The sequence below is a fragment of the Bradyrhizobium cedriense genome (assembly GCF_054602315.1).
Map to the genome: position 1 here is coordinate 166859 of NZ_JBTSWB010000002.1, position 459689 is coordinate 626547.

418 protein-coding genes, 2 tRNA genes and 2 pseudogenes (2 of these 422 running past the window's edge) are annotated in these 459689 nt (G+C 63.9%); 235 read left to right on the forward strand and 187 right to left on the reverse strand.

Translation table 11 applies throughout. From position 1 onward, the window contains the following. Positions 1-1402: the 3' portion of a Tex family protein gene (locus ACYCVF_RS07095; protein ID WP_459604548.1), read on the forward strand. It extends 938 nt beyond the left edge of the window; only the last 1402 of its 2340 coding nucleotides appear in the window; its start codon lies off the left edge, out of view; its stop codon occupies positions 1400-1402. A 10-nt stretch (positions 1403-1412) separates the two neighbouring features. Here ACYCVF_RS07095 and ACYCVF_RS07100 read toward each other — a convergent pair whose 3' ends face one another. Next, the gene (locus ACYCVF_RS07100) at positions 1413-1784 is read right to left on the reverse strand and encodes a response regulator transcription factor (RefSeq protein WP_459604549.1); all 372 of its coding nucleotides are present in this window, start codon (positions 1782-1784) and stop codon (positions 1413-1415) included. After that, positions 1781-2647, reverse strand: coding sequence for a S1C family serine protease (locus tag ACYCVF_RS07105; RefSeq protein WP_459604550.1), 867 nt, complete (start codon positions 2645-2647; stop codon positions 1781-1783). The genes ACYCVF_RS07100 and ACYCVF_RS07105 overlap by 4 nt, the downstream gene beginning before the upstream one ends. A gap of 201 nt (positions 2648-2848) precedes the next feature. Between ACYCVF_RS07105 and ACYCVF_RS07110 the strand changes: the two genes are divergently transcribed. Then, positions 2849-3814 carry a VOC family protein gene (locus ACYCVF_RS07110; protein WP_459604551.1) on the forward strand — a complete coding sequence of 322 codons (966 nt, stop codon included), beginning with the start codon at positions 2849-2851 and terminating at the stop codon, positions 3812-3814. Positions 3815-3829: 15 nt separating this feature from the next. Here the strand turns inward: ACYCVF_RS07110 and ACYCVF_RS07115 are convergent, their stop codons facing one another. Next, positions 3830-4966 (reverse strand): diguanylate cyclase domain-containing protein, encoded by a 1137-nt coding sequence (locus ACYCVF_RS07115; protein ID WP_459604552.1) that lies wholly within the window; start codon positions 4964-4966, stop codon positions 3830-3832. 191 nt (positions 4967-5157) lie between these two features. On the opposite strand from ACYCVF_RS07115, the gene ACYCVF_RS07120 reads away from it, so the two are divergent. From ACYCVF_RS07120 to ACYCVF_RS07130, 3 genes are all read left to right on the forward strand, one after another. Beyond that, positions 5158-6033, forward strand: coding sequence for a dihydrodipicolinate synthase family protein (locus ACYCVF_RS07120; RefSeq protein WP_459604553.1), 876 nt, complete (start codon positions 5158-5160; stop codon positions 6031-6033). Positions 6034-6204: 171 nt separating this feature from the next. Then, positions 6205-7296, forward strand: coding sequence for a S1C family serine protease (locus ACYCVF_RS07125; RefSeq protein WP_459604554.1), 1092 nt, complete (start codon positions 6205-6207; stop codon positions 7294-7296). A 123-nt stretch (positions 7297-7419) separates the two neighbouring features. Then, on the forward strand, positions 7420-9744 hold the full coding sequence (locus ACYCVF_RS07130; RefSeq protein WP_459604555.1) for a xanthine dehydrogenase family protein molybdopterin-binding subunit: 2325 nt from the start codon (positions 7420-7422) through the stop codon (positions 9742-9744). 214 nt (positions 9745-9958) lie between these two features. Here ACYCVF_RS07130 and ACYCVF_RS07135 read toward each other — a convergent pair whose 3' ends face one another. Genes ACYCVF_RS07135 through ACYCVF_RS07145 form a run of 3 tightly spaced genes read right to left on the reverse strand, consistent with a single transcriptional unit; the run spans position 9959 to position 13179 of the window. Then, positions 9959-11155, reverse strand: a complete 1197-nt coding sequence (locus ACYCVF_RS07135) for an acyl-CoA dehydrogenase family protein (protein WP_459604556.1) — start codon at positions 11153-11155, stop codon at positions 9959-9961. A 15-nt stretch (positions 11156-11170) separates the two neighbouring features. Then, entirely contained in the window at positions 11171-12319 is a 1149-nt protein-coding gene (locus ACYCVF_RS07140) for an acyl-CoA dehydrogenase family protein (RefSeq protein ID WP_459604557.1), read from the reverse strand. Positions 12320-12324: 5 nt separating this feature from the next. After that, positions 12325-13179, reverse strand: coding sequence for an enoyl-CoA hydratase (locus tag ACYCVF_RS07145; RefSeq protein WP_459604558.1), 855 nt, complete (start codon positions 13177-13179; stop codon positions 12325-12327). Positions 13180-13386: 207 nt separating this feature from the next. Between ACYCVF_RS07145 and ACYCVF_RS07150 the strand changes: the two genes are divergently transcribed. The 6 genes from ACYCVF_RS07150 to ACYCVF_RS07175 all read left to right on the forward strand — a co-directional run bounded on the left by ACYCVF_RS07150 (position 13387) and on the right by ACYCVF_RS07175 (position 18646). After that, on the forward strand, positions 13387-13995 hold the full coding sequence (locus tag ACYCVF_RS07150) for a LemA family protein (RefSeq protein WP_061028633.1): 609 nt from the start codon (positions 13387-13389) through the stop codon (positions 13993-13995). A gap of 132 nt (positions 13996-14127) precedes the next feature. Beyond that, positions 14128-15015, forward strand: coding sequence for a TPM domain-containing protein (locus ACYCVF_RS07155; RefSeq protein ID WP_459604559.1), 888 nt, complete (start codon positions 14128-14130; stop codon positions 15013-15015). A gap of 5 nt (positions 15016-15020) precedes the next feature. Then, the gene (locus ACYCVF_RS07160; protein ID WP_459604560.1) at positions 15021-15518 is read left to right on the forward strand and encodes a TPM domain-containing protein; all 498 of its coding nucleotides are present in this window, start codon (positions 15021-15023) and stop codon (positions 15516-15518) included. A gap of 271 nt (positions 15519-15789) precedes the next feature. After that, a complete protein-coding gene (locus ACYCVF_RS07165) occupies positions 15790-16770 on the forward strand; it encodes a hypothetical protein (RefSeq protein ID WP_459604618.1) in 981 nt (326 codons plus the stop codon). 92 nt (positions 16771-16862) lie between these two features. Continuing rightward, positions 16863-18401 (forward strand): hypothetical protein, encoded by a 1539-nt coding sequence (locus tag ACYCVF_RS07170; protein ID WP_459604561.1) that lies wholly within the window; start codon positions 16863-16865, stop codon positions 18399-18401. A gap of 80 nt (positions 18402-18481) precedes the next feature. Then, complete coding sequence (locus ACYCVF_RS07175) at positions 18482-18646, forward strand: hypothetical protein (protein ID WP_459604562.1); 165 nt, start codon at positions 18482-18484, stop codon at positions 18644-18646. Between the two features lie 6 nt (positions 18647-18652). On the opposite strand, the gene ACYCVF_RS07180 is transcribed toward ACYCVF_RS07175, so the two are convergent. Beyond that, the gene (locus tag ACYCVF_RS07180; RefSeq protein WP_459604563.1) at positions 18653-19300 is read right to left on the reverse strand and encodes a glutathione S-transferase family protein; all 648 of its coding nucleotides are present in this window, start codon (positions 19298-19300) and stop codon (positions 18653-18655) included. Positions 19301-19390: 90 nt separating this feature from the next. On the opposite strand from ACYCVF_RS07180, the gene ACYCVF_RS07185 reads away from it, so the two are divergent. Beyond that, positions 19391-20008, forward strand: coding sequence for a TetR/AcrR family transcriptional regulator (locus tag ACYCVF_RS07185; RefSeq protein WP_459604564.1), 618 nt, complete (start codon positions 19391-19393; stop codon positions 20006-20008). Between the two features lie 15 nt (positions 20009-20023). On the opposite strand, the gene ACYCVF_RS07190 is transcribed toward ACYCVF_RS07185, so the two are convergent. Both ACYCVF_RS07190 and putA read right to left on the reverse strand, forming a co-directional pair. After that, positions 20024-21229 carry a CaiB/BaiF CoA transferase family protein gene (locus tag ACYCVF_RS07190; protein ID WP_459604565.1) on the reverse strand — a complete coding sequence of 402 codons (1206 nt, stop codon included), beginning with the start codon at positions 21227-21229 and terminating at the stop codon, positions 20024-20026. A 115-nt stretch (positions 21230-21344) separates the two neighbouring features. Then, positions 21345-24344: a bifunctional proline dehydrogenase/L-glutamate gamma-semialdehyde dehydrogenase PutA gene (gene putA / locus ACYCVF_RS07195; protein ID WP_459604566.1), complete on the reverse strand. Its 3000-nt coding sequence runs from the start codon at positions 24342-24344 to the stop codon at positions 21345-21347. Positions 24345-24457: 113 nt separating this feature from the next. On the opposite strand from putA, the gene ACYCVF_RS07200 reads away from it, so the two are divergent. After that, positions 24458-24919 (forward strand): Lrp/AsnC ligand binding domain-containing protein, encoded by a 462-nt coding sequence (locus ACYCVF_RS07200; protein ID WP_018317238.1) that lies wholly within the window; start codon positions 24458-24460, stop codon positions 24917-24919. Between the two features lie 173 nt (positions 24920-25092). Here the strand turns inward: ACYCVF_RS07200 and ACYCVF_RS07205 are convergent, their stop codons facing one another. The 4 genes from ACYCVF_RS07205 to ACYCVF_RS07220 form a co-directional block, all read right to left on the reverse strand. After that, positions 25093-25293, reverse strand: coding sequence for a cold-shock protein (locus ACYCVF_RS07205; RefSeq protein ID WP_008563500.1), 201 nt, complete (start codon positions 25291-25293; stop codon positions 25093-25095). Positions 25294-25497: 204 nt separating this feature from the next. Further along, positions 25498-25806, reverse strand: a complete 309-nt coding sequence (gene sorB, locus ACYCVF_RS07210; protein WP_459604567.1) for a SorB family sulfite dehydrogenase c-type cytochrome subunit — start codon at positions 25804-25806, stop codon at positions 25498-25500. Between the two features lie 11 nt (positions 25807-25817). Then, entirely contained in the window at positions 25818-27017 is a 1200-nt protein-coding gene (gene sorA / locus ACYCVF_RS07215; RefSeq protein ID WP_459604568.1) for a SorA family sulfite dehydrogenase catalytic subunit, read from the reverse strand. Between the two features lie 332 nt (positions 27018-27349). Beyond that, complete coding sequence (locus ACYCVF_RS07220; protein WP_459604569.1) at positions 27350-29083, reverse strand: adenylate/guanylate cyclase domain-containing protein; 1734 nt, start codon at positions 29081-29083, stop codon at positions 27350-27352. Positions 29084-29462: 379 nt separating this feature from the next. Between ACYCVF_RS07220 and ACYCVF_RS07225 the strand changes: the two genes are divergently transcribed. Continuing rightward, on the forward strand, positions 29463-31058 hold the full coding sequence (locus tag ACYCVF_RS07225; RefSeq protein ID WP_459604619.1) for a glycosyltransferase family 39 protein: 1596 nt from the start codon (positions 29463-29465) through the stop codon (positions 31056-31058). On the opposite strand, the gene ACYCVF_RS07230 is transcribed toward ACYCVF_RS07225, so the two are convergent. Both ACYCVF_RS07230 and ACYCVF_RS07235 read right to left on the reverse strand, forming a co-directional pair. Further along, entirely contained in the window at positions 30967-31995 is a 1029-nt protein-coding gene (locus ACYCVF_RS07230; RefSeq protein ID WP_459604570.1) for a YcjF family protein, read from the reverse strand. The genes ACYCVF_RS07225 and ACYCVF_RS07230 overlap by 92 nt on opposite strands. Further along, positions 31992-33461: a YcjX family GTP-binding protein gene (locus ACYCVF_RS07235; protein WP_459604571.1), complete on the reverse strand. Its 1470-nt coding sequence runs from the start codon at positions 33459-33461 to the stop codon at positions 31992-31994. The genes ACYCVF_RS07230 and ACYCVF_RS07235 overlap by 4 nt, the downstream gene beginning before the upstream one ends. A 181-nt stretch (positions 33462-33642) precedes the next feature. Here ACYCVF_RS07235 and trhA point away from each other — a divergent pair, with 181 nt between their 5' ends. Both trhA and ACYCVF_RS07245 read left to right on the forward strand, forming a co-directional pair. Next, a complete protein-coding gene (gene trhA / locus ACYCVF_RS07240; protein WP_459604572.1) occupies positions 33643-34338 on the forward strand; it encodes a PAQR family membrane homeostasis protein TrhA in 696 nt (231 codons plus the stop codon). 57 nt (positions 34339-34395) lie between these two features. Next, positions 34396-35190, forward strand: coding sequence for an SDR family oxidoreductase (locus ACYCVF_RS07245; RefSeq protein WP_459604573.1), 795 nt, complete (start codon positions 34396-34398; stop codon positions 35188-35190). A 91-nt stretch (positions 35191-35281) separates the two neighbouring features. Here ACYCVF_RS07245 and ACYCVF_RS07250 read toward each other — a convergent pair whose 3' ends face one another. Beyond that, positions 35282-35743: a MarR family winged helix-turn-helix transcriptional regulator gene (locus ACYCVF_RS07250; RefSeq protein ID WP_459604574.1), complete on the reverse strand. Its 462-nt coding sequence runs from the start codon at positions 35741-35743 to the stop codon at positions 35282-35284. A gap of 78 nt (positions 35744-35821) precedes the next feature. On the opposite strand from ACYCVF_RS07250, the gene ACYCVF_RS07255 reads away from it, so the two are divergent. Next, positions 35822-36598 carry an SDR family NAD(P)-dependent oxidoreductase gene (locus tag ACYCVF_RS07255; protein ID WP_459604575.1) on the forward strand — a complete coding sequence of 259 codons (777 nt, stop codon included), beginning with the start codon at positions 35822-35824 and terminating at the stop codon, positions 36596-36598. An 85-nt stretch (positions 36599-36683) separates the two neighbouring features. On the opposite strand, the gene mdlC is transcribed toward ACYCVF_RS07255, so the two are convergent. From mdlC to ACYCVF_RS07275, 4 genes are all read right to left on the reverse strand, one after another. After that, complete coding sequence (gene mdlC / locus ACYCVF_RS07260; RefSeq protein WP_459604576.1) at positions 36684-38306, reverse strand: benzoylformate decarboxylase; 1623 nt, start codon at positions 38304-38306, stop codon at positions 36684-36686. A gap of 174 nt (positions 38307-38480) precedes the next feature. Then, positions 38481-39326 carry an HTD2 family dehydratase gene (locus tag ACYCVF_RS07265; RefSeq protein ID WP_459604577.1) on the reverse strand — a complete coding sequence of 282 codons (846 nt, stop codon included), beginning with the start codon at positions 39324-39326 and terminating at the stop codon, positions 38481-38483. 14 nt (positions 39327-39340) lie between these two features. Beyond that, positions 39341-40444, reverse strand: a complete 1104-nt coding sequence (locus tag ACYCVF_RS07270) for a CaiB/BaiF CoA transferase family protein (RefSeq protein ID WP_459604620.1) — start codon at positions 40442-40444, stop codon at positions 39341-39343. 10 nt (positions 40445-40454) lie between these two features. Further along, a complete protein-coding gene (locus tag ACYCVF_RS07275) occupies positions 40455-41624 on the reverse strand; it encodes an acyl-CoA dehydrogenase family protein (RefSeq protein WP_459604578.1) in 1170 nt (389 codons plus the stop codon). Between the two features lie 125 nt (positions 41625-41749). Between ACYCVF_RS07275 and ACYCVF_RS07280 the strand changes: the two genes are divergently transcribed. Next, positions 41750-42670: a LysR family transcriptional regulator gene (locus tag ACYCVF_RS07280; RefSeq protein ID WP_459604579.1), complete on the forward strand. Its 921-nt coding sequence runs from the start codon at positions 41750-41752 to the stop codon at positions 42668-42670. A 235-nt stretch (positions 42671-42905) separates the two neighbouring features. Here ACYCVF_RS07280 and ACYCVF_RS07285 read toward each other — a convergent pair whose 3' ends face one another. Then, entirely contained in the window at positions 42906-44180 is a 1275-nt protein-coding gene (locus tag ACYCVF_RS07285; RefSeq protein ID WP_459604580.1) for a cytochrome P450, read from the reverse strand. Positions 44181-44264: 84 nt separating this feature from the next. Beyond that, positions 44265-45530, reverse strand: coding sequence for a cytochrome P450 (locus ACYCVF_RS07290; RefSeq protein ID WP_459604581.1), 1266 nt, complete (start codon positions 45528-45530; stop codon positions 44265-44267). A gap of 388 nt (positions 45531-45918) precedes the next feature. On the opposite strand from ACYCVF_RS07290, the gene ACYCVF_RS07295 reads away from it, so the two are divergent. Next, positions 45919-47064: a YjgN family protein gene (locus tag ACYCVF_RS07295; protein WP_459604621.1), complete on the forward strand. Its 1146-nt coding sequence runs from the start codon at positions 45919-45921 to the stop codon at positions 47062-47064. Between the two features lie 3 nt (positions 47065-47067). Continuing rightward, positions 47068-48177, forward strand: a complete 1110-nt coding sequence (locus ACYCVF_RS07300; protein WP_459604582.1) for a M48 family metallopeptidase — start codon at positions 47068-47070, stop codon at positions 48175-48177. A gap of 17 nt (positions 48178-48194) precedes the next feature. Here the strand turns inward: ACYCVF_RS07300 and ACYCVF_RS07305 are convergent, their stop codons facing one another. The 4 genes from ACYCVF_RS07305 to ACYCVF_RS07320 all read right to left on the reverse strand — a co-directional run bounded on the left by ACYCVF_RS07305 (position 48195) and on the right by ACYCVF_RS07320 (position 51804). After that, positions 48195-48407 (reverse strand): hypothetical protein, encoded by a 213-nt coding sequence (locus ACYCVF_RS07305; protein ID WP_459604583.1) that lies wholly within the window; start codon positions 48405-48407, stop codon positions 48195-48197. A gap of 99 nt (positions 48408-48506) precedes the next feature. After that, positions 48507-49136, reverse strand: coding sequence for a uracil phosphoribosyltransferase (gene upp, locus ACYCVF_RS07310; protein ID WP_028179165.1), 630 nt, complete (start codon positions 49134-49136; stop codon positions 48507-48509). Positions 49137-49301: 165 nt separating this feature from the next. After that, positions 49302-50540, reverse strand: a complete 1239-nt coding sequence (locus tag ACYCVF_RS07315; protein ID WP_459604622.1) for a URC4/urg3 family protein — start codon at positions 50538-50540, stop codon at positions 49302-49304. A gap of 7 nt (positions 50541-50547) precedes the next feature. After that, a complete protein-coding gene (locus ACYCVF_RS07320; protein ID WP_459604584.1) occupies positions 50548-51804 on the reverse strand; it encodes a GTP cyclohydrolase II in 1257 nt (418 codons plus the stop codon). A gap of 384 nt (positions 51805-52188) precedes the next feature. On the opposite strand from ACYCVF_RS07320, the gene ACYCVF_RS07325 reads away from it, so the two are divergent. Beyond that, positions 52189-53316, forward strand: a complete 1128-nt coding sequence (locus tag ACYCVF_RS07325) for a threonine synthase (protein WP_459604585.1) — start codon at positions 52189-52191, stop codon at positions 53314-53316. Between the two features lie 104 nt (positions 53317-53420). Here ACYCVF_RS07325 and ACYCVF_RS07330 read toward each other — a convergent pair whose 3' ends face one another. Together ACYCVF_RS07330 and ACYCVF_RS07335 are read right to left on the reverse strand one after the other, a co-directional pair. Then, positions 53421-54236: a DUF2927 domain-containing protein gene (locus ACYCVF_RS07330; protein WP_459604586.1), complete on the reverse strand. Its 816-nt coding sequence runs from the start codon at positions 54234-54236 to the stop codon at positions 53421-53423. A gap of 178 nt (positions 54237-54414) precedes the next feature. Beyond that, the gene (locus ACYCVF_RS07335) at positions 54415-54993 is read right to left on the reverse strand and encodes a L,D-transpeptidase (RefSeq protein ID WP_459604587.1); all 579 of its coding nucleotides are present in this window, start codon (positions 54991-54993) and stop codon (positions 54415-54417) included. Between the two features lie 361 nt (positions 54994-55354). Here ACYCVF_RS07335 and ACYCVF_RS07340 point away from each other — a divergent pair, with 361 nt between their 5' ends. After that, complete coding sequence (locus ACYCVF_RS07340; RefSeq protein ID WP_459604588.1) at positions 55355-56902, forward strand: acetolactate synthase large subunit; 1548 nt, start codon at positions 55355-55357, stop codon at positions 56900-56902. Positions 56903-56940: 38 nt separating this feature from the next. Continuing rightward, positions 56941-57459, forward strand: a complete 519-nt coding sequence (locus ACYCVF_RS07345) for a hypothetical protein (protein WP_459604589.1) — start codon at positions 56941-56943, stop codon at positions 57457-57459. Between the two features lie 92 nt (positions 57460-57551). Here the strand turns inward: ACYCVF_RS07345 and ACYCVF_RS07350 are convergent, their stop codons facing one another. The 3 genes from ACYCVF_RS07350 to ACYCVF_RS07360 form a co-directional block, all read right to left on the reverse strand. After that, positions 57552-59486, reverse strand: coding sequence for an AI-2E family transporter (locus ACYCVF_RS07350; RefSeq protein WP_459604590.1), 1935 nt, complete (start codon positions 59484-59486; stop codon positions 57552-57554). Positions 59487-59773: 287 nt separating this feature from the next. Continuing rightward, the gene (locus ACYCVF_RS07355; RefSeq protein WP_459604591.1) at positions 59774-60067 is read right to left on the reverse strand and encodes a hypothetical protein; all 294 of its coding nucleotides are present in this window, start codon (positions 60065-60067) and stop codon (positions 59774-59776) included. Positions 60068-60277: 210 nt separating this feature from the next. Beyond that, positions 60278-60511 (reverse strand): DUF3551 domain-containing protein, encoded by a 234-nt coding sequence (locus ACYCVF_RS07360; protein ID WP_239621555.1) that lies wholly within the window; start codon positions 60509-60511, stop codon positions 60278-60280. 259 nt (positions 60512-60770) lie between these two features. On the opposite strand from ACYCVF_RS07360, the gene ACYCVF_RS07365 reads away from it, so the two are divergent. The 4 genes from ACYCVF_RS07365 (at position 60771) to ACYCVF_RS07380 (ending at position 63563) form a co-directional block, all read left to right on the forward strand. Next, the gene (locus ACYCVF_RS07365; RefSeq protein ID WP_459604592.1) at positions 60771-61121 is read left to right on the forward strand and encodes a hypothetical protein; all 351 of its coding nucleotides are present in this window, start codon (positions 60771-60773) and stop codon (positions 61119-61121) included. Between the two features lie 198 nt (positions 61122-61319). Continuing rightward, positions 61320-61805, forward strand: a complete 486-nt coding sequence (locus ACYCVF_RS07370; RefSeq protein WP_459604593.1) for a hypothetical protein — start codon at positions 61320-61322, stop codon at positions 61803-61805. Between the two features lie 60 nt (positions 61806-61865). Continuing rightward, on the forward strand, positions 61866-62348 hold the full coding sequence (gene greA, locus ACYCVF_RS07375) for a transcription elongation factor GreA (RefSeq protein WP_459604594.1): 483 nt from the start codon (positions 61866-61868) through the stop codon (positions 62346-62348). A gap of 537 nt (positions 62349-62885) precedes the next feature. After that, positions 62886-63563, forward strand: coding sequence for a hypothetical protein (locus ACYCVF_RS07380; RefSeq protein ID WP_459604595.1), 678 nt, complete (start codon positions 62886-62888; stop codon positions 63561-63563). Positions 63564-63644: 81 nt separating this feature from the next. Here the strand turns inward: ACYCVF_RS07380 and ACYCVF_RS07385 are convergent, their stop codons facing one another. After that, complete coding sequence (locus ACYCVF_RS07385; protein WP_459604596.1) at positions 63645-64418, reverse strand: SDR family NAD(P)-dependent oxidoreductase; 774 nt, start codon at positions 64416-64418, stop codon at positions 63645-63647. Between the two features lie 559 nt (positions 64419-64977). Then, positions 64978-65304 carry a nuclear transport factor 2 family protein gene (locus ACYCVF_RS07390; RefSeq protein WP_459604597.1) on the reverse strand — a complete coding sequence of 109 codons (327 nt, stop codon included), beginning with the start codon at positions 65302-65304 and terminating at the stop codon, positions 64978-64980. A gap of 154 nt (positions 65305-65458) precedes the next feature. Between ACYCVF_RS07390 and ACYCVF_RS07395 the strand changes: the two genes are divergently transcribed. The 3 genes from ACYCVF_RS07395 to ACYCVF_RS07405 all read left to right on the forward strand — a co-directional run bounded on the left by ACYCVF_RS07395 (position 65459) and on the right by ACYCVF_RS07405 (position 71149). Further along, positions 65459-69040 (forward strand): LuxR C-terminal-related transcriptional regulator, encoded by a 3582-nt coding sequence (locus ACYCVF_RS07395; protein ID WP_459606506.1) that lies wholly within the window; start codon positions 65459-65461, stop codon positions 69038-69040. A 28-nt stretch (positions 69041-69068) separates the two neighbouring features. Further along, the gene (locus ACYCVF_RS07400) at positions 69069-69260 is read left to right on the forward strand and encodes a hypothetical protein (RefSeq protein WP_459604599.1); all 192 of its coding nucleotides are present in this window, start codon (positions 69069-69071) and stop codon (positions 69258-69260) included. Positions 69261-69817: 557 nt separating this feature from the next. Continuing rightward, complete coding sequence (locus ACYCVF_RS07405; protein ID WP_459606559.1) at positions 69818-71149, forward strand: tyrosine-type recombinase/integrase; 1332 nt, start codon at positions 69818-69820, stop codon at positions 71147-71149. Here the strand turns inward: ACYCVF_RS07405 and ACYCVF_RS07410 are convergent. After that, the gene (locus ACYCVF_RS07410) at positions 71094-71462 is read right to left on the reverse strand and encodes a hypothetical protein (protein WP_459606507.1); all 369 of its coding nucleotides are present in this window, start codon (positions 71460-71462) and stop codon (positions 71094-71096) included. The two genes, ACYCVF_RS07405 and ACYCVF_RS07410, sit on opposite strands and share 56 nt — an antisense overlap. 686 nt (positions 71463-72148) lie before the next feature. Here ACYCVF_RS07410 and ACYCVF_RS07415 point away from each other — a divergent pair. Genes ACYCVF_RS07415 through ACYCVF_RS07425 form a run of 3 tightly spaced genes read left to right on the forward strand, consistent with a single transcriptional unit; the run spans position 72149 to position 74584 of the window. Continuing rightward, positions 72149-72547 carry a hypothetical protein gene (locus tag ACYCVF_RS07415; RefSeq protein ID WP_459606508.1) on the forward strand — a complete coding sequence of 133 codons (399 nt, stop codon included), beginning with the start codon at positions 72149-72151 and terminating at the stop codon, positions 72545-72547. Beyond that, a complete protein-coding gene (locus ACYCVF_RS07420) occupies positions 72547-73152 on the forward strand; it encodes a hypothetical protein (protein WP_459606509.1) in 606 nt (201 codons plus the stop codon). Before ACYCVF_RS07415 ends, ACYCVF_RS07420 begins: the two co-directional genes overlap by 1 nt. Beyond that, entirely contained in the window at positions 73112-74584 is a 1473-nt protein-coding gene (locus tag ACYCVF_RS07425) for a hypothetical protein (RefSeq protein WP_459606510.1), read from the forward strand. Before ACYCVF_RS07420 ends, ACYCVF_RS07425 begins: the two co-directional genes overlap by 41 nt. Before the next feature lie 544 nt (positions 74585-75128). Here ACYCVF_RS07425 and ACYCVF_RS07430 read toward each other — a convergent pair. Beyond that, complete coding sequence (locus ACYCVF_RS07430) at positions 75129-75317, reverse strand: hypothetical protein (protein WP_459606511.1); 189 nt, start codon at positions 75315-75317, stop codon at positions 75129-75131. A 91-nt stretch (positions 75318-75408) separates the two neighbouring features. Between ACYCVF_RS07430 and ACYCVF_RS07435 the strand changes: the two genes are divergently transcribed. Together ACYCVF_RS07435 and ACYCVF_RS07440 are read left to right on the forward strand one after the other, a co-directional pair. Continuing rightward, the gene (locus ACYCVF_RS07435; RefSeq protein ID WP_459606512.1) at positions 75409-76407 is read left to right on the forward strand and encodes a TIGR04141 family sporadically distributed protein; all 999 of its coding nucleotides are present in this window, start codon (positions 75409-75411) and stop codon (positions 76405-76407) included. After that, positions 76337-76876 carry a DUF6119 family protein gene (locus ACYCVF_RS07440; protein ID WP_459606513.1) on the forward strand — a complete coding sequence of 180 codons (540 nt, stop codon included), beginning with the start codon at positions 76337-76339 and terminating at the stop codon, positions 76874-76876. The genes ACYCVF_RS07435 and ACYCVF_RS07440 overlap by 71 nt, the downstream gene beginning before the upstream one ends. A 200-nt stretch (positions 76877-77076) precedes the next feature. On the opposite strand, the gene ACYCVF_RS07445 is transcribed toward ACYCVF_RS07440, so the two are convergent. Continuing rightward, positions 77077-78036: a sigma-70 family RNA polymerase sigma factor gene (locus ACYCVF_RS07445; protein ID WP_459606514.1), complete on the reverse strand. Its 960-nt coding sequence runs from the start codon at positions 78034-78036 to the stop codon at positions 77077-77079. 190 nt (positions 78037-78226) lie between these two features. Here ACYCVF_RS07445 and ACYCVF_RS07450 point away from each other — a divergent pair, with 190 nt between their 5' ends. Next, positions 78227-78370 carry a hypothetical protein gene (locus tag ACYCVF_RS07450; RefSeq protein ID WP_459606515.1) on the forward strand — a complete coding sequence of 48 codons (144 nt, stop codon included), beginning with the start codon at positions 78227-78229 and terminating at the stop codon, positions 78368-78370. A gap of 311 nt (positions 78371-78681) precedes the next feature. Here the strand turns inward: ACYCVF_RS07450 and ACYCVF_RS07455 are convergent, their stop codons facing one another. Continuing rightward, the gene (locus ACYCVF_RS07455; protein ID WP_459606516.1) at positions 78682-78861 is read right to left on the reverse strand and encodes a hypothetical protein; all 180 of its coding nucleotides are present in this window, start codon (positions 78859-78861) and stop codon (positions 78682-78684) included. A 473-nt stretch (positions 78862-79334) separates the two neighbouring features. Here ACYCVF_RS07455 and ACYCVF_RS07460 point away from each other — a divergent pair. Further along, positions 79335-79856: pseudogene (locus tag ACYCVF_RS07460) on the forward strand (IS630 family transposase); the annotation flags it as partial. 622 nt (positions 79857-80478) lie between these two features. Here the strand turns inward: ACYCVF_RS07460 and ACYCVF_RS07465 are convergent. Beyond that, positions 80479-82119, reverse strand: a complete 1641-nt coding sequence (locus tag ACYCVF_RS07465) for a recombinase family protein (RefSeq protein ID WP_459606517.1) — start codon at positions 82117-82119, stop codon at positions 80479-80481. Positions 82120-82394: 275 nt separating this feature from the next. Between ACYCVF_RS07465 and ACYCVF_RS07470 the strand changes: the two genes are divergently transcribed. Continuing rightward, positions 82395-82682 carry a hypothetical protein gene (locus tag ACYCVF_RS07470; RefSeq protein WP_459606518.1) on the forward strand — a complete coding sequence of 96 codons (288 nt, stop codon included), beginning with the start codon at positions 82395-82397 and terminating at the stop codon, positions 82680-82682. A gap of 13 nt (positions 82683-82695) precedes the next feature. Here ACYCVF_RS07470 and ACYCVF_RS07475 read toward each other — a convergent pair whose 3' ends face one another. After that, complete coding sequence (locus ACYCVF_RS07475; protein ID WP_459606519.1) at positions 82696-83265, reverse strand: hypothetical protein; 570 nt, start codon at positions 83263-83265, stop codon at positions 82696-82698. A 51-nt stretch (positions 83266-83316) separates the two neighbouring features. Then, positions 83317-83547: a hypothetical protein gene (locus ACYCVF_RS07480; RefSeq protein ID WP_027547620.1), complete on the reverse strand. Its 231-nt coding sequence runs from the start codon at positions 83545-83547 to the stop codon at positions 83317-83319. Between the two features lie 70 nt (positions 83548-83617). Here ACYCVF_RS07480 and tnpB point away from each other — a divergent pair, with 70 nt between their 5' ends. Further along, positions 83618-84238 carry an IS66 family insertion sequence element accessory protein TnpB gene (gene tnpB / locus ACYCVF_RS07485; protein ID WP_459606520.1) on the forward strand — a complete coding sequence of 207 codons (621 nt, stop codon included), beginning with the start codon at positions 83618-83620 and terminating at the stop codon, positions 84236-84238. Positions 84239-84264: 26 nt separating this feature from the next. Here tnpB and ACYCVF_RS07490 read toward each other — a convergent pair whose 3' ends face one another. Further along, complete coding sequence (locus ACYCVF_RS07490; RefSeq protein WP_459606521.1) at positions 84265-89496, reverse strand: ATP-binding protein; 5232 nt, start codon at positions 89494-89496, stop codon at positions 84265-84267. A gap of 357 nt (positions 89497-89853) precedes the next feature. On the opposite strand from ACYCVF_RS07490, the gene ACYCVF_RS07495 reads away from it, so the two are divergent. Beyond that, positions 89854-90300 carry a hypothetical protein gene (locus tag ACYCVF_RS07495; protein WP_459606522.1) on the forward strand — a complete coding sequence of 149 codons (447 nt, stop codon included), beginning with the start codon at positions 89854-89856 and terminating at the stop codon, positions 90298-90300. An 88-nt stretch (positions 90301-90388) separates the two neighbouring features. On the opposite strand, the gene ACYCVF_RS07500 is transcribed toward ACYCVF_RS07495, so the two are convergent. Beyond that, a tRNA-Ile gene (locus ACYCVF_RS07500) sits at positions 90389-90464 on the reverse strand. Positions 90465-90745: 281 nt separating this feature from the next. On the opposite strand from ACYCVF_RS07500, the gene ybgC reads away from it, so the two are divergent. Then, a complete protein-coding gene (ybgC, locus tag ACYCVF_RS07505) occupies positions 90746-91189 on the forward strand; it encodes a tol-pal system-associated acyl-CoA thioesterase (RefSeq protein WP_459606523.1) in 444 nt (147 codons plus the stop codon). Between the two features lie 138 nt (positions 91190-91327). Here ybgC and ACYCVF_RS07510 read toward each other — a convergent pair whose 3' ends face one another. From ACYCVF_RS07510 to ACYCVF_RS07520, 3 genes are all read right to left on the reverse strand, one after another. Further along, on the reverse strand, positions 91328-92242 hold the full coding sequence (locus ACYCVF_RS07510; RefSeq protein ID WP_459606524.1) for a nucleotidyl transferase AbiEii/AbiGii toxin family protein: 915 nt from the start codon (positions 92240-92242) through the stop codon (positions 91328-91330). Next, on the reverse strand, positions 92229-93080 hold the full coding sequence (locus ACYCVF_RS07515) for a type IV toxin-antitoxin system AbiEi family antitoxin domain-containing protein (protein WP_459606525.1): 852 nt from the start codon (positions 93078-93080) through the stop codon (positions 92229-92231). The genes ACYCVF_RS07510 and ACYCVF_RS07515 overlap by 14 nt, the downstream gene beginning before the upstream one ends. 287 nt (positions 93081-93367) lie before the next feature. Then, entirely contained in the window at positions 93368-93670 is a 303-nt protein-coding gene (locus ACYCVF_RS07520) for a hypothetical protein (RefSeq protein ID WP_459606526.1), read from the reverse strand. A gap of 355 nt (positions 93671-94025) precedes the next feature. Here ACYCVF_RS07520 and ACYCVF_RS07525 point away from each other — a divergent pair, with 355 nt between their 5' ends. The 5 genes from ACYCVF_RS07525 to ACYCVF_RS07545 all read left to right on the forward strand — a co-directional run bounded on the left by ACYCVF_RS07525 (position 94026) and on the right by ACYCVF_RS07545 (position 97546). Then, positions 94026-94982: an Abi family protein gene (locus ACYCVF_RS07525; protein WP_459606527.1), complete on the forward strand. Its 957-nt coding sequence runs from the start codon at positions 94026-94028 to the stop codon at positions 94980-94982. 87 nt (positions 94983-95069) lie between these two features. Further along, a complete protein-coding gene (locus ACYCVF_RS07530) occupies positions 95070-95726 on the forward strand; it encodes a hypothetical protein (protein ID WP_459606528.1) in 657 nt (218 codons plus the stop codon). A gap of 8 nt (positions 95727-95734) precedes the next feature. Continuing rightward, a complete protein-coding gene (locus ACYCVF_RS07535) occupies positions 95735-96355 on the forward strand; it encodes a class I SAM-dependent methyltransferase (RefSeq protein ID WP_459606529.1) in 621 nt (206 codons plus the stop codon). Between the two features lie 242 nt (positions 96356-96597). After that, entirely contained in the window at positions 96598-96984 is a 387-nt protein-coding gene (locus ACYCVF_RS07540) for a YbgC/FadM family acyl-CoA thioesterase (RefSeq protein WP_459606560.1), read from the forward strand. Between the two features lie 94 nt (positions 96985-97078). Then, the gene (locus tag ACYCVF_RS07545) at positions 97079-97546 is read left to right on the forward strand and encodes a nuclear transport factor 2 family protein (protein ID WP_459603380.1); all 468 of its coding nucleotides are present in this window, start codon (positions 97079-97081) and stop codon (positions 97544-97546) included. A 203-nt stretch (positions 97547-97749) separates the two neighbouring features. On the opposite strand, the gene ACYCVF_RS07550 is transcribed toward ACYCVF_RS07545, so the two are convergent. Together ACYCVF_RS07550 and ACYCVF_RS07555 are read right to left on the reverse strand one after the other, a co-directional pair. Continuing rightward, positions 97750-98460, reverse strand: a complete 711-nt coding sequence (locus ACYCVF_RS07550) for a type 1 glutamine amidotransferase (RefSeq protein ID WP_459603378.1) — start codon at positions 98458-98460, stop codon at positions 97750-97752. Positions 98461-98500: 40 nt separating this feature from the next. Then, positions 98501-99427 carry a LysR family transcriptional regulator gene (locus tag ACYCVF_RS07555; protein ID WP_459603376.1) on the reverse strand — a complete coding sequence of 309 codons (927 nt, stop codon included), beginning with the start codon at positions 99425-99427 and terminating at the stop codon, positions 98501-98503. Positions 99428-99578: 151 nt separating this feature from the next. Between ACYCVF_RS07555 and ACYCVF_RS07560 the strand changes: the two genes are divergently transcribed. Beyond that, complete coding sequence (locus tag ACYCVF_RS07560; RefSeq protein WP_459603374.1) at positions 99579-100535, forward strand: N-carbamoyl-D-amino-acid hydrolase; 957 nt, start codon at positions 99579-99581, stop codon at positions 100533-100535. A 222-nt stretch (positions 100536-100757) separates the two neighbouring features. Here ACYCVF_RS07560 and ACYCVF_RS07565 read toward each other — a convergent pair whose 3' ends face one another. Continuing rightward, positions 100758-101657, reverse strand: coding sequence for a LysR substrate-binding domain-containing protein (locus ACYCVF_RS07565; RefSeq protein ID WP_459603372.1), 900 nt, complete (start codon positions 101655-101657; stop codon positions 100758-100760). 272 nt (positions 101658-101929) lie between these two features. On the opposite strand from ACYCVF_RS07565, the gene ACYCVF_RS07570 reads away from it, so the two are divergent. The 10 genes from ACYCVF_RS07570 to ACYCVF_RS07615 all read left to right on the forward strand — a co-directional run bounded on the left by ACYCVF_RS07570 (position 101930) and on the right by ACYCVF_RS07615 (position 111857). Continuing rightward, positions 101930-102964 carry an ABC transporter substrate-binding protein gene (locus ACYCVF_RS07570; RefSeq protein WP_459603370.1) on the forward strand — a complete coding sequence of 345 codons (1035 nt, stop codon included), beginning with the start codon at positions 101930-101932 and terminating at the stop codon, positions 102962-102964. Positions 102965-102987: 23 nt separating this feature from the next. Next, positions 102988-104028, forward strand: a complete 1041-nt coding sequence (locus ACYCVF_RS07575; RefSeq protein WP_459603368.1) for an ABC transporter ATP-binding protein — start codon at positions 102988-102990, stop codon at positions 104026-104028. Further along, positions 104025-104900 (forward strand): ABC transporter permease, encoded by an 876-nt coding sequence (locus ACYCVF_RS07580; RefSeq protein WP_459603366.1) that lies wholly within the window; start codon positions 104025-104027, stop codon positions 104898-104900. The genes ACYCVF_RS07575 and ACYCVF_RS07580 overlap by 4 nt, the downstream gene beginning before the upstream one ends. Further along, a complete protein-coding gene (locus tag ACYCVF_RS07585; protein ID WP_459603364.1) occupies positions 104897-105703 on the forward strand; it encodes an ABC transporter permease in 807 nt (268 codons plus the stop codon). Before ACYCVF_RS07580 ends, ACYCVF_RS07585 begins: the two co-directional genes overlap by 4 nt. 8 nt (positions 105704-105711) lie before the next feature. Then, positions 105712-106848: an NAD(P)/FAD-dependent oxidoreductase gene (locus ACYCVF_RS07590; protein ID WP_459603362.1), complete on the forward strand. Its 1137-nt coding sequence runs from the start codon at positions 105712-105714 to the stop codon at positions 106846-106848. Between the two features lie 31 nt (positions 106849-106879). Next, on the forward strand, positions 106880-107176 hold the full coding sequence (locus ACYCVF_RS07595; RefSeq protein ID WP_172784813.1) for a (2Fe-2S)-binding protein: 297 nt from the start codon (positions 106880-106882) through the stop codon (positions 107174-107176). Then, positions 107173-108591, forward strand: coding sequence for an FAD/NAD(P)-dependent oxidoreductase (locus ACYCVF_RS07600; protein WP_459603359.1), 1419 nt, complete (start codon positions 107173-107175; stop codon positions 108589-108591). Before ACYCVF_RS07595 ends, ACYCVF_RS07600 begins: the two co-directional genes overlap by 4 nt. Next, a complete protein-coding gene (locus ACYCVF_RS07605; RefSeq protein WP_459603357.1) occupies positions 108588-109709 on the forward strand; it encodes an NAD(P)/FAD-dependent oxidoreductase in 1122 nt (373 codons plus the stop codon). The genes ACYCVF_RS07600 and ACYCVF_RS07605 overlap by 4 nt, the downstream gene beginning before the upstream one ends. A 14-nt stretch (positions 109710-109723) precedes the next feature. Beyond that, complete coding sequence (locus ACYCVF_RS07610; protein ID WP_459603355.1) at positions 109724-110071, forward strand: RidA family protein; 348 nt, start codon at positions 109724-109726, stop codon at positions 110069-110071. A 172-nt stretch (positions 110072-110243) separates the two neighbouring features. Then, the gene (locus ACYCVF_RS07615) at positions 110244-111857 is read left to right on the forward strand and encodes an ABC-F family ATP-binding cassette domain-containing protein (protein ID WP_459603353.1); all 1614 of its coding nucleotides are present in this window, start codon (positions 110244-110246) and stop codon (positions 111855-111857) included. 150 nt (positions 111858-112007) lie between these two features. On the opposite strand, the gene ACYCVF_RS07620 is transcribed toward ACYCVF_RS07615, so the two are convergent. Then, positions 112008-113336 carry a dicarboxylate/amino acid:cation symporter gene (locus tag ACYCVF_RS07620; RefSeq protein WP_459603351.1) on the reverse strand — a complete coding sequence of 443 codons (1329 nt, stop codon included), beginning with the start codon at positions 113334-113336 and terminating at the stop codon, positions 112008-112010. Between the two features lie 550 nt (positions 113337-113886). Between ACYCVF_RS07620 and ACYCVF_RS07625 the strand changes: the two genes are divergently transcribed. From ACYCVF_RS07625 to ACYCVF_RS07660, 8 genes are all read left to right on the forward strand, one after another. Beyond that, on the forward strand, positions 113887-114723 hold the full coding sequence (locus tag ACYCVF_RS07625; protein ID WP_459603349.1) for an SDR family oxidoreductase: 837 nt from the start codon (positions 113887-113889) through the stop codon (positions 114721-114723). A gap of 146 nt (positions 114724-114869) precedes the next feature. Further along, a complete protein-coding gene (locus tag ACYCVF_RS07630; RefSeq protein WP_459603347.1) occupies positions 114870-116672 on the forward strand; it encodes a cation:proton antiporter domain-containing protein in 1803 nt (600 codons plus the stop codon). Positions 116673-116709: 37 nt separating this feature from the next. Beyond that, positions 116710-117516: an NAD-dependent protein deacetylase gene (locus ACYCVF_RS07635; RefSeq protein ID WP_459603345.1), complete on the forward strand. Its 807-nt coding sequence runs from the start codon at positions 116710-116712 to the stop codon at positions 117514-117516. A 141-nt stretch (positions 117517-117657) separates the two neighbouring features. Then, positions 117658-119742, forward strand: a complete 2085-nt coding sequence (locus ACYCVF_RS07640; protein WP_459603343.1) for a hydantoinase/oxoprolinase family protein — start codon at positions 117658-117660, stop codon at positions 119740-119742. 2 nt (positions 119743-119744) lie between these two features. Further along, entirely contained in the window at positions 119745-121403 is a 1659-nt protein-coding gene (locus ACYCVF_RS07645) for a hydantoinase B/oxoprolinase family protein (RefSeq protein ID WP_459603341.1), read from the forward strand. 40 nt (positions 121404-121443) lie between these two features. After that, positions 121444-122442 (forward strand): TRAP transporter substrate-binding protein, encoded by a 999-nt coding sequence (locus ACYCVF_RS07650; protein ID WP_459603339.1) that lies wholly within the window; start codon positions 121444-121446, stop codon positions 122440-122442. A 10-nt stretch (positions 122443-122452) separates the two neighbouring features. Further along, positions 122453-123046, forward strand: a complete 594-nt coding sequence (locus ACYCVF_RS07655; protein ID WP_459603337.1) for a TRAP transporter small permease subunit — start codon at positions 122453-122455, stop codon at positions 123044-123046. Between the two features lie 31 nt (positions 123047-123077). Continuing rightward, positions 123078-124382, forward strand: a complete 1305-nt coding sequence (locus tag ACYCVF_RS07660) for a TRAP transporter large permease (protein WP_459603335.1) — start codon at positions 123078-123080, stop codon at positions 124380-124382. A 47-nt stretch (positions 124383-124429) separates the two neighbouring features. On the opposite strand, the gene ACYCVF_RS07665 is transcribed toward ACYCVF_RS07660, so the two are convergent. Further along, the gene (locus tag ACYCVF_RS07665) at positions 124430-126820 is read right to left on the reverse strand and encodes a patatin-like phospholipase family protein (RefSeq protein WP_459603333.1); all 2391 of its coding nucleotides are present in this window, start codon (positions 126818-126820) and stop codon (positions 124430-124432) included. 684 nt (positions 126821-127504) lie between these two features. Then, positions 127505-128149 (reverse strand): glutathione binding-like protein, encoded by a 645-nt coding sequence (locus ACYCVF_RS07670; protein WP_459603331.1) that lies wholly within the window; start codon positions 128147-128149, stop codon positions 127505-127507. A gap of 106 nt (positions 128150-128255) precedes the next feature. Here ACYCVF_RS07670 and ACYCVF_RS07675 point away from each other — a divergent pair, with 106 nt between their 5' ends. Further along, positions 128256-128900, forward strand: a complete 645-nt coding sequence (locus ACYCVF_RS07675) for a TetR/AcrR family transcriptional regulator (protein ID WP_459603329.1) — start codon at positions 128256-128258, stop codon at positions 128898-128900. A gap of 94 nt (positions 128901-128994) precedes the next feature. Here ACYCVF_RS07675 and ACYCVF_RS07680 read toward each other — a convergent pair whose 3' ends face one another. Then, positions 128995-129960 carry a 2-hydroxyacid dehydrogenase gene (locus tag ACYCVF_RS07680; protein ID WP_459603327.1) on the reverse strand — a complete coding sequence of 322 codons (966 nt, stop codon included), beginning with the start codon at positions 129958-129960 and terminating at the stop codon, positions 128995-128997. 138 nt (positions 129961-130098) lie between these two features. Here ACYCVF_RS07680 and ACYCVF_RS07685 point away from each other — a divergent pair, with 138 nt between their 5' ends. From ACYCVF_RS07685 to ACYCVF_RS07700, 4 genes are all read left to right on the forward strand, one after another. Continuing rightward, entirely contained in the window at positions 130099-130467 is a 369-nt protein-coding gene (locus ACYCVF_RS07685) for a YciI family protein (RefSeq protein WP_459603325.1), read from the forward strand. Then, positions 130464-131747: an RNA polymerase sigma factor gene (locus ACYCVF_RS07690; RefSeq protein ID WP_459603323.1), complete on the forward strand. Its 1284-nt coding sequence runs from the start codon at positions 130464-130466 to the stop codon at positions 131745-131747. Before ACYCVF_RS07685 ends, ACYCVF_RS07690 begins: the two co-directional genes overlap by 4 nt. 210 nt (positions 131748-131957) lie before the next feature. Beyond that, positions 131958-132497, forward strand: a complete 540-nt coding sequence (gene kdpF, locus ACYCVF_RS07695; protein WP_459603321.1) for a K(+)-transporting ATPase subunit F — start codon at positions 131958-131960, stop codon at positions 132495-132497. 30 nt (positions 132498-132527) lie between these two features. Next, positions 132528-132941 carry a VOC family protein gene (locus ACYCVF_RS07700; protein WP_459603319.1) on the forward strand — a complete coding sequence of 138 codons (414 nt, stop codon included), beginning with the start codon at positions 132528-132530 and terminating at the stop codon, positions 132939-132941. 111 nt (positions 132942-133052) lie between these two features. Here ACYCVF_RS07700 and ACYCVF_RS07705 read toward each other — a convergent pair whose 3' ends face one another. From ACYCVF_RS07705 to ACYCVF_RS07715, 3 genes are all read right to left on the reverse strand, one after another. Continuing rightward, complete coding sequence (locus tag ACYCVF_RS07705) at positions 133053-133406, reverse strand: hypothetical protein (protein WP_459603317.1); 354 nt, start codon at positions 133404-133406, stop codon at positions 133053-133055. Positions 133407-133894: 488 nt separating this feature from the next. Next, positions 133895-134332, reverse strand: a complete 438-nt coding sequence (locus ACYCVF_RS07710) for a hypothetical protein (RefSeq protein WP_459603315.1) — start codon at positions 134330-134332, stop codon at positions 133895-133897. 140 nt (positions 134333-134472) lie between these two features. Beyond that, positions 134473-135261, reverse strand: a complete 789-nt coding sequence (locus tag ACYCVF_RS07715) for an SDR family NAD(P)-dependent oxidoreductase (RefSeq protein ID WP_459603313.1) — start codon at positions 135259-135261, stop codon at positions 134473-134475. 253 nt (positions 135262-135514) lie between these two features. On the opposite strand from ACYCVF_RS07715, the gene ACYCVF_RS07720 reads away from it, so the two are divergent. The 5 genes from ACYCVF_RS07720 (at position 135515) to ACYCVF_RS07740 (ending at position 138305) form a co-directional block, all read left to right on the forward strand. After that, a complete protein-coding gene (locus ACYCVF_RS07720; RefSeq protein WP_459603311.1) occupies positions 135515-135931 on the forward strand; it encodes a YciI family protein in 417 nt (138 codons plus the stop codon). 69 nt (positions 135932-136000) lie between these two features. Further along, positions 136001-136405 carry a YciI family protein gene (locus ACYCVF_RS07725; protein ID WP_459603309.1) on the forward strand — a complete coding sequence of 135 codons (405 nt, stop codon included), beginning with the start codon at positions 136001-136003 and terminating at the stop codon, positions 136403-136405. Positions 136406-136458: 53 nt separating this feature from the next. Further along, positions 136459-136824, forward strand: a complete 366-nt coding sequence (locus tag ACYCVF_RS07730; protein ID WP_459603307.1) for a YciI family protein — start codon at positions 136459-136461, stop codon at positions 136822-136824. 128 nt (positions 136825-136952) lie between these two features. Then, a complete protein-coding gene (locus tag ACYCVF_RS07735; RefSeq protein WP_459603305.1) occupies positions 136953-137693 on the forward strand; it encodes a TetR/AcrR family transcriptional regulator in 741 nt (246 codons plus the stop codon). A 120-nt stretch (positions 137694-137813) separates the two neighbouring features. Continuing rightward, positions 137814-138305, forward strand: a complete 492-nt coding sequence (locus tag ACYCVF_RS07740; RefSeq protein WP_459603405.1) for a DUF2852 domain-containing protein — start codon at positions 137814-137816, stop codon at positions 138303-138305. A 133-nt stretch (positions 138306-138438) separates the two neighbouring features. On the opposite strand, the gene ACYCVF_RS07745 is transcribed toward ACYCVF_RS07740, so the two are convergent. Further along, entirely contained in the window at positions 138439-139602 is a 1164-nt protein-coding gene (locus ACYCVF_RS07745; protein ID WP_459603303.1) for an acyl-CoA desaturase, read from the reverse strand. Between the two features lie 306 nt (positions 139603-139908). Here ACYCVF_RS07745 and ACYCVF_RS07750 point away from each other — a divergent pair, with 306 nt between their 5' ends. From ACYCVF_RS07750 to ACYCVF_RS07820, 15 genes are all read left to right on the forward strand, one after another. Beyond that, complete coding sequence (locus tag ACYCVF_RS07750) at positions 139909-140676, forward strand: serine O-acetyltransferase (RefSeq protein WP_459603301.1); 768 nt, start codon at positions 139909-139911, stop codon at positions 140674-140676. A gap of 344 nt (positions 140677-141020) precedes the next feature. Next, positions 141021-141737, forward strand: a complete 717-nt coding sequence (tolQ, locus tag ACYCVF_RS07755) for a protein TolQ (RefSeq protein ID WP_014492404.1) — start codon at positions 141021-141023, stop codon at positions 141735-141737. A 43-nt stretch (positions 141738-141780) separates the two neighbouring features. After that, a complete protein-coding gene (tolR, locus tag ACYCVF_RS07760; protein ID WP_459603299.1) occupies positions 141781-142230 on the forward strand; it encodes a protein TolR in 450 nt (149 codons plus the stop codon). 3 nt (positions 142231-142233) lie between these two features. Further along, the gene (locus ACYCVF_RS07765) at positions 142234-143193 is read left to right on the forward strand and encodes a protein TolA (RefSeq protein ID WP_459603297.1); all 960 of its coding nucleotides are present in this window, start codon (positions 142234-142236) and stop codon (positions 143191-143193) included. Positions 143194-143234: 41 nt separating this feature from the next. Next, positions 143235-144578 (forward strand): Tol-Pal system beta propeller repeat protein TolB, encoded by a 1344-nt coding sequence (tolB, locus tag ACYCVF_RS07770; protein ID WP_459603404.1) that lies wholly within the window; start codon positions 143235-143237, stop codon positions 144576-144578. A 254-nt stretch (positions 144579-144832) separates the two neighbouring features. Further along, on the forward strand, positions 144833-147166 hold the full coding sequence (locus ACYCVF_RS07775) for a putative bifunctional diguanylate cyclase/phosphodiesterase (protein ID WP_459603295.1): 2334 nt from the start codon (positions 144833-144835) through the stop codon (positions 147164-147166). Positions 147167-147315: 149 nt separating this feature from the next. Then, positions 147316-148047 (forward strand): N-acyl amino acid synthase FeeM domain-containing protein, encoded by a 732-nt coding sequence (locus ACYCVF_RS07780; RefSeq protein ID WP_459603293.1) that lies wholly within the window; start codon positions 147316-147318, stop codon positions 148045-148047. Positions 148048-148306: 259 nt separating this feature from the next. Beyond that, positions 148307-148795, forward strand: a complete 489-nt coding sequence (gene pal, locus ACYCVF_RS07785; RefSeq protein WP_024337630.1) for a peptidoglycan-associated lipoprotein Pal — start codon at positions 148307-148309, stop codon at positions 148793-148795. 186 nt (positions 148796-148981) lie between these two features. Then, positions 148982-150049 (forward strand): tol-pal system protein YbgF, encoded by a 1068-nt coding sequence (gene ybgF, locus ACYCVF_RS07790; protein WP_459603291.1) that lies wholly within the window; start codon positions 148982-148984, stop codon positions 150047-150049. Positions 150050-150217: 168 nt separating this feature from the next. Further along, complete coding sequence (gene tilS / locus ACYCVF_RS07795) at positions 150218-151270, forward strand: tRNA lysidine(34) synthetase TilS (protein ID WP_459603289.1); 1053 nt, start codon at positions 150218-150220, stop codon at positions 151268-151270. A gap of 277 nt (positions 151271-151547) precedes the next feature. Next, the gene (gene ftsH, locus ACYCVF_RS07800; RefSeq protein ID WP_459603287.1) at positions 151548-153470 is read left to right on the forward strand and encodes an ATP-dependent zinc metalloprotease FtsH; all 1923 of its coding nucleotides are present in this window, start codon (positions 151548-151550) and stop codon (positions 153468-153470) included. 256 nt (positions 153471-153726) lie between these two features. Next, positions 153727-154566 (forward strand): universal stress protein, encoded by an 840-nt coding sequence (locus ACYCVF_RS07805; protein WP_459603285.1) that lies wholly within the window; start codon positions 153727-153729, stop codon positions 154564-154566. A 9-nt stretch (positions 154567-154575) separates the two neighbouring features. Then, complete coding sequence (locus tag ACYCVF_RS07810) at positions 154576-155439, forward strand: APC family permease (protein ID WP_459603283.1); 864 nt, start codon at positions 154576-154578, stop codon at positions 155437-155439. 38 nt (positions 155440-155477) lie between these two features. Then, positions 155478-155846 (forward strand): hypothetical protein, encoded by a 369-nt coding sequence (locus ACYCVF_RS07815; protein WP_459603281.1) that lies wholly within the window; start codon positions 155478-155480, stop codon positions 155844-155846. Between the two features lie 246 nt (positions 155847-156092). Further along, positions 156093-157538: a hypothetical protein gene (locus ACYCVF_RS07820; RefSeq protein ID WP_459603279.1), complete on the forward strand. Its 1446-nt coding sequence runs from the start codon at positions 156093-156095 to the stop codon at positions 157536-157538. Positions 157539-157540: 2 nt separating this feature from the next. On the opposite strand, the gene ACYCVF_RS07825 is transcribed toward ACYCVF_RS07820, so the two are convergent. The 6 genes from ACYCVF_RS07825 to ACYCVF_RS07850 all read right to left on the reverse strand — a co-directional run bounded on the left by ACYCVF_RS07825 (position 157541) and on the right by ACYCVF_RS07850 (position 164560). Next, a complete protein-coding gene (locus tag ACYCVF_RS07825; RefSeq protein WP_247771018.1) occupies positions 157541-158224 on the reverse strand; it encodes a class I SAM-dependent methyltransferase in 684 nt (227 codons plus the stop codon). A gap of 8 nt (positions 158225-158232) precedes the next feature. Continuing rightward, positions 158233-159228: a glycosyltransferase family 2 protein gene (locus ACYCVF_RS07830; protein WP_459603276.1), complete on the reverse strand. Its 996-nt coding sequence runs from the start codon at positions 159226-159228 to the stop codon at positions 158233-158235. A gap of 295 nt (positions 159229-159523) precedes the next feature. Then, positions 159524-159919 (reverse strand): hypothetical protein, encoded by a 396-nt coding sequence (locus ACYCVF_RS07835; RefSeq protein ID WP_459612928.1) that lies wholly within the window; start codon positions 159917-159919, stop codon positions 159524-159526. A gap of 180 nt (positions 159920-160099) precedes the next feature. After that, positions 160100-161662 carry a hypothetical protein gene (locus ACYCVF_RS07840; RefSeq protein WP_459603272.1) on the reverse strand — a complete coding sequence of 521 codons (1563 nt, stop codon included), beginning with the start codon at positions 161660-161662 and terminating at the stop codon, positions 160100-160102. Positions 161663-161774: 112 nt separating this feature from the next. Continuing rightward, positions 161775-163049: a glycosyltransferase family 87 protein gene (locus ACYCVF_RS07845; RefSeq protein WP_459603270.1), complete on the reverse strand. Its 1275-nt coding sequence runs from the start codon at positions 163047-163049 to the stop codon at positions 161775-161777. Continuing rightward, complete coding sequence (locus tag ACYCVF_RS07850; RefSeq protein WP_459603268.1) at positions 163046-164560, reverse strand: hypothetical protein; 1515 nt, start codon at positions 164558-164560, stop codon at positions 163046-163048. The genes ACYCVF_RS07845 and ACYCVF_RS07850 overlap by 4 nt, the downstream gene beginning before the upstream one ends. 394 nt (positions 164561-164954) lie before the next feature. Between ACYCVF_RS07850 and ACYCVF_RS07855 the strand changes: the two genes are divergently transcribed. Next, entirely contained in the window at positions 164955-165119 is a 165-nt protein-coding gene (locus ACYCVF_RS07855; protein WP_028145764.1) for a Flp family type IVb pilin, read from the forward strand. Positions 165120-165203: 84 nt separating this feature from the next. Here ACYCVF_RS07855 and ACYCVF_RS07860 read toward each other — a convergent pair whose 3' ends face one another. The 3 genes from ACYCVF_RS07860 to ACYCVF_RS07870 form a co-directional block, all read right to left on the reverse strand. Then, complete coding sequence (locus ACYCVF_RS07860; RefSeq protein ID WP_459603266.1) at positions 165204-166085, reverse strand: phosphatase PAP2 family protein; 882 nt, start codon at positions 166083-166085, stop codon at positions 165204-165206. 396 nt (positions 166086-166481) lie between these two features. Next, entirely contained in the window at positions 166482-167729 is a 1248-nt protein-coding gene (locus ACYCVF_RS07865) for a cadherin domain-containing protein (protein WP_459603264.1), read from the reverse strand. Beyond that, a complete protein-coding gene (locus ACYCVF_RS07870; RefSeq protein WP_459603403.1) occupies positions 167636-167839 on the reverse strand; it encodes a hypothetical protein in 204 nt (67 codons plus the stop codon). The genes ACYCVF_RS07865 and ACYCVF_RS07870 overlap by 94 nt, the downstream gene beginning before the upstream one ends. Positions 167840-168466: 627 nt before the next feature. On the opposite strand from ACYCVF_RS07870, the gene ACYCVF_RS07875 reads away from it, so the two are divergent. The 3 genes from ACYCVF_RS07875 to ACYCVF_RS07885 all read left to right on the forward strand — a co-directional run bounded on the left by ACYCVF_RS07875 (position 168467) and on the right by ACYCVF_RS07885 (position 171821). Continuing rightward, a complete protein-coding gene (locus ACYCVF_RS07875) occupies positions 168467-169258 on the forward strand; it encodes an SMP-30/gluconolactonase/LRE family protein (RefSeq protein WP_459603262.1) in 792 nt (263 codons plus the stop codon). Positions 169259-169875: 617 nt separating this feature from the next. Beyond that, positions 169876-170919, forward strand: a complete 1044-nt coding sequence (locus tag ACYCVF_RS07880; protein ID WP_459603260.1) for a M23 family metallopeptidase — start codon at positions 169876-169878, stop codon at positions 170917-170919. Positions 170920-171140: 221 nt separating this feature from the next. Next, positions 171141-171821 carry a TetR family transcriptional regulator gene (locus ACYCVF_RS07885; RefSeq protein ID WP_459603258.1) on the forward strand — a complete coding sequence of 227 codons (681 nt, stop codon included), beginning with the start codon at positions 171141-171143 and terminating at the stop codon, positions 171819-171821. 146 nt (positions 171822-171967) lie between these two features. On the opposite strand, the gene pyk is transcribed toward ACYCVF_RS07885, so the two are convergent. Together pyk and ACYCVF_RS07895 are read right to left on the reverse strand one after the other, a co-directional pair. Then, positions 171968-173404, reverse strand: coding sequence for a pyruvate kinase (gene pyk, locus ACYCVF_RS07890; RefSeq protein ID WP_459603256.1), 1437 nt, complete (start codon positions 173402-173404; stop codon positions 171968-171970). Further along, the gene (locus ACYCVF_RS07895; protein WP_459603254.1) at positions 173401-173982 is read right to left on the reverse strand and encodes a DUF1036 domain-containing protein; all 582 of its coding nucleotides are present in this window, start codon (positions 173980-173982) and stop codon (positions 173401-173403) included. The genes pyk and ACYCVF_RS07895 overlap by 4 nt, the downstream gene beginning before the upstream one ends. 167 nt (positions 173983-174149) lie before the next feature. Here ACYCVF_RS07895 and ACYCVF_RS07900 point away from each other — a divergent pair, with 167 nt between their 5' ends. The 3 genes from ACYCVF_RS07900 (at position 174150) to ACYCVF_RS07910 (ending at position 176777) form a co-directional block, all read left to right on the forward strand. Then, positions 174150-174455 carry a DUF1244 domain-containing protein gene (locus ACYCVF_RS07900; RefSeq protein ID WP_194389820.1) on the forward strand — a complete coding sequence of 102 codons (306 nt, stop codon included), beginning with the start codon at positions 174150-174152 and terminating at the stop codon, positions 174453-174455. Positions 174456-174654: 199 nt separating this feature from the next. Next, positions 174655-174927 (forward strand): DUF2312 domain-containing protein, encoded by a 273-nt coding sequence (locus ACYCVF_RS07905; RefSeq protein ID WP_008546273.1) that lies wholly within the window; start codon positions 174655-174657, stop codon positions 174925-174927. A gap of 83 nt (positions 174928-175010) precedes the next feature. Further along, positions 175011-176777, forward strand: a complete 1767-nt coding sequence (locus ACYCVF_RS07910; protein WP_459603251.1) for an adenylate/guanylate cyclase domain-containing protein — start codon at positions 175011-175013, stop codon at positions 176775-176777. Positions 176778-176825: 48 nt separating this feature from the next. On the opposite strand, the gene ACYCVF_RS07915 is transcribed toward ACYCVF_RS07910, so the two are convergent. From ACYCVF_RS07915 to ACYCVF_RS07925, 3 genes are all read right to left on the reverse strand, one after another. Beyond that, a complete protein-coding gene (locus ACYCVF_RS07915; RefSeq protein ID WP_459603249.1) occupies positions 176826-178433 on the reverse strand; it encodes a DUF882 domain-containing protein in 1608 nt (535 codons plus the stop codon). Positions 178434-178710: 277 nt separating this feature from the next. Continuing rightward, a complete protein-coding gene (locus ACYCVF_RS07920) occupies positions 178711-180909 on the reverse strand; it encodes a L,D-transpeptidase family protein (RefSeq protein WP_459603247.1) in 2199 nt (732 codons plus the stop codon). 349 nt (positions 180910-181258) lie between these two features. Beyond that, entirely contained in the window at positions 181259-182755 is a 1497-nt protein-coding gene (locus tag ACYCVF_RS07925) for a sigma-54-dependent transcriptional regulator (protein ID WP_459603245.1), read from the reverse strand. A gap of 127 nt (positions 182756-182882) precedes the next feature. Here ACYCVF_RS07925 and ACYCVF_RS07930 point away from each other — a divergent pair, with 127 nt between their 5' ends. The 13 genes from ACYCVF_RS07930 (at position 182883) to ACYCVF_RS07990 (ending at position 193769) form a co-directional block, all read left to right on the forward strand. After that, positions 182883-184817, forward strand: coding sequence for a M3 family oligoendopeptidase (locus ACYCVF_RS07930; protein ID WP_459603243.1), 1935 nt, complete (start codon positions 182883-182885; stop codon positions 184815-184817). Between the two features lie 72 nt (positions 184818-184889). Beyond that, positions 184890-185156, forward strand: coding sequence for an AbrB/MazE/SpoVT family DNA-binding domain-containing protein (locus ACYCVF_RS07935; protein WP_459603241.1), 267 nt, complete (start codon positions 184890-184892; stop codon positions 185154-185156). Then, entirely contained in the window at positions 185153-185539 is a 387-nt protein-coding gene (locus ACYCVF_RS07940) for a type II toxin-antitoxin system death-on-curing family toxin (RefSeq protein WP_459603239.1), read from the forward strand. The genes ACYCVF_RS07935 and ACYCVF_RS07940 overlap by 4 nt, the downstream gene beginning before the upstream one ends. A 97-nt stretch (positions 185540-185636) precedes the next feature. Continuing rightward, positions 185637-185789, forward strand: a complete 153-nt coding sequence (locus ACYCVF_RS07945) for an aa3-type cytochrome c oxidase subunit IV (protein WP_008546229.1) — start codon at positions 185637-185639, stop codon at positions 185787-185789. Between the two features lie 157 nt (positions 185790-185946). Further along, complete coding sequence (locus ACYCVF_RS07950) at positions 185947-187074, forward strand: Re/Si-specific NAD(P)(+) transhydrogenase subunit alpha (protein WP_459603236.1); 1128 nt, start codon at positions 185947-185949, stop codon at positions 187072-187074. 11 nt (positions 187075-187085) lie between these two features. Further along, a complete protein-coding gene (locus ACYCVF_RS07955; protein WP_061024947.1) occupies positions 187086-187403 on the forward strand; it encodes a proton-translocating transhydrogenase family protein in 318 nt (105 codons plus the stop codon). A 39-nt stretch (positions 187404-187442) separates the two neighbouring features. Next, the gene (locus ACYCVF_RS07960) at positions 187443-188840 is read left to right on the forward strand and encodes an NAD(P)(+) transhydrogenase (Re/Si-specific) subunit beta (protein ID WP_459603234.1); all 1398 of its coding nucleotides are present in this window, start codon (positions 187443-187445) and stop codon (positions 188838-188840) included. Between the two features lie 14 nt (positions 188841-188854). After that, complete coding sequence (locus ACYCVF_RS07965; RefSeq protein WP_459603232.1) at positions 188855-189025, forward strand: hypothetical protein; 171 nt, start codon at positions 188855-188857, stop codon at positions 189023-189025. A 22-nt stretch (positions 189026-189047) separates the two neighbouring features. After that, positions 189048-189845, forward strand: a complete 798-nt coding sequence (locus ACYCVF_RS07970) for an alpha/beta hydrolase (protein WP_459603402.1) — start codon at positions 189048-189050, stop codon at positions 189843-189845. Positions 189846-189942: 97 nt separating this feature from the next. Then, positions 189943-191277 carry a sodium:proton antiporter gene (locus ACYCVF_RS07975; protein ID WP_459603401.1) on the forward strand — a complete coding sequence of 445 codons (1335 nt, stop codon included), beginning with the start codon at positions 189943-189945 and terminating at the stop codon, positions 191275-191277. Positions 191278-191326: 49 nt separating this feature from the next. Beyond that, complete coding sequence (locus tag ACYCVF_RS07980) at positions 191327-192424, forward strand: calcium:cation antiporter (protein WP_459603230.1); 1098 nt, start codon at positions 191327-191329, stop codon at positions 192422-192424. A 10-nt stretch (positions 192425-192434) separates the two neighbouring features. Next, complete coding sequence (locus ACYCVF_RS07985) at positions 192435-192719, forward strand: cupin domain-containing protein (protein ID WP_459603228.1); 285 nt, start codon at positions 192435-192437, stop codon at positions 192717-192719. Between the two features lie 93 nt (positions 192720-192812). Further along, positions 192813-193769: a hypothetical protein gene (locus ACYCVF_RS07990; RefSeq protein ID WP_459603226.1), complete on the forward strand. Its 957-nt coding sequence runs from the start codon at positions 192813-192815 to the stop codon at positions 193767-193769. Positions 193770-193790: 21 nt separating this feature from the next. Here the strand turns inward: ACYCVF_RS07990 and ACYCVF_RS07995 are convergent, their stop codons facing one another. Together ACYCVF_RS07995 and rpsU are read right to left on the reverse strand one after the other, a co-directional pair. Beyond that, a complete protein-coding gene (locus ACYCVF_RS07995; protein ID WP_459603224.1) occupies positions 193791-194441 on the reverse strand; it encodes a tetratricopeptide repeat protein in 651 nt (216 codons plus the stop codon). Positions 194442-194567: 126 nt separating this feature from the next. Continuing rightward, entirely contained in the window at positions 194568-194864 is a 297-nt protein-coding gene (rpsU, locus tag ACYCVF_RS08000; protein ID WP_063694066.1) for a 30S ribosomal protein S21, read from the reverse strand. A gap of 264 nt (positions 194865-195128) precedes the next feature. Between rpsU and aqpZ the strand changes: the two genes are divergently transcribed. Beyond that, a complete protein-coding gene (aqpZ, locus tag ACYCVF_RS08005) occupies positions 195129-195851 on the forward strand; it encodes an aquaporin Z (protein WP_459603221.1) in 723 nt (240 codons plus the stop codon). Between the two features lie 37 nt (positions 195852-195888). On the opposite strand, the gene ACYCVF_RS08010 is transcribed toward aqpZ, so the two are convergent. After that, a complete protein-coding gene (locus tag ACYCVF_RS08010) occupies positions 195889-196995 on the reverse strand; it encodes a 5-(carboxyamino)imidazole ribonucleotide synthase (protein WP_459603219.1) in 1107 nt (368 codons plus the stop codon). Continuing rightward, on the reverse strand, positions 196992-197480 hold the full coding sequence (gene purE / locus ACYCVF_RS08015) for a 5-(carboxyamino)imidazole ribonucleotide mutase (RefSeq protein ID WP_459603217.1): 489 nt from the start codon (positions 197478-197480) through the stop codon (positions 196992-196994). Before purE ends, ACYCVF_RS08010 begins: the two co-directional genes overlap by 4 nt. 142 nt (positions 197481-197622) lie before the next feature. On the opposite strand from purE, the gene ACYCVF_RS08020 reads away from it, so the two are divergent. Next, positions 197623-198348, forward strand: a complete 726-nt coding sequence (locus ACYCVF_RS08020; protein WP_459603215.1) for a GGDEF domain-containing protein — start codon at positions 197623-197625, stop codon at positions 198346-198348. A gap of 2 nt (positions 198349-198350) precedes the next feature. Here ACYCVF_RS08020 and ACYCVF_RS08025 read toward each other — a convergent pair whose 3' ends face one another. The 3 genes from ACYCVF_RS08025 to ACYCVF_RS08035 form a co-directional block, all read right to left on the reverse strand. Next, positions 198351-198602: a hypothetical protein gene (locus tag ACYCVF_RS08025; RefSeq protein WP_459603213.1), complete on the reverse strand. Its 252-nt coding sequence runs from the start codon at positions 198600-198602 to the stop codon at positions 198351-198353. Between the two features lie 22 nt (positions 198603-198624). Beyond that, positions 198625-198843 (reverse strand): hypothetical protein, encoded by a 219-nt coding sequence (locus ACYCVF_RS08030; RefSeq protein ID WP_459603211.1) that lies wholly within the window; start codon positions 198841-198843, stop codon positions 198625-198627. Positions 198844-198964: 121 nt separating this feature from the next. Continuing rightward, positions 198965-199171: a YdcH family protein gene (locus ACYCVF_RS08035; RefSeq protein WP_008546179.1), complete on the reverse strand. Its 207-nt coding sequence runs from the start codon at positions 199169-199171 to the stop codon at positions 198965-198967. A gap of 328 nt (positions 199172-199499) precedes the next feature. Here ACYCVF_RS08035 and ACYCVF_RS08040 point away from each other — a divergent pair, with 328 nt between their 5' ends. After that, positions 199500-199679 (forward strand): YdcH family protein, encoded by a 180-nt coding sequence (locus ACYCVF_RS08040; RefSeq protein WP_459603209.1) that lies wholly within the window; start codon positions 199500-199502, stop codon positions 199677-199679. 170 nt (positions 199680-199849) lie between these two features. On the opposite strand, the gene ACYCVF_RS08045 is transcribed toward ACYCVF_RS08040, so the two are convergent. Beyond that, the gene (locus ACYCVF_RS08045; protein WP_459603207.1) at positions 199850-200953 is read right to left on the reverse strand and encodes an NAD(P)/FAD-dependent oxidoreductase; all 1104 of its coding nucleotides are present in this window, start codon (positions 200951-200953) and stop codon (positions 199850-199852) included. Between the two features lie 202 nt (positions 200954-201155). Between ACYCVF_RS08045 and ACYCVF_RS08050 the strand changes: the two genes are divergently transcribed. The 5 genes and pseudogenes from ACYCVF_RS08050 (at position 201156) to ACYCVF_RS08070 (ending at position 207095) form a co-directional block, all read left to right on the forward strand. Next, positions 201156-203840: a sensor domain-containing protein gene (locus ACYCVF_RS08050; RefSeq protein ID WP_459603205.1), complete on the forward strand. Its 2685-nt coding sequence runs from the start codon at positions 201156-201158 to the stop codon at positions 203838-203840. Between the two features lie 35 nt (positions 203841-203875). Then, positions 203876-204088 (forward strand): annotated as a pseudogene (locus ACYCVF_RS08055) (FAD-dependent oxidoreductase); the annotation flags it as partial. Between the two features lie 106 nt (positions 204089-204194). Beyond that, positions 204195-205367, forward strand: coding sequence for an ABC transporter ATP-binding protein (locus ACYCVF_RS08060; protein WP_459603203.1), 1173 nt, complete (start codon positions 204195-204197; stop codon positions 205365-205367). Then, positions 205364-206278 (forward strand): ABC transporter permease, encoded by a 915-nt coding sequence (locus tag ACYCVF_RS08065; protein ID WP_459603201.1) that lies wholly within the window; start codon positions 205364-205366, stop codon positions 206276-206278. Before ACYCVF_RS08060 ends, ACYCVF_RS08065 begins: the two co-directional genes overlap by 4 nt. Positions 206279-206282: 4 nt before the next feature. Next, a complete protein-coding gene (locus tag ACYCVF_RS08070) occupies positions 206283-207095 on the forward strand; it encodes an ABC transporter permease (RefSeq protein WP_459603199.1) in 813 nt (270 codons plus the stop codon). Positions 207096-207257: 162 nt separating this feature from the next. On the opposite strand, the gene ACYCVF_RS08075 is transcribed toward ACYCVF_RS08070, so the two are convergent. The 4 genes from ACYCVF_RS08075 to ACYCVF_RS08090 all read right to left on the reverse strand — a co-directional run bounded on the left by ACYCVF_RS08075 (position 207258) and on the right by ACYCVF_RS08090 (position 212651). Next, positions 207258-208124 carry a carbohydrate ABC transporter permease gene (locus tag ACYCVF_RS08075; protein WP_459603197.1) on the reverse strand — a complete coding sequence of 289 codons (867 nt, stop codon included), beginning with the start codon at positions 208122-208124 and terminating at the stop codon, positions 207258-207260. Next, positions 208121-208993: a carbohydrate ABC transporter permease gene (locus tag ACYCVF_RS08080; RefSeq protein ID WP_459603195.1), complete on the reverse strand. Its 873-nt coding sequence runs from the start codon at positions 208991-208993 to the stop codon at positions 208121-208123. Before ACYCVF_RS08080 ends, ACYCVF_RS08075 begins: the two co-directional genes overlap by 4 nt. Positions 208994-209087: 94 nt before the next feature. After that, positions 209088-210473 (reverse strand): ABC transporter substrate-binding protein, encoded by a 1386-nt coding sequence (locus ACYCVF_RS08085; RefSeq protein ID WP_459603193.1) that lies wholly within the window; start codon positions 210471-210473, stop codon positions 209088-209090. A 249-nt stretch (positions 210474-210722) separates the two neighbouring features. Continuing rightward, on the reverse strand, positions 210723-212651 hold the full coding sequence (locus ACYCVF_RS08090; RefSeq protein WP_459603400.1) for an AsmA family protein: 1929 nt from the start codon (positions 212649-212651) through the stop codon (positions 210723-210725). A 284-nt stretch (positions 212652-212935) separates the two neighbouring features. Between ACYCVF_RS08090 and ACYCVF_RS08095 the strand changes: the two genes are divergently transcribed. Both ACYCVF_RS08095 and ACYCVF_RS08100 read left to right on the forward strand, forming a co-directional pair. Then, the gene (locus ACYCVF_RS08095) at positions 212936-213643 is read left to right on the forward strand and encodes a CoA transferase subunit A (protein ID WP_459603191.1); all 708 of its coding nucleotides are present in this window, start codon (positions 212936-212938) and stop codon (positions 213641-213643) included. A 74-nt stretch (positions 213644-213717) separates the two neighbouring features. Then, on the forward strand, positions 213718-214368 hold the full coding sequence (locus tag ACYCVF_RS08100; protein WP_459603189.1) for a CoA transferase subunit B: 651 nt from the start codon (positions 213718-213720) through the stop codon (positions 214366-214368). 127 nt (positions 214369-214495) lie between these two features. Here the strand turns inward: ACYCVF_RS08100 and ACYCVF_RS08105 are convergent, their stop codons facing one another. The 5 genes from ACYCVF_RS08105 to ACYCVF_RS08125 all read right to left on the reverse strand — a co-directional run bounded on the left by ACYCVF_RS08105 (position 214496) and on the right by ACYCVF_RS08125 (position 220073). After that, complete coding sequence (locus ACYCVF_RS08105) at positions 214496-216142, reverse strand: ABC transporter permease (protein ID WP_459603187.1); 1647 nt, start codon at positions 216140-216142, stop codon at positions 214496-214498. Between the two features lie 55 nt (positions 216143-216197). After that, positions 216198-217223, reverse strand: coding sequence for a Fe(3+) ABC transporter substrate-binding protein (locus tag ACYCVF_RS08110; protein WP_459603185.1), 1026 nt, complete (start codon positions 217221-217223; stop codon positions 216198-216200). Positions 217224-217400: 177 nt separating this feature from the next. Next, the gene (locus ACYCVF_RS08115; RefSeq protein WP_459603183.1) at positions 217401-218279 is read right to left on the reverse strand and encodes an SUMF1/EgtB/PvdO family nonheme iron enzyme; all 879 of its coding nucleotides are present in this window, start codon (positions 218277-218279) and stop codon (positions 217401-217403) included. 56 nt (positions 218280-218335) lie between these two features. Next, positions 218336-219433, reverse strand: a complete 1098-nt coding sequence (gene nirK, locus ACYCVF_RS08120) for a copper-containing nitrite reductase (protein WP_459603181.1) — start codon at positions 219431-219433, stop codon at positions 218336-218338. Between the two features lie 439 nt (positions 219434-219872). Further along, positions 219873-220073 (reverse strand): hypothetical protein, encoded by a 201-nt coding sequence (locus tag ACYCVF_RS08125; RefSeq protein WP_459603179.1) that lies wholly within the window; start codon positions 220071-220073, stop codon positions 219873-219875. Positions 220074-220237: 164 nt separating this feature from the next. Between ACYCVF_RS08125 and hemN the strand changes: the two genes are divergently transcribed. Together hemN and ACYCVF_RS08135 are read left to right on the forward strand one after the other, a co-directional pair. Beyond that, the gene (gene hemN / locus ACYCVF_RS08130; protein ID WP_459603177.1) at positions 220238-221590 is read left to right on the forward strand and encodes an oxygen-independent coproporphyrinogen III oxidase; all 1353 of its coding nucleotides are present in this window, start codon (positions 220238-220240) and stop codon (positions 221588-221590) included. Positions 221591-221727: 137 nt separating this feature from the next. Further along, positions 221728-221925: a DUF1858 domain-containing protein gene (locus tag ACYCVF_RS08135; protein WP_459603175.1), complete on the forward strand. Its 198-nt coding sequence runs from the start codon at positions 221728-221730 to the stop codon at positions 221923-221925. Positions 221926-222034: 109 nt separating this feature from the next. On the opposite strand, the gene ACYCVF_RS08140 is transcribed toward ACYCVF_RS08135, so the two are convergent. Beyond that, the gene (locus ACYCVF_RS08140) at positions 222035-222745 is read right to left on the reverse strand and encodes a Crp/Fnr family transcriptional regulator (RefSeq protein WP_459603173.1); all 711 of its coding nucleotides are present in this window, start codon (positions 222743-222745) and stop codon (positions 222035-222037) included. A gap of 129 nt (positions 222746-222874) precedes the next feature. Here ACYCVF_RS08140 and ACYCVF_RS08145 point away from each other — a divergent pair, with 129 nt between their 5' ends. Further along, positions 222875-224086: an NnrS family protein gene (locus tag ACYCVF_RS08145; RefSeq protein WP_459603171.1), complete on the forward strand. Its 1212-nt coding sequence runs from the start codon at positions 222875-222877 to the stop codon at positions 224084-224086. On the opposite strand, the gene ACYCVF_RS08150 is transcribed toward ACYCVF_RS08145, so the two are convergent. Further along, the gene (locus tag ACYCVF_RS08150) at positions 224055-225104 is read right to left on the reverse strand and encodes an AraC family transcriptional regulator (RefSeq protein ID WP_459603399.1); all 1050 of its coding nucleotides are present in this window, start codon (positions 225102-225104) and stop codon (positions 224055-224057) included. The genes ACYCVF_RS08145 and ACYCVF_RS08150 overlap by 32 nt on opposite strands. A gap of 204 nt (positions 225105-225308) precedes the next feature. Between ACYCVF_RS08150 and ACYCVF_RS08155 the strand changes: the two genes are divergently transcribed. Beyond that, positions 225309-225929, forward strand: a complete 621-nt coding sequence (locus tag ACYCVF_RS08155; protein WP_459603169.1) for a response regulator transcription factor — start codon at positions 225309-225311, stop codon at positions 225927-225929. Positions 225930-226102: 173 nt separating this feature from the next. Next, the gene (locus ACYCVF_RS08160; RefSeq protein WP_459606530.1) at positions 226103-227782 is read left to right on the forward strand and encodes a mucoidy inhibitor MuiA family protein; all 1680 of its coding nucleotides are present in this window, start codon (positions 226103-226105) and stop codon (positions 227780-227782) included. A gap of 174 nt (positions 227783-227956) precedes the next feature. Here the strand turns inward: ACYCVF_RS08160 and ACYCVF_RS08165 are convergent, their stop codons facing one another. From ACYCVF_RS08165 to ACYCVF_RS08180, 4 genes are read right to left on the reverse strand one after another with little or no spacing between them, the layout of a single operon-like run. Next, positions 227957-228766, reverse strand: a complete 810-nt coding sequence (locus tag ACYCVF_RS08165) for a heme ABC transporter ATP-binding protein (RefSeq protein ID WP_459603165.1) — start codon at positions 228764-228766, stop codon at positions 227957-227959. Further along, entirely contained in the window at positions 228763-229848 is a 1086-nt protein-coding gene (locus tag ACYCVF_RS08170; protein WP_459603163.1) for a FecCD family ABC transporter permease, read from the reverse strand. The genes ACYCVF_RS08165 and ACYCVF_RS08170 overlap by 4 nt, the downstream gene beginning before the upstream one ends. Then, entirely contained in the window at positions 229845-230795 is a 951-nt protein-coding gene (locus ACYCVF_RS08175) for a heme/hemin ABC transporter substrate-binding protein (protein WP_459603161.1), read from the reverse strand. Before ACYCVF_RS08175 ends, ACYCVF_RS08170 begins: the two co-directional genes overlap by 4 nt. A gap of 6 nt (positions 230796-230801) precedes the next feature. Next, on the reverse strand, positions 230802-231005 hold the full coding sequence (locus ACYCVF_RS08180) for a hemin uptake protein HemP (RefSeq protein ID WP_459603398.1): 204 nt from the start codon (positions 231003-231005) through the stop codon (positions 230802-230804). Positions 231006-231265: 260 nt separating this feature from the next. Between ACYCVF_RS08180 and ACYCVF_RS08185 the strand changes: the two genes are divergently transcribed. The 6 genes from ACYCVF_RS08185 (at position 231266) to ACYCVF_RS08210 (ending at position 236666) form a co-directional block, all read left to right on the forward strand. After that, positions 231266-233611 (forward strand): TonB-dependent hemoglobin/transferrin/lactoferrin family receptor, encoded by a 2346-nt coding sequence (locus ACYCVF_RS08185; RefSeq protein ID WP_459603159.1) that lies wholly within the window; start codon positions 231266-231268, stop codon positions 233609-233611. A gap of 98 nt (positions 233612-233709) precedes the next feature. Then, complete coding sequence (locus tag ACYCVF_RS08190; RefSeq protein WP_459603157.1) at positions 233710-234045, forward strand: antibiotic biosynthesis monooxygenase family protein; 336 nt, start codon at positions 233710-233712, stop codon at positions 234043-234045. A gap of 30 nt (positions 234046-234075) precedes the next feature. Continuing rightward, on the forward strand, positions 234076-234591 hold the full coding sequence (hutX, locus tag ACYCVF_RS08195) for a heme utilization cystosolic carrier protein HutX (protein ID WP_459603155.1): 516 nt from the start codon (positions 234076-234078) through the stop codon (positions 234589-234591). Between the two features lie 27 nt (positions 234592-234618). Continuing rightward, the gene (gene exbB / locus ACYCVF_RS08200; RefSeq protein WP_459606531.1) at positions 234619-235395 is read left to right on the forward strand and encodes a tonB-system energizer ExbB; all 777 of its coding nucleotides are present in this window, start codon (positions 234619-234621) and stop codon (positions 235393-235395) included. A gap of 3 nt (positions 235396-235398) precedes the next feature. Further along, a complete protein-coding gene (gene exbD, locus ACYCVF_RS08205; protein WP_459603151.1) occupies positions 235399-235839 on the forward strand; it encodes a TonB system transport protein ExbD in 441 nt (146 codons plus the stop codon). Further along, positions 235839-236666, forward strand: a complete 828-nt coding sequence (locus ACYCVF_RS08210) for a TonB family protein (protein ID WP_459603149.1) — start codon at positions 235839-235841, stop codon at positions 236664-236666. The genes exbD and ACYCVF_RS08210 overlap by 1 nt, the downstream gene beginning before the upstream one ends. A 131-nt stretch (positions 236667-236797) precedes the next feature. On the opposite strand, the gene ACYCVF_RS08215 is transcribed toward ACYCVF_RS08210, so the two are convergent. The 6 genes from ACYCVF_RS08215 to ACYCVF_RS08240 all read right to left on the reverse strand — a co-directional run bounded on the left by ACYCVF_RS08215 (position 236798) and on the right by ACYCVF_RS08240 (position 243796). Beyond that, the gene (locus ACYCVF_RS08215) at positions 236798-238153 is read right to left on the reverse strand and encodes an esterase-like activity of phytase family protein (protein WP_459603147.1); all 1356 of its coding nucleotides are present in this window, start codon (positions 238151-238153) and stop codon (positions 236798-236800) included. Positions 238154-238246: 93 nt separating this feature from the next. After that, positions 238247-239218, reverse strand: coding sequence for an MBL fold metallo-hydrolase (locus ACYCVF_RS08220; RefSeq protein ID WP_459603145.1), 972 nt, complete (start codon positions 239216-239218; stop codon positions 238247-238249). Between the two features lie 131 nt (positions 239219-239349). After that, positions 239350-240246: a carbohydrate ABC transporter permease gene (locus ACYCVF_RS08225; RefSeq protein ID WP_459603143.1), complete on the reverse strand. Its 897-nt coding sequence runs from the start codon at positions 240244-240246 to the stop codon at positions 239350-239352. Beyond that, positions 240239-241195, reverse strand: coding sequence for a carbohydrate ABC transporter permease (locus ACYCVF_RS08230; RefSeq protein ID WP_459603141.1), 957 nt, complete (start codon positions 241193-241195; stop codon positions 240239-240241). The genes ACYCVF_RS08225 and ACYCVF_RS08230 overlap by 8 nt, the downstream gene beginning before the upstream one ends. A gap of 124 nt (positions 241196-241319) precedes the next feature. Continuing rightward, positions 241320-242666, reverse strand: coding sequence for an ABC transporter substrate-binding protein (locus tag ACYCVF_RS08235; RefSeq protein WP_459603139.1), 1347 nt, complete (start codon positions 242664-242666; stop codon positions 241320-241322). Between the two features lie 86 nt (positions 242667-242752). Continuing rightward, positions 242753-243796, reverse strand: coding sequence for a C-terminal binding protein (locus ACYCVF_RS08240; protein ID WP_459603137.1), 1044 nt, complete (start codon positions 243794-243796; stop codon positions 242753-242755). Between the two features lie 260 nt (positions 243797-244056). On the opposite strand from ACYCVF_RS08240, the gene ACYCVF_RS08245 reads away from it, so the two are divergent. Continuing rightward, positions 244057-245742, forward strand: a complete 1686-nt coding sequence (locus tag ACYCVF_RS08245; protein ID WP_459603135.1) for a methyl-accepting chemotaxis protein — start codon at positions 244057-244059, stop codon at positions 245740-245742. A 153-nt stretch (positions 245743-245895) separates the two neighbouring features. On the opposite strand, the gene ACYCVF_RS08250 is transcribed toward ACYCVF_RS08245, so the two are convergent. Beyond that, positions 245896-246873: a Bug family tripartite tricarboxylate transporter substrate binding protein gene (locus tag ACYCVF_RS08250; RefSeq protein ID WP_459606532.1), complete on the reverse strand. Its 978-nt coding sequence runs from the start codon at positions 246871-246873 to the stop codon at positions 245896-245898. A gap of 98 nt (positions 246874-246971) precedes the next feature. Continuing rightward, entirely contained in the window at positions 246972-247907 is a 936-nt protein-coding gene (locus ACYCVF_RS08255) for a DMT family transporter (RefSeq protein WP_459603131.1), read from the reverse strand. Between the two features lie 104 nt (positions 247908-248011). On the opposite strand from ACYCVF_RS08255, the gene ACYCVF_RS08260 reads away from it, so the two are divergent. Further along, positions 248012-248398, forward strand: a complete 387-nt coding sequence (locus ACYCVF_RS08260; RefSeq protein ID WP_459603397.1) for a DUF1330 domain-containing protein — start codon at positions 248012-248014, stop codon at positions 248396-248398. On the opposite strand, the gene ACYCVF_RS08265 is transcribed toward ACYCVF_RS08260, so the two are convergent. Together ACYCVF_RS08265 and mgtA are read right to left on the reverse strand one after the other, a co-directional pair. Further along, positions 248388-249338, reverse strand: coding sequence for a DMT family transporter (locus tag ACYCVF_RS08265; RefSeq protein ID WP_459603129.1), 951 nt, complete (start codon positions 249336-249338; stop codon positions 248388-248390). The two genes, ACYCVF_RS08260 and ACYCVF_RS08265, sit on opposite strands and share 11 nt — an antisense overlap. 149 nt (positions 249339-249487) lie before the next feature. Next, the gene (gene mgtA / locus ACYCVF_RS08270) at positions 249488-251986 is read right to left on the reverse strand and encodes a magnesium-translocating P-type ATPase (protein WP_459603127.1); all 2499 of its coding nucleotides are present in this window, start codon (positions 251984-251986) and stop codon (positions 249488-249490) included. A 184-nt stretch (positions 251987-252170) separates the two neighbouring features. On the opposite strand from mgtA, the gene ACYCVF_RS08275 reads away from it, so the two are divergent. From ACYCVF_RS08275 to ACYCVF_RS08295, 5 genes are all read left to right on the forward strand, one after another. After that, entirely contained in the window at positions 252171-253439 is a 1269-nt protein-coding gene (locus ACYCVF_RS08275) for an efflux RND transporter periplasmic adaptor subunit (RefSeq protein WP_459603125.1), read from the forward strand. After that, positions 253436-254662 carry an ABC transporter permease gene (locus ACYCVF_RS08280; protein ID WP_459603123.1) on the forward strand — a complete coding sequence of 409 codons (1227 nt, stop codon included), beginning with the start codon at positions 253436-253438 and terminating at the stop codon, positions 254660-254662. The genes ACYCVF_RS08275 and ACYCVF_RS08280 overlap by 4 nt, the downstream gene beginning before the upstream one ends. Continuing rightward, entirely contained in the window at positions 254655-255338 is a 684-nt protein-coding gene (locus ACYCVF_RS08285; protein ID WP_459603121.1) for an ABC transporter ATP-binding protein, read from the forward strand. Before ACYCVF_RS08280 ends, ACYCVF_RS08285 begins: the two co-directional genes overlap by 8 nt. Positions 255339-255586: 248 nt before the next feature. Then, positions 255587-256879: an adenylosuccinate synthase gene (locus ACYCVF_RS08290; RefSeq protein ID WP_459603119.1), complete on the forward strand. Its 1293-nt coding sequence runs from the start codon at positions 255587-255589 to the stop codon at positions 256877-256879. 37 nt (positions 256880-256916) lie between these two features. Further along, on the forward strand, positions 256917-258521 hold the full coding sequence (locus ACYCVF_RS08295; protein ID WP_459603117.1) for a hypothetical protein: 1605 nt from the start codon (positions 256917-256919) through the stop codon (positions 258519-258521). Between the two features lie 158 nt (positions 258522-258679). Here the strand turns inward: ACYCVF_RS08295 and ACYCVF_RS08300 are convergent, their stop codons facing one another. From ACYCVF_RS08300 to ACYCVF_RS08310, 3 genes are all read right to left on the reverse strand, one after another. After that, a complete protein-coding gene (locus ACYCVF_RS08300; protein WP_459603115.1) occupies positions 258680-258955 on the reverse strand; it encodes a hypothetical protein in 276 nt (91 codons plus the stop codon). 249 nt (positions 258956-259204) lie between these two features. Then, positions 259205-259450 carry a hypothetical protein gene (locus ACYCVF_RS08305; RefSeq protein WP_459603113.1) on the reverse strand — a complete coding sequence of 82 codons (246 nt, stop codon included), beginning with the start codon at positions 259448-259450 and terminating at the stop codon, positions 259205-259207. Between the two features lie 21 nt (positions 259451-259471). Next, on the reverse strand, positions 259472-259714 hold the full coding sequence (locus ACYCVF_RS08310; protein ID WP_459603111.1) for a hypothetical protein: 243 nt from the start codon (positions 259712-259714) through the stop codon (positions 259472-259474). 141 nt (positions 259715-259855) lie between these two features. On the opposite strand from ACYCVF_RS08310, the gene ACYCVF_RS08315 reads away from it, so the two are divergent. Continuing rightward, a complete protein-coding gene (locus ACYCVF_RS08315) occupies positions 259856-260281 on the forward strand; it encodes a DUF5413 family protein (protein ID WP_459603109.1) in 426 nt (141 codons plus the stop codon). A 58-nt stretch (positions 260282-260339) separates the two neighbouring features. Continuing rightward, positions 260340-260882, forward strand: a complete 543-nt coding sequence (locus ACYCVF_RS08320) for a DUF4112 domain-containing protein (protein ID WP_459603107.1) — start codon at positions 260340-260342, stop codon at positions 260880-260882. Between the two features lie 117 nt (positions 260883-260999). Here the strand turns inward: ACYCVF_RS08320 and ACYCVF_RS08325 are convergent, their stop codons facing one another. From ACYCVF_RS08325 to msrA, 4 genes are all read right to left on the reverse strand, one after another. Beyond that, positions 261000-261293, reverse strand: coding sequence for a hypothetical protein (locus ACYCVF_RS08325; protein ID WP_027560969.1), 294 nt, complete (start codon positions 261291-261293; stop codon positions 261000-261002). A gap of 212 nt (positions 261294-261505) precedes the next feature. Next, on the reverse strand, positions 261506-261670 hold the full coding sequence (locus ACYCVF_RS08330; protein WP_459603104.1) for a DUF3309 family protein: 165 nt from the start codon (positions 261668-261670) through the stop codon (positions 261506-261508). 108 nt (positions 261671-261778) lie between these two features. Continuing rightward, positions 261779-262198: a peptide-methionine (R)-S-oxide reductase MsrB gene (gene msrB / locus ACYCVF_RS08335; protein ID WP_459603102.1), complete on the reverse strand. Its 420-nt coding sequence runs from the start codon at positions 262196-262198 to the stop codon at positions 261779-261781. Positions 262199-262222: 24 nt separating this feature from the next. Then, positions 262223-262927, reverse strand: a complete 705-nt coding sequence (gene msrA / locus ACYCVF_RS08340) for a peptide-methionine (S)-S-oxide reductase MsrA (protein WP_459603100.1) — start codon at positions 262925-262927, stop codon at positions 262223-262225. Positions 262928-263176: 249 nt separating this feature from the next. Here msrA and ACYCVF_RS08345 point away from each other — a divergent pair, with 249 nt between their 5' ends. Next, positions 263177-264865: a tetratricopeptide repeat protein gene (locus ACYCVF_RS08345; RefSeq protein ID WP_459603098.1), complete on the forward strand. Its 1689-nt coding sequence runs from the start codon at positions 263177-263179 to the stop codon at positions 264863-264865. 43 nt (positions 264866-264908) lie between these two features. Here the strand turns inward: ACYCVF_RS08345 and ACYCVF_RS08350 are convergent, their stop codons facing one another. The 8 genes from ACYCVF_RS08350 to napE all read right to left on the reverse strand — a co-directional run bounded on the left by ACYCVF_RS08350 (position 264909) and on the right by napE (position 273144). Further along, positions 264909-266267: a twin-arginine translocation signal domain-containing protein gene (locus tag ACYCVF_RS08350; RefSeq protein WP_459603096.1), complete on the reverse strand. Its 1359-nt coding sequence runs from the start codon at positions 266265-266267 to the stop codon at positions 264909-264911. A 95-nt stretch (positions 266268-266362) separates the two neighbouring features. Further along, the gene (locus ACYCVF_RS08355) at positions 266363-267478 is read right to left on the reverse strand and encodes an ATP-dependent DNA helicase (protein WP_459603094.1); all 1116 of its coding nucleotides are present in this window, start codon (positions 267476-267478) and stop codon (positions 266363-266365) included. A 201-nt stretch (positions 267479-267679) separates the two neighbouring features. Further along, positions 267680-268771: a DUF2336 domain-containing protein gene (locus ACYCVF_RS08360; RefSeq protein WP_459603092.1), complete on the reverse strand. Its 1092-nt coding sequence runs from the start codon at positions 268769-268771 to the stop codon at positions 267680-267682. Positions 268772-268962: 191 nt separating this feature from the next. After that, entirely contained in the window at positions 268963-269616 is a 654-nt protein-coding gene (locus ACYCVF_RS08365) for a NapC/NirT family cytochrome c (protein WP_459603090.1), read from the reverse strand. Continuing rightward, the gene (locus ACYCVF_RS08370) at positions 269613-270083 is read right to left on the reverse strand and encodes a nitrate reductase cytochrome c-type subunit (protein WP_459603088.1); all 471 of its coding nucleotides are present in this window, start codon (positions 270081-270083) and stop codon (positions 269613-269615) included. Before ACYCVF_RS08370 ends, ACYCVF_RS08365 begins: the two co-directional genes overlap by 4 nt. Next, a complete protein-coding gene (gene napA / locus ACYCVF_RS08375; protein ID WP_459603086.1) occupies positions 270080-272593 on the reverse strand; it encodes a nitrate reductase catalytic subunit NapA in 2514 nt (837 codons plus the stop codon). Before napA ends, ACYCVF_RS08370 begins: the two co-directional genes overlap by 4 nt. 16 nt (positions 272594-272609) lie before the next feature. Continuing rightward, positions 272610-272936 (reverse strand): chaperone NapD, encoded by a 327-nt coding sequence (locus tag ACYCVF_RS08380; RefSeq protein ID WP_459603084.1) that lies wholly within the window; start codon positions 272934-272936, stop codon positions 272610-272612. Positions 272937-272961: 25 nt separating this feature from the next. Further along, positions 272962-273144 carry a periplasmic nitrate reductase, NapE protein gene (gene napE / locus ACYCVF_RS08385; protein WP_239626939.1) on the reverse strand — a complete coding sequence of 61 codons (183 nt, stop codon included), beginning with the start codon at positions 273142-273144 and terminating at the stop codon, positions 272962-272964. 245 nt (positions 273145-273389) lie between these two features. Between napE and ACYCVF_RS08390 the strand changes: the two genes are divergently transcribed. From ACYCVF_RS08390 to ACYCVF_RS08400, 3 genes are all read left to right on the forward strand, one after another. Then, the gene (locus tag ACYCVF_RS08390; protein WP_459603082.1) at positions 273390-274595 is read left to right on the forward strand and encodes an LLM class flavin-dependent oxidoreductase; all 1206 of its coding nucleotides are present in this window, start codon (positions 273390-273392) and stop codon (positions 274593-274595) included. A gap of 13 nt (positions 274596-274608) precedes the next feature. After that, positions 274609-274968 (forward strand): DUF2200 domain-containing protein, encoded by a 360-nt coding sequence (locus ACYCVF_RS08395; protein ID WP_459603080.1) that lies wholly within the window; start codon positions 274609-274611, stop codon positions 274966-274968. 117 nt (positions 274969-275085) lie between these two features. After that, positions 275086-275868, forward strand: a complete 783-nt coding sequence (locus ACYCVF_RS08400) for a helix-turn-helix transcriptional regulator (RefSeq protein WP_459603078.1) — start codon at positions 275086-275088, stop codon at positions 275866-275868. 245 nt (positions 275869-276113) lie between these two features. Here the strand turns inward: ACYCVF_RS08400 and ACYCVF_RS08405 are convergent, their stop codons facing one another. Continuing rightward, the gene (locus ACYCVF_RS08405) at positions 276114-277133 is read right to left on the reverse strand and encodes a lipoprotein N-acyltransferase Lnb domain-containing protein (RefSeq protein ID WP_459603076.1); all 1020 of its coding nucleotides are present in this window, start codon (positions 277131-277133) and stop codon (positions 276114-276116) included. 414 nt (positions 277134-277547) lie between these two features. Between ACYCVF_RS08405 and ACYCVF_RS08410 the strand changes: the two genes are divergently transcribed. From ACYCVF_RS08410 to ACYCVF_RS08420, 3 genes are all read left to right on the forward strand, one after another. Next, complete coding sequence (locus ACYCVF_RS08410) at positions 277548-277751, forward strand: hypothetical protein (RefSeq protein ID WP_459603074.1); 204 nt, start codon at positions 277548-277550, stop codon at positions 277749-277751. Positions 277752-277922: 171 nt separating this feature from the next. Continuing rightward, complete coding sequence (locus ACYCVF_RS08415; RefSeq protein WP_459606533.1) at positions 277923-279284, forward strand: metal-dependent hydrolase family protein; 1362 nt, start codon at positions 277923-277925, stop codon at positions 279282-279284. Between the two features lie 412 nt (positions 279285-279696). Next, on the forward strand, positions 279697-280572 hold the full coding sequence (locus ACYCVF_RS08420; protein ID WP_459603070.1) for a L,D-transpeptidase: 876 nt from the start codon (positions 279697-279699) through the stop codon (positions 280570-280572). A 118-nt stretch (positions 280573-280690) separates the two neighbouring features. Here ACYCVF_RS08420 and ACYCVF_RS08425 read toward each other — a convergent pair whose 3' ends face one another. After that, positions 280691-281335: a Rossmann-fold NAD(P)-binding domain-containing protein gene (locus ACYCVF_RS08425; protein WP_459603068.1), complete on the reverse strand. Its 645-nt coding sequence runs from the start codon at positions 281333-281335 to the stop codon at positions 280691-280693. Between the two features lie 273 nt (positions 281336-281608). Here ACYCVF_RS08425 and ACYCVF_RS08430 point away from each other — a divergent pair, with 273 nt between their 5' ends. The 3 genes from ACYCVF_RS08430 (at position 281609) to ACYCVF_RS08440 (ending at position 284020) form a co-directional block, all read left to right on the forward strand. Beyond that, complete coding sequence (locus ACYCVF_RS08430) at positions 281609-282775, forward strand: cytochrome P450 (RefSeq protein WP_459603066.1); 1167 nt, start codon at positions 281609-281611, stop codon at positions 282773-282775. 413 nt (positions 282776-283188) lie between these two features. Next, positions 283189-283770 carry a flavin reductase family protein gene (locus ACYCVF_RS08435; RefSeq protein ID WP_459603064.1) on the forward strand — a complete coding sequence of 194 codons (582 nt, stop codon included), beginning with the start codon at positions 283189-283191 and terminating at the stop codon, positions 283768-283770. Between the two features lie 94 nt (positions 283771-283864). After that, entirely contained in the window at positions 283865-284020 is a 156-nt protein-coding gene (locus ACYCVF_RS08440; RefSeq protein ID WP_028180679.1) for a hypothetical protein, read from the forward strand. Positions 284021-284163: 143 nt separating this feature from the next. Here ACYCVF_RS08440 and ACYCVF_RS08445 read toward each other — a convergent pair whose 3' ends face one another. From ACYCVF_RS08445 to ACYCVF_RS08485, 9 genes are all read right to left on the reverse strand, one after another. After that, a complete protein-coding gene (locus ACYCVF_RS08445; protein WP_459603062.1) occupies positions 284164-285312 on the reverse strand; it encodes a M20 family metallopeptidase in 1149 nt (382 codons plus the stop codon). Positions 285313-285568: 256 nt separating this feature from the next. Then, complete coding sequence (gene flbD / locus ACYCVF_RS08450) at positions 285569-286954, reverse strand: sigma-54-dependent transcriptional regulator FlbD (RefSeq protein WP_459603060.1); 1386 nt, start codon at positions 286952-286954, stop codon at positions 285569-285571. A 57-nt stretch (positions 286955-287011) separates the two neighbouring features. Beyond that, entirely contained in the window at positions 287012-287362 is a 351-nt protein-coding gene (gene fliN, locus ACYCVF_RS08455; protein ID WP_057027996.1) for a flagellar motor switch protein FliN, read from the reverse strand. Between the two features lie 2 nt (positions 287363-287364). Continuing rightward, positions 287365-287988 carry a FliH/SctL family protein gene (locus ACYCVF_RS08460; RefSeq protein WP_459603057.1) on the reverse strand — a complete coding sequence of 208 codons (624 nt, stop codon included), beginning with the start codon at positions 287986-287988 and terminating at the stop codon, positions 287365-287367. After that, positions 287988-289079 carry a flagellar motor switch protein FliG gene (gene fliG, locus ACYCVF_RS08465; protein WP_459603055.1) on the reverse strand — a complete coding sequence of 364 codons (1092 nt, stop codon included), beginning with the start codon at positions 289077-289079 and terminating at the stop codon, positions 287988-287990. Before fliG ends, ACYCVF_RS08460 begins: the two co-directional genes overlap by 1 nt. Positions 289080-289125: 46 nt before the next feature. Then, positions 289126-290739 carry a flagellar basal-body MS-ring/collar protein FliF gene (fliF, locus tag ACYCVF_RS08470; protein WP_459603053.1) on the reverse strand — a complete coding sequence of 538 codons (1614 nt, stop codon included), beginning with the start codon at positions 290737-290739 and terminating at the stop codon, positions 289126-289128. A 180-nt stretch (positions 290740-290919) separates the two neighbouring features. Next, positions 290920-291195 (reverse strand): CtrA inhibitor SciP, encoded by a 276-nt coding sequence (gene sciP, locus ACYCVF_RS08475; RefSeq protein WP_002714638.1) that lies wholly within the window; start codon positions 291193-291195, stop codon positions 290920-290922. Positions 291196-291458: 263 nt separating this feature from the next. After that, positions 291459-292166, reverse strand: a complete 708-nt coding sequence (locus ACYCVF_RS08480) for a flagellar hook assembly protein FlgD (RefSeq protein ID WP_459603051.1) — start codon at positions 292164-292166, stop codon at positions 291459-291461. Positions 292167-292177: 11 nt separating this feature from the next. Beyond that, entirely contained in the window at positions 292178-293788 is a 1611-nt protein-coding gene (locus tag ACYCVF_RS08485; protein ID WP_459603049.1) for a flagellar hook-length control protein FliK, read from the reverse strand. 346 nt (positions 293789-294134) lie between these two features. Between ACYCVF_RS08485 and mnmA the strand changes: the two genes are divergently transcribed. From mnmA to ACYCVF_RS08500, 3 genes are all read left to right on the forward strand, one after another. Next, positions 294135-295316: a tRNA 2-thiouridine(34) synthase MnmA gene (gene mnmA / locus ACYCVF_RS08490; RefSeq protein ID WP_459603047.1), complete on the forward strand. Its 1182-nt coding sequence runs from the start codon at positions 294135-294137 to the stop codon at positions 295314-295316. A 238-nt stretch (positions 295317-295554) separates the two neighbouring features. Further along, on the forward strand, positions 295555-296193 hold the full coding sequence (locus ACYCVF_RS08495) for a class I SAM-dependent methyltransferase (protein WP_459603045.1): 639 nt from the start codon (positions 295555-295557) through the stop codon (positions 296191-296193). 235 nt (positions 296194-296428) lie between these two features. Next, entirely contained in the window at positions 296429-297454 is a 1026-nt protein-coding gene (locus ACYCVF_RS08500; protein ID WP_459606534.1) for a histone deacetylase family protein, read from the forward strand. Between the two features lie 138 nt (positions 297455-297592). Here ACYCVF_RS08500 and ACYCVF_RS08505 read toward each other — a convergent pair whose 3' ends face one another. From ACYCVF_RS08505 to ACYCVF_RS08520, 4 genes are all read right to left on the reverse strand, one after another. Continuing rightward, a complete protein-coding gene (locus ACYCVF_RS08505) occupies positions 297593-298573 on the reverse strand; it encodes an LLM class flavin-dependent oxidoreductase (RefSeq protein ID WP_459603041.1) in 981 nt (326 codons plus the stop codon). Further along, positions 298570-299301 (reverse strand): 4'-phosphopantetheinyl transferase family protein, encoded by a 732-nt coding sequence (locus ACYCVF_RS08510; RefSeq protein ID WP_459603039.1) that lies wholly within the window; start codon positions 299299-299301, stop codon positions 298570-298572. The genes ACYCVF_RS08505 and ACYCVF_RS08510 overlap by 4 nt, the downstream gene beginning before the upstream one ends. Before the next feature lie 244 nt (positions 299302-299545). Next, complete coding sequence (locus ACYCVF_RS08515; protein ID WP_459603037.1) at positions 299546-299716, reverse strand: hypothetical protein; 171 nt, start codon at positions 299714-299716, stop codon at positions 299546-299548. Between the two features lie 138 nt (positions 299717-299854). Next, positions 299855-306298: an amino acid adenylation domain-containing protein gene (locus tag ACYCVF_RS08520; RefSeq protein ID WP_459603035.1), complete on the reverse strand. Its 6444-nt coding sequence runs from the start codon at positions 306296-306298 to the stop codon at positions 299855-299857. Between the two features lie 137 nt (positions 306299-306435). Here ACYCVF_RS08520 and ACYCVF_RS08525 point away from each other — a divergent pair, with 137 nt between their 5' ends. From ACYCVF_RS08525 to ACYCVF_RS08535, 3 genes are all read left to right on the forward strand, one after another. Next, positions 306436-309900 carry an ATP-binding protein gene (locus tag ACYCVF_RS08525; RefSeq protein ID WP_459603033.1) on the forward strand — a complete coding sequence of 1155 codons (3465 nt, stop codon included), beginning with the start codon at positions 306436-306438 and terminating at the stop codon, positions 309898-309900. A gap of 1 nt (position 309901) precedes the next feature. After that, a complete protein-coding gene (locus tag ACYCVF_RS08530; RefSeq protein ID WP_459603031.1) occupies positions 309902-310696 on the forward strand; it encodes a protein-L-isoaspartate O-methyltransferase family protein in 795 nt (264 codons plus the stop codon). 115 nt (positions 310697-310811) lie between these two features. Beyond that, positions 310812-311768: a DUF6492 family protein gene (locus ACYCVF_RS08535; RefSeq protein ID WP_459603029.1), complete on the forward strand. Its 957-nt coding sequence runs from the start codon at positions 310812-310814 to the stop codon at positions 311766-311768. Between the two features lie 54 nt (positions 311769-311822). On the opposite strand, the gene ACYCVF_RS08540 is transcribed toward ACYCVF_RS08535, so the two are convergent. Continuing rightward, a complete protein-coding gene (locus ACYCVF_RS08540) occupies positions 311823-312890 on the reverse strand; it encodes an endo-1,4-beta-xylanase (protein ID WP_459603027.1) in 1068 nt (355 codons plus the stop codon). Continuing rightward, positions 312887-313975: a glycosyltransferase gene (locus tag ACYCVF_RS08545; RefSeq protein ID WP_459603025.1), complete on the reverse strand. Its 1089-nt coding sequence runs from the start codon at positions 313973-313975 to the stop codon at positions 312887-312889. The genes ACYCVF_RS08540 and ACYCVF_RS08545 overlap by 4 nt, the downstream gene beginning before the upstream one ends. Before the next feature lie 264 nt (positions 313976-314239). Here ACYCVF_RS08545 and ACYCVF_RS08550 point away from each other — a divergent pair, with 264 nt between their 5' ends. Next, positions 314240-315676 (forward strand): lipopolysaccharide biosynthesis protein, encoded by a 1437-nt coding sequence (locus tag ACYCVF_RS08550; RefSeq protein WP_459603023.1) that lies wholly within the window; start codon positions 314240-314242, stop codon positions 315674-315676. 275 nt (positions 315677-315951) lie between these two features. After that, entirely contained in the window at positions 315952-317502 is a 1551-nt protein-coding gene (locus ACYCVF_RS08555; protein WP_459603021.1) for a L,D-transpeptidase family protein, read from the forward strand. A 27-nt stretch (positions 317503-317529) separates the two neighbouring features. Here the strand turns inward: ACYCVF_RS08555 and ACYCVF_RS08560 are convergent, their stop codons facing one another. From ACYCVF_RS08560 to ACYCVF_RS08580, 5 genes are all read right to left on the reverse strand, one after another. Beyond that, the gene (locus ACYCVF_RS08560; RefSeq protein ID WP_459603019.1) at positions 317530-318342 is read right to left on the reverse strand and encodes a class I SAM-dependent methyltransferase; all 813 of its coding nucleotides are present in this window, start codon (positions 318340-318342) and stop codon (positions 317530-317532) included. 143 nt (positions 318343-318485) lie between these two features. After that, positions 318486-319025, reverse strand: a complete 540-nt coding sequence (locus tag ACYCVF_RS08565; protein WP_459603017.1) for a VOC family protein — start codon at positions 319023-319025, stop codon at positions 318486-318488. Positions 319026-319109: 84 nt separating this feature from the next. Next, a complete protein-coding gene (locus ACYCVF_RS08570) occupies positions 319110-320078 on the reverse strand; it encodes a Bug family tripartite tricarboxylate transporter substrate binding protein (RefSeq protein ID WP_459603015.1) in 969 nt (322 codons plus the stop codon). Positions 320079-320091: 13 nt separating this feature from the next. Beyond that, positions 320092-320985, reverse strand: coding sequence for an MBL fold metallo-hydrolase (locus ACYCVF_RS08575; RefSeq protein ID WP_459603013.1), 894 nt, complete (start codon positions 320983-320985; stop codon positions 320092-320094). A 2-nt stretch (positions 320986-320987) separates the two neighbouring features. Next, positions 320988-322199 carry an ABC transporter substrate-binding protein gene (locus ACYCVF_RS08580; RefSeq protein ID WP_459603011.1) on the reverse strand — a complete coding sequence of 404 codons (1212 nt, stop codon included), beginning with the start codon at positions 322197-322199 and terminating at the stop codon, positions 320988-320990. Positions 322200-322364: 165 nt separating this feature from the next. Between ACYCVF_RS08580 and ACYCVF_RS08585 the strand changes: the two genes are divergently transcribed. From ACYCVF_RS08585 to ACYCVF_RS08595, 3 genes are read left to right on the forward strand one after another with little or no spacing between them, the layout of a single operon-like run. Next, entirely contained in the window at positions 322365-323063 is a 699-nt protein-coding gene (locus ACYCVF_RS08585; protein WP_459603008.1) for a TetR/AcrR family transcriptional regulator, read from the forward strand. Then, positions 323041-323592: a carboxymuconolactone decarboxylase family protein gene (locus ACYCVF_RS08590; RefSeq protein WP_459603006.1), complete on the forward strand. Its 552-nt coding sequence runs from the start codon at positions 323041-323043 to the stop codon at positions 323590-323592. Before ACYCVF_RS08585 ends, ACYCVF_RS08590 begins: the two co-directional genes overlap by 23 nt. 10 nt (positions 323593-323602) lie before the next feature. Next, positions 323603-324448 (forward strand): SDR family NAD(P)-dependent oxidoreductase, encoded by an 846-nt coding sequence (locus ACYCVF_RS08595; protein ID WP_459603396.1) that lies wholly within the window; start codon positions 323603-323605, stop codon positions 324446-324448. Positions 324449-324457: 9 nt separating this feature from the next. Here ACYCVF_RS08595 and ACYCVF_RS08600 read toward each other — a convergent pair whose 3' ends face one another. From ACYCVF_RS08600 to ACYCVF_RS08615, 4 genes are read right to left on the reverse strand one after another with little or no spacing between them, the layout of a single operon-like run. Next, on the reverse strand, positions 324458-324967 hold the full coding sequence (locus ACYCVF_RS08600; protein WP_459603004.1) for a DoxX family protein: 510 nt from the start codon (positions 324965-324967) through the stop codon (positions 324458-324460). After that, positions 324964-325746 (reverse strand): HvfC/BufC N-terminal domain-containing protein, encoded by a 783-nt coding sequence (locus ACYCVF_RS08605; protein ID WP_459603002.1) that lies wholly within the window; start codon positions 325744-325746, stop codon positions 324964-324966. The genes ACYCVF_RS08600 and ACYCVF_RS08605 overlap by 4 nt, the downstream gene beginning before the upstream one ends. Further along, the gene (bufB, locus tag ACYCVF_RS08610) at positions 325736-326653 is read right to left on the reverse strand and encodes an MNIO family bufferin maturase (protein WP_459603000.1); all 918 of its coding nucleotides are present in this window, start codon (positions 326651-326653) and stop codon (positions 325736-325738) included. Before bufB ends, ACYCVF_RS08605 begins: the two co-directional genes overlap by 11 nt. Before the next feature lie 57 nt (positions 326654-326710). Further along, the gene (locus tag ACYCVF_RS08615) at positions 326711-327016 is read right to left on the reverse strand and encodes a BufA1 family periplasmic bufferin-type metallophore (RefSeq protein WP_459602998.1); all 306 of its coding nucleotides are present in this window, start codon (positions 327014-327016) and stop codon (positions 326711-326713) included. A gap of 304 nt (positions 327017-327320) precedes the next feature. On the opposite strand from ACYCVF_RS08615, the gene ACYCVF_RS08620 reads away from it, so the two are divergent. From ACYCVF_RS08620 to ACYCVF_RS08640, 5 genes are all read left to right on the forward strand, one after another. Continuing rightward, on the forward strand, positions 327321-329417 hold the full coding sequence (locus ACYCVF_RS08620) for an adenylate/guanylate cyclase domain-containing protein (protein WP_459602996.1): 2097 nt from the start codon (positions 327321-327323) through the stop codon (positions 329415-329417). A gap of 242 nt (positions 329418-329659) precedes the next feature. Next, complete coding sequence (locus ACYCVF_RS08625; protein WP_459603395.1) at positions 329660-330229, forward strand: DUF2087 domain-containing protein; 570 nt, start codon at positions 329660-329662, stop codon at positions 330227-330229. Further along, positions 330226-331182, forward strand: coding sequence for an alpha/beta fold hydrolase (locus tag ACYCVF_RS08630; protein ID WP_459602994.1), 957 nt, complete (start codon positions 330226-330228; stop codon positions 331180-331182). Before ACYCVF_RS08625 ends, ACYCVF_RS08630 begins: the two co-directional genes overlap by 4 nt. Further along, on the forward strand, positions 331157-331738 hold the full coding sequence (locus tag ACYCVF_RS08635; protein ID WP_459602992.1) for a HutD/Ves family protein: 582 nt from the start codon (positions 331157-331159) through the stop codon (positions 331736-331738). The genes ACYCVF_RS08630 and ACYCVF_RS08635 overlap by 26 nt, the downstream gene beginning before the upstream one ends. Positions 331739-331853: 115 nt before the next feature. Beyond that, positions 331854-333044 (forward strand): adenylate/guanylate cyclase domain-containing protein, encoded by a 1191-nt coding sequence (locus ACYCVF_RS08640; protein WP_459602990.1) that lies wholly within the window; start codon positions 331854-331856, stop codon positions 333042-333044. A gap of 28 nt (positions 333045-333072) precedes the next feature. Here the strand turns inward: ACYCVF_RS08640 and ACYCVF_RS08645 are convergent, their stop codons facing one another. The 3 genes from ACYCVF_RS08645 to ACYCVF_RS08655 all read right to left on the reverse strand — a co-directional run bounded on the left by ACYCVF_RS08645 (position 333073) and on the right by ACYCVF_RS08655 (position 334623). Continuing rightward, entirely contained in the window at positions 333073-333369 is a 297-nt protein-coding gene (locus tag ACYCVF_RS08645; protein WP_459602988.1) for a hypothetical protein, read from the reverse strand. A 165-nt stretch (positions 333370-333534) separates the two neighbouring features. Further along, a complete protein-coding gene (locus ACYCVF_RS08650) occupies positions 333535-333714 on the reverse strand; it encodes a hypothetical protein (RefSeq protein ID WP_459602986.1) in 180 nt (59 codons plus the stop codon). Positions 333715-334254: 540 nt separating this feature from the next. Beyond that, complete coding sequence (locus ACYCVF_RS08655) at positions 334255-334623, reverse strand: rhodanese-like domain-containing protein (RefSeq protein ID WP_459602984.1); 369 nt, start codon at positions 334621-334623, stop codon at positions 334255-334257. 527 nt (positions 334624-335150) lie between these two features. On the opposite strand from ACYCVF_RS08655, the gene ACYCVF_RS08660 reads away from it, so the two are divergent. The 3 genes from ACYCVF_RS08660 (at position 335151) to ACYCVF_RS08670 (ending at position 336499) form a co-directional block, all read left to right on the forward strand. Continuing rightward, on the forward strand, positions 335151-335375 hold the full coding sequence (locus tag ACYCVF_RS08660; protein ID WP_459602982.1) for a hypothetical protein: 225 nt from the start codon (positions 335151-335153) through the stop codon (positions 335373-335375). Beyond that, positions 335376-335588 carry a hypothetical protein gene (locus ACYCVF_RS08665; protein WP_459602980.1) on the forward strand — a complete coding sequence of 71 codons (213 nt, stop codon included), beginning with the start codon at positions 335376-335378 and terminating at the stop codon, positions 335586-335588. Positions 335589-335701: 113 nt separating this feature from the next. After that, complete coding sequence (locus tag ACYCVF_RS08670; RefSeq protein WP_459602978.1) at positions 335702-336499, forward strand: adenylate/guanylate cyclase domain-containing protein; 798 nt, start codon at positions 335702-335704, stop codon at positions 336497-336499. 140 nt (positions 336500-336639) lie between these two features. On the opposite strand, the gene ACYCVF_RS08675 is transcribed toward ACYCVF_RS08670, so the two are convergent. Next, the gene (locus tag ACYCVF_RS08675) at positions 336640-337278 is read right to left on the reverse strand and encodes a TetR/AcrR family transcriptional regulator (protein ID WP_459602976.1); all 639 of its coding nucleotides are present in this window, start codon (positions 337276-337278) and stop codon (positions 336640-336642) included. A 130-nt stretch (positions 337279-337408) separates the two neighbouring features. Between ACYCVF_RS08675 and ACYCVF_RS08680 the strand changes: the two genes are divergently transcribed. From ACYCVF_RS08680 to ACYCVF_RS08705, 6 genes are all read left to right on the forward strand, one after another. Next, positions 337409-338209: a hypothetical protein gene (locus tag ACYCVF_RS08680; RefSeq protein WP_459602974.1), complete on the forward strand. Its 801-nt coding sequence runs from the start codon at positions 337409-337411 to the stop codon at positions 338207-338209. A gap of 61 nt (positions 338210-338270) precedes the next feature. Continuing rightward, positions 338271-339248, forward strand: a complete 978-nt coding sequence (locus tag ACYCVF_RS08685) for an SDR family oxidoreductase (protein ID WP_459602972.1) — start codon at positions 338271-338273, stop codon at positions 339246-339248. Next, a complete protein-coding gene (locus ACYCVF_RS08690) occupies positions 339218-340066 on the forward strand; it encodes a DUF3108 domain-containing protein (protein WP_459602970.1) in 849 nt (282 codons plus the stop codon). Before ACYCVF_RS08685 ends, ACYCVF_RS08690 begins: the two co-directional genes overlap by 31 nt. Before the next feature lie 46 nt (positions 340067-340112). Continuing rightward, entirely contained in the window at positions 340113-340607 is a 495-nt protein-coding gene (locus ACYCVF_RS08695) for a lipocalin-like domain-containing protein (RefSeq protein ID WP_459602968.1), read from the forward strand. Positions 340608-340808: 201 nt separating this feature from the next. Beyond that, positions 340809-341765, forward strand: coding sequence for a non-homologous end joining protein Ku (gene ku, locus ACYCVF_RS08700; protein WP_459602966.1), 957 nt, complete (start codon positions 340809-340811; stop codon positions 341763-341765). A 2-nt stretch (positions 341766-341767) separates the two neighbouring features. Next, positions 341768-342151 carry a hypothetical protein gene (locus ACYCVF_RS08705; protein ID WP_459603394.1) on the forward strand — a complete coding sequence of 128 codons (384 nt, stop codon included), beginning with the start codon at positions 341768-341770 and terminating at the stop codon, positions 342149-342151. On the opposite strand, the gene ACYCVF_RS08710 is transcribed toward ACYCVF_RS08705, so the two are convergent. After that, positions 342090-342359, reverse strand: a complete 270-nt coding sequence (locus ACYCVF_RS08710) for a hypothetical protein (RefSeq protein WP_459602964.1) — start codon at positions 342357-342359, stop codon at positions 342090-342092. The two genes, ACYCVF_RS08705 and ACYCVF_RS08710, sit on opposite strands and share 62 nt — an antisense overlap. Positions 342360-342607: 248 nt before the next feature. Here ACYCVF_RS08710 and ACYCVF_RS08715 point away from each other — a divergent pair, with 248 nt between their 5' ends. Then, entirely contained in the window at positions 342608-343084 is a 477-nt protein-coding gene (locus ACYCVF_RS08715; RefSeq protein ID WP_459602962.1) for a DUF3833 family protein, read from the forward strand. 165 nt (positions 343085-343249) lie between these two features. On the opposite strand, the gene ACYCVF_RS08720 is transcribed toward ACYCVF_RS08715, so the two are convergent. The 3 genes from ACYCVF_RS08720 to ACYCVF_RS08730 all read right to left on the reverse strand — a co-directional run bounded on the left by ACYCVF_RS08720 (position 343250) and on the right by ACYCVF_RS08730 (position 345639). Then, positions 343250-343465 (reverse strand): hypothetical protein, encoded by a 216-nt coding sequence (locus ACYCVF_RS08720; protein ID WP_459602960.1) that lies wholly within the window; start codon positions 343463-343465, stop codon positions 343250-343252. A gap of 701 nt (positions 343466-344166) precedes the next feature. Then, positions 344167-344242, reverse strand: a tRNA-Ile gene (locus ACYCVF_RS08725). Positions 344243-344664: 422 nt separating this feature from the next. Next, on the reverse strand, positions 344665-345639 hold the full coding sequence (locus ACYCVF_RS08730; RefSeq protein ID WP_459602958.1) for a Bug family tripartite tricarboxylate transporter substrate binding protein: 975 nt from the start codon (positions 345637-345639) through the stop codon (positions 344665-344667). A 107-nt stretch (positions 345640-345746) separates the two neighbouring features. Between ACYCVF_RS08730 and ACYCVF_RS08735 the strand changes: the two genes are divergently transcribed. Continuing rightward, positions 345747-346721 (forward strand): TAXI family TRAP transporter solute-binding subunit, encoded by a 975-nt coding sequence (locus tag ACYCVF_RS08735; RefSeq protein WP_459602956.1) that lies wholly within the window; start codon positions 345747-345749, stop codon positions 346719-346721. Positions 346722-346836: 115 nt separating this feature from the next. On the opposite strand, the gene ACYCVF_RS08740 is transcribed toward ACYCVF_RS08735, so the two are convergent. Together ACYCVF_RS08740 and ACYCVF_RS08745 are read right to left on the reverse strand one after the other, a co-directional pair. Then, a complete protein-coding gene (locus ACYCVF_RS08740) occupies positions 346837-348051 on the reverse strand; it encodes an ABC transporter substrate-binding protein (RefSeq protein WP_459602954.1) in 1215 nt (404 codons plus the stop codon). Between the two features lie 97 nt (positions 348052-348148). Next, positions 348149-349042 (reverse strand): substrate-binding domain-containing protein, encoded by an 894-nt coding sequence (locus tag ACYCVF_RS08745; protein WP_459602952.1) that lies wholly within the window; start codon positions 349040-349042, stop codon positions 348149-348151. A 286-nt stretch (positions 349043-349328) separates the two neighbouring features. Here ACYCVF_RS08745 and ACYCVF_RS08750 point away from each other — a divergent pair, with 286 nt between their 5' ends. The 4 genes from ACYCVF_RS08750 to ACYCVF_RS08765 all read left to right on the forward strand — a co-directional run bounded on the left by ACYCVF_RS08750 (position 349329) and on the right by ACYCVF_RS08765 (position 353663). Continuing rightward, positions 349329-350153: an ABC transporter substrate-binding protein gene (locus ACYCVF_RS08750; RefSeq protein WP_459603393.1), complete on the forward strand. Its 825-nt coding sequence runs from the start codon at positions 349329-349331 to the stop codon at positions 350151-350153. A 54-nt stretch (positions 350154-350207) separates the two neighbouring features. Then, on the forward strand, positions 350208-351314 hold the full coding sequence (locus ACYCVF_RS08755; protein ID WP_459602950.1) for a molybdopterin-binding protein: 1107 nt from the start codon (positions 350208-350210) through the stop codon (positions 351312-351314). A gap of 13 nt (positions 351315-351327) precedes the next feature. Beyond that, the gene (locus ACYCVF_RS08760) at positions 351328-353277 is read left to right on the forward strand and encodes a molybdopterin biosynthesis protein (RefSeq protein ID WP_459602948.1); all 1950 of its coding nucleotides are present in this window, start codon (positions 351328-351330) and stop codon (positions 353275-353277) included. 86 nt (positions 353278-353363) lie between these two features. Next, the gene (locus tag ACYCVF_RS08765) at positions 353364-353663 is read left to right on the forward strand and encodes a hypothetical protein (RefSeq protein WP_459606535.1); all 300 of its coding nucleotides are present in this window, start codon (positions 353364-353366) and stop codon (positions 353661-353663) included. 5 nt (positions 353664-353668) lie between these two features. Here the strand turns inward: ACYCVF_RS08765 and mobA are convergent, their stop codons facing one another. Together mobA and ACYCVF_RS08775 are read right to left on the reverse strand one after the other, a co-directional pair. Beyond that, complete coding sequence (mobA, locus tag ACYCVF_RS08770) at positions 353669-354316, reverse strand: molybdenum cofactor guanylyltransferase MobA (protein ID WP_459602944.1); 648 nt, start codon at positions 354314-354316, stop codon at positions 353669-353671. Continuing rightward, positions 354306-355196, reverse strand: a complete 891-nt coding sequence (locus tag ACYCVF_RS08775) for a formate dehydrogenase accessory sulfurtransferase FdhD (protein ID WP_459602942.1) — start codon at positions 355194-355196, stop codon at positions 354306-354308. The genes mobA and ACYCVF_RS08775 overlap by 11 nt, the downstream gene beginning before the upstream one ends. A 183-nt stretch (positions 355197-355379) precedes the next feature. On the opposite strand from ACYCVF_RS08775, the gene mobB reads away from it, so the two are divergent. The 15 genes from mobB (at position 355380) to ACYCVF_RS08850 (ending at position 374205) form a co-directional block, all read left to right on the forward strand. Further along, positions 355380-355907, forward strand: a complete 528-nt coding sequence (gene mobB / locus ACYCVF_RS08780) for a molybdopterin-guanine dinucleotide biosynthesis protein B (protein WP_459602940.1) — start codon at positions 355380-355382, stop codon at positions 355905-355907. Between the two features lie 9 nt (positions 355908-355916). After that, positions 355917-357173: a molybdopterin molybdotransferase MoeA gene (locus tag ACYCVF_RS08785; RefSeq protein WP_459602938.1), complete on the forward strand. Its 1257-nt coding sequence runs from the start codon at positions 355917-355919 to the stop codon at positions 357171-357173. A 45-nt stretch (positions 357174-357218) separates the two neighbouring features. Further along, positions 357219-357452: a sulfurtransferase TusA family protein gene (locus ACYCVF_RS08790; RefSeq protein WP_061024365.1), complete on the forward strand. Its 234-nt coding sequence runs from the start codon at positions 357219-357221 to the stop codon at positions 357450-357452. 127 nt (positions 357453-357579) lie between these two features. Continuing rightward, complete coding sequence (locus tag ACYCVF_RS08795; protein ID WP_082770440.1) at positions 357580-359004, forward strand: sigma-54-dependent transcriptional regulator; 1425 nt, start codon at positions 357580-357582, stop codon at positions 359002-359004. Then, the gene (locus ACYCVF_RS08800) at positions 358997-361021 is read left to right on the forward strand and encodes a sensor histidine kinase (protein ID WP_459602935.1); all 2025 of its coding nucleotides are present in this window, start codon (positions 358997-358999) and stop codon (positions 361019-361021) included. The genes ACYCVF_RS08795 and ACYCVF_RS08800 overlap by 8 nt, the downstream gene beginning before the upstream one ends. A 342-nt stretch (positions 361022-361363) precedes the next feature. After that, positions 361364-363016, forward strand: coding sequence for an OFA family MFS transporter (locus ACYCVF_RS08805; RefSeq protein ID WP_459602933.1), 1653 nt, complete (start codon positions 361364-361366; stop codon positions 363014-363016). A gap of 320 nt (positions 363017-363336) precedes the next feature. After that, a complete protein-coding gene (locus ACYCVF_RS08810; RefSeq protein WP_459602931.1) occupies positions 363337-365043 on the forward strand; it encodes an NADH-ubiquinone oxidoreductase-F iron-sulfur binding region domain-containing protein in 1707 nt (568 codons plus the stop codon). Further along, a complete protein-coding gene (gene fdhF / locus ACYCVF_RS08815) occupies positions 365040-367808 on the forward strand; it encodes a formate dehydrogenase subunit alpha (protein WP_459602929.1) in 2769 nt (922 codons plus the stop codon). Before ACYCVF_RS08810 ends, fdhF begins: the two co-directional genes overlap by 4 nt. 208 nt (positions 367809-368016) lie before the next feature. Further along, entirely contained in the window at positions 368017-368490 is a 474-nt protein-coding gene (gene ybaK / locus ACYCVF_RS08820; RefSeq protein WP_459602927.1) for a Cys-tRNA(Pro) deacylase, read from the forward strand. A gap of 18 nt (positions 368491-368508) precedes the next feature. Next, positions 368509-369594, forward strand: a complete 1086-nt coding sequence (locus tag ACYCVF_RS08825; protein ID WP_459602925.1) for a HupE/UreJ family protein — start codon at positions 368509-368511, stop codon at positions 369592-369594. 388 nt (positions 369595-369982) lie between these two features. Beyond that, a complete protein-coding gene (locus ACYCVF_RS08830) occupies positions 369983-370426 on the forward strand; it encodes a hypothetical protein (RefSeq protein ID WP_459602923.1) in 444 nt (147 codons plus the stop codon). Further along, positions 370423-371280: an alpha/beta fold hydrolase gene (locus ACYCVF_RS08835; RefSeq protein ID WP_459602921.1), complete on the forward strand. Its 858-nt coding sequence runs from the start codon at positions 370423-370425 to the stop codon at positions 371278-371280. Before ACYCVF_RS08830 ends, ACYCVF_RS08835 begins: the two co-directional genes overlap by 4 nt. Before the next feature lie 16 nt (positions 371281-371296). After that, positions 371297-372493 (forward strand): ABC transporter substrate-binding protein, encoded by a 1197-nt coding sequence (locus tag ACYCVF_RS08840; protein WP_459602919.1) that lies wholly within the window; start codon positions 371297-371299, stop codon positions 372491-372493. A gap of 63 nt (positions 372494-372556) precedes the next feature. Beyond that, entirely contained in the window at positions 372557-373438 is an 882-nt protein-coding gene (locus ACYCVF_RS08845; RefSeq protein ID WP_459602917.1) for an NAD(P)-dependent oxidoreductase, read from the forward strand. Between the two features lie 8 nt (positions 373439-373446). Beyond that, complete coding sequence (locus ACYCVF_RS08850; RefSeq protein ID WP_459602915.1) at positions 373447-374205, forward strand: IclR family transcriptional regulator; 759 nt, start codon at positions 373447-373449, stop codon at positions 374203-374205. Between the two features lie 5 nt (positions 374206-374210). Here ACYCVF_RS08850 and ACYCVF_RS08855 read toward each other — a convergent pair whose 3' ends face one another. Beyond that, complete coding sequence (locus tag ACYCVF_RS08855; RefSeq protein ID WP_459602913.1) at positions 374211-374894, reverse strand: GntR family transcriptional regulator; 684 nt, start codon at positions 374892-374894, stop codon at positions 374211-374213. A 153-nt stretch (positions 374895-375047) separates the two neighbouring features. On the opposite strand from ACYCVF_RS08855, the gene tcuA reads away from it, so the two are divergent. Then, entirely contained in the window at positions 375048-376439 is a 1392-nt protein-coding gene (gene tcuA / locus ACYCVF_RS08860) for an FAD-dependent tricarballylate dehydrogenase TcuA (protein ID WP_459602911.1), read from the forward strand. Then, a complete protein-coding gene (gene tcuB / locus ACYCVF_RS08865; RefSeq protein WP_459602909.1) occupies positions 376426-377526 on the forward strand; it encodes a tricarballylate utilization 4Fe-4S protein TcuB in 1101 nt (366 codons plus the stop codon). Before tcuA ends, tcuB begins: the two co-directional genes overlap by 14 nt. A gap of 132 nt (positions 377527-377658) precedes the next feature. On the opposite strand, the gene ACYCVF_RS08870 is transcribed toward tcuB, so the two are convergent. Beyond that, positions 377659-381063 (reverse strand): acyl-[ACP]--phospholipid O-acyltransferase, encoded by a 3405-nt coding sequence (locus tag ACYCVF_RS08870; RefSeq protein WP_459602907.1) that lies wholly within the window; start codon positions 381061-381063, stop codon positions 377659-377661. Between the two features lie 678 nt (positions 381064-381741). Here ACYCVF_RS08870 and ACYCVF_RS08875 point away from each other — a divergent pair. Beyond that, positions 381742-382362, forward strand: a complete 621-nt coding sequence (locus ACYCVF_RS08875; protein ID WP_459603392.1) for a TetR/AcrR family transcriptional regulator — start codon at positions 381742-381744, stop codon at positions 382360-382362. Between the two features lie 13 nt (positions 382363-382375). Here the strand turns inward: ACYCVF_RS08875 and ACYCVF_RS08880 are convergent, their stop codons facing one another. The 3 genes from ACYCVF_RS08880 to ACYCVF_RS08890 form a co-directional block, all read right to left on the reverse strand. After that, a complete protein-coding gene (locus tag ACYCVF_RS08880) occupies positions 382376-383677 on the reverse strand; it encodes a GGDEF domain-containing protein (protein WP_459602905.1) in 1302 nt (433 codons plus the stop codon). A gap of 241 nt (positions 383678-383918) precedes the next feature. Further along, positions 383919-385223, reverse strand: coding sequence for a nicotinate phosphoribosyltransferase (gene pncB / locus ACYCVF_RS08885; protein WP_459602903.1), 1305 nt, complete (start codon positions 385221-385223; stop codon positions 383919-383921). A 79-nt stretch (positions 385224-385302) separates the two neighbouring features. After that, positions 385303-386232, reverse strand: a complete 930-nt coding sequence (locus tag ACYCVF_RS08890; RefSeq protein ID WP_459602901.1) for a LysR family transcriptional regulator — start codon at positions 386230-386232, stop codon at positions 385303-385305. A 95-nt stretch (positions 386233-386327) separates the two neighbouring features. Here ACYCVF_RS08890 and pcaH point away from each other — a divergent pair, with 95 nt between their 5' ends. Then, positions 386328-387110 carry a protocatechuate 3,4-dioxygenase subunit beta gene (gene pcaH / locus ACYCVF_RS08895; protein WP_459602899.1) on the forward strand — a complete coding sequence of 261 codons (783 nt, stop codon included), beginning with the start codon at positions 386328-386330 and terminating at the stop codon, positions 387108-387110. A 4-nt stretch (positions 387111-387114) separates the two neighbouring features. Further along, positions 387115-387741 carry a protocatechuate 3,4-dioxygenase subunit alpha gene (gene pcaG, locus ACYCVF_RS08900; protein ID WP_459602897.1) on the forward strand — a complete coding sequence of 209 codons (627 nt, stop codon included), beginning with the start codon at positions 387115-387117 and terminating at the stop codon, positions 387739-387741. 67 nt (positions 387742-387808) lie between these two features. Here the strand turns inward: pcaG and ACYCVF_RS08905 are convergent, their stop codons facing one another. After that, positions 387809-388198 (reverse strand): nuclear transport factor 2 family protein, encoded by a 390-nt coding sequence (locus ACYCVF_RS08905; protein WP_459602895.1) that lies wholly within the window; start codon positions 388196-388198, stop codon positions 387809-387811. Between the two features lie 38 nt (positions 388199-388236). Continuing rightward, the gene (locus ACYCVF_RS08910) at positions 388237-388950 is read right to left on the reverse strand and encodes a DJ-1/PfpI family protein (RefSeq protein ID WP_459602893.1); all 714 of its coding nucleotides are present in this window, start codon (positions 388948-388950) and stop codon (positions 388237-388239) included. A gap of 138 nt (positions 388951-389088) precedes the next feature. Here ACYCVF_RS08910 and ACYCVF_RS08915 point away from each other — a divergent pair, with 138 nt between their 5' ends. Continuing rightward, positions 389089-390039, forward strand: coding sequence for a GlxA family transcriptional regulator (locus ACYCVF_RS08915; protein WP_459603391.1), 951 nt, complete (start codon positions 389089-389091; stop codon positions 390037-390039). Between the two features lie 17 nt (positions 390040-390056). Here ACYCVF_RS08915 and ACYCVF_RS08920 read toward each other — a convergent pair whose 3' ends face one another. Continuing rightward, complete coding sequence (locus ACYCVF_RS08920; RefSeq protein WP_459602891.1) at positions 390057-390959, reverse strand: helix-turn-helix domain-containing protein; 903 nt, start codon at positions 390957-390959, stop codon at positions 390057-390059. Between the two features lie 50 nt (positions 390960-391009). Between ACYCVF_RS08920 and pobA the strand changes: the two genes are divergently transcribed. Beyond that, positions 391010-392182, forward strand: a complete 1173-nt coding sequence (pobA, locus tag ACYCVF_RS08925) for a 4-hydroxybenzoate 3-monooxygenase (protein ID WP_459602889.1) — start codon at positions 391010-391012, stop codon at positions 392180-392182. 144 nt (positions 392183-392326) lie between these two features. On the opposite strand, the gene ACYCVF_RS08930 is transcribed toward pobA, so the two are convergent. From ACYCVF_RS08930 to ACYCVF_RS08940, 3 genes are all read right to left on the reverse strand, one after another. Continuing rightward, complete coding sequence (locus tag ACYCVF_RS08930) at positions 392327-394477, reverse strand: CHASE2 domain-containing protein (protein ID WP_459602887.1); 2151 nt, start codon at positions 394475-394477, stop codon at positions 392327-392329. A gap of 18 nt (positions 394478-394495) precedes the next feature. Next, positions 394496-395164 (reverse strand): hypothetical protein, encoded by a 669-nt coding sequence (locus ACYCVF_RS08935; protein ID WP_459602885.1) that lies wholly within the window; start codon positions 395162-395164, stop codon positions 394496-394498. A 186-nt stretch (positions 395165-395350) separates the two neighbouring features. Further along, a complete protein-coding gene (locus tag ACYCVF_RS08940; RefSeq protein WP_459602883.1) occupies positions 395351-396475 on the reverse strand; it encodes an HD-GYP domain-containing protein in 1125 nt (374 codons plus the stop codon). Positions 396476-396735: 260 nt separating this feature from the next. Here ACYCVF_RS08940 and ACYCVF_RS08945 point away from each other — a divergent pair, with 260 nt between their 5' ends. The 13 genes from ACYCVF_RS08945 (at position 396736) to ACYCVF_RS09005 (ending at position 411372) form a co-directional block, all read left to right on the forward strand. Next, entirely contained in the window at positions 396736-397059 is a 324-nt protein-coding gene (locus ACYCVF_RS08945; protein ID WP_459602881.1) for an STAS domain-containing protein, read from the forward strand. Continuing rightward, a complete protein-coding gene (locus ACYCVF_RS08950) occupies positions 397059-397424 on the forward strand; it encodes a response regulator (RefSeq protein WP_459602879.1) in 366 nt (121 codons plus the stop codon). Before ACYCVF_RS08945 ends, ACYCVF_RS08950 begins: the two co-directional genes overlap by 1 nt. Beyond that, a complete protein-coding gene (locus ACYCVF_RS08955; protein ID WP_459606536.1) occupies positions 397421-399511 on the forward strand; it encodes a chemotaxis protein CheA in 2091 nt (696 codons plus the stop codon). The genes ACYCVF_RS08950 and ACYCVF_RS08955 overlap by 4 nt, the downstream gene beginning before the upstream one ends. After that, on the forward strand, positions 399511-399990 hold the full coding sequence (locus ACYCVF_RS08960; RefSeq protein ID WP_459602875.1) for a chemotaxis protein CheW: 480 nt from the start codon (positions 399511-399513) through the stop codon (positions 399988-399990). The genes ACYCVF_RS08955 and ACYCVF_RS08960 overlap by 1 nt, the downstream gene beginning before the upstream one ends. A gap of 35 nt (positions 399991-400025) precedes the next feature. Continuing rightward, positions 400026-401717: a methyl-accepting chemotaxis protein gene (locus tag ACYCVF_RS08965; protein WP_459602873.1), complete on the forward strand. Its 1692-nt coding sequence runs from the start codon at positions 400026-400028 to the stop codon at positions 401715-401717. 77 nt (positions 401718-401794) lie between these two features. Continuing rightward, complete coding sequence (locus tag ACYCVF_RS08970; protein ID WP_459602871.1) at positions 401795-403720, forward strand: HAMP domain-containing methyl-accepting chemotaxis protein; 1926 nt, start codon at positions 401795-401797, stop codon at positions 403718-403720. Positions 403721-403771: 51 nt separating this feature from the next. After that, a complete protein-coding gene (locus tag ACYCVF_RS08975; protein ID WP_459602869.1) occupies positions 403772-404251 on the forward strand; it encodes a chemotaxis protein CheW in 480 nt (159 codons plus the stop codon). A gap of 57 nt (positions 404252-404308) precedes the next feature. Continuing rightward, positions 404309-406495: a HAMP domain-containing methyl-accepting chemotaxis protein gene (locus ACYCVF_RS08980; RefSeq protein WP_459602867.1), complete on the forward strand. Its 2187-nt coding sequence runs from the start codon at positions 404309-404311 to the stop codon at positions 406493-406495. 136 nt (positions 406496-406631) lie between these two features. After that, on the forward strand, positions 406632-407486 hold the full coding sequence (locus ACYCVF_RS08985) for a CheR family methyltransferase (RefSeq protein WP_459602865.1): 855 nt from the start codon (positions 406632-406634) through the stop codon (positions 407484-407486). 16 nt (positions 407487-407502) lie between these two features. After that, positions 407503-408594, forward strand: a complete 1092-nt coding sequence (locus ACYCVF_RS08990) for a protein-glutamate methylesterase/protein-glutamine glutaminase (RefSeq protein ID WP_459602863.1) — start codon at positions 407503-407505, stop codon at positions 408592-408594. Positions 408595-408599: 5 nt separating this feature from the next. Further along, entirely contained in the window at positions 408600-410327 is a 1728-nt protein-coding gene (locus ACYCVF_RS08995) for a chemotaxis protein (protein ID WP_459603390.1), read from the forward strand. Positions 410328-410477: 150 nt separating this feature from the next. Continuing rightward, entirely contained in the window at positions 410478-410921 is a 444-nt protein-coding gene (locus tag ACYCVF_RS09000; protein ID WP_459602861.1) for a hypothetical protein, read from the forward strand. 166 nt (positions 410922-411087) lie between these two features. Further along, positions 411088-411372: a hypothetical protein gene (locus tag ACYCVF_RS09005; RefSeq protein WP_459602859.1), complete on the forward strand. Its 285-nt coding sequence runs from the start codon at positions 411088-411090 to the stop codon at positions 411370-411372. A 29-nt stretch (positions 411373-411401) separates the two neighbouring features. Here ACYCVF_RS09005 and ACYCVF_RS09010 read toward each other — a convergent pair whose 3' ends face one another. Together ACYCVF_RS09010 and ACYCVF_RS09015 are read right to left on the reverse strand one after the other, a co-directional pair. Then, a complete protein-coding gene (locus ACYCVF_RS09010; protein WP_459602857.1) occupies positions 411402-411896 on the reverse strand; it encodes a VanZ family protein in 495 nt (164 codons plus the stop codon). A 162-nt stretch (positions 411897-412058) separates the two neighbouring features. Further along, positions 412059-412232, reverse strand: coding sequence for a hypothetical protein (locus tag ACYCVF_RS09015; RefSeq protein ID WP_459602855.1), 174 nt, complete (start codon positions 412230-412232; stop codon positions 412059-412061). An 874-nt stretch (positions 412233-413106) separates the two neighbouring features. On the opposite strand from ACYCVF_RS09015, the gene ACYCVF_RS09020 reads away from it, so the two are divergent. Both ACYCVF_RS09020 and ACYCVF_RS09025 read left to right on the forward strand, forming a co-directional pair. Beyond that, entirely contained in the window at positions 413107-413523 is a 417-nt protein-coding gene (locus ACYCVF_RS09020; protein ID WP_459602853.1) for a hypothetical protein, read from the forward strand. Positions 413524-413813: 290 nt separating this feature from the next. Continuing rightward, positions 413814-414092, forward strand: coding sequence for a hypothetical protein (locus tag ACYCVF_RS09025; RefSeq protein ID WP_459602851.1), 279 nt, complete (start codon positions 413814-413816; stop codon positions 414090-414092). 115 nt (positions 414093-414207) lie between these two features. Here ACYCVF_RS09025 and ACYCVF_RS09030 read toward each other — a convergent pair whose 3' ends face one another. Further along, complete coding sequence (locus tag ACYCVF_RS09030) at positions 414208-415419, reverse strand: hypothetical protein (protein WP_459602849.1); 1212 nt, start codon at positions 415417-415419, stop codon at positions 414208-414210. A gap of 491 nt (positions 415420-415910) precedes the next feature. Between ACYCVF_RS09030 and ACYCVF_RS09035 the strand changes: the two genes are divergently transcribed. Then, the gene (locus tag ACYCVF_RS09035) at positions 415911-416156 is read left to right on the forward strand and encodes a hypothetical protein (RefSeq protein ID WP_459602847.1); all 246 of its coding nucleotides are present in this window, start codon (positions 415911-415913) and stop codon (positions 416154-416156) included. A 34-nt stretch (positions 416157-416190) separates the two neighbouring features. Here ACYCVF_RS09035 and ACYCVF_RS09040 read toward each other — a convergent pair whose 3' ends face one another. Continuing rightward, entirely contained in the window at positions 416191-416568 is a 378-nt protein-coding gene (locus ACYCVF_RS09040) for a hypothetical protein (protein ID WP_459602845.1), read from the reverse strand. 436 nt (positions 416569-417004) lie between these two features. On the opposite strand from ACYCVF_RS09040, the gene ACYCVF_RS09045 reads away from it, so the two are divergent. Continuing rightward, on the forward strand, positions 417005-417400 hold the full coding sequence (locus tag ACYCVF_RS09045; protein WP_459602843.1) for a hypothetical protein: 396 nt from the start codon (positions 417005-417007) through the stop codon (positions 417398-417400). 3 nt (positions 417401-417403) lie between these two features. On the opposite strand, the gene ACYCVF_RS09050 is transcribed toward ACYCVF_RS09045, so the two are convergent. After that, on the reverse strand, positions 417404-418018 hold the full coding sequence (locus tag ACYCVF_RS09050) for a hypothetical protein (RefSeq protein ID WP_459602841.1): 615 nt from the start codon (positions 418016-418018) through the stop codon (positions 417404-417406). A gap of 112 nt (positions 418019-418130) precedes the next feature. Beyond that, positions 418131-418868: a metallophosphoesterase family protein gene (locus ACYCVF_RS09055; RefSeq protein WP_459602839.1), complete on the reverse strand. Its 738-nt coding sequence runs from the start codon at positions 418866-418868 to the stop codon at positions 418131-418133. Positions 418869-419061: 193 nt separating this feature from the next. Between ACYCVF_RS09055 and ACYCVF_RS09060 the strand changes: the two genes are divergently transcribed. Beyond that, positions 419062-419688, forward strand: a complete 627-nt coding sequence (locus tag ACYCVF_RS09060; RefSeq protein ID WP_459602837.1) for a transglutaminase-like cysteine peptidase — start codon at positions 419062-419064, stop codon at positions 419686-419688. A gap of 11 nt (positions 419689-419699) precedes the next feature. Here ACYCVF_RS09060 and ACYCVF_RS09065 read toward each other — a convergent pair whose 3' ends face one another. The 3 genes from ACYCVF_RS09065 to ACYCVF_RS09075 form a co-directional block, all read right to left on the reverse strand. Beyond that, positions 419700-420608 (reverse strand): hypothetical protein, encoded by a 909-nt coding sequence (locus ACYCVF_RS09065; protein WP_459612929.1) that lies wholly within the window; start codon positions 420606-420608, stop codon positions 419700-419702. A 482-nt stretch (positions 420609-421090) separates the two neighbouring features. After that, positions 421091-421366 (reverse strand): hypothetical protein, encoded by a 276-nt coding sequence (locus ACYCVF_RS09070; protein ID WP_459602833.1) that lies wholly within the window; start codon positions 421364-421366, stop codon positions 421091-421093. Between the two features lie 76 nt (positions 421367-421442). Next, positions 421443-421805 (reverse strand): hypothetical protein, encoded by a 363-nt coding sequence (locus ACYCVF_RS09075; protein WP_459602831.1) that lies wholly within the window; start codon positions 421803-421805, stop codon positions 421443-421445. Positions 421806-422282: 477 nt separating this feature from the next. On the opposite strand from ACYCVF_RS09075, the gene ACYCVF_RS09080 reads away from it, so the two are divergent. Continuing rightward, positions 422283-423485 carry a polysaccharide biosynthesis/export family protein gene (locus ACYCVF_RS09080; RefSeq protein WP_459602829.1) on the forward strand — a complete coding sequence of 401 codons (1203 nt, stop codon included), beginning with the start codon at positions 422283-422285 and terminating at the stop codon, positions 423483-423485. Between the two features lie 166 nt (positions 423486-423651). Further along, the gene (locus tag ACYCVF_RS09085; protein ID WP_459602827.1) at positions 423652-424233 is read left to right on the forward strand and encodes a hypothetical protein; all 582 of its coding nucleotides are present in this window, start codon (positions 423652-423654) and stop codon (positions 424231-424233) included. A gap of 69 nt (positions 424234-424302) precedes the next feature. On the opposite strand, the gene ACYCVF_RS09090 is transcribed toward ACYCVF_RS09085, so the two are convergent. Both ACYCVF_RS09090 and ACYCVF_RS09095 read right to left on the reverse strand, forming a co-directional pair. Next, positions 424303-425160: an FkbM family methyltransferase gene (locus ACYCVF_RS09090; protein WP_459602825.1), complete on the reverse strand. Its 858-nt coding sequence runs from the start codon at positions 425158-425160 to the stop codon at positions 424303-424305. 53 nt (positions 425161-425213) lie between these two features. Then, positions 425214-426341 (reverse strand): glycosyltransferase family 2 protein, encoded by a 1128-nt coding sequence (locus ACYCVF_RS09095; RefSeq protein ID WP_459602823.1) that lies wholly within the window; start codon positions 426339-426341, stop codon positions 425214-425216. Positions 426342-426618: 277 nt separating this feature from the next. Here ACYCVF_RS09095 and ACYCVF_RS09100 point away from each other — a divergent pair, with 277 nt between their 5' ends. The 5 genes from ACYCVF_RS09100 to ACYCVF_RS09120 all read left to right on the forward strand — a co-directional run bounded on the left by ACYCVF_RS09100 (position 426619) and on the right by ACYCVF_RS09120 (position 432399). Beyond that, positions 426619-428085 (forward strand): O-antigen ligase family protein, encoded by a 1467-nt coding sequence (locus tag ACYCVF_RS09100; RefSeq protein WP_459602821.1) that lies wholly within the window; start codon positions 426619-426621, stop codon positions 428083-428085. 97 nt (positions 428086-428182) lie between these two features. Further along, a complete protein-coding gene (locus ACYCVF_RS09105; RefSeq protein WP_459602819.1) occupies positions 428183-428803 on the forward strand; it encodes a hypothetical protein in 621 nt (206 codons plus the stop codon). A 224-nt stretch (positions 428804-429027) separates the two neighbouring features. Next, a complete protein-coding gene (locus tag ACYCVF_RS09110) occupies positions 429028-431247 on the forward strand; it encodes a polysaccharide biosynthesis tyrosine autokinase (protein ID WP_459602817.1) in 2220 nt (739 codons plus the stop codon). Between the two features lie 37 nt (positions 431248-431284). Continuing rightward, positions 431285-432004, forward strand: a complete 720-nt coding sequence (locus ACYCVF_RS09115) for a hypothetical protein (RefSeq protein WP_459606538.1) — start codon at positions 431285-431287, stop codon at positions 432002-432004. 221 nt (positions 432005-432225) lie between these two features. Next, positions 432226-432399, forward strand: coding sequence for a hypothetical protein (locus tag ACYCVF_RS09120; protein ID WP_459606539.1), 174 nt, complete (start codon positions 432226-432228; stop codon positions 432397-432399). A gap of 18 nt (positions 432400-432417) precedes the next feature. Here the strand turns inward: ACYCVF_RS09120 and ACYCVF_RS09125 are convergent, their stop codons facing one another. The 4 genes from ACYCVF_RS09125 to ACYCVF_RS09140 all read right to left on the reverse strand — a co-directional run bounded on the left by ACYCVF_RS09125 (position 432418) and on the right by ACYCVF_RS09140 (position 436762). Then, entirely contained in the window at positions 432418-433500 is a 1083-nt protein-coding gene (locus ACYCVF_RS09125) for a glycosyltransferase family 4 protein (protein WP_459602811.1), read from the reverse strand. Between the two features lie 172 nt (positions 433501-433672). After that, on the reverse strand, positions 433673-434344 hold the full coding sequence (locus ACYCVF_RS09130) for an acyltransferase (RefSeq protein WP_459602809.1): 672 nt from the start codon (positions 434342-434344) through the stop codon (positions 433673-433675). Between the two features lie 118 nt (positions 434345-434462). After that, positions 434463-435215, reverse strand: coding sequence for a class I SAM-dependent methyltransferase (locus ACYCVF_RS09135; RefSeq protein ID WP_459602807.1), 753 nt, complete (start codon positions 435213-435215; stop codon positions 434463-434465). 83 nt (positions 435216-435298) lie between these two features. Next, on the reverse strand, positions 435299-436762 hold the full coding sequence (locus ACYCVF_RS09140) for an endo-1,3-alpha-glucanase family glycosylhydrolase (protein WP_459602805.1): 1464 nt from the start codon (positions 436760-436762) through the stop codon (positions 435299-435301). A gap of 100 nt (positions 436763-436862) precedes the next feature. Between ACYCVF_RS09140 and ACYCVF_RS09145 the strand changes: the two genes are divergently transcribed. After that, positions 436863-438419, forward strand: a complete 1557-nt coding sequence (locus tag ACYCVF_RS09145) for a hypothetical protein (RefSeq protein ID WP_459602803.1) — start codon at positions 436863-436865, stop codon at positions 438417-438419. Positions 438420-438423: 4 nt separating this feature from the next. On the opposite strand, the gene ACYCVF_RS09150 is transcribed toward ACYCVF_RS09145, so the two are convergent. Both ACYCVF_RS09150 and ACYCVF_RS09155 read right to left on the reverse strand, forming a co-directional pair. After that, on the reverse strand, positions 438424-439644 hold the full coding sequence (locus ACYCVF_RS09150; protein ID WP_459602801.1) for a lipopolysaccharide biosynthesis protein: 1221 nt from the start codon (positions 439642-439644) through the stop codon (positions 438424-438426). A 229-nt stretch (positions 439645-439873) separates the two neighbouring features. Next, positions 439874-441373 (reverse strand): undecaprenyl-phosphate glucose phosphotransferase, encoded by a 1500-nt coding sequence (locus ACYCVF_RS09155; RefSeq protein WP_459602799.1) that lies wholly within the window; start codon positions 441371-441373, stop codon positions 439874-439876. Between the two features lie 152 nt (positions 441374-441525). Between ACYCVF_RS09155 and ACYCVF_RS09160 the strand changes: the two genes are divergently transcribed. Next, complete coding sequence (locus ACYCVF_RS09160; protein ID WP_459602797.1) at positions 441526-442587, forward strand: ABC transporter substrate-binding protein; 1062 nt, start codon at positions 441526-441528, stop codon at positions 442585-442587. Here the strand turns inward: ACYCVF_RS09160 and ACYCVF_RS09165 are convergent. Next, the gene (locus tag ACYCVF_RS09165) at positions 442584-442883 is read right to left on the reverse strand and encodes a hypothetical protein (protein WP_459602795.1); all 300 of its coding nucleotides are present in this window, start codon (positions 442881-442883) and stop codon (positions 442584-442586) included. The two genes, ACYCVF_RS09160 and ACYCVF_RS09165, sit on opposite strands and share 4 nt — an antisense overlap. Before the next feature lie 570 nt (positions 442884-443453). On the opposite strand from ACYCVF_RS09165, the gene ACYCVF_RS09170 reads away from it, so the two are divergent. From ACYCVF_RS09170 to ACYCVF_RS09185, 4 genes are all read left to right on the forward strand, one after another. Beyond that, on the forward strand, positions 443454-444758 hold the full coding sequence (locus tag ACYCVF_RS09170) for a WcaI family glycosyltransferase (protein ID WP_459602793.1): 1305 nt from the start codon (positions 443454-443456) through the stop codon (positions 444756-444758). A 153-nt stretch (positions 444759-444911) separates the two neighbouring features. Next, entirely contained in the window at positions 444912-445982 is a 1071-nt protein-coding gene (gene gmd, locus ACYCVF_RS09175; protein ID WP_459603389.1) for a GDP-mannose 4,6-dehydratase, read from the forward strand. After that, complete coding sequence (gene fcl, locus ACYCVF_RS09180; RefSeq protein ID WP_459602791.1) at positions 445963-446925, forward strand: GDP-L-fucose synthase; 963 nt, start codon at positions 445963-445965, stop codon at positions 446923-446925. The genes gmd and fcl overlap by 20 nt, the downstream gene beginning before the upstream one ends. Before the next feature lie 36 nt (positions 446926-446961). Continuing rightward, positions 446962-447567 carry a WcaF family extracellular polysaccharide biosynthesis acetyltransferase gene (locus ACYCVF_RS09185; RefSeq protein ID WP_459602789.1) on the forward strand — a complete coding sequence of 202 codons (606 nt, stop codon included), beginning with the start codon at positions 446962-446964 and terminating at the stop codon, positions 447565-447567. Between the two features lie 1090 nt (positions 447568-448657). Here the strand turns inward: ACYCVF_RS09185 and ACYCVF_RS09190 are convergent. Beyond that, on the reverse strand, positions 448658-449980 hold the full coding sequence (locus ACYCVF_RS09190; protein WP_459602787.1) for an HlyD family type I secretion periplasmic adaptor subunit: 1323 nt from the start codon (positions 449978-449980) through the stop codon (positions 448658-448660). A 10-nt stretch (positions 449981-449990) separates the two neighbouring features. Next, complete coding sequence (locus ACYCVF_RS09195; RefSeq protein ID WP_459602785.1) at positions 449991-451769, reverse strand: type I secretion system permease/ATPase; 1779 nt, start codon at positions 451767-451769, stop codon at positions 449991-449993. Between the two features lie 492 nt (positions 451770-452261). Between ACYCVF_RS09195 and ACYCVF_RS09200 the strand changes: the two genes are divergently transcribed. Next, a protein-coding gene (locus tag ACYCVF_RS09200; protein WP_459606540.1) for an ExeM/NucH family extracellular endonuclease crosses the window boundary here: on the forward strand, positions 452262-459689 show its 5' portion. 1068 nt of this gene lie beyond the right edge of the window; only the first 7428 of its 8496 coding nucleotides appear in the window; its start codon is at positions 452262-452264; its stop codon lies off the right edge, out of view.

Consider the following 459689-nt stretch of genomic DNA (forward strand, 5'->3'; position numbering starts at 1 on the left):
GCGCGACCTCCTGCTGGCCGCGCCGGCGGGCACCCGCGTCACGATGGGGCTCGATCCCGGCTATCGTACCGGCGTCAAGGTCGCGGTCGTCGATGCCACCGGCAAGGTGGTCGACACCACAGCCATCTATCCGCACGAGCCGCAGCGGCAGTGGAACGAGTCGCTGGCGACGCTTGGCAGGCTGGCGCTGAAACATCGGGTCGAGCTGATCGCGATCGGCAACGGCACCGCCTCGCGCGAGACCGACAAGCTCGCGGCCGACCTCGTCAAGGGGCTGCCCGATCTGAAGATGACGAAAATCGTCGTGTCCGAGGCCGGCGCCTCGGTCTATTCGGCCTCGGCTTTCGCCTCGGAGGAGTTGCCCGGCCTCGACGTCACCCTGCGCGGCGCCGTCTCGATCGCGCGGCGGCTCCAGGACCCGCTCGCCGAGCTCGTCAAGATCGAGCCCAAGGCGATCGGCGTCGGTCAGTATCAGCACGACCTCGGCCAGGCCAAGCTCGCAAAATCGCTCGACGCGGTGGTCGAGGATTGCGTGAATGCGGTCGGTGTCGACGTCAACACCGCCTCCGCGCCGCTGCTTGCGCGCGTGTCCGGCGTCGGCGCAGGCCTCGCGCAGAGCATCGTCGCGCACCGCGACGCGAACGGCCCGTTCAAGTCGCGCAAGGCGCTCAAGGACGTGCCGCGGCTCGGACCCAAGGCGTTCGAGCAGTGCGCCGGCTTTTTGCGCATCCTCGGCGGCGAAGACCCGCTCGACGCCTCCGGCGTGCATCCGGAAGCCTATCCGGTGGTGCGCCGAATTCTGGCGGCGACCAAGAGCGACATCAAGGCGTTGATCGGTAGCAGCGAGATCGTGCGCACGCTGAAGCCCAAGGATTTCGTCGACGAAACCTTCGGTCTGCCGACCGTCACCGACATCCTGCGCGAGCTCGAAAAGCCCGGCCGCGACCCGCGACCCGCATTCAAGGCCGCGGTGTTCAAGGAGGGCGTCGAGGAGATCAAGGACCTCAAGAAGGGCATGATCCTCGAGGGCACCGTCACCAACGTCGCCGCCTTCGGCGCCTTCGTCGACATCGGCGTGCACCAGGATGGCCTCGTCCACATCTCCGCGATGTCCAGGACCTACATCAAGGACCCGCGCGAGGTGGTGAAGCCCGGCGACATCGTCAAGGTGAAGGTGCTGGACTTCGAGGTTGCCCGCAAGCGCATCTCCTTGACGCTGCGGCTCGACGACGAGGTCGGCGCCAAGAAGGATGCGCCCGGCATGCAGCGCGACAACAGCACGCGCAACCCCGCCCGCATGACCTCGTCGGCGCCGCGCAAGCAGGAGACCTCCTCCGGCGGCGGCGCCCTCGCCGAAGCGTTGCGCCGTGCGGCCGAGAAGAACGGTGGCAAGCGCGTGTGAGGCGCGCTGCCTAAAGCTCGATCACGCCGCGGCGCGCCGCATGCGCGACGGCGTCGGTGCGGCCGGTGGCGTCCAGCTTGTCGAGCAGCGAGCCGACATGGAACTTCACGGTGTGCACGGAGATGCCGAGCTGACGTGCGATCATCTTGTTCGAGGCGCCCTCGGCCATCAGCGCCAGCACGTCGAGCTCGCGCTGCGTCAGCGCGATGTCATCGGGCAGGCGGCGTGGATCGCGGGCGACGATCGTTCCCGTAGCAGACTCGCCGGGCGCGGCGAGGCGTAGCCCGGCGACGTTGCCGAGCAGTGCGGTCAGGCGGTCGGCGAGAGCAGGATCGTCGATCTCGAGCGACAGCACGATCTCGGGGGCGTCGTCCGCGCTCACGCCTCCGGCCTCTCGCCGACGGTGACCTTGAAGGTGACCGGCTCGCCGCCGCGGCGGGCGGCGACGTCGACCACCGCGCCGACGCTCGAAGGTCCGAGCGTCCGCGCCAGCGCACGCACACCAGACAGTTTTTGGTCGTTGACCGCCACGATCACGTCGCCCTGACGGATGCCGGCTGCAGCCGAGGGCCCGGCCTTGTCGACATTCATCACCATTGCGCCCATGCCGTCGTCGAGCCGGATAGGCTGGAGCCCAAGGCCGAGATATCCCCGCGCGATGCGGCCGCGCGTCTCGAGCTGCGCCGCGACGCGCGCGATCGTCGCCGTCGGAATCACCAACACCCGCCGCGGTCCAAGCACGGCCATTCCGAAGGCCTCGCCTGATGCGTCGAGCGCAAGCCCGCCTTGCTGGCTGAAGTGCAGGCGCAAATCGAGCTCGATCCGGGCATCGATCTCGCCGCCACGCAGGCTGCGCCATCCGTTGCCGGATGCCGACACCATGCCGAGCGCCGCGCTTGGCGCATCGCGATCGATGGCGACCACGACCGACAGCGTACCGAGAGGCGGGACCGTGGTAGCCAGCTTGACCGGGGCGAGATCGGTGTCGGCGCGCAGCAGCGCGATGTCGGTGGTGTGGTCGCGGCCGGCGATCGTCGCGGCGACCGTGCTGCCGTCGGACAGGCCGATCTTCACCTCGCCTTCGTCGGCCAGTGCCTCGTCGGCGGTGATGATCAGGCCCGGCTTCCAGACGAAGCCGGTGGCGCGGGAGCGATGCGAATGCACGGAGACGACGGACGGCGCGGTGCGCGCCACAACGTCCGCGAGCGCCGACGACAGTGAAGACAGAGGCGTGGAAGCGGTCATGCAAGGCTCCTGCAAGGTTTCAAGGCTCCTGTAAGCTGCCTTCAATCTGGGATGTCGCGGATGATTGCGAAACTGGCCGGGTGGCCAGTCCTCCGTAGGACCACGGCCGACAAACATGTGATTGGGAGGCGCTCACGGGAACGTGTAGCAATCCAGAAATTGCACCAATTGGCCTCAAGCCTCTCCAGCGAGCCCGGACTGATGACCATCGACCTCACCCGCCGCACCCTGCTTCAACTTGCCGGCGCGACATCGCTTGCGATGGCCGCCGTGGCCGCGGCGCGCGCCGAGGGGACGCCGCAGGCCGGCGGGCCGACCTATGCGAGCACCACGCCGATGCGGATCGGCATGGTGACGCTGCGCGTCAAGGATCTCGGCAAGGTCGCCGACTACTACCGCGACGTAATCGGGCTCACCGTGATGGAGCGCTCCACCAGCGCGGCCAGGCTCGGCACGAATGGCATCACGCTGCTGGTGCTGGAGGCCCGTCCCAATGCCGCGATCGAGCCGCGCAATGCCGCCGGCCTCTACCACACCGCCTTCCTGATGCCGACGCGAAAGGACCTCGCTCGCTGGCTGGTGCATGCCGCCTCGCATCGCGTGCCGCTGTCGGGCTTTGCTGATCACCTCGTCAGCGAGTCCGTCTATCTCGACGACCCCGAGGGTAACGGCATCGAAATCTATGCCGACCGCGATCCCTCGCAATGGCAGTGGAGCGAGGGCAGCGTGAAGATGGCGACCGACGAGCTCAACATCCCCGACCTGCTGTCGCTGACCAACACACGCGTCGCCGACTATGCCAAGGCGCCGGACGGCTTGCGCGTCGGCCACATGCATCTGCGCGTCGGCGATCTCGCGCAGGCCGAGAGCTTCTATCACGGCACGATCGGCCTTGATCCGACGCGCAGGCGCAACGGTGCCGCGTTCCTGTCGTCAGGTCGTTATCACCATCACCTCGGCATGAATGTCTGGCAGAGCCAGGGCGCCGGCCAGCGCGACGATGCCGCTACGGGCCTTGCATGGTTCTCGCTGGTGACGGCGAAGCAGGACATCCTGGCCGCACAGGAGGAACGCCTGCGCAAGGGCGGTGCGCAGCTCACCACGCTTGCGAATGGTGTGGAGGCGATCGATCCATGGGGCACGCGGGTGCGGCTGCTCAAGGTGTGATCGAAGGCGGCAGCTTCAGCCTGCTGCGCGTTCGAGGCGGATGTCCTCATCCGCCCATGCGCAGCGGCTGCCTCCGGCACGTTTCGCCGCGTAGAGGGCGCGGTCGACCTGCTCGAGGAGCTGCGCCGTCGCACCGGCGGTCGCAGCGCCGGCGCTGACGAGAATTCCTGCGCTCGCGCCGATACGGACCGGAATGTCGGTCAGCAAGAACGGGATCGAAAGATCGAGAATGGCCCGGCGCGCCAGGGCGAGTGCTTCCTCGCGGCCGTCTTCGCCGGCGGCAACCGGCTTGAGCATCATGAACTCGTCGCCACCGAAGCGCGCGGCAAGCCCGGTCCCGCCGATGCAGACCGACAGCCGCTCCGCCACCTGGCGCAGCAGATCGTCGCCGACGTGATGGCCGTGCCGGTCGTTGACCGGCTTGAAGCCGTCGAGATCGATGGCGATGATGGTGAAGTCTCCGCGCGTCTCCGCCAGGGCCTGGAGAAACGCGGCCCGGTTCGGCAGTCCCGTGAGGAAATCGTGGGTGGCCTGCCGCGCCAGCCGATGCTTGGCTTCGAGGCGTTCGACGAAGGCGGCGCTGAGGTGCTTGGAAGCTTCGCGCAAGGTCAGCCAGAAGAACACCAGCATCACCGCGCCGAGCTTGTAGGCGAACTCGGGCCGCAGCAGGCCCGCCGTGATGGTCGGTGCGAGCAGGATCGCGGCAGTCGTCAGGATGATCCAGGGACGGATCGCCGCGCGCGAGACCATGCCGACGCAGAACGACATCGAGAGCCCGAATGCAATCCACGCTCCCGGATCGTCGTCGATCTGGAGCGCACGACATGACAGCATGCCGAGCGCAAGGCCGAACGCCGAAGCGCCCGCACCGTAGAGCCGCTCCCAGCGGATCACGTCGGCATCGGAGAATTGCGCCGCGCGTGACTTGTAGCGGAACAGCGAGCAGGTCCGGGCCGCGGCCGTGACGAAGATGAAGGCCGCGATGACGGCGTAGCCGGTATCGCCGCTCATGAGGGCCAGCGCCACGGCGCCCGTCACCGACGTGACGCCGATGGCGGACACTTGCGGCAGGGATGTGTACAGGAGATCGACGAGCTCGCGCCGGATGCGCGGATCGGGGTGCAAATGCCTGGACAACATTGTGAGGGGCATGGCCGGCACCATCGCCATCACTCCCTAACAAGGCGTAGGAGAAGGGCGCGACATGACGGCCGGCGCGAAACGTCCTTAAGGAATGGTCAATGCGCAAGCTTGCTGGCAATTTTGTCGCGTGTTAGCAGCAGTGACAGGGCGCGCGACGCCTGATTGCCGGTATGCTCCAGCCTTCAGCATCGGACCCCGCCATGACCGAATTCCACGGTGTCTTTCCCTATCTCGTCTCGCCCGTCGGTGCCGACGGCACGGTGCGGACCAACGTGCTCGCAAAGCTCTGCGACGACCTGATCGGCGCCGGCGTGCACGGTCTGACCCCGCTGGGCTCGACCGGCGAGTTCGCCTATCTCAACGCCGAGCAACGCATGGCGGTCGTGCAGACCACGATAGAGGCCGCTCGGGGCCGCGTGCCTGTCGTAGCCGGCGTCGCCTCCACCTCCACGGCGGACGCGGTGGCGCAGGCAAAGGCCTATCGGAAGCTCGGCGCTGACGGCATTCTGGCGATCCTGGAGGCGTATTTCCCGCTCAGCGATGCCCAGGTTGAATCCTACTTCCGCGCCATCGCCGATGCCGTCGACGTCCCCGTCGTCATCTATACCAATCCGCAATTCCAGCGCTCCGATCTCACCCTCGACGTCATTGCGCGCCTCGCCGAACATCCGCGCATCGGCTACATCAAGGATGCCTCGACCAACACCGGCCGGCTGCTTTCGATCATGAACCGCTGCGGCGAGTCCTTGCGGGTATTCTCGGCCTCGGCTCATATCCCAGCGGCGGTGATGCTGATCGGCGGATTCGGCTGGATGGCGGGCCCGGCCTGCATCATCCCGCGCCAGAGCGTCGCGCTGTACGACCTCTGCAAGGCCGGCCGCTGGGACGAGGCCATGACCCTGCAGCGCAGGCTCTGGCGCATCAACGAAGCCTTCGCCCGCTTCAATCTCGCGGCCTGTATCAAGGCGGGGCTTTCGATCCAAGGCTACGACGTCGGCGATCCCGTCCCGCCGCAGGCGCCGCTGACGGCCGATGCACGGAAGGTCGTGGAAATGGCGCTGCGCGAGCTGACCTAACTGGTTACCACGCGGCAATATGCCCCGGCACCCGTGCATGAGCCAGGAAAACCCTTATCTGCCCCACCGGGAAACTTCCGTTCGTTTGCGACGTTGCTGCGTGAACCGGGTCTGTCACCCCATGCATATGCATTCCAAGGCCGTATTCTGCACTGGAGACGGTGGCCAGCGATGAATCGTCGCTACGCGGTTGCCGCGGCAGCCTTCGCCGCCCTGCTGCTTGCCGTCACTGCGGCGAAAATCCTGCATGCCCCTGTCCCATGGGCGGCGCCCTCCGCACGCGCGGTCGAGCAGCGCGGTCCGCTGTCCGATGGCGAAAAGGCGACCATCGAAATCTTCGAACGCGTGTCCCCTTCGGTGGTCCAGGTGGCGGTGAGGTCGGCGGCCAATCCTCTCATGGGTGAGGAAGGCCAGGGCGGCTCTTCCGGCACGGGATTCGTCTGGGACCGCGAGGGTCACCTCGTGACGAACAATCATGTCGTCGCCAGTGGCGGCGAGATCGCCGTGCGCTTTGCCTCGGGAGAGGTGGCCCAGGTCGACCTCGTCGGCACGGCTCCCAATTACGATCTTGCGGTCCTGCGGATCCGGAGCGTGCGCGAGCTTCCACCGCCAGTTGCGCTCGGCAGCTCGAGCGACCTGAAGGTCGGGCAATCCGCCTTTGCGATCGGCAATCCCTTCGGGCTCGACCAGTCGATGACCAGCGGCATCATCAGCGCGCTCAAGCGCAGGCTTCCGACCCATGGCGGCCGGGAGATTGCAAATGTGATCCAGACCGATGCCGCGATCAATCCGGGCAATTCGGGCGGGCCGTTGCTGGATTCCGCGGGCCGACTGATCGGCGTCACGACCGCGATCATATCACCGTCAGGGTCGAACGCCGGCATCGGCTTCGCAGTCCCGGTTGACGTCGTGAACCGGATTATTCCCGAGCTGATCCGCAACGGCCGGGTGCCGACGCCCGGCATCGGGATCGTGGCCGCCGGTGAGGATGTCTCGACCCGGCTCGGCGCCGAAGGGGTGATCGTGGTGCGGACGGCCCCCGGTAGTCCTGCCGAGCGGGCGGGGATTCGCGGTGTCAACTTTTCGACCGGAGCGGTCGGAGACATCATCACCGCGATTGAGGGCAAGCCGGTGCGGCGCCTCTCCGACCTGACCGATGCGCTCGAGCAGGCCGGCGCCGGCAAGACCGTGCGCCTCACCGTCAAGCGGGGCTCGGACACCCGTGACGTGAATGTGGGCATCATCGACATCGAGCGGTCCTGACCCGCGATTTGCCAGGCTAAGGGGCGCGGCACGCATTGCAGATGTGCCGCGGCTCGGTTGTCTGGCCCGCAAAATCGGTTAAAACCGCCGCGGTCGTTTTCCGGATTTCGAGGACACAACGGAATGAACATTCTTCCCGGCAATTTGCGTTTCGGAGCGGGCCAGCCCGTCAAGCGTTTGGAAGACCAGAGGCTGCTCACCGGGAAGGGACAGTTCATCGACGACAAGCCGGAGGACGGCGCGCTGTGGTTGCACGTGCTGCGTTCGCCGCACGCCCACGCGAAGATCGTCTCGATCGATACCAGCGCCGCGGCCGCGATGCCCGGCGTCACCGCGATCTATACCGGTGCGGACCTCGTCAAGGACGACATCGGCAGCATCCCGACCCTGAGCATTTTCAAGCGTCCCGATGGCAAGCCGATGACGGTGCCGCCGCGCCGCCTGCTCGCCCATGAGGTCGTGCGCTACGCAGGCGAGGCGGTCGCCGCAGTGGTGGCCTCGTCGCGCGTGGAGGCGCAGAGCGCAGCCGAGGCGATCGTGGTCGAATATGACGTGCAGCCGGCGGTGGTCGATCCCGTCGAAGCCGTGAAGCCCGGCGCACCCGTGGTGTGGCCCGAGGCGCCCGACAACATCGTCGGTGCCATGAGCTATGGCGATGCGGCCAAGGTCGACGAGGCCTTTGCCAAGGCGGCGCACACCGTCGAGCTCGATGTCGTCAGCCAGCGCCTCGTGCCTTCCGCGATGGAGCCCCGTTCGACCATTGCCGAGGTCGACAAGAAGTCCGGCCGTCTCCTGCTGCATGTGCAGTCGCAGACGCCGGCGTCGACCCGCGACGTACTGGCGGAAGCCGTGTTGAAACGTCCGAAGGACAGTGTGCACGTGCTGGTCGGTGACATTGGCGGCGGCTTTGGCCAGAAGACCAACCTCTATCCAGAGGACGGTATCGTCGCCTATGCGGCATCCAAGCTGAACAAGAAGATCCGCTGGCGCGGCGACCGCACCGACGAGTTCGTCGGCGGCACCCACGGCCGCGATCTCACCTCCAAAGCGGCTTTCGCGTTGGACGAGAAGGGCAAGGTGCTGGCCTATCGCGTCAAGTCGATCGGCTGCACCGGCGCCTATTCCTCGGGTGCGGCGAACATCATCCCGCTGGTGCTCGGGCCTTTCGTGCAGACCGGCGTTTACGATCTGCCGCTGGTGCATTTCGAGGTGAAGTCGGTGATGACGCACACCGCGCCGGTCGGCGCCTATCGCGGCGCGGGCCGGCCCGAAGCGGTCTTCATCGTCGAGCGCCTGTTCGACGCCGCCGCGCGCAAGATCGGCATGGATCCGCGCGCGATCCGCAAGACCAATTACATCAAGCCGGCGCAGCTGCCCTACACCAACGCGGTCGGCCAGGTCTATGATTCCGGCGCCTTTGCCCACATGCTCGATCGCGCGGTCAAGCTCGCCGACTGGGACGGCTTCGCCGCGCGCAAGAAGGCGGCAAAGAAGAAAGGCCTGCTCTACGGCCGCGGTCTCACCTCCTACATCGAATGGACCGGGGGCCGCGCGCATACCGAGAAGGTCAGCCTGCACGCGACCTCTCAAGGGCGCGTCGTCCTGCATTCCGGCACCATGGCCATGGGGCAGGGCTTGCAGACCACCTACACCCAGATGATCTCCGACACGCTTGGCATCTCCATGGACAAGATCGACGTCGTGCAGGGCGACACTGATCTCGCCCTGGGCTTCGGCAGCGTCGGCTCGCGCTCGCTGTTCGTCGGCGGCACGGCGGTGGCGGTCTCCTCCAACGATCTGATTCAGAAGGCGCGCGAGAAGGCGGCGAACGTGCTGGAGACCTCGGTCGAGGACATCGAATTCCAGGGCGGCATGCTCACCGTGGTCGGCACCGACCGCCGCATCAGCCTGTTCGATCTCGCTGAGAAAGAAAACGGCGCAAAGCTCAGCGTCGATTCAGAGGGCGAGGTCGATGGTCCGAGCTGGCCGAACGGCACCCATATTTGCGAGGTCGAGATCGACCCCGAGACCGGTGTGTCCCGCGTCGTGCGCTACACCACGGTCGACGATGTCGGCGTCGCCGTAAACCCGATGCTGGTGACGGGACAGATCCACGGCGGCGTGGCGCAGGGCATCGGCCAGGCGCTGTACGAAGGCGTCTCCTACGACGCTGACGGCCAGCTCCTCACCGCCAGCTACCAGGACTACTGCATCCCGCGCGCCGACGACGTGCCGCCGATCGTGGTGACGCTGGATGATTCCGCGCCCTGCCGCACCAATCCGCTCGGCGCCAAGGGTTGCGGCGAATCCGGCGCCATCGGTGGCCCTCCTTGCGTCACCAACGGTGTCATGGACGCGCTCGCAGAACTCGGCATCACCCAGCTGAATACGCCGCTGACGCCGCAGAAGATCTGGCAGGCGATCCAGGACGCGAAGGCGGGCAGCTAAGTGCTGAGTTATCTGCGCTAACAGCTGCCTCTAACTCAGTTCGTCGTCCCGGGGCGCGCAAAGCGCGAACCCGGGACCTCTCGCCACACGAAGTGGCTTAGCGAAGATTCGTGGTGACCAGCTCGACCCATAACCTCTTCCCGTGGTTACGGGTCCCGCATCTGCGCTGCGCTTGTCCGGGACGACACCGCGTGCGCGGTACGTATTGTGCCCTTCAAATCCCCAGCATCATCTTCGCGATGATGTCGCGCTGGATCTCCGACGTGCCGCCGAAGATCGTGTAGGCGCGGCCGTTGAGATATTCCGGCATCACCGTCAGCATCTCCTCTGGAACCGCCGGCTCGTGGTTGAGCTTGTAGAGCGGGCGCATCGGCTCGACGACGAGCGCGTCGTGACCGATCACGTCGGCCCCCAGCCGCGTCACCGCCTGCCGGATTTCGCTGTTGCGCAGCTTCAGGATCGACGACACCGCGCCGGGATTCTGCCCGGTCTGCAGCGCCGAGAGCACGCGCAGCTCCGTCATCTCCAGCGCGTCGATGTCGACCTCGACCTCGGAGATGCGCGTGGCGATATCGGGGCTGTCGATCGCGCGGCCCGTCAGGTCGGACTCGGCAAGGTCCGCGATGGCCTTCAGCCCCTCGCGCAGCTTGGCCGACGCAATGCCGGAGCCGCGCTCGAACTCGAGCAGGTATTTGCCGTAGGTCCAGCCCTTGCCTTCCTCGCCGACGCGGTTGGCCACTGGCACGCGCACGTCGTCGAAGAACACCTGGTTGACCTCGTGGTCGCCGCCGATGGTGAGTATCGGGCGCGTGGTGATGCCCGGCGTCTTCATGTCGATCAGGATGAAGCTGATGCCGTCCTGCTGCCGTGGGCCGTCGCCGGTGCGCACCAGCGCGAACATGCGGTTGGCGTGGTGGGCATGCGTGGTCCAGATCTTGGTGCCGTTGATGACGTAGTCGTCGCCCTCGCGCACTGCGCGGGTCTTCAGCGAAGCGAGGTCGGAGCCGGATCCCGGCTCGGAATAGCCCTGGCACCAATAGTCCTCGCCGGAGAGAATTCGCGGCAGGTAGAAGTTCTTCTGCTCGGATGAGCCGAAGCCGATGATGACGGGCCCGACCATCTTCACGCCCATCACGTTGACATTGGGCACGCCGGCGCGCGCGCATTCGGTCTCGAAGATCCAGCGTTGCGCCGGCGTCCAGTCCGGCCCGCCATATTCGACCGGCCAGCCCGGCGCGCCCCAGCCCTGGCGGTGCAACGCGCGCTGCCAGGTCATGCCGATATCGGGGTCGGAGAACACCGACGGCGTCAGCGCGGTCGCGCGCTTCATTTCCTCGGTTTGATTTTTCGCAATGAAGCCGCGCACCTCGTCCTGGAAGGCACGCTCCTCGGCATTGAACGAGAGGTCCATGATGCTCTCCTGGTGTCAGGCCGGGACGGCCCTGCGGCTCAGCTGGGCGTGGCGGCCATAATGATGCGCGCTGCCGCCGAACAGCGTGTCGAAGGCGACGAGCCGCTTGAAATAGGCGCCGACCTCGAGCTCCTCGGTCACGCCCATGCCGCCATGGAGCTGGATCGACTGCTCGCCGACGAAGCGCGCGCATTTGCCGATCTTTGCCTTCGCGCCAGAAGCGGCTCGCGCGCGCTCGGCCGGCGGGCTATCCGCCTTCAGCGCCGCGCGCAGTGCCATCGAGCGGGATTCGTCGACCTGCATCGCCATGTCGGCGAGGCGGTGGCGGATCACCTGGTTGGCGGAGAGCGGCCGGCCGAATTGCTTTCGGATCTTGGTGTAATCCAGCGTCGTGTCCAGCAGCGCCTGCATGATGCCGACGGCTTCAGCACCCAGTGCTGCCATGGCGCGGTCGACGGCCCATTCGATCGCGGGCAGGGCGTCGCTGCCGTCGCCGAGCAGGGCGTCCTCGGGCAGATGCACGTCGGACAATTCGATGTTGCAGGCGCGCCCGCCGCCGAGGCGCGCATAGTCGGAGACCGCAAGGCCCGTCGCCGTCGCCGGCATCACGAACAGGCCGATCCGCCCAGAGGGGCCGTGATGGTCATGCACGAGCGCGGAGACGATGATCTCGTCGGCGGCATGCCCGTCGAGCACCGCGATCTTCTCCCCGGCCAGGCGCCATCCCTCGGCCGTCTTTCTTGCGCTGGTTGCGACCTGGGTGAGATCGAACCGCGCGGCGCGCTCGGAATGCGCAAAGGCGAGCTTCAGCGATCCGTCTGCCACCTTGGCCAAGCTCGACTGCTTCTGCTCCGCGCTGCCGCATCTCGCGATCAGTGCGGCCCCGAGCACCACGGTTGCGACGTAGGGCTCCGACACCAGCCCGCGGCCGAAGGCTTCCATCAGGATGCCGACATCGACCGCGCCGCCGCCGAGCCCGCCGAACTCCTCCGGAAGCGGCAGCGCCAGCCAGCCGAGCTCGGCGAACTGTTTCCACACCGCCGGGCTGAAGCCGAGCGGATCGTTCGCCATCCTGCGGCGATGATCGGCATCGTAGCTTTCGGCCACGAACCGTTCCGCGCTCTCGCGCAGCAATCTTTGCTCTTCACTGAGATTGAGATCCATCGCGTCTACTCCGCGGCCGCCGGCGGCTTGCGCACGGAGGGATGCAGGCCGGATGGATCGACGATCATGCCGAACTCCTGGAGATTGTGCGCGTGGCAGAGCTGATGCAGTGCAAACGCCTGGTCGATCGCGGCGGGTTGGCCCATGATGTCGACGGAGCGGTTGACGGCCTCCTTGGTCAGCTTCAGGGCGAAGGTCGGCTTCGTCGCGATCCGGCGGGCCAGTTCCAGCACGCGCGACGACAGCTCGGCGCGGGGCACGACCTGATTGACCATGCCGAGCTGGTGCGCCTCCTGCGCGCTCCAACTGTCGGCGGTGAACAGGAACTCCTTGGCCTTACGCGGACCGAGCTCCCAGGGATGCACGAACCATTCGACACCGCAAACGCCCATGGTGACGACGGGGTCGCAGAACTGCGCATCGTCGCTGGCAACGATGAGGTCGCAGGCCCAGGCCAGCATCAGCCCGCCCGCGATGCACTTGCCATGGATCTCGGCAATGGTCGGCTTGGCGAGATTGCGCCAGCGTCGCGTGATCTGGAGATATATTTCCTGCTCGCGCGCGAAGCGGCCATGCGCATTGGGCTCCGCAAAGCCGCCCCAATTTCCAATCGGCGGAAAATCCGCGCCGGCGGCGTTCTTGCCGCCCGGACGCAGGTCGTGGCCGGACGAGAAGTGCGGGCCGTTGCCGGCGAGGATAATGACCTTGACCGTATCGTCCTGCACGGCCGCGTCGAAGGCGGCGTTGAGATCGTAGGTCATCTGCAGGTTTTGCGCGTTGCGCGCCTCGGGCCGATTCATCACGACCCGGACGATCGCCGGGTCCGGCCGTTCCACGAGGATGGTCTCGAACGAGGACATCGCGTTCCCCCTGGCGTTTCCGCTTGTGTTTTGCCGGAGTTGACTATGTCGGCCCGTGATAGGCAAGAGGCTTGCGTCAGCCGGCTGGACGCGCTCATCCGTGCCGTCATCCCGGCGCGCGAAGCGAACCCGGAATGACGGAAGAAATCTAGACAATCGGGAACGCGCTTCTGGTAATTTGCGTCAGATTCCACCGGGAGAAATTTGATGCGCAAGATCCTGACCGTGCTGGCGGCGCTGGCCTCGCTGAGCCTGACCAATTGCGGCTACAACGCGATCCAGAGCGAGGACGAGCAGATCAAGGCCGCCTGGTCTGAAGTCGTGAACCAGTATCAGCGTCGCGCCGATCTCGTTCCCAATCTCGTCAACTCGGTGAAGGGGTTTGCGCAGCAGGAGAAGGACGTGCTGCTCGGCGTCACCAATGCCCGCGCCAAGGTCGGCAGCATTCAGGCGACGCCCGAGGTGCTGAACGATCCGGCCGCGTTCCAGAAATTCCAGGCCGCCCAGGGCGAGCTGTCGAGCGCGCTGTCGCGGCTTCTGGTCGTCACCGAAAACTATCCGCAGCTGAAGTCCGATGCCCTGTTCAAGGACCTTATGTCGCAGCTCGAGGGGACGGAGAACCGCATCACGGTGGCACGCAACCGCTACATCAAGTCGGTGCAGGACTATAACGTCACCATCCGCTCGTTCCCAAGCAACCTCACCGCCATGATGTTCGGCTACAAGGAGAAGCCGAACTTCACGGTCGAGAACGAGAAGGCGATCTCGACCGCGCCGAAGGTGGACTTCAACCCGGCCCCGGCGCCATCGAAGTAAGCGCGTTCGTCTCGCATGCGCGCCTCGCCCACCGCCGTCATTCCCCGCGAAGGCGGGGAATCCAGTAAGCCGCTGCTTCTCGATTCAAGCACGGCTGCCTCTGGGATACTGGATCGCCCGCTTTCGCGGGCGATGACAGCAAACTTGTTGCGGGCGATGGCGGTCATCGCCCTCTTCTTCGTCCTAGCGTTTCCCGCCTTCGCCGACGTCGACATACCCGAGCTCACCGGCCGCGTCGTCGATCAGACCGGCACGCTCTCCAGCGCCGACATCACCGCGCTGTCGCAAAAGCTGCAAGTCTTCGAGAACCGCAAGGGCAGTCAGATCGCCGTCCTGATCGTGCCGACCACGCAGCCGGAGACGATCGAGCAGTTCTCGATCCGCGTCGCGGAGGCCTGGAAGATCGGACGCAAGAAGGTCGACGACGGCGCGATCCTCGTCGTTGCCAAGAACGACCGACACTTGCGCATCGAGGTCGGCTATGGCCTCGAAGGTGCGCTGACCGACGTCACGTCAAGGCGCATCATCGACGAGGTCATCACACCGAAATTCAGAACAGGCGATTTTGCCGGCGGCATCTCCGACGGCGTCGATCGGATGATTCGGGTGATTGACGGCGAGCCGCTGCCGGTTCCCTCGCCGACCGTTCATTTCGGGAATTTGGACGACCTCGCGCCGCTCTTCATCGTGACGCTGTTCGCCTCGATTGGGGTCGGCGGGTTCTTCCGGGCCGTGCTGGGTCGGCTGCTCGGATCATTGACGACCGGAGGCATCATTGCGGCGCTGACCTGGCTCATTCTCGGCTCCGCCGCGCTCGCCGGGGCCCTCGGGGTCCTCGGCTTCATCATCGGGTTTGTCGCTGATCTGTTTTCGGCGATAACGCCGGGCACCGGCCGCTCGCGCGGCGGCTCGTGGTCGAGCGGCTCTTCGGGCGGATGGAGCAGCGGATCGTCGAGTAGCGGGGGCTTCAGCGGCGGCGGGGGCAGTTTCGGCGGCGGCGGCGCCTCGGGGAGCTGGTAGCGGTCATGAGCATCAAGCGCATTGCCCGACATCTCGTGCAGCATCATTGGCGCGCGAAGCAGATTTTTCCGACTGCCGTGCTCGACCGTATCGAGCAGGCGATCAAGCGCGGCGAAGCCACCCATTCCGGCCAGGTCCGCTTCGTCGTCGAAGGGGCGCTTGACGGCGCGCCGTTATTCCGTAATCAGCCGGCACGCGAACGAGCGCTCGACGTGTTCTCTCAGTTGCGCATCTGGGACACCGCGCACAACAACGGTGTCCTCATCTATCTCCTGCTCGCCGACCGCGACGTCGAGATCGTCGCCGATCGCGGCATCGATGCGAAGGTCGGTGTCGAAGGGTGGGAGAGCATCTGCCGCGCGATGGAGGCCGAGTTCAGATCGGGTCGGTTCGAGCGCGGCGTGATCGGTGGCATCGAGGCAGTGTCGCGCGAACTGGCGCGGCATTTTCCGCCGCAGGGCCGGCACTCGAACGAGCTGCCGGACGAGCCGGTGGTGATGTGACGGAATGTGATGTGGGGCTGCAGGTGCCGCCCCCTCCGTCGTAATGGCGATGTGGGGGCAGCGCGACGGCCAGGCCGTTGCGCCGCCGTTCATCTTCCCCGGTTACAAATTGTTTCACACCCGCCACGCCGGTTCCATTTTCCCGGCCAAATTCGGCCCCGGATCAAATCCTAAAGTTTCGGTAAGCGGGTCCGAAGGTAAGGATTTCGCAAGCAATGAAAGTTACCAAAAGGTCAATCCAGACTGGAGTATTTGAGCCGTGAGCGAACCAATGCCCGAGCAGGCTGCCCAGGATCATGGCGCCGTCGAAGCCGCAGCGACCGCGCCGCACGCCATGGAGGCTGCTGCCGGGATCGACGCCCCCTCGATCGCCCCCGATCACGAGGCGCCGCCCAAGCCGGATCCGGTCAAGGCGGATGCTCCCAAAGTCGAGCCCCCGCGGATCGACGTGCCGAAATTCGAAGCCAAAGCTGAACCCAAAGCCGAGCCAAAGCCCGGCAAGCTGATCGTGATGGCGCCCTCGGAGCGCTCGTGGAATGGATCTTGGGACCGCGAGGACTTCGCCCCCCATGTGAAGGCGGACGAGCCGCGCGAGGCCGGTGGCAAGCGCCGCTTGTCTGCGATGGCCGCGGTGGTGGCGATTGCCGCTTGCGTCGGTGCGATCAGCGGCGCGCTTGCGACCGCCGGCATGATGCGTTTCGCCGCCCCGGCCCAGGCGCCGGTGCAGGTCGCCGACACCAGCGCGGTGGACGCTTCGCTCGCGCGGATCGATGCCGACCTCGTTGCACTGAAGGCCAATGTCGAGCAAGGCGCGAAAACCGGCGTCAGCCAGTTCAACCGGACCAACGACCGCCTCGATAAGCTCGAGAAGGCCCAGGCCGAACCGCTGGCCAAGATCGCCAAGCTGTCAGAGACCGTCGACAAGCTCCGCGCCGCGCCGACCGCCGCGCCCGCGCAGGCCGCAGCCGCATCGGCCAAGGAGACCACCGGCTCGATTGCGCCGACCCATGTCGCGGCCGCGCCGGCACCGGCGCCTGCCGCGCCCAAGTCCGAGGTCGGGCGTCTGCCGACGATCGAAGGCTGGAGGCTGCGCAATGCCGGCAATGGCGGTGCGCTGATCGAGGGCCGCGACGGGCTTTACGAGGTCTATCCCGGTGATCCCATCCCCGGCGTTGGCCGCGTCGATGCGATCCGCCGTCAGGACGGCCGCTGGGTGGTCGTCACCAGCAGGGGCCTGATTGTGTCGCGCTGAGCGTTCGATATCGACTTTCGAGAAGGCGCCTCACCACCATGTGAGGCGCCTTTTTACTTGAATAGGCGTCCCTGCGCGGTGTTACCTGAGGCATGAGCCGCGCGTTGCGAATTCTCTTTGTCGTCACCGCATTGTTCGGCGGCGTCGATCCGCTATTCGCAGCGGAGACTACTGCGCTGACGCGCGGCACTGCGATCACCGATCCCGATCTCCTGCGCAATTTCGACCAGAACGATACGCTGACGATCTCGCGTCTGCTCTCGCCGGAGCGGAACGCGGACGTCCCGCTCACGACCGACCTGATGTTCGCGTCGCTGCCGCAGCTGAAAGAGATTCCGCCGGCGATCGATGCTGAATTCGACCGCTATGTCGCGCGGTACAAGGCGGCATATCCGGCCGAGACCATCGGTGTCGGCGAGGGTTTCGATGTGCAATTGTTCGACCTCGCCAGCCTGAAATCGCACGACACCCGTTTCGTGCTGGCCGGCATCGTCAATCGCATGGACCGCGCCTATGTCTCGGACGAGTCCTGCGGCGAGATCCGGCTGATCTATCGTCTCGCGCGTTTCGACGGCAGGCCGGATGGCGGCAAGACTGCAACGCGTCTGCCGATGACGCTCAACCTCGTCATGAAGGCGCGCGCCGCGCGCCGGACGGACGGGAACGGTAGGCCTGTCGCCTGCGCCGAGGTCGCGCGGCGCTGGCTCGACAATGGCGACTGGCCAGGCCTGATCGGCAGTCGCGTCCCTCCTTACGACGCCATGCTCGACCGCATCGAAACCAACATCCAGGTCTCGGTCGCGCCGAAATCGACGCTGCACGATTTCCGCTCCGACTATCTGCTCAAGGTGTTCAAGTACGACGCAGCCACGAAGACGTTCGAGGAATCGGCGCTGGAGAACCAGATCGACCGCGACAGGATCCTTGGCGACGATGCGCTCCGGCGCGACTTCAAGGCCTGGCTGCTCGCGCCCGATCATCTGCGCGAGTTCGATCGCGGCACCGTGCTGATCCCGGAGAAATTCCTGGCCAGGGCCGCGGTGGTGCCGACCCCCGCCGGCCTCGATGCCTCGGCGCTGCAGCCGGAGTTCGGCATGATGCAAGGAGAAGGAAAAGGCGATGCCGTCTTCACTGACAATGATGTGGTCAGCGCGCTGAAGCAGGCGGCCGCACGCGGCATCGACATGCAAAACGTCCGCTCGGTCGCCGGGTTCCAGCGCCGTCTCAACGACGTCACCTGCGCCGGCTGCCACCAGACTCGCGGCATCGGCGGTTTCCATTTCCCGGGCGTCGACTGGCTTGCGGACAAGCCCTCGAACTCGGCCATCGTGCTCGCCTCGCCGCATTTCTTCGGCGACCAGCTCCGCCGCCGCGACATCCTGACCGCGTTCGCCGCGGGTAAACGTCCTGATTTCTCACGCGGATTTGCCAGCAGGCCGCAAACCCGCGGCCGCCGCGAACTCGCCGGTACGGAATATCAGGACGGCTGGGGCGCGCATTGTTCCCTGCTAGATGAGGGATCGGGAACGCCGGATAGGAGTTTTACGTCATGGAGCTGTGCTAAAGGTCTCACCTGTCAGGCAGCGGCGGCCTCGAACCGTATCGGCATGTGCTTCATCAAGACGCGTTAGCGCGTGATCCGGAAAAGTGTGTAGCGGTTTTCCGAAAAGATCACGCGCAAGATTGCGCCAACGAGCGATTTGGATGACCCATGACGGATACGAGCGAAGCCAACAAGGAACGCAATCGCGCGATCGCGCACAATGAGGAAGCCAAGCAGGTCACCGGCAGCGTCCGTGTCAGCACCTGGGCGGTCGCGGTAGCCGTCATGGTCGGCGGCATCCTGTTCACGCTCGGCTGGCTGGCGTTGCGCTGATTTCCTTCACGTCGCGTAATGCGTCAGGCGCTTGCCGGGCAAGAGGTCGTAGGCCGGCTTCCAGCCGGGCAGCGCGGCCACGCGGCCGAGCCAGGCGTGAATGGCCGGATGGCTCTGTGCGAAATCGTAGCCGTGCTCGTCACTCGGATAATGCAGATAGGCCATCATGGAAAAGTCGGCGACCGTCGGCTTTGCGCCGATCGCAAAAGCGTTGTGGACGAGGTGCTGCTCCAGAATGCCGATGAAATCGTCGAGCCTGCGCCGGAAATACTTCAGCACCTGCGGATCGCCATCGGGTATGAAGGTGCGCATGTAACGGTAGGCCGCCATGTAGCCGGTGAGCTTGTGGTTGTCCCAGAACAGCCAGCGCAGCAGCTCGAATTTCTCCTCCGGCGTCTCGCCGCCGAAACGTCCGTAATGTTCGGCCAGCTTGAGCAGGAGGGGCGCGGTCTGCGTCATCTTCACGCCGTCGACTTCGAGCACGGGAATCTCGCCCATTTCGTTCACGGTTCTGCGCCAGTCCGCCGTGCGTGTGATGCCGCCGGCAAAATCGGTCCAGACCGGTTCGAACCGCTCGCCGCAGAGCGTCAGCATCAGCGCGAGCTTGTAGCTGTTGCCTGACTCGGGGAAATAGTGGAGGCGGTAGCTGGGCATTGAACGCTCCTTGCCTTCGGCGGCCTAGACGACGATATTACATATGATCCGCATAACAGAACATTTGTTCTGTCGTGGGTCAAGAGCTGGATGCTGGGCTGGATGAGCAGGGATTCAAAAACTTCAAAAACAGAGTCGGGCGAGCGGGAGCGGCCCCTGATGCAGGCAACGCTGCGCATCATCGGGCGACATGGACTCGACGGCGTGACTCACCGGGCCGTTGCGGCCGAGGCCAGGGTTTCGCTTGGTGCGGTCACGCATCATTTCGGAACTCGTGATGCGCTGGTTGAGGCAGCCCTGCAGTTCGCTCTGGCGCGCGAAGTCGGCAGGCTGCGTGCGTTGGCTCTCAGCCTTCAGGACAAGGCGTTCGAGGTGGAGGCCTGGATCGATGCGCTGGTCGATTTCTACGTCCGCGAGCTCGGCACAGAAGCCGAGACGCATATCGCCTGTTATGAGGCCTTCCTGGCCGCCGCGAGGCAGGAGCACTATCGGCCCGTGGTCGCCGAGTGGTTTGACACGTGGCGGCAGAGTGCGGAGCTTGCGCTGAAAGCTGCCAAGTCACCAAACCCGCGCCGCCACGCCGAGTTGTTCGTCTCGGCGCTGATCGGCTTGCTCTTTCGCCAACTCGCCACGCCCAGAGCCGGCTTCCGCCGTGAGGCGAAGGCGGAGCTGTTGGAGCTGGTGGGCAGCTTGATCGCGCGGAAGTAACGCCGGCGCGCGGGCCTATCCCACCGCCCCGTTCGACCGAAGCTGCTTGATCGCCGCCTCGTCGTATCCCGCCCCGCGCAGAATCTCGTCACTGTGCTCGCCGACGGCGGGCGGCTTGCGCGGCTGCACCTTCTTCGCGCCGTCGATCCAGATCGGGCTGTTGATGGTCAGCATGGTGTCGTTCTCGAACGGCACCAGCACCTCGTTGTCGAGCATCTGCTTGTCGTTCGGGATGTCGTCCAGAATGGCGACGACGCCGAACACGAGGCCGCTGCCGTCGAGGATTTTCCGCCATTCGGCGAGATCCTTGGTCGCAAAGGTCTCGTCCAGGATCTTGATCAGCTCGACCGAGCGGGCGTGACGGTCGGCCTTGGTGGCGAAGCGGGGATCGTCGATCAGATCCTCGCGGCCGAGGCAGCGGGCCAGCGTCGGAAACTGCTTCTCCTCGTTGAGGAGCGACAGGATCAGCCAGCGACCGTCCTTGCACTGGTAGTGGTTGGCGACCGCGTTCAGCGCGCGCTCGCGCGGCCGCCGCTCGCCGAACTTGGCGCCGCAGAGCTTTGCCTGTGCCAACACGCTCGCCGCCCACACCCCGTTCGCCATCAAATTGGAGGCGACATGCGAGCCCTTGCCGGTCTTCTCGCGCTGATAGAGCGCGGTGACGATCGCACCGTAGAACGCCATGGCGCAGGGATGGTCGCCCATGCCGGCGACCGAGCGGGCCGGCGTCGTGTCGGTGTCGGCGCGGACGAGGTCCATCAGGCCGGAGCGGGCCCAGTAGGCGTTGCTGTCGAAACCGGGCTTGTTGGCTTCCTCGCCCTTCTCACCATAGCCGGTGAAGGAGGCGTAGATCAGCCGGTCGTTCAGATGGGCGAGGTGATCATAGGTGATCCCGAGCTTGGCGCGCACCGGCGGCGGCATGTTGGTGATGAAGACGTCGGCCTCTTCGACCAGCTTGTAGAGCACGGCCTGTGCCTCCGGCTTGGAGAGGTCGAGCGCGATGCTCTTCTTGTTGCGGGCCTCCAGCAGCCAGGCGAAATTGTGTTCGCCGGTCGGATAGCCCGGCAGGTTGGGCAGGTTGCGGTAGGGATCGCCTGTGCCGGGCGGCTCGATCTTGATGACGTCGGCACCGAAATCAGACAGCACGGTCGCGGCTGCGGGCGCTGCGATGAAGCTCGCGCAGTCCAGAACCTTCAGCCCCGCAAAAATGCCCTTGTCCATCGCGGCGTTGCTCCCTCGCTCTTGTCGTTTTCCGCACGCTGGAATTGGCGCGGCCAGGTCATGGCAGCATTAGACCGATGTCTTGCCGGGATGCAACGGCGCTGGGTGCAGGGCCTCACTCCTCTCCCGCAAGCAGGGCAGCATTGCCGCCGGCTGCGGCGGTGTTGATCGTCACCGTCTGCTCGGTCGCAAAGCGCGCGAGGTAGTGCGGGCCGCCGGCCTTGGGACCGGTTCCGGACAGGCCATTGCCGCCGAAGGGCTGAACGCCGACCACGGCGCCGATCATGTTGCGGTTGACGTAGATGTTGCCGACCTCGGCACGATCGATGATTGCCTCGATCGTGTCGTCGATCCGGGAATGGATACCGAGGGTCAGCCCGTAGCCGGTGCGCTCGATCGCTTGCAGAACGCGCGCGAGGTTCTCGGCGCGATATCGTACGACATGGAGGATCGGGCCGAAGACCTCCTCGGTGAGTTGACCGGCCTCCTCGAGCTCGAAGATGTGCGGGGCGACGAAGCAGCCCTCCGGCGCGTGGCCTGCAAAGTGCATCCGCGCCTCGCACTTCATCCGCGCGATATGCGCATCGAGACGCTGCTTGGCTTCCTCGTCGATCACCGGCCCGACATGGGTCGCGACGTTAGAGGGATCGCCGATCTTCAACTCGCGCGCAGCGCCCGCGATCATCTCGATCATGCGATCGGCGACGTCCTCCTGCACGAACAGCAGCCGGAGCGCCGAGCAGCGCTGGCCGGCGGACCGGAAGGCAGATGTCACGACGTCGTCGGCGACCTGCTCGGGCAGCGCGGTGGCATCTGCGATCATCGCATTGATGCCGCCAGTCTCCGCGATCAGCGGCACGATCGGTCCGTCCTTGGCGGCGAGAGTCCGGTTGATCAAGCGTGCCACCTCGGTCGAGCCGGTGAAGACGACGCCCCCGATGTCACGGTGCGCGGTCAGCACGGCCCCGATGCGGCCATCGCCGGAGACGAGGTGCAGCGCGCTCTTGGCGATGCCCGCCTCGTGCAACAGGGCGACGGCCTCCCGCGCGATGCGCGGCGTCTGCTCGGCGGGCTTGGCGACCACGCTGTTGCCAGCCATCAGCGCGGCCGTGACCTGGCCGAGGAAGATCGCCAGCGGGAAATTCCACGGCGAGATCGCGACGAAGACGCCGCGGCCGCGCAGGGCGAGTGCGTTACTCTCGCCGGTCGGGCCCGGCATGGCAGCCTCGCTGCCGAACAGTTTTCGCCCCTGCGCTGCGTAGTAGCGGCAGAAGTCGGCGGCCTCGCGCAGCTCGGAGAGTGCGTCGTCGAGCGTCTTGCCGCCCTCGGCTTGCAGCAGCGCGATGAAACGGGCGCTCCGGTGCTCCAGGAGATGCGCGGCCTGTTCCAGTGCCGCTGCGCGCGTGCCCGCCGGGGTCCGGCTCCAGGCGGCGAAGCCGGCGCGCGCAGCAGCCACTGCAGCGTTGGCCTGATCCGGCGAGGCATCGGCGATCGGTTTGAGATTAGTCGTCTCGCCTCTCACGTCTGCCAGCAACCGGTCGAGCGCAGCGCGTTCGCCGAATTCGACGCCGCGCGAATTGCGCCGCTCCGGCGCGAACAGATCGCGGGGGAGTGGGATCCTTGGATGGGCTGCCGCTTGCGGCCGGCCGATGGCGTCTGCCGGACGCTGCAGCAGCGCAGAAACCGGCACGCGATAATCGGCGGCCTGCGCCACGAAGGAGGAATTGGCGCCATTCTCGAGCAGCCGGCGTACCAGATAGGCGAGCAAATCGCGATGGCTGCCGACCGGCGCATAGGTGCGGTAAGCGAGCTCAGGGTGATCCTTGGCGAGTTGCTCGTAGAGCGCCTCGCCCATGCCGTGCAGGCGCTGAAACTCGAAGCCGCCGCTGCCGGCGGCCAGCTCCAGCACGGTCGCGACCGTCAGCGCGTTGTGGGTGGCGAATTGCGGGAAGATGCGCGGCCGCAAGGCCAGCAGCTTCGTCGCGCAGGCGACGTAGTTCAGGTCGGTCATCGTCTTGCGCGTGAACACGGGATAGCCGTCGAGCCCACGCTCCTGGGCGCGCTTGATCTCGGTGTCCCAATAGGCGCCCTTGACCAGCCGCACCATCAGCTTGCGCTCATGCGCGCGGGCGAGTTCGTCGACATAGTCGATCACCGCACCGGCACGCTTCTGATAGGCCTGGATCGCGAGGCCAAATCCGCCCCAGCCTTCGAGCGAGGGATCGACGAGCGTCGCCGCGATCACGTCGAGCGACAGCTCCAGCCGGTCGGCTTCTTCGGCATCGACGGTGAAGTTGAGGTCATGGGCCTTGGCGCGTCGGGCGAGGTCCAGCAGCAGCGGCACCAGTTCGGCCATCACGCGCTCGCGGCTGATCGCCTCGAAGCGCGGATGCAGCGCCGAAAGCTTGACCGAGATGCCCGGCCGATCGGGCAGGGGATGGTTGCCGGCCGCCTTGCCGATCGTCTCAATGGCGCTGGCATAGGCGTCGAAATAGCGTCTGGCGTCCGTCGCCGTGCGCGCGCCTTCGCCGAGCATGTCGAAGGAATAGCGCGGCTTCTGGCCGGAGCGCGGCCGGCCCCGCTCCAGTGCCTGCTCGATGGTCTCACCCAGCACGAAATGATTGCCCATCAGCCGCATTGCCTGGCGCGTGGCAGTCCGCACGGCGGGTGCGCCGAGCCGCTTTACGAGACGGCCGATGGTGCCGTCGGGCGTCTCGCCCGGCTGAATCACCCGCGCCGACAGGCCGAGCGCCCAGGCCGAGGCGTTGACCAGGAACGCGGTGGACTTCGTCTCATGATGGATGAAATCGCCCTCGCCGAGCTTGTCCTCGATGAACTGGTCGGCGGTGCGCGCATCAGGCACGCGCAGCAGCGCCTCGGCCAGCACCATCAGCGCCAGTCCTTCCTTGGTCGAGAGCGCGAACTCCCGCAGCATGTCCTCGACCCCGCCGAGCCGGTCGTCGCGTTTGCGGATCGCCTCAATCAGCCGCGTCGCGGTGCGGTCGATCTGTGTCTCCTGCGGCGGGGACAGATGCGACGCCTGCAAGAGGCGCGCGGCGATCTCGGTGTCGTCGGGCGCGTAAGGCGCGGAGAAGGGAGGCGGGGTGTTCGGCATGCCGTGTCCTGTGTTGAATTCCAGGATAAAGCCCACGTGACCGTAGTTCGATAGACAAATAATCAGAATTGCCTTAGAAAACTAAGTCAATAGGTAATCTGGCCGTATATAATATGGAACTTGACCGAATCGACCGCAAAATCCTTTCGATTTTGCAGGAGGATGGGCGTATCGCCAATGTCGAGCTCGCCGAGCGCATCGGGCTGTCGCCGACCTCGATCGGCGAGCGGCTGAAGCGCTTGCAGCGCGAGGGCTTTGTCGAAGGCTATGGTGCGCGGCTCAATCCGCACCGGCTTGGCCTCGGACTGTTGGTGTTCGTCGAGGTGCTGCTCGACAAGACGACGCCCGACAATTTCGAGCGTTTCGCGCGCGCGGTGAAACTCGCGCCCGAAGTGCTGGAGTGTCACATGGTTGCCGGCGGCTTCGACTATCTTGTGAAGGCGCGGCTGGCGGACATGGCGGCGTATCGACGCTTTCTCGGCGAGACCTTGCTGTCGATGCCGGGCGTGCGCGAGACGCGGACCTATGCGGTGATGGAGGAGATCAAGCGCGACGCACCGTTGCCGGTGGGCTGACGACATGCCGTCGCGATTGTCATTGCTGTGGCGTCGAACAAGCGGTCTTCACAGGAAAAATAGCTATCCTCGTGCAATCGCAACGCCTGTCGTCGAATGCACTGGCCGTCTTCTGAAATTTCTTTGGCCCCGCTCCCGGATTGATCCGGGAGGCAGCAAAGGCTGGCGCGGGCTTATACTTTGAGGTTCTCTGCGGAGGTCTTGCCCCGGTTTGCGATCTCTTCGTATTCCACCGTCTGTCCCTCGTTGAGGGTGGACAGACCGGCTTTCTGCACTGCCGAGATATGCACGAACACATCCTTGCCACCCGACGCAGGCTGGATAAATCCATAACCCTTCGTCGGGTTGAACCACTTGACCGTACCTTTAGCCATCACGACTTCTCCGCGGGTCTTCCTCCGAGATCTCGAACCGCCAGTCCCCGCCAACCGGCCGGTTCGGTCCTAACAGGATACGCGGAATGTGGCAGGCTTGGTAGCTCAAACCACATCGGCATTTCGCCGAATTCCGCTCAACTTCGTAGCGTTCTTGCCGGATTTGCCCGTTTCGCGGTCAATTGACCGTCACGCCGCGTGCCGTCAATAAGTCGCGGCCAGATAATCGACGATCTTGCCGACATCGGCATCGTCGATCGGTGCGCCATAGACCTTGATCATCTTGGTCACCTCGGCCTGCCAGAAGCCCTTCTTGTCCTTCATCGGCGGCTGCGTGGCGATGTAGTCGGCCGAGTGGCAGGCGCTGCAATTGCCCTGCACGACCTCGAGATTGGGCCCGGGCTTGAAGGCGGCGACCTCATCGGGGATCTTGTAGTTGACCGGAGATGCAAGTGCCGAGCCCACGGCAGCGGCAAGCGCGAGAGCCATGGCGAAGAGAACGGTGCGCTGCATGATCACCTCCTTCAGGCCACGGTCACGCGGACGGCTTCGACGACATTGCGCAGATAGCCCGCCGGGTTCCAGCGCGGGGTATCGGGCTGGGTCTCGCCGCCATTGCCGGTGGCGCGGACCTTGAGCTCATTGCTGCCCGCCGCAAGCTTCACCGGCAACTTCCATTCGCGGAAAGAGTATTTGCCGAGATCCTTGCCGAGCTTGGCGTTCGCCCAGGTCTTGCCGCCGTCGGTGGAGACCTGGACCTCCTTGATGCCCTTGCCGCCGTCGAAGGCGATGCCGCGCAGGGTCGTGCGGCCGGCCTTCAGCCTGGCGCCATCGGGAACGCTGGTGATGAAGGAGCGGATGGTGAAGCGGTTGATCGGGATCGTCACCTTCGGCGCGGTGCCCGGCTCGATCGCGTTGTTGGGCGTATCGGGAATGCGGTAGGCCGACTTCATCCAGAAGCCGTCATAGACGTTGTCGATGACGGTGATTTCGTTGAGGTGCTTGACCCAGTAGGTGCCGTAATAGCCGGGCACGATCAGGCGAAGCGGAAAGCCGTTGAGGAACGGAAGGTCCTCGCCGTTCATGCCATAGGCCAGCATCACCTCGCCGTCGGTGGCGTGATCGATATCGAGCGCCTTGACGAAGTCGGGCGTCTTGTCGCTGACTGGGCCGTCCATGCCGTTGAAGGTGACTTGCTTGGCGCCGGCCTGCAGGCCCGCCATCTCCAGCACGGTCTTCAGCGGCACGCCGCGCCAGCGCGCATTGCCCATGGCGCCATTGGCGAGCTGGCCGCCGGCGACGCGCGGCTCGACGAAGCCGCGGCTGTTGCCGGAGCACTGATTGACGGCGACGATCTCCGTCGCCTTCATCTTCCTGATGTCCTTCAGCGACAGTTTCAGCGGCTTGTCGACCTTGCCCTTGACCTCCAGCGTGAACTTGTCGGGATCGAGATCGTAGGGCAGGTCGGAGAGGTGATAGCGCACGAAGAACGCGTTGTTGGGCGTGATCGGGCCGTCGTTGAACACGGCAAACGGCGTCTCGAGCTGCGGCGGCCGGCTGGTCAGGCCGATCATCGGCCGCTTCTGCGGATATTTCACCAGCGGTCGTTCGCCATTGGCGAAGGGCAGGGTGACAGTGTCGAGCGCCAGCGCTCTGGTGGAGTTCAGTGTCGCCGCAAGGGCGGCAAGACCCGCTCCTTTGAGCAGGTCGCGTCGGTCGAACATTCTGGTCTCCTCCCGGAGCTTTTCGTTGGATCGCGGTCATCACCCCGAGACCCACGCTCATCTGTCGCAATGATTTGGATGAAGTCAATTCGTGCTTTCGCAGCCAGCCCATGCCGCTGCGTTGCAACGCGGCGGTGTTGCGCGGCGATGATTGGTCGTTTCGATCTTACGCGGGCGCTCTTCACCTCTCCCGCCTGCGCTTGCGGAAGAGGTCGGCGCGAAGCGCCGGGTGAAGGCTCTGTCGGCTTGGGGATCGTCCCGTTGCGGAGACACCCTCTCCCCAACCCTCCCCCGCAGGCGGGGAGGGAGCAGACTTCCCGTGTGGCTTCGCCTTACGCAGCGATGCGCGCGCTATCGTCGACCAGTGCCGTCAGCTCCCTCGCATCAGCCACTACCCGCACCGCAAGCGGCTCGTCGCGGCCGCGAATCGCGACCTCCTGCTGCGGCAGGGAATCGTCGGCAAGGCCGGCGGTGCGGCGGACTTCTTCCGACACGACCGCCTCGCAAGCCAGCGTCTTGGTCATGTCCTGGAGGCGCGCTGCTACGTTGACGGCATCGCCGAGCGCGGTGAACACGATGTGATCGCGATAGCCGATGTCGCCGATGATGACTTCGCCGCCGTGGATGCCGATGCCGAAGCGGATCGGCTGGTGCAGATCGTGGCTCAGGAGCTCGTTGAGCTCGTCGATATGCGTTGCGATGCTGCTGGCGGCCTTCAGCGCCTGACGGCACGCGGTTTGCGGGTCGGCCGACAGCCCGAACAGTGCCAGCATGCCGTCGCCGACGAACTGGTTGGGCTGGCCACTGTTCTCGATCACGGCCTGCGAGACCGCGCCGAGGAAGCGATTGACGATGAAGACCGTGTCGAACGGCAGCCGCTTCTCGGCAAGCTGCGTCGAGCCGCGCATGTCCACGAACAGGCTGACGAGATAGCGCTCCTGGCCGATACCCGCCGACGTCGAGGCCTGCGCATTCGCGGACAGTGTGTGCGGCGTGAACAGCTGAAAGAAGGACAGGTTGGACGTCGGCCGCAGCTGGCAGGCGAGCCTGATCGAGGGATCGGCAGTGCCGACGCGGGTGAGCACGAAGGCCTCGCGCTGCGACGGCTCGGGCAGGGCGTCATGATCGCCGATGATGCGGATCCGGCAGGTCGAGCAGCGGGCGCGGCCGCCACAGACGCTGGCATGCGGCACGTTGTGGCGCAGGCTCGCTTCCAGCACGGAGAGGCCTTTTGGCACGCGCACCGTCTTGCCGTTGCCGTAGGACAGCGCGATCATGCCGCCGCGCCGCTCGCGCAAGGCACGCGCGCCGCGTGCCACGAGCGCCAGGGCGAGCAATCCGAAATAACCGATCGTGAGACTGCCGGTGATGCGGTCGAGCGTATTGCCTTCAGCGACCGTGCCGACCTGACGGCGGGTGAGGTTCTGGGTACGCCACTCCCCATCTTCGCTCTCGACGGCGACGCTGCGGCCGCCCTGATAGATGCCCAGCAGCGACAGCGTCGGGATCAGCACGGCGGCCGCGAGCAGGTAGGGCGCTGCGCGCGTGAAGAACGGTTTGAGGCGAAGCCAGAAGAAGATGCCGATGCAGCCGTGCACCCAGGCAATGAGAAGCAGGATCGTCATCTGCCAAAGCCGGCCCGGCGCTGCGACGAAGAACAGATAGAGCTCCTGCGGATAGAGCTTCTGATGATCGTACAGCGTGTAGCCGAGCCGCACCCCGACCACGTGCCCCATGACCAAAACCGGGATGCTCAGGCCCAGCGCCAGTTGGACCGGCTCGATCGTCCGCCAGCGGAACTGCCGGCGCTGATACAGCGCGAAGATGCCGAGGCCCATATGGGTGAGTGCGGCCGTGTAGAACACGATCGCGACGGGTAGGAATTGCCAGAAGACGATGTGGTAGTAGACGCCGACCTCCATGGCATCGACCGAGATGTTGCCGAGTGCATGGTTGAGGAAATGGCTGACCACATAGGCGAACAGGATGACGCCGCAGATGAGCCGCACCTGCCGCACGCCGGTGGCGCGGACGAGTTCGGGCATGTGTACGGGAGCGGTGGCCATGATTCGGTTGTATCAGTTCATCGAGGAGAACAGCCAGCGTGGCGTTGAAATCCGGGAGACGACAGCTTGACCGATCACATGCGCCGCAAGCTTACAAGATAGTATGGAATGGATGGGTAGGCAAAGGCGCGGCTCTTGCGCGCCGTGTCCACCATCCCGCGCCGGCCCCTCGATGGTGGGATGCTCCGCTTTGCCCCCTGCGTCTCGGTGACGATGGCTCCCGAGGCCTCCGACGACATCGTTCCCCGGGGCGAGGGAATGTTTGCGGCGCCCACCGTCGACATTGACTCCCCCTGCCAGGTTGGCGAAAAGCGCGGCCGTGACGACAGCCTCTGACATCACCGCGTCCTCCAGCGGCGCCGCGCGCCGAGCCATCGTGATGGCTGCAGCGGTCATCGCCGCGATGACGGTGCTGCGCATCGTCTATGCCTCCACGATCGAGCTCCGCACCGACGAGGCCTACTACTGGACCTGGTCGAAGGAGGGGGCGCTCAGCTTCCTCGATCATCCGCCGATGATTGCCTGGCTCATCCGTTTCGGCACCGCGATCTTCGGCGACACCGCGCTCGGCGTCCGCTTCGGCGGCATTGTCGCGATGCTGGTGACGCAGCTCCTGCTTGCCGACATCATCCGTCGTCTCACGCATGATCCGCGCGCCATCGTGTTCGCGGTGCTGATGCCGGAGGCTGCGCTCTATTACGGCCTGCTGATGGCCAAGGTCGCGCCCGACGTCGCCATGATCCCGTTTGCGGTGGCGATGATGTGGTCGCTGGTGCGGCTTGCACGGGGCGGCGACGACCGCTGGTGGCTCGCGGCCGGCTTGTTCGCTGGCCTCTCGATGCTGTCGAAGTTCACCGCGATCATGTTCGCGCCCGCCGCTGCCGCCTTTCTGCTGGTGCCGGATTGGCGCTGGCGCTGGCTGCGGAGCCCTTATCCTTACCTCGCCGTGCTGGTTGCGCTCGCCGTGTTCTCGCCGGTGCTGATCTGGAACGCGCAGCACGACTGGGCCTCGTTCCGCTTCCAGGGCGTGCGTGCTACCGCCAACTACGGCATCTCGCTACGGACGATCGGCGATTACATCGGCCTGCAATTCGGCCTAGTCGGCTTCGTCATGCTGCCGGTGGTGCTGACGGGCTTGACGCTGACGGCATGGCGCGGCTATCGCACGCGCGAGCCGGTCGCGATCGTGCTGTCGACCGCCGTTCTGGTACCGTTTCTTTACTTTCTTGCGAAGTCGATGACGCTCCGGGTCGGCGACACCTGGCCGATGTTCATGTGGCCGGTCGGTTTTGCCGCCGCGGCCGTCAACATCGCAGCGATGACGAAGGAGGGCTGGTCGGCCCGGATGCTCGAATCGTCGCTGTTCTGGATGAGGACGGCAATCGTCTCGGGCATCGCCTTCGTCGTCATCGTGTTCCTCTATTACGTCGCCGCGCCCTGGAATTTCCTCGGCAAGATCGATCCGGTCGGCGCGGAAGCCGGCTACGAGCAGGTCGCCGCGCGCGCGCAGGCCGCACTCGACGAGACCGGGGCAACCTGGATCGCGACCACGGACTACCGCACCTACGCCATGATGCGCTGGTTGTTCCGGGGCCGGGTGCCCGTCGTCGAGATCAACGAGCGCGGGCGCTTCCAGGATTTCCGCGATCCCGGCATGGACAGGATCAAGGGACACGCGGGCGTCTATGTCGGGCGCGAGCCGGACAATCGTTCATTGCTGTGGGAGGAAATCCCGGCGAAACGCGAGCAACTCGGCCAGGTCGAGCGCCGCTGGCGCGGCCTCGTGATGGACAGCTATGTGCTCGAAAAGCTCACCGGCTGGACCCCGGAGCTGTCGCCGCCGAAGGATTCGCCGTTGTTCCAGTGGAAGGTGCTGGCAGCGGCTACTCCTCGTCGTCCTTTTTCCGCAGCAGATCCGTCGCGAGATCCGACAGTTTCGGCGGCGGCAAGGCCGCGAATGGCAGCGGCCTCGTGACGTCGATTGCGGCGAGGCCCAGCCGTGCCGTCAACAATCCATTGAGCACGCCTTCGCCCAGCCGCTGAGACAGCTTCGCCGCTATGCCATGGCCGAGCATCTGCTGCACCAGGCTGTCGCTCGCGGCCATGCCGCCGGTGATCGCGAGATGGGCGATGACGTGGCGGAGCAGGCGGAGCATGCCGAGCGCGCCCGGGCGGCCGCCGTAGAGATAGGCAAGCTGCCGGATCAGGCGCAGCGAGGCGACGAACACGAACAGCACGTCGATCGCCGCGCGGGGTGAGACCGCTGTGACGATCGAGACCTTTTGCGCGGCTGACGACACCAGCCGCCGCGCCTCCGCATCCAGTGGCGACATCAATTCGCGCTCGGCGAGCCGGATCATGTCGGCGCCGTCGATGATCTCGCCGGCATGGCTCTCCAGCTTGGCGCGTGCACGCGCGAGCTGAGGGTTCTGGTGCGCGATCTTCAAGAGGTCCTGCACGATCACGCGGCTCTCGGTGCGATCGTCGCTGGCGAGCACGTCGGCGGCGCGCTGATGCAGCTTTTCGATCGTGGCGAGCCGCGCCAGCCCGAACGCCTCGCGTCCGATCACGACGGCAAGGGCCAACGCAGTGACGAGCGCGAAGGCTAGCCCGACGAAGCCGAGGCTCTCGCTGCGCGCAAACAAATCCTCGATCAGATGGACGACGCCGAGCCCGACGCCGAGCAGGGTCAGGCCGGCGAGGCCGGACCAGAACAGAGCGCCCCAGGGAAAGCGGCGCCGCGCGGGAAGTGCGGCCTGAATCGGCACCGGCAGCGTCGATGGATCAGGCTCCGGCGTGATCTGAATGGTGCCGCGACCGAGCCGTCCCGTCTCGTCGGCCTCCGTGACGACGACGCCGGGATCGTCGAGCCGGAACGTCGCCGGCCGCCGCTGCTGGGATCGCTCGGTCATGACAGCTTGTCTCCGATCAGGAACTGCAGGGCACGGTCGAGGCGGATGTGTGGCAGTGTCGGTTCCTCCGTCCCCTCTCGATCGAGCTTTGGCGGGCGAAAGCGCAGGAAGCGGAAGTCGCTCTTCTCGGCGGCGGCGGTCGAAAGGCCGCGGAACGCGTCCGTACTCTCGAACAGCGGCTCGGGATCGACGGGCAGATCGCCCGGAAAAGTCGCGACTTCGGTGTTGCCGTCGAAGAACACGCCGCCGGCGCTTTCGCCAGCAGCCGGCGTTCCCAGGATCGACGGCAATTTGTCGCGGCCGCGGGCCACCTGCGCCTCGCGCGTGGCGCGGACGGCGGCGAGCGCAACGACGTCGATCGTTGCGCCGGTATTTTCCGCGCGCGCGACGGCGCCCGCGACGGCGCGGCGCAGCACGGCCTCGAGCCGGTCGTGGCTGGAATGATGCAGATGGTCGGCCTTGGTCGCCGCAAACAGAATGCGGTCGATGCGCGGCCGGAACAGGCTGGAGAACAACGTGCTGCGGCCGATGTTGAAGCAGTCGAGAATTCCGGCAAGCGCGGCCTCGAGATCGTGCAGCGCCTCGGGCCCGGAGTTGAATGCAGCGAGCGCATCGGCCAGCACGATCTGACGGTCGAGCCGCGCAAAATGATCGCGGAAGAACGGCCGCACCACGACGTCCTTGTAGGCCTCGAAGCGCCGCACCATCATCGCCCATAGCGATCCCTCGGGCGCCTGCCCGCCAGCGGGCACGTCGAGCGGCGCAAAGGTCAGGGCGGGCGAACCTGCGAGATTGCCGGGCATCAGGAAACGCCCGGGTGGCAGGAGGCTCATCGCGAAGCGCTCGTCGCGGCACGCGCGCAAATAGTCGGTGAAGAGCTTCGCTGCCGTCAGTGTCGCCTGCTCGTCCTCGCGTGCCTCGGGCTTGAGCGTCGCCAGATGCGCGTGCCAGTCCGCGGCCAGATGCGCGCGCGGCGCCTCGCGCGACAATGTGAGGCTCTCCGCGGACCATTGCTCGAAATTTTTCTGGAGCAGCGGCAGGTCCAGCAGCCATTCGCCGGGATAGTCGACGATGTCGAGCGTCAGCGTGCGATCGGCGCCGTTCGGACGCTGGTAGTCGATCACGAGCCTGAGCTCGCTGATGTCCACGGTCGAGTTCGGCCAGCGCCGATCCTCGATCAGCGCCCGCAGATGGTTCTCATACGCAAAGCGCGGCACGGCGTCGTCCGGCTGCGGTGCCAGATGCGCCCGCGCGATCCGCCCTGAGGCATAGGCTTCGAACACCGGAAAGCGGCCGCCGCGGGTGAGGCCATGGATCAGGGCGGTGATGAATACGGTCTTACCTGCCCGCGACAGCCCGGTGACGCCGAGCCGCACCGTCGGGTTGAAGAAGTGCTCGCCATAGTCGATCAGCGCCCTTGCCGATAGCCGCGCTTCTTCGACCATATCCTGGAAACTGAATGCCATATGAACGTTAGAGAATCCGGGGCGGGAGGAATGTGCGGCCGTTCACAAAAGTGGCAATTGCGTGGGGAAAATCAAGCTCCATACTTCCACCGCCTTTGTCGGCGAGTCAGCCGTTTGAACGACGCGCCGATCCCGAAACACCCATGCAAGAGGACATTTGCCTCACGTTAACGGATTGCCCATGACCGTCTTCCAGCTGAAAGAGTTCGCATCCACCTCCGTCCACGCCGCAGCCGACATGATCGGCTGGCATTACGACCGCGCCGAGCTGATCGCCGATGGCGTCATCCATGCGATCGGCGTCCTCGCCGGCGTCGTCGCCGCGACCGTGCTGGTGGTGCTGACGGCGGTCTATGCCGATGCGACCGACATCGTCGGTGTCTCGATCTATGTCGCCGGCCTGCTCTCGATGCTGGTGCTGTCGGCGACCTATAACCTCTGGCCAGTGTCGCCGGCCAAATGGCTGCTGCGCCGGTTCGATCATTCCGCGATCTATCTGCTGATCGCCGCGACCTACACGCCGTTCATCCTGGAAGTGAAGGACAGCGCGTTCGCGCTGGTGCTGCTCGCCGGCGTGTGGTGCGTGGCGATCCTCGGCATCGTGTTGAAGCTTCTCTGTCCCGGCCGGTTCGACCGCGTCTCGGTCGGCATTTATCTCGCGATGGGCTGGAGCGGCATGATGCTCTACGACGCCGTGGTCAAGGCGTTGCCCGCGCTGGTGCTGGGCTTCATCGTTGCCGGCGGCCTGCTTTACAGCTTCGGCGTGATCTTCCACGCCTGGCGGCGGCTGCGCTTCCAGAATGCGATCTGGCACGGCTTTGTCTTGGCCGGCGCGGCATGCCATTATACCGCGGTGCTCGACCTCGTGTTGAGCTGAACAAGCGTTCCGCGAAGCGGGATAAGGGACGCGGTCCAAGACAAGAGGAGACGTCGCATGCAGGTGACCGGCAAGGTCGTGGTCGTCACGGGCGGCGCAAACGGGATCGGCAAGGCGCTCTGCGAGGCCTTTCACAACGCGGGCGCAGCCAAGGTCGTCGTCGCGGACATGGATGCCGCGAATGCGCGGGCGGTTGCGGCCATGGTCGATGGTGCCGCCTTCAAATGCGACGTGGCTCAGGAAAAGGACATCGCCCACGTCATCGAGGAGACCGAGCGGCAGTTCGGGCCGATCGCGTTGTTCTGCTCCAATGCCGGCATCGGCGGCGGTTTCGATCCGATGTCGGAAAACGCCGGCGGCGCCTCGGATGAACCCTGGCAGCGCAGCTGGGCGATCCACGTCATGGCCCATGTCTATGCGGCGCGGCATCTCGTCCCGCGCATGAGGGCGCGCGGCGGCGGCTATTTCCTCAACACCATCTCGGCCGCAGGCCTGCTGTCGCAGGTCGGCAGCCCCGCTTATTCGACGACCAAGCACGCTGCGGTCGGCTTTGCCGAGAATCTCGCGATCTCGCACAAGGCCCACAACATCAAGGTCTCGATCCTCTGCCCCCAGGGCGTCGACACCAACATGCTGCGCTCAATTCCCAAGGGTCCGCAATCCGGCGACGGCGACCTGACGCCGGAGCAAGTGGCGAAGGACGTGCTCGCCGGCCTCGAGCAGGAAACGTTCCTGATCCTGCCGCACCCCCAGGTGCTCGGCTACATGCGCAAGAAGACCGAGAACTACGACCGCTGGATCGGCGGCATGGCCAAGATTCAGGCGAAGATGCGCGAGGAGTTTGGGAAGTGAGGTCCCGTAGCCCGGATGAGCGAAGCGGCATCCGGGACCTTCGTTGTTGAGGCACCCCGGATATCGCTGCGCTCATCCGGGCTACATTGCATCACGCCGCCGATTGCGCCTCCTCCTCCACCCGGCTCTGTCGCAGCGCCCGCGCATAGAGCATCATGCCCTCGCGCACGGTGCGCTGTTCGGCCGGCGTCAACGCCGCCAGCGCGCCGCGCACCTGCTGCCGCCCGAACGCATGCAGCGCTTCCAGCGTGCGGCGGCCCTTCGCCGTCAGCGACAGCAGCTTGCTGCGTGCATCAAGCTCGTCCGGAGTCTCCCGCAGTTCGCCGCAGTCGATCAGCTTGCGCACCATGCGGCTGACGCTCGATTTCTCCAGGCGCAGGAAATCACCGAGCTCGCCTGACGTCATGGGACCGCGGATGCCGATCTCCAGGATGGTGTGGACCGCCGAGGGCGGATAGTCCGATGCCGCCACCGTCGCGTCCATGAAGCCGAGCTCGCGCACCATCAGGCGCGACGCGGCGCGGATGTCGTCGATTAGCGAAAGCTCGGCCATGGCTTGACTCTGCCCATATAGTTGTATCATACAACTATATGGGCGCAGCGCCGCGCGCAAGCGTTTCGGAGTTGGACGATGAGCGGAACTTTGCCAGCCGGGATGCGGATGACGGGCAAGATCTGCCTCGTCACGGGCGGCGGCAGCGGCATCGGCCGCGCCACGGCGCTCAGGATGGCGGCCGAGGGAGCCGAAGCGATCTTTGTCGCCGGCCGGCGCGAAGCCGAGATCGACGCCACCGCCTCGGCGTGCCGCGAGCTTGGGGCGGAAGCCGTCCCGGTCAAGACCGATATCACGGAGGAGGGCGACGTCGCACGGCTGGTGCGCGCGGCGGTCGAGCGCTGCGGTAGGCTCGACGTCGCCTTCAACAATGCCGGATTCCAGGAGCGGCGCGCGCCGTTGGAGGAGCAGGGTACCGAGACCTACGACAGCGTGTTCGACACCAATGTCCGCGCGCTGTTTCTCTGCCTGCGCCACCAATTGCCGGCGATGCTGGCGCAAGGCCGCGGCAGTATCGTCGTCAACGCGTCCGTCAGCGGGGTGCGCAATCCCAATCCCGGCTTCTCGCTCTATTCGGCGTCGAAAGCCGCCGCGATCTCGCTGACGCGCTCGGCCGCGATGGAGAACGCGCCGCGCGGCATCCGCATCAACGCGATCGCCCCCGGCCGCGTCGTCACCGACATGATGCTGCGTGCCGGCGTCGGCGATGTCGCAACCGTCAGCGCCGGCCTGCCGCTGCGGCGGATGGGAAGCCCGGAGGAAGTGGCGGAAGCCGTGGTGTGGCTTGCCTCGGATGCATCGTCCTATGTCGTCGGACACGTGCTGGCGGCGGACGGAGGATTCTTGGCGTCGTAGCTTCGTAGCCCGGATGAGCGAAGCGACATCCGGGACCTTTGGTGCAGACCCCGGATATCGCTTCGCTCATCCGGGCTACGGCACCTCAAGGTTTCTGCCCGTACAGCACCGGCACCGCCGAATCCACGACGACTTCGACGAGGCTCGTGCCCTCATGCGCCATGCCGCGCTTCAGCGCTTCGCCAAGCTCCGCCGCCTTGCTTACCCGCACCGCATGGCAGCCCATGCCTTCGGCGAGTTGTACGAAATCGATTCCCGGCAGCTCCAGCCCGGGCACATTGCGCACCTGCATCACCTGGCTGAACGAGCGCATCGCGCCGTAGCCGGAATTGTTGATGACGACGACGGTGAGCGGCAGCTTGCGCTGCGCGGCGGTCCACAGCGCCTGGATCGAATACATCGCCGAGCCGTCCCCGATCAGGCACACGGTGCGTTGCTTCGGCTTGCCGAGCGCCATGCCGACGGCGGCGGGGAGGGAGTAGCCGAGCCCACCGCTCGACATCGTGTAGAAACTGTCCTGTCCGCGCATCGGCATGAACTTCTGCATCGCCGGCCGATGCGAGGGCACTTCCTCGACGAGTGACGCCCCCTCCGGCATCGCTTGCGACAGCGAGTGCAACAGGAATTCGACCGGCAGCGGATCGGCGGCTTGCGGTGCCGGCGGCAGAGTGCGGCCCTTCGGTGCCGCGCGCTTGCTCTCCGGCAGGATGTCGAGCAGCGTCGCGAGTGCCGGCTTCATTGTCGCGATGATGCTGGTGCCGACCGGTGTCACGGCGGCGGCATCCGGATCATCGGTGATCTGGAAGATGGTCGTCCCGCCATCGAAGATCGCGGCATGGCCCTCGACATGAAAGGTGAACACCGGCGCGCCGATCACCACGACGAGGTCGTGCTCGCGTAGCGCGTCGGACAATTGCGCTGGCGAAGCGTGCAGGAATCCCGCGAATTGCGGATGCCGCTCGGGGAACGAGCAGCGTGCGGAGAACGGGCTCACCCAGACGCTGGCCTTGGCCTTCTCGGCGACGCGCACCATCAGGTCCACTGCGCCGGCACGGTCAACGCCGGGGCCGACCACGAGGGCAGGGTGTTTTGCGGAGCCGAGCGCCTTCGCCAGCGCCTGCATCGCGTCAGTCTCCGGAGCGATTTCCCGGCTGACCTTGCGCGCCTCGACGGGCGCGGCCGCATGTGCCCAGTCGTCGATCGGGATCGACACGAAAGTCGGCCCGCATGGCGGCAGCATCGCGGTGTAATAGGCCCGCGCGATCGCGGCCGGCACATCCTCGGGTCGCGCCGGCTCGACGCTGTACTTCACGTAAGGCCGCGGGAATTCCGAGGCGCGCTCGGCATAGAGGAACGCCTGCAGCGGCAGGATCGAGCGCGCCTGCTGGCCCGCGGTGATGACCAGCGGCGTCTGGTTGCGATGCGCGGTGTAGATATTGCCGAGCGCGTTGCCGACGCCGGCTGCCGAATGCAGATTGACGAAGCCGGCATTGCGCGTCGCCTGCGCGTAGCCGTCGGCCATGCCGACCGCAGACGCCTCCTGCAGCGCCAGCACATAGTCGATGTCGTCGGGCCAGTCGCTGAGGAACGGCAGCTCGGTCGAGCCGGGATTGCCGAACACCTTGTCGATGCCGAAGGCACGCAGCAGGTCGAGCGTCGCCTGCTTCACGGTGACGGACTTGCTGCCGGTCTTGCCGTTCTTGGCCATGGTTTCCGTCCCCTTTTTATTCCTCATCCTGAGGAGCGCGTCTTCGCGCGTCTCGAAGGATGAAGGCCCGGCTGGTGGCCTCGCCCTTCGAGACGCGCGCAAAGGGCGCGCTCCTCAGGGTGAGGGTCTACATTCTTACATCGCCGCGGCGCTCGCAATGACGAGGAGAGACCGTCACCACACCGCCGTGCCCTTCATCGTCGGCTGTCCTTCCGCATTCGCGGTCCACAGCTCCATGCCCGTCTCGATCTCGTTGGCGTTGACGGAGAACTCCGTGCCCTCGAACAGCGGCTGCAGGCCGCGATAGGTGAACTTCTTCGGCGCCTTGCCGCCGTGAAGCTTGGCCGCCATCTCGATGATGAGCGCCGCCTGCAGCGGCCCGTGGAAGATCAGCCCCGGATAGCCCTCGACCTTGGTGACGTAGTCGCGGTCGTAATGGATGCGATGGCCGTTGAAAGTCAGCGCGGAGTAGCGGAACAGCAGCACGGGATCCGAGACATGCGCTTCGCGGTGCTGCGCCTTCGGGGGCGGGGCCTTCGCCGTCGCAGTCGCGCTGCTCGTCATCTCGCGATAGACGATGTCCTGGCGCTCGCGGATCGCCGTGCCGCGCGGCGAGGAAATGCTGTGCTCGACCGAGACGAAGCACAGCGTGCCAGTCGAGCCTGATTTGACCTGCACATCGGCGATGCGCGAGGTCCGTGTCGATTCATCGCCCACACAGAGTGGTTGCAGGAACTCGATCTCGCCGCCGGCCCACATCCGGCGCGGCAGCGGCACCGGCGGCAGGAAGCCGCCGCGGGTCGGATGGCCGTCTGGCCCCAACATCGACATCGGAAACACCGGCTGCGCCAGACACCAATGCACCGTGAACGGTGCGGCATCACCTGCCTTGGGCTCGCCGACCTCCTGGAACAGCGTCGCGCGCAAACCCATGACGAGGTGCGCAGTGACGGTGTCGGTGGCTTCCGTGCTTCGGCCGATCCATTGCCGCAAATGGTCGATGTCGAGCTTCTCGGTCATGACGCCTCGCTCTCTTACTTCTTGGACTTTGGGTTTTCGCCGATGGCGGGCACGGCGCCATAGCTGCGCGTCTCGCCGACGATGATCGGCGCCGGCGCGGGATAGCTGACGCGGCCGTTCGGCGTGTCGACCTCGATCCGGCGCAGATGCGGATGGTTGGTGAGGTCGGCCATGGTGTTGACCTCGGCAAACGCGATGTCGGCATCCGACAGCCGCTTCAGCAGCTCGTCGCGCGTCATCTTGCCGAAGATGTCCGCAACCGTCTTGTCGGTGAAGTCGCGGTTGCGCACGCGCTCGACCATGTTGGCGACGCGGGGATCGGCCGGCAAATCGGGTTGGTCCAGCACCTTGGCACACAGCGTCTTCCACTCGCGCTCGCTCTGGATCGAGATCAGGATGTCCTTTCCGTCCTTCGAGGTGAATACGCCATAGGGCGCGATCGAGGGATGGCGCAGGCCCATGCGCTTGGGCGGGTTGCCGGCTTCGGAGTTGAGCAGCGGCACGGTGCACCAGTCCGCCATCACGTCGAACATGGAGATGCGGATGTCGGCGCCCCTGCCGGTGCGCCCGCGCGCAATCAGCGCTTCCAGAATTGCCGCGTGCGCGGTGGCGCCGGTGGCGACGTCGACGATCGACATGCCGACGCGCGAGGCGCCGTCGGGATTACCGGTGATCGAAGCGAGCCCGCTCTCGGCCTGGATCAGCAGGTCATAGGCCTTGCGGTGCGCGTAGGGGCCCTCGTCGCCATAGCCAGTGATGGTGCACGAGATCAGCTTCGGATAGTCCTTCAAGAGGCGCTCGCGCGAGAAGCCGAGCTTGTCCATCGAGCCCGGCTTGAGGTTCTGGATCAGCACGTCCGCGCTGGCGATCAGCCTCTCCAGCTCGGCGCAACCTTCTTTCGTGGCGAGATCGACCACGGCCGACTGCTTGCCGCGGTTGAGCCACACGAAATAGCTGCTCTGGCCCTTGGCCGCAGCGTCATAGCCGCGGGCGAAATCGCCTTCGGGCCGCTCGATCTTGATCACTTCCGCGCCGGCATCCGCCAGGCGCGAGGAGCAGAACGGCGCCGCGACCGCCTGCTCGACAGCAATCACCCTGATCCCGTCAAGTGCTCCCATCATGGCCGCCTCAATACGAGCGGGGCATGCCGAGCACGTGCTCGGCGACGAAGGACAGCACGAGGTTGGTCGAGATCGGCGCCACCTGGTAGAGCCGCGTCTCCCGGAACTTGCGCTCGACGTCGTATTCCTCGGCGAAGCCGAAGCCGCCATGGGTCTGTATGCAGGCGTTCGCCGCCTCCCAGGATGCATCCGCCGCCAGCATCTTGGCCATGTTGGCCTCGGCGCCGCAGTCGAGCCCGGCCTCGTACTTCCGCGTGGCTTCCTTCACCATCAACTCGGCCGCGCGCATCGAGGCGTAGGCCTTGGCGATCGGGAACTGGATGCCCTGATTCTGGCCGATCGGCCGGCCGAAAACGCTGCGCTCCTTGGCGTAGTTCGTAGCCTTGGCGATGAACCACTTTGCATCGCCGACGCATTCGGCCGCGATCAGGATGCGCTCGGCATTCATGCCGGAGAGGATGTAGCGAAAACCCTTGCCTTCCTCGCCGATCAGATTCTCCGCCGGCACCCTCATGTCAGTGAAGAACACTTCGGTGGTGGCGTGGTTCATCATGGTGCGGATCGGGCGGATCTCGAGACCGTTGTTCTTGGCCTCACGCATGTCGACGATGAACACCGAAAGGCCGTCCGTGCGCTTCTTGACCTGATCCTTCGGCGTGGTGCGCGCAAGCAGGATCATCAGATCTGAATGCTCGGCACGGCTGGTCCAGATCTTCTGGCCGTTGACGATGTAGCCGTCGTTGCCGTCCCTGCGCGCAAAGGTCTTGAGCGAGGATGTGTCGGTGCCGCTGGTCGGCTCGGTGACGCCGAAGGCCTGCAGCCGCAATTCGCCGCTCGCGATCTTCGGCAGGTACTTGGCCTTCTGCTCGTCATTGCCGTGCCGCAGCACGGTGCCCATCGTGTACATCTGGGCATGACAGCCGCCGCCATTGCAGCCGGCGCGCTGGATCTCCTCCAGGATCGCGGCAGCGGCAGAGAGCTTCAGCCCCGCGCCGCCATATTCCTCGGGGATCAGCACCGAGAGATAGCCGGCCTCCGTCAGCGCATCGACGAAGGCCTTGGGGTATGCCATCTCGCGATCGAGCTTGCGCCAATATTCGCCGGGAAACTGCGCGCAGAGCTTGGCGACGGCTTCGCGGATGTCGGCGTAGTCTTCGGTGTGGTGGTCTTGGCTCATGGCGTTTCCAATCGATAGCGGCAGTGAAGATAACGCCGGCCGATCCTCTGGCGTTGTGAAAACATCGCCAGCCCCCTATGCTCATTTGCTATAGCGTATGGAGTAGCCTTCCAGGATTGGCAAGCATGGATTTCCGGCAGCTCAGGACCTTCAGTTGCGTGGCGGAGCTCGGCAGCCTCTCCAAGGCCTCCGACACGCTGCGCGTGGCGCAGCCGGCTCTGAGCCGGCAGATCAAGCTCCTGGAACACGAGCTGCGCACCGATCTGTTCACCCGCAACGGCCGCGGCATGGTGCTGACCGAGGCCGGCCGGCTTCTGCTCGCGCGTACCTCCGGCATCGTGCGGCAGATCGACCAGATCCGCGACGACATCCAGTCGGTCAAGGGCCCACCCTCGGGACAGGTCGTGCTTGGCCTCGTTCCAACCGTGAGCTGCGTGCTGTCGGCGCGCTTTGCGCGGCGTTGCGTCGAAAAATTTCCCGGCATCTCGCTGCGCATCGTCGAGAGCTATAGCGGTCATCTCGTCGAATGGCTGCACCGCGGCGAGATGGACCTTGCCATCCTCTATGGCCGCTCCGCCGATCTGCATCTCAACGTCGAGAGCCTCGGCCGCGACAACATCGTCGCAGTCGGCCCGCGCGGCTGCGGCCTGTCGCACAAGAGGAGCGTCGATATCGGCTGGCTGCTGCGCCAGCGGCTGGTGCTGCCCAGTCATTCCCACGGTCTCCGTGCGCTGATCGAGCACGCGGCAGCCCAGCGCAAGATCAAGCTCAACGTCCAGCTCGAGGCGGATTCCTTTCGCGTGCTGACCAGCCTCGTCGAGGAGGGCCTCGGTTTCGCGCTGCTGCCGCCCTCGTCGGTCCACGGCGAGGTCGCGGACGGGCGACTGGAAACCGCGCCCGTATCCAAGCCGATGACGCGCGAGCTCATCTTTGCCTCTCCGATCGACCGCCCGGCCTCGACGGCCTCGCTCGCCATCACCGCCCTCCTGCGCGAGGAGGTCGCCGCCTGCCGCAAGGAAGGCGTGTGGGACATCAGGCTGAGCTAGGTCCGCTGTGTCCTAGAACAGCCGCGCGCCGCCTTGCCTTCGCATCTGGCGCGACCTGTCATGCCGGAATTTTATAGCAGGAAAGTGTTCACGCGATCCGCGCTGCGGGAGAGGCGGGTAGCTGCGTCCAAATAGTCCGTCATTGCGAGCGCAGCGAAGCAATCCAGGCTGTTTCCGCAGTGGCAGTCTGGATTGCTTCGTCGCAAGAGCTCCTCGCAATGACGACGGATAAAGCCTATCCCGGAATCCGCACCGGCAGCGTCTCGTAACCTTTGATGAAGCTGGAATAGATCCGCTTGGGCTCGCCGACCACCTCGATGCGGTCGAACCGCTTCAGCATCTCCTCCCAGACGATCTTGAGCTGGAGCTCGGCGAGCCGCATGCCGACGCAGCGGTGGATGCCGAAGCCGAAGGAGAGGTGGGTGCGCGGGCGCGGACGGTCGATGATGAAGTCGTTCGGCTTCTCGAACATCTCCTCGTCGCGGTTGCCCGAGACGTACCACATCACGACGCGGTCGCCTTTCCTGATGTGCTTGCCGCCGATCTCGGTGTCCTGCAGCGCGGTGCGCCGCATATGCGCCAGCGGCGTCTGCCACCGGATCACCTCCGGCACCATGGAATCGATCAGCTCCGGGTTGGCGCGGAGCTTGTCGTACTGCTCCGGATTCTCGTTCAGCGCCAGCACCGAACCGGTCATGGTGTTGCGCGTGGTGTCGTTGCCGCCGACGATGAGCAGGATGATGTTGCCCATGAGGTTGTCGGGGTCCATGTGGCGCGTGGCCTCGTTATGGGCCATCAGCGACAGCAGATCGTTGCGCGGCGCGGAGTTGACGCGCTCGTTCCATAGCTTGGACATGTAGGCGTAGCACTCGTCCATCTCGCGCCGGCGCTCTTCGGCCGAGGCGACGATGCCGCTCTTGGGCAGCGCGGTCGAGACGTCGGACCAGCGCGTCAGCTTGCGCCGCTCCTCCCAGGGGAAGTCGAACAGGGTCGCCAGCATCTGCGTCGTCAGTTCGATAGAGACGCGCTCGACGAAGTTGAAGGTCTCGTTGCGTGGCAGATTGTCCAGCACGGTCTGCGAGCGCTGGCGGATCAGCTTGGCCAGCTCGTCCAGATGCTGAGGGGTGAACATCGGCGACACCGTCTTGCGCTGCGCCGAATGCCGGGGCTGGTCCATGGCGATGAAGCTCGGATAGTCGTAGCCGGGCGGCACGTCGCGGATCGAGATGCCGCCAAGGGTCGAGTCCGAGGAAAAGATGCCGTGATTGGTGTCGACATGCATGATGTCGTTGTATTTTACCACCGACCAATAGGGCTCGATCGGCGCGTTGGTGCAGTAATGCACCGGTTCTTCCTTGCGCAACCGCTCGAACCACGGCCACAGCGTGTCGTCCTGGAACAGCCTGGGCGCGCCGGGGTGGAATTGCGAAAGCGGCGTCGCATAGGCCTCCTCGCGCGCCCTGCGCATGCGTTCGGCCTTGTCCACTTTAACCGGCGCTTGGATGTTCATGGTCGTGACTCCAGTTGGCCCCGCAAGCGGGGGAGGGGGCGCAGCTTCCGTGTGGGTGTCGTTCAGGTTCGTCTTACCGCGAATCTACACCGCAATCCTCACCGGCAACGTCTCGAGACCCTTCACGAAGCTCGAATAGACCCGCCTGGGCTCGCCAACTACATCAATATGGTCGAAACGCTTGAGAATCTCTTCCCAAATAATCTTGAGCTGGAGTTCGGCGAGCCTGAGGCCCACGCAGCGGTGGATGCCGAAGCCGAAGGAGAGATGCGTGCGTGGGCGGGCGCGGTCGATGATGAAATCATAGGGCTTTTCGATCACTTCCTCGTCACGGTTGCCCGAGACGTACCACATCACGACCTTGTCACCCTTCTTGATCTGCTTGCCGCGGAATTCGAAGTCGGAGAGCGCCGTGCGCCGCATATGCGCGAGCGGCGTCTGCCAGCGGATCACCTCGGGCACGAAGCTATCAAGCAGTTCGGGGTTCTCGCGCAGCTTGCGGTACTGCTCAGGATGCTGGCTCAGCGCGTAGATCGAGCCCGACATGGTGTTGCGGGTGGTGTCGTTGCCGCCGACGATCAAAAGGATGAGATTGCCGAGGAAGTTCTTCGCGTCCATGTCGCGCGTGGCGGCACTATGCGCCATCATCGACAAGAGGTCGCTCTTCGGCGGCTGCTCGCTGCGCTCCTTCCAGAGGCGGGAGAAATAGGCGGCGCATTCCGTCAGCTCGGCCATCCGCTCGTCCTCGGTCGCGACGAGGCCGTCGGGGCCGGGAATGGTGGTGGCGACGTCCGACCAGCGCGTCAGCTTGCGGCGATCCTCCCAGGGAAAGTCGAACAGCACCGCCAGCATCTGCGTGGTGAGCTCGATCGAGACGCGGTCGACCCAGTCGAACACCTCGCCGCGGGGCAGGTTGTCCAGGCACTCGGCCGAACGCTCGCGGATGTTGATCGCGAGATTGTCCAGATGCGTCGGCGTGAACATCGGTGCAACGGTCTTGCGCTGGGCCGCGTGCCGCGGCGGGTCCATCGAGATGAAGCTCTCGCGCCGCAAGTCCGGGTCGATGTCGCGGATGGTGATGCCGCCGAGCGCGGAGGCGGAGGAGAACACCGCATGGTTGGTCTCGATCTCCATGATGTCGTTGTAGCGCGTCACCGACCAATACGGCCCGAACATCGAGTCCTTGCAATAATGCACGGGATCTTCCCGGCGCAGGCGATCGAAGTACGGCCAGAACGTATCGGTCCTGAACAGTTCAGGATCGCCCGGGTCGAATTGCTCCAGCGGCAAAGACGTGGCGCGCGCGCGAAGTGCGTCGAGCTTGGCCGCGCTCTCGATGGTCCCATGCATGACCGCTCTCCCTGTATGAACCGCGCGTCGTTCAATTCTGCGCTGCGGTATTTGACCTGCAATTACATCCGGTTGTCTGCGTCGGGGCAAGGGAGAGTTTTGCCACAACCAAGCTTTGCGAGAGGGTGGACGCGTAGCCCGGATGAGCGAAGCGACATCCGGGACTTTGCTCGCGGCGTTCCCGGGTATCGCTCCGCTCACCCGGGCTACAGGACTGGGCTACGAACCTCATCAACGTGACCCTCCGCACACCGTTTGTCGCGAAATCGTGCCAGAAACCGATTGGAATCGAGGTAAATCGAACCCGGCCATGTTGGGGATCGACTAACTCGTGATCTATAGTTTGGCCGTAGCAGATCCGCATCCAAAGGTTGCCGCCGTGAACGACATGCAATGGACCCCCATTGGCTCCGAACCCTTACCGCCGCCGTTGCCGCCGACGCGGGTCGATTTCTCGGGCGACCGCTCCGGTTTCCGGAGAATGGTGACCAAGGGTGCCATGCTGGAGCTCGTGACCTTCGGTTTCTACCGGTTCTGGCTGGTCACCGACATTCGCCGCCATCTGTGGGCCAACACTGCGATCGACGGCGATGCCGCCGAATACACCGGGCGGGCCAAGGAGCTTTTGATCGGCTTCCTGGTCGCACTCGCAATCCTGGTGCCGATCTATCTCGCCTATTTCCTCGTCGGCATCGAGTTCGAGCGATGGCAGGGCTTCGCCTCGCTGCCGCTGTTCATCGGCTTCTACGCCTTCGGCCAGTTCGCGATTTTTCGCGCGCGGCGCTATCGCCTGACGCGCACGGTCTGGCGCGGCGTGCGCTTCTGGATGGACGGCTCGGGCTGGGCCTATGCGGGGCGCGCCATGCTGTGGGGCCTGCTCGTTTTCCTGACGCTCGGCCTGGCGCTGCCCTGGCGGGAGGCCGCGCTCGAGCGCTACAAGATGCAGCACACCCATTACGGCGACCTCTCCGGCGATTTCGAGGCCGACGGCTGGACGTTCTTCAAGCGCGGCTGGTGGCTGTGGCTGCTCAGCCCGGTCGCGCTCGTCGTCTTCCCGCTCGCGCCGTTCTTCTATGCCGAGTTCAAGGCCCGCGAGTGGCGCTGGTGGCTCGACGGCATTCGCATCGGCGGCGTCAGCCTGTCCTCGAACCTGCCTCATGACGCCTTCTACGGCCTGTACTGGAAGGTGGTCGGCTGGTGGACGCTGCTCTCGGCTGCGTTCGGTGCTTACATGGTCGTCGGCACCTTGCTCGTCGTCCAGCTCACCGGCGTGTCGGTCGATCAGGTATTCGAACCTGGGGACGGCGCGAAGAGCATCCCCGTGGTGGCAATGATGGTCATCGGCTATTTCGCCGTAGCGCTTGCCATCAACATCGTCATGCGCGTCTATCTCCAGCGCGATCTCTGGGCCAAGGTGCTGGAGACCGTCGAGGTGCACGACATCGCGGCCGCGGCGGATGTGCGTGGCCGCGGGCAGCTTGCCAGCGCGCTTGGCGAAGGATTTGCCGATGGACTGGATGTTGCAGGATTTTGAGCCGTGAGTGACGTGGCCACCGGGGTCCCGGCAGGGTCGTCAAAGCCGACCATCTTCTTCGACGGCGTCTCGAACCGCAGGCGTCAGGTGGCGCTGACGCTCGGTGATGCGCTCGAAATCGCCGAGAACGGCGAAGCACCCGTTCGCTGGGCCTATGCCGATATCCGCCGCGCCGACAGCCCTGCCGGCGTTCTGCGTCTGGCCTGCACGTCGGCCTCGTCCCTGGCGCGGCTCGAAATCCGCGACGCGGCACTGGCAGCAGATGTGACCGCGCGCTGCCTGCACCTCGACGAGCAGCAGACCTCGCGCCGCGGCACAGCCAAGATCGTGGGCTGGTCGGTGGCTGCCGCTGTCTCCATCGTCTGCGTCGTCTTGTTCGGCGTGCCGCTCGCCGCCGATCGTCTTGCACCGATGGTGCCGAAGCCGGTCGAACGGCGCATCGGCGATGCCGCCGAAGTCCAGATGAAGACCATCTTCGGCCGCAGCGTGTGCGAAGACCCCGCGGGCAAGGCTGCCTTCACCAAGCTCGTGAACCGCCTGCGCGATGCGGCCGGCCTCGACGACGCCATGACGGCGGGCGTGCTGCCGACCTCGGTGCCGAACGCCTTCGCGCTGCCGGGCGGCAAGGTGTTCGTGCTGAAGGGCCTGCTCGACAAGGCCGAGAGTCCCGACGAGCTCGCGGGGATCCTCGCCCACGAGCTCGGCCATCTCAAGCATTACGACAACATGCGCGGCCTGATCTACAACGGCGGCACTTCGTTCCTGATCGGCCTCTTGTTCGGCGACGTCACCGGCTCGTCGGCCGTGATCTTCGCTTCGCGCAGCCTGGTCGAGGCTTCCTATTCACGCGAGGCCGAGACCGGCGCCGACACCTTCGCGATCGAGATCATGCACAAGCTCGGCCGCTCGCCCAAGCCCGCGGCCGAATTGATGTTCCGGATCACCGGCAAGGAGGGCGGCTCCGGCCTCACCACGATCCTTGCCAGCCACCCGCTGACCGAGGACCGCCTCGCCCGCATGACGAAAGAGGATCGTCCCGCCAGCGGCCCGCCGTTGCTGACGGACAAGGAATGGCAGGCGCTGAAGGGAATCTGCGGCAGCGGGAAGGTGTGACGGCCGCTCTCAGCCCATCACTTTGCCGGCGCAGCCGGCGGATTCGATCCAGTGGTGACGTTCGGCGCCGTATTCGGATTCGAGGTCGTGGTCTGCGGACCGAGCTCACGTCCATTGTAGAAGAAAATGGTCGCGACCACGGCCATCACGAAGATGGCGCCGACCGCCCAGCCCACCGGGCTGTTGCGGCGCGCACGGTCGGTCCTGCGGTCGTCATTCTGGCTGGTCATGGTTGCTCTCCATTGCTAAGCAGGAGAACCTCGCGCGATGCAAGCTGTTCCACGAGCTGCCACACCCGAGCGGATTAGCCGCGGCTGTGCCGCGAAATGTTAACGCGTCCCGTAGGCCCGGTCGCCGGCATCGCCGAGGCCCGGCAGGATGAACCCGTTCTCATCGAGACCTTCGTCCACCGCTGCGGTCCAGATCGGCACGTCCGGATGCAATCCGCGCAGCCGTTCGAGGCCTTCCGGGGCGGCGATCAGGCAGGCGAGGCGGATGTCCCTGGCGCCGCGCTCCTTCAGCCGGTCGATGGCGGCGACGGCGGTGTTGGCGGTGGCGACCACCGGCGTCACCACGATCGCCAGGCGCTCGCTGAGATCGGACGGCGATTTGAAGAAATACTCCACCGCGGCAAAGCTGTGCGGCTCGCGATAAAGCCCGATATGCGCGACCCGCGCAGTCGGCACCAGGTCCATCATGCCGTCGACGAAGGTGGTGCCGGCGCGCAGCATCGGCACGAACACCAGCTTCTTGCCGGCAATCTTGGCCGAATGCATCGTCGCCAGCGGCGTCTCGATCACGGTGTCGGCGAGCGGCAGATCGCGCGTCACCTCGTAGCACAGGAGCATGCCGATCTCCTTGATCAGCTCTCGAAACGATTTGGTCGAGATGGATTTGTCCCGCACCAGCGTCAGCTTGTGCTGCACCAAGGGATGATCGACGATCGTGACGCCTTCCATGACGGGATGCTCTCTTCTGCCCTTCTCCCCTTGTGGGAGAAGGTGGCGCGAAGCGCCGGATGAGGGGTCTGCTTTCACGAACTCAAGCGAGAGATATGCCGCGGAGACAATCCCTCACCCGGCTTCGCGTTCGCGAAAACCACCCTCTCCCACAAGGGAAGAGGGTTAAAATACCGTCCCGTCGCTGATCACCTTCAGCGGCGGTGCACCGTCGGATCGGCGCGAAAACGCAATGGCGCGGCCTGCGGCCCAGGTGCCGCCTTCCAGGATGCTGGCGAGCGGCAAGGTTTCAGGCGTGCGACCGAGCTTGGCGCGAATGAGTTCGGCCAGACGATCCAGCAGCGCAACCGTCAGCGCGCGCCACTCCACGACGAGCAGCGAATCCACCGCATGCGCGCGCTCGGAGTCGGCGGCGTCGCGCAGACGCAGCACCTCGTGATCCACGAACAGCCCGCCATTGCGGTATTCGGCAAGCCCGGTCAGGCCGTCGATGTCGGTGACGTCAAAGCCCGCGCGCTGGAGCGGCTCGATCAGCGAATAGCTCAGCCACTGCGACAGCTTGTGCAGCGGCACGAGGCCTGCCGTTCCATCATCGGTCCTGATCGCCGGATGGCGCCAGCAATCGCCGAGCGGGACGCCGGCGAGTTCGAGCCGTGACGGCCAGATCGGTCCGAGCTGGTTCAGCACCGCCGACAGGATTGCAGGCGCGGCAATGGCGCCGCCATCCGCCTGCGCCGCAATGTGATCGAACAATCCGCCCGGCCGCGGCGTATCATTCAGGCCGAAGATTTCCGGACGCGCAGCGACCAGCCGGCCCAGACGGTGCAGCAGATCGGTGCGTCCTTCGAGGCCGAGCAGCGGATTGGCATCGCTCGCCTGAAATGCGGAGGTGAGCGCGGCGAGCGGCAGTCCTGCGAGCACTTCCGCATCGGCCCTGAACGTCGTCCGCGCGTCGCGAGAAAACAGGCCGCCCGCGAACATGTCGAGGCTTGCGATGGCAAGCCCCTCGGAGCGGCCGATGTCTTGGCCCGTCACGGCGTCGCGATAGCGCCACGCGGCACCCGCGCCTGCATCGAGCAGCACGCTGACGATGGCGAGGTCGAACTCCGCGCGCGCCCGCGCCGCGCGGTCCGGCCAGGACACAGCGTCGGCAAGCCCGGCCCAGCGGTCGATGCCGCCGAGCACAAAGTGCCGCCAGCGCGCATGGAAAGGGATGTCCAGTGTCGGGTAGGCCTTGCGCGTGACCGCAAGCACCGCCTCCGCAACGCCATCCATGCGGTCGAGATCAATCGTGAAATGTGAGAGCTTGCCGGCAAGGCCGAGATCTAGCATCTGCCCCGCCCGCGCGCGCACCGCCATTGCGGTGAGCAGCGAGCGTGCTTGCAGTTCCAATGCGTCCGCCATCACGCGATCAGTATTTTTCCAGCGAACGCCCGACCACGCCGTCGACGTCCTTCTCGGGCGCGATGTCGGTCGAGTAGTAGCCGGCCGCCTTCTTCGCAGCGATTTCGACATAGGCGTCGGCCGGAATCAGTTCCGGCGGGATCGGCACGCGCTCGACGATGTCGATGCCCTGCGAGGTCAGCGCGTCGTATTTCATGTCGCTCATCGACAGGAAGCGGTCGATGCGCTTGAGGCCCAGCCAGTGGATCGTATCAGGCATCAATTGCTGGAAGCGTGCATCCTGGACGCCGGCGACGCATTCGGTGCGTTCGAAATAGGCGGCGGCCGCGTCGCCATCCTCCTGGCGCTTGCGGGCATTGTAGACCAGGAATTTCGTGACTTCGCCGAGGGCGCGGCCCTCCTTGCGGTTGTAGACGACGAGCCCGAGCCCACCGTCCTGCGCGCCGCGCGCGGATTCCTCGATGCCGTGGATCAGGTAGGGACGGCAGGTGCAGATGTCGGAGCCGAACACGTCGGAGCCGTTGCACTCGTCATGCACGCGGCAGGTGATCTTCGTGCGGTGGTCCGGCAGTTTCGTCACGTCGCCGAACAGATAGACGGTGGTGCCGCCGATCGGCGGCAGAAACACCTTCATGTCCGGCCGGGTCACGAGCTCGGGGAACATGCCGGCGGTCTGCTCGAACAGCGTCCGCCGCAGCTCGGTCTCGCCCGTGCCGAAGCGCGCGGCAAGGCCCGGCAGGTACCATACCGGATCGATCGCGATCTTCACCACGGACACGCTGCCATTGGCGTGCACGACCTCGCCATCGGCGCGCAGACGTTTCGCCGCAAGCGCCTCGCGGATCTCCGGCAGGTCCAGCCGCGCCCGCGTCACCGCGATGCTCGGACGGATGTCGGCTCCCTCGGCGATCTCCTGGCGGAAGTTTTCGGCGACCAGATGCCCCCAGGGATCGAGCGCGACGATTTTTGCGGGATCGCTCCATTGCGGGAACGGCCCGATGGTCGCCGCCGGAAACGTGTTGGTGAGGTCAGGGCGCCGGATGGGATCGAGCGCGCCGGCCGAGACGGCGAGCGCGCGGTACATCGCGTAGGACCCGCCATGGCTGCCGATCACGTTGCGATCCCCGGCGCGCGACACCGTGCCGATGATCGGCCCACGGGCGCGTGCATCGGCGGCGCCCCAATGGATCGGAAAGGCGGCCTTCCGCCCCGGCTCCGGATGGGAGGTGAGGCGGATGTGGTCGGTGCGGTTCGCGCGGCTCATGTCCAGGCTCCCAAAAAGCCAACGGCCCGCCGCTCGGACGGGCCTTGGCTCGCTTGCGTTGCCTGCCAGGGAACAGCGGCGGCGCAAGCTCAATCCAACATATTGTAGCGGCCGGCGACGACAGACAAGTTAATCGTGAGACGCGGGCAGGGCCGTTTGCGACCACATTCCCGTCATTAACAAGCTTGCAGAATTCGCCTTCAGGGCCGGGTCCTCGTCCGGGCTCAGCTCCCCCGTCGTGTCGGCGCGACCGGATCAAGGCATTGAAATATTTCTATTTATCGTGTTTTCAAGGCAGTGCATCCTTTGGTTCGGCCAGCCACAAATCCCGGACCCAAACCGTCGTCGGCCCAATCGTAGATCGTCCCTGTCTTGGAGACCTGCATGCCCACCGCCAGCTACATCGACCCTCGCACCGGACAGCTCTACCCGCTCGACCAGCCGCGCTGGTGCTCGGACGAGCGCACGCCGCTGTTGGTGACCCCGGGGGCCGGCATCTCGCGCGAGGACATCGAGTCCCGTACGCGCTCGCTCTGGCGCTACCGGGCGGCCCTGCCGGTCGAGATCGCAAAGCCGATCACGCTCGGCGAAGGCTGCACGCCGCTGGTGCAGCAGGACTGGGGCGATCTGCGCCCGCTGTTCAAGCTCGAATGGTTCAACCCGACCGGCAGCTTCAAGGACCGCGGCTCCGCGGTGATGCTGTCCTTCCTGCGGCAGATCGGCATCTCGGCCATTCTGGAGGACTCCTCAGGCAATGGCGGCTCGTCGATGGCAGGACTGGGCGCCGCCGGCGGCATGCGTGTGAAGATCCTCGCTCCCGCGTCCACGTCGCCGGCCAAGATCGCGCAGGTGAGGGCCTATGGCGCCGAGGTGCAGCTCGTCGAAGGGCCACGCGAGGAGTCGGAAGCCGAGGCCATCCGCCAGTCGAATGAGACCTTCTACGCCAGCCACAATTGGCAGCCGTTCTTCCTCGAAGGCACCAAGTCGCTCGCCTATGAGATCTGGGAGGATCTTGGCTTCCGCGCGCCCGACAACGTCATCGTCCCCGTTGGCGCCGGCAGCAGCCTGCTCGGCTGCGCCTTCGGCTTCCGCGAGCTCCTGAAAACCGGCCAGATTGCGAAGCTGCCACGCCTGTTCGCGGCGCAGCCGCTGAATTGCTCGCCGATCGATGCGAGTTTTCAGGCCGGTGTCGATACGCCCGTCGCGCGCGAGGTGAGCAAGACCGTCGCCGAAGGCACCGCCATCAAGAATCCGCTGCGCCTGCGCGAGATCATTGCCGCCCTGCGCGAAAGCGGCGGCAGCACCGTCGCGCTCACCGAGGATGAGATCGTCGCAGCGCTGCGTCGTCTCGCGCGCCAGGGCCTGTTCGCCGAGCCGACCAGCGCCAGCGCGGCCGCAGCGCTGGACAAGCTGTCCGCCACGGGTGCCATCAAGGCGAGCGAGACCACGGTCACCGTTCTCACCGGTACTGGGCTGAAGGCTGCAACAACCGTCGCCGATCTCGTGCAATAGGGCCGTGCAGCTTGCTCCGTCATTGCGAGCGCAGCGAAGCAATCCAGACTGTCATTACGGGGAGATTCTGGATTGCTTCGCTGCGCTCGCAATGACGACCGACTTCACTCCTTCAGATCATTCACCCGCTTCACCCAGGCCCGCACGTCCTTGAGCACGGAGGGAAGCACCGCCTTGACTTCCGCCACGGTCATGCCCGCCTTGATGCGGGGATCGTAGAGCAGGTTGAGGATGTACTGGTCGTAGACGTCGAAATAGCCCATCGAGACGTTGTCGTTGAACATGGTCCAGGGCACGCTCGCGGTGTCGTTGATGGGTCCGAGCGATTGCAGCAGCTCCTCATAGGCGCAGTCGAGGAAGACGAAATCGCCGTTGTCGACGGTGAGGATGACGTCGGAATGCTCGATCTCGAAATTGTCGTTCTTGCGGAAGCCGGACAGGCATTGCGGATCGAGCGAGCTGCGTATCTCGCGCGCCTTCTCGGCGCCGTAGAAGCTGGTCATGGTGCGGTAGAGATCGCGGTCGCGCACCAGCTTGACCCGCACATTCGCCGCCTCATTGGTGTCGGTCATGGCGATGTCGAGATGCTGCACGCGCCTGGCGATATCGGCCACGACTTTTGCAAGCTGCGTCTTGCGATCGGCGCGGTCGCTCTCCGCGAACACGCGCACCGGCCCGTGGAACTTGCGGATGCGGTCGACGCGGCCCGCGAGGTGATATTCGGCGCCGAAGGCGGTCTTGAGAAAGCCCTCGACGATCTCGCCGTCGGAGAAGCTCTTCCTCTCGTTGCGTTGGCGCGAGGAGATCGCGGGCAGTTCGCCCGCGGCAGCCGTGGCCGCGGTGTCAGGCACGCATGTGAGCGCGGCGAGCGCCAGCAGAGCGAAGCGAAGGGCAGGCGAGGACGGAGTCAATGCGTACATCGTTGCCTGACGCTGCCGCATTCGCCCCGCGCGCACAAGGCCGCATATTCACGCGTCCTGCCGGTTCCCGCCGCTCATTTGCAGCAAGAGTAACGGACTTCGTCGTGATCGAGCTGGAGCCGCGGGCTTGAGCCTCTCCCGCAACCGGGAGAGGGAGCGCACCGCGTGTGTGCGGGCTCTAATTGTTCAGCACGACCACGGTGGTGCCGACCGCGACACGGCTGTAGAGGTCGGTGACGTCGTCATTGGTCATGCGGAAGCAGCCTGAGGAGACTGCCTGGCCGATCGTCTCCGGCTCGTTGGAGCCGTGGATACGGTACAGCGTCGAGCCCAGATACATCGCGCGCGCGCCGAGCGGATTGTCGACGCCGCCCTTCATGTGGCGCGGCAGGTCAGGCCGACGGGCCAACATCTGCGACGGCGGGGTCCAGGCCGGCCATTCCTTCTTGGCGGTGATCCGGTGGACCCCGCCCCAGCGGAAGCCGTCGCGGCCGACGCCGATGCCGTAGCGCAGCGCCTGGCCGTTGGGGAGAACCAGGTAGAGCCGGCGCTCGCTGGTGTTCACCACGATCGTGCCGGGCGCGTAATTGCCGTTGTACATGACCGTGGTGCGGGGAACGGGATTTGCGCCGGAACGGAAGAAGTTCGGGCCGCCGCCCATGATGTCGCGCGTGTCGAACTCTTCCGCGAGTGCGCCGCCTGCCGTGGCCGACAGCAGTGCGATGGCGGCAATCGGCGCGGCAAAAAACCGAATCATTCTCTCCCCCAGCAAAAAAATCGATTCAACGGAAGCCACAGGCCATATTTGCAGGCATTTCGCAAGCCACGCCCCCGTGAGGGAGCCCATGCTCGACGATCGGCGTTACCAAACGGCAACCACGATTTGCCGAAAACCGTTGGAGCGCTTTCAAGGGAAGTGGGTACCGGTTCGCATGAGGAAAACGCGTCAAAAAGTGAATCTATTGCCCCCTTCCGATTCCATCCGAACGGGGCATTAGCCAAACCGACGCATCCTCGCGCGGGGCAGGGCGGCGATGGCGGCTATTGCTTTGACGGGACGCGCAAACAATGATTGATCGGACTGATATCTGGACAATGCTGGTTGCGGGAGCTTTGGGATGAACGGTGCGGAAAGCCTGGTGCGGACGATGGTCAAGGGCGGGGTGGATGTCTGCTTCACCAATCCCGGCACCTCCGAGATGCATTTTGTCGCAGCGCTCGACCGCGTGCCCGGCATGCGCTGCGTGCTCGGCCTGTTCGAGGGCGTGGTGACGGGGGCTGCCGACGGCTATTTCCGCATGAAGGGCACGCCGGCCTCGACCCTGCTGCATCTCGGCCCCGGCCTCGCCAACGGCCTTGCCAACCTGCACAATGCCAAGAAGGCCAATTCCGGCATCGTCAACATCGTCGGCCAGCACGCGGTCTACCACATCGGCTACAACGCCCCGCTCACCTCGGACATCGAGGGCCTGGCCCGGCCGATGTCGTCCTGGGTTCGCACCTCGCCGGATGCCAAATCGGTCGCAGCTGATGGTGCCGCGGCGATTGCCGCCGCCAAAAGCGCGCCGCCGCAGATCGCGACCCTGATCCTGCCTGCCGACACCGCCTGGAACGAGGCCGACGGCATCGCCGAGGTTCCGGCCGAGCAGCAGCGCGCGAGCTATTCGCCGCAGGCGGTCGAGCAGGCCGCCAGGATCCTGCATGGCGACGGCGAAGGCACGCTGCTGCTGATGACCGGCAGCGCACTCAGCGAGCAGGCGCTGGCACTGGCCGAGCGCATCGCCGGCAAGACCGGCTGCACGGTGATGGGCCCGACCTTCCGCCCGAAGATGGCGCGCGGCCGCGGCCGTTTCTCGATCGACCGCATCCACTATGTCATCGACCAGGCGCTGCCGATGCTGGCCAAGTTCCGCCACATCGTGCTGGTCGAGGCCGACGATCCCGTGGCGTTCTTCGCCTATCCGAACAAGCCGAGCGTGCTCCGGCCCGAGGGCTGCGACGTGCATCGCATGACCTCGTGGGGCGAGAACTCGGTCGCGGCGCTCGAGGCGCTCGCCGGCGCCGTCAAGGCCAGCGCCAACGACGTCAAGCCGCAGGCTGTGGCCGAACTGGTCAAGCCGACCGGTGCGCTCACCTTCGCCTCGATCGCGCAGGCGATCGCCTGTGCGATCCCGGAGAACGCGATCATGGTCGACGAATCCCTGACCACCGGCCGCGGCTTCTTCCCGCCCACCGCGGCGGCCGCCCCGCATGACTGGCTCCAGAACATGGGCGGCTCGATCGGCTTCTCCACGCCGCTCTCGATCGGCGCGGCGATCGCCTGTCCGGACCGCAAGGTCATCACCATGGTCGGTGACGGCAGCGCGATGTACACGATCCAGTCGCTTTGGACGCAGGCGCGCGAGAACCTCGACATCGTCACCATCGTGTTCGCCAACCGCATCTACCAGATCCTGCGCGGCGAGTTCGACAATGTCGGCGCCGGCGAGCCCGGCCAGCGCGCCAACGACATGCTCAGGCTCGACCGTCCGACGCTGGATTTCGTGGCACTGGCCAAGGGTATGGGTGTGCCAGGTCGCGCCGTCACCAATGCCGACGAGTTCAACAAGGCGCTGGCCGAAGCCGTCGCCGAGCCCGGGCCGCGCCTGATCGAAGTCCAGATGTAGGACGTCAACTGACAGAGCGCCGTGAGCCCGGAGGCACGATGCAGACCGAGCTGAACAAGGTGATCGCGGCGCTCCAGGACTTCTACGCCCACGAGGGTTTCCTGTTCGAGAAGGACGTCGGCGAGCGCGCGGTCACGCACCGCTTCGCCGTGCATCTGGAGAAGCAGTTTTCGGGCTGGTCAGTCGACTGCAATTACGACCGGCTCGGCGAGCGCACGCTGCACCTGCCGCACGGCACGATCATCTCGACCGACGATCATCTCGGCAAGTCGATCTACCCCGATGTCGTCGTGCATCAGCGCGAGATCCCGAACAATCTGCTCGCGGTGGAGATCCGCAAGGCGAGCAACCACACCCCGCTCGATCACGACCAGCACAAGCTGAGGGCGCTGACCGACGTGCATGTCTGGTTTCCCTATTGGATGGGTCTGCTGCTGGTGCTGGACCGGCAAAGCGTGACGATCTCGGAAGTCTATGTCAGCAGCATCGTCGATCAGCCGCTGTCGCGCTGGTTCGCGGAGCGGCTCGCTGAGGTCGGGCTCGGCGCCGCGCCGTAACGTGCGTGCTCACGTGAGGTTTCGAGGATAAGCGAGAGGCGCTCCGCCTGGCAGCGTCGATCCTTGTCGCCCGGAGCCGACATCGATCGGCCTCACGCTGCAGCCGTTGTGGATTTATCCTGCCCCGGGGCTTCGTGCCCCTGCTCCGTCGTCCCCGTCGCTTCGATGCACAGCCTGACGGCCTCGCCGATGCTCGTTGCAACGAGGTCAGCTTTGGCGCCCTCCCGCAGCAATTCCAGGGCCGCCGGGTCAATGTCTTTGACCCAGCAGCCCAGGATGATGGTTGCCTTCGGCAATTTCCGCCGCAGGCGCCGGACGGAGTACCGCATGTGTGCCGCGGCGCGGGCATCGAGATAGACCAGACAGACGATCGCCACGCCCGTCGTATCCAGGCGAAAGACGTTCGTCGTGGAAAGCGATGCTGCCCCTTCGACCCGCGCAGCGAGGCCGTGCTCCGTCGAGAGTTGAGCCAGCATGATCGCGGCCGCCTCATCGATCAGGGTGCGTCCGGCCACGCACAGGACGGGGTGTTCACCCTGCCAATCCGGCGGGAGAGTTTCTCTGCGGAGGTACGGCAAGTGTTCATTGGCCGCATTCTCTGCAATGCCTTCCACCGCGGACGATGCTTCCGCATCGGTGGTTGAACTGCTCCTCGCCGGCGGCCGGTCGTCCTGATCGGCGAGATCGGCGGCGAATTCGCTGACGGCGTCTCGGATCTTCGTGAGACGTTCCTGGTCAAGCGCATTGCGCTCGGCGTCGGCTTGCGCCAGCTGCAAACCCTTCAGGGCGACCTCGTCATAATACGAAGCCAGCGAACGCTCTTTCAGGAACTCTTCGGCCTTTTCGGCCGCCTCCGTGGGATCCCCCGCCAGCATCCGCTGATAGAATATTTCCGGAGGAGAAAGCGCCGGTCGGTCTCCGAACATCACGTCGAGAAATTCCAATCGCTCCACATGCCGCCCGAGCACCACGAGGCAGATCGTGAGGGGAGTCGCGAGGACGAGGCCGATCGGTCCCCAAAGCGCTGTCCAGAACGTTGCCGACGCGACAACGGCGACGGGGGAGAGCCCCGTGCTGCGGCCGTAAACCATCGGCTCGACGACGTGGCCCACGAGCGGTTCAACGACGAGAAATAGAGCGAGAGTCCAAAGCAGCATCGACCAGCCGGGATCGATGGCCACCGCCAGCGCCAGCGGGAATGCAGCCGCGATGATGGCGCCGACATAGGGGACGAAGCGAAGCGCAGCCGCGAGGATGCCCCAGAGAATCGCGCTTGGAATTCCGATGAACCAGAGGCCGGTGCCGATCACCACGCCGAAAGCGCCATTCAGGATGAGCTGGGTCAGAAACAGCTTGCTGAGACGGCTCGCTGCATCGTCCAGCGCAGCGGTCGTACGCTGCAGATCCGACGAGCCCGCCAGCCGGATGAAGCGGTTACGAAGGTCCTCGCGTTGGATGAGGATGAATACGACGAAAATGATGATGATGCCGGTGGTGGCGAGCGGATGAATGAGCGGAGAAATCAGGGTTCGCAGACTTTCCAACGCGCCGGGATCGGGCTGGCGTACTTCGACCGGTACCGGTGGCGCGGAGGGATTCGAGCCCGCGATAATGCCGGGGCTGCGCGCGGATGGGGCGTCCTTCGGCTTATCAAGCTCCTTGCTGAGATCCTTCAGCATGTCGGAAGCACGCTCCAGCGTGCCCCTGCCGGCCTTGGTATCCCGAAACGCCTGGATCTTTTCGCTGATCGTCGATTGATATCGGGGCAGGTCACCAGCGAGTTGCGTCAGTTGAGCGGCGAGAAGGCTTCCGATCGCGAAGATCAGCATGAACGCAACGACGACCACGCTCACCACTGCCAATCCCCGCGGGACATGGATGCGCTGCAATATCCCGACCAGCGGCGCCAGCACGAAGCTGAGGAGAATAGCCAGCGCAACGGGCACGAAGATATCCCGGCCGAAATAGAGCATCGAGATGATGATGACGGTCAGAATCGCAGTCGCAACTGCGCTGAGCAGCGCCATCAGTTCTTCGGTGGTGCGTGGTTTGAAAGGCTGTCGCGCTACAGGCCTCATTTGCTGTCCCTGTCCCGTCGTCCGCTGAGCGTGCACCGATGTCAGCTGCAAGGGCGCAGGACGACACTGCAGAGGACAGCCGCTCAGGGCACTCGTCCACGCGGTCTTCATGGGCGGCGGCCGTACTCCGGTCACGCCGTCGCACGCCAACCGCGCCGCCCTGAAAAGGTTCCCCGCTGCGGGCTATGAAGTTGCGCGATGCACGGCTCTCCGCGGCGTCGGTTATGGCTCAGGGCCTACCGTTGCTTTTGCTCCGCGGGCGAAGCCCTGCTCTTCGCTTTTGAGCGGAGGAAAAAAGCGCCTGCAAAGCCAACCAAAACGCATATGGCGAGCGTATAGCCGGCTGGATTTAGGAGCCCCAAACGGTCAGCAAGAAGAACGAGTAGGATCGAGGCAATTATCTGCGTGATCCATACGTGCCACGCCGCTTTCAGCGCGCGAGCAAACGTCATCCGATTGAAAAGAAAAAGAACGGTCCATGACGGTGCCAATAGAGCAACTGGCAGAAGAATTGCGACCGCCGCAAACATCGGTGCTTACTCCTCGCGCCAACCGGCGGATCGTTAGACGCCCCTATTCGCATTGTCTATTTTACAGACCTATTCTTGGCGGTGGCTGTCTGCCCGAGGGCTCAACTCGGCGACATGGATAACACAATTCTGGTTCGTTCAGGTTTGCTCTTGCCGGTCTGTTTTGGCCGAGCTGTGGCGGCGCGCGCGGGTGTGCGCGCCGCCAACTCGTCAGTAATAATAGGGCTGCGAGTACGCGTAGCGCGGGTTGATGCCGCAATAGGCCGACGTGCCGGAGGCGGTGGCGGCACATTGCTGGTAGCTGGCGAACTGGCAGTTGCCGGGGTAACCCCAGTGGCGGCCTTGCAGGCAGTACCTGTCGTTTGCGGCCTGGGCGGGGACCGCCGACACTGAAGCGGCGATCAAGGTTGCGAACGATGCAAGGGTGAGGATGGTGCGACGCATTTCAATCTCCTTCGAGGGTGGAACGGCCGTGCGTGGCGTTCCCAATGGCAAGTCTGAATGCACGGTCATGCCTATCTTGGTGTCCGCGACGCCGAATGCGTTCGAGGGCGAGATACATCGTGACGCGGCCGCCGACGTTTAATGTGATCTCCACCACAGTCCGCGAAGTGGCTTCCGACTTATTCTCGGCAAACTTGCACGCCTCGATCCCGTGGGACTAGGCTTGCCTCATTCGGATCAGGCAATTTTGGAGGTTCTTATGCAGAAATCATACTTGCTGGCTGCGACGGCAGCGCTGTTGCTCCTGACGCAATCGCCGCTTGCTCTAGCGCAGGGCGCACCGGCCGCCGGCGGAACCGCCACGCCTCCCGCGACAACCGCTGCGCCCGCCGCGACGACGGCACCGGCCGCGACGGCACCGGCCGCGACCACCGACACCTCCAGCCAGCCGACCGATTCCAAGAAGAGCGCGTCGAAGAAGCCGGCGAAGAAGAAGATGACACGGCAGCAGGAGATCGATCATTCGATCGACAGCGGCACCGTGCCTGCACGCTACCGCAGCTCGGTGCCAAAGCAGTATCAGCAGTATATCCCGTTCGATAAGCGGTAGTGGATCGCGCGGCGGTGCGACTTCATCGAACGCGTGCCCCCCGCGGCATCGAGAGGCGGGCCTGAAATGCGGCCTTCGAAATACGGTCTCGGAAACTCGGTCTCTGACTCGATCTTGGCCGGGCGGCTCCGGTCCTGGATCTCCGTGTGGCGATCTGCGAGAGCAGTGCTAGAGTAGGCCGAAATCCCGGGGGGAGTGATGAGTGACGAGGTAAAGGATGCTGGCCTTGTGGCCATGATCAGCAGCATCCTGGGAGGTAACAAGCGCACAGACACTATTGCACCGCCGCCCCTCGACGAGGTTCCGCCGACTGTGCCTGCGGATGGACCGGAGCCGGTCGAGACGCCCATTTCTGATCCGTCGGCCGCCATAGCCGAGACTGCGCCCGATGCCCCGCCGGTTGCCACGAGGCCAGTCGAGGCGCCTGCGAAAATCGCCACCACGCCAGACGGCAAGCGCCTGCTGCCGGGGGAGGCCATCGCCGATCTCGTGCTCGGCGAGCTGAGCAAGATGGAGGGCTTCCCGAGTTCCGGCGTCTCGGTCACGGTCTATGGCTATCGGAACTGGAACGCCATGATCACCTTCGCGCCGTTCTCGACCAGCTTCCAGAATGCGACCCGGTTCCGCCAGGCGGTGCCGGACATCGTCTTCAAGCTGCGCCGCTTCGTCGAACTTGAGATATAGTCCGGGCATCGGCGGCGGGAGTGCTGCCGACAGCCAGGACAATTCGACAGGATCTCGAAATTGAGCGTCGCCTTTACCAAGGAAGAGAGCGCCGAAACCGCGTCCGAGACGCTGTTGCCGGATCGCCCGATCTCGCCGCATCCGAACCTTGTGACCGAAGCAGGCTACAAGGCGCTGCAGACGCAGCTTGCCGAAGCGCGCGAGGCCTACGAAGCCGCGCAACGCATCGATGACGTCAACGAGAAGCGCCGGCAGTCGGCCGTGCCGCTGCGCGACGCCCGTTATCTCACCGAACGTCTGCGCACGGCGCAGGTCATGCCCGATCCGACCTCGACCGACGTCGTCGCCTTCGGCAGCACGGTGACGTTCAGCCGCACTGATGGCCGCGTGCAGACCTACCGCATCGTCGGCGAGGACGAAGCCGATCCGAAGGCCGGGACGATCTCGTTCGTCGCCCCGGTCGCGAGGTCGCTGATGGGGAAGGCCGTCGGCGACGTCGTGGGGTCGGGGGCGCAGGAGATCGAGATTTTGTCGATCAAGTAGGGGCGATCAGATGGGCAGCGAGAACGCAGCCACGACTGGCGCGAGCAACGATCGCTTCGCAATGTGGCCGATCGCACTGGCCTGCTGTTTTCCCCTGATCTTGACCTTGCTCTGGAGCGGACCGTTCGAGGTCTCCTTCCTGGGCGTCCCCGTCCTGCTTCCGGCATGGGTTTGCTCGGTATTGCTAGCACGGGGGCTCGCGCTTTTTTCGGCCCGTGCTCGAGACCCGCGAAGAGCCATATCGATGTCGGCCTTACCGGTCGGGTGAACCTCCTTCGTTTGAATTGGGCGCGCCGTGGTCTACGATGAGAGCGATGAAATCGTGCTGCCCGAGCAATCGTCGGCCTGGAAGAAGTGGGTTGCGAATACCGAGGTAGGGACGTGTGGTGCGTGATCGGCTCAGTTGGGATTGCCTGGCAAAGAGTGCCCTCGACAGGAGTAGTCCTATTCGCCTAAAGCATGGGCCATGCGCCTCCGTTGTCTCGTTCTGATATCGATGATCTCCGCCGTGCTCGTGAATGAAAGCGGGGTCGTTGGATGAGACGTTTTCTGACGGGAGCGTTGCCGTTTTACGCGCTGGCCGGACTGGCCATCTGCATGTACCTCGTCCTGTACAGGACGAACCTGTTCGACTTGAACGCCATCGTCCAGGGTGCAACCGGCTCGTCATGGTTTCTGGTCTTCATGTTCGTCTGCGTGCTCCTGGAATCGATCTTTCCGTATTTCGGCTATTTTCCCGGGACCGCTCTCATCCTGATGTCGGTCGCACTCAATCCGAAGTCCGCGGATCTTTCGGTTTTTATCGTGGCGTGGCTGGCGATCATCGTCGGCGCCGTTCTGAGTTACGGACAGGCTCGATTTTTCAGACCGCTCTTGCAGCGGGTTGCCTCGAAAGCGGCCCTTCGCCGATGTGAGTCCCTTCTTCACGCCTACGGTCCCTACGCGCGCGTTGCCTTGTTCGTTCATCCCAACGCCTGCGCGATGTATTTCACGGCGCTTGGACTTCTCGGCGGAAACCTGACGCGAGAGCTCGCCCATCTTTGTGTAGGCGCGGCGGCTTCCGTGGGCGTTCTGTTCGTCATCGTGACCAGGCTCGTGTCGTCCGTGGGTCCTACCGACGATGGGCAATTGCAGCTGCTGCTGGCGGCAGCGCTCGTCGCCATCGGCACCCTCGTCGGTCTCTACGCGGCTTGGCGGCCGGCACGGGCCGCCTGAGCGATATCCTGTCGATTGCTGGAAAGTGAGGCCCGAAAGCCCGGCAACACCGCGAAAGCGGACTGTGGTTGTCTGCGTCGCCTAGACCTCCGGCAGCTCAACCCCCGTCAGCTCGCTCAATTTTCCGATGAGCTGGTCCTGAAATATCGGATCGGTCGCCTCGCTGGCCGGCTGCTGCTGTTGGAGATGATGCCAGTAGCGTCCGCTCACCAGGGCGGCGGAATCCTCGCTCACCGCGAGCCAGACCTGGGTCCGCTGTCCAGTGTCGATGTCGCCCGGGGCGCCCGCGCCACCCATCTTCGTACGTACCCAGCCGGGATCGACGGCGTTGCTCAGGACCTTGGGCCAGCGTCGTGCCAGAGCGGAAGCGAGCGCGACGACGTGCAGCTTGCTCTCGGCATAGGCTTTGGCCGAATCCCATGCCCGCTTCGTCCAATCGAGGTCGTCGAGCGAACCCTCCCCACCGCGGTGCAGCCCGCTGCTGAGATACACCAATCGGCCGGGCCGCTCGATCAAGACCGTCAGCATGTACGGCGCAAGCGTGTTGATGGCCAGGGTTTCGGCGTGGCCTTCCGGAGTCGAGCCACGGCTTGGGCGCGTGTACACGCCAGCATTGTGGATGATTGCATCCATGCGCCCGAGCGCATTGACCTGATCGGCGATGTTCTTCGTCTCGGCGGCACTCCTGAGATCGCCGATGACCAGCCCCGCGGCACGGGACGAGAGCTGGCCGAACGCTGCCGCTCGATCGGCGGAGCGTGCGTGCAGCACCACGCGGTGGCCTTGATCAAGGATTGATCGCGCAGCCGCGCGGCCCAGACCGTCCGTGCTGCCCGTGATGAATACGATCGCCATGCGCAGCGCCCCCGATGTTTCAGAACACCTTACAGCACCTGCGTATCACTTCCGATACTGCTCGTTGCTCACTCTCCAGCCAATCCAACGGAGGTCTTGCCCAAAGACCGGATCAGAAAAGCTCGTGGATGTAGCAATCGCCGGATCGCCCATTAAGCGAAGTCGTTGCGCGACGATTGCTTCGGCGGATAAGCAATCATACTGACAGACGGGTCGGTGCCCAGTTGCGTCCGCAGACCTGGGACGGAGTTGCAGCCGGAACGAGCTTTCTCGCGTCCTGAGTCGGGAACTGGCGCTGTGCCGCCCGGCTCGGCAACATCGGCTCGCGACCGCTGGTGGACCCCCAGCGGAGGATCACTTGGTTTGCGATGCACCAAAGGCAGGGTCGTGCGCTTGACGGAGGAACCCCAGTTCGGCGTTCCTGTTGAGGATCGAAGGAGGTTCGTGATGAGGCTGACAAAATGCGGTTCGATTCGCTCGCCATGAACCCGGCTACGCCGAAAAGATCATGCTCAAACGATAGCCTGAAGCGCGATGGCGACCCTGATCTCATCGCGATCTAGTGCAAGGGGCTGCAGTTTAGCTCCCTGATCCTCCCGGCGGCGTCAAACGTGAGAATCGCACTCATGACACCGGAATTCGTGATGTAGGAGATAATGGTTCCCTCGTGCGAAGGATTGAGATCGTCCAGCTGGCCTGCCGGATAGTCTCGGAGGTGATCGACCCAATAGGCACGAAGTGCCTCGCGACTGGTAATGGTTTTGACGCCGCCGCAGCCGCAGTGAACCACGGCGTCTTCGGCATGCATTTCCAAGATCGCTTCGACATCGCCCGCGCGGTAGGCGTCGAGCCAGTCAATCGCAACGGCCATCGGGTCAAATGACATTCTTCTCCCACCTAAAAGCCGTCAAGAACTTGCGGTTCCAAGTCGGGTTGGCCCGCCAAGTCTCTTTCCTCGCTCGATCAGTTGTACTTAAATATTTCCACCGGTCGTCAGCCATATGCCGAAGCACATAGACGGCCGGGCCGAGGCAGAGTCCATGTTAGACGTGTCTGCGAAGCAGGAGACATCCGCGCGCATCCGGCTCGTGATCGTAGATCGACAACCGATCGTTCTTCAGGGACTGAAGTCGGTGCTCGGAGCACAGCAGGACTTCGACGTAGTTGCAGCATGCAGCGATGGGACAAGCTGCCTCGAAGCAATCCGGAATCTGGCGCCCGATGTCGCGCTTCTTGCTGAGACCCTGCCAGATCTGACGATACCCGAGTTCCTGGCGATTGCGAAAGCTGAGCATCTGTCCACGCGCTTGGTGTTCTTTACCGAGTCCGAATCCGATCACGGTCTAACCGCAGCGATTGCTGCTGGGGCCTGTGGCGCAATTTCGAAATATGCTTCCCTCGACGCCATGCTGCGATCACTGCGACTGATGACGAAGCGCAGTGTGTTTCCGACGCAGTCCGATCTCCGTCGAACCGGAAAGGACGCTTACGACGGCGGCAAAATCGAAAAGATGCTGGAGCTATTGACGCCGCGGGAACGTCAAATCGCACGACTGGTTTCAGAGGGAATGTCGAACAAGGAGATCGCGCGCGAGCTAAACGTGTCCCCAGGGACGGTCAAAGTACACCTGTACAATATCTTCCAGAAGCTTGAGATCACCAACAGAACTGTGCTCGCTACTCTCGCGTTGCTGCAACGTCCCTCCGGCGTGGAGACGATCGCGCTGGCGTTTCTGGCGATCGCCATTGCGGACGAACTCAAGGCGTCGGAAGCGAACGACATGCTTCCGATTGACGACGGCATCGGCCACGTGGGCGAGCACGCCGAATATGAACCGTGGAAAAAAGCTATTCTCCGGCACCTCATTGTCTGGGAATCCGCCGAGCCGCCTCAACTCGCCCAAAGGGGCTTCTTCGCCAAGGTGGGCCAAGTCACGAACCCGGCGCCAATGGAAGCGCTACGCATGGCCGAGCAATTCGCCGGCGCGAAATCGTGGAAAGACTGTAGTCCCATTGGATCGGGCGCGCCCAATCCTCCCACGCCTCTGCTACGCGGACTCCGCGACACCTCTGTTGGTGGTGACGCGGCCCTGGAACACCAGCTCCCGCGGCTTACCTCCAATTCGGTGTTGACTGAGGGAGGGTTTGGCACCTTCGCCACTGTCGCCGGTGCGTTGATCTACGCACTGCACGATCCCCATTTCGCCGTGCATTCGGATAACCGGGATCAAGCGTCGATCGACGGCTTCCTGGGCCTCACCGGGGAGAATGCGACCGCAAAAGTGGCCGCGATCACCCGTGATGACCTCAATCATGGAGACAGCTCAGCCCCGGGTTTGCTTTCACACGAGTTCCGCCTGCCTTCCGCGGTTGCGGCCAATGGAAACGAGAGCCTCGCTCAAGCAGGCGCTCGGGGCGAAATGGCCCCAGGCATCGCGAGTGACAATCTCCAAAAATCTCTTGGCTTAGACTTTGGTCACGATGGCAGTATCGGCGGATATGGCCGCGATCAGTTGACGGGTGGCAACGTTGAGAACGCTGTTCATCGCTCCCCTGTCGATTCCGGGACCATCTCTTCCGATGCCGTCTTCGATTTCGCATCTGGGCCGGGCAGGATCAATCTCGCGGCTTTCGGAGCGCTTGCTTGGCTGCATTTGACAGTAGCAAGCAAGTCTATACCGCCACATACCCTTGCCTGGATCTACAACGCCGCCAGCAATGAAACGATCGTCTATGTAAATCCCACCGATCGCATCCTTGATATCGGAGATCGCGGCCTGCTGGAAATCCATCTGCAGGGGATTGTATCCATTGCGGAGTCGGATTTCGTCGACCAGCAGGAAGGCGCGGTCGTCGCGGCCACCTTGGATCAGCTCGAAGAACTGCTGACGTCGGCAGCCGCAATCGATGAGACTGCGTTGAGTACTGACGACATCCATGCCATTGCCGGGTCGAGCGACAGCACATTTGGGACGGCTGGAGTTTGGAGCGTTCTGGCCGACGACGGCTTGAAGTTCCAGTTCAGACAGACTCGGACAGACTTGGGAGCGTCGGTGAGGTCCAGGACTTCCACGAGCGATTCGGCGGATGCAACGGAAGAAGTCGCTGGTGCGTCTGGTGTATCGGTTCACGGATCATCGACCGGTCATAGCGCGACGGTTCCGGCAGTTGAAAATCTCAAGTCGAAGAGTGAGCCGGTCAATGCGAACACCAGTGTTTCGTCGACCGTGCAGAACGAGATCGTCGAACCGAGCGTCGCCACCGCCGGCAGCGCGGACCATGGTAACTCGCAGCTCGCTTCGGACCCAGGGTCTGCAAAGGCGTCGGCCATGGAGATGGTCGAAGCGAAGTCCATACCGGGCAATGGCGTCGGCGATGACAGTAAGCATCATTCCCCGGCTTCGGACGGTCGGCCAGACGCAGCGAAGTCGGCAGAACCAGGCGGCGTAGAACACGGCAACTCCGGGCACTCAACTTCGGCGAAAGCGCCGGAAGCAGCCGAGGTCGTCGAACCCGGCACCGCAACGGCCGATAGGGGCCGTGGTAACTCGCAGCACGCGTCGGAGCCAGGGTCAGCAAAGGCGGCCGCAGAGATCGCCGAAACGAAGTCCATACCGGGCAACGGCGTCGGCGATGACAATGAGCATCATTCCCCGGCTTCGGACGGTCCGCCAGGGGCAGCGAAGTCGGCAGAACCAGGCGGCGTAGAACACGGCAACTCCGGGCACTCAACTTCCGCAAAAGCGCCGGAAGCAGCCGAGGTCGTCGAACCCGGCACCGCAACGGCCGATAGGGGCCGTGGTAACTCGCAGCACGCGTCGGAGCCAGGGTCAGCAAAGGCGGCCCCGGAGATCGCGGAAGCGAAGTCCATGCCGGGCAACGGCGTCGGCCATGACAATGAGCATCATTCCCAGCCTTCGGATGATTCGCCCGGGCCGGTGAAGACAGCGGAATCGGGCGGCTTCGAAGGCAGCAACTCCGGGCACTCGACCTCTGCAAAAGCGCCGGCAGCAGCCGATATCGCCGCAACTGGCGGCAACGCGGACCGCGGTAACCCGCACCCTTCGGAGCCAGGGTCGGCAAAGACGGCAACCACGGAGTTGGCTGGAGCTGACTTCATGCCCGGACATGGTGCCGGGCATCGCGCTGCCGCTTCGGACGTTGCGAGCGCGTCAGAGAAGTCGGCAGAACCCGCCGTCGTGGAACACGGCAATTCCGGGCACGATCTACCCTCAACCTCTGCAATCGCAGCAGAAGGCGCCGAAATTGGACAACCGAGCGGCCTAACCGGCGGTATCACCGGACATGGAAACTCGCAGCAGGTTGAGCTATCTGCTGCAATCGCATTAGAGGCCGCCCAGCCGGCCAAAGCTGCGCCGGAGAATCGCCCTGCGGATCAAGAACTGGTGTTCCGCTTCCATGGCGAGGCAACTCCTTCCACTCTCGTCGCGGCAGTTGAGCCAAAAGAGCTCAATCATCCGCACGTTCCGCCCGGTCACGATGCGGACCGCGACATCATCGCCAAGACAATCCCCAATGCATGGGAGGAACACGCGGCCAACCACGGCAACAATGGTCCGCATCATGCCATTGCACCTGCGCCTCATGACTTGCTGATTTGAAGTGTTGAATTGTCATTGACCGACAGGCATGCCGCTCAAGCAAGCTGGACTGTACCTGCGCGTGACCGACGAAGCCGAGGAATGCATTGTTTGCGGTCGAGCGAAAAGGCCCCTGTTCATCGCGCGATGCTCGCAACCGTTCGTCTTGTGCGGCCTTGAGTTTCTTGCGGCGGGCCGCAAGAATTTCGGTGTCGTTCCGGCTCAGGCCTGTACCGCCTGAACCGGCGGTGCGACGTTAGGCCTCGCGCAGTCTGCTCGTCAGGCGGCATGCTCACCGGATGATCGCATCCTGCCCCTGTTTTGCCCGACACGTCAAATTCGGATTCGGAAAAGGCGTAACCCATTGATCCGGCTGGTGCCGTCTACTGTGCATGGGGTTGTTTTTCGATTTTCTTGCCGAACGCTCTCGGCAAGCCGCCAACGGCGCCGTCAACTGCCCGGGATTGTTCGATACTGCAGGGATTCAGGAAAATGGATGGTGGGCGCACAAGGGATCGAACCTTGGACCTCTCCCGTGTGAACCACAATTTGTAGACCCGAGCTAACCAAATCCGGCCATAGTTGAGATATAAAAAATCCTTTAGTTGATGGGGTTTGTGGCCCTGTACGGCCATAAGAGCCCATAGGTGACCTTGCTACATTTTGTATGCCCCCGTTGTGCCCGCCATGGATTTTCCCTTGGGGCACAAAAACGGGGGAGGTCTGAGGCCCGGTTCTGTTCGAGGGCTGACCGCTCCTTGCGGGGCACACCCGGGGCACAGAGAGAGGGAAGGGATGATGACGGAGCCAGCAAACCAGCTGACACTCACCGATGCGGTGATCCGCAACGCAACGCTGCCGCCGGGTAAAGCGCAGCATTATCTCCACGACGACAAGCTGCCGGGCCTCGCCTTGCGCATGCGCGACACCGGCGGCCGGACCTGGGTCTACCTCTTCACCAAGCCGGGTGTGAGGGGGACCCAGCGCAAGACCCTTGGCGCGTGGCCCAAATATAATGAGAAGGCCGCGCGCAAGGCCGCCACCATCGCCGCAGGCGAGGTCGTCAAGGGCTTGGACCCGAACGACGCGAAGCGCGAGGCGAGGCGGCAACAGGTAGCCGAGAAGCAGCGCACCACGCTCGCGACCCTCATTGTTGAAGATGGTCCCTACCAAACCTCCCTGACCGAACGTCAAGTCGTCAACTGGAAGCCAGCAATGTCGGCGCTGCGGCGCGGGCTCAAGGATCGCGCCGAAAGCGGTGTGGGGGACCTAACGCGACGGCAGATCATGGCTGCGGTCGACAAGATTGCCAAGACCGGCAAGCGCGGTGCAGCTAGGGACTTGCGCAAGCACGTGCATACCTTCCTCGAATGGTGCGTCGGCGAAGGTTACGTCGAGCACAACGTGCTCGCCGGTTATCGCGCGCCCAAGGAAACCCGCGCGCAAAGGGTCGGACGCCGAACGAAGGGTCGCGCGCTGACCGATGAGGAAATCATCAAGGTCTGGGATGCATGCGGCAAGCTCGGGGCTTTCGGTCTCCTGGCACGCATGTGCCTGCTTGGTGGCCCGCGCCGCAGCGAGCCTACCCTGATCGAGTGGCAAAAGCACATCATGGACGACCGTATCAGCTTCGATGCGGCGTGGACCAAGATGGGGTTGCACCACGATGTACCGCGCACTCACCTAGTTAACGAAGTGCTCGCGGCCGCGAAACATTTCCAGCGGGCAACTTCCGACTATGTCTTCCCGTCACCGAAGACCGGCGGCCAGATGTCCGGCTTCACCAAGATGGTCAACCGACTGGTCAAGGAAGCGAGCGTCGCCAAGTTCACCATGCATGACTTAAGGCGCAGCTTGCGCACCGTCATGTCACGCTGTGGCTATGACAACGAAATCCAACGGCTGTGCGTCGGGCAAAAACCTAGCGGAATCGATCAGGTCTACAATCACGACGAACAATGGATCATCCGCAAGATGGCGTTCGAAGCGGCTCACGACTACATTGCGGAGTTGGTCGGCGCAAAACGGGTCGGCAAAGTCGTGCGCCTTCAGCGGACGAATCCGCTTGACCCGATCAAGGCCGAGCTCCTCGGGCGTCTCCGTGAGCACTATGCGGCTGAGGCGTCTTAGGGGTTTTGTCGCACTTGGCCAGATAGTCACGCACCGCATCAACACGATAGAGTGGCCGGCCGTCGACGTAACGCCATTTCAGCGGGTGGTTCGGATCCCGCCGCCACTGCTCTAGGGCGCCGGGCGTGCGCCGGATGACCGCGGCGGCCTCCAATGCCGTCAAATTAGAGCTGCCCGGCAGCGTATCGATATCGAAGGTCGCGGGCGGCGGCACGCCACGGTTCTTGCGACGGCGCTTCATCGCACGCGGCATTTTGCTGGAATCTGCCGACCCAAATGCCTCGATCCGAGTCTTTTCGTGCTTGCCGCGCATGCCTCCGTCCCGAACCGTGATCGGTCTGAGGCAATAAGATCGTAGGCTGATCCAGCGAGAAAGAAATCAAGTGCGTAGGTATGGCTGCTGAGTAGCTGTGGCGTACAAATAGGACGAACCGGTTCGATTGGCCCCGGACGCGTCCGGAGCGATTGTTGTTTTCATTCGGACCTTCGGCCTCATAACCTGAAGGTCATAGGTTCAAATCCTATCCCCGCAACCAAGATTTAAAAATGAAATCAAAGAATTAGCCCGCCTCTGGCGGGCTTTTTCATGCCTTACAAGCCTTTCGCAATCTCTTCGAACGAAAACCATTGTTTCGCAATGGGTTAGGGAAATTTCGGCTCGGATTCCCAGCCGCCCGCAAGAATTCCACGGCACAAAACTGGCACAAAACGGCACAAAACTTTAGCGTGCGATCCGTCTTCTTCGCTCTCAAAATCAGGAAATTTAGTTGATGCGACGAGAGGCAATTTCGATGATCGAACGACAACATTCGCTGCCTACTCCGTTCTGACGCCAAGGTGCTCGGTATCGCGGCATTCTCAAGGTTGCCGCGCCGGATGGCGACCATCTGAAGGGGAAAATCCCCGAGGTCGACGGCCATCAATCCTTGCTTGTATCGGTCTCTTGGGACATCTTGGTGTAATAACGGAAAGAGTGACAGCCGCGTCGAGGAGGGGGCGATGCCGGGAAATCTTGTCGACGGAACGATCAGCATTACGGCCTTGCTGGGCGTTACCTTTGCTGTTGTCTTCCTATTTCTTTTGCTGATTGTTGCGGTGCTTATCTATCTACGGGGCAAGCCGGTCCCGCCCGCCGCCTTGTTGATTTTTCGCACGATCTTGACGCTTAGTGCCGGCGCGTTCGGCTGGGTTGTTGGCGGCACCATCGCGCTAAGCTTTAATCTCGGTGTGGTCACGGGCAATGCAGCGGGTGGCATTGCGCTAGCCGCATTGGCTTATTTGGTAAATCCGCCGCTGCTCCTTGAGGACCGCATTATCGACAAGGGGGCGCCGTCCGAACCACCGCCACGGCCCGCAGGGGTGTTGCGCGAACGGCGGCCGGATGGAGACACGGAGTAATGAACAGCCCGTACGGCGTAATTCCCATCTCTGGGTTCGAAAGCCTTCGCGCTTCGTGGTTGAAGATCAGTGGGGCCGGCAAAACGCTATATGGGTTGTTGGTCTATCACGCTTCGGATCACAAATTTCCGGAATACATCGCGGCCAAAGGATTGAGTGCATTGCATTCGCACGTTGGCGAGCATTGCACCCTGTTCGTTATTCATTCGCCGAGCCAAGAATACATCGCGTACGCGAGAATGCAGTCCAACCTCTGGGCAAAGCTGTTCGACCAAGCAGCTCTGGCTCCAGCAGTCGCAGATATTCCTCATCTACCCGATGAGCCGCTCCTTTCAATTGATGGCGAACGTCGTTCGGCGCGTCAGCTCCTCACTCCTTCCAACAACGATTTTCTGCTCGCTGACGAGATACGAACTATCTTGAAACACTTTGATTGCCAGGCAAGCGAGCATCCCTGCTTGATGTTTTTCACTGACTTGAATGCCGACAAGTTTTGGTTCGTTGACCTCAAGCAATGGCTGCATTGGAGTTCGGAGTCCTTAGCTATCGGGTTCCGAAACTATTTTGAAGGCGAAGAGTTCTCAAAACTTGTCGCAGGGCGCTGACATGGCGGAAATACTAATCCAGGGAGAGCCTCGAAAGCTCAAAAGCGGGAATATCAGCCAACAACTTGATGGTTTAAAGTGGGCCCTTCTGCCGGAGGAAATTCAAAAGGATATAAACGCGAAATGGATTCTATCTTTTGATGATCGTGATGGCCATTCCGAACGAGCCAAGTCGCTGGACTTAGATTCAGCGCAGGTAGCATACTATGCCGCGGAACAGGCGGTCACGGCACTTTTGCAAGAGCGTGTACCGTTCTATTTGGCCACTCTGTTTCACATCGGGCGTCAGTGGAAAATCTCTGCTGAGTTAGGACGCGAGGCCCGCCGCCTGCAGGACGAAAAGAATTTGACCGCTTCGGGCGAAAGCCTCGTTGCCTTCGCAAAGCAGGCAGGGCGAGCGCTCGATCCGAATCTGGCGCGGGAAAGCGTGATCGCTTTCTCCAAGGCCGCGATCAATCAACACGATCACGGGCTCGTTCAAGCCCAAAAGTCGTGGCCTGTCTGGACGGAAGAAGTTGACGACTTGCGGAAGCTCGTGGTTACATTTAGGGAGCAAGCGCCGCGACACAGGGATCGAAGTGAAGACGAAGCGCAGCTGGAATGGTTGAGCACATTTTCGCTTCTGCTGTTTTTTCAGCAACGGCCGAGCCGCATTCGATCCACGCTTCGTGAAACTGGAGTAGTGTTCCGGGATGGAGTCGAAGCGTGGCCGCCAACGCAGACATCGTTCTTGGCCGCACCAATCGTATTCGCGATTGCTTCTCTAGCTACCCATTATCGATCCTACGAATTGGATCGCTTCTTTCACCAGTGGCAGGATCTGTTCTATGATCATAGAAGGTTGGTACGTCGAATAGAAATCGAGCCTTTGGTTCGGGACGCGGAAGCACGCTTGTTTGCACGCTATGGAGGGCAAAGCCCACTTGCCGAATTTTCTGTTGGCAAGAAGGCGGCGTCAGAAGCGCTTGTCAACCTTCTTAGAGAGAACGAATTTGTGGACGGAGTCCAATCGCGTTGGCGCCAAGAGTGGGAAGCAACGCTAGAATCCGTGTATTCCTTTACGCCTGTGCCCCCATCGGAACAGGCTCTCATTCCGGCTCGGATTGAACGGGCATTGTTCTCTGCGGACGGCGCCATCAAGAAGGCTATACTGGGGCACAGGACACCCATCGAGACATTCTCGGAATATTGTCAAAGAGCGTTCGAGCAAGACTGGGTTAGAGTAGTAGCCAATTCGATCTTTCGAAAGCCCGATAAGGACAAGGATCCCAGCACCGTAAACGTCTGGACGCTAGGTGATTTTGAAGCGCTGCTTGCTGAGGTTGTGCGCACACTAAATAACATTGGGTATCAACTAGTGATGCCTAAGACAGAGCGGCTCAAGACTCTAGTGACGAAGGCTCAAGAGGGGCAACCACTTTGGGATTGGTAGCTTGGTAGCGCGTAAGGCTTAGAGTCTTGAGGGGCGTCGGTTAAAATCCAAGTCTTGCAACAACTCCACAGCGGATTTTGATTCCACTCGGAATGGCCGTTTCTGTGCTGTTTCGCTCTACCGATTTCTACGAAACGTCAACAAAAACAGGCGAAATCTGCGAATCCTTGCTGCAAATTCCGACGCCGACCGGTTCGCAAAAATTCCCGTTTAATTTCAATAATTTCCAAACTATGTCGGCCGCTCCACGCAGCACGGACGCAGCATGGATGGCAGAACACGGCACGAACTACGTGACGAAGATAAGCCTCGTTAGCCGACAAGGTTTGCTTATGCGGGTATCATTCGGCAGCAATGCTTGGGATCCAGCGGACCGCCACTTGACCGCTATTCGCGTGGCGCTCGCAGATCGCGGCATTCGTCAACGACGCGAGCTTTCGGATCGAAGCAATGGCAAGAGCGAACGCTCAACGCTGGATCAATACCCTTCTCTTCTGCCACAATACGGATCAGATCCGCGAATTGCGGATGATTGTGGAGGTAATCACGCGGCATGCAATTCGCCCGGCTTTAGCGCGCGATCGAAAAATTTCTTGGTGCGCTCGCTTCCATATTCGCGCACAGCGCGACGCAGGCGCTTTTGATCGGACTCTGCGGCACGTTCCGCAACACGCTTGAGAACTTCATCCTTCGCCTCTGCGAGCTGATCGACATTGTTGACGAGATCGACCAACAGGAATTTCAAGCCGCGTCCGGTCGAGGGAGCTCCTCCCGAGGCCCGGGGCGTTTCTCCGCAATCGCTCTTGCTGGATGGCCAGCAGCGCATGACCTCGCTTTATCAAGTCACGATACGCGATAAAGTGGTCGAAACCGAAACGCCGAAAAAGAAGAGGGTCACCCGCATCTTCGCGCTGACTTTCTCCTACGCCCACGTCTATCTGGATGATGCCAAGACCGAAGCCGATTTTGGTCTCAAGGTCGCGGTGAATGCAGTTAGTGACGAGAAGCTTCGCAGTGTTGAACGAGCCAACATCGGCGCTGCCATACGGGACTTCGCGCAAGCAGCCGGACAACGCGACCTTCGGTCATTCGGTATCGACGATGCGTTAGATCTGATCCGAAAGGTCAGCGGCCGGGCCGAGGACAGCGACTTCGCGCAGAATGTGACCGGTTCACGCGCGCTGCGGTTCTCGAAAAAGATAGAGCTGACAGATGTTCCGGATGCCGCTATCGAGGCTGTTCAGTATTTCAAGTCGAAGGCCTACCAAGGTACCGGATTTCGCTTCATCGATTTCCTTTCACCAGTGCTCGACACCGCCGTTGAGGAAAAGCTGAACGACGAGCTCATCAGCGCTCTCCAAGGAACAAGCGATGAGTTTGAAGTCGCGCTGCCTGAGATCGTCTCCGAAAGTATCGTATCGTTTCGTTTCGAGCATGCCGGGTTTAGCGATTTTCATCCTGATCTTTCGCTCGAACTCTACAGAGGCAGTTTAGGATCAAAACTCGCCTCGTTGACTTTGGAAGACATCGAAAGGCACTCGATCGCTGCCTATTCAGAAAGTGAAAACCGGCCGCTCCAGTCCTGGTCGGTTCATCGCGCCCTGGTGGGGTCTCTCGTTCTCAAAGACGAACGATATGCACTCAATGAGGGTCGTTGGTACCAGATCGGAAAGAATTTCAAAGAAGGCGCCGACCGGAAGTTCTCGGAGTTGCATGGACCACCGGACAAGAAATTGCGGCCGCTAAAAAAAAGTGGCTCTCAACGAGCGCAAGGGCAAGAAGCAGAAGATCGGGTATCAATCCGAAGAGTCGTACAATCGTGAAATCGCACAAGAGGCCGGTTACCTCCTTCTCGATCAGAAGCTTATTCAGATCGACGACGTGGCCGGGCCTGGCATCGAAATGTGTGATCTGCTCGACATTCCAGGACGGCGATTCATTCACGTCAAGAAAAGCTCGCGACAGTCGAGCATCTTGAGTCATTTTTTCAAACAAGGCGGCGTATCGGCGCAGATGTTTCGCAAGTATGAGCCGTTTCGCATCAAGCTCGTCGAAACGGTCGGACGACTATACGGCGCGCAGGCTGATCAAGATTTGCGAGCTGCGCTCGACGATCGCTGGACCATCGAATTTCAGATTGCGGACTTTCCAAGATCGGATGGCACGCACAATATTCCGTTCTTCAGCAAGCTCACCTTGCGGGAAGAGGCGAGGGATATTGAAGCAATGGATTTCAACGTGAGTGTGAGGTTCATTAAGTTGACACGTATATCAGCCGGTCAATCCGGATGATGCCTGGACTGTCAATTCATACGGATATTCTTTCCTCAGTCCTCACTCAAAGCAGTAAACAGGAGATGGAGCTTCCCTCCTATAAGGCGGTGGGCGGCCGTTCTGTCCGACGAAGAAGCCGGCCACGGAAAGAGCAAAGCCCAAGCTTTTGACGATCTTGGGTTTCGTCCGTGTACAACCGGCAACATGCTCTGTTTCCTTTACCCCCATCGTTCGGACGGATACATATGCAGATACTTCTTCTTAATCTGCCCCCGGATTTCGCCAACTCGCTCTGCACTAATGCCAAGATCACTCGCGATTTCAGCCGAGCTGCGGCCAAGAGTCAGCCCGTCGAGAACTTCCTTCTGCCGCGAGGTGAGCGCCTCTCTCACTTTTTCAAGGTTTTTGAGCCTTTGCTCTGTCGCCACTTTAGCAGCGAGATGCCCCGAGTCAGCCGCTACTCCTAAGCCGACAGCCGCTGCAACGTCGGCTGTTTGACGAAACAACTGTCTACTCCTTATCTCCCCGCGAAGCTTATCAACCTGATCGTTAGCAACGACTGTAAACAGGTAACCCGGGAGATTGGCGTACTTGCCTGCCAGTATCTCGTCGCATTTGCGCAATAGCTTCAAAAACAAATCTTGGACATCATCGTCGCGGCGCGAATAGGGTGAGCCAAGCTTGCCCGCATTGGCGGATAATGCCATGTAGACGCGCGCGCTAGCTAGATTGCGGTGAGCCGCATCACGCTCCTTTTCACAGACCGCCCTAACGTCGCTCTCTTCTAGGGAGAGTGTCGCCAGCGCCTTTTGCTCGGCCGCAATAGTGACGCCATCTCCAAGCGCTGTATCGAACGTCGAACCCAGCATACCGTACCTCTCAGTACTCAACTGGAGGCTCATGTCGCTGGTGCTTAGGCCACTCGACGCAGCTATCCCCACTGCTCCGACCGTCGAGTCCTTCGCAGAAGGAAGCGAGCTATATGCCCCGATTTTTGCGAGGGCGCTCACCCCGGAGGCTGCTCGCGCGGCGGCGATGGCATCAACTGTAGCCGATGTTCCGCGCACGGCACTGATAATGCGTGGGATTAGAACGGCTTGCGCATGCGTCGTCTCGATTGACAGGGCGAAGACGAGGGTGATCGCAGCAGCTGTCCTCACAACGAACTTCGTGTTCATAGGAGTTCTCTCCATGAGTTGCATGACCATAGTCAGAGGGGACACTTGCGTACCCTCTCGATGGGAGAGACGACACGGCGACCAAAACTGAGGGGGGTATTCAGAAAAAAATTTCTGCACTCCAAGCCTCCTCGCTGGACGGCGGTAGGCCGTCAATACCTGCGTAGCTAACCCACAAGGCGAGGACAAAATGAGCCGCAAGACCGACGGATTGGAAGTCATCTTCACTTTTCACAGAATTGTGATTATCGGAAAGGGGCCGATAGCGATTCTTTCGACGGGCCTCATTGCCTTAGCGATCCTCGGCATTGTCGCGCTCGCCAATGCGAGGTGAGACGTTGTTGCCGATTCAATGGCGGTCCTGCTCGATAGAGCTTTCGCACAAGATCGCCTAACGGCCACGCGAGTCCAGCGCGCTGTTTCAAGGGACCGATGTCTGCTGGCGAGACTAGCGGTGGTTCGGGATGGTCGCGCAAGAGTCCCCAAAAGCAAAATGGCCCACGTAATGCGGGCCATTTTGTATTGTATCAAGTCGTTTGCGAATTGGGTTGCAGAGACTCGCAGCAGACACCCGCAAGGCTCGAGCTTCAACTCTTCCGCGCCCCTCCATGGGCAGAGGCCCGGCCGGCGGTATTGAATGTGGTCTTAGAACTTTAGGCGCCGTGTGCACATCACGCGGCGGATGTTGTCGAGGCTGGTTAGAGCATTCAGCCGGCTCAGAGTGCCTGGCTCGAAGCCGGTGAGGGTACCTTCGATCCTGCTTGCGAGATCGCAGAGTTCGTCTCGTGTCAGGTGCATCAGTTCGGAGATTGTCCAGGTTTGCATCTTGTCCTCCATCGCTCAACCGCACCAATCGCGGTCTTCGAGGGAGGCCGTGCGCTGGAGGAGGCGGATGCATCGCGCCGCGACCGGAACGAAGTGGAGCAGTGCCGGCGGCACTTGCATCCATCAGCCGACGTAGGTGCGACAAGGCCGGAGAGGGGACGCGTGGCGCGCTCGAGAGAGGGCGGCACGGCAATCGATCAGTGCCCGATGAGCAAGCGGAGCAACGTCAATGCGCAGGCAGACGCATCGTGCCGAACCTCGGAATTCTGTGTCCTGCTACATCCTGCAGATCTTGGATTGGGACTGGAGCTATAGTTTTGGCGTGACAGATCCCCGATACGAAGATCGTCCCTACAGCGATTATCGCCACATGCTGGTTCGCGCGAAAGTGCTGCTTCCCAGTACGCTCTAGCTGAAGGCCGAGATGGCCGAGCTGACCTTCATGCCGGATGTTCGACCACCGGCTTTCGAGCCGAAGCGCGAGCATCGTCCGCTCGGCGTTGGTTACATCGAGGCTGTTCGCCGCCCTCGACATTGCGACCGGACGGGTCATCGGAAAGTGCTACGGACGGCACCGGGCCGCCGAGTTCCGCAAGTTCTTGGACGAGATCGAGGCCGCGGTGCCGCGCCAACTCGACGTCCATCTCGTCATGGATAACTACGCCACGCACAAGACCCCGCTGATCCGGAAATGGCTGGCTAAAAGGCCGCGCTGGCATGTGCACCTGATCCCGACCAGTTCGTCATGGCTCAATCAGGTCGAGCGCTTCTTCGCACTCCTTACCGACAAGAAGATCAGGCGCGGCGTCTATCGCAGCGTCGCCGCCCTCAGGGCCGACATCGCCTCGTTCATCGAACGACACAACGCCGACCCCAAACCGTTCCGATGGACCAAATCCGCCGATGACGTCCTTGCTTCCATCGAGCGCTTCTGCCGTTACAATGCCCCGGTACAACACGACCCGATGTTGCGAACTTCTGGTTCAGGACACTAGGTGGCCGGTCGCTTGGGATTCTGACTGCCAATAACAGGTAACTCCGCAATATTTGCCCGCCTCTTCGCTCGACGAGCGGGCCTAGGGAATCGGGCGGGCGGATCGATCGATCTGGCAGGCTTGCTTGTCGAGCTGCGCGACGAATTCGACCTGCATGACCATCCCGACTATCGGCACGATTGGGAAGTCCTAGATCGCTCAAGCCGCGAGCTTATGGCCGATGTTCGCAGCCAGATTTCTGGCTTGCCGCCGCTACCTCCGATAAAGCCCACGCCAAGGTGCGCGATTGGCTCAACCGGGACCGCGCGTGCTTGCTCGTCGGCGAATCCGGAAGCGGGAAGTCCGCCTTGGCGGAGCAAATCGGCGAGACGGATTACGGCCGGTGCGTGCCTTGCACACGACGTCGTCCAGAACCGCTAACAGAAAGTTGAACCGAGCTGGAGCAGCGCAATTTTTGGGACAGATCCCGGAAATGATTTTCTTGATTGTACCGTCGGACTGGTCGGTTTGGTTTTTGATCCAGAAACTGAGACATGGCAAACTGAGGCTGCTGTGTCTCCTCGACATCTGAAGACGGCATTATGAAGCACTGCTTCGCGGAAGGTCTTGTATCTGCGTTCGATCAACGCCGCGCGGGGGCTCTTTTGGTCTTGGGTTGCTTTGGTCTCGATCGCTTGTCGTGAGGCGCTGGGGAGGAACGACCTGCCCCAACTACTTGCCCGACGATTGCTCGTGCCAGGCCGTCAGCGGTTTCGAAGCGAGATATCCCACGGCGAATGCGAGCCCTTTCAGAAAACGTCATGGTTCGTTTTACCTTCCCGTCAGTGGGCAGCAGTACGTAATCGAGCACCGACTTGTTATGCTCAGCCATTCTGGGTGCGGCAATCCAGCCGTGAGGCAGGCGTGTCCCGCGCTTTATAGACCAGTACGGTGCGCGGTCTTGCCTTCCGCACCAGAGGGCTACTCGAATTGAGATGTTGATCGATCCGTTTACGCGCAAGGAACTCGTCCCGACGCGAGAGGCAGCTTGGCCTCTGGCCTTTCTAACAGCCATGGCGATTTCCGCGGCGAGCTTTGCCTTTTCCTCAGCCCACTGTGGACGTGATGCAAGAAACTCATAGTTTCGTTTGGGAGCGTAACCGATCAGCCGATACACGTTCATCATGCCACCGAAGTGGTTTTGGTAGGTAGAGGCGCAAGGAAGGCCTACCGTTCTGGCTATGATAGCAGAGCTCAGGCGTCCCTCCTTGAGCAGCGTCTTGCGTAGGCGGGCAAGCATCTCCTCTTCAGTGAGGTCGACACGCCGTTCTTCAATGATCTTGCTTACCTTCAGGAAGGTTTCGCGTTCAACGATTGGCTCGATACATCCCTCGCTGGTGATCCAAAGCTCGGGAGGATTGCAGGTGCTGTTCCTCCGCAGCTTGCGTGATCGGCGGTTGAAGGTCATATTTCCAATGTAGTTCTCGTTTCGCAGCACTGCGTTAACCGCTGCACGCGTCCACCGAACTCCTGTGCTCGTGAGTACGGCCCTCCGGTTTAGCTCCCGGGCGATCATAGCTTCAGACTTTACCTGCAAAAATCGTTCGAAAATCCACTTCACCACGGCTACTTCTTCGGGGATGCCGGGGCGCACTCGGACGTGATCGGTTGAGAGGTATTTCTGATCACCGTTCTTCAGCACACCTCGCGACCGCTCACTCTGATCGACAAGTTCTCGCAAGAGAGCATAACCGGGGCGACCTCCGACTTTGAAGCCAAGTCGGGCGAACCGGCACTGCGCAGCGTGAACCTTTACCGAAAGCTCGCGACTGTATTCTGCTGCCATCACGCGCTTGATGTTCTTGATGATGCTGGAGAGCACGCTGCCGTCATTATCAAACTGCTCCGCGCAATACGCGATGTTGATGCCCGCCTGTTTGCAGATGAATTCGTAATGCGCGCTCTCGTCGACATTCTGAAAGCGGCCCCACCGGCTTACGTCATAGACCAGAATATGACCAAAATCGGCTTCTCCTGCTTGGACATCCTTTATGAGCTTCATAAGACCGGCCCTGTTCTTGATGAGCAGACCGCTCTCTCCCTCGTCGCGATAGGTTCGTACAATCGTCAGGTTGTGGGCGTGCGCGTAAGCTGCAATTACAGCAGCCTGATTTTCAATCGAGTATTGCTGCCGTTGTGTCGACATGCGCACATACTGTGCGGCTCTCCTGCCGAGCTGCGATCTTACCGGGTGAGCCTTATAGATCTCGAGCGCGTTGGCCATCACTCTCGCTCCCGAACGTTACACCGGAGCGTATATACGACAAGAATCACTTCGATTGGAAGAAATAGCCCCCTCCGTTGTGATGTAGGGCGAACACCTCGCTTCGCCCATGGAGCTTCGTGAACCAGGCCGCAAACGCGTCCTGGCCGTTCGGCTTCAATCCTTCGCGCACTCAAGGTGTGGGCGCGGCAAGCCGCTCGCACTTTTGTTCTGCTGCTTAAGGGCTAAGCCCTTCACGCGCGATCCGTTGACTTGTCGATATTGGTTCGGCCTTCATGGCGGTTCAACAGAACAAGGCGGTCGGAATGGTGTCGAATACCATGACCATTACCAAGCTTGTGAACCAGTCCAAGGAGGCCGGTCAGCCGCTCAAGATGATCGAGGAGCCCGTGGTGCTGCAGCCGGCTGCTGATGTGTTGATCGTGCAGCTTGGCGGCCAACGCTTCACATGGGGCGGCGCCGACTTGCAGACTGCTGGCGCTGCCCGTGCGACTTATATGGCTGCGCTTCGGGCTGCCGACAACCATGACCTCGGGCCACTCATCGCTTTCGCACGATCATGAAGCAATTGTCCCCTTACTCTGGCAAAGCCACGGCAAAGGCCCGCATCGCAACAAAGAGCGCATAGCCGGATTTGTGCCATAATGACTCGAACGTGATGGTTTTCCCATCGAGGTCCGGAGTCAGAGAGATGCCACGCCACGTGATGGGGAATTTCTCCGGCTTGTATCGCGAAAAATCGAAACGGAAATTGTGCGATACCGTGTTTCGGATGGCTCGCGCATATTCGTACCAATCCGCGTCGCGAAGCTTTTTGACCATCGCACTTCCGGTGCCTGCGCGATCAAAATCCTCACAATAGTCGCTTAGCAGCTCGAAAGGGATGCGAATGAGGGCATGAAGCTGGTTAAGCACAAAGTCGGTAGTGATTGAAAACCGCGACGCGTCTTGCTCAAGCAGCATTGCAAGATCGGAGTAAGACACCCACGTGTCGAGTACCTTCATCTGTAGGCCTCGCGCTTCTTCAACAGCACTTGGCTTATACTGAGCGCCGCCTTGGATCCAATGGCTCGAGATGATGGCCAGCCGATAGGATCGGTCTTGCCTCGCAAACTCGTGGAGAATTGCCGATTTCGTAAAGCGCATGATAATTCGGCTGACAACTGGCAGAATATTCGCGTCACAAAGTGTAGAGGGCTAACCTTCGAGCATGTGCTCGTCCTCGACAAGGACCAGGCTAAGTGTTTCATCCTCACTGATGCGCACCGTTTGTTCCCGCACCACAAACCGGGAAGCATCGGAACGGTCAAACCAAGCGTCAGCGTCAATCTTGCGGGGCGTCGGGTCATCGGGACGGCGGCCGAACTGGACGCCAAAGGCAAAGCTATCCGGATCGAGGTCTTCACGTGGAAACCAGTGACGCGGCATGTCGCGTGATCGTGGACGCCGGCGTTGATATGACCGCGTTGTCTCGCGTGTTGGATCTGCTGGAGCGGCGATGATCCCGATCGCAGCAGGGGCGAGGATCTGGATCGCAACCGGTCACACGGACATGCGCAAGGGCATGCAGGGTCTGGCATTGCTGGTGCAGGAGGGCCTCGGGCGAGATCCTTTTTTATGTGTTGGGCGAGATTATGTGGCGGAGGTGGCCACGGTGCGCAACATGTTTGGTGTGCTGGATGAGGTGTCGCTTCGGTTCTATTCTGCTGCCGGCGTTCATTCTGGCGGCTCCGTCTCTGCCGACGACATTTCTCCAGAGCGCACCAGACTTTATTGGGAGGCCAAGCCAATTATGGTTCGGCTCGCAAACGCCGGCGTAGCTACAATCGCGCATCATCTGATTCAAACGTTGGAGACATTCATTCCGCTCGATCCGTCCGGCATTTTTGAGCTTATTGCCCGATCAGTGAAGGCCTCCGAGCAAGGCGGGTATAGCAGCGAGTCGATGGCGGCCGATCTGATCGTGCGGATTGTTCAGCGATATTTGGCGGACTATCGCGCTATCTTTGTTGATCGCGCACGGCTGGACGATCTGATGGATTGTCTGGACATTTTTGTCCGCGCAGGTTGGCCCGCCGCACAGTCCCTGACATTCAAGCTCGGCGATATTTGGCGCTGATTTCAGGCCCTTCGCTTAGACTAGCTCTAAGCAGTCTTGCGGCTTGAAGCGATTCCGGAAAGCTGCTCTTCGATTTCTCGCGCTTGGGCGACGCCGGACTGAATTAGGATATCGAGGGACTTGAGAAGGTCTTCGACAACTTCCGACATTACGTCCGATGAAATATCAGACGTAAGCGTGCGGTCGAGCCATGCACATACCCGAACACCAACATTTTTTTCAGACCAGAAGTTAGTATCGACACCGTAGGCCAAACACCAAGCGGTCGTCGCCTGCACAACGAAGGGTAACAACGACGGTCGAGGGGATGATTCCACCAGGTTAAGAAACAGGGATGTAAGATAACCGGACGAAGGCGCATCGGTAACAAGCGAAGTCAACATCGGCATGGTCGCGTCCAAGCCAGTCCAATTGTCCGGGATGGTTGCCTGGCCGCGATTATAGAGGCGGTGCGGCTGGTAAAACATCGCGTTTAGCGCGTCCCCAGCATGGCTTTCGGTCGTAAAGCCCTTTTCGCGCCCGAGATACTTGAAGTTTCTCCCCTTCCTGATGCGATCAACCAAGAGGGCGCGAACAGCCACCGGGTCTTCGGGTGTTCGGGTATCGATCGCCTGCATTGCGCGGTCGAAGCCGCGCAGGAACTCAGCCATCACGTCGTAGAAAGCTTCGTCTCGGAAGTGAACAATTGGTTCTAGGAACATTTTAGTCACGTCGTCGTGCGGCAGAGCCACAGATAGAATGCCGAGGAATTCGAAAAATTGTGAATTCCACGTAGACGGCCGATTGTCCCGATCTCTGTCATCCTCACCATGCGGCCCGTTGGCCTGATTGGTCCACCGCATGAGGTGCCCCGCAAGATCGACCAACCAAGTCGGCAAGTCACCCACCGTTAGGCGGATGAGATAGCCGACCACTGCTCCAAGCGTGCGCTCGTCAATGTAGCACTCGGGAGTCTCGTCGGGTTCATCATCGCTTTCGTCGATCCATTCTCCGATCCGGAAGCTACGGCGAGGCCGTGAATACCAGGCCGGTAATTCGGGCCACGCCGGTTCAACGTCCGATCCATCCAGCCATTGACGCTCCAAGGCGATCACGGCCTCAATTTTCTCCCGGTACGCCCGCCGGTTTGTCTCATCTTGGCGCTTGGTTTCCGCCCTGCGCGGATGGATGGAGGTTATCATAACAATGCGAATGAGCGAGCGAAGCAGACGAGCATCGATCCGAGCCAACTCCGAAAAACGACTGCCCAATGCCTTGACCACAGAGAGGTGTCGGTTGCTTGCGAGCTGTAGGAGCAAGTCGCGTGTCGCGCGCTCTTGATCTTTTAAGAACAGCTCGACCAGACCGACGGCAGCTATCGCGGCAATGTTGTATTCGATCTGATCATTCCCGGTGTATTCTCTGCCTTTTTCAGTTGATGCCGTGCGCAAAACCTGTAGCGCCCAGCCGATGACGTCGCTGCGGTCCGGTCCGTCGAAGTCACGCGCCGCGAGGGCCGCAGCCATGACGAAGGCTCGCCGGTCCGATTGCTTATCGAAATCATCCTCCTCCTCATCTTCGTTCGCCTCGGCCGCCGTTGGTTTAGCGTTCGCCGGTTGCGCTTTGGCCCATTCGATTCCCTCGCTTACAACTTGCGCTGTCGATTTGGTGGGATCGAATAGGGCAAACTGAACTTTAATGCGCACATTGTGATGTCGCATGTCAGCCTCAAGTCGAGTCGCTTTCGCTTCAATCAGCGCCACCTCCTCTGGGGCGCGTTGGAACTGCCGGACCTCAGCCTCCGAGCCGTCATTCAGCTTTATCTTGACGAGTGGCCAATGTTCGGCGTTCGTCATGCGCACGGCACGCTCAGCCGTAGCCCGAAGCCCACTGATTGGGTCTTCGTCCTCCGCCGGCTTTTGCCCGATTTCATTAGCGGCCTGTTCAAGCGCGGCGCGAAGCGCTTGGAGCTGGGCTGGGTCCCCATGAAAGACATAATAGCCGATGGTGTCAGATAATCGTTTGCGTCGCGACGCTTTCGCATCAAGATCGGCGCACTTTACCCGCCAGCTAGTCGGCTCCTGCTGAAACGGCCGCACCCGGTTCGTGCCGGCGATATCGTGCGAGTGACGCGCGTCATCGAACTCCAGCAACTCGGGCGTCGCCACAATGGGCCATGCCACGCTATGGGCTTCAGTCCAGTGTGAAAGCGCAAGATCAATGGCGACGGACACAAAAGCGATGCTCGAACCATCGGGCCCAAGCACGTCATCCAAGATGTCTGCGAATGGTCGCCCCGCCTCGATCTGGCGATGTCCCCAGGCTTCCAGGGCCATAAGCGCCGATGCCGTAATCGCGGATGGGGCGACGCTGCGCGCCCATTGATAGACTGACCAGTCGCCCTCGAATGATTTTGTGCCGTGCGGAAACGGAATTGAAATCCGAGGGAAAGGCTGCCGCGCCTCGATATACTGATCCCGCCGCCACTGTGTTGCATGCTTCACCAATCCGCGGACTAGGCGTAAGCCATCGTCTGGCGATTGCTCCAAAAGCTCGAAAAATGGGCCCTGACCCGGTGATGCCGGCGAGAATAGGTGATCGTGCGCACCGAATGGCCCAAAACGGTCACTCCCGCGATATCGATCATCGGGATCCTCTTTCTCGATGATTGCGCCAAGCGCAAAATTTGCCAGCGCTTTAGGCGCGGCTTTCGTCAAAGTACCCGATCCAGAGAGGATAGCCTTCATCTCATGGTGCCGGACCACGTCCGGATCGAGACCGGAAATATAACGTTCGGCTGCTGCCGGATTCAGATGAGCGAATGAGAAGACCGTCATCCGAATTTCATCGCGAACGTCCCTGACATGAGGGATGTGAAGCGAGGGGCGCTCATCGCGCACGTCGGAATAACTACGGGGGGACATCCGATCTTCGATCATCGTTAGCCACTCGAAGAGAAGCTCGACAATCGTCGAATTGCACTCAAGCGATTTGTGTTGTGTCGACATCAACCAAGCTTGAAACACTTTCGACAAGTCGGGGATGAGTGTGGTGGGCAATGATCTTGCCTCTGCCACAAGCCACAGTACGAACCACGTCCAGCAAGGGCCCTTCAATAGGATCAAGTCGCCCGCGCCTGAGGGAACAACGGCAGATGGCTGGACCTTGGCGATCACCTTGGCTAACGGAACCGACTCGACGGCGATCATAAGCCGAATGATCTCGCTAAGGCGCCGTCCATCGGATTCGACCAGGGCCGACTTAAACAAAAAGAACAGTTCGAACGCCTGCTCAGACCGTGGCAAGGCTAACAGCACCGGCCGCTTCCAGCTTCCATGACAGCCATCGCGTTCGACTGTGCCGAGCAGTTGTAACCAGCGAGCGCCAGTGGCATCACGCTCAAGAGCGAGGCGTGCTGTGATCTCAAGACCCCGTGCCAACCCGGGCGGCAACGGCCTGTCCATCGGGAGGGCATTCAACTGTTCTGGATAGTCGTGAAGCAGAAAACCGACTGACCAGTCACGCAGCACATCATGCCGGAAGGCAACTGTCGCGCCCGTGATTTCTTCCCGTAAGCTATCGAAGCGCAGCAATTCCGCTACGGTGAGTGAGTCAAGCTCGTCAATGTTGAACGCCACGCGGCCAGGGTTGGCGAGAACCTGCGTCCCGATCGCTCGCAGAACTTTCAATCGAGACAATCTACCGTCGTCTTTGCCGCGTCCGCCCCCATAGAGCCACCACAACTCGGCCAAATCGATCTCGGTCGCGATCCCGGCAGCGGCATCGGCTTGGCCAGCACCAAGCTCGATCATCCGCGACAAATAGAACAGGTTTCGCGCGATCCCTTGCGCCGGGTGGCCGCTTCTCAGGATGACCGCAAGCGCCTGGTTGCCGTCGGACAGGACCTCCGTTTCATCATCATTGATTGCTTCAACCTGCAAGGTCACGATATCGGCGCTGCTTACGTCGGCTGGAAGCTTGGTCTTCCAGTCGTCGTTGCCGACCCCACCGGTGACGACCGCGCGCCAGCCAGGATTTTTCGCAACGCCCGAGAGTAGATCGGTGACCGTAGCCCAGTCGCCGTCATTGTCGATTTGGTCGATATTGTCGATGAAAAGGGTGGCGCCTCCACCACAGCCGAGTTCATTGAAGAGTTCGTCCTGCGATATTTTGCAATCGATCGCGTGGGCCATCGAAAGCCACCCGCCCGGAATAATCCGGCCGTTGCGCATCACGATGATACGCCCTTCTGGCTGAAGACGTCGGGCGAGATGTTTCATAACCGATGTCTTGCCGACGCCGGGTGCGCCGACAATGTGCAAAATGCGCTGTGGGTCAAGGAGTGCGGAGGCCTGATCAATCAGCTCGCCTCGGGAAAGTCTTACGCCGCCGACTTGGTCCTTGATTTCATTCAGCGCGCGGTCCGCCGCTTCCGACAAGCGGGCCGCAATAGGCCGCAGATCGGCTCTTGGATCGAAGCGAAACCCATATTCCGTCTCGAGCGGGGTGACGACCGCGGGGCGATCAAGCGCCCCGCCAGCTCTTGCGCACGCTCCGGCAGACTCAATTAGAATGGGCCATAGATCGCTCGCGCGATTGGTTTGATCCGCAGCGAGAGCGAACCGCGCCCGTTCGCGCGCCCGGTGCTCGTAGTCGGAGCTGTGTGACTCAAAATCGAAAACCAAGATATTAAAGCGACGAAGCAATTGCCAAATGGTCTTGTCGTCGGTTGATCCACCCGCAGCCGCGAGATTTTTGCGAAACACATCGACGAAGTCGCGCATTCCGTTCGACGCAAATTTTTCGCGGTTGATATGCGCTGCGAATGTCGCGCCGTCCGGAAGCTGCCGCGCCCAGTGCAGGACTTCTTGGCAGGCTTGCTCCACTCGCGTTGTCGTTCGTGACATCGCAACGGCCAATTCGTATCGGGTCGTCGCAAATTCGGGTTTCTGCGCGGCATCCCACATCTGCACGACAACATCTGTGAATTCGCTGTCGGAGGTCGTAAATGTCAGCGTGCGTTTGGCTTGGATTTCAAGGGTCGCCGCCGAGCCATCGGCGTTCGTGGCCTGAATGATCACATCGTCCAGAGGGCGGCCCGATCCGCGCTGCTGGAATTCAACGGTGCGGATGGTCGCGCCGGGAAGTGCGCGCGGTTCGCCGTTCGAAATCAACGCCAGAAGATAGAACGCGCCAACTTTGGCCTCGAACTGAGGGCCAGCATTGCCTGTCGCTGCCGGCGGCGGGGCCTGCGGTCTATTTATTCGCTTCTGGGGCACAGGTTGTAATGTTCTGGATTTGTTCGTTAGGCAAGGCCATTGGAAGGTGTGGGTTTGAGGTTTTCCCTATTTTATCAACATTACGTTGATTCCGTTGCATTTCTTCGAACTGGCTATTTGGTTTAATCCGCGACTTCTTGGGCAAGTACGGTGACGCCGTCGACACGCGGCTTGATGACATTATCGCGCAGGCCCCATGATGGACAAGGCGCTGCATAACGCAGTTCTTAAGCAGGTCGAGATGAAGAACCCTGAGAAGGTGGGAATTATGCGAGCGTTCCTGGGCAGACCAGTTGAGGACGATTGAGCCTCGCGCTGAAGTGAGTGTTTTCTGTCGGATTGTCATGGAGCAAGTCGGTGCGTTTTCAGACAGGGAAATTTGCAGGTAAGACCACGCAGGAAGTGCTGCTAAAGTTTCCGGACTGGGCACGTTGGAACGTGAAGAATTTTTTGGACGTGAAGCACTCAAAGCACTTTGGGGAGCTGGCGAAGAAATTCACTTCAAAGCCGTTCGTTGAACGATGCGAGGGCTGCAACAGTGAAGCCAGCTATGCGAGTGCTTACCGTGGAAGCCCGTCCCTCAGGTTTTGGTGCGACAACTGCAGCCCGACTCAAACCGGCGCCGAGCCCGCGAAATTGAGCCGTGTAAAATCGATGCGCGACGTATTGATGCACATAGAGGTGACAGCAAACGGGAACCGCAATTGGCAGCGGCAAATCGTGCGCGCATTGGCAGAGGCGAAAGGATTGCCGAAACGGGTGGGCGAGAAGCAAGCAGTTGCTTTTTTCTCGACCTCAACGTGAGTCTTGCTTGCTGCTTCGCCCCACTGAGGCGGTGCTCTCTCTCTCCGCCTATCCAGCCCTAAGTCGTTGTTGTTGTTGTTGATTGGGCTGGTGGGCCCGGCAGGACTCGAACCTGCAACCAGACCGTTATGAGCGGCCGGCTCTAACCATTGAGCTACAGGCCCCCGCCGCAGGCAATCGTTGAAAAGCGGCCGGACGGCGTGCCGGGATCGTTTACAGGGTGGCCGGCATTCCGGCAATCCCATATCGTTTCGAACGAACTAGGGTGTTGCACGCAGTCCGCGGTTAGCGACGCCATCGATACCGCGCGCAGTGCATGCCGGCATTCATGTGGCGGCGCTGAGCTTCCGACTGCAGGATCCAAGCTCGAGATTTTTGCCGCTTGCTCAGAAAAGCGCCGCTGTGCAAGACATTGGTTCCGGAAGCGCAGCAGAGGAACCGCACCGTGACAGCCACTCTTGACGGCGAAATTCGCGGCGGACGCCATCACATGCAGGTCCGGGTCTATTTTGAAGATACAGATTCCGGCCAAATTGTCTATCACGCAAATTTTTTGCGGTTCATGGAGCGGGGCAGAACGAATTACTTGCGCCTGCTCGGAACCAATCAGCAAGCGCTGCTCGAAGAAGCTCGGAACGATGCGCCCGGCTTTGCCTTCGTCGTCCGTTCGATGACAATCGATTTTCTAAAGCCGGCGGTCTTGGACGACGTCCTTGACGTCGTCACGCTCTCACAAGAGGTAAGGGGCGCGTCAATTGACTTGCTACAGGAGTGCAGGCGCGGAAGCGATCTCCTAGTTATGGCGCGTGTGCGTGTGGCGTTTGTCGCAGGCGGAAGAGCGCAGCGCATTCCCAAGACGCTACGGCTTGCTATGGAAGCGCATAGATAAAATCTGCTCCTCGTTCACGCCCTGATCGTCCATCGACCCATACGATGAGGGCTCCCGCTTTATCCTATAGCGACCGAGCCTACTCCACAGCCCTACTGCATGCCCGTCTGCTTACGGCCCGAATGCACCACGATGCAGTCACTTAAGCACTGCGATCAACTGAGTCACAAGCTTTTCGCGATCTGCGGCACGCAGCTTATCAAGATTGATCTGCTTCCATCGGACTGCGGGAAGCTCTGCCGCTCCATCGACGCCCAACAGAGCCCAATCTGGCTTCCCGAGCTTGAATCCGATCAGAAACTCCCGATGCTCCTTCGGCATCTTTCTAGATACCTCGGTGATCAAATCCTCGCGTGTCTTCAATAGCTCATCCAGCGAGACCGGATCTGAGGTCATACCCTCGAAGCCGTGCTCGAATTCCTTGCGGATATCCTTTCGCCGCGGCACCACAACCTCCGATATGGGCCGGTCATGGCTGATGAGATAGACGATAAAAGCGCGCCTCAGGTCGTCGCTGATGCCCTCATTCGCCAGAAGATCGCGGATGTCGAAAAGATCGCGAGGATGTTGGCGGTCAAGGGCGGCGACGATTTTTCCTGCGTAAAGGTCGGAAAACGAGACGACTTGTGTCTCCGCAAAACCAAAGTTCTCCTCGACGTTCGAACGTACGGATCGCATCTCGGGATCGAAGACGCATCCGCGAAGAACGGGAGTGACTTCGATCTTGATCTGAGCGTCAGCCCTTTGAAGTGTCAGCTTGGTAACGATGCCTTCCGCGCGGTTCACGACCTCATTCACCTTGACGCCCGGAATTCCCTTGCCAATGGCGACCGCCATTCGTTTCATGCCCGCATCGATCGCGACCAGCGATTCCGTCCGGCCGGCGACAGGCAGGTAGGTCAGGTCGATATCCACCGACAAACGCGGCATATCACGGACGAATAGATTGATCGCAGTCCCGCCTTTGAGAGCAAAATCCGTTTCCGGCGCAACGAATGGCAAGGTCTCGATCAGCAGCGCGACCTGATGCCGATAGCGTTCAGACAGGGGCACCAAGATCCTCCGGCACGGTGATCAAATATTTCGGATCGAGCCTTCCGCCTTTTACCAGCATGCGCTTTCCTTTCCCCAAATCGACCTTGTCACGGTCTATTTGCTTCAGCCATGAATGGTTGTGCCGGTCGGCAAACCAGAAGAACAGCCTTTTGACTTTCACGCTTCTGCAATCGTCCAGTAGCTTTTGCAGCTTGCGGGGACTGAGGTTGCGCAAGCCCTCGACAAGCATGTCGGCCTGGAGGAAGCTCTCGCTATTCGGCAACTCGTTGAGCAGTTCAAGCAACGCACGCTCGGGCGATGACACGGTCAGTGGCCATTCGCTCTCGCCCCATATCTGCTTGAATGGGCCTGCCTGGAATTCATCGGCGGCGGCGCCGGTATTGCTCTGGACATTCGAGGTGAAGTTCTTGAGTCCCTTCGTCACCGGATCGGCTTTGAAGAGCGTTGTGCTCTTGCGGAATGTGAAGCGCTCTTTGAGCGGAAGCTTGAAGAGCCATCCGGGCGGAGCATCGGGACCGTACAGATAAACGACGGTCGGCCCTTCAGCCCGGAGGTAGTGCGAAAAACCTTGCAGTTCTAGCGCTGTTCGCCCTCCGACGATCAGGGGACGCGCAAGCAGGGTCTGAAGCGATATGACGGCCTTCTGCCATGTCAGGGTGCCAAGCGGACGCTTGAAAGTCCCACGCGTCGGCTGAACCAGCCAGCCAGCCGAGACGTACTGGCTGCGCAGACCGGTCGAATAGCCATGCTTCGTCATCCACCTGGCATCGACCAATAGGCCTTCCGGGAGGGTATGTTCGAGGAAGTTTAATTTTCGTTCGAAAAGCTCAGTCATGCTTAGCAATACCACATAATTTCAAACAAACGTCAGTTTACAGATTTGCAAATTTGCTAAGCCTGACTATGCAGAAAATTCACAATCAAAACCTAGCTTGTCCGCCCCCCCAACCACATTTCGATCTCCAATGCGGAGCCATGGGTGAAGCGAAGCGGAAAAGGGAACAGGTCGCAACCCAATCAATTCCGGCCGATGTTTTCACCCCGCAGTGCGGTGACACGGACCGCAGTACAACGCCTTGCTCAGCGTATGCACAGGTCGCGATCGGGGCCAAACGACCAAGGTTAGGTCATGATCTCGGTATGCCGGCAATGTCGGCAGCGGACCTCAAGAAGACCGTAGCGGCCATGGATGGCGTCAGAGATTGAGGGAGATGGTGCGTCGTCGCCGCCGATGAACTGACGGGTCGTCCAGGCAATGCAGTCCAGGGCATGAGCCTTTGCCAGCATCCGATCGGCCGCGGCATGAGCCTTAGCAGCTTCCAGTATCTCATGCTCATAGGCTACCTCAGCCTTGTGAAGCTCTCGCGCATAATATTTGCGGTCGCGGCCGGAGAGGGGCGGCGTGATGATTCTGGCGGCAGACATGCAGGAGGATTCCTCCGACGAGGGCCATTCGCAACCCGCTAGGGCTGGATCCTAACGGCCGTGGCACCGCTGGTTGTTCGTCAAGACCGATCTTTGGGCGGCCAGATCGGTGTGGAAAATTGGAGGTCTGAGCGATGCCGTCTGGCCGGCGTCGATCAACCGACGAGTGTGCGTACGGCGAAGTCTCACGACAAATCAGAGCGATAGGTGTTAACAACCGATGTAAAAGTTCCTATTCTAAGTTGAAATATGCCCCTTGACGGATTCGGTTCGATGAATCATATGTACGGCAACATGGCCCGCCCCTCTGCACGAAAGTGTACGGGTGGGTCTTCTTCTTTATAGGCCTCCGTGAATGGCCTATAGCAAGCCGTATCTGCCTGTCCCAGATCAACTGGCCCTAATAAAGGGCCGCGGAATGGTCATCTCGGATGATGCCCTAGCCGAGGTCTACCTCAATCGTATCGGCTATTACCGCCTCAGTGGCTATTGGTACCCGTACAGAGAATCACAGGGGGCAGGCGCCAGCCTCGTTGTCGGCGATAAATTTCGCCCTAACACCAAATTTTCCGAAATCGTTGAACTCTACGTCTTCGACAAGAAGCTTCGCCTGCTCATGATGGATGTGATTGAGCGCGTCGAAATTGCGCTTCGTGTCCAAATCACTCTGGAGCTGGGCAAGTTGGGTGCGCAAGCGCATCGAGATGCGCAGGCGCTGCATCCGAACTTCCAGCGCGCCTCCGCAACCGGTTCTACCGAAAGCCGTCACCAGAAATGGCTTCGCCTACATGACGAGGCCTTCGCTCGCTCAAAAGAGGAGTTCGCAAAGCATTTCAAATCCAAGTATGCAGGTGAACATCCGCCGATCTGGATTGCCGCAGAACTCTGGGATTTCGGGGCGATGTCCTTTCTGTATTCCGGGATGCGAAAGAACGGTCAACTCGCGGTCGCCCAATTTTTCGGGATCCCGTCCTTTCAAATCATGGAGAGCTGGCTTCACACCTTGAATGTTGCACGAAATATCTGCGCTCATCACAGTAGGTTCTGGAATAAACCCACACCCGTCCAACCAAAGTGGCCAACGCCCGCCGAATGCCCCGATCTAGGGCACATTGCTACAAATGTTCACGCGCTCACGCGCGTATACGCTATTGCCTGCATGTGTGCTCACTTCCTCAAGACCATCAACCCAAACTCAAGCTGGCTGAAGCGCTTCAAAGCTTTGGCCGCGACATTCCCCAACTCATCTATCGCGAATATCAAGTCGGCGGGATTTCCTCAGGATTGGGACAAGGCCAACCTTTGGGCCTGACAAGATTAACCATTTCTTTGGAAAGCGGACACGCAAGCACTCTAGCGTTGTAGTGTTGCCTCATTTCTAGCAGGCAGCATCCCACTTATGGCTTACCTCGACAGAGTCACGCCGGTAGTTGATCTAACGATTTCTAGACTGGCGTCGCAGCGCTTTTTGGTTGACCCAATTTCGGGCGAGAAATTCTCCCGGCAAACCAGCATAATCAGCTCAGCTTACAAGCGTCACGGCGCGATTCTCGAAGTCGCTATCAGAGAGAGTCTTCGGGAAAGCAATCGACATAAGGTTTGGAGGGAGGATGCCTTCAAGGTGTCTCGAGCTGCAGACCAGATCGTTGGCCAACAGACTGACGAAGCGTACTCATCCACAACGCTTCCTTACGGCGAGGCAGTCCGCACGCTGCAGGTCGACATGATAGCATTCGACGACGCAGACAAGACTCTCCGTGCTTATGAAATCAAGCGGGGAAATGGCGCGTTCGATGCTGGGAAGATCCGATCGATTCGCCGCGACCTAACCGTGACGCAGATGCTTCTCAAGAGCTATGGGAAGACTTTCAAGTTAAACCCCGTCAAAGCAGAAGCCCGTGTTATCTTCTATTACGGGATTCGGTCGCTTCCTCGCCCGTACTCGCTGATTGGAGCCGAGCTTAACGATCACTTTGGCTTCGCGGTGTACGATTTGGTTGAGACTGCAAATGTTTATTTCCGCCAGAAGCTGCATGAGCTGCTCGAGCGGATTTGAGAGGCAAAATGCAGAACACGTCGCATGCCGTGATGGCCCAACGGATCGAAGCAGCGGATAGCCTTGATAACTTCCCGACACCGCCCTGGGCAACTCGCGCTCTCATGGAGCATGTGATCGCCGACGCAGGTCCATTCCGAAAGCTGAGTTGCTTGGAGCCGGCTTGCGGCGCCGGGCACATGGCTCGGCCTCTTAAAGAGTACTTCGGTAAGGTAAAGGCCTCGGACATTCACGCTTACGGGTACGGCTCTGTCGCCGACTTTCTGAGCGCTCCGATACAGGCAGGTTCGGTGGATTGGGTCATTACCAACCCACCCTTCAGGTTGGCCGAAGATTTCATCAAGCGCGCGCGTATCGTGGCACGCCACGGTGTTGCGATCCTGGCTCGGACAGTGTTTCTCGAAAGCGTCGGTCGCTATCGCGAAATTTTTGAACAAAGCCCACCTGCGAAGTTTGCCCAATTCACCGAGCGCGTTCCGATGGTGAAGGGCCGGCTCGACGCGAAGGCATCTACAGCGACCGGATATGCATGGATCGTTTGGGAGAAGCGTGAGGCTGAAGCGCCGCGCCTTATGTGGGTGCCCCCCTGTCGCAAGAAGCTTGAGCGTTCAGGAGACTATCAAAGCTGACCGGCTGCTTACCCGGTGCTCACCCGTACAAACTTGTCGACAGGGCCAGCGGCTAAATATTTGATTTTGCTGGCGCAACCGACACGATTCGAACGTGTGACCTTTGCTTTCGGAGGGTAACCCTCAGGCGCGCAGACGCTCTCTTAGGTGTGCTACGGAAGGGCATTGATAAATCTCTGCTTATTCACGCCTTAGCCGTCCAGCGACCCAATGAAAGTAATCCGCTAGACTTCTGTTGCGACATCGTCAAATCAGTGTTCTCTGGGATCGTCTATCACGCCAACTATCTGCGCTACATGGAGCGCGGACGAACCAATCATCTCAGGCTGATGGGGGCCGAGCAGCAGGCGTTGTTCGAGCAGGTCGAGACGGAAGGCGCGGGCTTTGCCTTCGTTGTCCGTTCGATGCATCTGGATTTCCTCAAGCCCGCACGAATGGACGACGTGCTCGACGTCGTGACCTGGCCGGTCGCGGTGAAGGGTGCGTCCATCATGCTGGCACAGGAGGTGCGGCGCGGCGGTGACGTGCTGGTGAAGGCCGAGGTCCGCGTTGCCTTCATCAGCGGCGGTCGTGCCCAGCCGATTCCGAAGTCGATACGCGCGCTGATGAAAGCCGATCTGATTCCGTGATCGCCCGATAAGTGATCGCCGGATTTGTGATGGCCTATCGACTCCGCCAATTGCGGCGATAAATTCACGATCCTGATCAACCGATGAGGCCATCATGTCGCGCCCGCCGCTTCCACCCTTCACCCGCGAGACCGCTGCGCAGAAGGCTCGCATGGCCGAGGACGCCTGGAATTCACGCGATCCGGTGCGTGTGTCGCTCGCCTATACCGAGGACAGCCGCTGGCGCAATCGTTCCGAGGTCTTTCAGGGCCGCGAGGCCATCGTCGCGTTCCTGACCCGCAAATGGGAGAAGGAGCATGACTACCGGCTGATCAAGGACCTCTGGGCCTTCGACGGCAACCGTATCGCGGTGCGCTTCCAGTACGAGTGGCACGATGGGAACGGTCAGTGGTATCGCTCCTACGGCAACGAGCAGTGGGAGTTCGACGAGCACGGCCTGATGAAGCGGCGCGAGGCCTCGATCAACGACATGGCGATCGCTGAGAAGGATCGCCGGTTTCACTGGCCGGCCCCGGGGCCAAGGCCAGCGGATGTGGCAGGGCTGGGGACCGATCCGTTCTGATATTTCCGCGAGCGACGCTGCTTCACCCTCTCCCCTTGTGGGAGAGGGTAGCTCGCCGCAAAGCGGCGAGACAGGTGAGGGGTCGTCTTCCTCCGCGCATTCAATGATAGCGAGCTCGCGGGTGGGTACCCCTCATCCGGCGCTTCGCGCCACCTTCTCCCGCAAGGGGAGAAGGTGAGAATCGGTTGACGCAGGCACCGTGATCAAACGTTGCGCCTCGCCAGGAACCTCGCAATCGCGCCACCGAGTTTCGCATTGTCCATCGGCTGCGCCAGCGAGGCCCTCGCCGTTGCAACGACGTCATCCGGCGCCTTGCCGTCGCGCAGATCGCAACACACCTGCGCAAATTCCACGTCGAATTCCGGATGAGGCTGCACGGTCAGCGTCGTGCCGTTGGCGTAGAGCAGGCCGGCATGCGGGGTGAACTCGGATGACAGGATCGTCAGCGCGTCGCTCGGCGCCTCGATCACCTGGTCCTGATGCGAGCAGGGAACAGCGATTGTTTCGCCGTCGATCACGCCGTTCTCCGGCAGCACCCCATAGACGTGCCGGCCGATGCCCCAGCCCTTCTCCGACTTGCGCACGGTGCCACCGAGGGCCTGCGCGATCAGCTGATGGCCGAAGCAGACGCCGACCATCGGGGTCTTGTTGGCGTAAGCTTTGCGTACGAAATCCTCCAGCGGCGCCATCCAGTCCAGTTCGTCATAGACGCCGGCGCCCGCGCCGGTGATCAGGATGGCCTCCACCTTGCGTGGGTCGGGGAGTGTATCGCCGTTCGGGATGCTGACCACGTCCACCGTGGCAGTGGGGTCCTCGGCGCGGATCATGCGCGCGAACATGCCCGGAAACGAGCCGTGGCGTTCGCGATGCTCTCGAGGAACGAGCCCGGTCTCGATGATGGTGATGCGTGCCATGTGCGCCTCGGGTAGAAGGTTGTGCGTGTGATCGAAAGCCTCAGTCGCTTTCTGCCCCATGTTGCTGGTGCGGCGCTGTGCGCTCGAGCAGCGCGCTCTCCTGGCGGACCTCGTTGAGAAAGGCCTTTGCCAGACGCGACAGCGGCTCGGCTTCCGACCACAGCATATAGGCGACCGCCCGGGTCTCCGGCGTGAACGGGCGGACGACGAGGCCGCTGCCGGCGTTCTGCCGCGGCGAGAACGGATCGACCACCGCCGCGCCGACGCCGGCCGCCGCGAGCACGCAGGCCGTGTTGCAGTAGCGCACCTCGACAGTCGGCCGGAACGGCGCACCGGCGCGGGCAAAGCTGTCGCGCACGGCTTCGCCAAGCCGCGTGCCGCGCTCGAGCCCGATGAAGGGCAGGCCGGAAAGATCGGAAGCGGATATCACCGGCCTGTCGGCGAGCGGATGTTGCGGCGGCACCACGCACACCATCTCGCCGGTATGCACCACCTCATGCGCGATGCCGGGATGATGCGTCAGCCCGAGGGCGAAGCCGAGTTCGGCGACGCGGCTGAGCACGCCTTCGATGATGCCCTCGTAGCGGCGCACGTCGAAGAACACGCGCGTCTCCGGGCGACGGCGCAGGAAGCCTGACAGAGCGGAAGGGATGATGCTGTAGGCGAGCGGCGGGGTCGCCACGATGGCGAGATGTCCGGAGCGATTCTCGCGCAGATCACGTACGCGGTTCTCGAGCTTCGCGTGCAATGCAAAGATCGCTTCGCTCTCCTTGTACAGCGCCATTGCTTCGGCGGTCGGAAACAGCCGGTTGTTGACGCGCTCGAACAGCGGGAAGCCGGCCTGCGCCTCCATCGTCTTCAGTGCGTTGCTTACCGCGGGCTGCGACAGCGCCAGTTCGTCCGCCGCCGCAACCGTGGTGCGATGGCGGATGACCGCACGCAGAATCTCGAGCTGACGCAGGTTCATATCACTGCCGATTATACTCAGGGCCAAAACATCATAGCAAAGCGAATTGATTTTGCAGCCCCGCTCGCTCGTAATGGCTGCGGATTTGCGCGTCGCATCAAAGGGTTCATTCGCCCATTGAGGCGGCACTGCGCATAGATTGGAGGCAAGCTTGGTTCGTGTCCTTCGCGCCGCCGCCGCTCAGATGGGCCCGACGCAGAAAGCCGATACGCGCGAGCATACGCTGTCGCGGATGCTCGATATGCTGGAGGAGGCGGCTGGCCGCGGTGCGAGCCTGGTGGTGTTTCCCGAGCTTGCCTTCACCACCTTCTTCCCGCGCTGGCTGCTCGAAGGCGAGGCCCTCGATCATTATTTCGAGCGCAGCATGCCGAACCCGGCGGTCGCAAAGCTGTTCGATCGGGCGCGTGCGCTGCGGGTCGGCTTCTATGTCGGCTATGCCGAGCTGACGCCGGACGGCCGGCGCTACAATTGCTCTATCCTTGTCGATCGCGATGGTGAGATTCTCGGCCGCTACCGCAAGGTGCACCTGCCAGGGTCGGTCGAACCGCGTCCGGGCGCGCGCTATCAGCAGCTCGAGAAGCGCTATTTCGAATATGGCGATCTCGGTTTTCCCGCCTTCCGCGCCGGCTCGTCCTGGGCCCATGCCATCATGGGCATGATGATCTGCAACGATCGGCGCTGGCCGGAATCCTGGCGCGTGCTCGGCCTGCAAGGCGTCGAGCTCGTTTGCATCGGCTACAATTCCGCGGCCTATGATCCGAACGGCGGCACCACCGAAGACGGCGCCTTGCGCACCTTCCACTCGACGCTGGTGACGCAGGCCAACGCCTACATGAACGCCACCTGGGCGATCTCGGTGGCCAAGGCGGGCGAGGAGGACGGCTCCGGGCTGATCGGCGGCTCCTGCATCGTCGATCCCAACGGCCGCATCGTCGCGCAGGCCCAGACGCTCGCGGACGAGGTGATCGTCGCCGACATCGATCTCGACCTCTGCCGCCAGGGCAAAGACAAGATGTTCAATTTCGCCGCCCACCGGCGGCCCGATCAATACAGGGTGATCACCGAGCGCGCCGGCGTCATCGAGCCGGCGGTTCTCGACGCAGATTGATTTCGAACGGCCGATCGCAGCGTCGGCGCAGGCGGCCGAGCTGCCGGCGGAGATCAAGCAGGCCGGCACGCTCAAGCTCACGGTCAACTCCACCTACGCGTCGATGGAGTATCGCGATCCCGCGACCAACGAGCTGGTCGGCTCGACATTGATCTCGCGGGCACGCGGGTGAGATTGCCGCGACCTCGTGGCTTGCTTGATCAAACCTGGCGCCAATCGGCTCTAATGCTCGAACTCCACGAGCGCCTTGCGCATGGTTTCGACCAGATCCAGCGCCACCGGCGATGGGCTGCGCTGTGCCGGAAAGACAGCCGAGAATTCGAAGTCGATACGCGGCAGGAAGCGTCGCACGACGACGCCGCGCGTTGCAAATTCCTGCGCGGTGAAGGGATCGCAGATCGACACACCGAGTCCCGACGACACCATGCCGCACATGATCTCCGACAGCGTAGTCTCGACCCGGAGCACACGGCGGACATCGTGGCGATGGAAAACCTGGTCGACGAGGTGCCGGCTCGACGATCCCGCCGACAGCGAGATAAACGTCTCGCCCTCGAAATCGCGCGGCTCCAGCACCTCTTTCTCGGCCAGGCGATGGCCCGTCGGCAGCACGGCGACGCGCGGCAGTGCCGGCAGCCGCTGGCTCGGCAGGCCGGAGTGCGCGATCGGCACCTCGGCAAAGCCGATGTCGCATTGATTGTTCAGCACCCAATCGACCACGATCGGCGAGATCACGCCGAAGAACGCGAGATTGAGATTGGGCCGCTCCATCAGGAAGTGACCGGCGAGCCGCGGCAGGTAGCCGTTCGCCAGCGCCGGCAGCGCGGCGATCCGCAGCGAGCCCGTGCGGCGGCCGCGGATTTCTTCGGCAGCCGCGGTGATGCGCTCGAGGCCGACAAAGGAGCGCTCGACCTCGGTATAGAGCGCCATCGCCGCCGCGGTCGGCACGAGGCCGGTGCCGCGCCGCTCGAAAAGCTCCATCTTCAGCAGCGCCTGAAAGTCGCGCAGCAGCCGGCTGACCGCGGGCTGCGTCACCACCATCAGTTTGGCTGCCTCGGTGACACTGCCAGTCAGCATCGTTGCCCGAAAGGCCTCCACCTGCCGCGAATTGATCCGCGCCATACCCAGAACCTAATCATAACATTTCAGCATGCAGAGGGTGCCATTATTCATTGGACGATGGAAGTATAGGTTGCGATCTTTTTCATCAGAGCTGGAGACAGCCCGCTTTTTCGGCAGATTGGAGGAGTTCGAACCTCCAGATCGCCCCAAACCCGCTGAGCAGGGGCCGGAGCCCTGATCGGAGAGGGCTTTCGGGGAAGGAAATGCGGCAGGCGCTTCGGCCGGAGCTTGTCGGCACGTCACCTCATTCCGGTATTGGGAGATCGGTCCATATGAAGACTCTTCGCCTTCTGACAGCGGTCAGCATCGCGGCGCTCGTTGCCGCCCCGTCGGTCGCCTCGGCCCAGCAAAAGACCCTCTACGTTGCCGGTTACGGCGGCTCGTTCGAGAAGACGATCCGCGACGAGGTGATCCCGGCCTTCGAGAAGGAGAACGGCGTCAAGGTCGAGTACGTCGCCGGCAACTCCACCGACACGCTGGCCAAGCTTCAGGCGCAGAAGGGCAATCAGCAGATCGACGTGGCCATCGTCGACGACGGCCCGATGTACCAGGCGATCCAGCTGGGCTTCTGCGGCAAGCTCGATGGGCTGCCTGCCGATCTCTACGACACCGCCCGCTTCAAGGACGATCGCGCGGTCGCGATCGGGATCGTCGCGACCGGCCTGATGTACAACACCAAGGTGTTCAAGGAGAAAGGCTGGGCGCCGCCGACCTCGTGGAACGACCTGAAGGACACCAAATACGCCAAGCAGCTCGTCATCCCACCGATCAACAACACCTACGGCTTAGAGGCGCTGGTGATGCTGTCGAAGATGAACGGCGGCGGCGAGACCAACGTCGATTCCGGCTTCAAGATCTTCAAGGAGCAGATCAATCCCAACGTGCTCGCCTATGAGCCGTCGCCGGGCAAGATGACCGAGCTGTTCCAGTCCGGCCAGGCCGTGATCGCGGTGTGGGGCACCGGCCGCGTGCAGAGCTTCGCCAATACCGGCTTCCCCGTCGACTTCGTCTATCCCAAGGAAGGCGCGGCGACGCTGCTGACGACCGCGTGTCCGATCGCCAAGCCGAATGCCTCGCCGCTCGCTGCGAGCTTCGTCAAGATGCTGCTCGATCCCAAGATCCAGCTCGTGATGCTGAAGGATTACGGCTACGGCCCGGTGCTGAAATCGTTGGTGATCCCGCCGGAACTCGGCAAGATGGCGCCGATCGGCGAGCGCGCGGCCAAGCTCTACAATCCCGACTGGACCGTCATCAACGACAAGCGCGAGGAGTGGACCAAGCGCTGGAATCGCGAGGTCGAACGCTGATCGGTCGCAGCGGAGACAGCGTCATGGCCTATCTCGAACTCGATCGGGTCGCAAAGCAGTTCGGCGCGCAGACTGTGGTCGACGATTTCAGTCTGTCGGTCGGTAAGGGCGAGTTCATCTCCTTCCTCGGCCCGTCCGGCTGCGGCAAGACCACGACATTGCAGATGATCGCGGGCTTCCTCGATCCCACGCGCGGCGCGATCCGCCTGGAGGGCAAGGATCTCACCGCGGTTCATCCTGCCAAGCGTGGCCTCGGCATCGTGTTCCAGAGCTACGCGCTGTTTCCGCATATGACGGCGGCGGAGAACGTCGCCTTCGGCCTCGAGATGCGCAACGTGCCGCGCACTGAAAGAGCCGAGCGCGTTCGTGGCGCGCTGGCGATGGTGGGCCTTGCCGGCTTCGAGGACCGCCATCCCCGCCGCATGTCCGGCGGCCAGCAGCAGCGCGTGGCACTCGCCCGCGCGCTGGTGATCAAGCCGAGTGTGCTGCTGCTCGACGAGCCCTTGTCCAACCTCGACGCCAAGCTGCGCGAGGAGATGCAGATCGAGCTGCGCCAGATCCAGCGCACCATCGGCACCACCACGATCCTGGTCACGCACGACCAGAACGAGGCGATGTCGCTGTCCGACCGCATCGTGGTGATGAGCCAGGGCAAGATCGAGCAGATCGGCACGCCGCAGGAGACCTACGAGAAGCCGGCTTCTGCCTTCGTCTCGCAATTCCTCGGCAAGACCAACGACTTTGCCGCGACGATCGATCGGGCTGCGGTTCCTGCGCAACTGACTGCGGGGTCCTGGAGCACGCTGGCGCCAGCCGGCCTCACTGGTCCGGTGACCGTCAGCATTCGCCCCGAGCGGATCGGTTTTGGCGATGACGGTCTCGGCGCGAAAATCGTCACGCGCATTTTCCAGGGCAATCATTGGCTGTTCCAGTGCGACAGCGAGTGCGGTCCGGCGATCGTGATCCGCCAGAACGACGGCAAGGCGCAGCCGGCGGAGGGCGAGGCGGTTCGCCTCGCCTGGCGTCCCGAGGACATGAGCGTGCGTGCGAGGGCCGGCACATGAGCGCCGTCGCCGAGGAGCGTAGCGCGCGTGCGCCATGGGCGCTGACTGCCCCTGCCTTGATGTTGTTCGTCGGCGTGCTGCTGATTCCGCTGGCGATGACGGTGATGCTGTCGTTCCACGATTGGGGCCAGTACAAGGGCATCGAGCCCGTCTTCATCCTGAAGAACTGGCACGAGATCGCGACCGATCCCTATTACGCCGAGATGTTCTGGCGGACGTTTCGCATCGCGATCCTGACCACGCTGCTCACGGCTCTGCTGGGCGCGCCTGAAGCCTACATCCTCAACCGCATGAGCGGCCGCTGGAAGAGCTTCTTCCTGCTGGTCATTCTCGGGCCGCTCTTGATCTCCGTCGTCGCGCGCACGCTCGGCTGGGCGCTGCTGTTCGGCGGCAATAACGGCCTCGTCAACAAGCTCCTGATGTCGCTCGGGGTAATGCGCTCCCCCATCCCCTTCATGTTCACCGAGACGGGAATGATTGTCGCGCTCGCGCATGTGATGATGCCCTTCATGGTGCTCTCGGTCTGGGCGGCGCTGCAGCGGCTCGATCCGCAGATCGAGAATGCCGCGATGTCGCTCGGCGCGGGCCCTGCAACCATCATCCGCCGCATCATCATGCCCCAGATCATGCCGGGCGTGCTGTCGGGCGCCATCATCGTATTCTCGCTTTCGGCCAGCGCCTTCGCGACGCCGGCGATCATCGGCGGCCGCCGGCTCAAGGTCGCGGCGACGCTCGCCTATGACGAGTTCCTCAATACGCTGAACTGGCCGCTCGGCGCTGCGGTCGCCACGCTGCTGCTGGTCGCGCTGGTGCTGATCGTCGTCGGCAGCAATGCGCTGATCGAGCGCCGCTATGCGGAGGTGTTCCGATGAGACGGAACGGTCCGCTCGCGCTGGTCTTCCATGCCATCTTCGTCATCGTCATGGTGGCGCCGATCCTGGTGGTCTGCCTCGTTGCCTTCACGCCCGAGGGGTTCCTCTCGTTGCCAACCAACGGCTTTTCGCTGCGCTGGTTCAGGACGATCGCGAACTATCCCGAATTCATCCACGCCTTCTGGGTCAGCCTCGGACTCGGCGCGCTCTCGTCCTTCGTCGCGCTTCTGTTCGCGGTGCCGGCGGCGCTCGCGATCGCGCGCTACCGCTTCCGCGGCCGCGATGCGCTGGCGGCGCTGTTCCTCTCGCCGCTGATGATCCCGCATGTCGTGCTCGGCATCGCCTTCCTGCGCTTCTTCACGTCGGTCGGGTTGGGCGGCAGCTTCGCCGCGCTGATCGTCGCGCATGTCATCATCGTGTTTCCGTTCGCGCTGCGGCTGACGCTGGCCGCCGCAACCGGCATGGATCGCACCGTCGAGATGGCCGCAGTCTCGCTCGGCGCCGGCGGCTGGACGCTGTTCCGCCGCGTGACGCTGCCGCTGATCCTGCCTGGCGTCATCAGCGGCTGGGCGCTCGCCTTCATCCAATCCTTCGACGATCTCACCATGACCGTCTTCCTCGCGGCACCCGGCACCGAGACGTTGCCGGTGCGCATGTTCCTCTACATCCAGGACAACATCGATCCGCTGGTGACGTCGGTGTCCGCCTGCGTGATCGCGATCACCATGACCGCGCTCATTCTGCTCGACCGCTTCTACGGGCTCGACCGCGTGCTCGCCGGCAAGGGCGATACGGGACGATAGGAGAACTTATGCCAGGAGAATACGACGTCGCCGTCGTCGGCGGCGGACTGCTCGGCTCAGCCATTGCCTGGGGCCTCGGCCGCCTCGGCAAACGCGTGGCCGTGCTCGACGAAGGCGACATCACCAAGCGCGCCTCGCGCGCCAATTTTGCGCTGGTCTGGGTGCAGAGCAAGGGGCTCGGCATGCCCGCCTATACGGTTTGGACCGTACAGGCGTCACAGGCGTGGGCCCGGCTCGCCTCCGAACTGAAGCAGCAGACCGGCCTCGACGTCTGCCTCCAGCAGAACGGCGGCTTTCACCTCACGCTCGGCGAGGACGAATTCGGCCAGCGCACAGAGCTCGTCAAGCGCATGCACAACCAGATCGGCGCGGCCGACTACAAGATGGAGATGCTCTCGGCATCCGAGGTGAAGAAGGCACTGCCGCTGATCGGCCCGGACGTTTCCGGCGGCAGCTATTGTCCGCTGGATGGCCACGTCAATTCGCTGCGCACGTTCCGCGCCTTCCACACCGGCTTCAGGGCATTCGGCATCGATTATTTTCCGGGGCGGCCGGTCTCGGCGATCAGCAGGAGCGGCGGCGAGTTTCATCTGACGACGCCGGAGGGCGAGCTGCGCGCTGCCAAGATCGTGCTGGCCGCCGGCAATGCCAACCAGACGCTGGCGCCGATGGTCGGCCTCTTTGCTCCGATGGGCCCGACCCGAGGCCAGATCGTCGTGACCGAGCGCACCATGCCGTTCCTGCCGCACCCCTTGACCACGATCCGCCAGACCGACGAGGGCACGGTGATGATCGGCGACAGCAAGGAGGACGAGCTGGACGATCGCGCACTGAAGCATTCGATCAGCGCGGTGATGACGGATCGCGCCCAGCGGATGTTTCCGCATCTGTCGCGGCTCAACGTGGTCAGAAGCTGGGCCGGCATCCGCGTGATGCCGCAGGACGGCTTTCCGATCTACGACCAATCGGAGACGCATCCCGGCGCCTTCGTCGCCTGCTGCCATTCCGGCGTGACGCTCGCTTCCAACCACGCCTTCGACATCGCGCGCATGGTGGCGCGCGGCGCGCTCGAGCCGGAGCTGGTCGGCGCGTTCTCGGCCAGTCGGTTTGGCGGCGCGGGCGCGGCCAACAACAGCGGCTATTAGAGATTTCAGGAAGGAGCCAAGGGGCATCCCCATGTTCAGGCGATCCGAACAGGACAAGCGTCCGCAAGTGCAGATCTTCGTCGACGGCGTTGCCGTCGCAGCGCGCCAGGGCGACACCGTCTCCGCCGCGCTATTGGCCTCCGGCGTCGACGCACGGCGTTCCACCGCGGTGAGCGGCGCGCCGCGTCTGCCTTATTGCATGATGGGCGTGTGCTTCGACTGCCTCGTCACCATCGATGGCGTCGGCAACCGGCAAGGTTGTCTCGTGCCTGTCGCCGAGGGCATGCAGATCGAAATCCAGAAGGGCAAGCGGGAGATCGGAAGATGAGTGTGACTCCCAAGCGCGAAGACTATGATGTCGTGGTGATCGGCGCCGGGCCCGCGGGCCTCGCCGCCGCTGCGACGTCCGCCGAAGCCGGCCTCTCGACGTTGCTGCTCGACGAGAATATCGGTCCCGGCGGTCAGGTGTTCCGCGCCGTCTCGTCCACGCCGGTGACGGAGCGCAGCCAGCTCGGCGCGGACTATTGGATGGGTGCCGATCTCGTGCAGGCGCTGCGCGCAAGCAGCGCCGAGGTCATTCATCGTGCCACGGTCTGGAGTCTCGACCGCAAACTCGAGATCGCCGTTTCGGTCGGCGGTGCGTCCGCCTTCGTCAGGGCCAAACGCGTGATCCTCGCGACCGGCGCGCTGGAGCGGCCATTTCCGATTCCCGGCTGGACGCTGCCGGGCGTGATGACCGCAGGCGCGGCGCAGACGATGTTGAAATCATCGGCTCTGGTGCCCGATGGTCGCACCGTGATCGCGGGGCAGGGGCCACTGCTCTGGCTGCTCGCCGCCCAGATCCTCCGCCTCGGTGGCCGTATCGACCGAATCCTCGACACCACCGAGCGCCGCAATTATTACGCCGCGCTGCCGTACGCCTTCGCCTTCCTGACCTCGCCCTATTTCACCAAGGGCCTCGCCATGATGCGCGAAGTGAAGGCGAAAGTGCAGGTCGTCTCGCGTGTCACCGAGCTTGCGGCCTCCGGCGATGGCCAGCTCGCGAGCGTGAGCTATGCCGCGGGCGGCAGGCGTGAGACCATCCCGGCGGATCTGTTGCTGTTGCATCAGGGCGTCGTACCGAATGTCAATCTGGCAATGGCGGCAGGCATCGAGCATCGCTGGGATGATCTGCAATTGTGCTGGTCGCCGGTGCTGGATGCGAACGGTTCGTCGTCGGTCGCCGGCATTGCAATCGCGGGCGATGGCGCGGGCATCGGCGGCGCCAATGCAGCCGTGGTTCGCGGCCGCATTGCGACGCGCGCGGCTGTGGAAGCGCTGGCACCTGCGGCGTCTGCGAAGCTTCCTGCGATGGCAACGCTCCGAGCCGATCTCGCCAAGGCCGAACGTGGCCGGATCTTCCTTGACACGCTGTTTCGTCCCGCGCCGCAGTTCCGGATTCCCAAGGGCGACACCATCGTCTGTCGCTGCGAGGAGGTGACGGCCAAGGACGTTCTCGACTCCGTCGCAATCGGCGCAACCGGGCCGAACCAGCTCAAGGCCTATCGCCGCACCGGCATGGGTCCGTGCCAGGGCCGGCTCTGCGGCCTCACCGTCACCGAGCTGATGGCGCAGGCGCGCGGGAAGACGCCGCAGGAGATCGGCTATTACCGGCTGCGCGCGCCCGTGAAGCCGATCACGCTCGCCGAGCTCGCGGCCGTTCCCAAGAGCGAGGCCGACGTCAAGGCGGTGGTGCGCGGATGATCAAAAACGTGGATGCGATCGTCGTCGGCGGCGGCATCCACGGATGTTCGACCGCGCTGCATCTGTGTCTTGCCGGGCTGAAGCCGGTGCTGATCGAGAAGGACTATGCCGGACGTCATGCCTCGGGCGTCAACGCCGGCGGCGTGCGTCAGCTTGCGCGGCACATTCCGGAGATTCCACTCTCGATCCGCTCGATGGGAATCTGGGAGAAGATCTCCGAGCTGGTTGACGACGATTGCAGCTTTGAGAGCTACGGCCAGGTGCTGGTCGCGGAGAACGAGGACGAGCTCGCCGTCTGCCGCGCGCGGGTCGCCGAGCTGAACGTGCTTGGCTTCACCCATGAAGAGCTGATCGATGGGGCCGAGCTGCGCAGGCTGGTGCCGGCGGTGGCCGAGTCCTGTCCCGGCGGCGTCGTCTCGCGGCGCGACGGCGCGGCCAATCCGGCGCAGACGACGACGGCGTTCCGACGCAAGGCCGAACAGCTCGGCGCCACCGTGCGCGAGGGCGTCGCCGCGACGAACATCCGCTACACTGATGGCCTCTGGCAGGTCGACGTCGGTTCCGACACCTACGCCGCGCCGGTGCTGGTCAATGCCGCCGGCGCCTGGGCCGGCAAGATCGCGGCTGATCTCGGCGAACCGGTTCCGGTCGAGACTGTTGCGCCGATGTTGATGATCACCTCGCGCGTGCCGCACTTCATCGATCCCGTCGTGATCCTGCGCGGGCGAAAACTCTCCTTCAAGCAGTTCAAGAACGGCACCGTGCTGATCGGCGGTGGCCATCTCGCAACGCCCAACCAGGACCGAAACGAGACGGTGCTGGACTGGAAGAGCCTCGCGACCAGCGCGCAGACTGTCTTCGAGCTGTTTCCGGTGATGCGCAGCGCCACTATCGTCCGCGCCTGGGCCGGCATCGAGGCGAAGATGAAGGACGATATCCCTGTGTTCGGGCCGAGCAGTCGTCACAAGGGCCTCTATCACCAGTTCGGTTTCTCGCTGCACGGTTTCCAGCTCGGCCCCGGTGCCGGCGCCGTGATGGCGGAGCTGATCGCCAATGGCGGCAGCCAGACCCGAATTAGCGATCTCGGCATCGGCCGCTTCCTTCCTTCAACGCTCTAGAAAAAGAGGACATCATGAGCATCACCCGCAGCATCCGCACGCCCATCATGCACCGCGCCGTCGAGGCCAACGGCTTCGTCTTCCTCGGTGGCACCATTGCCGACGACACCTCGGTCTCGATGGGCGAGCAGACCCGCAACATCCTCGGCAAGATCGCCGGCTATCTGAAGGATGCCGGAACCGACAAGTCTCGCGTCGTCAGCGCCTCGATCTTCGTCACGGATCTGTCCAAGAAGAAGGAGATGGATGCGGCCTGGACCGAGTTCTTCGGCGACGATCTCCCCACCCGCGCCACCGTCGGCGTTGCCGATCTCGGTGGCGGCGCGCTGATCGAGGTGGTGGTCACCGCCCTGAAGGGTTGAGGCGCCCGGCGAGAGGACGACAGCGTCTTCCGCGCTGTCGTCCTCCTCCTCGAGCCCCGCCTTGATCTCGCCGTTCGATGGGACTACTTAGAGAGTTCTTCAATCAGGATACGTGCAGCCATGGATATGACCCCGACCGCAATGCTCACCTGCCTTGCCCACGGGGAATTCCATGCCTGCTTCGATCGTTCTGTCGAACCTGTCGCTGTCCACGCCTGACGGCCGTTCTCTTCTCTCCAGCATCGATCTGACATTCGCGGCCGAGCGTACCGGTCTCGTCGGCCGCAACGGCGTCGGGAAAACGACGCTGCTTGCGTCGATCCTGGGGGAACACGTGGCCCAATCGGGGCGTGTTCTGATCAACGGCACCATCGGCATGTTGCGCCAGGATGTGCAGGTTCCTGAGGGCGCGACCGTCGCCGACCTGTTCGGCGTGCGCCGGATGCTGGAGCTGCTCCGCCGTGCGGAGCAAGGCGATGCCTCATCCGATGAGATCGCCGCGATTGACTGGACGCTCGAGACGCGGCTCGAGGCCGCGCTGGCGCGCCTCGGGTTCGATCCGTCTCCCGACACGGAGTTGTCCCGCCTGTCCGGCGGCCAGATGACGCGGCTTCGGCTCGCAGCGTTGATTTTTGCCGAGCCCGACTTCCTGCTCCTGGACGAGCCCACCAACAATCTCGACCGGGACGGACGCAAGGCTGTGGCTGATCTGCTCGCCACCTGGCGCGGCGGTGCGATCGTCGTCAGCCACGACCGGCGCTTGCTGGAGACCATGGATGCGATCGTCGAATTGACCTCGCTCGGAGCTACGCGCTACGGCGGCAATTGGAGCCGCTATCGCGAGCAGAAGGCCGTCGAACTCGCCGCCATCAGGCATGACCTCGCTCATGCCGAAAGGCACTTGTCCGAAATCGACGGCAAGGCACGAGAGGCTTCAGAAAGGAAGGCGCGCAAGGACAGTGGCGGAAGGAAGAAGCGCGCCAAGGGCGACATGCCGCGGATCCTTGCCGGTGCACGCAAGGATCGCAGCGAGGACAGCGGCGGCAAGAACGCGCAGATCGCCGAGCGGCGGCGCGTTGAGGCCATCGATGCCGTGGACACGGCGCGCCGGCGTATCGAGATTCTGCAGCCATTATCGGTCGAGTTGCCGCTGACCGGCCTGCCGGCGGGCAGGGAAGTGCTTCGGCTCGACCGCGTCAGTGCAGGCTATCGGCCGGAGCGGCCGGTCGTCCGCGATCTATCGCTCACGATCGTCGGTCCGGAGCGCGTCGCGCTGGTCGGACCGAACGGCTCCGGCAAGACGACGCTGCTGAAATTGATCGCGGGCGAGCTGCGCCCGCTCTCCGGCACCGTGCGGGTTAGGCTGGACTTCGCGCTGTTCGACCAGAAGGTCGGCCTGCTCGATCCCACGATCTCCATCCTGGACAATTTTGGCCGGCTCAATCCAAAGGCGGGGGCGAATGAATGCCATGCCGCGCTGGCGCGGTTCATGTTTCGCGCCGATGCTGCCTTGCAGATCGTCGGAAGCCTGAGCGGCGGGCAGTTGTTTCGTGCTGGCCTTGCTTGTGTGCTTGGCGGGGTGACTCCACCGTCCCTGCTCATTCTCGACGAGCCGACCAACCATCTGGATGTCGAGTCCATCGAAGCCGTCGAGGCTGGCCTGAGAGCCTATGACGGCGCGCTGCTTGTCGTCAGCCACGATGAGGCATTCTTGCAGGCCATCGGGATCACGCGGCGGCTCAATCTCACCGGCGAACGTGATTCCAAAGGCCCATCATTCGAATAGCAAAAAAACCCGACGCCCTGCCCCCCAGCGCGTCGGGTAGAAAAATGAGTACCAATCCGTGATCGCACTACAGTTGTTGTGACGCTCATCCCGCCGGCTCTCTACTCCGGGAAATTACCGCGTCGGATTTGGGCCGCTCCTGCCTTCGATCTACGCGCCACCGCCTGGTTCCAGCGCTTCGCCGATCTGCAGCGGATGGGCCATGGTCTCGTGCAGCGCGTCGCGGTCGAGCTCGCCTTCGGAGATGCTGATGACGACGCAGGCGACGCCGTTGCCGATCAGATTGGTCAGTGCGCGGCATTCGCTCATGAATTTGTCGATGCCGACCAGGATCGCGATCGACTGGATCGGAATATCAGGCACGATCGAGAGCGTTGCCGCGAGCGTGATGAAACCGGCGCCGGTCACGCCCGAGGCTCCCTTCGAGGTGATCATGGCGATGCCCAGAATGCCGAGTTCCTGCCAGATGGTCAGATGCGTGTTGGTGGCCTGCGCCAGGAACAACGTCGCCAGCGTCATGTAGATGTTGGTACCATCGAGGTTGAAGCTATACCCCGTCGGAATGACGAGGCCGACCACCGAGCGTGAGGCGCCGAGATGCTCCATCTTCTGGATCATCTGCGGCAGCACCGTCTCGGAGGATGAGGTGCCGAGCACGATCAGCAGCTCGTCCTTGATGTAGGCGATGAAGCGAAGGATCGAGAAGCCCGCCAGCCGCGCGATCGCGCCGAGCACGACCAGCACGAACAGGGTGCTGGTGAGATAGAACGTGCCGATCAGCGCTGCGAGGTTGAGCAGCGAGCCGAGTCCATAAGCCCCCACGGTGAACGCCATTGCGCCGAAGGCGCCGATCGGCGCGACGCGCACGATGATGCGAATGATGCCGAAGAACATCTTCGCGGCCTTGTCGATCGCGTCCGCGATCGGCTCGCCGGCCTTGCCGAGGAAGGCGATGGCAAAGCCCGAGAGGATCGAGATCAGCAGCACCTGCAGGAGGTCGCCGCGTGCGATGGCGCCCACATAGCTGTCCGGGATGATCGCCATCAGATGGGCGACGATACCCTCTTCCTTGGCCTTGGTGACGTAGGTCGCGACCGATTTCGGATCGATGGTGGCGGGATCGATGTTGAAACCGTGCCCGGGCTGGAGAATTTCGCCGACGAGCAGACCGACCGCCAGCGCCACGGTCGAGACCGTCTCGAAATAAATCAGCGACTTCAGCCCGACCCGGCCGACGCGCTTGAGGTCGCCCATCGAGGAAATGCCGTGCACCACGGTGCAGAAGATCACCGGCGCGATCATCATCTTGATCAGTGCGATGAAGCCGTCGCCGAGCGGCTTCAGGGCCTTGCCGAGATCGGGATAGAAATAGCCGATGAGCACGCCGAGCAAGATCGCGATCAGCACCTGGACGTAGAGGATCTTGTACCAGGGCTGGTGCCGGCGGCGAATGGCTGGCTGGATCGCGATTTGTGTCATGGAGTGTGCCCCGGAACGCATTGGTCATGCATGATGTGAATCATGCATGCCTTGCATCATGTGATGGCCGCCGCCGAAGCGACAATCACATTTTTGTCTGTTTGCACGAAGATCGATCGCGTCCCCGCAGGCGTGCTTGAGGTCGATCGCAACCACCACGGCGCCGATGACAGCGTGCAGCAGCTGCGATCATCAGAACGGTCGCGGGCCCGCCCATCCAGCCGAGGCCTGCGGCGCCGCCTGCCGATCATCCTGGGTGCGACCGGCGCATATCTCTCATGCTGGCTGTTCGCGAATGGCCTCGCCTCGGCATGCCGGTCGACGTCACCCTGCCAGCCGCGCCGTGTCCAGGGGTGCCGAAGCTTTGGCGTAGGCGGCGCGCATCCACGACGCCGCAGCTCTTCGGTTCAATCACGACCTTCACGAAGGACTGATCGCCCGTCTTCGCAGGCGATCACACCGGAATTTGGCTCGGGTGCGTGGAGCGTATGCACAACCGGGTGGAACAAAACGCCGGTTCCATCCATGATGACGCATCTGGAGAGAACACATGCCGCAAACCGAACGCTCAACCTCATTTCCTTCGCGCCTCGTCGATCAGTACGCCCTGGTGACCGGAGGCTCGCAAGGAATCGGCCGCGCCGTCGCCATCCGGCTCGCCCAGGAAGGCGCAACCGTCGCCATCAATTATTTCGAGAACGAGGAGCGGGCGGAGGAGACGCTCGCGCTCGCTCGGGCCGCTTCGAGCGATCGCGGCCACGGCGAGCCCGATCATTGCATCGTCAAGGCCAATGTCGGTAATGACCAGGACATCGCTGCGATGTTCGAGTCGATCCTTTCTCGCTGGAAACGTCTCGATTGCCTTGTCAACAACGCAGGCTTCCAGAAGGAATCGCCGAGCGAGGCGCTCGACGTCGAGACCTACCGCCGGATCATCGACGTCAATCTCAACGGTGCCGTGCTCTGCGCGCAGAAGGCGCTGGCGCATTTCGTCGCGCGCGGCGGAGGCGGCTGCATCATCAACTGCTCCAGCGTCCACCAGATCATTCCAAAGCCCGGCTATCTCGCCTATTCGATCAGCAAGGGCGGCATGGCCAATCTGACGCGCACGCTGGCGCTCGAATTCGCCGGCCGCGGCATCCGCGTCAACGCGGTCGGTCCGGGCGCAATCGACACGCCGATCAACGCAGCCTGGACCGGAGACCCGGAGAAGCGTGGTGTCGTCACCAGCCATATTCCGCTCGGCCGCGTGGGGACTCCAGAAGAGATCGCCGCCGTGTTCGCCTTCCTCGCCTCGGATGAGGCAAGCTACATCACGGGACAGACCATCTATGCCTGTGGGGGCCTGACGCTTTTCCCCGAATTCCGGGAGAACTGGGCAAGCTGAACGTCCACTTTGGACCATGCCCATCGGCCGCCACCAATGCCTCATGCGAGGATGGCGGGCGGGGCCGGTTGGGGTCTGCGGCGCCGTGTGCTATCGACCGTGGACGACGCTGCCGCTATTTGCGAGCGCCGACGCGTGAAGGACTCGTGACCGCAGCCATCAACATCAACGCCTATAGCGACGCGCTCGTGGTTCTCGGCACCGCCGGCGTGGTCGTGCCGATCGTGCGCCGCTGGGGCATCAACCCCGTGCTGGGCTATCTCGGCGCCGGCGCCATTCTCGGTCCGCTCGGGCTCGGCTCGCTCGTTCGAGAAATCCCCTTCCTGTACTGGTTCACGGTGACGGACGCGCAGAATGTCGAGGGCATCGCCAACCTCGGCATCGTGTTCCTGCTATTCCTGATCGGGCTCGAACTGTCTTTCAGGCGGCTCGTCACGATGCGGCGCCTGGTGTTCGGGCTTGGCGGCCTGCAGGTGCTGGTGACGTCCGCCATGATATTCGGTGCGGCGCTTCTCTCCGGGCAGAGTTCCGATACTGCCGTTATCCTTGGCGCGAGCCTTGCGCTGTCCTCGACGGCCATCGTGCTCGAGCTACTGTCCGCCGAGCGGCGACTTGCGACCACCGCCGGGCGCGCCAGCTTCTCGGTCCTGCTGGCCCAGGATCTTGCGGTGGTTCCCATTCTGGTCTTCATCTCGGTGCTCGGCGCAGACAGTGGCGGCTCCGTCCTGACGCACATCTCCAGTGCGGTCTTGAAAGCCGCGCTGGCCGTCGCTTTCCTCATTCTGATCGGCCGGCTGCTGATGCGTCCGCTGTTCCAGATGGTCGCGGGCACGCATTCGACGGAATTGTTTGTTGCGGCGACCTTGTTCGTCATCGTCGGAGCAGGTCTTGCGGCGCACCAGGCGGGCCTGTCGATGGCTCTCGGAGCGTTCGTTGCAGGACTGATGCTCGCGGAAACGGAGTACGGCAAGGCGATCGAGGCCACGGTCGAGCCATTCAAGGGCCTATTGCTCGGCATCTTCTTCTTCACCGTCGGCATGGCAATCGACTTCCGCGTGTTCATGCGCGAGCCCGTTTGGCTGTTGGCTGCCGTCATCGGCGTTCTTGCGGCTAAGGCGATCGTCCTCATGATCCTCGGCCGGCTCTTCAAGCTCTCGTGGCCGGCGGCGATCGAAATCGGCCTCTTGCTGGGCCCTGTCGGCGAGTTCGCCTTTGTCAGCATCGGCATGGCGGCGGCGCTCGGCCTGATCGAGCCTCGCGTATCGGGCTTTGTCGTCGCTGTCACCGCCGTGACGATGGCGCTGACGCCATTGCTCGGCGCGCTCGGACGACGATTGGCCGCGAGGCTCGCCGAGGAGCGCATCCTGGATCCCGAACTGGCGGTTCGGCCGCCCGGCAACCGAACGCAGGCCATCGTGGTCGGCTACGGGCGGGTCGGAAAAGTCGTCTGCTCGCTGCTCACCACCCATGGTGTGGACTACATCGCAATCGATCACGAGCCGGTCGCGGTGGCCCGCGACCGTCGCGATGGTCACACGGTCTTTTTCGGTGACGCGACAGAGCCGGGCTTCCTCGAAGCTTGCGGCCTGATGCAGACCACCGGCGTGATCATCACCATTCAGTCGCGAACGGCGATTGATGCCGTGGTCGAGCGGATCCGTGCAGCGCGGCCGGACGTGCTGATCGTCTCACGTGCGCGGGACGCCGATCATGCCCGCCATCTCTATGAAATCGGCGCAACCGACGCGGTGCCGGAGACGATCGAGGCGAGCCTGCAGCTTTCAGAAGCCGCGCTGGTCGGCCTCGGAGTCGCGGTCGGGCACGCGATCGCCTCGGTGCACGAAAAGCGGGACGAGTTTCGGCGGACGCTGCAGCAAGCCGCCCGCACGGCAAACCAAGAGAAATCCCGTCCATCCGCTATCCCGGGGCGCCCCTCCCGTCGTCAGTAATCTGGAAAAACCGCCCCCGCGACCTACATCTGGTGGCATGTCACCCACTCCGCTCCAGAATTTCGTCGGCCGCCACGAACGTCTGTTCGTGCTGACCGGCGCCGGCTGCAGCACCAATTCAGGCATTCCCGATTACCGCGACAGCCAGGGCAACTGGAAGCGGACCCAGCCGGTCAACTTCCAGGCCTTCATGTCGGACGAGCATACGCGCCGGCGCTACTGGGCCCGAAGCCTGATCGGCTGGCGGCGGTTTGGACAGGCGAAGCCGAACGATGCGCATCATGCGCTGGCCCGGCTCGAGGCGAATGGCCGGTGCGAGATGCTGCTGACTCAGAACGTCGACCGGCTGCATCAGTCGGCCGGCCACCGGCAGGTCATCGACCTCCATGGCCGGCTCGATCTGGTCCGCTGCATGGGCTGCGGCGGCAAGGCACCGCGCGAAGAGTTTCAGCACGCTCTTGGCCGCGCGAATGCGGCATGGCTGACGCTCGATGCCGCGGATGCGCCTGACGGCGACGCCGATCTGGAGCACGAGGACTTCTCGTCCTTCGAAGTGCCGCCATGCCGAGCCTGCGGCGGCATCCTCAAGCCCGACGTCGTGTTCTTCGGTGAGAACGTCCCCCGCGACATCGTCGCCACCGCGCAGGATCATCTGGCGCAAGCCGACGCCATGCTGGTCGTCGGCTCCTCGCTGATGGTCTATTCCGGCTTCCGCTTCGTGCAGGCGGCGGCGCGGGGCAACATTCCGATCGCGGCGGTCAATCTCGGGCGCACCCGTGCCGACGATCTGCTGACGCTGAAGGTCGAGGAGCGCTGCGAGACGGCGCTCGCATTCCTGCTCTGATCAGGGTGGCGGCGGACACGCCTTGCCTATTGCATAGGTGCCAAGCAGAATAGCCTGGCGCAGCATTCATCTCGTCGTCCATGGCATGGAAATTGCTGCGCTTTTGTCCCCAGTCTTGACGACCAGCACGGAGAATTTGGAATGCTTGAGGGAGCCGAGGTGCGGCTTGCCGTTGATATCGGTGGCACGTTCACCGACATCGTGCTGGACGTGGGGCAAGATCGCAAAACCCGCAAGCTGCTGACCACTCCGCAGCGCCCGGAGCAGGCCGTGCTGGACGGCATGCGCCTCATTCTCGCCGATGCACGTGCCCATATCAGCGACATCGACGTCTTCATTCATGGCACGACGCTCGCGACCAATGCCATCATCGAACGTCGCGGCGCCAAGACCGCGCTGATCGCAACCGACGGCTTCCGCGACGTGCTCGATATCGGCACCGAAAGCCGCTACGACCAATATGACCTCGGCATCGACAAACCGAAGCCGCTGGCGCCGCGCGGCCTGCGCTTCACCGTGCCCGAGCGCATCGATGCCCAGGGTGCCGTTCGCCTCCCGCTGGACGAAGCTTCGGTGCGCGCGCTCGCGCCAAAATTGCGCGAGTTGAAGGTCGAGAGCGTCGCGATCGCTTTCCTGCACTCCTATGCCAATCCGGAGCACGAGCGTCGCACGGCCGCGATTCTGGCTGAGGAGATGCCCGGCATCTCCGTGACGGTGTCCTCGGCCGTTTGTCCCGAGATTCGCGAGTATGAGCGCACATCGACTGCGGTCGCCAATGCCTATGTGCAACCCCTGATCGACGGCTATCTCGCTCGCATGGCCGAGGCCCTGCAGGTCGAGCAGTTCCGCGGCGCTATCTATCTCGTGACATCCGGCGGCGGTGTCACCTCGATCGAAACAGCGCGGCGCTTTCCCGTGCGTCTCGTCGAATCCGGTCCTGCCGGCGGCGCGATTTTCGCCGCCCAGATTGCGGCGCGCCTCGGCGAGAGCAAGGTGCTCTCGTTCGACATGGGCGGCACGACCGCGAAAATCTGCCTGATCGAAAAGTACCAGCCCGAGACCTCGCGCGTGTTCGAGGTCGATCGTGCCGCGCGCTTCCTCAAGGGCTCCGGTCTGCCGGTCCGCATTCCCGTGATCGAGATGGTCGAGATCGGCGCCGGTGGCGGTTCGATCGCGCATGTCGACGCGATGAAGCGCGTCACCGTCGGTCCCGAGAGCGCCTCCTCGGAGCCGGGGCCCGCCTGCTACGGCCGCGGCGGTCAGCGTCCGGCCGTGACCGATGCGGACGTTGCGCTCGGCATGATCGATCCCGACGCCTTTGCGGCCGGCACGATCAAGCTCGACCCGGAACTGTCGAAGCAGGCGCTGCTGCGTGACGTCGGCGAGCCGCTTGGCCTCTCGGCGGAAACCGCGGCCTATGCCGTGCACGAAGTCGTCTGCGAGAACATGGCGAGTGCGGCGCGCGTGCATGCGGTCGAGCGCGGTGCCGTGGTGGGCCAGCACACGCTGATCGCGTTCGGCGGCGCCGCACCGTTGCATGCTGCCCGCGTCGCCGAGAAGATCGGCGTCTCCCGCGTGATCGTGCCGTCGAATGCCGGCGTCGGTTCGGCCGTCGGCTTCCTGGCGGCGCCCATCGCCTATGAGCTGGTGCGCAGCCGTCACGTCCGGCTCGATGACTTCGACACCGAGGCGGTCTCCGATCTCTTGCAGGAAATGGCGGCCGAAGCGCGCGCGCTGGTGGAGCCGGGTGCAGCCGGCGCGCCGGTTCGCGAGCGCCGCGCCGCCTTCATGCGCTATGTCGGCCAGGGGCACGAGATCCCGGTCGAGCTGCCGAACCGGCGGTTGACGGCGGCCGATCTCGCCGGCCTGCGCCAGAAGTTCGAGGCTGACTATTCCGCGATGTTCGAACGGCCGATCCCGGGCGCCGCGATCGAGGTACTGAGCTGGTCGGTGCTCGCGACCACGGAGGCGCGCAATCCGCCCGCGGTCGCAGCCGTCGCGCGCAAGCCCGCCGGCAAGGCTGTCGGCAGCCGCAAATTCTTCGATGGCCGGGCAGGCGAGGTGATCGAGATTCCGCTCTATCGCCGCGAGGACATGGCCCCGGGCGCGACGATTGCGGGCCCGGCCGTGATCGCGGAGGACGAAACCTCGACCTTCGTCTCCAACAGTTTTGACGCGCATATCGACGGTGCGGGCAGCATCGTCATGGAACGAAAGGCGGCTTGATCATGAGCAAGGCAAGCGGCGCGAGCCTGATCGACCTTCAGATCATGTGGCACCGGCTGATCGCCGTGGTCGAGGAGCAGGCGCAGGTCCTGCTCCGCACGGCGTTCAGCCCGATCGTGCGCGAATGCGGCGACCTCTCGGCCGGCGTGTTCGATCTCAAGGGCCGCATGCTGGCGCAGGCTGTGACCGGCACGCCCGGTCACGTCAATTCGATGGCGGAATCGGTCAAGCACTTCATTGCCCACTTTCCGATCGAGACGATGAAGCAAGGTGACGCCTACATCACCAACGATCCCTGGATGGGCACCGGCCATCTCAACGACTTCGTCGTCACCACGCCCTGCTTCAAGGACGGCAAGCCGGTCGCATTGTTCTCCTGCACCAGCCATCTCATGGACATCGGCGGCATCGGATTCGGACCCGATGCCACCGACGTTTTCATGGAGGGGCTCTACATCCCCATGCTGAAGCTGATCGACCAGGGCGTCGTCAACGAAACGTTGATGGCGATGATCCGCACCAATACGCGGCTGCCGATCGACACCGAGGGCGACACCTATTCGCTCGCTGGCTGCAACGACGTCGGCTGCGAGCGCCTGGTCGAGATGATGACCGAGTTCGGTATCGATACGCTCGACGCGCTCGGCGACTACATCTGCGACCGCTCGCGCGAGGCCGTGCTCGCCGAGATCGCAAAGCTGCCGAAGGGCAGCTGGCGCAACACGATGGTGGTCGACGGCTACGACGCGCCGGTGACGCTGGCAGCGACCCTGACGATCTCGGACCAAGGCATTCACGTCGATTTCGACGGCACCTCGGCTGCCTCGAAGTTCGGCATCAACGTGCCCTTGTCCTACACAACGGCCTACACCGTGTTCGGCCTCGGCTGCGTCGTCGCCTCGCAGATCCCGAACAATGCCGGCTCGCTCTCGCCGCTGACAGTGTCGGCGCCCGCGGGAGCAATCCTCAATGCGCCGAAGCCCGCGCCGGTGGCCTCGCGCCACATCATCGGCCAGATGCTGCCGGATGTCGTGTTTGGCTGCCTGCGCCAGATCATTCCCGAGCGCGTGCCTGCAGAGGGCACCTCGTGCCTGTGGAATTTGAATGTGCGTGGGCAGACCCGCTCCGGCGTCGGCGGCAATTACGGGTTCTCCATGGCGGTGACGTCCAATGGTGGCACCGGCGCGCGCTTCGGCAAGGACGGCCTGTCCGCGACCGCTTACCCGAGCGGTGTGCGCGGCACGCCGGTCGAGATCGCAGAGACGCAGACGCCCCTGATCTTCTGGCGCAAGGAGCTGCGCCCGGATTCAGGCGGGGCAGGACGTACCCGTGGCGGCCTCGGCCAGATCATCGAAGTCGGCAGCGGCGTCGATGCGCCGTTCGACATTCTCGCTGCGTTCGACCGCATCGATCATCCGCCGCGCGGCCGCGATGGCGGCCGGGACGGCGAGGCCGGCTATGTCGGCCTCAAGTCCGGAAAGAAGTTGCGTGGAAAAGGCTTTCAGCAAGTGCCGCCGGACGACCGGCTGGTGGTGCTGACACCGGGCGGTGCGGGCATCGGCGATCCTGCCAAGCGCGAGCGCGCGGCGGTCAACGACGACGTCGAGAGCGGACTCGTGTCCGTCGACAAGGCGGTCGCAGTTTATGGGTACTCGCGGTGACGCCTCGGGCGTCGTGCGCGTAGCAAACGGAGGGGTGCAAATGATCACGCGAAGGAACTTCACCGCGGGGGCAGCGACGCTGCTTGCCGCAGGCCACATCTCCACCCGTGCGCGGGCGGCGACGGTGAGCTGGGACATGTCGACAGTATGGCCCGACGGCAATTTCCACACCCAGAACGCGATGGTCTTCGCCGAGGAGGTCAAGAAGCAAAGCGGCGGCTCGGTTGCCATTACGGTGAAAGCAGGCGGTCAGCTCGGCTTCAAGGGCCCCGAACACCTGCGCGCCGTACGCGACGGTCTGGTCCCGCTCGCCGACGTCCTCAACATCCAGCAGGTCGGGGACGAGCCCTTCATGGGCGTCGAGAGCATCCCCTTCCTCTGCGGCTCGGTGGACGAGCTCAAGGTGCTGCACAAATATGTACGGCCCGAATACGAGAAGATCGCCGCGCGCAACAACCAGAAGATCCTCTACATCGTGCCGTGGCCGACGCAGTATCTGCATCTGAAGGCGAAAGTCGCCGACGTCGACGGCCTGAAGAACATCAAGATCCGCGTGCCCGACAAGAACGCGGTCGAGATGCTGAACGCGATCGGCATGGCGGCCGTGATGATTCCCTGGGGCGAGACGATTCCCGCGCTCGCTTCCGGGGCGGTGGCCGGCGTTTCCACCTCGTCGGTGTCGGGCGTCGACGGCAAGTTCTGGGAGTTCCTGAAATACGTCTACCCGACCAACCACGTCTGGTCGTCGCAGATGCTCACCGTCAATCTCGATTCCTGGAAGGCGCTCAGCGCCGATCAGCAGCAGCTCGTCTCCGGCATTGCCGCCAAGATGGAGCCGGGCTTCTGGGCGAACTCGCTCAAGGCCGATGTCGACAGCCTCAACCGCCTCAAGGAAGGCGGCATGGAGGTGGTGCCGGTCTCGCAAGCCATGATGACGGAGATCCGGGTCAAGACCGCGCCGCAGTTAGATGCCTTCCTCAAGCGCGTGCCGGCGGCCGACAAGCCGGTGCGGGCCTATCTCGCCGAAATGAAGCGGTGAGGACGAGGTTGTGACGAGCGTGCTCCCTGCGGCACCGCAGAGTCTCAATGCAGCGGCGCCTGCGCCGCTGCGCATCGTCCTCGACGGCATTGACCGCCTCGGCCGGCTCGACGGCTGGATCGGCGGCGGCTGTCTCTTGATGCTGACGCTGCTGATGCTCTGCGAGGTCGCAACCCGCTTCCTCTCGAACTTCATGCCGTTCTTCCCGCCGAGCATCTCGATCGCCTGGGAATATTCGTCTTATCTGATGGCGGCGTCCTTCACCTTTGGCGCCGCCATGACGCTACGTGTCGGCGGCCATATCCGCGTCGTGCTGCTCCTGAAGAACGCGCCGGCGCCGGTTCAGCGCGCGCTCGAGATCCTCTCGGCCGCGGCCGGCTTCGCCTTCATGGCGTTCCTGACCTCGGCCATGGCGAAGTTCGCGTGGAGCGCGTTCGTGCGCGGCCAGGTCTCGACCTCGAGCGACACGCCGCTGTGGTTTCCGGAAGCGGTCGTCACTTTCGGCATGCTGCTGCTGACCCTCCAGTTCCTGGCGCGCGCGATCCAGGCCGCGCTCGGCTTGCCGCTGGAGGATCATCGCATGAAGGCCTCGCCCGTCGAATGACCGCTTTGCTCGCTCCCGGATTCAAGTTCGCATGACCATCGAAGTCGTCGCCCTGTTCGCGATCCTGCTCGCACTTCTGGCGTGCGGCGTCTGGATCGGCCTGACGCTGGCGCTCACCGCGACGCTTCTGCTCGCGATGTTCCGCTCGATCCCGCTCGACAAACTGCTGCCTCAATACGCCTGGAACATCCTGACCACGCAGGAGCTGCTGGCGCTGCCGCTGTTCATCCTGATGGGCGAGCTGCTGTTTCGCACCCGCCTGTCGCGCTCGCTGTTCCAGGGGCTGGCGCCCTGGGCCGGGCTGCTGCCGGGCCGCCTGCTGCATGTCAACGTGATCGGCTGCACCATCTTCGCGGCGATCTCGGGCTCGTCGGCTGCGACCACGCAGGTGATCGGCCGCATGTCGCTCAACGAGCTGGTGCGCCGCGGCTATTCCCGCGACATCGCGATCGGCTCGCTCGCCGGGGCCGGCACGCTCGGGTTCCTGATCCCGCCGTCCAACATCATGATCATCTATGGCGTGCTCGGCGACGTCTCGATCCTGAAACTGTTCACGGCCGGCGTGCTGCCGGGATTTCTGCTGGCCGCCACCTTCATGGCCTGGGTGATGCTGCACACGAGCCTTGATCGCAGCATGGTGCCGGAAACGGAAGCCAGGCTCTCGCAGGTGCCATGGAGCGAGCGCTTCGCCGCACTGAAGGACCTCGCGCCGGCACTGTTTCTGATCGCCTGCGTGCTCGGCTCGATGTATGGCGGCCTCGCGACGCCGTCGGAGGCTGCCGCCGTCGGCGTGCTCGGCGCCGCGCTCGTGGCCTGGGCGCAAGGCGCGATGTCGCAGCAGGTCGTGCGCGACGTGCTGATCGGCTCGGTCGTCACCTGCTCGATGATCGCGCTGATCGTGCTCGGCGCCTCGATCCTCGGCAATGCCGCAGCCTTCCTCGGCATCCCTCAGGCGGTGGCCGCGTTCGTCAAGGGGCTCGGCCTGTCGCCCTTCATGCTGATCGTGGCGTTGATCGTCTTCTATCTCGTCCTCGGCTGCTTTCTCGACGGCTTCTCGATGATCGTGATGACGCTCCCGATCGTGCTGCCGATCGTGAAGGGCGCCGGCTTCGACGAGGTCTGGTTCGGCGTCTTCCTCGTGCTCGCCGTCGAGATGGCGCAGATCACCCCGCCTGTCGGCTTCAACCTGTTCGTGATCCAGGGGCTGACCGACGATGGCCTCGGCTACATCGCCCGCGTGACGATGCCGTATCTGATGATCATGATCGGTTTCGTGCTACTGCTGACGTTGTGGCCCGGCATCGTCACGATCTTGCCGCGGGTGCTGTACGGGTAATTCGCCATCGGCGCATGCATGCGGCGGCCGGCATAACACCGTGACTTCTACGGCTTGACCGGCGGATGGCTTGCCTGGGCGTCCTTGAGGGCGGCGCCGAGGTCATCGCCCCGGAGTTGATGCAGGATCAGTAGTTGCACGCAATCGCCTGGACCGAAACCGGGGACCTTCGATTTCTGCACAAAGTTCTCGTTGGGCACGCAGTGTGCGGGACGGCCCGTCAGGAAGAATATCTCGGTCGCCGACATTTTCGACAGACGCCAGCCGAGCGGCAGGGGTATCACGTAGTCGCCGAAATCGACCCTTTGCACCCGGCTGATCCGTCCGAGCGCATCGCCGGCGTTGGCGCCGCGCTTGATGACGCCGAGGTCGCGGGTCGCCAGATCCACGGTCGAATAGGTTCGTGCCGTCCGGCTGTTGAACAGCGCGACCACCGGCGATACAGCCTCGCTGAATGCGTCGGAGCTGCCCTGGCTGTACTTGCCCGATGTCAGCACGATAAGATGGAAGCGGGCCTGCTTGCAGCAAATGTCTGCCCGGCGCTGAAGGCGATTGATGATTTCGACCGCGGTGGTTACGCCGGAGTTCTCGAAATATCCGCCGTCGACGACGTGAAACCGCGTGATGTCGCTCTTGGCCGACGGGGTTGCCGTCGAGCCGCTGTCCCAGAACCAGGCCGCCGGTGTCAGCCAGGGAAAACGCGCACTGGCGACCGCGGCAACGCTCAGCGGAACGTCATAGTTCTCGGTCAGCGGCAGGAATTGGGCGTCGGTCTGAGAATCGTTGCCGAAGCCGAACGGCGCGATGACGCGACGCCGTCCGGATGCAACTTCGGTCGTGTTGAAGAACAGCGCCGGCTTGAGGCCTGCTGGATTCCACGATGCCAGGACACCGTTCTTGAGAGCATCCCGCCCGGTGCCGCCGAAGTTTCTGGTTGCGACATCGGCCCACGCGGCCTCGATCGATTGCTCGAGTGCACGGGCTCTCGACAATGCCGGATTCGCTGGCCAGAAGAAACGTTGTGCGAAATCGGGAAAAAAAGCCGAGGCGACCAGCGGCGAGAGGAAGTCGTAGTCGTTGCGCACGAGCTCAAATGCGGATTGTTGCGCATTGCGCATGTCGTCACTCCGGGGGCCGTGGCTCCCGATTTCCGCAACGCTGCGGCACTGATCCTTGGTCGGCTTGAATTCGTCGGTCATCGCGGCATAGAGCGCGGCGCCGACGCTGCCACCGGACACGCCGCTGATCGCGAACAGATGCTGGGCGAACCGCTCACAGGTTGTCTGGAGCTTGGTCAGGAACTGGACGGCTTGCGCGGCCGCGTAGATGCCGCCACCTTGCGCGGCGACGATGTAGACCGGATAGGCTTGATCCCCGCTGAATTCGGGGTTGCCCCTGTCGGGCCGCTTGCCAAACCACGTCTCGAATTCACCTTCGACGTCTCCCGAAGGACGAGCCGCAGGCGTCGCCGATGAACTGACCTCCCGGCCATTCTTGTCGATACGGCGCAACTCGTGATCGTCGTTTATGCCGGTCCATGCGAGGAATCCGGCCAGTGCGAGCAGCGTCGGAATGATCGGGAAGTCGAGACGGCGGGACCACACGCTCAACCCCGTGGCGTTGAGCGTAAGACAGCCGATGAAGAGCGCAAATACGGAGATCGATCCGAGAGACTGGCCGATCGGCACGGGATATTTTGCAATCAGGACCACGGCAAAGAGGGACAGGGCCAGCGAGGCGGCGAAGGTCCGGTAGGCGATGCGCTGGAGCCGATTCTTTTGAGGTCCCGCCAGCCGGCGGTTGAGGCGCACGACATGGATGCTTCTCAGGAAGAACATGACGGTGACGGCGCCGAGAACCCACAATCCGAGCTTGAAGTACCAGTCGCCACGCCTCGCCCAGTCAAAGAGTGTCTTCAGTTGCTTGGCAAAGTCGGGGTCGCCGAATGCTGTGATCTGATTGATTGAATCCGTTTCCATCTTGAGATCGACCGCGTGCGCGCCGGCGGCAAAGCCCGCAATAGCGGCAAGGAGTGGAAGCGTCCCGAATACGATCGGCAAGAACGGAACGGCATAGCGAGCGCAGGCCGTGCGGTACAGGCTCGGCCGGTTCCGATCGACGAGTAGCACGATGGTGCTGAACGACAGGCAAGCGGCCATGCCGAGTAGGAATATGATCGGCAAAACCGCGGCGATGATGGCCGCACACCGCGTGACGTCGATCTGCTCGGCGAGGTTCTCGACGAGCAAGCGGTAATAGTCGCGGGTCTGATCCGGCAGAAACAGAACGAGCGATGCAAAGGCGCTCAGGCAGGCGGGGATCAGCAGGACCCTGAGGCAGACGAACACATCCCGCAGGCCATAGGGAATGTAGCGCAGCGGAGCCAGGGCACCGAAGATGGTTCTCAGCGTGCTTGCTGATTGACTGAGAATCTGCACCGTGTATCTCCGCTCGCAGACGAGAGGCTGCGGCTATCGAGAGGCCACGGGCGACGCGAGCAGCGACCTGCCGTCCTGAAACCGGACCAGGAACGAGCCGGACCTCTTGGCGATCGAGGCTTTCGCCAGATCTCCCGATGAAACCGAGGTGCATGCGTCCTGATTCAGCGGGTGGCATCCGTTGCTTCCGGGCGCGGCAGGAGGAGCTCGCAGTAGGTCGAACTGAGTCAACACAAGCTTGTTCGCGGTGCCCGGATAGGTCACGACGAACGGCGGCTCAGGCATCGCAGGACTTTCTTGCGCGAATATTTCCTTCGGAACTCGGTAACAGTCTCTCACGTCCCTCGGAGGATCGCAGGCCGCGCGTGCCTCATGAGCGAACGAACAACACAGCGCAGCACCAACAGCCGCGCAAGACCAGATACGAAGGATGCCTTGTGTCATGGTGCAAATCTCCAGCCTCGCAACGATATGAATTGTGCAGCGAAGCCTTCGAAAGGTCCGCCGCCCGCAATGTCGCCGGCCCCCCTCCGGCTAAAACATCCTATCGCGCCATTGGCGTCCGGTGCAATTATTGCGTGCAACGCTGCCGTCGGCCGCGCTCCGATATGGAGACGTCGTCCCGACCGTGCTGGCAGGGACGACGTCTTGATCGAGGAAAAGAGATGGGACGTCGGAGCTGACCTATGCCGCGGCCTTCTTCCGCGCCTGCTCGGCCTTGTACAGCTCGAACTCTTCCCCGATCGCCCTGGCGATCGATGGCCGCTGGCGCAGGCGATCGTGATAGGCTTTCAGGTTCGGCCAGTTCGCCAGCTCGATCGGCGGGGTCGCCATGGTCCAGTTGATGACCGTGACGAGATAGGCATCGGCGACGCTGAAATGGTCGAGCAGGAATTCACGTCCCTTGAGATGATTGTCGAGAAGGTCGAGCCGCGACAGATTCTTCTCCAGCGCGTAGGTCTTGGCCTCCTGCGGCGCCTTGCGATCGAGCAGGGGAACGAACAGAGCCTTGTGCAGCTCGGTGCCGACGAAGCAGAGCCATTGATGCAGCCGCGTGCGCTCGATGCCGGCGGTGGCACCGAGACCGGATTGCGGGAAGCGGTCAGCGACATATTGCAGGATCGCGGCGTTCTCGGTCAGCACCACCCCTTCGTCGGTGCGCAGCGTCGGTACGAGACCGATTGGATTCACCGTGCGGAAGTCGGAGCCGTCGTTCAGCACCGTCTTGGTCGGCGGATCGACTTCGAGATAATTCGCCTCCGCGCCGGCCTCGTAAAGTGCGACGCGTGTCGCCATCGAGCAGGCGAGCGGCGAGAAATAGAGATCCATCTGTAGCCTCCTTGGGCAATTCGTCTTTGCGTGTTGCTCAACCTGGCCAGATTGATTTTTGTACCATCTTGCATAATATGAGGGTGGTCAAGGATTATTTTGCGAAATGGTACAAAAACCGAAGCCGCCCGCTGTTGCCAATCCGCCCAAGCGCCGCGGTCGTCCACGTGCCTACGAGCCCGATATCGCGCTCGGCAAGGCGCTCGATCTGTTCCGCAGGCAGGGCTTCGCTGCCACCTCGCTCGACGATCTCAGCGCCGCAACCGGCATGAACCGGCCGAGCCTGTACGGCGCCTTCGGCGACAAGCGCGAGCTCTATATCAAGAGCTACCAGCGTTATCGCGACGAGGCTGGCGCCGCGATGGCGGCGATCTTCCGCGAGGAGATACCGCTGCGCCAGCGACTGGAGCGCATCTACGCTGCCGCGCTGGACATCTATCTGTCCGGCGAGGCCGGACCGCGCGGTTGCTTCACGGTCGTGACCGCGGCGTCCGAGGCCGTTGGCGATCCCGAGATCCGCGCCATGGTGCTGGACGGCCTCGCCGGACTCGACAAGGCTTTTGCGAGTTGCTTCCGCCGCGCCAAAGAGAAGGGTGAGTTGCCGGAGAGCGCCGATCCCGTCGCGCTGGCGCAGATCGCCTCCGCCACCGTCCACACCATTGCCATCCGCTCGCGCGCCCGCGTTCCCCGCAAGGAGCTGGAGGCGATCGTGAGGGGCGCGATCGACGTGATGCTGGGGTTCAAGGGGTAGCTGTCGTTCCGACGAGCGCTGTGCTTGTCAGGCACCCAGCGTGTCCAGGGCGGAGCCCTATCCGCACAGAAAACGCTTGGCGAGAGCTGGATCCCTAATATCCCCTTGCGCGATCCACCGCGTTCTCCAGCGCACCGCCGGCCTCGAAGCGCGCGATCTGCTCGGCGACATAGGCCGAGATCGCGTCCGCGTCGGTGTCGGCCGCGTTGTGCGGCGTCAACACCACCTTGGGATGGGTCCAGAAGCGACTGTCCGCCGGCTGCGGTTCCTGCACGAAGACGTCGAGCGAGGCGGCGCCCAGCGTGCCGTCGTCGAGGCAGGCCAGGAGATCGGCTTCGTTCTGCAGCCCCCCGCGGCCGGCATTGATCAGCACCGGCGCGCCGAGCGGGCTCTTGCGGTTGAGCTTCGTGAAGACGTCGCGGTTGAGGATGCCATGCGTATCCGGCGTCAGCGGCAGCAGGCAGACCAGGATGTCCGTCGTGCGCAGGAATGCGTCGATCTGCCCGGCACCGTGGAAACACTCGACGCCATCGATCGTCCGTGGGCTGCGGCTCCAGCCGGCGACGCGGAAGCCGAGCCGCCGCAGCACATCGGCCGCATCGGCGCCCAGCGTGCCCAATCCCATGACGCCGACCGTGATCGCGCTCGCCGGCCACTGATATTTCGGCTCCCAGCGCTTCTCGCGCTGCGATTGCCTGAGGTAAAGCTCCTGGCGGTGATGCATCAGCACGTGCAGCACGACATATTCGGTCATGCGGTTGGTGAGATCTGGCACGGCGACGCGCACCAGCGGCACGTCGGGAAGGCTCTTGTCCGCCATCAGCGCGTCGACGCCCGCGCCGAGATTGAAGATCGCGCGCAGATTGGGGAACGCACCGAGATCACCCGGCACCGGCTTCCACACCGCCGCATAGTGCACCTCCGCCGGATCAAGCCCGGCATCCGGCAGCAGCACCACGCGACGCTCCCCGCAGACCGCTTCGAAACGAGCCTTCCAGCGCTCCGGCAGCCAGTTCTGCTGGGTGCTGTTGATCAGGACGGCCAGTGTACCTTTGGTCATTCGAAGTGCCTCGTCGGTTCCGCTTGAGAGCGCCCTCCTTGGCACGATCTGCCGGATTTTTCTTGCAAATTTTTTTCGCAGTCCTGTCGGCACAGGGCATATTGGCGCGTCTTTAGAACAGACGAGGAAATGTCGCCCATGCTTTACGCCATTCTTTGCTATCACGATGAGGACTTCGTCGGCTCCTGGACCAAGGATCAGGACGAGGCCGTGATGAAGAAGCTCGCCGTGGTGCAGGAGAAGCTCATCCAGCAAGGCCGGCTTGGCCCGGTGGCGCGGCTGTTGCCGACCACGGCGGCGGCGACCTTGCGCAAGGAAGACCCGCCTCTGGTGCTCGATGGCCCCTATGCCGAGACCAAGGAGCAATTGCTCGGCTTCTACATCGTCGACTGCAAGAATCTCGACGACGCGCTCGATGTCGCGCGCGAGCTGGGCTCCGCCAATCCGGGCGGCGCCTACGAGGTGCGTCCCGTAGGCGTATTCCGGCCCGGAGGAAATCTCACGTGAGCGAGACTGACACCGCCTGGATCGAGACCGCGCTGACCTCGGCACGACCCCAGGCGGTGGGCGCGTTGCTGCGCTATTTCCGCGATCTCGACACCGCAGAGGAGGCCTTTCAGAACGCCTGCCTGCGCGCGCTCAAGTCCTGGCCGCAGAACGGGCCGCCGCGCGATCCCGCAGCCTGGCTGATCATGGTCGGCCGCAACGTCGCGATCGACGAGGTGCGCCGGGCACGCAAGCAGCAGCCGCTGCCGGAGGACGATCAGGCGATCTCCGATCTCGACGACGCCGAAGGTGTGCTCGCCGAGCGGCTCGACGGCTCGCATTATCGCGACGACATCCTGCGACTGATGTTCATCTGCTGCCATCCCCAGCTGCCGGCGACGCAACAGATCGCGCTGGCGTTGCGCATCGTCTCGGGCCTCACGGTGAAGCAGATCGCACGCGCCTTCCTCGTCTCGGAAGCCGCGATGGAACAGCGCATCACGCGCGCCAAGGCGAAGGTCGCCGACGCGGGCGTACCCTTCGAAGCGCCCGGTGCGGTCGAGCGTTCCGAGCGGCTCGCCGGCGTCGCCGCGATGATCTACCTGATCTTCAACGAGGGCTATTCGGCGAGCGGCGACACCGCCGAGATCAGGAAGCCGCTCTGCGAAGAGGCGATCCGGCTGGCGCGGCTGCTGCTGCGGTTGTTTCAGAGCGAGCCGGAGATCATGGGCTTGACGGCGCTGATCCTGTTGCAACACGCCCGCAGCGCCGCGCGCTTCGCCGAGGACGGATCGCTGATCCTGCTGGACGATCAGGATCGTTCCCTGTGGAACGGCACCATGATCGCGGAAGGTCTCGCGCTGATCGACAAGGCGATGCGCCACCACCGCAGCGGTCCCTATCAGATCCAGGCTGCGATCGCCGCGCTGCATGCGCGCGCATCGACGCCGGAGGAGACCGACTGGAAGCAGATCGACCTGCTCTACGGCGCGCTCGAAGTGGTGCAACCTTCGCCGGTGGTGACGCTCAACCGCGCCGTCGCCGTCTCCAAGGTGCGCGGGCCGCAGGCTGCGCTCGATCTGATCGAGCCGCTGGCGCCGAAGCTCGCCAACTATTTCCACTTCTACGGCGTGCGCGGCGCGTTCCTGATGCAACTCGGCCGCAACGACGAGGCCAGCGTCGCCTTCGACCGTGCCATCGCGCTCGCGAATACGTCGGCCGAAGCCGCTCACATCCGCATGCATCTCGATCGCCTGATCCGGGACAGCCAGCCGAAGAAGGAAAGCGCCAAGGCGAAATAGGGCAAGGCCTCCACGTCGTCGTGCGCGGGCTCCGGTCAGTGGCATCAACCACACCGTCATTCCGGGGCGGTCCGCAGGACCGAACCCGGAATCTCGAGACTCCGGGTTCACCCTTCGGGTACCCCGGAATGACGGGTAAGAAATTGATTTCGTCTTGTCGGACAGGGCCTCCCCAGTTCGTCCTAGGCTCCGTATCCCCGGGAGTCGTTCATGCTGAAAGCCATTTCAATCATCGCTATCGTGCTTGCGGTCGGCCTAGCCGCAGTCCTCGTCTTCGCATTGACGAAACCGGACACGTTCCGGGTCGAGCGTAGCCTCGCCGTGAAGGCGCCGGCCGATGCGATCTATCCGCTGGTCGCCGATCTCCATCTCTGGACCTCCTGGTCGCCCTATGAAGGGCGCGATCCCGCCATGAAGCGGGCGTTCGGCGGCAGCGCGGCAGGAAAGGGTGCGACCTATGCCTGGGACGGCAACAACAATGTCGGCGCCGGCCAGATGGAGATCCTGGAGGCGAACGGGCCCTCCAAGCTCCGCATCAAGCTCGATTTCGAGCGGCCGTTCGAAGGCCACAACACCGCCGAGTTCACCTTTGTGCCGCAAGGCGATGCCACACTCGTCACCTGGGCGATGCACGGTCCGGCCCCATTCCTGTCCAAGGTCATGCAGGTGTTCATCAACATGGACAGCATGATCGGCAGGGATTTCGAGGCAGGCCTCGCCGGCCTGAAGAAGCTCACCGAGAAGCAATAAGCCTCACCGCAAACGAAGAGGAGAGAAACGATGCTCAATCCCTATCTGTTCTACCAGGACACTTGCGAAGCGGCGTTCAACTATTATGCGAAGGTTCTTGGCGGCAAGATCGATGCGATGATGCGTGCCTCGGACGCACCGCCGGAGGTGCCCGCCGCGCCCGGACGCGAGAAGATGATCATGCATGCACGGATGTCGTTGCCCGACGGCAGCGTGCTGATGGCTTCCGACTCCCCGAACGAGCATTTTCAGAAGCCGCAGGGCTTCTCGATCTCGCTCACGGTCAAGGACCCCGCGGACGGCGAGCGCAAATTCAACGCACTCGCCGACGGCGGCACCATCACCATGCCATTCAGCAAGACGTTCTGGGCCAAGGGCTTTGGCATGTGCGTCGACAAGTTCGGCATTCCCTGGATGGTGAACTGCCCGGCGGAGGGAATGTGACGGGCGAGACCGCGCGCACGGTCCGCTGAGTTGCGAGTTCCTCTCTCCAAGGCTTGCGGGAGAGGGGCGCGCATCAATTCGCCACGTGATGTGCCCAGCGGCCGCTTGCCCTTACCGGATTGATCCGGTGGAGTCCTCGCCTTGCGGCGGCGAGGACTCCACACAGCGAGGGCAGATCACGAGCCTGCTGCCGAGCTGCCTGTCGTTCTCCGCCTGTATTTCGTCTTGGACCGCCCACCACGCTTCGGAATATGGGCGCAAGGTCCCGAGCACCCTTTCCCGATCCCGATTGGGATCGCTTGCCGCAGGCGCGTGATTCGTGACGCGCCGCTTCGCGACATGAGGACGATTCGGATCCTTGCCAAGACCGTCCCACGCGAGGGGCCGACGTTCCTGCGCCGGAGCGTCTGCGCATCCGATCAGCATTGTGCAAAATGTGAGCAAGATGAAGCCGTGTCGAATCATGCCGGGCCTTTGCTGCCTATGCGCCACGCAGAATCCGCGCGAGGCGCGTCGGTTGAATGGAACTCAACGCAAAAACAATTGCCCGGCATGGCGAATATGAGTCGTACTTTCGCATCACTTTGCGGGCGCAGTGAGGCCGCTTCGTGAAGCCAACTGCATCGCACAACAATTGGCGCAATATTGGGCTGTGATCTGCACGCTCGAATCGCTAATTGTGCTTCATAAAATCTACAAACTGGGATGGGCGACTTGGAAGGGAGCGACCGATGGCGACGGCGCTGCAGATCAATTTCGCACTTTGGGGTATGTTCATCTGTGCCAGCATGAAGCTGGCGCCGTTGGTTCAGACTCTCTTTTGAAAAACGGCCATGACGACGAGGTTCGCGTGTCCGCATGAAGCCAGCGCACGGGTCGGCTGAGCCGACTTGGCGCTCGTGTGACGCGGTTCACAGTGTCCTTCGATCGCATTCTTAGTGCTGGCGACCTCGTCATCGGCACCGGGGATAGATCGCGGCGAGATCGCGCCCCTTCAGCAGCAGCAGCCGTGGGCTCAGGCCGCCACGGCGGCTGATCCAGTCGCGCACCGGGCCAGGATAGGCGGCGAGCACCGCGACCGATGCTTCCGGCTCAGCATAGAAGCGTCCGTGCCGGTCCACCGACCGCGCGGCGTGGAAGCCGAGCACGGCGCGCTTGGTGACGCAGATGCGCTCGCCCGGCACGATGCTCAGCACCAGCGTGCAGGCGGACAGGCAGGGACCGTCGATCACCACGCGCTCACCGCTGTCGCGCACCTTCTCGAATAGGTCCAGGAACGGTCCGACCTGTCCGCCTGGTGACTGGATGATGCGGATTTCGGCCGCGGCGGGCGCGACGGCGAGCAGCGCGGACCCGAGCATGAAGGCTTTGAGTAAGGTGACGCGCCGCATGGCACTCTCCGAAATCTCGACATCGTCGGGCGGGCAAGCCCATGCCCGCCACAAGCCCATGCCCGCCAATGGGCACCGCAAATCCGGAGTGGCGGTGGACAGACGCTCGCGCGCCTTTGCCCACCATACAATTTCCGTTCCTATCCGTTCCGTCGCTGGCCGCGCAGCGTCGGAAGGCCGATACCCGCCGCATCGAAGCCGCCATCCACGGCCAAAATTTGGCCGGTGATATAGCTCGCGCTCGCCGAGCACAGGAAATAGATCGCCTCCGCGAGTTCCTCCTCCAGGCCGTAGCGGTTGAGCGGAATGGCGTCGTGATAGTCGGCGCGGATCTCCTTGGTGTGAACCTGCTTCGCCATCGCGGTGTCGACTGGTCCCGGCGCGACCGCGTTGACACGGATGTTGAGCGAGGCGAGCTCGACCGCGAGTTGCTTGGTGAGGTGCGCAAGGCCCGCCTTGCTGGTGCCGTAGGCCGAGCGCAGCGTGGAGGCGCGCACGGCCGAGATCGAGGTGATGTTGACGATGGCGCCGCCATGGCCATCGCGCATCAGGGGCACTGCCGCCTTGGTGCAGAGGAAAGGACCGGTGAGGTTGACGTCGAGCACGCGGCGCCAGTCGGCATCGGACGTCTCCATCAACGGCGCAAACACCGCGATGCCGGCATTGTTGACGAGCGCATTTAGCCGGCCGAACCGTTGCTCGATCGTCGTCATCGCCGCAGCGACCGCGGCCGCGTCCGAAACGTCGCAGGTGAGCGCCAATGTCGCCTCGTCTTGTCCGATTCCGGCCACCGCGCGGCTGAGCAATTCGCTCTCGATGTCGAGCAGCGCCACACGCCAGCCCTCGGCGAGGAACTTCTTCGCGGTCGCAAGCCCGATGCCACGCGCGGCTCCGGTGACGAGGGCGACTTTGAGAGGGGCTTGCGGCATCGGTGATTTGTCCTGTGTCCGGGAGGGGAGCGCGAGAGCGCGCGCTTCTTTTACTGCGGTTTTGTTCCGGCACGAAAGGCCTTGAACCGGCTATTGAGCCGATGCGGCCCAGAAGGCGCCTGCCTCAGTCGCGCTGGCGCGGCCTCTCCAAATAATTCTTGGTTCCGCTGTCGGCTCGGAAGATGGTCGTTCGTCTTGGAGGGGAACGCGGGCCAGCTGTTTCCGCCCGCAGGAAGCATTACGGAGCAGGTCCATGCGTTTCATGGTGATCGTCAAGGCAAACCAGGACACCGAGGCCGGCAAGATGCCGACCACGGAGATGCTGACGGCGATGGGTAAGTTCAACGAGGAAATGGCGAAGGCCGGCGTCATCGAAGCAGGCGAGGGCCTGCATCCGACAGTGAGGGGCGCGCGGGTCAGATATTCGGCGTCCGAGGCGGACGTTACCCGCGGACCGTTCAATCTTTCGCCCGATCTGGTCGCTGGCTTCTGGCTGATCAAGGCTGCCTCGCTGGATGAGGCCGTTACGTGGATGAAGCGTGCGCCGTTCGAGCCGGGATCGGAGATCGAGATCCGCCAGGTGTTTTCGGCCGAGGATTTCGGCGAAGCTTTCACCCCCGAGCTGCGTGAGCAGGAAGAGCGCACCCGGGCTCATGTGGCCATGAACTAGCTCTCGGCCGTCTTCCGAGCTCGCGACTTCGTCGCCGCCCGGAATGACAGCGAGCGACGAGGAAATCCCATGCGATTCATGATGCTGATGATTCCGCTCGGTTACGAGAGCGCACCCCCGGACGTGCAGCTCGATCCGGAACGCGTTGCCGCGATGATGCGCTACAATGAAGCGCTCCGGGACGCCGGCGTGCTGATCACGCTCGACGGCCTGCACCCGCCCTCGATGGGCGCACGCGTGTCGTTCGCGACCGGCAAGCCCATCGTCACCGACGGCCCCTTCACTGAGGCCAAGGAAGTCCTGGGCGGTTACTGGATGATCGAGGTCGCCTCGCGCGAGGAGGCGATCGCCTGGGCGAAGAAGTGCCCGGCCTCGCCGAACGAAATCATCGAGATCCGGCAGGTGCAGGAGATGAGCGACTTTCCGCCCGAGGTGCAACAGGCCGCAGCCGGGTTCGACGAGCTCAAGAAGTAGTGGGCGGCCGTGAATCGCGGCGACCGCGGATTGAACAACAAGGGAGAGAACCGATGAGCATCGAACATAAATTCCTCGCCGTGTACCTCGGCAGCACGAGCGGCTCGAAAATGACGGCCTGGCGCGCGTTGCCCGAGGCCGAACGGAAGGCGAAGGAACAGGAGGGCATGGCCGCCTGGCATGGCTGGGTCGAGAAGCACCAGTCCGTGATCGTCGAGATGGGCGGCCCGCTCGGCAAGACCCGCAGGATCGACGCGAACGGCATCACCGAGGTCAGCAACGCGCTGACCGGCTTCACGGTGGTGCGCGCCGTTTCGCAGGAGGAAGCTGCCAAACTGTTCGAGAACCATCCGCATTTTGCGATCTTTCCGGGGGAGGCGATCGAGGTCATGCCCGTGCTGCCGATTCCCCAGATGTAGCGTTGCGAGCTCGCTACCGGCGGGTTCGACCTCGACGCGTCTGCCCGTCAAGACCGTGGAGGGACGGGTTAATCCTGCCTCATCGCCGCTAGTGACCTTCACGCCAAGCTCATGTAAAGGTCGTTCACATGAGCTGGCGCAAGGAGCAGGGCCGCGCCGAGCGCGGCTATCACCACGGCAATCTGAAGGAGGCCCTGTTGCAGGCCGCTCTCGGCCTGATCGCCGAGAAAGGCGCGGCGGGCTTCACCTTTGCCGATGCCGCACGCATGGCCGGCGTCAGTGCGGCGGCGCCGTACCGGCATTTTCGTGATCGTGATGAGCTGTTGTCCTCGATCGCCCAGCGCGGCTTCGAGCAGTTCGAGGCGCGCCTCGCCGCGGCCTGGGACGACGGGCGTCCCGATACGGTCACCGCGTTCGAACGCGTCGGCAAAGCCTATCTCGCCTTCGCCCGCGAGGAGCCCGCCTTCTACAACGCGATGTTCGAATCGGGCGTGCCGGTGGATGCCAATCCCACGCTGCAGGCCGCCAGCGAACGGGCGTTCAACATCATTCGTGCTGCAGCCGAGCGGCTCGCGGCCCTGACGCCCCCCGGCACGCCGCGGCCGCCGGCGTTGATGATGGCCTTGCACATCTGGTCGATGGCGCATGGCGTCGCCTCGCTGTTTTCCCGAGGCGATGCCGCGCGACGAAAATTGCCGATGTCGCCGGACGAACTGCTGGAGGCCGAGGTGCTGATCTATCTGCGCGGCCTAGGCTTCCCGACCGACCGCCGTCCTCCGGCCAAGGGCGCCGAGCCGCCCCCGGTGCCACCGGAGGCGTCCTCCGGTTCGGGCCTGCCGCCCGGCAGTCCTTGGGGCAAGCCGAAATAAGATTGCGCAAATAATCACGCGGGCGTGTCTGGCCGCCAGCTTGACAAAATCGCGGGATGGTCTAGCTATGTAAATGTTATTTACATTCACAACGGCGCTGGTGCCGTGATGGAGAGGGAAATGGCCTACACCGCTGATGTCAATCGATGGCGCGGCCCCGCGGACCAACAGCAGCAGTACGAGCGTCCTCGCATGCTCGATACGCCCTGGCATCCTGGCTGGATCGCCGTGACCATTCTCGGCTTCATCCTCTGGTGGCCGATCGGACTTGCCCTTCTCTTTTTCACACTCGGGAGCAGAAGAATGTCGTGCTGGAGCAACCAGGATCGCTGGCAGAACAAGATGGAGCGGATGCAGTACAAGATGGACCGCATGCGCGGCCGCATGGAGCGCCGCGGCTTCGGCTTTGGCTTCGGCCCGCCGTCCTCCGGCAACCGCGCCTTCGATGAATATCGTTCTGAAACGCTGCGCCGGCTTGAGGAGGAGCAGGTCGAGTTCAAGAACTTCCTCGACCGTCTGCGTCACGCCAAGGACAAGGAAGAGTTCGACCAGTTCATGGCGCAGCACAAGACGCGTCCGACCCCGCCGCCGACCGATCAGCAGCAAGGCTGATCTGGAGGCTGCCACCTCTCAAAGCCTTCAGGCGCAAGCCCTCAAAGTCCTGATGGCCGTGCCGCCCGCCTGCGCAACCCGCAGGCGGGCGGTTTGGTTTTTGGGGGGGAGCGTAGCGCGCCGCCCGTGGCCTTCAGGTCGAGGTCGCAAGCTGCGCGCGAACCGAGGTCAGGAAGTGCTCGTAGGCGTGATCAACGATTTCGTTGAGTGATCGCGTGCGCGCGAACATCGCCTTGGCCTCCGCGAGAAACTCGTCGCGGGTCGGAATCTTCGGCAGATGTAGATGCGTCAGCGCATCGACGCCGTCATGCGCGCGATTGAGGATGTCGTGCAGCGAGGGCAGCTGCAGCTGGGCGAGGTCGGCCCGGCGCCGCGCCGACGAGATCGCATGCGCCAATGTCTGAGCATCGAACCGTCCGGCAAGCTCGCGCGCCGCCCGGTTGATGACCCGCGCGCCGAGCGGCTGCTCGTTGCGCAGCACCTGTTCGGGCGGTGCCTTCATGTTCCAGACGACGCCGATCCACGACAGCGCCTTCAGGATGTAATAGGTCACGTCGATCTCCCACCAGCGAAAGCCCTGTCGTACGCTGCTCTGGTAGGCGTGATGGTTGTTGTGCCAGCCCTCGCCCAGCGTGAACAACGCCAGCAGCCAGTTGTTGCGGGAATCATCGCCGGTGACGTAGCGCTTGCGTCCGTGAACATGGGCAAGCGAATTGATGCAGAAGGTCCCGTGATAGAGCAACACCGTGCTCCAGAGGAAGCCGACGACCAGGCCGGGCCAGCCCGCAACCAGGAAGCAGAGCGCTGCGAGCACGAAGGCCGGCAGCAGTTCCAGCCGATGCAGCCACATCAGCTCCGGATAGGCGGCGAAATCGGCGATCTTCACGAGGTCGGTCGCATCGTGGCGCCGGTAGAAAATCCAGCCGACATGGCTGTAGAAGAAGCCGCGGTGACGCGGCGAGTGCACGTCGATCTCGGTATCGGAATGCAGGTGATGGTGCCGATGCTTGGCCGCCCACCACAAGACGCTCTTCTGCGCGCTGCTCTGCGCGAGAAAGGCCAGGATGAACTGAAACACCCGGCTGGTTGCGAACGCCCGATGCGAGAAGTAGCGATGGTAGCCGGCCCCGATCGCAAACATTCGCAAGCAATAGAGTGAAACGCAGATCGCGACGGCCTGCCACGTGATTCCCGTCCAGATCGCGGCAAAGCAGCCGAGATGAACCAGCAGGAACGGCAGGGCGGAGGGATACATGATGTCGTCGTGCTGGTCGTCGGCGGCGGTGTTAGGCGACATGTTTTCAGGTTGACCTTGAACGAGGAGGAGGCGGGCTTCGCTCCGGCGGAGCTAGAGGCGGCCGGGTGTGAAAAACCCCGCTGATGGCTCGCCATCGCGGGGTCGTGAACGATGCTCCGGCGCTACATTGCCAGAGCAATCGGCCGAAGCTCGATGAGTGAGCATATGGCCCTGAATGCCTGGTATGCAAGCACGTAGGCGCACGGAAGTCGGCCTGCGGCGCTGAGCCGCTGCCAGCTTGGCGCGCCAGCCGCCGGCGACCTATATTCGTCGCCCGGGAAGGAGACGGAGGAGACGGAGGCGACGATGCCGGGAGCTGCGACCGTGACCGTCGGCGACCTTTGGCGGCAGCTTCGCGCGGAAGCGCGACACGCCGCCGCCACCGATCCCGTGTTCGGCGCGGTCCTTGCGGACGCCATTCTCGCCCACGACGATTTCGCCGCCGCCCTGTCTGATCTGGTCGGGCGACGGCTTGCCGGCAGCGCCGCCCTGCGTGCGCGCTTCACGGCATTTGCCGATAAGGCCTTTCACGGTGAGCCGGGCCTGGTCGAGGCGGCAAGCCGCGATCTGCAAGCCATCGCGTTCCGCGACCCGGCCGTGGCCGGCCTGTTGCCGCCGATGCTGCTTTTCAAAGGGTATGCGGCGCTTCAGGCCTGGCGCGTCTCGAACTGGCTTTGGCGGCGCGGCCATCCCGACGCGGCGCTGCTGTTTCAGAACGAGGCGTCGAACGTCTTGCAGGTCAGCATTCATCCGGCTGCGAGCCTTGGATCGTCGGTGTATCTCGACCATGCCACTGGCATCGTGATCGGTGCCAACGTCGTCATCGGCGACGAGGTCACCATCCTCCAGAACGTCAGCATCGGACGCCATGGCGAGCTGCCGATGCGTTCGCCGCGCATTGGGCGCGGTGTGTTCATCGGCGCCGGCGCGACCATCCTTGGCGGCGTCAGCATCGGAGATTTTGCCAAGGTCGGCGCCGGCACGGTCGTAACCGGCGATGTGCCCGCCGGGTGCACGGCGATCGGCAATCCCGCGCGGCTGACCAATTGCCAGGAACCCGCCTCCGCGGCTTGAGCCGCCACTTTTCAGGCCTCGCGCCGGGACCCCCAGCTATGCATCTCCCTGCGCTGCCTGCGTTTTCCGCAGCCAAATTCGCGGCTGATAACCCCGCATTAACCAACGGCGGGCTCTGGTAATTGCGGACAGTCGCGCCCGGAGCCGTGTCGAGGCCCATAGTTTTGACATCTTGGCGGGGAATGCAGGCGGCCGGCTTTGGACGAGCCCTGCACCCCAGAAAGACAAGGCTTTGAGCGGGCTTGCCGGCCGCGCCGGTTCCAGCGCGGCCGTTGGGGAACACCGGCCGCGACTTTGCTGGCCGAAGCACATTGGGTAACGATCGCCTTGAGAGGATGCTGCATATGAATCCGGCCGACGTGGCTCAGTCAGCCCTTCCGGTTGCTGCCTCCGCCGACGTGTCGCTGATCGCGCTGTTCTGGCAGGCTCACTGGATCGTGAAAGCGGTGATGCTGGGACTTCTGGCCTGCTCGGTCTGGGTCTGGGCGATCGCGATCGACAAGATCTTTCTCTACGCGCGCACCCGGCGCTCGATGGACCGGTTCGAGCAGGCGTTCTGGTCCGGGGAGTCGATCGAGGAGCTCTATCGCACGCTCTCGGCCAAACCGACGCATTCCATGGCGGCCTGCTTCGTCGCGGCGATGCGCGAGTGGAAGCGTTCCTTCGAGAGCCATGCGCGCTCGGTCGCGGGCCTGCAGATGCGTATCGACAAGGTGATGAACGTCTCGATCGCCCGCGAGGTCGAGCGGTTGGAACGCAGGCTGCTGGTGCTTGCAACCGTCGGCTCCGCCGGCCCCTTTGTCGGCCTGTTCGGGACGGTCTGGGGCATCATGTCGAGCTTCCAGTCGATCGCGGCGTCGAAAAATACCTCTCTGGCGGTGGTGGCCCCCGGTATCGCGGAGGCGCTGTTTGCGACCGCAGTCGGCCTTATCGCCGCCATTCCTGCCACTATTTTCTACAATAAGTTCACGTCCGAGGTGAACCGGCAGGCCCAGCGGCTCGAAGGCTTCGCCGATGAATTCTCAGCCATCCTGTCCCGTCAGATCGACGAGCGGGGCTGACCGACGGCATGTATAGTGTGAAGGGCAATTTGGGCACCAGACCATGGGCATGAACGTTGCGGGTTCATCCGGAGGCGGCGGACGCCGTGGCCGGCGCAAGCCCGTCGTGGCCGAGATCAACGTCACGCCGATGGTCGACGTGATGCTGGTGCTGCTCATCATCTTCATGGTGTCGGCGCCGATGCTGACCGTGGGCGTGCCGCTCGACCTGCCCTCGACTCAGGCCAAGAGCATCGAAAGCAACGACCAGAAGCCGATCCAGATGTCGGTCGACATCAAGGGCAAGGTGTTCATCAACGATGCCGAGATCGCGCTCAACGAGCTGGTGCCGAAGCTCAAGGCGATCACGGATGCGCGCGGCGGGCTCGAGGAACGCATCTATCTGCGCGCCGACAAGAAGGCCGACTACGGGACCGTCGCCAAGGTCATGGGTCTGTTGTCCGGCGCCGGATTCAAGAAGCTGGCCCTCGTGACCGAAGCGGATCAGGGGTAGACGGTGAAGGTGAACGTCGACAAGACACTCGTTGCGTCGATTGCCCTCCATGTCCTCGTACTGGGATGGGGGCTCGTAACCTTTAGCAGCAAGGCCTACGTCGCGCCGGAGGAATCGCTTCCGGTCGACATCATCTCGACCGACCAACTCGCCAAGATGATGGCGGGGCAAAAGACCGGCGACAAGAAAGAGCCGAAGCCCAAGGTCGAGAAGATCGCGGAAGCGAAGCCCGAGGAAGACGCCGTCGGCAAGGTCACCGAGAAGAAAGAGCTGATCAAGACCAACTCGACGCCGGAGCCGCCGCCGAAACCCGTCGAGAAGCCGGTCGAAAAGAAGCCAGAGCCGCCGAAGCCCGTCGCCGAGGCCAAGCCGAAGGAAGAGCCGAAGCCGGAGGAAAAGAAGCCCGATCCGGCCAAGGAAGATCCGATCGCCGAGCTCCAGAAGAAGCTGGAGACCAAGAAGCCGCCGCCGAAACCGCTCGAGCAGAAGGTCGCGGCGGTGCAGCCCCAGCAGCAGCCGAAGCCCAAGGAGCGCACCTTCGATCCGGCGCAGATCCAGCGGGACCTCGACAAGCGCGCTTCCACCCGGCATGAGCTCACCGGCTCGGCGCTGAATGCGTCCGCCGCGCTGGGATCGGCGACCGGGACTGCCGCCAACAACGTCGCGACATGGCGTGGTGCATTCCAGGGTGCCGTCAAGCGCTGCTTCACGCCTACCTATAACGGCCAGGACGCCGATCAGTACGAGGCCGACATCGACATTCCCATGAAGATCGACGGATCGCTGGCCGCTGAGCCGATCGTCGTCGCGGTGCGTGGACCGTCACGGTCGATCGCGCAGGCCGTGGCGGAGAGCGCCAAGCGCGCTATCGTCCAGTGCCAAGTCTATTCCTTCATGCCGAAGCAGCAATACGAGAGCTGGAAGCTCATTCCGATGACTTTCGGTCTGAAAGATATGTTGTGACATCCGAACAAAAGAATTTTGCGATGAATGACGCCAGCTCGATGAATCGCCGCCGCTTCATGACCCTGACCGGATCGACGCTTGCGATGCTCGGCGGCGGTCGCGCCCTGGCTCAGGGCCAGCCGCGCATCCGCATTGACCCCACGGAATTCCAGCCGATCCCGATCGCGATCACCAATTTCCTGCCGGGCTCGCCCTCCGACGGCGACGTCGGCAATGGTGTCACGCAGGTCATCACCAACAATCTGAAGCGCTCGGGCCTGTTCGCGCCGATCGACCAGGCCGCCTTTATCGAGCGCATCAGCAACATGGACGTCGCGCCGCAGTTCCAGAACTGGAAGACCATCAACGCGCAGGCGGTGGTCACCGGACGCATGACGCGGCAGCCGGACGGACGGCTCAAAGCCGAATTCCGACTCTGGGACGTGATCAACGGCCAGCAGCTTGCCGGCCAGCAATATTTCACCTCGCCGGAATATTGGCGCCGGATCGCCCACATCATCTCCGACCAGATCTACGAGCGGATGACCGGCGAGAAAGGCTATTTCGACAGCCGCGTCGTGTTCGTCGACGAGACCGGGCCGAAGGAGCGCCGCGTCAAGCGGCTCGCGATGATGGACCAGGACGGCGCCAATGTGCGCTACCTGACCCGCGGCTCGGACCTCGTGCTGACGCCGCGCTTCTCGCCGAACTCGCAAGAGATCACCTACATGGAGTTCGGCCAGGGCGATCCGAAGGTCTATCTCTACAACATCGAGACCGGCCAGCGCGAGATCGTCGGCAACTTCCCGGGCATGACCTTCGCGCCTCGCTTCTCTCCGGACGGCCAGCGCGTCATCATGAGCCTGCAGCAGGGCGGCAACTCCAACCTGTTCGTGATGGATCTGCGCTCGCGCTCGACCACGCGTCTCACCGACACGCCGGCGATCGACACCTCGCCGTCTTACTCGCCGGACGGCGCGCGCATCTGCTTCGAATCCGATCGTGGCGGCAGGTCGCAGATCTACGTGATGGCCGCAGGCGGTGGACCAGCGCAACGCATCTCCTTCTCCAAGGACGACACCAACGCCAGCTATTCGACGCCGGTGTGGTCGCCGAAGGGCGACTACATCGCCTTCACCAGGCAGGGCGGCGGACAGTTCGCGATCGGCGTCATGAAGCCGGACGGCTCCGGCGAGCGGCTTCTCACCTCCGGCTTCCACAACGAGGGGCCGACCTTCTCGCCGAATGGCCGCGTGCTGATGTTCTTCCGAGATCCCGGCGGCAACGGCGGGCCTTCCCTGTACAGCGTCGACATCTCCGGCCGCAACGAGCTGAAGGTGCCGACGCCGGGCTTCGCCTCGGATCCCGCGTGGTCGCCACTGCTGTCCTCGACGTCGGGCTGACAGGATCGCAGCTGAGACATCGTGGTTCTCGCGCGCGACGTTGTCGAAAAGGCGCGCCGATGCTCCCATTTACAACGCTAGGTAAGCTTTCCTTCACCTTGAGGCCGGCAAGGCTTGCCTAGTTGCTTGAAATGTCAGCGGAAATCGGTTCGCTATTGCCGAAAAACAACCCGACCTTAACGATGTTCCCTCAGAAAGGCTTCATCTGGTTTGAGTTAAAGTAGGCGCCAAACAGGACGCGCGTACAAACTCAAATGCAGTTCGCAAGCCAGAGCGGAGAGCCGGACCAGCAGCAGGCCTCGCCGACGATTTCGGCGGCGCTGACCGATTCGCTGTTCGAGGCTCCCGGCACGGTGCTCACCGGCATCATCTTCTCTGCATTCTCGGCTTCCCTGACCGCGCTCAAGACCGACCAGATCCTGATCTGGGGATTCGTCCCGCTTCTCATTCTCGCGGGGGCGATACGCGCTTTCGACCTGAGCCGATACCAGGCACAGAAATCGATCCTGAGCGTGGAACAAGCGGCGCGTTGGCAGAAGCGCTACCAGATCGGAGCGCTCATCCAGGCCGCCGTGATCGGTCTATGGTGTTCGACCACCCTGTTGAGCAATGACGACGCCATCGCCCACATGATCGCCCTCTCGGTCACCACCGGCATCGTGGCGGGAGGAGCGGGGAGAGCTTACGGACGGCAGTGGATATTTCGTCTGCAAGCCACTTTGATATTCGGTCCGGCCGTGGTCGCGCTGGCGCTGCACGGCACGCCCTACTACGTGGCGATGTCCGTCGTATGCGCCGCGTTTCTGTTCTCCGTCATGCGGCTCTCGGGCAATCTGCACAGGATATTCCTGCGGGCGGTTGTCGCGCGCGAGCGCGAGGCGGCGCTCGCCGGGCAGTTCGATACGGCACTCAACAACATGCCGCACGGGCTCTGCATGTTCCGCGTCGATGGCCAGCTCGCGGTGATGAATCACCGCTTTGGCGAGATGATGAACCTGACCGACAATCTCGCACAGACCAACACCAGCGCGCGCGACCTCGTCGCCGCCTGCGTCCAGGCTGGATCGATTTCGGCGGCGAGCGGGGATGCGATCATTGCCGAGATCGAAGCCGCCCAGGCGAAGGAAATCATCACTACCGACCCCGATCCGCACCGGAACCGCTCGCTGTCATGGACCGTCCAGCCGATGGCTGATGGCGGTGCGGTGGTGCTGCTCGAGGACATCACCGAGCGGCGCAACGCCGAGGCCAGGATCAGCCATCTGGCTCGCTACGACGAGCTCACGGCGTTGCCGAACCGTCTCAATTTCCGTGACGAGATAGAGCGGTTGCTCGCGGTGGCGCGGCATTCGGAACGTCTGTCGGCCCTGCTCTTCATCGACCTCGACCAGTTCAAGCAAGTCAACGATACGCTGGGCCATCCCTGCGGCGACCAGCTCCTGTGTGCGGTCGCCAACCGGCTGCGCGAGATGCTGCGCCCCGAGGATTTCGTTGCCCGCTTCGGTGGCGACGAGTTCGTCGTGTTCCAGCAGAACATCTCTTCGTCGGAGGACGCTGCGGCGCTTGCCCGCCGCATCGTCGAGCGGCTGAGCGAGCGCTATCGCATCGACAACCATCTGGTCGAGATCGGCGCCAGCGTCGGCATCGCGCTGACCTCGCCGGACGGGGTGAGCGCCGATACGCTGCTCAAGAACGCCGACATGGCGCTCTACCGCGCCAAGGCCGACGGGCGCGGCACCTTCTGCTTCTTCCGCGACGAGATGGCGGCGACCGTCGAGGCGCGCCGGATCCTCGAACTCGACCTGCGCAAGGCGCTCGCCAACGAGGAGTTCGAGCTGTTCTATCAGCCGCTCGTCAACCTGAAGTCCGGCAAGATCACCACTTGCGAGGCGCTGCTGCGCTGGAATCATCCGGTGCGCGGCACGGTGTCGCCGGTGGACATCATCCCGGTCGCCGAGGACATGGGCCTGATCGTCGATCTCGGGCGCTGGATCCTGCGCCGCGCCTGCATGGAATGCATGAAGTGGCCGGAGGGCGTCAGCGTCGCCGTGAACTTCTCTCCGCAGCAATTCCACCAGCGCGACGTCCTGAGCGAGATTCGCTACGCGCTCGAAGTGTCGGGTCTGCCGGCACATCGGTTGGAGATCGAGATCACCGAATCCTCGCTGCTGCGCAACACCCAGCTCACGCACGACATCCTGTCGCAATTGCATGCCCTCGGCGTTCGCATCTCGCTCGACGATTTCGGGACCGGCTATTCCAGCCTCAGCTATCTGCACAACTTCCCGATGCAGAAGGTGAAGATCGACCGCTCATTCCTCGAAGGCATCGACTCGGACCGACCGCTGACGCTGCTGCGAGGTGTGGCGCGGCTGTCTGCCGACCTCGGCATGTCGGTCGTGGTCGAAGGAATCGAGTCCAACGAGCAGCTCGAGCTCATCAATGCCGATGGGACGGTGACCGAAGCTCAGGGTTACCTGTTCAGCCGGCCCGTCCCGGCCGTGCGCATTCGCCAGTTGCTCAATGCCTCCTACGGCGTTCGCGGCGGCGCGGATCAGGTCGCAGCATCGGCCCGATCGATCGCCTGATCTTCCTTCCTCGATCTTTGACGACGCCTCGTTTTCCCGCGATTCTACGGAGGCAAAAGGTTAACCCTAACGTTTCTAACGCTTTGCAATTTGATTAAGGAACCATTAATCTCAGCCCACTCGCAGAAGTTGCCAGGTAGGGGTTGTTGATGAAATCCGGGGCCGAACCGCAAACGGCGCTTGTTCCACGCGGAGCCGCGCTGTTTGAGCGTATCGATTACCGGCTCATCGAAACGCCGGAGGAAAAGGATCGCCTCCACCTGATGCGTTACCGGGCCTATTTGCAGGCCGGTCTGATCCCGCCGTCGGAGTCGCAGCGGGTCACGGACCGTTTCGACGACGCGCCCAACGTCTGGAACTTCGGCGTCTATGTCGACGACGAACTCTGCAGTTCCGTTCGCATCCACGTTCTGACGTCCGAATGGCGGATGTCCTACACGACCGAGGTGTTCGGCGACGTCCTGCATCCCCGCCTCGACCGGGGCGAGATTTTTATCGATCCGTGTCGATTCGTTGCTGATCCCGAAATGCAACAGCGGTTTCCCGAACTGCCTTATCTGACCGTGCGGCTTCCCTTCGTCGCCTGCGAACATTTCAATGCCGACGTTGGACTTTCGATGGTGCGGACCGATCACCAGGCGTTCTACCGCCGCGTGTTCCTGTCCGAGACTCTCACTGAGCCGCGTTCATTCCCGGGCTGGCCGACGAAGAAGGCCGTCCTGATGGCCTCGGACTATCCCAGGGTCCGGGAGAAGATCCTGACGCGTTTCCCGATCATGCGTTCGAGTGCGTTCGAGCGGCGGATGCTGTTTGAACGGGGCACCCACCGGATCGCCCCGTCCCGGCCGGTCCTTGTTGCCGGCGCCGCCGCCCAGGCCTGAATTCCTCCAGCTCGTTTGTGGTTCGGTCCTGCGCAGAGACGGGTTTTGCCCCGCGAAAGCGTACGTTTGGTCGTTGGCAAGGGCTTGCCTTCACCCTTGCGCCACATTTACAAACCATTAACCATGATGGGTGCTTTTCGCCGGTTGGGGGCATTTGACCGGATGAGGCAAGGTTCCATCAAGGTTGACGGAACGTTCGCTTAACCAACCCCCTGTAGACCGGACAGCAGTGGACTAACGCGAGCGTGGAGGCTCCGGAATGAAACATCCTATGCGTATCCTCCAGGGATTGAAGCTGGCCGCGGTGCTTGCCGTCGCGCTGTCGATGGGCGCCTGCGCCAACAAGAATGCCGCCACGGATGCGATGGCCAACGCTGCGACTCCCGGCAGCCAGCAGGATTTCGTCGTCAACGTCGGCGACCGCGTGTTCTTCGAGAGCGACCAGACCGATCTGACCCCGCAGGCGATCGTGACCCTGGAGAAGCAGGCGCAGTGGCTCCAGAGCTACCCGCGCTACAGCTTCACCATCGAAGGTCATGCCGACGAGCGCGGCACCCGCGAGTACAACATCGCCCTCGGCGCCCGCCGGGCCCAGTCGGTGCGCTCGTTCCTCGCCTCGCGCGGCATCGATCCGAACCGCATGCGCACGATCTCCTACGGCAAGGAACGGCCGGTCGCCGTCTGTAACGACATCTCCTGCTGGTCGCAGAACCGCCGCGCCGTCACCGTCTTGAATGCGAGCTCCTGACCTTAGTCAGCCGCCGTTCAGCTTCGGAATTGGATGATGCCGGCGCCCTCTCGGGCGCCGGTTTCGTTTCAGCATTCTGTGACAGAAACCCCTTGGTACCAGTCACATTTTTGGCGTACTCCACTTCAATGTGTGGCGCGTCGAATGTTCCGTCGCAGGCCATTTCGCTTTCGTCGTCAGGGCAAGATGTCATCCAGATTTAAGGTCTTTACGGGCACTGTGGCGACCGCCGCGCTGCTCTCCTTGTGCTCGCCCGCATTTGCGCAATCGATTTTCGCGCAATCGGACGATGCCGATCCCGAGATGCGGATCGAGCGGCTGGAGAGCCAGCTGCGCCAGCTCACCGGCCAGAACGAAGAGCTGCAATATCGCAATCGCCAGCTCGAGGAGCGGCTGCGGGCGCTCGAAGGCGGTGCGCAAGGTGCGCCCGGACAGGCGCCCAACGTCGCGGCGATGCCGCCCGCCCAGATCGCGCCAAGTCAAATCGCGCCCGGCTATCGCCAGCCGCAGCAGGCCGTGCCGCCGAGTCACGAGCAGCCGCAGATCGCTGCCCCTGCGCCGATCGTTCAGGAGCAGCCGGCGCCCGGCGCACCCGGTACGCGCCGCCGCGGCGATGCCTTCGATCCGAACCAGAACCCGAATGCTCCCGGCGCACCGCGCGCGCTCGGCGGCGGGCAGCAGCCGATGCCGGCGGGAGTTCCAAGCGGCGTGCCCGGCGGCCGCGGCGCCGGCGAACCGCTCGATCTCGCCAACACCGCTCCTCGCTATCAGCAAGCCGCGCCCCCGGCGGTGCAGCCCGGCTATCCGCCGGCCCAATCCGGCTATCCGGCGCCGGCCGGCGGCGCTGGCCTGACCACCCTGCCGCCCTCGGCAACGCCGCGCGACGAGTTCGACCTCGGCATCGGCTACATGCAGCGCAAGGACTATGCGCTCGCCGAGCAGACCATGAAGAATTTCGCGCAGAAATATCCGAGCGACCCGCTGCTCGGCGACGCGCAATACTGGCTTGGCGAGAGCTACTTCCAGCGCCAGCAATATCGCGACTCCGCGGAGGCCTTCCTCGCCGTCACCACCAGATACGAGAAATCGGTCAAGGCGCCGGACGCGCTGCTGCGGCTCGGCCAGTCGCTCGCCGCGCTGAAGGAGAAGGAGGCCGCCTGCGCCGCCTTCGGCGAGGTCGGCCGCAAATATCCGCGCGCCTCCGCCGGCGTCAAAGCGGCGGTCGATCGCGAGCAGAAGCGGGTGAAGTGCTAGACAGCCAGCGCGGCCGGCTTTCTGCGCTCACCTGTCTCCCTGCGGGAGAGGTGGTCCGTCGGCTAGGGTTGATTCAACCAAAGCCTACCGCGTGCTGATGCAGCGTTCAGACGCTGACAATGCGGATCGCCCTGCGCTAAACAGTCTGGTGACTGTCAGGGCCGCGTCATGTCAGACGACGATAATTCTCCGATCTCGGCGCGCGAGGCGAGGCGGCTCTTCGCCGGCCTGAAAAGCGCGCCTGCGCTTGTGCTCGCGGTCTCGGGCGGGCCCGACTCGGTCGCGCTGATGTGGCTGGCGGCGCGCTGGCGGCGCAGCCTCGCGCGCGGCCCGCATCTCGCGGTCGTGACGATCGATCATGGCCTGCGTCGAGAGGCGCCGCGCGAGGCGCGTGAGGTCAAGCGGCTCGCCGCCGAGCTCGGATTGACGCACCGGACCCTCCGCTGGCGCGGCGCAAAGCCGAAGACGGGGCTGCCGGCCGCAGCGCGCGAGGCGCGTTACCGCCTGCTCGCGGGGGCCGCGCGTGCCGCCGGTGCGAACCATGTGCTGACGGCCCACACCCGCGACGACCAGGCCGAGACGCTGTTGATGCGCCTCTTCCGCGGCAGCGGGCTTGCGGGGCTTTCGGCCATGGCTCCGCTCAGCGAGCGCGACGGAATCGTGCTGGCGCGTCCGCTGCTCGATGTCCCGAAGTCGCAGCTGATCGCCACCTTGAGGCGGGCGAAGGTCGGCTTTGCCGAGGATCCCACCAACCGGGACACGGTCTTCACCCGGCCGCGGCTGCGCGCGCTGCTGCCGCTGCTCGCGGCCGAGGGCGGCGATGCCCGCACGCTCGCGCGGCTCGCAGCAAGGCTGGCGCGGGCCAATGCGGCGGTCGAGGTGCTCGCCGACGGCGCCGAGCGCTTCCTCCGTTTGCGGGATCGCGGCGATGCGCCGCAGGCGGGCGTCCGAAGCTTCGAGGCCTCGGCCTTTGCAGCCTTGCCGGAGGAGGTCCGGCTGCGGCTCCTGCTGCGGGCCATCAACGCGCTCGGACATGAAGGGCCGGCGGAACTCGGCAAGGTCGAGACCCTGATGTCCGCATTGGACCAGGCCATGGCCGCAAGTCGCAGCGCCGGCGCCCGGCCGGTCCTGAAGCAGACCCTTGCGGGAGCCTTGATCAGCGTTGCGGGCGGGCGTATCCACATCGCGCCGGCACCGGCCCGGCGGCGCACCGGGAGATGAGCACGAATCACGGCGGATCATGGCACCGGCCATTTCGCCGCCGCGCCGTCAGGCCACCTTAACCAGGCCCGAAAAACCCCCAATCTGGCGCCATTATTTCCGCGGGAATCGCTCTAAGATGGGATAAATAGTCCCATATCATTCCCTTGGCAGCGACCGGGACGGCACCTAAATTGTATCCGTCTAACCGAGAGGACTCCTTGGGATTTCCTCGCATTGACCAAAGCCACTGCCCAAGGATCAGGGTCGCGATCCGCGCGACCACGAAGGAAGATCGATGAACGCCAATCTGCGCAATTTCGCCCTCTGGGTCATCATTGTCTTGCTGCTGTTGGCGTTGTTCACGCTCTTCCAGAATCCGGGTCAGCGGGCCTCCTCGCAGGACATCGCCTTCTCGCAGCTCCTGAGCGAAGTTGATCGCGGCAATGTGCGCGACGTCGTGATCCAGGGGCCGGACATCCACGGCACGTTCACCAACGGCTCGAGCTTCCAGACCTATGCGCCGAACGATCCGACGCTGGTGAAGCGCCTCTATGACAGCAAGGTGCAGATCACGGCGAAGCCGCCGGGCGACAACGTGCCCTGGTTCGTCTCGCTGTTGGTGTCCTGGCTGCCCTTCATCGCGCTGATCGGCGTCTGGATATTCCTGTCGCGGCAGATGCAGGGCGGCGCCGGCAAGGCGATGGGCTTCGGCAAGTCGCGCGCCAAGATGCTCACCGAAGCGCACGGCCGCGTCACCTTCGAGGACGTCGCCGGCGTCGACGAGGCCAAGCAGGATCTGCAGGAGATCGTCGAATTCCTGCGCGACCCCGGCAAATTCCAGCGCCTCGGCGGTCGCATTCCGCGCGGCGTGCTGCTGGTCGGCCCTCCCGGCACCGGTAAGACCCTGATCGCGCGTGCGGTCGCGGGTGAAGCCAACGTGCCTTTCTTCACCATTTCCGGTTCGGACTTCGTCGAGATGTTCGTCGGCGTTGGTGCTTCCCGCGTCCGCGACATGTTCGAGCAGGCCAAGAAGAACGCGCCCTGCATCATCTTCATCGACGAAATCGATGCGGTCGGTCGTCACCGTGGCGCCGGTCTCGGCGGCGGCAATGACGAGCGCGAGCAGACGCTGAACCAATTGCTGGTCGAGATGGATGGCTTCGAAGCCAATGAGGGCGTGATCCTGATCGCCGCCACCAACCGTCCTGATGTGCTCGATCCCGCGCTGCTGCGTCCGGGCCGCTTCGACCGCCAGGTCGTGGTGCCCAATCCTGACGTCGTCGGTCGCGAGCAGATCCTGAAGGTTCACGTGCGCAAGGTGCCGCTGGCCCCCGATATCAATCTCAAGACCATCGCGCGCGGTACGCCGGGCTTCTCCGGCGCCGACCTGATGAACCTCGTCAACGAAGCCGCGCTTACCGCCGCCCGCCGCAACAAACGGATGGTGACGCAGGCCGAGTTCGAAGAGGCCAAGGACAAGGTGATGATGGGCGCCGAGCGCAAGTCGCTCGTCATGACCGAGGAGGAGAAGCTGCTGACGGCCTATCACGAGGGCGGCCACGCCATCGTCGGCCTCAACGTGCCCGCCACCGATCCGATCCACAAGGCGACCATCATCCCGCGCGGCCGTGCGCTCGGCATGGTCATGCAGCTTCCGGAGCGCGACAAGCTGTCGATGTCGCTGGAGCAGATGACCTCGCGCCTCGCCATCATGATGGGCGGCCGTGTCGCCGAAGAGCTGATCTTCGGCCGCGAGAAGGTGACCTCGGGTGCCGCCTCCGACATCGAGCAGGCCACGCGCCTTGCCCGCATGATGGTGACGCGCTGGGGCCTCTCGGAAGAGCTCGGCACCGTCTCCTACGGCGAGAACCAGGACGAGGTTTTCCTGGGCATGTCGGTGTCGCGCACGCAGAACGCCTCCGAGGCGACCGTCCAGAAGATCGACTCCGAGATTCGGCGTCTGGTCGAGGAAGGTTACAAGGAAGCGACCCGCATCCTCACCGAGAAGCATGCCGATCTCGAGGCGCTGGCCAAGGGCCTGCTCGAGTTCGAGACGCTGAGCGGTGATGAGATCATCGACCTGCTCAAGGGCAAGAAGCCGAATCGCGAGTCCGTGCTCGAGCCGACCACGCCGCGCGCTTCCGCCGTGCCGCCGGCCGGCAAGCCGCGCCCCCGGCCCGATCCGGATCCCGGTCTGGAGCCGCAGCCGCAGGCCTGATCACAAGCGGCAGACCGAATTGAAGAACGCGGCGGAGACGCCGCGTTTTTTATTTACTGAACGCGCCTTCGCGAGCTGGCGCTCTGCTGAATCCCTCCAGCGGAGTGAGCACCGCCGAACCGGTGCGTTCCTGCTCCCGCCAGCCCTTCATTCGAGCCTTGGCCGTTTTGCCACAGCCAACTCGGCTGTACCTGTTGCGGTGGGTCAATAAGGGGGACCTCGACAGCGCTAGGCTCAAATCTTCAAGGAGGGAAACATGGCTTTCAAGGATGTTCTGCTGACCCTGACGAGCTATCCGGATCCGACGCCGGTCTCGGTGATCGACGATGCGGTTTCGCTAGCCGCCGTCCTGGATACGCACCTCGCAGCCATTTCCTGCGAAGTGCATTTGGAAGTGCGCGGGAGCTTGCTTGGCGATGCGATCATAGACATCCCTGCGATGATCGCGCGCGAGGCCGCCAGAAGCCGCCACAATGCGCAAGCGCTGCTCGCGGCGTTCGAAGCGGCGGCCGCAAAGTCGGGGATTCGGCATGAGACCATCTTCGAGCAATGCGCAACCCAAAGCGAGCCGGGGCTGCTGGTCGATTATGCAAGGCTTCGCGATCTCACGATCATGCCGATGCGGGAATCCCACGAGCGGTGGGATGCCGAGGAGGTGATCTTCGAATCCGGCAGGCCGACGCTGATCCTGCCTACGGCTCCGCGATCGCGTCCATTCCGGCTCGATGCTGTTTGCGTGGCCTGGGACTTCAGCCGGACCGCCGCCCGAGCGGTTTCCGACGCGCTTCCTTTGCTTGAAAAGGCGACAAACGTGCGCGTCGTTACCGTCACACATGAAAAGGCCTTGGATTCCAAACGTTCCGCCGAAGAGCTGGCAAAGAACCTGGCGCGTCACGGCATCGAGGTTGTGCTGGACAAGATCGACGCCGAAGGCAAGCCGATCGGGGAGGTCCTCGAAGCGTACGTGCTATCTCACGGCATCGACGTGCTTGTGATGGGCGCGTACGGAACGTCCAGGTGGCGCGAATTCGTGCTTGGCGGTGCGACGAGAAGTCTGCTGTCCAAGCCGCCGATCCCGATTCTGTTTTCGCATTGACGTTCGTCCATGCAAGAGGTGAGAACAGATGCTGCAACTTATCGACCGGGCAGCAGGACAACGCCGCACAAGTCTTCAAAGCTGATCAGATCGCTCACGCTGACGCACGCGGTGCTCTACGGGCTCGGCGTCACGATCGGCGCCGGGATCTACGTCCTGGTGGGGGCGGCCGCCGCACGGAGCGGGATGCATGCGCCTCTGGCGTTCCTCGCTGCTGCCGTCGTGATGGGCATCACAGCCGGGACCTTTGCTGAACTGGGCACGCGGCTGCCGGTTGCGGCGAGCGAGGCGGCTTATGTCGAAGCCGCATTTCACCGCAAATGGTTCGGCGGTGTCGCGGGATTGCTCGTGGTGGCCGCGGCGACGATTTCAGGGGCCACCATCACGGTCGGAAGCGCCGGCTACATCGGTGTATTTCTGCCGCTGCCTGCCGCCTGGATCATCGCCGGCGTCGTGCTTGCGATGGGAGCGATCGCCTGCCTGTCCGCGGTTCAGTCCATCAGCTTCGCTGGACTGATGACGGTGGTGGAGATCGGAGGATTGATCCTCATCATCGGTGCCGGTCTGTTCGAGGGCGAATCTCTGGTCTCTCGGCTGCCCGAATTGTGGGCTCCCACGAGCGACTTGGCAGCCTGGACCGGGATCGCACGGACCTCGCTGCTCGCCGTGTTTGCGTTCGTCGGGTTCGAGCACCTGGTGAACATCTCCGAGGAAATGAAGAATCCTTCGCGCACTCTGCCTTGGGCCCTCTTCATCACGCTCGGCGTGACGGCGCTCCTCTACATGGCGGTTGCCTGGATTGCGGTGGTTGCCGTGCCGCCGGCCGAGCTCGCGCATTCACCAGCCCCTCTTGCTCTGGTATTCAGCGTCTGACCGGGCTACCCCTCTCGGTTCTGAGCGCGATTGCGATCGTGGCGACAATCAATGGAATCATCGTTCACATGATCATGATCGGACGTGTGCTGTACGGCCTTGCGGACCAGGGCAGCCTTCCGGCTCTTCTCGCGAGGGTGAATGCCAGAAGCAGGACGCCGGTCGTCGCGACCCTGCTCGGCGTCGGCGCCATCCTGATCCTCGCGCTCGGCGTTCCGCTGACGGGATTGGCGGAATGGACCTCGCGATTGACGCTTGGGATTTTCGCCCTGGTCAATCTGGCACTGCTTCGAATCAAGGCAAACGAATCAAGGCCTCCAGCCGGCGTGTTCGTCGTTCCCGTTTGGGTGCCGGTTGCAGGGCTGTTTACAAGCACCGCATTACTCCTGGTCGATCTGTTCGGATAACGCGGGCTTCAGGCGCGGTCGCATGCTCTCATTTGCACGCGCGCCAGGCCGTCAGCCGGGTTTCGACATCGCTTCGACTGGCTCCAGATAATCGCTCACCCCGTTCCCGCGGCTGCATGTGACGCGTTCCGGTTGCGTCAAGGAGTGCTGCCGTTCACGGGAGCGTCGGAGTCGTCGGGCCGCTTGGCGGCAAACGCGGGAATCACTAAAGAAGAACTTAACGCTTGCGTCCTATTTTGGCCCGCCATGACTGACCAGGTCGTCCACAGCGCGGTTCAACCGTTTTCGGCACGTGCAGCGCTCCCCTGGGCCGTGGGCCTCGGCGTCTATGCCCTGCTGCTGGTCGTCGGGCCGTGGCTGCTCGGTGATCCCGACAGCTATTCTCATATCGAGGTCGGGCGCTGGATCATCGCGCATGGCACCCTGCCGGAGAGCGATCCCTTTTCGTTTCCCAGACACGGCGCGCCCTGGATCACGTTCGAATGGCTCTCGGAAGTCGTCTACGCCGGAGCCTACGCGTTGTCCGGCTGGCCCGGCGTCGTCGTCGTGGCGGCAGCGGCGATTGCGCTCGCCTTTGGCTTGTTCACCTTCTTCCTGCTGCGTGAGCTCTCGCCGGCCCTGACGCTGCTCATGGTGATCGCGGCCGTCATCCTGCTGGCGCCGCATATGCTGGCGCGGCCACATGTCCTCGTGCTGCCGGTGATGGTGACCTGGGCAGGGGCCCTGGTGCGCTGCATGGATCATGGCGGACCTCCGCCATACTGGGCGCTGCCGCTGCTGGTCCTGTGGGCCAATCTGCACGGCAGCGTGGTGCTGGCGCTTGGGCTGATCGGTCCTGCGGTGATCGAGGCACTGCTGCGTGAGGGACGAGGCGAATGGCCGCGAGCGATCCTGCGCTGGCTGCCATTCACGATACTCGCCATCGCAGCGTCCTGCCTGACGCCCCAAGGGCCCGAGCCGCTGCTGATGCCGCTGACGACACTCGGCCTCGGCTCTGCGCTCGCCTGGATCGGGGAATGGCGGCCGCAGGATTTCAGTCATGTCGGTGGATTCGAGCTGCTGCTGCTGGCCGGCATCTTTGCGCTTACGCGCGGTGTGACGCTGCCGGTCGTGCGGGCGCTGGTGGTGATCGGCTTGCTGCATTTCGCACTGGCGCAGGTGCGCAATGCGGATCTGCTGGCCATGTTGGCGCCGCTCTATCTGGCGGCCCCCTTGGGTCGGAAGTTCGGCGGGCGGATCGCAGACGACGAAGCGGGCGCGTCGCGCGGCCTGAATCTGGCCGCGTTCGGTGTCTTGATCGCGATGAGCGGGGCGGCGCTGGCGCGCGACATAGGGCCGGCTGCGGTCATCACCCCGCAGGCTGCCGTCGCGCGAGCCGACCTCGCCAAGGCGGGGCGCCTGCTCAACGATTATTCTTTCGGCGGCTATTTGATCTTCGCCGGCATTCCCACCTTCATCGATGGTCGCGGCGAATTGTACGGGGGACCGTTCATCGACCGCTACAATCGGGCCCTGGCGCTGGTCGACCTCGCGGATTTTCTCAAGCTGCTCGACGACTACGACATTGGGGCGACGCTGCTCGCGCCGCGCACACCGGCAGTCGCGATGCTCGACCGGATGCCCCAGTGGCAACGCGTCTACAGCGACGATGTGGCGATCGTGCACAAGCGGCGGGATCCGCCGCAGAGATAAAGTCAGACGGTGCCGAAGGCCGCGTACTGGCCGCCCAGCGACACGCCGCCCAGGGCATCTTCGAGGCGACGCGCCGGTTTGGTGTCCCAGGGCAACAGCAGGAAATGGCGCGCGCCGATCTTGTGCAAGCCCCCCGCCGCCATCAGCTTTCGGGTCTTGCCGGCACTGAGCAGAACGGCATCCCGGTCGAACTCACAGCGCGCAACGGCAAGGCGTGTCAGCGGGTTGTACGGATTGTGCTCGATTACGCAGACGAGCCCCCCGGGGCGTACCACCCGCCGCATCTCGGTGATGAAATGCGTCCATTCGGCCGGCACGATGTGGTGCATCACGCAGATGGCCGTGACGAGATCGAAGCTGGCGTCCTCGAACGGAAAAGTGCGGCCGTCAAACTCGCGGTAGTCGACCCCACTGTTGGCAGCGCGGGCCTGCGCCAGGCTGGCCGACGAAACGTCGATGCCGCTCAAGCGGCCGACGATGCCGTGCAGCAGCGGATGAAGGCTGCCGACGCCACAGCCGACGTCCAGCATGCCGGGCTTGTCCGTGTCCAGCCGCTGCGCGATCAGGTCGCGCAGCAGATCGGCCTTCGCGCGCATGAAGAAATCGTGCGGTAAGCCCGAGAAGTCGATCGAGGATTGCACGACGTCGCGGTAGTTGGCGTGATAGCCGTCGAAGAGCTCGCTCATGCGCCGGGTCACTCGTTGACGGCGTGGATCGCAGGCGCGATCGCCGCCTCGCTGCGATCGAATCCGGCGCGCGTCTGCACCACGTAGAGCGGGCGGCGTTTCACCTCGGCATGGATCCGGCCGACATAAAGCCCCACGATGCCCGTCATCAGCATGTTGATGCCGCACAGCAGGGACACGACGACCATGGTCGAGGACCAGCCGGTGACCAGATGGCTGTCGTTGCTGAGCCACAACAGGATCACCCAGCCGCCGTACAGCAAAGCCAGTCCCGAAACCGCCAATCCGCACCAGATCGCGAGCCGCAGGGGCAGATCGGAAAAGCCGAGCGCGGCGTTCATCGCGAGCCGCACCATCTTGAACAGCGGGTATTTGGTTTCGCCCGCTGCGCGCTCGAGGCGGTGGAAGGCGACCTCGGCCTGCCGGAAGCCCAGCCAGGCGATCATGCCGCGCACGAAGCGATCCTGTTCCGGCATCTGCCTGAGTGCGTTGAGCACCTTGCGATCGATCAGACGGAAATCGCCGACGTCGGCGGGGATGCCGACGGAAGACATCCTGCCGAGCAGCCGGTAGAACAGGTGTGCAGTCGCTCGCTTGAACGGGCTTTCGCCCTCGCGCGACAGGCGGCGGGCGTGGACGACGTCGTTGCCTTCCTTCCACTTCGCGATCAATTGCTCGATCACTTCCGGCGGATCCTGCAGATCGGCGTCCATGACGATGATCGCGTCACCTTCCGCGGCGTCCATGCCGGCGGTGATGGCAACCTGATGGCCGAAGTTTCGCGACAGGCGGATGTAGCGGAAGCGCGGATCGCGCTGGGCGAGCGCCTGGAGCACGATGGAGCTGGAATCGCTGCTGCCGTCGTCGACGAAGATCGCTTCTGCAGGCCCGTCGAGCCGGGACAAGACCAGGTCTAGCCGGCGCAGCAGGACCGGCAGCACGGCTTCCTCGTTGAACACGGGGATCACGAGGCTGTAGCGGATCGATCTGGAATTGGCCGCCATGCGAGAGATTCCGGCTGGGTTGCAGGGGCGGAAGTCTATTCGCCGGTGGTTAAGGGCGCCTTGCCGCAACTGTTAAGGATTGGGCGACAGGGGCGATTGACGGGGAAGGCGGAAAGGATGCGATGCCCGGTGATCCACCTTGCGGTGCAGCCGCAGCTTCGGTCCAGGACGCGCACTCATCAACGTCGGCTTACCGGGGTAAAGCAGAAGCTGCCGACCTTTGGCGTAATCGGCGGCTTGTGACCCCTCGCCGACATTTGGCTATGAGCGGGCGATGCGAATGGCGATCTGTCCGTCAAGCAAAGAAGCCGTAGTTAATCTTCCAACCAGTGTTCTTTTCCAGTTCTTCGTATAGGGCATCAAAGCCTCGGGTTCTGCCATAGCCAGTCGCGCTGACATATCGAACGGGGCCATTCGTCTCGAAATAGAATTCAATCGCACCGCCGCCCAAATTCTCCACACGCTCCCAGGAGCCGTTGCAACAGGGGTAGCGCCCGTTTACTTCGAACAACATAAGCCAGAGCCGCAGCGTGAGAGACATGTGTTTTCGCGCCTCGATCGCACCTGGCGGTTCCTCGGCTAGGTAGACAAACCGAACCCCAGGAAAAACCCGACTGAGCTGCAGTTGAACGTCAGCCGCGCTGCCCAGTGCAGTCCGGTCCGATTTGCGGATCACTCCACGCAATGACATCTGACATCTCGGCTTTCGTGCGTACACCAATGCCGTCGATCCTTCCTGCCCCGGCGGTGGCCTGTCAACAACATAGACTTCCGCCTTTGGCCCATCTGCGACCTCGGAGGTCTTCCGCTCTTCGGCCGATGTTGGCAATACACCGGACATCAGGCGGCAGCCGCGGAATGAGTTTACGCCCTAGGGCCTGCGGTGGATCTTGTAGAGAACAAATCGCTCCGAGGTCTCCAGCACCTCAAGCAGACCCGGCAGCGGGTTCGCAGCCGGCGGCCCAAGCACGTAGAGATAATCGAAATCCCGGTACCAGGTGCGAACGAACGGCGGAACGCCCGCCGGCGGTTGGCTCGTCGCGATCGCGGCAAGCAGTTCCGACGGCACCGGTCCTCCATAGGGAATGGCAAGACCGCGCACGCCCTCGCGTGGCCGCACGGGCTGCTTGCCTGCTTCCGTGAATAGATTGGGCACGAACGCGTTGGCATAGTGCACGGCCAGCGTCGGCGCATAATACATCGGATACGAGGTGAGGTCGGCGAAGGGCGGGTCGCCATTGTCGCCCGTGCTGCCGACGAGGACGCGCGAGCCGCGCTCGATCTTCTGGAACGAGGCGATGATCGCCGCATAGTCGGCGCGGTAAGGCAGCCACACCGCGAGGACGACGGCGAGATTGACCAGTATGATGCCGCTGATCGCGGCGAGCGCGGCTGTTCTCCAGGCACGGCTCGGCAGCGTCAGCGAGCTGAAGGCGGGCAGGATCAGAGCTGCAGCGGGAATGACGCGAAGGTCGACAAACGCGGTTCCAAACAGCTTCGAGGGAATGACGAGATAAAGGAGCGCAAAGCCGATCGCGAGCCAGATCCCGGCTGGATCGAGCTTGAGGGCGCCGCGTTTTGCGGCGAAGTACAGCAAGATCGCGAGCGTCAACCCGGTCGCTGCCGCTGCCGTCAGATTGTAGCCGTTCATGATGCGGAGCGGCCAAATCGGCTTGAACCCGAGAAACCAGCTCGTCCCTTCGCTACCTATCGCGCCCGCGGTCACATGCATGATCGCGAACAAGGCAAGCGCGGGGATGGCCAACGTGCCGAGCCGCGCCGCCGCGATCCCGTACGCTGTTCGCTGGTGTCGGAAGCGCCAAAGCTCGTAGAGGCCGAGAGTGGCGCCGTAGATGCCGAGCGAAAAGAAATGCGCCACAAACAGCGCCGCGACGAAGATCGCGTTGGCCGCGAAACGCAGCGGCCATGGGCCTTCCGCCAGCATCAGATAGACGGCGATGCCCCAGAGAGCGACGCCCAGTCCGAACTCGAAATTCACGAAACCCCAGCTGAACGGCAGGCAGTAGAGGAAAGCGAGCGCAGCGAAGCCGGCAAGATGAATCCGTCCCTTTCGGGCCCATTCGAGCAGCAGCGCGCCGGAGACGATCAGCAATTGGCTCAACAGCAGAAACAGCCGTGTGGCGTTCTCCACGCTCATCAGTCGCGCCATCTGCGGGACCAGCAGATCCATCCCGAGGTTCGGATAGAACGCCCACACCACCTCGTAATGCGGGTTGGCGTCGGGGGTACCGTTCTGGCTCAGAATGTACATGCGGGCGAGGTGATTGGGATAATCGACCATCGCAGGAATCGGGGTCAGCAGCACCGGAAGAAACGAGACGGCCGCCAGCATTGCAAGAACGCCAATCGCCACGGATCGATCCGAGCGGAGACGATCAGGGATCGTCGAGGTCGGACTGTCGGAAGAAACCATCTTGGGGGATCGCTGGGTTTGAGCGCGGTGTGCCAGGTCTTGTCTGCGTCGCGGTTGCAAGGACCGGCCGCCGCCCGGATCCGGACGCCTGCCTGGAGTCCAGGCCGCGAGCCTAATCGCAAGCGGTAGACCGAATTGGAGACAGTGGCGGAATTCCCGCCTCGCGAGACCTCGTCCGGCTATGCTCCCTTCCGAACACGAGGCCAATGAGAGCGATCGTGAGGAGCGGCGACAGACGTCCCGCAGGTACATAAACCGCGGGGCTGAGCAGCGGGACCATCCAGATGCCGAGCCCGATCAGCCAGTCGAGAAGGCGCGGAGCATCGATCGATGCGGCGAGCCACAGCACGATGGCGACCGCCAGCAGCGTCGCATCATAGGGGCCGGAATGCGGGGCCGCCAGCACGGTTGCCGCAAGCAACACGATCAGCTTGCTGTCGGTACCGAGCGAGGAGCGAAACGCCACGAAGGTCGCTGCCGCGCTCGAGAGGATCGCGCCCAATTGCAGGACTGAGGCTAGCCGCTCCGGTACGCCCAGCAGAACCGCGCAGGCCCACACGCTGTGACCCCAGATGCGGCCATAGGCCAGCCATTTCTCATCCGGGCTGACCAGATTGTCGAACGCCTGCGGTATCCAGCGAATCCACAACTCGATGCCAAAGATCATGGCGCTTGCCAGCGCCAATGCGAACGCCGAGCATGCAGCCGCGCACAGGCCGCGATATTGGCGCAGACCCAGCAGCGCGAACGGAACGAGCAGAAAGAATTGCGGCTTGAAGCTCAGGAGCCCCAGGATGGCGCCGCCAAGGAGCGGCCGCGGTCCGAGTAGCCTGACGCCCGCCACCAGCAGTGCGACCACGAGAAACGCGCATTGTCCGTCGGCCAGATTGAGCGATGCGGCCGGCGAGACCAGCACGGCTGCGATGATGTACGGCGTCAGTTGCGGCTGCTCGGCACGGTTGCGAAGCGCCCAGGCCAGGAGGCCTGCGGTCGCAACCTGGAACGCGACATAGGAGCCGGCAAAACCGAGCGGCGCGAACGGCAAGAGCAGAACGAGAAAGCTGGGCGGATAGAACCATGGACGGAACGCCAGCGGCGCCGTGAGCCATGATGCGAACGACTGGTTGAGATGCGCGGTGAATGCCTCGGCATCGAGGACCAGGGCGAGATTGCCGGCGAGCATCGATCTGATGGCCCCGTAGAACACCATCCAGTCAGTGCCGGGGGCGATGTGGTTCAGTCCGATCCATCCGGGATGGACGAAAGTGGAGATCAGCATGCCCCAGCCGAACAGCGCTGCAATCGCCAGGGCCGGCAGGAACACGAGGGGGATTTCGATCCGGCGACGCGCTGGAGCGGGCATCGACGGTTGAAGGGACAGGCTCATTTGAAAGCCTCCCTCGGGATTTCCGCTCCCGGTGCGAGGCTGGCCTGCCGGTCCTCACGCACATGGATCACTGCGATGTCGTCCGTATAGATCCGCTTCCAGCCCTTGAGCTGGTCGAGGATCTGCGGACCCGGCGCGTCGGCGACCAAGAGCGTCGCGTCGATCTTGTATTCATCCAGCAGGCGCGGCAGCAGCTCGGGCTTCTTGCCTTCCGTCGCCTTGAAGAAGTCCATGACGAACTTCTCGCCATAGAGCTCGGCGCGGCCGTCGACGAAAACCGGGATGTCGCGCGAGATCAGATAGCCGCCGAACTGGTACGCGTTGAAGATGCGCTGCACCTTGCGCTGCTCGAGCAGGTCGACCGCCGCAACCGGCGTCTGCGTCATCGTGAAGGTGAAGCGGTGGTGCCCCATGTAGAGCGACGTCGATGTCCAGCTTGCCGCTGCGATCATCAGCGCGCCGAGCGCGATGACGTAGCGGGCCGGCCAGCGGTCGGCCCCCGCGACGTCGGGCATCGGGCTGCGCGGGAACATTTCGCCGAGCGGCTTTGCCAGCACCAGCGGCACCAGGAACGCAAATGCTTCGGTGCTCCTGACATGCGTCAGCGCACTCCAGGTCAGGAACAGGATCAGGAAGATACGGGGTGCGGACAGCACGAGGCCACGATAATAGCCGAACGCGATCAGCGCGAGCAGGGCGCCCTCGAATGGGGTGAACGTGGCGAAGTTCGCCGGCATCCATTCGAAGATCAGCGACAGCAGCTCGCCGAGGCTGAGGATGTTGGTCGCGCCCTGCAGCGTTCGCCAGCCATACGGTGTGCAGCAGCTCGCGATCAGCGCGCCGATTCCGAACAGGACCCAGCGCATGAACAATCGAAGCCGTCGTCCCTTTTCGGCATGCTCGACCGCTTCGAGCGAGATCGGGCCGATCAGCGCGAGGCCCAGCACGAAACCGCCATGCAGGTTCGCCCAGAGCGCCATCAGCGGCAGCCAGGTCCAGGACGGCGCGCTCTTGCGGTCGGCAGCCGCCATCAGCAGGCCGAACCACGCCACCATGACGGGCAGCGCCAGAATATGCGGCCGGGCGAGCACGTGGTTCATCGACAACAGCAGCGCCAGCATCGCGAACAGCACCGCGCGCGGTGCCTCGATCTGCGCCTCGAGGAAATGGACCAGGATGGCGGCGGCGAGCGCGATTCCGATCGCGGTGATGATGACGGGGCCTGCCCAGCCCCATTGCGTGTAGGAGAACGCGAACAAGACCTGCGACAGCCACGATGTCGAGATCCAGGCTTCGCCGGTGCGCGTGAAAGAGTAGAAGTCGGTGTACGGCATCGCGCCGTGATCGAGGATCCATTGCCCGATCTTGATCTGCCAGAACGAGTCGGAATCCTGAAGCAGCGTGTCGCCGAGATAGAGGAAGAACAGATAGGCGCCGGCGCCGACGCACAGCGGCACCAGGGCCCGCGCGCGGCTTTGCACCACGATGTTGTTGGCAAAGGAAAGGGACATGCCGCCTCGTCGTCCTGGTGTTCTTGTCGGCCCGAGCATGATCCGGAAGAGTGTAGCGGTTTTCCGAGAAGATCATGCGCAAACGACAGCCTGACGCGCGGCGAAAGAATCCATCCCATCGCGCTCCGGTCTGAGCGAGCGGCATTGGACCACGGTGGTCATAACTTCGGGTAAATCGGTTGCGCCGGATCGGCTTCGCGTCCGGACAATTTAACGGATTGTTTTGGAATTCGATTTACCATGGGCGAATACTCGCAAACCGCCCGATGTTTACGCAGTCGAATTAACTGCGGCGAAATTCTTTGCCTCTAGGTTCGGTTCCATGGTCGGGCGGCGCTGGGAAGCCGAAAAGACCAGATCAGTTGTAGCCTCGTGTACTCATTTGGAGCACTCTATGAAGAACCTCGTTGCGCGTTTCCTGAAGGATGAATCCGGCGCCACCGCCATTGAATACGGCCTGATCGCTGCCGGCATCGCGCTGGCGATCATCACCGTCGTCAACAACCTCGGCACCACGCTGAACACCAAGTTCACCTCGATCTCGACCAGCCTCAAGTAAGGCCGGAACGATCTGACGGTTTAGAGAGCCCCGTCTCGGACGGGGCTCTTTTCTTTTGGGCGATGATGACGGCAGAGCCATCAATCAGGCCGGCGCCGCAAGCCCACACGCCGCGCGGCTTCGGTCGAGATGAAGTTTCGCGGCCCAGATCGCTGCCGTGGCAAGCGCGATGCCGGCAGCGACGTCGACAATGTAATGCGCGCCGACCACCGGCGTCGCCGCGATCATCAACAGGTTGAGCGCGGCCGCGATGCCGCCGATGCCGCGCACCGGCCACAGCGCCCATATGTAGAGCACGGCGGATGCCGCGTGAAAGCTCGGAAACGAGACGATGCCGGAGAGAGAAAGCAGCCGGAGTTCATGCAGGCTGCCGTCCCGAAGCGCGAGAATGTCGCGCAGCTGTCCGGCATAGACCGCGGTGTTAAGGTCGGGGAAATGCGCAGCCGGCAGCTGCAGTGCGTAGTAGGTCCCGATCGCCGGCACCACGGCGGAGATCGTGATGGTAACCGCGAGCGAGAGGCTCATCGCGAGCATGAACAGTTGCAGCCGCACATACCGCGCCGTCAGTGCCAGCACGACCGGGATGCCGAGTAGCGGAAGCTTGATCAGTCCGTAGCCGCGCGCGAGGCTGGTCGCGAGCCAGGGATGATCGTTGACGTAGCGCGCGATCGGTTCCGGATGGAGGCCCAGCGCCTGGTCGATCGCCAGCAGCGCTTGGTCCTGGAGGGGCCAGTTCAGCTTCCCCGCAACGTAACTCAGGGGGCCGACAATGGCGCATGTGAGGATGACCTGCCCGATCGTGCCGAGTGAATATACCAGCTTCGGATCCGCAAGTTCGCCTTTGACGATCCGGTGGCCATAGGCGGCCGCGAGCAGCACCGCGGCGATCGCCAAGGTCCCGCCGTAGGCGACCGGCTCGAGACTCAGTCCGGTATAGGAAAGGCCGAGGGCCAACAGGGTCCCCATCCCGAGAATCGGAAACCAGTTGATGTGAAAGAGCCGCCAGGCAGTCCGGGAGTCCGTGTCGAGCATGACGTGCCGAGAGTAAATTGCATTGCCTCCGTAGTGTTACGGATCCGCTTTAAGATTGCGGTAAGAAGTGTGGTTATCGGTTTTACAACCGCCACATGCAACCTTTACGTGTTTGCGGCCGCATCTCCTTGGGGTGGCGCTCCACGCATTTGCGTCTCGTCCACCCCGGATAATTGTTCAGTCCTTGAGGGCGATTTGCTGCGAATTGAATGACGAAGCGTTCGGCCAGGGCGCGTGCGGGCGTGTCGAGCAGGAAGCGCGCCACGGTTCATCGGCGACGCGTTCGGAGGATCCATCAGTTCCTCCGAACGCATAACGTCCTTAGCCGGGTCAACTCAGGATGAAGTCGTCCGCGAACGTGATCTGACCGGGCATGACATTCGCCAGCCAGATCTCGGAGGATCCGAACTGGACGAGCACGCCGCCCTCCGCATATTCGGTCAGAGTGACGTTCTCCGCCGCGTTCTGGGCGGTGACGCCGGTGCCGCGCATGTCGATCTTGTCGCTGCCGTCGGTGAAATCGTCGACCTGGAAGGCGCCGCTATTGGCGTTGAACACCAGGTTATCGGCGCCGTCGCCGGTCGTGATCCACTTGACGCCGCCCAGTCCCTGGAAGGTGTCGTTGCCCGCGCCACCCTGCATGACGTCATCACCGGCACCGCCGCGAAGGGTGTCGTTGCCGTCCTCGCCGAACAGCACGTCGTTGCCGCTGCTCCCGGTGATGATGTTGTCGAGGGCGTTACCGGCCGCGGTGAAGCCGCCGCTGTTCGTCCCCGTGAGATTCTCGAAATTGTCACCGAGCGTATAGGACGAGAGCGAGGTCTGCACCTCGTCGATGCCTTCATTGGCGCTCTCGTTGACGACGTCATTGCTGGAATCGACGATATAGATGTCGTTTCCGGCGCCGCCGTTCATCGTGTCGTTGCCGGGCCCTCCGTCCAGAACGTCATCGCCGCTAAGGCCGTTCAGGGTGTCGTTGCCGCCGAGCCCGTTGAGCGTATCGCCTTCGTTCGTGCCGATCAGCGTGTCGGCCGCCGATGTCCCGCTCTGCGTGGCGCCGGCGACGTCCGTGACCGCCAGCGTGAAGACCTTGTCGAAGTTCAGCCCGCCCTGATCGACGATACGAACCACGACATCGTGCGAGGTGGCCGTCTCGTAATCGAGCAACGCTCCGTTCGCGACCGTGATCTGGCCGGTCGCGGCATTGATTGCGAAGCGGCCGCCGGCATTGTCCGTGAGCGAATAGCTCAGTACCGCTCCGGCGTCGGGATCTACGCCCGTCACCGTTCCGACAACGGTCCCATTGGTCGAATTCTCCGCAATCGAACCTCCGCTCAAGGTCGCGTTGGTCGGAGCGTGATTGTCTCCGCCGCCGGACGTGTCGAAGATGAAGTCGTCGAATGTGATCTGGCCCGGCATGATGTTCTCGAACCAGATCTGCGAGGTCCCGAATTCGACGAGGACCCCGCCTTCCGCATATTCGGTCAGGGTGACGTTCTGCGCGGCATTCTGCGCCGTGACACCGGTGCCGCGCATGTTGATCTTGTCGTTACCGTCGCTGAAATCGTCGACCTGCAAATATCCGCTGGCGCGCCGTTGAGGATCAGCGTGTCCTGGCCGCTGCCGGTCGTGATCCAGTTCTGGCCGCCTTGGCCGTCGAAAATGTCGTTGCCGGCGTTGCCTTGCAGAACGTCGTCCCCGGCCCCGCTAGCTCCTGCGAGGTCAAAGTATACGCCATAGTACCCCCCACTTGGATGTCATTCGGTTGCTTGATGTATGAACTTTCGGACGTGGCGCCCTAACACAGGAGGGCGTTCACGCGAGACTGCTTGCGCGACGAGAACTAACTGGCGTCACGACTTGCAGGAGAGGCACCGCGCGAACGGCAAGCCACTTCAGGGCAGGCCTACCTGCGCAGAATCTCTTTAGCTGTTGTGGAGTTGTCGTTCCGCGCGCCGAACCTTTTATGGGGATTCACATTGTCAGCTCGCGCACTGAATTTCAGACTACCATAAACTAGCGCATTCGGTTGCAAGTAAGAGATCATGCAACGGTGAGATCGTTCGCAGATTTCCATGTAGTTGATTTCTGATATGGTGGCTCAGATTGATTTTGCTTTTGCGACCTGCAAGCCTTGGCACAAGGATATCATGCATTGATGCGCCAATGCCGAATGATGGGCTCTAGGGAGCTGTTGGACCAGAATGAAATGGATGGCTGTCATTTTCTCAAATGAGACACAATCAAAGCAAATGTCCCGACCAAAAAGCTCTCGGGATATCACTTGCGCTGCAAGAAGTTTGAGGTAAGTCCTCGTGAAGGAACAGCTTCGTCGGGTTGGGACCGTCACGATCGCGATCATGCGTTGCCTGCTGCTCATTTCTTGTCTGATCTGTGCGTTTGCGAGCAGCCTCGCGGTCGCACGAGAACGTCTTTCGTCGAGATTCTGTGTCGTTCCGATTCGGGGCGGCACACCGACTGAAAAGGACTTCAATGACGCTTGGAGGATGGTCTCTAAGGTCATCATGCTCCCCGGCGTGCCGCGGCCGGTCATATACGCCTTTAATCGAGGCAACGTCTGGACGATCGATGAGAGCCGGGCTCTTATTCCGTTTGGAGGTGAATTCCCGTCCAACCCGATTCATGACCAGATTGCGCGCGATCCGGAAAGCGGCCGCCTCATCGGGGTAAATAGCGCGCTCGGCATTTTCGCCATAGACCCCGGCCAAACGCAATTCAGAAAACTGTACGGCTTGAGCGACACTCCACTGCGGCATCCTAACTCCGTCGAGTTCATTCCGCGCTTCAAGGGCTTCGTGATCAGTGACCATAGTGGCCTCTATCTGCTGGACCGCACCGGCGCGTTGTCGCATCTGCGCGTTAGCGATCCCGCGACACTCGGGGCCCCGGCTAGAGTTTTTGATCTCCCGGCTTTTGATGCGCTCGTAGTCAACGCGCAGAACTCGTCCGCTGTCGTCCGCTATGATGATGGCGAGGTAATTCACGTCGCGACGCTTGACCGCTTCGACTTTGTGCGTGGCGCCAACGTTGAGGCGGACGGTAGCGTTGCAATACACGGAACAGGAAGACATACACCGTTCGCCTGAGCAGAGAATCAAGGAAGCCGATCGTTCAGGGGCGGTCATTCGTTGTCGGGGAAGCTCCGCTGCACTTGAGCCATACCCGGCTTGATGCTCCAAGCATTGGCAAGACGTTAGCTATCAAGCGGCAGTCGGGCATCGTCGAACTGGGATCCTCTGGACCAATCCCGATAGCCCTCCCATTCGACGCTGCGCGGGAACCAATCCGGGCGGTCGCGGAGATACCAGAGTATAGGGCGGTCTTCATCCTAACCGCGGCCTCGGCGTATGCCCTCCAAGGCGACAGTTCAGTCACCGAAATCCCGGGCGCCCGAGATGTTGGCGTCTCGCGTCTCGGCCCCTTGCTTGGCCTCATCCCCGTTCGCAACGAAACGATTTTCCTCGGTCGGAACAGGTTGAATCTACTGCTGGACGCGAGGATTTCCGGCGAGGCGGCCTGCGATGGCGCGGGTTAGAGAACCGGCCAGTTATCGAATAGCGATCGGACGACAATACCCTATTTGGGAAGTTTCTAGCGCTCTCCGAGCGTCGATTCGATTCCGGCATTCTCTCGATGTACACTGGGTTATGAGATCACACCCAAATCTCGATCACGATCAGGTTGGAGAAGTTGGCGCAAGGCCATGACGAATTTGAGCGACGCACGGCACATTCGAAGTCTGACAGATCGGAAGGTGCTTTTGGCTGCATTGACGTCTTGCGTGATCGTCACATGCGCGACGGCATCCCGCAGCTCGGAGCCGCAACTGTTTGCCTGGCCGGTCGCCTGCCAATTGGGAAGGACCTGCTTCATCCAGAACTACGTTGACCATGATCCCTCCGACAAGACCCTTGACTTCCGATGCGGGCACCGAACGTATGATGGTCACGACGGCACCGACATCCGGCTCCCCGATCTGGACGTTCAACGAAAAGGCGTCGAGGTCGTCGCTGCCGCTTCAGGGCGCGTTGCTCACATCCGCGACGGCATGGATGACGTATCGGTCAAGCTCGTCGGCAAAGCCGCGGTCTCGGGGAGGGAATGTGGCAATGGCGCCGTCGTCGAACACGGAAACGGCTGGAGCACGCAATACTGTCACATGGCCAAGGGCAGTCTCAAAGTGAAGCCCGGCGACAGCGTGAGCGCCGGGCAGGCACTCGGGCTGGCGGGGCTCTCCGGGAATACGGAGTTCCCACATCTCCATTTCACGGTGAGGCACAACGGAAAAATTGTGGATCCATTCGCCGAGGGCGCCACGAAGGGCGAATGCAATGCGGGCCGTTCGCTGTGGCAGCCGACGCAAGGCGCCGTTTCGAACTATCCGTCCACCGAGATCATCAATGCCGGTTTTGCCGATCGAGCGGTGACCATGGACGAGATCGAGACAGGTGAGGTCAAGCGATCCTTGCCTGGCTCTCAATCGGCCGCCATCGTGGCTTATGTTCGTGCAATCGGACTTCAGGCGGACGACGAGCAAGCGCTCGAGCTGAGGTCACCCGAGGGCCAAGTCGTCGCGGAGTATCACGCGCCGAAGCTGCCACGGGACCAGGCCCAGTATTTCATCTCGGCTGGGCGAAAGCGCGCAGGCTCCACTTGGCCGGTCGGCAGCTATCGGGCAACTTTCGTTCTGCGCCGACATGGTGCCGAGATCGCGCGGAGGTCCTTCCAGATGGATATCGCGCAATAGCCATCATCTGCCACTCGTTCCGCTTGGGCGGTTTTCGGGACGAGGCCCTTCACAACTACGGTTGCCGATTCCGTCCGATCGGCGTGACGCTTCAAGCATTTCCCATCTTGTCATCTCCTCTGAATAGTTGTTCAGTCCTTGCGGGGCGATTTGCATCTTTCGACGTGACGAAGCGTTTGGCCGCAGGGCGTGCGGCTGGCGTGTGGGACAGGAAGCGCGCCATGGTTTATCGGCGGACGCATCAAGTGGTGAAGCGCCTCGCGGCGCGGCGCAGCGCGATATTGGCGGCGGCGCGGGAGGCGGCGGCCGAGGGCGGGATGGCCGCGGTGCAGATCGCGCCCGTCGCGGTCCGGGCCAATGTCGCGGCCGGTACGGTCTACCGTTATTTCCCTTCCAAGGCGGATCTGATCTCCGAGCTCATTGCCGAGGTCTCCCGCGACGAGCTCGCGGCGATCCGGCGGGCGGCCGATGCCGCGCCGGGGCCGTCCTCGGCGCTGGCGGCCGCGGTCACCACCGTGGCGGTCCATACGCTGTCGCAGCGCAGGCTGGCCTGGGGCATCCTCGCCGAGCCCGTCGATGTCGATGTCAGCGCCTCGCGCCTTGCCAGCCGGCGCGAGATCGCCGGCGAGATCGCCTCGCGGATCGACGCAGCCGTGCGTGCCGGCCATCTGCCGGCGCAGGACACTGCGCTCGCCGCCACCGCATTGCTCGGCGCGCTGCATGAGTCCCTGGTCGGGCCGCTCGCGCCCGACAATCTCGATGATCCCGTCAAGATGCGCGACGCCGTACAGACCGTGACGCTGCTGGCGCTGCGCGCCGTGGGCGTCATGGACGCCCGCGCAAGGGGGCTGGTGGTGCAGCAGACGCTGCTGCCGACGGCCAAGGCGCTGGTTGGGGCGTAGAATCGGTCACGCGATCGAGGTGGAGACCTGATCGCGCTCAGGCCGCTGGCCGGGCTCGCCTTTTCGAAAAACCGCAGCACGCGCGCCGAAGCGGCTTTCTACTGTGCATGGGGTTGTTTTCGCACTTTTTGTTTGAGCGGCCGGCTTCAGATGTCGGCGTCGCCCTCGGGGCCGACCGAGGCGATGCGCACCATGTTGGTGGTGCCGGGGATGCCGAGCGGCACGCCGGCGACGATGATGACGCGCTGCCCGGCGCGGACGAAGCCGTCCCGGAACGCGATCTGGCCGGCGCGGCTCACCATGTCGTCCTGGTCGCGCGCATCCTCCGCGACGACGCAGTGCACGCCCCAGACGACGGCGAGCCGGCGGCCGGCGGTGATGTTCGGCGTGATCGCCACGATCGGCGGCTTCGGCCGCTCGCGCGCCACGCGCACCGCGGTCGAGCCCGAGCTGGTCCAGCAGATCAGGGCGGGCAGGTCCAGCGTCTCGGCGATCTGCCGGGCGGCGTCGGCGATGGCATCGCCCGCGGTGGCTTCGGGGGTGGGGCGCTGGGCTGCGACGACGGAGCGGTAGGTCGGGTCGCGCTCGACCTCCTCGCCGATGCGATTCATGGTCGAGACCGCCTCGACCGGGAATTTGCCGGCCGCCGACTCCGCCGACAGCATGATGGCGTCGGCGCCCTCATAGACGGCGGTGGCGACGTCGGAGACCTCGGCGCGGGTCGGCACCGGCGACTGGATCATCGATTCCAGCATCTGCGTGGCGATCACCACCGGCTTGCCGGCGCGGCGCGCCATGCGCGTCATCTGCTTCTGCAGGCTCGGCACGCGCTCGAGCGGCAGTTCGACGCCGAGGTCGCCGCGCGCCACCATCAGCGCGTCGGAAGCCTCGAGGATGTCGGCGAGACGGTCGATCGCCTGCGGCTTCTCGATCTTGGCCATCACGGCCGCGCGGCCGCGGATCATCTTCTTGGCCTCGATCACGTCCTCGGCGCGCTGCACGAACGAGAGCGCGATCCAGTCGATGCCGGTGACGAGCGCCGCCTCGAGATCGGCGCGGTCTTTCGGCGTCATCGCCGAGACCGGCAGGTCGGTGTCGGGCAGGCTGACGCCCTTGCGGTCGCTCATCCTGCCGCCGACGACGACACGCGTCACCGCGTGCTCTTTCGAGGTCTCCTCCGCGATCAGCCGCACCTTGCCGTCGTCGAGCAGCAGCGCATGGCCGGGCCTCAGCGCAGCCAGGATCTCAGGATGCGGGAGATGGACGCGCGTTGTGTCGCCCGGCGCCTTGTCGGAGTCGAGCGTGAAGGTCTGGCCGTTCTGGAGCTGGACCGCGCCGTCAGCGAAGGCGCCGAGCCTGAGCTTCGGTCCCTGGAGGTCGACCAGGATGCCGATCGGGCGGCCGTAGCTGCTTTCGACATTGCGGATCGTCGCCACCAGCTCCCGCATCTTGTCGTGCGGGGTGTGGCTCATGTTGATACGGAACAGGTCGGCACCGGCCTCGAACAGGCGGCGGATCATTGCGAGGTCTGAAGAGGCCGGTCCCAGGGTCGCGAGAATCTTGATACGGCGAAGACGCCTCATGGCTTATTTCCAGGCGGGGGTGGCAGGCCGGGCGAGCCCGGGGGCGTAGCACCGGGCGGGCCATTGGGCAAACCGGGAACCCCGCCCGGGCCAACCGGGCCGGGCAGGCCAGGCACGCGCTGCTGCGCCGGCTGTTCGTTGGCGTCGGTGAGCTGCACCGTCCAGGCGCGCTGCTCGCCGGTGTCGACCTCGAAATAGCCGGTGCGGTCGTAGCCGCGCGCCAGGCAATCCTCGGTGCCGCGGATGGTGAACTCCTTGTCGCGCGAGCACATGAAAGCCTGGCCCGACCATTCGCCGCCGCGGTCATAGTCGATGGCGTAGATGTAATAGTAGCGGGCGACCAGCGTGCCCCGCAGCAGCGTCTCGCAGGAGCGGGACGAGATGTTCCACCAGCCCTCGGTGGTCCAGCCATCGGCGTCCTTGTAGCCGAGCGCAATGCCGACCCGGCTCGAGGTGTTGTTGCAGAGGCGGAAATCGGCGGAGGCCGGGGTGGCACAAAGGCACAGCAGAGCGACCGCCAGCACCGGGACCAACCGGGTGAGCAGGCAAAGCGGGGAGCGGGGAGATTCGGCAATCATTGTCGCGAAAGCTATACCAGATCATTGACGATTTGGCGTAGGGCCGGGGACACACCCCGAAGCCTGGCTTCGGCTCGTTTGCGCCGCGATATGGCAAAATCTGTGACAGGCCCCACCTGATCCCGTAAGGGTGACCGCCATCGGGACGCGCTTTGAGGAATACAGCCATGGCAATCGACGACAAAACCAGAACGGAGCTCGAGGCGGCAGCTTTCCGCCGCCTGGTCGACCACTTGAAGACGCGGACGGACGTCCAGAACATCGATCTGATGAATCTGGCAGGCTTCTGCCGCAACTGCCTGTCCAACTGGCTCAAGGACGCCGCGGACGCCCAGGGCGTTCCCTTGAGCAAGGACGAGAGCCGGGAGGCCGTCTACGGCATGCCGTACGAGACCTGGAAGGCGAAATACCAGGGCACGGCCACGCCCGAGCAGCTCGAGACGATGAAGAAGGTCCACCCCCACGGGCATTGAACGGCCCAGATCTCGATCGCCCGAGTCGCACCGCACAACAGCTTTCTTCGCCTCGGCGCAGGAAGGTGTGGGCGCGCTGTGGACGAGCGCGATGCTTGCTTGAACGCAGGTGACGCCAACCCTAAGGGTTCTCCCCAGCACGCGCGGTGAGGATGCCGGCGTCTACCCTCGTTTTGCCAGTTCCATTGGGAGTACCTAGATGGCCACCTCCGCCGCCGTCCGCGACGACGAGCCCGCGACGAAATTTGCCAAGGACCAGCTCAAATCCATCATCGAGCGCATCGAGCGGCTGGAGGAAGAGAAAAAGGCGATCTCCGACGACATCCGCGATGTTTATGCCGAGAGCAAGGGCAACGGCTACGACGTCAAGGCGCTGCGCACCATCGTGCGCCTGCGCAAGCAGGACCCCAACGAGCGCGCCGAGGCCGAGACCATTCTCGAGACCTACATGCAGGCGCTGGGGATGATCTGAGATGCATCGCCCGGGTGTTGCTGCGCAACACGCTTGGGCAGAACCTCTGCGTCTGCTAGAGTGCTCGGTGAAGAGACCGAGCGATGGATGTGCCGGGACCAGAGCGTAGGCTCGCCGCGGTCCTCGCCGCCGACATGGTCGGTTTTAGCCGGCTCATGGAGGTCGACGAGGCCGGCACGCTCGCGCGTCTCAAGACCCATCGGGTCGAACTCATAGATCCAGCCATTGCCAAGAACCGCGGCCGCATCATCAAGACGACCGGCGACGGCATGCTGGCCGAATTCTACAGCGTCGTCGATGCCGTGCTGTGTGCCGCCGAGGTTCAGCGCCGGATGGCGCGGCGTAATGCCGACGTCCCGCCGCCGCGGTGGATACAATTCCGCATCGGCATCAATCTGGGCGATATCATCCTCGATCAGAACGACATTTTCGGCGATGGCGTCAACGTCGCGGCGCGGCTGGAGGCGTTGGCCGAGCCTGGAGGAATCTGCGTTTCAGGCGCGGTGCGCGATCAGGTCGGCGACCGGCTGGACGGGGTTCAGTTCGATGATCTCGGTGAACAGAGCGTCAAGAACATCGCCCGCCCGATCCGCGTCTTCCGCATTCGGCTGGCGGAGGGGCCTGCAGGCCTGCCCGACGGGTCGAACACTGCGCGGACGCCATCGGGTGTCTCGAAGAAGCCGTCCATCGCCGTGCTGCCATTCGCCAATATGAGTGGCGATCCGGAGCAGGAGTTCTTCGCGGACGGTCTCACCGAGGACATCATCACCGAGCTTTCACGCTTTCACGACCTTCTTGTCATCTCCCGCAACTCAACGTTCGTCTACAAGGGCAAGGCCGTAAAGGTTCAGGACATCGGCCGTGAGTTCGGAGTTGACTACGTCATCGAGGGCAGCGTGCGTAAGGCTGGGGAGCGCGTCCGCGTCACCGTGCAGCTGATCGATGCAGAGACCGACCGCCATATCTGGGCCGAACGCTACGACCGCGAGCTCCAGGATATCTTCGCCATCCAGGACGAGATGACCCGCGCGATCGTGGCGACTTTGCCCGGCCGGGTAGAAGCCGCAACGCACGACCGTACCAAACGCAAGCCGACCGACAACATGCCAGCTTACGAATGCGTGTTGGCGGCAAAGCTCCTGCATCACCGGTCAAACCGGGACGACAACGCTCAGGCACAGACGCTGCTCAACCGTGCGCTGGCGATGGATCCGAACTATGCCCACGCTCATGCCTGGATGGCATGCGTGCTCGGCCAGTGCTGGATCTATGGCTGGTGCGCCGATCGCGAGGCGACCTTCGAGCAGGTGGCTTCGGAACTCGAGATCGCGTTGGCGCTCGATGACAATGACGCGGACGTGCACCGGATTCTCGCCGCGCTCAATCTGACGCGTCATGATTACGAGAAGGCCACCTATCATCAGGAGCGTGCGTTCGCGCTCAACCCGAATTACGACCTGGTGGTCGTGCAACAGGGGGAGCTCCTGACCTGGTTGGGCCTGCCGGAGGAGGGCATCGACTGGATCAGGAAAGCGATGCGCCTCAATCCCTATCATCCCGAGCGCTTCTGGAGCCATCTCGGCCGCGCCTACTATTGCGCGGAGAAGTACGCCGAGGCCGCCGAGGCATTTTCAAGGATCACACGCCCCGACTACACCCATCACGCGTTTCTGGCGGCGACATTCGCGCAGATGAAGAATGCGATCGCGGCTGGCGCTCATGCCGCCGAGGTCTTGAAGCGCGAACCTGGGTTCTCTGTGGCAGCTCATCTTGCGACGCTGCACTACAAGCGCGAACTCGACCGGCGGCGCCACGAGACTGGTCTCATCGCAGCTGGCCTGCCGGTTTGATCGATCCGAGCGAGGAAGAGCGGAGAGAGCCTTGCTGGCACCCGGGACTCAGCGCAGCGCGGCGGTGCGCACGACGAACGACGTCGTCTCCAGCTTCGCAGTCGCGCTGCCCGAGAAGCTGTCGCAGGACAGTCCCTGCGTCGGATCGTCGACGAAGCCCATCGCGATCACGGACCGCGGCTTGACGAAATAGGCGCGCAGCGCAACCGTGTCGAGCTCGCCCATCAGCGTCACCGACATCGCGCGGCTGGCGCTCGGCGACAGCATCACGATCTTGAGCCAGATGCTTTCGCCCTTGGCAGCGGAGAGGCGGGTCGCGGTTGCGATCCTGCCGTCGATGCTCTTGCCGACGACCGTGTTGATCTCGGTTGCCTGCGCAAGATGGCGCGAGGCGGGCCGGGCAGAGCGCGGGATCGGCGCGGAGGCGGCGACGACATTGGCGCGGTCGACCGGGGAGGCGGCGGGCGCATAAGCCAGCGCCTGTAAGGCTGCGTTTGGCACGCTCGCGGTTGGTTGTGGATCAGTGGCTGCGGCCAGTGCCTGGCGGGCCTTCAATGCTGCGACCTGGGCCGGCGTCGCCTGCTGCGGCGCGGCCGGCACGTCATCCCAGAAGCCGCGGGCATTGATGATGTCGGCCGGGGTCTCCAGCTTGCCATCAACGGACTTGCCGGTCGCCGGCTTGTCGGCCACGGGCTTCGGCTTGGGCAGCGCGACGATCTGCGCGTCGGCGGAAGCGAGCTGGAGGGTTGCGGCGATTTGCGGCTTGGCGCGTGGCGTCGGCACCGGCTCGGCGGGCTTGGCGGCGGCTGCGACCACGGTCGGCGCCGCCGGCTTCGCAGCCGTTGCGGGTGCGCCCTCGTCGTCCTCGTCGTTGCTCGCGGCGGGAGCCGACTTGCTCTTGAACAGAGCCGCAAAGAAATTCGGCTTGCTGCCGGAATCGTCGCCGCTGCCGCGCCGCTCGATCTCGGCCCTGGCGAGTTCATAGTTCTTCAGCGGGACGCCGTCGGTCGGAAGATGCACAGTCTTTCCATCCGGGAAGACACGGGCGAGCTGGTCATGCGTCATGCGCGGCCAGTGCCGGACGCTGCCTGTATCCAGATGGACGAAGGGCGAGCCGGAGGTCGGATAGAAACCGACGCCGCCGCGCTGGAGGCGCAGGCCGGCGAACCGGATCTGCTCCAGCGGCACGCCCGGAATGTAGAAATCCATCGCATGTCCCAGCATGTGCTGGCTGGAGCGCGCCACACCGGAGGAGCGGCGGCGGAGCATGGCGTTAGTGGCGGGGGAGCGATAGGAGGAAATGATCTGGATCGGCTGCTTGCCGTCGACGTCGCGATAGACTTCCCAGAGGATGTCGAAGAGGCGACGGTCCATGACCGTCTCCTCCTGGGTGCGCCAGTCGCGCAGGAAACGATTGAGCTGTTTCAGCGCCGCCTCGTCGTAGCGGCCGTCGCGTTTGAAGGTGACGGTGAGGTCTTCGCCGGAATGGGTGTGGTGGAAGGAGAGCGTCTTGGTCTCGTTCAGCGCGGCCGCGTCATGAACCGAACCTGCGGCAGCAAGCAGCAATGCGGCAGCAAGACCGATCCTGGATCCGGCCTTCACTCCCGCTTGGGACAACGACAGCACAACGAATTTGCGTGCGAGACCAGTCAGCACGTATGAGCCCACCCAGTCGACGAGCGTTCAAATGGACTCTCCCGCCAACCCCGTTAGCGCGCGAAAGAGGATGAACGCTTTCTTAAAGCGAGAAGGTTAATTTGAGGTTGACCTTCCCGCCCCCAAACCAAGTCAGAATACAATCCTAAGCGGTTGACTGTGGCCAAAAAAAGCCCGTTGCCCGGACGGTGGTGGAGAGTGGTTAACGTTAAACGACCCCATCCGGGGATAGGGTCGTTGATCTCACTGCAGAATTTCAGAAAGTAGAGCCGGTGCCTCAGCGGGTGAATACCCGCTGTTGCTGCGGCCGGCGGCCGACCGGCGCCGGCGGCGGGGATGGGGCCCCGAACAGCCGCTCGAAGAAGTTCGGGCCGGACGAGCCGAAGCCCCCGCCGTTGTTGGCCACCGCCACGCCGGAGGGCAGCGTCGTCGCCGGGCGCGAGTAGCTCGGCTGCGAATGCGCCACGACCGCTTCGAGATCCTTGCCGCGGTTGTTCTTCAGTATGTTGATCATGGTCGCGTCGCGGCCATAGATGTCCTTGCGGAACTGCAGCTTGCCGGCGTCATCCACGAACGCGGTCTGATAGGTGATGTTGACCGGGATAGGGGTCGGGAATTTCAGGTCGATCTCGCTCTTGCCGTACATGCTGCGCACGCGCTCCGGCGTGTACTTCTCGTTCGGCAACACGATGTTGAGCAGCACGGAGGCGTACTGATCCGGATTCTGCACGCGCATGCAGCCATGGCTGAAGGCACGCTCGTCTCTGGCGAACAAATGCTTGTCCGGCGTGTCGTGCTGATAGACCAGGAACTTGTTGGGGAAGTTGAAGCGGATGCGACCGAGCGCGTTGGCTTCGCCGGGCGGCTGCGAAATGTGCACCGAGCCGTCGCGGTTCTGCTCGAGCCTGAGGCCCATGCGCTGAAGCACGGTCGGGTCCTGCTGCAGCGCCGGCAGATATTCGTTGTAGACGATCGACGGCGGCACGTTCCAGGTCGGATTGACCGTGATGTACTTCATCGTCTCCGTGAGCAGCGGGGTCGCATGCGTACCCGGCTTGCCGGTCACGACGCGCGTGGTCCAGACCTGCTGGCCGCGCTGCATCACCTTCAAAGTGAAGTCGGGAATGTTGAGGATGACATAGGCGTCTCCCAGCGAAGGCGCGCCGAGGTCGCGCGGCAGCCAGCGCCAGCGCTCCATGTTGACCAGCACCACGTCGATCTGCTTGTCGCGCTTGGGGATGTTGAGCGCCTTGACGGTCTTGTCGTCGAGAATGCCGGTCGCTTTCATTTCGGCGCCGCTCTGGAATTTGCGCACGGCCCCGGCGACCGTCGCGTCATAGCGGGTGTCGTTCGCGTTCTCGGTGAGGCCGAGCTTGGCGCGCAGCTGCGGCACGCGCGGATCTTCCACGACGATTTCAGCCTGCTTCTTGCCGCCCGGGGTGTATTTCAGCGCCGGACCGTCGGCGATCTCTATCACCGGGCCATTGCCCTGGCCGCGCAGCTCGGCGAGCTTGGCTTTCAGCTCCTTGTAGAGCTTGTGCGGCGGGTTGTAGCTGTCGAGCGCTGCGGAGGCGTCAGCCGCGGTCGTGACCTTGGCGAGCACCTCGTTGGGATCGACCGGATGTTCGGGATAGAGAATGTCGCCGCTGACCTGCGACCAGTGCATGCGGCCGCTCTGGGCATGGCGCGCATAGTCGAACATGCTGGCGGTGAGCTTGAGCTCGGCATCGGCCAGCGCATCGGGCGTGGTGGCGGCGGCGAAATCCGGCACCGGATAGTCGGCCGGATTGAGGCCGTCGGAGGCCGCGTCCTTCAGTCGCGCGATCACGCCCCTGGCCGCAGCGGTCAGATTGCCGCCCTGCGTCCAGACCGGCGCGAAATCGCGCGCGCCGTAGAACTTCTCGATCGCCGCGCGCTCGTTCTTGCGGTCGAAATGGCGCGAGGTCTTGGCGCCGATGATGTCCTTGAGCCTGTCTGCGACCGGCTGGTCGGCGGCGGGCACGTTGCTCGCAGCCTTCACCGGCTCGGCGGCGGGAGCCGCTGCAGCCGCAGGTGCCGTCGGAGCTGCCGGCGTGGCGGTCGCGGTATCGGCCTTGGCAGGCTCGGTCTTTGCGGGCTCGGTTTTCGCCGTCTCGCTCTTGGGTGCTTCTGGCGCGGGGGTGGTCGCGACGTCGGACGGCTTGGTCTCGACCTTGTCCGGCGCTGGCGCGGCGTCCGCCTTGACGGACTGCCTTGCAGTTTCCTTCGCGGAATCCTGCACGGTCGCGGTGGTGTCGAGCTTGATGTCGGCTGCAGTCGGGGGCGGGACGTTTGCCGGCTCGGGGCGCGGGATCGCGGCTTCGATCGCGAGCTCGGCGGCGCTGCTGCGCGCCTGATCCTGCGCCAGGGCTGAGCTGGCCGACACCGTGAGGAAGGTCGCCGCGATCGTGATCAAGACACGGTCAAAGCCCGCACGGTGGTTCAAACAGTCACGCATTGTGTCGCACCCCTCGGGTGAGCTGTCCCTCGTGGAACAGCTTCGTTATCGCCTATTGATGAGCTTCGGCTAAACTGCGCCGGCCTCTCGAAAGTTGCACGCCTGCACGCAACGATTCCTACGCAGACGATATACAGGCCCCGATTTCGCAGCCAGCGCTACCCGGGACAACTCACGACAAACTGACTTCAAGGGAGCCTCTTGGCAACGGATTGTGCGCTTCAGCCACGCGCTTTTCCCTCTGTCTGTCACTTCCGGGTCACGGTTCAAATCGCAGTCGAATTCGGTCGACCTGCTAACGGCTTACAGCCATCTCGCGCCGTCGCACGAAGCTCCGTTCGCACCAGGCTCAATGCGTCTCCTCACCGCTTTTGCCGCCATGTCCGGGAACCCCGGCCTCGTCGAGTTTGCGGTAGAGCGTCGACCGGCCGATTTTGAGGCGCCGGGCCACTTCAGACATCTGCCCGCGATAGTGCGAGATCGCGAAACGGATGATCTCGTTCTCCATTTCCTCCAGCGAGCGGACATCCCCGGTCGCCGTGAGCATGGCGAGAGTTCCCACGGCGGGGAGGGGCGCAATTGGTATTTCATTACCCGACACCACGGAGGGCGTCGCCGCCGGCTCGAGCATCAGCGGGGCTGTCGGAATGTCCGTGAGGGAATGCGGCTGCGAGGCGAGCAGGGGGAAGTCGCCAGAGCCGAGCTGATCGCCCTCGCTCATCACCACGGCGCGATAGACCGCATTCTCGAGCTGGCGGATGTTGCCGGGCCAGTCGAGCTGGGCAAGCTGCGCGACCGCTTCGCCGCTGATCCCGGAGATCGGGCGGTTCTCCTCGGCGGCAAAGCGCGCCAGGAAATGCCTGAGCAGATGCGGGATGTCCTCGCGCCGGGCCCGCAGCGAGGGGATCGTGAGCGGCAGCACGTGCAGGCGATAGAACAGGTCTTCCCGGAAATGTCCCTGTTTCACCCGCTCCAGCAGCTTGCGATTGGTCGCCGAGATGATGCGGACGTCGACCTTGACCGGCTTGCGGCCGCCGACGGCCTCCACGGCACCCTCCTGGAGCGCGCGCAGCAGCTTGACCTGCGCGGTCAGCGGCAACTCGCTGACTTCGTCCAGAAACAGCGTGCCGCCGTGAGCCTCGACAAACTTGCCCATGTGCCGTTCGGTGGCGCCCGTGAAGGCGCCCTTCTCGTGACCGAACAGGATGGACTCGACGAGATTGTCCGGGATCGCGCCGCAATTGACCGCGACGAAGGGCTTGGCCTTGCGCTCGCCGCTGCCATGGATGGCGCGCGCGAACATCTCCTTGCCGACGCCGGACTCACCCTCGATGAGCACGGGGATCGACGAACCTGCCGCCTTCTGCGCGGCGCGCATCACCGGAGCCATCGCCTCGGCGCGGGTGATGATGTCGGAGAAGCTCAGCCGGCCCTCGCGGCTGTGACGGATGCGCTGCAATTCGCCCTTGAGCGCGGAGGTGTTGAGCGCGTTGCGCAAGGAGACCTGGAGCCGCTCCACGCCGACCGGCTTGACGACGAAATCGGACGCGCCCGCGCGCATTGCCGAGATCACGTTGTCGATGCCGCCATGGGCGGTCTGCACGATGACGGGGATGCTCAGCCCCGCTTCGCGGATCTTCGCCAGAACGCCCATGCCGTCGAGGCCGGGCATCACGAGATCGAGGATGACGGCGTCGATGGCCGGTGCGTCGGGGGCGGTGAGGGTGGCAATTGCGGCATCGCCGGAGTCCACGACGACCGTCTCATAGCCGCATTTCTGCACCATGTTCTCGACCAGCCGGCGGGCTACGGCGTCGTCGTCGGCAATCAAAATACTGGCAGCCATGGTGTTCCCCGCACGCTACTACTATCTGTCTCGAATCGGGGCACTCTGGCCGAAGCCGATTAACGCATGCTTAAGCCTTGATGCCCCCGCCCGCCGTCGCGATTGTTGAACACAGGTTTCCCACACAATGACTTCGCGCTCCAAGACTGCCGTCACCAAGACTGCTCTCAAAAAGTCTGCTCTCCGCAAGCCAGTCACCAAGACGTCCGCCGCCACGAAACCTGCCGCCAAGAAATCTCTCCCCAAGGCAAGTCACTCCAAGTCGCCGGCAAAGCCTGCAAGCAAGCTCGGCAGACTTCCGGAGTGGAATCTGGCCGATCTCTATTCCGGGATCGATGCGCCCGAAGTGGCGCGCGATCTCGAAAAGATGGATGCCGACTGCGTCGCCTTCGAGACGGACTACAAGGGCAAGCTCGCGACAGGGACAGCAAACGAAGATGGCGGAAAATGGCTCGCCGAGGCGGTGCGACGCTATGAGGCGATCGACGATCTCGCCGGCCGTCTCGGCTCCTATGCCGGTCTCGTCCATGCCGGCGACAGCGTGGACCCTGCGATTTCAAAGTTTTACGGCGACGTGTCCGAGCGCCTGACGGCGGCCTCGACGCATCTTCTGTTCTTCGCGCTCGAGCTCAACCGGATCGATGACGATATTTTGAACCGCGCGATGCAGGCCGCCGAACTCGCCTACTACCGTCCATGGATCGAAGACTTGCGCAAGGAGAAGCCGTACCAGCTTGACGACAAGCTCGAGCAGCTCTTCCTGGAAAAGGCGCAGACCGGCTATTCCGCTTTCAACCGCTTGTTCGACCAGACCATCTCCGGCCTCCGCTTCAAGGTCGGATCCAAGGAACTCGCGATCGAGCCGACGCTCAATCTGCTGCAGGACCGCGACGGCGCCAAGCGCAAGGCTGCAGCGGAGGCGCTGGCCAGGACCTTCAAGGCCAATGAGCGCACCTTTTCACTGATCACCAACACGCTCGCCAAGGACAAGGACATCTCCGACCGCTGGCGCGGCTTCAAGGACGTCGCGGATTCCCGCCATCTGAACAACCGCGTCGAGCGCGAGGTGGTCGACGCGCTGGTCGCCTCGGTGCGCGCGGCCTATCCGAAGCTGTCGCATCGCTATTATGCGCTGAAGGCGAAGTGGTTCGGCAAGAAGCGGCTGACCTATTGGGACCGCAACGCGCCGCTGCCCTTTGCCGCGACCGACGTCATCGGCTGGCCCGATGCACGTAACATGGTGCTGACGGCCTATCGCGGCTTCTCGCCTGACATGGCCGATATCGCCGAGCGCTTCTTCACCGATCGCTGGATCGACGCGCCGGTGCGGCCGGGCAAGGTGCCGGGCGCGTTCTCGCATCCGACCACACCGTCCGCGCACCCCTATGTGCTGATGAACTACCAGGGCAAGCCGCGCGACGTGATGACGCTCGCCCATGAGCTCGGTCATGGCGTGCACCAGGTGCTGGCCGCGAAGAATGGCGCGCTGATGGCGCCGACGCCGCTGACGCTGGCCGAAACCGCGAGCGTGTTCGGCGAGATGCTCACCTTCCGGCGGTTGCTCGCCCAGACCAAGAGCGCAAAGCAGCGCCAGGCGCTGCTGGCCGGCAAGGTCGAGGACATGATCAACACCGTGGTGCGGCAGATCGCGTTCTATTCCTTCGAGCGCGCGGTCCACACCGAGCGCAAGAACGGCGAACTCACCGCCGCGCGGCTCGGCGAGATCTGGCTGTCGGTGCAGGGCGAGAGCCTGGGACCGGCGATCGAGATCAAGGCGGGCTACGAGAACTACTGGATGTACATCCCGCACTTCATCCACTCGCCGTTCTACGTCTACGCCTATGCGTTCGGCGACTGCCTCGTGAACTCGCTCTACGCCGTCTACGAGAACGCGGCCGAGGGCTTTGCCGAACGCTATCTCGACATGCTCGCCGCCGGTGGCACCAAGCACTATTCCGAGCTGCTGCGGCCGTTCGGGCTGGACGCAAAGGACCCCAAGTTCTGGGACGGCGGGCTCAGCGTCATCGCCGGCATGATCGATGAGCTGGAGGCGATGGGCTGAGGTAGGGGCCGTAAAACATTTGTTGAACGACGCCCGGGGTCATGTTATACAAGTGTATAACGAGGTGCGGCCATGAACGAGAATGCGGACTCCAAGGATCTGAAGAGCGAGTCCACCGTGCTCCAGGTGCGCAAGATAGGCAATTCGATCGGCGTCATCTTGCCGAAGGAGCTCGCGGCTCGTCTGAATCTCAAAGAGGGCGACAAGCTGTTTCCGGTCGAGCAATCGGACGGTGGCGTCTTGCTGACGCCGCGTGACCCCGACTTCGAAAAAGCGATGGAAGTCGCGCGCCGAGGTATGAAGCGTTATCACAACGCCCTCGCCGAGCTTGCCAAATGAGCGAGCCGTTCTGGCTGACGCGTCGGATCGTCGTTGCGATCCACGACGAACAGCTGGCGATCCATGGCGGTGCAAGCGGCCTTCGAGACGAAGGCATGCTCGAATCCGCGCTCGATCGGCCCAGAAACAGATGGTCTTACGAGAGCGCCGATCTTCCTGAATTGGCGGCGGCATACGCTTTCGACATCGCGCGCAATCATCCGTTCGTCGACGGCAATAAACGCACGTCTCTGCTGGCGCTGTACACGTTTCTCGGTGCGAACGGCATCGACTTCGTTGTGCCCGAGGCAGAAGCGGCAGCCATCATCCTCTCACTTGCTGCCGGCGAAGTCAGCGAGGAGAGCCTTGCGCGCTGGATCCGCGACAATTGGGATTCCAAATGAGCCGATTTGCGGGAAAACCCCGCCTGCGTGCCGTTGCCCTGCCCGAAGCTTTGCGGTATTGCCACCCAAGAATTCGACTTTCGACTGGGGACAATCCATGGCTGACCATAGCGAAGTGGCGTACACCACCGCCGACGGCAACGACTACGTTGCCCACGAGCAGACCTATGAGGGCTTCATCAAGCTGGTGAAGTACGGCACGGTCTCGGTCGCGCTCATCGTGATCCTGATGGCGATCTTCCTGACCTGACCTGACCTGACCTGACCTGATCGATCGCCTGCCGCACCGCCAGCGCCGTCGGTGCCCATAAAATTTGCATCTAAGCCGGATTGAAAACCGGTATCCAACGTTGCGGGAGTAACGCTAAGTTCGCGTGCGCGCTTTTTCCCGCGTCGCCGGAGGGCCCATGAAGATCGCCGTTGCCAAGGAAATCGATCCGTCGGAGCCGCGTGTCGCCGCTTCGCCTGATACGGTGAAGAAGTTCAAGGCGTTGGGCGCCGAAATTGCCGTGGAGCCGGGCGCCGGTGTCAAATCGGGTCTGCCGGATTCGGAATTCACCGCCGTGGGCGCCACCGTCAGCGCCGACGCGCTCAAGGACGCCGACATCATCATCAAGGTGAAGCGTCCTGAAGCTTCCGAGCTTGCGCAGTACAAGCGCGGCGCGCTCGTCATCGCGATCATGGATCCCTATGGCAACGAGGCCGCGCTGAAGACGATAGCCGATGCCGGGGTCTCCGCTTTTGCGATGGAATTGATGCCGCGCATCACGCGCGCGCAGGTGATGGACGTGCTGTCGTCGCAGGCGAACCTCGCCGGCTACCGCGCCGTGATCGAGGGCGCCGAGGCCTTTGGCCGCGCCTTCCCGATGATGATGACCGCGGCCGGCACCGTGCCCGCCGCGAAGGTGTTCGTGATGGGCGTCGGCGTCGCCGGCCTGCAGGCGATCGCGACCGCGCGCCGTCTCGGCGCCATCGTGACCGCGACCGACGTTCGCCCAGCGACCAAGGAACAGGTCGAATCCCTCGGCGCGAAATTCCTCGCCGTCGAGGACGAGGAGTTCAAGAACGCGCAGACCGCCGGCGGCTATGCCAAGGAAATGTCGAGGGAGTACCAGGCCAAGCAGGCCGCGCTCACCGCCGAGCACATCAAGAAGCAGGACATCGTGATCACGACAGCGCTGATTCCGGGCCGGCCCGCGCCGAAGCTCGTCAGCGCCGAGATGGTCAGGTCGATGAAGCCGGGCTCGGTGCTGGTCGATCTCGCCGTCGAGCGCGGCGGCAATGTCGAGGGTGCGAAACCCGGCGAGGTCGTCGATCTCGATGGCATCAAGATCGTCGGCTACACCAACGTCGCCGGCCGCGTCGCGGCCTCGGCCTCCAGCCTCTACGCACGCAATCTGTTCTCCTTCATCGAGACCATGGTCGACAAGAAGGAGAAGAAGCTCGCCGTCAACTGGGACGACGAGCTGGTCAAGGCCACCGCGCTGACGAAAGACGGCGCCGTGATCCATCCGAACTTCCAGCCGAAGGTTTAAGGAGAGCCGCCATGGAGCATGCAGCACAGCTCGTCGACCCCTTCATCTTCCAGCTGTCGATCTTCGTCCTCGCCGTCTTCGTCGGCTATTTCGTGGTGTGGTCGGTGACGCCGGCGCTGCATACGCCGCTGATGAGCGTGACCAACGCGATCTCGTCGGTGATCGTGGTCGGCGCGCTGCTCGCGGTGGGGGTCGGCATGGTTTCGAGCGGCTCGGGCTGGGCGCGCGGCTTCGGCTTCGTCGCGCTCGTCTTCGCCTGCGTGAACATTTTCGGCGGCTTCCTCGTCACCCAGAGGATGCTGGCGATGTACAAGAAGAAGTCGAAGTGAGCGGCCACCTCGGGCTGAAGGGATCAATGGGGACCTGAGATGAGCGCCAATCTCTCTGCATTCTTGTATCTCGTGGCGGGGGTGCTGTTCATCCTGTCGCTGCGCGGGCTGTCGAGCCCGGCATCGTCGCGCCAGGGCAATCTGTTCGGCATGATCGGCATGGCGATCGCGGTCGCCACCACGCTCGCAAGCCATCCGCCGGCCGACGGTGTGGCGTGGATCCTGGTCATCCTCGCGGTCGCGATCGGCGGCGGCCTCGGCGCGGTGATCGCCCGCCGCGTGCCGATGACCTCGATGCCGGAACTGGTCGCCGCCTTCCACTCGCTGGTCGGCATGGCCGCGGTGCTGGTCGCGGCCGGCGCGTTCTACGCGCCCGAGGCCTTCGGCATCGGCACCCCCGGCAACATCCATCCGCAGAGCCTGGTCGAGATGTCGCTCGGCGTCGCCATCGGCGCGCTGACCTTCACCGGGTCGGTGATCGCGTTCCTGAAGCTGTCCGCCCGCATGAGCGGTGCGCCGATCCTGCTGCCGTTCCGCCACATCATCAACATCGCGCTGGCCCTGGCGCTGGTGTTCTTCATCGTCGGCCTCGTGCTGTCAGGCAGCGCGTTCGACTTCTGGATGATCGTCATCCTCGCGCTGGCGCTCGGCGTGCTCATGATCATCCCGATCGGCGGCGCCGACATGCCGGTCGTGATCTCGATGCTGAACTCCTACTCCGGCTGGGCCGCCGCCGGCATCGGCTTCACGCTCGGCAATTCCGCGCTGATCATCACCGGCGCGCTGGTCGGCTCCTCAGGCGCGATCCTGTCCTACATCATGTGCCACGCGATGAACCGGTCCTTCATCTCGGTCATCCTCGGCGGCTTCGGCGGCGAGACCGCCGCGGCCGGCGGCGGCACGGGCGAGCAGAAGCCGGCCAAGCTCGGCTCGGCCGACGATGCCGCCTTCATCATGAAGAACGCCTCCAAGGTCATCATCGTGCCGGGCTACGGCATGGCGGTGGCGCAGGCCCAGCACGCGCTCCGCGAGATGGGCGACATCCTAAAGAAGGAAGGCGTCGAGGTGAAATACGCCATTCATCCCGTCGCCGGTCGCATGCCCGGCCACATGAACGTGCTGCTTGCGGAAGCCAACGTACCTTACGACGAGGTGTTCGAGCTCGAGGACATCAACTCCGAATTCGCGCAGGCCGACATCGCCTTCGTGATCGGCGCCAACGACGTCACCAACCCGGCGGCCGAAGAGGACAAGACCTCGCCGATCTACGGCATGCCCGTGCTCCAGGTCTGGAAGGCCGGCACCGTGATGTTCATCAAGCGCTCGCTCGCCTCCGGCTATGCCGGCATCGACAATCCGCTGTTCTATCGCGACAACACCATGATGCTGCTCGGCGACGCCAAGAAGGTCACCGAGAACATCGTCAAGGCGATGTAGCGCGTGAGGGGATCGTGGCCATCAACGAGGAATGGCACCGGTCCCATCCCATGCCGCCCAAGGCGACGCGCGCGCAGCGCATCGCATGGCATGCCGCCCACAAGGCGGCGTGCGGCTGCCGTGACGTCCCGGCGAGCCTCCGGCCCGATGTCATGAAATTGCTGCGGAGCCGGCGCAAGCCCTGAGCCGGAGACCGGCCGCACAATGATGACCATCGTCAAGTGGAGCGCCATCGTACTGGTGACCGTCTATTCCGTCGGTCTCCTCGTGCTGTATGCGCGCCAACGCGAGATGCTGTTTCCGATCCCTCCCGTCGGGCGCACCGCCCCCGCCACCGTGGGCATGCCCGAGGCGGAAGAGCATGTCCTGACCACGTCGGACGGCGAGAAGGTCATCGTCTGGCACGTGCCCGCGAAGCCCGGCCGTCCCGTGATCCTGTATTTTCCAGGCAACGGCGACTATCTCGCCGGTCGCATCAGCCGCTTCAAGGCAATGACGGCCGACGGCACCGGCCTCGTCGCGCTGTCCTATCGCGGATATGCCGGCTCGAGCGGCGCGCCGAGCGAGCAGGGGCTGCTGACCGATGCTGCGGCCGCTTATGCTTTCACCACTGCGCGCTATGAAGCGGAGCGAATCGTCGCGTGGGGCTTCTCTCTGGGAACGGGCGTGGCCGTTGCCATCGCCTCGGAGCACCGCGTTGGAAAACTCATCCTGGAGGCGCCCTATACATCGACAGCCGACATTGCGGCTTCGTCGTTCTGGTTTGTTCCGGCGCGTCTCCTGATGCGCGATCCGTTTCATTCGGACCAGCGCATGGCGCGCGTCATGGTGCCGCTGCTCGTCATGCATGGCACCAATGATCTTGCCATTCCGATCGCGTTCGGAGAGCGTCTGTTCGCACTCGCCCGAGAGCCCAAACGGTTCGTTCGCATGGTGGGCGGCGGGCACGACGATCTCGATCAGTATGGCGCAATCGAAACGGCGAGAGATTTCATTGGCAGTTGACAGTTCGTTTGCACGTCGCGGTTCCGCGGTCGCCGCCTTCTGCTTCACGCTTCTGCCGCAGAATGCGCTTGCGGCGACCGGGCTCGATGGTGCTGCGATGCGCTGGCCCTATGCGCTGCCCTTTGCCGGCCTGTTGCTCTCGATCGCATTGGGGCCGCTGCTGTTCCCAAGGATCTGGCATCATCATTACGGCAAGATCACTGCTGCCTGGGCTCTGCTGGCGCTCGCCGCGCTCGTCGTCTTTGCCGGGAGCACGGCGACGCTGGCGGCGCTCGTCCATGCCATGCTCGCCGAGTATCTCGGCTTCATCGTGCTGCTGTTCTCGCTTTATGTCGTGGCCGGCGGCATTCTGATCACCGGCGACATCAGGGCGACCCCGGCGACCAATTTTGGCATCCTTGCGCTCGGCACATTCGGGGCGAGCATCGTCGGCACCACGGGTGCCGCGATGATCCTGATCCGTCCGCTGATCCGCGCCAACAGGCCGCGCCGTCACAACGCCCATGTCGTCATCTTCTTCATCATCCTGGTCGCCAATGTCGGGGGCGCGCTGAGCCCGCTCGGCGATCCCCCGTTGTTCGTCGGCTTCCTGCACGGGGTCGACTTCTTCTGGACCACGCGGACCATCTGGCTGCAGACCGCCGTCGTGGCCGGACTGCTGCTTGCCATCTTCGTCGTCATCGACGTCTGGCGTTTCCGGAGCGAGCCGCCGGCCGACGATACAGGCCGCGGGGAGCCGCTGCGCATTCGCGGCCTCGTCAATCTCGTGCTGATCGCGGCCATCGTGGCGAGCCTGCTCGCGTCGGCGGTGTGGAAGTCCGGCATCGCGTTCGATATTTTCGGCACCAAGCTGGAACTGGAGGACGTCTCGCGCAATCTTGCGCTGCTGGCCATCGCGGCGCTGTCGGTATGGCTGACGCCCGATGAGCACCGGCAGGCCAACGGCTTCACCTGGGAGCCGATCCGCGAGGTCGCAAAACTGTTCGCGGGCATTTTCGTGGCCATCATCCCGGTCATTGCCATGCTCAATGCCGGCCATCACGGCGCCTTCGCCTGGCTGTTGTCGGCGGTGACGGCGCCGGACGGTGCGCCGCGCGAGGTCGCCTATTTCTGGTTCACCGGCCTGATGTCCGCGTTCCTCGACAATGCGCCGACCTATCTCTTGTTCTTCGAACTCGCCGGCGGCGACCCGCAGGTGCTGATGCACGAGCTCTCGGGCACGCTGGCCTCGATCTCCATGGGGGCCGTCTACATGGGGGCGCTCACCTATATCGGCAATGCGCCGAACTTCATGGTGAGCAGCATCGCCAGCGAGAGCGGCGTCAAAATGCCGAGCTTCTTCGGCTATTTCTTGCGCGCCGGCGCCGTGCTGATCCCGCTGTTCCTGCTGCTGACGCTGCTTCCGGTGGCGCCGATCATGCACTGGCATTGAATCTCGCGCCCGATTTGCTACTGCTCATTCAAGCAAATGGAAGCGGTGGATGAGCGCGCATAGTCCGATGCCCCGGTCGGCCTGGATATTCCCGGCGCTCGCCGTGCTGTTGTTCGCAGCCGTCAGTGCGACGGACTACGTGTTCACGCTGTCGCTCGGCGGGCTCGTCTTCGCCATTGTCCTTCTCGTCATCCTGTTCGGCACCGTGTTCGCCGCGGTTCACCATGCCGAAGTGATCGCGGAACGGGTCGGCGAACCTTACGGCACGCTGGTTCTGACGCTCTCGGTGACCATCATCGAGGTGGCGCTGATCACCACGATCATGCTGGGCGACAAGCCTGCCCCGGCACTGGCGCGCGACACCGTGTTTGCCGTGGTCATGATCGTCTGCAACGGCCTCGTCGGCCTCTGCATCTTCATCGGCGGCCTGCGCTACCGCGAGCAGGGTTTTCAGCTCTCCGGCGCCAACGTCTATCTCAGCGTCCTGTTCGCGCTCGCGACCATCACGCTGATCCTGCCGAACTACACCACCACCACGCCCGGCCCGGTCTATTCCGCGGTTCAGCTCGGCTTCGTCGACGTGGTCACGCTCGCGCTGTACGGGGTGTTTCTCTACACCCAGACCGTGCTGCACAAGGACTATTTCGTCCACGATCGGGGAGACGGCGGCAACGGCGAGGCGCATCTGTCGGGCAGGATGCTGGCGCTCAGCGTCGTGCTGCTGCTGGTTGCGCTGCTGGCGGTCGTGCTGCTCGCCAAGAAATTCTCGCTGGTCGTCGACGCCGTCGCGGCCAAGATCGGCGCGCCGCCGGCCTTTACGGGACTTCTGGTCGCGCTGCTGATCCTGATGCCGGAAGGTCTTGCGGCCGTGTCGGCGGCCCGCAAGAACGACCTCCAGAAGAGCATCAACCTCGCACTGGGGTCCTCGCTGGCGACCATCGGGCTGACCATTCCGGCCGTCGGCGTTGCCACCTACGCGCTCGACAAGGAGCTCGAACTCGGTCTCAACGCCCAGGGCAGCGTGCTTTTGCTGCTGACCTTCTTCCTGAGCATGCTGACCTTCGGCACGGGCAGGACCAATGTCCTGTTCGGACTGGTCCATATGGTGGTATTTGCCGTCTACGTATTCATGGTGTTCGTGCCCTAGGGGAATTCCGATGCTTGCTGCCAATTCCGAAGTTCAGGTCGACAATGAACAGGTCCGGGTGACGGAATGGCGCCTTCCGCCGGGCAGCGCGACCGGCCATCACACCCACGGGATGGACTATGTGATCGTTCCGGTCGTCGCCGGCGAGATGACCATCGTGGCGCCCGATGGCGAACGGTCCAAGGCGCAGCTCGCTGCCGGGAAATCCTACTTCCGCAAGGCCGGTGTTCAGCATGACGTGCTTAACGAAACCTCAACCGAGATCGTGTTCCTTGAAATCGAGCTGAAACCGTAGGTTAGCGTTCCTGTTTGCCATCGATCCGTCGCAGTTGATCCCTCACAATGCCCTAAAGTTCCCGCATCAGATCGCGCGGGGAGTGGCCGAGAAATGCTGAAATACCTCGCTAAAATCTCGATGGATATTTTCCCCTCGGTGCTCGCGACGATCATCGGGGCTTACATCGTCAATCATTACATCAACGCCAAGCCGGCGGCCGATTCCCCCGCGGCCGTGGTTGCGCCCGCCGATGCCGGCCATAACGGCAAGCCTGCTGATGTCGCCAACCTTCCTGCGCCCGGCGTCAAGGCCAAAGGCATCTCCGAGAAGAGCGTGACCGACAAGCCGGCGCCGGACAAGGCGGCCGACCACCAGCCGGTCGCCGAGCCCAAGGGGTCGGAGAAGGCTGCCGAGAAGGCTCCCGACGAGACCCGAGCCAAGCCTGCCGCCCGTGAAAAGGCGGTCGCCAAGTCCACGCCGACGTCCACCCCCGCCGTCACCGCGCCCGCTCCCGCTACCCCGGTGGTCGAGGCCAATTCGGCACCAGCCGCTGTCGCCCCGGCCGCAACCCCTGATGCCAACGATCTCGCACGTGCTGCGATCGAGCGCCTGCGCAAGTCGCCCGAAGGCAGAGCCGCCGAGGCCAAATCCTCAGAAGGCAAGCCTGCCGAGGCGAGGTCGTCCGAGGCGAAGCCAGCCGAGAGGCCGGCGGAGCCTGCGGTGCGGGAGGCCGCCCGCACGCCGGAGACCCCGCGGGTCGTTGCTGTGGAGCCGCCCCCGGTCCGTCCGCTGCCGCCGCCGATCACGGTTTCGACCCCTTTACCTGAGGCCTATGGCAATGGTGGCGCAAATCCGCCCTACACCGCCTCGATCGGCAGCGACGATCCGAATCGGGTCACGCCACCGGCTGACATTCCCGTGCCGGTCATAGCGCCTCCGCTCGATCTGCGTGCCGATGCCGGTGCCACCATGCCGCGGCCGAAGAAGACGAACGTCGCCGACGAGATGCTGTCGGGCATGAAGTCGATGTTCAACGCCGTTCTGCCGAAGAGCGCCACCCCCGATTGAGACTGCGCGCTGCGCCAATCCTCAGCCGCCGACGCGGGCGAGGCCGCTGCGGGCGGCGTCATCGCGTGGACGAAGCGCGACGGCCCTGGTGTAGGACGCCGCCGCCTTGGCCCTGTCGCCCAGCCGCTCATAGACCTGTCCGCGCGTGGTCCAGACCTGGGCGTTGGCCGGATCGGCCTCCGAGGCTTCATCGAGATCGGCTGCGGCTTCCTTGACCTTGCCGAGTGCGAGATAGCTGTTGGCGCGGCCGAGCAGCGGCTCGACCTTTTGCGGGTTGAGTCCGCTCGCGGCGCTGAAATCGGCGATCGCGAAGTCGTGCTGGTTGTTGCCCTGGTAGATCAGGGCCCGGCCGTAAAGTGCCTGCGCATTGTAGGGATCGAGCCCGACCGCGCGATTGAACTCATCGAGCGCTGCCGCGGTCGCGCCTGATTTGGCCAGGGACTGGGCCTTTGCCGTGTGGGCCTGAGCTTCGTTGACGTTGCCGGCGCTCACCGTGCTCTCGGGCGGCGCGGCGGCCTTGGGCGCTTCCTGCGGCTTGTCCTTCTCCGGGAGCAGCGATCCCAGATCGAAGGAGCAGCCGCCTAGCGTGATCCCCATCAAGGCCAAGGCGAGCGGCTGCTGCCAGATCCGGCGTCGTCCGACCAAGCCGCGCTGAGGGAAAGGAGAAGCCATCTACGGTTCGCTCGCGCCGGTGCCGCATCGTTAGTGCCCCGTTCCAGGAAGGCACCGTTCACAAACAATAACGCGGGCCAGGGGCCCGCGTCATCGAAAACTGAACTCTTGCTAAATGCCGGACGATCAGCGCGGTGGGCGCGGACCTGCGCCGGGGCCGCCACGGCCACCGCGATCTCCGCCGGGACCGGCGCCGAACACCGGCTTCGGCTTCATCGGCAGCAGGCCTTCGCGCTGCAGCTTCTTGCGGGCCAGCTTGCGCGCGCGGCGCACGGCTTCGGCCTTTTCGCGGGCCTTCTTCTCGGACGGCTTCTCGTAGTGACCGCGGAGCTTCATCTCGCGGAAAATCCCCTCGCGCTGCATCTTCTTCTTCAGCGCCTTGAGGGCTTGATCAACATTGTTATCGCGAACGAGAACCTGCACGCGGCATCCTCTTTAGGTGGATCGGATTTGAATTCTGGTAAGACGAAGGGGATGGCGAAAACGCGCAAGCCCTTAACCTTGAGCGCGCGGATGTATCAGACAAAACCTCGGATGTCCACCGGCCAAGCGGGATTTCGGGCCAAGTTCGGCCATTAAATGCGGCGAAAATACCTCCGTGTGGCCTCGATTTGGGCGATTCGACGCCGACCGCGGGGCCGCGACCGGAGCTTCGTTCCGGAATCTTTGCAAACAGGGGACCTCCCAATGGACATGAAAAAATACGCTGCCGAAGCCATCGGCACCTTCTGGCTCACATTCGCGGGCTGCGGAAGCGCAGTGATCGCCGCCGGCTTCCCCCAGGTCGGCATCGGCCTCGTCGGCGTCTCCTTCGCCTTCGGACTGAGCGTGGTCACCATGGCCTATGCGATCGGCCACATCTCGGGTTGCCATCTCAATCCAGCCGTCACCGTCGGTCTCGCCGCCGGCGGCCGTTTTCCTGCGGGTCAGGTCCTTCCTTACGTGATTGCACAGGTGGCGGGCGCGATCGTCGCTGCGTCGATCCTCTACGTCATCGCGAGCGGGGCGCCCGGATTCGACGTCGCCAAGGGCTTTGCCTCCAACGGTTATGACGCGCATTCGCCTGGCCAGTACAGCATGATCGTGTGCTTCCTCACCGAGGTGGTGATGACCATGATGTTCCTGTTCATCATCATGGGCGCCACACATGGCCGCGCGCCGGCGGGCTTCGCACCGCTCGCGATCGGACTCGCGCTGGTGATGATCCATCTCGTCAGCATCCCCGTCACAAACACTTCGGTGAACCCGGCGCGCAGCACGGGCCCGGCACTGTTCGTCGGCGGCTGGGCGCTCGCGCAGCTCTGGCTGTTCTGGGTTGCACCGCTGATCGGTGGCGCGCTGGGCGGGGTGATCTATCGCTGGCTCAGCGAGGAGCCCACCGGCGTCGTCGCAGGCGTGAAGACGGCGTGATTGCAAGGCGGGATCGCAGGCCGAGGCCGCGGTCCCGCTACTCGCTTGTGGTGGGGCGCACTTCGGTGACGTGGCCCATCTTGCGGCCTGGGCGCGGCGCGCCCTTGCCGTAGATGTGCACGGTCGCGCCCGGCACGCTCAGCCATTTTTCGTAATCGTTGATCTCGTCGCCGATCAAATTGGTCATCGTGACGACGTCGCCGTGGCGCACCGGCTTGGCGAGCGGCCAGCCGGCGATGGCGCGGATATGTTGCTCGAATTGCGAGACGGAGGCGCCATCGAGCGTCCAATGGCCGGAATTGTGCACGCGCGGGGCGATCTCGTTGACCAGCACCTTCGGTCCGGTGCCGTTGGCGAGCACGAACATCTCGACAGCGAGCACGCCGACATAGTCGAGCGCGCTCGCGATCTTTTCGGCGATGCTGCGCGCTTCCTCGGTGAGCGCGTCGGGGATCGGCGCAGGCGCGCGCGATATCTTCAGGATGTGGTCGCGGTGCTCGTTCTCGGTGACGTCGAAACACTCGACCTGTCCTGCGGCCGAGCGCGCGGCGATCACGGATATCTCGCGTTCGAACGGCACAAAGGCCTCCAGGATCGCCGATTTGGTGGCGAGGCTGGTCCACACCTTGGTGATGTCGTCGCCCTCGCGGATGATGGCCTGGCCCTTGCCATCATAGCCGAAGCGGCGGGTCTTGAGCACGGCCGGCAGGCCGATTCTGGCGATCGCCTCGCGCAGCGAGGAGACGGAGGTGACGTCGGCATAGGCGGCAGTGCCGATGCCGAGCCGGGTGACAAAATCCTTCTCCGCGAGCCGGTCCTGGGTGGTCTCGAGAATCTTGCGGTTGGGCAGCACCGGGCGGCGCGCATCCAGCACCATCGCGGCGGCCGACGGCACGTTTTCGAATTCGTAGGTGATGACGTCGACGTCGTTGGCGAACAGCTCGAGCGCCTCGACGTCGGCATATTCGGCGCAGGTGGCGTTCAGCACGACGTCGAAGGCGGGCGAATCCGGATCGGGCGAGAACACTTGGCAGCGCAGGCCGAGCCGCGCCGCCGCCATGGCCAGCATCCGCCCCAATTGTCCGCCGCCGAGGATTCCGATGGTGTCACCGGGCTTCAGCTTCACGTGCCTGGTGTCAGTCACGCCTTGTCCTCCGGGCGCTCGGCAACAGCGTCAGTCTGCGCCTTGCGCCAGGCGGCGAGGCGATCGGACAATGCCGGGTCGGACAATGCCAGGACGGCAGCCGCCAGCAGCGCGGCGTTGATCGCGCCGGCCTTGCCGATGGCGAGGGTGCCGACCGGGATGCCGGCGGGCATTTGGACGATCGAATAGAGCGAATCGACTCCCTTGAGAGTCTTGGATTCGACGGGAACGCCAAAGACCGGAAGTTCCGTCAGCGCCGCCGCCATGCCGGGAAGATGTGCGGCGCCACCGGCGCCCGCGATGATGACCTTGTAACCCGCGGCCTTGGCGCCCTTGGCGAAGGCAAACAGCCGGTCGGGGGTGCGGTGTGCCGAGACGATGCGGCTGTCGGCGGCAATGCCGAGCGCGTCAAGCGTGTCGGCGGCATGCCGCATCGTGTCCCAATCCGACTGGCTTCCCATGATGATGGCGATCGGCGCGGTCATGAGGTCAATTATGCCCGGAAAAACAGAAAGATAGGCCAGATTAACGGGTCCGGCCGGCGGCTCGCAAGGCGGTGGCAAGGAGAAGGGAATCCACTATCCTGTCTTGGTGAATCCCCGCAAGCCTTCATTGAGCAGGATGCCCATGAAGAAACCGAAAAGGGCGACCGCTGCGAAGGCCAAAAAGGGCCGGAAGACCGGTGCCCGCCGATCCAAGGCCGCTGCCAAGCCGCTGACCAGGCGTCCGGCGAAGCCCGCGCGGCGCGCCGCGGCGGGGGACGATCGAGCCAGAGAAAACGTCAGGGCGACAATCCGGAGCTTGCGCGCCAAGCTCAAGGAGACGCGGCGCCGGGTCGTGGAACTGGAAGCCGCGGCCGACACCGACTTCCTGCTTGAAATTCCAAACCGGCGCGGCTTCGAGCGCGAGCTCGCGCGCGCCATCGCCTATATGAAGCGCTACCGCGCCAGCGGGGCGCTGATCGTTCTCGACGTGGATCGGCTGAAGCCGATCAACGATTCCTTCGGACACGCCGCCGGCGACGAGGTGCTCAAGGCGATTGTCGCCACGCTGACGCGGCAGGTCCGCGCCTCCGACGTGGTCGGTCGGCTCGGCGGCGACGAGTTCGCGTTGCTGCTCTGGAATCTCAGCGAGACCGATGCCAAGGCCAAGGCCGCGGCCTTCGAGCAGGCGATCGACGATTTGTCCTTCGTCTTCCGCGGTCAACACGTGACAGCGGGCGCCTCCGCCGGCGTCGCGCTGCTGGGGGCGCAGTCCGACGCAGGCCGCGCCCTGGAGGAGGCGGATGCCGCCATGTACGTGCGCAAGGCACGGCGGCGGCACGAACCGCGGATCAGGCTGGTCGGCAGCTGAGCTTACAGCGCCACCAGATCCTCCGGCACGTTGCCGAACTTCCGCAGCAGCCTGGCGTCGCCGAATTCGCCGGTCATGGGATCGCCGCTGCGGCTGAACGCGACCGCGCCGATGTGGCCGGCACCATGGGCCAAAATCTCGGCGCGCCGCAACGCGGCAGCCGAAGTCTGGCACTCCTCGGCAGCGCCCGCGACCGGCGAACCGTCGGCATCGATCAAAAAGGGCATTGCAACGTAGTAGGTCACATCCGACATGGCGTTGCTCCGGGCTTGAAAATCAGGCGGCGCTGCTCTTGCTCCGCATCTTGCTGCGCGAGGTCTCCGGAATGCAGCCGGCGGAAATCGCCGCCTGCAGCTCCTCCAGCTCGGCTTCCAGATATTCGTTGGCCATGATCAGCGCCTTGATGGTGCTGCGCAGATTGCCGTCGCACATCGCGATCGCCTGATCGCAGGCCTGTTCATAGTGGCGGTTGTCGAGAAGGGTCGTTGCCGACATCTGCGTTGTCCTCGTGTCCTGTGCTGGGCCCTTTGTGAGGTCTTCTTCAATGTTCCTATTTTGTTCTTTTGGAGTCAAGCGGATTCAGGTGGGTGAAGCCGCGGCGAAAGCCGGTTCACGATCAGGCAATGATGTCGGGGGTAATCTGGTCTTCGATGAACGCGATGCGGTCACGCAACAACAGCTTGCGCTTCTTCAGCCGCTGTAAGCGCAACAGGTCGGGTGCGGGCGATTGATGCAATGCATCGATCGCTGCGTCGAGATCTCGGTGTTCCTGCTGCAACCGGGTGAGCTCGGCTTCGAGCTCACGCTCATCTTCATTGGTCATGTCTGCGGTGGCCGAAAACCGATAGGCGTGAATCTGGGCTGTGGATGCCCTGTGGAAATTATCGTCCTTGCGCAGCGTGATCGCAAGCGATCTGCGCTCCTCGCTCGCCGGTCTCCCGCAACATATTTCTGCGAGCCGCCGTGGAGTTGCGCAGACGCATTGATATCATGGAATTATCCCGCACGGTTCCCCTAGTCACGCTTCCTTACATATGAAATTTCAAAAATGACACTGCGACGACGGATACCCATCGACAGGACGAATCGGTGATGTAGACTTCCTCGTCCGGATCGAATCCTGAGGTTCAACCCTACCGAGGAGGTTTCGAATGACAATTCAGGCACATCTCGTTGAATTGGAACGGAAGCACAAACTTCTCGAAAACGAATTGCACGAAGCTCTCGTGCACCTTTCAACGGACGACCTGCAAATTGTTGAGTTGAAGCGCCGGAAGTTGATGGTCAAGGACCAGATCGAGCGTCTGAGGCACAGCGAGACGCTCCACTAGCAGTCCCCGCAACAGCATAGAGTTGATCACATCCTTCACGCAGGGATGAGAGCATTCGTGCTCATCCCTGCACAGGATGCAAGCCGCGCAGGATGTTTGCGCGGCGCCAATGTCTGCTTGAACGGTTTTTTTCTCGACGCGAACCGTCATCCGCTTCGCTCGACGGGACTCTAGATGTCCGCGAGTTCGGCGACGTGATCGGCGATCGCGAGCGACGACGTCAGTCCGGGTGATTCGATGCCGAACAGATTGACCAGGCCCGCGACGCCGTGATCGCGCGGGCCCTGGATGAGAAAGTCCTGCGTGGCCACAGCCGGCGGCACGATCTTCGGGCGGATGCCTGAATAGCTCGGCATCAGCGCCCCGTCGGGCAGCGTCGGCCAGTATTTGCGGATCGCCGGGTAGAAGCGTTCCGCCCGTGACGGGTCGACCTCGTAGTCGATCGTTTCGATCCACTCGACGTCGGGCCCGAAGCGCGCCTGCCCTGCCATATCAAGAGTCAGATGTACCCCTAGCCCGCCGGGTTCGGGCACCGGATAGATCAGGCGTGAGAACGGCGCCTTGGCGTTGCAGCTGAAGTAGTTTCCCTTGGCGAGATAGGCCGGCGGAATCCGGTCCAGCGGCATGCCCTCGATGTTGCGCGCCACATTGGTCGCCGACAGTCCCGCGGCGTTGACGAGGAGGCTGCATTGCAGCGTCATCGGCGTCTCGCCGCCGGCCTCGATCTCGATGACGCCGGCCGCCGCCTTTGCGCGGACCAGCGGGGTGTGAAACGCAAAGGCCGCACCGGCGTCCTCGGCCTCGCCGCGGAGCGAGAGCATATAGGCGTGGCTGTCGATGATGCCGGTCGAGGGCGAGAGGAGCGCAGCGTCGCAGGCGAGCGCCGGCTCCAGCGCGCGTGCGGCCTCCCCCGAAAGCAACTGCATGTCGAGCACGCCGTTGGCTTCGGCATGGGCCTTGATCGACTGCAGCTTCTCGGTCTCTTTCGCGCTGGTCGCGACGATCAGCTTGCCGCAATTTCTATGGGGGATGCCGCGCTCGGCGCAGTAGCGGTAGAGCGCGTGCTTGCCGCTGACGCACATGCGCGCCATCCAGCTCCCGGCACGATAGTAGATGCCGGCATGGATCACCTCGCTGTTGCGCGAGGAGGTGACGGTGCCGATGGCCTCGGCTTCCTCGAGCACGATTACCTCGCGGCCGGCTTGCGCAAGCCTTCGAGCCACCGCGAGACCGACCACGCCGGCTCCGATGACGACGCAGTCGACCCTATCCATGGTTGTGCAGGATGTCCGCTGGAAGCGCCGGTGGCACCGCTTCCGCAAATGAGGGGCCGGGGCCGTTTTCCGTTAAGGAGGCGTTTATCATGTCAGGGCAATTGCCGTAGTTCGCGTTACATTTTTCCATTGCACGTACAGGCATTTACCCGATCCAAACCGGCGAGGCCAGACAATCCCACGTTGAAATCGCGGGTGGCTGATGGCTGAGAAGAACTGGCACGCGGGCAGCACGCTTCCGATCGCTGCGCAGGCCGTCATGTGCCTGGCCGGCGCGGTCGCGCCTGCGCATGCCTATGCGTTGCCGGACGGCTTTCCCACTCCAGGGGACCTCGCCAAGCTCGATCCCAGTGTCGTCTGGGAAGCGCTGATCGCGGGCATCGTCCTGTGCTCGTTCCTCGCCGCGATCGTGCTGTGGATTCATTCCTCGCTGCGCCGGACCAGGCGTTTGCAGTTGCGGCGCAACGCCTTCATCTCCTCCGCCATGAACAATCTCAACCAGGGCGTGGTGATGACGGATGCGCAGCGGCGCGTCATCTTCTGCAATGATCGCTATCTCGAGATCTATGGCCTGACGCGGTCGGATGTCCGGACTGGCATGAACGGCCTCGAACTCCTTGCGCTGCGGCGCAAGCGCGGAGTGCTGGGCGCCTCGGACGATGAATTCTACGACAAGGCGGCAAGCGCCAATGGCCTGATCACGGAACTGCCCGACGGCCGGGCCATCCTGGTGAAGTATTTCGTGTTGCCGAACGGCGGCTCGGTGGCGACGCATCTCGACGTCAGCGAACAGCGCAAGCTGTCGCGCCAGCTCGCCTCGACCAAGCAGTTCCTGGAATCGGTGCTGGATCATGTCCCGGCTTGCGTGGCGGCCAAGAACATCGAAGACGGTCGCTACATCTTCGCCAACAGCGCCTATGAACGGTTCTGGGGATTGTCGCGGGACTGCGCCGTCGGCAGGAACGCGCGGGAGCTGTTCGTGCCGGGCTCCGCGGCCAGCATCGAAGCCGCCGACCAGGCCGCGCTGAACGCGCCGGACGGCCAGTTCCGCAACGAATTCGAGGTCGACCGCGGCGGCGTCAGGCGCATGGTTGCCTCGATCCGGATCGTGGTCCGCAACGAGAGCAACAAGCCGGAATTTCTTCTCATCGTGTTCGAGGACATCACCGACCGCCGCTCGCTGTCACAGGAGCTGGAGAGCACCAAGAGATTCCTCGAGCTCGTGGTCGACAACATCCCGGTGGCGCTGATCGTGGAGCAGGTCAAGGACGGCCGCTATCTGCTCGCCAACCGCAGTGCGGAGACGATCCTCAACCGCAGGCGGGAAGAGGCCATCGGCCTGACCGCGTCCGACATCTTCAATCCCAAGGAAGCCAAGCTGATCATCGCGCGCGACGAGGCCGCGATCAAGAAGCGCGGGATGATCACCGAGGAGCATCCGATCTCCACCAAGGGCGGCCTGCGGCTGTTCCTCACCCGCCGCGCCACCGTGCTCAACGATGCCGGCGAGCCGCAATATCTGATCAAGACGCACGAGGACGTCACCGACCGCCGGCAGACCGAGTCGCGCATGGCGCACATGGCTTATCACGACGGCCTCACCGATCTGCCGAACCGCGCCGCGTTCCTGCAGGCGCTGACCCAGATGATCGAAGCCTGCGAGGGGACCGACGAGGAATTTGCGGTCCTCTGTATCGACCTTGACGGCCTCAAGGAGGTCAATGACGTCTTCGGCCACGCGCTTGGCGACAAGCTCCTGATCGAGGTCGCCCAGCGGCTCCAGGATGCCGCGCGCGGCGGCCTGGTGGCGCGCCTCTCCGGCGACGAATTCGGCTTGATCATCGACGGCAAGCAGCCCGAGGTGGGCCTTGCGCTGGCGCAGCAGCTGGGCGAGGCGCTCGCCCCGGAATTCCAGATCGACGGCCGGGCCGTTCGTGCCGGCATCACCACCGGTATGTCGATCTTCCCGCACAATGGCTCCGACGGTGCCGCGCTGCTCGCCAATGCCGGTGCGGCGCTGTTCCGCGCCAAGCAGAAGTCGCGCAGCTCGATCAGCCTCTATCAGCCGGAGATGGACCAGCAGATCCGCGATCGCCGCGTGCTGCATCAGGACCTGTCGATGGCGATCAAGAACGGCGAGCTCTCGCTGGCTTTCCAGCCGCAGGGAGTCGCGGGCCACAGCGTTGCCGAGAGCGAGATCATCGGCTTCGAGGCGCTGGCGCGCTGGCAGCATCCGGTGCGCGGCCAGGTCTCGCCTGCCGAGTTCATTCCGCTCGCCGAGGAGAGTGGCCTGATCGTCGAGATGGGCGAGTGGATCCTGCGCGAGGCCTGCCGCGAGGCGGCGTCCTGGCCGAAGCCGCTGCAGGTCGCGGTCAATCTGTCGCCGGCGCAGTTCATGCACGGCGACGTGGTTGGACTGGTCCATTCGATCCTGATCGAGACGGGCCTTGCACCTGGCCGGCTCGAGCTCGAGATCACCGAGGGCGTGCTGATCGAGGATTTCGACCGGGGCCTGGCGCTGCTGCGCCGCCTGAAGTCGCTTGGCGTGCGCATCTCCATGGACGATTTCGGCAGCGGCTATTCCTCGCTGAGCTATCTCCAGGCGTTCCCGTTCGACAAGATCAAGATCGACCGCGCCTTCATCATCAATCTCGGGCGCAACCCGCAATCGGCGGCGATCGTCCGCGCCGTGATCGATCTCGGCCACGGTCTCGAAATGTCGATCGTCGCCGAGGGCGTCGAGACGGTCGAGCAACTCGCCTTCCTCGCCAAGGAAGGCTGCGACGGCGTGCAGGGCTACTTGCTCGGCAAGCCGCTGCCGATCGGGAAATATGCCGGCCTCGTCGGCCGCACCGAGATCTTGGAGCTCGCGCTCAAGACCGGTTAGTGATGGGGGGCGTTTTGCTCCTTCTCGATGGCCTCATGGCGGATTGCGACCTCGCGATCATCGGCGGCGACCTGAACGGCGTCAGCCTCGCCCGCGATGCGGCGGGCCGCGGCCTGCGGGTCATCCTGTTCGAGCAGGGCGATCTCGACGGCACGGCATCATCGGCAACACCGCGGCTGATCCACGATGATCTCTCGGTGCTGGAGCGCCGCGGTTTCCGTCGCGTGCGCATGCCTGCAGCGGACCGTGACGCGCTGGCTGTGTTCATGCCGGATGTGAACGATTCATCCTGAACCGGTTGAGCTGGAGACGATCGGCCGCTAGCGTGCGGCGGAATCGGGGTTGGCAGGGAACATGACCGACGAGTTGCCCAGAACAGACGCCGCGGCCAATGCAGCTGGCGGAGATCCGCGTCCGGCGCCCGGCCAGCCGCTGCTGCGGATCGAGGGCGTCGCCAAGACGTTTGGGCCGTTCCGCGCGGTGGATGGTGTGTCGCTCGACATCAAGGCCGGCGAGTTCTTCGCGCTGCTCGGCCCGAGCGGCTGCGGCAAGACCACGCTTTTGCGCATGCTTGCCGGCTTCGAGGCGCCGGACGAGGGGCGCATCCTGCTCGGCGGCAAGGATATCGCGCAGGCGCTGCCGCACGAACGTCCGATCAACATGATGTTCCAGAACTACGCACTGTTCCCGCATCTGTCTGTGCGCGACAACATCGCCTTCGGCCTCAAGCGCGCCGGCATGCCGCGCGCCGACATCACCACCCGTGTGGCCGAGATGGTCGCACTGGTGAAACTCGAAGGGCTGGAGAAGCGCAAGCCGGACCAGCTCTCGGGCGGCCAGCGCCAGCGCGTGGCGCTGGCCCGTGCGCTGGCGCGCCGGCCGCAATTGCTGCTGCTCGACGAGCCGCTCGCAGCCCTCGACAAGAAGCTGCGCGAGAGCACGCAAGGCGAGCTGATGGAGCTGCAGCGGCGGCTCGGCATGACCTTCGTCATCGTCACCCACGACCAGGAGGAGGCGATGACGATGGCGAGCCGGATCGGTGTGATGAAGGCCGGCAGGCTGGCGCAGGTCGCAAATCCTCGCGAACTCTATGAGGCCCCGCGCTCGCGCTGGGTCGCGGAATTCGTCGGCGACATCAATCTGTTCGATGGCGAGTCGAAATTGCGCGACGGTCATCGTCTGGTGATTGGCACGCGTGATGCGGGTGCGCTGGTGGTGGCCGAGCCGCGCGAACCAGTCGGTGCCGGGAAATTGTCGGTTGCGATCCGTCCCGAGAAGATCAAGCTGTCGCGCCGCGGTCCCGTCAGCGAGACCGGTCACGAAACGGCGATCAACCGGCTGGACGGCGTCATCGCCGACATCTGCTATCTCGGCGGCACCACCACCTACAAGGTGAAGCTCGACACCGGCGGGACCGTGCGGGCGTCGGTCGCCAACAGCGCGCGCCTCGACGTCGATGCCTATAGCCTGAACCAGCATGTCGTCGCCTGGTTCACGCCCGACGATTGCGTGGTGCTGCCGTCATGAGCTCACGCAGCATCTTCGCGCGACCGGCGCGCTTCGCCGCGATCGCACCCTATGTCTGGATGGTGCTGTTCTTCCTGGTGCCGTTCGCCTTCGTGCTGAAGATCAGCCTGTCGCAGACGGCGATCGCACAGCCGCCCTACGAGCCGCTCTTCGATCTGACGGCGGGATGGGACGCGCTCAAGGGCGCCTTTGCCGCACTTTCGATCGACAATTTCAAGCTTCTGGTCTCCGACGACATCTATGTATTCGCGTATGTCCGCAGCCTCACTGTCGCCCTCACGGCGACTGCCCTGTTGCTGCTGATCGGTTACCCAATCGCCTACGGCATGGCGCGGCTGCCGAAGCGCTGGCAGGCGGTGGCGATGGTGCTGGTGATCGTGCCGTTCTGGACCTCGTTCCTGATCCGCATCTATGCCTGGATCAACATCCTCCAGCATGACGGCCTGCTCAACCAGATTTTGCTGGCGCTGCATCTGGTCAGCCAGCCGGTGGTGTGGCTCTCAACCGACACCGCGATGTATATCGGCATCGTCTATTCCTACTTGCCGTTCATGATCCTGCCGCTCTACGCCACGCTCGCCAAGATGGAGCCGGCGCTGGAGGAGGCGGCCTCCGATCTCGGCGCGCCGCCCTGGCAGGTGTTCTGGCTCGTGACTTTTCCGCTGTCGCTGCCCGGCGTCGGCGCCGGCGTGCTGTTGTGCTTCATTCCGATCGTCGGCGAATTCGTCATCCCGGATCTCCTGGCCGGCTCCGACGCGCTCATGATCGGCCAGACCCTGTGGCTCGAATTCTTCACGAACAAGGACTGGCCGGTTGCGTCCGCGGCCGCCATCGTGTTGCTGATGGTGCTGCTGGTGCCGCTGCTGCTGTACGAACGGCTGCAGAAGCGACAGCTCGAACATGGGCGGTGAGGCGATGCGCAAGGTCTCCCGGCTGTCCCGCTTCAACGTCGCCTCGCTCGCGCTCGGGCTGGCGTTTCTCTACCTGCCGATCCTCATCCTCGTCATCTATTCCTTCAACGCCTCGCGGCTGGTGACGGTGTGGGGCGGCTGGTCGCTGCGCTGGTATCACGAGTTCTTCAACGACCGCGCCATGATCGAGGCGGCCTGGATGAGCCTGCGGGTCGCGGTCTGCTCCGCGACCATCGCCACGCTGCTCGGCACGCTCGCCGCGGTGGCACTGTCGCGCGGCGAACGGTTCCGCGGCCGCACGCTGTTCTCCGGCATGCTCTATGCGCCGCTGGTGATGCCGGAGGTGATCACCGGATTGTCGCTGCTGCTGCTGTTCGTGGCGCTGAACGCCGAGCGCGGCTTCTGGACCGTGACGATCGCCCACACCACGCTGACGATGTGCTTCGTTGCCGTCGTCGTGCACTCCCGCCTCGGCTCGCTCGATCGCTCGCTGGAGGAAGCGGCGATGGACCTCGGCTGTGATCCCGTCCGCGCGTTCGTGTCCGTCACGTTGCCGCTGATCGCGCCGGCGATCGTCGCCGGCTGGATGCTGGCCTTCACGCTTTCACTCGACGATCTCGTGATCGCGAGCTTCACCACCGGTCCTGGCTCGGCGACGCTGCCGATCCGGATCTATTCGGAGGTGCGGCTCGGGGTGAAGCCTGAGATCAACGCGATCTGCACGCTGGTGATCGCCCTGATCGCGGTGGTCATCGTCATCGCTTCGCTCGCCTCGAAGCTGTCGAGCTCGCAGGGCGAGAGCGCGGCGCCGTTGTGAGCGCCGCCTCCATTGCGAGGAGCCCGCGACAAAATTGCGAAGCAATTTTTCGCTGGTGCGACGAAGCAACCCAGATCGTCTCAGCGGAAGGATTGGCTCGCGGAGCCTGTCATCGGGCCGCGCTTCGGCGCGGGCCCGGTAGCTCGCAATGACGGGAGGCAGCTACGACTTCACCGCACCTGCCGTCAGCCCGCCCACCATGTAGCGGCGGAAGGCGTAGTAGACCGCGGCCGGGGGCAGCGCGTAAATGAAGCCGGTCGTCATCAGCAACTCCCACGGCGAATCGTCGGCGGCAAGGAAGTTGCCGAGCGCGACGGGGAGGGTGATCTCACGGTCGTTCGAGAGCAGCAGGAACGCGTAGAGATATTCGTTCCAGGCCAGCAGCACGGCGTAGGTGCCGATCGCGACCAGCGAAGGCATCATCAGCGGCAGATAGACCAGGCGGAAGATCTGGAGCGTCGTCGCGCCGTCCATCACGGCGGCCTCGTCCAGCTCGACCGGCAGCTTGTCGGAGGCCTGTTTGAGCACCCAGATCGCGTAGGGGCTCGCGATCGTCACCATGGCCAGGATCAGCGACCAGTGATTGTTGAGCAGGCCGTAATTGCCCATGGTGCGGTACATCGGCACGGCGAGGAACGCCGCGGGGATGAAGTAAGTGAAGAGTGCGAGGTTCAGCACGGTGCGCCCGCCCGGCGCCTTCAATCGCGAGATCGCGAACGCCGCCGAGGTCGCGATCACCAGCGTCAGCACGCCGACGGAGACGGCGATCACCGTCGAATTCCAGAACTGGATGTAGAAGTCGCGCAGGAAGTAGTGCTGCTGCTTGAACACGATCTGGAAATTGTGCAGCGTCGGGTGATCCGGCCACAGCTTGCCCGAGAACGCATCCTCCTTCGGGGAGATCGCGAACAGGAACATGTGATAGATCGGGATCATCGTCCACAGGAAGACGGGAATTCCGATCAGCAGCAGCCGCGCTTCGGTCGCGACGTCGCGCCAGGAAAATTCGCTTACGCCGGGGAGCTTCATCGCGATAACCGTTTCATCATGAAGTACACGAGCGGCAGGACGAACGGCATCGCGCAGACGATCGACGCCATTGCCAGCGAGAGCTGGTCGAGCCGGAGATAGCGGATGCCGAGCGTCGCCAGCACGTGCGTGAGGTCGGCAGGTCCCCCGCCGGTGAGCAGATAGACGCTGTTGAAATCGCCGAGCGTCCAGATCATCGAGAGCAGCGTGCAGGTGACGTAGAGCGTCTGCATCGACGGCCAGGTGATGTAGCGGAATTTCTGCCACCAGCTCGCACCGTCGACCTCGGCGGCCTCGAACAGATCGTGAGAGATCGCGAGGCGGCCGGTGATCAGGATCAGCGTCCAGAACGGCAGCGACTTCCAGATGTGTACGGCGATCGCCATGGTCAGCGCCACGGTCGGATCGTTCAGCCAGTTCGGTCCGTCATCACCGGTCAAGGAGAAGATGTAGTGATTGATCATGCCCCATTCGGGATTGAGCATGAAGCGCACCGACAGGATGGTCGGGATCGACGGCACCGCCCAGGGCAGGATGAAGATCACCGAGAGCCATTTGATCCAGGTGCGCTGCTGGGCGAAGAAGCCGGACAGGAACAGCGCGATCAACATCTTGATGTTGATGCCGATGACCAGGAAGATCAGCGTGTTGATCGCGGCGCGCGCAAAGATCGGATCATTATAGAGCGCCACATAATTCGACGGGGCCCTCGCCAGCCACAGCCCGTAGCAGACGGGATAGACGACGAAGGCAAGGAAAACGAGCAGATAAGGCGCGAGCAGTACGATGCCCCAGACCTGCGCCGGGGTCAGCCGTGACGACAGGGGCGGGCCGGGGATTGCCTGATCGCCAGAGAGCGTGATCGCCATTCTTTTCGGACTCTTCAAAGAGAAGCCGGCCGCGAAACGCGGCCGGTGTTGTTCTTACACCTCTCCCCGCATTGCGGGGAGAGGGAACGATGACTCAACCCGCGACCTGCTTGATGCGGGCGATCAGTTCGTCGACGGCCTTGTCGACCGGAACCTTCTCGCTGACGACGCGGTTCATCGCCTTCGCCCACACGTTCTCGTTGTTGAGGATCGTGAACTTCCAGTTCTTCGTGAAATCGAACGCGGCGGTGCCGCCCTTGAACTGCGCGTAGACGGCCTTGCGGTGCTTGTCAGCCTGCCAGAACGGGCTTTCCTGGCTTTCCTTCGTCACCGGGAACCAGCGGCCGAGCGCGCCTTCGATGTAGGGACGGACGTTCTCTTCCTGGAGCAGGAAGCTGATGAACTGCTTGGCCTCGGCCTTGTTCTTGGCCGCGGTGAACACCAGTCCGGTCTTGACGTCGGAGCGATAGCGAATGGTGGAACCATCCGGCGCCTTCGGGAAGGATGCCGTGATGATGTCCTGCTCATAAGCCTTCTTGCCGGCGTCGCGCTGGTCCTGGGTGAGCGCCTGGTTCTGCGAATCCTCGAACCACTTCGCCGCGATGGAGATCGTGAAGTTGTGGGTCATCACGATGGTCTTGTTGTGGAACGCGACGTTGTTGTCCGGATCCTTCCAGGTGGTCGAGGAGGGCGGCGTGCAGCCCTTGATGTAGGTGTCGGTATAGTCCTTCATCGCCTTGATCAGGCCGTCGCGGACCTTCGGGTCGTCGACAAGCAGCTTGCCGTCGTCGTCGACCAGCTTGACGTGATAGGCGTCCATGAAGGTGTAGAACGACTGGAAGGAGTCGGTGGATTCCACGCCCATCGGCTGTCCGACGGCGTAGATGCGCTGGCCGGTCGCCTTGCGGATCGCCGGCTGCACCTTGTCGCACCAGAACGTCCAGTAGCCCGCCCAGTCGTTCGGGATGTCGCTCACCTTGAAGCCGGCCTTTTCCAGCATGTCGTTCCAGATCTGAACGTGCATGCTCTGCTGCTTCAGCGGAAAGCCGTAATAGGCCTTCTTCTTGGCGACGTCGTTGTAGAGGATCGACGCATCGAGCGTGTTCTGCACGAACCGGTCCTTGATCGGATTCATGACATCCGAGAGGTCCTCGAGCTTGCCTTCATAGGCCCACTTGCCCTGCGCCTGCACGTCATAGGAGTCGGAATAGGCGACGTCGGGAACGGTGCCGGCATCGAGCGCGGCGACCGTCTTCGGAATCATGTCCTGGATCGCGTATTGCGACAATTCGACCTTGATGCCGGTCTTGGCTTCGAATTTCTTGATCGTCTCGATCAGCGCGTCGTCTTCGGACCGATAGAAGCCCTTGCCCCACCAGACCGTGATCGTCTTCTGCTGCGCAAAAGCGGGTGCAGTGGCGGCAAAAAGCCCGACCGCAGCGACCGCCAATGATACTGCGCCAATAACCTTGGATTTCACGTGTTTCTCCCTCAAACGGCCGGTGTTTTTAACCGGTCGTATAAAACACTAGCGCAGGATGGTAGCGCAATCAACGCATCTTGTCAGACCCAGTCGTGGGTGTCGGTCCAGAGCAGATGCTTAACGCGTGCATCGATCCAATCGCCGCATCAATTCGGCCGGATCAATTCGCGATGGTCGGCAAATGCCAGAGAGGCGCCGTCCTCAGTTGAAACTCACCTGGGTCAGACGTCAGCCTAGTTGGACTTGTTAGTTGGACTTGGCGTTCTCTTTGGAATTTTCCGCCGTCGGCGATTCCGCCGGCGCGGGACGCTTTCCGCTTCCGGTGATGCGCTCGATCGCGGAGCGCACGGCGTCGCCGCCCTTGCGGTCCTTCAGCATGTCGAGCAGCGGCGCGGAGGCCGGCGAGCGGCGGATGAGACTTTCCGGATCGGGGAAGATCAGCGGATCGTCCCAGGGGCCCTGCACCACGAATGGCAATTCGAACCCCGAGGCGCTGTTGAGGCTCGCCACGCCCTTCATGTCGTATTCGCGCGTCGGCACCGAAGCGGTGCCGGTGAGCGTGATCTTTGCGGCCGGTCCTTCGACGCGGATGTCCTCGGCGGTGGCGATCCCGTCGGAGAATTTCACTGCAATGGTGAGATTGTTGTAGGGCGTCGAGCCGTTGCGGAAATTGCCGCCGCCCGAGAGCGGCCGCCGCTCCAGGCGCTTGAGAAGCTGCTCGGCGTTGAAGCCCGCGATCGCGCCGTCATGCCCGGTCACGGTGGCGCTTCCGTCGAGTGACTGCACGAGGCCGAACGGGCTCGAGCCGGAGGCGAAGAGCGAGACGTTGATGTTGCCGCGGCCGGAGAGCTTGTTGAGTCCGAACAGTTCCGCGGCGCAGGCCTGGAGGTCGACGTCCGTGAACTGGAATTGCGCCTTGATGTCGGCGACGGTGTCGGAGCGCGCGATGCCGAACGAGCCCTTGGCGATCCCGCCATAGACCTGCGCCTCGCCGACCGAGAGCGCCAGCGTGCCGTTGCGCAAATTGGCGCCGATTGCGGTGCGGCCGAGCTTCGTCGGTCCGACCGTCAGCTTGGCCGCCGACAGGCGCATGTCGAGGTCGGTGGTCGACAATGCGTTGAGGTCGAAGAGCTGCCTGTTCCAGTCGCGCGCGCCGCTCGCGAGCAGGCGGAACGTCGAGATATAAGGCGTGAAGTCGAGCGCGTCGGCAGCAAGCGTCGCCTGCAGCGTCTGCCGGCCGTTATTGGCGTAGGTCATGACGCCCTCGGCGGCATTGCCGTCGAGCTCGACATTGACATTGGTGAGTGCGATCGAAGCGCCGACGACGTTGGCGCGCGCCTTCAGCGCGAAGCGGCCGAAGCCGCCGCTGCCGGGCTGCGGCTGCCCGGTCCAGCGCAGTGCGTTGCGCAAGGACGGGCTGTCCACGGTGAGCGTGCCTTCCATCATGGGGCTGGTGCGATTGGCGACGCTGCCGTCGAAGGCGAGCTTGAGCGGCGGGCTGGCGATCCGCGCCTTCAGACCGGAACGGTCGCCGGAAAGGGCGGCGACGAAATCGGAGAAGCTGATCGAGCCGTCGACGCGCTCGCCGCGCCAGTCGAACTGTCCGGTCGCAGCAAAGGAGCGCGAGATCGAAGGCCAGGCCAGCGACAGATCGATGTCCGCGAGCTTCTCGGTGGCATGCGTGACGGCATCCTCGTAGTCGAGCACGCCGTCCTGAACCCGGATCTCGGAGAACGAGACCTGGTTCTCGGCCCCGGGCTTCATGGTGCGCGCGATGGTCTGGATGAAGGGCGTCCAGTTGCTCTCGCCGCCGGGCTTGAGGCTGACATGGATGCGCGGCCGCAGCAGCGTGAGGTCGGCGATCTCGAAACGCTGCAGCAGCAGCGGCAGGAGCCGCAAATTGGCGGTGAGCACGTCGACCTGGAGTGCCGGAGCGCTGGTGCCGCCGCCCTTGAGGCCGACGTCGCGGAAGGAGATGTAGCTTGCCGGCAGTACCGAGATGTCGATGCTGCCTGCGACATTGAGCTCGAGCCCGGTGACGTCGCGGATCTGCGCTTCGACCGCCTTGCGCAGCGCGTCGCGGTTGATGAGCCAGGAGGTCGCGATCAGGGCGATCAGCGCGACGCCGAGCAGCGCCACGATCGGCGTCCCGAGGCGCTTCATTCCTTGGGCCATGGTCAATGGCATGTCCTGATCGGGTTGGTCGTTGGAGCCTGAAGGGCCGGCCGGGAAACCTGCATGGCCGCGCCCAAGTCCTACTGTGTTAAGTCCCGCAACTTGATGGGTTTTCTTGTCGCTTTCAAGGCCGTGGACGATTCTGCCCACCGCGTGGGCAGCTTCTATCACCCGGGGGCGCGGCGGAGAACCCCGTATCATTGACGGCTTTGGAGGATTTCGCCTAATAATCGCCGCCAACAAGGCGCGACGCCCGCAAGCCGAAGGCTCAGAAGGTCATCTGCATGAACAAGGTCTATCCCGACGCCAAGTCGGCGCTCGACGGCATTCTGAAAGACAACATGATGATCATGTCGGGCGGCTTCGGCCTCTGCGGCATTGCGGAGGAATTGTCGGACGCCATCCGCGAGTCCGGCGTCAAGGGCCTGACGGTGGTCTCCAACAATGCCGGTGTCGACGGTATCGGCCTAAGCCGCCTTCTCGAAACCCGCCAGATCAAGAAGATGATCTCGTCCTATGTCGGCGAGAACAAGCTGTTCGCCCAGCAATTCCTCGCCGGCGAGCTGGAACTCGAATTCAATCCGCAGGGCACGCTGGCCGAGCGCATCCGCGCGGGCGGCGCCGGCATCCCGGCCTTCTACACCAAGACCGGCGTCGGCACGCTGATCGCCGAAGGCAAGGAAGTGAAGGAGTTCGACGGCGAGAAGTACCTGATGGAGCGCGGCCTGTTCGCCGACCTCGCCATCGTGCATGCCTGGAAGGGCGACACCGCCGGCAACCTCATCTACCGCAAGACCGCGCGCAATTTTAACCCGATGATGGCGACCGCCGCCAAGATCACGGTAGCCGAGGTCGAGCATCTGGTTCCGGCCGGCGAACTCAACCCCGATCACATCCACACGCCCGGCATCTTCGTGAAGCGCATCGTCGAGGTCGGCACCGCCAGGAAGCGCATCGAATTCCGCAACACTCGCCCGCGTCCGGCAGCTTGAGCCGCATGATCCGCAGAACTGGACACCGGACTTCCCAAGAGATCATGCGCAACGTAGGACTACAGGAGAGCTAGATGGCCTGGACTCGTGAACAGATGGCCGCCCGCGCCGCGAAGGAACTGCGCGACGGCTATTACGTCAATCTCGGCATCGGCATCCCGACGCTGGTCTCGAACTATATCCCGGACGGCATGGACGTCAGCCTGCAGAGCGAGAACGGCATGCTCGGCATGGGTCCTTTTCCCTATGAGGGCGAAGAAGACGCCGATCTCATCAACGCGGGCAAGCAGACCGTGAGCGAGCTGCCCTCGACCTCCTATTTCTCCAGCGCCGATTCCTTCGGCATGATCCGCGGCGGCCACATGGATCTGTCGATCCTCGGCGCCATGCAGGTGGCCCAGAACGGCGATCTCGCCAACTGGATGATCCCCGGCAAGATGGTCAAGGGCATGGGCGGCGCGATGGATCTCGTCGCCGGCGTCAAGCGCGTCATCGTGGTGATGGAGCATTCGGCCAAGGACGGCCCGAAGCTGCTGAAGAAGTGCAACCTGCCGCTGACGGGCGAGGGCGTCGTTGACATGGTCGTCACTGATCTCGCCGTGTTCACCATCGACAAGCACGGCAGCGGCGGCATGGCCCTGATCGAGCTCGCCGACGGCGTCTCGCTGGACGAGGTCAAGTCCAAGACCGAAGCGGAATTCCGCGTCGCGCTGAAGAACACGTAAGACGCTGGGGCGCGCATCACGATACGGTCTGTGCGTCCTCACGATTTTTGTTCAGCGCGATCAGATTGGGCGATGACAACTCAATCGGTCGAAGCGCCACGGATGCACGGACGATATGCTCATGCCTTCAAGCGGGCCCGCTCGGCACCTCGGAGAACCGGGTGAGCCAGGCGACCGGGCCGATGCTGGCGGCGATGATCAGGAGGGCCGCGAGCGCGCCGTCCTCGAAATTGCCGCGGCTTGCGAACTGGTAGACCGACGTCGACAGTGTTTCGACGTTGAGGGGCCGCAGGAGCAGCGTTGCCGGGAGCTCCTTCAGGCAGTCGACGAACATGATGATGACGGCGCCAAGCATCGCGGGCTGGAGCAACGGCAGATAGATCTGCCTCAACATGATCGCCTGGCCAGCGCCGACCGAGCGCGCGCTCTCGTCATAGTCGCGCGGAATGCTGTCGAACCCGGCCTTGATCATGCCGACCGGCACGGCCAGGAAACGAATAGTATAGGCGATGACGACGGCCATCCCGGAGCCGACCAGGATCAGCCCGGGGAGGGACCATCCGATCCAGGTGGCGATCGCGCTCAGCGCATTATCGACCGCCAGTACCGGGGTTAGCAGGCCCAGCGCAATCACCAGACCCGGCAGCGCGTATCCGGCCTGCGCGATGCTCATCGCCAAATATTGCAGAGGATCCGGCCGAAAGCGGTGCGCGATCGTCGTGGCGAGCGCAAGCATCAGCGCGATCAGCGTCGCGATCGCTGCAAAGGCAAACGAATGGAAGGTATGGCGCCACAGCAGCGGGTCGAAATTCGCGAGCAGTCCGCGTCCGAGAGCCTGATGCGCCAGATAGAACAGCGGCACGACGAAGCCGATCAGCACCGGCAGCACGCAGACCGCGAACGCGATCCACGCTCTTGCGCCCATAAGCGGAGTCCGCTGCCTCACATGCGGGCTTTCGGCCGAGAATTCGGTATTGGCGTTGCGGCGGCCGTAACGCTCCATCGCGATCAGGCCGGCGACGATCGCGAGCATCAGGCATGCGAGTTGCGCCGCACCGGCAAGGCTGCCGCGGTTGAGCCAGGTGGTGAAGATCGAGACCGTCAGCGTGCGGATGCCGAGATATTCGCTGGCGCCGATGTCATTGAGCGTTTCCAGCGCGACCAGCGCCACGCCGACCGCGAGCGCCGGGCGCGCCATCGGCAGTGAAACGCGCCAGAAAACAGTCCATCGGCCCGCGCCCAGCGTCGTGGCCGCCTCGGCGAATTCGGCAGACTGGACCTGAAACGTCGCGCGCGCCGACAGATAGACGTAAGGATAGAGCACGAGCCCGATCACGAAGATGGCGCCCGGCAGCGAGCGCAGGTTGGGCAGATGGCCGAGGGCATCGGGCAGCGGCAGCCAGATCGCCAGCGTGCGATGTACCAGGCCGAGCGGTTCGAACAGGTCGGCATAAACGTAAGCCGCAAGATAGGTCGGAATCGCCAGCGGCAGGGGCATCAGCCACAGGAGCATGCCCCGGCCAGCAAAATCGTGACGCGATATCACCCATGCCGTGCCGGCGCCGATCAGAAGTGTGAGCGCGCCGACCCCGACGAGCAGAAGGGCGGTGTCCAGGAGGGCGGCCGGCAGCACGTAGTTGATCAGGTCGTGCCACACATCGGGCGCCGGCTGCAAGGCCAGCGAAACGATCGAGATCACGGGCGCCGCGACCAGGATCGCGGTTGCGATCGCGATTGCGGTTGCGGCGCGCCCGGCGTGGGCGCGGCCTCTCAAACGAGGCCGCGCGCCCGAAGCTTCTGCCACTTTGAGAGAGGAGGGCCGCCAGAGATCAGTTGTCAAAGCCGACCTTGTCTACCAGCGAGGCTGCAGCCTTGCGGTTGGCGGCGATCTTTGCGATCGGCAACGGGTCTGGGCCGAGCTTGCCGTAGCCCGCGATGGTAGAGTTGATGGCGACACCGCCCCGAACCGGATATTCGTAGTTCTGGTCGGCATACATCTGCTGCGCCTGCTCGCTAACGAGCCACTCGATCAGCTTGATGCCGTTGGCCTTGTTGGGCGCGTGCTTGGCGAGCAGCACGCCGGAGAGATTGACGTGGGTGCCGCCGCCCTCGAAGGTCGGCAGGATGACGCGGGTCGCCTCCGCCCACGGTTTCTTCTCGGGATCGTTGTTCATCATCAGCGCCCAGTAATAGGTGTTGCCGATGCCGATGTCGCACTTGCCAGCGGCAACGTCACGCGCGGCTTCGCGATCGCCGCCCGACGGCTTCTGCGCGAGATTGGCCTTCACGCCGCGCAGCCATTCCTCGGCCTTGGCCTCGCCGTACTTGGCCGTGTATGCCGCGAACAGGGCGTTGTTGTAGATGTGCTGGCCCGAGCGAATGCAGATCTTGCCCTTCCACTTGGGATCGGCGAGCTCCTCATAGGTGATCTTGTCCTGCTTGACGCGATCCTTCGAGGCATAGATCACGCGTGCGCGCATGGAGATGCCGGCCCAGTGTCCCTCCGGATCGCGATACTGCGCCGGCACGACCTTGTCGACCAGCTCCGACTTGATCGGCTGGGTGACGCCGGCCTGCACGGCCTCGTCGATGCGGCCGATGTCCACCGTCAACAGCACGTCGGCCGGACTGTTGGCGCCTTCCGCCTTGATGCGCTGTTCCAGACCGGAGCTTGCGGAGACGACATTGACCTTGATGCCCGTATCCTTGCTGAAGGCGTCGAACAGCGGTTGGATCAGCTTGGTCTCGCGATAGGTATAGACGTTGACCTCGCCATTGGCGGCTGCTTTCGACACGAAGGATAAGGTCAGGCTCAACATCGCCGCGGACGCGGCGAGGACGCGAAGATTGATCATAAAGGCTGCTCCCAGGCGGGCAATTGAACGCCCGATTGAGTAGCGCAGGCGCTGTGGCAAAGTCAGCGACGCGATGTCGCGAGAGACATGACTTAGAGGGATTCCAATATTGCCTACTTTAGATCGATTCTAATATGGATCGAGACGTTGCCGGGAAAACGATGCGCGCCGCTATCATTATGATTTTGCCGGCCACGTCTTGCTCAGGCGCTGCGACACGCTGACCAGCCATGACGTCTCCTCCCGAACCAACCGAAAACCGAGATTGGCGGGCGGCACGCCTTGGGCGCAGCCGCCGGCGCGGGCGTCGCGGATGAAATCGGTGACATAGGCGCGGTGGGCACCTTCGGCGATACGCACGCCGCAGTTCACGGTCGGGCGGCCGGCATCGCCGGCCTCGTCGATCCGCGAGCGCACGAAGCAGGTCGCGGTCCATTCCCAGACGTTGCCGGCGAGGTCTTCGATGCCATGCTCGTTCAGGCCGAACTTGCCGAACGGGTGGGCCGTGGTGTCGGAGACGTCGCGTTCGGATTCGCGTTCGTAGCGGCTGATCCAGCGCTTCGAAGGGTCGCTTGCATCGACCGGCAGGCCATCGTCCTTGAATCTGGAGCCGGCGGCAAAGGCCCATTCCTCGTCGCTCGGCAGGCGATAATGATGGCCGGTCTCGCGCGACAGCCAGCCCGCATAGGCCTCGGCATCGTGCCAGCTCACTTGCACCGCGGGGCGATCGGCGGCGATCTCGACGTCACGGTCGAGTGCGCGGCAGGCGCCGTCCTGCACGCAAAGCTGATAGTCGGATGAGGAGACCTGATTCCGCATGACGTGCAGCGGCCGGTCCATCCGGATCGTGCGCAGCGGCGCTTCCGCCTGCTGCCCGCCGTGGGTGAAGTCGCCGGCCTCGCGATATGAGAAGCTGCCGGGGGCGACCGCGACCGTCACCGGCTCGCCTCGCGCGTGGTGCCTCGTCATCTCGGAAGCCAGAGGCGTAAAGGCCAGCGGCCCTGCAAGCCCGGCCGCGCAGGCGAGTGCCAGCTTGAGTTTGAATGCGATCAGCATGGTCCTTCCCCCAGGAAAGAAGGGGCCGGTGATCGATCACCGGCCCCTCGTCGCGCCTAATGGGTGCCGGCAGGCGGTATCTCCGCAGGAGCCTTCACCTGGGTCATCAGATCGTCGTTCCACTTGCCTTCGACCTTGAAGTGCGCGGTGGCGCCGAGATTGGCCGCCTCGATCAGATTGTGCGTGACATAGGCGTAGATGCCGGGTTGCTGGAATTTGTACAGCGCAGCTCCCGCCGACCCGCCGCGGATGAACCAGGTCTCGAGCCCGACCTCAGGTGCATTGCCGAACTTGCCGGTCTCCCAGACGTAATCGCCATGCCCGCCGATCAGATGCGGACGGCTGTCGCGATTAGCCTGCGAATGCACGATCAGCACGTTCTCCCCGACCTTGGCGGAGAGCGCGTTCTTGCCGGTGAGCGCGCCGACCTTGCCGTTGAAGACGACATGGGTGGGGATCAGCTTGTTCATCACCTCTTCCGTGTCGGTAAAGGCTTCGCCGGGCGATTCGTAGGACTTGAAGTTGCCCTTCTCGTCGCGCGGCACGTACATGTCCTGCTCGCCGATATAGTAGACCTTGTCGTATTTCAGCGCGCGGCCCTTGCCGTCGTTCAGCCCGTCGCGCGGCAGCACCATCACGGCACCGTTCATGCCGGAGACGACGTGCCAGGGGATCATCGGGCCGCCCGGTGCGCAGTGATAGACGAACACGCCGGTCTTGGTCGCCTTCCAGCGCAGCACGACCTGCTCGCCGGGATTGACGAGCGTCAGCTCGCCGCCACCGAGCGCGCCGGTCGCGGAATGGAAGTCGATGTTGTGCGGCATGGTGTTGGTCGCGGGATTGACCAGCGTCAGCTCGACATAGTCGCCCTCGTGCACGACCATCAGCGGTCCCGGCATCGAGCCGTTGAACGTCATCGCCTGGAAGGTGGTGCCCTTGTCGTCGATGACGACCTTCTTCTCTTCGACGGTCAGCTTGAACTCGACGATCTTGGGAACCTGCGTCGTGGCCTGCTCATGCGCATGCACGAAGGGCGGAGCGACCAGCTCCACCTTCTGACGTGGCAGCTTGAGATCGCTGGCGGCGAAGGCCGGCGACGCCAACATCAGGGCGGTCGCGGCGGCGCTGATCAATGCGGCTCTGCGGGTGAACATCGGAAGCATCCTTCATCTGAAAAGGTTTTGATGACGGAATGCAGTGTGCGCCGATCGCGGCAGGCGTGTTTGCGCTGCGACAAGCTTTCGCCGTGATTCACCTCCGCGACGAGACTTGGTTCGCCCTCAACATAGAGTGACCGGTGGCCTCACGTTGACCGCCTCTGAAGACGTGATGCGGATGTCGAGCCGAAAGACCCGCGGCCGGGCAGCGGTGTCGACGTTCAGACACGTCACTGATCGTTGCCGAACGTTCGGCGCTTGCGGTTATCAGCGTTGCCCATGTTCGGGATTGCCGAGCCCGACCGCACCGCCCCGGTGCCCAGCGGCAAGTCGTTCGCATCTTCGAGCTGAATGGCGATCTCGCTCCGGTGCGTCCGGACGAGACCGTAACGTCGGTATAGCCTTTTCAGCATCGAGATGAGTGAAGAAGTCTCAGCTAGAGGAGATGCACGGCAAGCCAGACCGTTGCCCAGATCCCCAGCGACAGCACGGCGAAGACGGCGATTGCCGCGGCCAGGGCGCGCACGATGCCGGTGGCAGCTGATGTGGCCGGGGCCGGCCGGAAGTCATCGAAACGCGGAATATGACCGCGGATGTCGAGCAGGGAGAGAATGAGTTGGAATGCGAGAAGCCTCATGGCGAACGCTCCGGATGGCCGCGCGAATTGCGCCAATCATGGCCGGGAACCGGCCGCCGCGCTTTGAGCAAGCGCAAAGTCACTTCCGCGCATCCGGGTTAATTGAACTCATTCCGTGATTTGCCGTGAAGTCTGGGCGGCGGAAATTTACGAATGGGTAAGACATGAGAGCTGATCTTGCGGCGATCTATGGCGAGGAACGTCTTCCACGCTACACGAGCTATCCGACGGCACCGCACTTTTCGCCCGTGATCGGACCCGACACCTATGCCCGATGGCTCGCGGAGCTGCCGGCGGGCGCCAGCGCGTCACTTTACCTGCACGTGCCGTTCTGCCGCGAGATGTGCTGGTACTGCGGCTGCCATACCCAGATCGCCCGCCGCGACGAGTTGATCGCCGGCTACCAACGGACGCTGCGCAGCGAGATCGCGCTGGCCGCCGAGACCATCGGCCGTCGCATCAAGGTCGAGCACATCCATTTCGGCGGCGGTACGCCGACGATCATGGCGCCGGAGGCCCTCGTCGAACTGATGGCGACGATGCGTCAGAAGTTCTTCGTACTGCCTTCGGCCGAAATCGCGGTCGAGATCGATCCTCGCACATTGACCGCCGATATGGTCGAGGCCATGCGGCTGTCCGGCGTCAACCGCGCCAGCCTCGGCGTGCAGAGCTTCGATCCCGTCGTGCAGCGGGCGATCAACCGCGTGCAGAGCTTCGGGCAGACGGCTTCCGTGGTCGACATGCTCCGCCGCGCCGGGATCGAGGGGATCAACTTCGACCTGATCTACGGGCTGCCGCACCAGACCGTCGCTTCGTGTCTGGACACCGTGCGGCGCAGCCTCGCGCTCGCGCCCGACCGTTTCTCGGTGTTCGGCTATGCTCATGTGCCTGATTTCAAGAAGCACCAACGCATGATCAACGAGGCGGTGCTGCCCGACGGTCTTGCGCGCCACGACCAGGCCTGCGCGATCGCGAATGCCCTGAAGGAGGCCGGTTACGTGCAGATCGGGCTCGATCATTTCGCGCGCCCCGGCGATTCCATGGCCGTGGCGCTCGAGCAGCGGACGCTGCGACGAAATTTTCAGGGCTACACCACCGACAAGAGTGAAGTCCTGCTCGGCTTCGGCGCCAGCGCGATCGGGCATCTGCCGCAGGGCTATGTCCAGAACGAGGTGCAGATCGGCGCCTATGCGCAGAGCATCGCCGCCGGCCGCCTAGCCACCGCGAAGGGCTATGGGCTGACCGACGACGACCGGCTGCGCGCCGACATCATCGAACGCATCATGTGCGAGTTCGGTGCCGATCTCGGCGACATCTGCGCGCGCCATGGCGCAGAGGCAAGCACGATGCTGAAAGCGGCGGCGCGTCTGAAACCGCTGATCTCTGACGGCATCGTGAGGCTGGATGGCAACCGGCTCGCCGTCGCCAAGGATTCGCGCTTCCTGGTGCGCAGCGTCGCCGCCGCATTCGACGCGCATCTGGATCCGGGGAAGCAACTGCATAGCAGGGCGGTATGAAATCTGTGCTCTCGTCCTAGCGGGGTCGCGACTTCGTCGCGCGCCGGAATGACGGCGGAGGGAAGTAGCGCCGGCTTGCGCTTCAACAAAGAGACTTTCGCCCGCCCCGCTATCGTCAATCCGGAACGGAGTTGTCCATGCCCTTCCGATCCGACGATCTGGTCGATGACATCATGCGCACGGCGCCGCACACGGTCCGCGTGTTTCTCGCCTTCAGGATGGCTTGTGTCGGCTGTCCGATCGCGACCTTCCACACCGTGGATGACGCCTGCCGCGAGCATGGCATCGACCGCCAGGAGTTCCTCGCCGCACTCAGCGATTGCGTGCCGGCGTGAACGTCCGGAATTCGCGCGGACGCGCGCGGATTCGCGGTGAGGGAGCGCTTTCGCCGTCAGCGAAAGCGCCTCTCACCTCCATCTCGAGCGGAGATGTCCTCGGCGGCTCTCACGTCGCGCCGCTGTCGGCGCTCCGCTCCGCCAACACGACAATCTTGTGCGGCTCGCGCAGGACGATGCGCTGGCGGCCGCTCTCGACGAGGCCCTGGCTCTCCCAGCCACTGAGAATGCGGCTGACGGTGTGCAGCGTGGTTCCGGTCATCTGTGCGATGTCCTGGCGGCTGATCGGGAAATCGATCTCGATGCCGTGGTCCAGCTTCCTGCCGGATTGCTTGGCGAGGCGCAGCAGCGCATGCGCGACGCGTTGCTCGACCTGCTGGGTCGACATTTCAAGGATGCGGGTGTGACTCTCCTGAAGCCGCGTGCCGACGGTCTGGAGCGTGTTGGCGGCGATCGCCGGAAACCGCTCGACCAGCCGCGGCCAGGCCGAGGTCGGCCAGATCAGCACGACGCTGTCATCGACCGCCAACGCCGTCGCCGGATAACGCACGGCTCCGATCGCCATCGCGAGGCCGAATGTCTCGCCGGGCGCGACATAGCGCACCACGATTTGCTCGCCGGTCGGCGTGGTCTTGGCTGCGCGGACATGGCCGTGCAGCAGCAGGAAGAAGGATTGCGCGTTAGCCCCCTGCTCGAAGATGGCACTGTTCCTGGGATAGCGCGCCGAGCGGGCCTCACGCAGGATCTCGTCCAGCGCTTCCGGCGTCACCCCGGCAAACAGCGGCAAATGCGCAACCAGCGATGTGTCGACTTTGGCCATTCTGCCTCCTTGGCGCTCGGGAGTGTGATGGCACCTGCAATCGTCAGGTAGTTTGCGATAGCGCAAAGCGGCCCGGCAGGCTGGCAGTATTTTTCCAAGCAACGGAACGAATTCGTTGGAGTTGACCTCATGGCTGGCGCCCGATCCCGCAACTTTGCGGGCTGGCCGCTGTTTGCGAACAGCTTTCGGCCCTTCTTCCTGCTTGCCGCGATCCAGGCGGCGCTGTCGATCCTGGTCTGGCTGCCGACGTTCCACGGAGAATTGTCGGTGAGTTCAGCATTCGCGCCGCGCGACTGGCACATCCACGAGATGCTCTATGGCTTCCTGCCGGCGGTCATCACCGGCTTCCTGTTCACGGCGATCCCGAACTGGACGGGGCGGCTGCCGATCCAGGGCAAGCCGTTGGGGGCGTTGCTGATTGTCTGGCTTGCCGGGCGCATCGCGGTGACGGTGTCGGCCAATATAGGCTGGGCGTTCGCGCTGATCGTCGATGCCGCCTTCCTGGCATTGGTCGTCGCGGCCGCGATGCGCGAAATCATCGCAGGCGGCAACTGGCGCAACCTGCCCGTCGTGGGGCTGGTGCTCGTTCTGCTCGCCGGTAACGTCGCCTTTCATGTCGAAGCGCATTACGAGGGCGCGGCCGATGTCAGCATCCGCGTCGGCATCGGCGTGGTCGTTCTGCTGATCGCTTTGATCGGCGGCCGCATCATTCCGAGCTTCACCCGCAACTGGCTGGTCAAGTTCAATCCCGGCCGGCTGCCCGTGCCGTTCGGGCGCTTCGACGGCGCGGTGATCGGATGCAGTGCGCTCGCGCTCGTCTCGTGGATCGTGGCGCCGCTGAATGTCGTTACCGGTATCGCGATGGCTCTCGTCGGCGGGCTGCACCTGGTGCGGCTTGCGCGCTGGGCTGGCGATCGCACGTTCCGCGAGCGGCTGCTCGTGATCCTGCATGTCGGGTACTTTTTCGTGCCGTTCGGTTTCATCCTGCATGCGCTGGCGGTTTTCGATGTGCTGCCGCCAAGCGCCGGCATTCACGCCTGGATGGCGGGCGCGGCGGGAACCATGACGCTCGCAGTGATGACCCGCGCGAGCCTCGGCCATACCGGACAGGCCTTGACGGCTTCGCCGGCAATCCAGGCAATCTACGCTGCAGTCATCATTGCGGCTCTGGCCCGGATCGCTGCCGTCGTGTTGCCCGCGCATGACGATGTGTGGTTGCACATCGCCGCCTGCGGCTGGGTCGTCGCCTTCCTCGGGTTTGCCGTCGCGTTCGGCCCGCTGCTCGCCGGCAGCCGGTGGCGTGCCCTCGCTACGATGGGCGTGCCCGCTCCGGCGCGCTGAACTCGACTGCAGGCGCCGTCGGAGGCCGCTCGCCCTTGCGCCAGTCGGTGATGGTGCAGCCGAAGCGGTCGCGGAACCAGCGCGCCATCACGCTCTGCGCGGAGAAGCCAAGCTGCACCGCGATGTCGGACAGCGGCCGGCCGGGGTCGTCGATCAGCTGCATCACGAGATCGGCGCGCTGTGCGTCGAGGATGGCCGAGAAGCTGGTGCCTGACGCGGCAAGGCGGCGATGGATGGTGCGGCGGGTGCAGGCGAGATGCTCGGCCACGCGCTCGACCGTGCAATCGCCACTGGCGAGCAGGGTCCGCACCACCTCGTCGACCTTCTCCTCCCAATTTGCCGGCCGGGTCTCGATCGCCTCGATCCGCTTGCGCAGATAATTCGCGATCAAGGGATGCGCGCTTGGGATGCGGCGCTCCATGTCGTGCGCCGACAGCAGGATCGAATCGTCATCCGCATTGAAGGTCACCCGGCATCCGAAGAAGTCGCGGTAGCGCTTGCGGTCGTGCGGCGGCGGATAATGCAGGTGCACCTCCTGCGGCCGCCAATCGCTGCCGAACAGCGACTGGATGATGCGGTGGACGCTGCCGAGCGCCATGTCGATCGACTGTCGGGGCGCGCGCGGCTGCCGGCCTCGCAAGTGCAACGAGACCGTCACGGTCTGCTTGCCGCGCGTCACGTCCAGCCGCATGCCGTCGTGATGGATATGGATGAAGCGCGAGAATGCATCGATGGCCTCACCAACGGTTGCCTGTTCGCGCACGATCAGGCCGACGGCGCCGAAATTGGTCAGGCCGCCGCGCTCGGCCAGGCGCAGGCCGAAATCTTCAGCACCGGAAGCCTTGGCCGACAATTCCAGCAGGCGGCGCAGGCCGGTGACGGCGATGGGGGTATCCGGCTCATCGAGGCAGGCCAGCGGTAGCCTGACCTTGCGCATCATCTGCCTTGGATCGAGCCCGACCGACCGGGCAACCTCCGGGTAGTAGCTCAAGCCTGCGCTGCGAATGAGGTCGGTCATGCGAACCGTTCCTGCCAGCCATGCCCGCAGATGTCCCGAAATGTAAAGTTTCTGTCCCGATCCGTCAAATCCGGGAACAGCTTGGAACATACATAAGGGAAACCGAAGCACTGGCGTGAATGCCGTGCTCATGACGGCGCGGCAGGACGACGGGGCCCGCGGCTGTCTCGGATGATTTGACCAAGACATTGCTGGATCGGGATTATGCCGGGAAACACGCTTTCCAAGGGTGAGGTATTCGTCATTGAAACCGACGCCGCCTCACGCGAACTACTTTCCAAGGCGCTCCAGCAGAGCGCGTATCACGTGATCTGCTTCGCCGACGGTGCATCCCTGCTATCGGAAGCCAAGGCACGGATGCCGGCCTGCGTGTTGCTGGAGATGCCGCCGGATCGCTCCGCGCTCGACGTGCTCAGGCGGCTGCGCGAGGAGAATTGCATGGCGCCGGTCCTGATGACATCGGCAAATGGCAGCATCGCGATGGCCGTCGATGCGATCAGGAGCGGTGCGGCCGACTTCATCGAGAAGCCGTTCCGCACCAGGGACGTCGTCGACCGGATCGATGCCGCCATCGACGAATTCGCGCAACCCGGCGCGACCCGGCAGCGCTGGCTGCCAGGCTGCGAACCCCTGACCGCGCGCGAGGGCGACGTGCTCGAACATCTCGCCGCCGGCCTCACCAACAAGGAGATCGCCCGGCGGATGCATCTGAGCGCGCGGACGGTCGAGGGCTACCGCGCCAGCATCCTGAGGAAGGCCGGCGCCCGCAACGTGACCGATCTGCTCCGCCGGATATTCGGCAAAGGCTTGCAAACAGCAGCCTGAGGCTCGACCGCGGCCGGCGGCGACGCGTTCCGCGGTCATGGTGCTGCCGTAGCGACGCCCCACGGAAACCCCAATCGAACCAGTTCCTTCCCTGCCGCGTCTCATCACGATGGCGAGGCATTTCATCGCGCGCGTCCGGCTGGCGGCGCGGCGATACCGGCAGGAGGGACTTTATGCGCATCACCGCCAAATGGTTGGCAACCACGAGCCTGGTCCTGGTGACCGCGGCCATCGCATGGCCGTCATGGGCGGCCAACGTGGACGCCACGTCGGCGATCGACACGGTGACCGTCTATCCCGACGGCGCCACCGTCACCCGCGTCATTTCGTTGGATCTCGCCTCCGGGGACTCGACGCTTGTCGCCAGGGACTTTCCGCTCTCGCTCGATCCGTCTTCCCTCCGCGTCGAAGGCGAGGCGGGCGCCAAGCTCACCATCGGCACGATCGATGCGCGGCCGCCGAAGGTCGCGGCGCCCGCGAACCTACCCGAGCTCGACAAGCGCATCGAAGCGCTGAGAGATCAGCGGGCCGATCTGCAGGGTGCGATCGACTCGGCCAATGCCCGGCGCAAGTTTGCGCAGCATTTCGCCGAAGCCTCTCCCGCCGGCCTCGGCGACAAGGGCGAGGCACGGCCGATCACCGAGTGGCGCGCGGCCTTTGCCGCCGTCGCCGAGGAGGTCGCGACCGCCGACACCGCGATCCGCGATGCCACGCGAAAGCAGCGCGAGATCGACCGACAGATCGCGCAATTGGAAGCCGAGCGCTCGGCCAAGCCGCCGAGCAAGCTGGAAGTGCGGATCGACGTCGCCTCGGCGGCCGCGACCAAAGCGACATTGCGGGTGACCTACGCCGTGCGCAATGCGCGCTGGATGCCGCTCTACGACGCGCGGCTCGACACCGGCGCCAGGGATCGCAAGCCGCAGCTCGAGCTCGTCCGCCGCGCCGAGGTCACGCAATCGACCGGCGAGGACTGGTCGAACGTGACGCTCGGCGTTTCCACGGTTCGCATCGGGCGCGGCGGCAGTGCGCCCGAGCTGAACTCGCTTGTCGCGCAATATCCGCAAGTCCCCAAGCCGCTGGCGCTCGGCACGGCTTCCGATCTGGCGCGACCGGCGCCGATGACGCGCCAGGCGCAATCGCCGGCCATGGCCAAGATCGCGGAGGCGGCTGAGCCGCGCGAGCGCGCCGACGAGCAGCAGGCGGTCGCCGAGATCGGCGAACTCCAGGCCACCTTCAAAATTCCCGGCCGCGTCAGCCTCGGCGCCGCCGAGGGCGCCAAGAGCATGCGTATCGCTTCGGTGAATGTGCCCGCCGATCTAGCCGTGCGCGCCGCACCGGTCCTGGATCCGACCGCGTTCCTCGAGGCGAGCTTCAAGCAGACGGACGAGGCGACTCTGCTGCCCGGCAAGGTCGCAATCTACCGCGATGGCGTCTTTGTCGGCCGCGGCAAGATCACGGCGTCCGCCAAGGACGATATCGTGCGGCTCGGCTTCGGCGCTGACGACAAGGTCAGAATCGAGCGGGCGGTGGTCAAGCGCAACGAAGGCTCGGCCGGCCTGCTCGTGACGACGTCGAAGACCGACGAGCGTTCGTTCAAGACCACGATCCGCAACGGCCACGACTTCCCGATCAAGGTCGCAATCGAGGATCAGTTGCCGATCAGCGAGAACGAGGACATCGTCGTCGAGATGCTGCCCTCGAGCACCCAGCCGACCGCAAGCAACATCCGCGACAGGCGCGGCGTGCTGGAATGGTCGTTCGACGCCAAGCCCGGCGAAGTCAAGGACATCAACTTCGCCTGGCGCATCCGTTGGCCGAAGGACAAGAGCATGGTGATCGTCCCGGCGGGGTAGGTTGCTAGCCACAAACGAGGTGCGCTCCCTCTCCCGCTTGCGGGAGAGGGTTGGGGTGAGGGCTCTTTCGTCTGAGGGAGTCTCTCTTGTTGAGACACGCTCTCACCAGCGCTTCCCTGCAAGCGTTGGGGAGCAGGCGTTCTCCACGGAAACAATGAGATCGCAGGCTGCGAGTCAGATACTCGCCGAAGGCGCGACCGCCTGCATCGACTGCGGCAGCACATACGGCACGCCTTCGCCGTCCCGATGGACCACGGCGTCGATCTCGAAGATGTCACGGATGGTCTCGCGCGTGATGACATCCGCGCGTAAGCCATCCGCGGCGAGCCGTCCGCCATTCAGCACGACGAGCCGGTCGGCGAAGCGGATCGCGAGGTTGAGATCGTGCAGGATCGCGATGACGGCCGTACCGCTGGCAGCCCGGCGGCGTGCGGCTTCGACCAGATCGATCTGGTGACGCAGATCGAGGCTCGACGTCGGCTCGTCCAGCAGCAAAAGCCCGGGGCCGTGTTCGGCCTCGCCGCAGGCGAGCTGCACCAGCACGCGGGCGAAATGGGCGCGCTGCTGCTCGCCCCCTGACAGCGTCGGCAATTGCCGTTCGCGGAAATGTGCGAGGCCGACCTCGTCCAGCGCCGCATCGACGAGCGGGCCGGCTTCACGAAGGCTGCGCTCACCCGCGCCCATCAGAACGATCTCCTCGACCGTGAACGGGAAGGTGACGTTGATGTGCTGGGACAGCATCGCGCGGCGCGCGGCAAGCTCGTGCGGCGTGAAGCGGCGGATGTCGCGCTGCTCGAGTCTCACCTCGCCTGCGCTCGGGCGAAGATCGCCGGAGAGCAGTCGCAGCAGCGTCGATTTGCCGGCACCGTTCGGGCCGATGATCCCGACCATCTCGCCGGCTTCGACGGCGAGGCTGACGCCATCGAGCAGCGTCGCGCGGCCGGCGCGCTTGCTCAGAGCTCGGGCCTCGATCACCGCGGTCATAGCGAGGCGAGCCCGCGCTGCCGCAGCAGGATGAAGAGGAAGACCGGCGCGCCGACTGCGGCGGTCAGAATGCCGATCGGCATCTCCGCCGGCGCCACGATGGTGCGCGCCAGCGTATCGGCGCCGACCATCAGGATGGCACCGAGCAGCATCGAGGCCGGCAGCAGCAGGCGATGCGCAGGCCCGATCACGAGGCGGAGCAGATGCGGCACGACGATGCCGACGAAGCCGATGACGCCGCTGATCGACACGGCGACGCCGGTCATGGCCGAGACCATGACGATCGAGATCCGCTTCAGACGCTCGACATCCACCCCGCCGTGAAAGGCGTCGGCCTCGCCAAGCACCAGCAGATCGAGACCGCGCGCGATGAAGGCGCAGAAGGCAATTCCGATGACGAGGACCGGCGCGAGCGCGGCGGCCTTGGTCCAGGTCGCGCCGCTCATCGAGCCCAGCATCCAGAACGTGATGTCGCGGAGCTGACGGTCGTCGGCGATGAACACCAGGAGGCCGATGCCGGCATTGGTGATGGCGGTGATGGCGACGCCAGCGAGCAGGAAGACTGCGATCGAGGTCCGCCCCGAGCGGCTCGAGATGCCATAGAGAATTGCGGTCGTCGCCAGCGAGCCCGCGAAGGCCGCCAGCGGCAACAGCTCGGTCTGGAGAAAGCGCAGCGCCTCGCCGAAGCGCGAATCCGTGAAGACGATCGCGCTTGCCGCGGCGAGTGCGCCGCCGCTGGAGACGCCGACCAGGGCAGGATCAGCGAGCGGGTTGCGAAACAGCCCCTGCATGATCGCGCCGGCCGCGGCAAGCAGGCCGCCGATCATCGCGGCCGCCGCGACCCGGGGAATGCGGATCGACCACAGCACGAGCTGGTCGCGGGCCGTCATGGCAGTGTTTTCGCCGGCCAGGCCCAGAGCGGCAGGCAGGCGGGAGAGGGGGATGCCGGCGGCACCGATCGTCAGCGCGACGATCGCCGTCACTGCGAGCACCGCGATCAGGACAGGAATCGCGAACGATGCGGACCGCCGTCGCGCGCTTCGTCGCGCGCTCCGTGCTTCGACCCCGGCAGCCACGCTCATTGCCGGCAGTTCGCCGCCGACAAGGCCGACGTGAACGTGCCGCCCTCGGCCAATGCCGGATAGAGCCTGACGGATAGATCGCGCGCCGCCGCCGCCGTCCGCGGCCCGAAGCCCAGCAGATAGAGCCCATCCATGGTGATGAAGCTCTTGTTGGCTGCAACCGGCGTCAGCGCAAAACCGGGATGGGCATAGACCGCTTCGGCCTGGAGCGACTCCTTGCCCCGCTCGATCGACAGCGCGACGTCGGGCCTGGCCGCCACGATCGCCTCGTCGCCGATGATCTTGTAGCCATCGTAATTGTCGACAGCGTTGGCTGCGCCGGCGAGCCGGATGATCTCGTCGGCCGCGGTCTTGTGGCCGGCGACCATCGCCCGCCCGTTCTGGAGCGACATCACGAACATCACGCGTACCGGCTTCGTCACCCTGGCGCGCAGTGCGCGGAGCTGCGCAAGATCGGCGCCGACGGCGGCGCCCAGACATTCGGCACGCGCATCGACACCCATGGCGTGGCCGACCAGTCTTATCTTCTCGATCAGGCCCTCCTCGGAGAAAGTCTCGGGCACCAGCACCAGCGGCACCTTGGCCGTCTCCAGGATATCCATGGTCTCGCGCGGGCCCGATCCCTGGATCGCCAGGATCAGGGTGGGGTTGAGGCCCAGCACGCCTTCGGCGGAGATCTGGCGCATGTAGCCGACATTGGGTTTGTCGTGCAGCGCCGCCGGCGGATAGAGGCTCGTCGTATCGACGCCGACGAGCCGGCTCTCGAGCCCGAGCGCATAGAGAATCTCGGTAATGGCGCCGCCGATCGAGACGGTGCGCGCAACGTCGGTGACGGCAACATCGCGGTTGCGCGCATCATGCACTTTGATACCGGCGGCGTGTGCGCCGGACACAAGCGCGAACGTACCGGAGAGCAGGAGACAAGCGAAGGTGCGACAAAACGTCATTGCGGCTCACTTCGTCAGGATCAGCTTGTTCTGCGAGGTCAGGCGCAGGCGATAGCTGTCCTCGCCATGCGCGATGATGATCTCGCGCTCGGCCGCAAACAGTTCGCGGCTGTCGATCCGGCTCCCTCGCATGGTGAGGGTTCTCGTTGTTGCAGAAGAGCTTCCTGCCGGCTCTGCCGCGCCGCCGCTGTCTCCGGATGTTGCTGACATTGTTGTTGCGATGCGCTTTCGAGATTTCAGATGTGTCCTGCCTTGTATAAACGGCGCGAGGCGCATTCCAACGGCGGCAATTTACAATCGATATAAACTGCAATCAGTTGTCATTGACCGTCAGAGTGTTGCCACGTAACCAATTATGGCAGCGGGGTGACGTCCCGCGTTAGAGAAACGAGCCAGCCAGTCGTTCGCGTTGCGAGCGCACGCCAGCCAAGAGACTCCAAAATTAGAGTGAAGTGCAGGCTGGGGCTGATATGGCTGACGGGGCTAGGTATTCGCGCGCCCTGATTGTGGGCGCGTCGGTGGTTTCGATCGCGGCATTGGTGACGGAGAGCAGTCTCGCGCAGACCGCATCGCCGCAAGCCGAGAGTGCGTCGTCGGAGAGGCCGAAGCAGGCCAAGCGCAAGCCGGCGAAGCCGCTGGTCGCGCAGCAGGCGGCGCCTGACGTGATGAATGCCCGTGCCCAGGTGGTTGTCGGCGTTCAGGCGCTCGATACCATCACGGCTGCCGCGACGAAGACCAAGGAGCGCGCGATCGACTCGCTCGCGCCGGTCAGCTCCATCTCGCTCAACCAGATCCAGGGGCTTCAGCCCAACCGTCTATCGGGTATCTTCTATGCCGTGCCGGGCGTGTCGTTCCAGGAGCGTGGCGACGATCCTGCGACCGTCATCAACATCCGCGGCTTGCAGGATTTCGGTCGCGTCGCGGTCGTCGTCGATGGCGCGCGGCAGAACTACCAGCGCACCGGGCACAATGCCAACGGCTCCTTCTTCCTCGATCCCGAATTGATCGGCGGCGTCGATGTGGTGCGCGGACCGACCGCCAACATCTACGGCTCCGGCGCGATCGGCGGCCTGGTCTCGTTCCGTACCAAGGACATCAACGACGTGCTGCGCCCCGGCGAGCGCTGGGGCGTCGATCTCTCGGGTTCGTACGGCTCGAATAACAATCGCGGTCTGGGTTCGGTGTTCGGCGGCGTGCGCGCCACGCCCGACGTCGATATCTTCGGCGGCGCGGTCTATCGCACGCAAGGCAACTACAAGGACGGCAACGGCACCGAGATCGGCAACACCGGTAACCAGGTCGAGAGCGGGCTGATGAAGCTCACGGTGCGGCCGGCTCTCGGTCACGAGGTCAAGTTCGGTGCCGTCTTCCAGGACTATCAATACGATATCGGCCAGTTGAACCGCGGTCCGGTGGCAACGGCGGCACAGCGCGCGCTCTATCAGGGATCGTCGGTCTACGCCTCCGATGCGAAGAACTACACCGGGACCATCACCTGGAACTACTCGCTGCCGAGCGACAACCTTTTCGACTGGCATATGTCGGTCTACGGCAATCGCGTCGACAATGACCAGACCAAGACCTATCACTATTCCACGTCCGGCGGCGCCTATTGCGGAACGGGCAATTTCGGCAACAACATTTCGGGCTGTGTCGGCGACAAGCGCGGCTATGTCCTCGACACCTACGGGATCGACGTCAACAACACCACGCGCTTCAACGTGGGCGACTGGCGCAATGCCGTCACCTGGGGCGTCGATGCCTTCCAGGACGATGTGATCACAACCGACAGCCGCGGCAACTCCAACATCACTACGCCGAGCGGCATCCGCACCGTGTCTGGCGGTTTCATTCAGTTGAAGCAGAATTACAGCACCTGGTTCGAGGCGGTCAGCGCAATCCGCTATGACCGCTATGACCTCGACTCCGGCAAGACCAGCGCCAGCGGCGACCGCTTCTCGCCGAAGATCACTCTCGGCGTCACGCCCGTTCCGGGATTCCAGCCCTATGTCAGCTATGCGGAAGGTTATCGTGCGCCGTCGATCACCGAGACGGTGATCTCAGGTGCGCACGCGACCGGTGGTGGTCCTGCTTTCTTCAACTGCCCCGACGGCACGGTCGGCCTGTTTTGCTTCCTGCCCAACCCGAATCTTCGTCCCGAGGTCGGCAAGAACAAGGAAGTCGGCTTCAACCTGAAGTATGACAACATCTTCAGCGCCAACGACTCGTTCCGCGGCAAGATCAATCTCTTCCGCAACGATGTCAGCGACTACATCGATCTCGTCGCCTCGGCACCGACCCCGGTGCCGCCATTCGGCTCGTTCAGCCAGTACTACCAATACCAGAACATCGCCAATGCCCGCATCCAGGGCTTCGAGGCCGAGACGATGTACGATGCCGGCGACTGGTTCATCGGTGTCGCCGGTCATTACATCCAGGGCAAGAACGTCCAGACCAATATCGGGCTGGCGACCATCACGCCAACCAAGGTCGTTACGACGGGTGGTGTCCGCCTGCTCGATCGCACGCTGATCCTGTCGGCTCAGTGGGCGTCGTACGGCCCGAACAACGACGTGCCGGCCAACTATATCCGTTCGACCGGCTACGATCTGGTCAATCTCTATCTGACTTACAACGCGACCAGGGACATCGTGTTCACGGCCTCGATCGACAATCTCTTGAATCAGTACTACCGGCCATACGCCGTTCCCGGCAGCTCGACGGACGGCACCTCGCAGAACGACGTGCTGTGGTCGAGCCCTGGGCCAGGTACGGTCTACAAGGCCGGCATGAAGATTCACTTTGGAGGTGCGTAAGCCGACCGGCGCCGCAGCATCACAACCTCCGCCGGGCTGCGCTGATTCGTCAGCGCGGCTTCGGTGCGCTTTCGTCTAGATCAGAAGGAGAGACTTTCATGTTCATCGCAATGAATCGCTTTCAGGTGAAGCCCGGCTCGGAAACCGCGTTCGAGACGGTCTGGCGCACCCGGGAGTCCTATCTCGGCAGCATGGCCGGCTTCGTTGAATTCCATTTGCTCAAAGGGCCGGTGCTCGAGGACCACACGCTGTATTCCTCGCATACCGTGTGGGTCGACAAGGCCGCCTTCGAGGCCTGGACGCGATCGGAGGAATTCCGCCGCGCCCATGCGCGCGCCGACAACAAGACGGGCGAAAGCCTCTATCTCGGCCACCCCAAGTTCGAGGGATTCGAGGTCATCATGACCGAGCGCAAGACGAACGCGGCCGCCTAGATCGCGGCTGATCACGGTAGGGAGCAGCACATGCTGAGCACCGATCTCGCCGATCTCAAGGCGTATATGGCGGACAATCCCGGCGCGGTGATCGAGGACGTTGCGCGCGAGCGCAAGGTCAGCCCGCGCGCGGTGATCGAGGCGCTGCCGTCGTCCATGGTGCGCGTGGGAGGCGGCGAGCATTTCGTCGCCGCCATGCAGGACATCGCCGAATGGGGCGAGGTCACGCTCATCGTGCACACGGACGATGCGATCTTCGAGTTCACAGGTCGCATTCCCGCGGGCGAGATCGGCCGCGGCTATTTCAACCTGATGCAGCCGAAGGGACTGCATGGCCATCTTCGCCACGATCGCTGCGCAGGCATTGCCTTCGTCGAGCGCCCCTTCATGGGCAAGACGTCCGCCTTCGTCGCCTTCGTGAACGCCGACGGCGGCATCATGTTCAAGGTGTTCGTCGGCCGCGACGAGACTCGGGCGCTGCGCGGAGACCAGTTGGCGGGGTTTCGGCAACTTGCGGACCGGATCGCGGCGCAATCCGCGACATAGCTTCCTTCTGTCTGTCGGGAGATCAGGATGCAGGGCAGATCAGGGCTTCGGCATGTGATCATGACGCTCGCAGTGGCGATCGTGCCGTCACCCGCCTTCGCAATCGACGAGGCGTTGTTGCCGCGCAATTTGTCACCGTGGGGCATGTTCCAGGGCGCCGACATCGTCGTGAAAACGGTGGTGGTGGGACTGGCCATCGCCTCGCTGATGACGTGGACGGTGTGGCTGGCCAAGACGATCGAGCTGCGACGCAAAGGCTCCCTCGCCTCGCAGCGGATGCGCGCGCTCGAGGGCAACATGACACTCGCTGACGCCGCCGCGCGGGCCGGCGATGCACGTGACGCGGTCGCCCAGCTCATCCAATCCTGCGCCAGGGAGGCGGAGCTGTCCGGCGGCGTGCTCGACGATGGCCTCCAGGAGCGTGTCGCGCTGCGGCTGGAGCGGGTCGAGGCGGCAATGTCGCGGCAGATCGCGCGCGGCACCGGCGTGCTCGCGACCATCGGGGCCACAGCGCCGTTCGTCGGCCTGTTCGGCACGGTCTGGGGCATCATGAATTCCTTCATCGGCATCTCCGAGAGCCACACCACCAGCCTTGCAGTGGTCGCGCCCGGCATCGCGGAGGCGCTGCTCGCCACCGCGCTCGGCCTCGTCGCCGCCATCCCGGCAGTCGTGGTCTACAATCACCTCGTCCGTGGCATTGCCAATTACCGCGCGCTGCTCGGCGACGCCTCCGCACAGCTCATGCTGCTGGTGAGCCGCCAGCGCGACCACCGCGAATTTCGTCTGGCACGGGCGGCGGAGTAGGCCATGGCCGCCAAGCTCGGCGCATCGAAGCTCGGCTCGCGCGGCGACCCCGGCGAGCTCGACGTGACGCATGAGATCAACGTCACACCATTCATCGACGTGATGCTGGTGCTGCTGATCATCTTCATGGTGGCCGCACCGCTCGCCACGGTCGACATCGGCGTCGAGCTACCGGCGACCGCCGCCGAGCCCGCGCCGCGGCCAGACAAGCCGGTCTTCGTCACCGTCAAGCCCGATCTCTCGGTCGCTGTTGGCGAAGACGTCGTTGCCCGCGATGCGCTCGGCGCCTCGCTCGCTGCCGCCACCAAGGGGCGCAAGGACGAGCGCATCTATCTGCGCGCCGACAGGGCCGTGAGCTACGGCGACCTGATGGAGGTGATGAACAGCTTGCGCAATGCCGGCTATCTCAAGGTGGCGCTGGTCGGCCTCGACGGGCGCAGCTGATGGCCGCGAACGCTTTTGCCCTGCACCAGCCGCTCGGCGAGCGCGAAGGCGCGCGCTGGGGTGTCTCGGCGGCCGTGATCGTGGCGTTGCACATTGGCGCTGCGCTGCTGGCGATGCACTGGATCGGGTCGCAGCCGGAGCAGGGCGTCAGCCTGCCGGCGATCATGGTCGACATGGCGCCGGTGACGTCAGCGCCGCAATCGACGCCGGTCGATACCGCGCCGGGGCCGGCGATAGAAGAAGCCGACGCTTCGCCGCCGGAGCCCATGCAGCGGCAGACGATCGAGGAAACCATCGCGCCTACACCGCCGCAGGAAAGGCCCGACGTGGTTGCACCGCCGGAGCAGGAATTGGAGCCGAAGCCGGCCAAGCCCGAGTCGGCGAAGATCGTACCGCAGGAGAAGCCTGCACCAGAAAAGCCGAAAGTGGTTCGTCGCGAGGCGAAGAAGCCGTCGGAGGCGCCTCCCGCGCCGCGCACCAGCGCGCCGCCGCGTGCCGAGCGCGAGGCGCCGGCGGCGTCAGCCATGAGCGCGGGCGCTCTCGCGTCTTTGGTTGCAACCTATAATCAGCGCGTTCGAGCGCACCTGATGCGCTTTCATTCCTATCCGCCCGGCGGCAACGATCAGCGGGCGGTAGTCCGGGTGAAGATCGCCATCGCTCGCAATGGACAGATCACGTCGAGCCACGTCAGTTCGTCCGGCGTTGCTGCATTCGATGCCAAGGCGACGTCGATGATCCAGCAGGCCTCGCCGTTTCCGCCGATCCCTCCGGAAATCAAGAACGCCACGATGAGCTTTACGATTCCGGTGGAGTTCACGGTGCGCTGAATCCGGCGCTGTCATGCCCCCGGCTTGGCCGGAGCATCCAGTCCGCCGAGGCCTCACGGTTCAATCGCCGGCCGCGGCGGACTGGATCGCCCGGTCGAGCCGGGCGATGATCGTGCTGAGAGGGCGTCGACTCACTTCGCCTTCAGGAAATCCGCGACCTCGAGCAGCACGAATTCGTTGTCGTCGGCCTTGTTGGGATCGCGGCTGGAGGAGAACGGCAGGTTGTTGTCGTTGCCGACGATGATGTGGGTGTCGTCGACGCGGTCGACGTTCTCGATGGTGAAGAACGGGAAGGTGTAGACGCCCTCGTTGAGCGGCTTCTTCGCCTTCTTGTCGGGATCCCTGATCTTCATCAGGTCGATATAGCCGATCTTGCGCACGGGCTTGCCGACATTGGCGTCGGTCAGCTCGATCTTGTAGACCCGCTTGAACTTGGCGAGATCGGGAAAGCAGTTCTCGCCGCGGGTTCCTTGCGGGCAGGCCTTGTCGGCGGTGCCTTCGCCGTTGTCGCGCTCGATGATGAGGCCGGAGGCCTGGTCGATCATGTTGAAGTCGCCGATGGCATTGCCGTTCTGCTCGAACACATACTGCCAGTAGCGGCCGGTGAACTTTTCGGCTGCGACGTCGAACTCGAGGATGCGGGCGGCTTCCTTGCCGTCGACCTTCTCCCAGTCCTTCTTCTCGGCATCCCACAGCGGGCCTTCGAGCAGGCCATAGAGGAACTTTCCGTCTTTCGATGCCGCAAAGCCCTCATAGCCCTTGGAGCGGCGGAGGTTGACGTTGGTGTAGGTCGCGCCCGGCGCGGCCGGCGTTCCCACGGCCCAACTGTCGGGCGAGCGTACCGGCTTGCCATTGGCGACCGTATCGAACACGCCGAGGATCTTGCCGGTCTTGTCGGCCTTCAGGATGTAGGGGCCGAACTCGTCGCCGATCCAGAAGACGTCGCCGACGATCTGGAACCCCTCCGTGTCGAAATCGGAGCCGGTGAGATAGCGCTTCTGGGTATCCTCATGCACGATGCGGAAGGGCACCTTCTTGTCGGGATCGTGCAGGAAGATGGTCTCCTGTCGCTCGATCTTGCCGCTCGCCCAATCCATCTTGTAGCGGTTCAGGTACAGCATCGAGTCCGGCGAGTTGGCGCGGGCGCCCATGCCGTTGTCTGTGACGACCCAGAAGCTGCCGTCGGGCATGGTCTTGATTCCCGAATGCCCCTGGAGCGGCTGGCCCTTGAACGGCAGCGACACGCCGGTCGCCCGCTCATAGGATTTGCCCATCACGGTGCCGATCGCATCGACCCGCTTGCCGGTGGTGTATTTGCCCGACGTCTTGAGATCGGCGGGTGCGTCAGCCGGCGCGTCGATGAACGAGGCGGCCGGCATCACCACGTGGCCGGCGAGCTTGGCCGGGAATTCACCTTCGCTCTGCGCGAGCGCGGAGCTCGCGGCCAGAATGATCGTTGCGACGGTGCTGAGAAAAGTCGCGCGCATGTGCGTCTCCTGTTGGCGGACGCATGCCTTATGCGGACGGCACATTGCAGTTTTGTGAAGCCGGGCCAAACGCCGCAGCCGCCCGCAGCGCGTTCATACGCCTTCGTAGACCAGCCTGGTGAAATAGCCGGCATCGACGACGAACTGACCCCATTTCGCGTCGAACGCTGCGGTCGGCTTGGCGGCAACAGCCTCGTCCCTCGTCTTTCCCTGCTTCTTGAGGTTGCCGACATTGTCGCGGATAGCGACCAGCATGTCGCGGAATTCTTGGAGTTCAGCTTTGTTGCTAACGGGCTTGCCGTGGCCGGGAATGATGATGGTATCGCTTTTGGCCGCGGCGAGATTGGCGTCGGATGCCGAGATCATGCCATCGATGCTGCCGCCGGTGGAATAGTCGATGAAGGGGTAGATGCCGTTCCAGTATGTATCGCCCGCATGCAGGATATTGGCCTCCACGAACGAGACGGAAACGTCGCTATCGGTGTGTGCGGGTCCGTAGTGCTTCAGCGAAATCGATGCGCCGTTGAGCTTCAGCTTGTGCTCCTTTTCGAAGATCTCGGCCGGTTGGGCACCGGCGGGAGCGGGGAGGAAATTATAGTCCCAGTCCTCGACCCGCTGGATGCCGGAGAGATGCTTGCGGGTGTTCTCGTGGGCCACGATCTTCGCGCCCGCCGCATGCAGCCACTCATTGCCGTCGGTATGGTCGAAGTGCCAGTGCGTGTTGATCAAATGCGTGACCGGCTCGCCACCGAGTTCGGCCAGCGCCTTGCTGAGCTGCGGCCGCGACACGCCGATTCCGGCGTCGACCAACACCTTGCCGTCTGGCCCGGTCAGGACGGCGATGTTGCCTCCGGACCCCTCAAATACGCTGATGTTGTTGCGCAGCTTGTAGGTCGTGATAGTCGCTGCTGCCGCGCTGTCCTTGATCAAGCTGACGATGCCTCGGGCCTCGGCATAGGCCTGGCGCGGCGTGAGCCAACCCGCGGTGGCCGCGAACGTTGCGCCACCGAGGCAACACAAGCAGAAGCCGCGTCGGGATAGCGAATTGAGTTTTGGCGCAGCCACGGTATCCTCGCCTTCGCGCGATCATCGACGGTGCCAACGATCGACCCCGCCTTCCGAGTGGCAGGTGGGACCGAAAGAGTCGAGCGGTCTATCACGATCGCACGATCGCACGATCGCTCGCGCGAGGCCGTCTATTCCTTCACAGCCCCCGTCAGCGACGAGACGTAATAATCCACGAACAGCGAGTAGAAGATCGCCACCGGCAGCGAGCCGAGCAGCGATCCCGCCATCAGCGCGCCCCACTGATAGACGTCGCCGGTGACGAGTTCGGTCAGGATCGCGACCGGCACGGTCTTGTTGGCGCCGCTCTGGATGAAGGCGAGCGCATAGATGAACTCGTTCCAGGACAGCGTGAAGGAGAAGATGCCGGCCGAGATCAGCCCGGGCACCGCGAGCGGCAGCGTGATCCGACGCAGGATCTGCAGCCGTGTGGCACCATCGACCAGCGCGCATTCCTCGAGCTCGTAGGGGATCGACTTGAAGTAGCCGATCAGGAGCCAGGTGCAGAACGGCACCAGGAAGGTCGGATAGACCAGGATCAGGGCAAGCGGCGAGTCGAACAGGCCGAACTGCACGACGACGGTGGCAAGCGGAATGAACAGGATCGACGGCGGCACCAGATAGGCGAGATAGATGCCGAGGCCGACATAGGGGCTGCCGCGGAAGCGCAGTCGCTCGATGGCATAGGCGGCCAGCGTGCTCGCGATCAGCGACAACGTGGTCGAGCCGATCGCGACCAGCATCGTCGTCTTCAGCCAGCGCGGATAAGCGGTGTCGAACAAAAGGTGCTTGATGTGGGCGAGTGTCGGCGAGGAGATCCAGAACGGGTTGTTGTCCTTGTAATTCATCAGCTCCGCGTTCGGCTTGAACGAGGTGATCGCCATCCAGTAGAACGGAAACAGGAGGATCAGCACGAAGCAGCCGAGCGGCAAATAAATCATCATCAGCCGCCGCAGCCCGGAATCCCAGGCCATGGTGTCGGGCGCGGCTTTGGCGTTCGTGTTCGGTTGAACGACGGTGTCAGTCATTGGCCTCTCCCTGCTGCCATTTGCGGCGCGCCAGGCCGAAATAGGAGAACAGTGTCGCGAACACCAGGAACGGGATCATCGATACCGCGATCGCCGCGCCTTCACCGAGCTCGCCGCCGGCGATGCCGCGCTGGAAGGCCAGCGTCGCCAGCAGATGCGTCGAGTTGACCGGGCCGCCGCGGGTGATGGCGTAGACCAGCTGGAAGTCGGTGAAGGTGAAGATGATCGAGAAGGTCATGACGATGGCGAGGATCGGCATCATCATCGGGAAGGTGATGTAGCGGAAGCGCTGCCAGGCGCTGGCGCCGTCGAGCATCGCGGCCTCGTAGAGCGAGGGCGAAATGGTCTGCAGGCCCGCCAGCAGCGAGATCGCGACGAAGGGAATGCCGCGCCAGATGTTGGCGGCGATCAGCGAGAAGCGCGCCGGCCAGGGCGAGCCGAGGAAGTCGATATTGCTGGACCGCCAGTGCAGCACGTCGACCAACAGGTAAGAGATGATCGAGAACTGCGGATCGTAGATCCACCAGAACGCCAGCGCCGAGAGCACGGTCGGCACGATCCAGGGCAGCAGGATGATCGCACGCAAGAGGCTCTTGAACGGAAAATGGTTGTTGAGCAGGAGCGCCAGCCAGAAGCCGAGCGCGAACTTCCCGAAGGTCGCGATCCCCGTGTACAGCACGCTGTAGAACACTGCGTTCCACCACAGGGGATCGGTGAGCAGATACTGGAAGTTCTCCAGGCCGACATAGACGCCGCGCCGGCCGATCGTGGTGTCGGTGAAGGCGAGCCAGATGCCGAGTCCGAGCGGATAGGTCAGGAACACGGTGAGCAGCCCGATCGCGGGCGCGAGGCACATCACGATCAGGAATGGCTTGTAGTCGAACAGGCGGACCAGCCAGGAGGGCTGACGATGCGCCAGCGCGGAGGAGGAAAGTGTCGTCACGGACATCAGTTCGTTGTCCTGTCTGTGTAGGTCACTTCACCGTCGTTGCGAGGAGCGAAGCGACGAAGCAATCCAGGCTGTAGCCGCGGGCACGGACTGGATTGCTTCGCTTCGCTCGCAATGACGGCCGTTACTTCTGCCGCCGGAAGTACCGCTTGCAGCGCTGCTCGGCCTCTGCTGCGGCGGCCTCCGGAGTGGAAGCGCCGGTTGCGACGGACGCGAACATCTGGATCAGCACGTAGTCGGCGCTGACGGCGCCCGTCGCCGTCGAGATGGGGCCCTTGTAGCCGTCGTAATAGGTGCTGTTCATCGTGTCCTTGAACAGCTTGACCTTGGGATCCTGCGACCACACGGCGGCCTCGGCATAGGCGGCCAGCGGCTGGGACCAGTAGCCGGAGTTGGCATTGAGCCACGGCTCGTATTGGTCCTTTTCCAGCATGTATTGCAGGAAGGCCTTGGCGGCGTTGGGGTACTGGCTATGCTTGAACACCATGGCGTTCAGGGTCAGGCCCGCCATGGGCGAAATCTTCGCAACACCCCTGGGCAGCAGCTGATGCTCGCTGTCCTCGGCAATCGCCTTGGTCGCCGGGTCGTTCTTCAGCGAGAAGTACAACGAGACGCCGTTGGCGGTCAGCGAGATCTCCTGCGAGGAGTAGGCGCGGTTGTTGCTGACGTCGTTCCATGACGGCGTGCCGGCGATGAAGGTCGGATAGAGCTGCTTGACCCAGTTCAGCGCGGCGATCGTCTCCTTGCTGTTGATGACGACGTTGCCTTCCTCGTCGAGCAGGGAGCCGTTGTGCGACCATAGCGCCCAGTTTGCGAAGCCGTTGCCGTCGCCCTTGGCATTGCCGAGCGCGAAGCCGGCCGGCTTGCCGGCCTTGTGCAGCTTCTGGCACAGGTCGAGAATCCCGGCATGGTCTTCCGGCACCTTGTTGAAGCCGACCGATTGCAGGATCGACTTGCGGTAGATCAGGGGGCCCGCGGTGGCACCGAACGGCAGTCCGATCCAGGCGTCGCTCTTGTTCTTCTTGCCGTAGCGTTGCGCCAGCGGCAGCCAGCCGCCATAGCGCTTGCCGACATAGTCCGCGACGTCGGTCAGCTCGATCAGCTTGTCGATGTAGATGTGCGGAGCATCCGAGAAGCCGATGATGATGTCGGGGCCGGCGCCGGAATTGGCGGTCACCGCTGTTTGCTGGTTGATGTCCTCCCAGCCCACGAAGTCGACCTTGACCTCGACCCCGGTCTCCTTGGTGAATTTTGCCGCATTGGCGCGGAAGACGTCCTCGTCGGCCTGGACGAAGCGTACCGGGCGCAGCATGCGCAAGGATGCGCCCTTTTCGATATCGCGCTTGGGCGCCGGCACGTCGGCGGCCTTGATCGGCGATGGCTGTGTTTGCGCTGCAGCACCGGTGGCTGCGAGCGTTGCAGCGGACAGACCCAGCGCCAGGGCATCACGACGTGTGATGTCGTTCCTCATCGGTTCCTCCCTATGATGTATCCCTTCCCGGCGTTGATCGCCGGTGAAGGGCCGTTTCGGTCGTCGGCGCGTTCTACGCCGGCCGCCTAGCTGTTCGGTCCCCGGTCCATGCTGACGGGCTGCCAGCGGCGGAGCGCGGTGGTCTGCAGCACCGACGGATTGACGCAGCTTACCGGCCACATGCCCTGAAGCACCAGTGACAATTCGTAGCCCACGCGGCGCTTGCGCGCCTCGTCGAACCGTGCCGAGGCCGAGGCGACGTGGGCGGTCAGGGTCACGTTGTCCATGCCGAGCAGCGGATTGTTGTGGGAGGGCGGTTCCTTCTCCAGCACGTCGAGGGCGGCATGGGCGATCCAGCCCTCCTGCAGGGCCTTGATCAGGCTTTCCTCGTCCACCGTGGCGCCGCGGCCGGTGTTGATGAAGATCGAGCCCTTCTTCATCTGCCGGAAGTGCTTCTCCGTCAGCATGTGATGCACCTCGGGCCTTGCAGGGGCATGCATCGAGACGAAGTCGGATTGCGACAGCACCTCGTTCAGCGTCGCGGGGATGACGCCGTGATCGTACATCAGCGTCTCCTGGATGAAGGGATCATAGGCCATCATGCGCAGCCCGAACGGGGCGGCGCGTTTCGCAACCGCTCGGGCGACGCGGCCGAACGAGACGAAGCCGAGTGTCTGGCCCATCAGCCTGGGGATCTTGAGCAGCGCCGGCCGGCCCTCGGCCCAGCGCCCGTCGCGCACCATGCGGTCCTGCTCGACCAGGCGGCGGAAGCCGGCGAGCAGCAGCATCATGGCGTGGTCGGCCACCTCCTCGATGAAGGTGTCGGGGATGTTGGTGACGGGAATGCCGCGCGCGGTGGCGGCCTTGACGTCGACGCTGTCGACGCCGACCGAGCCGAGCGTGATCACCTTGCAGCTCTGCAGGCTGTCGATGATGGTCTTGGTGATCGGAATGCCCTTGGCGTAGATGGCGTCGGCGTTCTTCGCGGCGGCGATGAACCCGGCTTCGTCGGCGGGGGCCTCGACGATCTCGGCATCGATCGGATCGAGCGCCTCGCGCTCGAAGGAATAGTCGCTGCCCGCGACCGTGAAACTCGCGCCCTTCGGCGTCACCACCCTGTATTTCGGCATTCTCCGCTCCCGATTTGGTTTGTCGGTTCTTGTTGTGATCCGCACCCGCAGGCGGGACCTTTGCGTCTTTTACGCGAAATCGGTGCCGCCGCGTACAATTCACGGTTGTTGGGGCAAAGATAAATCTGCCGTTTCGGCGACGGCGTCCGGGTTTCTACGGAGGCCCGTAAGTACCTTGCTAAGGGCTCCCGCACTAAAAGTTGATTCGATTTTGTCGATCTCGTCGCGCGCCCGTATCCCATCATTGCCGGAGCCAACCCGTGAAATTGAGCAATCTGAAGATCGCCCCGAAGCTCGGCATTCTCGTCGGCGTCACGCTGTTGGGTCTCTGCATCTCCGGCGTCCTCGCCGGTTACCTGATGAAACAGGAGATGGTGAACGCACGCATCGACCAGGCCAAGGCGATCGTGGAGATGGCGCGTAACTATGCTGCCGCGCTCAAGAAGCGCGTCGACGCCGGCGAGATGACGAAGGACGCGGCCATGGCCGAGCTTCGCCGCTACGGCAACGCGATGACCTATGACAACGGCGCCGGTTACCTGTTCGGCACCTCATACGACGGCATCACCCAGCTCGCCCCCGATCCGAAGGTGATCGGAGCGAACCGCATGGACGCAGTGACCAACGGCCGCAAGCTGTCCGTCGAGCTGATGGACGGCGTCAAGGCCAACGGGTCGATCCTGCTGTATTATGAATATATGAAGCCCGGTCAGGAGAAGCCGATCCGCAAGATCGGCTACGCGGTCGCGGTGCCCGGCCTCGACATGTATCTCGGCACCGGCGCCTATCTCGACGACATCGATGCCAAGATGGGGCCGCTCTACTGGATGCTCGGCCTTGCGATGCTCGCCATCGTCATCGTCGCCGGCAGCGTCGCCTGGCTGATCGGCCGCGGCATCAGCCGCCCGCTGGCGTTGCTCGGCGCCCGTATGAAGGATCTCGCCGACGGCAAGCTCGAGGGCGACATTCCGGGCGTCGGCCGCGGCGACGAGATCGGCGCGATGGCCGCGACCGTGCAGATCTTCAAGGACAACGCGGTTCGCATCCGCGACCTCGAGCAGAGCGAAGCAGCCACCAAGGAGCGCGCCGCGGCGGAACGTCGCAGCGTGATGGAAAACATCGCCAACGACTTTGAACGCAGCGTCAACGGCATTGTTCGCTCGGTCTCTTCGGCCGCCGCCGGCATGCAGAGCACGGCGCAGTCGATGACCGCAACCGCCAGCGACGCGACTTCTCGCGCCGCCACCGTCGGCGCGGCGTCGCAAAAAGCCTCCGGCAATGTCGGCACGGTTGCCGCCGCTGCCGAAGAGCTGTCGAGCTCGGTGACGGAAATCTCCCGCCAGGTCACGCGCTCGACCGAAGTGGCGAGCCGGGCCGTCAACGACGCCGAACGCACCAATGCCACGGTGCAGGAACTCTCCACCGGCGCCGAGAAGATCGGCGAAGTCGTCAAGCTGATCCATTCGATCGCCGCGCAGACCAATCTGCTCGCGCTCAACGCCACCATCGAGGCAGCGCGCGCCGGTGAATCCGGCCGCGGCTTCGCTGTCGTCGCTTCCGAGGTGAAGGCGCTCGCCAACCAGACGGCGAAGGCGACCGAGGAGATCTCCGCGCAGGTCGCGGCGATGCAGACCTCGACCAGCGATGCCGTCGCGGCCATCTCCGGCATCACCCAGACCATCGCCGAGATGAGCGAGATCACCGCCGGCATATCCGCCTCGATCGAGCAGCAGGGCGAGGCGACCCGCGAAATCGCCCGTAACATCCAGTCGGTCGCGGCCGGCTCGAGCGAGATCAACACCCATATCGGCGGTGTCACCTCGGCCGCGGAAGCGACCGGCTTTGCTGCCACCGACGTGCTCACCAACGCCCGCGAGCTGGACAACCAGTCCGGCGCGCTGCGCAGCGCCGTCGACGGCTTCCTCGCCAAGGTGCGTGCAGCGTAAGCTTTCACGCAAGCCGATCTCTATCCACGACGTCGTCATGCCCGGGCTTGTCCCGGGCATCCACGTTCTTGAACACCGCATGTGCGGATAGACGTGGATGGCCGGGACAAGCCCGGCCATGACGGAGAATGCGGCCTACGCTTTCGCGCGCGTCTATTGCTTCTCGATCTTCGCGTTCGTGATCAGCTTCTCCCGCAGCACCAGCTGTTCGTTCACGAACGTGCCGAGCTGTTCCGGCGTGCCCGAGAACGCATCCATGCCGAGCGTGGCGAGCTTGGCCTTGATCTCCGGATTCTCGACGATCTTCCTGATCTCGGTGTTGAGCCGGGTCACGATCTCCTTCGGCAGGCCGGCCGGCCCGAAATAGCCCTGCCAGGACGAGATGTCGAAGTCGGGCACGCCGGCCTCCTGCATCGAGGGCAGATGCGGCACCAGCGGCGAGCGGTCCTTGGTGGTGACCGCGAGCGCGCGCAGGGCGTTGCCGTTGACGTGGGGAAGGCCGGTCAGGATGTCCACGAACATCATCGAGACGCGGCCGCCCATGACGTCGTTGAGCGCCGGCGGCGAGCTCTTGTAGGGCACGTGCAGCAGGTCGAGCCCGGCGTTGTGCGCGAAAGTCGCGCCCGAGACGATCGCCGACGACGAGCCCGAGGCGTAGCTCAGCTTGCCCGGATTGGCCTTGCCGTACGCGACGAGCTCGCCGACGGTCTTGGCCGGTACCTCCGGATTGACGACCAGCATGAACGGCAAGTCGCCGGTGCGCGCGATCGGGGTGAAATCCTTGACCGGATCGTAAGTGAGGCTCTTGAGCAGATAGGGATTGGCCGAATGCGTGGTGTTTGTGGTCACCAGCAGTGTGTAGCCGTCGGGGGCGGCTTTGGCGACATAACTTGCGGCGAGCATGCCGTTGGCACCCGCCTTGTTCTCGATGATGATGCCGACGCCGAGCGCCTGCGACAGATGCTGCGAGATCAGCCGTGTCGTGGTGTCGGTGCCGCTGCCGGCCGCAAACGGCAGCACCAGCGTGATGTTGCGGCTGGGGTAGTTGTCGGCCTGAGCCGTGGAAGCTGCGGCGAGGCAAAGTGCGGCCGCGCCGGCGGTCCGCAGGTGTCGAATCAACGCTGAAATCATGTCTGGACGTTCCCTCTTTTTCGTTGGCGGGGAACCTAGCTTGTCCGAACCGGATTCGAAAGGTGGCTGTAGGTCGTGAGCGCGTCCGCCCCGCGGAATTACTTCACCGCCGAGCCCTGGCGCGATGCGGTCACGACGCCGGCCAGCACCAGCACGTAGCCGATCAGGTGGAACGCTTGCAGCTTTTCACCGAGCAGCAGGATCGCCATCGCCGAGCCGAACACCGGCACCAGATGGAAGAACGGCGCCGCCCGGTTGGGCCCGATCAGGGCCACGCCGCGGTTGAAGAAGAGATAGGCCAGCGTGGAGGGAAAGATCAGGACATAGCCCAGCGTCGCCAGCGTCGTCGCATCGAATTGCAGCACGCGGCCGCTTGCCGCCTCCCAGATCGCGGTCGGCAGCAGCATGGTCGCGCCGCAGCAGGTGGTGAAGGAAAGAAAGGAGAGCTGGTGGACCTTCGGTCTTCGCGGGATGAAGGCGGAGTAGATCCCGAACGCCACCAACGAGGAGGCGAACATGAGGTCGCCCCGGTTGAAGCTGATGCTCGTCAGCGCGGCAAGATCGCCGCGCAGGATGATGATCAGGACGCCGAGCAGGGAGATCGCGATGCCGGCCAGCTGCGCGCCGGTCAGGCGCACGCCGAACAGCACCAGCGACCACAGTGCGACGAACAAGGGACCTGCCGACTGGATCAAGAGCGCGTTCAGCGCCTCCGTGTATTGCATCGCCCAGTACGAGATCGCGTTGTTGAAGGCGAAGCCGACCAGCGACAGGAACAGCATCAGCGGCAGGCTCTCGCGCAAGGCGGGCCAATCGCGCTTCAGGTGCGGCCACGCGAACGGCAGCAGGATCAGGAATACGCCGTACCAGCGGATCGTGGTCACCGTCAGCGGCGGCACATGAGCGCCGACGTGGCGCGCGAGCACGATGTTGCCGGCCCAGAACAGCGAGGTCAGGCTGAGCAGCAGATAAGGCTGGTTGTTGAGCCAACTGGCCGGATTCGAGGCCGGTGGCGCGGGCGAAGCGGTCGTCATTGCGTTTGATGAGAGCTTGCGCTGGATTGCCGATGCGCCACAAGTGACAGCGTCGCAATGCTACAATGCAGCCATGATCCGGGGAGGTGCCATTGCCGGTTAATATGTTGAACATCGAGGGGCTGGAACGGCTCGATCCGAATGCACCGGTGGTGATGCTGAACCTGATGCGTTTCCATGCGCGCTCGCGCGACGGTGACGGTTCGGGCTGGGACGCCTATTTGCGCTACAGCGCAGTCACGGTGCCGATGATCAGGGCGCGCGGCGGCACGCTGCTCTGGACCGGAGAGGCCAGGGCGGTCGCACTCGGTCCGCACGCAGGCAACGAATGGGATTTCGTCGCGCTGGTCCAATACCCGTCGGTCTCGGCCTTTCTCGACATGATGACGTCGGAGGCTTACGAGCGCGAAGCCGATCCGCATCGCGTCAACGGATGCGCCGAGCATGTCATCATCGCGACCAGCGAAGCGTACAGCAAGTTCAGGAAGTAGCTTGCGGCACCGCCGTCTGCTTCCTCGACGCCGCAAACACGCCCGCCAGCACCAGCGCGAAGCCGATGAAGTGGAACGCCTGCGGGTGTTCGCCCAGAAACACCATCGCCATGATCGAGCCGAACACCGGTACGACGTGGAAGAACGGCGCGGCGCGGTTGGCGCCGATGAGGCGGACGCCGCGATTGAAGCAGAGATAGGCGAGCGCAGAGGGGAAAACGGCGACGTAGAACAGGGTCAGCAGGTTCGGCCCGTCGAGCTTCATGACCGGGCGTGCGGACAGTTCCCATATCTCCAGCGGAATGAGGCAGGCGGCGCCGCAGCCGAAGGTGAAGGCGAGAAACGAGAGGCCGTGCATCGGCGGCCGCTTCAGTGACAGCACCGAATAGAGCGCGAAGATCAAGAGTGCGAGGACGAAGATCAGGTCGCCCTTGTTGAAGTCGATGTTCGAGAGCGTCGTGAAATCGCCGTGCAGCAGGATGGTCAGCACGCCGCACATCGACAGCAGCACACCGAAAGCCTGCGCCGCTGTGAGCCGGATTCCGAGGATGACCAGCGACCACAGCGCCACGAGCAGCGGCGCGGCCGACTGCAACAGCAACGTATTGAGCGCCTGGGTATGTTCCAGCGCCCAATACTGCATCGTGTTGAAGGCGCCGATGCCGGTGATCGAGAGCGTGATCATCAGGCCGAGCTTGCCGCGGATGGCCGGCCAGTCCTGCATCAGGTGCTTCCAGGCAAACGGCAGCACCAGCAGGAAGGCGAAGAACCAGCGCAGGAACGAGAGCGTGACCGGCGGGATGTGGCCGGCGGCGAGCCGTCCGACGATCGCGTTGCCGGCCCAGCACAGCGCGGTGATGCTGAGCAGCACATAAGGCTGGTTGGCGATCCAGCTGTGGCCGGACGTCTCCGCGCTTGTGGTCTGGCCGGTGGCGGACATTATGATTGTTCTGGCCCCGCATGAGCCGGGGCCCGGCCCGGCGGTTGTCCGGGCCGGATCGTCGCCCGGCCCGTCCAAAGACACGGAAATGGTTTCGATTTCAACGGGGCGCCATGCATCGCCTCCATGCGCGGGGCGATGCGGGAACCTCAGCGCTTGCCGGGGATGCGGATCGCGAACGGCTTCAGCAGCTCGGCGCAGATGAGATAGATCACCACGAGACCGGCGATGCCGGCCATCATCAGCGGCGGCGGCGCGACGAAGCCGAACCAGCTCCCGACCGGCGTGAACGGCAGCACCATCGCGACCACAAGGGCGATCAGCGAGGATGCCGCCAGCACGGGATCTGGCCAGTTGTGCCACGGCCGCCCGTAGGTGCGGATGACGAAGATCACCAGGATCTGCGTCGCCATGGATTCGACGAACCAGGCGGTGCGGAATTCCTCGGGCGAGGCCTTGAACAGGTACAGCAGCGCCACGAAGGTCAGCACGTCGAACACGGAGGATAGCGGTCCCATGATCGCGGCAAAGCGCACCAGGCGCGACATGCTCCAGACCTGCGGCCGTGCGGTCGCCTGCGGTCCGACGCGGTCGAAGGGGATGCCGAGCTCGGAGAGGTCGTAGAGCAGGTTGTTGAGCAGGATCTGCGTCGGCAGCATCGGCAGGAACGGCAGCGCGATCGAGGCCGCCGCCATCGACAGCATGTTGCCGAAATTCGAGCTGGCGCCCATGCGGACATATTTGAGGATGTTGGCAAAGGTGCGCCGTCCCTCCTCGACACCGTCGGCGACGACTTCGAGATCGGACGCGAGCAGGATCATGTCGGCGGCGGCCTGCGCCACGCCGGTCGCTCCGTCCACCGACAGGCCGACATCGGCGACCTTCAGCGCCGGCGCGTCGTTGATGCCGTCGCCGAGAAAGCCGACCACCTCGCCGCCGGCCTGGAGCGCCTTGACGATGCGCGACTTCTGGTCCGGCGCGAGCCGGCCGAAGGCATCGGCGGACCGCACCTGCACGGCAAGCGCGTCATCGCTGAGTTCGGCAATGTCGGCGCCCGACAGCACACGCTCCGCGTTCAGACCGACCAGGCTCGCGAGCCGCTTCACCACCACGGGATCGTCCCCCGACAGGATCTTCAGGCTCACGCCGCTCGCCGCGAGCCGGGCGATGGCGGCGGCGGCCGTCGGCTTCGGCGGATCGTCAAAGGCGCAAAACCCCTCGAAGACGAGATCGGTTTCGTCCTCGGTCTCGACCTCACGCAACGCGCCGGTCCAGGCCCGCGAGGCGATGGCTACGCTGCGCAGGCCTTCGGTCGCGAGCGCGTGCACGCGGGCCATCGCAGCCTCGCGCACTGCCTCGTCCATGCGGCACAAGGCAAGCACGGCCTCCGGTGCGCCCTTGACGATCAGCCGCGCGCTCTCCGGGCCGATCGCGAGCACCGAGCCGAGCCTGCGCGAGAAGTCGAACGCCTGCCGTCCGGCCAGCGTCCAGCCGTCGGCGGCGCCCGGCCGGCCGGCGACCAGCGCGGCATCGAGCGATCCCCGGTCGCCGCCGAGCGAGGCGGCGACCGCGCCGAGCCGCGCGGCGCGCGGGGCGTCCTCGCCGGCGGCATCGACGCTTCGCGCCAGCGTGATCTCCGCCGAGGTCAGCGTGCCTGTCTTGTCCGTACACAGCACCGACATCGCGCCGAGATCGTGGATCGCGGTGAGCCGCTTGACGATCACCTTGCGTCGGGCCATGCGCAGCGCGCCGCGCGACAGCGTCACCGTGGTGATCATCGGCAGGAGTTCCGGTGTCAGTCCGACCGCGAGTGCGACGGCGAACAATAGCGAGTCCAGCACCGGGCGGCCGAGCACCACGCGCACGGTCAGGACGATCAGCACGAGCGCCAGCGTGGCGCGCGCCACGACGAGGCCGAATTCGCGCAGATCACGCTCGAACGGGGAGGGCGCCTGGGCTTCCGCCAGCGCCGAGGCCGCCGCTCCGAAGACGGTGTCGCGGCCGGTCCGGACCACCAGCGCAAAGGCCTCGCCGGTCTGTGCGACGGCGCCGCGGAACAATGCGTTCGAACGATCATCGGGATCGGTCGCCGCGCCGGCGTGCTTGGCGACCGGGTAGGGCTCACCCGTGAGCGCCGCCTCGCCGGCGGTGAAGGCCGTGCTCTCCAGGATCAGCGCGTCGGCCGGAATGATGTCGCCGGACCGGACGCGCACGAGGTCGCCGGGCACGATGTGATCGACGTCGATGTCGCGGAAGACGCCGTCGCGCTTCACTTCGGCCTTGAGCGCCACCGAACGGCGGAGAATCTCGGCGGCACGGACCGCATGGCCTTCCTGGACCGTGTCGAGCCCAATCGAGAGCGTCAGGATCAGGACGATGATCAGCCCGCCGATTTCGTCGCCGGTCAGCATCGAAACCAGGCCAGCGACCAGCAGGATCAGCGAGAGCGGCTCGAGCAGGCGGCGCAGGATGGCGCGCGCCGCGCCTTCGATGCGCGGCGGCGCGTCGCTGTTCGGCCCGAACCGGTCGATGCGCTCTGCAGCCTCGGCCGAGGTCAGGCCGGCGAGGCCGCAGCCCAGATGGCTGGCGAGCTCTGCGGGAGAGCGACGCCAGAAATAGGGTTCGGCACGCGTTTCACAGTCCGGCAAGCGAAACTCTCGGTTCGAGGGCATCTGCCGGGAGGCAATGCATTCAGACTCGGCGTAACCACTTGACCTAGAACAATCCCGTTTTCCGAACGCACGCTAGCGTCGCATCCAGTCACCCGGTCATGCCGGGGCGTCGAAATCGCAACTGGGATCCGCCGGCAGGCCCGGCGCGCATGGCGTTGTCATGGCCGAGCAAACCTTCGTCCTGCCGCAGCACAAGCGACGGTTTTCCGTCGCGACGCTATGGACAGGATTCCTCAGTCACAAATGGTTCATCCTGGCCCTGGCGGTGTTACTGGCGCTGGGCGCCTGGCAGGGCGTGCGCGCGATCCTGGGGCCGGCCATCGTCGTCGACAAGGTCGCACGGGGACGCCTGCTCGAGACCGTGGTGGCGAGCGGCCATGTCGAAACGCCTTACCGCGTCGAGATCGGCAGTCAGCTCACCGGTACGGTGCAGGATGTGCTGGTCCATCAGGGCGAGAAGGTCGTCAAGGGCCAGCCGCTGATCGCGCTGGAATCGCGCGAGCTCAAGGCCAGTGTGGTGCAGGCGCAGGGCGCGGTGGCCCAGGCCGAGGCGCGTATCCGCCAGCTCCAAGAGCTGACCCTGCCTTCGGCGCAGCAGGCGCTGACGCAGGCCAGGGCGACGCTGCTCAATGCCCAGCAGACCTATGACCGCACCGCCCAGCTTGAGCGCAATGGCTATGCGACGCGCGCTGCGCTCGACGACGCCCAGAAGACCCTCGACGTCGCCCGCGCCCAGATGCGCTCCGCCGAGTTTCAGGTGTACACCGCAAGCCCCGGCGGCAGCGACTATGTGATGGCCCAGACGCTGCTCAATCAGGCCCGCGCCAATCTCGACACCGCCGAATCCCGCCTCGACTACGCCACCATCGTCGCCCCCCGCGATGGCGTCCTGATCACCCGCAATGTCGAGCGCGGCACCGTGGTGCAGCCCGGCAAGACCCTGCTGGTGCTGGCCCCGGCGGGCGATGCCCAGCTCGTGCTGCAGATCGACGAGCGCAATCTCGGCAGGATCGCACTCGGCCAGAAGGCGATCGCCTCGGCCGACGCCTATCCGGACCGGCGCTTCGGTGCCGCCATCACCTACATCAATCCTGGCATCGACATTTCGCGCGCCTCGGTCGAGGTGAAGCTGACCGTCGCCGATCCGCCGGACTATCTGCGCCAGGACATGACCGTGTCGGTCGATATCGAGACGGCCGCGAAGGACGACGCGCTGGTGCTGCCGCTCCGCGCCGTGCACGACATCCTGTCCGGCAATCCCTGGGTGCTCGGTATCAAGGACGGCCGCGCCGTGCAGCGGCCGGTGAAGGTCGGCCTGCGCGGCAACAGCCATGTCGAGATCACCAATGGTCTTGGTGCCGGCGACCTGGCCATCCCGCAGAGTTCCGGCATCCTCGCCGGCCAACGCCTGCGTCCCGTCCTGCAATGAACCACTGGCTGCCGATCGAGTGGACCATGGCGGTGCGCTTCCTGCGCGAGGGGCGGCTCCAGACCATCTTCATCATCGGCGGCATCGCGATCGGCGTCGGCGTCATCGTGTTCATGTCGGCGATGCTGGCGGGGCTGCAGGCCAATTTCATCAAGCGCGTGCTGACATCGCAGCCGCAGATCCAGCTGCTGGCGCCGGACCAGGTCGCGCGTCCGCTCCGCAACGCGCCCGGCGAGATCGAGGACGCGGCGGTGCAGCGTCCGAGCCAGCGGGTGATCTCGATCGATCAATGGCCGAAGATCAGGGTCCAGATGCAGGCCATGCCCGAGGTGGTCGCGGTTTCGCCGACGATTCTCGGCTCGGTGCTCGCGATCCGCGGCGACGCCAGCCGTTCGGTCAATCTGTCGGGCGTCGAGCCGGACTCTTATTTCAAGATCGTCAGGGTGCCGGACTACATCGTCGCGGGCGATGCGCGCCTGACCAGCGAAGACGTCATCATCGGCATCGAGCTCGCCAGGGATCTCGGCGCCACAGTCGGCGACAAGCTCAATATCCGGGCCGCGTCCGGTGCGACGCGCGTGCTCACCATCTCCGGCCTCGTCGACCTCGGCAACAAGAGCGTCAACCAGCGCGTCTGCTATGTCGCGCTGCGCACCGGGCAGTCGCTGCTCAGCATGATCGGCGGCGTCACCACCATCGACATCACCGTCACCGACATCTACGCGGCGGAGGAGATCGCCCAACGCATCCAGGCCGCCAACGTGGTCGAGGCGGAGAGCTGGATCAAGACCAATGCGCAGTTCTTCAGCGCGGTGCGGGCCCAGCAGAACACCAACACCTTGATCCGCATCTTCGTCGGGCTGTCGGTCGCCTTCGGCATCGCGGCGGTGCTGGTGGTCTCGGTCATCCAGCGCTCCAAGGACATCGGCATCCTGCGCGCGATGGGCACGTCGCGCGGCAAGGTGCTGCGCGTGTTCCTGATCCAGGGCGGGCTGCTCGGCTTCGTCGGCTCGCTGTTCGGCGCAGCGTTGGGTGCGGCCGCGCTGGTCTATTGGCATTCGGTGGCGCGGCAGGCCGACGGCACCGAACTGTTTCCGCTCGTGATGGAGCGCACCCTGTTCGTCTACACCGCGCTGCTCGCCACCGTCACGGGACTGCTCGCGGCAATGGCGCCGGCGGTGCGCGCCGCCAAGCTCGATCCGGTGGTGGCGATCCGTGGCTAGCGAAATCCTCAGGCTCGAGAAGGTCTGCAAGGCCTACAATGTCGGTCAGCCGAACCAGACCGAGGTGCTGCACGATATCGACCTCGAGCTCGATCATGGCGAGTTCCTCGCACTGATCGGCCCCTCCGGCTCGGGCAAGAGCACGCTGCTCAACATCGTCGGCCTGCTCGACCGGCCGACCTCGGGCCGGCTCCTGATCAAGGGTCAGGACACCGCCGCGCTCGGCGATGCCGAGATCACGCATCTGCGCGGTCACACCATCGGCTTCGTGTTCCAGCACCATCTCCTGATCTCGGCCTTCACCGCGCGGGAGAACGTCATGATGCCCATGCTCGTCGACCACGGCTTTCCGAACGAGGAGATCGAGGCCCGGGCGGACCGGCTGCTGGCGCAGATCGGGCTGGAGAGATTCGCCGGCAATCTCGCCAACAACATGTCGGGCGGCCAGCAGCAGCGGGTGGCGGTGGCGCGCGCGCTCGCCATGAGGCCCGACCTCGTGCTGGCGGACGAGCCGACGGGCAATCTCGACACCCGGTCGGCGGATGCCGTGTTCGAGCTGATGCGGCAGGTCAATCGGGACAGCGGGACGAGTTTCCTCCTCGTCACTCACAATATGGACCTGGCGCGGCGCTGCGACCGCATCATCGAAGTGGTCGACGGCCGCATCCGCGCCTGAGGACGCGGAGAACTCCGGCGAGGGGGGGATTTTAAGGGGAAATCAAAGGCTTGGGTCCGGCTTTGGGCCCCGAAAAAGCCCCGTTCTTGCTTGCCTAGAGGGGCTGCTTCCTTTATCCGGTTGGCTGCCTTGCGTGCGAGCGGCTGCGGCCGACGATTGGGCTGGGCGCAGGCATGACCCGGAAGAGTGGGCACCGGTTTTCCGCGAGGATCATGCCCGAGAGACAGATTGAATAGGATTACCCGCGAATGGCCAACGTTGTCGTCGTCGGCGCCCAGTGGGGCGACGAAGGGAAGGGCAAGATCGTCGACTGGTTGTCGGAACAGGCCGACATCGTCGTCCGCTTCCAGGGCGGCCATAACGCCGGCCACACGCTGGTGATCAACGGCAAGACCTACAAGCTCGCGCTGCTGCCCTCCGGCGTGCTGCGCGAGGGCAAGCTGTCCGTGATCGGCAACGGCGTGGTGTTCGATCCCTCCGCCTTCCTCGACGAGGTCACCAGGCTGAGGTCACAGGGCGTTGCGGTCTCTCCGGACAATCTGCGCGTCGCCGAGAACGTCACGCTGATCCTGCCGCTGCACCGCGAGCTCGATGCGCATCGCGAATCGGCCAATGCGGCGACTGCGATCGGCACCACCCGCCGCGGCATCGGTCCTGCCTATGAGGACAAGGTCGGCCGCCGCGCCATCCGCCTGATGGATCTCGCCGACCTCGATACGCTTCCGCACAAGATCGACCGGCTCCTTGCCCACCACAATGCATTGCGCCGCGGGCTCAATTTGCCGGAGTTCGACGGCAAGGATATCCTGAAGGAACTGACCGCGCTGGCGCCGCAGCTCTTGCCTTACGCCGAGACGGTGTGGCGGCTGCTCGACATCAAGCGGCGCGAAGGCAAGCGCATGCTGTTCGAGGGCGCCCAGGGTGCGCTGCTCGACGTCGACCACGGCACCTATCCTTACGTCACCTCGTCCAACACGGTGGCGGCGCAGGCCGCGACCGGCGCCGGCCTCGGCCCGGGCGCGGTGGGCTACGTGCTCGGCCTGTGCAAGGCCTACACGACCCGGGTCGGGCAGGGTCCGTTTCCGACCGAGCAGGACAACGAGATCGGCCGCAAGATCGGCGAGCGCGGCCGCGAATTCGGCACCAACACCGGCCGTCCCCGCCGCTGCGGCTGGTTCGACGCCGTGCTGGTCCGTCAGGCGGTCCGGACCTGCGGCATCAACGGACTGGCGCTGACCAAGCTCGACATCCTCGACGGCTTCGATTCGATCGAGGTCTGCACCGGCTACAAGCTCGACGGCAAGGAGATCGACCATTTCCCGGCGGGCGAGGGCGCCCAGGCACGGGTTGAGCCGATCTATGAGACCATCGAGGGCTGGAAGGAGCCGACCGCCAATGCGCGGTCCTGGGCCGACCTGCCGGCCCAGGCCATCAAATATGTCCGGCGGATCGAGGAATTGGTAGGGTGCCCGGTCGCCCTGCTTTCCACCAGCCCCGAACGCGAGGATACTATCCTGGTGCAAAATCCGTTTGAGGCTTAACGATCTCTTACCAGGACGCGGATATAGTTGAGTTGAAATGGCTGATTACTATCCGCTGATCGCCCGCGCTATTGCCGCCCTGGACCCCAACGCTCCCGGCGAAAGCCGTCGCGCGCTCTATGAGCGGGCGCGGACGGCGTTGATCGCGCAGCTTCGCAGCGTGCAGCCGCCGCTTTCCGAATCCGAGATCACGCGCGAGCGGCTCTCTCTGGAAGAGGCTGTCCGCAAGGTCGAATCGGAGGCCGCCCAGCGCGCCCGCGAGGCCTCGCGTCCCGGTGGCGGCGCCCGCTCCGGCAGCAGCGGCGATGCCTTCCGCCGGGCCAGCACCCGCGCCGCGGAAGGCAACGCCCCCGCATCGCAGCCGGCCCCGCCGCGCACGCGACCGGCACCTCCGCCGCCGCGCGCCGACCGCCCGTCCTTCAATGTCGATGACCAGGGCGAGGCCCCGCGTCCGCCGCGCGCTCCCCGTTTCGATGCCACGCGCCAGTCCGGACCTCCCGCCCCGCCGCCGACGCCGGAGCCGCCGGCCGGGCGCGACCGCGCGGGCGCCCGCCGTCCGCCCGACCTCGGACCCCCGCCACCCCCGGCACCGGGCGTACGCGGCTTCCGGGACATCACGGCCGACGCCAATGATCTCGGCGGCGCTGCCGCGCAGGCCAGCCGCGCCGCGCGCCGCACCTATGCCAACGTGCCCTCGCCCTCGCCGGAATTCGACCGGCTCGAGCCGAGCCTGGAAAACCGCGCCGGCGAGGCCGAGGCGCCCTATTCCTACGACGAATCGGTCGATGAGGCCGAGCGCTACGCGCCCCAGCCGCAGCCGTCTTCGCCGCGTCCGCGCATCGCGCCCGAACGCGATGCCAAGAAGCGCGCCCGCACCGGCTCGGCCTTCCCGTTCAAAAGCGCGATCGCCGTCGGCATCGTGCTGATCCTGGTCGGCGCCGGCATTCTCTGGGGCAAGCAGCTGGTCCAGACCGTCAACGGCTTTCTCAAGCCGTCCGCAACCCAGGTGGTGGAAACGCCGACTCCGGCGCAGCCGCAGACCAAGCCGAAGATTCCCGATCGCGTCGGCCAGCCTTCCGCGAGCGACCAGCCGGTCGCGCCGGTGGCGCAGAAGGTCGTGCTCTATGACGAGGATCCGTCCGACCCGAAGGGCAAGCAGTATGTCGGCTCGGTGGTGTGGCGGCTCGAGCAGATCAAGGCGTCGGGCAACCAGAAGGCCGACGTCGCGGTGCGCGCCGACATCGAGATCCCCGACCGCAAGTTCAAGATGACGATGTCGTTCCGCCGCAACACCGATTCCTCGCTGCCGGCGAGCCACACCGCGGAATTGACCTTCATCCTGCCGCCGGATTTTCCGGGCGGCAGTGTCTCCAACGTGCCGGGCATCCTGATGAAGTCGAACGAGCAGGCGCGCGGCACGCCGCTCGCCGGCCTCGCGGTCAAGGTCACCGACGGCTTCTTCCTGGTCGGCCTCTCCAATGTCGATGCCGACCGCGCCCGCAACGTCCAGCTCCTGAAGGAGCGTTCCTGGTTCGACGTGCCCCTGGTCTACGCCAACCAGCGCCGCGCCATCATCGCCATCGAGAAGGGCGCCCCCGGCGAGCGCGCCTTCAACGACGCGTTCGCGCAGTGGGGCGATTGAGTTAGGCGGCCACTACTTCCGTCATCCCGCGGCACGCGAGGCACGAGCTATGATGCGCAATTGCGCATCTGAGAATCCATCGTGCAGCGCGTGACGTCGAGAAATGGATTCCGGGTTCGGTGCTGCGCACCGCCCCGGAATGACACCCCATATGGTCACTACCGCGCCGAAGCTTCCCGCTTGCGCGATGCTGCTGCGGCCGCGTGCTCGCGGTCCATCACGGCGCGGCAGCCGGGGCTGACCTGTGCCTTGTTGCGGACCATGCAGGCGGTGATGCGCGGGATATCCGGGATTTCACTAGAGCACAGCCGCATCGCATCGCCCGAGCACATCTGCTGTGCTTCGGACGAGAAGGCGAGGCCAGGTGATGTCTGGAGTGCGAGGCTGGTGACGGCGAGAGCGAAGAGCGAAGCGATCGTCTGATGGCGTGTCATGTGGAATGGGTCCCCGATTTCCCGTGGGCTTGAGCCGCTTGGTTTTGGGGCGCCGCACGCGGTTTGATCTGCCGCATGTCACAGCCTTCACGCCGGGAACTTTGATCCCGCATGTGGTCGCTCGATTTCTTGATGCTCGAATCGAAAAGTGCTGCGCCGCCCGAGCGAAGTATGCGCCATTGTCTCGGACCTGCAATGGTCAGTGCAAAGGAATTCGCAATTGTTGCGCGCGAGTCACGTCGCGTGCGATCACATCAGCCGGTCGGAGGATGGGCTCGCTGGTTCCGCGTCGCTCGCGCCGAGTGATGCGGCATGCTCCTCGACGGCGGTGACGCCCTTGGCGGTGAGTTCGAACAGATCGCCGTCCTTCATCACGTAACCATCGGCGATCAATTGTCCCACCTTGCCTTGCCGGTCGTCGGCGAAGGCGACGGATTGGCTGATATCCCGGAGGATGGAGAGTTGTTCGTCGCGTAACATCGCTTCACGCTCCATTCGCCGGGATGGTGCCGGTCCTCACATGCCGTGGCTCTGAAACACCTTGCTGCAGGACTTCGACAGCTTGGCGCGATTGGATTGCAGGCAACCCTGGACGGCCATGTCGTTGCCGAGGTCCTTGCGGCAGAAGCGCTGCGCGTCCCGCGAGCAGGCCTTCTGCTCCTGCGGCGTGCCCATGTGGCCCTGGGCGAAAGCAGGCCCGTCCGACAGACCGGTCAGGGTTGCCAGCGTGATCGTCGCCAGGAGAAGTTTGCGGGCCATCGGCGCTCCAGTTGCCAGAGGTCAATTCAGGTCCTCCATGAACTCGTCGCCTTGCCACTTGTTCCCCTCAAGCTGGCTGCGCCCCCGCTGTTCAAAGTTCCCACAGCGCTGCTATAACGAGGCAAAGTGTGAGGTTGCGCGATGAAACGCTATCTGGTGTTTGCCCTGGTCGGCCCGTTCGTCGGCGGGTTCCTGTTGCTGCTGACGACGACCTACCAGTCCGGCTATTGGGCCCAGACCAATCTTGGCGAGGTCGGCAAGCTGTTCGCGGTGTTCTTCAAGACCTTGCAATACAGCTATCTGTTCGGTTTCCTTCCCGCGCTGATGATCGGCGCGGTCGACGACATCCTGCTTCACATCCGCCGGATCGGCCCGGGCCTGCGGATGCTCCTGGTCGGCCTGTTCGCCTTCGCGCTGGCCTCGCTCACCTACAGTTCGCGCGGGCCGGATTCGGGCGCTCTGCAGTTCATCCTGTATGGCCTCGTCGGGTTCGTGCCGGCGGTGATTTCATCCTGGCTCGTGCATCGGTACGTCGAGGAGCCGCAAGCAGCGGCGGCGCCGACCTGACGCGCGGCATTCGATCGCGGCAGCAACCTCCGCCGCCGCGGCGCGTTGTCCGGAGACCATGACCATGTCCGACGACGACATCCTTGCTCCGCGCAGATCCCGTACGGGGAGCGGCTCCCGCGCGACCTCTTCCGGCAGCCGGGCGAGCGGACCGATCATCGACCAGGAAGGCCACGAGATCAGGCCCGAAAGCCTGGAGCAGGGATTTCGCGAGTTTCGCTTCGAGTTCGGGCAAGCCAGCCCGTTCGCCAATCTGACGCGCGAGCAACGGATCGCGCGTCTCGAGGCGATCGCAAAGCTGCTCGACGTCGCCTTCATCCTGCCCGGCACCAACATCCGCTACGGCATCGACGGGCTGATCGGCCTGATCCCCGTGGTCGGCGACATCATCACCACGGCGATCTCGCTGTGGCTGGTGCGCGAGGCCCGCTCGCTGGGGGCGCCATGGCACATCACCGCGCGCATGCTCGGCAATGTCGCGCTCGACGGCGTGGTCGGTCTGGTGCCGTTCGCGGGCGACGCTTTCGACCTCATGTTCCGCGCCAACATGCGCAACGTGCGCCTGCTGCGCCGCTGGCTGGAGAAGCAGCCGCGGATTTGATCTTAAGCGTCCGCGTCAGTGCAGCTCTCGCGCCTGCGGGGAAAACCAAAACGCAGAAAGCGCGACGACCTTTCGGCCATCGCGCTTTCTGCGCACATCGGAGGCTTGCGGAAAACTTTACGCCGCGTCGGCGTCGGTCTCGGCGGCCGGCGCCGGCTTGGGCCGACGGGGCAATGGGAAGGCTTCGCTCTCGTACAGCGAGCGGATGCCGTTCTGATCGAAGCGCGCTTCCTCGACCTGCAGATAGGCGCCGTTCAGCGAATCCGTCGGCAACTGCTCCATCGCGAACTGCACGGCCTCGGCTGCGGTGCCGAACCGGCGATAGGTGAAGCCTGCACGCTTCTTCTTGCGGATCGCAGCGGGGAAGAGTTCGGCGGACGTGTTGAAGTTGAACGGACGCAGTGGACGCATGGTCAAAGACCTCGTGATCTTCTCTGGGGCTTTAAGCGCGTGGGGTTGGGGAAGGGCAGAGGCCGCAATCCAGCGGGCCCGCCGCATGTCATTGTCGCTCTCTAATATAGGCCGATTTGACAAAATTGCGACCCCCGCGATGCGAGATGATGAATCCGCGCATGGCAGCTACGCAGGGGCTATAAGTCTAGCATTATCAATCGGTTATATGCCTAAAGCTTGCCAATAAGCATTAGCGCGACCAGCACCACGAGGACGACCCCGCCAATTCCCATGCCGGAATGGCCCATGCCATAGCCATAACCGCCCAGGCGGCCGGACAGGCCCCCAAGCAGGTAGATGATCACGAGGATGATCAGGATGGTTCCGAGCGACATGGCGTCCCTCCCTGGCGGCCGTACAATCGAACGATCGGCCGCACCGCCAGACGAGAAAAGCACATCGCGTGGCCGGGTTCCATGTAGGAACCCGGCACTGCGTGCCGTTTATTTCGGCTCCAGCTTCAACGCCGCCGAGTTGATGCAATAGCGCAGGCCCGTCGGCCCGGGACCATCGGGGAAGACATGGCCGAGATGACCGCTGCATTTGGAGCAGAGCACCTCGGTGCGGATCATGCCGTGGCTCATATCTCGCTCCTCGTCGATATGGCTCTCGACCGCCGGCTGGGTGAAGCTCGGCCAGCCGCAGCCGGAATCGAACTTGGCGTCGGACGCGAACAGCACATTGCCGCACCCGGCGCAGATATAGGTGCCGGCGCGCTCCTCGTGCTCATACTCGCCCGAGAAGGGACGCTCGGTCGCCTTCTCGCGCAGCACGGCGTACTGCATCGGCGTCAATTCGCGCCGCCACTGCTCTTCGCTCTTGATGACCTTGTCGTCCGTGATCTTCGTCTTGGTGTCGGGCATGGGTCTCCCGTTTCTCTCTTGCGATCAGTTGGTGGCCTTGCTGGCATTCACCAGCGTCGGCTTTTCAATGTAGTTGTCCGCGAACAGCTTTTTCAGGTTCTCGACCTTCGGGATGTCGTTATAGGCGATGTAGGGCTGGTTCGGGTGCAGCGTCAGATAGTCCTGGTGATAGGTTTCCGCCGGATAGAACGCCTCGAGCGCGCCGAGCTTGGTCACGATCGGCTTCTTGAAGACCTTGGCCGCGTTGAGCTGGGCGATATAGGCCTCCGCCACCTTCTTCTGCTCGTCGGAGGTGGTGAAGATCGCCGAGCGATATTGCGGGCCGACGTCGGGGCCCTGGCGGTTGAGCTGGGTCGGGTCGTGCACCACCGAGAAGTAGATCTGAAGGATCTTGCCGTAGGAGATTTTCTTCGGGTCGTACTTGATCTCGACCGACTCGGCGTGCTCGGTGCGGCCGCTCGAGACGGCCCTGTAATCGGCCGTCGCCTTGGTACCCCCGGCATAGCCGGAGACCGCGTTGACGACGCCGGCGGTGTGCTGGAAGACGCCTTGCACGCCCCAGAAGCAACCGCCCGCGAGGACGGCGGTCTGGATGCCGCTCGCGGGCGCGGCGTCCACGGCGGGGGCGGGGATCACGACCGCATCCTCCGCGGCCCGGGAGGGCATCGTGAAAGCCAGCGTCAGGGCGGTGGTTGCGGCGAGCAGGAAGGCGAGGGCGGTTCGGCGCATGGCAATCCTCTTTCGGAAGGGCTGACAGTCTAGGGCGGTCGGGACCGGGCGAACAGCCTGCCCGGCCGAGCTTTCGCAACATCCGAGATACGGATCCACCCGCCGATTGTTACGCCGGGGCGGACACGAGTCCGTGAGAAGGCCAGGAATGGCGCGGCGACGGTGCGGCTTGGCGAGATGCGGAACTCCGCGCTAGATGAGCCGGCACGATCGACCATAAGAAATGGTGGCTGGAGCTGACCTGACAACATGCTGCGCGTCGTACTCCTGATCCTTGCCGCCCTCGCCGGCGGCACGTCGATTGCCGAGGCCGATCCCCAAGCCGGAGACGATCTCGCCATTTGCCGCGACCGCCAGGCGGAGGCGCAGGCCCGTGCCATGGCCTGCGACAATCTGCTGAACGCCGACCGCGTCGCCGGCAAGGACAAGGCGATCGCGCTGTCCGTGCGCGGCACGACGCTGCTCAACAAGCGTGACTACGTGCACGCGATCGAGGTTCTATCCACGGCGCTCGACCTCGATCCCGACTATGCCGTGGCGCTCAATCTGCGCGGCCTCGCCCATGAGCGCAGCGGGCAGGACGACCTCGCGATGGCCGACTATGATCTCGCGCTGCAGAAGCGTCCGGCCTACGGCGTTCCCTACAACAACCGCGGCTTCATCCAGCTGCGACGGGGCGCTCTGCAAAGCGCGATCGACGATTTCAGCCTGTCGATCAAGTACACGCCCAAATTCCTGCTCGCCTGGACCAACCGAGCGCGCGTGCGCACGCTGACGAAGGATTTCGACGGCGCGCTCGCCGATTTCGCGGAGGCCGAGAAGATCGATCCGGCCGCGCCGCAGATCGCCGGCAACCGCTGCGTCACTTACGGCATGATGGGAAAGTTCGACAAGGCCGTTGCCGACTGCAACCGCCTCATCGAGCAGCAGCCGAAGAACGTGTTCGCGATCAACAACCGCGCCGACGTCAACATGATGAAAGGCGACCTCGAGGCCGCGCTGAAGGATTACAACACGGCGATCCAGATCAACCCGAACAATGTCCGCGCGCATTCCGGCCGCGGCCAGATTTACGAGCGCAGGAAGGATATCGCCCAGGCGCGCGCCGACTACCGCGCCGCGGCCTATTCGCTGACGAGGTTCGACGAGATCGACGTTGCGCGCGCCCGCGCCATCGCACAGGAGCGGCTCGCCGCGCTGTCGGCGCAAGCACCGGGCGGCGCGCCGGCCGGGCGCCGCGTCGCGCTGGTGATCGGCAACGGCGCCTACAAGAACGTCCACGCCCTGCCCAATCCGCCGCGCGATTCCAGATTGATCGCCAGTGTGCTGCGCGACGTCGGCTTCCAGACCGTGATCTCCGTCAACGACCTCACCCGCGACAAGTTCTTTGCAGCGTTGCAGACCTTTGCCACAGAGGCGGAAAAGGCCGATTGGGCGGTGGTCTATTACGCCGGCCACGGTTTCGAGATCGGCGGGGTGAACTACCTCGTTCCGGTCGACGCCAAGCTCGCGGCCGACAGGGACGCCGAGACCCAGGCGGTTGCCCTGGAGCAGGTGATCGCCGCGGTCGGCGCCGCGCGAAAGATGCGGCTCGTGGTGCTGGACGCCTGTCGCGACAATCCGTTCGCGCCGGCCATGCAGCGCACCTTGTCGCTCAAGCTGGTCGATAGGGGCTTTTCCAACATCGAGCCCGGTGCCGGCTTCATGGTGGTCTACGCCGCCAAGCATGGCGAGACCGCGATGGACGGCGACGGCAGCGCCAACAGCCCGTTCGCGACCGCGCTGGCCCGCGAGATCAGGCAGCCGCGCGTCGAGATCAGAAAGCTGTTCGACATCATTCGCGACGACGTCTGGGCCGCGACGAAGCACGCGCAGCAGCCGTTCACATATGGCTCGCCGCCGGGAAGAGAGGACTTCTACTTCGTGGCGGGGAAGTGAAGCGGCCGCGTTCGTAGCCCGCGCAGCCGCTTCGCTGCGTCCCTCATGCCAGTGAATTGAACCAGTCGAACGCCGTCGGCTGCCCGTTCAGAATGGCCGCCTCGCCATAGAGGCTCGACAGGAACGTGCCGCGATGGCTTGCGCCATTGACCGGAACGCCCACCGCGAAATGTCCGCCGGCGGCGATTGCGGGCCGCACCAGCCGTGGATGCAACGCCTCGTCCGCCAGCCCGTAATAGAACCTGATCGGGGAATTGTAATCCCAGAAGGTCGCGTTGTTGGCGCCGAGGCGGCGCTGGAGAGCGCTATTTGTGTCGCTGGTGAAGCGATCGAAGAAGCCATCGACGAGGAAGTCGCCGGCGGGAGGAATGCTCTTCGCGACCTCGCCTTCGAGGCTGTAATCGGACCAGTACTTTTCCGCGAACGTCTGGTATTGCGGCTTGATCGCCGACTTGAACAGGTCGCTCAGCCCATAATAGCGCCGATAACTGCCGAGGAGGACGATCATGCAAGGCGTAATCCAGGCCGGCGGCATCGGATAGGAGCTCTCCGAGGCCGGAATGTAGGCCGCGGGGTTCGTCCAATAATGGAAGCTGTCGGCGAGATCGTTGAACGGACTCTGTGTCGCAGTCGCCCGCACCTTGATGCCGCGGCGTTGCAGCTCCTGCTTCAGCCACTGCGTGTTCAGAGCGCCTTGCGACCATCCGTTCAGGAACAGAGATGATGGGCGCAGGCCCAACTTGCGCAGCTCGAGCTGTCCCGCCCTCAATATGTCGAGGCAGCACTGCACGGTCGCACCCTTCACGGCATAGGCTTCGCTCCGGCCATTGCGATAGGGGCCCTTGCCGACATAGTCGGCCGCGATGATTGCGTAGCCGTTGCCGGCGAAGCGCTGGATGTTGAACAAGGTCTCGATCGAATCGAAATTGTCGCGCAGCTCGTATGTCTCGTCGCCCAGACGCAGCAGGTTCGAGGGGACCTGGTCGAACGAGAGGATCGTGCCGTGCTGCCATGACAACACCGGAAGGGCGCCGCGCGCGTCCGCCGGAACGGCGAGCAGGCCGCTGACCTTGACGCGTTCTCCCGTCTCCGGGACGCGCGTGAAGGTGACGATGCGCCTCAGCTCCACGTCATGGCGCGCCGCATATCTGTCCGCAAAGCTCGCCGGCAGAATATTGCCTTCGTTGAAGACGGCATAGAATTTTGCCGCCAGCGTGTTGAGCCGCTCCTTCGAGACGCGCACCGACGCGTCCGGCGCCGCAAGGGCCATCCCCGGAGTCGTGGCCGACAGCGCGAGTGAACCGGCTGCCGCGCTCGCCGACTTCAGGAAACCGCGACGGCTCACTGTGTAATCATCGAGATAGGTATCGGAATGCTCAGGTGTCGTCGCGCGCGCAGCCATATGTTCCGCTCCGATGCAGGTAACATACCGATACGAGGCAAAACCTAGCGCGCGGTGAACGCAGCTCGGCGAAGCGGATCACCGGGAAACGAGAGCTACACCACCACGCTGAGCCGTTTCGCCGCCCGCGTGATGCCGGTATAGAGCCACCTCGCCCTGGAGTCCTGAAACGCGAAGCTCTCGTCGAACAGCACGACGTCGTCCCATTGTGAGCCCTGCGACTTGTGCACGGTCAGCACGTAGCCGTAGTCGAATTCGTCATAGGGCTTGCGCTGCTCCCAGGCGATCTGCTCGACGCCGCCCTCGAAGCAATCGGCGCGCACCGAGACCTTCGTCACCTTGTGGCCGAAATCCTCGTCCGGCGACAGCCGCATGCTAAGGATGCGCGATTTCGAGCGCGAGGTGTTGCGCGACTTCACACGCCATAGCCCGCCGTTGAACAGGCCCTTCTTGCGGTTGTTGCGCAGGCACACCAGCTTGTCTCCGGCGACGGGAAAGGCGTCCTCGATGTTCTGCCGCTGGCGCACGCGCATGTTGTAGGCGCGCCTTGTGTTGTTGCGGCCGACCAGGATCTGGTCGGCGCCCATGACGCGGTCGGGATCGAGCTCTTTCCGCGACACCACCTCGCTCTCGCCGTAGCGGCCGATGTCGAGCTCGCGTCCCTCGCGGACGTCCATCGACATCCGCACGATCGGATCGTCCTGGGCCTGGCGGTGCACCTCGGTCAGCATCGCATCCGGCTCGGAATTGGTGAAGAAGCCGCCGCCCTGGATCGGCGGTAGCTGTGCGGGATCGCCGAGCACCAGCAGCGGACAGTCGAACGACATCAGGTCGCGGCCGAGTTCGGCGTCGACCATCGAGCATTCGTCGATCACGATCAGCTTCGCCTTCGATGCCGGCGCGTCGTCCCACAATTCGAAGCTCGGCTGCTCCTCGCCGGATTCGCGGGCACGGTAGATCAGCGAGTGGATGGTGGAGGCGCCGTCGCAGCCCTTGTTGCGCATGACCAGCGCGGCCTTGCCGGTGAAGGCGGCGAACTTCACCTCGCCGTCGACTCCGTCGGCGATGTGCCGCGCCAGCGTGGTCTTGCCGGTGCCGGCAAAGCCGAACAGGCGGAACACCGGCGGCGTGCCGTTTCGGCCCGGCTTGGACTTGAGCCAGTCGCCGACGGCCTTGAGCGCGGCGTCCTGATGCGGGGTGAAGGAGGGCATGTCTGTCTTGAGAAGGGAACCGGCGATTCGCCGCTTCCCGGAAACTAACCATTGCGGCCGGCCGTTCAAGCGGCGGTCAGGCCGTCCTGCCGGTCCTAGAGCATGATCCGGAAAAGTGCGCAGCGGTTTTCCGAAAAGATCATGCTCAAACAACAACCTAAAGCGCGATGACGATTCATCCTAAACTCATCGCGCTTGAGGCTATTTGTCGATCCGGTCGTGCAGCTGCCAGAATCGCAGTGTGCGCTCGGCCGTCGCGGGGGACAGCTTGGCGAAATCCGTGCCCGCGAGCTTCAGGGTGGCCTCGTCGATGCGGTACTTGGCCGGACGATTGCAGAGGATTTTTTCGACCGTGGGCCAGCCGAGGCCTGCCGATTTGCAGGGGATCAGCACGAGATCGGCACGCGGCCCTTCCAGAACCTTCGCCATCAGCTCGGTCGGCGCGCTGTTGTTGAGAAGCCCGAGCGCAGCGGCAACCTCGTCGAATCTCTTGGTTTCCGCGAACCGGGCGATGGCGGCGTCGTTGAGTTCGTTGAGGCCCTTCATCCGCTTGACGGCCGCTTCAGCCAGGCTGAAATCCCGCTTCGGCTCTGGCGGCGCCGCCTTGCTGGTGATCGCGGCGAGGATGCGCTTGATCTCGGCCTGGAGCTCCGGCGGGGCGATGGTCGCAAGGCGCGCGCGCACTGCCTCGGTCGCGCGCTGCAGCAGGTCGCGGAGATACTTGAGGGGAAGATCGATGCGCAGGCCGAGCGATTCGGCGAGCGTTTCGTCGGCTTCCGCGTGCGCGATCATGCCGCCATAGCCTTCCTCGGAAAAGCGGGCCGTCGTGTTGTCGGCAAGACGGCGGATGACCTTGCGCTCGCCGCGCTCGACCAGGACGTCCGTGACGACCTCCGGCAGGTCGGCGCGGCCGGAAATGGCGAACAGGTGATCTTGCCCCTTGGCTTTCGCGATCTCCACCAGCGTCGGGGTGCTCAGGCGATTGGACTCGGTCAGCACCTTGCCCGCGACGGCGATCTCGTCGTCCCAGGCGAGGCGTTCGAGCACGCCGGCAGGTGCATAATCCAGTGGCGCCAGACGATCGCCAAGCTCGGCCCTGACGCGACTTTCCACCCGCGTCACCAGATGCGAGAGCACATGATCGAAGACCTCGACCTGATCGTCGCTGAGGCGCTGCCCCTGGTCGAGAAACAGGTCCGTGACCCGTCGCAAGGTCTCGATCCGCTTGGCCGAGGAGCCGTTACGGACGGCATCTTCGAGCTCGTCGATGATGGAATTCGTCTGCTGCTGCATCATGCTGTTCTGGCCACCGCAGTAGGACTTGGGACAGCTTCCGTCGCGAGCATGATCGGCCCTGTGGTTTAACTAGGGGATAACGGAATGGTATGATGAAACTACCGAATGGAACTTTCGCTATCAGAATTCGGCATATCTGGCGTTGTCCGCTCGCCGCGCCCCGGCGAGCGGTGTGCCAGGAGCGAAGCTTACTGCCAGCCCGGAACGCCGCGCATGTCGGGCAGCTGGTGGGCAATGCCCTTGTGGCAGTCGATGCAGGTCTTTTCCTTGGTGAACAGGAAACGCTGGTGCGCCACCGACGCCCGCGGCGACTGCTTGGTGATGTCCATGGAATCGGCGCTGTGGCAGTTGCGGCATTCCAGCGAGTCGTTGGCCTTGAAGCGCGCCCATTCGTGCGCCGCCAGTTCGAGGCGGTGATCCTGAAATTTCTCCCTCGTGTCGATGGTGCCGAAGATCTTGCCCCAGACCTCCTTGGAGGCCTGCATCTTGCGCGCGATCTTGTCGGTCCAGTTGTGCGGCACGTGGCAATCCGGGCAGGTCGCACGCACGCCGGAACGGTTGCTGAAGTGGACGGTCGATTTCAGCTCGGCGTAGACGTTGTCCTTCATCTCGTGGCAGCCGGTGCAGAACTTCTCGGTGTTGGTCAATTCCAGCGCCGTGTTGAAGCCGCCCCAGAAGATCACGCCGGCAACGAAACCGGCCAGCACCAGGGTGCCGAGAGCGAACACCGAGCTCGGCCGGGTCAGCACCTGCCAGAGCTCCAGGGCAAAGTCCCAGCTCCGCGCCAGGACGCCGCGCTTGGCCTTCAGCTCGGCATTGGGCTCGTCAGCGGTCGTGGTCATCGGCGCCCACCGGGACTTGCGCGCGACAGCAGCGTGTCGATGTCGATGAAGTCGTTGCTGACGGGCGGGTTGGCGGTGTTCTGCGGCACGTGGCATTCCGTGCAGAAGAAGCGCCGCGGCGAGACCGAGCCCAGGAACTGGCCGTCACGGTCCATGAAGTGCGTGATCGAAACCATGGGCGCCTGGGATTCCGCGGTGCGCGCCCGCGCATGGCAGGACAGGCACTTGTTGCCGTTGAGATCGACCTGGTAGCCGTCGATCGCATGCGGGATCACCGGCGGCTGCTCCGGATAGTTGCGCACCTCCCTCTCCGAGGTGTTGCGGTTCGGCAGCATCGGCGGCGCCGGACCCTCGTCGTCGAGCGGGGTCGGGCCGCGCAGGCCGGACGTCACCGTCTGCGCGGTCAACGAGCTCGCGCCAGCCGCGATCACGAGGGCGAGCAGGACGATTGCGGTTCGTTTCATCATGACATGCTCACCCGCTCGATGCGCACGGCGCATTTCTTGAAGTCGGTCTGCAGCGAGATCGGATCGGTGGCGTCGAGCGTCACCTTGTTGATCAGCTTGGATTCGTCGAACCAGGGCACGAACACCAGGCCGCGCGGCGGCCGGTCGCGGCCGCGCGTCTCGACGCGGGCACGGATGAAGCCGCGGCGGGAGACCACCTTCACCTCGTCGCCGCGGCGGAGCTTGGCTTCCTGCGCATCGTCGGGATGCATGAAGCAGACGGCTTCGGGAAAGGCCTTGTAGAGCTCGGGCACGCGCCGCGTCATGGTGCCGGAATGCCAGTGCTCGAGCACGCGGCCGGTCGACAGCCAGAACGGATATTCCTTGTCGGGCGATTCCGCCGGCGGCTCGTAGGGCAGCGCGAAGATGCGCGCCTTGCCGTCGGCATGGCCGTAGAACTGCACGTCCGTGCCCTGCTTGACGTAGGGATCGCTGCCCTCGCGGAAACGCCACTTCGTTTCCTGGCCGTTGACGACCGGCCAGCGCAGGCCGCGCTCGCGGTGATAGGTCTCGAACGGCGCGAGGTCGTGGCCGTGGCCGCGCCCGAACTGGGCATATTCCTCGAACAGGCCCTTGTGGACGTAGAAGCCGAACGCCTTGGATTCGTCGTTGGCATAGCCGGGCTCGATCTCCGAGACCGGAAACTTGTCGACCTGGCCGTTCCTGTAGAGCACGTCGAACAGCGTCTTGCCGCGGTATTCCGGCTTCTTGGCGATCAGCTCCTCCGGCCAGACCTCCTCGATCTTGAAGCGCTTGGAGAACTCCATGAGCTGCCAGAGATCGGACTTCGATTCGCCGGGCGCGGGGACGAGCTGGTGCCAGAACTGGGTGCGCCGCTCGGCGTTGCCATAGGCGCCTTCCTTTTCCACCCACATCGCGGTCGGCAGGATCAGGTCTGCGGCGAGTGCGGTGACCGAGGGATAGGCATCCGAGACCACGATGAAATTGTCGGGGTTGCGGAAGCCCGGATAGGTCTCCTCGTTGATGTTGGGGCCGGCCTGGAGGTTGTTGTTGACCTGCACCCAATAGGCGTTGATCAGGCCGTCCTTCAGCATGCGGCTTTGCAGCACGGCGTGGGCGCCGTTCTTGTCGGGGATGGTGCCCTCGGGCAGCTGCCAGATGTGCTCGGCCTTGGTGCGATGCGCCTTGTTGGTCACGACCATGTCGGCGGGCAGGCGGTGCGAGAAGGTGCCGACCTCGCGCGCCGTGCCGCACGCCGAAGGCTGGCCGGTGAGCGAGAACGGGCTGTTGCCGGGCGAGGAGATCTTCCCGGTCAGAAGATGGATGTTGTAGACGAGGTTGTTGCACCAGACGCCGCGGGTGTGCTGGTTGAAGCCCATGGTCCAGAACGAGACCACTTTCGTCTTTGGATCCGCGTAGAGCTCGGCGAGGGCTTCGAGACGGTTGAGCGGCACGCCCGACATTTCGGCGGCCTTCTCCAGCGTGTACTCCGAGACGAACTTGACGAACTCGTCATAGCTCATGTCGGTAGCGTCGTTGGGTTTCGCCGCGCCCGTCGCCTTCTTCTGCAGCGGATGCTCGGGCCGCAGGCCATAACCGATGTCGGTCTGGCCGCGCTTGAACACGGTGTGCCTGGCGACGAAGTCCTTGTTGACGCGGCCGGTCTTGATGATGTGATTGGCGATGGCGTTGAGGAGGTAGAGGTCGGTCTGCGGCTTGAACACCATGCCGATGTCGGCGAGATCGAACGAGCGATGCTCGAAGGTCGAGAGCACGGCGACGCGGACATGCGGCGCAGAAAGACGGCGGTCGGCCAGGCGCGTCCACAGGATCGGGTGCATCTCCGCCATGTTGGAGCCCCACAGCACGAAGGCGTCGGTGGCCTCGATGTCGTCGTAGCAGCCCGGCGGCTCGTCGATGCCGAAGGTGCGCATCATGCCGGCGACGGCCGAGGCCATGCAGTGGCGCGCATTGGGATCGATGTTGTTGGTGCGGAAGCCGGCCTTGAACAGTTTCGAGGCGGCGTAGCCTTCCCAGATCGTCCACTGCCCGGAGCCGAACATGGCGACGCCGTTCGGCCCGCGCTTCTTGATCGCCTCCTTCCACTTCAGCTCCATGATGTCGAAGGCTTCGGTCCAGGTCACGGGCGTGAACTCGCCGTTCTTGTCGTACTTGCCGCCGCTCTTGCGCAGCATCGGCTGCATCAGGCGGTCGTGGCCGTACATGATCTTGGAGAGGAAGTAGCCCTTGACGCAGTTGAGGCCGCGATTGACCTCGGACTTGGTGTCGCCATGGGTGGCGACCACGCGGTTCTCCTTGGTCGCGACCATCACCGAGCAGCCGGTGCCGCAGAAGCGGCACGCGGCCTTGTCCCACTTCATTTCGGTAACGTTCCGCTCGGCGACGAGATTGGCGGCGAGTGCCGGAGCGGGGATGCCTGCGGCGGCGGCCGCGATCGCGGCCGCCTCCAGTTTCAGCATCTGGCGGCGGTCGAGCTTGGGCGCTGTCATGACGGCTCTTCCTGACTCAGGCGGTTTCGATGGCGTGGAAGACGAGGGCTGCGGAATAGACGTTCGGCAGCGACTGGATGGTGTTGAGCAGGGTGCCGAGGCTGCCGGCATCGGGCGCTTCGGTCACGACGACGAGCTTGCCGCGTGGATCGCGGCCGTGGATCTCGCAGCCGGGCAGCGCGGTGATCTCGGCTTCGAGCTCGGCGAGACGCTCGGGACGCGCCTGCACCACGATGCTCGCGATCTCGGCCTCCGGCGGCGCGATGATGCGATCGGCGCTGAGCACCCGGCCGGTGATCAACGCACGGCGGTTGAGTGTCGCTCTGTTGGGGGCTTTGGCCATGATGCCTGTCTTTCGCTCTGGGAAATCAATGTCGGGAGGGCGGACCGGGAGGGCCGGCAAACATCTGGTAGATCCAGACCCCGAGCCCGTAACTGCCGACCGTGCCGACCGCGAGTGCGGGCATCACGACTGCGGTCAGGAACAGAAAGGCGAAAATCTCCATGCGCTTACGGCGCACGCGCGAAGTCGCGTCGTCTGGGGCCGACATATTCGGTCTCGTCTGCAATGTGGGGTTGGGACGGCATCCGGGCCGTTGCCTTGCTGCACTTCTGATGCAATCGGGCCGTCGCGGCGTTGATCTGGATCAATCCGCTGGCTTGCGCAGATGTCGCAGCGCTATGCCCTGCCACGCGCAGCTGTGGGATCATTCTCCCGCATGGCGGAATTGCCGCTCCGTAGACAGCGTCGCCTCACCCATTAAGATGCGATCAACAACAATAAGCGGGAGGCCTCATGAAGTTCGGCATCTTCTATGAGCTGCAACTGCCACGGCCCTGGGTGGCCGGCGACGAGCTCAGGCTGTACCAGAACGCGCTCTCGCAGATGGAGCTTGCCGACAGTCTCGGCTACGACCATGCCTGGGTCGTCGAGCACCACTTCCTCGAGGAATATTCGCACTCGCCCTCGCCCGAATCCTTTCTCGCCGCGGCCAGCCAGCGCACCAGGAACATCCGGCTCGGCCACGGCATTCTCCAGCTCACCACCAATCATCCGGCGCGCGTCGCCGAGCGTGTCGCGGTGCTCGACCTGCTCAGTAACGGCCGCTGCGAATTCGGCATGGGCGAGAGCGCGTCCATCACCGAACTCACCCCGTTCGGACGCGACATGGAGACCAAGAAGGAGGTGTTCGAGGAAGCGGTGCAGGCGATATTCCCGATGTTCAGGGACGCGGGCTCCGAGCACCACGGCAAGTATTTCGACATCCCCTTGCGCAACGTGGTGCCGAAGCCGGTGCAGAAGCCGCATCCGCCGCTGTGGATGGCGTGCTCGCAGCTGCCGACCATCGAGCGCGCCGGCCGCCACGGCTTCGGCGCGCTTGGTTTCCAGTTCGTCAGCGCCGATGCCGCGCACGCCTGGGTGCATGCCTATTACAACGCGATGACCAAGCGGCTGCATAAGCTCGCCGACTACGAGATCAATCCGAACATGGCGCTGGTGTCGTTCTTCATGTGTGCGAAGACCGACGAGGAGGCGCGTGCGCGCGCCGACGGCGCCACCTTCTTCCAGTTCGCGCTGCGCTTCTACGGCGCCTCGCAGAACCGCCAGCGCCCCGCGCCCTACACCGTGAACATGTGGGACGAGTACAACAAGTGGAAGCGCGACAATCCGGAAGCGCAGGAGGCGAGCTTGCGCGGCGGCCTGATCGGCTCGCCCGAGACGATCCGCAGGAAGCTGAAGCGGTTCCAGTCCTCGCACATCGACCAGGTCATCCTGCTCAACCAGGCCGGCAAGAACAGCCACGAGCACATCTGCGAATCGCTCGAACTGTTCGGCCGCGAGGTGATGCCGGAATTCCAGAACGACCCGGCACAGGCCGAATGGAAGCGAGGCGTGATGAGCGGCGAGATCGAGCTGGAGGAGATCGACACGGAAGCCTTCACCGACCGCTACGGCAAGGTCGCGATCAACGTCGCGCCGGCGAAGGCTGCGGCGGGGTAGGGAGCTGCTCATCGTGACGAAGCACCGGATCTATACGATGAGTTTCGCAAGCGTGTATCCGCTTTACGTTGCGAAGGCAGAGAAGAAGGGACGGACAAAAGCCGAGGTCGATCAGGTCATCTCCTGGCTCACTGGCTATGGTCAGAAAGAGCTCGAAGCCGAGCTGAAGAAGCAAACGGACTTCGAAACCTTTTTTGCGAAGGCTCCTCGAATCAATCCACTGCGATCCATGATCAAGGGTGTCATTTGCGGCGTCCGGGTGGAGGACATCAAAGAACCGACGATGCGGGAAATCCGCTATCTGGATAAGCTGATCGACGAGTTGGCCAAGGGTAGGACGATGGACAAGATCCTGCGAAACACGAATTCCTGAGCGCAGCCTTCTGTCCATTCGGCTCGTCGGCTTTGCATGTCCAAAGCCGACCCACATCCGTCTTCCGCCCGGTCGCCATTGCTGATAATTTTCAGCAAAAGCGGCCGGGAGAAAACGATGCGGTTCCACGAGACGGCTCCAATGCCTGCGGCCGGCGATGTCACGCCGGCGGTGCTCGCCATCGGCCGACCTGACTTTCCGGACATCCTCATCGACACGCTGCGCCGCCAGGCCGGGGTCGGTCATTGCATGGTGTTTGCGCTGACGCGCTCGGGCGCGGCCCGTTGTTTGCTGGACGCCGGCAACATCCCGATCGGGGGCGATCTCGGCGCGGCCTATGCCGCCCAGTTCCACGAATCCGATCCCAACCGCGATGCGCTGTTCGAACGGGAAGGCAGCGCGCCGATCGTGCTGCCTTCGTTCGCCCCGCGCATGTACGGCGCGCGCTATCGCAAGATCTTCTTCAATGATTCCGGCATCGTCGACAAATGCGCGAGCGCGATCTGGACCGGCGACACCTGCTTCTACGTCAATTTCTACCGCATCGCGGCGCAGGGCCGCTTCGGCGACGAGCAGCGCCGGCGGCTTGGGGCGATCGCACCGGCGATCGCGGCGAGCGTCGCGCGCCATTTCCAGGGAAACGCAACGCCGGACCAGACTCTCGCCGCGCTGTTCGCCACCCGCGCGCCGCTGGCCGATCTCACGCCGCGCGAGCAGGAAGTCTGCCGGCATATCTTGTCCGGCTTCAGCTCCGAAGCGATCTCGCAGGCGCTCGGCATCGGCCTGCATTCCATACTGACCTATCGCAAGCGCGCCTATGAGCGGCTGGGCATCTCCTCGCAGAGCGAGCTGTTCGCGATCGTGCTGCGGTTGCTCTCGGGACCTCACGGACTGAATTGAGGGGACACTGGGTCCGCGATCTCTGCTTCCGGGAGCAAGGCTGACACGGTCCGCCCTCCACGACCGCCGTCTTGTGACCCAGCCCAGACGACAGCTCCCTTCAAGCCGGGGAGAGGCAGCTTGCCGCCTCCGATCATTGCCGGCTCTCGCAGACGAGCAGGACCTGAGATGGACATGGGCGGGTGAAGAGGGAAAGCCCGGCGGATCAGCGACGGCTCCTCACAGGCCCCAAGAGCCCACTGCGGTCAGGGTCGCATCATTGTCGGCAAGGATAAGCGAATCCGCTGTGAGAAATCGGCTGCGCCATCGGCCGCCTGTGCAGCTTCGTTGATCAGGGATCCCCGCCTCAGTTCATCAAACGGCAGCGTCGCCTCTATCCGGCCGGAGTGGTAGAGGTAGCTATCGATCAGACCGTTGAACAGATGTCGAATGTCGAAGCGCCCCCGCCGGCCCGCCGCATTTGCATAACGCACGATGTTGATCGTACAACTGTTGGTCAACAGATGGTAGAACTCCGGCTGATCGGCGAGTTCGTTGATGCGCGTCAAATAAATCATGAGCAACCGTCGCGCGTCGTCAGCCGTTGTATTGAGGCGATATAGGTACACCGGCTCGTGGCGATGGTTGGTGCGAACGCCTACAACATCACGCTCTTCACCTACCACGTAGATCAGCTCGAATTGCTTGAACAAGGAGGCGACGGGCGCAAAGCCTTCGTCAACCTCAGGGCGCGTCTCGATGGAGATGGCCAGTGGGGGCGCATTGTCGAAGACAAAGCTCACAAACGTGTGTCCGACCGGCCCCTCGGTGAAATAGGAAACGTAGAAATCGAGAGCTATCAAGTGCGACAACAACACTTCGCGCTCCTCGTAGCGCACCGTGAAGTCGCTTCGACTTCGATAGTCGAAGTTGCGTACGCCGGTCAGGTGCACGCGGTCGCCGTTGATCACCGCCCGCGGCATCACGGCGACTTCCGGTCGCCAATGGCGATCGTGTGATGGAGGGATTGAGATCCACCATGCAACGACACCGAAAAACATGACCAGGAAGAGAACGGACATGCGCCGTTGGCGCGAACGCCAGAGCGCCCAAATTGCAAAGCCCGCAAACGCTCCGGCGGAAATCGTACGCAACCCGCCCCAAGGCAGGTTCGAATAGTAGATGGCCAGTACGGCCCATGTGACGAGCATGATCCGAATGAGAAAGCCAATCGGCTTTCTCGGCCACCTGACCAACATGGATACGAATTTACGGACTGAAATCACCAGGCTGCTCCTGCCGCAAAGCTTTGGCGATGCTTCGACAGCTCCGTTGTGTCAGATCACCTGTCGTTTCATTTTGAATGGTTACACGCTACAGTAGCTCTTCGCGAACTAGAAGCGATGGCCTCGCTTTTTATCGCGCGTTGGATTGATCCAAAGGGCTGCGCGACCTTCGCAGCTACCGACTCTTGGTGGGCGTCAGCCACTGGAAGGATGCGGCTGGGCGATGCTGCTATCCGGCGCATTCGGAGTTTTGGCTGGCCTCACCCTCGGTGGAGTCCTGATGAAGGTCTTTGGGTGCTCGGATTTGTGCTTGGCGTCGACCTGATCCCTCACGGCATAGCCTGGCTGACCTATGCATGGCAGCCGGCGGCGGGAACCGCATGGCGGAAATGAGTCGACAAGGGGAGTGCGCTGATGGCGATCGCAGCTGAAAGACCAATCCTCCTGATCAAGAAACTCGCGGGAATCCTTCTCCTGCTTTTCGGTTTGCTGATGACGGCGCTCGGCTTAAGTAGCGAGTCCAACGGATTTACCGCGATCGGGGTCGCCTTCCTTGTTGCTGGCGCGATATTCCTGGCTCTCAAGATCATCAGGCGGAACCAGGGCGATCCGCTCTGACCGGCGTCGCAAGATTGCTCTGTCGCGGCGAGAGCCATGCACAGCATCGCAAGCGCGAAGGTCTGGCCGCTTCAACCGAACGCAGCTGATACATAACGAGGGGGGCCGTGCGCGGTGATGTCAGGAACTCTCTTGGGTGCGTCGTACAGCGCGCGGCGGATCCGACCGTCGATGAGCGCAGCGTGTCGTTCGCTGTCAATCGCGGTGGTGCTCTCGACCTGGCTCGGTGGAGCGAGCCTGGCGCAGCAAGCGTTCCAGGCAGGTGGCGCGGCCACGCTCTTTCAGAACGTCCGCATCTTCGATGGCAAGAGCGCCACGCTGTCCGCCTCCTCCAACGTTTTGGTGCGCGGCAACAAGATAGAATCAATCTCGCTACAGCCGATAGCGGTGGATAGCCCGACGGACATTCGCATGATCGAAGGCGGCGGGCGCACACTGATGCCCGGCCTCATCGACAACCATTGGCATGCGATGCTGATCCGAGTCACGCCGGCACAGTCGTTCGGCGACATCGGTTACGTCAATCTTGTCGCTGGCGACGAGGCCACGCACACTCTGATGCGCGGCTTCACCAGCGTTCGCGATGTGGGCGGGCCGGTGTTTGGGCTCAAAAGCGCCATCGACGAAGGTATCATCAAGGGGCCGCGCATTTATCCCTCCGGTGCGGTCATTACTGTCACGAGTGGGCATGGGGACTTCCGCCAGCTTGCCGACCTGCCGCGGACGATCGGGGGCATGCTCACCCGCATGGAACAGACCGGTGGGGCAATGATTGCGGACAGCCCCGACGAGGTCCGCGTCCGTGTCCGCGAGCAGCTCATGCAAGGCGCCTCCCAGGTCAAGTTGACGGCCGGCGGCGGAGTGTCGTCGCCTTTCAGTCCGATCGACGTGACCACGTTCACCGAACCCGAAATACGCGCCGCCGTTGAAGCGGCTGAGAACTGGGGCACGTACGTCGCTGCGCATGCCTTTACGGCTGCTGCGATTCGGGGAGCCATTGCGGCTGGGGTGAAGTGTATCGAACACGGTTTCCTGATGGACGAGGCAACAGCGAAACTGATGGCAGAGAAGGGTGTTTGGCTGAGTATGCAGCCTCTCCCCGAGGACTTGAGGCTGGGCTTTCCTGTAGGCTCCATCCAGCGAGCCAAGGCGGATGAGGTCTGGCCGGGCATAGCCAGATCCTACGAGCTGGCGAGGAAGTACAAGATCAAGACGGCATGGGGCACCGACGTCCTGTTCTCTGCAGCGCTGGCGCGCCAACAGGGGGCCATCCTGGCCTCACTCGCTCGCTGGTACACTCCCGCTGAAGCGCTGGCCATGGCGACATCGACAAACGCCGAACTGCTGGCGCTATCGGGCAAGCGAAATCCCTATCCCGGCAAACTCGGCGTCGTGGAACAGGGCGCACTCGCGGATTTGCTGCTCGTCGACGGCAATCCCTTGGAAAATATCGGCCTTCTTGCCGACCCCGCGAACAATCTCAAGATCATCATGAAAGATGGAGTTATTTACAAGGATGCGCTTGCCCGTTAGCTGCAACGCATCACCCTTTTCGATGAACAAGGTCGCGCTCGATCCAGAGCGAAGTACCAACCCGTGCCGAGCAAATTCGCTTGCGGCCGAAGGTGAAGGTTGTGATGGCGTCTAGCCGCGTCAGCGATCGAGGCGAGATCGGACCTGGCAGACCGCAAGCCAGATTGACGCGAGTGACCCGAAGTCGCGGTCAATGAAGAGCGGAGCGGCTCATCAAATCTCGACTCGTTCCCTGATGAGAAGCGTTGCCCACGTCGCCAGCCCAATATCAAGCGATACTCCCAATTCTTGTGTTGCCGAGCAGGAGTTCGGCGTTAACCACGCTTAGCTGTTCCAGTCTGAGCCAAATCGCTTCGAAGTTTCTTAAATCTTGCTGGGTAACTCTTCCGGTCATGGCGACCTGGAGAAAGATATGAAGAAGCGGGCGAAGCGTGGAAAGGCGGAGACGCTCGCACTGCCAATGGCCGCGAGAGTTGCCATCGGCGCCGTGGCCGTCGCCGCATTGGGGTACGGCTTGCTGGCTCGCCCGGCGAGCGTGCAGCCGGTCCGGAAGCCGCCCGCACAGGAAGCCAAGGCATCGTCAAGTCCGGTTTACGTGGCACCGCCGGTTCATGCATCCGCGCCGGCTCCCGCTGCGGCGCCAGCTCCGGTTCCGGCCCCGGCGCCTCTGGTCGAACCACCAAAAGCCGACGCTGAGGGTCCCGGAGCATTGGTCCGGCAGGTGGTTGACTACGCCAGCCGCCAGACGCCCGGCACCGTGATCATCGATACCGGAAACACATTTCTTTATTTCGTCCTGAACGACAGGCAGGCGTTGCGCTATGGCATCGGTGTCGGCCGCGAAGGTTTCACCTGGTCCGGCGAGCAGACCGTGGCCCGCAAGGCAGAATGGCCGGATTGGCATCCGCCGACCGATATGATCGGGCGTCAGCCTTATCTGCCGCGGTTCATGGCGGGCGGCCCCGGCAATCCGCTCGGCGCACGCGCGATGTATCTCGGCGAAACCGAATATCGCATTCACGGCACCAACAACCCCGCTACGATCGGCAAGCGGGTGTCGTCCGGCTGTATCCGGCTGACCAATGACGACGTCACGGACCTCTATGAGCGGGTGAAGGTCGGCGCGAAGGTGATCGTGCTTCCGGCAAGCGCCGCCCGCAGACCATCCCAGGGCACGCCGGCCGACGCCGCCTTCCGATTGCCGGACCCGGCATCGCCGCCGAAGCGGCCGTTGTCGGCTAACGCGCAGATGCTGTCATCCGGACCGAGGATCGCCGAGGCGCGGTAGCTCCAAGGATCTGGCTCCAAAGAGTCTAGCTCGAAGGGTCTGGCTCCAAGGGTCTGGCTCCAAGGGGCGGCAGAGCGCCGCGCAGCATCGCCCGGCACGCGCAGCTGGACGGGCAGTGTCAGTTGCCGCCTTCTGCCAGTTGTCGGGCTCCAATGACGTGCCGTCCCGGTTCGCCGGCAACAGCCGCCTCGATGAGCTGCCGGGCCACGTTGGTCACCGAACTGACGCGCGCAACCGGCGGCAACAGGGGAGATACGAAGCCTAGGACGTTCCGCACTGCTCGCTGTACCGGCCTGCTTTCGGCACGCTCGCCATCCAGGAATCCTGGCCGCAGGATCGTCAGGGACGGGAAAGCGAGCGCCCCGATCGCTTCCTCCACCTCGCCCTTCGTCCGTGTGTAGAGAAACAGGGATCGCGGGTCGGCGCCCAGGGACGATACCAGCGCGAACCGGCCAACTCCGGCGTCGCGCAGCCGCCGCGCAATCAGCAGCACCAGTTCGTAATCGACCGCGCGAAATGCTGCTACCGACCCTGCCGCCGCCCGCGTCGTTCCGAGCGCGCAGATTGCGCCGTCGGCTCGCCATTCCTCACCGCCGGCACCAGCCATCAGATCATCGAGCCGAGGATTGATTACCCGCTCGTCGGGCGGCAGCGCACGCCGCGTTGGTGCGATGATGCGCGTGATGCGAGAGTCAGCAAGAGCGAGCGTCATCGCGCGGCCGCCAACCAGCCCCGTCGCGCCTACGATGAGCAATGTGGTCATGACCATCCCGTCTTGGCTTTGCAGGCCACACTTTGCAGGCCAAACCTTGCAGGCCAAACGTTGCAGGCCAAACGTTGCAGGCCAAACGTTGCAGGCCAAGTGTACAGGAACCGGTTGCCACGGCAAATTCGGGGACGTCCTTGCCGTTTTGTCCCGTCAGCCCGACTTGCATCTAAATGCCCTCCTGCCGTTCGTCCCCATCGCTAGGGACAGACGCCGGCGCTGAGGTTCGCTAGTCTGGCCTGAAGGATACGACAACCTCCGGAGGCCGCCTTGAGCACCGCGCCGCGCATCGACATCGACCCTGTCGCGTTCTGGGCCGATCCCTATCCGATGCTCGCGAGGATGCGGCGAGATGCGCCGATCGCCTTCGTGCCGCAGCTCGGCTCGACGCTGCTGACGGGCCGCGACGACATCTCGATCTCCGAGAAGCAGATCGACGTGTTCTCCTCGCACCAGCCCGCCGGCCTGATGAACCGGCTGATGGGCCACAACATGATGCGCAAGGACGGCGAGGCGCACCAGGTCGAGCGCCGTGCGATGTTTCCGACGGTGTCGCCGAAGACGGTGAAGGCGCATTGGACCGCGCAGTTCCAGGCCCATGCCGACCGCATCATCGACGCAATCGAGCCGGGGCGGATCGACTTCATGCGCGACTTCGCGCTGCCCTTCTCCGGCGAATGCCTGAAGTCGATCACCGGCCTCACCAATATCGGCTTCGAGGACATGGACGCGTGGTCGCAAGGCATGATCGAGGGCATCGCCAACTATGCCGGCGATCCCGCGGTCGAGGCGCGCTGCCACGCCGCGACGTCGGGCATCGATGCCGCGATCGACGACATGCTGCCGATGATGCGCAAGCATCCCGACCAGAGCATTCTCGGCGTGCTCCTCGCCTCGGGCATGCCGATGGAGAGCGTGCGCGCCAACGTCAAGCTCGCGATCTCGGGCGGCCAGAACGAGCCGCGCAAGGCGATCGCGGGCACGGTATGGGCGCTGCTCGCCCACCCTGATCAGCTTGATCTCGTGCGCAGGGGCGAGGTGTCCTGGCTCCAGGCCTTCGAGGAATATGCCCGCTGGATCTCGCCGATCGGCATGTCGCCGCGGCGGATTGCAAAGCCGTGGCGCATCCGCGACGTGTCATTCGAAACCGATGAACGCGTGTTCCTGATGTTCGGCTCCGCCAACCGCGACGAGAAACATTTTGAGCGCGCCGACCGGTTCGACGTGCGGCGTGATACGTCCAAGAGCGTCGCCTTCGGCGCCGGCCCGCATTTCTGCGCCGGCGCTTTCGCCTCCCGCGCCATGATCGCCGACGTCGCGCTGCCGACCGTGTTCGCCCGCGCTAAACAGCTCGAGTTGGCCGATGACGAGGAGGTGCGGATCGGCGGCTGGGCGTTCCGAGGGCTGCTCAACCTGCCCGTGAGATGGCAGCACTAGCTGGGAGGCGTGCCATCCCTCCTTGCCGCACGATGACATTCTGCCACTGTGTTGCCCGACGGGTCAAGTGAGCTTCGCTAAATGCGAAATTCGTTTCGAAACAAGGCCTTGGCTACTGTGCATGGGGTTGTTTTCGAATTTTGATGGTCCTGGGCGCCGAGCGTTGCGATTGTCACATTCGCGTGCGGAAAAATTCGCTCTGCATTCGCTCCGCTGATTGAAAGATTAATCATGCGCTGCGCCTCGCGCGCAGTGCGCGCATCGCTATTTTTCCGCACGTCTCGACACCTCCGATCGGCCGCACCATCATTCGGTAGTGCCGGAGCCGCCAGACGCGTTCGTCCGTAAGTCACCTGTTGTCTGCGGACGATCGTACCTAAATACAGGGAACCCCAGCCGAGGGGAGCAACGCCATGAATGTAGTGCCCCGCGATCTCATGACTGAAACTGCCATCTCGTCCGCCGATTTCCGCGGCGCCATGCGTCATCTCACCGGCGGCGTCAGCGTCATCACCGCCGGGCGGGGCAAGGACATCAGCGGCATGACGGTGACCTCGGTCACCTCGCTGTCGGTCGAGCCGCCGACGCTGCTGGTCAGCATCAACCGCGATGCCTCGTCCTTCCCCTTGATCCGGCACCACGGTGCCTTCGGCGTGAACATCCTCAATGCCGACCAGCTCGACGTTGCCGAGCGCTTTTCCGGCAAGGGCGGGCTGAAGGGTGCCGATCGCTTCGCCGGCGCCCGCTGGATCACGGCAGTCTCGGGCGTTCCGCTCCTGGTCGGGGCGCTCTCGGCTTTCGATTGCGAGGTCGAGGAGGTCTTCGAACGGCATTCGCACGCCATCGTCATTGGGCGGGTCAGGAGCATCAGCAGCTCGGCGCGCACCGCGGCCCTTGCCTATTGGCACGGCCGGTACGTGGCGGTCGATCAGGACGAAGACGCGGCCAGGCTCGCAGACGTCAGCCTTCCCGCGCGCGGCCAGCGCGGCATTTGATCGCCGCGCTTGGCGGTGCGGAAGGCTGGCGTTTTCCCCGTCATCACTCTAGAAGCGCCTGAACCCCCATGCGGGACGGCAATGGAGCGGATCGATGAAACGCGTTGCGACCTGGGCCTTCTACGCCGTCGGCGCGCTTGCGATCGCCTACCTCGCGCTCTACGCCTACGCGATGTTCTCAGGCTCTCCGATCGTGCCGGGCGACCCCATCCACATCTTCCGCAAGCCCGACGCGCCCAGTTATTCGTGAGGTGAATGCGCGCGGCCAATGTTGCGCGCGACTCTCTCAACCCGTCATAGCCGGGCTTGACCCGGCCATCCACGTGCATCGGCGTTTTCGGAGAGACGTGGATGCCCTGGTCAAGCCCGGGCATGACGACCGAGTGTGTGACTTCACCCCCGCAGAATCGCCAGCGCCAATGCCTGCGCGCGCGGCACGATGCTGTCGAGCTCGAGATATTCCTCCGGCGTGTGCGCGAGCCCGCCGACCGGGCCGAGGCCGCAGATCGTCGGCGTGCCCACCGCGGCGGTGAAGCCGGAATCGGCACAGCCGCCGGAGAACTCGCCCTGCAGCGTGGTGAGGCCGACCTGTCGTGCTGCGGCTTGATAATTCTCGAACAGCGCCTTCGAAGCCTCGCTCTGCACCACCGGCACGAACTCGCCCCTGATCGTGAGCGTCGCACTCGTGCCCGGCACGTAGGACGTCGCGACGATCTTTTCGATTGCGGCCATCACCGTCGCGCGATCCGCCGGATCGACGTAACGCAGGTCGATCTGGCCTTCGGCGGAGGGCGCCGTGGTGTTGACGGACTGGCCGCCCGAGACGAGGCCGACATTGAGCGTGATGCCCTTGTCGAGATCGGTGAGCGCATGGATCTGCACGATCTTGTGCGCAAGCTCGCCGATCGCGCTGATACCGGCGGCGAAGTTGGCGCCGGAATGCGCGGCCTTGCCGGTGATGGCGAGATGCATGAAGATGCCGCCCTTGCGGCCGGTGACGACGTTGCCGGTGGGGCGGCCCGGCTCGGAATTGAACACCGCGCGCGCGGCGCGGCCCTCCCGTTCGATCACCGGGCGCGAGGAGGGCGAGCCGATCTCCTCGTCCGAGGTGATCAATACCTTGATCGGATGCGGCGAGCCGCCGAATTTGTGGAAGGCGGTTGCGACGAACACGTTCATGACGAGGCCGGACTTCATGTCGGCGACACCCGGTCCATAGGCGCGGCCATCTCTGATCGTGAACGGACGCCGCCCCGCCTCGCCCTTGCCGAACACGGTGTCGCGATGCCCCATCAACAGCACCGGCTTCTCGTTGCTGCCGGGCTTTGCGACTTCGGCATGAATCGCATCGCCGAAGCTGGCGTCGGCCTCGCGCCGGAACGGAATGCCGTGCTCGGCAAAATGGCGCTCGAACCGCGCGCCGACCGCGTCGACACCCTCCTTGTCGTAGGACCCGGAATCGATGTTCACGACGTCGCGGAGCAGGTCGACCATCGCCTGCCGTTGCGACGCCAGCCAATCCGTGATTTGAGCTTCAGACATGTGGTCCCTCGTGCGGTTACGGGGCGAGGTTATAAGACTTTGTTTGCGGGCGTCCTAGTCGTGTGGTGCGATCCCGTTATGCAACGAGTGCTCTCAACGCCGTCATTGCGAGCGCAGCGAAGCAATCCAGAGTCTTTCCGCGGAGGGATTCTGGATTGCTTCGCTGCGCTCGCAATGACGGAGTGGCGACCTGCATCAAACAAAAAATGCCCGGGATGGGCCCGGGCATTTGCATCTTCAATGTTCGGCAGGAGCGCTACGCCCCCATCATCGGCATCCGCGGATACTCACCCGGCGTTCCCGCGGGCGGGATCGGGATGCCGCCGTCGGCATATTCGTTGAGCTTGTTGCGCAGCGTGCGGATCGATATGCCCAGGATATTGGCGGCATGGGTCCGGTTGCCAAGACAGTGCTTCAACGTCTCCAGGATCAGGTCGCGTTCGACGTCGGCGACGGTGCGTCCCACGAGCGCCCGCGTCACCTGCTCGGCTGCCATCGTTGCATGCGCCACGGCCGGCGGCGTCCTGGCGAGGTCGAGGCGATCGCCGTCCGGCGTGATGATCGCATCGGGTCCGATCTCGTCGCCCTGCGCCATCAGCACCGCGCGGTGCATGGTGTTCTCGAGCTCGCGAACGTTGCCCTGCCAGCGGTTGCTGGCGAGCACGCGGCGGGCCTCCGCCGAGATCGGGCGCAGCGGCACGCCGTTGGCCTCCGCATACTTCTTCACGAAGTGCTGGGCGAGCTCCAGGATGTCGGCCGGGCGCTCGCGCAGCGGCGGGATCTTCAGATTCACGACGTTGAGGCGGAACAGCAGATCCTCGCGGAACGTGCCCTCGCGCACCGCCTCCGCCAGGTTGCGGTTGGACGTCGCGATGATGCGGATGTCCACCGGCACGGGCTTGGTGCCGCCGACGCGATCGATCACGCGCTCCTGGATGGCGCGCAGCAGTTTCGATTGCAGGCGGACGTCCATCTCCGAGATTTCGTCCAGCAGCAGCGTGCCGCCGGTCGCTTCCTCGAACTTGCCGATGCGGCGCGCGATCGCGCCGGTGAAGGCGCCCTTCTCGTGGCCGAACAGCTCGGATTCCAGGAGGTGCTCGGGGATCGCGGCGCAGTTGATGGAGATGAAGGGACGCTTGGCGCGCGCCGAGCGGGCGTGGACGTAGCGGGCCAGCACTTCCTTGCCCGTGCCGGATTCCCCGGTGATCATCACCGAGGCGTCCGAGCCTGCGATCTGCTGGGCGAGCTTGATCACCTTTGCCATCGCCTCGTCGCGATAGACCAGCTCGCGGGAATCGTTGGCGACCGCGGCGAGCACCGCGGCGATCAGCTCCGGGTCCGGCGGAAGCGGGATGTACTCCTTGGCCCCGGCGTGGATCGCGGCGACCGCGGCGCGGGCGTCGTTGGTGATGCCGCAGGCCACGATCGGGGCGTGGATGTGCTCGGCCTCCAACCGCAGCACGAGGTCGCGGATGTCGAGGGCGACGTCGACCAGCAGGAGGTCGGCGCCCTTGCCGCCGCGCAGCACGCGCATCGCCTGCTCGTGATCCTCGGCATGGGTCACGGTGGCGCCGTTCTCCATCGCGATCTTGGTGGCGGTGGTGAGCTGGCCCTTCAATGTGCCAACGATGAGAAGCCGCATGTCAGTCTCCTGTCCGTCTGTTCGCGCTGCCGCGCGTCATGTCCTTGTATTCTTGCGCTAGCCGCGTTCGGCCTTGATGATTTCCGTCATGGTCACGCCGAGCTTGTCCTCGACCAGGACGACCTCCCCGCGGGCGACCAGCTTGTTGTTGACGTAGATGTCGATGGCTTCGCCGACGCGCCGGTCGAGCTCGAGCACGGTGCCTGGTCCGAGCTTCAGGAGCTCGCCGACGTCCATCTTGGAGCGGCCGAGCACGGCCGAGACCTGTACGGGCACGTCGAACACCGCTTCGAGGTCGGCTGCGGCACGCGCCGCATATTCGTCCTCGTTGTAGCCGACGTCGGTGCCGGTTGGCGGCATCGGGCCGTTGAGATCGGGCAGCGGGACCTGTCCGTCGGTGTCGCTCATGGCTAGCTCCCCTTGCGGGACGCAATATAGCGTCCGACCATTTCGTCGATCTTGGCCATGATGGCGCCGCGCTCCAGCACGACGCCGCCGTCGGCCCATTCGATCCGGCAGTCGCCGGTGGCGATTTCCGGCTCGGCCAGGATCACCATACGGCCCTCGAAGCCGCTCTGCTTGGCGAGCCGCTCGATCTTCTCGCGGGCGGCATCGTAGAGCGCATCGTTGATGCGGACGACGAGATGCGGCGTCGCGACCAGATGCGAGAAGCAGTCCTTGACCAGCGCGACGACCTCGCCGAGCGGCTCGGCGGCGACCAGATCGGCGCACAGCTTGCGCGCGACGGCGACCGCGACCTCGACCGCCTCGGTCTCCATCTTGGTCTCGATGTTGCCGATGCCGGAAGCGACGCCCCGAATGGCGATGTTGATCTCTTCCATGGCGAGCGCGACGCGGCGGTCGCTCTCGGCCTTGGCTTCGCGCTGGCCGGCGGCAAAGCCGTCCTGGTAGGCGCGCGCCTCGGCTTCCGCGACCTTCTGGGCGATCTCGGCCGCGGTCGCGGCCTTCTCGCGCGTCGTCCTCTCGGGCGCCGCGAAGTCGGTATCGAACAGGAATTTCGCCGGAGCGGCCATCAGTACACCAGCTCGTCGTCGGCGCGGTTCTTGGTCAGCATGATCTCGCCCTTGGCGGCGAGGTCCTTGGCGAGGTTGACCAGAAGCGCCTGGGCCTCGTCGACGTCGCGCAGGCGCACCGGGCCCATCGCCGCCATGTCGTCCTGGAGCATCTTGGCCGCGCGCGAGGACATGTTGCCGAAGAAGAAGTTGCGGACGTCCTCGTTGGCGCTCTTGAGGGCGACGCCGAGCTTGTCCTTGTCGACGTTGCGCATCAGCGTCTGGGCCGAGCCGGAATCGAGCTTCACGAGATCGTCGAAGGTGAACATCAGCGCCTTGATGCGCTCGGCCGATTCACGGTTGTCCTCTTCTAGCGAGGTGATGAAGCGGGTTTCGGTCTGGCGGTCGAAATTGTTGAAGATCTCCGCCATCACCTCGTGGGCGTCGCGGCGGCGGGTTTGCGACAGATTGGACATGAATTCGGTGCGTAGCGTCTTCTCCACGCTCTCGATCACCTCCTTCTGCACCGCCTCCATCTTCAGCATGCGGTTGACGACATCGAGCGCGAGCTCCTCGGGTAGGATGCCGAGCACGCGGGCGGCATGCTCCGACTTCAGCTTGGACAGCACCACCGCGATGGTCTGCGGGTACTCGTTCTTGAGATAGTTGGCGAGGACCTCTTCCTGCACGTTGGAGAGCTTCTCCCACATGTTGCGCCCGGCGGGACCGCGTATCTCATCCATGATGCCGTTGACGCGCTCCGGCGGAAGGTATTGCTGCAGCAGCCGTTCGGTGGCGTCGAAATTGCCCATCAGCGCGCCCGAAGCCGACATGCGCGAGACGAACTCGAGCAGCATGTCCTCGACGGTGTCGACCTCGACGGTGCCGAGCGTCGACATCTCCAGCGAGAGCTGGCGCACCTCGTCGTCGTCGAGCAGCGACCAGATCTTGCCGCCATATTGCTCGCCGAGCGCCAGCATCAGGATGGCGGCACGCTTCGGTCCGGCCAACGCCTCGGACTTGTCGCCCGCACGATTGTTCGCACGCTGGCCGAGCGTCGAGATCACGCTGGTGATGTCGTTGGAGTTGGCGTTTTGCAGATTGGCGGCCATGTCAGATCACTTCTTGATTTCGCTTGGCAGAGTTACTTGGCTTCGGTCATTTCGCGGGTTCGGTCAGCCACTGGCGGATGATGGCGACGGTTTCGTTGGGGTTGCGCTCGGCGAGCTCGCCGACGCGATGCACGGACTGGGCGTGGACCTGCCCCTGCACGGTGGCGACGTCGATTGCGCTGGCGGCGCCGCTCGGCAGCAGCGGCTGGCCGCTGGCCGGAGCCGCCTCGTCCGAGGCGGCCGGGCCGGAGAGGACGCCGGAGATGGCGGCGGCGACCTCGTCGGAGGCGAGGATGCGCCTGACCAGCGGGCGGATCACCAGGAACAGCACGACCAGGCCGAGCAGCATCATCACGCCGAGCTCGACGAAGTACATGACGTCGTCCTTGGTGAACTGGAGCATGCCGAGGAAGCCGCCGGGTTCGCCGATCGGCGCGGTGGACGGCGCGTCGGCAAAGCGGAGGTTGACGACCTCGACCTGGTCGCCGCGCTTCTGGTCGAAGCCGATCGCCGAGCGCACCAGCGCGGCGATGCGATCCAGCTGCTCCTTGGTGCGGTCCTGGTAGGCCAGATCGCCCTTCTCGTTCTTGCTGTAGATGCCGTCGACGAGCACCGCGACCGAGATGCGGTTGACCCGGCCGGCTTCAGTTACCTCGGTCTTGGTGGTGCGGGAGATCTCGTAATTGTTGGTCTCTTCGGTCTTCTTGCTCTGGTCCTTGGCTGCGGCGGCGTTGTTCTGCTGGTTGCCGGGCAGCTCGTTGTTGACGGTGACCTGGCCGCTGTTGTCGGCGGTCATGCTCTGCTCTTCGCGGGTCTGGCTCGAGCGCAGCACGCGGCCTTCGGGATCGAACTTGTCCGAGGTCTGGGTGACCTTGTTGAAGTCGAAATCGGCGGAGAGCTGCACGCGGGCGCGGCCCGAGCCGACCACGGAGGAGACGATGTCCTCGACCTGCTTGCGCATGCGCTTTTCGAAGGCGATGCGGCGCTCGTCGCCGACGGCCTGCTCCGGATCGCTCGCTGCGCCGTCGGCAAGCAGCTGGCCGGCCTCGTCGACGATCGAGACCCGCTGCGGCTTCAGCCCGTTGACGGCGGAGGCGACGAGGTGGCGGATGGCGCGGATCTGCTGGGCCTCCAGCGAGCCGCGGACGCGGACCACGATCGAGGCCGACGGCTCCGGCGCCTCGCGCGCGAATAGGGGGCGTTCGGGCAGCACCAAATGGACGCGGGCGGCCTGGATGCGGTCGATGGCGCGGATGGTGCGGGCGAGTTCGCCTTCGAGAGCGCGCAGGTGATTGATGTTCTGGACGAACGAGGTGGTGCCGAGCGCGTCCGACTTGTCGAACACCTCGTAGCCGACGCCGCCGCCCTTGGGCAGGCCGCCCTCGGCGAGCTTCATCCGCAGCCGCGTGACCTTGTCCTTGGGCACCATGATGATGGAGCCCTCATTGCGGATCTCGAACTGGATGCCCTGGCGTTCCAGGTCCTTGATGATGCTCGAGGAATCCTCGACGCTGAGGTCCGTGAACAGCGTCGTCATCTGCGGCGTGGTGACGCGCATGATGACGAAGGCGAAGAAGCCGATGAGCGCGGCGGTGACCGCGATCATCGCCCCGAACCGGGCGGCGCCGATACTCTTCAGAAAGTCCGCAAGCCCTTGCAAGCAACCGCCCCACAGATTCGGCTGCTTTCACTGGAAAGGCCGACTGGGCAATTATTGCCTAGGTGATGGTTTCGATATGGTTAACGAAGGTTAAGAGGTCGGACAAAACTGCATCATGAAAAAAATCGGCCCCGCAATGCGAGGCCGATTTTCGTCAAAAGCCGCAGATTTCCGGATCGCCTACTGGCGATATTGCTGGATGCGGGTGGTGCGAAGACCCGCCAGACCGTGCTGGTCGATGGAAAACTGCCAGGAGAGGAATTCGTCGACCGTCAGGGTATAACGGCTGCAGGCCTCCTCAAGGGAGAGAAGTCCACCACGGACAGCGGCGACGACTTCGGCCTTGCGGCGGATGACCCAGCGTTTGGTGCCGGGTGCAGGCAGATCCGCGATCGTCAACGGACTGCCGTCCGGCCCGATGACGTATTTTACCCTCGGGCGATGGGGTTCTGTCATGGCGTACTCACAAACTCTCAACCACTGAACTCACGCAGTAACCCTACGCCCGGCGGCTTAAAAATCCGCTAAGCCTAAGGGTTCAATACAATTCTCGTTGAAACTTGTGGGAACGCGGCCGTCCCGGCCGGCGGGAGACGCGATCTCGGCCGGCAGAGCGGGGCAGAAGGTAAATACTTTACTAACGCCAAACGACATTTGCAGGCTCGACGCGAGCCCGGAGCTCTGCTTCACCTGTCCCCGCAGCGGAGAGGTGGTCCACCTCAATAGGCGCTGGTCGCGATGATGCTCTTGACCTGGCTCAGGGTGTAGCTGGCGCCGTCGATGGTGAGCAGCGGCGGCGACTGGGTCAGGTCCACCGACGACACCACGCCCTGCACCTGCGCGGCGATGCCGACATTGTTGTTCGCCACGTCCTTACCCGTGGCCGAGATCGTGTACTTGCCGTCGGGCCATTGCGTGCCGTCATTGCCCATGCCGTTCCAGGTGAAGGGGATGTCGGTGCCGGCGGCGGAGGAATATTTGCCGGTGAACACGGTCTGGCCGGTGGAATTGGCGACGGTGATGTCGACGGTCGAATCGGTCGGCACGTTGAGATGCCAGATTGCTACCGAGTTCGTCATGGTCGCGGTGGAGCCGTCGACCAGGGCGGTCTTGCCGACGAAGCCCAGCGCCTGGGTCGCCTGCGTGGTCTGCTGGAGGGTGACGAGCTGGGCCAGCGAATCGTTGGTCTTGAGCTGCTGCTCGACGCCGGCGAACTGTACCAGTTGCTGGGTGAACTGGTTGGTGTCGAGCGGATCCAGCGGGTTCTGGTTCTGGAGCTGCGTCGTCAGCAGCGTCAGGAAGGTCTGGAAGTTGCCGGCGAGCGTCGATCCCGTGGTCGAGCTCAGCGAGTTCGACGAGGAGGATTTCGGCAACTCGGTCGTGCCGGAGACGACGGAGGGGGCGGTGGCGGCATTCGTGGTGGCCATATCGAATACTCCTACACTCTGATGTCGACGCCGCTGCTCGATCCGAGCATGCGGCCGTAGCCGCGTCCGACGGGCGCGGCGGGAACGCTCTCTTCCTCGCTGATGACCAGCCGGCGCGTATTGCCGCCATTGTCGTTGTTCTGGCCGGAGTTCTGGTTCGACGAATTCTGGTCGCGCAGGCTGAACGACAGGCCGTTGCTGCCGGTTTTGAAGCCGGCGTCGTCCAGCGCGCGCTGCAATTGCGGCGCGTCCTGCTTCAGCATCGACAGCGTCTCCGGCTTCTCCACCGTGAGATGCGAGGTGACCTGGCCGTTGCGGTCGATATTGATGCGGACGTCGATCTTGCCGAGTTCGGCCGGATCGAGGCTGATGTCGAAACGGCTCTTGCCGGCGCGAATGGCGGCCGCGATCTCGATCGGCACGCCGTTGATCGGCACGGTGGTGCTGGTTGCCGCGGTTGCGGTGAGCGTCGCGGTCGATGCGGTGGCAGCCGAGGTCGTGTTGGTTGGCGGCGCCTGCACGGCGGAGGCGGCCTGCGCACTGGCGTCGAGCGGGGCGACGGTCGCTTGTGGCCCCGCATGAGCGTGCGTGGCGGGCGTGCCGGGCGTCGCATCGGCAGCGCGCTCGATGCCGGCCGCCTTCGCATCGGCCGTTGCGCCATCTGCCTGCGGCTTGGCGGCCTGGGGATGAGCGGCGGCGTTGAGGGTCGCTGCGCCCGGAGCTTGCGTCGCGGCGGTATTCGCGTTGCCGGCATCCTGGCCGATATTGGAAACATCGGCCTGGGCCTGCGCCGCGACGGCGTCCTTGAACGAGGTTTTCGGCGTGCCCTGGCTGGCGGCGGCGATCAGTCCGCCATTGGCCTTTGCATCGGTCGAGATCTCCTCCGGCGTGCCGGTCGCGGTCTCGCCGAGCGTCGTCGCCGTGTCGGCGTCGATCTCGGCGCCTGCGGCCTTGGCGCTCTTGTCGCCGGCGGTGTCAGACTGATTGCCGGCGATCTGCGCTGCAGTGGAGGCACTGGCGGCAAGACCTGCCGCGGCGATCGTCAGCGGCGAGGCGGCGGCATCGCTGGCCTGGTTCGCAGCCACATTCGGATCGACCGGCACGACCGGCGCGGGAACGATGACGGCGGGATCGGGCACGGCGGTCTGCGCCGCACCGGCCGGCGCGGCGGCAGCCGCATCGACCGCGGCGGTGGCTGCGTCGGTGCCGTCGGCGTCGTCGCCCTTGGTCTCGTCGGATTTGTCCGCCGATTTGGCGTCCGATGTCTCGGACTTGTCCTTGGCCTTGCCGGCGTCCTTGGCCGGATCGCCTGTCGCATCGCTCTTGTCGTTCTTCGCCGGCGCGGACGTGTCGGTGTCGTCGCTCGCCCTGCTCTGCGAAGGCTTGTCCGCGGGAGAGCTTTCGCGCGGGCGGCGGTCGGACTCCGTGGAGGATGACGCGGGATCGCTCCGGCGCGGCGCTGCGTCCTGCGCATTGTCGCTGATCGCCTGGGTGTTGCTGTCGACGAGCGAGCCGAAGGAGTCGTTCGCGGGCGCCTCTTTCGGGGCTTGCGAGCGCGCAGGCTTTTGCTGCGCGCTCGCAACTTGCACGCTTGCCACGACATCTGACGTACGACCGACCACAGGCAACCCCTTGGAAGCAGCTTCGGAGAAGGGGTAGCAAGGAGCGGGCCAGCACTCCTCCATGCTATTTCTGACAATAGAATCAATGTCTTGCCGTATTGAAGCAGCTGCCGGGCAGCCGGCCGTAGCCCCGCCATTTCTGCCGCCCCGGCAAGAATTGCCCTAAGCTGGCTGCCCGCGTGATTGCTTCACGGGAATGCCGCCTATATTAAAGACGCTACTCAGCCGCTTTCGACTTGGGCAGTCGTGCCCCCCGGGGAACCAGGTTCCGGGGGATGCCGGTGTCCCGCGAGAAAGCACAGCAATCGCGGATCGCGCACGCCGCCGTCATAACGCTTTAAGGCCCATGCTCAACAGTCTGGATCTCGAAGGCCGTCCCGAGGACACCAGGGTCGTCGTCGCCATGTCGGGCGGCGTCGACTCTTCGACGACGGCTGCGCTGCTGAAGGCGGAGGGCTACGACGTCGTCGGGATCACGCTGCAGCTCTACGACCATGGCGCGGCGACCCACCGCAAGGGCGCCTGCTGCGCCGGCCAGGACATCCACGACGCCCGCGACGTCGCCGCCAAGCTCGGCATTCCCCATTATGTGCTCGACTACGAGGATCGCTTTCGCGAGTCCGTCATCGACAATTTCGCCGATTCCTATGCACTGGGCGAGACGCCGGTGCCCTGCATCGAGTGCAACCGCAGCGTCAAATTCCGCGACCTCCTGAAGACCGCGCGCGAACTCGGCGCGCAGGCGCTCGCCACCGGTCATTACGTCGCCTCGCGCCGCCTGGACGATGGCTCGCGCGCGCTGGTCTGCGCGGCCGACGCCGACCGCGACCAGAGCTATTTCCTGTTCGCGACCACGCGCGAGCAGCTCGACTTCCTTCGCTTCCCGCTCGGCGACATGACCAAGCCGCAGACCCGCGAGCTCGCGCGGCGCTTTGGGCTCGCCGTCGCCGACAAGCACGACAGCCAGGACATCTGCTTCGTGCCGACCGGCCGCTACACCGACATCATCACCCGCCTGCGGCCGAACGCGATGGACCCCGGCGACATCGTCGATCTCGACGGACGCGTGCTCGGCCGGCACAACGGCATCGCCAATTTCACCGTCGGCCAGCGCCGGGGCCTCGGCATCGCCTCCGGCTCGCCGCTGTTCGTGGTGCGGCTCGATGCAGCGCACCGCCGCGTCGTCGTGGGCCCGCGCGATGCGCTGAAGATGCACCGCATCGGCCTGCGCGACGTCAACTGGATCGGCGACGGCGACATCGACCGCGCCATCGGCGGCGGCCTCGAGATGTTCGTGCGCGTGCGCTCGACCCGCAGCCCCCAGCCGGCGTGGCTGCGCGGCGGCAACGGCCAGTACGAAGTCGAACTCGTCGCTGGCGAGGAAGGCGTCTCGCCCGGCCAGGCCTGCGTCTTCTACGACGCAGCCGGCGGCCAGGCCCGCGTGCTCGGCGGCGGCTTCATCCAGAGCGCCGCGGCGAAGGTCGACGCGGCCACGTCGCGCCCGCTCGCGGAAGCCGTGCGCGGCTGATCATCATGAGATCGGATCGCACTCTCGCGCCGACGCAAGTGCGCCCCCTCTCTCGCCTGCGGGAGAGGACCGGGGAGAGGGCTCTCTCCACACACGATCTCTCGCGAGCGGACAGAACCCTCACCCGGCGCTGCGCGCCGACCTCTCCCGCAAGCGGGAGCGGCGCGGACCGCGCGCAGGGCTGACAGCGTTTTCAACGATGATCATTATTCTCCAGAGTTTTCGTTAGGGCAGGGGCATGGCAGCAGACATCTCGCGGGCCGGGGTCGAGAAGGCCTATGGCCGCTGGGCGCCGGTCTATGATCTCGTGTTCGGCAAGGTGTTCGACGCCGGCCGGCAGTCGACGATCGCGGAGGCCGACCGCATCGGCGGCCGCATCCTCGACGTCGGCGTCGGCACGGGGCTCTCGCTTTCCGACTACGCGCGCACCACGAAGATCTGCGGCGTCGACATTTCCGAGCCGATGCTGCGCAAGGCGCAGGCGCGCGTTCGCGCGATGCGGCTGTCCAATGTCGAGGTGCTCTCGGTGATGGACGCCAAGAACCTCGCCTTTCCCGACAAATTCTTCGACGCGGTGGTCGCGCAATATGTCATCACCGCCGTGCCCGATCCCGAGGGCACGCTCGACGAGTTCGTGCGCGTGCTCAAGCCCGGCGGCGAGCTGATCCTGGTCAACCACATCGGCGCGGAGAACGGACCGCGAAGGCTGTTCGAGCTCGCCTTCGCGCCCGTCGCCCGCCGCCTCGGCTGGCGCCCGGAATTCCCGTGGGCCCGCCTCGAGGGCTGGGCCGCCAGGCACGGCGGCATCACGCTCGCCGAGCGCCGCCCCATGCCGCCGATGGGCCATTTCTCGCTGATCCGCTACCGCAAGGCGTAACTGCAACGGCACGGGCGATGTGCTCCCTCTCCCGCAAGCCTGCGGGAGAGGTGAACGAACCACCGCGGTAATCGAGTCAACGGGAAGCCAGTTCGTTGTAGAGCACGATCCGGCGATCTGCTTCCGGCGCAGAGCCGCGCGACAGGGGCGGCATTCTTCTTGCTTGCATCTCGCCGCCGCGGGGATCAAGACATCTGTGGCACACCTTAAGAGCATGCGACCACGGAGTGTTTGAGTGAAGGCCGTCCACACCGAACTGCATCGCAGCCACGATCCGCAATTCTTCCTGGTTCGCGGCGTCGTCAAGCGCACCACCGAGCAACCTGAGCGCGCCGACCGCCTGCTCAAGGGATTGAAGGACGGCAAGCATCAACTGGTCGAGCCGACGAAATTCGGGCAGGGGCCGCGCGCGCGCATCCACAGCCCGGAATATTTGTCGTTCCTGAGCGAAGCCTGGGACGCCTGGACCGCCCTCGGTGATTCCGGCCCGGAGATGATCGGCAATATCCATCCCGTGCGCCATGCCGCGACCTATCCCACCCACATCGTCGGCAAGCTCGGCTGGCACACCGCCGATACCGCGGCGCCGATCGGCCCGGGCACGTGGGCGGCCGCCTGCGCCGCGACCGACGTCGCAGTCACCGCCGCGCAGATGGTAATGGACGGCGAGGATGCGACCTACGCGCTCTGCCGTCCGCCCGGGCATCACGCCTATCGCGACATGGCCGGCGGCTTCTGCTTCCTCAATAACAGCGCCATCGCGGCGGCGCATCTGCGGCAGAAGCACGAGCGCGTCGTGATCCTCGACGTCGATGTCCATCACGGCAACGGCACGCAAGGCATCTTCTACGCGCGGCCCGACGTCTACACGATCTCGATCCACGCGGATCCGGTCGCGTACTACCCCTTCGTGTGGGGCTACGCCCATGAGCGCGGCGAAGGACCCGGCCTCGGTACCAATCTCAACATTCCCCTCGCCATCGGCACCGGCGACGACGGCTACATCCAGGCGCTGGACCGCGCGCGCAAGGCGATCGAATCCTTCGCACCCGGAGCGCTGGTCATCGCGCTCGGTCTCGATGCCTCCGAGCACGACCCGCTGAAGGGACTGGCCGTCACCACGCCCGGCTTCCGCCGCATCGGTCAGGCCATCGCGAAGATGGGCCTGCCGACCGTGTTCGTGCAGGAGGGCGGCTATCTCTCGGATATCCTCGGCGCGAACCTGGCCTCGGTGCTGGCGGGATTCGAAGAGGCGCGGTGAGGTGCGCCTTCACCTCTCTCCGCGTCGGTCGTCATGCCCGGGCTTGTCCCGGCTTCCACGTTCTTCGAGCCGCGGCGATGCGTGGATGGCCGGGACGAGCCCGGCCATGACGGCGGAGAGAGCACCGCGCGTAGATATCTAGAACAACCCGCTCGCCGCGAGCGCCTTGCGGACGTGCTGCATCTCGGACTCGTCGGCCACCATGTCCAGCATGATCGTGGTCAGGCCCTTCGCCGCAAACTGCTTCAGCTTGGCGCCGATCTCGGCATAGCTGCCGACCAGATAGGGGCAGTCGGCCTGGAAGGTCAGGAACGGCAACAGCCAGTAGCCGTTGTCGTGAAGCTCGCCGCTTTGCCCCTCATAGAGCCGGCGTTTCCACACTGAATCGCTGTTCTCCACCGTGAGCGCGAGCAACTCGCGATCGTCGGGATTGTCGGAGAAGCGCGCCTTTGCGGCCTGTCGGGCCTCGTCACGTTCCGCCCGCGCGAAAATTCCAAAGTTCATGCCTGCCGCGTCGAGCCCGCGATCGAGGTCGGGCGGCAGCATCTGCATCTTGATGCAGCCGGTGTCCTGCGCGACGCGCCGGGCCGCCTCGGATTGGCCGGCGATCAAGAACTCCGGCATCAGCTCGGTTGGCAAGCGAGGGCGAAGTTGCAGATCGCTGGCGCGGTAGAACCGGCCCGTGAAATTGACCGGCCGCGGGCTTGCCAGCAACTGGCGCATCAGCGCGACATATTCGCCGAGCCGGACGTATCGATCGGCATGCCCCTCGTCGTCGCCCAGCCCGTGCAAGTCGCTGACCGCCGTGCCCGTGATCATGTTGAGATAGACCTTGCGGCCGTAGAGCTGCGCAAGGGACGAGACGAGCTTCGCCGCGGTGAACGGGTGCATGTAGACCGGATTGACGGCGATCAGCGGCGAAGATCGCGTCGTCTCTGCCATGATGTGCTGGGCCATCGCCCAGGGCTCGACGAACACGTCGTTGCCTTCGAACAGCAGGATGCCTTCGAAGCCGTTGCGATCGGCGAACCGGGCCACCCGCATCAGCTCGCCGACATAGGATTTGGGATCGCGGTTGCGGGAGATCGCAGGAAAGATGCGCAGCCGCGAGGTCGTCATTCCACCGCTTCCCGGAGCGGCCAGGCATTGCGGCTGATGGGCAGGCCGCCGTCCGCGCGTGAGCCGTCGGCGATCGCCAGGCGGTGCGAGGGCGATGGCGAGCACAGCGAGAAGCGCCAGCGGTCCGGGTCGTCGGCAATGTCGGGCTTGAAGCTGATCTCGATGGCCTCGCCCGACACCTGCATTGCGAAGGCATCGAGCGGCAAATTGAGCCCAAAGCCCCTGGCCTTCAGATAGGCCTCCTTGAGCGTCCAATAATCGAAGAAGCGTTCGATCGCCGCGGGCTCCGGCAGTCCGCGCAGCGTCTCGACCTCCTCCGGCGCAAAGAAGCGAAGCGCGGTCGACAGCGGCGCGACGCGTCGCGATACGGTTTCGACGTCGACCCCGACGGCCTCATGCCGCGATACCACGCAGGCGACGCAGCCGTCGGCATGTGACAGGCTGAAATGCAGCGGGGTCGGGGTGACCGGCGCTGCGACGAATGGCCGCCCATAGTGGCCCGCGCCAAACGACCAGTCGGAGGGCGCGACGTTGGAGGCGACCTCCGACAGTGCCAGGCGCAACATGGCGTGCGCGAAGATGTACTGCCGTCGATGCCGCTCGAACATGAAGCGATCGGCCCGGGCCCGTTCCTCGACCGAGAGCAGGTGCCGGTACGACTCGACCGCGCCCGGCTCGTCGATGGTCTCGATCAGCCCGACAAAGAGTTCAATTCTGTCGTCTGCCATTAAATGGACCCATGGCGTCAGGCGAGGCCAAATCCCCGGTCCCGACGGAAGAATCGGCTGAGCAAGAATCAACCGTGAGAACCCTTCCTAACGGTCCACCCGGGCGAATTCTTGTCGATTTGCAGGCCGGTTTACAGGCGCAAGCTTGTGCGAGACCCCAACGCGACGAGCGAGCGGCCCAACCCCGAAAACGAAAGCTCGAAAGTTGAGGTCCGGAGATTCGTGCGGCGTCCGGGCCGGCGAATTATTTCTTCTTCTTCTTCGCCTTCTTCGATCCGCCCAGCAACGCCAGGCTGGCGTCGACGTCCTTCAGCGCGGACTGCAGCTTCTTCTTCTCTTGGGTCAGTAACTTCTGCAGGGCCTTGCGGTCTTTCTCGCTCAACGCGGTGCCCTTGGTAAATTTGATGAAACCCATAACACTCCCCCGATTTGAAAATAATCGTCCAAATCAAAACGCGGGAATAATCTTGCGCGGTGACGCCGAATAATCAAGACGCAACTTGATCATTCACAGCTTTGGCTCGTAGGCGCACTCGTCCGCGATGTGACGCGCTCAGGCCGCCCTGCGAGCGAGCAACCGGCCGAGCGGAGCGTCGGGTTGGGCGAGGGCCGCCGCCAGCAGCGCGACGAGATCCTCCATCAACTTGCCGACCATTCGGCCCTCGAGCAACTCGCGCTTGTAGTTGCATGAGCCGGTGATGCCGGTCGGACGCTCCTTGAGCATCAGCGACAGCCATGTCTGGTCGATCGGCAGCACCGGTTGGCCTTCGCGCGCGATGTTGCCGATCGATCCTGTCGCGATATCCGGGAGATCGAGCGGCTGGCGCAGCGGATTCTGCAGCGTGAAATAGACCTGGAGCAGCGAGGCTGGATCGATTCCCTCCCGCTCCAGATGATCGGCCAGGACGTTGAACGGGAGCTCCTGCCGCGCATGCGCGTCGAGCACGCTCTGGCGCACCCGCGCCAAGGCCTGCGCGAACGACAGGTCCGGTGTCATTGTCGTGCGGATGATCACCGTGTTCTCGAACGGACCGATGATTCGGTCGGTGTCCGGCTGGGCACGATTGGCCATGGCAGTCGCAACCACGATGTCGGTGCGACCGGTCCGGGCCAGCAGCATGGCCTTCAGACCGGTGAGCAGGCACATGAACAGGGTGGCGCTTTGCTGACCGGCGAATGCCGTGAGCCGGCCGACCAGCTCACGTTCGAGGCCGACCGGATGATGCCCGGTGGATGCGCCCGGGCGCGTTTCGCCGTCGAAGAGGGGCCCAACTCCGCGCAGATTCTCCGTCCAGTCGGCAGCCTGACGTCGCGCGGCGTCGGTGCCGCACCACCAGCGCTGCCAGCGTGCGACAGCTGCAAAGGCCGGAGGCTGCTGCGGCAACGGCACCGACGGATATCCAGCCAGCGCCGCATAACGGTTCGACAACTCCTCGAACAGCACGCCGATCGACCAACCGTCGACGACGGCATGATGCAGCGTCAGCAGCAGGACATGGTCGTCGTCGTGAAGCCGCAACAACCGGGCGCGCAGCAGCGGCGCGCGAGCGTTGTCGACCGGGGTATAAATCTCCTGCTCGATCAGGAGATCGATCTTCCTGAGCTCGAGCGCCTTGCGCCGCTTGTTGTTATGGGGACGACCGTCGCCGATCGTCTCGATCGTCATGACACGGCCAAGAGTGCGAGGCGGTACGATGCGGCCTTCGGGCTCATCGCCGTTCCAGGCGAAGGCGGTCCGCAGCGATTCGTGCCGGCGCACGACATCATCGATCGCCTTTGCCAGGGCGGCCGAATCGAGCGGGCCCTGGAGACGGAAGGCGAAGGGCAGGTTGAACAGCGGCAACCCCGGCAGATTCCGCTCGATCCGCAGCATCTGGTCCTGCGCGATGGAAAGCGCAGGAGGCCCGCTCGCGCCCAATCGCGGCCCGATTGCGGCAGGTTTGTGCGGCCTCGCCGCCGCGGCCTCGTCCACGCGCCCGGCAAGCTCCTCGATCGTCGGTGCCTCGAAGATGGACTTGATCGGCAGCGACACGCCAATCGCGCGGGCGACGCGCGCCATCGCCTGTCCAGCCAGCAGCGAATGGCCGCCGAGGTCGAAAAAATTGTCGGTGACACGGATGCTCTCGACCTTCAGCAGGTCAATCCAGATGTCGGAAAGCACTTTCTCGGTGAAGCGCCGCGCAGGCCTTGCCGCTTCCGGCCGGGTCGTTTCCGGCTGGGCGGACGCCAGCAGCGCGGTGCGGTCGATCTTGCCATGAGCGTTGAGCGGCACCTGATCCAGGAACAGGAAGGCGGACGGGATAGCGTGGGCCGACAGCCTGCCCTTCAGGAATTCGCGCAACTCGCTGGCGCTGCTCCGGCTGCCGGGCCTTGCCACGATATGGGCGATCAGCCTGATATCGCCGCTCGCCTCGCGGCGCGGTTCGACGATGCCGACGCGCACATTCGGATGCTCGGCAAGCACGTTCTCGATCTCCTTGAGCTCGATACGATAACCGCGGACCTTGACCTGATGATCGGCGCGGCCGAGGCACTCGATGGTGCCGTCGGCGCGGCGGCGGGCGAGGTCGCCGGTCCGGTACAGCCGGCCAGCAGCCTGGCGCGAGAACGGATCGGGCAGGAAGCGCTGCTCGTTCTGCGCGGGATCGTTGATATAGCCGCGTCCGACACCGGCGCCGCCGATGCAGAGCTCGCCGGCGACGCCGACCGGCTGCGGCTCGAGGTTGGTGTCGAGCACGTAGAGCTGGGTGTTCGGCAGCGGCGCGCCGACCGGAACGTTGTCCGTCGCGGTCGCCGGCGGCTTGGTCAGGCGATGCAGGGAGACGTCGTCGGAACATTCCGACGCGCCATAGGCATTGATCAGCGGCACTTTCGGGCAGCGGGCGAACCAGGCGCGGCAGAGATCGACCGACAACGGCTCGCCGGTCGAGATCAGCAGCCGCAATCTGGAGAAGGCGCGCAGCATCGGCGTCTCGTCCATGCGATCGAGAATGACGCGCAGCAGCGACGGCACGATCTCGAGCACTGTGACGCCCTCGCGCTCCATCTCCCGCGCCAGCAGGAGCGGGTCCTGCACGATCGCGTTGCCGCAGACATGCACGCGCGCGCCGACCATCGGCCCGGCAAGAAACTGCCAGACCGATATGACGAAGCTCTGCGGCGCGGTCTGCGCGATCACGTCCCTGGCGGAGAGGTCGAGCTCGGAGATCAGCGCGGCCAGATGGTTCGACAGGCCGCGCTGCTCGATCATGACGCCCTTCGGCGCGCCGGAGGAGCCGGAGGTATAGACGAGATAAGCAAGGCTGGAGGCGGCTCGCCGTGCGGCGCGAGCCGGCTTGTTCACCCCCGGCGCGATCGCGTCTTCGAGCTCGGCCAACTGGATACGCTCGACCAGCGGTTCGAGCAGGGCCTCGACCATGGCGGACTGAGCTCGTCCGGTCAGCAGCACGCGGGCACAGCTAGACCCGAGGATGGTCGCAAGGCGGGTCGTCGGCTGGTCCGGATCGAGATTGAGGAAGGCCGCGCCGGCGCGCTGCACCGCGATCATCGCGGCGAGCAGGTCGGGCCCGCGCTCCACCAGCAAGGCGACCACCGTCTCGGCGCCGACGCCTTCGCCGGCCAGCCAGCGCGCGATCGCCTGGCTGCGGCGCTCCAACTCGCGATAAGTCAGGGACGTGCGGCCGTCCGACACCGCAACAGCCTTCGGCGTCTTCTTCGCCTGGCGGTCGAAGCGTTCGACCAAATTGCCGCGCGTGGCGAAATCGGCCGGCACGCCCCGGCCTTTCGCCAGCACCCGACGGCGTTCGGCCTCTGTCAGGAGCGGCAGGCGCGAGATGCGCTGCTCCGGATTGGCGACGGCCGCCTTGAGCAGCGTCTTGAACTGCGCGGCCATGCCTTCGATCGTCGCGGCATCGAACAGATCGGTGGCATATTCGAAGAAGCCGGTGAAGCGCCCATCGGCCTCGACCAGTTCGAGCGTGATGTCGAAGCGCGCGACTTTGGGATCCACTTCCAGACGCCGCGTCGACAAGCCCGGAAAGCGTGCCGTCTCGATGGAGGCGTTCTGAAGGATGAACATGATCCGGAACAGCGGGTTGCCGTCGCTCCGCCGCGCGATCTTCAACGCGCGCAACACCTCCTCGATCGGCAGGTCCTGGTTGCGGTAGGCGTCCAGCGTGACCTGCCGCACCCGCCGCAACATCTCGCCGAAGCTCGGATCGCCGCCAAAATCATTGCGCAGGATCAGGGTGTTGGCGAACAGCCCGATCAGGCGCTCGCTCTCGATCTGGTTGCGGTTGGCGATCAACGAGCCGGTGGCGACATCCTCATGCGAGGTGTGGCGGAACAGCAGGCACTGGAAGGCCGCGAGCAGCGTCATGAACGGTGTGACGCCCTGGTTCTGGCTCAGTGTGCGCAGGTCCGCCGACAGCGTCCCGGAGATTTCGAGATAGTGGCGCGCGCCGTGCCCGCTCCAGACCTCCGGCCTCGGCCTGTCGGTCCGGAGCGGCAGCGTGGTCACGTCGTTGAGCTGGGCCCTCCAATAGTCGAGCTGCTCCTTCGCCGCCGGCGTCCGCGCCCAGCTCTGTTGCCAGAGCGCGAAATCTCGATACCGGAAGGCGGGCGGAAGCAGTGCGGCCGGACGCTTCTTGCGCGCCGCAGCGTATTGGACGGCGAGCTCCTCCCAGAACAGCCGCTGCGACCAGCCATCGGTGACGAGGTGATGGACGTTGACCACCAGCGCGTGGCTGTTCTTGTCGAACGACAGCAGCGTGACCTTCAGCGGCGGCTCGCGGGCGAGGTCGAACGGATATTGCGCCAGCTTGAGCGCCTCGCGGCTGACGATTGCCACCTGCTTCTCCGCAGGGCAGGGCTTGAGCTTGATGCGCTCGAAGCGCGGCGGCGATGACAGCACCAGCTGTACCGGCTCGCCCTGGCGTTCGATGAAGGCCGAGCGCAGCGCCTCGTGGCGCGTGCAGATCGCAGCGAGGCTCGCAGAAAGCGCGGCGACGTCGATCGCACCTTTGAGGAGCGCGACTTCGACGACGTTATAATTGTAGCGGGTCGGGTCGAGCCGCGAGAGGAGGTACATCCGCAGCTGCTGGAACGTCAGCGGCGCGTCGGCGTCCGCGAAGTGCTGCCAGGCCGGCAGCGCCGTTTCGCGCCGGCTCGCGGCGGTTTCGACCCGGGCCGCAAGCGCCGTGACCGTCGGGCAATCGAAGATGTCTTCGAACGAGAAGTCGACATCGAAGCGTTCGCGCAGGCGGGAGCGCATCTGTGTCACCGCGAGCGAGTCCGCACCGAGCGCGAAGACGTCCCGGTCGGCACCGACCTGCGGTAGCTCCAAAAGATCAGCCCAGATCCCGGCGAGCTCGGTCTCCATCGCATTGCGCGGCAGCCGGGTCTCATCATTGCTTTCCGCCGTCGCGATCAGCGCGGCGAGGGCGTTGCGTTTGACCTTGCCGCTGGCGCCCTTCGGCAGCGCAGCCACGCTGCGGATCAGGCTCGGCACCTTGTAGGCTGCGAGCCGCTTGCGCGCGAACTGGCGCAGCTGGTCCGAGCTCGCCTCGGAGTTCGGCCTCAGCACCACGACGGCGGCGACATTCTCCCCGAGCTTCTCGTGCGGAACGGCGAACACGCCGGCCTCCAGCACTGCCGGATGGCTCAGCAGGACGTCCTCTACCTCGAGCGGCGAGATCTTCTGCCCGCCGCGGTTGATGACGTCCTTGAGACGGCCGACGATGAAGAGATAGCCGTCGGCATCGAGATAGCCGAGGTCGCCGGTCCGGAACCAGCCATCGCGGAACGCCGCCCGCGTCGCCGCATCGTCATTATAGTAGCCGCGGCTCATGTTCGGTCCGCGCAGCATGATTTCGCCGCGCTCGCCGCTTGCGAGCGTGCGGCCGGTCTCGTCCATGATCGCGATCTCGGGGCCGGCGGCAACGCCGACCGATCCGACCTTGCGCAGCTCGAACGGATTGGCAGCGATCTGCGAGGCCGCCTCCGTCATGCCGTAGGTCTCGAGCACGGGAACGCCGAACATCGCCTCCAGCCCTCTCAAGATCGCAGGCGCGAGCGAGGCCGAGGCCGAGCGGATCACGCGCAGCGACGACGACCGGGCGCGGTCCGGGTTCGCTTCCGCCGCCGTCAGCAATGCGCGGTGAATGGTCGGCACCGCCGTGTACCAGGTCGGTTGCAGCTCCCGCATCCAGTCGAAGAAGGACGATGCCTCGAAACCGTCGGTGCAGATCACGCTGGAGCCCGCGGCCAGCGCCGTGAGAAGACCGGAGATCAATCCATGAGCATGAAACAGTGGGAGGACGTTGAGCAGGCGATCGCGCGACGTGAGCGACAGCGCGTGGCCGGCATTGTAAGCGGACAGGCAGACATTGCGATGGGTGAGCGGTACCATCTTCGGCCGCGCCGCCGTGCCTGACGTCAACAGGATGAACGCATCGTCCTCGCCGCGCGCAGCGCCGCTGGCATGCGCCGGACCGATCGTCGGGGCGATGAACGCGCAGCCACCGAGATCGTCGACCGGCCCCGCCACGAAATCGACCACGGCGATGTCGAGCGTCCTGGCGGCCTCGCGGCTCGCCGAGTTCATGCCGGCCCGGGTGACGAGCGCCGCCAGCTTCAACTCACTGAAATAGCGTTGCAGCTCGTCCGCCGTCAGATCGGGATTGACGGGGACGCAGGCGCAGGTCGAGGCGACCGCGATCAGCGCCAGCGCACTGTCGGCGCCGCGCGGCAGCGCAACCGCGACGCGGTCTGCAGGGCCGATGCCGCGTTCACGCAAGGTGCCGACCAGTTGCCGGATCGATCCGTCCAGCGCGCCATAGCTGAGAGGCGGCCGGCCGGGGGCGAGGAGTGCGGGCGCCGCCGGTGTGTTGCGGGCATAAAATTCGAGAAGGCCGCTGATATGCGCAAATATGTTGGTTTCGCCCGTCGTACCGGTTGATCCCGCGCCCGCTCCGGATGCAATGTCCGACAACGCCATTCCCTTTTGATCCGATTGAGCTATTCTTCCAAGAAGTTAGGGAACGCGTCCAGTCCGAGGTGAAGTTTTGGCCCCGATATCTGTGGTTGAAGGGGCCCTAAAGCCCTTCGACGGAGTGATGGTCGGGCGGAATCACCATGCTGGAGAATGAACCGGACACGGGATCGGAAGGCGGGTTGAAGCGCTGGCTCGAAGGCATCGGCCTCGGGCACTACACCGATCTCTTCGCGCAGCACCGTCTCGATCTCGACGTCGTGGGGGACCTGACCGAGTCCGATCTGATCGAGCTCGGGTTGCCGCTCGGCGATCGCAAGCGACTCCAGCGGGCTATGGCGGCGCTGTTTCAGGCGGAAACGGCGCCGGCACCAACCGCGGCGGTGCCTCCACAAGTACGGGCGGAGGTCGGAGCCGAACGGCGCCAGCTCACCACCATGTTCTGCGACATGGTGGATTCCACCTCGCTTTCCGCACGGTTCGATCCGGAAGACGTCCGCGACTTGATCGCTGGCTTTCGCGAAACCTGCGTCCGGGTGGTCAAGCATTACGAGGGCTTTGCCGCCCGGTTCGTCGGCGACGGTATCCTGGTCTATTTCGGCTATCCGACCGCACATGAGGACGATGCCGAGCGTGCGGTGCGTGCCGGGCTCGAAATCGTGCGGGTGCTGTCGACAGCGCGCCCGGTCGAGCCGCGCGGCGCGCTCGGCCATTCACCCGCCGTCCGCATCGGGATCGCGACCGGCCTCGTCGTGGTCGGCGACCTCGTCGGGCAGGGCACCGAAGAACGCGATTCCGCGGTCGGAGAGACCGTCAATCTCGCTGCGCGCCTGCAAGCCCTGGCGCCGCCCAATGGCGTCGTGATCTCCGCTTCGACGCAGGCGCTGCTGAAGGGCAAGTTCGACTATCGCAGTCTCGGCGTTCACGAGCTGAAGGGCATCTCCGAGAAGGCGCAGGCCTGGCACGTGGTGCGCGCCTCGCGGGCGGAGACCCGCTTCGCCGCCGCCATGGGCACGCGCCTGACGCCGCTCGTCAACCGCGAGGAGGAGATCGCACTGTTGATGGGGCGCTGGCAGCAGGCCAAGGACGGCGACGGCCAGGTCGTCGTCAAGTTCGGCGAGCCCGGCATCGGCAAGTCGCGCATCATCCAGGAAATCTTCGAGCGGATATCGGGCGACCGCCATGGGCAAGTCTCGCTGCAGTGCTCGCCTTACTACACCTCCACCGCATTCCATCCGTTCGTCGAGCAGCTGAAATTCTCCCTCGGCCTCGACCGGGAGGATCCCTCCGCAGTGTCGCTGGCGAGCCTCGAGACCGCGATCGCCACCGCTCATGGCGACATCGAGCAGGTGACGCCGCTGTTTGCCGCGCTGCTGTCGATACCGACCGGCGATCGCTATCCGCCGCTCGGGCTGTCGCCGCAGCAGCAGAAGGACGCGACCGTCGCGGCACTGGTCGGTCACTTCCTCGGCCTTGCGCGCGAGATGCCGCTGGTGATCGCATTCGAGGACCTGCACTGGATCGACCCGACCTCCCGCGAGGTGATCGACCTGCTGGTCGAACGGGTGCAGAACCGGCCGATCCTGGTCATCGTCACCGCGCGCTCCGAATTCCAGCCGAGCTGGAACGCGCATTCGCACATCACCACCCTGGTCCTGAGCCGCCTGAGCCGGCAGCTCCGCACGACGCTGGTCGAGCGCGTCGCCGGGCGAGAGCTGCCCAAGGAGGTCGTCGAGGAGATCATCGTCAAGACCGACGGCGTGCCGCTGTTTCTGGAAGAACTGACCAAGACGGTTCTCGAATCCAATCTCCTGACCGAGCGCAACGGGCGCTATGTACTGTCGGGGCCGTGGCGGCAGCTCGCAATCCCGGCAACCCTGACGGACTCGCTGATGGCGCGGCTCGACCGGATGGGGCCGTTCAAGCGGATCGCGCAGATCGGCGCCACCATCGGCCGCGAGTTTTCCTACGAGACGCTCCATGCGGTCGCCAACACGCCCGCCGAACAGATCGAGGCTGCGCTCAATCACCTGGAGGAGGCGGGGCTGATCATGCGGCGCGGCCATCCGCCCGACGCGCTCTACTCCTTCAAGCACGTGATGATCCAGAACGCGGCCCATGCGAGCCTCTTGCACAGCGAGCGCCGCAAGCTGCATTCCCGGATCGTCCAGGTGCTCTCCGAAATGTATCCGGAAAAGACCGAGCGCGAACCGGAGCTGCTCGCCCATCATCTGACCGAATCCGGCCAGAGCGAGGGCGCCGCCAGCTTCTGGCTCAAGGCCGGCAAGCAGGCGGCCAAGACCGGTGCCAATCTGGAAGCGATCGGTCATCTGCGCCGGGGCCTCAGCGTCGTGCAGGCCAATACCCGCATGCAGGGCGGCGACGAGACGGAGCTCGAGCTGCGCATTGCGCTCGGCAACGCGCTGATCGCAGCCAAAGGCTATGCGGTGGCGGAGGTCGAGGAGAACTACATCCGCGCGCTCGAGCTCGGCCAGCAGCTCGATGACGACGAAAAGGCCTTCGCTGCGACCCGAGGCCTTTGGGTCTGCCATTTCATCCGCGCCGATCTCACTCGCGCGCACGATCTCAGCGTCGAGCTGCTGAGGTTCGCCAAGCGCGCGCGGCTGAATGAGCGGGCGAAGCCGGCGCAGCAGACCGGGTACCTGATCGAAGCGCACCGCTCGATCGCGATGACCATGCTCTATCGCGGGCGTTTTGCCGCCTCGCAGCATCACCTGCAACGCTGCGTCAGCCTCTACAGCCCCGACCTGCATTCCGATCTGATGGAGCGGCACGGCACCGATCCCGGCGTCGTCTCGCTGTCCTATCTCGGCTACCTGTTATGGTTCCTCGGCCGGCCCGACGCGGCGCGCCAGCACAGCGAGCAGGCGATCGCGAATGCGGAGAAGATTCGCCACCCTTTCACCCTCGCCTTCGCGCTCGTGTTCGGGGCGTATCTCTGCCAGCATCTGCGTGACGTCGAGGGTACGCGCGACCACGCCAACCGCGCCATGATCATCGCCACCGAGCACAATTTCCTGCATTGGAAGCAGCAGGCGACGATCCTGCGCGGCTGGGCGCTGGCGCAACTCGGCGAAGCCGACGAAGGCCTCAACCAGATGCGCTTCGGCCTCGACGAATACGAGGCGATGGATTCCTGGCTCGCCGGTTGCTGGTTCCGCTGCCTGCTCGCGGAGGCCTACGCAAAGGTCAGGATGCGCGACGCCGCCTTGCGCGCCCTCGACGGTGCGCTCGCGACCGCAAGGCGGACCGGTGATCACTCCTACCTTGCCGAAGTCTATCGCCTGCAAGGCGAGATCACGCTGTCGGACGGCGAGCCGGCGTCGGTACAGGAGGCCGAGGATCTGTTCAGCCTGTCGCTGGAGGTCGCGCGCAGGCAGGGCGCGCTGTCCTGGGAGCTTCGCACCGCGGCCAGCCTCGCGCGGCTGTGGCTCGAGACTGGCAAGCGCGAGGCCGCAAGTCTCCTGCTCGTGCCGATTGTCGGCAGGTTCAGCGAGGGATTCCATACGCCGGACCTGAAGCAGGCGATGCAGCTGGTCAACGAGCTCGGCGCGGACGCGCTCGTTCGTGAACAGGCCGCCCCCTGACATGAGCGCTCTCGCCGCCGCGCGTGCGCGCTATGTGGAGAGGATTGCAAGGCGCGAGCGGATTTCCTCGAAGCGCCTGCTCGAAGCGCTCGCCACGGTTCCGCGCGAGGATTTTTTGCATAGAGGACCCTGGCGCATCAAGGGCGAGGCGGCGCGCAGCTACCGGCTGACGCCCGATGCCGATCCCGTTCATCTCTACGACAATGTGCTGGTCGCGATCGACGCTCGTCGCAGGCTCGACACGGGGTTGCCGAGTCTGTGGGCGCATTTCATCGACGTGCTCGACGTCGGGGAGAGAGACCGCGTCGTGCAGATCGGCTGCGGACTGGGGTATTTCTCCGCGGTGCTGTCGAGAATGGTTGGTCCGAGGGGCAGCATATGTGCGATCGAGTGCGACGAGCGGCTCGCGGCCCGGGCCGCGAACTGCCTGCGCGGCCATCGTAACGTCACGGTCGTCAACGGCGACGGATGCGAGGACATCGGCGAGCGCGCCGACGTCATCATCGTGCATGCCGGCTTCTCGCAGCCGCACCCTCTCTGGCTCAAGTCGCTCCGTCCGTGCGGCCGTCTTCTGGTGCCGCTGACCCAGCGGAACCGCGAGGGCGCCGCCCTCAAAATCACGCGCAAGGGCAGGGGGTTTGAGGCCGAGGCGATCCAGCAGATCCGGATCTTCCCCGGCCAGGGCCGCGGCACCACCGCGCTCGACGACCGCGTCGCCGATTGGTGGCAGCGGGCGTCAGCCCTGGCACCGCTGCGCTTTCGCGCCCTCGCGCAGGGGCTGCCGTCCGATGGCTAATGCTTCGTTTCAATGGCTAATGCTTCGCTTCATTTTACCTTGATTGCGATCGCAAGTTTCCAACGCTCCACATTGCCGCTATGAGTGCGGCCTGATTGCCATTCGAGCGCGCGCCATGCATTCCGTTGCCCTGCTGACTGCCAGCTATGCCAAGGATATCGAGCGCTTTTCGCTGCTCAGCGAGAGCATCGACACCTGGCTCTCGGGATACACGCGGCATTATGTTCTCGTTAACGATGAGGACGTGCCGCTGTTCGCGCGGTTCGCCTCCGACAAGCGGGTCATCGTTCCGGCCTCGCGCTACCTGCCGAAATGGCTATTCGCGGTGCCGCCGGCCCTCCAGTTCCTCAGCAGCCGGCGCGTCTGGCTGTCGCTGCTGTCGTCACCCGTGCATGGCTGGCACATCCAGCAGATCCTGAAGATCGCCGGGGTCCTCAATGCGCCCGAGCAGCGCGTCTGCATCCTGGATTCGGACAATCTGTTCTTCCGCGAATTCGACGTCAGCCGATACGCCGGTGGTGAGAAGACGCCCCTCTTCGTCACCCGCAAGGCGATCGGCGCAGACCACCCGGTGCATGGCGTGTGGCTCCGCACCGTGGATCAACTTCTGGGGATCGAGCAGCGCTCGTTCCCGGCCGACGATTATGTCGGCAACGCGCTGGTCTGGGACAAGGGCGCCGTGCGTGCGATGACCGACGCCATCAAGTCGGCGACGGGCCTCAGCTGGGCGCTGGCACTATGCCGGAAGAAGAAGTTCTCGGAATACCTGCTGTACGGCAATTTCGTCGCCAATTCGCCTGAGCATCTGGCGACCCATCGGGTCACCGAAGACAGTATCGCGGTCTCGCACTGGGACGACACGCCGCTCGACCGCCCGGCGATCGAGGCGATGATGAGCACGGCCTCGCCCGAGCAGGTCGCGCTTTGCATCCAGTCCTATTCGTCGACCTCGATCGACGACATCCGCGACGTGTTCCGCCTCAGCTCGCGTGACCGTCGCAGTCCGAGCCTGTCGCCCGATCATATGGAAGAGGCGGCCGGGTTCGAAGCGCCCAAGACACGCCAGAGCTGATGTCTGCGAACTGCTGATCTCGGGTTACCTCTCCTGGACGGGAGACGTGAACTCTCAAGCGTCCTTCGTGAACTTGCTGATGACGTCCATGAACGGCTTCGGCTTGAACTCGCCGTCGAGCGGCAGCGGGCGGTTCGGCTGCTTGTCCTTGCGGGCGAAGGTGCCGTTGATCCAGCTGTAGCGGTCCGAGATGCCCCAGGTCAGGATCGAGCGCACCGGCCCGCTGGTCGAGATCGCCGTCAGCAGGTCGTTGACGCGCTTGGCAACGATGGCATCGCGCTCTGCCGGCGTGCCCGTCAGCTTCTGGTCGTCGACGTCGAGCTCGGTGACGAGCACTTCGAGCCCCCAGGACCGCAGCTCGGTGACGAACTCGGCGAGCCCGTGCGTGTCGATCTCGAGCTCGGCGTGCAGATGCGATTGCAGGCCCACGGCGTGGAGCGGAACCCCCTGGTCGAGCAGGTCCATGATGAGGTTGCGATAGGCTGCTCTTTTGGCGATGAACGAGTCTTTCACCGACTCGATGTCGTATTCGTTGATCGCGAGCTTGACCGAGGGATCGGCCGCAGCCGCCGTGCGGAACGCCAGCGGAATCCAGCTTTGACCCAGATGCTGCGTCCAGAACGTGTCGCGCCGGTCCTTCGGACTGCGGGGATTGTCCGGGATCGGCTCGTTGACGACGTCCCACGACGTCAGCTTGTCCTTGTAGTAGGAGACGACGGTGCCGATGTGGTCGAGATATGCGCGCTCGACGCCCTTGGTGTCCTTGATCTGCTTGGTCCAGTCCGGAATGTCGTGATACCAGGCGAGCGCGTGGCCACGCATGGTCAGATCGTTTGCCCGCGCGAAATCCAGGATCGCGTCGGCGCGTTCGAAGGCGAACGTATGCGCGTCCGGCCGCAGCATCGGCCATTTCAGCTCGAGCACCGGCACCACCTGCGTGCAATAGGTGCTGATGGCCTCGCCGAGCCTGGGATCGGCTTGCAGATCCCAGAGCGTCGCCGCGGCGCCAAAGCCGGGGCGTCGTTGCGCGCGTTTCGATGCCGGCACCGCCGACGCAGATGAGCCTGCCGCGAGGGCCGCGGCGCTGCCGAGGAGAAATTCGCGTCTGTCGAGCCTGGTCACGCGTGACGCTGCATCGCCGCTTCGGCGATTTCGTAATAGTGAAGCGCGCCCTTCTCGAGGGTCAGGTGATCCAGCACATAGTCGCGCGGCGCGAAGTTCCCCGCACCGACGTGCGACCAGAAGCCGTCCCAGCCGGCGATGAATCCGCTCGTATCGGCGAAGGTCATGCCACAGCGCCCGTCGAAATAGGGCACCGAGGACACGTCGCCTTCGAACTTCACCTTGTCCGGGAAATATTTCGGATCCTGCCACGGTCCACCACGGTCCCAGGCAAAAACGGCAACGCCGCTCGACAGCGCCTGCTGGCAGGCGATGCCCTGGCTTTCGTGCTCGCAGAGGAAGATCATGCTGCGGCAACGCGCCAGCGCGGCCTTGTAGTCGTCTTCCTTGTAGTGCCCGTAGCGGATCACTTCGACGGTACGGCCGCTTGCCTCGAGATGCCTGCGGATCGGCTCGATCAGCTCTCGCTCGTACCGTCCGCGATCCCAGCGCACCTTATCGTAGAGCAACACGTCGACGCTCTTCTGATCCTCCGGCGCGGGTGTCCACAGATCGGTCTCGATGCCGACGGGCCAGGCGCCGACATGGGGCCAGTGCGGACGGAACATGTCGGCATACCAGGCGCACGGCACCAGCACGCGCCTCACATCGAGGTCCTTCAGACTCTCCGGCGCGTCGATCGGGTGGTCATACATGGCGACGCCGAGCAGGAGCGGGTTCTTCCACTTGAACCAGTCGAGCACGAACGGTCGGCCGATGATGCAGGCCAGTTCCTCGGGGTGCTTTTGGATGTAGCGATAGTCGTTGATGCGATAGCGGATGCCGAGCCGATCGAGGCCTGCGCACAGATTGAGCAGGACGCGCCGCTGTCCGCTGACGAAGGACTTGCCCAGCAGCAAACGTCGCAGCAGTGGCCGGAGATGACGGTCGCCGGGGAACCAGCGGTCGTCCCGTTCTTCGAAAAAGAGGTTGAGGACCATCCTGCCGGGGCCTCCTGCGCCGACATCCGAGGGAACCGTAGGCACGTCGGTGCCGCGGCGCGGCAGCGAGGCCGGTTTCACCAGGGTCGGTTCGGCAACGTCCATGTCGGTCACATCAGCGCATCGGAGGAGTGGAGCGACGCTTCGCCATCATTGCTCCTTTTCTGTGATCGCGCCCGCCGCTTCAAGGAGAGGGCAAATTTAACGCTAACGCGCGATAACCGCGCGGTCGCTCCATTCGCGATCCGATTTGCAGGCTTATGCGGCTATCCTTGCCGATGCCAGCGGCGCAATCCGATCGTCACACCAAAGTCCAACGGCCTTTAACGTCTCGTTAATCCTGATGGCCGCCAACGGTCCCGTCCTCGCATGCTGAACCGCCATTTCTCGATCTATCTGGTCGCCTACATCCTGCCTGCGGCGGTGGGGTTCTTCGCTGTCACTGCCTATACGAGGCTCCTGAGCCCGGCGGAGTACGGCGTCTATGTCGTCGGCATCAGCCTTGCGGGCATTCTGGGTGCGGTCTTCTTCGCCTGGATCAAGCTGTCGGTCTCCCGCTATCAGGCGATGTCGGCGGAGGTCGATTTCCGCGGCACGGCGATCGTCGCCTTCGCGCTCACCGCCGCGGTGCTCTGCGCCACCACTCCGCTGGTCTTCCTGGTCCGCAGCGACGTCAGCGTCGAGCTGCTGCTCGCCAGCATGTTCGTGGCGATCATGGCCAATGCGGTCGATGTCGGCCAGGAGTTCGAGCGCGCCAAGTTGCGCCCCTATCGCTTCGCGATGATCTCGATCGTGCGCAGCGTCTCCAGCGTCGGCTTCGGTCTGCTCGGCATCTGGCTCGGCTGGGGTGGCGTGGGGCTGCTCGCCGCGTTTGGTCTGGGATCGCTCGCCGGCATCATCCTGAATATCGTCGGCGACCGCACCAGGATCGCGCGCTTCCAGCGCAGCCAGTTCATGCAGCTGGCGCGCTACGGCCTGCCGCTGACGTTGGCCGGACTGTCCGTTGCGGTCTATTCGGCCTGCGACCGGCTCATTGTCGCCTATCTGCTCGGCAAGGACGCCGCCGGCATCTTCGGCGTTGCCGCCGATCTGCCGCGCCAGTTCATGGTCATGATCGCATCCAGCGTTGCCGCGGCGACCGTGCCGCTGGTGTTCCGGTCATTGTCCGAGAAAAGCACCGAAACGACACGCGAGCGGCTGACCGAAAGCCTCGAGCTGCTGCTCGTCGTCGTTGCGCCCGTAGCCGTCTGGCTCGCGCTCGCCGCGGACCAGATCGCCGGTACGCTCGTCGGCATCGACTTTCGCGCCGGCGTCTCGGCGCTGCTGCCGACCCTGGTGCTCGCCCGCTTCTTCGGCATCGCCAATCAGTTCTACGTGCAGATCAGCTTCCAGCTCGCCGAGCGGCCCTTCATGCTGGCGGCGCAATCCTTTCTCACGCTCGCGGTCAGCGTGATCCTGATGTTCGCGCTGATCGCCGGCCATGGCCTTTACGGCGCGGCGCTGGCGACGCTGGCGACCGAGGCGATCGGCCTGCTCGTCGCCGTCGTCCTGATGCATCGCGCCCATCCGGTCCCGTTCGAGCTCAATCGCCTCGCCGGCGTTGCCGCCTCCGCAGCGGTGATGGCGGCGGCGATCCTGGTCGCGCGATCGCAAGCGGGCGGCACGGGCCTCATGTCGCTCGTCATCGTCAGTCTCGCCGGCGGCATTGCCTATGCCGCCGCGGCCTGGCTGCTGAATGTTGCGAACGTGCGAACGCTGTCGCTGCGTTTCCTGCGGACGTTGAACCGCAAGGCTCTCGGCGTCTAGCGAGCATCGGGCAGCGTGTCTCCGCCCGGCGCCGGCGCAAGGCGCACGAAAAGGTTACCCGGACATTCTGCCGCAGCGATCGAGGCCGGCTTCGGGTCGGCCTCGGCTGAGGCCGCCTTCCGCCTGCGCGAACGCTCGTATATGAGAGATTTGTCGCCGGAACGTGCCGAATCTCGCCACAGACGGAACGTAAGGCGGCTGCGATTTCTTAATTCAATGCTTCCAATCTGACACGTGATCGGCACAGGCGCACTGGCATTTCGACCGAGGATGGCATGACAAACCGACTGACGACGGCGCGCTACACCGTGACGATGCGGCGTCGGGGGCCTGCCGGTATCCTCGCGCTGGCTAGTCTGGCCCTGTTTGCGGCGGCGGCGCCGGCGAGTGCCGCCAAGCAACCGCGCCAGGCGGCAGAGGCGGTGGCGCCGCGCCAGGCCGGCGAGCCGATCATGGCGATCGTGTCGATCAAGAGCCAGCAGGTCACGTTCTACGATGCCGACGGCTGGATCATGCGCGCGCCGGTGTCGACCGGCACCACCGGGCGCGAGACGCCGGCTGGCGTCTTTGCCATCGTCGAGAAGAACCGGGAGCATCGCTCGAGCATGTACGACGATGCCTGGATGCCGCATATGCAGCGCATCACCTGGAACGGCATCGCGCTGCATGGCGGGCCGCTGCCCGGCTATGCCGCCTCGCACGGCTGCGTGCGGATGCCGTTCGGCTTTGCCGATAATGTGTTCGACAAGACCTATATCGGCATGCGGGTGATCGTCTCGCCCCACGACACGATCCCGACGGACTTCTCTCATCCCTCGCTGTTCGTACCGAAGGCGGAGGCCATCGCGGCGGCGCCCGGCCGGGCCGACAAGCTTTCCGCGGAGGCCGAGGAGGCTACACGGGCTGCCGACGAGGCCAAGAAGGCTGCTTCGGCTGCCGCGAAAGAAGCTGCCTCGCTCCCCGCCGCGCTGCGCAAGCTGGAACAGCGGAAGTCCCGCGCGGATGCGGATCTCGCACTCGCCGACAGGATGCTCGCGAACGCCAAGACCGATCAGGCCCGCGCCAAGGCCGAGGAGTTGAAGCAAAAGGCGGCGGCCAAGGCTGCCGACGCGGCGACGCAACTCGAGGCCGCCAGGGCAGACGCGCAGCCGAAGCGCGATGCGGTGGCCGCCACGAAGGAAGCCGCGAAGGCGGCCGCGGCCAGAAAAGCCGACGCCGTCAAGGCGGCGACCGACGCAAAGCTCGCGGGCGAGCCGGTCTCGGTTTACATCAGCCGCGCGACGCAGAAGCTTTACGTGCGGCGTAACACCCACAAGCCGGCGCCTGACGGCGGCGGCGAGGTGTTCGACACCAGCATCGAGGTTCCCGTCACGATCCGCAATCCGGACCAGCCGCTCGGCACGCATATCTTCACGGCGATGGCGAAGACCGACACGGGTCTGCGCTGGAACGTGGTCACGATCGAGAACGGCGACGAGGCGAGAAACGCGCTCGATCGCATCACCATCCCGCAGGAGGTGTGGGATCGCATCGGACCGACCGCGTTGCCGCGCTCGTCGATCGTCGTCTCGGACGAGCCCCTGAGCAGCGAGACCAATTACCGCACCGAATTCGTCGCGGTGCTGAGCAACGAGCCGCAGGGCGGTTTCATCACGCGCAAGCCGACCGCGCCTGCGATGGTCGCGAGCGATGACGGCTGGGACAACGGCGGTAACGGCTTCGGCTTCTTCTTCCCGCGCGATCCCTATGTGCAACCGGCTCCGCGCCGGCGCGGCCAGTATCAGTATTACCAATCGACGCAGCCGATGCAGCGGGGCTTTTGGTAAGAAGCCGAGCTTGCCTGCGGCGCAGGCCTACGGCCGCGCCGTGATCACCAGGGCCTGAATCTTGGCTTCGACCGGTCCGGGTCCATGGCGCGCGCGGATCGCATCGGCGACCGCGTCAGTCGCGGCCTGGAGATCGCCGCCGCTTCTCGCCTCGATCTCGGCGCGCAGCGGCGTACCCTGGCAATAGGCGAACGCCACGAGGTCGGGCGTCGGTGCGCGGCTGGTGGCTGCCAGTGTTTCGATCGAGACGTTGCCGAAACCTGCGCGTTCGAGATCGGCCCGTATGATCCCCCGGTCGAAATAGCCGTGCGGTGTCCGCTCCATGAAGCGGGGCGGATCGTCGGCAAACAGCTTGCCCAGGGCGGTCGTTGCATCGTCGGCGAACACGTTCTCCTCGATGCGGTCCCAGACATTGAAGAGAAAGGTGCCGCCCGGCTTCAAGACGCGCTTTGCTTCCGAATAGCCCTTGACGCGGTCCGGAAAGAACATGGCGCCGAACTGGCAGCAGACCACGTCGAACTCGGCGTCGCCGAACGGAAGAGCCAACGCATCCGCCTGGCGCCAGGAGATGCGGTCATCGCCCGCCTGACGCTTTGCTGCGACCGCGAGCATCGGCTCGTTGAGGTCGGTCGCAACGTAGCGGACGTCGCGCGGCAAGGCCGCCGCCACGGCGCGCGTCACGGCGCCGGTGCCAGCCGCGATCTCGAGCAGCACGGAAGGCGAGAGCGCGGCGACGCGTCTTGCGATGTCGTCGGCGTAACCGGCGAAGATCATCGGGACGAGATGCTCATCGTAGAGCTTTGGGATGGGGCCGGCGAAAGCCTTGTCAGTGTCGGACATGCTTGCCTCGCTGAAGGTTCGGACGTGGGGCCCAACCTTACCACGGATCGCTACGTCATCGCGTCGGCGAAGATGTCAAATAGACCGCCTCAGCACGGCGTTGCGCGCTCTCGGCGAACATCGTCAAAGTCGGTCATCGAGCCTTACGATTTCGCGCCGCCGACCTCGCGGATCGGCCGCGTGCCGTCCCAGTTCATCGCGGCCTGCCGGACTTTCTCAAAAAAGGGTCCCTTGGTGCCGCTGATGTCGGAGATCTCGATCACCGTTCCCGGATGCGCCTGCGTGTCGAAATAGGCAAAGCGCCCCTTGTCGCCGCCGATCTGGCCCTCATGGCCGACCCTGTAGCCGAGCCCGATCGCCCTGTCGTAGAGTGCCTGGTAGTCGTGGCTCCAGTACGACATGTGCTGGAGCCCTTCATGCTCCGCGTCGAGAAACTCCTTGTAGAGCGAAGGCGCGTCATTGCGCTGCTGGATCAACTCGATCTGGAGATCGCCGGAATTGGCCAGCGCGATGCTCATCTCGACGGCGGAGTCCTGGCCGCGATGCCGGAACCAGTCGGTCTTGACGCGGTCCATGTAGTACCAGGGCCCGACGCCCATCACCTCGATCCAGTGCTTCATCGCGGCGTGGATGTCCCGCACCACATATCCGTTCTGGCGCACCGCGCCGAAGATGCGGCTCATGCCCGCTCTCCAATTCTTGCCTTGTTCACTTCGGAGCTATCGCATTGGCCGCACGAGTTTCTTCATCGGCGATAGCCCTGCTGTTCACTTGACCTCGATCCCGGCGTCCTTGGCAACCTGCTTCCAGGCGGCGATGTCGCGGGCGTTGATGTCGCGCTGCTCGTCGCCGGGGACGAATTGCGGCGTGATGCCGAGCCCCAGAAGCTTCTGCTTGACCGCCTCGTCACCGAGCGCCTCCTTCAGGGCTGCCGACAGTTTCTGCGCGATCGGCGGCGTGAGGCCCGCAGGCGCATACATCGCCCAGGACAGGCTGCGGTCGAACGCCACGCCCTGCTCCTTGTAGCTGGCGACATCCGGCAGGCTCGGCGAACGTTCGCCGCAGGCGGCGAGCGCCTTGATCGAGCCGTCCTTGACCAATGGTGTCGCGGTCGCGACGTCGAGCGTCGCCAGTGAGATGTGGCCGCCGAGCAAATCGCCGGCAAGCTTCGCGATGCCGTTGAACGGCACGTGGTCCATCTTGATGCCGGTCTGCTGCATCAGGATCTCCGCGCAGAATTGCCCGGTCGAGCCGACGCCCCAGCTGCCGTACTGGATCGGCTCGCCCTTCTTGGCGAGCGCGATCAGGCCCTTGATGTCGTTGGCGGCGAAACCCCTGGTTGCCACCAGCATGATGGAAGAGGTGCCGACGCGGCCGATCGTCGTAAAGTCCTTGATCGAATCGTAGGGCAGCTTGGGATAGATCGCGGGCGCGAGCACATGCGTGGTCATGCCGCCGACGGTGATGGTGTAGCCGTCATTCGGAGATGTCGCGACCATCTGCGTGCCAAGCGTGCCGGCAGCACCGGTGTGGTTCTCGATATAGATGGTCTGTCCGAGCGTCCTGCCCATCTTCTCGGCGAGCAGCCGCCCGACCACGTCGCCGCCGCCTCCGGCCGCATAGGGCAGCAGCATCTTGATCTTCCGCGTGGGGTAGGCGGCAGGATCCTCGGCGCGCGCCGGCAATGCCGCCGACAACAATGCGAGCAATGAGAGCGTGACGGTCCCGAACTTCATGATGGTTTTCCCCCTAATGCTCGAAGCGAAATCGATAGGCATCGCCGTGCCGGATCACGCGCCCCGCGGTCGGTGCGGGGAAATGGCCGGTGAGCAGGTAGCTCGGCGTGTCCGCAAGCTCCTCGAGCAGCGCCATTCGCGTCGCGAGCGCCGCGGCCGGATCGACGTCGGCGGCGTTCGAGAGCCACGGCGCGGCGCACTGGATCGGATGATGGATGACGTCGCCCGACATCACCGCGTGATCGTGGCCGCCGTTGAGGTGGATCTGCATGTTGCCGGCGGTGTGGCCGGGCGCCGGCGCGAAGCGTAAAGCCGCATCGCGCTCATCGAACAGGCGGTGATCGGTCTCGACCAGTTCGGCGAGGCCGGCTGCGACCACCGGCAGCACGGAATCGGCGAACGAGCCGTGATTGACCGGGCTCTTCGGCGCGGCATTGTGCGCGGATTCGAAGTGGCGGTACTCGTCACGCCCCATCAGATAACGCGCGTTCGGAAAGGTCGGCACCCAACGGCCGTCGTGAAGCCGCGTGTTCCAGCCGACGTGGTCGACATGCAGATGCGTGCACATCACGAAGTCGATCTCTTCGGGCGCAACGCCCAGCGCCTGCATGTTGTCGAGATAGGGCTGGTTCAGCTCGTTCCACGCCGGCACAAGCGGCCGCTTCTTGTGGTTGCCGCAGCAGGTGTCGACGATGGCCGTCCAGCGCGGCGTGCGCACCAGGTAGGAATGGTGGCTGAGGATGAGGCGGCCGGTCTCGGGCTCGATATAGCGGTGGTCCAGCCAGCTCCGGTTCTCCGCGATCACGTCGTCGGTGACGTTGGCGAACAACCAGCTCTTGTCGAAGGCGAGCGCGGGGATCTCGCTGACGAGATCGACCCGCATGCTGCCGATCCTGATCTGCCGCATGGTCAGTTCTTCAGGAGACCGCCGAACGGCACCCAGCGCGTGCCGTCAAAACGGATCAACTGAAGACTCGTCATCGGCGTGAAGCGCTCGGGCGAATTGCTCACGGCGGTGCCGTTGATCAGCATCGGCAGGCGCACGTCCTTCATGGTGGTCGCCTGCTTCATGACGTTGGCGCGGGTGAGTTCGTTGCCGGCGGCCTTCAACACCGTCACCAACGTCTGCGCGATGGTGTAGCCATAGACGTTGAGCCAGTCGCTCTTGTTGGCGTCCGGCATGTACTTGTCCATGAACGCCAGCCACTCCTTGTAGCCGGCATCGTCCTTCAGCGCGGGGTCGGTCGCGTCCTTCAGGTACTGGCTGGAGATGACGCCCGTGGAATTGTCCTTGCCGGCCGGCTCCAACACGCCGCTGATCGACGCCGAGACGTTGGAGATGATGGTCACGGGCTTCCAGCCGATCTCGCCGATCTTGCGGATCGCCTGCGCCGCGAATTTCGGCGTCGCCGCGACGAGGATGACATCCGCGCCCGCGGTCTTCAATTGCAGGATCTGGGTGTCGACGGTCGGGGCCGAGGTCTCGTAGGCCGCCCGCGCGACGATCGCCTCGCCGCTGCCGAGCCCTTCCTCCAGCGCCTTCAGATAATCCTTGCCGAGATCGTCGTTCTGATAGAGCACGCCGACCTTGGCGTTGGCGTGGCTCGCCTTGATGTACTTGGCGTAGGCGATCGCTTCGTCGCGATAGGTCGGCTGCCAGCCGACGGTCCACGGAAAATTCTTCGGGTCGTCCCACTTCGCGGCGCCGGAGCCGAGGAAGAGCTGCGGCACCTTGCGCTCGTTGAGATATTTGTGCACGGCGCTGTTGGTTGGCGTACCGACGCCGCCGAAGATCAAAAGCACTTCCTCGCTCTCGACCAGGCGCCGGGTCTGCTCCACCGTCTTCGGCGGGCTGTAGGCGTCGTCCGCGATGAGCATCTGGATGCGTCGTCCGTTCACGCCGCCCTCGTCGTTCACCTTGCGGAAATAGGCTTCGGCCGATTTGGCGATCTGCGCGAAGGCCGACACCGGGCCGCTCAACGGCGCCGTGGTCCCGATCTTGATGGTCTTGTCGTCGGCGCCGGCATCGTATTTCGCGCCTTGGGCCTGGGCGGTGCTTGCTGCGAGCAGCGGCAACAGGATGCAAGCCGCGTGCAGCCGAGGGCGGGCAAAGCGCGCCATGACGTCGTCTCCCAAAATTGCTCTCCGCCTCTCGATGGAGCGGAGTTGAAACGCGAGAACAGCCCTGCAAGCGGACTTGCGGGCCGCGACCGTCGCCGCCAGACTGGCAAACGAACGATCGTTCGTACGGTTGACTAGCGAACGATCGTTCGTTAGTCAAGCCGCATGGCTGTCCACACCTCCAGCGCGGCGGACGCGGCTGCGCCCACCACCCGCGAGCGCATCCTTTCCGAAGCGCTCAACCTGTTTGCGCAAAGCGGCTATGGCGGCGCCTCGATGCGTGAGCTCGCGCGCCGCGTCGGCATCCGCGAGAGCAGCCTCTACAATCACTTCCCCGGCAAGGCCGCGATTCTGGAGGCGATCGTTGCCGAGCACGGTCCGGCCAGCTCCGCGAGCCGGCTGGAGGAGCCGCGCTACAGGCAGCTCGCGCGCCAGCCGGCCGCGTTCTGCCGGCAATTCGCGCTCGACCTCGTCGAGCAATGGTCCGATCCGCGCGAGCACCAGTTCCAGAAGGTCATCACCGCAGAACGCAACCGGGTGCCCGGCATCCGCGCCAAATTTGCCGATCATTTCTACGCGCGCGAGCAGAGCCTGATGACGGACTACTTCCGCGGCTTTGCGCTCGCGGGCCTGATCTCGACGCCGGATCCGCGCGAGACGGCGCGGCTGTTCGCCGCCGGGCTCATCTATATCCGCCTCGAGCACTACGTGATGGGCGCGGCGCCTTCGCCACGACCGAAGGTGATCGAGGCGATCGACCGCTATCTCGCCTTCTTCCTGTCGCTGATCGCGGCAGGCAACGACGCCGATAACAAGAAACGAAAGCCCAAGGGAGAAACGCGTGGCAAGGCTGCCCCTGATTGATCCGGAGACGACGAGCGGCGACATCCGCGCCTCGTTCGACCGCATGCCGGTCAAGCTCAACATCTTCCGCATGATGGCCCATGCCGAGGCCAACATGATCCCGGCGATGCGGCTCGGCAATTCGATCCTGCACAAGCAGAAGCTCTCGGCCGTCAACCGCGAGCTGTTGATCCTCCAGGCCGCCCAGCTCGAAGGCGGCGCCTATGAATGGCGCCAGCATGTGCCGATCGCGCTCGGCGTCGGCTGCACGCAGGCACAGATCGATGCCGTGGAGCGCGCAGATTACGATGCCGCCGTGTTGAACGAGGCCGAGCGCGCTTTGTTGAAATTCGGCCGCGAGGTGGTTGAGAACGTCCGCGTGGCGGAAGCGACCTTCGCGGCCGCGCGAAAACACTTCAACGACCAGGAGATCGTCGAAACTATCGTCGCGCTCGGCTTCTACATGATGATGGCCCGCCTCACCGAGGCCACCGAAACCGATCTCGATCCGGCCGCCGGCATGCAGGTCTATGACGGCGGCAAGAAATAGGGTGACTGAGATGGCGGAGACCGAGAGCAAGCCGGACCGTTATGTCCGTCCGCCGAGCGCGGAATCGCTGGGCCAGGCGCCGGGCAGGGGGCGCCTGAAAGGGCGCCGCATCCTCATCGTCGGCGGCGGCCAGCGTGTCTTCGACGCCGCCACCGATCCGATCGGCAACGGCCGCGCCATGAGCATCCTGTGCGCACGCGAGGGCGCCAAGGTGGCGGTCGCCGATCTCAACCGCAGCTCTGCCGAGCAGACCGTCAAGCGCATCACCGATGAAGGCGGTGAGGCCTTTGCCATCGCCGCCGACGTCACGTCCGAGGCCGACGTCGTTCGCATGGTCGAGGAAGCGCACCGCGTCATGGGCGGGCTCGACGGCATGGTGCTGAACATCGGCACCTTCGGCAAGGTCGGGCTCGACGCGGTCAGTCCGGAGGAATGGAACAGGATCTACGACGTCAACGTCCGCGGCCCCATGCTGTGCTGCCGCGCCGCAATGCCGAGATTCGACGATGGCGGCGCCATCGTCTTCATCTCCTCGATCGCCGCGCTGAGGGCGGGATCGCAGATGGCGGTATATGATTCATCGAAGGCCGCGCTCGGCGGCCTCATGCGCAACATCGCCCATCTCGGCTCGCGGCGCGGCATCCGCGCCAATCTCGTCTATCCCGGCCTCGTCGACACCCCGAACGGCCGCGAGGCCGGCGCCGGCCGCCCCTCACGCGGCAAGGGCCATGTCCCGTTCGGCCGCCAGGCAACTGCCTGGGAGATCGCCTATACCGTGCTGTTCTTCCTCTCGGACGAAAGCGTCTACGTTACCGCGCAGACGCTCGCCGTCGATAGCGGCTTGAGCGGGATGTGAGGGGATGCGCTATCGCGCCGTCGATCGCGCGCGACAGACCAGGTGATCGAGCGAAATGCGCCCCGGCCCGTGAGCCATGATGCCAAGCGCCATCGCGGCCCAGGTGAGATGGATCGGCCATCCATCCGGCACCGTGAGCTCCACGATCAGCGTCATGAACAGCAGCCCGAGCGCTGCGAATCGCGTGCCCAGTCCCAGCACGAGCAGGATCGGGAACATGATCTCGGCCGAACCCGACAGGAAGGCCATCACCGTCGGTGCCGGAAAGTGATAGGGCCCGCCCGGCAGGTGCAGCATGAATTCGTCGCTGAACAGCGTCACGGCGGTGTCGTTGAGCCTGAGGAAGCCGTCCCATTTGAGCATGCCCGAGCGCCAGAACGGCACCGCCAGTGCGACGCGCAGCACGAGCTGGACCAGCGAGGGCGTCGCAAGCGTCTGCACCAGATGATTGGCCTTGTCGATGAGCACTCCGGGCGACGGCAGGCCGCCGCCGGTGGTCATATGTTGCTCCGTGATCATGATGGGTCTCCGCAAGCGAGCGAGGTGAAGGCGCCGGCCTCGATCAGCCCGGCAATGTTCGCGGCGATGTCGAATTCGCTCGAAGCTTCCAGCGCCGACGCCGCGGCCTCGCCGAGTGGCCGCCCCGACATCAGATGGTTCGCGAAGACCGCCCCGCCGGGCGGAAGGCGGCGCACGGTGACCTCGAACTCGGGTCGCGTGATCAGGGCATCCTCCGGCGTGGAGGCATCGATGCGCATGACCGGTGCATCGTCGCGATTGGCGGCAAAGATCGTCACGCCGGCGTATTGAGAGCGCAGGCATCGCGCGGCGGGATGCGGAATGAACACCAGATCGGCCAAACGATCGGGCGTCACCGCCGACAGCCGGGCCGGCGAGAGCGGAAGCGCGTCGGCGGCGTGATAGGCATCGAGCCAGGCGCGTTCGATGCGGGCGACGTCGGGAAGCCAGGGCATGGCCTGCGCATGCTCATACCGCGCGATGAACGCCGGGAAGTCGCGGCCGTACTCGAACAGCAGCGGCGAGGCCGGCGGATTGCGGCGAACGTGGGAACGCGCCATGGCGCGGAAGAAGTCGGCGCCGGTGATGCGCTGCACCGCCGGATAGATCGCGGCCAGCGCGTCGATCAGGCTGACCGTGACGTTGTTGCGATAGACGTCGTAGCGCCGGCCGGCGGCCTTGCCGTTCGGGCCGGTCACGCCCTCGGGCGTGCTGCGCGCCGGATCCAGCAGCGCCGGCGCGAACCAAGCGGCGAAGGACAGGCCGGCTTCATGCGGCATGACGGTCTCCTGCCTGCACGGCGGACTGATGACGGTCGAGGATCGCCTGGGCCGCGGAGGCTTCAGCTTGCAGCACCGGCCAGCCTGGTATCCTGCTGTCCCATTCGATCAGCGTCGGCACCGCGCCACGGCGCCGGATCACGATCTCGTAGAGCTTCCAGACGGCGTCCGCGACCGGACCGTCATGGCTGTCGATCAACAGCAGGTCGCCTTCGTCGTCAGCCTGTTCGGCATGGCCGGCGAGGTGGATTTCACCGACCCGCGACAGCGGAAACTCCGCGAGATACTCAAGCGCCGAGAAGCCATGATTTGTCGCGGAGACGAACACGTTGTTGATGTCGAGCAACAGCCCGCAGCCGGTGCGCTCCGCAATGGCGCGGATGAAATCGGTCTCGCTCATCGACGACTCGCGAAACGCGACATAGGTCGAGGGGTTTTCCAGGAGGAGCGGACGGCGGATCGCCTCCTGCACCTGGTCGATGTGATCGCAAACGCAGGCCAGCGTCGTTTCGGTATAGGGCAGCGGCAACAGATCGTTGAAGAAGCTGGTCTCGTGCGTCGACCAGGCCAGATGTTCGGAGACCAGTGCCGGCTGGTAGCGCGCGACCAGGCTACGGAAGCGCGCCAGATGCGTCTTGTCGAGCGGCCGGGGCCCGCCGATCGACATGCAGACACCATGCAGCGAGAGCGGATGGTCGCGGCGGATCGCCTCCAACGCACGATGCGGGGGGCCGCCGGCGCCCATGTAGTTCTCGGCGTGGACCTCGAAGAAGCCGCGCCGAGGTCCGCCTTCGAGGATGGCCGGGAGATGCTCGGGCTTGAAGCTCGTCCCTGCAACGCCGCCGATGGGCGTCGCGAAACGGAGCGGCACGGCCGCAGGTCCGGTCGGCTTGGTCACCGTGCTCATCGTGCTGCTCCGTTCTTGCTGCTCCGTTCGTGCTTCCTGGCGATGTCGCGCCGGCCGTTACACCGGCTTGAGCGAACCCTTCTTGCCGTTCGGCAGCTCGATGCTGGTGCAGGTACCGCCCTGCACGAATTTCCAGGCGTTGCCCTGGAAGTCGACCGTCGAGGTGCCCTGGCACGTCGTGCCCGGTCCCGCTGCGCAATCGTTCTGGCCCTTCAGCGCAACGCCGAAGCACTTCTCCTTCTTGGCGGCGACGGCCGCTTCGCCCTCGGCCTTGGTCATGGGGCCGGCGGCGGCAAGGGTCGCGAGCGCGGTCGACATTGCACCGGCGAGGACGAGGGAGGTGACAGCATGTTTGGCAGACATCGAGATTCTCCTGTTCGAGATGGCATCGCCTGGCAGGCGATCGCGCATGGTCTCCTTCGCTCCGCGCGCGACCTGCGTTACCGGCAGGCTGCTCACGAATTCGTGAGACCGATTGGATCGGGCGCACCGCGGTGCGCTTGAGCGGGGATTAGCGGGCAAGCATCGGCTCCAAACCAATGCCAAGCTTCTATCGAGACGGTAGCCACCGGGCATTGGCGGCGGGCGCTCGCTCCTGCCAGAGGTAACGAACGAGCGCTGGCGCCGTAAGGCAATGACAGTGACTTGCAACGAGGCGTGAGCAGCGATGAATGTCGATCCCGAACGGCGGCTTCGCGCGCTTGCAGGGCTGACGGTCAGCATCCGCCTTGCGGTCTCCGCGCTGGTCCTGGCCGCGATCCTGCTGACGGCCGCCCTGTCCAGCCTGTTGTGGTGGCGCACGGCGGAGGCGACCAGCCGGCAGCTTGCCTCGACCATCAACGAGCAGATCGTCGCGGCCGTGCGCAAGGAGGTCTCGGCGATCGTCGACGAGGCGCGCGCCGCCCACACCGCGATCCGCACGCTGTTCCTCCAGAACGTGCTCGACACCCGCGAGGCCGACAAGCGCGAGTTCGTCTTTCTCTCGCAACTGCAGTCGCAGGCGACGATTTCCTGGGTCGCGTTCGGCTGGCCCGACGGCTCCTTCTTCGCCGCGCACAAGCTCGGCGATCGCCGCCTGGAGATGATGGAGATCTCGGCGACCGACCATGCCGGCCAGCGCCGCGTCGACGAGTATGACGTGGTGCCCGGCGACATCGAGTTCGCCAACCGCCGCTTCGAGCCGACCTCGTTCCACGTCGCCGACCAGGCCTGGTTCAAGGCCGGGCTGACCGCGGATGATCCGCAATGGTTCAGGGTGCTGGACCATGCGACCGGCGTGCGGCCGTCGATCGCCTTTGCAGGACCGATCGACGTCTATCAGGAGCGGCAAGGCGTCCTGGCCGTCGTCATCGAATACACCAGGCTCGCGCGTTTTCTGTCGCAGCTCGAGGTCGGGCGCACGGGGACTGCCTTCATCGTCGATGGCAGCGGCGAACTCGTCGCGGCGCCGGACAAGGATGCCGACGAGCTTCATCCGGCGCGCGGCGACACGTCGCTGCTGCCGCTCGCGCGTTTGGCGCTCGGCAAGGCGGGCGAGGCCGGCGGCAAGGAGGCCTGGCGGAGCCGGCTCACGTCGGGCGGCGCCGCCTATGAAGTCGCGCTGACGCCGCTGCCGTTTCCCGGCTGGTCACTCGCGACCGTGATCCCGGAGGCCGAATTCCTCGGACCGGTCGAAACCACGTTGCACCGCCTGATCCTCGGCCTTGCCATCGGCGCCGTGCTCGCGGCGCTGGCCTCGGCGATGCTGGCGCGGTCCGTCATTGCCGCGCCGCTGTCGCGCGTCGTCGGCGAGCTTCGCCATGTCGAGGCCTTTGCGCTGGAGCAGGTCCGCCGCCATCCGTCGCGGCTCAGGGAAATCGCGAGCCTGTCGGGCGCGATTGCCGAGATGGCGGCCGGATTGTCGGCCTTTCGCAAGTTCATCCCGGCGGATCTCGTCCGCGGCTTGCTGCGCCAGGGCGTCGAGGCGAGGCCCGGCGGCAGCATCCAGGAGCTGAGCGTGATGTTCATCGACATTGCCGGCTTCACCGGGCTGTCCGAACGGCTGGGCGATCGCGTGGTGCCGCTGCTGTCGCGCTATCTCGACATCACCTCGGAGATCATCGTCGCCAATGGCGGGACCATCGACAAGTTCATCGGCGATGCCGTGATGGCGTTCTGGGGCGCGCCGCAGCCGCAAGACGATCACGCCGCGCGATGCTGCCGCGCGGCGCTCGCCTGCCGCAAGGCCATCGAAGAATCGGGCCTCGTCGACGATCTCGGCCAGCCGCTCCAGATCCGCATCGGCATCAATTCCGGCCGCATGCTGGTCGGCAATATCGGTTCGGAGCTGCGGCTGAACTACACCGTGATCGGCGATGCCGTGAACGTCGCCAGCCGGCTCGAAGGTGCCAACAAATCCTACGGGACGCACATCCTGATCGGCGGGGCGACCGAACGTCTGGCGCGCGGTGTCGTCATCACGCGCGAGGTCGACAGCATCGCGGTCTACGGACGCGAGGAGGGAATCTCCGTCCACGAGCTGATCGGGATCGCGGGCGAGACGGTCGACGATAGCGACACGATCGGCTGGATCGCGGACTACGAGCGCGGCCTCGCCTCCTATCGCGCTCGCCGGTTTGCTGACGCGCTGGCCGATTTCGAAGCGGTGTTGAAACGGCGCGGCCACGATCGTCCGGCCGCCTTGATGCGGGACCGCTGCCGGCAGCTCACGTCGGTTGCGCCTGACGCCGCCTGGCGGGCCGTAGCGGCATTGACATCGAAGTAACGCACCAATTCCGCGATGCTCGTCGCTCCGATCACGGCGCCGCGCATCAATGTCAGGCCCTTGAGCTCGCCGGGTGTCTATAGTAAGGGTTCGGTCGGGTCTGCAGTTCACCCAGGCGTCACCGTCCCGCGAGGGAAGCTAAACCTGCAAGGCTCGATCGAACCGACACCAAACCTCGTGCCGCGTCGTAAGCCGGTGACCTCCGACAATCCACCTGTGGATCGGCACATCGAGGATTGGTCATGTCCAGAACACCCATTGCGTTCGTTGCGGGCGACATCTCCGCGCTCGCGAAATCCCTGCGCGCCCAGCTACTGGAGCGCACGTCGCCACCGGGTCACGTCGAGTTGCTCAACATTCTCGCGCGTGCGACGGGACACCGGAACTATCAGCATTTCCGCGCAGGTGCGGTCGGCACTCCCGCGGATGACCGTGGGCCGCGGGCGGCCCAAGATGAGGCGGTCGATCTGAGGCGCGTGCAACGCGCGGCGCGACATTTCGACGAACGCGGCAGGCTGCTTCGCTGGCCGGCCCGCCACAACCTGCAGCAGCTGAGCCTCTGGGTGTTGTGGGCCGGTTTCCCGCCGCGGTGCAGTCTGGCCGAGGTGGAAGTGAAGACGCTGTTGAATTGCCAGCATGCCTTCGGCGATGATGCCTTGCTTCGCCGCGCGCTGTGTGATCACGGCCTGGTCGTCCGCACCTCCGATGGGCGAGAGTATCGCCGGATCGAACGTCGGCCGCCAACGGAGGCTGCCGCGCTTCTGCGTTACCTCAAGGCCGGCGCAGCAGGGCGACCGGAAGCCGCGACATGACCTTGGATCCAGACGCATTGCCGCTCGCTGGGCCTGCTCCGGTCTTGGTGACGACTTCCCGCGGCACGATCCAGTGCGCAATCGCGGGCGAGGGGCCGGCCATCCTGGCCGTCCATGGCGGCATGGGTGGTCACGACCAGTCGTGGCTGCTGGCGCGCGCCCTCGCGAGGACGCTTGGGGGCAAGCGCGTGGTGGCCGTGTCCCGCCCCGGCTATCTCGGCTCGTCCCTCGAGCTTGGCGCGTCACCCGACGAACAGGCCGATGTCTACGGCGCGCTGCTCGATGCAGTCGGGATTTCGACCGTGGCGATCGTCGCGGTCTCCGCAGGCGGCCCCTCGGCGCTGCAATTTGCCGCGCGGCATCCCTCGCGCTGCCGCGCGCTGGTGCTGATCTCGGCCTGCACGGGCACGCTGCAAACCCCGCCCGAAATAGCCGCGCGCCTGCGCATGATGCGCCAGCTTGCGCGTCTTCCCGGACTGCCTCGCGTCCTCAGGTGGCGGGCGGAGCGAAATCCGCAAGCCGGTGCGCGCCGCTCCATCCCCGATGACGCCATGCGTGAACGCACCTTGCGCCATCCGGCGGCGGGTCCGCTGTTCGGCGCCTTGCAGTCGAGCGTGTTTCGGCATCTGGATGCGCGGCTTCCAGGGACCATCAACGACATCGCGCAGTTTGCCGCGCTGGGACAGTTGCCCGCGGGATCGATCTCGGCGCCCGCCCTCGTCGTGCATGGCCGCGCCGACAACGTCGTGCCGTTCTCGCATGCCGAGAATGTTTGCCGGGCAATTCCACAGGCGAAGCTGCTGGCGCTTCCTGATGGCGGCCACGTGTCGCTGTTCACGCATCTGGACGCCGTGCGGGAAGAAGCCGCACCGCTTCTGGACGCACGCGCCGGCGTTCCATCGCACCCTCATCGTGTCGAGGATTTAAATGAAAGCAACACTGCTCGAGCCTGACGGCTACACCCGCTCGCCGTGGAAGAACGGCGGCGGCATCTTCACCGACATCGCGGACGCTCATCGCGATGCGCCCCAGAAGACCTGGGACAGCCTGCTGTGGCGATTTGCCTCGACGCCGATCGTGGCGCCCGGTCCGTTCTCCTATATGCCCGGTATCGACCGCTTGCAGATGGTCGTGGACGGGCGCGGGCTGGTGCTGAAGTCGCCCACGCAGGAATTCGACGAACGTGAACCTTTTACGACCGTGCGCTTCACCGGCGAGCTCGAGATCGTCACCGAGCTCGAAGCCGGTCCCGTCGAGGTCGTGAACCTCATGGCGCGGCGCGGTGCGGCGGAGATCGATCTCCTTGCGCTCAGGGAGCCTGGCGAGCGGCCGCTCGCGGTGGGCACCCATCTCGTCTACGCCGCGCGCGGCGAATGCCGCATCCGTCTCGATGACGAGAATTTTACGATTCCCGACGAGGGCACGCTGAAGGTCGAGCTGACGGAGCCGGCGATGCTCGCGCTCGTCTCGGGCCTCGCAGTGCTGGGATCGATCCGGCTGCTCGCTTAGGCGGCCGTTGCACCTATCGCCTGTTGCGCACAATCCGTGCAACTGGCCAGGTTGACGCCGCCGGCCCGGAGCATGATATCTGCTTCGCAACGGACCGCAGCTCGAGGGGCAGAATATGAACGCGCCAGACAACCTTGCCCCCACGCCTGCCGACGGCGTCATCGACTGGCTGACCAACGGCACGCGCGACGAGCGCTTCATCGACGACATCTTCGCGCAGATGTGCATCCGCCTCCAGCAGGCTGGCATTCCCGTGAAGCGGGCGACGCTCCACGTGTTGATCAATCATCCGCAGTGGCTCGGGGCCCGCATGATGTGGTCCGACGGGAGCCGCGAGGCTGAGATTGCGCTGGTCGACTACGAGGTTCGCGAGCGGCCCGAATATATCGGCAGCGCCGCCCACGAGATCCATGAGGGCGCCACCGAGCTGCGCGAGAGGCTCGAACGGGATCCCTCGCTCGGTCGCAAGCACGCCCTCTATGACGAGATGCGCGCCAAGGGCCTCACCGACTATGTCGCCTGGCCGCTCTACCATACGCTCGGCAAGCGGCACATCGTCACCTTCGCGACCGACCGGCCCGGCGGTTTCGACGATGCGCACATCGCCGGCCTCAAGAAGCTGCTGCCGGTGCTGGCGCTGGTCAGCGAGATCCGCATCAAGAACCGCCTGGCGCGGACCCTGCTGGAGACCTATGTCGGCTCCCATGCCGGCGAGCTGATCCTGGCCGGTGCCACAAGGCGCGGCACCGGCACGACGGTGCGCGCCGCGATCATGATCTGCGACCTCCGGGATTTCACCAAGATCTCCGACAATTGGCCGCGCGACGACGTCATCGACCTGCTCAACGACTATTTCGATGCGATGTCGGAGCCGATTGCGCGTCACGGCGGCGAGATCCTGAAATTCATCGGAGACGGACTGCTCGCCATTTTCCCGCTCAGCGCGCCCGACGCCTGCGCAAACCTGCTGCATGCCGTGACCGAGGCCCGGCAGGCCATGGCCGCGCTGAACGAACGGAACAGCGGCACCGGCCGCGCGCCGCTGAACTACGGCATCGGCGTCCACGTCGGCGACGTCATGTACGGCAATATCGGATCGACCAGCCGGCTCGACTTCACCGTGATCGGCCCGGCCGTCAACATGGCCTCCCGCCTGGAGGCGCTGACCAAGACGATCGGCAAGAAGGTGCTGCTGTCACGCGCGTTCGCCGAGTTGGTGGAGAAGCAGTTCGCCCTGGAGCATGTCGGCCAGCACGAGGTGCGCGGCTTCAGCGAGCCGATCGACCTGTTTGCGTATCCGGAGTGAGCCGCGAACGGCTGCCGCAGAACGAGATCTATTTGCGGTTCGCTCCGGTCGAGCCGGAATTCGGCATGGCCTGCTGGCCGCCCTGGGTCTGCCGGGAGGGGTCGTTGTCGCCCGGTCGCATCGTCGATGATTTGGCGGGTGCGCTCGCGCCCCCGCTGTTGTTGTCGGAGGACGTGTTGAGGCCGGAGGCTCCTGCTCCGGTCGCACCGCCAGTCCCGGTGGAATCGATGCTCGACCCGGTTCTGGACGCACCGGCGCCTTGCGCCAGGGCGGTCGAGTGAGACGCGAGAGCCGCAATCAGCCCCGCGAGAACAAGTGCTTTCATGTCCGCTCCATGGGTTGGCGTCAGGCGGGCCCCGGCTCGGCGGTCCGGGGGCGGGGGTCGAGCCGAGGCCGCCATTTGCCGGAATTGTGAACCCCGGCGCAGGCCAATGCGCGGGGATCCCGCGGTGTTCCTATTGCTGATCAACCGCGACGTGATGCCGCTGAATCAGGCCGACCAGCGATCCTGCTCTTCCCGGTGCGCGTGCTCGTTCAGCCGCTCGGCGATCTCATGCGCGATCTGCTCCGATTCGGCCTCGGCGACGTGCTCGCCCTTGTGGGTCTTCAGCTTGTCCTTGTCGGCTTCGATCGGGAAGTCGTCGGGCTTCAGCTCGTTGTCCTTGCTCATGGCGCGCCTCACGGTCTCCTGGAGCATGATCCGGAAAAGTGCGCAGCGGCCTTCCGAAAAGACCATGCTCGAACAATAACCCGAAGCGCGAGAATGGCGATTCACGACCCATCGCGCTTTAGGTAGGGAAACTCGCTTGAAGGCCGATCGTTGCGTCGAAGGTGAGATGCCGATCGACGCAGCAAGGTCAGGCGCCGCCAACGGCCCGGGTGATGGTGCCGCTCCCACCGCAGGCGGCGCACGGAGCGCCGTCAATGCGCCCCTTGCCGTGACACTCGGGACAGACGTCTTCGCCAGTGCCAATTGTCCCGGGCGGGGCTTCATCGCCGGGATTGAGCGCTGGCTGTGTCCCGTTCCTTGCGGCTTGCGCCTCGGAAGCCTTCGTCTTGGTCATCTGCACCTCCTCGAAAAGACCGCAACGCGCCTTGCCGCAGGAAGTGCCAATCGGGGCGCGGCACCAAGGTCCGCGCCCTGAGGATCAATCGTTCATGGCCGTGCCGTGTAAGCGCCAGGAAGCGGGAACCGCGCTGCCTGTTCCATCTATTTCTCGACCGCCCCGGACCAGTCCTTGAAGCCGCCGACGTTGTAGACCTTCTCGTAGCCCATGTCCTTGAGCAGCTTGCCGGCGAGCGCCGATCGGCCGCCGGATGCGCAGTAGAGAATCACGGTCTTGGCCTTGTCGAACGCCTTGTCGTGGGAGGGCGACTCCGGATCGGCGCGAAATTCCAGCATTCCGCGCGAGACATGCACGGCGCCCGCGATCTTGCCGCTGGCGGAGACTTCCGGCGCGTCGCGGACGTCCACCACGAGCGTGTCGCCGTTCTTGATCATCTCGGCCGCCTGCTCCGACGTGATCTTCGGCACCGCCGCGTTCGCAGCTTCCAGCATTTGCTTGACACTCGTTGCCATGGGTCCTCTCTGGGTTGTCTCTCGTGCCACCCCCACGGGAGGATAGCACATCGATTTTGGCCGCGCCTCCTCCACGTCGGGGACGCAGAGCCGCGCAAGCAGGCGTTTGACAGGCGCTTCGCGTTCAGGCTGCGCGTCGTGCGGATGCGCAATCGAGGGCGCCTTGTTGAAAGAGATTGCCACGCAGGACCGGTAAGCTGGTTTCAATGGCGGCTCAGACCACGAATGCCGCTACATCGGGAGGCGAGGCAAGCCCGGTGCAACGGAAGAGGTGATCGGCGACATCAGGCGCGACAGCGCGAGGAGACGTCAATGCCTACCTGCTCTGGAAATCTTCATGGTCGAACCGGACGCTGCGCCGTCTGCGACGGCCAATTCGGTCTCATCAGGTATTACGCATGGCGCAAGCCTCTTTGCTCGAAGAAGTGCGTCGAACGTTTCGCGGCGCGCCGTCAGGACGACGGCGGTTGGATCGGCCGGTTCCCGATCGCCTTCAACATGCCTCCAGAGAACCGAGTGAGGATCCCATGACGCTGCAGATGTCAGGACGAAGCAAGCAATATATGGAAACGGCACAAAGCCTGCTGCGTGCGGCCCGCGGCATGACCGACGAGGTGGTTGCAACGCGGCTGAAGCTGCTGGCCGACGACTACCAGCGGCGCGCCGAAAAGGCCTCGAGCACGGATGCGGCCCGGTCCGTAAAACGCCCGGCGGCGAAAGCGGAATACGATTGGCCGCAGGAGCTCGCGTGAATGATCAGGATCATTGCCGTGCTCTGCAGTCTTTCCTCTCCGACGGATTGCCATGAACAGGTCGTTACGACCTCGGACTTCGCCGACGTGACGATGCAGTCCTGCCTGATGGGCGCGCCGCAGCTCGCCGCATGGATGGCGCAGCATCCGGCCGAACGCCTGGCCGCATGGCGCTGCACGATCGGCAGGCAGAGCGGCGGCAGAGGAATTTAGGTTGCGGGCATAGTCTCGGCCGGCGGCATGGCGGTTGGCAGCACTGTTGCCAACGCCGGGTTGTGCGACTAGCTTTTACGAAAGCTACGCAAACGGTCTTTGGCCGCACGTTCATGCCGAAATTCCTTCGCATCGGTGTCCATCAGTCGAACGTCTCCGGATACACGTCGAAGGCGTGGTGTGTCAGGCGCGTTGGCTCGGCAGTCTTCCTGAAGTGGGGCGCCGTGGAGGTGCATGGCGCTGGTGCCGGGCGCAAGGTGTATTGGTCGCGTCTGCCGCAGGAGAAGACCGTCCGTTGCCGCACCGCGCAGCGCGCGCAGGACTACACCAAAGCCGCGATCGCGCGGCGCCGCAATCATCGCTATGAGCCGCTGACCGGGCCCATCGCGAACCGGCGCCCCTCGGCTGCACGCAACGCCGAGCTCAGGCAGGCGCTCGCCACCATCCTGATCGTGGACATCGTCGGCTCCACCGCGAAAGCCGCCAAGCTCGGCGATGCCCGCTGGACCAAGGTGATGGGCCATTACTACGCCGCCGTCCGCAAGGAGCTGAAGACGTGCGGCGGCAAGGAGGTCGTGACCACCGGCGACGGCGTGCTCGCGACGTTCAGGAAGCCGGCCGCCGCCATCGCTTGCGCGACCGCGATCCAGAAGGCCATGCGCACGCTCGGCCTCGAGATCCGGGTCGGCCTGCACGCCGGCGAATACACCATCAGCGGCGGTGAAATGGTCGGCCTCGCCTTCCACATCTGCACCCGCCTCGCCGCGAAGGCGCGCGCGGGCGAGGTGCTGGTGTCGAGCGCGGTGAAGGAGCTGGTGAGGACGCAGTCCGCGATCAGCCTGACGGATCACGGCGTGCACCGGCTCAAGGGCGTGCCGGAAAGGTGGAGGCTGTGGCGGGTGGAGGGGTGAGGGAGGGGCCGAGGCGTAAATCTCGTCTCCCCGGCGAGAGCGCGGCGCGACGGCACCTCGGGTGACGACCGTCCGTGCGATCAGTTGAACTGCTCGTCCGGCGCAATGGCGTTGGCTCTATAAGAGCCAGCTGCGCCCGGTTAGAGGGCTCCGGATAATCGAATTTCCGCTTTTATGCTGGCGAAACTGTCCCGCAAATAAGCGGCAAACGGGCGCCTTCCCGCGTCCTGGCTCCAACGGTCGATCGCAAGGCGAAAGGCACCAATGGAGATCATCGCAACAAGGCGGAGTGCCGGCCGTCGCTTGGGCTGCGGCCACATCGCGCAGAGCGCATCGAAGACCGCCTGTTCCTGTTGTGCGTACTTGGTGGCCTCTCGCGCGCGAAGCGTCTCATTGGCGCGGATGAACCGGTCGATCTCCATCATTTGCTTGCGAGCCTGAACGCTCTCGTAGGACGCCGTGAGCGCCACCAACGCATTCTTTACTGCTTCGAGTGGCGTCTGTTTGGTTGATTGCTCCAAAATGGCTCGCCGTATGGTTTCGGCAAGGCCGCTTTGCCACACCAGAATGATCTCTTCCTTTGATTTGAAATAATAGAAGAAGGTCCGGCGCGAAATTCCGGCCTCCTCGGCGATGGCGTCAAGCGTCGTCGCCTCATAGCCATTTCGAAGGAACAGCCTTAGCCCGGTGTCCGCGATGCGTCGCAACGTTTCGCGGCGCTTCTGCTCCCTCAGTCCTTCCTTCTTGGGAGATGCGTCCTCTCCGGCCTTCTTCGACACGAAACTGCCTCATTCAAAATTACACTCAGTGCGATTAATTTTCGCATCAAGTGCGAAATTACTGCATGTGGAGTCGCGCAGCAAGGCTCGGCCGGTTCGGGACATCCAAGACCAGGCGAAGTGGATCAAGATGACTGCAGACAAGGATGGCTTGGTGAACGATCGGGATGCCGATGCCTCGAACTGCGATTTCCATGGAACCAAGCCAGGTTCGGTGCAACCGGCGACCGGGAATGATCAGCGTATGGACAGCTCCGGCAATGTCGAGCTTCTTCGCCGCATTCCCGCCGGTTACGTCGCTTCCGGCTACCGCGGAAACGCGATGCACCGGCATCGCCGTACAATTGGCATATCTCGCACGAGCCTGCGAACCGTTGCCCGGCATGGACGTGACGTGCGAGCCGGTCGTGGCGCCGAGGGTCGCCTCGACGACGTATTGCATGCCTCGTCCAGGGAGCGTGACGAGCGTCGATTCGTTGGTCGGAGCCTTGCCAGCGCCGTCAGGGCAATACGGTCGCCGTACCTCGGCAACTTTGGCGTTCTCATTCTGCTGTGCGTCATCTCCTTCCATCCCTGTTTCGATCTGGCGAACGTCGTTTCAGGCAGCTTCTTGTGCCTCGGTGCGAAGGCGGCGTTCGCCGCGACCGTTAATCTCGTCGTGAACGAGTGGACCCCGACGATTCAGGCCTTTCTGGCCGGGCGCCTCTTGCGCTGGATTGGTCTTAGCCTGCTTCTCGCGCTGCTTCCTGCGCTGACGGTCATTCGCGCCGGGATGCTCGCGAAGGTGCGGTCATCGGTCACGCTCCTGCTTGTTCGGCTGCGAGGCGTCCTGAACGCTTCGCTGCGGCCACTGAAGCGCGCGGCGCCGCAAGGCCGCGGCGCAGGCGCCGTTCACGAGAAGGTCAACACGCCCGGGCGGCACGAAGCTTGAAAATTACACTCAGTGTAATTTAATGGGCTGGATATGATGTTGTGCCCTGGGAGATGGCCCGATGCCCGGCTGGAGTGCGAGCGATATTCCGTCACAGCGGGGGCGATCCGCCGTCGTGACAGGTACGGGCGGGCTGGGTTACGAAGACGCGCTCGCGTTGGCGCGTGCGGGCGGCGAGGTGATCATTGCTGGCCGCAATGCCTCCAAGGGAGCCGATGCCGTCGCGCGGATCCGATCCCGTCAGCCGAAGGCCAATGTTCGGTTCGAACTGCTCGATCTTGCGGATCTTCATTCGGTTCGGGCCTTCGGCTCCCGTTTGCGCGCCGAACGAGACAGTCTCGACCTGCTCATCAACAATGCCGCGGTCATGACGCCGCCCATGCGGCAAGTGACGGCCGACGGGTTCGAGCTGCAGTTCGGCACCAACCACCTTGGTCATTTCGCGCTGACGGCGGAGCTTCTCCCGCTCCTGCGAAAGGGCGTCGAGGCCCGTGTCGTCACCGTGTCCAGCGTGGCCGCCCGCGACGGTGCGATCGCGTTCGACAATTTGCAGGCTGAGCGTTGGTACAAGCCGATGCCGATCTACGGCCAGTCCAAGCTCGCGAACCTGATGTTTGCGTTCGAGCTGCAGCGGCGGAGCCGGACATGCGGCTGGGGCATCACCAGCGTTGCGGCCCATCCCGGCGTATCGCGAACCGACCTGATTCCGAACGGTGCCGGCAGAATGAGCCTCGCCGGTCTGGCGCGAACTGCCTTGTGGTTCCTGTTCCAGCCGCCGGCGCAAGGTGCGTTGCCGACGCTGTTTGCGGCGACGTCGCCGGACATCGTCCCCGGCGGCTACTACGGTCCGGACAAGCTCGGCGAAACGCGCGGTTCGCCGTCCGTGGCGCGCGTGCCGCCGCAGGCCGATGACGACGCGGTGGCCTCTCGCCTCTGGGATGTCTCGACAAGACTGACCGGCGCGAGCTTCGCGACGGAGTCCTATCCCACCACGGCGAGGAAAGACACATGCACTTCTCGCGGCGTTGCGCAGGCATGATCCGCCTTGCGCTATCCGGGCTCGGCGCCTGCTGGGCCTTGCTGGCCATTCCGGGCCCGGCGGCGGCAGATGGCGATATTCGCGCCTCATACGCCGTCACGCTCGTCGGCCTGCCGCTCGCGAACGCGACGCTGGATCTGGCGGTCCGCGGCAACATCTACACGGCGCGCGTCACCTATCAGAGCACCGGAGCAACCAGGCTGTTGAGCGATGCGGCCGGCGTGGCGGCATCCAGCGGCGCCTACAGGGACGGCCGCCTGATCCCCGCAGGCTTCGATCTCGATTATCGGAATGGCCGACGCAGGCAAAAGGTCACCCTCGGCATGGCCGAGGGCGTCGTCAAGACAATGACGATCGATCCTCCGCTCGCGTTGACGTCGGATCAGCCTGCGATCGAACCAAGACACCTCAACGCCATTGCCGATCCCCTGAGCGCTCTTCTCATCCCGGCCGGGCGGGGTGAAGCCAAGGCGCAGGCGGATGCCTGCGATCGGACCTTGCCGATTCTCGACGGCTTGCGGCGCTATGACATTCGCCTCGAGCCGCACGCCACAGGTTCCACCGACCGGAAAGGCTTCCTGGGGCCGACGACGATCTGCCGCGTCGTGCTGAAGCCATTGGCCGGAATGATCGGCGAAGGCGCAAATGCAAGGGCGGCAGGTGCCGATGCGAGTCAGATCGAGGTCACCTACGGCCGCGCCGTGGCACTTGACCTCCATGTCCCGATCTCGCTTCGCGCCCAAACGCGGTATGGCGCCCTCAACGTTGCCCTGAGGGAATTTGCCGACGACGGTCCGAAACCCGGCGGCTCGCGATGACGTCGAGCAAATGGCCGCATGGCAGGATGAAGCCGAGGACTCCAACATGACCCGTCGAATTCTGGTGCTGATCGCCTTGGGAGTTTACCTGATGAGTGTTCCGGCCAACGCCGCGCCGCCGAACAAGGTGCTCGGCACCTGGAGAATGGTCTCCGCCCGGATCGATCCCGAAGGAAAGAACCTGCCGGCCTATGGCGCGCGGCCGAACGGGCTGCTGACCTTCACGCCGGACATGCACTTCATCGAGGTGCTGACGGATGCGGACATCCCGCGCTTTGCCTCCAACGTGCGGGGCGAGGGCACGGATGCGGAAAACCGCGCCGCCATGGCCGGCAGCATCGGCTTTTTCGGCACCTACACGGTGGACGGGAACGGCGAGTTCAGCGGCAACAAGGTCGAAGGCTGCACGTTCCCGAACTGGGTCGGCAGCGTCCGGACGCGGAAGGAATTGCGCCTGGTGGTCGACGGCGACGTCATGACCGAGAATTTCGAGCGGCCTGACGGCACGAAGATCCGCATCACGTTCGAGCGGGTCCGCTGACGACAGGGCTCTGTCCACACCGCACCCGGCCCAAACTTAAAAAAGCAAGCGATTCACGCCGTTTCCGGCCCAAACTGATCCCGTCGAGGCCCCGCTGCGGCCGGTCGACGGATGCCCGCCGTTTTCTCCACAAGCCATGTCGGAACCCAGGACGGCCGTTCGTCTTGAATCCGTGCCGCCTCGAACCGGAGTTCTGCGTACATGGCCCCCCGCGCCAACTGGAAAGGCTTCCTGAGACTGTCCCTCGTCACCTGTCCCGTGGCGCTCTATCCGGCCACATCCGAGAGCGAGAAGATCTCGTTCAACCAGCTCAACCGGCAGACCGGCCACCGCATCAAATACGTGAAGGTGGATGCGGACACCGGCGACGAGGTGCCGAACGAGGACATCGTCAAGGGCTACGAGCTCGAGAAGGGCCAGTACATCGAGGTCTCGAAGGAAGAGCTCGAGGAGATCGCGCTGGAGTCCACGCGCACGATCGAGATCGACGAGTTCGTTGCGAGGTCCGACATCGACCCGCGCTATTTGATCCGCCCCTATTACATCCGGCCGGACGGCAAGGTCGGCCACGATGCCTTCGCGGTGATCCGCGATACCATCCGCGAGATGGACAAGGTCGCGATCGGGCGCGTGGTGTTGACCAACCGCGAGCACATCATCGCGCTGGAGCCGATGGACAAGGGCCTGGTCGGTACCCTCTTGCGCTACCCCTACGAGGTGCGCGGCGAGCAGGAATATTTCGACGACATCCAGGACGTGAAGATCACCAAGGACATGCTCGATCTCGCCAGGCACATCGTCAACCAGAAGGCCGGACGCTTCACACCCGAAAAGTTCGAGGACCATTACGAGACCGCGCTGATCGAGCTGATCAACGAAAAGCGCGCCGGGAAGGTCATCCGACCGAAGGAGCGGCCGCAGGGAGAGAACGTCGTCGACCTCATGGAGGCGCTGCGCCGGAGCGTCGGCAAGGAAGCCGGCAAGCAGGCCGGGAAGGAGGCCGCGCCCGCGAAGGCTGCCAAGCCGGCGAAGAAGCCGAGGAAGGCGGCGGCAGGCCAGAAGGAGATGCTGATGCCGATCGCCGGCAAGAAGGCGGCCGCTGCCAAGGACTCGTCCGCGAAGAAGCCGGCGGCAGGGGCGCGGCGGAAATCGGCTTGAGCGTGAAGCATCCGGTGACGCCGGACGGACGCACCTTCGTCGTCCGCGGTCGCCTGTGGAGAATGGCCGACCCTGATCTCGCAGACGATGAGCGAGCAAGTCTGGTGAAGCGGCTGATGGCGGCAAGGCGCGCGGTCCGCGACGCCAAGGCGGACGAAGACCCGGACCTGGAGGCGGCCGCGCATCGCGGGGTGGACGAGGTCAAGCGCGCGCTGGGCGAGCGGGGCCCGGTCTGGTGGAAGGACGGCGCGCCGGACTTCAACCGCCACATGGCCAGGACCACGCCTTATGCCGCCTGGTACGCGAAGGTCCTTGCCGCAGGCCTCAAAGGCCCTCGTCAGGGCACTCCGGACACGTATCGCCAATCGAATCGAGGACATCGTTGATCTCCGCGACGGCCTGATCCGCGGAGACGCCGTCCGGTGGATCCTGCCGCGCAAGCGCGACCGCGCGTCGCCGAGCGTGCGGGTCGGCGCGCTCCCTGGCCCAGCCGTGCTCCTCGCATTCGCAAATCGCGCCGGCCTCCTGCAGCACATGGATGGCCCATCCCCTTAAGGTCCGGATCGCCGGCCGTCTTTCTCTGGTCATCAGCATGCGAGATCGCTCCTGCCGGGACGAATCCGTTCGCCCCTCCGCTCGTTCCGGGCGGTTAGCACGGAGCAGGGATTCGCAAACGGCAGGGCTGGGCTTGTCCACCTGTTCCGGCGGGCTGTGGAGAATGCGAGGTGGTGGCGCAGGGTCCGCAATGCGCTGCAAGCATTCGGCGGAGCCAGCAGGTTTCCTCCCGAGGAACCTGATGCTGAGAGCCGGCTTATGTCGACATCGGTTTCGGAGCAAAAGCCATGGCCATAGATGCGTTCGCCGGCACCACGCCCGTGTTTCTCCCTGAGCAGTTCTTCGTCGGTCGCTTGGAAGGATGGGCGGTGGTTGAGAGCCTCGTCGGCGGGCTTCTGAAGCGCGCGTCGATCACGGCTCATGGCGAGCTCGACGCGGACACCGACACTGTCGTCCTGACCGAAACCTACACCTTCGACGACGGCCACAGCGACACGCTGCGCTGGACCATTCACAAGACAGGCGAAGGTCAATACACCGGCCATGAAAATCGCCTGGAAGGTGATGCCACCGGCGAGCAGGCCGGTTGTGCATTCCACTGGAAGTACACGCGCGACACGCCCCAGGGCGATGGGAAGTCGTTCAAGCTGAACTTCGATGACTGGTTCTACGCGATCGATGATCGCGCCTGCATCGTTCGCGGAAGCGCCGGGCGTGCAGGCATCCCGTTCGCGACGGCGCATGTGACGTATCGGAAGGTTTAGGAATCGGCAGGCGGTGACAGCACACTCAGTCCGGGCGAAGCGGCACGGCGCTCGTGCCCTGGCACTTGATTCCGCACCCGCGATGGCCATGCTGACGCTGACCACGAGTGGACCGTGCGGCTTCGTGCTAATCGACTTGCCATCCCTTCGAAATCCGACAGATTGTTAGCACGCCGCTGCGGAAGCGTCAGAGAGAACATGCATGTTGCGATCGAACAGCGGCTGCCGCGGGGTGCGGCAGCAAAGGCAAAGTGTCGTGTGCGGGCCGATCGGCACGGCGATCATGTCCCGCTCCAGCCATTCATTGTAGCGGATAGCGGCATCCGATCCGAGCTTATTTCGATGTCGCCTTCTTTTGCCGCTCGTCTGCAAGGCGATCATAAAGATTCTCCGCGCACGTCTTGATTAGCATTCCAGTCGTGTCCTTGTTTGTGTTGATCAGATCCGCGTAACATCCGTAGTCCAGCTTATAAACGATGAATCGCTCGCCAGCTCTGTGCGCAGATGACATGCTTCGGCTTTTGATATGGAGTGCCCTTCGATCAAATAGACGATCGATAGTCTCGTCCTTCACGCTAACTGGCAGCATGAACGCTCTAGTCCGCCGGGCGCCGATAACCTGATCACGAATCCAATCGAGAAGTTCACTGTTTTCGGGATTGGATTGGATCGCCGAGTACTTATCCTGCTGGAAAAAGACGAGTGCTGAGCTCCGAAGTGTGGGCATCGAAATTGCTTGGTCGTTCGCTTTCTGGGCGGCGACCCCAAGTATGTGCATCGCGTCTCCCGTAGATTATCTGATTGTTCGTAGAGTCCAGAACGTCGAGCAGGGGCCCAACGGCTACAAATGTTTCGGCAATTTCATTGGAATCGATGCGCTCTGCGCGATCTCGAAACCTCATAAAGCATCGGTTTGTGTCAAGCATATCGGGACATCCAGCAAAATCAGGCGCATTATAGGTGACGTTCATTTGTCGTACAGCTCAAAGTTGATTGGAGGCATACCCGCCCAATACGTGCAGGATCCGACGCAACGCGAAGGTTGATTGAAATTGGAAAATCAGCGCCCGAAGGGCGAAGCGTGGTGGGCCCGGCAGGACTCGAACCTGCAACCAGACCGTTATGAGCGGCCGGCTCTAACCATTGAGCTACAGGCCCCGCCGCGAGGCGGCCGCTTCAGGGGCGGCCGGCAACGGTGCGCGGTTCGTTTACAGGGCCTGAGGCGGGGGTGCAATCCTCAAGCGATTTCAAGGCGGAAGAGGCTTCGTTCATGTCAGGAACATGCGTCGCATGGAGGCCCCTGATCGAGGCTCAACGCCGGGGCTGCGCGGAAAAGCGCGGCTCCGCTTGTGGATGCTGGATTTCGGAATAATGGCATTATGCCACTGTTTTGCCCGACAAGTCAAAGCGCCAAAAGCGCCCCAAGGGGGTGCCAGTCGTCTGCGCTTTGCTAAGCCCCTGTGATTGCTCAATTCGTCTACTGTGCATGGGGTTGTTTTCGCACTTTTGTTTGAGAGGGCCTTTTGGCCCCCTCAAATGTCGTGCCGGCGGGCGACGCTACGTGCCGCGGCTCGCCGTTGCTAGTCCACCGAGACCCCGGCGAACTCGACCACCTTGCGCCACTTCGCGGTCTCGCCCGCGACCAGCTTGCCGAACTCGGCCGGCGTCATCGGCTTGGGGATGCCGCCGGTCTCGGCGAGCTTCGCGACCAGCTTCGGGTCCTTCAGCGCTTCGCCGACGGCCTTGTTGAGGATCTCGATCACCTCGGGCGGGGTGCCCTTCGGCGCGGAGATGCCGTAGAAGCCGACCGATTCGAAGCCCGGCACGGTCTCGGCGATCGCGGGCACGTCGGGCACGCTCGGCCAGCGCTGCGGCGAGGTGACGCCGAGCGCGCGGACAGTGCCACCTTTCACCTGCTCCATGGCCGAGGGCAGATTGTCGAAGATAAGCTGCACCTTGTTGGAGATGATGTCGGGGAAGGCGACGGCCGAGCCGCGATAGGGAACGTGCACCATGTCGCACTTCGTCATCACCTTGAACAGCTCGGCCGACATGTGCACCGAGGTGCCGTTGCCGGACGATGCGAAGGAGATCTTGCCGGGATTGGCCTTGCAATAATCGATGAACTCCTGAACCGTCTTGGGAGGAAACGCGTTGGAGACGACCAGCATGTTGGTGAGCTGCATGATGCTCGCGACCGGCACGGTGTCGCGCAGGAAGTCGAACGGCAGCTTCTTGTAGAGCGAGGTCGAGATCGCGTTGTTGGGCGCGACGAACAGCAGCGTGTAGCCGTCCGGCGGCGAGGAGATCGCGGCGGCGGCGGCGATGTTGCCGCCGGAGCCGGTGCGGTTCTCGACGATGACCTGCTGCCCGAGCCGCTCCGACAGCCACTGCGCCATGATCCGCGCCACGATGTCGACCGGGCCGCCGGCGGAGAAGCCGATCAGCCAGTGGATGGGGCGGTCGGGATAGGCGGCGGAGGCGGGTGGTGTGGCGCTGAAAAGACCCAAGAGAACTGCGAGCCCGAACAAACCGTTACGCAAAGTCCGCAACATGATGCCTCCCATTGATTTATTGTCGTTGGACTGCATGCTTTCACAAAATCGGGTCGCTGCCTACATCGTCGCAAGTCGGTGTTGACGCGGGTCCGCCAGGAGCGACCATGAGATTCGCGATGATCCTCGTCAGTGCGGCGCTGCTCGCCAGCCCGGCTGCCGCCCAAACCGGAGGCACGGCCATTCCGACCGCGACGCCCAGCCTGACGATCAGCTTGGGCACCGCGACGCCGGGCGGCGGCTTCCCGCTCTACGGCAACGCCTTTGCCGAGGTGATGAACGCGGCCGACCCGCAAATGTCCATCGCGCCCCGCAACACCAGGGGCAGCAACGAGAACATCCCGCTCCTGGAGAAGGGCGAACTCGATCTCGCGCTGGTCGCGGGCGAGCCGGCCTATGAGGCCTTTGCCGGCATCGGCCGCGCACCCGTGCGGCTGAAGATCCTCACCGCGATCTATTCCAACCCCGGCATGTTCGTGGTGCGCGCGGACAGTCCCTACAGGACGATCCGCGATCTCGTCGGCCAGCCCGTCGCGTTCGGCGCGAAGGGCTCGGGCCTGCCGATCCTGGCGCGCTACGTGCTGGATGGGCTCGGCCTGAAGCAGGACGAGGACTTTAGGGCAGTTTATCTCGACCGCGCCGGCGACGGCCCGGCGATGGTCGAGGACGGAAGCGTCGCCGCGCTGTGGGGCGCCGGCATCGGCTGGCCCGGCTTTGCCGCGGTGGCCTCGAGCGCGTCAGGTGCGCGCTTCATCGCGCCTGATGTTGAAGAGATGACGCGCATCCGCGCCAAGCATGCGTTCCTCAAGCCGCTGCTCGTGCCGGCGGGCAGCTATCCGAACCAGACCGCGCCGATCGCCTCGCTGGGGTCGTGGAGCTTCGTGCTGACGCGCGAGGATCTGCCCGACGATGTCGCCTATCGCCTCGCGAAGACGCTGCACGGCGTCGAGGCGACGTTCTGCAAGAAGCTCGCCCAGGCCTGCGAGACGACGGCGTCGAACACGCTCGCGGCCGCGCCGAGGGTGGAGCTGATCCATCCCGGCGTGATGAAGTATTTCCGCGAGATCGGCGTGGTGAAGTGATTGTCGCGTAAGCGACCGTCATTCCGGGATGGTCCGAAGGACCAGACCCGGAATCTCGAGATTCCGGGTTCGGTGCTGCGCACCGCCCCGGAATGACGATGGCTTTACGCCACCGTCACTTCTTCACCAGCGCGCACGCCGGGTCCGGCGGGCCGAACGCCTTGTCGCCGGAGATCGTCGTGAGGATCTTGTAATAGTCCCACGGATATTTGCTCTCCTCCGGCGTCTTCACCTGCACCAGCCAGAGATCGTGCACCATCAGATTGTCCTCGCGCAGCTTGCCGTTGCGGGAGAAGAAGTCCTCGATCGGCTTCTCGCGCATCTTGGCGGCGACCTTGAGCGGATCGTCGGTGCCGGTCTCCTTGATGGCGTTGAGATAGTGCATCACGCTGGAATAGACGCCGGCCTGCCACATCGACGGCATCTTGTTCATCTTGGCGAAGTAGCGCTTGGACCATTCGCGGGTCTTGTCGTCCAGGTCCCAGTAGAACGACGTGGTCAGGAGCAGGCCTTGCGCGGCCTGCAGGCCGAGGCCGTGGATGTCGGTGATCAGCGCCAGGAGCGCCGCCATCTGCTGGCCGCCCTTGAACACGCCGAACTCGGCGCCGGTCTTGATCTCGTTCATGTTGTTGGGGGGACCTGCGGCAATGCCGATGATCTTGGCCTTGGAGGCCTGCGCCTGCAGCACGAAGGAGGATAGGTCGGGCGTTGCCAGCGGCGGCCGCACCGAGCCCAGCACCTTGCCGCCATTGGCGGTGACGACGGCGGAGGCGTCGCGCTCCAGCGAATGACCGAAGGCGTAGTCGTCGGTGATGAAGAACCAGCTGTCGCCGCCGCGCTTGACCACCGCGTCCGCGGTTCCGACCGCGAGCGCGCGGGTGTCGAACACCCATTGGATCGCGTAAGGCGAGCAGAACTTGCCGTGGAAATCGGCGGTGCCGGTGGAGTGGGTGATGAACAGCCGCTTCTTCTCGTTGGCGATGTTCTGCACCGCGAGCCCGACCGCGGAGACCGGCACGTCGACGATCAGATCGACCTGCTCGATGTCGTACCAGCGCCGCGCGAGCGAGGCGCCGATATCGGCCTTGAGCTGGTGGTCGCCGATCACGACGCTGATCGGCTTGCCGAGCACGGTGCCGCCGAAATCGTCGATCGCCATCTGCGCCGCGGTCACCGAGCCCTGGCCGGTCGGCGCGGAGGCCGGGCCGTTCATGTCGGTGAGCACGCCGATCTTGACGACGTCGTCGGAAAGCTGCGCCGACGCTGCGCCAGACAGCAGCGCCGCCATCAAGGCGGCCGTCACCGGTAGTCCAAATCTGATTGGATTCACGCTTGTCCTCCCCTGAGCCGGCTCGTTGGCCGGTGTTGCCCGGGTATGCCCGGCTGAATTGGTTTCTTTTGCAACTATTCGGGGGCAGGCGTCAACGTCAGGCCACGAAGCGGATCTGTCCCGCGGGCGAGGGATCGTAGCCGGTCAGTTCCTCGGCGCGCTGGCGCAGCCGCCTTTCGTTGAGAAAGCGGAGCAGGGACTGGATGGCGGGGCGGAAATAGCTGCGCTGCCGCATCGCGAGGTCGAGGTTCTCCCAGACCAGCGGCACGAAATCGAGACCGGCCGAGCGCGCTGCGGCGCGCGTGGCGATGCCGCAATCGGCCTGGCCGGCGCGGACCAGTTCGGCAAGATCGGGGCCTGTCAGCGCCGGCGTTTCGATGCGGCGCAGATCCCGCGTCGAGGCGCCCGCGCGCTTCAGGAGCACGTCGAGCAGCATCTGCGCGCCCGTTCCCTGTTGCCGCATCGCCATCCGGGCGCCGAGCGCGAGCACGTCGGTCAGGCCGTGCAGCCGCTTGGGATTGCCGAGCGGCAGCACGAGACCCTCTTCGCGGCGCACGAATGCGATCAGCACCGTATCGTGCAGGTCCGGCGCAGCCCGCAAGACTTCGATGCTGGCATCGCTGGCGAGATTGTCGGAGGCGTCGAGAGCGTGGAAGTGCACTGCCGCAGCCATCACCTCGTTGCGCTGCAAGCGCTCGAGCCCGCGCGCGCTGCCCTCGCTCATCGATCCCAGGCCAGAACCGGATTCGCGCAGGCTCCAATCCAGCAGCTCGTCCTGGCTGCCGCCGACGACCGGCGGCGGCTCGGCGATCAACATGCCGGCCGGACGCGCGAGGCCTGACAGCACCCAGAGGTCGAGTTCGTGCCGGGGGAATAGCCATTTCCCGGTCACTTTGCTGCAGGGGATCGCGCCGGTGGTGACGAGTTCGTAGAGCTTGCGTTCGCCGAGCCGAAGATAGTCGGCGGCTTCGCTGGTGGTCAGGAATTCCATCCTGCATTCCTATGCAAATTCTTGCTTCTTTTTGACGTCCGACGCAGGTGGAATTCTGCACTTCACATTCGTTGTCCGCGGGAACAATGCCTGATCATCTCGCTGCTTTGCAACACATCCGCACACGCGATTTCTGCTTTGGTGAACGATCTGGATCGGTCGCTCGCGCGACGGCACCTCGGCGACGTTGCCGAAACTTCCCGGCGGAGAGGCGCGAAGCCGCGTCATGAGTGCGGCGCAATCGATGATCATGATGATGGGCGTCATAACCAAGGGAACCCCGATCATGGGCCGCCTGTCCGTTTTTGCGCTTCTCTGCGGCCTTGCCGCGGGCGTTGCGGCATCGTCCGCGGAGGACCGCGGCATCGTCCTCGCCACGACGACGGCGACGCAGGAATCCGGCCTGCTCGATCATTTGCTGCCGATCTTCCGCGACAAGACCGGCATCGAGGTCACTGTGATCGCGCGGCGCGCCGACGAAGTGCTCGACGGGCCGCGACGGGGCGAGGTCGACGTCGTGCTGATGCACGCGCGGCCTCAGGAGGAGAAATTCGTGGCCGAGGGTTTTGGCGTGAAGCGCTACGACGTGATGTACAACGATTATGTGCTGATCGGGCCGAAGAGCGATCCTGTGGGCGTGAAGGGCAAGGACATCGCGACGGCACTCAAGGCGATCGAAGCCAAGGGCGCGCCGTTCGTAACGCGTGGCGATCGGTCGGGTACCCACGCCGCGGAACTCGCGCTCTGGATCGTCGCGGGCATCGATATCGCGAGCGCCAAGGGCCCCTGGTATCGCGAGGCCAAGCAGGGCATGGACGCGGCGCTCGAGACCGCGCGCGCGGCAAACGCCTATGTGCTGTCGGACCGCGGGAGCTGGATCGCCTTCAAGGATCGTGGCGATCTCGACATCGTCGTCGAAGGCGACAGGCGGCTGCTCAATCAGTACGGCGTCATGCTGGTGAACCCTGCGAAGTTTCCGAACGTGAAGAAGGATCTCGCGCAGACCTTCATCGACTGGCTGACGTCGCCGGAGGGCCAGACGGCGATCGCCGGTTACAAGGTCGACGGGCAGCAGCTGTTCTTCCCCAATTCGGACAGGTCGGGCGGTTGAGGCCGGCATCGCCAGCGGTTGCCAAAGCGGACGATGCATGGTCCATCTTGGCGAATGACCCAGCGCCTGCCGCCCTCGCTCACACCGCTCGACACCGCGCTCGCCGCCTTGCTGCGAGGCGTTGGTCCCGTCGCGCCGGTGGAGGTGCTGGCGGCGGAAGCGATCGGCTGCATCGCGGCGGGCACTCCGCTGCCTTCCGCCTATCCTTCGCGCGACATTGCGTCGGCAGACGGCTGGGCGCTGTCCGCCAATGATCTCGTCGGTGCGTCCGCTTACGCACCGCTGCCGTTGGCGATGTTGCCCGCATGGGTCGATGCCGGTGATGCGATGCCGGCGGGATGCGACTGCGTTCTCGATGCCGGCGCAGTCGAGCTAACGGGCCCGCTCGCCCAGGTGTTGGCAGAGGGCGTGCCTGGGCAGGGCGTCAGGCGCGCCGGAACCGACCTCGCCGCGCGCATGACCGCGGGGGCTGCGGGCCATCCCGTCGGTGCGGCGGACCTGATGATCGCGCGCGTTGCGGGCGTGCAGAAGCTCGGCGTGCGGCGGCCCCGATTGCGCATCGTCAATGTGCCGGGCGCATCGGCATCGGCGCAGATGATCGCCGAGCTCGCGCGCGCAGCGGGACTGGATGTGGAGACGCATGAGGCGGGCGCGCGCGAAGAAGCATCGATTGGCGATGCGCTCGATGCGTCCTGCTGCGATCTCTTGCTGACGGTCGGCGGCAGCGGCGTCGGACGGCGGGATGCAGCCGTCGCAGCGCTGGATCGGCGCGGCGAGGTGCTGGCGCATGGCGTTGCGCTCCAGCCCGGCCGCACCGCCGCGGTCGGTCGGTTCGGACACGTTCGCGTCGTAGCTTTGCCCGGCTCACCCGATCATGCGCTTGCGGCCTGGCTCGCGCTCGTGCGGCCGCTCGTCGACCGCCTGTCCGCGCGTCGGCCGCGCCGGCAGGTGACATTGCCGCTCGCACGGAAAGTCGCATCCAGTGTCGGCATCGCCGAGATCGCCTTGCTGGCCGAGGAACATCGCGCCTGGACGCCGCTTGCCGTGGGCGAATGGCCGCTTCAGGCCATCGGCCGTGCCGAAGCATGGCTGCTCATTCCCGCCAGTCACGAGGGATTTGCGGCGGGGACGCCGGTCGATGCCCATTTGATGCGGGAATGACATGGGTCCTGGCATGACGATGATGACGAAATCACCCGACCGCAGCGCGCTCGAACAGGAGCAGTTCCTCGAGGTCCTCTCGCGCGAGGAGGCGCTGGCGCGCTTCGAGGCGGCGTTGTTCCCGCGCGGGCTTGGGGGCGAAGCGCGCAAGCTCGCCGCTGCGCTCGGTGCGGCACTCGCCGAAGATATCGTCGCGTCGATCGACGTTCCGCCGTTCGACCGCTCCAACGTCGACGGTTTTGCCGTGCGTTCCGCGGATATTGCGCCGGCCGGCGAGGGCGCGCCCGTGCGCCTCGCGCTGAATGGCGAGATCATTCATTGCGGCACCGCGCCGACGTTGCAGGTGGCGGCGGGAACCGCGACGCCGGTCGCCACCGGCGGTCCGCTGCCGCGCGGCGCCGATGCCGTGGTCATGGTCGAGCACACCCAGCCGGTAGGCCTGGACGCGATCGAGGTCCGTCGCGCCGTCTCGCCGGGGCAGTTCGTCTCGTACGCCGGATCCGACATCGCGCGCGGCGAGGTACTGCTGCGCGCCGGCACCCTGATCGGCTCGCGCGAGATCGGCATGCTGGCGGCTTGCGGTGTTGCCGAGGTGAGTGTCGCGCGCAAGCCTCGGGTAGCCGTGATCTCCACCGGTGACGAACTGGTTCAGCCCGGCCAGCCGCTCGGGCCTGCCGAGATCTACGATACCAACGGCGCCATCATCGCGGCCGCGGTCGACGAGAATGGCGGTGAGGCCGTCTTCCTCGGCGCCATTCCCGACGATGAAGCCAGGCTCGAAGCGGCCATGCGCGGGGCGCTCGCGGACTTCGACATGCTGGTGCTGTCCGGCGGCACGTCGAAAGGCGCGGGCGATCTCTCCCACCGCATCATCGGCCGGCTCGGTCAGCCCGGCATCATCGCGCATGGCGTTGCGCTCAAGCCCGGCAAGCCGCTGTGTCTTGCGGTGTGCGATGGCAAGCCGGTGGTGATCCTGCCGGGCTTTCCGACCTCGGCGATGTTCACCTTCCACGACATGATCGTGCCGGTGCTGCGCAGGATGGCCGGCCTGCCGCCGCGCTCCGACGCGAAGGTCGACGCAACCGTGCCGGTGCGCATCGCCTCCGAGCTCGGTCGCACCGAATTCATCATGGTTTCGCTGGTCCAGGGCAGGGATGGCCTCATCGCCTATCCCGCCGGCAAGGGGTCTGGCGCGATCACGTCATTTGCGCAGGCTGACGGCTTTCTGCGCATCGATGCGCTTGCGGACCAGATGCCGGCCGGGACCGAAGCCGAAGTGACGCTGTTCACGCCGCATGTGCGCGTGCCCGATCTCGTCGTCGTCGGCAGCCATTGCACCGGGCTCGATCTCGTCACCGCACGGCTCGCGCATGCCGGCCTGAGCGTGCGCTCAATTGCGGTCGGGAGCCTCGGCGGGCTTGCGGCGGCCAAGCGCGGCGAATGCGATCTCGCGCCGATCCACCTGTTCGACGATAGAAGCGAGACTTACAACACGCCCTATCTCGTCGAGGGGCTTGAACTCGTGCCGGGTTGGCGGCGGATGCAGGGCATCGTGTTCCGCAAGGGCGACCGGCGTTTCGAAGGCCTGAATGCGAAGGAAGCGGCGGCTGCCGCGCTCGCCGATCCCGCCTGCATCATGGTCAACCGCAACCAGGGCGCCGGCACGCGTATCCTGATCGATCGCCTGCTCGGCGGTGTGCGGCCTGACGGCTACTGGAACCAGCCCCGCTCGCACAATGCGGTCGCGGCGGCCGTCGCCCAGCATCGCGCCGACTGGGGAATGACCATTGCGCCGGTCGCCCATGCGGCTGACCTCGGCTTCATTCCGCTCGCAGAGGAGCATTATGATTTCGCGCTGGTGACCGCGCGCAAAGCGCGGCCGGCGGTGCAGGCCTTTTTCGATGCACTCGGCTCGAATGAAGTGCGCGCGGCGCTCGAGCGAGCCGGTTTCCGGCCCGCGTAGAGTGGTCGCTGCCGGTCTCCGGTCGGGGTTCAAGACGTCATGAACTTGGATGGCGGGCGCTACGACCAAGGAATATGAGCCAAGTCATGACCGCGTCGATGCCCTTCAATGTCCGCAAGCTTGCTACACTCATCGCGACGGCCGGAACGCTGTTCTGGCTCTACACCTTCTATCACATCGCGAATGTCCCGCAGGGGGACCGCACCGGCTTTCAATGGCTCGCGGTGTTTCCGCTGGGCATGATCTTCGGGGTGTTCTTCCTGCCGGCCTGGCTACTCGTCGCGCTCGGCCGTTTGCCCCGATTCACTGCCGTCTTTGGTCTTTGCGGCCTGATCGCCTTTGCGATCATCTGGGCGCAGCTTCTCAACGAGTTTCCGAAATCGTAAAGCCGCTAGGGCGCATCATCCAACGCCGCGAGCCGCTCGGCCTCGGCGACGTCCTCGACCGTGTTGGCATTGAAGAACGGATCGAGCGGCTCGATGGGCCATGTCACGGTTGCGAGCGGATAACGCGCGGTCCAGCGGTCGATCTTGCGGAGATCTTCGACGACCAGGGCGTGGCGCAAGTCGTCGCGCAAGGCGACGCGCCACAGCCCGATCACCGGATGCGACTGGTCGCCTGATGCGGCGACCGCAAGCTGTGCGTTGTTGCGCTCCCGCGCCTCATGCAGGCGGGCGACGAGGTCTCGGGGCAGGAACGGGCAATCGCCGGCGGCGCTGAGCACCCATTCGGTCTCCGGCCGGTTCGCCGCGGTCCAGTCGAGCGCGGCGAGGATGCCGGCGAGGGGGCCGGGAAAGCCGGGCACGTCGTCGGCGACGACTTGCAGGCCGAACGCAGCAAAGCGGGCGGGATCGCCGTTGGCGTTGAGGATCAGGCCGCCGCACTGGGGCGAAAGGCGCGCGATCACGCGCTCCAGGATCGTGCGCCCGCCGATGGTGCGCATCGGCTTGTCGCCGCCGCCCATGCGCCGCGCGAGTCCGCCGGCGAGCAGCACGCCGAGGGTCGACGGAACACGCGTTGCCGGAATCCTAGTCGTCACCGCCTTCACCCTTGCGCTTGTGCCTGGCCGATTCCTCCTCGACGTAAGCGAGGTTCTGGTCGTAGACGATGCGTTCCTCGCCTGCGAGCGCAATGAAGCGCTTTCCACGGGTGCGTCCCACCAGCGTCAGCCCGACCTGCCTTGCAAGATCGACGCCCCAGGCGGTGAAGCCGGAGCGCGACACCAGAATCGGAATGCCCATGCGGACGGTCTTGATCACCATCTCCGAGGTGAGACGCCCGGTGGTATAGAGGATCTTGTCGCCAGGCTCGACGCCGTGGCGGTACATCCAGCCCGCGATCTTGTCGACGGCGTTGTGGCGACCGACGTCTTCGGTGTAGCAGAGCGGGGCGCCTTCCTTGCACAGCACGCAGCCATGGATCGCGCCGGCTTCGAGATAGAGCGAGGGCATCGTGTTGATGGTCTGCGTCATCTGGTAGAGCCAGGAGGTGCGCAGCTCGGCCATCGGTAAGGCGACGCGCTCGACGGCCTCTAGCAGATCGCCGAAGGCGGTGCCTTGCGCGCAGCCCGAGGTTTGCGTGCGCTTCTTCAACTTGGCCTCGAAATTGGTGTGGTGTTCCGTGCGCACGACGACCACCTGGAGGTCGTCGTCGTATTCGACCTCGGTGACCGCGTCGTCATATTTCAGCATGTTCTGGTTCAAGAGGTAGCCGAGCGCCAGATATTCCGGATAGTCGCCGATCGTCATCATGGTGACGATCTCCTGGGCATTCAGGTAGAGCGTCAGCGGCCGCTCCATCGGCACCTTGATCTCGACCCTGGCGCCTGTCTGGTCGGTCCCGGTCACGCTCTGGGTAAGGCGCGGGTCGTCGGGGTTCGGGATGATCAGGGGCACCGGGGCTTTGTCGATCTTCATCATGGCGGCGAGGCTAGCATGACATTCGGGTCAAGCCGATATATGCATGGCGGGCAGATAACGAAATGCCGCCTCGTCCTCTTTGCGAGCGCAGCGAAGCAATCCGGACTGCCACGCTGCGCTCGCAAAGACGGGGGAGGCCGGAGGTTCCATCGGCCAGCAGGCCGTTGGCGGAGTCGAACGTTTATGAAAGTCATCGGCCTTGCAGGCTGGAGCGGTGCGGGAAAGACCACGTTGTTGACGCGGCTGATCCCGCATTTCAACGCGCAAGGCCTGCGTGTCTCCGTCATCAAGCATGCGCATCACCAGTTCGACGTCGACGTGCCCGGCAAGGATTCCTGGCGGCATCGCGAGGCCGGAGCGGCGGAGGTCCTGGTTGCGTCGTCGAACCGCTGGGCCTTGATGCACGAACTCCGCGGCGCGGCGGAGCCGCGGCTGCCGGAGCTGCTCGGCAAGCTCTCCGCGGTCGATCTCGTCGTGGTCGAGGGGTTCAAGCGTGAGCCGCATCGCAAGATCGAGGTGCATCGCGCCGGCAACGGCAAACCACTGCTGTTTCCCGATGATCCCGGGATTGCCGGGATCGCGAGCGACGTCGCGATTGACACGAGGCTGCCGACTGTCCATCTCGACGATATCGCGGCTGCTGCAGCGTTGATGCTGCGTGCGGCGATGTCGGTCGAGGAAGCGGTGGCAAAGAGCGCCGCGATACGCTGACGAGGCACCATGGCGCAACTATCGGACGATTGCTTTGCCTTTGGCGGCCCGATGATGTCGGTCGACGAAGCCGTTGGTCTCATCACGACGCGCGTCAATGCGATCGCCGATCTCGAAACCGTGGCGCTGGTCGATGCGGACGGCCGCGTGCTGGCGCGCGACGTGGCCTCACCCTTGCCGCTGCCGCCGTTCACCAACTCCGCCGTCGACGGTTACGCCGTGCGCAACGCCGACCTTCCGGCAAGCGCCGAACAGGCATTCCCGCTCGACGGCCGGATCCAGGCCGGCGGCCGTGCGCAAGCGCCAATCAAGCCCGGTCACACCGCGCGCATCTTCACCGGCGCACCGATGCCGCCGGGCGCCGGGACCGTCTTCATGCAGGAGGACGTCCGCACCGATAATTCCGGCAGGATCGTGTTGCCGCCAGGCCTGAAGCCCGGCGCCAATGTTCGTCCCGCAGGCGAGGACATTCCGCATGGCCATGTTGCGCTCCGCGCCGGCCAGCGCCTGCGGCCGCAGCATGTCGCCCTTGCCGCCGCGTTCGGCCTGACAAGGCTCGACGTCATCAGGCGCATCCGGGTCGCCGTGTTCTCGACCGGCAACGAGCTGGCCTCGCCTGGCGAACCTCGCGCCGCCTCGCAGCTGTTCGATTCCAACCGCTTCATGCTGATGGCGATGCTGCGCCGGCTCGGCTGCGAGGTCAGCGACCTCGGCGTTCTGCGCGACGAGCGGACGTCGCTTGCGAGCGGCCTGAAGCAGGTTGCAGGTGACCACGATTTGATCCTCACCACCGGCGGTGTCTCGACCGGAGAGGAGGATCACGTCAAGGCCGCGGTCGAGAGCATCGGCTCGCTGGTGCTGTGGCGGATGGCGATCAAGCCCGGCCGTCCCGTGGCGATGGGCATCATCGATGGCACGCCGCTGATCGGATTACCCGGCAATCCCGTCGCGAGCTTCGTGACGTTCGTCCATGTGGTGCGACCGACCGTCTTGGCGCTCGCGGGTGCCCTGCCGGAGCCGCTGACGCCCATCCCGCTGCGCGCGGCGTTTACTTACAAGAAGAAGGCCGGCCGGCGCGAATATGTGCGCGCCTCGCTGCGGCGCGCACAGGACGGCGGACTCGAGGCGATCAAGTTCCCGCGCGAAGGGGCCGGGCTGCTGTCCTCGCTGGTCGAGACGGACGGCCTCGTCGAGCTCGGCGAGGAGATCACGAATGTCGAGCCGGGGCAGGACGTCGGCTTCCTCTCCTACGCAGATCTGCTCTAGGCCCTTTGCGTTGACGAGATCGATCGGTCCCGCCATGTTGCGGCCATGACCAGAACGATGCTCGATCTCACCGGGCTGAAATGCCCGCTGCCCGCCTTGAAGACGCGCAAGGCGCTCAAGCCTTTGCAGCCGGGCGATCAGCTCGAGGTTCACTGCACCGATCCCCTGTCGGTGATTGACATTCCGAACCTGATCCGCGAGACCGGCGACAAGGTCGAGATCACCGAGCGCAACGAGGCGCGCATCGTGTTCCTGGTCGAAAAGAGCGGCGCCCCGTAGAAAGGCGAATGTTCACGGCGGCGACGTTTGACTATGCTGCGCCTGCGGGGGAAACGGCCGGTGCTTCGCCGCAATGCGAAAGGCGTCGATTATTGCGGTGGATGATCTCAAACCTAAGACATCGGGCATGACTTTCTCAACATCGAGGGCCGCAAGTCCCGCAGTGGGCCGCGAGCCTGCCGTCAAGCTCGGCAAGGCGGCTGCAGGGCCGGAGTTCAGCGCGCTGGCGCAGGCTTCCATCCTGATCGTCGATGACGAGCCGGGCATGCGCAATTTCCTGGTGCGCACGCTTGCGCCGCGCTGCAAGCTGGTGGACGAGGCGGCCGACACCGACCAGGCCTCGCGCAAGCTCGATTCCAACCGCTACGACGTCGTCATTCTCGATAACATCATGCCGGGCAAGAATGGCGTCGATTGGCTCGCCGAGCAGCGCGCCGTCGGCTTTTTCGCCGATGCCATCCTGATCACCGCCTATGCCGACCTCGACACCGCGATCCAGGCCTTGCGCGCCGGTGCGGCCGATTTCGTGCTCAAGCCGTTCCGCTCCAACCAGATCCTCAACGCGGTGGCGCGATGCCTCGACCGCGTCCGCCTCCAGCGCGAGAATTATGTCCTGCGCTACGCGTTGCGTGCCTCGTCCGACCGCACCTTTCTGCGCGACAATCTGATCGGGCAATCGGCAGCCACGCTGCGCGTACGTGAGACCATCGCGCGTGTCGCGCGCCTGCCGACCTCGATCCTCCTCACCGGTGAATCCGGCACCGGCAAGGAAGTGGCAGCGCGCTCGATCCACTCGCTCTCCGACCGCGCCGACAAGCCCTTCGTGCCCGTGAATTGCGCGGCGATCCCGCCCGACATGATCGAGGCCGAGCTGTTCGGACACATCAAGGGCGCCTTCACCGGCGCAGATTCGGGGCGCGAGGGCCTGTTCCTGTACGCGCATGGCGGCACGCTGTTCCTCGACGAGATCGGGGAACTGCCGCTGCCGATGCAGAGCAAGCTGCTCCGCGTGCTCGAAGACCGCCGCGTTCGTCCGGTTGGCTCCGAGCGTGAAGTTCCGGTCGACCTGCGCTTCATCTTCGCGACCAACGCCGAGCTTCAGAAGGAGGTCGAGAGGGGCCGTTTCCGAGCCGATCTGTTCTACCGGCTCAACGTGATGCAGATCCGCCTGCCGCTCCTGAAGGATCGCGGCGATGACGTGCAGGAGCTTGCTACGATCTTCATGAGCAAGCTGTCGGTTCAGCTCGGCATGCCGCCGGTGCCGATCGACGCCTCGGTGCGGGCGGCGCTCGCAAGCTATGACTGGCCGGGCAATGTGCGCGAGCTCCGCAACTTGATCGAGCGCACGCTGATCCTCGGTGCCTTCCCCGACGATTTCGCCGGTCCCCGCAACGACGGTCAGTCGGCGCCTGCCGACAGTCTCGCGGAGCTGGAGCGCCGTCACATTCTCGGCGTGCTGAAGGAGGTCAATGGCAACCGCGAGGAGGCGGCTCGGCGCCTCGGTATCTCGCGCAAGACCATCGACCGCAAATGTGCGTTGTGGGATGTCTGATGCTGCCGGCCGCAGCGACGAGCCCGTGCGGGGACGCTCCGTCCGCTTTCGGCTACTTGCGATCGCGTTGCTGCCGATGCTGGTCATCCTGCCGCTCCTGCTCGGCGTTGCGATCTATCGCTGGAACGCGAAATTCGACGCGACCCTGATCTCCAAGGTGAACGGCGATCTCACCATCGCCCACCAATATCTTGCCCGCATTCTGGACAAGACCGGCGTCCAGATCCGGGCGCTCAGCCTCTCGGCTCGCTTCCACGAGGTCCTGGCGCCGGATGCGCGCGGCACCCTGCGGGATCTGCTCGAGGAGAGCCGCAAGGAGATCGGTCTCGATTTCCTGTATCTGACCAACAGTCGCGGCGACGTCCTGGCCTCATCGCCGCCGTTGCAGCGTCGACCGAGAATCGACTGGCCGATCATCGTGTCGGCGCTGTCGGGCCAGGTCCCTGCGACGGGCATCGACATCTTTGACAATGACGAGCTCGCCGCAATTTCGCCGGCTCTGGCCGAGCGCGCGCGATTGGACCTCGTGCCGACCCCGAACGCGGTGCCGACCGACCGCAGCACGGAGACGCGCGGCATGGTCGTGCATGCGGCGAGTCGGGCGGTGCTGCCCGACGGTGGCGCCGCTGCGCTCGTCGGCGGTACGCTGCTCAACCAGAATCTCGAATTCATCGACACGATCAACGATCTCGTCTATCGCGCGGCGAGCCTGCCGGAGGGCAGCCAGGGCACCGCGACGCTGTTCCTCGACGATGTGCGGATATCGACCAACGTCCGTCTGTTCGAGGGACGGCGCGCGCTCGGCACGCGCGTGTCGGCGGCGGTGCGCTCGGCCGTGCTGGGCGAGGGGCGGACCTGGCTCGACAGCGCCTTCGTGGTCAATGACTGGTACATCTCCGCCTACGAGCCGCTGGTCGACAGTTACGGCAAGCGGATCGGCATGCTCTATGTCGGCTTCCTGGAGAAGCCGTTCAGCGAAGCCAAATACCAGACCTTGGTGATCATCGTCGCAGCGTTCATCGCGATCACCGCCGCGACCGTGCCGATCTTCCTGCGCTGGGCGACCTCCATCTTCATGCCGCTGGAGCGCGTCACGGCGACGATCACCGAGGTGGAGCGCGGGAACCTCTCCGCCCGCACCAGGATGCCGGTGCTGGGTGACGAGATCGGCCGCGTCGCGGTTCATCTCGACAGCCTGCTCGACCAGATCCAGGAGCGCGACCGACAGCTCCGGGAGTGGAATGAGGAACTGAACGTCCGCGTGCGGGAGCGCACCCGGGACCTCGAGCACGCAAATCTCAAGCTCGAGGCAACCACCAAGCAGCTCATCATGTCCGAGAAGCTGGCTGCGATCGGCGAGATCACCGCGGGCGTTGCCCACGAGATCAACAATCCGATCGCCGTGATACAGGGCAATCTCGACGTCATCCGCAGCGTGTTCGGGGCCGATGCCGACAAGGCCAAGGTCGAGTTTCGCCTGCTCGACGAGCAGATTCACCGCATCAGTCAGATCGTGACCAAGCTGTTGCAGTTTGCGAGGCCCGAGGAATATGCCGGCTATGTCGAGCGCCATGCGCCGACCAGCGTCATCTCCGACTGCCTGCCGCTGGTGCAGCATCTTCTGAACAAGACCGAGATCGCCGTGGTCAGGGACGACCGCGCCAACCGGCTCGTGCTGATGAACCGCAACGAGCTGCAGCAGGTTCTGGTCAATCTCATCGTCAACGCGATACACGCCATGCCGGACGGCGGAACCCTGACGCTCCGCTCCTTCGATGCCGAACGCGACGGGCATCGAGGCGTCGCCATCGAGGTCGCCGACACCGGCATCGGCATGAGCGCCGAGGTGATCGAAAAGATATTCGATCCCTTCTACACCACGAAGCGGCGGCAAGGCACCGGTCTGGGCCTCTCCATCAGCCAGACGCTGATCGAGCGCCAGGGCGGACAGATCACGGCCGAAAGCCGTGTCGGATCCGGAAGTACATTCACGGTGTGGCTGCCGGAAGCGTCCTGATTGGACATTTTGTCCGGGGGGCTCAGGACATTCTGTCCTGCGCAGCACATTGCGCTGCGGGAAGTCGTTGAATCGTCACGATGCGACTCTTGGCACGCGCGTTGCTCATCTCAGGACAGGGTGTTGAGGGGGATGAGGGCGCGATAGCCGTCATTGCAACGCTGCTTGGGAGGCGAAGTGACTCGCCCGCGATCAGCTGCTTGCTCTGTGCGCATGACGCGATGCGCACCAGACGATTCCGCTTCGACATGGAGTCCGACCTGTCATGCGCGGCTGCCAAGCGCGCACACGACTGGTCTTAAACCGACGTGCCGGCAAGGCCGCGCTTTGGAGGAAATGCTTATGACGACTGCCGATACCATTTTTGCACCGGTTGGTGCTTCCGGTTTCCTCGATCGTGAACGCACGATCGCGGCGGCCGGTTTCAATCGCTGGCTGGTGCCGCCCGCGGCGCTGTGCATCCATCTTTGCATCGGTATGGCCTACGGCTTCTCGGTGTTCTGGCTTCCGCTGTCGCGCGCGATCGGCATCACGGCGCCGAAGGCATGTCCGGACATGTCGCTGTGGCAGGAGCTGTTCACCACGAGCTGCGACTGGAGGGTCGCCAGCCTCGGATGGATGTACACGCTGTTCTTCGTGCTGCTCGGCGTCTCCGCCGCGATCTGGGGCGGCTGGCTCGAGCGGGTCGGTCCGCGCAAGGCCGGCTTCGTCGCCGCTCTGTGCTGGTGCGGCGGCCTGTTTCTCGGCGCGATCGGCATCTACACCCACCAGCTCTGGCTGATGTGGCTGGGCTCGGGCGTGATCGGCGGCGTCGGGCTTGGCCTCGGCTACATCTCGCCGGTGTCGACGCTGGTGAAATGGTTCCCGGATCGCCGCGGCATGGCAACCGGCATGGCCATCATGGGCTTTGGCGGCGGTGCCATGATCGGCGCGCCGCTGGCGAATCTCCTGATGAACTACTTCAAGAGCCCGACTTCGGTCGGCGTCTGGGAGACGTTCGTTGCGATGGGCGTCATCTACTTCGCGTTCATGATGATCGGCGCGTTCCGCTATCGCATTCCGCCGACCGGCTGGCAGCCGGAGGGCTGGACGGCGCCGGTCAAGGCCAACGCGATGATCTCCAAGAGCAACGTCCACCTGAATGACGCGCACAAGACACCGCAGTTCTGGCTGATCTGGTGGGTGCTGTGCCTCAACGTCTCCGCCGGTATCGGCGTGATCGGCATGGCCTCGCCGATGCTTCAGGAAATCTTCGCCGGCAAGTTGATCGGCCTGCCCGACGTCGGCTTCAACCAGCTCGATGCCGGACAGAAGGCGCAGATCGCGGCGATCGCCGCGGGCTTCGCCGGCCTGCTGTCGCTGTTCAACATCGGGGGCCGGTTCTTCTGGGCCTCGCTGTCGGACAAGATCGGACGCAAGAACACCTACTACACGTTCTTCATCCTCGGGATAGCGCTCTACGCGCTGGCCCCGACCTTCGCGGCGATGGGCTCGAAGCTGCTCTTCGTGCTCGGCTTCGGCATCATCCTGTCGATGTATGGCGGCGGCTTCGCCACCGTGCCGGCCTATCTCGCGGACATGTTCGGCACCCAGTTCGTCGGTGCCATCCATGGCCGGTTGCTGACGGCATGGTCGACCGCCGGCATCATCGGCCCGGTCGTGGTGAACTACATTCGCGAGTTCCAGCTCGCGGCCGGTGTTCCCCGCGACCAGCTCTACAACACCACCATGTACATCCTCTGTGCCATGCTGGTCGCGGGCCTGATCTGCAACTACCTGATCAAGCCCGTCGATTCGAAGTGGCACATGAGCGATGGCGACGTCGCCAAGCTCCAGGCCGCGAGCGCCAGCGCAGCCGCCTCGGGACCGCACGGCTCCTACGGCATCGGCTTCGGCGGGCTCGACGCCAAGGCGGCGCTGTTCTGGGCCTTCGTCGGCATTCCGCTCGCCTGGGGTGTCTGGAAGACGCTGGAGAGCGCGGTCAAGATTTTCTGACGCGCATTGATCACCGCCGGGAGCGCGCCATGCGCGCTCCCGCTGCTCTGACGAGCCGGGGGCATGGACCTCACGCTGCATGCTGCGGACTGGACATCGATAGGCTTTCGCTATCGCAGCATAGGAAGCCTTTATTGATCTGGAGATCAATAAAGGCTTCGCTCTGAGAATTGGCGCGCTGATGAACGCAAAGTCGCGCCCGTCAGCGATACCCCTGAGCTGCGCGTAACTGCTTCCGAGTGCATGAGAAATCACTTGGCATCTGGCATGCCAGAAGCTAAAAGTGGAGCCGTTCTAAAAGTCGAGATCGGGACGAATCGATGAGCCATGACGACGTGCACAAGGTCCGCTCCTTCGAGCATCCCGGGGAGGGACGCCGGCGCGCCAAGGCGACGCCGAAGGGACGCCAGGTCGATCCGGCCGCTGCGCATGAAATTGAGTTGCTGCTCGGCGACCGCCCACGGCGGCGCGACCTGCTCATCGAATATCTGCACCTGATCCAGGACAAGTACCATCAGGTCTCGGCCGCGCATCTCGCTGCGCTGGCCGACGAGATGAAGCTTGCCTTCGCCGAGGTGTTCGAGACCGCGACCTTCTACGCGCATTTCGACGTGGTGAAGGAAGGTGAGCCTGACATCGCGCCGCTGACGATCCGCGTCTGCGATTCACTCACTTGCGCCATGCTCGGCGGCGAGAAGCTGCTCGCCGATCTGCAGAGCGCGTCGGGTCCCGGCATTCGCGTCGTGCGCGCGCCCTGTGTCGGGCGCTGCGATTCCGCGCCTGCTGCAGAAGTCGGTCACAACTTCGTCGATCACGCCACCGTCACCAATGTGATGGCGGCGGCCAAGGCGGGCGACACTCACGCGCATCTGCCCGAATATGTCGACTACGACGCCTATGTCGCCGGCGGCGGCTACAAGCTGCTGGGCCGCGTGCGTTCGGGCGAATTGTCGAAGGACGATCTGCTGAAGGCGCTCGACGACGCCTCGCTGCGCGGGCTCGGCGGCGCCGGCTTTCCGACGGGGCGCAAATGGCGCGCGGTGCTGGGAGAGCCCGGCCCGCGGCTGATGGCGATCAACGGCGACGAGGGCGAGCCCGGCACGTTCAAGGACCGCTACTATCTGGAAACCGATCCGCACCGTTTCATCGAAGGCATGCTGATCGGCGCGCATGTGGTGCAGGCCTCCGACGTCTACATCTACCTGCGCGACGAATATCCTGCCTCGCGCGAAATCCTGGAGCGCGAGATCGCAAAGCTGCCGCCGGGCGGCCCGACGCTGCACATGCGCCGCGGCGCCGGCGCCTACATCTGCGGCGAGGAATCCTCGCTGCTGGAGAGCATCGAGGGCAAGCGCGGCCTGCCCCGGCACAAGCCGCCTTATCCTTTCCAGGTCGGGCTGTTCGGCCTGCCGACGCTGATCAACAACATCGAGACGCTGTGGTGGGTGCGCGACATCGTCGAGAAGGGCGCTGACTGGTGGAAGGGCAATGGCCGCCATGAGCGCCATGGTTTGCGCAGCTTCTCGGTCTCGGGACGCGTCAAGAATCCCGGCATGAAGCTCGCGCCCGCTGGGATCACAGTGCGCGAGCTGATCGAGGAATATTGCGGCGGCATGGCCGACGGCCATCAGTTCTACGCCTATCTTCCGGGCGGCGCCTCCGGCGGCATCCTGCCCGCATCGATGAACGACATTCCGCTCGATTTCGGCACGCTGGAGAAATACGGCTGCTTCATCGGATCGGCCGCAATCGTGATCCTGTCGCAGAAGGACAGCGTGCGCGCTGCGGCGCTGAACTTGATGAAGTTCTTCGAGGACGAGAGCTGCGGTCAGTGCACGCCGTGCCGCGTCGGAACCCAGAAGGCGGCGCTGCTGATGCAGAAGCCGGTCTGGAACCGTGCCTTGCTGGAAGAATTGAGCCAGGCGATGCGCGATGCCTCGATCTGCGGGCTCGGACAGGCGGCATCGAATCCGCTGTCCTCCGTGATCAAATATTTCCCTGACGAGTTCAAGGAAGCGGCCGAATGACGAAGATTACGTTCGAGCTTGACGGCAGGCAGGTCGAGGCCAATCCCGGCGAAACGATCTGGCAGGTCGCAAAGCGCCAGGGACGAGAGATTCCGCATCTGTGCTATTCGCCGGCACCGGATTATCGCCCCGACGGCAATTGCCGCGCCTGCATGGTCGAGATCGAGGGCGAGCGCGTGCTGGCGGCGTCCTGCAAGCGCACGCCGTCGGTCGGCATGAAGGTGAAGACCGAGTCCGCGCGCGCGGTGTCGGCGCAGAAGATGGTGATGGAGCTGCTCGTCGCCGACCAGCCGGCGCGCGAGACCTCGCACGATCCGGAGTCGAAGTTCTGGCACTGGGCCGAGACGACGGGCGTCACCGAGAGCCGCTTCCCCGCCGCGGAACGCTGGGCGACCGACGCCAGTCATCCGGCGATGCGCGTCAATCTCGATGCCTGCATCCAGTGTGGTCTCTGCGTGCGCGCCTGTCGCGAGGTCCAGGTCAACGACGTCATCGGCATGGCCTACCGCAATCACGGCGCCAAGATCGTGTTCGACTTCGACGATCCCATGGGCGAGTCCACCTGTGTCGCCTGCGGCGAATGCGTTCAGGCTTGCCCGACCGGCGCGTTGATGCCGGCCGTGATGCTCGACGACAAGCAGACCCGTGTCACCTATGCCGACAGGAAGGTAGACTCGCTCTGCCCGTTCTGCGGCGTTGGCTGCCAGGTGACGTATGAGGTCAAGGACGAGAAGGTGATCTATGCCGAGGGCCGCGATGGTCCCGCCAATCACAACCGGCTCTGTGTCAAGGGCCGCTTCGGCTTCGATTACATCCACCATCCGCATCGCCTGACCAAGCCGCTGGTGCGGCTGCCGAACGCGAAGAAGGATTCCAACGACCAGGTCGATCCGGCCAATCCCTTCACGCATTTCCGCGAAGCGAGCTGGGAAGAAGCGCTCGACATCGCGGCCAAGGGCCTCGTCAAGATCCGTGACGAGAAGGGCGTGAAGGCGCTGGCCGGCTTCGGTTCGGCGAAGGGCTCGAACGAAGAGGCCTATCTGTTCCAGAAGCTGGTGCGCACCGGCTTCGGCTCCAACAATGTCGACCATTGCACCCGTCTGTGCCACGCCTCGTCGGTCGCGGCCCTGTTCGAAGGCCTGAGCTCGGGCGCGGTGTCGGCGCCGTTCTCTGCGGCGATGGATGCCGAGGTCATCATCGTGATCGGCGCGAACCCGACCGTGAACCATCCGGTCGCCGCGACCTTCATCAAGAACGCGGTCAAGCAGAACGGCGCCAAGCTGTTCGTGATGGACCCGCGCCGGCAGACGCTGTCGCGCCATGCGACCAAGCATCTGCAGTTCAAGCCCGGCTCCGACGTCGCCATGCTCAACGCGATGATCAACACGATCATCACCGAAGGGCTCACCGACGACCAGTACATCGCCGGCTATACCGAGGGCTTCGAGGACCTCAAGGAGAAGATCAAGGAGTTCACGCCGGAGAAGATGGAGCCGATCTGCGGCATCCCGGCACAAACTCTCCGCGAGGTGGCGCGGACCTATGCCCGCGCGAAGTCGTCGATCATCTTCTGGGGCATGGGCATCAGCCAGCACGTCCACGGCACGGACAACGCGCGCTGCCTGATCGCGCTCGCGCTGATCACCGGCCAGGTCGGTCGTCCCGGCACCGGTCTGCATCCGCTGCGCGGCCAGAACAACGTGCAAGGCGCCTCCGACGCCGGCCTGATCCCGATGTTCCTGCCGGACTATCAGCCGGTCGGCCGCGACGACCTGCGCGGCGCCTTCGAGAAGCTCTGGCAGCAGGATCTCGACCCCGTCCGCGGCCTGACCGTGGTCGAGATCATGAACGCGATCCACGCCGGCGAGATCACGGGCATGTATATCGAGGGCGAGAATCCCGCGATGTCCGATCCCGATCTCCAGCATGCCCGCCAGGCGCTCGCCATGCTCGACCATCTCGTGGTGCAGGATCTGTTCGTCACCGAGACCGCGTTCCACGCCGACGTCATCCTGCCGGCCTCGGCCTTCGCGGAGAAGGACGGCTCCTTCACCAACACCGACCGCCGCGTGCAGCTCGCCCGCCAGGTGATCAAGCCGCCCGGCGATGCGCGGCAGGATCTCTGGATCATCCAGGAGATCGGCAAGCGCATGGGCCTGCCGTGGAATTATGCCGGTCCCGGCGATGTCTATACCGAGATGGCAGAGCTGATGCCGTCGCTCAAGAACATCAGCTGGGAACGGCTGGTGCGCGAAGGCGCGGTCACCTATCCGGCGGACGATCCGAACAAGCCGGGCAACGAGATCATCTTCACCACGGGCTTCCCGACCGCGAGCGGGCGCGGCAAGATCGTGCCGGCCCATGTCATCCCGCCGGACGAGATTCCCGACGACGAATATCCGATGGTGCTGTCGACCGGGCGCGTGCTGGAGCATTGGCACACCGGCTCGATGACGCGGCGCGCCCAGGTGCTCGACCAGATCGAGCCCGAGGCTGTCGCGTTCATGTCGCCGAAGGACATGCGCAGGAAGCAGCTCGCGCCCGGCGATTTCATTCGGCTGGAGACGCGGCGTGGTGCCGTCGAGGTCAAGGTCCGATCCGACCGCGACGTGCCGGAGAACATGGTGTTCATGCCGTTCTGCTACGCGGAAGCGGCGGCGAACCTTTTGACCAACCCGGCGCTCGATCCGTTCGGCAAGATCCCCGAGTTCAAGTTCTGCGCAGCAAGGGCCGAGCGCGCGGAGATGAGGGACGCGGCGGAGTAGAAGGCCTCTCATCGGGCACGACGTGCCGCGCAAACTGCTGTCATGCTCCGCGAAAGCGGGGCATCCAGTACGCCGCGGCCCTCGATTCAATCGCGACTGCCTCGGAGTACGGGATCGCCCGGTCGAGCCGGGCGACGACCGCCATTGTGTGGCGCCGGCTTGCGCCACATCGCTTCGCTCCTCGCGATGACGGTGATAAACGTGGCTCATGTCCAAAGTCACGCCCGCTACGCGCACGCTCACAGCCGCCGGTGTCGCCTTCACCGTTCACACCTACGACTATGATCCCGACGCCGAGAGCATCGGCCTCCAGGCGGCTGCCGCGCTCGGCGAAGACCCGGCGCGGGTCCTGAAGACGCTGATGGCGTTGGTGGACGGCAAGCCGGTCTGCGTGATCGTGCCGTCAGACCAGGAAGTCTCGATGAAGAAGCTCGCCGCGGCGACGAGCGGCAAGTCGGCGCAGATGATGAAGCCGACCGAGGCCGAGCGCGTCACCGGCTACAAGGTCGGCGGCATCAGCCCGTTCGGGCAGCGCAAGCCGGTACGTACCGTGATCGAGCAGAGCGCGCTCGCGTACGAGCTGGTCTATCTCAATGGCGGTCAGCGCGGATTGCAGGTGCGGCTGAAGCCCGGCGACGTCAGGGATGTGCTGAAGGCGGTCGTGGCGGATGTGCTCGCGTGACAGCGATGGGGGTGGATCATGAGGTCGCCACGACACTTGTGGCTCGCGTTTCTCATCGGCATCTGCCTTCCGGCCGAGGCGCATCAGGTCAACCTCGTCACGGCGCGTGTCGCGCTGACTCCGGATCGCACGGTGAGCGTCGAGCTTGGACTGAAGGGCAGCGATGTCGATCGCCTGGTCGGCACGAAGACCTATGACGCGAGACGGGACGCTGTCGATCCCGCCGCGGTCGAAGCAGCCAGATCCGCCATCCTCGTCTATATGCGCACACACCTGGCTGTAACGGGCGGCGCCAGGGCCTGTCCGGCCGGAGATGCAGCGATCCTGCCGGACGGCGACGGCATCATCTACCGCAACAGCTTTGCCTGCGTCGATGCCCCCGGTGATCTCATCTATCGCTCGACCGTGCTGACCGAGAAAGACCCGGCCGCGCGACAGGTCGTGCTGATCGCGCAGGGCCGATCCGAGGCGCAGGCCTTGCTCGACGCCGGCAACACGACGGTCACGCTCTCGACCGCGCCCCCGCCGCTGTGGTCGACGATGCAACGCTATCTTCTCACCGGCATGGAGCACATCTTCCTCGGCTACGATCACATCGCATTCCTGATTGCCGTGATGCTGTGGGCGAGACGGCTCATTCCGGTCGTCAAGATCGTGACGGCCTTCACCATCGCCCATTCGATCACCTTGTCGCTGGCCGCGCTTGATGTCCTCGTCATCCCGAGCCGCATCGTGGAGCCTGCGATCGCGGCCTCGATCGTCTTCGTCGCCGTGGAGAACTTCTTCTCGCGCGATGTCGACAGGCGCTGGCGCATGGCCTTTCTATTCGGACTGATCCACGGTTTCGGCTTCGCGGGCGTGCTCCGCGAGATCGGGCTGCCAACGAACGCAACGGTGCCGGCGCTGGCCGCCTTCAACATCGGCGTGGAGATCGGACAGGTCGCGATCGTCGCAGTCGCATTGCCGATCCTCCGAGTAGCCGATCGGCTGAGTGCTGAGGATCGGTCGGAACCGGTGAGGGCGGCGGGGCTGGTCTATGCAGTGTCAACGGTGATCGGCCTGCTCGGCGGCTATTGGCTGCTCGCGCGCGTCCTCGAAGCCTGATTTCTGGCTGCAGCGGCGCGAGACAAACTTCACCCCTGAACAGGTGGCCTCCCCCGCGGCAGGCAGGGGTATCGCATATGAGTTCTTGGCGGGGCCCGAGCGCGCGCCTCGTCCTTCGAGACGACCGGTTCGCGGTCTCCTCAGGATGAGGCTGAGTTGCATTGGTGCCCGCTGAAACTGCTGCCGCGCACTCAGTCCTCATCCTGAGGGCCGCCAAAGGCGGGCGTCTCGAAGGATGACCGCAGGGAAAGGCTCTCAAATGCGATGGCCCTGCCGAACAGGCATGCGGCCTCTTGCACTTGAGTTCGCTCACAGGCTCTGTATAGAACTGGAATATAAATAGAATGTCATTCTGTACAACAGAACGATGATAGGGAGGGACGAAACGATGGAATCCGACCGCGTCCATCAAGGCGACGGCCAGCCGGTCTCATTCACTCCCGAAGCCGTCATCTCGGCCTTCGAGGCGATCCCGGACCTGCTGGCACGCGATGCCGCTCTGACCGCTCGCGGACGCTGGCTCGACGTCGACTGCCTGCTTGGGCCGAACACGCAGCCATTTCACGTTGCCATCCGCGCCGGTCAGATCGTGGATATGACGCCGGCTCCCGTGCTGATGCGCTCGTGGCGGTTCGCCTATCGTGCGACGCCCGCTGCGCTCGCCGCCTATTGGCAGCAGATCCCGCCGGCGGGCTGGCATGACCTGCTCGCGCTGACCAAGCGCGGACAGGCGACACTCGAAGGGGATCTGCATCCCTTCATGACGCATCTTCAGTATTTCAAGGACCTGCTAGCTCTGCCGCGGCGAACCGGCCTCGGAGGCGCGTCATGAACGGCTTCGTCGAGCCGATCATCGGCCGCTATGTGCATGTCGAAATCGATGGTGAGATCAACCGGATCTACTTCGAGGAAAACGGCAGCGGCATTCCTCTGGTCTGCCTCCACACCGCCGGTTCTGACGCACGGCAATGGCGCCATCTGCTCGGAGATGACGAGTTCACGAGACATTTCCGCGTCATCGCCTTCGACATGCCCTGGCACGGCAAGTCCAATCCGCCTGACAGCCAATACGGCACCGAGTACCGGCTGACCACCGCAGGCTACACCGCAACCATCCGCGCGTTCTGCAATGCGCTGAAGCTGGAGCAGCCGGTGGTGATGGGCTGCTCGATCGGCGGCCGTATCGTGCTCAATCTCGCCATTGAGCACGCCCGCGAGTTTCGGGCTCTGGTCGGGCTCGAGGCGGCGGACTTCCAGCAACCCTGGTATGACACGGCCTGGCTGAACCGGCCCGATGTCCATGGCGGCGAGGCATGTGCCGCACTGGTGTCGGGCTTGATCGCGCCTGGCGGCCCCGAGGCGGCACGCAACGAAACGCTGTGGGGCTACAAGCAGGGCGGTCCCGGCATCTTCAAGGGGGACCTGTACTTCTACCGGGTCGATGGCGACCTGCGCGGACGCACCGGTGCCATCGACGTGAACCAGTGCCCGCTCTATCTCCTGACCGGCGAGTACGACTTTTCCTGTACGCCCGAAGACACGCTGCGCACCGCTTCCGGCATCCCCGGCGCCAAGGCCACTGTCATGGAGCGGCTCGGCCATTTTCCGATGAGTGAAAACCCCGATCAGTTCCGGCGCTACATCGCGCCGGTGCTGCAAGACATTCTCGACAATCAAAATCCGTAAAAGGGAGGCGTATCTTATGAAGTTGCATTGGATGATCGCGGCAATTCTGGCCGCACAGGCGAGCACTGCGCTTGCAGCCGATAATGTGATCAGGATCGGCGTTCTCAACGACCAATCCGGCGTGTTCGCCGACAATGGCGGGCGAGGCTCGGTCGCGGCTGCAAGGCTCGCCGCCGAGGACTTCGGCAACGAACTGCTCGGCAAGAAGATCGAGATCATTTCGGCCGACCATCAGAACAAGCCGGATATCGCATCGGCCACCGCTCGCAAATGGTTCGACAATGAAGGCGTCGACATGATCGCGGACGGCGCGGCCTCTTCGGCCGGCTTTGCCATCCTGGAAGTCGCCAAGCAGAAGAACAAGATCTTCGTGATCTCGGGCCCCGGCTCGTCCGACTTCACCGGAAAGTCCTGTTCGCCGGTGAGCTTCCACTTCAACTACGACACCTACGCGCTGTCGAAGCTCACGAGCGACGCGATCACGCGGGCCGGTGGCAAGACCTGGTACTTCGTGACGGCCGACTACGCCTTCGGCCACGCGCTCCAGCGCGACGCGACCAAGTTCATCGAAGCCGCCGGCGGCAAGGTGATCGGCTCGGCCGCGCATCCGCTCGGCACCGCCGACTTCGCGTCGTTCCTGTTGCAGGCGCAGGGCTCGAAGGCCGACGTCGTCGGGCTGGCGACCTCGGGCGCGGACGTGCAGACCGCGATCAAGCAGGCGGGCGAGTTCGGCATCGTCGAGGGCGGCCAGAAGCTCGCCGGTCTTCTCGTCTTCATCACCGACGTGAATTCACTCGGCCTGAAGGTCACCCAGGGCTTGCAGGTGACGACCTCGTTCTACTGGGACCTCAATGAGCAAACCCGGGCCTGGTCCAAGCGTTACGCCGCTCTGATGGACGGCAAGGTCGCAAGCATGGTGCAGGCCGGGGTCTATAGCGGCGTCCACCACTACCTGGCCGCCGTGAAGGCGGCGGGCACGACGGATGCAACGGCCGTTGCCGCCAAGATGCACGAGATGAAAGTCAACGATATGTACAACAAGGACGTCACGATCCGTCCCGATGGGCGCGTGCTGCACACCATGCATCTGGTACAGGTGAAAAAGCTGGAGGAGTCCAAGTACAAGTATGACTACTACCGGGTCGTCAGCTCCAAGCCGGGCGAAGAGGTGTTCCGGCCGATGAGCGAGGGCGGCTGCCCGCTGGTAAAGTAACTGCGTCGGCCGGGCAGGTGATTGCACCCGCCCGGTCGCAGGATTTTCGAGGAGAATAACGGAATGTCTGGTTCGATTGGGTTCATCGGTCTCGGGGTCATGGGCGAGCCGATCTGCCGAAACCTCTTGCGCAAGAGCGGGCGGCCGGTGCTGGCGTTCGACCTCGCCGCAGAGCCGCTCGCGCGCATCGTTGCGGATGGCGGGACGGCGGCGAAATCGGTCGAGGATGTCGTCGGCGGCACCGAGACGATCTTCCTCTGCCTGCCCAGTGCCAGGCACGTGACGTCGGTCTTCGAAGGCATCCTGCCGACCATCGGAAGCGGACAGACCGTGATTGATCTCGGCACCTCCGATGTCGGCCTGACGCGGTCGTTCGCGAAGCAACTCGCTGACAAGGGTTCGTTCTGGATCGACGCGCCGATCGCGCGCACGCGTCAGGCTGCGCAGGACGGCACGCTCAGCGTCATGGTTGGCGCGACAGTGGAGCAGTTCGCGAAGGTCGAGCCGCTGATCCGGCATTTCGCCACCGATGTCACCCTCTGTGGCGATACCGGGGCCGGCCAGGTCACGAAGATCCTCAACAACATGGTGCTGTTTGAGACCGTCAATGCGCTGGCGGAGGCGGTCGCGATCGCCAAGCACAGCGGCGTCGAGCCGAAGCTGCTGCTGGAGACCCTGTCCAAGGGGTCGGCGGACAGCTTTGCCCTGCGTAACCACGGCATGAAGGCCATCCTCGCCAAGGAGTTTCCGCTGCGCGCCTTCTCGACCGAATATGCAATGAAGGATCTCTCTTACGCGCTCGAGCTGGGTAGCCAAGCCGGCCTGAACCTGCGCGGCGCGGCGCTGATGCGCACGATCTTCCAGGAGACGATCGACAAGGGCATGGGTGATGCGTATTTTCCCATTATCGCAAAGCTCATCGATCCCTCCGGATTCCCTGACTAGGAGACCGCATGCCTTCGCCCGGTGTCGCCGCCGTCGACCGCGCCCTGAGCATCCTTGCCGCCTTCGAGGATGCGCCGGAGCCGATGACGCTGGCCGAACTCGCCCGGCGCACCAAAATGTACAAGAGCACGCTGTTGCGGCTGATGGCGTCGCTTCAGGAATTCGGCTATCTCGTGCAGTTCGCCGACGGTCGTTACCATCTCGGGCCGACGCCGTTCCGGCTCGGCGCGGTCTATCAGCGCAGCCACAATCTGCATGATCGCGTGATGCCGCTGCTGCGCCAACTCGTGGTTGATGGCACCGAAAGCCCGTCCTATCACGTGCGGCATGATGCCAAGCGCAGGCTCTGCGTCTTTCGTGTCGATTCCCAGCATTCGACGCTCGACCGGGTCGAGGCTGGCATGCTCCTGCCGCTCGACCGCGGCGCGGCCGGCCGCATCATCCTCGCGTTCGACGGCGACAGGGGCAACGCTTACGACGAAATCCGCGAAGCATGCATCGCGGTGTCGTTCGGCGAGCGCGATCCGGATTGCGCGGGCCTTGCCTGTCCCGTGTTCGGTCCCGGCGGCAAATGCGTCGGCGCGCTGTCGCTTTCGGGGCCGAAGCCGCGCTTCACGCCGGAGAACGTCAAGAGGATGACGTCGCTCCTGCTGACGGCCGCCATCCGCCTGACACGCGCGTCGGGCGGTCCGACCGAACTTCTGGACAGTGCGCTGGCCGCTTCGGCCGATACCGCTGCCCGGTCCACGCGCCGCGCAAGACGCTAGGCGGACTACTGCCTCTGCAGCAGCTTGAGCCGGCAGCGCAGCGCTTCGCGGATATGTGCCCGTGCAAGCTGCTCCGCCTTGTCGCCGTCGCGCGCGGCGACGGCCTCGATGATGCCTTGGTGCTCGCCGTGACTGGTCGAGGGGCGGCCCGATACGGTGAAGGTGGTCGGGCCGAGCAGGGCGATCCAGTCCTGCAATTCGCGCGAAGCGTTGTCGAGATAGCGGTTGCGCGCAGCGCGGCAGATCGCCTCGTGGAAGGCGCGGTTGATCCGCGCCATCTCGGCGGTGTCGGTCTGGGGCGCTTCGACGAAAGCCTGCTCGATGTCTCGGAGCGCCTCGATCTCCGTCGTTGAGGCGTGTTCAGCAGCGAGACGCGCGGCGGCGCCTTCCATGATCTCGCGCATGGCGTAGAGCTCGAGCACCTCGGAGATGTCGAGATTGCGCACGATGAGCCCACGGCCGCCGGCGGGCTCGACGAAGCCGCGCGCGGCGAGGCGGCCCAGCGCTTCGCGAACCGGGGTGCGGCTGACCTTCAGCCGCTGGGCGACCTCCTCTTCGCGCAGCCGGTCGCCCGCGCGGTAGCTGCCGGCCTGGAGCGCCTCGCACAGCGAGCGGAACACGGCTTCGCCCAGCGCAACGCCGGCGCTGCGCGAAATCGACCCGCCTGTCCTTGCCGGGCGTCTGGCCATTTGTCCCTCGATGCGCATCCTGTCCATGCAGATGCGCCGCTTGCACGCCTTATGTATATCTTTGTATACAAACGTGCGCAATGGTGGGATTGGTCGGGTCATGCCGCTGACGGACAGAATGTCTCTAACTTCGTGTGCCATCGGGCAGAGGGTATGAGCAGCAAATACGACGTGCTGGTGATCGGCGGCGGCAATGCGGCTTTGTGCGCGGCGATCAGCGCCCGGCGCGGCGGCGCCTCGGTGCTCGTGCTGGAAGGTGCGCCAAAGTTCTATCGCGGCGGCAACACCCGCCACACCCGCAACATGCGCTGCGCGCATGATGCCGCGACCGAAATCCTGACCGGTCCTTATACCGAAGAGGAGTTCTGGGAAGATCTGCTGCGCGTCACTGGCGGGCAGACCGACGAGGTGCTGGCGCGCCACATGATCCGGGAGTCCAAGGACATCCTGAACTGGATCGTGGAGCAGGGTGTGCGCTGGCAGCCTTCGCTCGGCGGCACGCTGAGCCTCGGCCGCACCAACTCCTTCTTTCTCGGCGGCGGCCGCGCGATGCTGAACGCGCTGTATCTCACCGCCGAACGGCTCGGCGTCGACGTCGCGTACGACGCCGAGGTCATCGACCTCGTGATCGAGGACGGCATGTTCCTCGCGGCGCGCCTCAAGCGGCCGATCAACGGGGAGACCGAGATCCGCGCGACCTCGCTGGTTGCCGCTGCCGGCGGCTTCGAAGCCAACATCGAATGGCTCAAGCAATATTGGGGCGAGGCCGCCGACAACTTCCTGATCCGCGGCACGCCCTATAACCGTGGTTCGATCCTGAAGATGCTGCTCGACAAGGGCGTGCAGGAGGTCGGCGATCCCACCCAGTGCCATGCCGTCGCGATCGACGCCCGCGCGCCGAAATTCGACGGCGGCATCATCACCCGCCACGACTCCGTGGTCTTCGGGATCGTCGTCAACAAGCACGCGCAGCGCTTCTACGACGAGGGCGAGGACATCTGGCCGAAGCGCTATGCGATCTGGGGCCGGCTGGTCGCGGCGCAGCCCGACCAGATCGCCTACATCATCTTCGATTCGACCGTGGTCACCAGCTTCATGCCCACCCTATTCCCGCCGATTGCCGGGCAGACGGTGGCGGAGCTCGCCGGCAAGCTCGAGCTTGATCCGGTCGTGCTGGAGAAGACCATCACCGAATTCAACGCCGCGGTGCGGCCCGGCACGTTCGACCACACGATTCTGGATGACTGCGTGACCGAGGGCATCACGCCGCCCAAGACCCACTGGGCGCGCAAGATCGAGACGCCGCCCTATCTGGCCTATCCGGTGCGGCCCGGCATCACTTTCACCTATCTCGGCACGCGCGTGAACAAGGAGGCGCGGATGCTGATGGCCGACGGCAAGCCGTCGGCCAACATGTTCGCGGCGGGCGAGATCATGGCCGGCAACGTGCTCGGCAAGGGTTACGCGGCCGGCATGGGCATGACCATCGGCAGCGTGTTCGGGCGGATAGCGGGACGGGAAGCGGCGAAACATGCACGGAACTAGGATTCTCGACGAAGCCGACCGTCTGATGACGGTCTGCAATTCCTGTCGCTATTGCGAGGGCCTGTGCGCGGTATTTCCGGCCATGGAGATGCGCCGCGCCTTCTCCGACGGCGATCTCAACTATCTCGCCAATCTCTGCCATGGCTGCGGCGCCTGCTACGTCGACTGCCAATTCTCGCCGCCGCATGAGTTCAACGTCAACGTCCCCAAGACGCTGGCGGTCGCGCGCGCGGAATCCTATGCGGCCTATGCCTGGCCACAGGCGCTCTCCGGCGCGTTCGCGCGCAACGGCCTCGTCATCAGCATCATCGCCGCGCTCAGCATGGCGGCCTTCATCCTCGGCTTTGCCGCGCTGAACGACCGCAGCGTGCTGTTCGGCGTGCACACCGGCCCTGGCGCCTTCTACAAGCTGATGCCGCATAACACCATGGCCGCGCTGTTCAGTGCCGCCTTCCTCTATGCGATCCTGGCCCTCGTCATGAGCGTGCGCGCCTTCTGGCGCGACATCGGCGCACCAATTGGCAACCGTGCCGACGGCGGCTCGATCTTCCAGGCCATCCGCGATGCCGGCGAGTTGCGCTATCTCCATGGCGGCGGCGTCGGCTGCTACAACGAGGACGACAAGCCGACCGACCGGCGCAAACTCTATCATCACCTGACGTTCTACGGCTTTCTGCTGTGCTTTGCCGCGACCTCTGTCGCTACCCTGTATCACTATCTGCTCGGCCGCGAGGCGCCATATCCGTGGTGGGACCTGCCCGTGGTGCTGGGCTCGCTCGGCGGCGTCGGCCTGATCGTCGGCCCCATCGGCCTGTTCACGGCCAAGATGCGACGCGATCCGGCATTGCTCGACGAGAACCGCTACGGCATGGACGTCGGATTCATCGCGATGCTGTTCCTGACCGGCCTCACCGGAATGCTGCTGCTGGGCCTGCGCGAGACTGCCGTGATGGGGCCGCTGCTCGCGCTGCATCTCGGCGCCGTGTTCGCCCTGTTCATCACCATGCCCTATGGCAAGTTCGTGCACGGCATCTACCGCTTTGCCGCGCTGGTGCGTTACGCGCAGGAGCGGCGGACGGCGGCGTGACCCGCGGATCCGTCCGCCCGGACTGCCCGTTCAAGCCTACTCAAGGATGCCGAAGTGCGCGCGATGCCATGCAGCAGAACCACTCCCGGACATCGCGCTCCGCCTGCTTGAGGCGCGCCTCGTGTCTCTCGTTTACGCCACCTCGCGCTCGGGCGAGGGCGCCTGCTCGCGGGCCATCGTCGTTGCCGTGACATAGTCGGTCTTGCCGGTGCCGAGCAGCGGCACCTTGTCGACCACCATGATCGTGGCGGGCACCGTCAGCTCGGACGCGCCGATTGTCTTGGCCTGGGCCTGCATCGCGCTGCGCTCGGCGGTCTTCTCCGTCGTCAGCAGCACGATGCGCTCGCCCTTGCGCTGGTCGGGGATCGACACCGCGACCGAAGCGGCCTGCGGCCACAACGCCGTCGCGATGGCTTCGACCGCCGAGAGCGAGACCATTTCCCCCGCGATCTTGGCAAAGCGCTTGGCGCGGCCCTTGATGGTGATGAATCCGGCGGCGTCGATCGCCACGATGTCGCCGGTGTCGTGCCAGCCCTCGGGAAGCTGTTCGAGCACGCCGGGATTTTCGGCCCGCAAGTAGCCGAGCATCACGTTCGGCCCGCGCACTGAGAGGCGTCCGCCGTCCTCGATGCCGGGGACCGGATCGAGGCGGCTTTCCATCAGCGGCGACAGGCGGCCGACGGTGCCGGGGCGGTTGGCCATCGGCGTGTTCATCGCCAGCACGGGCGCGGTCTCGGTGACGCCATAGCCTTCAAGGATGCGGATGCCGTAGCGCTCCATGAACACCTGGCGCGTGCGGTCCTTGACCGCCTCGGCGCCGGCGATCACGAGCCGCAGGGTCCGGAAGTCGTAAGGATGCGCCGAGCGCGCATAGCCGGTGAGGAACGTGTCGGTGCCGAACAGGATCGTGGCGCCGGTCTGATAAATCAGCTCGGGCACGATCCGGTAGTGCAGCGGCGAGGGATACATGTAGATCGGAATCCCCGCCAGCAGCGGCATCATCATTCCGCCGGTCAGCCCGAAGGAGTGGAACACCGGCAGCACGTTGAACACCTTGTCGTTGGCGTTGGCGTCGACCCGCGCCAGCGCCTGCGCCGCGTTGGCGAGGATGTTGCGGTGGGACAGCACGACGCCCTTCGGCGTGCCCTCCGAGCCCGACGTGAACAGCACGACGGCGGGATCGTTCGCCTGGCGGGACACGCGCGGGGCGGTGCCGGCGAGCAGGCCCTTGATCTTGTCGACGGCACCGATCGAGGCGCGGACGTCTTCGAGATAGACGACTCGCGCCTCGGCGGAGATCGCGGTCATCAGCTTGTCGAGCTTGCCCTTCTCGATGAAAGCCTTCGAGGTCAGCACGGTCTTGACCTGCGCGGCCTTCATGGCCGCGAGCACGTTGACCGGACCGGCGGAGAAGTTGAGCATCGCCGGCACCCGGCCGATGTTTTGCAGGGCCATGAAGACGACGGCGACGCCCGCGGAGTTCGGCAGCAGCACGCCGACATTCTCCCCGACGGCGGTGCCGCTCTCCAGCTTCCGGCTCAGGACCTGCGCGCCGAGGATCAGCTTGCGATAGGTCAGCCTGGTGCCGAGCGCGTCCTCGATGATGACCTTGCCGGTGTCGCGGTCGCGATAGGCGTGCCCGAGTGCTTCGAACAGCGTATGGTCGAGCATGGCGTTCTTCACGAGGGCGTCGATCATCACGTCCTGGAGCGCGGCGCCGGCGGCATTGCGGCGTGCCTTGCCCTTCAGCGCTTCGTCGACCGGAAGCTTGACCGGCGGCAGGATGGTGACCGTCACGCGCGGAAACCACGACCGCTTGATCTGGCTGCTGTTGAGATAGCTGAGATAGGAGCGCTGTGCGCCTTCGATGCGCACTGGCACGACCACGGCGTCTGCCTTGTCGGCGATCATCGCGGTGCCGTCATAGACCTTCATCAGCGAGCCGGAGACGGTGATCCGCCCTTCCGGGAAGATCACAACCGGCTCGCCTGCGGCGACGAGCTTGATCAGGTCGCGCGCGGCCAGCGGCTTGGTCGGGTCCATGGTGTAGTGCTTGACGACGCGCAGGAACGGCCTGGCCCACCAGGCCTTGGCGATGCCGGTATCCACCGCGAAGCTCGCGTCGATCGGCAGCACGGCGTGGAGCAGCGGGCCGTCGATCAGGCTGACATGGTTCGGCGCGATCAGCATGCGGGTGCCGGCCGGCGGCAGATTCTCGAGCCCGCGGACCTCGGTGCGGAACAGCGCACGGAACAGCAGTCCGCCGGCATCGCGCACGCCTTCCTTGCCCCACTTGGTGAGGACGAACCAGACTGCGCCGAAGCTGGCGACACCGAGGCCGAAGAAGATCCAGCCGATATGGAGGCCGGCCGCCTGCAACAGCGCGACGAACAGCGAGCCGACCACCATGAAGGCGGCCTGCAGCACATTGCCGGCAGCGATGATGCGGGCGCGCTCGGAGGGCGCCGACCAGGCCTGGACCGCGGCAAAGGACGGCACGACGAACAGGCCGCCGCCAAAGGCAAAGGCGACGAAGTCGACCAGCATGCGCAGGCCCGCGAACGAGGTCGCGAAACCGGCCGCGGTGAGGTCCTGAGCCTTGGCGGTCACGCCGATGGCCCAGGCGAGATCGAGGCCGGCACATCCCATGATGATGGCGCCGATCGGGACCAGCGCGAGGTTGGGGCGAACGTGGCTCAGGCTGGCTGCGAACAGCGAGCCGATGGCGATGCCGATAGCGAAGATCGCAAGACACAGCGTCACCACGCCTTCGGTGCCGCCCACCACGTCCTTGACCAGCGCCGGCAGCAGCGACAGCACGATGGCGCCGACCAGCCAGAACCAGGAGACGATCACGGTGCCGTCCCACAGGCGGTGATCCGCATGCAACGTCCTGAGCAGGCTGACCGTGGAGGTCCAGGGATTGGCGTCGACGGGCAGATCGGGCGCGGACGGAGTGGTCGCGGGAATGCGGGCGGCGAAGGCCCAGGACAGCAGGGCCAGTGCGACAACGGCCGATGCGACCCAGCCCATATGCGCGGAGCCGGCCACGAACTGGCCGCCGGCCACGGTGCCGAGCAGGATGGCCATGAAGGTTGCGCCTTCGACCAGCGCGTTGCCGGTCGCGAGCTCGCCGAGCTCGAGCTGGTCCGGCAGCATGGCGTACTTCACCGGGCCGAACAGGGCGGCGATGACGCCGAACAGCGCGAGCGCTGCGAACAGCAGCGGCACCGAATGCAGGAAGAAGCCGGCGGCGGCAAAGGCAGCGGCGAAGATCTCGGCGAATTTGAGCCGCCTTGCGACGACGGATTTGACATACTTGTCGGCGAGCTGGCCGCCGAGCCCCGACAGGATGAAATAGGGGAAGATGAAGACGGCGCCTGCGACGGTCACCAGGGCATCGCCGTGGCCGGTCGCGGCACTGTAAAGCAGGATGATGACGAGTGCGTTCTTGAGCACGTTGTCATTGAGCGCCGAGAAGAACTGCGCCCAGAACAGCGGCGCGAAACGGCGTGACGACATCAATTCCCTGATCATGACTAGTCCTGTTTTGGAAAGGCAGCCTGAGCTTGTTTCGGTGGCACGTCGGATCAGGCGGATATGGGACGGCTATTTGCGAGGGTGAGGACGATCGTCCCGGCTTGCTTTACGCCGTCGCTCGTTCCGATCCTTTTGGTCTCCGATTGGCGCAATTAGGTTCGCAAATGACTTTGGTCGCGGCGTATCGGGCTCCGGCACGAAGGCCGCAGCTCCAAGGATATCGCGTCGGACGATGAGGAACAGTTGAACCGCATCGCCGAGGGCCGTGAAATCGGGCGTGAACGTCGGGACATGGTGAGTCCTTCATTGTAGCCGGCCCTTGCATTCGAACCGATCGAAGCGTGCCGGCTGCGCCTCTCAGGTGAGGTGGGAGAGGTGCCGAAACGGCGAGAAGCGACCGAGCAGGCTGAACCGGCGCCGCTCATGGCGAGCTTGGGCGCGGCTCGGCCGCCACATCCGGAAGGTCGCGCGGCGCTCGGCGAGCACCCCGGCGATGTCGCAGGCGTTTGCGATGCGATCGATCGGGGCCATGACGAACCGGCTCAGGGTGCGACCAAATCCGCTTACGAGAGCCGCGGCGTCGTCGACGAAAGTGGTGGCGATATCAACAGCAAGGGTTTGCATTTTACAGGCCTCCGGGTTAATTTGAACAATGTTCATGTGAGTAGCTTGAAAATGAACAATGTTCAAGAAGAATCGTTGCGCGACCAGAAAAAAAGTCGGCGCAGGCTCCTGATCCTCGAGATCGCCCGCGGCATAATTTCAGCTAAAGGTTTGAGATCGTTGAAAGTTCGGGATGTTGCGGAGGCCGCCGGCTGTTCCGTCGGCAGCGTCTATAACGAGTTCGGCGACTTCGACGGGGTGATCCTGACCGTCAACCGGGAGACCGTTCAGGCGCTCACGGCGCGGCTCCGCGCAGTTCCGGCCGAGGATCCGGTCCGCCAGCTCTACGGACTTGCGGCGGCCTATCTCGAATTTTTCGCCGCGCACGCCAATTTGCTGCGCTCGCTGTTCGAGCACCGGATGGAGGACGATCGGCCATATCCGGACGACATTCTTCAGATGGTGATGGACGCCTTCGCGTTGATGCACCCGCCCTTGGTGCGGCTTTTGCCGGATGCGGATGACGTGAAGATCGCGCTGCTGTCACGTACGCTGTTTTCCGCCGTGCACGGCATCATCTCGCTGGGCCTCGAAGAGCGCATGGTCGCCGTCCCGCCGCAGATGTTGCGCCAGCAGGTCGACCAGTTTCTCGACGTGCATCTCGCCGGCCTCGGCATACTGCCCAAGCGGTGACAGCGGGAGCGCGTCAGGCGCGCGCAGCTTCGCGCGGCCGGGCTGCCGCGACGATGCCAAGTCGCTCGCCGTCGACCTGAACCCGGTTGCGTCCCTTCTCCTTGGCGCGATAGCAGGCGGCATCCGCGCGCCGCATTGCGTCCTCGAGCGTGGTGTTGCGGTCGGTGATGCAGGCGACGCCGATGCTCGCGGTCACCGCAAAGCAACGATCGTCCCAGGCGAAATTGAGCAGCTCGAGCGATCCGCGCAGTCGCTCGGCGATATCGACGGCGTCGAATGGCGAGCATCGCGGCAGGATCAGCCCGAACTCGTCACCGCCGAGCCGCGCCACCATGTCATGGGCATGCCGGTCCTGTTGCAGGAGGCGGGAGACTTGGCAGAGCAGGCGGTCGCCGGCAAGGTGGCCGCAGCTATCGTTGACACTCTTGAATTGGTCGAGGTCGAGCAGGATGAGGCCGAGCGTACCCGCCGCGGCATCATCCAACTCGCTTTGCAGGCGCGCCTCGAAGGCACGACGGTTGGACAGGCCGGTCAGCCAATCGTGCGACGCCTGCCAGGTCAGGCGCTCCTTTTCGGCGTGCAGGGCGTCCTCGAACGCCCGCCGTTGCAGCACAAGCCGCCGGGTATGCCAGAGCAGAAGCAGGATCAGCCCCGCCGCCGTGACGATGTTGATGCAAGTCAGCGTCACCTTGATTGCGCGGGAGCCTTCGCCCAGGACGGTGGAGAACCGCTTGGCGTGCACCGTGAATTGGGTATTGAGCTCCGAGAGCCGCGACGACAGGAATTGCAGGCGGGCGGCTGGAATGGGACCGTTCTCCAGCTCGGACCGGATCACCTCGCCGAAAACGCTCAGCTCCAGCAGCATGGGATCTGTAGCCGCCCATTCGCGGATCGCTTCCTGGAGGAAGCTGACGCGGTTGAAGTAGCGAAACAGCCAGATCAGTCCCGGTACGTCATCGGGATGGTTGCCGCCCTGCAGGAAGCCGACGCGGGCGGCCTCGACGTCGACCGGATCGCGCTCGAGCGCCCAGCGCGCGAACTCGTCCCCGATGGGAACGGCGAGCGCGGCCTGGTATTGCGCGAATTGGCTGGCGTCGCCCGAATGCAGATAGCGATTGAGGAAATAGACGGCATTCTTCTGCGAGCGCGACCATAGCGCTTCGCCCGCGACATAGGCGCGGACCGACGACATCACCTCGAGGCTGAATCCCGCGACGGCCGCCTGGAGCACGACGACCATCACGAAAGGCGAGACGAGCTTGATGACGTGAAGGAAGCAATGTCCCTCCGCCGACGTCGCTGTTCTGCGAAACACCCTGTTCCCCAAGTCGATCAACGATCCCAACGGAGCGTTGCGCCTGCAACGCGAAGTAGAGGGGATGGTTGCTTAACTCGGCCTGAATGGCGCGGAGGACTCCGTCGCAGGGTGAAGCCGTCGTGAAGCCTGGGCCGGAAAATCGCTTCAAATGCGGCGAAACGGGACAGGTGCGTCGCCGCGAACCAGTGCCGCGCATTCATTGCTGCGCGGCTACCCGATCGAGAGAATTCGGTCCGTGCTACACCAGCACCGGCGTGCGCACGCGGCCGGCGTCGCCGAACACGCGCAGGTAGCGCTCGATCTCCGAGGGCAGGCCGGTCGCCTTCTCCGGATTGTCGGACAGCTTGACGGCCGGATGGCCGTCGACCGACGAGACCTTGCAGACCAGCGAGATCGGATCGAGATTGAACGAGCCGTCCGGGGTGCAGCCGACGAAGTCGTTGGTCAGGTTGGTGCCCCAGCCGAAGGAGAGTCGCACACGCCCGGCGAAGTGGTGATAGGTCTCCTCGATCGAGCCGACGTCCATCGCGTCGGAAAAGACGAGCAGCTTGTCCTTGGGATTGCGGCCCTTCTTCTCCCACCAGGCGATGATCTCCTCGCCCGCCTGGATCGGCGGCGCGCTGTCGGGACGAAAGCCGGTCCAGTCGGCGACCCATTCCGGCGCATCGCGCAGGAAGGCCTTCGTGCCGAAGGCGTCGGGCAGCGCGATCAGGAGGTTGCCGCCATAGGTCTGACGCCACTGGTCGAGAATGCGGTAGGGTGCCCAGCGCAATTCCTCGTCGTCCCTGGCGAGCGCGGCGGCGACCATCGGCAGCTCATGCGCGTTGGTGCCGATGGCTTCGAGATCGTTGTCCATCGCGAGCAGCACGTTGGACGTGCCGATGAAGGATGAGCCCAAGCCTTCCTTCACCGCCTCCACGCACCAGCGCTGCCAGAGGAAGCCGTGGCGGCGGCGCGTGCCGAAATCGGACAGCCGCAAACCCTCGAGCTTGCGCAGCCGTTCCACCTTGGTCCACAGCTTGGCCTTGGCACGGGCATAGAGCACGTCGAGCTCGAAACGGCCGCGGCCTTTGATCGCCGCGCGCGAGCGCAGCTCGTTGAGGATGGCAAGCGCCGGAATCTCCCACATCGTCGTGTGGGTCCACGGTCCGTGGAAATGCAGCTCGTACTGGCCCTCGACCTTGCGCAGCTCGTATTCGGGCAGGCGGAATTCCGCCAGCCAGCGGATGAAGTCCGCCGAGAACATATGGGTCTTGCCGTAGAAGGTGTTACCGGCAAGCCAGATCAGCTCTTTCTTGCTGAAACGGATGGTTCGGGCGTGGTCGAGCTGGGCGCGCAGCTCGCCCTCATCGATGATCTCTCCGAGCCGCACATGCCGCGAGCGGTTGATGACCGAGAAGGTCACCTGCTGATTCGGGTAGTCCTCCCGAATCATCTGCAACATCAATAGCTTGTAGAAGTCGGTATCAAGCAGGCTGCGGATGATGGGATCCAGGCGCCAGCTGTGATTGTAGGTCCGGCTCGCAATGTCGGTTACTGTCATGAGGGGATTTTAGCGCGGCTCCCGTTGCGCAACCAGTGGGTTTGGAGAGGCCCAGTCTTGCGGAAGCGGGCACCGGACATCACGACTTGGCGGCCGTCCCTGCGACGGCCTCGAGCTGGCTCCTCACCCAGCGATGGGCCGGGTCCTTCTGGTAGCGCTGGTGCCAGACCATGAACATCGGCAGTTCGGCCAGGGTTCGGGTGCGAGACGCCAGCGGTATCGGCGCTTGCGCGAAGCCGCGCATCACGCCGGACGCGAGCAGGCTCGGCATGCTCGCAAGCATCTGCGAGCCGCGCAGGAAGGACGGCACGCCGGAGAAGCTCGGCACGGAGATCGCGATGTCGCGGTGGAGGCCGTTCGCTGCCAGCCGGCGGTCGAAGTCGAGCCGCTCATTATCGGTATAGACCACGGTGATGTGACGCGCCCCGAGATAGGCGTTGCGGCCGGCCGGCGCGGCCCGTGCCTTTGCGTCGTAGTAACAGACGTAATGATCCCTCAGCAGCCGCTTCTGCACGATGTCGATGCCGGATGGCGGCAGTGGCGTGATCAGGAGATCGCAGCGGTTCTCGCGCAGCATCGCAGGCGAAGGCGATTGCGAGGGGATCACGCGCAGGTTCAGGCTCTTCACCCGTGCGGCGACGTGGTAGAAGAACCGCGGCAGCAGCAGGTCACGCTGGAAGTCGTTGGCGGCGATCGTCAGCGAAAGCTGCGCGCTGGGCGGCTCGAAGCTGACACCGCCGGCAAAGCTGCGCATCTCGTCGATCAGCGCGCGCGCCTTCCCCGCGAGAGCCTGGGCATGCGCGGTGGCGACGATGCCGCGGCCGGATTTGGCGAACAGCGGATCGCCGGCGATGCGCCGCAGCTTGTTCAAGCCGTGGCTGACCGCGGATTGCGTCAGGCCAAGACGCGTGGCGGCTGCCGTCACCGAACCCTCCTCCAGCACGGCGAGGAACAGCTCGAGAGCGTGGCCGTTGAGGGCCAAATGATCGATTTCCTTCATGTAATTCATTATAATCGATCTATTTATCTTGAGAATAGTCCGTCCCATGATGTCTCGATAAGCCGCGCGCCCGGACGAGGGCGCCAGAGGGAGAGACAACGCCGATGAATGCCCAGGCGCCAGCCTTGCAGGATCCCCGCCTCAACCGTCCCGAGCCGTTCACCCCCCGCGACGGCGCCTTCTTCCAGCGGGATCGTTCCATCCACCCGCCGGCGCATGCGCCGGGTTACAAATCTTCGGTGCTGCGCTCGCCGCGCCAGGCGCTCTTGTCGCTGGAGAACTCGATCTCGGAGATCACGGGGCCGGTGTTCGGGCACAACGATCTCGGACCGCTCGACAATGATCTGATCCGCAACTACGCCAAGGATGGCGATCCCGTCGGCGAGCGCATCGTCGTCCATGGCCGCGTGCTGGACGAGACCGGCCGCGGGGTGCCCAACACGCTGGTCGAGTTCTGGCAGGCCAATGCCGGCGGCCGCTACCGGCACAAGAAGGACACGTATCTGGCGCCGATCGACCCGAATTTCGGCGGCTGCGGCCGCGCGCTGACGGACGACACCGGCTATTACTATTTCCGCACCGTGAAGCCGGGTCCCTATCCCTGGCGCAACTACGTCAACAGCTGGCGCCCCGCTCACATCCACTTCTCGGTGTTCGGCTCGGGCTTCGCGCAGCGGCTGATCACGCAGATGTATTTCGAGGGCGATCCCTTGATCCCGGTCTGCCCGATCCTGACGACGATCCCGGACAAGGATGCGCTCGACCGCCTCGTCGCGCCGCTCGACCTCAACGCCTCGACGCCGTTCGACGCGCTCGCCTATCGCTTCGACATCGTCCTGCGCGGCCAGCGCTCCACCTATTTCGAAAATCGAACCGCGGGGAACTGAGTCCATGCCGCAGCCGCTCAACTATCTCAAGGAAACCGCCTCGCAGACGGCCGGGCCCTACGTCCATATCGGCCTGATCCCGGCGATGGCTGGCTTCGACATCTTCGAGAGGAACTTCTCGAACGTGCTGGTCACCCCGAACACGAAGGGCGAACGCATCACGCTGGAGGGCAAGGTGCTCGACGGCACCGGCACGCCGCTGCGCGATGTTCTGCTCGAAATCTGGCAAGCCAATGCGGCTGGCCACTACAATCATCCCGCCGACCGATCGGGCGGTGCGCTGGAGGAGGAGTTTCGCGGCTGGGGTCGGGCCGGCTCCGACTTCGACAGCGGTCTGGTCACCTTCGAGACCATCAAGCCGGGCGCGATCGCCGACAAGGCGGGGCGCAAATGCGCACCGCACATCAACCTCTGGATCGTCGCGCGCGGCATCAACATCGGCCTCAACACGCGGCTCTACTTCTCGGACGAAGAAGCCGCCAACGCCGCCGATCCCGTGCTCAACCTGATCGAGCAGCCGGTCCGCCGCAAGACGCTGATCGCAACGCGCAGCGAGCGCGCCGGCAAGGTCGTGTACTCCTTCACGATCAATCTGCAGGGGCCGGAGGAGACGGTGTTCTTCGACGTCTGAGCCATGCTATCGACCTCATCGAAAGATGAGGCCGATCCTGTCGTCGCCACGGGGCGAATGTCGCGGGCTAGAATCCCGTCGGTCCGACGGCCCCGATCCAGTGCTTGACCTTGGTGGGATCCCCTTCGTCCATGTAGAAGAAATGGACCATCGTCGGCCGCACGGGCGCGACGTCGGGATCGTCGAAACGCATGGACACCTCGCCGCGAAAGATCTTGAGCAGGGGGCTGTCCCAGTACTCGATGACGTCGTGGAGCGCGGTGAAGCCGCGATCGACGAACTGCCGAAGATTGCTGCGGATCGTCTCACGGCCGTGCCAGTCCGCGGCACCGAGATTGCAGATCGCATCTTCGGCGAAGCAGTCGAAGCCCTTGCCGAAGGTCTTGTCGTCGATTTCTCTCCACATCGCGAGCAGCCATTCCGGCGGCGCCGTCTTGGTGAAGGTCCTCGTGCTCATCGTTTTCTCTCTCTCTCGGATGTGAGGTCTTGCGGAAATCACTCGTGAGCGGCGGCGATTCCAAGTCGCGACGCGACGCGACGCGCCGTCGCCTCGCGCTGTGTGGTGATGTCGGCCACCGCGCGCCTTGCCTGATCGAGGATGGCGCTGGGCGCGCGCTCCGGCGTGCCGCTGTCGAACGGTGGCTCGGGCGCATACTGCATGTAAAGCTGGATCGCGCGCGCGACGTCGTCGCCGCGCAGCTCGGCAGCGAGCCGTAGCGCGCCGTCAATTCCGGCGGTGACGCCGGCGGCGAAGATCCAGGTCCCATCCACCACGACGCGCTCGTTGACCGGAATGGCGCCGAGCAGCGGCAGCAGATGGAACGAGGCCCAATGGGTCGTTGCCCGCCGTCCCCTGAGCAATCCGGCCGCGCCGAGCAGCAGGGCGCCGGTGCAAACCGAGAATACGCTGCGCGCACCCGCTGCCTGCTGCGTGATCCAGTTCAGGATTTCCTCGTTCTCCATCAAGGCTTCCTGACCGAAGCCGCCGGGCACATGCAGCACGTCGAGCCTGGGTGCTGCTGCGAGCGTTGCATCTGGAGTCAATCGCAGGCCCTTGACGTCGCGGACAGCGTCGGTCGTTCTGGCGTAGACGCGATAGGTCGCGTTCGGAATGCGCGAGAGCACTTCGAAGGGGCCCGTCAGATCGATTTGGTCGAGGCCGTCGAACAGCAGGGATCCGATTTGCAGGTGCGTCTCTGGTGGGATCATTTGGTCGCCCTCAATTCGAAGCTGGACAGTGATAACGTAACGGGTCAGGCTGTGGCTGAGATGCCAAAGTCCCCTCGTTTCCCGCCAAGCTTGCGGTCCCATGCCGTGCGCCCAGCCGCGGCTCGAGCCGCCCGCGTCATCGAAGTGCTGGCCTATCCGGCGGTGCAGTTGCTGGATGTGACAGGGCCGCTCCAGGTGTTCGCGACCGCCAACGAGCAGGTCGTGCAGGCCGGCGGGACCGCACCTTACGTCCTGCGTGTCGTGGCAAAGGATCGCTCGTGCGTAGCGGCATCGTCGGGGCTGGAAGTCGTAACCGATGCGCTGCCGCACAGCGCCGCCGCGCTGGACACGCTGGTGGTCGCCGGCGGCCCGGGCGTCGACCTCGCTGCTACCGATCCGGCGCTGCTCGCCTGGCTGCGCCGGCGCGTGAGGAAGGCGCGCCGTGTGGCGTCAGTCTGCACCGGAGCATTCCTGCTCGGCGCATCGGGTGCGCTCGACGGACGGCGCGCGGTCACGCACTGGTCATACTGCGCCGAACTCGCGCGGCGGTTTCCCGCTGTGCGCGTCGAATCCGATCCGATCTTCGTGCGCGACGGCGCAATGTGGACGTCGGCAGGCGTGACGGCTGGCATCGACCTGGCGCTGGCGCTGGTGGAGGAGGATCTGGGCCGCACCACGGCACTGGCGGTGGCACGCTATCTCGTCGTCTTCCTCAAGCGGCCGGGAGGACAGGCGCAGTTCAGCGAGACGCTGTCGTTGCAGTCGGCCGAGGACGAGTTCGGCGCGCTGCACGACTGGATCATCAAGCATCTCTCCGGTCATCTTTCGCTGTCCAGACTGGCCAATCAGGCCGGCATGAGCGAGCGCAGTTTCAGCCGGCACTATGCCAGAGCGACCGGACAGACCCCGTTGCGCGCAATCGAACGGCTGAGGGTGGAGGCCGCCCGACGGATGCTGTCGGAGACGCGCCTGCCGGTGAAGCGCATATCCCAGCGCTGCGGTTTTGGGTCGGAGGAGACCATGCGCCGCAGCTTCCTGCGCGTGCTGTCAACGGCGCCGCAGGACTACCGCCGCCGGTTCGGCGCCTGAAGCCGATTGGTCAGGTTCTATTCGCCGCCATGGAGCCGCGCGCGAAACGCGCGCGGCGATACGCCCGTGGCCGCGGCGTAGACCCGGCTGAAATAGGCGGGATCGTCGAAGCCGAGCGCATAGGCAATCGTCGAGACCGGCAGGTTGGTGTAGACGAGATTGCGCCGCGCCTCGCGGACCAGGCGGTTCAGGATCAGGTGCGAGGCGGTGTCGCCGGTCGCCGCCCGGGTGACCCGGTTGAGATGCGTCGGCGTCACCGACAGCGCCTTGGCATAGTCAGCGACGCTCCAGCGCTCCAGGTGATGCTGCTCCAGCATCGCCTCGAAGCGGCGGAACAATCCGCTTTCCGCCGTGCCGCCGCCGCCGTTATCGCCCGTGAGCGCGCGCGCCACGAGCCCGATCATGGCCGATGACAGGGCCCGCAACACATGCGCACGGGCGAAATCGCGGGCGGCGTGTTCGGCGAATATCTGCTTCATCGTGGCACGGATCTGCGGCGTGCTGCGCGTCACGGCCGATCGCGACAGCGCACCGCGCAGGCCCTCGGCGGCGAGCAGCGCCTCGTCCAGAATCTCCGCCGCGATGGTCAGCACCCATCCCTGCGTGTCGGGCTCGAAGCGGAAGCCGTGGACGTGACCGACGGGCACGTTGATGATTTGCATCGGCCTCAAGGACACCACGCGTCCGTCGAGCGTCGCCTCGCCGCCGCCGCGCTCGATCAGCAGCACCTGGTGCAGCCGGGCATGGCGATGCACGGCCAGCGTCCAGTCGTGCAGCACCGAGCGCGACGCGATGGTCTCGCAATGCACGACGTCCGGCAGATCGCCGGACTCGCCGAACAGATTGTAGACGCGGATCGGCGGTGCAGGGGCGGCGCTCTTCATGTTCGAATAGTACAAGACAATGGCGAAACCCTCCATCGGTTTGCAGCGCTGAATCTGCAAAAAAATGCCGACGGGAGGACGAAAAAATGAAAGTTCAGGTCTGTATCATCGGCGGTGGGCCGTCCGGGCTGCTGCTGTCCCAGCTCCTTCACCTCAAGGGCATCGACACGGTCGTGCTGGAGAAATACAGCCGCGACCACGTGCTCGCCCGCATCCGCGCCGGCGTGCTCGAGCACGGCTTTGCGAAGCTCATGCGTGAGGCGCAATGCGGCGAGCGGATGGACCGCGAGGGCGAGATCCACCGGGGCTTCGAGATCGCCCATGACGGCATGCTGTCCCATATCGATCTGCACAGGCATTCCGGCGGCAATTCGGTGCTGGTCTACGGCCAGACCGAGCTGACGCGCGACCTCTACGAGGCGCGCGACCGGCTCGGCGGCAAGGTCGTGCACAACGCGGAGGACGTGACGCCGCATGATCTGACGTCGGATCGTCCCTACGTGACCTATCGCTCGAATGACGACATCGTCCGCGTCGATTGCGACTACGTCGTCGGCGCCGACGGTTTTCACGGCGTCAGCCGCAGGTCGATCCCGAAGGACGTGCTGCGCGAATACGAGAAGGTCTATCCGTTCGGCTGGCTGGGCGTGCTGTCGCGCACGAAGCCGGTGTCGCCCGAGCTGATCTATGTGAAGCACGAGCGCGGCTTCGCTCTCTGCTCGCTGCGCTCGCAGGTGCTCAGCCGCTATTACATCCAGGTGCCGCTCGCCGACAAGGTGGAGGACTGGAGCGACGATGCGTTCTGGGCCGAGCTTAAGCGCCGCCTGCCGGAGCAGGTCGCCGGCCGCCTGGTCACGGGACCGTCGATCGAGAAGAGCATCGCGCCGCTGCGCAGCTTCGTCGCCGAGCCGATGAGCTATGGCCGCCTGTTCCTCGCCGGCGATGCCGCCCACATCGTGCCGCCGACCGGCGCGCGCGGACTGAACAGCGCCGCGTCCGACATCTACTATCTCTACCATGCGATGCTCGCGCATTATCAGAGCGGCGACGATTCCGGTCTCGAAGGCTATTCCGCCAAGGCGCTCGCCCGCATCTGGAAGGCGCAGCGCTTCTCCTGGTGGATGACGATGCTGCTGCACCGCTTCCCCGACCGGCTCGACTACGAGGACCGGCTTCAGCAGACGGAGCTGGACTATCTGCTCTCGTCCGAGACGGCGCAGCGCCTGCTCGCCGAGAATTATGTGGGGTTGCCGTTCTAGAGTGTGTTCGAGCGAAGTCGACACCGGTTCGCGTCAAGAAAACGCGTCAAATAACAATCTAGAGCCGCGTTCCGATTCCATCGGAAGGTAAAGGCTCTAGGCAGCGGGTACTGTTTCGCCCTCCCAAGGGAGGGTGAACAACCACTACTTTCCTTCCAGCGTGTTGACTGGTGTCCAATCCGGCGGTGGTGGATTTGCGATGAGCGCTCGCGCGCGTTCGGCAAACAGCGCCGACGCCGGATCGATCTTCGCGACCCGATCGAACGCCTCGGCGGCCTTCGCGAACTCCCGTGTACGCCAACATGCCAGCCCCTCCGCATACGCCGCGGCCAGCCTGGCCTGCTCGTCACTCTCGGCCTCCCTTTCCGCCAGCGGCTCGAACACCCTGATCGCCTCGCCGCGCCCCATCACCTTGATCGCATCGAGCTCGCGCCAGGCGAAGGTGTCGCCGGTCTGCGCCATCGTGGTTTCCGACGCCATGATCGCGGTGCCGTAATATTTGTTGGCGCCCTCGAGCCGCGAGGCGACGTTCACGGTATCGCTCATCACGGTATAGTTGAAGCGGCGACGTGAGCCGATATTGCCGACCACGGCTTCGCCGCTGTTGAGTCCGATGCGATGCGACAGGCCGTGACCGGCGAAAGCCGGATGGCCGGCATTGAGCTCGGCCAGCTTCTCGTGGCACTTCAGCGCGGCACGAACCGCGTTGCGCGCGTGCGCGGGATCGTCGGCGGGCGCGCCGAACATGGCGACGATGGAATCGCCGATATACTTGTCGACGTAGCCGCCATGGCTTTCGACGATGTCGGTCATGGCGGAGAGGTATTCGTTCATCAGCGTCACCAGTTCGCCCGGGGTCATGGTCTCCGCGATCGAGGAGAAGCCGCTGAGATCGGAGAAGAACATGGTGACGTTGCGCATCTCGCCGCCGAGCGCGGGCATCTTGCCGGAGGCGACCATGGTCTCGATCACCTCGGGTGCGAGGTAAAGGGCAAAGCTCTTGCGCAGGAAGCGCTCGTCGCGATCGGCCAGCACGAAACGATAGCCGATCATGATCGCGAGCGCGGCAAGGCCGGCCAGGGCCGGCTCCGTCAGCGGCAGCGCCGAGGCGTGGACGAACGCGCTGACGGCGACGACCGTGTAGACGAGCGTGAGACCGAACCAGGCAGCCAGTGCGCCGCCCGGTGCGAGCATGCAGGCCGCGCAGGCGACGATCGCCGCGAAAAGGATGGTGAGAATGGCCCGCCCGGGCAAGCCTAGCTCGGCCACGGCGTCGCGCTCGATCAGGTTCCGGACCGCAGCGGCGTGCACGAACACGCCGGCGATGTCGCTGCGGGCCTTCTGCACGCTGCCTGCAGGCGCCGGCAGGGCGCATCGTGGCCCGGGTGTGCCGTCATATGCGCCCGACAGCCGCATCGAGGTGAGCTTGCGGTCCTCGAAATTGAGGATGGTGCCGAGCAGAACGACCTTGCCATCGAAGGCGCGCCGAAAGAAATCGCGGTCGCCTTTTTCGACGCAGGCCCGCAGATCGGCGAAGGAGAAGGTCGGAACGTCGCGGCTAAGGCCTCGAAAATTCAGCGTCAGCGTGTTCGGCACGGCGCCCGGGATTGCGTAGCCGGCCAGCTCGGCCGTACCGGATGGCGCAATCTCCAGCTTCGTGCCGAGTGCGCGCGCGGCGAGCTCGACGGCCATCGCCGGCACCGGCTTGCCGTCGATGGAGAAGGTGAGTGGCATCCGCCGGATGACATCGTCCGCGTCGGTGTGGACGTTGAGCGCACGGACGTTGTTTCGCACCGCCAGTTGCTGCGCACGGTAGGGTGGTTCCGGATGGTCGTTGCTCAGGATCTCGCCGAGCACCAGCTTGCCGGTGTCGGAGATTTGCCGCAGAGCTATCAGATAGTCCCGGTCGAATCCCCGCATGCGGGCGCCGAGCGGCCCGTCGCCGAACGGAATCTCGGACTGCTCGATCGAGTTCTTGAAGATGACGTCGAAGCCGATCACCTTGGCCCCGCCTTCGGAAATGCTTCCGAGCACCCGGCCGATCTCGCGCGTCCATGTCTGCGTCGGCGATCCCTTGAAGGGAGGCGTGTCATAGGTCTCGCCGTCGATCGCCACGATGACGACCGGCGACGTGGCGGGAGACCGCTGGTCGCCAGGCAGCTTGCCGCGCATCGCGGTGAGGATGTCGAGCGACAGACCTTGCAGCGCGTGCAAGGGCGGAGATGTCAAGGCGGCGCCCGCGAGGAGTGCAGTCAGGAGTGCTGCAACGATGTCGCGCCTGCCGATCCGCCGCATCGTGCCGTCGCCGGCCGTCTATTCGAGACGCAGCAAGCGGCCGATGATCGGCGTCGGCGACGAGGTGGCGCTGGCATCGATCTGGAAGGTGTAGCGCTTCGCACCGAGAATGGCGAGGTAGCTGCCCCCTGGGGTCAGTGATTTGCCGGCCTTGGCAAAATCATAGAACTTGCCCCCGATCATGGCATCGCCCTTGAGCGGCACCGTGATGGTGGGCTCCTTGCCGTCGGTGCGCTCGATGATCAGCGTGCTCCCGCTCTTGGCTTGCACCAGCGGCGACACGCCGTAGAGCGTCGGCAGCTTGGACGGGGCGCTTTTCGTATCCGACCGCACGTTGCGGAAGATCGTTGCAGCGCTCTGGTTCGCCTGGCGCTCCGGCAGTCTTGCCGCATTGGTATCGCAGGGCACCTTCTCCCGCTTGACCTCGCCCAGCTGCACGGTGCTCTGCTCGGTGCCGACCAGAACGACGCCTTCGCTGATCGTCTCGCGCTCGCAGGATTTCAAATAGCTGAGCGTGATGCTGGCCTTGGGCCCGAGCTTGATGATCTTGCCCGGCGCCACATAGTCCATGAACGCGATGCCGTCGACCTTGCCCTGGACGTCCTCGACGATGGCGGCAGGAGTTTCCGCCAAAGCGGGGGCCGCAAGGAAGAACGCGCCGACACAGGCGCCAATCAGGCTTTTCATGGGAATTCTCATCCAATTCGACGATGCTCTGGCGCCCCGTCCCCGGTTCACTGCCTAGCAGCAGGGGGCCCGGGCAAGTGTGACCAGAATCACTCTTGTTTATTGGTGCCACTTTAGCAGGAACAGGTTCAAACCGGCGACCGGAGAAAAATGGAGGTTCGGCAAGAAGTTGGCGGATCGGCGATGTCAGGCGGCCGGGTCGGCTTCGGCCGGATGGGTCTCCGCCGCACTGCCGATGACGGGAGCGAGAGGGACCTCGGTTCTCTGAAATGGAATCGCCTGCTGAGCGGCGGCGATCTCGACCACCTCGTCCCAGCGCGTCAGGAAAGCCTCGACGCAGGCCGGATCGAACTGCCCGCCCGCGTTCTCGACCAGGTAATTGCGCGCCACGTCGAGTCCCATCGGCTCCTTATATGGTCGCCGCGTCGTCAGGGCGTCGAAGACGTCGGCGACTGCGACCACACGCGCGGCGACCGGGATTTCATTCGCCTTAAGGCCGCGCGGGTAGCCGGCACCGTCCCAGCGCTCGTGATGGCCAACAGCAATTTGCGCACCGAGCCGGATCAGCTCACAGCTGGAATCGGCCAGGATCCGCTCGCCGATCGTTGCATGCGTCCGGATCACCGCCATTTCCTCGTCGGTGAGCCTGCCTGGCTTGAGCAGAATATTGTCGGGAATGGCGACCTTGCCGACGTCGTGCAGGGGGGCGGCCAGATAGATGTCGCGGCAGAGCCGGGCCGGCAGGCCGAGTTGCTCGGCGATGACGCGGCTGTACCTGGCGACCCGCAGCGTGTGCTCGCCGGTGTCGTTGTCGCGGTATTCGACCGCGAGCGCGAGCCGCAGGATGATCTCTTCCTCGCGTTCGCCGAGCTTTCGTGTTGCCGCTGCGACTTCGCTGGCCAGATGCGCGGCGCGGTCGTTGAGCTTGCGTACGGCTGCACCAAGCTGAATTAAATTCCGCAGGCGCACCGTCATCTCGAGGCTTTGTGGCAGCTTGGGCAGGAAATCGGTTGCACCGGCCTGCAGCGCTTCCATCTTGACGTCATCGGTCTGACGCGAGGTGATCATCGCGATCGGGACGTCGGTGCAGCCAGGAAGCTTGCGGAAGGTGCGGATGAAGCTGATGCCGTCCATATGCGGCATCTCGTAGTCGACCAGCACCAGATCGAAGACGCGCTCCCGCGCGCAAGCCAACGCCTCCACGGGATCGAGGAAGGCGGTGGCCTCGACCAGACCACCAGTCTCGATGTGACGTTTCAGGAAGTTGAGGACAGAGCGGCTGTCATCAATCAGGAGCGCTTGGGTCAGCATCGGTGGCCGGGGCTCTCTTCGCTGGCAAAGACACGACGCCCAGCCATAACCAAGCGAATTTAACGCGAAGCAAATACGCCGCCGGCACGCCGCGAATATGCGCGCCTCGCATGAGATTTCAGCAGGCCGTGCACGTTTGCATGCAGTCGCGCGAACTCCCTGAGAGTGTGACCCGTAGTTGTACGGATGCTCCCGTTAGGAGTTTGATCATTCGACTCAAACAAAACGTGTAGCGGGATTTTAGCAAAGGCGGGGCAGCAATGGCGCTCAATCCGACGGAGCCTAAGTGGTCGTTGCGGTTACCTGCGGACTGCAGCATCGCAGCCATCCGCAATGTCTATGAGCTCATTCGCGAGGCTTTCGGCCGCCAGGAGCGGCTCGAGATCGACTGCTCGAGCGTCGACAAGGCCGACGTGACCTCGATCCAGCTCCTGCTGTCGACCGCCAAGACGGGCGAGGCCCAAGGCCGTCCCGTGGTTCTGACCTCCTTCTCGCAGTCTCTGCGCACCACCCTTCGCCGCGCCGGCTTCGCCAGCGAGGCGATGCTCGATCAGCATCTCCCGCAAAAGAAAGATGGCACCTGATGGCCACGATTCTCACGGTCGACGATTCCCCCAGCATTCGGCAAATGATCAAGGTCGTGCTCGAGCCGGCCGGTCACAACGTGATCGAGGCGGGCGACGGCGCCCAGGGGCTCGCCAAGGCGCAAGCCGGCAAGCTCGATCTCGTCATCACCGATCTCAACATGCCCGTCATGAACGGGCTGGAGCTGATCCGGGCGCTGCGCAAGCTGCCGAGCGCAGTCGGCATGCCCATCGTGTTCCTGACCACCGAATCAAGCGACGCGGTGAAGCAGGAAGCCAAGAGCGCCGGCGCCACCGGTTGGATCACCAAGCCCTTCAAGCCTGAGCAGTTGCTCGCCGTGGTCGGCAAGCTGGTGCGCGCATGAGTGCGATGGATCCGACCGAGATCTTCCGCCAGGAAGCCAGCGAGCTGTTCGAGGTTCTTGAAGGGGCCCTGCTCGACCTCGGTCAGCGTCCCGACGACCGCGAACTGGTCGATTCCGCCTTCCGCGCCCTGCACACGATCAAGGGATCGGGCGCCATGTTCGGCTTCGACAAGGTCGCCTCCTTCACCCACGAATTCGAGACCGCCTTCGACCGCGTCCGCAAGGGCGAGATCAAGCCGACGCAGGAGCTGATCTCGGTCGCGCTGGCCGCCAAGGACTACATCCGCGCGCTGATCGAGGATCCGCAGTCGACCGACGACGTCATCGGCGAAGCCATCCTCGACGACCTCAAGCGTTTCGTCTCGTTCGATCAGCCTGCCGCTGCCGTCATCGAGATCGCCGAGGCGCCGCCGCTGGCTCCCGGCGGGAGCAAGCAGGCCGGCTGGCACCTGCATCTGGAGTTCGAATCCCACATCCTGCGCAACGGCTCGAATCCGCTCGACCTGTTGGAGGATCTCTGCAAGCTCGGTCCTTGCTTCGTCGTGCCGATCACCGACGGCGTCCCGTTCCTCGACGAGATGGAGCCGGAAGATTGCTACCTGAAATGGGACGTCAAGCTGCACGCGGCCTGCAACAAGGATGCGATCGACGACGTCTTCATGTTCGTCCAGGACGAGATGAAGTTGACGCTCTCGCCCTTGGACCATGCCGAAGCCCCCGCGCCGGCTCCGCTCTTTCAACTGCTCGACGATGAGCCGATGAGCGCCCAAATCGCTGCGCCGGTGACGGAGGCCGTTGCCGAGCAGCCGGTCGCACAGGCGGAGCCTAAATCCGAGGCCAAGCCGGAGATCAAGCCGGAGATCAAGCCCGAGGCGGCACCCGCACGCCGCGAGGACGCCAAGCAGGACCGCGGCATCGCCACCGTTCGCGTCCAGGCCGAGCGCCTCGACGAGCTGATGGACCGCGTCGGCGAGCTCGTCATCGCGCAGGCGCGGTTGACCCAGCTCGCCGCCTCCGGCTCCGATCTCTCGATCAAGGTGATCGCCGAGGAAATCGAGCGCCTTGCCTCCTCTCTGCGTGACACCACGATGGGCGCGCGCATGGTGCCGATCGGCTCGCTGTTCGGGCGCTTCCGCCGCCTGATCCACGATCTGTCGCGTGATCTGTCGAAGCCGGTCGAATTCGTCACCACCGGCGAGGATACCGAGCTCGACAAGACCATGATCGAGTGCCTGGCCGATCCGCTGGTGCATTTGATCCGCAACGCCATCGACCATGGCATCGAGGACACCGCGACACGGGCGGCCGCCGGCAAGACTGAGCAGGGTCGCATCGAGCTCGCCGCCGTGCATTCCGGCGCGCAGGTGCTGGTCACCGTGAAGGACAATGGCGGCGGCCTCAATACCGCGCGCATCCGGGCCAAGGCGGAAGAGCAGGGCCTGGTCGCACCCGGCGCCACGATGTCCGACCACGAGATCCACCAGTTCCTGTTCCACCCGGGCTTCTCCACGGCGCAGACCATCTCCGCGCTGTCCGGCCGCGGCGTCGGCATGGACGTGGTCAAGCGCACCATCGAGAACATGCGCGGCTCGATCGATCTGACGACCAGGCCGGGCCAGGGCACCACGGTGACGCTGCGCCTGCCGCTGACGCTGGCGATCATCGAAGGCCTTCTGATCCGCGTCGGCGAGGGCCGCTACATCATTCCGCTCTCGGCGGTGGAGGAATGTGTCGAACTGACCGCTGACGACGAACGGTCTCGCAGTCGCAACTTCCTCAACATGCGCGGAAATCTGGTACCATTCCTGCGATTGCGCGACATCATGACTGCGTCGGGCGAGCCCGACCAGCACCAGAAGACCATCATCATATCGACCGGCGAGAGCCGCGTCGGCCTCGTCGCCGACCAGATCATCGGCAACCACCAGACGGTGATCAAGTCGCTCTCCAAGCTGCACTCCGACGTCACGATCTTCTCCGGCGCCACCATCCTGGGTGACGGCAGCGCCGCATTGATTCTCGACGTGGCGCAACTCGTCGCCCTGGCGCAGTCGAAAGTCGAAAAGCACATCAGCGAGGCCGCGTGATGAATGAAACGCTCAACGAACGTTCCGCACAGACGGTCGGACATCCGGCTGACGCGATGCAGGTCGTCATGATCGGGCTTGGTGAGGAGAAGTTCGCGCTTGACGCTGGCCTCGTGCGCGAAATCATCGATCCCGTACCCGTGACCCGGGTCGCCGGCGCGCGGTCTTTCGTGCCGAGCGTCATCAACGTGCGCGGCAACGTCATTCCGCTCGCCGATCTGCGGATCCGGTTCGGCATGCCGCAGACGGAGAACTCTGGCGAGACCCGCATCGTCGTGATCGAGATCGAAATCGAAGGCGAGCCGGTGCTGGTCGGCGTCACCGCGGACAAGGTCTACGAAGTCACCGAGATATCGCAAACCGACGTGCAGCAGACACCGCGCGTCGGAATGCATTGGAAGCCGGAATACATCCGCTTCATCACCAAGTGGCGTGAAGAGTTTGTCATCGTTCCGAACATGGAACGGATCCTGAATTGAAGCCTGCGGGCGCGTTAGGCTATTGGGGGCACTAAATGCGGTTTACGGTCAAAGCTAAGTTGGCAAGCGCGTTCGGCCTGATCATCGTCCTGTCGATGGTCGCGGGCGGTATCGCATATCTCAAGCTTACGGACATGATCCTCGGGTCCGAGGCACTGATCTCGCGCGCAAATCGCATGCAGATGGGCGCTCAGATCGAGATCAATCTTCTGTCGCAGGTGCGGGCCGAAAAGAATGCGATCATCGCGCCCGAGAACGAAACCGACATGTTCCTCGCCGACATCCCCAAGATTCGCGCGACGAACAATAAGTTGAGAGAAGAAGTCTACGCCCTTGCAAGCGAAGGCGGAAAGCGGCTGCTCGAGAAGTTCGCGGTCGCCTACGACAAGATGAACAGCGAGCAGGATCAGACCATCAAGCTGATCAAGACAGATCGGCCCAAAGCCGCCGATCGGACGGTGCACGAAGGGCGGAAGGCGATTTCCGAGGCGGTCGACGCAATCGATGCCTACGTCGTGTTCACGAAGAAGAGCATGGCCGATGAGGCCGAGATTACGCGGTCAGAAGCTGCCAAGGCCCAGATGATCGTCATCGTGCTCGTGATGGTATCGCTTGTGATAGCAGTCCTTGCCGCGTTGTGGATGGCGATCAGCATCAGCCGCTCGCTCAGCCGCGCCGTTGGCCTCGCAGGAGCGGTCGCTGCCGGTGATCTCACCCAGACCATTCCCTCGGCCAGCAACGACGAGATCGGCGATCTCATTCGCTCCCTGAACGGCATGGTGGAGAAGCTCCGGCAGGTCGTGTCGGAGGCCCTGACGGCGGCGCAGAATGTCTCGGCCGGCAGCCAGGAGCTCTCCGCCAGCGCCGAGCAGCTCTCGCAGGGTGCCACCGAGCAGGCTTCGTCGGCGGAAGAGGCGTCCTCCTCGATGGAGGAGATGGCTTCGAACGTGAAGCAGAACGCCGACAACGCCAACCAGACCGAGAGTATCGCTGCGCAGTCGGCGAAGGATGCCGAGGCTTCGGGCGCCGCGGTCGGTCGCGCCGTGGATGCCATGCAGACGATCGCCGAGAAGATCACCATCGTGCAAGAGATCGCGCGGCAAACCGATCTGCTCGCATTGAACGCGGCCGTGGAAGCGGCCCGCGCGGGCGAGCACGGCAAGGGCTTCGCGGTGGTTGCCTCGGAAGTGCGCAAGCTCGCCGAGCGGAGCCAGGCGGCCGCGGCCGAAATCGGCACTCTCTCAACGGAGACCGTCAAGGTCGCCCAGGAGGCCGGCGAGATGCTGGGCAAGCTGGTGCCCGACATCAAGCGGACGGCCGAATTGGTCCAGGAGATCACCGCTGCCTGCCGCGAACAGGACGTCGGCTCCTCGCAGATCAATCAGGCGATCCAGCAGCTCGACAAGGTCGGTCAGCAGAACGCCAGCGCCTCCGAGCAGGTGTCCTCGACCTCCGAGGAATTGGCGTCGCAGGCCGAGCAGTTGCAGTCGACCATTTCCTTCTTCCGCATCGAGGACTCCGGACGCAAGGCAAACGCCGCGCCTCGGGAAATCGACCGGGCGGTCGGCCAGCTTCGCGCCAAGGCGGCGACGATGGCGGCGGTCGATCGGCGCGGCAAGGCACCCGCAGCCAGGCCGGCAAAGGCCCTGAAGGTCGCGGGCGGGGGCGGATTCGCCTTCGATATGGATGACGGCGGCGACGATCGCGACGCCGAGTTCCAGCGCTAGACGTTCTTCGGGGGCGCGGGCTGTCTTGCTCGCGTCCTCTCAAAATCAGACCGGGCCGAACCCGAGGGAATTCGAACATGAGATTCACCGTCAAAGCAAAGCTGGCCAGCGCTTTTGGGGCCGTTCTCGTCCTGTCCATGATCGCAGGCGCAATCTCATATTCGAAGCTCAGCGACCTCGCGAGCACGACGGAGGTCATTATCGGGGCCGCCGGACGATCGAGTAAAGCCGCCGAACTCGAGCGGGATCTTCTGCTGCAGGTGCGGGCCGAGAAGAACGCCATCATGGCGCAGTCGGACGCCGATGCCGAGCGTTACGCGGCTGAACTCCGGAAGGTTCGCGAGAGCCTGCTCAAGATCAAGGACGAAATCTACGCCACCTCCACAGAGACCGGCAAGAAGATGCTCGACAGGTTCTCCGGGCTGTATGTGAGCATGAACGCCGCCGAGGACGAGGCGCTCAAACTGGCCCGCGCCGACAAGGCAAAAGCGATCGAGCATTCGACCAACGAAGTCCGCCGCGCCGTCGGCGAGGCGACCAAGGCGCTGGACGATTATCTTGATTTCCTGAAGAAGTTGATGTCCGACAGATCGGATGAGGCCAGAGCGGAGAGCAGCCGCGCCCAGATGCTGTTGATGAGCATCCTCACCGTATCCTTGCTCCTGGGCGCCGCTGCCGCAACCTTGATCGCGCTGACCATCAGCCGATCCCTCATGCGCGCGGTCGGCCTTGCCAACGCGGTCGCCATCGGAGATCTCAGCCAGACGATCGAGGTCAAGAGCGATGACGAGGTCGGTGATCTCATCAAGTCGCTGAACGCGATGACTGGAAATCTCAACGCGACCGCCGCAATTGCCAACGAGGTCGCGCAAGGCAATCTGGCCGTCGAGGCCAAGCGTCTGTCCGACAAGGACACTCTGGGCATCGCGCTGGAGCGCATGATCGCGAGCCTGAACTCCAATGCGGAGGTCGCCAACGAGATCGCGAGGGGCAATCTCACGATCGAAGCCAAGCGGATTTCCGACAAGGACAAGCTCGGCATCGCGCTGGAAACCATGGTGCAGAGGCTCCGGCAGATCGTCTCGGAAGCCCTGACTGCGGCCCAGAACGTCTCGGCCGGCAGCCAGGAGCTTTCCGCAAGTGCAGAGCAGCTCTCGCAGGGAGCGACCGAGCAGGCCTCATCGGCCGAGGAAGCCTCCTCTTCGATGGAGGAGATGGCCTCCAACGTGAAGCAGAACGCCGACAATGCCAATCAGACCGAGAAGATCGCCGCACAGTCCGCCAAGGACGCGGAGGCCAGCGGCGCAGCCGTCGGGCGTGCCGTTCAGGCGATGCAGACCATCGCGGAAAAGATCACCATCGTGCAGGAAATCGCGCGACAAACCGACCTGCTGGCCCTCAACGCGGCGGTCGAGGCCGCGCGCGCCGGCGAGCACGGCAAGGGCTTCGCCGTGGTCGCTTCCGAGGTGCGCAAGCTCGCCGAGCGCAGCCAGGCGGCAGCCGCGGAAATAGGTACCCTGTCGAGCGAAAGCGTGAAGGTCGCTCAGGAAGCCGGCGGCATGCTGTCGAAGCTCGTACCCGACATCAAGAAGACGGCCGAGCTGGTCCAGGAGATCACATCGGCCTGCCGCGAGCAGGATGTCGGTGCGGCCCAGATCAACCAGGCGATCCAGCAACTCGACAAGGTCGGCCAGCAGAACGCCAGCGCGTCCGAGCAGGTGTCCGCGACCTCGGAAGAGCTTGCCTCCCAGGCCGAGCAATTGCAGTCGACGATCTCGTTCTTCCGGATCGAGGAAGGCGCGAACAAGACTAAGGCAGCTCCGCGCGAGATCGAACAGGCCGTCGCGCAGCTTCGCGCCAAGGCGGCAAGGATGGCGACCTCCGATGAGGGCGCCAGAAAGCCGGCCGCCAGACCGGCGCGGGCCCTCAAGGTCGGCGGTGGCGGCTTTGCCTTCGATATGGACCAAGCCGACGACGATCGCGACGCAGATTTTCAACGCTAACCGGCAAGCCCCGACGGGGCTCCGCCCGACACCTGATCGAATGGATGCATCATGGCCGCAACCTCGCAATATCTGACCCTCGGTCTCGCCGGCGAAACGTTCGGCATCAGCATCCGCAACGTTCGCGAAATCCTAGACATGCGGCCGATTTCGCGGTTGCCGCACGCTCCGGGCTTCCTGCTCGGCATGATCGACGTGCGCGGCAGCGGATATCCGATCGTCGACCTCCGGATCAAGCTCGGCCTGCCGAGCGTGCCTGCAACCGAGGCGACGCGGATCATCATCCTGGACGTGGCGATCGGGGAGCGTCTCGTTGGTGTCGGCTTCGTTGCCGATTGCGTGTTCGAGGTCACCGACATCGACGAGGAGGGAGTTGAGCCGCTGCCGGAGGTCGGAGGCGAATGGCAGTCCGAATATGCATCGGGAATTGGCCGCAAGGGCGAGAAGTTCGTCGTGATCTTCGATCTCACCAAGCTGATGGCTGGAACGAACATGGTGAAGCCAGGGATGAACGACACCGTGGCAGCCTGATTCCGTTCGGTCGGTAGGTTTCGCGTTCGCGTAGACACAAAAATTCGGGGATTGACAATGCGATTCACAGTCAAGGCGAAACTTGCCGCTGCCTTCGGCACCATCATCATTCTGTCGGCAATGACGGGCGGCCTGGCGTTTCTGAAGCTCACCCAACTTGCCGACACCTCGGAAGCTCTCGTGCAGCGGGCAGCGCGCATCGACAAGGCGGGCGAGCTCCAGAACTACGTCTTCTACCAGACGAGGGCGGAGCGTGACATCATCATCGCCTCGACCGACCCTGAAATGCAGAGGATCGCGGACGAGATCAAACAGTACAGAAAGGAAGCGACCCGTCTGCGGGACGAGGTCTACGGCGCTTCGAGCGAAGCAGGCAAGCGTCTGCTGGACAGGTTTTCGACCGCCTACGACAAGATGAACGCGACCGAGGACAACGTCATCAAGCTCGGCATGATGAATTCCAACAACCGCGGTTCTCAGCTCTGGTCAGCCGAAGGTCGGCCGATCAGCAAGCAGTGGAACGATGCTGTCGCCGCTGCGCTGGCGGAAGCCGGACGGGCGTCGAACAGTTCCGAGGCCATTCTCGCGCTCCAGGCGCTTCGTGTCGAGGGCGTTCGCCTGCAACGGCAAATCGTGGCGACGTTCTCGGCGTCGAGCATGGATGACCTGGCAGGAGAAATGAAGGAGCTCGGCGCCCGGATCGATGCCCTTCAAACCGCGGGCCAGCAGGTTGGGCCAGCTCTGAAAGCAGTCGGCGTGTCCAGTGCTGCGGTCTTGGCGCAGACCGATGGTCTCAGCAAGATCGTCAATCGTGTTGGTGACATCGTCAAGGAGGGAGGCAACATTCGAGCCGCCGCAATCGCTGGGAGCGAAGGAAAAGCCAGCGCGGCGGAGGCAATTGCAACGGCAACGGATTACATCGGCTTCGTGAAGAAGCAAATGTCGGACCTTGCGTCGGAAGCGGCACAGGATGCCGCGAGCGCGAAGTTCATTCTCGTCAGCGTCATCATGATATCGCTGCTCGTGGCGGTTGGATCGGCGCTCTGGATCGCCTTGAACATCAGCCGTGGACTTGGTCGGGCTGTCGGCCTCGCCGATGCAGTGGCCATCGGCGATCTCAGCCGGAAGATCGACGTATCGAGCAACGACGAGCTCGGTGATCTCGTGAAGTCTCTCAACGCGATGACCTCGAACCTGAATGCAACTGCGGCAATCGCCAACGAGATTGCGCAGGGCAATCTGACGGTCCAGGCCAAGCCCTTGTCGGACAAGGATACTTTGGGGCTGGCGCTCGAGCGCATGGTCGAAAAGCTGCGGCAGATCGTGTCCGAGGCTCTCACGGCAGCGCAGAATGTCTCGGCCGGCAGCCAGGAACTGTCCGCAAGCGCCGAGCAGCTGTCGCAGGGGGCGACCGAACAGGCCTCTTCGGCGGAAGAGGCGTCCTCGTCGATGGAGGAAATGGCCGCCAATGTGAAGCAGAATGCGGACAACGCCAGCCAGACCGAGAAGATCGCGGCACAGTCCGCCAAGGACGCGGAAGCCAGCGGTGCGGCGGTCGGTCGGGCGGTCGAAGCGATGCAGACCATCGCCGAGAAGATCACCATCGTGCAGGAGATCGCGCGGCAGACCGATCTGCTCGCGTTGAATGCGGCGGTCGAAGCGGCCCGCGCGGGCGAGCACGGCAAGGGTTTTGCCGTCGTTGCCTCCGAGGTGCGCAAGCTCGCGGAACGTAGCCAGGCGGCCGCAACCGAAATTGGCACGCTGTCGGCAGAGACGGTCAAGGTTGCGCAGGAGGCCGGGCACATGCTGGCGAAGCTGGTTCCCGACATCAAGAAGACCGCTGAATTGGTGGAGGAGATCACCTCAGCAAGCCGCGAGCAGGATGTTGGTGCCTCGCAGATCAACCAGGCGATCCAGCAGCTCGACAAGGTCGGCCAGCAGAACGCCAGCGCGTCCGAGCAGGTGTCCTCGACCTCGGAAGAGCTCGCCTCGCAGGCCGAGCAGCTCCAGTCGACCATCGCCTACTTCCGCCTCGAGCAGGGTGGAAAAGGTCACGCCCCCGCGCCGATCGACCGGGCGGTGAATCAACTGCGCGCCAAGGCGGCCACCATGGCGGCGGTCGAGCGTCCGGCAAGGAAGCCGCCGGCCAAGGCGGGGCGAGCCGTGAAGGCTGCCGGTGGCGGCGGTTTCGCGTTCGACATGAACGACGGCGAGGACGATCGGGACGCCGATTTCCAGCGCTAGGATTCTACGCGTCGGCCCGCCCCTCATCGGCGGGCCGATCGGTCTTCTGCCGTTTTAATTGAAGTGTAGGATTCAAGATGGCCCGTGTGGCCCGACATTCAGTGCAGGCGGCCATCCCGGGCGGGAGCCGTCGTCCATGATGCCCGCCATGCAGGATACGGCCGTGCATCTGTCCGACCGCCACTTCCGGACCATCGCCGAATTGATCGAGAGCCAGGTCGGCATCAAGCTGCCACAGGGCAAGCGGCTAATGCTGGAGGGACGGCTGCACAAGCGCGTGCGCGCGCTGAACTTCTCCGACCTCAACGAGTATGTCGAGAGCCTGTTCGAGGCCGATCACTTCGACACCGAGCTCACTCACCTCATCGATGTGGTGACCACCAACAAGACCGACTTCTTCCGCGAACCGCAGCACTTCGCCTTCATGAGGGATGTCGCAGTCCCGGCCCTGCTCAAATCGCATGGACGGAAGAACGCGAGCCTGAAGATCTGGAGCTCGGCGAGCTCCACCGGCATGGAAGCCTACACGACCGCGATGGTGCTGGACGACATGACGCGGAGCGGCTCGCGCTTCCAGTACCGCATCCTCGGGACCGACATCTCGACCGCGGTGCTGCGCCTCGCCAGGACGGCGATCTACACCCGCGACGTGCTCGCCCCGGTGCCGGAGCAATTCGTGAAACGTTACTTCGCGTCGTCGCGGGACAAGTCGCGCGGCGAAGTGCGGGTCGTACCCGAGCTGCGGCGCATGACACACTTCATGAGGATGAACCTCATGGACAAGTCCTATCCCGTCGATCGTGACGTCGATATCATCTTCTGCCGCAACGTCCTGATCTATTTCGAGCGCGAGACCCAGCGCAAGGTGGTCGAGCGCTTGTGCAGCCATTTGCGTCCGGGCGGCTATCTGCTGGTCGGGCATTCGGAATCGATGATTCACAGTGCCGTCCCTGGGCTGAAGCAGGTTCAGCCGACCATCTTCCAGGTCTAGCCGGAGCGCAACCAGAATGCCGAGGGAGAAAGTTCGCGTGCTGATCGTGGACGATTCGGCGTCGGTGCGCCAAATCCTGATGACGATCTTGAGTGAAGACCCCGAGATCGAGGTGATGGCGACCGCGTCCGATCCGTTCGTGGCGGCCAAGCGGCTCGAGAAGGAGCTGCCTGACGTCATCATCCTCGACCTCGAGATGCCGCGCATGGATGGCATGACCTTCCTGCGCAAGATCATGGCGCAACGTCCCATTCCGGTGATCATCTGCTCCTCGCTGACCGCGGAGGGCTCGAACGTGATGTTCGAAGCGTTCGAGGCGGGTGCGGTCGACATCGTGCCCAAGCCGAAGATCGACACGCGCCAGGCGCTGCTCGAATGCTCGACGCGGCTGCGCGAAGCGGTGAAGTCGGCCGCGCGCGCGCGCGTGCGTCCGCGTGCAGAGCGTCGGGAGATCGAGAAGAAGCTGACGGCCGATGCGATCATCCCGCCGCCGGTGCATGGCAAGGTCCGGCCGGCGACGGAACGCATCGTTTGCATCGGCGCATCGACGGGCGGGACCGAAGCGCTCAACGACGTCCTGGAGATGCTGCCGCCGCACTGCCCGCCGATCGTCATCGTCCAGCACATGCCGGCAGGATTCACCGCAGCCTTTGCCCGGCGTCTCGACAGCGTCTGCCAGATCCGGGTCAAGGAGGCTGAGGACGGCGAGCCGGTGCTCCCGGGCTGCGCCTATATCGCGCCGGGCGCCCGCCACATGCTGCTCCAGCGCATCGGCATCCGCTTCCAGATCGCGATCAAGGATGGCCCGCCGGTGTCCCGGCATCGCCCGTCCGTCGACGTGTTGTTCCGCTCGGCCGCCCAGCATGCCGGTGCAAACGCGCTCGGCGTGATCATGACCGGCATGGGCGATGACGGTGCGCGCGGAATGCTGGAGATGCGCAAGCTCGGCGCCTCGACGCGGGCTCAGGACGAAGAGAGCTGCGTGGTGTTCGGCATGCCCAAGGAAGCCATCGCCCATGGCGGCGTCGAGAAGGTCGTTTCGCTGCACCACATCCCGCGCGAGATCATGCTCTGGTACCAGGCCGGACAACCCGCGGTGGTAGGTTGATGGCGATGTCGTTTATTCCGGCCAATACGCCCACCGAAGCAATTGCCGCGATCGAGGATGTCTCCTCGCGCATCGAGGACGTGTTCGCGCGGGTCGGTCACGACCTCGGACGCGGTCATCTCATCTTCAAGGAGCTGAACCAGGGCCTCACCGAGCTTTCCACCGAACTCTCCGGCGCGGAGATCGAGGGGGCAGCGACCGCGCTACAGGAGATCGCCGCGCGGCTCAGCGACCTGGCGCACGCCTTGCCCGCTGAGACCGCCCTGCTAGAAACGATCGGCAAGAGCACGGCCGACGCATCGGCCTTGCTCAAGCCGCTCTTCAAGCACATCCAGATGATCACCATCATCGCCCGCAGCGCGCGGATCGAGGCGGCCTCGCTCGACGGCGACCGCGAGGGCTTTCTCGCCTTCACGCAGGAAGCCTACGACCTCGGCAAGGCCGTGCAGGGCGCAATCGAAGGCTGCGCGCGGGATCAGCAGCGCCTGTCCGAGGCGGTCGCGACCGCATTCGGCCGGCAGAAGGAGTTCGAGGGCCGCTACCGGAATGAGCTGGCGGCGGAGAGCGCCGAGCTCGGCTCCGCCTATTCCGGATTGCGCGATCAGCGCAGCAACAGCAGCCATCTCGCCGACCTCGCGGGCTCCAGCACCAGGAAGATCGCGGAGGCGGTGGGCAGCGCGATCGTCTCCTTGCAGGCCGGCGACAGCACGCGCCAGCGCCTCGAGCACGTCTCGCACGGCCTCGGCCTTGCGTCGGGTCGCGGCCCGACCCTGGCTCCCGAACCGATGGCGAGCGACGACGGCGCGCGCGCGATCTGTCAATTGCAGGCGGCACAGCTCAGGGACGCACAACGCGAGTTCGGCGGCGACATCGGCCAGATCGTTGGCGCGCTCACCGCCATCCTGCGCGATGCGGACAGCGTCGTCGGCCATGGCCGCTCGCTGTTCGGCGGCGCTGACGGCGGCTCGTCGTCGTTCCTGACGCGCATCAAGCAGACGCTGGCGCATGCGTCGACCATGATCGCCACCTGCGAAGGCGCCGGTCGCTCGGTCGACGAGGCGCTGGCGATCGTCGAGGACACGCTGACGAAATTCCGCCAGGCGATCGCCGGGCTGGCCGAGGCGACGGTCGACATCACGCTGATCGGAATGAACGCTGGCCTCAAGGCGAGTCATCTCGGCAGTCGCGGCAGCGCTTTCGTCGTCATTGCCAACGAGCTCAAGGCCACCGCCGACCAGGTCTCGGCGGGGGCGGCGCGTTTGAGGCCCGTGCTCGATGGCATCGAGCGATCGGCCGCGGCACTGAAGGAGCTTCGCGTCCAGGGCGATCCCACGCAGCTCGCCAAGCTCGAACCGCAGATTCTCCAGGCACTGCGAGAGGTCGAGGCCGGCAACGAACGGCTCGGCAGGCTGATGAGCCGGCTCGTCGACGAAGGTGCGGAGTTCGAAGGGCTCATGAATTCGGCGCAAGGCCTGATGAGCGCGCTCGGCGAAGGCTCGGCGGCATTGCCCGCGGTCGCTGCGCGGCTCGAAACCGCGAGCGCGGGCGCGCAGAAGCCGCGCCCGCAAGCGCAGGACGAAGCGATGCTCGACGAGCTGTTTGCGCGCTACACGATGGAGCGCGAGCGGGACATCCACCGGGAATTCCTGCAATCGCTCGGGCTGACGTCGATCGCCACCGCGCGCCGGATCGAGGCAGTCGAGACTGAGGACGACGGCATAGAACTGTTTTGATGCTGCCGCGGGCACGCCTCGCGCGCTCGCGGAAATTTTGACGGATTGATTTCGCAGGGCGTTAACCGTGGCGGAATGCTCACCGCGCCGGTCATTGTTGCGCCCCACTGTTCGTTGCAAATACGGACGGAATTGACGACGGATGCTTCAATGCTGAAAGAGGGCAAATACGCGGCGTGGTTCAGAACCGCGCAGGCGCAGGGCACCGGCATCGTGCATTTGGCCGACGGCCGGATCTCGGGCAGTGACAGCTTCTTCACCTATGGCGGCTCCTATCAATTCGACGACGACCAGCACTTCACCGCCGTTCTGACCACACGGCGACATGCCGACGGGCCGCCGACCGTGTTCGGCTACGACGAAGTCGAGGTCGAGCTTTCGGGCGTGTATAGCGGCGCGATGGCGACCTGTTCGGGAACGGCCCGGGAGGCGCCTGGCGTGATGTTCGAAGCGACGCTGATCTACAGCCAGGAAGACGCGCCGGTGCCCGATGCCCGGGGCGCGGTCGTGAAGCTCAAGTCCGACAAGCTGCCCAAGCGGCTCGACAGCCGCTCCCGATCGCGGAATCCGTTTCCGGCTGGCTCGCCCAAGTAAAAAGGCGGATCGACTAAATCCGCCGCTTCACGAGCCCGCGCGCCGAGCGCCGTGATTAGCATTGCATTGACGCTGTCGTCTCGAATTCACGCCGCAGCCTCGCCCGAGCAACACTGCCTTTAGAAGCGAGAGCTAGTCTGCGGCCGATCAAGCGTGGTGGAAGAACATGCCTCAAATCTGGATGACATACGACGAACTCGGCGCGCTTTGCGGCTGCGGCGCAATGGAGGCCCGGACCCGCTCCATCCATCTGTCGCTCGATCGTCGCAAGAGTCGCGACGGGGCGACGCGCGTCAAGCTCGATCTGGCGCTGACGGCCAAATTCCTTGCATCCGTGCGTGAGGCGGATTTCGATCTCGATTGCGCCATCGAAGCGCTGCACGACACCCACCGGCAGATGGCCGAACTTCTGGCGCCTGCCGAACCCCGCAACAGGCGCGGGGTGGCCTGACCCTCCTCACCGACAGGATGCTGGACGCTTCAGGATGGCGGTCGGGGCAGGAACGCCAGGATCATCTGGGCAAGCATCACGCCGACGGTCCCTCCTGCAGCCTTCTGCAGGACGTCGAGGAAGCCTGGATCCCGGTCGGGTATGAACGCTTGCATCAGCTCCAGCCCCATGGCGACGCCGATGACGAGAGAGCAGGCCAGAGCAAACCGTCCCGGCAGCAGGAAGGAAAGCAGGAAGCCGAGCAGCCCATAGGCACTGAAGCGCTCGATCACGACGACCCAATAGGCCTCGTGGTGCCCCATGAGCGCGGGTCGTCCCGCCAGCCGCGCCAGCGTGGCATAGACGATCAGCGCAAAACAGATGCTCGCGGCTGCAATGAGGTGGTTCCTGCGCATGGCGCCAACATACAAGGTTGGCCGCAGGTCTGGTTCGAAAGCCGGAAATATCGTTAAAAGCCCGCTGTCGCCGTCAAGCCGGTTTTCAAGGCGATGTGATGGGGTATCGAGATCCCTCGCGAGGATCACCGGTAGGTCTACGACCGCCGTCGTCGATGGCGGCGTGCTAGCGATGAATCCCGCAGCACTGCAAGACCTCGCTGCGAAGTCTGCAATCAACATCCGGTCGTTGATTGTGTTCCGCCGGCGAAGAAAGGTGCGTAAGACATCGCCGAATGCGGCGATGCCGTTCTAGTTTTTCTTGCCCGACTTCGACTTCAACGAAAGACCGAGACGCAAGGCCATGCGCTTGATCGCATCGGGCGTGCGACCGAGAGCCTTCGCCGCTTGCTCCAGCGAGATTGAAGACTTGGCCAACTCCATGAGCCGGCGATCTTCCTTGAACGACCAGGGCCTGCGCGCCATAACCGAAATGATCCTCTCGTCGACACGACGACAAAGCCGCCAAGCGGACCCATGTTCGCTCGACGGCTTTGCTTGGGTGGGGCCGGACTTGGGGGAGCCCGGTGCGAGAGATGGATAAGCAAAGCGCGCGCGTTCGCAACAAGCAACGCGGATTAAGCTAACCTCTCAACCTTACCGGGATGAAATTGCTGCGCGACGCACCGTATAACCACGGATGTCGTGTCGCCGGTGTCCGCGATGGCAGAGCCCGTGCGCATCGTTGGGTTGGCATAATTGCCTTCCGGCAAGCTCGGATAACCTTGTCCAGTTAGGTTAACATGGTGCGGTGCTTGAGAGCTTCGGAAACGCAACATAGAACGTATCCGTTGATGGCGAGAGTTCAGCCGCCGCACATTTTTCGCGGCTCGCATGCGGTGGGGCGTAGAATGACGTATTTGATCGCGTTGCTGGGCGCGACCGTCGTCCTCATTTTGACCGCTTTCGTTCTTACCTTTGGTCGACGACTGAAAGATCTTCCAGGTCCTTGGATCGTGAGCGAGGGCCGCTCGAATGATTAACTAAGGCGCAGCGTGCCCTGCAGGTATGTCGTCGAATCGCCAGGACACCGTGTTCTGACTGGCCCGTCCTCGGAAGAGGCGGCGGAGTTCGAAGCGCTGGATATTGCACCGAGCGAGACGGCGCAGATCGCATCCTAGATCCGCGTGAACGAACGGGCTGCTGCGGCACGAAGTTGGCTGGCTCGAGCTCTATTGCAAGCACGAGCCTGGCGGGCCTGGATCGTAGAAAGCCAGGCAGAGTGGGCACAAGATTCAAGGTTTGTTAACTATGTCTGACCGATGGTAGCCCTCTGAATCTCGATCGTGGGATGGCCCGGATGTTTCAGCTGTTCCTGAGAGCGCGCGCACACAATCTTCTTGGCTCCCGCCGCGAGGACAAAGGCTTCAAAGCCCGCTCCGTCGGACGTGATGCGGAGACGGATCGCGTGCGCATCGGTGCCGTCCTGACGGCGATCGAAACGGCGTTGCAGGAAGCGGAGAGGGAGCAGGCCGGGCTGAACCGGCGCGTCGACGATGCCCTCGCGCGTGCATCCGTCACCTTCGGAAACGGGACCGATGAATATCTCGAGCGGGAGCCGCTCGACAATCATCATCAGGATCTCTTCGCGGCCGACATCTCGAACGGCCAGCGACGGCTCAAGGAATTGGCCAGCACCATTGCTCACCTGAAGTTCGTCAAGACCGCAATGCTCACTCGCTTTCCGGATTTCAAGCCGCCGCAGCTCGATAGCTAATATTGGGATCTTGCTGCGCGCTCTGCAGTCTTCCTTCGCCTCAGGATGAGGACGGAGTACGCGACAGCAGTTTCATCGGGCATGGACGCCGAATAGCCTCTTCCTGAGGAGGTGCGTAAGCGCCCTCTCGAAGGACGAGGCGTGCAGGACGCCGCCAGGAATCATATGCGATAGCCCTGCGGCACCCAGGGGCAGACCGCGTGACAATTCAGCATCGCTTTGCAGTTTGGTGCTGCGATCCTTTTTGATATGGTTCCGGCAAGCATTCACGGATTTGAAGGAGAGAAGAAGTGCCGGTCAAAAATCTACAGACGTTGGTTGGATTGGCAGGTGTTTTGACACTGGCTGCGCCGGCGACGGCCTCGGCCATCACCGCTGAAGTGGCGCGCGCATGCGATGCTGCGGTCGCCAAGGCCTTTCCGCCCAGACAAATCGGCAATCCCGCGGCCGGGAGCGCCAAGGGAACGGGCAAGGATCAGCGCGATTACTTCCAGAAATGCGTCGCCAATAACGGCAAGGTCGACGATATGCCGGCGGATGCGCCAAAGGACAACAAGCCGACCAAATAAGAAACGGAAAGGCGGCGAGAGCGCTTATAGCGAAGTGGATGCCGGCTCGCTTGAAGAAACGCCTCGAGGCAGGAATCGAGGTCTTCACTTCTGGGACGATCACACTCCATAAGCTCTAGCGTCGTGGCGGCGGGCAAGGCGAATAGAAGGCGCCGTTCGCCGCATTGATGCGTTCGACGCATTGATTGGGATCAGTGACCGTTCCGGCGATCGTGAAGTCGTAGCCCATCCCCTTGACCACGACGATGTAGCGGCCGGGTGCGAGCGCAAAGCCGTCTTGCTCTGGCTGGAGCAACAGCATTCGTGACTGCTGTTCGATCGGACCTACCTTGTAGGGGTACGACATGCTGCGGATGACCCAGGAATCGCCAGCGTTGACCATGGCGGCTTTTCCGCTGGCATCGACGCCCAACGCCCGGGAAACTTTCGCGACGACCCGAACATCGGTCCCGCTTGCGTCGACACCTCCATCGGGCCTGAACACGATGAATTTGACGTCGCCGTCCATCAATGTGGTCGCGCTCGGCGAGTTGATGGCTGCCGAGATCGCGACGCGCCGGTCCGGAATCTTGCCGGGCACCGGCTTGAGCTCATGGAGTTGGCCTTCGCTCAAGGCGTAGACGCCGAACGTCGTCGGCAAAGGCATCGAGGGTTGCGCAACTGGCGCCGGCTCCTTTGGGTTCTCCGGCGTTCGTTCCATGGTTTCCCCCAGCGAGGGAATCGCGGTCGGTTGAGGCTCCGAAGTCTTCTGGGTGGGATCGGACGGCGGCGCCACCTGCGACAATGCGGTCAGTTGTGTCCTCAGCCGTGGCCAATAGACGATGGTGGTTCCGGCGCCCGCAAGGAGCAGGAGGATGGCGGCCAATCGAACGAGAGAATTGAAGGCGCCCCTCTGCTTGGTATGGTCGGGCGATCTTAGCGATGCGACAGGACGACGTGGCGCTTCCGCGGCCGGTAAATCCGAGGCCGGCGCCGTTGGAATGGGCGAGGGAGTAACGCGAGCGTGAGGAGGGGCATCGACCTGCGGAGAGTACGACGCTGCTGTGGCAACAGCCTTTGCTGCTGAGGAAGTTCCGCCTCGCTCGAAGGAATTTTCGACCTCCCGAATGGCGCGTTCGAGGACTTTCTGGAGTTCTCGCGCTTCCCGCGGGCCGGTGGGGGTGAATTGTTCCAGGAGCTTGACGCGCGCCAACTCATAGACGAGATCCCGCATCTGCCGCGGGTCGTCGGAGATCTCGCGGATCCGCTCCGATAACAGGCGGACGAGTCCGGCCTCGATCTCTTGCGCCTTCGAGGCGTTGGCTGCTGTGTCGCCGGTCTCGGTCATCAAGGCCGATCAACTAGCCCGGATATTGCTGTTTCGCTAGGCTTTTCACCCCTCGGCGGTGGGCCGCTCTGCGGCCGCCCCGCGAAGGTCCTGCGCGATCGTTTCGGAGCGCTTGCTTTTGGGCAGAAACCTGTGACATTTCGCCCAGCTCCTCTTTCCGGTGTTTGACCATGCGCGGCGTTTTGACGGCAACCATGTTTTTGGCCTTCCTGGTTCAGTCTGCTTCTGCGCAGGGGACCAAAGATCAGCCCAACACCACCAGCTCCAGCATCATCACGACACCGACGAAAAAAGCGCAGACCACCCAGGCCGCGTCCCGGCCTACCGCTGTCCGGAACGTGACGGGGAGCCTTCCTACCGGAAGGGCCGCCCAAGGCGTTTGGAGGGATGGCAAGCTGGTTGCCGTGCCCAGGTGAGGCCACGCAACTTACCGTGAAGCAGCCGCAGGAACCGTGTTCGCCTCCCTGACGTTCTTGCTCGGGAGATATCGCATGAAACGTTTAGTTTTGATCACACTCGCGCTTCTCGTGCCAGCCTGCGCCTGGGCACAGGGCGTCAACGATCCGTCGACACCCAACCGCAACGTGATCATCGTCAACCCGTCGCAGCCGGCGCGCTCTACGGCGACGCCGAATATTCCGAGCCGGATCGAGCCGCCCGTGACGACGGGTGGCGGCCGTGCCCGGCCATATTACGGAAATAGAACCAGGGGCAGCGGGTCGAGCCGCCGTTATTAGGCGCGCTGAACACCCGGCACGATCGCAGGACGCGCTATTGCGGATTGACCTCGACCTCCAGGGTCGATGTCCCTGCTTCGTGCAGGTTCTTGCCCGATATCAGCAGCGTGAATTTGTCGCTGCCGCGCGTGTCGCTGCCTGCCGAATAGCGGAAGCCGGACCCGACAACGGCCAACTGCCCCCGTGATGGCCCGCTCACGACCGATACGTTGAATATCTGCATGTAGGACCAACGCAGTCCCTGGATGCAGTCGGTTCCAGGCGCGATCGACATCGTCCATTTCACCGTATCTTGCGACAGGGCGAACGGCGTCCGTTCCTTGATGCAGACGCGGCTGGCATGCGCCGACGGGCCAGACAGGGCGAAAGCCGCGAGGGCAATACTCAGCAGCAATACTGGTCCTGTACGCATTCTCGGCCACTCCACGAAGGGATGTCCAAAGCTAGCAGCGATGACCTAACGAGGTCTTAGAACGAAGCCGTTTGCCCTGAACCTGTCATGTGCGCAGATCTCAGGTGCACCCACCATTCCGCTCGGCCTCTCTCCAGATAATGCCATTCTGCCCCTGTTTTGCCTGACGAGTCAATTTCATTTTCGGAAAAGGCGCAACCCATTGATCCGGCTGATGTCGCCTACTGTGCATGGGGTTGTTTTCGATTTTTGATGGGAGGGCTGCGAAAGGCCCCAGGCATAGCTCGTCCGCGAATTGGTTTTCCTGCAATCGCCAAAAGTATAGACTGAGGGTTGGAGATGAGGACATCGGCCAATGATCGTCCTTGTCGCTCTGCCTGGAGCCATCAGCGTGCGAACGGGTCGACTTGGCTACTGTGAAAAGCGGGTTTGGAGGTTGTCTCGGGCGGTCGTAACCGTTGCCGGTGCACTCGGCCTTGGCCTTGCCTGCCCGTCCTCGTGTCTCGCTCAGACCGAACCGGAGCCCTCGATCAACGACTACCTTCCGCCAGGCGAGCCGGAAGTCTCGCGCGACGAATGGCGGCAGCGGATCGAGGAGGCACGGCGCCGCGCCAGCGAGGCCTCGCGCGAGCGGCGGGAGCATCCGGAACTCTACAAGCCGATTCCGGAAGATCCGGACCTTGCCGCGACCGAACGCCTCCTTCGCGACGATAGTCTGCAACGGGGCGACATCGTCGCGACCAAGAAGGGCATGTTCGTCTACCAGGGACGTTCCGATCAGCCGCGCCGGGATCAGGACTTCGTGCCGGTCAATCCGAAATCGGTGCGCTGAGGTTCAGTACCGCCGCAATGTCTCGTTGAATTTGGGATCGTTCACTTTCGTGGCCTCCAGCAGCAGCGACTTGCCTTGCGGCGTTGCCTCCACATAGGCCGCGATCAGCAGCGGCTCGTAACGAGAGCGACTGGCCAGCGCCGACCGCATGTCGGATTGCGCCAGGAGCTTGATCTCTTCATCGTTCGCCGCCGCGCTCGACGTCACGGTCCGGATACGAGCGAAGGAAACATCGATCGGCACCGCCCCGGCCAGGTAGGACATCTTCACCGCCGGCGTGACCGTCTCGCCGGATTGGGCCTGTAGCGCGCCTAGCGTGAGCCACAGCGCGGGCCGGATCGGTGAGACCTTCAAGGCAGCCAAGACAGCGGCCTGGGCTGCCTTGTTCTCGCTGGCCCTGCCGCCCGCCTCGGTCGACGAACGCTTAAGAACGTCAGCAGCCATCGCTGCCGCGTAGTTCGCAAGCAGGTCGCCATCCCAAGACATCGCGGCCAAGCCAGCAGCGGCTGCCAGCTTTGCCTTGTCGGGCGGAATTTCGGCCGAGAACAGATCGCTGGCGCGAAAGTTCGGACGTATCCGATCACCGTAGAACGCCATGCCGGAGTGAAGCGCCAGCACGATTGCGGTGCAGATGCCGGCGACGCGAAGCAGGATGATGCGGTTCATGGAGGAATTGACGAGGCTTGGTGCAGGCGGGCCGAAGATGGGGACCGAGGTTCAGCCGGAGCCGTTAGATTGCCATGAGACTATCGCCCTGGATCGTCAACAGCGTCAAGTTGCCGGTCGCGTAGGCGCCGGTATCGATGTTGATGCGGTTCGGGCGGATATCGGGCGCGCTGACCGGCGTATGACCGTGAACGACATATTTGCCGAAGCGCTCCTCGGAGGCGAGGAATTCCTCGCGGATCCAGAGCAGATCCTCATCCTTCTGGCGATCGAGCGCGATGCCCGGCTTGATCCCGGCATGGACGAAGAAGAAGTCGCCGCAGGTGAAGGAGGAGGGCAATTGCTGGAGGAAGGCCAGGTGCTCCGGCGGGAGCGTGCGTCTCAACGCCTCGATCAGTTCGACCTGCTGCTCGGGGGACGGACTCATCGTCGGCGTGATGCCGTAGGAGACCAGTGTCAGAAGCCCGCCGTAATGGCGCCACTCCTGCAGGCGGGCAGGGTCCTTGAGAACCTCGAGCAGGAAGACCTCGTGGTTGCCCTTCAGGCAAACGGTCTCATGCGATTTCGAGCGCTCGATCAAGAGATCAAGAACGCCGCGTGAGTCCGGGCCGCGGTCGACATAGTCGCCGAGAAAGACCTGGATGGCTCGTTCGGGCGCCGAGCGCGCGAGATCCACGTCGATCACGGTTAACAGCGATCGAAGCAGATCGGCGCGGCCGTGCACATCGCCAATCGCATAGACGCGAACGCCGTCGGGAAGCCGAGGCTTGGTCCTCTTTCGAAAACGGCTGGAAAGGCCCATCAGGTCGGTCGAATCGCTTCTGGCGTCACGTGCGGATCATCGTGACCGCTCTTAGCAGAACAAGTCACAGATCGGTATTCTTAATTGTTTCCGACCGGTTAGCCCGCATTTTGATTCAAGGATGACGCGGCCTTTGAGCCGTATTTCAAGACGTCTCGCGTAGCGTCTCCCCAACAAAAACGGGGAGCGCGATATGCGCAAAGTTGTAAAGAACCTGGCGGCCATGGCCGCCATCGTCGTTGCTGCGGGGGTGCAGCAGAACGCGGAAGCCGCTTTCGTCGGCGCGCCCATGGGGCTGCGCGGTGCCATCCACTACATCAAGTTCGACCAGCCGACGCTGGCGCCGATGGCATTCACGATCTTCTGCCTGAAGTACAAGGACGAGTGCAAGCCGCGGCCGCAGCAGATCGTGTTCAGGGGTGGCCGTCTAAAGCTCACGGCCGAACGCCTGGCGCAGATGCAAGAGGTCAACCAGCGGGTCAACAGCGCGATCCGTCCCGAACCCAACCTGGAAGGACTGCGCGGCGAGAAATGGCTGCTGCATCCGGCGAGCGGCGACTGCAACGACTACGCCGTGACAAAACGCCACGATCTGATCGCCAAGGGCTTTCCCGCGCGTTCGGTGCTGCTGAGCGAGGTCGTGACTACCTGGGGCGAGCATCATCTCGTGGTCGTGGTGCGGACGTTCTCCGGCGATCTCGTGCTGGACAATCTCTCCGGCCACATCATGCCGTGGTCGAAGAAACCATATCGCTGGGTCCGCATCCAGTCGCCCAAGAACCCGAACTACTGGGCTTCGCTCGGCGATCGTGCAGTCTGACGACCGGCGCCCTATCGTGATGAGGATTGGCTGACGCTCTGCGACAGCCCCAGCCCCACGATCACCGAAAGACACAGAACTGCTGCCGGTCGCAGCAATCCGGGTCCGGCGAAACTCTGGACGAGTGCAAAGAGAACGCAGGCAGCGGCCGCCGCCGGAAAGAACGAGTCGCGGCCGCGCTGCAAGGCGCCGAAGAACAGGCGGATCAAAGCGATCAGGCTCACGGCCATCGTGGCAGCCAAGCCGATCCATCCCATGTCTGCAAAGACGGCCGTAGCCGCCGACGGCGCCGTCAAGACGGCTCCGGCGTCGCTCTGATAGATCCGGCCCACCGCGGAAAAGGTCCCGGCACCGGCGCCGAACCAGCGCGTGTCGGCCAACATGCGCTCGAGGGTGGCCCTGGTCTCGGCTCCCATATCCGGGACGAGCCGCAGCAGGATTGGTCCGGAGCTCTTCTCGAACAGGAAGGTCAGCACGATGGCCGCGCCGATCAGGGCGGCCGCCGCCAATGCGCCGGCTGCCAATGGGGAGAGGTCGAGCCTGCGAATGACGAGGATCAGCAGCATCAGCACAACGCCAAAAGCCGCTGCGATTGCGCTGTTCGTTCCGGAAAACCCAAAGATCGCGGCGGCGCTGACCAAAGCTCCGACCAGACCGCAAAGGCCGACCGCGACCGAGCGAAGCACCGAGTGCTGCGTTTCGGCCCGTTCAGCGGCGAGTTGCATGACCGCCAGATTGAGCATGATGCCGAGGCCAGCAAAGGTCGTCGTGAGGTCATGAGGCACGTCTGCAACAAGCGCCGGCAACAGCCGATGCAAGTCCAGGATCAAGGCTGGGACAGCGGCTACTCCGCTCGCCACGAAGAGGATCAGCTGGGCACGGTTGCGGCTGCGCACCACCAGGATGGTGACGCCGAGCAACGAGATCGCCGCAAGCGCCAGCAGCAGCGCGTTTACGGTCAAGCCGATATCCGCGGTGATCGGCCCGAGCGGCAGACCGCCAAGGACGTCGTGAGCGCTGGCCCAGATCGGATGCGCCCAGCTCAGCGGAAGAGGGACGAGTTGGGCTGCGATACACAGCGGAATCGCGGTCAGCATCCACCGGCCCCACGAGATCGCGCGGACATGGTGATCGTAGCCGGCCTTCCGCATGCTCGAGGCGGCCGCCAGCAAGCTCAGTGCTGCGGCCATCGTCGCGAGCTGTGCCCCGAACGTGACGCCGGCGATTTCGAGAGCGGAAGCGGAAACGATGGAAACGATGAGGGCAAAATAGGCGAAGGACAAACGGCGCTCGAAGGGAATCCTGAAACGGTCAGGTCACCATACAAGCGAGCGGGGGGTTTTCAAGCAGAGGTCCTGCGCGCGCCCTCCGAAAGGCTCGTGGCAGCGTCAGCCCGGCGTCATCAGCGTACAGACTTGACCGGGCGGGCGAATACGCGACCGGCACGCGCGGCTGCAAGGCCAAAGCGGGCACCTGACCCGAAGAGATAACCGCCCTGCAGGGCAATGGCTGCGAACACCATGCCTTTCAGGCTCTCGACCACCGTGAGATCGACCATCAAGCCCACCGGCACGGCGGCGAGCAACATGACGAAGGTCAACGGCAGGAGCACAAGGACGCGAAAGCGCTGCCCCAGCACGGCACCGACGAGAAAGCTGAAAATCAAAAACGCGGTCATCCGAAACACTCTCCGTGCTCCGGACCCTAGGTTCCCCACCCTAAAAAGACCCTTAAGTCGTATGGCTAAATTTAGCCTATTGGCTGCAATTCGCCAGCAGCGAGTGATAGGCCTCCCGCAGCCCGGCCAGCGCCACCGTACCCTTGATCTCGGCGTCGCTTTCCCTGACCACCACGGACAGCGAGGGCGTGGTCTGCCACTTTCCGGCGGCAAAGGCCGAGACCTCGTCGGGCAACAGCACGGCAGCGCCCGCGGCCGCCATGCTGGCCTCGAACGTCAGCGTGCCGCCGCCGCTCGCGGCGATCGTGACCTTGGGATGGCTCCGGGGCGGGAAGGGCCGGATCAGGGCCACCAGCACGTCGATCCTGCCCTTTGGCGCACAGCGGACAATCAGGCCGGCAAAGTCTGGGTCCGACTGCGCCATATCCGCCGTCTTCATGATAGCGGCGAAGCTCTCGCCCTCCCTCGTCCCTTGCGTCCGGGTGAATTTCCAGACGGAAGAGGAGGCAGGGGCGGCCACCGCAATAACGGGTGCGCTGCGACACGAGGCGTCCGCGCTGTCCCGGCAGGAGGCAGATCGATCCAGTCCGTGCTCGGCGCCGCCAAGAAGCGAACCTGTCAACAGCATGATCAAAAGGAGATCGGACACTAGGATTCCTGCTCTTGATGCGCATGCCTTAGCAGACGCTGGCGAAGCCAAGAAGCCTCGCGCGACACACCCGGCCCCCAAGTGGGCGGTTTGCTTGGCGACCGGGCACACGAAATACAACAAATGGTCACAATGGGTTAAACTGTGTTCCAAACAGTGGCCCGCGCGCAACAGTAGTCAACGGATCGCACCGTTAACCGCCGGGAACCCTTGTCGCACCACCCCCTAGGCCGTACCAATCTATGCCAATTGGGGACTCGCGCGTTCATGCAATCCATTGCCAAGACCTACATGTTGAAGCCAGCATTCTTGGCGATCGCTTTGGCGCTGGGAGCCTGTTCGACCAATCCCGGCTCGGGCCCGCTAACGGACGACGTTAACAACAAGATCCAGACTGAAAATGCGCCGGCCTACGAGCTGGTGCCGCTCAATCCGGCGACCGTAAAGATCCTGCATACCCATGAGCCCAAAGGGCTCGCTGGCGTGTTCACCGATCGCCGCCCGCCCGCCAGCATCGTCTTCGGCATCGGCGACGTCGTCAGCGTCACCATCTTCGAAGCCGCGGCAGGCGGTCTGTTCATCCCGGCGGAAGCCGGCGTTCGTCCGGGTAACTTCGTGACCATCCCGGATCAGGCGGTGGACAACGACGGCTTCATTACGGTGCCCTATGCCGGCCAGATCAAGGCTGCGGGCCTGACGGCGGTCCAAATCCAGCGCTCGATCATCGATAAGATCGGCAACCGCGCCATCGAGCCGCAGGCAGTCGTTGCGATGTCTTCGCAGCGCACCCAGCTCATCAGCGTGCTCGGCGAAGTCAATTCGCCGGCGCGTTATCCGGCGAGCGCGGCGGGTGCGAAGGACCGCGTGCTCGACGCGATCACCCGCGCCGGCGGCATCAAGGGCCAGGGCTTCGAGACCTGGGTTATGCTGGAGCGCGCCGGAAAGCGTGCGACCGTGCCATTCGAGAATCTCGTGATGGCGCCCGAGAACAACGTCTATGTTCGCCCGGATGACAGCATCTACGTCTATCGCGAACAGCAGAAGTTCCTGGCGTTCGGCGCCAGCGGCCAGAGCGGCGAGTTCAATTTCGATGCCTGGCGCATCAACCTGGCCGAAGCGGTCGGCAAGTCTGGCGGTCTCCTGGATGGCCAGGCCGATCCGGCTGCCGTCTATCTCTATCGCCGCGAGCCGCGCGATGTCGCTGCCCAGCTCGGCATCGACGTAAGCAAGTACACGTCAGAGACGATCCCGGTCATCTTCAACGTCAACTTCCGCGATCCGGGCGGCTTCTTCCTCGCCACCAAGGTCATGATGAAGAACCAGGACATCATCTACGTCTCGAACTCGCGCAACGTCGAAGTCGCCAAGTTCCTGAACTACCTGCGTGTGGTCATGGCGACCGGCAGCGATGCCGTGAACCTCTCCAACGATGCCCTGATCTTCCGCAACAACATCAAGCTGGCGCCGTAAGGCGCCAACTTGACCGACCAAAACCGATGGCATCGGGGCTTTGTCCCGGTGCCATTTTCGTCTAGCAACCGAAGCGGTTCTGCCGGGACTGCGAGTTCGGGATTTGGTTCAAGGCGCCATCGAGCACGGCGGTCATCGGTCACCCCGCACTGTTGCAAGGGGCTTCATGCGGTCTCGAGCATTCTGGCGTCTTCTGGCGCTCTTCTCTCTCGCCTTCGGGCATGCACCGATCGGACAGGCTCTCGGCGCAGCCGCGGAGCTGGGCGTCCGCCATCGGATCGACGTGATGATCTCTGCCGAGCCTGATGCTCCGATCCTGTCGCGCCTGAGGGGGCCCAAGGGAGAGCTGTCCTTGACCATTCGTCTCTCGGCGAACTCCAGGGAGAGCAAGTTCTTCGGCATGCTGCGCCCGTCATTTCCCGATATCGTCGTTCCCGATGGCGCCGGCAAACCGCTGGTGCAACAGACCAAGCTCTGGGAGGAGGATGTCTGCCATCAGCGCCGTGGCTTGCCGAAGGTCACCGTGACCCAGCTCGGCGGGCATTTTGCGGACGGCGAGGGGCGGATCGAGATCTCCGCCCTCAACCGGCACATCGGCCTTCTGGTCCCGCCCGACGAATTAACCCCCGGAATAAAACTTGAACCCGGGAGCGATGGCCTTGGGGCATTCTATGCCTTGCGGGCCCAGACCCGGAACAGCCGCCTGAATGTGGATCTTAGGATCTATTCGATCGATTGCCCGCTTTAGTCCAGGCAAGGAAGCAATCAGCCTCGGCAAATGGGCTGGTGCTTCCTGATCTGATTTGGCCCCGACGCGCTATCGCGCTGCGTGCGTGTCGTACCAACCAGCTGGAGGAAAGTCCGGGAAGCGATAATCCTTTCGACCGGCCGCGCGCACCAGCGCCGCCTGAATCCCGCCGAGCATGCGGAATACGCTCTTTCGCCCCTGGAAGATGCCTGCGTCTCCCGCCAGCGCATAGCCGCGGAAGATCCCCTTGTAGACCTCGATCGCTTCGAACATGTCCATCCACCGCCCGGGCAATTCGTTACCGAACAGTCCGCTGCTGCCTTGTTCGAATTTGTGCGGCTGGAAACAGCCTTCGGTCGCCGGCTGAGGCGGCTCCTGCAGGGAGACGAGGCTTTGGTCCACGATTTTGTATTTGGCGTAGCCCAAGCTCCTGAGCAGTTCGAACTCCCTTACGAGATCATTCCAATTCTTCTTCTCGGACTCGATCGAGACAAATCGCGGGGGATCGGAAATGTTCTCGAGCGATGACAATGCGTCAAAATCGTTCCCTTCGATGTCGATCTTGCAATATCTGGGAGTACCATGGTCGCGCATGATATCGGCCAACCGCTCGGCCCTGACTGTTATCTTTTGCACGCTCGCTGCGCCCAGCGTCTGGTTTCGCTTGACCCAATCGAGATTTGCCGTTCCCCAGACCGAGTGTTCCGTGTTGACGTAGAAGTCGATATTTCCCGGCGTCTTGGCGACGGCCAGGTTGAGGATCTTCAGTTGCCCTGTGGCAACCTGCTGGGAAAACTGCTGGCCAAGTGCGGTACAAAATTCCGGTACAGCTTCGATGGCAACGACCTTGAATCCTTTCTTGAGATAGAACCCAGTGTCTTCGCCCTTGTGGGCGCCGAGATCGTAAATGAGGTTTTCGTCGATCATGATTTTCGTGCTCGTGTCCAGGTCGTGATGAGCGTAGCGCGCGCAATGCGTTTCTAGCGGTGGAAAGACAAGATGTTGGTTGGATGAATTGATCCGGCAATCAGATCCGCCACTGCAGCCATGTTTCCGGCAAGCCTGCCTCGATAATCGATCATCGGATGCTCGCGAAGCGAGCGCAGTGCATTGGACGCGAACGCTCGTGTCCAGAAGTATGCGCATTTTCCGAGGGTAATTGTTCCCTTGCGCGCAAGGTAGAGCGGATTAGCGAGTTGCGAGTAGCCATATTTGTAGCCACTGACCCGTCCAGACTTTGACCCGAGATGGACACCGATCAAGTTCGAAGCTCGATAAATGTCCGCGAATTTCCTGATCTGTCCGGACAAATCCGTATCCTCCAACCAGCCATAGAGCGGCAGATTCTCGTCGAATGCACAGCGGTCGAAGACTGTCGCTCTGAAAGCCATATTGCATCCGTACAGGCCTTCCTTCCATTTGCTGTATCCGATCTGATCGCTCGCCCGAGACAGCGCCAGCGCATCCGAAGCCTGCTCTTCGGTGATTGCGACGCTGCCTCTTGCCCCGTCCATGACTACCGCTCCTGTAACCGCGAGGAGTTGTGGACTTGCCGCGAACAGCGCTTCGCACTTCTGCAGCCAATCGGGTGCAGGCCTGAAGTCATCGTCGAAGAAGACAATGATCTTCGCAAACCAGGCCTCGGGAGTGCTTGTCCTCTTGGCCGCTTGTATGCCGTGGTTTCTCTGCGACGTCAGTCCGGGCCGAGGAGAAACCAGTCGGTGCACGCTGAGCTCATTCGGGACGGCGGCAACACCGGGCAAATCCCTGGGTTCGGCGCCCACGAGCATCACGTTATCGGGCGCGCGTTCTTGAAGTCGAAGCTGGTCTAGAAGAACTTGAACGTCTGCAGGTCTGCCGCGTGTCGCTAAGATGACGTCAATATTCAATTTACCCTCGCAGAGAGACGGCCAGCAACGCTGGTCGTCCGACATAAGAACTTCGTGGAAACGTTCGAGAAGCAGGAATTCTCCCGGAAACAGTCTGCCGGCAATTGGCGACGCGGGGCTTTCGTGAGCCTGGAGATGCGGTGCGGGCGAAGCACTACCGGACCACGCTGCCGAAATCCAGCGTAGATGATTGAAATTGGGACCGTCCAGCCCCTTCATCGGATGAGATCCGCGCTTGGGGCGAGCCACCCGACAAGCTCGAGGCTGCGTGGATCGGAAAGCATTGCGGGGCAGGGTCGGCAGAACGTTCTCCCTCGTCACTGTGCTCGCGGATGAGTTGACGCCGGAAATTAACCTCTGTAGGCGGGGTGCGGTTAAGAATGGATCATTACCGCTGCCTCTTCCGAGTGCGGCACTTGCTGGACGCCTGCGGGATCATCCGCTCTAATGTATTCTCCACTGGAGGCGTCAGACGAAATCGATGGGCCGTGTTTTGATGAACATTCGCTGGTCGGCCGATCTCGTAGCCAGCTGTGTACTGTTCTTTGTTGTTGCGAGCGCGCCGTTCCCGTTTGGGTCGACCAACAACGTGGCCATTGCCTTCTGGTGCGCTTGTCTGGGCATTGCCTTGATATTTGCGCCGGCGAGGGCCTTGCGTCGTCCCCATCTCTGGATCATCGCCGGCATCTTCATCGTTGTTGCGGGTTACGGGGTCGTGCTGCACGAACAGCTGTCTGACAGCCCGTGGATCGCGCCATACCATCCGATCTGGAAGCAGCTCGGCTCGCTATTCGATTCAGCCGTTGCGCCATCGGCCTCGATTGTCAGGCACGACGCTTTCTTTGCTCTGGGGGCGCCACTTGCAAACATTCTGGCTATTCTGGTGGGGCTTGTCATTGGCGTCGACGCGAGGCGTGCACGCCAGATCATGCTGGTTATTGCGCTCTCAGGCAGTTTCTACGCTGGGTATGGCGTGCTCTCGTTCCTCATTGAACCGACCATGATTCTGTGGCGCGACAAGACCGCCTATCTCAGCAGCGTCACCGGTACGTTCATCAACCGCAATACCGCCGCTGCCTATTTCGGCTCATGTGCCGTCATCTGGATACTTCTGATTCTCACGGACGTGCGCCGCCACCTTCCCGGAGGGCGCATCAGGTGGAGCAATCTCTCCCGCGATCTGACCAGAATTCCGCAGGCTTTGATGGCTCTGAAATTCGCCGCACTCCTGATCTGCGTCATGGCTCTATTCATGACTGGCTCACGGGCGGGCGTGGCTGTTTCGCTCCTCTCCATGATCTTCGTCTTTGTCGTCTTCCTACGGAAGGACCTCCCGCCGCGCACCGGCATCTGGATGGCATTGGCGGCCGCCGCCTTGGTCGCTCTCGTTCTCCTGGAATTGCTCGGTGGTCGTGTCGTGAGCCGGTTCGATAGCCAGGGGCTGACCGATAGTGGCCGGCTGGAGGGGTGGAAATCCTCGCTGCTCATCATTGCCGATAATCCCTGGTTCGGCACCGGGATGGGGACTTTCCAGTCGGCGTTTCCGCCCTTCCGCAGCCCCGCTATTTCTATGCGCGGCACGTGGAATGCAGCCCATTCGACCCCTTTGGAGGTCGCTTTGGAAGCCGGAATTCCGATAGCGCTGCTCTTGGCGGCCGGTTGGGCGGTCATGCTCACAGTGCTTGCGCACGGGGTGTTCAGCCGCAAGCGGGACGCTTCGATTCCGCTGGCAGCCATCGGCATTGCACTGCTGGCGTTGCTCCATTCCAGCCTCGATTTCACGTTGCAGATACCCGGTTACAGCATCCCCTTCTTTGCGCTTTTCGGGGTCGGTCTGGCGCAATCCTTCCACTCCGGCGAGGGGAGCGTTGAGCCGAAGGGGGCTGCGTCAAATGCGCTGTCGACCGGTGCTCGCACCTCGGGATTGCCAAAACACTCCTCTTTACAGGCACTTGAGCCTTAACTATTCCTTTAGAATTGGTGGACAGGGCTGCCTCTTTCGACTACTTTCCCATCGTTTTCGTTCGCGCCATAAGGGCAAACTAGTTGTTGAGGAAATTATGAACCTTGTCAGGTTTACGATTCGAGCCGCTGTGGTGATTGCGATCGCAAGCTCGATATCCTCCATCGCCAGCGCGGCTGTATATCCGCCAAGCCGGCAGCTGCAGGCTCAAATCATCTCCGATTTCAAGGGATCCCCTGCAACGCTTTTGCAGCAATATCCTGATGGCGGTCCGCAGTTGATTTCGCGTGTCCGAGACCTTGGAGCGTCGGATCCGACGACAGTGCCGGGTCTGATCGAATTGTTGAAGAACCCGGCGACAACGAAGGATCAGTTGCGCGCGATCGTCGCTGGACTTGCCCAGGTGGCCCGCATGGCGGCACAGACCGATCAGGCGTTTGCCAATGAAATTCAGGCCGCCGTCGCCGGAACGAACAATCCGGACGTGATTGCTGCCTATCAGGCGGCAACCGGAGACGTTGCAATCGCTGCGGCGGGCGGTCCTGGTGGTGGCGGTACCGGTAGCGGAGGCCCAACGACCGGCTTCGGATTCGCCTCGGGCGGCACTGGCTCCGGTGTCCAGAACTTTGGTGGCCTGCACTACCCGAACAGCGTGACGACTTATACGGGTTCAGTGACTCCCTCGACCGCCTATCCCGCGGTCAGTCCGACCCAATAACGTTCGGGCCTCTTGCGACGGCATCCCCTCAGAGAAAATAAACCAAGGCAGCGTGTCACGCGCTGCCTTTGATCTTCCGTGATGACTCGCACGATATACTGCCTGTGAAGCACGTGGTGCGTCCATGCTTCGATGGCTATGCGTGATTTGCGGATACGTGAAATCACGTCGCAGCGCGCTTGTCGGCCCAAGTACGGGCATTGATTGATTTCAGGAATGACCGGATGTTGCAGCTGAACAAGTCCACCTCAGAGATCAATCGCGAATTCGCCGAGACACAAGGCTCCCCGTTCCAATCGCTGACTCTGCATTTGGATGTCATCCGGCATCAGTTTCCAACAATTGTCGCGATCATATCCGCCTCTGTGATCTTGGCGCTTCTCTATCTCTTTACTGAAGCTCCGCAATTCACCTCCACTGCGTCGATCGTCATCGACACTCGCAAAGTACAATTGTTCCAACAGCAATCGATGCTCGGTGATGTGGCCCCCGACTCCGCGTCGGTGGAAACGCAGGTCGAAATTCTCAAGTCCGAGAACATCAGCTTGGCGGTCATTCGTGACTTGCACCTGACGGAAGATCCGGAGTTCCTCGGCAACGGCGGAAGCTTGATCGGGTCGATCGGCAGTTTCTTTTCCGATCTGTTCTCCAGTGGCCGTGCCGGTTCCGAGTTCAGATTGCAGCGCAAGGCTCTGCAGCGCTTCGAGAGCAATCGTACCATCAAGCGCCTCGGTCTCACATACGTTATGGAGATCGGCTTCACGTCGCGTGATCCAGCGAAGGCGGCGCAGATTGCCAATGCGATCGCTGACGCCTACATCGTTGACCAGCTGGAAGCCAAGTACCAGTCGACGCGTCGTGCGAGCGTCTGGTTGCAGGATCGCATCAAGGAGTTGCGCGCTCAAGCATCCGCGGCGCAGAAGGCGGTTGTCGATTTCAAGACGGCCAACAACATTGTCGATACCGGCGGGCGCTTGATGAATGAGCAACAGCTCGCCGAAGTGAACAGCCAGCTTGTCGGGGCGCACGCTTCGACGGCCGAAGCCAGGGCGCGGCTCGACCGCATCAACGACATTCTGAAGCGCGAAATCCCGGATGCGGCAGTGGCAGATGCTCTTCGGAACGAGACCATCGTCAAGCTGCGAGGCCAGTATGTCGACATGGCCGCCAAGGAAGCGATCTGGTCAGCCAAGTATGGCCACGATCATCTTGCCGCGGTGAACCTGCGTCGCCAAATGGACGAGATCAAGCGGAACATCATCGACGAGCTCAAGCGCATTCAGGAGTCTTACAAGAGCGACTATGATATAGCCCTCACGCGCGAGGAGAGCATCAAGGCTAGTCTGGCGACTGTGGTCTCGGAGTCCCAGCTGACCAATCAGGCGCAGGTTCGGCTACGCGAGCTCGATAGCAATGCGCAGTCGTATCAGGCGATGTACGACAATTTCCTGCAGCGCTATATGGAATCCGTCCAGCAGCAATCCTTCCCGATCAGTGAAGCGCGCGTGATCAGTGCAGCGACGACACCGCTGGTCAAGAGCTATCCGAAGACTGTTATCGTGCTGGGCGTGGCTCTTTTTGGCGGTTTGGTGCTGAGCTTCGTCTTGGCGATCGTGCGCGAAATGATGGATCGGGTGTTCAGGACGACCCAACAGGTCGAAGAGGTGCTCGGTGCGAGTTGTATAGCGCTGCTGCCGACGGTGAACGCAGCTGCGACCAAGGACGCGGGGGCAAGGTTGCTGCGTTATGTCGTTGATCATCCTCTCTCGCGCTTCTCCGAAGCGGTCCGCTCGACGAAGGTGGCAGTCGATCTAAACTCGATTGTTCGAGAGAACCGCGTACTGGCGGTTACGTCGACTCTTCCGAATGAAGGCAAGAGCACGCTGTCTGCCAACCTTGCGCAATTGATGGCCCATGGCGGCGCGCGCGTTCTCCTGATCGATTGCGATCTCCGCAATCCGTCGCTCTCTCGCGCGCTGACACCCGAGGTGGAGTTTGGTTTGGTCGAGATCCTCGCGCATAAGGCCAAACTGGAGCAGGCGTTGACGGTTGATGCGCAAACGGGGCTCTCGATTCTGGCTGCAGGTACGACCTCCAAGCTTCTTCATACCAACGAGATATTGGCATCCAAGATGATGCATGGCCTGATTGGTGAGCTGAGGGGCAAGTTCGACTACATCGTGCTCGACATGCCGCCCATGGCGCCAGTAGTGGATGTGCGCGTGACGTCGACTTTCGTTGACTCCTACATATTCGTCGTGGAGTGGGGCAAGACCCTCATGGATGTCGTCAGGCACAATCTGCGTGGTTCTCAGGAAATCCAAGACAAGCTGCTTGGCGTCGTTCTCAACAAGGCAGATACGAAGCGCCTTGCTCGCTACGAGACCTATCACAGCCGCTACTATTACAAGAAGAACTATGCCCGTTACGGCTACGTCGACTAGCATGGGCGAGGCTTGGCGGAAATGTTGCAGGGGCGTATTGCTCCTGACGGGGATCGCTGGAATAGCCTGGTCACTGATCGTGTTGCCGTCGTTCTGGGCCGATCTGCAGGTTAGCACCGTCGCCACGCATATTCTGGTCGGTGAACGGCTCAAGCCGGGAGCCGTGGAGTCGATCGCGATGCGTATGGACGCTGGCTCGCCATCGAGCCTTCCCTACCCCAGTCTGGTGCGAGCCCGAGCGCTGATTGCACTTCGCTCCGCCGAGGAGGGCCTGCTGGGAAAGGATTCCCAGGATCTGGACCGCAAGTTGTCGGCCGCGGAGAACAAGCTGAAGTCGTCTCTGATGCTCGATCCGACCGACGCTTTTCTTTGGTTGCTGCTCTACTGGGTGAAGAACGAGCGTGACGGTTTCGATGCGGGAAATATTCGCTATCTTGAACAGTCGTACGCGGCTGGACCATACGAAGGCTGGATTGCGCTCCGTCGCAACAGGTTGGCGCTTGCGATATTTCCATTGCTTGGCGAACAGCTGCAGCAAAAGGTCGTTGCCGAGTTCGCCGGCATGGTCGAAAGCGAGTTCACCGATGATGCGGCACGCAACCTGACGGGAGTCGGTTGGCCCCAGAAGGATAGACTGCTGGCCAGCCTCGGGGGCGTAAGCTTGGTCGCCCGCGAGGCCTTTGCGAAGCGGTTGGCGTATGATGGCGTGAAGGCCACCGTTCCGGGTGTCGAGTTGCCTGAAAGGATGTGGCGGTAATGTTTCGATCGCTCTTTCGGTTTGCCCTGCTGATCTGTATGGCTCCGACCTGGACATTGATCCAGAGCCTTCCGCCGGCTCACGCACAAAGCACCAAATCAAAATTCACGATGCAAGGCGCCGCCGACACATCGGAATCTCCCGTCATCCGTGACGGCGCCAATCGTCCTTGCCTCAATGTTGAGGCGGCTGCGAAAGGGCATATCGCGAACGGAGAGCTGATGGATCATATCGTGAGCGTCAAGAACAACTGCCCTCGAATGATCAGGGTCAAGATCTGCTACTACCATAGTGATCACTGCAAGGATGCGACCGTCTACGGCTATCAGCGCGTCGACACGATCCTGGGAACGATGAAGATGTCGACCTTTCGATATTCACTATCGCAGAAATGAACTTGCCGCCCGCTCTGCTCACCTAATCGTGGGGCCATCGAAAAGCTTCAAGAACTTTCTGCCGTCATATTCGCGCTGAGCAAGTAACGCCGTGCGATTGTGCTTGGTCTCGTGCAGAGCGGTTTGAAAGTCAGTGACCGACCTTTCCCATGCCAGGATCTGTTCCGCGATCCTGTCCAGATCTGACGCGCTCGGATCGAGTAGCAATTCTTCCGGCACCATGTTGGCGATGCATCCGCGGTTGGAGGCCGCGACGATGATGCCCGCCATCTGTGCCTCATAGATCACGACAGGCTGCGCCTCGTTGACGTATCTCGTCGGAAATACCAGAACGTCGATCGAGGAGAGAAAGCGGATCTTGGCGTCATCGTACACGGGCCCCACATATTCAATTCCACCGATCTCGTTCGCGCGGCGCTTGATGTAGTGCTCGATCTTGAGGTCGGCGCAGGGGCCTGCGATTCGTGCCGTCAGGTCGGATCCGCTCTCTCGCAGTCGAGCCATCAGGTCGAGAAAGCGATCGATGCCTTTCTCGAGCGAGATATTCGATAGATAGCCAATCGAGCTGAATGTCCGCTCGCAACTCCGCAGTTCGACGGCGGGCAAGTCGACGAACGCCAGGTTGGAAATGACGGCCGTTCCGAGATGCTTGCCATACAGTTCCGAAAGTGTCGTCGCCATCCTGGGACAGAGCGCAATATGAACCTGGTCGGCGCCGGCCATGCGAACAATGGACGCCAGGATAGCGCTGCGCTTCGTCAGGTATGCAAAGCTGTGATGATGGAATGCGATCGTCTTCCCTAGCCACCGCGCGAGGACGACGACCATGAGGTCATAGAACAGTCCATATCCGCCGGACAGGGAAAGGTAGAGTACCGAGGCCTCCGGGTGGCGAAGGATAGTTCGTCCGCATCGGGCGTATGCCCGTGCGCGATTGAAATGATGCCGCCATCGACTGGGAGCATCGCCTGGTGAGGTGTCGCCGAATGCGCATTGAAATCCTGCAGTGCGCAAAGTGTCGGCCGCTCGCTTGGTGATGAGCGCCGCGCCATGGACCGGCGGAGGAAGGGGACCCGCCACAACGATCATTTTACCGGGCACGAGGTCGTCGGTCCTTCAGCATATCAGCAAAAGAAAAGTCGATGGCGAGCGCAGTGTTTTGGCACGACGGGCCGCGAATTCCCGATATCGCCCAACGGACTGTCGAAGGCCAGGTCACTGTGCGTGACACATGGGGCGTGCCTGGGATCCGGCTACGAACCGTGTCTGAGTACTACATGACTGTGAAGGCGGTTCGGTGAAAGATCTTCGCAGTCTTGGGGATGTCCCGCTGGTGAACCGCCGGATTGCCGCCGATCATCGAATACTCCTGGGGAGCGATGTGGGTTACAACGGCGCCCGAAGCCACAACGCAATTGTCCGGAATGGTGACACCCTGCAGAATGATTACGCCGGTGCCGATCATCGTATAGGCTCCTATAGTGATCGGAGAGCATGTCTGCCGGGCAGACATTGGATTGACCCCATGGGTCAACAACTGGCTGCGGAATCCGGCGAGACCGCAGAATTGACGAAACTCGATCCGGTCTGTGCAATCAATGTAATGCTGGCTCATCACCAGGCTCGCTTTGCGCATAATGAGATCCGAACGGCGCTTCGTCCTGTTTCGGAAGGCCGGCGAGTTCAGGCGAGTTGACAGTCCACCGATCCAGTTCAGATTGCCGATGACGGCATCTTCTTCCATCTGTAACCGATCAAGCCGGCCGATATAGTTGAGGTGGCCGATGTAAGTCTTCGCTTCGAGGATGCATTCGTCGGCGAGGATCAAGGAGAAACCGATCCGCGCGTCGCGATGGATGGAAAAACCAGGGATCGCGTTGAGGACCAGCCGACGGACTCTCCAGGGAAAGAAAAGGAAAAAAACTTGAATGGCAATCTTCAGCATAGTCGTTCCTCGCGCCCACTCAAAATAACTGAAAGTGCTGCGGTTTGGTCAAGTTCTCGGCTTTAAGGTTTATTTCGATATGTATCGCCTTGAGGACGTGAATTGACCAGCGCGCCAGCTAGGCGGCTTCCGCCGGACAGTCGAGCTTCTTCCGGATGAAGACCATCAAGACCGTCTTGAAGGCCTGAGGCGTCAGGGACTGAACGAGTTGGAACGCACGGTAGATGCCGCGGTTGTTGGCGTGGTAGGATGGCTCCGCATCCCAAGCATATACAAAATGGTCAAACCGCGCGGGTGGGAAATACCTCCGTAGCGTCGCCGGCGTATTCAAACGATAGACCGCTGGAAAGATGTCCTCATCCTTGCGCTCGGGTTGTGCCGAGCTGAGTATGGAGCGGCTAATTCCGCTCGGGATCAGGCGGTTGGCTAATGCGATATAGCCGTACCTGTTTGGGGTTCGCGCGCAGATCCAGCCGCCGGGCTTCAAAAGCCTGTCCATCTCGGCGGTGCTTTGAGCCGGATCCGGAATATGTTCGAATGTGCAATCCGACAGGATGATGTCGGCGCAATTGGCAGGCAGCGGCGCACGTCCCGTCTGATCCAAGAGCATCGCCTCGTCCAGCGACGGATTGGTGAAGATGGCTTCGTCGACGTCCAATCCGATGACTTGGGCGACACGTCCCTTGAAATTGCAGAGATTGCGCCGGTACTCCGAGCTGGCGTCTTCATGGATCACGCCGCGGCCTGCACCGAAATCGATCATTCTGGTGCTCGGCGTCACGAGGGCATTCACGCGTTGGTAAAACGCAATCGTGCCGTCGATTCTGGAAAATCCGCCAGCAGCTAGTTCCGGAAAGAAAGTTGAATGCATGGGACTCACTGACGCTCGTGCGCTCAAGAGAAATGACGGCCAAATACCCAGGCTGTTCTCGTCTGAACCGCGACCGGAATATTCTAGACCGGTGGCCGGGACGACGACCCGCCGTGATAAAGCAAATCCTGATAGGCCGAGGTCTCGCGAATTTCGAACGCGCTCGGGAGGTCTATGATGCTGGCGTCTCCGCGGCTGAGCCGAAAAATGACTTTGCCCGGCACCAACGGAATTCGAAACGACGTGATTCCAGCTTTCGCCTTCAGGCTCTTTGAGCCCTTCGCGGTCGCTATCGTGAGCTCGCCCGGCTCCTTCAAGAACGCCAGCAGCTCAATGTCATTCTGAGGCGGATCGGCAAAGCGGCTGACCAAATTTGTTGCGAACCTGAACGGTTGAGCGGAGCCGGTACCAGCCGCTTCGGTGGACTCGATTCGGTGAAAATAGTAGAGCACGTCTTCGGTGATCGGCGGCATCGTGCCGTTCTTGAACCAAGCGATGTAGAACGCCGCGAGATCATAAAAAGCATACTGAATGCTGGTGGATGGTCGAATTTCGGATCCTTCGGAGTAGTCGTTCCAGGTGGCGATGTTGACCGCGTCGGAGCCGATTTCCATTGCCGCGGCCCATGAAGCCCGGAATAGTTCACTGTTGTGGCATTCCGAGAACCAGCGATTGTGCGGCCGGAAGTCCTGAGGCCACACCACGGATGCCCAGACCTTCCCAGCCTGCTTGGCCAACTTTCCCACCTTCCTGAGGAGAGGTATGTCGCTCAATTTGTCGACACCCCACATCGATGCACCATCGATCAACTCCATGAAGTCGATCATTTTGCGCGCATCGAGAAACGTAGGATAGAAGAAAACCTTCTCGCCGCTGTCCCTCAGTCGTTGCAACAGCTCCTTCCATCGGCCGATGCCCCACTGCTCGGGAGAAAAGGCCCCCAGGATCAGTCGGCCGTCGGATTGGCGCGCAACGTGGGAGTTCCGCGCCAGCTTGAGGATTGCGTCGGCAATTGCATCGACCGGTGTCTTCACCAGAATTACGGTATCGATCGATAGTATGACTTCAAATCCCGGCGGGCCCTGCTGGGCCGCCTCGAGCATGTTACGTAGATGGATCATGTACGGGGAGCCGTCGTCGATGCCTCCCATGTTGAACAGGAAACCATCCAGCCCGATGTGATGCGCGGCCTTGATCTCATCTAGCATGTCAAGCACAGCCCAGTTTGCCTCTGGGCGTGGAGGTCGAGGCAGAGGCCGTTCGCGAACGAAGCCGCCTTCGGCCCGGAGTTTACCTTGGGTCCCGTCCGGCGACATATAGTCGGCATACTGATCTTTGTCCGCTGGCCAGTTGTCGAACGAGGTCGGAAACCAATGCCAATGAGCGTAAACTTTCTTCGTCTTCGCTCCCGAACTCGCCGCGGCCGCCACCGAGGCCGGCATTGAAGATGCTCCCGCGAGGAGGATGCCGGTGGAAAGGAGCTGACGCCGGTCCATACGGGCGTGCAGCTTAACGTCTTCGTAAATCCGGGCCGGGGGAAAGGACATTCAAGTAAGTATTCCGTTGATATCTTCCATATATTACAAGGATATCTCACCTGAGTTTTGGTCGCAAGGTGAGCGAGTTCGAAGCGTTAACGCGACCGAGATGTCCATTGCACGATCTGCACCCAAGTTGAACTGCGGTGGGATGTGCTCTTTCCAGAACCAGCGCCGCAGCGCGGAGCTTGGCGAAATCCAATGTTTTCGAGTTATGAACCAGCTCTCGCGTAGCGCAGCCGCTTCCCAGTTTTATGTGACGCCGAAGAGCGTCTTCGACTATGTCGTGATCGGCTCAGCCGGAGCCTACTTGCTCCTCTCGTTCACCCAGGCCTGGTCGAGCCCGCGCGCATCGTTGATCGCAGCCATGATACTCGGCGTGAACGGGGTTGTTTCCCTGGTCGGATTGAAGATCGCTCTGGCTAGATCCTACCTGCTGTTCGTCGTCTTCTTCGTCTTCAACCTGCTGTTTCTGGCCGTGGCGCCTCTTCAGCAGATCGGAAGCGACTTCGATCCGATTCTGGCTGACGTAAGTCTCGTTGTGCCGGCCAGCGTCCTTTGCGCATTCATGACGATCGTGGGCCTCTGCTTCGTCATCTATCGTCCCTTTCGCGGTCCCGAACCCCGCCATAACCGGTTTCTGGACAGAAGCCTCGCCGCCGAGCCAAACCCGAACTACACCCTTCTGGCAGCCGCCTCGATCATCGTATCGCTGGGATTGGTTGGTTATCTTGGCTCGTCACTGCTTCAGGTGAATCGCGAGGCCTTCGGTTCGGTGGTCGGCGAAAGCAAGATGATCAACATTCTGGTCACGGCTTTCTTCCGGCCATTCACCCTGGTTGCTCCTGTTATCGGTGTGAGTGTCGCTTTGGCTCGCCGGAACACGGGCTGGGCGACATGTTTTGCAGTTCTCCTCCTGGCGGGTCTCTTCATCAACAACCCGCTCATTTCTGCACGTTTCCGCTCCTCGACATTGATTGTATTCTGCGTGCTTGCGGTATTTGGTCCAAGGAGCGTTCGCCTGTTTCTTGCCACCTATTTCGCCGGATTGCTGGCATCGCCCATATTCGGATCCATTTTCCGGTACGCAAACGTCTCTCTCGATCAGCGGCCGTTCTCGCAATTCTTTGTCCATCCTGATTTCTCAGGCCTCGATCTGTTCTGCTATGCCATCATGTGGGTCGAAATGAAGGGCTTGGAATGGGGATCGAACATCATGGGCGCCCTGCTGTTCTTCGTTCCCCGCGACCTCTGGGCCGGGAAGGGAAGAACGGTCGGTGAGATCATGCATGACTACATCTTCATCCTGAAAGGATTCGGCACCGATAACGTTTCGGCTCCGCCGCCGATCGAGGGCTATTTCAGCTTCGGGATCGTTGGGGCGATGCTGATGTCCGTCGCGATCGTCTATGTTCTGGATCGCGTAGAGCGTCGCGGCTTCGCTGCCCAAAGGCTGTCGCCGCTGTATTTCATTCTCTGTCTTTCGCCGATGCTTTGCATGATCTTGCTTCGCGGCCCGTTTCAAGTGGGGTGGTCGGAATGGGCAATCCATAGCTCTACCGTCGTGGCTTCAGCGGTCATGCTCCTCCTCACCAAACGGACCGTCTATGTTCCTGCACCTCCCTCGATTCGCCGCGGGGCAATGCCGGAGACGTCGCAGAAGTGAGTAGCTAATCGGGCTGCGTTCGGATGCGGCCCGAGGCTCCCTTGAATGCTACCCAAAGCGCCGCGACGCCATTGGCAATTGCCAGGGACACGAACGCTCCGGTCACTCCGAGAGCCAAGCAACTGGGTATCGCGATGACGGCGGTGATCGCCGCCGAGATCAAGCTGCCGGCCTGCATCAGCCCCAGCCGGTGATTGGCCCTTAGCCACATGCTCACGGTCGCAAGCGCGAGGGCGAAGCTCGTCGAGATCAACGCAACGGGGATCGATCCTCCGAGGGCGACATATTTGGCTCCGAAGATGAGAGAAGCCGCGTCGCTGCCGAACCAAATTGCCATGACGGCCAACGGAAGCGGAGCGAAGACGATCAGAGCCAGGATCAGCAGGTGAGGGGTTTCAATCTGGCTGATCTTGGCGACTGCAATGCGCGGCGTGATGAATCCTGAGAGCCCGCCAAGCAATTGAGCGAACGGGGCTATTACGGCGAACATCAGCCGGTAGCTTGCAACGGCTTCGGGCGAGTTCAGAAACACGAAAACGAACGGGTAGATGTTTGTCGTCGCCAGACCGAGGAGGTTGTTGATCAGGAACGAGTATCCCGCCCGGAAATGGGACTTCAGGGAGACTTTCCGATTGTCGTTGAGCTTGCGTGGGATGTTTCGCCAAGCTGAGACAAGGAAGACCAGATTGCCGAGGATGAAGGGTACGGTATATGCAAAGTGCGATTCCAGTTTGACGTGAGGCAGCATCCAGGCCGAGACGATTAGGACTGCTGCGTAAGCAGCTGCTGCGACGGCGGATGCTTGCACGTGTCCCTGAATGTGCATAATTCGCCGGACGAACTGGACCGGACCGGCGAAGCTGAAGAACAGGCAAGCTAGCGCTACAACTGTGAGCGTTTGCATCTCGTGAGGGCTGCTGTTCAAGACGAGTGCGCATCCTGCGGCCAGTGCCAGGCAGCAAAAGGCTACATTGACCGTCCACAGGCGCCGTAACAATGATTGTTGGCTGGCCTGTGCGCTGATTCCGGTCGCGATGATGGGGTCGCAAATGACCGCGTGATGAGCGCCAATGAGAATGAGATAGCAGGTATATCCAAGGCTCAGCTCGGCGAATTCGGCCAGCGGCAACCGACGCGCGACCACCGCCAGGTAGAAGAAGTTGGAGAAGCTGAAGATGACCTGCTCGCTGCCCAGAACGAAATACTTGATGAGGTAGGTTTTCATCTTCCTGAACTGGGTTGCTGCTGGCGGGCGCTAGGCCTTAGCGGTGGTGCCCTGATTGCACAACGTTATAGGATGGCGCGGAGCCCTGATGCGAGCTTGTTTGAGGACAAAGTTAATTGCCTGATCCTCATTCTGAGCGAACGACTCTACGATCAGGCGTGCGCCCATACGATTGGCGACATCGCAAGATGAATGGGCTGCCTCTACTGGAGCGGCGCGGGGCAAGACATCAGTAGGCCACGGGATCGCGAGTCACTTGTACCACGGTGCGCAAGATGATCTTCGCGTCAAGCCAGATGCTCCAGTTGTTGATGTACCACAAGTCCAGGTCGACCCTGGATTTCATCATGTTGACGGTCAGCGTTTCGCCGCGGTAGCCGTTGACCTGGGCCCAGCCAGTGATGCCTGGCTTAACGTGTTGGCGAAACGCGTAGTTGCTGATGACTTGCTCATACTCCGAGTTGTGCGCAGCCGCGTGGGGGCGGGGGCCGACCAGCGACATATCGCCCAGCAGGACATTGAAGAGCTGCGGCAGTTCGTCGATCGAGGTCTTGCGTAACCATCTGCCGACCGGGGTTACGCGGGGATCGTTCCTGCGCGCCTGCAAAATGATCGGTCCATCTTCCAGCACGCGCATCGTCCGAAACTTGTAGATCTTGAAGGCGCGACCGTTGAAGCCGTTCCGGGTTTGCCGAAAGAGCGCCGGGCCGTTCGATGTGCATTTGATCAGGATCGCGGTCATCAGCATGGCCGGTGCGAACACCAGCAAGCCGAGGCTGGCGCCGATCAGGTCGAACGCGCGCTTGAGAGCCTGTTCTCGCCGCGAAATTGGTGCGCGCCGTATCTCTGCAATCATGCTGCTTCCGGCGGTCGTGACCGGGTAGCGCAAAAATCTCGAGACATCCGGATCGGAGACGAGATTTACCGGTATCGGAAGAATTCTCAGCGCGTCCGCGATCTTGTCGATCGCGTGCCAATGATCCCACCTGAGCAGCAGGAACACCTGTTCGATCTGGTTCTCTCGAGCGTAGGCGATAAAGTCGTCGAGGGGCGGACCGATCGACGGAATCAGCGACGGCGAAGTCAGGCACTCCGGGCGGAGCTCCATGACCCGCGTGATCCGGTAGCCATGCTGCGTGAGTCCTGCCATTGCCTCTGATGATACCAACCCGCGCTCAGCGATCGCCACGGCGCGGCGCCTGGCGAAGGCACCGCCGTTCCGGAGCGCAGTAGTGACAAATCGCGCAATGGTTGCCTTCGCCAGGAGGAGCAGAACCGGAGCGACCAGGTAGAACGAGATTATCGTGCCGCGCGAGATTTGATTGCCGGCCTTCATGGCGAAGGTGATGACGATCAGCGCGCCGAACAAGGCGGTCCACGTTGCCAGTGTCTTCTTGAATAGCCGGGGCAGGTCAGTAAAGTTTTTGAGAGCGTATCCGTTCTGAACCTTGATCAGAAGTACGAAGTTGAGCGCAACAAGGAGACTGAGCGCGGCGTAGACGTCGAGTTGGTCGTGCTCGAGCCGTGCATAGACCTGGTATCCGGCGGCACAGCCGACCCCGCTTGCCACGATGATGACGGCGTCGGCAACGAGAGCCAGCAGTTCAACAATGTTGGGTCGCCACCATCTCACCACTAAACTTGCACGTGCCGGATTCACCTCATCGAGAACGTGAATTTTTACCGGGCTGTCCGCGGCGGGGGTCGGGCGGGCCGCTGCAATTGTCATAATATCAACTCAGGACAAATCGGCTTGGGTGCTATCCGGAAGGCCGTAGCCGAAACAAGACGAATGAAAAAATAACCCTACTTCTTTTGATCTCATTATCCTAATTCTGCCAGTTGGAACACAAGATTTGAAGGTCGGAAGGGGATACGTGCATGCGTCACCGACGACGGCGATCGGGTTCAGCGGTGACGCGCCGGGTGGCGATTGGTCTCGCGGCGCTGTCCGCAACCGGCCTTGCTGTCTTCGCCTTGGCTCCTGATGTTACGTCCGTCCACCCCCCCGCCGATTCCTCGTTTCACGCCAGCTTTTTCCTGGATGGGCCCTACTCCGCCCGCTTCGCTGGGGAGATGATTGCTGCCAAGGAGGGCTATTTCAAACGAGACGTCGCAATGAAAGCCCTTCCAGACGATCCCAACTTCGTCGAAACGGTTACGAGGGAGAATGCAATCGGGGTGACGACCGGCCAGAAGTTTTTGCTTGCCGTTTGGCGCGGGGCTCCTGCCACTGCCTTTGCAGCCAGCTTTCTTGACACCTCGGTGGCGATTTTTGCGCTGGAGCGGTCGGGCTTGCATCGCCCGGACGACCTCATCGGCAAGCGCATCGGCTGCCGCGAGGGGAGCGAGGCAGAGGTCGTCTTTGACGCCATGATGGCCAAGCTTCGATTGCCACGTAGCCGGATTGTCAAAGTTTCCGACCGGGCTGACTTCCAGGCGTTGAGATCCGGGGATGTGGATGCGATCGTCGTCCCGATCGATCAGCAGCCTAGCCAGACAGGCGCGGACTACGTCCCATTGAGCGTTATGAAACCTCAGGACTATGCGATCCACGTGCCTGGGCAGGTCTATTTTGCCAGCAACGATCTGATTCGAGACCGGCCGTCCGCAGTGGCCGATCTGTTGCACGGCCTGGTTCGGGGGTGGCAATTTGCCTATGCCGACTACAGCCGGGCCATTCCGATCATCGTCGATTTTGACCGGTCGCGCCTCATTCCTGAGCGTGTCAAGTTCGAATTGGAGCAGCAGCGGTCGCTGGTCCTGCCTGTTGGCGCCCGAATTGGCGAATACGACGAAAGTCGGTGGCGAACGCTGCGCGACATCCTGGTCTTCGCGGGTCTCGGCAGGGAGAACGCCCCGCTGTTTCCGGCTGTCAGCACACAATTCATCAGGGGCGAATACCGGCGAGCGCCGGAAAAGGAGGGTGCCGGCGCCTTTTAGCGGGCCCGATGGGACATTCCGGCTTGGTGGATGGCCACGCTATGGTCCGTTGCCTTTTTCTGATCCCGTTGATAAATAATGAACTCCATATCCGGCTGAATTTTGAAGAATTCTAGTTTGACGCATTTCGTCGCCGGTTGGTGAGCGCAGGGGAAGGTGATGGCAAAGCGGACTATCCGGCGTTTGGGGTTGTTGGTATCGGCAATGGTTTTGTTGGCCGGGCCGCAGGCAATCGCAGCGATGCAGTTGCCGGCACCCTTGGTCTCGGCGCCGGTCGAACACGTACTCCCGGTCACCTTCTGGGCTCAATCATATCCTTACCGCTATGTGCCGCGGCGGCGTTGTCCTCAAGTCCGCGTGGAAACTCCCTACGGCTGGTATTGGGACAGGGTCTGTATAGCGGAGACTAGCCCGATCCTTCGCCGGGCTTACTAGACGGGACGTTTCTCGGAAAGCCCCCGTTGCGCCCGCCGCGCTTGACGGCGCGTGTTCATCATTAAAATGATCGTTTCTTTACTCCGTTAATGAGAGCTGCCACCACGTCGCAAGCGAAAGTGTGGGGAGCGACAGACTGGCGCCCCGAGCAAGCGCGTGCTCTGGCCCGAAGATTCTCGGACTGCGGGCCTGAGTTCGGTCGGGCTGCCAAGATCGGCAGAAGCGTGGCGTGTCGATGCGGAGCGAAGCTTTTCCTTCCGATGATGATTTGCGGGCCCGTACCGGGCGTGGCCCCCTTGATTTCGCACCGGAGTTCAAGCGGCGACTAGCCGCTGCGGCAGCGATCGTTCAGCGGAGGCTGTGGAGCCAATGCGGTGATCCTTGGCTGTCTCGAGTTTTGGATACGAGTTATCGTTCAGGATTTGGATTGAATGCGTATTCTTTTGGTCGGCATCAATTACGCTCCCGATCTGATCGGCGTGGCCAAATACAATACGGAGCTCTGCGAAAGCCTTGTTGCCGAGGGCCATGAGGTGAGGGTCGTTACGGCGCCTCCCTATTATCCGGCCTGGAGCATCCCCGCCGGTTTGAATGCCTCCTATTTCAGGCGCTCGATGCGGGGGGGCGTCGGCGTCATGCGAGCGCCGATCTACGTTCCCAAGCAGCCGACTGGTGCAAAGCGTCTGATTCATCACCTGTCCTTTGCACTGACAAGCCTGGTGCCGGTGCTGATCGATGCCTATTACTGGCGGCCCGACATCATCATTTCCGTCGCGCCGTCGCTGATGTCGGCCCGATTTGCTTCCTTTGTTGCTCGTCGCATCGATGCTAAGTCGTGGCTTCATGTGCAGGACTTCGAAGTTGATGCCGCATACGGGCTAGGACTGCTCCGGAATGCTTCATTGCGGAAGGTGATGCTCAAGGCCGAGGCGGCGGTCCTCAGATCGTTTGATCGCGTTTCCAGCATCTGCCCGCAAATGGTGGAGCGTTTGTGGGACAAAGACGTTGATCCGCAAAGAACGACCGAGATCCGGAACTGGATCGACACGGATGCGATAGTTCCGCGTCCGAAGCAGACCAGATATCGTACATCCCTGAATATCGGCGAAGATGACGTCGTTGCGCTCTACTCAGGGACCATGTCGGCCAAGCAAGGACTTGACCTCCTCGTCGAAGCCGCCGCTCTTCTTCGCCGCAATCCGCGACTGCATTTCATTCTGGCAGGTGAAGGGCCACACAAGGCAAGGCTGGTGGAGATGGCTTCCGAGAATCCGAATGTCCATTTTCTGGGACTGCAGCCGAACGAAAGCTTCAACGAATTACTCGCGACGGCTGATCTTCACGTAGTCCCGCAGAGGGCGGAGGCGGCCGATCTTGTATTGCCGTCGAAGTTGGGGGCGATGTTTGCGTCCGCGCGTCCCGTCGTCGCTATGGCAGAAAGGGGCACCGGGCTTGCTGCCGAAGTGCAGGGTGCCGGTTTGCTGGTTCCGGCGGGAGACGTTCGATCGCTTGCAGATGCCATTCTTCAGTTGAGCGAAGATCCTTCTCTTCGCGAGAGGCTCGGTGCAGAGGGACGAAAGCGTTCCATCGAGCGTTGGGACCGCCGTACCATCGTGCGTCGCTGGATCGCCAGCATGAGTTCGATTTGCGGTCGGCCGGGCAGATCTGAACCCGGGCCGGGCGTGGCTTCCGAGAAGGCGGCGACATCGATCAATGACGCTCTTCCTCTGTCCTGACGCGACACGTCAGGATGTCTCCTGCGTTAATGATCAGTCGCTGCTACGATTGACCCGCATGGAAGGTCGCTTCTACATGTCTCCGGTGGTTGAGCCACTCCATCGTCATCGCACTTGTTTCCAATCCCGGCGGTCAACGGCAGGTTTTCGCACATGAGTGGACGTGTTGCCCTAATTACGGGCGTTACTGGACAGGACGGTGCGTATCTCGCCGAGCACCTCATATCGCTCGGCTATGTCGTTCATGGCATCAAACGGCGTTCGTCCTCCTTCAATACTGCCCGCGTCGATCACCTATATCGGGATCCTCATGTTGGTGAGGTGCCGTTCCTGATGCACTATGGCGACATGACGGATTCCACCAATCTGATCAGGCTCGTGCAGCAGATCAAGCCGACGGAGATCTACAATCTGGCCGCGCAGAGCCATGTCGGCGTCAGTTTCGAGAGCCCTGAATACACCGCGAACGCCGACGCAATCGGAGTACTGAGGCTCTTGGAGGCGATCCGCATCCTGGGCATGGAGAAGGATACGCGGTTCTACCAGGCATCCACGTCCGAGCTATATGGGCTGGTGCAGGAGATCCCGCAGAGGGAGACGACGCCGTTCTATCCGCGCTCGCCCTATGGTGTCGCGAAGCTCTACGGATACTGGATCACGGTCAACTACCGTGAGGCCTATGGGATGTTTGCCAGCAACGGCATCCTGTTCAACCACGAGAGCCCCATCCGCGGTGAGACGTTCGTAACCCGCAAGATCACGCGCGCTGTGGCCCGCATCGAGGTCGGGATCGAGGACACGCTTTACCTCGGCAATCTCGAGGCGAAACGAGATTGGGGGCATGCCAAGGACTATGTCGAAGGGATGCACTTGATCTTGCAGGCGGACAAGCCGGACGATTTCGTGCTTGCCACTGGCGAGACCCGCTCGGTGCGCGAGATGGTTGAACTCTCCTTCAGGGAGGTAGGACGCGAGATCGAATGGCGCGGCAAGGGCGTTGATGAGATTGGCATCGACAGAAGCAGCGGCAAGACTGTGGTTCGAATCGACCCGACCTATTTCCGGCCAACCGAGGTGGACATTCTGGTTGGCGATGCCAGCAAGGCGAACAGGATGCTGGGTTGGAAACCCAAGCGGACGTTCGGCCAGCTCGTACAAGAGATGGTGGCAAGCGATCTGAAAGATGCAAGGCGGGAGCTATCGAGTGTCAGCCACAGAGTTTGATCTGAAAGGCAAGAGCGTCTACGTCGCCGGGCATCGCGGGATGGTCGGTGCTGCGCTCGTGCGCAGGCTCGCACGGGAAAACGTACGGTTGCTCACCGCGGAGCGAACCGAAATCGACCTGATCAACCAAGCTCAGGTGTTCGCTTGGTTCGCAAGGATGCGGCCGCAGGTCGTGTTCGTCGCAGCGGCCAAGGTGGGCGGAATTTCCGCGAACGACAAGCTTCGCGCCGAGTTCATCTACGAGAACATCGTAATCGCGGCCAACGTGATCCAGGCTGCACATGCAAACGGTGCCGAGAAGCTGATGTTTCTCGGTTCATCCTGTATCTATCCAAAATTTGCGCCTCAGCCGTTGCGCGAAGACTCGATCTTGACTGGTCTGCTCGAGCCGACCAACGAGCCATATGCGATCGCCAAGATCGCCGGCATCAAGATGGCGGAGGCTTATCGGCGTCAGTATGGCTCTGATTTCATTAGCGTGATGCCAAGCAATCTCTATGGTCCCGGGGACAATTATCACCCGGAATACAGCCATGTCGCAGCGGCCCTGATCCGACGCTTTCACGAAGCCAAAGTCGCCGGAAGCAAGAGTGTCGTCGTCTGGGGGAGCGGCTCGCCGCGTCGCGAGTTTCTCTTCGTTGACGACATGGCCGACGCTTGTATTCACCTGATGAAGAACTATTCCGATGAGAAGCCAATCAACGTCGGGACTGGCAGTGACATCACCATCGCTGAGCTCGCCCACATGATCGCCGGTATCGTCGACTATCGAGGGGACATCGTCTTTGACCCGACTCGTCCTGACGGAACGCCGCGCAAGCTGCTTGATGTCAGTCGTCTCTCAACACTCGGGTGGCAGGCTGAGACTCCCTTGGAGGCGGGGATGCGGCGCGCCTATGAGGCCTACCTGATGACCCAGGCATCCGCCACAGACAACCGCTGAAGCATAGTCCTCCCCCTCTCGGCCGAACTTACCAGAATGCGCGAGTTCCAGAAGTTGGATCAGTTTCGTGTACCGCCGGGGTTTCGCGGACGGGGAGCGCTCGTCGTGGCGCTTTGGCAGATCGTTCAATCGACGCTCTTTGCACTTTCGCCTCAGCCATTTTTTGCATGGCGGCGCTTTTTATTGCGCCTGTTCGGGGCAAAGGTCGGCCGTAAGGTGCTGCTGCGCCCGACGGTGCGGGTGACCTACCCCTGGAAGACTGAGATAGGGGACTTTTCCTGGGTTGGTGATCACGTCGAGCTGTACAGCCTGGATTACATTTCAATCGGCGCTCATTCGGTGATTTCGCAGCGATCCTACCTCTGCACGGGATCGCATGACATGGACGACCTCGCGTTCAGCTATATCACCGCCCCGATCGTGGTCGGCGATCAAGTTTGGATCGCAAGCGACGTGTTTGTTGCGCCGGGCGTGAAGGTGGGCAGAGGCGCCGTGGTCGGCGCGCGGAGCACCGTACTCAAGGACGTTCCTCCCGAGGTCGTGGCCATTGGCGAGCCTGCGCGGGTCGTGCGCGATCGCCTCGTGTCCGGTGGGACCAAAACCTGCAATGCACTCTCGGAGCAGTCCGACCCGCGCAGCTAGTTGGCTTGAGCTGCAGGTCTCGGATTTCTGGCCCGACGTCGTCTTCCAGCCGACGACGTGCAGATCATAATCCAGATCCAGCACAATTCATCCAACCAAAGGGCGTTGATTTACCAGCCCATGGAATGAGCCGGAGCGATTGGATGGTTTGGCGATGCCATCAGTGAGTTCGGGCGTTTGGGCCGGCTTCATCGCAGAGTCCCATATGAGCAGCGCCGGTTCGTCGCGCGATCTTCGGCTTCCGTCGCGTCGAATCGACTACCAGACGGATTCCGCGCGTCACTTTAATCCTAGTTTAATTCAAAGTGCCTACATTTTGGTTGTTATCAACATAAAAATCAACTTATGGATGTGCATTGCGTGGCTCTTGCGCAGCTGCTGTCTCCGCGAAGCGCGCAAGGCCCAAATGGGCTTCCACGGGATTGTTGGAAGTCACTACCTTCGATGCGCGGGGTTCGACATGACCGCCCCCGTGTTCGTCGGTGAGGTGTTCCGGATCCATCACCCACAGTTCTCGGCCGTTCTAGACCAAAGGTTGCGTCGCAGCCGTCCTCGTTTTACCTCAATCGAAAAGTAAGACTAGGTACACTCAGAAAATGCAACCTTTGCGGTGATGTCCGAGCGGCGATCCGTGCGCCCGAGGGGAGTGAATGCCTATCGAACGCTACGCCGAACACTCGGAAAATCGAAATGGGCTAGACGCTGAGCCGAGGGAACGGCTGGTGCCTGGAACTCTCCAGGAACAGCTGGACCGGGTTGAGCGCGACATCAAACTTCTCACGGAGTTTGATAGGGCAGAGCGAGCTCGGCTAAATCGCGAGTCTTACCTGTGGACTGCCGAGGACCGCATCGAGTGGCAGGAGACCCAGTCTGACAATGCTCGACGAATCCGAGAGCTAGTTGAGGAACGTGAGGCGTTGCGCAAGCAGCTGGACTCCTACGAGTAGATCCTCGCGCTTCGCTCCTAGACAGAGCACAGCTTCGACGCATGATGCTGCTGAAGGAAATCAACAGCTCGGCTTCGAACGTCGGGATATCGTCCCGTGGAGTCCGGCCGCATGCTGCGCAACGGTGGCGACAGGGACACGGGCTATTTTTGCCGCAGCGCGCGGGCGAGCTGATCTTCCAACGGCTTGCGCAGGTAGGCGATCGCCGTCCGCACGCCGTTCTGGATGAAGGCCTCAACCGGCATGCCGGGCACCAGCGCCTTGCCCTCAAGCTTGGCGAGTTCGCTCGCGTCGAGGCTGATGCGGGCGACGTAGTAAGCCGCACCGGATTGTTGTTCCTTGGTCAGATCGGCAGCGATCCGCGTCAGCGTGCCGTCGAGCTCGGGGGTCACGGCGGCGTCGAACGCGCTGAAGCGGAGCTTGGCGGATTGCCCGACTTTGAGCCGGTCGATCATTAGAGGATCGACCCGGGCCTCGACCACAAGCGAATCCTTCGGCACGATTAGCATCAGCTGTTCGCCCGCGGTGATCACGCCACCGACGGTGAAGACCGATTTCTGATGGATCAGACCGTCCTGCGGCGCGCGCAATACCACGCGATCGAGCTGGTCCATCGCGGCGATGCGGCGTTCGCCGAGATCGGCAAGCTTGGTCTCGACGTCGCGCAGTTCGGTCGCGACCTCGCGGCGCTGGTCCTGAACCAGCTGGATGATCTGCAGCTCGGTTTCGGTGATCCGGCCCTTGGCGCGCGCGATCTCGGCGATCAGTTGGCCTTCCTCGCCGGTCAGGCGGGAGGCTTCGCGCTCGAGCGCAGTGAGGCGCGCATAGGGCACCAGACGCTTTTCGTACAGTTCGCGGACGCCCTCCAGTTCGGTTTCGATCCAGCGGATCTGTTCGCGCTTCGACGCGATTTGCGCCTCCAGGCCGCGGATTTCGTCCGCGATCTGGGCCTTGCGTTCGCGCAGCTGCGATTGCTGGCCGCTGATCGCCTCGCGCCGCCGGGCGAACAGCGTGGTCTCGCCCTCGATCATCTCCGCAATCGCGGCGACGGAGCGGCGTGCGGTGATATCGCCGGGCAGCACCACTGCGTCGCGGCCGTTCTGCTCGGACTGCAGCCGGGCACGACGTACCCCAAGCTGGTTGAGCTGGTTTTCGATCAACGCAAGGTTGGCGCGCGACATCGTCTCGTCGAGGCGGACCAGCATGTCGCCGGCCCGAACCTGATCGCCGTCGTTGACGTAGATTTCGGCGACCACGCCGCCAGTCGGATGCTGAATCCGGCGGACGTTGCTGTCGACCACCACCTGCGCCGGCGCGATCACGGCGCTGGCGAGGGGCGCGGTCACCGCCCAAACGCCGGCGGTGGACACCACGATCGCCAGCGTGCCTATTCCGAGGCCGGTGGCGCGCCGGATATCGCGAAACGGATCGTTGCGGCGAGCTTCGGGCGTGCGGGGGGCTGTCATATGGAGGTCCTCAACTGACGGCGGCGGCCGGAACTGGGCGCGCATCGGGCACCGCCTGCAGCGCCGCGCCGCCCGGCGCCGGATGAGCGGCGAGCGATTTGCGCAGCACTTCGTCCTTCGGGCCGAACGCCTGCACCTGGCCGGTCGCCAACGTCAGCACCAGATCGACCGCGGCGAGCGCCGCCGGTCGATGCGCGATGATGACGGCAATGCCGCCGCGAGCCCGGACACGCCGGATGGCGTCGGTCAGCGCGGCGTCGCCTTCTGCGTCAAGGCTGGCGTTCGGCTCGTCGAGCACCACCATGAACGGATCCTTGTAGAGCGCGCGCGCCAACGCGATCCGCTGCCGCTGGCCGCCCGACAGGGTGGCGCCGGCTTCGCCGATCCGCATCTCGAACCCCTTCGGCAGCTTCAGGATCATCTCGTAGGCGCCGGCGGCCTTCGCCGCGGCGATCACCGCCGCCTCGTCGATCTCCCGGTCGAAACGTGCGATGTTCTCCGCCACCGTTCCGTCGAACAATTCCACGTCCTGCGGCAGATAGCCGATCATGCCGCCACGAATTTCTGCCGGCCACTGGTCGAGGGTGGCGCCATCAAGGCGGATCTCGCCGCGTGCGATCGGCCAGATCCCGACCAGCGCCCGCGCCAGCGTCGATTTGCCGGCGGCTGACGGGCCAATGATGCCGACCGCCTGGCCGGCTTCAAGTGCGAACGAGGCGTTGTGCACGATCGCGGTAGTGCCGCCGGGGGCGGCGATCGTGACCTGCTCGACCGTGAGCCGGTGGACGGCGCGTTCGGGCGCGACGTCGGGGGTCGGGGCGGCGCCGTCGCGCAGAGCGGCGCGGAGCCGTTGGCCCGCCTGTCGCGCGCCGAGGAACGGACGCCAGATGGAGATCGCCAGTTCCACCGGCGCGAGCGCGCGGCTGCCCATGATCGACGCGGCGATCATCACGCCGCCGCTGGCCAGCCCCTCGATCACCAGGTAGGCGCCGAGGCCGAGCAGCGCCGATTGCAGCATGAAGCGCAGCGCTTTCGACAATGCGCCGAGCGATCCGGCGATATCGGCGTTGCGCTGCTGGGCGGCGACGAGATCATCGTTGGCGACGCCGATCCGGTCGATCAACCGCTGCTCCATCCCCAGCGCGGCCACGATTTCGGCGTTGCGCCGGCCGGCTTCAAGCTGGACGCCGCGGATTGCGCCGGCACGCGACGCGTCCCGGGTCGGCGCCCGCGTCAGCACCTCGGTGAGCAGCGCGATCCCGAACAGCAGCACCGCACCCGCGACCAGCGTCCAGCCGAGATAAGGATGCAGGAGAAAGCAGCCGGCGAGATACAGCGGCATCCACGGCAAGTCGAACAGGGTCGTCGGGCCGAGCCCGGAAAGGAACGACCGGACCGAGTCCAGATCATGTGACAATTGCAGGCCGCGATTCGCGCCGCCGCCGCGCAGCGGCGCGCGCAGGATGTTGCGGACGACCGGTTGCCACAGCGCGGCGTGTAGTGCCGATCCGATCCGGGTCAGAATGCGCTGACGCAGCAGGTCGAACAGTCCTTGCATCGCATACGCCGCCGCCACCGCGATCGACAGAGCGATCAAGGTCGGAATGCTGTGCGAAGGAATGACCCGGTCGTACACCTGCAACATGTAGATCGAGCCGGTGAGCATCAGCAGATTGAGCACCGCCGAGAACAGTCCCACCGTCAGAAAGGCCGTTCTGCAGGAGGCGATCGCGGCCGACGCGAGATCGCCGGATGCGGGAGACGACGCGGAGGACGTTGTTGCGGTCATGATACTCAAATTCAAAACGACGTCGGACCGTCACGGTCGGTGCGGTCGGCGTTCGTTAGCGAGCTTCAACGTCAGGCGCATGACAAGGCGGCGCGTGCGCGAAAACGCATTCCAGTGGCAACGAGGCGCGACACCCTGCGACGAAACGCCGCTCTGGTTCGGAGTTCGGCCGCACCGGCCGGCAACCGAAGCCTGGCGTGGTCGTCCCTCGCGGTGGACTGATCAAGCTTTAACGCGATGACTCAATGGCGATCGCCGCCGGCCGAGCGTCGAGCACGCCGCAAGGAGTCGTTGGTTCGCGCGGTCTTCGCGTCACTTTCCATAGTGCGACTTCACCGACCCGTTAAGAAGCAGTCACCGATCTGTTGTCGTCGGCATTCTATCAACGCGCATTAACGATCCGTTAACGATCGGCCGTCCGGACCGCGTCCTCACGCATGCCGTGAGGCGGTGATCCGCGACGTCTTCTTCTCAAGCGCTGGAGTGCGATACATGTCGACGACCCCTCATGTCCTGGCGAACGGCGATTTCCTGCAGGATTGGTCCAACACCGGCCTCATCACGACTAACGATGATTGGTCGGGAGTCGCATCGATCGTCGGCTATCTCGGCAACGATGTCGTTTCGGCCACCGGGGTGGACGCGCGCACGGCTACCGGATCGTCGTCGGGAGACGTCGACGTCATCGCCAACCAGACCAACACCGCCATCACCAACGGCGGTGTGGCCGAATTCCAGATCGCCAACCCGACGGTGGCGCTGAACGGCTCGAACAGCGCGGATGCCCCCAGCCTCGTGATCCATCTCGACGCCACCGGCCGCAAAGATGTCCGGCTGAGCTTCAATGCGCGCGACCTCGACGCCGGCACGGACGACTCCGCGCAGCAGATCAACGTGCAGTACCGGCTCGGTTCGAGCGGGTCGTGGACCAACGTTCCGGGCGGTTACGCCGCCGACACCACCACCGGCGGCGCCGCGACCATGGTGACGCCGTTCGATCTGCTGTTGCCCGCCGCCGTCGACGGCCACAATGATATCCAGGTTCGCATTCTGACCACCAACGCCGTCGGCAATGACGAATGGGTCGGTATCGACGACATCCGCGTCACCAGTTCGTCCGAATCGTCGGTCGAAGCCCAGCACGTCGCCTTCGCGCCGGGTTCGATTACGGTGTCGCATGACGAAAGTAACAGCGGTCCGACCGTCTATCAGTTCACCGTTGAGCGCACCGGCGGCACCACGGGCGACGTCGCGTTCTCGGGAACGATCGCTTCGGCGCAGACCGATGCGGCCGACTATGTCGGCGGCAAGCCGGCCAGCTTCAGCGGCAGCATCGCTGACGGACAGACCTCCGCGATCGTGACCGTCACCGTCGCCGGCGACACGGACAACGAGGCGAACGAGAGCTTCACGCTGACGCTGCAGAACGCTTCCAATTCGGTGGCCGTGACGACTACGATCGGCAGCGCCGCGACGGCGACCGGCACCATCGTCAACGATGACGTCGGCATTACCAAGATCAGCGCGATTCAGGGCAGCGGAGCCAGCAGCGGCATGGTCGGTCAGACCGTGACCGTCGAAGCCATCGTGGTCGGCGACTTCCAGAACGGCGATGCCGACGCCGACCGCAATCTCAACGGCTTCTATCTCCAGGAGGAGACCACCGATTCCGACGGCAATGTCCTGACCTCCGAGGCAATATTCGTCTACGGCGGCGCCACCGACGTTCAGATCGGCGACCGGGTGCGCGTCACCGGCTCGATCAGCGAATATTTCGGTCTGACCGAGCTGACCGCCAGCAACATCTCGGTCGTCCAGGCCGGCGCGGTGGCCGACGTTGACACGATGGCGGTGCAGATCGACCTGCCGTCGATGGGCACCACGCTGAGCCAGGACGGCGACTACCAGCCCGATCTTGAAGCCTATGAAGGCATGCTGGTCACGGTCCCGCAGACCCTGACCGTCACCGAGCAGTACAATCTCGACCGGTTCAACGAGATCAAACTGGTGGCGGGCGAACGGCCCGAACAGTTCACACAGGAGAACGCGCCCGATACCGCCGCCTACCAGGCATACCTGGCCGAGCTCGGTGCCCGCACCATCACTTATGATGACGGCCTGAACGTCCAGAACGCCGCGATCAACAACCTCGACGGCTTCGATCCGAACGACAACCCGTCCGCCACGCCGAACTACGGCACCGCCGACGCGGTGCGGATGGGCGACACCGTCACCGGCCTGACCGGCGTGCTCGACTATCAATGGGCCGGCAACTCCGCCTCGGGGGCGACCTGGCGGATCCGCTCGGTCGAGGATGGCGCCAATACCTTCGGAGCCGGCGATAATCCGCGCACCGATGCGCCGGACGACGTCGGCGGCCGCCTGAAGGTGGCGAGCTTCAACGTGCTGAACTATTTCACCACGCTGGACAATGGCGGCACCACCGCGATCGGCGAAGCGCCGCGCGGCGCCGACAGCGCCGCGGAGTTCGCACGTCAGACCGAGAAGCTGGTCGCGACCATCCTCGACATGGACGTTGACGTTTTGGCGCTGACCGAACTGGAGAACGATTTCTCCGTTGCATCGTCCGGCAATGCCATCAAGTATCTGGTCGAACAGCTCAATGCCGTGGCTGGGACCGGCACCTATGCCTGGGTCGATCCCGGCCGGCAGTTCGTTGGCGGCGACGCCATCGCGGTCGGCTTCATCTACGACACCACCGCGGTGAAGATCGCCGACGGTACGACCATCGAGATCCTCAACGACGCCGACCTGCCCGGCCTCGGCCTCGGCGGCCTGATCGGGCAGAGCACGGTCGGCGCGGTGTTCGACGGCGAGAACACCAGCCGCAACGCGCTCGCGGTGACCTTCGAGGAGCTTGCGACCGGCGAAACCTTCACGGCGATCGCCAACCATCTCAAGTCGAAGAGCGGTACCGGCTCCGGCGCCGATTCCGATCAGGGCGACGGCCAGGGCAACTGGCAGAACCAGCGCGAGCTGGCCGCCACCGCGCTGACCGCCTGGGCGGCGAGCGATCCGACCGGCTCGGGCGATCCGGACGTGATGCTGCTCGGCGATTTCAACGGCTACGCCAAGGAGCAGTCGACCGCTCTCATCGAGAGCGCGGGCTATGAGAATCTGCAGGATCGCGAGGACGGCGCTTATTCCTATGTGTTCGACGGCCAGACCGGCACGCTCGACTATGCCTTCGCCAATGCCAGCCTCGGCACGCAGGTGTCCGGTGTGACCACCTGGCACATCAATGCCGACGAGGCCGACGCGCTCGACTACAACACCGACTATGGCCGCGACACCTCGATCTTCGACGGCGACTCCTCGATCCGGGTGTCCGACCACGATCCGGTGATCGTGGGCCTCAATCTCGGGGAACAGGAGCCGACACCGGCTTACACGCTGCAAATCCTGCATGCATCGGACTTCGAGGCGGGTCTGAACGCAGTCGATCGCGCCGGCAACTTCGCGGCCATCGTCGACTATCTCGAGGAGACCTACGCGAACTCGATCACGCTGTCTTCGGGCGATAATTTCATTCCCAGCCCGTTTTTCAGCGCCGGCAGCGACAGCTCGCTGAAGGAGGTCTACGAAACCGCGCTGGAAACCTATTACGGCCTCGCTGCCGGGACGCTCAACATCTCGGCCGGCTTCGGCACCGCCGACATGGCGATGCTGAACATCATCGGAGTGCAGGCCTCGGCGATCGGCAATCACGAATTCGACGCCGGCACCAAGGCGTTCGCCGACATCATCAAGCAGACCGCCGGCTATCCCGGCGCGCAGTTCCCGTACCTCGCGGCCAATCTGGACTTCTCGGCCGATGCCAATCTCGCTTCGGTCTACACCGGCACGATCCAGGATGCCGACGCCTACACCGGCTTCCCGCCGGTGGCCGGGATCGGCAAGAAGATCGCGCCGGCCACGGTCATCGAGGAGAACGGCGAAAAGATCGGCGTGATCGGCGCGACCACGCAGATCGTGCAGAGCATCTCCTCGACCGGCGGCGTCGAAGTGATCGGCGACAATGTCGATGACATGGCGGCGCTGGCGGCAATCCTGCAGCCCACGATCGACGGTCTGCTGGCTCAGGGCATCAACAAGATCATCCTGGTCAGCCATCTGCAGCAGCTCGCGCTCGAAAAGGCGCTGGCGCCCCTGCTGCACGGCGTCGACGTCATCGTCGCCGGCGGCTCGCACACGCTGCTGGCGGACGAGACCGACACGCTCCGTGCCGGCGACACCGCCGCCGACACCTATCCGATCGTCACCGCGAACGCCGACGGCAAAACCACGCTGATCGTCAACACCTCCGGCGAATACTCCTATGTCGGACGACTGGTGGTCGATTTCGATGCTGAAGGCAACGTGATCTACACCGCGAACTCGGCGGTCAACGGCGCCTACGCCAGCACGGAAGAGGTGGTCGCCTCGCTGTACGACGGCAATACCACGGTCGACGTCGACCATGACGGCGACGTGGATGCCGACGACGCCGATGCCTTTGCCGACGGCGGCCGCGGCGATCTGGTCAACGACATCGCCCAGGCGGTGGGCGGCATCATCGACGCGCAGGACGGCAACACTTTCGGCAAGACCGACGTCTATCTCGAGGGCCGCCGCAGCGAGGCTCGCACCGAGGAGACCAACCTCGGCGACCTCTCCGCCGATGCGAACCTGTGGTACGCCCAGAAGGTCGACCCGACCGTGCTGGTTTCGATCAAGAACGGCGGCGGAATCCGCGATTCGATCGGCTACGTCTATGCGGTCGGCGGCGAGGCGGTGGAGAGCCCGCCGCTGGCGAACACCAGCGTCGGCAAGGAGGCGGGCGAGGTGTCGCAGCTCGATATCGCCAACTCGCTGCGTTTCAACAACGCGCTCTCGATGGTCACGGTGACCGCGGATCAGCTGCTGAAGGTGCTCGAGCACGCAGTGGCGGCGACCACGGCGACCGCGACGCCCGGCCAGTTCGCCCAGGTCGGCGGCATCGCGTTCTCGTTCGACAAGGATTTGCCGGCCGGCAACCGCGTGCAGTCGGCAGCGCTGATCGACGACAACGGTAACCCGGTGCTGGCGTTGGTCGCGAACGGCGAACTGGTGGTCGATGCGGACATGGCGATCCGGGTCGTGACCTTGAGCTTCCTGCTCACCGGCGGCGACGGCTATCCGTTCGCGAGCTTCATTGCGGCCAATCCCACCTTTGCCAACGTCGTCAATCTGTCGCCGGACCTGGTTCCGGATGCCGGTCAGACAGCGAACTTCGCCACCGAAGGCACCGAGCAGGACGCCTTCGCCGAATACATGGCGACGAACTACTCCGACACGCCCTACGACGTCGCCGACACCGATCGGGCGCACGACGAGCGCATCCAGAACCTCGACTACCGCGAAGACACGGTGCTCGAAACCGAAGCGCTGGTGCTGGTCGGCGACGATGGTGACAACCAACTCGCCGGCGCGCTCGGTGACGACGTCCTCACCGGCCTCGGGGGCGACGACGTCCTCGCCGGGCTCGGCGGCGACGATCAGCTCGATGGCGGCGAGGGCGATGATACCCTGTCTGGCGGCGATGGCGACGACACGCTGCTTGGCGGTGCAGGCGACGACACGCTCGACGGTGGCGCTGGCGACGACCGGCTGGTGGGCGGCGACGGTGACGACACCCTGACCGGCGGAGAGGGCGACGACGTCCTGATCGGCGGCGAAGGCTATGACACCCTGCAAGGCGGCGACGGCAACGACGAACTGGTGGCTGGTGCCGGCGACACCGCGGAAGCCGGTGACGGCGACGACCTCATCATCGTCTCCACCGACGACCCCGCGCCGGGCTCGATCGACGGCGGCGCCGGCAACGACACCGTCAAGCTGATCGGCGGCGGCACGGCGGAACTGATCGCCACGCTCAATGTCGAGAACCTGCTGGTGGCCGCAGGCACTTGGTCGGTGGCCGGATCGGCATCGTACGACGATGTGACGATCCAGGGCGGCGCGACGCTGGCTTCGAGCCTCGTCGTGGACAACAACGATCACGTCGCCATCGAGGCCGGCGGCGCGCTCTCTGCGTCCGGCAACGCGATCGTCTGGCAGGGCGGTGGCAACGCGGTCATCGACAATGCCGGCGAGATCTCCGGCTCGACCCGTGCGCTCACCACCACGGCGGGGGCGACCGGCTCGGTGACCCTCAACAACCAGGCCGGCGGCGTCGTCCGCGGCGCGCTGACCCCGGAACGGGCCGGTCACGCCGACGCGACCATCATCGTCAACAACGCCGGCGTGATCGAAGCGAACGGCCGCGTCATCGACTTCCGCACCTTCGACAACAACGGCGCGTCGGCGGTGATCAACAATCTTGCCGGGGGCGTCATCCGCCAGCACGGCAGCGATACCGACGTGATCCGCCCGGGCACTGACGGAATCGTCAACAACTGGGGGACCATCACGACGGATCCGACGTTCGTGGGCGGAGGCGATCTGATCGACTTCCAGAGCGACACCGGCGGCAAGGTCACCAACTATGCCGGTGGCTGGATGGAAGGTTCGCGTCACGCTGTAACCGGTGACAATGCCGTCACCGTCATCAACAGTGGCACGATGATCGGCCGCAACGGGTCCGCCGTGAACCTGGACACCGACGGGACCGAAGCGCAGAAGGCGTTCATCACCAACCACGGCGTGATGGAGGGCCGCTCGGCCGAACTGTCCGACAGCGACGGCGACGCCATCGATGTCGACGGTCTGGTGCAGATCGTGAACTACGGCAAGATCTCGGGCCTCGGCGCCGAGGGCTATCACGACGGCGAGCCGAACGTCTCCGAAGCGATCGCGATCGGCGGCGGCAGCATCGTCAACAATGCCGGCGGCGAGATCTACGGCTACGGCCGTGCGATCCAGGTCGACAACTCCAGCAACGCCAACGCGCTGGGGGTGACGACCATCGTCAACCACGGCCTGATCAAGGGTGACGGCCACGGTCCGGAAGGGGTCACCCCCGAGGATGCGGCGCGGTTCGACCTGCGCGGCAACGAGGCGATCAACCTGGTCGGCACATATGCCGACAGCCTCACCAACAGCGCCACCGGTCAGATCGTCGGCGGCGTCTCGATGGGCGGCGGCAGCGACACGCTGAGCAATGACGGCTCGATCACCGCCACCGGCGGATCAGCGGTGAACATGGGCGAGGGTGACGATCTGATCGTCAACCGCGCCATCATCACCGGCGACGTCCTGCTCGGCGCCGGTGCCGACGAGCTGATCAACCAGAGCTCCGGCGTCATCACCGGCGACGTCAGCTTCGGCGACGGCAACGACAGGCTCGGCAACACCGGCAAGATCGTCGGCAAGGTCGATCTCGGCGCCGGCGACGACTTCGTCAACATCTGGATCGGGTCCGATATCCAGGGCCAGATCCTGCTCGGCGACGGCAACGATATCTTGATCTCCAACGACTGGATCTCGACCAACATGGAGATCGACGGCGGTGCCGGGAATGACGAGATCTACACCTCGTTCGGTAACGACACCATCCACGGCGGCGAAGGCAACGATCGGATCTATGCCAACCAGGGCAACGACACCGTCTACGGCGATGCAGGCAACGACGAGATCTACGGCAACGACGGCGACGATCTGATCATTGGTGGTGCCGGTGACGACATCATCGACGGCGGCGCCGGGACCGACACCGCGACCTTCTCCGGCGCGATTGCCGGTTACGCGATGACGCTGAACGCCGATGGCTCGGTGAACATCGCTGATCAGGCCGGCACCGACGGCACCGACACGCTCAGCAACATCGAGGAACTCGGCTTCGCCGACGGCACCTGGACGCTGCGCACCGGAACCGGCGGCAGCGATACGATCGTCGGCGGCCTTGGCAACGATCTGGTGTTCGGCGGCGCCGGCGACGAC

Coding starts and splice junctions, on each gene's coding strand:
- ACYCVF_RS07105 (WP_459604550.1), bottom strand. CDS start 2,647: ATGACCGCTTCCACGCCTCTGTCTTCACTGTCGTCGGCGCTCGCGGAC.
- ACYCVF_RS07110 (WP_459604551.1), top strand. CDS start 2,849: ATGACCATCGACCTCACCCGCCGCACCCTGCTTCAACTTGCCGGCGCG.
- ACYCVF_RS07115 (WP_459604552.1), bottom strand. CDS start 4,966: ATGCCCCTCACAATGTTGTCCAGGCATTTGCACCCCGATCCGCGCATC.
- ACYCVF_RS07120 (WP_459604553.1), top strand. CDS start 5,158: ATGACCGAATTCCACGGTGTCTTTCCCTATCTCGTCTCGCCCGTCGGT.
- ACYCVF_RS07125 (WP_459604554.1), top strand. CDS start 6,205: ATGAATCGTCGCTACGCGGTTGCCGCGGCAGCCTTCGCCGCCCTGCTG.
- ACYCVF_RS07130 (WP_459604555.1), top strand. CDS start 7,420: ATGAACATTCTTCCCGGCAATTTGCGTTTCGGAGCGGGCCAGCCCGTC.
- ACYCVF_RS07135 (WP_459604556.1), bottom strand. CDS start 11,155: ATGGACCTCTCGTTCAATGCCGAGGAGCGTGCCTTCCAGGACGAGGTG.
- ACYCVF_RS07140 (WP_459604557.1), bottom strand. CDS start 12,319: ATGGATCTCAATCTCAGTGAAGAGCAAAGATTGCTGCGCGAGAGCGCG.
- ACYCVF_RS07145 (WP_459604558.1), bottom strand. CDS start 13,179: ATGTCCTCGTTCGAGACCATCCTCGTGGAACGGCCGGACCCGGCGATC.
- ACYCVF_RS07150 (WP_061028633.1), top strand. CDS start 13,387: ATGCGCAAGATCCTGACCGTGCTGGCGGCGCTGGCCTCGCTGAGCCTG.
- ACYCVF_RS07155 (WP_459604559.1), top strand. CDS start 14,128: ATGACAGCAAACTTGTTGCGGGCGATGGCGGTCATCGCCCTCTTCTTC.
- ACYCVF_RS07160 (WP_459604560.1), top strand. CDS start 15,021: ATGAGCATCAAGCGCATTGCCCGACATCTCGTGCAGCATCATTGGCGC.
- ACYCVF_RS07165 (WP_459604618.1), top strand. CDS start 15,790: ATGCCCGAGCAGGCTGCCCAGGATCATGGCGCCGTCGAAGCCGCAGCG.
- ACYCVF_RS07170 (WP_459604561.1), top strand. CDS start 16,863: ATGAGCCGCGCGTTGCGAATTCTCTTTGTCGTCACCGCATTGTTCGGC.
- ACYCVF_RS07175 (WP_459604562.1), top strand. CDS start 18,482: ATGACGGATACGAGCGAAGCCAACAAGGAACGCAATCGCGCGATCGCG.
- ACYCVF_RS07180 (WP_459604563.1), bottom strand. CDS start 19,300: ATGCCCAGCTACCGCCTCCACTATTTCCCCGAGTCAGGCAACAGCTAC.
- ACYCVF_RS07185 (WP_459604564.1), top strand. CDS start 19,391: ATGCTGGGCTGGATGAGCAGGGATTCAAAAACTTCAAAAACAGAGTCG.
- ACYCVF_RS07190 (WP_459604565.1), bottom strand. CDS start 21,229: ATGGACAAGGGCATTTTTGCGGGGCTGAAGGTTCTGGACTGCGCGAGC.
- putA (WP_459604566.1), bottom strand. CDS start 24,344: ATGCCGAACACCCCGCCTCCCTTCTCCGCGCCTTACGCGCCCGACGAC.
- ACYCVF_RS07200 (WP_018317238.1), top strand. CDS start 24,458: ATGGAACTTGACCGAATCGACCGCAAAATCCTTTCGATTTTGCAGGAG.
- ACYCVF_RS07205 (WP_008563500.1), bottom strand. CDS start 25,293: ATGGCTAAAGGTACGGTCAAGTGGTTCAACCCGACGAAGGGTTATGGA.
- sorB (WP_459604567.1), bottom strand. CDS start 25,806: ATGCAGCGCACCGTTCTCTTCGCCATGGCTCTCGCGCTTGCCGCTGCC.
- sorA (WP_459604568.1), bottom strand. CDS start 27,017: ATGTTCGACCGACGCGACCTGCTCAAAGGAGCGGGTCTTGCCGCCCTT.
- ACYCVF_RS07220 (WP_459604569.1), bottom strand. CDS start 29,083: ATGGCCACCGCTCCCGTACACATGCCCGAACTCGTCCGCGCCACCGGC.
- ACYCVF_RS07225 (WP_459604619.1), top strand. CDS start 29,463: ATGGCTGCAGCGGTCATCGCCGCGATGACGGTGCTGCGCATCGTCTAT.
- ACYCVF_RS07230 (WP_459604570.1), bottom strand. CDS start 31,995: ATGACCGAGCGATCCCAGCAGCGGCGGCCGGCGACGTTCCGGCTCGAC.
- ACYCVF_RS07235 (WP_459604571.1), bottom strand. CDS start 33,461: ATGGCATTCAGTTTCCAGGATATGGTCGAAGAAGCGCGGCTATCGGCA.
- trhA (WP_459604572.1), top strand. CDS start 33,643: ATGACCGTCTTCCAGCTGAAAGAGTTCGCATCCACCTCCGTCCACGCC.
- ACYCVF_RS07245 (WP_459604573.1), top strand. CDS start 34,396: ATGCAGGTGACCGGCAAGGTCGTGGTCGTCACGGGCGGCGCAAACGGG.
- ACYCVF_RS07250 (WP_459604574.1), bottom strand. CDS start 35,743: ATGGCCGAGCTTTCGCTAATCGACGACATCCGCGCCGCGTCGCGCCTG.
- ACYCVF_RS07255 (WP_459604575.1), top strand. CDS start 35,822: ATGAGCGGAACTTTGCCAGCCGGGATGCGGATGACGGGCAAGATCTGC.
- mdlC (WP_459604576.1), bottom strand. CDS start 38,306: ATGGCCAAGAACGGCAAGACCGGCAGCAAGTCCGTCACCGTGAAGCAG.
- ACYCVF_RS07265 (WP_459604577.1), bottom strand. CDS start 39,326: ATGACCGAGAAGCTCGACATCGACCATTTGCGGCAATGGATCGGCCGA.
- ACYCVF_RS07270 (WP_459604620.1), bottom strand. CDS start 40,444: ATGGGAGCACTTGACGGGATCAGGGTGATTGCTGTCGAGCAGGCGGTC.
- ACYCVF_RS07275 (WP_459604578.1), bottom strand. CDS start 41,624: ATGAGCCAAGACCACCACACCGAAGACTACGCCGACATCCGCGAAGCC.
- ACYCVF_RS07280 (WP_459604579.1), top strand. CDS start 41,750: ATGGATTTCCGGCAGCTCAGGACCTTCAGTTGCGTGGCGGAGCTCGGC.
- ACYCVF_RS07285 (WP_459604580.1), bottom strand. CDS start 44,180: ATGAACATCCAAGCGCCGGTTAAAGTGGACAAGGCCGAACGCATGCGC.
- ACYCVF_RS07290 (WP_459604581.1), bottom strand. CDS start 45,530: ATGCATGGGACCATCGAGAGCGCGGCCAAGCTCGACGCACTTCGCGCG.
- ACYCVF_RS07295 (WP_459604621.1), top strand. CDS start 45,919: ATGCAATGGACCCCCATTGGCTCCGAACCCTTACCGCCGCCGTTGCCG.
- ACYCVF_RS07305 (WP_459604583.1), bottom strand. CDS start 48,407: ATGACCAGCCAGAATGACGACCGCAGGACCGACCGTGCGCGCCGCAAC.
- upp (WP_028179165.1), bottom strand. CDS start 49,136: ATGGAAGGCGTCACGATCGTCGATCATCCCTTGGTGCAGCACAAGCTG.
- ACYCVF_RS07315 (WP_459604622.1), bottom strand. CDS start 50,540: ATGGCGGACGCATTGGAACTGCAAGCACGCTCGCTGCTCACCGCAATG.
- ACYCVF_RS07320 (WP_459604584.1), bottom strand. CDS start 51,804: ATGAGCCGCGCGAACCGCACCGACCACATCCGCCTCACCTCCCATCCG.
- ACYCVF_RS07325 (WP_459604585.1), top strand. CDS start 52,189: ATGCCCACCGCCAGCTACATCGACCCTCGCACCGGACAGCTCTACCCG.
- ACYCVF_RS07330 (WP_459604586.1), bottom strand. CDS start 54,236: ATGTACGCATTGACTCCGTCCTCGCCTGCCCTTCGCTTCGCTCTGCTG.
- ACYCVF_RS07335 (WP_459604587.1), bottom strand. CDS start 54,993: ATGATTCGGTTTTTTGCCGCGCCGATTGCCGCCATCGCACTGCTGTCG.
- ACYCVF_RS07340 (WP_459604588.1), top strand. CDS start 55,355: ATGAACGGTGCGGAAAGCCTGGTGCGGACGATGGTCAAGGGCGGGGTG.
- ACYCVF_RS07345 (WP_459604589.1), top strand. CDS start 56,941: ATGCAGACCGAGCTGAACAAGGTGATCGCGGCGCTCCAGGACTTCTAC.
- ACYCVF_RS07350 (WP_459604590.1), bottom strand. CDS start 59,486: ATGGCGCTGCTCAGCGCAGTTGCGACTGCGATTCTGACCGTCATCATC.
- ACYCVF_RS07355 (WP_459604591.1), bottom strand. CDS start 60,067: ATGTTTGCGGCGGTCGCAATTCTTCTGCCAGTTGCTCTATTGGCACCG.
- ACYCVF_RS07360 (WP_239621555.1), bottom strand. CDS start 60,511: ATGCGTCGCACCATCCTCACCCTTGCATCGTTCGCAACCTTGATCGCC.
- ACYCVF_RS07365 (WP_459604592.1), top strand. CDS start 60,771: ATGCAGAAATCATACTTGCTGGCTGCGACGGCAGCGCTGTTGCTCCTG.
- ACYCVF_RS07370 (WP_459604593.1), top strand. CDS start 61,320: ATGAGTGACGAGGTAAAGGATGCTGGCCTTGTGGCCATGATCAGCAGC.
- ACYCVF_RS07380 (WP_459604595.1), top strand. CDS start 62,886: ATGAGACGTTTTCTGACGGGAGCGTTGCCGTTTTACGCGCTGGCCGGA.
- ACYCVF_RS07385 (WP_459604596.1), bottom strand. CDS start 64,418: ATGGCGATCGTATTCATCACGGGCAGCACGGACGGTCTGGGCCGCGCG.
- ACYCVF_RS07390 (WP_459604597.1), bottom strand. CDS start 65,304: ATGTCATTTGACCCGATGGCCGTTGCGATTGACTGGCTCGACGCCTAC.
- ACYCVF_RS07395 (WP_459606506.1), top strand. CDS start 65,459: ATGTTAGACGTGTCTGCGAAGCAGGAGACATCCGCGCGCATCCGGCTC.
- ACYCVF_RS07400 (WP_459604599.1), top strand. CDS start 69,069: ATGCCGCTCAAGCAAGCTGGACTGTACCTGCGCGTGACCGACGAAGCC.
- ACYCVF_RS07405 (WP_459606559.1), top strand. CDS start 69,818: ATGACGGAGCCAGCAAACCAGCTGACACTCACCGATGCGGTGATCCGC.
- ACYCVF_RS07410 (WP_459606507.1), bottom strand. CDS start 71,462: ATGCGCGGCAAGCACGAAAAGACTCGGATCGAGGCATTTGGGTCGGCA.
- ACYCVF_RS07415 (WP_459606508.1), top strand. CDS start 72,149: ATGCCGGGAAATCTTGTCGACGGAACGATCAGCATTACGGCCTTGCTG.
- ACYCVF_RS07420 (WP_459606509.1), top strand. CDS start 72,547: ATGAACAGCCCGTACGGCGTAATTCCCATCTCTGGGTTCGAAAGCCTT.
- ACYCVF_RS07435 (WP_459606512.1), top strand. CDS start 75,409: ATGACCTCGCTTTATCAAGTCACGATACGCGATAAAGTGGTCGAAACC.
- ACYCVF_RS07445 (WP_459606514.1), bottom strand. CDS start 78,036: ATGAACACGAAGTTCGTTGTGAGGACAGCTGCTGCGATCACCCTCGTC.
- ACYCVF_RS07450 (WP_459606515.1), top strand. CDS start 78,227: ATGAGCCGCAAGACCGACGGATTGGAAGTCATCTTCACTTTTCACAGA.
- ACYCVF_RS07455 (WP_459606516.1), bottom strand. CDS start 78,861: ATGCAAACCTGGACAATCTCCGAACTGATGCACCTGACACGAGACGAA.
- ACYCVF_RS07465 (WP_459606517.1), bottom strand. CDS start 82,119: ATGGCCAACGCGCTCGAGATCTATAAGGCTCACCCGGTAAGATCGCAG.
- ACYCVF_RS07470 (WP_459606518.1), top strand. CDS start 82,395: ATGGCGGTTCAACAGAACAAGGCGGTCGGAATGGTGTCGAATACCATG.
- ACYCVF_RS07475 (WP_459606519.1), bottom strand. CDS start 83,265: ATGCGCTTTACGAAATCGGCAATTCTCCACGAGTTTGCGAGGCAAGAC.
- ACYCVF_RS07480 (WP_027547620.1), bottom strand. CDS start 83,547: ATGCCGCGTCACTGGTTTCCACGTGAAGACCTCGATCCGGATAGCTTT.
- tnpB (WP_459606520.1), top strand. CDS start 83,618: ATGATCCCGATCGCAGCAGGGGCGAGGATCTGGATCGCAACCGGTCAC.
- ACYCVF_RS07515 (WP_459606525.1), bottom strand. CDS start 93,080: ATGACTGAGCTTTTCGAACGAAAATTAAACTTCCTCGAACATACCCTC.
- ACYCVF_RS07520 (WP_459606526.1), bottom strand. CDS start 93,670: ATGTCTGCCGCCAGAATCATCACGCCGCCCCTCTCCGGCCGCGACCGC.
- ACYCVF_RS07525 (WP_459606527.1), top strand. CDS start 94,026: ATGGCCTATAGCAAGCCGTATCTGCCTGTCCCAGATCAACTGGCCCTA.
- ACYCVF_RS07530 (WP_459606528.1), top strand. CDS start 95,070: ATGGCTTACCTCGACAGAGTCACGCCGGTAGTTGATCTAACGATTTCT.
- ACYCVF_RS07535 (WP_459606529.1), top strand. CDS start 95,735: ATGCAGAACACGTCGCATGCCGTGATGGCCCAACGGATCGAAGCAGCG.
- ACYCVF_RS07545 (WP_459603380.1), top strand. CDS start 97,079: ATGTCGCGCCCGCCGCTTCCACCCTTCACCCGCGAGACCGCTGCGCAG.
- ACYCVF_RS07550 (WP_459603378.1), bottom strand. CDS start 98,460: ATGGCACGCATCACCATCATCGAGACCGGGCTCGTTCCTCGAGAGCAT.
- ACYCVF_RS07555 (WP_459603376.1), bottom strand. CDS start 99,427: ATGAACCTGCGTCAGCTCGAGATTCTGCGTGCGGTCATCCGCCATCGC.
- ACYCVF_RS07565 (WP_459603372.1), bottom strand. CDS start 101,657: ATGGCGCGGATCAATTCGCGGCAGGTGGAGGCCTTTCGGGCAACGATG.
- ACYCVF_RS07570 (WP_459603370.1), top strand. CDS start 101,930: ATGAAGACTCTTCGCCTTCTGACAGCGGTCAGCATCGCGGCGCTCGTT.
- ACYCVF_RS07575 (WP_459603368.1), top strand. CDS start 102,988: ATGGCCTATCTCGAACTCGATCGGGTCGCAAAGCAGTTCGGCGCGCAG.
- ACYCVF_RS07580 (WP_459603366.1), top strand. CDS start 104,025: ATGAGCGCCGTCGCCGAGGAGCGTAGCGCGCGTGCGCCATGGGCGCTG.
- ACYCVF_RS07585 (WP_459603364.1), top strand. CDS start 104,897: ATGAGACGGAACGGTCCGCTCGCGCTGGTCTTCCATGCCATCTTCGTC.
- ACYCVF_RS07590 (WP_459603362.1), top strand. CDS start 105,712: ATGCCAGGAGAATACGACGTCGCCGTCGTCGGCGGCGGACTGCTCGGC.
- ACYCVF_RS07595 (WP_172784813.1), top strand. CDS start 106,880: ATGTTCAGGCGATCCGAACAGGACAAGCGTCCGCAAGTGCAGATCTTC.
- ACYCVF_RS07600 (WP_459603359.1), top strand. CDS start 107,173: ATGAGTGTGACTCCCAAGCGCGAAGACTATGATGTCGTGGTGATCGGC.
- ACYCVF_RS07605 (WP_459603357.1), top strand. CDS start 108,588: ATGATCAAAAACGTGGATGCGATCGTCGTCGGCGGCGGCATCCACGGA.
- ACYCVF_RS07610 (WP_459603355.1), top strand. CDS start 109,724: ATGAGCATCACCCGCAGCATCCGCACGCCCATCATGCACCGCGCCGTC.
- ACYCVF_RS07615 (WP_459603353.1), top strand. CDS start 110,244: ATGCCTGCTTCGATCGTTCTGTCGAACCTGTCGCTGTCCACGCCTGAC.
- ACYCVF_RS07620 (WP_459603351.1), bottom strand. CDS start 113,336: ATGACACAAATCGCGATCCAGCCAGCCATTCGCCGCCGGCACCAGCCC.
- ACYCVF_RS07625 (WP_459603349.1), top strand. CDS start 113,887: ATGCCGCAAACCGAACGCTCAACCTCATTTCCTTCGCGCCTCGTCGAT.
- ACYCVF_RS07635 (WP_459603345.1), top strand. CDS start 116,710: ATGTCACCCACTCCGCTCCAGAATTTCGTCGGCCGCCACGAACGTCTG.
- ACYCVF_RS07640 (WP_459603343.1), top strand. CDS start 117,658: ATGCTTGAGGGAGCCGAGGTGCGGCTTGCCGTTGATATCGGTGGCACG.
- ACYCVF_RS07645 (WP_459603341.1), top strand. CDS start 119,745: ATGAGCAAGGCAAGCGGCGCGAGCCTGATCGACCTTCAGATCATGTGG.
- ACYCVF_RS07650 (WP_459603339.1), top strand. CDS start 121,444: ATGATCACGCGAAGGAACTTCACCGCGGGGGCAGCGACGCTGCTTGCC.
- ACYCVF_RS07660 (WP_459603335.1), top strand. CDS start 123,078: ATGACCATCGAAGTCGTCGCCCTGTTCGCGATCCTGCTCGCACTTCTG.
- ACYCVF_RS07670 (WP_459603331.1), bottom strand. CDS start 128,149: ATGGATCTCTATTTCTCGCCGCTCGCCTGCTCGATGGCGACACGCGTC.
- ACYCVF_RS07675 (WP_459603329.1), top strand. CDS start 128,256: ATGGTACAAAAACCGAAGCCGCCCGCTGTTGCCAATCCGCCCAAGCGC.
- ACYCVF_RS07680 (WP_459603327.1), bottom strand. CDS start 129,960: ATGACCAAAGGTACACTGGCCGTCCTGATCAACAGCACCCAGCAGAAC.
- ACYCVF_RS07685 (WP_459603325.1), top strand. CDS start 130,099: ATGCTTTACGCCATTCTTTGCTATCACGATGAGGACTTCGTCGGCTCC.
- kdpF (WP_459603321.1), top strand. CDS start 131,958: ATGCTGAAAGCCATTTCAATCATCGCTATCGTGCTTGCGGTCGGCCTA.
- ACYCVF_RS07700 (WP_459603319.1), top strand. CDS start 132,528: ATGCTCAATCCCTATCTGTTCTACCAGGACACTTGCGAAGCGGCGTTC.
- ACYCVF_RS07705 (WP_459603317.1), bottom strand. CDS start 133,406: ATGATTCGACACGGCTTCATCTTGCTCACATTTTGCACAATGCTGATC.
- ACYCVF_RS07710 (WP_459603315.1), bottom strand. CDS start 134,332: ATGCGGCGCGTCACCTTACTCAAAGCCTTCATGCTCGGGTCCGCGCTG.
- ACYCVF_RS07715 (WP_459603313.1), bottom strand. CDS start 135,261: ATGCCGCAAGCCCCTCTCAAAGTCGCCCTCGTCACCGGAGCCGCGCGT.
- ACYCVF_RS07720 (WP_459603311.1), top strand. CDS start 135,515: ATGCGTTTCATGGTGATCGTCAAGGCAAACCAGGACACCGAGGCCGGC.
- ACYCVF_RS07725 (WP_459603309.1), top strand. CDS start 136,001: ATGCGATTCATGATGCTGATGATTCCGCTCGGTTACGAGAGCGCACCC.
- ACYCVF_RS07730 (WP_459603307.1), top strand. CDS start 136,459: ATGAGCATCGAACATAAATTCCTCGCCGTGTACCTCGGCAGCACGAGC.
- ACYCVF_RS07735 (WP_459603305.1), top strand. CDS start 136,953: ATGAGCTGGCGCAAGGAGCAGGGCCGCGCCGAGCGCGGCTATCACCAC.
- ACYCVF_RS07740 (WP_459603405.1), top strand. CDS start 137,814: ATGGCCTACACCGCTGATGTCAATCGATGGCGCGGCCCCGCGGACCAA.
- ACYCVF_RS07745 (WP_459603303.1), bottom strand. CDS start 139,602: ATGTCGCCTAACACCGCCGCCGACGACCAGCACGACGACATCATGTAT.
- ACYCVF_RS07750 (WP_459603301.1), top strand. CDS start 139,909: ATGCCGGGAGCTGCGACCGTGACCGTCGGCGACCTTTGGCGGCAGCTT.
- tolQ (WP_014492404.1), top strand. CDS start 141,021: ATGAATCCGGCCGACGTGGCTCAGTCAGCCCTTCCGGTTGCTGCCTCC.
- tolR (WP_459603299.1), top strand. CDS start 141,781: ATGGGCATGAACGTTGCGGGTTCATCCGGAGGCGGCGGACGCCGTGGC.
- tolB (WP_459603404.1), top strand. CDS start 143,235: ATGAATCGCCGCCGCTTCATGACCCTGACCGGATCGACGCTTGCGATG.
- ACYCVF_RS07775 (WP_459603295.1), top strand. CDS start 144,833: ATGCAGTTCGCAAGCCAGAGCGGAGAGCCGGACCAGCAGCAGGCCTCG.
- ACYCVF_RS07780 (WP_459603293.1), top strand. CDS start 147,316: ATGAAATCCGGGGCCGAACCGCAAACGGCGCTTGTTCCACGCGGAGCC.
- pal (WP_024337630.1), top strand. CDS start 148,307: ATGAAACATCCTATGCGTATCCTCCAGGGATTGAAGCTGGCCGCGGTG.
- ybgF (WP_459603291.1), top strand. CDS start 148,982: ATGTCATCCAGATTTAAGGTCTTTACGGGCACTGTGGCGACCGCCGCG.
- tilS (WP_459603289.1), top strand. CDS start 150,218: ATGTCAGACGACGATAATTCTCCGATCTCGGCGCGCGAGGCGAGGCGG.
- ftsH (WP_459603287.1), top strand. CDS start 151,548: ATGAACGCCAATCTGCGCAATTTCGCCCTCTGGGTCATCATTGTCTTG.
- ACYCVF_RS07805 (WP_459603285.1), top strand. CDS start 153,727: ATGGCTTTCAAGGATGTTCTGCTGACCCTGACGAGCTATCCGGATCCG.
- ACYCVF_RS07810 (WP_459603283.1), top strand. CDS start 154,576: ATGCAAGAGGTGAGAACAGATGCTGCAACTTATCGACCGGGCAGCAGG.
- ACYCVF_RS07820 (WP_459603279.1), top strand. CDS start 156,093: ATGACTGACCAGGTCGTCCACAGCGCGGTTCAACCGTTTTCGGCACGT.
- ACYCVF_RS07825 (WP_247771018.1), bottom strand. CDS start 158,224: ATGAGCGAGCTCTTCGACGGCTATCACGCCAACTACCGCGACGTCGTG.
- ACYCVF_RS07830 (WP_459603276.1), bottom strand. CDS start 159,228: ATGGCGGCCAATTCCAGATCGATCCGCTACAGCCTCGTGATCCCCGTG.
- ACYCVF_RS07835 (WP_459612928.1), bottom strand. CDS start 159,919: ATGTCATTGCGTGGAGTGATCCGCAAATCGGACCGGACTGCACTGGGC.
- ACYCVF_RS07840 (WP_459603272.1), bottom strand. CDS start 161,662: ATGGTTTCTTCCGACAGTCCGACCTCGACGATCCCTGATCGTCTCCGC.
- ACYCVF_RS07845 (WP_459603270.1), bottom strand. CDS start 163,049: ATGAGCCTGTCCCTTCAACCGTCGATGCCCGCTCCAGCGCGTCGCCGG.
- ACYCVF_RS07850 (WP_459603268.1), bottom strand. CDS start 164,560: ATGTCCCTTTCCTTTGCCAACAACATCGTGGTGCAAAGCCGCGCGCGG.
- ACYCVF_RS07855 (WP_028145764.1), top strand. CDS start 164,955: ATGAAGAACCTCGTTGCGCGTTTCCTGAAGGATGAATCCGGCGCCACC.
- ACYCVF_RS07860 (WP_459603266.1), bottom strand. CDS start 166,085: ATGGGGACCCTGTTGGCCCTCGGCCTTTCCTATACCGGACTGAGTCTC.
- ACYCVF_RS07880 (WP_459603260.1), top strand. CDS start 169,876: ATGACGAATTTGAGCGACGCACGGCACATTCGAAGTCTGACAGATCGG.
- ACYCVF_RS07885 (WP_459603258.1), top strand. CDS start 171,141: ATGGTTTATCGGCGGACGCATCAAGTGGTGAAGCGCCTCGCGGCGCGG.
- pyk (WP_459603256.1), bottom strand. CDS start 173,404: ATGAGGCGTCTTCGCCGTATCAAGATTCTCGCGACCCTGGGACCGGCC.
- ACYCVF_RS07895 (WP_459603254.1), bottom strand. CDS start 173,982: ATGATTGCCGAATCTCCCCGCTCCCCGCTTTGCCTGCTCACCCGGTTG.
- ACYCVF_RS07900 (WP_194389820.1), top strand. CDS start 174,150: ATGGCAATCGACGACAAAACCAGAACGGAGCTCGAGGCGGCAGCTTTC.
- ACYCVF_RS07905 (WP_008546273.1), top strand. CDS start 174,655: ATGGCCACCTCCGCCGCCGTCCGCGACGACGAGCCCGCGACGAAATTT.
- ACYCVF_RS07910 (WP_459603251.1), top strand. CDS start 175,011: ATGGATGTGCCGGGACCAGAGCGTAGGCTCGCCGCGGTCCTCGCCGCC.
- ACYCVF_RS07920 (WP_459603247.1), bottom strand. CDS start 180,909: ATGCGTGACTGTTTGAACCACCGTGCGGGCTTTGACCGTGTCTTGATC.
- ACYCVF_RS07925 (WP_459603245.1), bottom strand. CDS start 182,755: ATGGCTGCCAGTATTTTGATTGCCGACGACGACGCCGTAGCCCGCCGG.
- ACYCVF_RS07930 (WP_459603243.1), top strand. CDS start 182,883: ATGACTTCGCGCTCCAAGACTGCCGTCACCAAGACTGCTCTCAAAAAG.
- ACYCVF_RS07935 (WP_459603241.1), top strand. CDS start 184,890: ATGAACGAGAATGCGGACTCCAAGGATCTGAAGAGCGAGTCCACCGTG.
- ACYCVF_RS07940 (WP_459603239.1), top strand. CDS start 185,153: ATGAGCGAGCCGTTCTGGCTGACGCGTCGGATCGTCGTTGCGATCCAC.
- ACYCVF_RS07945 (WP_008546229.1), top strand. CDS start 185,637: ATGGCTGACCATAGCGAAGTGGCGTACACCACCGCCGACGGCAACGAC.
- ACYCVF_RS07950 (WP_459603236.1), top strand. CDS start 185,947: ATGAAGATCGCCGTTGCCAAGGAAATCGATCCGTCGGAGCCGCGTGTC.
- ACYCVF_RS07955 (WP_061024947.1), top strand. CDS start 187,086: ATGGAGCATGCAGCACAGCTCGTCGACCCCTTCATCTTCCAGCTGTCG.
- ACYCVF_RS07960 (WP_459603234.1), top strand. CDS start 187,443: ATGAGCGCCAATCTCTCTGCATTCTTGTATCTCGTGGCGGGGGTGCTG.
- ACYCVF_RS07970 (WP_459603402.1), top strand. CDS start 189,048: ATGACCATCGTCAAGTGGAGCGCCATCGTACTGGTGACCGTCTATTCC.
- ACYCVF_RS07975 (WP_459603401.1), top strand. CDS start 189,943: ATGCGCTGGCCCTATGCGCTGCCCTTTGCCGGCCTGTTGCTCTCGATC.
- ACYCVF_RS07980 (WP_459603230.1), top strand. CDS start 191,327: ATGAGCGCGCATAGTCCGATGCCCCGGTCGGCCTGGATATTCCCGGCG.
- ACYCVF_RS07985 (WP_459603228.1), top strand. CDS start 192,435: ATGCTTGCTGCCAATTCCGAAGTTCAGGTCGACAATGAACAGGTCCGG.
- ACYCVF_RS07990 (WP_459603226.1), top strand. CDS start 192,813: ATGCTGAAATACCTCGCTAAAATCTCGATGGATATTTTCCCCTCGGTG.
- ACYCVF_RS07995 (WP_459603224.1), bottom strand. CDS start 194,441: ATGGCTTCTCCTTTCCCTCAGCGCGGCTTGGTCGGACGACGCCGGATC.
- aqpZ (WP_459603221.1), top strand. CDS start 195,129: ATGGACATGAAAAAATACGCTGCCGAAGCCATCGGCACCTTCTGGCTC.
- purE (WP_459603217.1), bottom strand. CDS start 197,480: ATGACCGCGCCGATCGCCATCATCATGGGAAGCCAGTCGGATTGGGAC.
- ACYCVF_RS08020 (WP_459603215.1), top strand. CDS start 197,623: ATGAAGAAACCGAAAAGGGCGACCGCTGCGAAGGCCAAAAAGGGCCGG.
- ACYCVF_RS08025 (WP_459603213.1), bottom strand. CDS start 198,602: ATGTCGGATGTGACCTACTACGTTGCAATGCCCTTTTTGATCGATGCC.
- ACYCVF_RS08030 (WP_459603211.1), bottom strand. CDS start 198,843: ATGTCGGCAACGACCCTTCTCGACAACCGCCACTATGAACAGGCCTGC.
- ACYCVF_RS08035 (WP_008546179.1), bottom strand. CDS start 199,171: ATGACCAATGAAGATGAGCGTGAGCTCGAAGCCGAGCTCACCCGGTTG.
- ACYCVF_RS08040 (WP_459603209.1), top strand. CDS start 199,500: ATGACAATTCAGGCACATCTCGTTGAATTGGAACGGAAGCACAAACTT.
- ACYCVF_RS08045 (WP_459603207.1), bottom strand. CDS start 200,953: ATGGATAGGGTCGACTGCGTCGTCATCGGAGCCGGCGTGGTCGGTCTC.
- ACYCVF_RS08050 (WP_459603205.1), top strand. CDS start 201,156: ATGGCTGAGAAGAACTGGCACGCGGGCAGCACGCTTCCGATCGCTGCG.
- ACYCVF_RS08060 (WP_459603203.1), top strand. CDS start 204,195: ATGACCGACGAGTTGCCCAGAACAGACGCCGCGGCCAATGCAGCTGGC.
- ACYCVF_RS08065 (WP_459603201.1), top strand. CDS start 205,364: ATGAGCTCACGCAGCATCTTCGCGCGACCGGCGCGCTTCGCCGCGATC.
- ACYCVF_RS08070 (WP_459603199.1), top strand. CDS start 206,283: ATGCGCAAGGTCTCCCGGCTGTCCCGCTTCAACGTCGCCTCGCTCGCG.
- ACYCVF_RS08075 (WP_459603197.1), bottom strand. CDS start 208,124: ATGAAGCTCCCCGGCGTAAGCGAATTTTCCTGGCGCGACGTCGCGACC.
- ACYCVF_RS08080 (WP_459603195.1), bottom strand. CDS start 208,993: ATGGCGATCACGCTCTCTGGCGATCAGGCAATCCCCGGCCCGCCCCTG.
- ACYCVF_RS08090 (WP_459603400.1), bottom strand. CDS start 212,651: ATGGCCCAAGGAATGAAGCGCCTCGGGACGCCGATCGTGGCGCTGCTC.
- ACYCVF_RS08095 (WP_459603191.1), top strand. CDS start 212,936: ATGAACAAGGTCTATCCCGACGCCAAGTCGGCGCTCGACGGCATTCTG.
- ACYCVF_RS08100 (WP_459603189.1), top strand. CDS start 213,718: ATGGCCTGGACTCGTGAACAGATGGCCGCCCGCGCCGCGAAGGAACTG.
- ACYCVF_RS08110 (WP_459603185.1), bottom strand. CDS start 217,223: ATGATCAATCTTCGCGTCCTCGCCGCGTCCGCGGCGATGTTGAGCCTG.
- ACYCVF_RS08115 (WP_459603183.1), bottom strand. CDS start 218,279: ATGCTGATCGCATTCAAACTCAAGCTGGCACTCGCCTGCGCGGCCGGG.
- nirK (WP_459603181.1), bottom strand. CDS start 219,433: ATGTTCACCCGCAGAGCCGCATTGATCAGCGCCGCCGCGACCGCCCTG.
- ACYCVF_RS08125 (WP_459603179.1), bottom strand. CDS start 220,073: ATGAGGCTTCTCGCATTCCAACTCATTCTCTCCCTGCTCGACATCCGC.
- hemN (WP_459603177.1), top strand. CDS start 220,238: ATGAGAGCTGATCTTGCGGCGATCTATGGCGAGGAACGTCTTCCACGC.
- ACYCVF_RS08135 (WP_459603175.1), top strand. CDS start 221,728: ATGCCCTTCCGATCCGACGATCTGGTCGATGACATCATGCGCACGGCG.
- ACYCVF_RS08140 (WP_459603173.1), bottom strand. CDS start 222,745: ATGGCCAAAGTCGACACATCGCTGGTTGCGCATTTGCCGCTGTTTGCC.
- ACYCVF_RS08145 (WP_459603171.1), top strand. CDS start 222,875: ATGGCTGGCGCCCGATCCCGCAACTTTGCGGGCTGGCCGCTGTTTGCG.
- ACYCVF_RS08150 (WP_459603399.1), bottom strand. CDS start 225,104: ATGACCGACCTCATTCGCAGCGCAGGCTTGAGCTACTACCCGGAGGTT.
- ACYCVF_RS08155 (WP_459603169.1), top strand. CDS start 225,309: ATGCCGGGAAACACGCTTTCCAAGGGTGAGGTATTCGTCATTGAAACC.
- ACYCVF_RS08160 (WP_459606530.1), top strand. CDS start 226,103: ATGCGCATCACCGCCAAATGGTTGGCAACCACGAGCCTGGTCCTGGTG.
- ACYCVF_RS08165 (WP_459603165.1), bottom strand. CDS start 228,766: ATGACCGCGGTGATCGAGGCCCGAGCTCTGAGCAAGCGCGCCGGCCGC.
- ACYCVF_RS08170 (WP_459603163.1), bottom strand. CDS start 229,848: ATGAGCGTGGCTGCCGGGGTCGAAGCACGGAGCGCGCGACGAAGCGCG.
- ACYCVF_RS08175 (WP_459603161.1), bottom strand. CDS start 230,795: ATGACGTTTTGTCGCACCTTCGCTTGTCTCCTGCTCTCCGGTACGTTC.
- ACYCVF_RS08180 (WP_459603398.1), bottom strand. CDS start 231,005: ATGTCAGCAACATCCGGAGACAGCGGCGGCGCGGCAGAGCCGGCAGGA.
- ACYCVF_RS08185 (WP_459603159.1), top strand. CDS start 231,266: ATGGCTGACGGGGCTAGGTATTCGCGCGCCCTGATTGTGGGCGCGTCG.
- ACYCVF_RS08190 (WP_459603157.1), top strand. CDS start 233,710: ATGTTCATCGCAATGAATCGCTTTCAGGTGAAGCCCGGCTCGGAAACC.
- hutX (WP_459603155.1), top strand. CDS start 234,076: ATGCTGAGCACCGATCTCGCCGATCTCAAGGCGTATATGGCGGACAAT.
- exbB (WP_459606531.1), top strand. CDS start 234,619: ATGCAGGGCAGATCAGGGCTTCGGCATGTGATCATGACGCTCGCAGTG.
- exbD (WP_459603151.1), top strand. CDS start 235,399: ATGGCCGCCAAGCTCGGCGCATCGAAGCTCGGCTCGCGCGGCGACCCC.
- ACYCVF_RS08210 (WP_459603149.1), top strand. CDS start 235,839: ATGGCCGCGAACGCTTTTGCCCTGCACCAGCCGCTCGGCGAGCGCGAA.
- ACYCVF_RS08215 (WP_459603147.1), bottom strand. CDS start 238,153: ATGCGCGCGACTTTTCTCAGCACCGTCGCAACGATCATTCTGGCCGCG.
- ACYCVF_RS08225 (WP_459603143.1), bottom strand. CDS start 240,246: ATGACTGACACCGTCGTTCAACCGAACACGAACGCCAAAGCCGCGCCC.
- ACYCVF_RS08230 (WP_459603141.1), bottom strand. CDS start 241,195: ATGTCCGTGACGACACTTTCCTCCTCCGCGCTGGCGCATCGTCAGCCC.
- ACYCVF_RS08235 (WP_459603139.1), bottom strand. CDS start 242,666: ATGAGGAACGACATCACACGTCGTGATGCCCTGGCGCTGGGTCTGTCC.
- ACYCVF_RS08240 (WP_459603137.1), bottom strand. CDS start 243,796: ATGCCGAAATACAGGGTGGTGACGCCGAAGGGCGCGAGTTTCACGGTC.
- ACYCVF_RS08250 (WP_459606532.1), bottom strand. CDS start 246,873: ATGATTTCAGCGTTGATTCGACACCTGCGGACCGCCGGCGCGGCCGCA.
- ACYCVF_RS08255 (WP_459603131.1), bottom strand. CDS start 247,907: ATGACGACCGCTTCGCCCGCGCCACCGGCCTCGAATCCGGCCAGTTGG.
- ACYCVF_RS08260 (WP_459603397.1), top strand. CDS start 248,012: ATGTTGAACATCGAGGGGCTGGAACGGCTCGATCCGAATGCACCGGTG.
- ACYCVF_RS08265 (WP_459603129.1), bottom strand. CDS start 249,338: ATGTCCGCCACCGGCCAGACCACAAGCGCGGAGACGTCCGGCCACAGC.
- ACYCVF_RS08275 (WP_459603125.1), top strand. CDS start 252,171: ATGGCCGAGCAAACCTTCGTCCTGCCGCAGCACAAGCGACGGTTTTCC.
- ACYCVF_RS08280 (WP_459603123.1), top strand. CDS start 253,436: ATGAACCACTGGCTGCCGATCGAGTGGACCATGGCGGTGCGCTTCCTG.
- ACYCVF_RS08290 (WP_459603119.1), top strand. CDS start 255,587: ATGGCCAACGTTGTCGTCGTCGGCGCCCAGTGGGGCGACGAAGGGAAG.
- ACYCVF_RS08295 (WP_459603117.1), top strand. CDS start 256,917: ATGGCTGATTACTATCCGCTGATCGCCCGCGCTATTGCCGCCCTGGAC.
- ACYCVF_RS08300 (WP_459603115.1), bottom strand. CDS start 258,955: ATGACACGCCATCAGACGATCGCTTCGCTCTTCGCTCTCGCCGTCACC.
- ACYCVF_RS08305 (WP_459603113.1), bottom strand. CDS start 259,450: ATGGAGCGTGAAGCGATGTTACGCGACGAACAACTCTCCATCCTCCGG.
- ACYCVF_RS08310 (WP_459603111.1), bottom strand. CDS start 259,714: ATGGCCCGCAAACTTCTCCTGGCGACGATCACGCTGGCAACCCTGACC.
- ACYCVF_RS08315 (WP_459603109.1), top strand. CDS start 259,856: ATGAAACGCTATCTGGTGTTTGCCCTGGTCGGCCCGTTCGTCGGCGGG.
- ACYCVF_RS08320 (WP_459603107.1), top strand. CDS start 260,340: ATGACCATGTCCGACGACGACATCCTTGCTCCGCGCAGATCCCGTACG.
- ACYCVF_RS08325 (WP_027560969.1), bottom strand. CDS start 261,293: ATGCGTCCACTGCGTCCGTTCAACTTCAACACGTCCGCCGAACTCTTC.
- ACYCVF_RS08330 (WP_459603104.1), bottom strand. CDS start 261,670: ATGTCGCTCGGAACCATCCTGATCATCCTCGTGATCATCTACCTGCTT.
- msrB (WP_459603102.1), bottom strand. CDS start 262,198: ATGCCCGACACCAAGACGAAGATCACGGACGACAAGGTCATCAAGAGC.
- msrA (WP_459603100.1), bottom strand. CDS start 262,927: ATGCGCCGAACCGCCCTCGCCTTCCTGCTCGCCGCAACCACCGCCCTG.
- ACYCVF_RS08345 (WP_459603098.1), top strand. CDS start 263,177: ATGCTGCGCGTCGTACTCCTGATCCTTGCCGCCCTCGCCGGCGGCACG.
- ACYCVF_RS08350 (WP_459603096.1), bottom strand. CDS start 266,267: ATGGCTGCGCGCGCGACGACACCTGAGCATTCCGATACCTATCTCGAT.
- ACYCVF_RS08355 (WP_459603094.1), bottom strand. CDS start 267,478: ATGCCCTCCTTCACCCCGCATCAGGACGCCGCGCTCAAGGCCGTCGGC.
- ACYCVF_RS08360 (WP_459603092.1), bottom strand. CDS start 268,771: ATGCAGCAGCAGACGAATTCCATCATCGACGAGCTCGAAGATGCCGTC.
- ACYCVF_RS08365 (WP_459603090.1), bottom strand. CDS start 269,616: ATGACCACGACCGCTGACGAGCCCAATGCCGAGCTGAAGGCCAAGCGC.
- ACYCVF_RS08370 (WP_459603088.1), bottom strand. CDS start 270,083: ATGATGAAACGAACCGCAATCGTCCTGCTCGCCCTCGTGATCGCGGCT.
- napA (WP_459603086.1), bottom strand. CDS start 272,593: ATGACAGCGCCCAAGCTCGACCGCCGCCAGATGCTGAAACTGGAGGCG.
- ACYCVF_RS08380 (WP_459603084.1), bottom strand. CDS start 272,936: ATGGCCAAAGCCCCCAACAGAGCGACACTCAACCGCCGTGCGTTGATC.
- napE (WP_239626939.1), bottom strand. CDS start 273,144: ATGTCGGCCCCAGACGACGCGACTTCGCGCGTGCGCCGTAAGCGCATG.
- ACYCVF_RS08390 (WP_459603082.1), top strand. CDS start 273,390: ATGAAGTTCGGCATCTTCTATGAGCTGCAACTGCCACGGCCCTGGGTG.
- ACYCVF_RS08400 (WP_459603078.1), top strand. CDS start 275,086: ATGCGGTTCCACGAGACGGCTCCAATGCCTGCGGCCGGCGATGTCACG.
- ACYCVF_RS08410 (WP_459603074.1), top strand. CDS start 277,548: ATGGCGATCGCAGCTGAAAGACCAATCCTCCTGATCAAGAAACTCGCG.
- ACYCVF_RS08415 (WP_459606533.1), top strand. CDS start 277,923: ATGAGCGCAGCGTGTCGTTCGCTGTCAATCGCGGTGGTGCTCTCGACC.
- ACYCVF_RS08420 (WP_459603070.1), top strand. CDS start 279,697: ATGAAGAAGCGGGCGAAGCGTGGAAAGGCGGAGACGCTCGCACTGCCA.
- ACYCVF_RS08425 (WP_459603068.1), bottom strand. CDS start 281,335: ATGACCACATTGCTCATCGTAGGCGCGACGGGGCTGGTTGGCGGCCGC.
- ACYCVF_RS08435 (WP_459603064.1), top strand. CDS start 283,189: ATGAATGTAGTGCCCCGCGATCTCATGACTGAAACTGCCATCTCGTCC.
- ACYCVF_RS08440 (WP_028180679.1), top strand. CDS start 283,865: ATGAAACGCGTTGCGACCTGGGCCTTCTACGCCGTCGGCGCGCTTGCG.
- ACYCVF_RS08445 (WP_459603062.1), bottom strand. CDS start 285,312: ATGTCTGAAGCTCAAATCACGGATTGGCTGGCGTCGCAACGGCAGGCG.
- flbD (WP_459603060.1), bottom strand. CDS start 286,954: ATGCGGCTTCTCATCGTTGGCACATTGAAGGGCCAGCTCACCACCGCC.
- fliN (WP_057027996.1), bottom strand. CDS start 287,362: ATGAGCGACACCGACGGACAGGTCCCGCTGCCCGATCTCAACGGCCCG.
- ACYCVF_RS08460 (WP_459603057.1), bottom strand. CDS start 287,988: ATGGCCGCTCCGGCGAAATTCCTGTTCGATACCGACTTCGCGGCGCCC.
- fliG (WP_459603055.1), bottom strand. CDS start 289,079: ATGGCCGCCAATCTGCAAAACGCCAACTCCAACGACATCACCAGCGTG.
- sciP (WP_002714638.1), bottom strand. CDS start 291,195: ATGACAGAACCCCATCGCCCGAGGGTAAAATACGTCATCGGGCCGGAC.
- ACYCVF_RS08480 (WP_459603051.1), bottom strand. CDS start 292,166: ATGGCCACCACGAATGCCGCCACCGCCCCCTCCGTCGTCTCCGGCACG.
- mnmA (WP_459603047.1), top strand. CDS start 294,135: ATGCTCAACAGTCTGGATCTCGAAGGCCGTCCCGAGGACACCAGGGTC.
- ACYCVF_RS08495 (WP_459603045.1), top strand. CDS start 295,555: ATGGCAGCAGACATCTCGCGGGCCGGGGTCGAGAAGGCCTATGGCCGC.
- ACYCVF_RS08505 (WP_459603041.1), bottom strand. CDS start 298,573: ATGACGACCTCGCGGCTGCGCATCTTTCCTGCGATCTCCCGCAACCGC.
- ACYCVF_RS08510 (WP_459603039.1), bottom strand. CDS start 299,301: ATGGCAGACGACAGAATTGAACTCTTTGTCGGGCTGATCGAGACCATC.
- ACYCVF_RS08515 (WP_459603037.1), bottom strand. CDS start 299,716: ATGGGTTTCATCAAATTTACCAAGGGCACCGCGTTGAGCGAGAAAGAC.
- ACYCVF_RS08520 (WP_459603035.1), bottom strand. CDS start 306,298: ATGGCGTTGTCGGACATTGCATCCGGAGCGGGCGCGGGATCAACCGGT.
- ACYCVF_RS08525 (WP_459603033.1), top strand. CDS start 306,436: ATGCTGGAGAATGAACCGGACACGGGATCGGAAGGCGGGTTGAAGCGC.
- ACYCVF_RS08530 (WP_459603031.1), top strand. CDS start 309,902: ATGAGCGCTCTCGCCGCCGCGCGTGCGCGCTATGTGGAGAGGATTGCA.
- ACYCVF_RS08535 (WP_459603029.1), top strand. CDS start 310,812: ATGCATTCCGTTGCCCTGCTGACTGCCAGCTATGCCAAGGATATCGAG.
- ACYCVF_RS08545 (WP_459603025.1), bottom strand. CDS start 313,975: ATGGACGTTGCCGAACCGACCCTGGTGAAACCGGCCTCGCTGCCGCGC.
- ACYCVF_RS08550 (WP_459603023.1), top strand. CDS start 314,240: ATGCTGAACCGCCATTTCTCGATCTATCTGGTCGCCTACATCCTGCCT.
- ACYCVF_RS08555 (WP_459603021.1), top strand. CDS start 315,952: ATGACAAACCGACTGACGACGGCGCGCTACACCGTGACGATGCGGCGT.
- ACYCVF_RS08560 (WP_459603019.1), bottom strand. CDS start 318,342: ATGTCCGACACTGACAAGGCTTTCGCCGGCCCCATCCCAAAGCTCTAC.
- ACYCVF_RS08565 (WP_459603017.1), bottom strand. CDS start 319,025: ATGAGCCGCATCTTCGGCGCGGTGCGCCAGAACGGATATGTGGTGCGG.
- ACYCVF_RS08570 (WP_459603015.1), bottom strand. CDS start 320,078: ATGAAGTTCGGGACCGTCACGCTCTCATTGCTCGCATTGTTGTCGGCG.
- ACYCVF_RS08575 (WP_459603013.1), bottom strand. CDS start 320,985: ATGCGGCAGATCAGGATCGGCAGCATGCGGGTCGATCTCGTCAGCGAG.
- ACYCVF_RS08580 (WP_459603011.1), bottom strand. CDS start 322,199: ATGGCGCGCTTTGCCCGCCCTCGGCTGCACGCGGCTTGCATCCTGTTG.
- ACYCVF_RS08585 (WP_459603008.1), top strand. CDS start 322,365: ATGGCTGTCCACACCTCCAGCGCGGCGGACGCGGCTGCGCCCACCACC.
- ACYCVF_RS08595 (WP_459603396.1), top strand. CDS start 323,603: ATGGCGGAGACCGAGAGCAAGCCGGACCGTTATGTCCGTCCGCCGAGC.
- ACYCVF_RS08600 (WP_459603004.1), bottom strand. CDS start 324,967: ATGATCACGGAGCAACATATGACCACCGGCGGCGGCCTGCCGTCGCCC.
- ACYCVF_RS08605 (WP_459603002.1), bottom strand. CDS start 325,746: ATGCCGCATGAAGCCGGCCTGTCCTTCGCCGCTTGGTTCGCGCCGGCG.
- bufB (WP_459603000.1), bottom strand. CDS start 326,653: ATGAGCACGGTGACCAAGCCGACCGGACCTGCGGCCGTGCCGCTCCGT.
- ACYCVF_RS08615 (WP_459602998.1), bottom strand. CDS start 327,016: ATGTCTGCCAAACATGCTGTCACCTCCCTCGTCCTCGCCGGTGCAATG.
- ACYCVF_RS08620 (WP_459602996.1), top strand. CDS start 327,321: ATGAATGTCGATCCCGAACGGCGGCTTCGCGCGCTTGCAGGGCTGACG.
- ACYCVF_RS08625 (WP_459603395.1), top strand. CDS start 329,660: ATGTCCAGAACACCCATTGCGTTCGTTGCGGGCGACATCTCCGCGCTC.
- ACYCVF_RS08630 (WP_459602994.1), top strand. CDS start 330,226: ATGACCTTGGATCCAGACGCATTGCCGCTCGCTGGGCCTGCTCCGGTC.
- ACYCVF_RS08635 (WP_459602992.1), top strand. CDS start 331,157: ATGAAAGCAACACTGCTCGAGCCTGACGGCTACACCCGCTCGCCGTGG.
- ACYCVF_RS08640 (WP_459602990.1), top strand. CDS start 331,854: ATGAACGCGCCAGACAACCTTGCCCCCACGCCTGCCGACGGCGTCATC.
- ACYCVF_RS08645 (WP_459602988.1), bottom strand. CDS start 333,369: ATGAAAGCACTTGTTCTCGCGGGGCTGATTGCGGCTCTCGCGTCTCAC.
- ACYCVF_RS08650 (WP_459602986.1), bottom strand. CDS start 333,714: ATGAGCAAGGACAACGAGCTGAAGCCCGACGACTTCCCGATCGAAGCC.
- ACYCVF_RS08655 (WP_459602984.1), bottom strand. CDS start 334,623: ATGGCAACGAGTGTCAAGCAAATGCTGGAAGCTGCGAACGCGGCGGTG.
- ACYCVF_RS08660 (WP_459602982.1), top strand. CDS start 335,151: ATGACGCTGCAGATGTCAGGACGAAGCAAGCAATATATGGAAACGGCA.
- ACYCVF_RS08665 (WP_459602980.1), top strand. CDS start 335,376: ATGATCAGGATCATTGCCGTGCTCTGCAGTCTTTCCTCTCCGACGGAT.
- ACYCVF_RS08670 (WP_459602978.1), top strand. CDS start 335,702: ATGCCGAAATTCCTTCGCATCGGTGTCCATCAGTCGAACGTCTCCGGA.
- ACYCVF_RS08680 (WP_459602974.1), top strand. CDS start 337,409: ATGACTGCAGACAAGGATGGCTTGGTGAACGATCGGGATGCCGATGCC.
- ACYCVF_RS08685 (WP_459602972.1), top strand. CDS start 338,271: ATGCCCGGCTGGAGTGCGAGCGATATTCCGTCACAGCGGGGGCGATCC.
- ACYCVF_RS08690 (WP_459602970.1), top strand. CDS start 339,218: ATGCACTTCTCGCGGCGTTGCGCAGGCATGATCCGCCTTGCGCTATCC.
- ACYCVF_RS08695 (WP_459602968.1), top strand. CDS start 340,113: ATGACCCGTCGAATTCTGGTGCTGATCGCCTTGGGAGTTTACCTGATG.
- ku (WP_459602966.1), top strand. CDS start 340,809: ATGGCCCCCCGCGCCAACTGGAAAGGCTTCCTGAGACTGTCCCTCGTC.
- ACYCVF_RS08710 (WP_459602964.1), bottom strand. CDS start 342,359: ATGCTGATGACCAGAGAAAGACGGCCGGCGATCCGGACCTTAAGGGGA.
- ACYCVF_RS08715 (WP_459602962.1), top strand. CDS start 342,608: ATGGCCATAGATGCGTTCGCCGGCACCACGCCCGTGTTTCTCCCTGAG.
- ACYCVF_RS08720 (WP_459602960.1), bottom strand. CDS start 343,465: ATGATCGCCTTGCAGACGAGCGGCAAAAGAAGGCGACATCGAAATAAG.
- ACYCVF_RS08730 (WP_459602958.1), bottom strand. CDS start 345,639: ATGTTGCGGACTTTGCGTAACGGTTTGTTCGGGCTCGCAGTTCTCTTG.
- ACYCVF_RS08735 (WP_459602956.1), top strand. CDS start 345,747: ATGAGATTCGCGATGATCCTCGTCAGTGCGGCGCTGCTCGCCAGCCCG.
- ACYCVF_RS08745 (WP_459602952.1), bottom strand. CDS start 349,042: ATGGAATTCCTGACCACCAGCGAAGCCGCCGACTATCTTCGGCTCGGC.
- ACYCVF_RS08750 (WP_459603393.1), top strand. CDS start 349,329: ATGGGCCGCCTGTCCGTTTTTGCGCTTCTCTGCGGCCTTGCCGCGGGC.
- ACYCVF_RS08755 (WP_459602950.1), top strand. CDS start 350,208: ATGACCCAGCGCCTGCCGCCCTCGCTCACACCGCTCGACACCGCGCTC.
- ACYCVF_RS08760 (WP_459602948.1), top strand. CDS start 351,328: ATGACGATGATGACGAAATCACCCGACCGCAGCGCGCTCGAACAGGAG.
- ACYCVF_RS08765 (WP_459606535.1), top strand. CDS start 353,364: ATGACCGCGTCGATGCCCTTCAATGTCCGCAAGCTTGCTACACTCATC.
- ACYCVF_RS08775 (WP_459602942.1), bottom strand. CDS start 355,196: ATGATGAAGATCGACAAAGCCCCGGTGCCCCTGATCATCCCGAACCCC.
- mobB (WP_459602940.1), top strand. CDS start 355,380: ATGAAAGTCATCGGCCTTGCAGGCTGGAGCGGTGCGGGAAAGACCACG.
- ACYCVF_RS08785 (WP_459602938.1), top strand. CDS start 355,917: ATGGCGCAACTATCGGACGATTGCTTTGCCTTTGGCGGCCCGATGATG.
- ACYCVF_RS08790 (WP_061024365.1), top strand. CDS start 357,219: ATGACCAGAACGATGCTCGATCTCACCGGGCTGAAATGCCCGCTGCCC.
- ACYCVF_RS08795 (WP_082770440.1), top strand. CDS start 357,580: ATGACTTTCTCAACATCGAGGGCCGCAAGTCCCGCAGTGGGCCGCGAG.
- ACYCVF_RS08800 (WP_459602935.1), top strand. CDS start 358,997: ATGTCTGATGCTGCCGGCCGCAGCGACGAGCCCGTGCGGGGACGCTCC.
- ACYCVF_RS08805 (WP_459602933.1), top strand. CDS start 361,364: ATGACGACTGCCGATACCATTTTTGCACCGGTTGGTGCTTCCGGTTTC.
- ACYCVF_RS08810 (WP_459602931.1), top strand. CDS start 363,337: ATGAGCCATGACGACGTGCACAAGGTCCGCTCCTTCGAGCATCCCGGG.
- fdhF (WP_459602929.1), top strand. CDS start 365,040: ATGACGAAGATTACGTTCGAGCTTGACGGCAGGCAGGTCGAGGCCAAT.
- ybaK (WP_459602927.1), top strand. CDS start 368,017: ATGTCCAAAGTCACGCCCGCTACGCGCACGCTCACAGCCGCCGGTGTC.
- ACYCVF_RS08825 (WP_459602925.1), top strand. CDS start 368,509: ATGAGGTCGCCACGACACTTGTGGCTCGCGTTTCTCATCGGCATCTGC.
- ACYCVF_RS08830 (WP_459602923.1), top strand. CDS start 369,983: ATGGAATCCGACCGCGTCCATCAAGGCGACGGCCAGCCGGTCTCATTC.
- ACYCVF_RS08835 (WP_459602921.1), top strand. CDS start 370,423: ATGAACGGCTTCGTCGAGCCGATCATCGGCCGCTATGTGCATGTCGAA.
- ACYCVF_RS08840 (WP_459602919.1), top strand. CDS start 371,297: ATGAAGTTGCATTGGATGATCGCGGCAATTCTGGCCGCACAGGCGAGC.
- ACYCVF_RS08845 (WP_459602917.1), top strand. CDS start 372,557: ATGTCTGGTTCGATTGGGTTCATCGGTCTCGGGGTCATGGGCGAGCCG.
- ACYCVF_RS08850 (WP_459602915.1), top strand. CDS start 373,447: ATGCCTTCGCCCGGTGTCGCCGCCGTCGACCGCGCCCTGAGCATCCTT.
- ACYCVF_RS08855 (WP_459602913.1), bottom strand. CDS start 374,894: ATGGCCAGACGCCCGGCAAGGACAGGCGGGTCGATTTCGCGCAGCGCC.
- tcuA (WP_459602911.1), top strand. CDS start 375,048: ATGAGCAGCAAATACGACGTGCTGGTGATCGGCGGCGGCAATGCGGCT.
- tcuB (WP_459602909.1), top strand. CDS start 376,426: ATGCACGGAACTAGGATTCTCGACGAAGCCGACCGTCTGATGACGGTC.
- ACYCVF_RS08870 (WP_459602907.1), bottom strand. CDS start 381,063: ATGATCAGGGAATTGATGTCGTCACGCCGTTTCGCGCCGCTGTTCTGG.
- ACYCVF_RS08875 (WP_459603392.1), top strand. CDS start 381,742: ATGAACAATGTTCAAGAAGAATCGTTGCGCGACCAGAAAAAAAGTCGG.
- pncB (WP_459602903.1), bottom strand. CDS start 385,223: ATGACAGTAACCGACATTGCGAGCCGGACCTACAATCACAGCTGGCGC.
- ACYCVF_RS08890 (WP_459602901.1), bottom strand. CDS start 386,232: ATGAATTACATGAAGGAAATCGATCATTTGGCCCTCAACGGCCACGCT.
- pcaH (WP_459602899.1), top strand. CDS start 386,328: ATGAATGCCCAGGCGCCAGCCTTGCAGGATCCCCGCCTCAACCGTCCC.
- pcaG (WP_459602897.1), top strand. CDS start 387,115: ATGCCGCAGCCGCTCAACTATCTCAAGGAAACCGCCTCGCAGACGGCC.
- ACYCVF_RS08905 (WP_459602895.1), bottom strand. CDS start 388,198: ATGAGCACGAGGACCTTCACCAAGACGGCGCCGCCGGAATGGCTGCTC.
- ACYCVF_RS08910 (WP_459602893.1), bottom strand. CDS start 388,950: ATGATCCCACCAGAGACGCACCTGCAAATCGGATCCCTGCTGTTCGAC.
- ACYCVF_RS08920 (WP_459602891.1), bottom strand. CDS start 390,959: ATGGAGGGTTTCGCCATTGTCTTGTACTATTCGAACATGAAGAGCGCC.
- pobA (WP_459602889.1), top strand. CDS start 391,010: ATGAAAGTTCAGGTCTGTATCATCGGCGGTGGGCCGTCCGGGCTGCTG.
- ACYCVF_RS08930 (WP_459602887.1), bottom strand. CDS start 394,477: ATGCGGCGGATCGGCAGGCGCGACATCGTTGCAGCACTCCTGACTGCA.
- ACYCVF_RS08935 (WP_459602885.1), bottom strand. CDS start 395,164: ATGAAAAGCCTGATTGGCGCCTGTGTCGGCGCGTTCTTCCTTGCGGCC.
- ACYCVF_RS08940 (WP_459602883.1), bottom strand. CDS start 396,475: ATGCTGACCCAAGCGCTCCTGATTGATGACAGCCGCTCTGTCCTCAAC.
- ACYCVF_RS08945 (WP_459602881.1), top strand. CDS start 396,736: ATGGCGCTCAATCCGACGGAGCCTAAGTGGTCGTTGCGGTTACCTGCG.
- ACYCVF_RS08950 (WP_459602879.1), top strand. CDS start 397,059: ATGGCCACGATTCTCACGGTCGACGATTCCCCCAGCATTCGGCAAATG.
- ACYCVF_RS08955 (WP_459606536.1), top strand. CDS start 397,421: ATGAGTGCGATGGATCCGACCGAGATCTTCCGCCAGGAAGCCAGCGAG.
- ACYCVF_RS08960 (WP_459602875.1), top strand. CDS start 399,511: ATGAATGAAACGCTCAACGAACGTTCCGCACAGACGGTCGGACATCCG.
- ACYCVF_RS08965 (WP_459602873.1), top strand. CDS start 400,026: ATGCGGTTTACGGTCAAAGCTAAGTTGGCAAGCGCGTTCGGCCTGATC.
- ACYCVF_RS08970 (WP_459602871.1), top strand. CDS start 401,795: ATGAGATTCACCGTCAAAGCAAAGCTGGCCAGCGCTTTTGGGGCCGTT.
- ACYCVF_RS08975 (WP_459602869.1), top strand. CDS start 403,772: ATGGCCGCAACCTCGCAATATCTGACCCTCGGTCTCGCCGGCGAAACG.
- ACYCVF_RS08980 (WP_459602867.1), top strand. CDS start 404,309: ATGCGATTCACAGTCAAGGCGAAACTTGCCGCTGCCTTCGGCACCATC.
- ACYCVF_RS08985 (WP_459602865.1), top strand. CDS start 406,632: ATGATGCCCGCCATGCAGGATACGGCCGTGCATCTGTCCGACCGCCAC.
- ACYCVF_RS08990 (WP_459602863.1), top strand. CDS start 407,503: ATGCCGAGGGAGAAAGTTCGCGTGCTGATCGTGGACGATTCGGCGTCG.
- ACYCVF_RS08995 (WP_459603390.1), top strand. CDS start 408,600: ATGTCGTTTATTCCGGCCAATACGCCCACCGAAGCAATTGCCGCGATC.
- ACYCVF_RS09000 (WP_459602861.1), top strand. CDS start 410,478: ATGCTGAAAGAGGGCAAATACGCGGCGTGGTTCAGAACCGCGCAGGCG.
- ACYCVF_RS09005 (WP_459602859.1), top strand. CDS start 411,088: ATGCCTCAAATCTGGATGACATACGACGAACTCGGCGCGCTTTGCGGC.
- ACYCVF_RS09015 (WP_459602855.1), bottom strand. CDS start 412,232: ATGGCGCGCAGGCCCTGGTCGTTCAAGGAAGATCGCCGGCTCATGGAG.
- ACYCVF_RS09020 (WP_459602853.1), top strand. CDS start 413,107: ATGTTTCAGCTGTTCCTGAGAGCGCGCGCACACAATCTTCTTGGCTCC.
- ACYCVF_RS09030 (WP_459602849.1), bottom strand. CDS start 415,419: ATGACCGAGACCGGCGACACAGCAGCCAACGCCTCGAAGGCGCAAGAG.
- ACYCVF_RS09035 (WP_459602847.1), top strand. CDS start 415,911: ATGAAACGTTTAGTTTTGATCACACTCGCGCTTCTCGTGCCAGCCTGC.
- ACYCVF_RS09040 (WP_459602845.1), bottom strand. CDS start 416,568: ATGCGTACAGGACCAGTATTGCTGCTGAGTATTGCCCTCGCGGCTTTC.
- ACYCVF_RS09055 (WP_459602839.1), bottom strand. CDS start 418,868: ATGGGCCTTTCCAGCCGTTTTCGAAAGAGGACCAAGCCTCGGCTTCCC.
- ACYCVF_RS09060 (WP_459602837.1), top strand. CDS start 419,062: ATGCGCAAAGTTGTAAAGAACCTGGCGGCCATGGCCGCCATCGTCGTT.
- ACYCVF_RS09070 (WP_459602833.1), bottom strand. CDS start 421,366: ATGACCGCGTTTTTGATTTTCAGCTTTCTCGTCGGTGCCGTGCTGGGG.
- ACYCVF_RS09075 (WP_459602831.1), bottom strand. CDS start 421,805: ATGAAGACGGCGGATATGGCGCAGTCGGACCCAGACTTTGCCGGCCTG.
- ACYCVF_RS09080 (WP_459602829.1), top strand. CDS start 422,283: ATGCAATCCATTGCCAAGACCTACATGTTGAAGCCAGCATTCTTGGCG.
- ACYCVF_RS09085 (WP_459602827.1), top strand. CDS start 423,652: ATGCGGTCTCGAGCATTCTGGCGTCTTCTGGCGCTCTTCTCTCTCGCC.
- ACYCVF_RS09090 (WP_459602825.1), bottom strand. CDS start 425,160: ATGATCGACGAAAACCTCATTTACGATCTCGGCGCCCACAAGGGCGAA.
- ACYCVF_RS09095 (WP_459602823.1), bottom strand. CDS start 426,341: ATGAAGGGGCTGGACGGTCCCAATTTCAATCATCTACGCTGGATTTCG.
- ACYCVF_RS09100 (WP_459602821.1), top strand. CDS start 426,619: ATGAACATTCGCTGGTCGGCCGATCTCGTAGCCAGCTGTGTACTGTTC.
- ACYCVF_RS09105 (WP_459602819.1), top strand. CDS start 428,183: ATGAACCTTGTCAGGTTTACGATTCGAGCCGCTGTGGTGATTGCGATC.
- ACYCVF_RS09110 (WP_459602817.1), top strand. CDS start 429,028: ATGTTGCAGCTGAACAAGTCCACCTCAGAGATCAATCGCGAATTCGCC.
- ACYCVF_RS09120 (WP_459606539.1), top strand. CDS start 432,226: ATGGATCATATCGTGAGCGTCAAGAACAACTGCCCTCGAATGATCAGG.
- ACYCVF_RS09130 (WP_459602809.1), bottom strand. CDS start 434,344: ATGCTGAAGATTGCCATTCAAGTTTTTTTCCTTTTCTTTCCCTGGAGA.
- ACYCVF_RS09135 (WP_459602807.1), bottom strand. CDS start 435,215: ATGCATTCAACTTTCTTTCCGGAACTAGCTGCTGGCGGATTTTCCAGA.
- ACYCVF_RS09140 (WP_459602805.1), bottom strand. CDS start 436,762: ATGTCCTTTCCCCCGGCCCGGATTTACGAAGACGTTAAGCTGCACGCC.
- ACYCVF_RS09145 (WP_459602803.1), top strand. CDS start 436,863: ATGTCCATTGCACGATCTGCACCCAAGTTGAACTGCGGTGGGATGTGC.
- ACYCVF_RS09150 (WP_459602801.1), bottom strand. CDS start 439,644: ATGAAAACCTACCTCATCAAGTATTTCGTTCTGGGCAGCGAGCAGGTC.
- ACYCVF_RS09155 (WP_459602799.1), bottom strand. CDS start 441,373: ATGACAATTGCAGCGGCCCGCCCGACCCCCGCCGCGGACAGCCCGGTA.
- ACYCVF_RS09160 (WP_459602797.1), top strand. CDS start 441,526: ATGCGTCACCGACGACGGCGATCGGGTTCAGCGGTGACGCGCCGGGTG.
- ACYCVF_RS09170 (WP_459602793.1), top strand. CDS start 443,454: ATGCGTATTCTTTTGGTCGGCATCAATTACGCTCCCGATCTGATCGGC.
- gmd (WP_459603389.1), top strand. CDS start 444,912: ATGAGTGGACGTGTTGCCCTAATTACGGGCGTTACTGGACAGGACGGT.
- ACYCVF_RS09185 (WP_459602789.1), top strand. CDS start 446,962: ATGCGCGAGTTCCAGAAGTTGGATCAGTTTCGTGTACCGCCGGGGTTT.
- ACYCVF_RS09190 (WP_459602787.1), bottom strand. CDS start 449,980: ATGACAGCCCCCCGCACGCCCGAAGCTCGCCGCAACGATCCGTTTCGC.
- ACYCVF_RS09195 (WP_459602785.1), bottom strand. CDS start 451,769: ATGACCGCAACAACGTCCTCCGCGTCGTCTCCCGCATCCGGCGATCTC.